This is a genomic window from Rickettsia conorii str. Malish 7, assembly GCF_000007025.1.
Classification (GTDB): Bacteria; Pseudomonadota; Alphaproteobacteria; order Rickettsiales; family Rickettsiaceae; genus Rickettsia; species Rickettsia rickettsii.
In genome coordinates this window covers 403,701-865,073 of the sequence record NC_003103.1, presented here as the reverse complement: position 1 = coordinate 865,073, position 461,373 = coordinate 403,701, and the positions used below count along the sequence as shown (strand labels likewise).

Here is a 461,373-nt window from a genome sequence, read left to right as displayed (position 1 = left end):
TGATATAGACAATAGTATGAAAGAATATTTTAAACTAATTGGAGAACATACTAATACTATATACGATTAAAAACAGTATTAATATTGATCTTTACCACATAGATGACTGGCTGTAGCTTGTATACTCAAATGATTTGAAGAATTGTTTCTGCAAAACTTCGGAGGACTCGCATGCTCACCTATTAAGGGCTGTGCGTACTCGCTCCTCGTTTTACATTCCAATTCTCCAAATCATTTGAGTATACCCTGTCTGCATCAACAAATTTTAATTGATAAAATAAGTGCTTTTCAGGAGCAATAAAATATGTAATATTACTATTCTTAAAAATATATCTATATTCTTGATTAGTGTGGATTTGATAATCGTAGTCGAGATAGTGAATTTGTAATTCCTCTTTATTAATTCGTTTAAACTTTTAAGTAAGAAATATGCTACCCCCTCACCGTAACCATAATTATCTTTATAATTCTGTTAATTTGGTATTTTCTGGAGAATCTTGAAAAAAATTTCTTTTACTGAATCGTTTTTTGAGAGCATTTGATATATATATCTATATCATTCCTGCGACGTTTTGGCTTTATTGTATGGCTGTTTATGTCATGCCCACGAAAGCGGGAATCCAGTAATTTAAAGGTTATACACAATAAGTTTGTACAATTAAAAGCTCAATTTATTTTGCTTTACCCGGGATTCCCGATTTCGCGGGAATGACATCGAGTCGGTTTTTCGGACCATGCAACAAAGTCAGCTTGACTACGGTATGACATTTAGTTCTGCAATATTTTCATTAGCAAATTAATCTCTTCGCGTAATTCTATATCGTTTTCCAGTAATTCTTCTACTTTCTTAATAGCATGCATAACCGTCGTGTGGTCTTTTTTACCGAATTTTTTACCGATATCTGCAAGACTTTTCGGCGTTAATGCTTTACTAAGATACATGGCTATTTGACGCGGTCTTGCAACTTCTCGTAATCTCCTTGATGAAGACATATCGGATAACTTAATATTATAACGGCTAGCTACCTTTTTCTGAATATCTTCAACGGTAATTATTCTTTCATTAGAACGCAGTAAATCCCGCAAAATATTTTGTGTGTTTTCGAGTGTAATTTCTTTTAAAGTAAAATTAGAATGAGCGATCACCTTATTTAAAGCTCCTTCAAGTTCTCTAACGTTTGAAACGATTTTAGATGCTAAAAAATCAATTACGTCTTTTGGTATTTTAACGTTCATCTGCTCAATCTTAGATTCTAGAATACCGAGTCGTAGCTCATAAGTAGTACTATGAACGTCGGCAACTAAGCCCCATCCAAGACGAGATTTTATCCGATCTTCAATATTATCTAAATCTGAAGGCGATCTATCACAAGAAATAACCATTTGACGGTTATTATCAATCAATGTATTAAAAGTATGGAAAAATTCTTCCTGCGTACTATCTTTACCGCAAATAAATTGAATATCATCAATCATTAACACGTCAACCGAACGAAATTTCTCTTTAAACGAGATTACTTCTTTGTTACGCAGAGCTTTAACAAATTGATACATAAATTTTTCTGCCGACATGTATATCACTTTGCGGCTTGGATTATGCTGCTTGATGTACCAACCGATTGCATGCATTAAATGAGTTTTACCAAGCCCTACGCCGCCATATAGAAAAAGCGGATTAGACTCAGAAACCGCACCTGATGATTCTGCAACCGCTCTTGCGGCTGCATAGGCTAGCTCATTTGGGGCTCCAACCACAAAATTATCGAAAGTAAAACGTACATCAAGGGTTGAAAAGATATTTTCCGAATTAAGCTCACTGCTGCCGATATCGGCAAAAGTCTTAGTAGGTAATTCTGTAACTGTTTGGGTTGTTCCAGGTAACTCTTTAGTAATTATTTCAATTGACTTAATGGTATTATTATAATGTTGAAATAGTTGCAATATAACCATAGAGTACTTGGATTTTATCCAATCTCTAACAAAGTTAGTAGGGGCACAAAGAATAACGGTATTTAATGAAGACTCTATAAAATTGACTTTACTAAACCAGCTATTATATAGAGTTTCACCGTAATGATTGTAAAGATCTTGAGCCACGTGACTCCAGACATTTACATAATTATCACCTTGATCCGTTAAAATTATTTGGTTAGTACTCACTTAAAACTGCCACGGTAAGTTATTTTGTTTCCAGCCTTTATCTTGATTATTTCCTTCAAAGCCGTCACTAATATTATAACAATTTTTATAACCTATATTAGTTATAAAATTTGCTGCGATAAATGACCTATATCCTGAACGGCACAGAAAAAATATTATTGCGTGAATTTTATCGTTAACGATAGATAAAAAATTATCTTCAAAATCTTTATTCAATTGCCAACTTAGAAAGATCACCTTATTTTTATTATCTAAATGAGGTATCCCAACTTGCTGCCACTCTTCTCTAGTTCTAACATCTACAAGAAAAGCATTATCATTTGAAATTAGCATATCATAAGCTTTTGTAGAACAGATATTTTGAACCGACATATTTATGCTTTTTTGCTGTTATTGATAATAAAAGTTAATAGAATTTTACCCATGTAGAATGGATTTATTAGAGTGCTGAATTATTAAAGCATTTTAAAATGATCTTGGTATCTGATTATTTTAATAATATTATTATAAAAAAATTTTGCAAGATGTTATAGATGAATAAATTAAATAAAAACTCTTTACAAAAGAAACTTTTTTACCGTAGTAAAAATCGCGGTTGCAGAGAAATGGATTATATACTCAGTAGCTTTGCCGAAAAGTACCTATCCTTAATGGATGAAACACAACTTGGAAGCTATTCTTTAATACTTGATCAAAATGATAATGATCTTTATAATTGGATTAATAATAAATCTTCTGCTCCTTCTTATCTAGATGCCGAAATAATTGATAAATTACACAAAATAGCAAAAATATAAACTCCTGTAGAATGTTACAACAAAAATTTCCGGCGGCTGCCAAATCTTTCTTTGCAATTGATAATTTTACTAAGAATCTTAAGCAAGATTTCATCTTGAGTGCGAGTAATGAAGAGGAGGCGTTGCAATTATACAAGCAAGCTTTATTTTTTTCTTCTAATGAAAATATTTATTACTTTCCAAGCTATAATACCATCCCTTATGACCATACGTCACCAAATGCAAATATCTTATCTAGACGTGCAGAAACATTAATCAAGCTAACAACAAATAATAGTAATAGCAACAAATTACTCATCACTCATACAGCGAACTTATTAAACAAATTACCGCCGAAAGATTTTTTTTCTAAATATTTTTTGAAATTATCCCCTAAAATGAAATTTACTACGGATGAGCTTGCTATGTTTCTAGTAGAAAATAGTTTTACAAGAAATGCGAGTAGCATCGATGTCGGGGAATTTGCGGTTAGAGGCGAAATCATTGATATAATATTGTCCGGTCCTAAAGCTTATAGAATTCATTTTAGCTGGGGTTATATTGAATCAATAAAAGAATTTGATATTGATACGCAAATTTCGACTAAATCCTGCAGGGAGCTTATTATTAGTCCTGCAAATGAGATAGTTTTAAATAGTGAAACTATAGGTAATTTTAAGAATAATTACTTACGAAATTTTGGAGTTAATCATACTGATAATGCTTTATATGAGGCGGTAATATCTGGAAGAAAATTCACAGGATATGAACAATTACTCCCATTATTTTACGATTCCTGCTCTAACTTAATAGATTATTTAAACGATCCTATTTTCATATTCGATAATTTGTCAAAAAAAGCCATTTTGGAATTTGAACATAGTTATAACGATTTTTATTCGGCAAGGTCAGAGGCAAATAAACTTAAATTTAATAGTTTCTATCCCACCCTTTCACCGACTAGCTTATATTTTACCGCTTCTGAAATAACGGAATTACTAGAACAAAAAAATAATATACTACTTACTTTTGAAAACTCAGAGCAAGCTAGCTTAATTAAAAATATCGCTGCTACAAGTTTTATAGAAAAGAAAACGGTTTTCGATAAATTATTTGAAGTTATTAAAGCAAATTCTCATAAGAAAATTATTATAGGCTCAAGCGTTTTAAGTAGTTTTGAGCGAATCAAAAGCATAATTCAAAATTATGAATATAAATATAATGAGATAAATAAATTAGATGAGGCTAAGGCTTCAATAATAAATGTCGCGATAATTCCTTTAAATCAAAGCTTTTATACGAAAGAATATTTATTTATTACCGCTAGCGAATTATTAGAAGAAAAACCTAGCTCTACAAACACTAACAAAAAACTTAAAAATATCTTGCTGGAGCTTGATAATTTAGCTGAAGGCGAATTTGTTGTTCACAAAGATCATGGAATAGGGCAGTTTTTAAAGCTAGAAGCTTTAGAAATCAAAGGCAAACCACATGATTTTTTAAAGATTTTATATGCCGGCAATGATAAATTATATATACCAGTTGAAAGTATAGAGGTAATAAAAAAATACGGCAATGATAATGCGGAGCTTGATAAGCTTGGTAGCGTTTCATGGCAAAGAAGTAAGGCAAAGCTTAAAAAGCGTATAAAAGAGATAGCACTGCATTTAATACAAATAGCAGCTAAAAGGAAACTTAATAGTAGTGCTTCCGTTGAATTTGATCTTGAAGAATATGATAAATTTTGTGCTAATTTTCCTTTCAGCGAAACGGAAGACCAATTAATCGCTATAAACGATATTAAAGAAGATCTAAGAAACGGTATGTTAATGGATAGGTTAATATGCGGTGATGTCGGGTTTGGTAAAACAGAGGTAGCAATGCGTGCCGTCTTTATGGTAGCAAAATCTCTAAATGAACATTTACCTCAAGTAGCCGTAGTTGTACCGACAACTATTTTATGTAGTCAACATTTTTCAAGGTTCATAGAAAGGTTCAAAGGTTTTGGTTTAAATATCAAGCAATTATCTAGCGTTATTAGTTCTAAAGAAGCAAAAATTATAAGATCGGAGCTTGAAAGCGGTAAAATAAATATAATAATAGGCACTCATTCTTTATTACATAAAAATATAAAATTCTTTAATTTGAAATTGTTAATAATCGATGAAGAACAACATTTCGGTGTCGGTCAAAAAGAATTTCTTAAATCGCTAAAATCCTCTTCCCATGTACTTGCAATGTCGGCAACACCGATTCCTCGAACGCTGCAAATGTCAATGACCGGTTTAAAAGAACTTAGCATTATTGCAACGCCGCCTCTAAACAGGCTGGAAGTTCATACCTCGGTTATGCCGTATGATCCCGTTATTATCAGAGATGCATTATTACGTGAACATTTTAGAGGCGGAAGAAGTTTTTATGTAGTTCCAAGAATTAAAGATATAGAGGATATCGCAAAACAATTAAAACAAATTGTGCCGGAATTAAGTTATAAAATAGCTTACGGAAAAATGACTCCGAGTAAAATTGATGAGGTTATGAGCGAGTTTTATGCCGGCAAATTCGATATACTAGTCTCAACTACTATTATAGAATCAGGAATTGATATAGCCGAGGCAAATACCATGATCATACATAATGCTGATATGCTGGGTCTTAGTCAGCTATATCAATTGCGTGGTCGTATAGGTCGAGGTAAAATGCGGGGTTATGCCTATCTAACGGTAGCAAGTCATAAAAAGATGACATCGCACTCCTTAAGACGCTTAGAGATAATACAAAATAGTTGTGCTTTGGGCTCAGGTTTTACTATTGCAAGCCGTGATATGGATTTACGAGGTTTCGGTAATTTGATAGGTGAAGAACAATCAGGACAAATTAAAGAAGTAGGTACAGAACTATATCAAGAAATGCTGGAAGAACAAATAGCTATTTTTAAAGATGAATCGATTGTTTCAGAACAACCCTTTATCCCGACTATTAATTTGGGATTATCCGTCTTTATTCCAGATAATTATGTAGCCGATGCAGCTCTTAAACTTGGACTATATAGAAGAATAGGTAATTTAAGTAATGAGATAGAAGTAGAGACATTTAAAGATGAGATGATTGATAGATTCGGTTTACTACCGATTGAATTTAATAATTTACTTGATATTGTAAAAATAAAACTATTATGCTTTAAGTTAAATATTGAAAATCTAGATTCAGGAGATAACGGATTTGTGATTAAATTTTATAAAAATGCCGATATGACTGATAAAATTTTAAAATTCGTTACTACTTACTCTAATCAGGCAAAAATCAAACCAGATAATAAATTAGTATATATCAAGAAATTAGTAGATAAAAATATAATTGTTGAGGCAAATCAACTACTTTGGAATTTATCGGAGGTGTAGACTCGATGTCATTCCTGCTCTGTCATTGCAAGCAGCCGTAGGCTGCGTGGCAATCTCATGAAATAATAACAAACTCTTGAGATTGCTTCGTCAATTGCTATGCAATTTCCTCGCAATGACGGTAACACGTTTTTAACATAATAAATATGTCCCATAACCTAAAGCAATTATTTCAACAACATAACGTAAAAGGTTTGTCGATTAATTCTAAAACCGTTAAGGATAAAGATATCTTTTTTGCGATTAAAGGACAGAATACTGATGGAAATGATTTTATTAAGGATGCTTTAAGCAAAGGTGCAGTATTAGTAATTACGGACAATAAAAAAAATATTGTTATAGATAAAGTAATTTACGTAAAAGATGTGCAGGCAGCTTTATATGAAGCCATAGAAATATTCTATCCTAAAAAACCAAAGGATCTAATAGCCGTAACCGGTACTAACGGTAAAAGTTCGGTAGTATCCTATATAGCTCAAACATATTCGTTACTTGGGAAAAAAGCAGCATCTATAGGTACGATAGGGGTAGAAATATTTGGCTGCGTTAATCTTATAAATGATGTACCGGAATTAACAACTTTAGACTATTTAAGCTTTAGAAAAATTGCTCATAATTTAGCTGAAAATGGTATAGAATATTTAGTTTTTGAAGCTTCTAGTCATGGTCTTGATCAAGCAAGACTTAGGGAAATAAAAGTAAATATCGCATGTTTTACTAGCTTTAGTCAGGATCATCTAGATTACCACCATACAAAAGAAAATTATTTATTAGCCAAACTGAAATTATTTATAAATCATTTATTACCGAACGGTATCGCAATATTAAATTCTGATATAGAAGAAATAGAGTTTGTTAAAGATTATCTACATAATCATAATATTAAATTTATAACCGTTGGGACAAAAGGTGATTTAGAAATAACTAGACTTAACGGTTCTTTAAAAGGACAAAATATTAATTTTACATTTAATAATAGAGAATATAATTTTAATACCCCGATAATTGGTAGCTTTCAGGCTAGTAATTTATTAATTGCTGTTCTTAGCATTCATTATATTGGTTTTGCTTTTGATGATGTTATAGATTCTTTAGTAGAAGTTAAAGCAGTAAAAGGCAGAATGGAGAGAATAGATAACACTAATATCTTCGTTGATTATGCCCACACTCCGGACGCTCTTGAAAAAGCTTTAACGGAACTGAAAAATATTAAATTACGTGATAGTAAGCTAAGCGTAGTTTTTGGCTGCGGCGGTAATCGTGATAAGGCAAAGAGAAGTCTTATGGGGCAAATAGCCGCAAAACGTGCCGATACCATCATAATTACAGATGATAATCCACGTCATGAAGACCCAAAGCTTATTAGAGCTGAAATCATAAGCGGTATAGAGAAAGCAGATTATACAGAAATAGCAAATAGAGAAGAGGCTATTAAATACGGTATAAATAATTTAAAACAAGATGATATCTTATTAGTTGCGGGCAAAGGTCATGAAAATTACCAAATTATAGGCGATAAGAAATTACCTTTTGATGATGCTGAGGTTGTGAGGAAGTGTGTAAAAGTTTGTCATCCCGTGGCTTGACCCATAGTACCGGACAGTTTAAAAAAAACTTGATGTCATCCCCGCGGAAGCGGGGATCCAGAAAAATAACTTTAATATTAATACAGAAGTTACATATTTGATAAAATAAACATATAAAAAGCAAGCTTTTTATATGTTTACTGCCTTCCCGCCTACGCGGGAATGACATAAACACGCCATACAACAACACATAAATAACAAAAACATATGATCTGGAACTCTAAAACTTTAAGTGCTGTTCTCGGTATAACAATCTCTAATTCTATAAGTTGTAATGAAGTGCAATTTAATTCCAAAGATGTTAAAAAAGGTAATTTATTTATAGCACTTCAAGGTAATAGAGATGGTCACGATTATGTTCTAGATGCAATAGATAAAGGAGCAGCAGCCGTAATTATTAGTAAGCGAGTAGAGATCAATGATAAAGATAAAATTATCTTAGTCGATGATTGTTTTGAAGCTCTACAAAAAATGGCTTTATATAAACGAGAGAATTCAAAAGCTAAATTTATAGCTATAACAGGCAGCGTCGGTAAAACTTCTACAAAAGAAGCACTGAAAGTATTATTACAACATGATTTTCTAGTTTTTGCTAGCCGAGGTAACTTCAATAACAAACTCGGTATGCTTATTAATCTTGCTTCAATGGCTGATGATACGGAATATGCTATTTTTGAGCTTGGCATGAACCATAAAGGTGAAATAAGAGAGCTGGTTCAAATATTAAAGCCAAATATTGCCATGATTACTAATATTTCAGAGGCTCATTTAGAATTTTTTAACTCGCTTGAAGAGATAGCTGAAGCTAAATGTGAGATTTTTGCAAATTTTAGCAAAAATGATATTGCCGTTATTAATGCCGATACTAATTGCTATAACAAAATATTATCGATATTAAAAAACCTTTCTATCACCGATATACATAGCTTCGGTAGATCAGCTAAAACTTCAGCAGAATTAATTTTATATGAGAACCTAGGAGAGCAAGTCTACTTAAAGTATAAGATAAATAAGAAAGTCTTAGATGTAACGATACCGTTTATTCCTCGGCATTTTACCGAAAATTATACCGGTGTACTTTTAATTATCGATATATTAGGTAAAGATATAGAGATAGCTGCAAATCACTTAGCAAATATTTCTCCTACTAAAGGAAGAGGGGAAATTATCAATATACAAAATTGTCGTGTAATTTGTGATTACTATAACGCAAGTCCGCAGTCAATGAAAGCTGCATTAGAATATTTAAAACAAGTACCTGCCGAGAATAAAACTGCTATAATAGGCGATATGCTAGAGCTAGGGGAAAACTCTAAACGATTACATGAGAAACTAGTGCAGTACATATTAGATGCCGCTTGTTCTAAGGTCTATTTAGTAGGAGTAAATACTAAATATATTAATGATTTACTACCTGCCAAAATAGCTAAAAAATACTTTAAAAATGTTGATGAATTAATTACGCATATTACGGATTTATTTGAAGGTAATGAGCTAATTCTAATAAAAGGGTCAAGAGGCGTAAAACTTGATAAGATTGTTGATTATTATAAATAAATACACTAGGATATTCTTAATATTGTGTGGTTTGGTTGCCCGTCATTGCGCGGAAATTACGTAGTAATTGACGAAGCAATCTCAGGATGTTTGACGAGATTGCTGCCGCGCAGTCGTAGACTGCGCGCAATGACGATTTAGTATCCATGCACAATGAATAACATCAAAATATACTTTTAAATTTAAATCTACAAATGTTATACAATCTTTTACTCCCTCATATCCATAATTCACATATAGCTAATTTATTTCACTATATTACTTTTCGTAGCGCTCTTGCTATTATTATAACTCTAAGCCTTAGCTTTATCACGGGTCCGATATTAATAGAATTTCTGCGATCTCTTCAAAAAAACGGTCAGCCTATACGCTCAGACGGACCTGAATCGCATCAAACAAAAGTAGGTACTCCGACAATGGGGGGCATTATGATTATTTTGTCTAGTTGTCTTTCTACTTTATTACTTGCTGATTTAACGAATAAATATATTTGGATTACGTTATTTGGTTTTATTAGTTTCGGTATTATAGGATTTATGGATGATTATGCTAAGGTAACTAAAGATAATCATTACGGAGTAAGAGGAAAAAGTAAGCTTTTACTTCAAGGAATTATTAGCTTCATTATATGTGTTTTACTAGAATATCTAGATAAAAGTCCAAGTCATTTACTTAACGTACCGTTTTTTAAAAATTTAAGTTTGGATCTTGGTTATTGTTATATAGTTTTTGCTATATTTGTTATAGTCGGCTCTTCTAATGCCGTGAATCTAACGGATGGGCTTGATGGTCTTGCTACCGTTCCTATTGCCTTTACTGCCGGTTCTTTTGCTTTAATAAGTTATTTAGTAGGAAATCTAATTTACTCGAACTACTTACAGCTAACCTATATACCGAATACCGGAGAGTTAACGGTGTTATGTGCGGGATTAGTCGGTAGCTGCCTTGGATTTTTATGGTTTAATGCACAACCGGCAGAAGTTTTTATGGGCGATACCGGTAGTCTAAGTCTTGGCGGTGTGCTTGGTATTATTAGCGTTATTACTAAGCATGAAATAGTTTTAGCTATAGTCGGCGGCTTGTTTGTTATTGAAACGGCATCCGTAATTTTACAGGTATATTACTTCAAAGCTACTAAAGGAAAAAGAATATTTAAAATGGCACCGCTCCATCATCATTTTGAAAAACACGGCTGGGCAGAATCAAAAGTCGTAATAAGATTTTGGATTATTTCAGTTATATTTGCTCTTATAGGCTTATCATCCTTAAAATTACGTTAACTATATTCGTTTATCTATCTTTTATTTATCAAAATACATTACATAAATTAACTTTCTCTTTGCTTTTGTACAAGAAATTTGCTATAATACTGATATTAATTTATATTAGGTGTATGGCATGGTTAAAGAAATAGATATAAATAAATTATTAGCACAAGAAAATAATGCTTTAAATACTATATTGAGCCAAGTAAATGAATTATGCAAACAAAATAAGCAGTTGCAAGGTTTAATCGAAATACAAAATGAAACTAAAGAACTAGAAAAAGAACATAATAGATCGTTGCCTTGGTTTAAAAGATTTGTAAAAACAGTTTCTAATGTAAAGTATATTTTGATAAAAAGTGAAGAACAGTTAACAAATGAAGCAATAAAGTATAATAATAAAATATTAAAAGATATTGATAATAAGATATATAATATAGCGGAAAAATCTGCACCTTTAAAGCAAGCATTACAAGAAGAAATCGAAAAAAATTTTAAGGATTTAACAAAGAAAGATTTATCTAAAGATCAAAGAGCAAGATTATCGGAAGTATTTTTTAGTTATAAGAGTAAACCTGAAAGATTCTCAGCTCTACATATGACAAATCCCTTACAATTCATTAATGCTGAAGCACTAGAGAAACAATATAATTCTTTAAATGCTACAAAACAAAACATCCAAAATTTAATATCCGCAAATTCTAATATCAAAGAACTTAAAGAAATACAAAAACAGGTTGCTGAAATTAGGGCAGAAGTACCTCATACATTTTTTGAAAAATTAAATAATATTTGGCAAAATGTTAAAAATGTTTTTGTAAATAATAGTGAGCAGGTTTTAGCAAAAAACAAAGAGAGTAATACTAGAACAATTAGAAAGATTGATGAACAATTATATAAAACGAAGCATAAATTTGAGGAATTAATTGAAAATAAAGAAAGAAATATTAAGGATATAATTGCAAAATTACCTGACAATGAGAAGTTACAAAAGATAGTAAGTAACCTTACAAATCACATGGCTTCACAAAAAGAACCAATATTAGCAAATGCGTCCCTAGCTAAACCTTTGGAAAATAATATAACACCACCGTCTCCTTTACCGGAAAATAACATTCCATCACCACCTCCACCTCCACCACCGTCTCCTTTACCGGAAAATAACATTCCATCATCACCTCCACCTCCACCACCGCCTCCTTTACCGGAAAATAACATTCCATCACCACCTCCACCTCCACCTCCACCTCCACCACCGCCTATGGCTCCGGCTCAGGCTGAGACATTATCTAAGCCTATAGAATCTACTACGGTTAAAAAACTGGCAAATCAACCACGTCCTTCTATAGATACTTCTGATTTAATGAGAGAAATAGCAGGGCCAAAAAAACTAAAAAAAGTTGAATTTGACCCTAATACAGGAAAACCGGTTGCACATTCTCATAGTAAGCCTGCTCAGAATGTTAACGCACTTAGTGGACTTGAATCAATTTTCGCACGAAGAGCTGTTATAAAGGTGAGTGATAGTAGTAGCAGTGAAAGCGATAGTGGTAACTGGAGTGATGTTAGTGTTAATAGGAATAAATCAAAAATGCTTAAAACTAAAGGAGAACGAGATGCTAAAATGACTACGCATGCTCAAAAAATTAATAATAGGAACTCACAAAACCCATCATTTGTTAGATAATAAATGTCATTCCCGCTTTGCGGGAATGACATAAAACACCATATAAATCTACCCTTTAAACTTCTTAGTTATTTCAACTATTCTTTTACCAAAGAAATTAGCAGTTTTTAAATCGCCTTGAGTAGGAGTAATATCAGGAGAAGATTTGTGGTTAGATTGAGTCATACGTCCTGACCAGCTACCTAAGCGGTGAATTTTATTGGGATTAGGCATCTCATGATCAGAAAAATTCGGAGCAGTTTCAGCTTGCCCGACCCAAATCATACAATGCTGCATAGCGAAGTGAAATAGCTGCTGAATACTGCAAACTTATTACCTGAATAAAAAGCAGAATTAGTAAAAGCTGCAGCTATTTTATCTTTCCATTTTTGTTGTGCCCATCTAGTTGAGGTAGCTTCCATAAATGTTTTAAACGATCTGGCTAAACTACCCATACAGGTTGGGACTCCAAAAATGATAGCACCTGCATTGTCTAATAAATCTCAATCGAGATTATTAGGTTTATCTTTATTTATTTGTATAAGAAACATTTGCTCCTGCTTCCTTTATGCTCTTATTTAGTTTTTCAGCTACTTTGCAGTATGACCGTATCTACTATAATATTACGATAGCTACTTTAACCATTTTATTCTCCATATTGTAAATTAACTATAAACTCGGCTTCAGTTTTAGACTTTATTTCTTCAATAGTAACATCGTCAGCTTGTCTAACTAATATCATTTCATCTTTATCAATATCAAAAATTCCAAGATCGGTAATTACTCTGTTAACTACTTTTTTACCTTTTAACGGAAAGTTGCATTCTTTTAATAATTTAGCACCGCCATCTTTTGCGTTATGTTCCATTATAATAACTACTCTTTTGGTGTTAGCGACCAAATCCATAGCTCCTCCCATACCTTTAACCATTTTACCCGGAATAGTCCAGTTGGCAAGATCGCCTGTTTGTGAGACTTGCATAGCACCTAAAATAGTTAAATCGACATGCGAACCTCTAATCATCCCAAATGAAAAGCTACTGTCGAAATAGCTGCTTTCAGGAATAGCAGTAATAGTTTGCTTACCGGCGTTAATTAAATCAGGATCTTCCTCTCCTGCGTAAGGAAATGGTCCCATACCAAGCATACCGTTCTCACTTTGAAATATTACATTCACTCCTTGAGGTATATAATTTGCTACATGCGTAGGCATACCTATACCAAGATTGACATATAATCCGTCTTTAAGTTCCTCTGCGGTTATTTGATAAATTTCTTCTTTGCTCCAAGGCATATCTTATTTTTCCCTGACAGTTAATTGCTCAATACGTTTCTCATATTTTTCACCTACTATTAATCGCTGTATGAAAATATTAGGTGTGTGAATATTGTTAGGGTCAAGCTCTCCCACCTTAACTATTTCCTCTACTTCACAAACTGTAACTTTAGCGGCACCTGCCATGACTGCATTAAAATTTCGTGCAGTTTTATTATAAATCACGTTGCTGCTTTTATCAGCTTTAAAGCCTTTAATAATAGCAAGGTCAGCTTGAAGGGCAGTTTCCATTATATATTTTTTGCCGTTAAACTCCTTTGTTGCTTTACCTTCCTCTACAATTGTACCTATACCTGTTTTAGTATAAAAAGCCGGAATTCCCATACAAGCAGCCCTAATTCGTTCAGCTAAAGTGCCTTGTGGGTTTAGCTCAAGCTATAAAACCTTATCAAGATATTGTTGCTCAAAAATCTTATTTTCTCCGACATACGAAGAAATCATTTTTTTTATTTGTTTAGTTTGAAGAAGAAGCCCAAGTCCGAAGTTGTCAACACCGCAATTATTGCTTATAACTGTTAAATTTTGAACATTGCTTTTAAGAAGTGCATTTATTAAATTTTCAGGAATACCGCATAGACCGAATCCGTCCGACATTATAGTCATGCCGTCATAAAGAAGTCCTTCAAGAGCAGCTTCAGCCGAAGGATAGATTTTTTATTCATAAATTTTAAATTATTTAATCTCTATTATTTAAGACATTAGGAAGATTTTCAAAAGAAGTCAAGGACATACACAAGTTTGGTATATTAAAAAAATACTTTACAAGAAATTAAATTTAACCATTGCTGCTTGTTTTTTGTATTCATCAACAGTATTAGTAACTGCATCAAATATTGATGACAATATAACAATTCAAGAAAATTCTAAAAAAAATTATAGTTATGTAGTAACGTATGATAAAGATATGTCCTCAAGAGCGAGTAGCAATGTTGCTATGTCATTAATTGAAGGTTACCGTCAATTAGATGATGCTATGTTTGCCGATTCAGATAATATAGCTATGAAGATCTTAAGTTATATTACAAGATTTACTGCTACATCTTGGATTATGGTAGGTAATCATGAAATAGGAGGTTATGGAGCAAGAGCAAAGAAGTTGATTTAAAAGTAACAAAATATGAAGTAGATCCTTTTGAGGGTACAACATATTTTAAAACTAAAGATTTTAATTCTTTGCAAGTTCATAAGCACATTGCTATAGATACAGGGGGCATGCAAGCAAGTTATTTGTTATCTGAAAATATTAAAGATAGATACATGGCAAGTAACAAAATTAATCCTACTTACGGTATAGGTTATTTATGGACAAGACTAGAGCAAGCAAGTTATATTTTTAGTACTAAGTTTGATGGCAAAGATAAAAGCGGTGATGATATAAATACATATGTAAAAGCGATTAACTCCATATACGGTAAAAATTATATTACTAAAAATAAAATTTTTGCATATGCTTATTTAGATTTATTTGATCTGTTTTTATTCTATTCAGGATATTCATTTATTAACTTAAATAATATTCCGATGATTGAATTAGGACCAGTTAAATATTTACCGGCTACTAGAGCGATACTTGCTCCATACGGTTTAGAGCGTGGTTTAGTTAACCATTTTGTTGTTGATAACAAATATATGCAAGTTAATATTAATTACGGCAAAAATCAAAAATTTAAGTCTTACGGTGTCGGAGTTAAAGCTAATAACTTAGTCAAAGTTGAATTTATCGGTTTAGGTAAGGTATGCCTTTAAAATCCTCAGCTATAGTTAGAGCAGGGTTAAAATTAGATTTATAAGAGAAGGCTTTGTTGCATGATTAATATGTCATTCCTGCGAAAGCAGCAATCCAGAAAAAAGCGCGATACATCAAGCTTTTAATTTTCAAAACTTACTGTGTATGCACCGTTTAATTACTGGATTCCCGCTTTTGCAAGAATGACATATTAATCATAATTTGTATATTTTATTATTCTTCTTTTATTATAAAGTATATATATTTGTATATAAGATAATTATGACTATATATGCTAACTATTTTAGAAAAATTCTTATTCTCTTCTGTAAAAACGTTCATCAATATACGTGAAGATACCGTATCTGCTCTTAAAAGGCTTGGTATTAAAAATATTCGTGATTTATTATTTTATCTACCTGTTTCATATCAAAATAAAATATTATCGCCTAATTTAACTGAAGTTAGAGACGGTGACATAATCCAAACAGAAATTGTAGTTGAGAGCATTAATTTACCAAAGAAAAGTAGTCAGCCTTTAAAAATTACAGCTAGCAATGATACTGGTTCTTTGTTATTAGTGTTTTTTCATAAACCCCCACCGTTTATTTTTAATAAGCTGCAAGTTGGTACTTCTCATATTATCAGCGGAAAGGTACAATTTTTTGATCATTACTTACAAATTGCGCATCCTGAATTTATTGTAAATCCTAAACTTGCAAAAGAAATAGAGCCGATTTATTCCCTGACATATTTACTTAGTAACAAGCAGTTATATTCATATATCATAAAAGCAATAGAGATATTTGAAGAGAAGTGTAAGAGTATAGAAGATAAAGAAGTAAAAGATTATTTAGATATTATATTGCAGAATTTGCAAATGTTGCATGTTTTCCATCATTGCGAGGAGGCATGCATGCCGACGAAGCAATCCAGTAATGTAAAATTAATAAATTCTAGATTGCCGCAGCCCCTAAAGGGGCTTCACAATGACGATTTATATACTAACGCCAAAAAACAACTAGCAGCTAAGGAGCTTATCGCTAATCAAATATCTCTTTTAAATGTACGTACGCAAATAAGTAGAAGACAAGGTAATATTTACCCTAAAGCTGTATCTATTCAAGCAAATATATTAAATGAGCTAGGATTTGAGTTAACCTCTTATCAAAAGCAAGTCATAGAAGAAATAGAGTGTGATCAAAGCGATAAAATAGAAATGATGAGATTGTTGCAAGGCGATGTTGGCTCCGGTAAAACTTTGGTAGCTCTGCTGACGATGGTAAATGTGGTAGCCACTGGATTTCAAGCAACGCTTATGGCTCCAACTGATTTGCTTGCCAATCAGCATTATGAGTTTTTTGTTAAAGCTTTAAAAAATACTAATATAAGAGTCGGATTACTTACAGGTAAGATACTGGGGACAGCTCGTAAAAATATTATGATACAACTTGACAACGATGAGATTGATATATTAGTCGGCACTCATGCTTTATTTCAAGAAAAAGTAAGTTTTAAGAAATTAGGTTATATAGTTATTGATGAGCAGCATAGATTTGGGGTACAACAGCGTTTGAATTTAATAAATAAAGGAGTAAATCCCGATGTGTTAGTTATGACTGCAACGCCGATTCCTCGCAGTCTTGCACTTACTATGTTTGGTGATATGACTATCTCAAAGTTAATGGGTAAGCCGAAAAGTCGTTTACCTATCGCTACAAATACCATGTCCGTTAATAAGATAGAGCATATTATAGTAGCGATAAATAAGAAGCTTATTGCAGGTGAGCGGGTATATTGGATTTGTCCATTGATAGAGCAGGGAGAGAAAGAAACGTCGGAAGAGGATAGTTTATTGATGGATGTGATGAATCGTTTTAACTCTATCGACAATATCTATCAAGGTTATACCGGTATTATTCACGGTAAGATGAAGAACGAGCAGAAAGACCAAATAATGAAGCAATTTAAGGAAGGTGAAATTAAGATATTAGTTGCAACAACCGTTATTGAAGTCGGAATAGACATACCTGAAGCCACTTTGATAATTATTGAAAATGCTGAGCAATTTGGTCTCGCTCAACTTCATCAGCTTAGAGGTAGAGTAGGGCGGGGTAGTTTGCAGTCATATTGTATATTGTTATACAATCCTAAAAGGCTTAGAAAAGTTGCACGAGGTAGGTTTGAGATAATGAAACAAACTAATGATGGATTTTATATAGCTGAGCAGGATTTAAAACTTCGAGGTAGCGGTGAGATTTTAGGAGTAAAACAAAGCGGCGAAATCGCATTTTTCTTCGCCAATTTAGCGGACGATTATGACCTACTTCTTAAAGCGCATAAATTTGCAGCAATAGGCTCAAAAGGTAATGTAAATTTTGTTAACTTTCAGATCAAGCTCTTTGCCAAATCTCAAGTAAGCGAGTTGGTTTAGTTTGAATATGCTATTTCCGCTTGACATTGGCGTTGTTGCGTGGATCGATTTTTCCGTCATTGTGAGAAGAATGACGCAGTAATTCGATAAAGCAATCTCGTGCCAAAATCCTGAGATTGCCGTGCTCCTTTCAGTCGCTCGCAATGATGAAAAACCGTACCGTGCAAGCAAGCTTTTTTATAAAATCTAGAATACTATAAGTTAAAGCTAATCCTGTGTGATTTCAGCAAGTCTAGTAAACAGAGCGTCAATCATATCCCAGCCTTTTTTTTGAATAGTGAGTAAAGAAGAATCATTAATGTTTATTTGTTTTAATAAATCTATTCCCATTTGTTCATGTTCAGGATCAAGATACATATGTGTTTTGAAATGTTTTGCTGCTTTATGATTAAAAAATATTGATCCTAGTTTTGCATAAAATATAGTAGCACAAGACTCTATTACTAAATGGACAAGGACGGCTCTTTCATTATCTCCAAGAGTCATCATTTTTAGCGTAAACCAAGAACCTAAGGCCTCAAAAATAGAATCTGTAGTTTCTTCATTATTTTCTAGATTTTGGAATAATTCTATATTATGTCCAAATTCATCGGTAAGATGCTCCCATGCAAGTTGTTGAAATTCTTTTGTTTCAGAAAACACTACTCTTGCTAATACCATTTTTTGAAATTCATCTGACCAAATCCGAAAATGTTTAAGAAATTTATTTTTTCGTAGCGTACTATCTAACTTAATTTTAAATAGTTTGTTTTTTTTAAATTGCTCTTTATATTGTTCATTATCCAAAATTAAACGATCTATTATATTCATATATTTAATTATCAATTTATTTAAATATATTAATATTAACTAAATTACGCTGTCACTCATTATTAATGTTTATTTACCAATTTTTAAAACCATATGTGTATTTATAGATGAATATGAATTGTAAGATCATAATGTGTATGCAGTAAATATATAAAACATTGCGACTTATCCCTTTTAGATTTATAGCTATTTTTTGTGAATAATCGCTTAGGATCATTAATATATAGGTAATTGTTAAGAAAGTGAGGTTTAAAATTAAGTCAGTATTTGAAAAATTAAACTCATTAAAGGAAATCGCAAGAGTAAAAAGAGTTGAATGCATGAAAGAAGCAAAAATTGCTATAAAACAGCAAAGTTTTAAGTTTGCCTGCTCATGTTTTGAAATAAATCCAAGTATCATTGTAGCAATTACAAGAGTCCCGTAATCAATCAAAGTCCAGCTAATATACCACAATAGTACCATTATAATTGCATGACAATAACCGCTATAGAAAAAGCGAGTTAAAGAATTACGAAAATAATAAATATACCATTGCCCTAAATATATAGAGATTAGAATATTTGTAGTAAGAAACTGTTTAAATAGTACAGTGGTATATATTTGTAATAAAACACCGAATATTATTATATGGGTTTTTGGTTTATCATGAAAATTATAACCGGCAAAAAAGCAAAATACTGGCATAGTTGTACGACCTATGATCCGCATAATCGTTAATTCAGGATATAGATATAAACCTACATGATCAATGATCATGGCTATAATAGCTAAGGCTTTTAGCCAATCCTGATAATTTGATTGGTGCTTATTTGTTGTTATTATCATAATTAACCGTTTTTAATAAATATGCCGTGCCGAAAAATGCTCCCATTCCAACTGCAATTGTACTACCTAGCATACAGACTTTAATCAGTAAATATTCCGAATAAAAATATTCTAAATAATAATGCTTTATTAAAGCAATTATAATAGACATTAATATACAGCATAACAAAATTTTACCGCAGAAAAGTTTTATACCGGCTTCTATATGAAGCTTATTTTGTTTTGTAGTATAGCTATATAATAAACCTAGATTATACCAAGCTGCAATAGATGTACCGACTGCAATACCGATATGTTTCAAAGAATCCATTAATAATAGGTTCATGCCGGTATTAATTATTATTGAAAATAAGGTTATTTTGAGCGGTGTTTTAGTATCTCCGTTAGCATAAAAAATAGGAGTTAAAATTTTTGCCAAAATAAAAGCAGGGAGCCCAAGTGCAAACGCAGAAATAGCCTCAGCTGTATTTGTAGTATCTTGGCTCGTGAATACTCCTCTTTCATAAATTATATTAATAATCGGATGAGATAGAATTATAATACCGAATGTAGCAGGCAACGATAATAATAATCCCATTTTAATAGCATTATTCTGTATTTTTTTTGCAGCTACTATATCATTTGATTTATAGATTTTTGATAGCTCAGGTAGCAATATAGTAGAGAAGCTAGTACCTATTATTGATAGAGGAAATTGATATATCCGGTCGGCATAAGATAATATAGAAATAGCACCTTCAATAAAGCTAGCAATAGATTGGGATATGAAAAGGTTTAATTGCTGTATGCCGGAGCTAATGGTTGCCGGTCCCATATTAATCAAAAGCTTTTTTACATCGGGATCGCTTGGGTTAAAAATTATCGGAAAGTTTAAATCCGCTCTTTTCACACAGACAAACATAAACGAAACTTGTAATATTCCGGCGATTATTAAAGATAAGCTAATTGAGATAGTAGATTCTATATAATGATCAAATGTTAAAGTAAAAATTATTACGCATATACTTAAAATAACCGGTGAAAAAGCAAATGCAGCGAATTTTTTTATAGAGTTTAATATTCCACCCAGTAGAGCCGTTAATGAAACAAATATTAAATAAGGTATTGTAATTCGGCATAAAAATACCGTAAGCTCAAACTTTTCTTTTTTACCGTGAAATCCAGGAACAATAAACAGCATTAATTGTGGCATGAAGATTTGCATTAATGCTATTATTACTATTAATGTCAGAAGTAAAAGGGTAAAAATCTCACCTGAAAAATTATTAGCGGCTTTCTTAGAAATAAGCATTTTTTCATTATAAATAGGAATGAATACGCTTGATAATGCTCCTTCTGCAAAAATTCTTCTAAATAGATTCGGTAGTTTAAAAGCAACATTAATGCTATCACCCATAGGCGTAGAGCCGAATAATGATGCGATAAACTGTTCACGCACTAAGCCAAATATGCGAGAAATTAATGTGAAAAAAGCTACTACGACTCCTGAACGAAATAATCGACTTCTTGCATAACTTGCTTCTAAAGGTAATTTGTGCGTCAATCCGGTACTCGCATTCTCACGTACTAAAGTGTACGCTGCGGTGCTGCGTTCCGTGTTTCCTTCAAATTTCTCTTTATTAGCTACGTTATGCAAGAAGTCGGTCACTGTTTGTTTTGTATCTTATTTTTCTGATGTCATTCCCGCGGAGGCGGGAAAAACCTATAAAAAATAAAAACTTGTTTTTATAGGTTTATTTTGTTAATTAATGTGTAATTGTTGAGATCGGGATTAAGGCTACTTTTTCTGGATTCCCGCCTCCACGGGAATGACATCAAGCACCATGCAAGCAACGTCATGAATTCGTATCCCTAGCTGACCCTATCTATTCCTTCATTGATTAAAGCGTCTGCTTTTGATTTATTTTCCCATCCAGTAACTTTAACCCATTTACCTTTTTCTAAATCTTTATAATGCTCAAAGAAATGCACGATACGTTGCTTGAGCATGTCACATAAATCATCTAGCTCTTTAATATGATCGAAAGTAATATCGAGCTTAGAAGTCGGTACTGCGATTATTTTCTCATCAAGCCCTGATTCGTCTTCCATCATCAATACACCGACTGCTCGGCATTTTATAACCGACCCAGGCACTACCGGATGATGAGCTACGACAAGTACGTCTACCGGATCACCGTCATTTGAAAGAGTATGAGGAATAAAACCGTAATTGCATGGATAGCTCATGGTAGTTTGCATAAAGCGATCAACAAAAATTGCTCCTGATTCTTTGTCAAATTCGTATTTGATTGGACCGCTATTCATCGGAATTTCGATAATTACGTTTATTTCGTAATTATTTGCTTTTGCTTTGATTTTATCTATAAACATGTTTTTATTTATTTGGTTTAGTTATTTTTTGTTATTGCGAGGAGAATGACAACGTAATTCGACGAAGCAATCTCAGGCCTATTTTACTAGATTGCCACGTCGCTTCGCTCTTCGCAATGACGTTGTTATTGCGGAGGCCTGTAATTCTCATCATGCTTTGCAAGTAATTGTCTTGCTATAAATTTCCCGTTCGATAATTGCCCGATGGCAATAATTCCTTGTCCTTTACGAAATAGAGCCGGAAGGGCTCCTTGATATAATATCTCGCAATCCTTAATATTATCGGTAATAACAAAACTTATCTTATCATCAGCAATTTTATTTATTGAGTCTGTTTTAACAAGCCCACCGACTCTTAACTCTTGGCCTTGTTCTATTTCATTAATTTTTGACGGCGGCAAAAAAAATACTATATTTTTCTCTAAATTGTAAAGTATTATACTAATTCCTAAACATGCTGAGCAAAAACAAATAATTATTGTTATTAATCTATTTCTTACTCTCTTTTGCATTAAAGTTCTGTTTATTTTTCAATGACTTGTAATTTAAAAAACTTACAATTAACAATGTCGCTAAGGTTAAAAAGGTAAATAAATACGCTACCGATATATAATTATTCATTTCTTAAAAATTCCATCATTTCCTTAGGTGAAGAATCTAAATAGAAATGTTTCAGATATTTTCCGTTTGCATCGATTAAATATGTAAAAGATGAATGATCAAGCATATAGTTCGGGTCGTCATCATCACCATGCACACGAGCATAGAAAACCTTGAATTTATCAGTTACATCTTTTATTTGCTGCTCGTTACCGGTAAGACCTATAAATTTCGGATGAAAATGTTTTAGATATTCTTTAAGTGCTATAGGAGTATCACGTTTTGGATCAATAGTGATAAAAACAGGTAGAATATCTATTTTATGTTTATTTAAAATTTCTACAATCTCCGTCATTTTATTTAGAGAGGTTGGGCATATATCAGGACAACTAGTAAATCCAAAGTAAATGAGGCTTAAGTTGCCTTTCAACTTATCACTATTAAATATCTCTCCATTTTGGTCTATTAGTTCAAAGTCACCGCCGATTTTTACGTTATCTTCATAGATATTCACTTGACCGGCAAGTGGCTTTTCAGGCGTTCTTAAAGATAACAACAAATATAATGCTCCTACTCCTATTAATAAGCTAATTACGATAATGATTTTTATAACATTTGACTGTATTTTCATAAGATATTATCCATTTTTGCGTTGTCATCCTAGCTGGTCCTGCTGTATGGCTCTTATGTCATTCCTGGGAAAGCAGGAATCTAGAGAAAAGTGAAAATGTCATACCGTGGCTTGACTACGGTATCTTATATCATAGGCCGTGTTCTGAGATTCCGCAATCAAGTTGCGGGATGACATTAAAGGTTACTGGATTCCCGCTTTCGTGGGAATGACATAAAAATACCATACAACAAAGTCTACTCTTTTACACAAGCCCTAATTTTTTAGGTTTAAAATATTGTACCCAAATATCTATTAACAATTTAGTAATGATAATTGCCGAAAACATTGAAGATATAATCCCGATCGTTAATGCAACGGCAAAACCTTTTATTGCACCTACTCCAAATATATAAAGTAAAAAAGCAACGATTAAAGTAGTTAGGTTAGCATCAAGGATAGTGGCAAACGCAGATTCAAAACCGGTTCTAATAGCATAAAGAGTAGACACTCCTTTATGCAGTTCCTCTTTAATTCTTTCGTAAATCAATACATTAGCATCAACAGCCATACCCATAGTGAGTATTATTCCTGCAATTCCCGGCAGAGTTAAAGTAGCTTGGAAAAGTGAAAGTAAAGCTAAAATATATAACAATGCAAGGCTTAAGGCTATATTGGCAAATAAACCAAGCACACCGTAAGACCAAACCATAAATATACACACTGCTATAAATCCTATAAGTCCTGCCTTTTTGCCCGACTCTATAGAATCAGCACCCAAATTTGGACCTATACTTCTCTCTTCAATAATTTTAAGTGGGGCAGGAAGCGAACCGGCTCGCAATAATAGTGCAAGCTCATTTGCCGACTCAACGGTAAAATTTCCTGTTATTATACCGCTTCCGCCCATAATCGCTCCGTTTATCGTTGGAGCACTTAGTAATTTATTGTCTAAAACTATAGCAAGGCGTTTACCGATATTATTTTTAGTTATTTCACCAAATATTTTACTACCTAAATTGTTGAAAGAAAACGCAACTACCGCTTGCGAATTTTGGTCAAAAGAAGCTGAAGCGGTTGTAAGCTGATCCCCACCCAAAACAACTTTTTTCTTTATAACGACATAATACTCCCCATGACTTGCGTTATCTCCCTTAACTAGCATTGAACCTACTGGAACATGTCCTTTTACCGCTTCTTCGATATTGGCATTTTCATCAACTAAATGAAAAGTTAGCTTTGCAGTTTTTCCTAATATATTCTTCAGGTAAGAGGGATTTTCTTCACCGGGAACTTGCAGTAATATATGCTTATCGCCTTGTTTCTGTAGGGTCGGCTCTTTAGTGCCGGTACTATCAACTCTCATGCGAACGATCTCAATAGATTGGTCTACTACCTTATTAAGTAAGTCATTTAATCTAGATTCGCTGTAGCTAAGCTTTATTTTATTTTCATTTACTTCAGCGATAATTTCTGGATCGATTTTATTAATTATTTTCTTTAACGGCTTTAATTTCTCAGGCGATCTTACTTCTAATTGAATGCTATTTTGTCTAACTAACAGATTTTTATAGCCGATTTTATCCTCACGAAAATTTTTGCGTAAAGTGTCGGCAAGATTTTCCATTGAATCATTTAAGTAGGTGTCAAAATCAACATCGAGTAATAAATGGGCTCCTCCTCTAAGATCAAGTCCTAGATTTACTGAATCATGAGGTAGAAACTTAGAGTTTACCTGCATGAAATTAGGTAAGGCACAAATAACCGCAAAAACCGTACATATAATTGAAAGAAAAATTTTCCACTTAGGAAGCTTTTGCACCGCTTACCTTCTTATTTTTTTTGTTTTCTTTTTTTACTGCTACTTCTTTTGTACGACTAGTTATATCGATAATAGCACTTTTTAAAACTTTAATACGTACATCTTTAGCTATTTCGATTTCAATATTATTGTCATTTTCACTTACTTTAGTCACAATACCATAAATGCCGCTATTTGTTAGAACTTCTTCGCCTTTTTTAACTTCACTTACTAATTTCTCTCTTTCTTTGCGTCGTGTTTCTTGTGGACGTAATAATAAGAAGTAAAATACAGCAAAAATTAAAACCATCGGTATTAAGCTTGTTAACCCCGATTGTAAAGAATTTGTTTCTGCAGGCACTACCTCAGTTTCCTGTATTTCTATAGTGTCGTTATTATTTGCCTGATTATCTTGCGTATTTGCTGACATATGTAATTTCCTAATTGTTGCAATAGTCTTCCTGTATAACCTCTTTCTAAAAGTAATTTGTATACCTTTGATACTTCAAGCTTTGGTACGTCAAATTTTAGGCTTCGCCTTTGCTCATGTAGTTTTCTACGCTCCGCAGGCTCACCACTTATTTGGCTTCCAACTTTTGAAGTATTTGCGGTATACATCAATCCGGTACTCGCATCTCACGTCCCTTTTTGTACGCTGCGGTGCTGCGTGCCGTGTTTCCTTAAAATTTCTCTTTATAAGATAGGTTATGCACTAAGTTTAATAAAATAAAAATAGCTACCTAATAGCTTTAATGCAAGGGTAAAATAATAATATTAAATATATTTAAATGTATTTTATACTAATATAAGTTATCACAAAACCGATAAATGGCTATTTTTATGACAGTTATAACTACTAGAATTTCTAATGAACTAGATATTATACGTAAAGCAATAGAAAATTATATAGAAGAAAAAGCAGATTTATTAATTGCTTTGTCTTGTATAGAAATAAAGAGAAGAAGTAATTTCATTAGAAGATATTAAGAAAAAATATGGTTTGGAAGATTGAATTTATGATAAACTTACTGATGTCATTTGCAAAAGGGCGTTGTTGCTTAGCTCGAAAAACATGCTCTATATCATTCCTGCGTAGGCGGGAATGACATAAAACGGACAAAATCACTGGAGCGGGTGAAGGGATTCGAACCCTCGACTTCAACCTTGGCAAGGTGGCGCTCTACCCCTGAGCTACACCCGCTTAAATAAAATAACGGCGTTTTAATGTAAAAAGTTTAAGGGGATCAAAATTAATTACATATAAAACGCTTTAGTGCTTTTTAATCTAAGCGAATCTGAATATAAGTAATTATAAGATAAATTGCAAGTATTAAATTAGAAATTTATTGGCATTGCTAAATAAAGATAGATTATTTAATAAATTAACGCCATTACAAGGCAATTACAAAGTATATTGACTAAGCAATCTAGTTAAAAACTCTGTAAACTAGAATTTATTAGTATTTTTTTAGATTGATACGCTCCTTTCAGTCGCTCAGCTCATTACGACACCTGTCTTGAGTTAGCAATGCTATAAAAAATCTAATTTTGTTAACTTGACTTTTATTTTTATATAAAACAGTATAGTTCTTTATTAATTTTAACTAATCTGTAAAAAAGTATGTGAAGTTACGCAAAAGAGCAAAAAAGTTTAGCCCGTAATCAAAAAGAAAAAATAGGGCTACTATCGATAGGTACGTTTCTTGAATATTTTGATCTCACGCTCTATGTACACATGGCGGTAATACTTAACGAGCTATTTTTTCCTGAAGCCGATGCACGAGCAGCTTCTCTATATTCTGCCATTGCATATTGTGCAACATATGTATTTAGACCTATCGGTGCTTTAATATTCGGTTGGATAGGAGATACTATAGGTCGTAAGGCAACGGTCATTATTACAACTTTTTTAATAATGTCGCTTTGTTATCTTATAATGGCTAATTATAAAAACTTATGCCGAAATTGGTATTACGGCGACTTTTGTAGTAACTGCGTGTCGTATCGCTCAGGGGATGTCCTTTATAGGGGAAGTAGTAGGTGCCGAGCTTTATCTAACCGAAATGACAAAAATTCCTCAACGTTATTGGGTGGTGGCTTCGCTTGTTGTTTTTGTAATTTTAGGTGCAACCGTGTAGCATTGGCGGTAGGAACACTTGTTACTTCTTTTGGACTTGATTTGACGTATTGCATTTTGGTTTGGAGCAGCTATTGCTATAGTTGGTGCTGTTGTAAGGACAAATCTTAGGGAGACTTCAGATTTCATTGATGCAAAAAGACGAATAAAGAAAACTGTAGCGCAAGCAGGGATAGATAGTAATCGGCTAAAATCAAGCCCTATTTGGAGTGAAAAAATTAATAAACCAACAGCAATAGCTTTCTTTTTGGTACATTGTGGAGTCCCGTTATGGTTTTATATTGTTTATATTTATTGCGGTAATATGCTAAAAACTCATTTAATTACAGTGCTACTCAAGTAATTCATCAAAATTTTATTGTTTGTGGTACAGAATTAATTTGTAAAATACATCCTTTAAAAGTCCTTAAAGTAAGATTAACAATATTTTCTATGGTAGCCCTTATGTCTCCTATCTTACTAAATAATATTTCAAATACTATAGAATTACTTTTATTCCAATTATTTATTGTAGTATTTGCCCCTACTATTTTTCCGGCAGGTGCAGTGTTTTATGCAAGATTTCCAGTATTAAAACGTTTTACATGCGGCAGTTTTATATTTGCTTTATCACGAGCTTTAATGTTTGCAGTTTCTTCTTTTAGAACAATTTACTTGATAGATTATTTTAATCACTGGGGATTATTATTCTTGATTATTCCAATTCTAATTGGTTATACATTTGGAGTAAATCATTTTATAAAGTTAGAGGAGGAAGCAGAGAGTTATTATTAGAAAAAGCTTTGTGTCTTTCAAGTTCAATATTAACAACTTTTAGGCATAACTTAATTCTTGTTCTAGTTTATAATTTATATTAGCAGCGACCAAAAGAAAATTTATTAAAGTCGCTTCAATAATTTTTCTAGCTTTCTCAGGTGATTTAACTCCCAAAGTTTGCACGTTATGAATTCGGTCAAATAATTTTATTAATGCCGTATTGTATCTTTTCTCTTTAATTAATAAGTTTAGGCTTTCTCCCCTACTTATCTTCCCGTAAGATTTAATTCTAGTTAGACCTTCTACGTGTTTTGCTACTTCCGGTCCAAAAATTTCGGTAATTGCTTCTGCAGTTAATTCAGTGTCTTCAATAGTATCATGAAGTAAAGCGGCTTGCACTTGCAGCATAATAATGTTATAAAGCTTAGGTGCTTCTTCAGCTACAAATTCAGCAAGCATAATTTTTATCTCAATCGGGTGCGAATAATAAGGATTGCCTGATTGACGCATTTGAGAACCGTGTTACATGCATAGTAGATACCTTTTGTGATTTCGAGTATATCTATAGGATTTGCTACTTTAGTATTTAAATATTCGAGTTTATCAAGTAATTTTTTACTATAAACACCAATTGCAAACTTTTCTTTCCAAGAGCTTATATCTTCTATAAAAGTTATTTCTTATTTCATTATAATTTGTGGGCTATTAATTAAAAAATTAGGCATTGCCTAGAAAAAGTTGATAATTTGAAAAGTTTACGTCATTGCCACGATCTTTGCAGTTGCTTAGCTCATGACAATATCAACCGTTTCAAGGAAATGCCAAAAATTGCAGTAATAAATAGCTGCAGATTAGGTTCTATGAAGGAAAATTAAATTAATCTATTTTTGCTATTTTTTGCTGTAAATCATAAGATTTTTTTGAAATAGGAACAACTATTATTGCAAAAATCTTATTAATGTTCGCTAAAAAATATCTGAAAATATAAATAATTTAATTTTCCTTCACAGAACCTAAAGATTATTGTTATATTATTTTAAACATTAATCCTAAAGTCAAAATATAACTATGTCAAACCGTAATAGTTTAGAAGTACAGAGTACGCACAAGCTAGCTCCTTAAATAATACTAATCTAACTGCATCACAGGGTGAGTTAATACTAACTGTTGCAAATTTATTGTTCAAAGAGTCAAATATTAATAATCATCAGAATATACAAAGAGATAATAATATATCTTATGAGAATAATATTACTACCGACTTTGAAAATCAGGATACAAGTTGTGGTATATGTAAATGTCTTGGAGCGATAGCTACTGTTTGCTGCAATGTGTATGTATTTTTATTTGAATAAATTTTACACTAAAAAAATATGAGCAAGGCTTAAGAAAGTTAGGAAACCTAGAGCATCGGTTATGGTTGTTAGAAATACACCGGAGCCTGTAGCGGGGTCTATATCAAAATAATGCAGTATTATAGGAATAGCAGAGCCGAATAATCCGGCTACTAAAAAATTTAAAATAACTGCAATAGCAAAAATAACGCTAAGATTTAAGTCAAGCAACATCACAAAGCTAAGTCCTGCTCCGATAATTGCAAGTACAAAACCGTTAAAAGCCGATACGGCTATTTCTTTTAATATAACTTTATTGACATTATTATAATGAATATCTTTATTAGCAAGGGCTCTAACCGTAACGGTCATGGCTTGTGTTCCGGCATTTCCGCCCATTGAAGCTACAATAGGCATAGTGGCTGCAAGCGTTACAAGTTTTGCAATAGTATCGTTAAAATGGTTAATGATAAGTGAGGTCATGCAGGCAGTGATTAGATTAACAAAGAGCCAAGGAAAACGATGTCTAACGGTATAAAATACATTGAAGAAAGTATCTTGAGTGTGTACCCCGCTTAATGATAATATATCTTTGCCGGCTTGTTCTTCGATAATATAAATTATATTATCGATTGATACGCTACCTACTAACTTACCGCTTTTATTTACTACCGGTACAATAGTTAAAGCATATTGTCTAAAAATGAAGCTTAGTTCATTTAAGTCGGTAAAAGCATCTGCAAGTTTAAAATCTTTGTTCATCAAATCTTTTATCAATTCATTTTGTTTGCCTTTAATTAGCATGCTAAGAGAAATAATACCGATAGGGCGTAATTTATTATCCGTAACGATTGCCGCATAAAAGTCATTCTTTACGTTCTTGATAAAATTTAATGATTCCTCGACCGTCCATCCTTCTTGAAGATTAATAAAATCTCGTTCAATTACCCTACCTACCGTATTTTCAGGATATGTACAACCTACGGTAATTTGGTGTTTTTTTTCTTTAGTGAGATTACTTAGGATAAGGTCTTTTATATCATCGTCTAGATCGATTACTACTTCAATAGCATCTTCTATAACTAGCTTATTGATTAATTCTGCAGATTTTTTTATGCCTAAAGTTTCTATTATTAAAGGTTTACTATAAGCATTTAATGATACTAACGTTTCAGGCTTAATTTCATCCTGTAATAAAGGAATAATTATTTTATATGTTTTATTGTTAAGATTATCTAAGAAATCTGCTAAATCGGCATAATGAAGCTTGGCCAGCCTGCTTGCAGCAGCATCATAATTGTGATCTTCGATCAGATCGTTAATTTGATCAAAAATTTCAGCAAATTGATCGTGATGATCTGGTAAGATGCTTTTAAATATATTGAAATTAGGCATAGCCTATTGACCTAATAGTTTATTATAGACTTATTATAATTATTTAAAGCTGGGTAGCTAGGCTTGGCACAGAATTGTGTACAATGTGCTAATCAATATAAAGCACAGAGTACAAATAAGCAATAGTTTTTATTTCAACTCCTTTTCATTTATCAGGAGTATACAATTAGCACAAACATTTGCTAACAAGACGAACTTAGGAGTAAATATAAAATCTGAAGTGTCGAAACAAACAAAAATTTGACTTTGTGAAAAACCGGCGAGTGGTGCGGTCGAGAAGACTTGAACTTCCAATCTTTTTACAGAACAGCACCCTCAATGCTGCGCGTCTACCAATTTCGCCACGACCGCTTAAGTTTTACTCTATAGCAGATTATGAGTAAAATATCAATAGAATTCTTTTGATGTTATTTCCACCTTTCTATGTCATTCCCACTTCCACGGGAATGACATAAACTAGTCATGCGACAACACCTTTAGTCGTTCGCAATGACGGCAAAGTTATTCAAGATAAATCAACAACAAAACTAGGTGTAATCGATTGCTTAACAGAAGCTTTCATTAAACTATCTAGTTTTTCATCAATATTATCAAAATCAATATGATATTCTCTAGAATTTCCGGTTAACACTAGGGCAGAGTCTATACCAAGGCGATTTGCTGCAAGTATATCGGTGTAAACAGTGTCCCCAATCATTAACATGCGATTCTTAGGGGTATTATGACATTCTTTTAAAATTTTGCTATATATTTCTTCGTATGGCTTACCACTATAAATTACTTTTCCGCCAAGTTGCTTTATTTTTTCGGCATAATAGCCGCTACAATATCTATAAACACCGTGCTGATTTATTCCAAGGTCAGGATTAGCACAAATATTGACCATTTTACGTTGTACAACAATTTTAAATAATTCATTGAATTCGTTTAAATCTAAATTTTCGTTTTCGTCTCTGTAAATAGTCATTAAGAAAATATTAGCTTTGTTAATATCATCAGTGATAGGACATTGAATGCTGTTTATTATATCATTTTCTAAATGTCCTAAATGATATATTGCTGGTTTTTCTATACCGAATCGCTCTTTACTTTCTAGTATCATTTCTACTGCTATTTTGCCTGAGCTAATGATCATTCCCGGTTCTGCATTTAATCCCCACGATTTAATTGTTTGATGCAGTGAAAAAATATTGCGTGGAGCATTAGTGACAAAATATACTTTTTTTCGTTCAATAATCTTATTGATATTTTGTACGACGCCCGGATAGGTACACCCCCCTTCAATTATTACCCCCCAAAGATCGAATAAAAACACGTCATAATCATTAATTACGTCGAAAATATGTTTTAACTTTAATATATTCATTGTTATCTCGCTAATTTGGTATTGACTAGAATCAATTGATATCGTCATTGCGAGCAGCCGTAGGCTGCGTGGCAATCCCGTCAAATATTCTGAGATTGTGGACGTACAATTACTTCGTAATTTTCTTGCAATGACGTAAACTTTTTAAATTATCAATCTTTATTTTGTTATCTCGCTAATTTTAAATCAAGAAACTTTACTATTTTAATAAGTTACGTTATAGTCATTTTTATTGTTTCTAGCAACAAGTAATAGAGCCAAATATATAATATATATAATATGTCGGAAATTGAAGAAAAATTTAACGAATCATCATACGGTGCTGATTCCATAAAGGTTTTAAAAGGTCTTGAAGCCGTAAGAAAAAGACCGGGAATGTATATCGGGGATGTTGGAGACGGGTCGGGTCTACATCATATGATTTATGAAGTAGTCGACAACGCTATCGATGAGTCGCTTGCTGGTTATTGCGATCTAGTACGAGTAACATTAAATAAAAACGGTTCAGTAACCGTATCCGATAACGGGCGAGGTATACCCGTTGAAATTCATGGAGAAGAAGGAATATCGGCAGCTGAAGTTATTATGACGCAACTTCACGCCGGCGGTAAGTTTGACCAGAACGCTTATAAGGTTGCAGGCGGTCTACACGGTGTTGGTGTATCGGTTGTAAATGCTCTTTCTGAATGGCTTGAGCTGCGTATTTGGCGTAATAATAAGGAATATTTGATGAGATTTAATAATGGTATAACGGAAGCTCCGCTTGCGGTTGTCAAAGAAAATATTGATAAAAAAGGTACGGAAGTTACTTTTTTTCCGTCTGTAGAAACGTTTACTAATATAGAATTTGATTTTGGCACTATAGAGCATCGTCTTCGTGAGCTTGCTTTTTTAAATTCAGGCGTAAAGATTTTACTCGTCGATAATCGCTTTGAAGAAGTGAAAGAAGTAGAGTTTTATTATACGGGCGGTATAGAAGCTTATGTAAAATATATAGACAGAGCGAAGCACGCTATCCATCCATGTATAGTAGTTAATACGGAGAATGCTGAGTCTGGTATAAGCCTTGAGCTTGCGATGCATTGGAACGATTCTTATCATGAAAATATTTTATGCTTTACTAATAATATTAGGCAGCGTGATGGCGGAACTCATCTTAGTGCTTTCAAATCAGCGATAACACGTGTTATTACCTCGTATCTTGATACTACGGGTCTTAATAAAAAAGCTAAAAATTACTTTAGCGGTGAAGATACTAGGGAAGGGCTATGTTGTGTGCTTTCCGTTAAAGTGCCTGATCCTAAATTTTCTTCTCAAACAAAAGATAAGCTAGTAAGCTCCGAAGTACGACCGGTTGTTGAGAATGCCGTTTATACAAAGGTTCTTGAGTGGTTTGAAGAGCATCCAGCAGAAGCTAAGGCAATTATAGCTAAGATTATGGAAGCTGCGAATGCTCGTGAAGCTGCTAGAAAAGCAAGGGAACTCACTCGAAGAAAATCAGCTTTAGAAGTTTCGAATTTACCAGGTAAACTTGCAGATTGCCATGCAAAAGATCCTGCTATTTCAGAATTGTTTATTGTTGAGGGGGACTCTGCGGGCGGTACTGCAAAGCAGGGTAGGGATAGCAAAATTCAGGCTATATTGCCTTTGCGTGGTAAAATTTTGAACGTTGAACGTGCAAGATTTGATAAAATGCTCGGTTCGGACCAAATCGGTACGTTAATTACAGCGCTTGGAATTAGTGTTGAACGAGAATTTTCCTTAGAAAAGCTTAGATACCATAAAGTTATTATTATGACCGATGCTGATGTTGATGGTTCGCACATTAGAACTTTATTACTCACGTTTTTCTATCGTCATATGCCTGAGCTAATAAATAAAGGCTATTTATATATAGCTCAGCCACCGCTTTATAAAGTAAAGAAAGGAGCAGCCGAGTTTTATTTAAAGAATGAGCAAGCGCTGCAAGATTATTTGATCAAATCAACTATTAATGATGCAACCTTAATTCTAGACGATAAAGAGCGGTTAGTGGGTGATAATTTAGAAGAGCTAATTAATAAAGTGGTTAAGTTTAACGGCTTGCTTGACCATGCTAGCAAAAAATTTAATCGCTCAATTACCGAAATTCTTGCTATTAATGACTTACTTAATAACAAAATATTTGAGCCTGAAAGTGATTTAAGACTTAAAAAAGCTTTAGATGTTTTAAATAGCTTAGAAGATTCGCCTGATAAGACTAATTGGGAAGTTTTAAAACATGAAAATAAAATAGAGTTCTTCCGCTTTAGTAGGGGTTTAAAAGAAAGTAAAATATTATTGAAAGAGCAGTTAGAATCATTTGAGTTTGTACAAATATCAAAGTTTGCTTTAACGATTTTTGATATATTTAGTAAGCAATTAAAGCTTATAGTGAAAAGTCAGGAATTCGATATTTTAACACCGAGTCAGTTGTTAAATACCATTATAGAATGCGGAAAAAGAGGTATAAATATTCAGCGTTTTAAGGGGCTTGGTGAGATGAATTCCGACCAGCTATGGGAAACTACTCTTGACCCTACAAAAAGAACTTTGCTTCAGGTAAGAGTTGCAGAAATTGATGAAGCAGAAGGCATTTTCTCTACTTTAATGGGTGACGTTGTTGAACCTCGCAGGTTATTTATCCAGGCAAATGCGTTGAATGTCGTGAATTTGGATGTGTAGTATAATCGCTGTCATACCGTGGCTTGACCACGGTATGACAATTTAATCAGTTTCTCCTCGCAATGACGTTACAATTTTATCAAAATAATTTATGCACAAATTAATTATTCACGGTGGTACACCTCTGAAAGGTATTATTAATATTAGCGGTGCTAAAAATGCCGTGCTACCTATTATGGCAGCGTCTATTCTTACCGATAAACTGCATATTACTAATGTTCCAAAGTTAACGGATGTTAGTACTATGAAAGATTTGCTCCGAAGTCACGGGGCAGATATTGAAATAATAGAACATCAAGATGAATTTGAGCTTATAATTGATACCAAAAATATAAATAACTTTACTGCAGATTATGAAATAGTCCGTAAAATGAGAGCATCGATTTGGGTGCTTGGTCCTTTGCTTACCAAATACGGTAAAGCAAAAGTATCGCTTCCGGGTGGTTGTGCTATTGGAGCAAGGCAAGTAGATTTGCATATTGCTGTATTAAAAGCTATGGGAGCTGAGATTGAAATAGAAGACGGTTATATTAACGCTTCAAGTAAAGGACGCTTAAAAGGTACTCATTTTGTTTTTGATAAAGTTTCCGTAGGTGCTACGATTAATGCAATACTTGCAGCTGTTTTAGCAGAGGGGGAAACTATGCTTTTTAATTGTGGTCGAGAGCCGGAAATAGTTGATTTATGTAATTGTCTTATCACAATGGGAGCTGATATTGCAGGTATCGGCACTAGCGAAATAACAATTAAAGGCAAGGATTCTTTAAATAAAGCGAGCTATAAAGTACTTTCTGATCGTATTGAAGCCGGTACTTATATGTTTGCGGCAGCTATTACTAAAGGTGATGTAAAAATTTGTAGGATTGATTATCATATTGTAGAAAATATAGCTTTAAAACTTATCGAAACGGGTATAAAAGTCGTGCCGATCAATAACGGAGTTCAAGTAACTTATGAAGGGAAGTTAAATTCAGTTGATTTAGAAACTAATCCCTATCCTGGCTTTGCTACTGATTTGCAAGCACAATTTATGAGCCTTATGACGCTTAGTAGCGGTGTTTCAATGATCACCGAGAATATTTTTGAAAATCGTTTCATGCATGTCCCTGAATTATGTAGAATGGGAGCAGATATAGTAGTACGAGGTAATAAGGCGGTTGTTCGAGGTGTAGAAATGTTAAAAGGCGCAGAAGTTATGGCAAGTGATCTTAGAGCTTCGGTATCGCTAATACTCGCCGGTCTTAGTACTAATAGCAAAACCGTATTACACCGAATATATCATTTAGATCGTGGCTTCCAAGATTTAGAAAAAAAATTAAGTAATTGTGGTGCAGATATAAAAAGGGTATAATATATTCGATCAACTTCAAAAATGGGCTAAGTCGTTCTACAAGAGCTGCGGTACGCACGTATTAATAAGTATACGCTGTGTGCCTCGCCTTGTGAACTCCTTGCTCTTTTTGAAGTTGATCTGCGTATAGTCGTTTCCTATTTATTTGTAGTATACTATTTTTAACGGAGAAAAATTATGGCAAGAATTACAGCAGAAGATTGTAATAAAATTATACCGGATAGGTTTCGGCTTGTTGTCCTAGCAACAAGATATGCTAAATTATTAAATTATAAAGTAGAAACTAATCAAATTAAAAAAGAAAAGCGTGATAAGCCTCCTGTTATCGCATTACGTAGAATTGCTGCCGGAAAAGTATCGGTAGCTCAGTTAGAACAAGATTTAATAAATAGTCTGCGTACAAGAACTATGATAGAGCCGCTTGTTAATCAAGATGAATCAGAAGCTGTAGAAGAAAAATTTGAGTATTTACCTGAAGTTTATATCGGGGAAGATTATTCTGATTTAGATGATCAAATCTTTATTGATGAGAATGGCGAAGATTATGAAACTGATAAGTAAATGCTTATCGGTGTTGGTACTGATATAGTACAAATTCCTAGAATCGAAAAAATATTACATTTATATCCAGAACTTTTTGCTAAAAAAATTCTAACTTCAAAGGAATTAAAACAGTTTGCTTTGTTGGGAAAAATAAACCATGCTGCTTTTTTAGCCAAGCGTTTTGCTGCTAAAGAGGCTGTGAGTAAAGCCTTTGGAGTCGGTATAGGTCAAGGTATAAATTTTAAAGATATTACTATACTAAATAATGATTTAGGTAAGCCTATAGTAGAAGTTAGCTCAAACTATACAAACACACTCTCTCCTTTTAATATTCACCTTTCTCTTGCTGATGATTATCCTGTGTGTGTAGCATTTGCAGTGATTGAGAGTAGTTATAATGTTATTCTTGGGTAGAGGCGTGTTACTGTGTGAACCCTATTTCATTCCCGCGGAGGCATTGTTGTGTGGATACCCAAACCGTCATTGCGAGGCGCGAAGCGACGTGGCAATCTCATGCAGTAATAACAAACTCCTGAGATTGCTTCGTCAAAACTTACAGTTTTTCCTCGTAATGACGACTTAGTATACGGGGAATGCCCGCTCTCGCAATAACAAAATATAAATTACGATCCGGCTTTGCTGTCTGCTTTAGGTAACATGATTTTTAAATTAGCTTTAGCTTCTAAATCAGCAATATATTTCTTTAGTACTTCTGCAGCTAATATATTATCAATAGTTACTTTTGCTTCTTCTTTTGTTGGAATAGGCACAGGTTTTTTCTCAAGCACTTTGATAATATGCCAACCGAAATCGGTTTTTACAGGAGTTGAAACTTCATTTACTTTTAAAGCAAAAGCTTTCTTTTCAAATTCCGGTACTAACTGCCCAGGTTGATTTAGTAGAATGTAACCGATAACGCCGCCGTTTGAAGCTGAAGCTTTATCAAGAGATAACTCTTCTGCAAGCTTAGTAAAGTTTCCGCCTTTGCTTAATTTGGTTTTGATATCATTAGCTTCTTTTTGAGATTTAACTAAAATATGAGCAACTTTTATTTGTTCTTTACCTTTAAGATTACCGACATATTTATTATATTCGTCATCAAACATCTTATCTGTAATGTTAGATTTTATGTAGTTTGCTAGTAATTCTTGTTGAGCTAATTGATTTTTTGCATTTTCAAGTTTTTCTTGGAATTCTTTAGAAGAAGTAATATTTGACTTAGCAACTTCTTCTTTTAACAAAAGATTATTAACATAAATTTTTATTAATTTTTCCTGATCTTGTGGTGGAAAATCATCAAAATTTTTGATTGTTTCACCTGATTGAAGATTAAGCTGAGGCTTAAATTCTTTCATAATTTGCGATTCTTTTACTTCACCGCCTTTATAGGTAGCAACTACCTTGTCTTTATCAGCAAAAGCAATACCGGAAAGCATGCTAACTGATAAAAATATAACAGATAATTTTTTCATTTATGACTCATAATTGTGTTAAATATAAGCTTAAATTTTATAAAAATAATATATAACCGTCAACAGCTATTTGAGAATATTTTATTTATTAATAATAATTTACAAATATTTGTAGTAAAAAATTATTCATTTAAATAAAATTATAACATTTGATAATTTTATAAAATATACCTATATTTAAGTACTAAAATACTAAAAATATCATAAGGACTTTAATGCTTTCTATTTTAAAAAAACTTTTCGGTACTGCAAATGATCGTACTGTAAAAAAACTATTTTCTGAAATTACAAAAATTAACTCGCTTGAACCTGCTATACAAAAATTATCAGATGAGGAGTTGAAGAATAAAACTGTGGAGTTTAAAGAAAAGCTTAAAAACGGAGCTACTTTAGATGATATAGTATATGAGGCGTTTGCGGTAGTTAGGGAAGCAGCTAAAAGAGTTTGCGGTATGCGTCATTTTGACGTTCAGCTTATAGGTGGCCTGATATTACATCGAGGCATGATTACCGAAATGCGTACCGGTGAGGGTAAGACCTTAGTTGCAACGCTTCCTGCTTACTTAAATGCTTTAACTGGAAAAGGTGTACATGTTGTAACCGTAAATGATTATCTAGCACGCCGTGATTCTGCTTCCATGGGTAAAATTTACAATTTTTTAGGTTTATCGGTTGGATGTATTGTTGGCGGTATGCCTGATGAGGTAAAACGAGCCGCCTATAACGCCGATATTACTCATGCAACAAATAATGAACTCGGTTTCGATTATTTAAGGGATAATATGAAGTATAGCTTGCAGGAGCGGGTACTTCGTCCTTTTAATTTTGCTATCATCGATGAGGTTGATTCGATTTTGATAGATGAAGCAAGAACTCCGCTCGTTATCTCGGGTCCGGTTAATGATAATGCAGAATTATACGGTAAAATTGATAAAATAGTACGTCTGCTTAATGCAAGTGATTTTGAAAAAGACGAAAAATTAAAAACTATCAATTTAACGGAAACCGGCATTACACATATAGAATCGCTTTTAAGTAAAGAAAGTATTATAAAACCAGATACCAGTTTATATGATTTTGAGAATTTAACTTTAGTACATTATGTTAACCAAGCCTTAAGAGCTCATAATATGTTTACTGTTAATGTAGATTATTTGGTGCGTGAAGGTAAAGTAATGATTATTGATGAGTTTACCGGTCGTGTAATGGAAGGGCGTAGATATTCGGAAGGGTTACATCAAGCATTAGAAGCAAAAGAAAATGTGAAAATTCAAAATGAGAACCAAACTTTAGCATCTATTACTTTCCAAAATTATTTTCGTAATTATCCTAAATTATCGGGTATGACCGGTACGGCTATGACCGAAGCACCGGAACTAAAAGATATATATAATCTCGATGTGGTCGCAGTCCCAACCCATAATAAAGTTACAAGGCTTGATCTTGATGACGAAATTTACGGTAGTAAAAAAGAGAAATATGATGCTATCTTAAAGCTAATTAGGGATTGTTACGATCGTGGACAGCCTATACTTGTCGGTACGATAAGCATAGAAAAGTCAGAAGAGCTTTCAAGCGTTTTAAATAAAGAAAAAATCCCTCATAAAGTATTAAACGCCAAATTTCATGAGCAGGAAGCTTTTATTATTGCTCAAGCAGGTAGGTTTAAGGCAGTAACGATTGCAACTAATATGGCAGGGCGGGGTACTGATATTATGCTTGGCGGTAATCCTGAAATGTTAATAGAACAGCTGGATAAAGAACATAATTATGAAGCTAAAATAGCTGAAATAAAAGCTCAAATTGCCGAAGAAAAGAAGCAGGTTATTGAAGCAGGCGGTTTATTTGTGATAGGTACGGAAAGGCATGAAAGCCGTAGGATAGATAATCAACTAAGAGGAAGATCAGGTAGACAAGGTGATCCTGGTAAAACTAAGTTTTTCCTATCGCTTGATGACGATTTAATGCGTATTTTTGCATCAGATCGTATATCAGGAGTCCTTAGAACACTTGGATTGAAAGACGGAGAGGCTATCCACCATCCAATGATTAGTCGTTCACTTGAGAAAGCGCAGCAAAAAGTGGAAGGACATAACTACGAAATGCGTAAAAATTTATTACGTTTTGATGATGTAATGAATGACCAACGTAAGATAATATACGAGCAACGTACTGAAATTATTAAATCTAAAGATAGTCACGGTTTCTTAAATAGTACTACTGAGGAACTCGCCCAAAAGATAGTATTAACTTTCATGCCGGTAGGCTCTTATAGAGAAGATTGGGATATAGAGAATTTAAGCGTAGAATTACATCGTGTTTTTTCTATAAAATTTGATCATAATGTAGTAAGTAAAAATGATGTAACGGAAGAAGAAATCACGAAGATCGTTATACAAATGGCTCATGATATATATAAGTCAAAAGAAGAAGCCTATAGTAGCGAGTTAATGCATAATGCCGTGAAATATATTTTATTAACTACCCTTGATCAAGTTTGGAAAGATCATTTATATAGCTTAGATCATTTAAGACAAGGCATATCTCTTCGAGCTTATGGCCAAAAAGACCCTCTTAGTGAGTATAAAAGAGAAGCATTTAACTTATTCGAGCAGATGCTTAATAATTTAAAAGAATTATTTATTCAAACCGTATACCATTTCCATATTGACTTAAAAAATGTTCAAAAAGAAGATGTTTTGCTTGAGTATAAAAAACTTCAGAAAAATATGCGTGAGAGTCGGGAAGATCCGGCATTTAGTAAATATAACGCAGGAAGTAGCATTGAGACTGACCTTAAACCAGTCGTATCACGCATTGATCCAAAAGATAGAAACCCTGACGATCCTACTAGTTGGGGTAGGGTATCTCGTAATGAGCTATGTCCGTGCGGTTCAGGCAAGAAATATAAATATTGTCATGGTGCAAATGAATAGATGAAAACCTATAATACCCTACGATTTTTACTCTATGTCATTCCCGCGAAGGCGGGAATCCAGCAAAACTTGAAAAAATCAAAAGGTTATAGCTATTTCTTAAAATTTCTTTACATTTTTAGAAAAAGTAAAAATTCTTCGAGATGTTTATATTGTCTGGATTCCCGCCTTCGCGGGAATGACATAAAACGAGCCATTAATTCTTAAGACAATACAACCTTTTTAAAAATTGTAGGGTATTATAATGAAAACCACTTTACCTCAGTGTTCTCTAAAAATCCAAGCTAGGCTTAATTTTATAGTCTAGCAAATTCTAGATATTGCACAAGATAAAATCGCTATGATTATCTTTGGCTCTTTTGCAAGAGGTGATTGGGTGCGTGATCTACCTAACGGTTACCATACGGCAAGGATTAATCAGTAGGAGTTCTCAGTATTGTCTGCGTGACTTCCTAATCGTCATTGCGAGGAAATTGCATAGCAATGGACTAAGCAATCTCAGGAGTTTGTTATTATTTCATAAGATTGCCACGCAGCCTACGGCTGCTCGCAATGACGATTTGGGTATCCAAGCAAGCCTTTTGCAGGAATGACAATGAGATCTTTATCACCTTTAAGAAATACAAAGTATAAATAAGTAGAATATGATAAAAGAACTATTAAATAGTAATTTAACTCTGTTGCTAAAGTCAAATAGAGTAGTAGTGCAAGATATAGAACATTATGTAAAACAATGTAGCTTTGAAAATGTTTAAAAGAGTCTATTTTTCTCTTGATTAAAGTGGGCCTAGTAAGGAGTTTAAATGAATTACGTGCAGTATCTACTACTGAACTATTTTCGGTATCTACAAATAATGCACTAAAAGTTGGCTAAATGGTGAGTTGAAGAAAAAAAAGCAAATGTTAATATATGTAGTGATATTTTGAAGAATACTCCTTGAAATTCAGCCGCACGTCACAGAAATTGTAGCAGAATATCTCTAATATCAAAAGGCGTTGCAGTAAACGGGAACGAGGAGTTTGGCTAGGATCACCTTTATATGAAGCAGTAAGCACTTTAATGTAGCAAAACTATTACTTAAGAACGGAGCTGAGGTGGATCAAAGAAAATCCGGAGGAATACCTTTGCATGCGGTTGCTAAAAATGTTCGATGTACTTCTAAAGATATTAAGGATTATGAAATATATAAGCTGTTAGTATCATATGGTGCTGATATCAACGCAAGAGTAGAATTTACAGGAGTAGGGTTTAGTATATATGATGGAAAAACGATATCAGAAATAGTAGAATTTAAAATAGCATTCGTCGGTGAAAGTGAAGTAATAACGGAAGAATAATGATAACATATTTATAGGCATTGCCTAGAAATCGTTGATACCGTCATTGTAAGCGGCTGTAGGCTCCTGTTGCATGGATACCAAATCGTCATTGCGAGTGACTGTAAGGAGCGTGGCAATCCAGAAAAATAATAAAAATGCTACGCATTTTACTAGATTGCTTCGTCAATTACTTTGTAATTTTCCTCGTAATGACGTCAACTTTTCAAATTATCAACTTTTTCTAGGCAATGTCTATTTATCGACACGGTAGTTATTGACAAGTTTAGGAAAAAGTTTTATATTCTTCACAAGTTTAAGAAAAAGTTAATAGTATATGTCTAAAGCAAAAACAGCTTCCAAAAATAACCCGACTTCTAGGGAACAGGCTAAAGAATATTTTCATAACGGTCAGAAAATCAAACCGGTCAAGCTTATTGCTGCTCAAAAGTCTTTTCTAGCTGCCGAATATGAATCTTCCGGAGATTTAGTCGTAGGGAGCAATGGTCAGCCATTACCTTGGGGATTAGTTAAAAGCTTATCTTAATATTTTCACTTCCAAAAACCTCGCCAATAAATAATCGGGGGCATAGCTCAGGGGTAGAGCATCTGCTTTGCACGCAGAGGGTCAAGGGTTCGATTCCCTTTGCCTCCACCACTGCCGATAAGGGGTTCAAGGCTTTTTGAAATTTAGTAAAAACTTTGAATGTTCCTTTTGTTTTAATTTTCGCTCCATGTCTTGCTAAAAAAATATTCTGTACCTACTATTATTGGTTATGGGAAGTATTTACAACAGCAGAATCCAGGCAAAAATAATAATCTACATACTCAAAAGCTGAGGTGACTATTTACTTGAGAAAGAAATATACGAAGCTTTGCTAGAACTCAGTAATTATAGCAGTGAAGAGAATAATAAATTATTAAATACGACTTATTTTCTTATAAATTAATAAAAAAATAAGGACATAATATGAGTGGTACAACAAAAAATATAAATGCAAAGGGCGCAGCAAGCATGGGTCTTGATAGTTGGCTTGGCGTTACTGTAGGTGATAATATTACTCACTCTTTTAGTTTAGATACTAATAGTAATATTTTTTAGGTATCACCGATACTATGAATTACTATAATGGCTTAGGTAGTATAGACATAAATAATGCACGTGTTAATTTTAATATAACTAATAGAGCTTTAGAAATAAATGCTAATAACAGACCTTTTAAATTGATTGTAGACGAGGATTTTTCTATAAAAATTGCAGAGTTTAACACCTATGAAAATGAGCAATATACTTTTACAAATCATTAGCAAGATAAAATGAGTTTCCAAGATATAAATACGTTAGCAAAAATAACTAATCTATCTCATAATTTGTTAAAATTTTATCTAATAATTATACGCTAGAAGAAATAAAGGAGATTGCAGATAAATATAAAGCAATAGATAAAGAGGCATTAAATTTATTTATAGGACAAAATTATAAGCTTTTTTATAGCTCTGATCAAACTGAAAATCCTTTTAAAGATCATACTCCATTTTTAAATTAGTAGACAAGTCTTTAGAAGAAAGTCCAATCCTTAATCTAATGCCTGTTGACCTTAAAATATCATATAGCTTCTTATTTAGAGGACGAAGTCGATATAATAGGCAATGACAGCTAAATTCTCTATCTACTACAATGCAAGCTGGCATACAATACATATTGGCATGCAAGAAGATTTAAGCTACACTGCAAAGCTTGCCAATCACTTAATACATAAAAATGGTACGCAATGGCTTTATGTTCTAGATCAGGCATTAAATTTATACCAGCTAGGTACTCAGACTATGCAGATAGCAGGTGATATAAGAAAGCTAGTAGCAGGCACATCGCTGGTAGCCTTAAAGAAAAATTTACAAAATCTTGACTCTGTAAGATTTGGTATGTAGGTATCAAGGGGAGTAAGTACTACAAATAATTTAGTAGTTGAGAGTTTGCAGGACGTAATACAAGATTTTGATATGATTACTAATGGATTAAATAGAGAAGAAAAAGCAGCTTTGAAAACAAGATTCAGTTGCTCAAAGATGCTTGCTCAAACAAAGGAAGCTATTTATGCCAAAGCATTTGATATTTCAACGCACTATTTAAAAACATTTAAAGGCACAGGTTTAAAAGGTATGTTAATAGCTCCTTCTAGATTAATTGCCGTTCGTTTTAAAAAATTTTTAGATGATATAGGACAAGTAAGTTCTGAAGTTGTTATATCTGCTACTGATGACCGGGACGGTTATAAAGATATTGAAAGCGAAAATGAAGTAGATAAATTTATAAAAAACATGAGGGAACAATATGGAGTAAAATTCAATAATAGAATTATTAAAAAATTTAAAAGTTCCGATGATCCTGAAATTTTAATTGTAGTTTCAAAATTACTAACCGGTTTTGATGCACCGCGTAATGTCGTTATTTACATATGCAAAGAATGAAAAGAGCATAGTCTTTTACAAGCAATTGCTCGTGCGAATCGTCTATTTGAAGAAAAAGGGAAAACTAAAGAATACGGTTACATAATTGACTATGTAGGGTTATCGAATCAATTAAAACAAGCACATCAATTTTATGAAAATTATGGTTTAAACAATTTTGATAGAGAAGATTTAGAAGATGCTATATTTTTTGTAGATGATAAATTGAAAGCATTTTTTCCGTTACTACAAGAAATTAAAAATATTTTTATAAATGTGCCTAACGATTTGGATTCTGAACAGCTCGAACAGCATTTAGCCGATGAAGTTATACGCAATAAGTTTTATTTCTTGTTGAATAAATTTAAAAATCTGATGTCTATAGCTTCTAATTCTTATGAATTTTATGAAGAAAAAGAACAAGTTAATTTACAATATGAATAAAATTTAATAAGCTCAAAGAGATAGTGGAAAAGCGTTATAAAGAAAAACCGGATAAAAAAATATATACCGCTCAAGTCATGAAGTTGCTTGATGAGTATGTTATTGCCGGTCATATTACTAAAACTGAGGCGGTTAACATTCGGTCATGGATATGGCTAATCAAATACAAGATACTATTTAAGGCTTATATCAATATCGATCCTGCCTTTTATCAAAAATTTTCTACCCTTAATAAATAACACAATAATACAGCATCATAATAAACGTTTATCGGATAGCGATCTTTTAAATAGAGTTAAAAAAATAAGAGCTGAATTTAAAAATGATGTGCCAAGTGAACTCGGCACTAACAAAACAATAATAGCTTCTTACAGAATCGCAAAGATCAAAATCAGCGTAAAAATGCCATTCAAATTGCTCTTGATACCTATGACATCATTAAGCAGGAAATAATTGTTCATTGGACAAAAAACACTTCCATTTTAAATGAAAAATTCACTTGATGATTATTTTGTTGATGTTGTTAAAAAAGAAATGAGGATTGACTTTAATAATGAAAATTTAAGTGATGTTGTGGAAAGCCTAATTGATTTTGCTAAAGATCATGAAGCTAAATGATTTGGCTTAAATAACGCAAATAGCGAATTATTGCAGAATGCGCTATTGTAGAATTTTTAAGCTATCAATATTTATATAATATCTTTAGTCGTATTATCGTAATATTTTCCTAATATGTCTAAAGCGTTTTGGTCATAGTCATTTTGAGCTTCCATATGCCATACCGGTTCATAATCGCGAGCTGCTAAAAAATGTTTTGTATAATGTTTTAATTCTCTCTCACCTGAGTTACCAAGTTTGTATGAAAGTGTATAAGAAATGGTGGGTTGATTTGGAGCCTTTTCTATTTTTTATTGAATATAATTATACTGTAATTCGTTTGTATTGCCTATAATGTGGATATGAAATTTATGTGTCTGTTGTAAGTTTATATATCTCTGTTAGCTTTTCAGGTTCTATTTTGCACATAGCATTCCAGCCTTGATCAAATACCTCATTATCTCGTATATAGGATTACCGTTTTTTGCTTGTATAAGCTCATTCATTTTTTTACGAAATTTTGCGGTAGTTATTTTACCGGTTTTATACTGATCTATTATTCCGTTAGTTTTTCTTCTTCTTTTGCCATAGTAGCAATATCCGGTATACTTAGTCCGCTGTATTTGCTAAATTTTATTATAGCGAGTTCCCTCTTGGTTAAAATTACCTGAGAATATTTAAAAACATGAGCTTTTATCATAGTGATTACCTATAAATTGTTAGTTTTAAAAATATAAAATTGTTAAATAAAAAATCAATATTATAATATTAAGAAATCATATTTAGGGTAAAATAATGAGTTTAAAATCCGCTTGGCTAGATACGCCTCTTGGTTCTATGCTGGCAATTAGTGATACAGAGAGGCTTTATTTGCTCGATTTTGTTGAAAGTAAAGGATTAGAGTATAAAATTAAAAGACTTAAGATTAACACAAAATCGGCTATTACTGAAGATCGCACTAGACCGATTATATCAATTGAAGAGGAGCTTAAATCTTACTTTAGCGGTACTTTGCAAAAATTTAATACTCCGATATATCTTTTAGGAAGCAAATTTCAAAAATTAGTATGGCAAGAGCTAATGAATGTACCTTATGGTGAAACAAGAAGTTACTTTACCCAAGCTAAATTAATAGGTATGGAAAGATCTTATAGAGCCGTTGCAAATGCTAATGGAGCAAATAAATTTGTTATAATTATTCCGTGTCACTGCATCATCAATAATAACGGTAAGCTTGGCGGTTATGGTTCAGGGCTAGATCACAAAAAATGGCTTATCGAGCATGAGAGACAGAAGTATTAAATAAAAAATCAATGCCTGAATTTCGGTTACAGGAGTTTTAAAAAGTTCATATAATATAATTATTATATTATAGGATAAATTAATATGTTTAATAAGCTTCAAAGACAAGAATATTATCAGGCATTAATTAATAAAGATGACAGATATGAAAATATCTTTTTTGTAGCGGTTAAAATAACAAGAGTATTTTGTAGACCGACTTGTCCTGTACGGAAACCTAAATTTGAAAATTGTGAATTTTATAAAACTGCTAAGGAAGCTTGGCATGCTTCATATAGACCTGGTCAGCGTTGCAAGCTTCTTTCACATCCTTGGTGAAGCTTCAGGTTTAGTTTGTACTCTTGTTAATGCTATTGAGTTTAATCCTGCTAAAAGATGGAAAGATAGTGATTGTGATGAGTTATCAGTAGATGCTTCTACAGCACATTGCCAATTTAAAAAACGTTTTGGTATGACGTTTGTAGAATATGCGAGAGCAAGGCGTATGGGTATTGCGATGAAGCAAATGCGTATGGGTGCATCGGTCATGAATACACAAATTGATATGGGTTATGAGTCAAGTAGCGATTTGCTAGATGCTGTCTCTAAAATAATGGGAGGACCGCCGACAAAATTTAACCGGCATTTAAATATTTTAAAAGCGGCTTGGCTAGATACGCCTCTTGTTTCTATGCTGGCAATTAGTGATGAAAAATTGCTTTATTTGCTAGAGTTTGTTGATAGAAGAGGTTTGGAGCGTGAACTTGAGAGGCTAAGGATTAAGACAGAATCTGCTATTATTCCTGGAAGCACTGAACCGATTTGAATGATTGAAGAGGATCTGCAATTGTACTTTAACGGTACTTTACAAAAATTTAATACGCCTATATAGCTTTTAGGAAGCCCATTTCAAAAAATGGTTTGGCAAGAATTAATGAATATACCTTACGGTGAAAACGAAGCTATTTAAATCAGGCTAAAGTTTTGGGCAAACCTAATTCTTATAGAGCTGTTGCAAATGCTAATGGTATGAATCAGTTAGCAATCATTGTTCTTTGTCATCGTATTATTAATAGCAATGGCAAACTTGGAGGTTATGGCAGGGGATTACATCGTAAAAAATGGCTTATTGAACATGAGAGACAATTTACAACAAATTAGAAATATTTTACTTGAGAATGCTACTATTCCTGTAGAACGTAGAATGCTATTCTTGAAAACTAGAGAAGGAGAGTATGGAGAGCATGACCGATTTATTGGTGTTACCGTGCCGACTTTACGTACAATAGCTAAAAGTTATTTATAATTTGGATATGGAGGATTTAAGCCGACTTATTACTTCAGAATTTAATGAAGAGAAATTTTTAGTATTAGCTATTTTGATTATGCAATATCAGACAGCACAAGATAAAGAGTTTTTGTATAATTTTTATTTAAACAGTATAAAACACGTAAATAATTGGAATTTAGTGGATGCATCAGCTCATCATATAATCGGAGCTTATTTATGGGATAAAGAAAAGGATTATCTCTTTACACTAACAAAATCGGAAATTCTATGGGAAAGACGAATAGCTATAGTTGTTACTTGGTATTTTATCAAAAATAATACATTAAATACGACTTTTGAAATAGCAAAATTACTCTTAAACGATAAACATGATTTAATGTATAAAGCAGTAGGTTGGATGCTACGTGAAGCAGGAAAAAAAGATGCAAAACAATGAATAGATTTTTTGGATCGCTATACTTTACAAATGCTAAGAATCGCAGTTCGTTATGCTATAGAGAGATTACCACAAGAAGTGTACAAAAAATATCTTTTAAAAAACTAGATTTATATTTAATCTATGTTAATATTTCATTTTAATTTATTAAGGGTATTATTATGCTAAAAACATTACTAATTAGTTTTATAACTTTAATTTGTGCAGTAAACTATGCTGATGCTGACCAAACAGCTCAAAATCCTAATTCTACAACTTCTTCTTCTGATCAGCCCGATGATTTACCTGCAGAGGCAGCCGTTCACTTTGCACAGCCTTGGGCAAGACCTACAACAAATGTGCAAGGTAAAGTTAGCAATTCTGCTATGTATTTTACATTAATAAATAGTAGAAGTAAGAGTTATAATTTAGTGAATATATCTTCAGATAAGATAAGTGGAATAGAAATTCATCAAACAATTAATGATCAAGGGGTTAGTAAAATGGTAAAAGTGGATTATCCATTTTTAATTGCCGGTAATATTAATGTTGATTTTAAGCCCGGTGACATGCATATTATGCTTTATGACCCAAAAGTAGATTTAAATGTAGGAGATGAGTTTAAAATAACCTTTTTCTTTGATGACAATACACGAAAAATAGTGAATGTTAAAGTTGCAAATGACAATCCGTATAATAAAACGGGGAATTGAAGGTTATTGTTGCATTGTGCACTCTTCTATGTCATGCCCACAAAGGCGGAAATCCAGTAAAACCTATAAAAAACTTGTTTTTTTAGGTTTAATGTGTAATTTTTATATCAATATTAAGGTTATTTTTTCTGGATTTCGGCTTTTAGCTAAGAATGACATAGGACCACTATACACATGACCCTAGAAATTACCGGAAGTGAGTTAATTAAATCTAAACTTATAGATGCTCCTGAACGTTCAGGGGTTTATCGAATGTTTGACGTTAACAAGCAAGTTCTCTATGTCGGTAAAGCTAAAAATTTAAAGAAACGCCTTACTAATTACATTAAAAGCAATTTAGATAATAAGACGCTTCGGATGATTGCAAATACTTGTTTTTTAGAGTATAGCATCACTAATTCCGAAGTTGAAGCACTACTTTTAGAAGCACAGTTAATCAAGAAATTTCAGCCGAAATTTAATATTCTTCTTAAGGACTGCAAGTCTTTTCCTTTCATTAAGTTACGTTTAGATCATGATTTCCCACAATTACTAAAATATCGAGGTAAAACTCTAAGTGACGGGAAGTTTTTTGGTCCTTTTGCCTCGAGTGTGGAAGTTAATACTACTTTGACCGAACTACAAAAAATTTTTAAATTACGTTCTTGCACGGATAATTACTTTAATTCACGTACTCGCCCTTGCTTACAATATGAAATAAAACGTTGTTATGCTCCTTGCGTCGGTAAAATAAACAAGGAAGACTATAGAGACTTAGTAACTCAGGTTAAAGATTTCTTACAAGGTCGCACTAAAGAACTCCAAGAGAACCTATCTAGAAAGATGGAAGAGCTAAGTAGTCAGATGCGTTTTGAAGAGGCGGCAGAAATTAGAGATCGCATTAAAGCACTGAGTTATGTGCAGCTTAAGGCAGGGGTTTCAGATGTCGTTAAAGACGCAGATATAATCGCTATTGTGGAAAAGAACGGGCATTATTGCGTGGAAGTGTTTTTATATAGGGCAGGGCAAGCATGCGGTAATATTCCTTATTTTCCTACTGCTACCGAAAATAGTACCAAAGAAGAAGTATTAGAATATTTTTTATTACAATTTTACCAAAAACAACACGTGCCTGCGGCAATTATAATTAATCATGAAATTAATGATAAAGAGAATGTGATAGAGGCGATTAAGAAAATCAACAATATACTTCAGATTAATATTACAGTACCTAATAAAGGCGGTAAGGCTAAATTAGTTCAAAATGCTGAGACACATGCTTTATTTTCTCTAGAGCAGTATTTGAAGAAATTTGCAAAAAATCAAGAGATTATGTTTGAAATTAAAGAGCTGTTTGGTCTTTCTGAAATTCCTGAAAGAATTGAGATTTATGATAATAGCCATATTCAAGGTAAGTTTGCGGTTGGAGTGATGGTAGTTGCTGGTAAAGTCGGTTTTGATAAAAAAGAATATCGGGTTTTTAATGTCCATACTCCCTCTCTCGTATGTCATTCCCGTGAAAGCGGGGATCCAAAAAGGTTAATGGATTCCTGCTTTCGTGGGAATGGCATAAAGAACTGCGGGGGTGACATAAAAGGTGACGATTATGAGATGCTCCGGCAAGTCCTAACAAGGCGGCTTACAAGGTTAAGGCAAGAGCCGCATAAATTGCCAAGCTTAATGATTATAGACGGCGGCAAAGGGCATTTAGGCGTTGTTAAAGAGGTGATGGATAAATTTGAAATGAATATTCCTTTTGTTTGTATGTCAAAAGGAGTAGATAGAAATGCCGGTTTTGAACAGTTCCATGTGATAGGTAAGGAAGTATTTACTCTAGATAAGAATTTGCCGGTTATGAAATATTTACAAATCTTGCGAGATGAGGCACATAATTTTGCCATAAAGAATCATAGACTAGGTAGATCACGTGCTATAAAAATATCACGCCTTGACGATATAGAGGGCGTAGGTGAAACTCGAAAAAAAGCATTACTGCATTATTTCGGTTCGTATAAAGCAGTATGCGACGCAACCATATATGAGCTTGCTAAAGTAAATGGTATTAACAAGTTACTTGCTGAGATGATTTTTAATGTTTTGCACAGAAAAAACTAATATTATAACTCATGAAAAACCTAGTTGTATGAGTTGCGATGTCATTCCCGCAGAGGCGGGAATCCAGTCACTAAAAAGTCTAGACATACTAAATTTAAAAAATTAAAAGCTCGATTTTCCTACTTGTCACTGAATTCCCGCTTCCGCAGGAATGACATCGAGCAGGTTTCTGGATGCATGCAAAAGGCTAGCTTTTTATATCCTCAATAGGATCTTTAAGTTCTTGGCATGCTTCGCCTATTAATTTAGGTTCATCATTCTGAGATAAATCATTAATAGTAAATTTAGTTAAGTCAGGATAATATGGAGTCATTGTACTATGAATAGAATAATTTAAAGTTCCTGTCATTAAAGAGTTAACAGCATCATTTTTTTGCTTAGTAGAGTAATACATATTACGCATATTTTCTGAATACCTAGCTATATCAGCTAAAGTGCTGCCATTAACGTCATCACGTGAATTTAAGCTTAAATTTTTTATTCTCCCATTCTTGTCTTAAATAGGAATTATTATGCTATATTTTCCTTCAATACTATTTTGCTTAGACATAAAATCCTCATAATTCAATTATTAACCTTGAGTTAATATATTAAATTATTTAAAACTGCAAGTAAATAGATAATATATTTTATATGACTTTCTTCGTAATGACATTAGAATACCACCATCCTAGAATAAATATCACAAGACTCACCATTGTCCCTATAAACACTCCTCTAAGGTTGAAATATTGCAATGATAAAGAATATTCCCATATTAAGAAGATCGCTGCTCCGCCAAGTGATGATAAGACCATTATAGTTTTAGATGTTCTGATACCAAAAAGCGTTGTTATTAACGGTACTAATGTTACCGGTCCCCAGAAACCAGTGAAGAATACTACTAAGTCAATTACATTACTAAATTTTAAAGCTACAATTATTGCAAAACTTCCTATTATAACGTTAATAATTCGAGCAATTAATAATAATTTTTGCTGATTTTTAACCTTAAAAATAGGATTGATTATATCTTTAACAATAGCTATAGAAGTAACGTTTAAATCAGAATCAGCAGTAGACATAACGGCAGCTAAGAGTCCACTCATTACTATCCCTTGAATTAAAGTTGGGATGATTTGGTTGATTAAATAAGGTAATACTAAATTTGACGGTTGGTTTGGATAAAGCTTATAAGCAATTAAACCATTTAAAGTAATGCAAATCAAGAAGAAAAAATATATAGCGGATTTTGTATATATTGCTTTAGTTGTTTGCGTAGGATTTTTATTAATTAAAGCTCTTTGAATAAATGTAGGATATAGATTCATGACGCTAAAACTTAAAGCTGCTGCAATTGTATAAGAAAGTAGGTTGCTCCGATCAAAATTTGCATTTTCCGTAGGTAGGTTATTAATAAAATCTACAAAACCGATTTTATTTAAACTGATAAAAGTTATGGTTGGTATAGCGATTATCATCGCCAAAAATTGTAGTAAATTAGTAAAAACAATAGATTGTAAACCGCCTATTGTAGTATATATAAGTACTATACTATAACTTAAAATTACCCCATTTACATCATTTATTTCTAAGATATATTGAAAAATATAGCCGCTGACGCTTATTTGAGCAGCCAAAAACCCCACTGAAACGATAACCGAACTAACCCCTCCGATAAAACGACCTATATTACCGTAATATGTACTTAGGATATCGCCGATGCTTTCAGCTCCGTAATGTTTGGCAATTAAAGGCACTATATAGATTGCAATTAATATATCTATAGGTATTGTAAGTATAAGAGCGTAAGCATAATATTCATGCCCCAAAAAAGCCTTTTCCATAATGCCGAAAGTGGTGGCTCCTCCGACAGAACTTACAAATATCGTAGCTATTAATAACAGCTTACTATTTTGCGCTTTACTTTCAACATTTGCATAGTTCTTAAAACTACTATTTTTAGCTCGGTAATATATACCAATAAGTAGAATAGATATTAGGTATATGAATACGATAATATTATCAATAGGTAAATTAAACATAAATTAGATTTTAAAGCTCAAACTTAGCATTTGTTCACAATATATATGTAGTCAAGAATGCTAGATTTATAATTATGTGTCATAATCTGTTCCAAGAAGTTCAGTATCTGGTGTCCAAATATCTTTGTTGGGATCATATTTCTATATTTTACAGTGGGGTTTAATTTTTGTTCAGTAGTTTTTTTCTTTAGGGGATAGTTAGCGTTTGATTGAGTTGTAGTTTTTATATTTTTACAATATTTATGTATTTTAAAAATACCTATTTTAAGTTGCGGCATAATTAACCTTTATTTATGTAAAAAATAAAATCATTATTAACATTAATCAATAATTATTTCAAATAAAACATAATAAAAATTAATAAGTCAATATTTTTTAAATTAACCTATATTAAAATAGTTCTATAGGTCATTATTGAGTATGTTTAAGAAATCTATTCATGTACTTCACCAGCTAATTCAAGTCCCAACTCTTCAGGATTTTCATTAGCAACCACAACAATTTTAGATATTCTTGAACCGGTATAGAAATTTGTAGTATCATTTAATTTTTCTATATCTTTAGTGGTAACAAGAGAATTATCTATTGTGTTAGCATTATTATTTTGAGACGCTATTGCAAAGCTTAAAAAAGCTTTTAATTCAGGTTTATCATCGGGTACTAATTCTATTAGTTTTTATCTCGATGATCTGCTCCATATTATTAAATTTAACCATTTCTGTGTAGCCTTCATGAATAACTAATTGAAGAGGTGTATATCCATCTAAATCTTTTAACTCTGTTGAAGCTCCTTTTTCTAGTAAAAATTCAGCTATATCATAAAGTTTGCGGTAAATAGCCTTATGTAGAACTGTATGATAAAACGAATCTTGAATATTGATATCCATCACCTTGATGATCTAAAATCTTTTTTATAAGATGTTTTAGTTGAGCGGTTTGAAAAAACTTGGATTGGTAAAAAGAATATGCTCCGTAAGTGATGTGAAACTGTTCGAATAGTTTATCTAGTGTAATGTTGTAGCCGGAGTCTTGTGCAGAAGATGAAGATATCAGTGGTACTTCTTGAATGGTCGATAAACCAATGCTAGGGATAAAATTGGAAGAAGCAATAGGAGTTAGGGTGTCGTCTTGCTCTAGTAAGGTAATATCCAGACACCATACCTGTATCATAAGAAGATGTTTGTTTTGTTATTAGAGTAGCCATCGTTTCTATTTCTCTAACTTTAGCCATAAAATTACTATAATCATTTATCTAAAATTAATATATTAAATAATATGAATTTTCAAGGTGAAAATCACTTTAAAAAATCCATAAAATCATTGGATTAAGCTTTGTTGTGTGGTTCGATGTTATTCCTGTATGGCGTTGTTGTGTGGATCAATTCCCCCTCTGTCATCCCACGACTTGATCGCGGAATCCATTCTAAAATACTAATATTAGTATTTTAAATTATTTTTTTGGATACCGTGGTCAAGCCACGGTATGACATCTTAATAATTTAACTCATCCTTGTTAAAAACCCTTGACTCCTTGATATTCCTATAATATCCTATAATTTCCCATTAAATCCCAAATTAACCCAATGAATGTATTTTTATCTAAGTATGTAAATGGTGTTGATAAAAAGAGTAGGGTGTCGGTGCCGGCGAATTACCGTGCGGTACTAGGTAAAGAATTATTTAACGGTGTAATTGCTTATCCGTCGATTAGGAATAATTGTATAGAGGTGTGCGGTATTTCGCATATCGAGAAATTAAGGCAGATGATAGAGACGCTTGATCCTTATTCCGAGGAGCGTGATGCGTTTGAGACTATGATATTCGGGGAAGCTGTACAACTTTCCTTTGATGGGGAGGGAAGAGTTATATTGCCGCAATCTTTAATGAAGCATGCAGGAATCGAAGAGCAAGCATGTTTTGTAGGTAAAGGGGTGATTTTTGAGATTTGGCAGCCGCAGAATTTTGAGAAATATTTAAATGCCGCTCAAAAAATTGCTCATGAAAAGCGCTTAACTCTAAGGAATGCTCATTAATGATACAATCTCACGTGTCTGTAATGCTAAATGAAATGTTAGAGGCCTTAAGCCCAAAAGCCGGTGAGTCTTATTTAGATTGTACGTTTGGAGCAGGAGGATATAGCAAAGCAATATTAGAAAGCTGTAACTGTTATGTCACAGCCTTGGATCGTGATCCAAACGTGATTAAAAGAGCCGAAGAAATTCAGCAACATTACGGTGAGAGATTTGATTTTGTAGAAACAAATTTTGCGGATAGTTTTGCAAAGCTTAAGGAAAAAAAATTTGATGGGATAGTGCTGGATTTAGGCGTTTCATCAATGCAGTTAGATATAGCAGATAGAGGATTTTCGTTTTTGCATGACGGACCACTCGATATGCGTATGAGCGGGCAAGGGCTTAGTGCCGAGGAGTTTGTAAATGCGGCAGAGGAAAAAGAGCTAGCTGACGTAATTTACAAATACGGAGATGAGAGTTTTTCACGAAGAATTGCTAAGAGAATTGTAGAATATAGAAAAACGGCGAGAATTGATAGTACAAGTAAGTTAGCCGAGATTGTTAGAAGTAGTATAGGATTTAGAAAAGGCAAAATTGATCCTGCAACTAAAACCTTTCAAGCCATTAGGATTTATGTAAACGATGAGCTTGGGGAGTTAGAGCAGTTTTTAGTGAATGTAAAAAATATATTAAAGAAAGACGGACGTTTAGTTGTGGTGTCTTTTCACTCTTTAGAAGATAGGATAGTTAAGAATTTCTTTAAAGAAAATTCGGAAAAGCCGGTAGTAAGATCAAAATATGCTAAAGACGACATGACGATTGATCCAAATAAATGGCTTAAGATTATTACTAACAAAGCTCTAGCACCGTCAGATAAAGAAGTAGGGCTAAATATTAGAGCGAGATCGGCAAAACTTCGAGCAGCAAAAGCGATATATGAGTAATTAATTATGAGTATAAGAAAGCTTCACTATTTAACATTATTGATAACAATTATAGCAATATGTAGTTTGTTTAGCATAAAGGAGAGAGTCTCAACTCTTGATTATCAATTAAGTAGCGTTGTAAAACAGATAAATAGTGAGAATAATAATATTCATATTTTAAAAGCAGAGAAAGCTTATCTACTTTTGCCGGCTAGATTGGAAAAACTTGCGGCGGCTTATTTAAAATTAGAAACAGTTAAATCTTATCAAATGATAAAAGATCCGTTAGGGCCAAATATCGATCAAAATATTAAATTTAATCATAATATTAGTATTTCCAAGAGTAGTAAATGGCGTTACAAAAGAATTACAAATAATAAGTGTATACAGACTGTTTCGAGTAGAGTGAAGGATACTCGATGAACTTCAAAAATTGGCTACGTCATCCTACAAGTACTGTGGTACTCACGTATTAAGTATACGCTCCGTTCCTCGTCTTGTGGATTCCTTGCTCTTTTTGAAGTTGATCTTCGTATCTTGGTAGGATTGTTGCATGGCTTGGCAAAAGCGTTCGATGTCATTTCCGCGTAGGCGGGAATCTAGGGTAAAGCGAGATAAATCGAGCTTTTCAAAAAATCTTGATTTTAAAGATTTTTTATTTTTCAAATCAAGTTTTGAAAAGGTTTTAAAGTACTGGATTCCCGCTTTCGCGGGAATGACATAAGGATTGCGGAAATATTAGTGTTTGAAACACCATAAATAACATATGAAACAAATTTGGGAAAAATGGAAACCTACAATTAAAAGTCTAACAATTTGGAATGTTTGTAGTAAAAATACAAAAATCCGATTATTAATGGTTATTTGTGTCTTTTCTTTTCTTTTTTGTACTTTATCTTACAGATTGATAATCGTTGCTACGAGTGTTTACGATAAAAATATTAATTCCTTTAAAAAAAATCATCAATTTAGAAAAGAAATAGTTGATCGAAACGGTAATTTATTAGCAGTGAACCTACCTTCTGCCTCATTATTTGCTAATCCACAAATAGTACTTGATCCTGAAACTTCCGTAAAAAAGCTAGCAGAAATTCTACCTGATATTAATAAAGCTAAATTACTTGCAGAACTTAAGTCAAATAAAAGCTTTATATGGGTAAAAAGGGATGTACTACCTAGTCAGCAAGAAAAGATAACTAGCCTTGGGTTACTTGGTTTTGAATTTGAAGAAGAGCAGAAACGAATTTATACCTTTTCTAATTTATTGTCGCATGTTGTCGGTTATGTAGGCAGAGACTCGGTAGGGCTTAGTGGCTTAGAGCTCGCTTATGATAAGTATTTAACTAATTCTGATTATGAATTAAACGAACCAAAGAATCGGAAAGAACCGCTTCAATTATCTATTGATATCAGATTACAAAGTATTTTAAGTGAGGAGATTGATAAAACTTTAAAGCAATTTAAGGCCATAGGAGCAGTAGGCATTATTGCTGATCCAAATAATGGCGAGATTTTAGCATTAGTAAATAAGCCTGATTTCGATCCACATTATCCGAGTTTAGCCAAACCGGAAGAGCTGTTTAATATAGCAAGTCTCGGGATTTACGAAATGGGTTCGGTGTTTAAGGCATTAACTATGGCAGTTGGCTTTGATACCGGTGTAATAAATATGAATGATGCTTATGATATAAGTTATATGAAAGTAGGAGGATTCCAGCTTAAGGATTATACGCCAAGGCAAGGATGGCATAGTGTACCTGAGATTTTTCTATATTCTTCAAATATTGGCACAAGTCAAATTATGCTTGAAATCGGTAAAAGCAATTTTAAAAAATACCTAAAGAAATTAGGTCTATTAGATCAGTTGCAAATAGAATTACCTGAAAGAGGTACTCCGTTATTTCCTTCCGAGAAAAGATGGAATGAGTTAACGAGTGTTACTATGTCGTATGGCTACGGCATTTCGATTAGCCCTTTGCATTTTGTTAGAGCAATGTTACCGGTTGTTAACGGCGGTACTTTATATGATCTTACTTTATTAAAAAGAAAGGATGAAAAAGTAATAGGTACAAAAGTTTTTAGTGAAAATACCTCTACCCAAATGAAAAAATTATTTAGAGCGGTAGTAAAAGAAGGTAACGGTAAAAGAGCAGAGGTCAAAGGCTATCTTATCGGCGGTAAGACCGGTACGGCAGAAAAACTTTCACAAGGGGCAGGAGGAAAAAAGAAATATCTAAAAAATAGTAGAGCGTCATCGTTTTTAGGTATGCTGCCTGCATCTAACCCGCAATATATTATTTTTATTAGATTTGATGAGCCGAAACCGACTAAAGAAAGCTTTGGCTTTGCAACCGCAAGTTGGACGGCTGCTCCTACTGCCGGTAGAGTATTTGAACGTATGATATCTTTATATGGTTTAGAACCGATAGAACAAAGTGAGGAAGAAAGTTAAAATATTACCTAATAATTATAGATTTTGTCATTGCGAGCAGGCATTGTTGCGTAGATCGGTAAAACCTACTTGATGTCATCCCCGCCTATGCGGGAATGACATAAAACGATCTGTGCAACAAAAAGCCTAAATTTTCTGGCAATGACGCATTTATAAGCTAACAAGGAGGTTTTTATGTCAAAAAATAAAAATATAACAGATAAACCTAGTATACCTATCCCATGGCTTAAGTCTTTTGATCTTACGACAACAATAAATAATATTATATCAAAACAACTATTTATATCCACAAGTTCCGAGGCACAAGAAGAATTAGAGCTTAGCGATAATGATAAAAGACCTAACCCTAGTTGTTGTGAGTTATTGTAGAATCCATATTCATTTTTTAAAACTGTACAAAATAGAAAATTAATTTATATTTTGTATATGGTTGATATGGTCGTTGGGTGGTTGCAATTTTTCTATTGTCACCCCGTGGTTTGACCACGGGGTCCAGTAAAAATGACCACACAAAATGTTGTTTATATAGATCCCGCGATCAAGTCGTGGGATGATAACCTAATTGCCGATCAAGTCACGGTATGACACAGTACAAAACTATATAACAAAAAACTATTTATGTTAAAGATAAAACAGGAAATATATAAAAATAGCTTACAAATAATATTAAAATTGCTGTTTGCTTTGCTATGTTTTTTTATAATATTATTTCCGTTAGTGAGTTATAAAATAAATATTCAAAGCAGAATCTTTCCGGCGATGGAAATTATATTTATTTATTATTTTATGTCGTTATATTCCTTAAATATTTTTAGCATATTTTTTCTCGGTCTATTTATAGATCAAATAAGTGGTATGCCTATCGGTACAAATTCGCTAGTTTTTTTATCGGCATATACGATTTATAAATTATCTTCAAAATATTTTGTAGCTAAAAACTATTTAATAAATTTCATTATTTTTTGCGTTTATTGTTTATTTATATTGAATTTTAAATATTTACTAATAACAATCAAGAAACTAGAAGCAGACGGATATTTAATAATTTTCTTTCAATTTTTAACAACTATATTTTCTTATAATATAATTCGTCTTGTACTTGACTCTCCTATGAATTACTTTAAAAAGTATGCTAAATAAGAAAATACTACATGGTGAGTTAATTTCACGAAGAGCCTTTATAATCGGATTAGGTAAACTCGGATTTTTATCGTTGCTTGGAATAAGAATGTTTTATTTACAGCTTATTAAAAGCGAAGAATATAAGACTTTATCGGATAAGAATCGTATTAATTTTGTTGTACTTCCACCGACTAGAGGAAGAATTTACGATTTAGACGGCAATATTTTAGCTACTAATAAACCATGTTATCAGCTAGTAATAGATAGAAGCATTAATAATAATTATAGGGATGAATTAGAAATAATTAGTAATATTCTAAATTTATCTCCGGAAAAATATAATTATATTAAGCAAAAAATTAAAAAATCTAGTCGCCACACTCCTTTAATAATATTTGATCAGCTTGATTGGCAGCAAGTATCAATGATTGAAGAACAAAAGCATAAACTCGCTTCAATATTTATTGATATAGGTTATTTAAGGTTTTATCCTTTTTCAAGCGTTACTTCTCATTTAATCGGTTATCTTGGTCAAATAAATGAGCACGAGAAGCAGGAATTAAATATACATAGTTTAAGCGATTTTAATATCGGTAAATCCGGTATTGAAAAATATTACGATAACAAACTAAGAGGAGCATTTGGTTATAAAAAAGTTGAAGTAAACGCTTACGGTAAGCAGGTAAGAGAAATAGCAGGAACCCCTACTAAATCGGGCGAAGATATGCATTTAAATATCGATGTGTCTCTTCAGCAAAATATCCAGCAATATTTAAATCCTAAAGGTTCTTCGGCAATAGTTATGGATACTAAAACCGGAAATGTACTAATTTGTGCTTCCACTCCGGGTTTTGAATCAAATCATTTCAGTAAATTATCGGAAAATTATTGGCAAAGTTTAACGAGTGATCCTTATAAGCCTTTAATTAATAAGGTAATACAAAATTCTTATCCTCCAGGCTCGGTTTTTAAAATAATTACCGTACTTGCAGCCCTTGAAGTAGGCATTAATCCTAATAAAACCGTTTTTTGCGACGGTAGCTCTGCTCTTGGTACTAATAGCTTTAGATGTTGGAATCATAGCGGACACGGAACGTTAGATATGATGTCTGCTTTAAAGCATTCTTGTAATATTTATATGTATGAATTAGCAAGAATAGTAGGTCCGGATAAAATTCTTGAAGTTGCAAGAGAATTTGGCCTCGGTTCAAAAACCGGTATTGATTTAGCTCCTGAAAGTAGCGGGTTTGTACCGTCAAAAGAGTGGAAAAAGAAAAAATTAAAGCTTCCTTGGTCAATAGGAGATAGTTTTAATTTAGCAATCGGACAGGGGTTTCTAGGGGTAACGCCGATGCAGCTTGCAAGGTTTATTACAGCTATTGCAAGTAACGGTAAACTGTATACGCCTAGAATATTAAAAAATGATCCGGAATTTTATAATGTCAATATTAAGCCCGAAAATATCACAATAATCCAAGAAAGTTTGTATAATACCGTTAATGTTGCGGGAGGTACGGCGTATTATAATAGAATTTTAGGCAAAAATAGGCAGCTCGCTGGTAAAACCGGTACTTCGCAGGTGCAAGGCAAACTAAATGCTAAAGATGATTTAAGCCGTAAATCTATTGCTTGGGAGAGGCGTAATCATGCCTTGTTCTTAGGATTCGCTCCTTATCACGATCCTAGTTATTCCGTTACCGTCTTTATTGATCATGGCGGAGGCGGTAGTAAAGCCGCCGCCCCTGTAGCTCGTAAAATTATGTCGGACGTGTTGGATAAGTATTTATAGCTTTTTTCAGTTTGTAGTTTGTGCTATTATGTGTCGTAAGTGTTATTAATTAAAGATAGGTCACAAGATGGCAAGACTGAATTTAACTATTCCGGACGAACTAAATAATAGTTTAGCATAGTCAGCAAAAAACTTAGACAGATCAAAAGGGTATATATAGTACGTAAAGCAATTGAAGATTATCTACAGGAAATACAAGAAGATTCAGAAGATGCAAAATTGCTTTGCAAAGAATTAATGCCCCTGATTTTAAAACTTACACTACTGATGAAGTGAGGGAATGGTTAAAAAAGAAAAATGTTTAAAGTTATATGAGAAAATAAGGCATGTGCAGAATTAGCTGAATTGTGTGGTATCCAGAAAACAACTTAAAATACTAATATTATTAGTATTTTTAATTAGACCCCGTGATCAAGGAACTAGGTGATAATGGCAAAACTGATCCACACGGATAATGCTAGCTTTATATAATTATATCTTAACTCATATCAAAAAATACTTTATTTTAGTTAGTAGTTTGTGTTATTAATAACTAGGCTTTGCATGCGGAAAATTAAATTAATCTATTTTTTGTTGTAAATCATAAGATTTTTTTGAAATAGGAATAACTATTATTACAAAAATCTTATTAATTTTCTTTTACAAAACCTAGGAATTATTATAGAGGTATATATATGTCTAAGAAAAAGCAGGACGATCAAATAATAAAAGAATTAGAAGAAAGACTAGCAAAACTTAAAGGCACTCCTCCATCACTTGAAGAATTAGAAGAAAGGTTTGCAAAGCTCCAAGATAGACCTTATATCCCCACAAAAAAATCCGGTAATGAAGTAGACGATCTAATTGAGCAGCTGCAATCTGAGCTTAAACTAGAACAAAAAAGTAAAAGCCTTAATGATCAAAAAGACCAAGCAATACGTGATAGGCTAGATAAATTAAGAGAAGACAGTCCTATAACGCAAAAAAAGACACCTATAGATCTTTCTTTTAATGATACTAAAGCAATAATTACCGATACTATAGATGCTCAGGCAGATATAGCTAGTTCATATGCTAATCGTTCTACCGAGTTAGAGGAGAAAAAAGCATTACTCCATTTAGCTCATAATCTAACTGAAGCGAGAGATATTATTAGGGATATACCCCCTATATCTAAAGAATATGCGCCTAAACTATTAGATGTTATTGCTAGTTGGTTAGGTAAAATTTATGAAGGAATAAAGAAAATAGCTTCGCCTGCAGTTAATATTATAAAAGAAATAGGTAGTAGTCTTGTTAATTCGATTAAATCACTTCCTCACCAATCTTCCAAGCAACAAATAAAATTAAAGAAGTTATATAGAACATATGTTGATTTGAAAGGAATAAAGCCAAAGATAAAAGAAGAGTTTCTTAAAAAACATTATGAGCGAATTGATCAGCTACAAACTCCTAAGGAAATATTTGTAGAAACTGCCAAAATTACTCAATCTATAAGGATAGCCGGAAAACAAAAGATAAATACTCTTAAACAACAACAAATTATTAATAGAATGAAGCAACAAAGTCCTACTGCTTTTATAAATAATAATTCATTTACACCGTCTAATACTCCTACTAATAAAGCAAAGTCTTCCAAGAGCAACCAAAGGTAAATGTTATGTTCTTCCTGTGTGAAAGCAGGCATCTAGAAAAATAACCCTTAATATTGGACAAAATTATACCTTTAACAAAATAAGCATATAAAAAATTTTTTATATGTTTTACTGGATTCCCGTTTTCGCGGGAATGACATAAAGAGCATTTACTGATCCACGCAACAATGCCACGCGGGGATGACATACTGAATGTTCGTATAAGGACCAAGGTATTTAAAGATTATTCTACTCCTTTCATTCCGCTTGTCTTAGCTTTATCAAACGAAGTATCTTTAATTGCTGTTTCGGTAAAATCGGCATTTGTTAGGTCGGAGTTATTAAAGCCCGCCTGATCAATTTTAGCTGATTTAAATATACTATCTGTTAATATTGAGTTTGAAAAATCTGTTTTAGTAAGTATTGCTGCAGAAAAATTAGCCTCTTTTAAAATGGAATTTTTTATTACCGTATTTGTTAGGTTAGCATTTTTAAAGATACTATTTGAAAAATCTACTCTATCAAATATTAAGTTGCTCAAGTCAAAATTTGTTAAATTCATATTTGCTAAGTGAGTTATTTTTTGCAAATCTTTTACCGAATTTATTACTATATTATTTGGTAGAATTTTGCTCGAATTATCACTATTTAAAATAATATTATTAGAAACATTAGTATTAATAAAACTGGAATACGCTTGGTAGTTAATATTATTTATTTGCGAATTAGAAAGGACGGAGTTAATAACCGCAGTATTTGTTAGAGTGGAATTTATTAGAGCTACTTGGTTTAAATTGCCTAAAGTAATTTTAACATCTGAAAAATTTACGTTTTGTATTAAAGATTTAGAAAAATTTATATTATTAAATTGTCCGTTAGTTATATTTGAGTTTATTATTTCACTGCTGTTTAAGTCAGTATTAATCACTATAAATTGTTTAAAATCATTATTACTAAAAATATTATTAGTATAGCTAATATTATCTAAAGTAATATTTGAGCCTTTAGTTTTATTAATCCTTACAAAATTAGCATTACTATTTTTTATTGATAAAGTATTAAATTTATTATCGTTTAGACTCATATTATTTAATATCGCATTATTGATTTTAAAATGCTTTAAAACTGAACTACTAATTGTACTATTTTGTAAATCACATTTAGTAAGGCTAATATTTTGTAATGTTGAATCTTGAAAGGAAGCGTATGAAAAGCAAGAGTTATTACTTTGTACGTTATTAAAATTTACTTCATTAAAAATACTTTGTGTGAAGTTAGAATCCTTAATTATTACTGCTGTTAATGTAGTTTGACTTAGGTTGCTAGATTCAAAATAATTATTAGTAAAATTGGTATTCTTTATTATACTTTTTTCTAAATCCGTACCGTAAAATATTGAATTTGTTATATTAGTATTTTTAAAGCTATTATTCTGTAGGTTAGCTTTTTGAAAATTAACACCGTCGATAGTATTATTGCTCCATAATACATGACTAAATTTAGAATTTTCAAAGTTGACATTTATTATAGTAGTTTTATTAAAAGCAGTATCGCTAAAATTTGATTGAACAAAATTTGTATTTTGTAATGTTATATTGTGAAAAATTGAACCTTGAAAGTCAGAATGATATCCGGAAATATTTTTTATTACCGAATCTGCAAAATTACTTTCTTGAATTATAGCATTTGTAAGTATTGCTTTGTCTAAATTGCTACCTGCAAAATCAGCACGTAATATTTCGCAGGAAGTCAAATCTATTCCTGATAAATCTTCATTTATTAGCTGTACTCCTATTAATTTTACTCCTTTTAAATTTGAACCGAACTTCTCTTTAAGGTTCACTTTAAGGTTTTTAGAATTTTGCGATATTATATAATTCCGAATTACCGTGCTTTGGCTATCCGTAAGTAATCCGTTCGCATCACGAGTAGATTCGGAGCAGCTGCTTAATAACAAATAAATCGTAATTATTGATATGACTTTAAGCATTTGCTTCCTCATATTCTTCGTCATTTATTCTATTTGTAGGAGGTATATGTAAGCTTAATAATTTTAATTTACGATGCAAAGCCGATCTTTCCATACCGACAAATGAGGATGTTTTTGAAATATTATTATTAAAACGACTCATTTGTGCCGATAGATATTGACGCTCAAAAACTTCTCTAGCTTCTCTAAGCGGCATAGATAACATATCAAAGCTATCTTCAAGTTTTGTAAGATTAGCACTATTTGCTAATATTTCAGAAGGTATCATATAAGGTTTTATAATTTCATTATTACCTGTAGTTAACGGATTCATAATTAAAGTCCATTCAACAACGTTACGTAATTGTCTAATATTGCCCGGCCATTCATAGGATTGAAGAGCAGCGATAGTTTCATCGGCAAAGCTACGTTCTTTTAAACCTGAAAATTTTGAAAGTTGCTTAACAAAATACTTAACGAGTAGCGGTATATCTTCTTTTCTTTCATATAATGAAGGTACTTTTAGAGAGGATACATTAAGGCGATAATATAGATCTTCTAGGAATTTGCCATTATTAACTTCATCTTGGATATTTTTAGAAGTACCGGTGATAATTTTTATATCAATTTTAATATTTTTTCCGCAAGGTTTTGTAATAGTTTGATCTTTAAGGAATTTTAATAATTTTACTTGGATAGGAATAGGAATATTACTGACCTCATCTATATATAAAGTACCGTTATTGGCAAATTCTAAGATAGTAGGGCGTTTATTATTTGCCTGCTTTTCCAATTCGCCGAATAATTCTTGATTGATTTTTTCCGTAGTCATACAGGTAGGGCTGAAAATAATGAACGGATTATTAACCCTTTTAGATTGTTTATGAATTAATCTTGCTGCAAGTTCTTTACCGCTACCGACTTTACCGTGAATCATTATACGACAGCTAGAGGTAGCTGCCTTTGCTATTGCCATTTTATATTTTAAAGTTACCGAACATTCGCCTACTAATTCAGTTTTATCTATAACCTTTGATTTTAAATCTATATTTTCGCGTTTTAACTTTGTTACTTCACAAGCTCTTGTAAGTAAAATAACTAATTTATCATTATTAAACGGTTTTTCTATATAATCGTAAGCACCCATTTTTATAGCATTTACTGCTGTTTCTATAGTACCGTGACCGCTAATAATTATTACCGGCATTAAAGGATAGCGTTTTTTTATTATCTCTAAAATCCCAAGTCCGTCAATTTCGCTTCCTTGAAGCCAAATATCAAGTACAACTGCAGAGACCGGTTTTTCGGAAAGTATTTTAAGGGCTTGAGTACTATTAGCGGCAACCTTAGGGTTAAAACCTTCATCTTTCAAATTTGCAGCAATGAGATTTCGTATACTCTCTTCATCGTCTACTATTAAAACATCTAGTTGTGACATTACAATTTACCTTAAAAATATTAATACTAGGTTCTTGCGTACGATTGCTAATTGATTTAATATTTTACGATATTTTTTAGCGACAATTAATAAGATTTTTGAAAGAATTAGTTATTCATATTTCAAAAAAAATCTTATAATTTGCAGCAAAAAATATCGTAAAATATTAAATCAATTAGCAATCGTACGCAAGAACCTAAATATATACGTTAATGCCGAATGTAAAAGAAAGCAACATTTTTTTATAACATTTTTGTCACAATAGCTATTTATAATGTAAAGGTTGGCTAAGATTACATAATATTAAAATTATTTAAGGAATTTTAATTAATTTTATTTGCAGTTTGTAGTGTCATAAATGATTATATATAATGAGAGGGGTATGATATCCAAGTCGTCATTGCGAGCGACCGTAGGGAGCGTGGCAATCTCATGAAATAATAACAAGCTCCTGAGATTGCTTCGTCAATTACTTCGTAATTTCCTGGCAATGACGATGACGATTGTGTATCCAACAGTAAAACCGAAAAATTATGCTTAACATCTTTTTAATTATTATTTCATTATTTATTTGCTTAATAACCTACCTATTTATCAGCAAAACGGATATTTTTACAAATTTATTGATTTTAAATAGCTTCACGACTTTAGCGAGTGTATTGATTTGTTGTTTAGGTTTATACTCAGGCAATAGTTCATATTTGGATATAGCAATTATTTATTTTCTTCTAAGCTTTATAGCAACAAACGGATATTTAAAATATTTCATAAATGAATCGAATGAAAACAAAACAGATTGATAGACATCTTGCCAAATTCGCTTATAGCGAGGAATTTGTAGGAGACACGAAACGCAGCACCGCAGCGTACACAAGCGTACGTGAGGATGCGAGTATCGGATCGACGCACAAATTACCTCTAGAAGTAGAAGAGTTTGGGAAGATGTCTAATACGGTAATTTTAGGATGCGGTCTTAGCGGCATGTTAACGGCGCTTTCTTTTGCACAAAAGGGTATAAAAACTACTATATTCGAGAGTAAATCGGTAAAAAGCCCAGAGTTTTTTAAAGATATAAGAACTACTGCTTTAACTCCGCATTCTAAAAATTTCTTATTCTCTATTGATATATGGGAAGAGCTTGAGAAGTTTGTAGCAGAAATGCAAGACATATATGTAGTAGATAATCAGGCTTCAGAGATATTAGACTTACGAAATGACGCTGACGCTGTACTTGGATATGTGGTTAAGAATAGCGACTTTAAAAAAATGCTATTGTCAAAAATAACTAATAATCCGTTGATAACATTAATTGATAATAATCAATATCAAGAGGTTATAAGCCATAATGACTACTCGATTATAAAATTTGATGATAACCAAATTAAGTGTAATTTATTAATTATATGTGACGGAGCAAATTCAAAAGTGAGGTCTCATTACTTTGCTAATGAAATTGAGAAACCTTATCAAACTGCTCTTACATTTAATATTAAGCATGAAAAGCCGCATGAAAATTGTGCTATGGAGCATTTCCTGCCGTTTGGTCCTTTTGCTTTGCTGCCTTTAAAAGATCAATATGCTTCATCCGTAATATGGTCAACTTCTTCTGATCAGGCTGCTTTAATTGTTAATTTGCCTGTAGAAGAAGTTAGGTTTTTAACTCAAAGAAATGCCGGTAATTCCCTAGGTAAAATTACTATTGATAGTGAGATTAGTAGCTTTCCACTAAAAGCCCGTATAGCAAATAGATATTTTCATAACCGTATAGTGCTTATTGCCGACACTGCCCACACAGTACATCCGCTAGCCGGACAAGGGCTTAATCAGGGCATAAAGGATATAGAGATTTTGAGTATGATAGTTAGTAATAATGGCCCATTACAAGAATATCAAAAGTTAAGGCAAGAGGATAATTTTATTATGTATAAGCTGACTGATGAGTTAAATAATATTTTTTCAAATCATTCCAAAAATTTAAGATGTTTAAGACAAATAGGATTTAAGGTGATCAATAATTTTAAACCTGTAAAAAACTTGATTACTAGCTATGCGATGGGGAAGAGGTGAGTGTTCTTTTGTATCATTTCTAGCTAGTTCTGATGTCATTCCCGCGAAAGTGGGAATCCAGTAATCAAGAATCGATAAAAGCATTGTTTGTTTATACTTTTTAAAAGATGGATTCCCGCTTTCACGGGAATGACATAGAATGTGAAATAACATAGAACATAATTTTATGAGATATGCATGAGTAAAGAAAATTTAAGCAGTAAATCATCTATTAATACTCCTGCAGAAGGAATAAAAAATGCAGCAGAAGATAATAAGCTTAAATCTTCAATAAATACTCCTGAAAGAGTAGAGCTTTTAGAAGCAGCACAAACAAAAGCTTCTGAGCCTTCACAGGAGAACGGCAATCGTAAAATAAGCCAGCAGGAAAAAGAACGCTGCAAGTGGAGTAGTAATCGAAGTGTTACAGGAGGGCAGTAAAGTTATCGCTAGTCCTACTAATATTAGTAGAAGGAGTAATTAACGTTGGAGAAAAAGTAGCAAAAGCTTATGATCCGGTTGATACACTAGAAAGTATTAAAGCTAATTATGTGAAGCAATCAGAGTTAGTAGTTACTACTCGAATAGATAAAGCAAAAGATAGCCCTGAACTTAAAAATGTCTTGGATACTCAATTATCTAAAATTTACCAAGAAAAAGTTGAATCTGAAAAATTAAATACAACTAGAACTAAAGAGATTTTAAAAGCAAGATACTACCTTAGAGACGATATCTTTAGTAGCACAAGTAAGCGCTGTAGGCGGTATTATAGGCGGTTTAGTAGCAGGTGCTATTGGAGGAGGAGCGGAGCTAATGTAATAGGTGAAGGAGATGCTAATTTAGTGCGTATGGAGCGAAAAAAAGATAAAATAAATCAAATAAATAGTTTAAAACATCAATAGGCAATTATGAAGATAAGAAAGACTTGCTTGAAAAAGAAAGGCAAGCAAAAATAGATACCAAAGCATTAGAAGAATTTTTAACTATACCCCCTAAAATTGATCAATTAAGTGAAGGGCAGCTAAGAGAGCATTTTAATGTAACTAGAGCAAAGGTTGCAGCGAGACCTGAATTTGCTCCTCCTGCTGAAAAAACTAATTTTGCAAAAGTTAAATCGGCAGTAAAAGTAGGAGTCGGTTATTTTGTTGAATCACAATTTGGTGATTTAAAAGAAATATACGGTAAAAAAGAAGAAATATTTTAATCTTTTATAACTCCAAATGTTAGTAATAAAGTAAAACCTGAGCAAAATAAAGCTCATGAGCAAGCCAACATATGCAAGAGAATTTGTCACGTGGCAAGGGGGTTCGTTATGGTGCTAGCGCACCATCATCACAATCAACACCGAATGCTTCTAAACACTATGAATCTTCAAGAGGATTTTAATTGTTAATAAAGACTTATAATTATCTTATAGATTATATCTTGCCGCAGAGATGTTTAAGCGGTGCGGAAATACTAGGGGGAGCGGTGAATTTTGTAGCGGTTGTTGGAAGAAGCTAGAGTTTATAGCAAGACCCTATTGTAGTATATGTCGACAAAGATTTAGTATAAAAATCTTAGATAACTGCATTTGTGGAAATTGTTATAGCAACAAACCTAATTATGAGTTTGCTCGCAGCTTATTTAAGTGTAATGAGCATAGCAAAAAAATAGTTCATCAGTTTAAATATCAAGATAAGACGATATTTGCTAAGATCTTTGCTAAGCTTTTATATAATAGATATAGCAGCGAGGATATAAAAGATATTGATTTAATCATACCTGTACCTACGCATGTATAATCCTGCTCATATTTTAGCTATGGAAATTGCAAAAGTTACCGATAAAATGTTAAAAGCTGAGATTTTAACTAAAGCAAAGTGGACTAAGTCTCAGACTTTTCTCCTACGAAAACAACACAAAAATAATATAAAGGGTAGTATCAAATTTAACACAAAGTATAATATTGTAAGTAAAAAAATCTTATTAGTCGATGATGTCATTACCACTGCTGTTACTATAAATGAATGTGCTAAAATTTTACGACAAGCCGGGGGTGGCGTCGGTAAAAGTCTTAAGTGTTGCTATGACATAACGTTATTGCAAGGGGACATGGTTGTGTGTATCGAAAAACACACTCGATGTCATCCCTTGGCTTGACCACGGGATCCAAAAAATAATAAAAATTTTTAGTATTTTTAACTGGACCCCATGGTCAAGGCACGGGGTAACACAGAAGGTAACTTATGCAAAATAAAATAAAAAAAGTTTGTGTTATTGGTGCGGGAGTAATCGGTTCAGGGATTGCAGCGTTAATTGCTAATTCCTCTTATAAAGTAGTGCTGCTTGATATTATCGCTAAAGATTCCGATGATCCTAATAAAATAGTTAACACCGCTAAAGAAAATTTGCATAAACAAAAACCTCCACCTCCACCTTTATCTTTTCCTGATAAAGCAAATTTCATTACCATCGGTAATTTAGAATATGATTTAGATTTAATTAAAGAATGTGATTTAGTGATTGAAGTTATTGTTGAGAAGTTAGAAATCAAACACCAATTATATAATAAAATTATTCCTTATCTTAAAGAAGATGCAATTATTGCTTCTAATACCTCTACATTACCGCTTGAAAGACTCAAAGAGAATTTACCAGATAATATTAAATCTAGGTTCGTTATTACGCATTTCTTCAATCCGCCAAGATAATATGGAACTGCTTGAGTTAATTATAGACCCTATGATAAAGGCTGAAGTAATAGAAAGAGTATCAGAGTTCTTAACGAAAACGCTTGGTAAAATTATAGTAAAATGTAATGATACGTCTGGTTTTATTGCTAATAGAGTAGGGTATTTTTTACTTGAATTAGTAGCCCGTAAAGCGATAAGTCAGAATCTTGATGTTGCTACTATAGATAAAATATTTACTACATTTTTGGGGTTGCCGAGTACCGGAATTTTCGGTTTATATGATCTAATCGGGTATGACGTAATGAAGTTAATTTCAAGTTCATTACTTGCCTCTCTTCCTGCAAATGATGCTTATCATAAAATAATATGTAAAGACCCCTGTTCTTGATAAGATGATAGAGAAGCAGTTAATTGGACGTAAAGGTGACGGTGGATTTTATCGTTTATCGGTATCAAATGGCAAAAAGATTAAAGAAGTTATCAATATAAACGACTTATCATATAGTCCTGTTCAAAAAGTAGATATTTTGATCTTGATGCGCTTCTTGTAAGTGATTCGGTTTACGGTAAATTTTTTACTGAAATTATCACGGAGTTTTATGTTTATTTAGCAGGTCTAATTTCGTCGGTTACGGATAATATTTATGATATCGATGCTGCTATGAAGCTTGGTTACAGCTGGAAATATGGTCCATTTGAATTATTGACTATAGCGGCTAAAAACGGTTGGAATTCGGTAATTAAAAATGCCGATTTAATGCATATCCCACTTCCGCAATATTTAGCCAATAAAGAATATCAAAAAATCGATAAACAAAAATTTAATTCTCACAAAGATATTTTACAAGAAAGTCAGATTAGTATTAGAGAATAGCTCGGCAAAATTAATACTTTATCAAGATGTTTTGATTTTTGTTATTACTATAAAAATGAATTGTTTAAATCATGAGGTGTTTTATTTACTACAAGAAGCAGCAAGTAAAGCCGAAAATGACGGTAAAAATCTTTATATTTATCCGCAAGGAAATAATTTTTCTGCCGGTGCTGATTTAAAACTTCTTCTGTCTTATATTGAAGATAAGAATTTTCACGATCTAGAGAATTTACTAAAGCTGGGACAGCAAACCATGCTCCACTTAAAATATTCCTCTGTACATGTTATTAGCTTGTGGTCTTGGTGTGGCACTTGGAGGTGGATATGAGCTGTTATTGCACTCAAGCTTTATTATAGGAAATCAAGAACTTAACGCAGGGCTTGTAGAACTTGGTGTGGGTTTAATATCCGGGTGGGGCGGTGTTACCGAAATGTTTGCTTGAAGTAATGGTAATAAAACTAAACTAATTAGAAATATCAGCAATATTATAGAGCAGAATAAAACAAGTGCAGCCGGATTACTTTACAGCAGATTATGATGTAGAGAATATGCACGTAAATATGAACAAGCATTATATTTTAGAGGAAGCTTTAAAATTAAACCTACCTAAAAAGATAGTACCGATTCCGCATAAAATTACTTTGCCTAAAATAAATTTAGCAACAGCAATAGATACATCAAAATATAACGATCTACAAAATAAGGTGCTTAGCAAATTTCAAGATATTATTGATACACATAATGAAACAAATGAAGAAGAGCTACTTGCCTATGAGCAGGAAATATTTTTAGAACTTGTAAAAGATCCAAAAACTATAGAGAAGCTGAAAGTAATTGTGGGATAAACTCCTACTATGTCATTCCTGCGAAAGCATGAATCCAGAAAAAGTAGTCTTAATATTGACAAAATAAACCTAAAAAAACAAGTTTTTTGTAGGTTTTACTGGATTCCCGCTTTTGCAGGAATGACATAGAGAGCATTTACCGGTCCACGCAACAATGCTTCACGGGAATGACATAAAAACCGTGCGGGTAATGCTACTCCACAATAATATTGCCTATAACACCACGATAGTAAGTTTGAGGGTCGTACATAGCTTCACTGTAAATAGCAGGAGTAGAGAATATGCCCTTATTAACTGCTTTGATTTTATACTGATACGTCATTTTTTGATCAGAAATAGTACCGAAAATCATAACTCTATCATCACGATTATTTATATATATCGGTTTCCATATCATTACTTCCTGCGTGCGTTCTAATATATTGATGTGGTTGTTATCCGGTAAAAGCTCGAAGCCTGCCGGTAATAAATCAATTAGCACCATATTGCTCAAGGTTTTATTACTACCTGAACGCATGGTGATTTCCACCGTAATATTATCACCTAATTTTACTTTGCTAACCTCTTTATTATTTTCATCGAGATATTTTTTTGTTATTTCTATGCCTTTAACTATCTCTTTATTTTCTGTTAATTGCTTATCATAGCCTGAAGTTAAAAGCTGATAGAAAAAGCCGTTACTTGAGGATGTTAAGTCGATATTCTTATTTTCTACCGACAGCTCAGCAATCATCACTTTATTGCCTTTTAAAGTAACTTCTTTATCTGTAGAGGTTACTTTAATAGTAGCCTCATCTACATGATTTATTTTATCGGCATAGGCAAGACTTGCCATAATAGCATAGCTTGCGGATAGGCTATTATAGTTATCTTTAGCAAAAAGAGCGATATCCTGTACAATTTTTGGGTCAAAGTCTTTTAACCGTTCTGGAAAATGCATAGCAATTAAGTATAAATACTGACTATATTTTATTAGAGGATTGTAATACTGATAGTCTGTTTTTGATATAGGTTTATTTAGAGTAAATCTGTCTAATAATTTCTCCGCTTCTTCATTCATTTGCAGCATTTTATAGCTAGCTGCTAAATAAACGCTAGTCAAATCATCTTGCCATGTATTTTTATGGTACTCGTCTAAATATTTTAAAATATTTGCAATATAGCTTGTAGTAATAACGCTGTTTTGCGTCAGGATATAAACCGCATATGCCTTTTCTCTTGCTTCATCTAAGGAGTTTATTGATCTGTTAGCCATATTCTCTAAATAGTAAATACCTTGATTAAATGTATCACTTGGAACGGCTAAATATCTAGTTGCTCCCTCGCTTAAGAAATGCATAGCATAAACGGAAATAAATGGATCGGAATCGTCATTAAAATTGTTCCAATATCTAAATCCACCGTCATAATTTTGACGTTCTGATAAAGTTTGAAATATTTTTGATAATGATTCATCCATGTTTTTACGATCAGTTTTAAGAATCTGAACTAGTTCTTGTTCATTATATAATAAAATATTGGCAAAATTTTGGCTTATTAATTGTTCAGTGCAACCATAAGGATAATTATCTAGGAAATCTTTAAAGCCAGAAATAATAGCTAGCGGTGATTTAGAAGCGGAAATTTGTAGTTTAGCAAATTCAGGATATACATCCCGTAAGATTTTTAAATTAGCCTTGTTGTCTGTAATAAAGCCTGTATTAACTGTTGTAACGCTTGGACTAGCAGGGCGAACGCTCGTAGTACTAGTTAATTCGGAGCTATGTACTACTGCCATAGATATTATATCCGGCTTTAGGTGATTTATAGAAGCCACAACCTTTAAATCTGCCGAACCGAGTTGATCAGTCGCTTTTAATTTAACATTAATAGTAGCTTCCTTATTTTCGTCTATCGGGATCTCTTTAGGATAATCTAATATTTTAAGTCCTTCACTTGTTTCAATATTTAGAAAAACCTGAGCATTTCCTGAATCTTTTAGGTTATTAAATATTGTTACCGGTACTGTAAATTCATCATTTGGAGCTACAAATAAAGGTAAATTTGGATTGATAATAAGATCGGATTGGACTAATAAATCAGCTTTGGAAGTTCCTATAGAGTCAAGGCTTGAGGCTACCCCTATAACTCTTAAAGTGCCGTTAAAATAGCTTGGTATATCAAATGTGACTTCTCTCTCATCAAGATCTGCTTCTAAAATTCCTGACCAAAATGCTATGGGAGGTTGGCTTTTTCTTTTAAACGGATTAAGGTTTCGAGCGACATTTATACAACCGTCTCCGGCAGGAGCCGCCATATAAGCTTTCATTAATAAAGGACGCTCAGGTAATATTAAATCCATGATTTGTGATGTTCGGACTTCCAAGGCTTTATCGTTAATAAAGTAATTAAGCGGGTCGGGAGTCTGATAACCAGCAAATGATAATATCCCTGCATCAACAGCAAATATTATTATTTTACCGGGATTTGTAGTACGGTAACGAATTGCTAGCTTTTCTCCCGATTTGATTTTTGCAGGAAGTGTTAATCCAATATCTTGTTTATGTTTATAAATGCCCGCAGTAAACGGTACTACTGCATAGCTAAACGGTGATATAAAGATTTCCGTAGCTTCTATGTCTCTTATAAATTGTACATTTACATATCCTTTACCCTCAAAGCCGTCAGGAATTTTTATTTCTTGAATGCTATTATTTTCATCAGCTTTAAACCATTCAAAATTATGTACTTTATCGGTCTCGATAGTAATTAACCCATAACCTGTATAAGGAGTTATAATATTTAAAAGAATAGTATCGCCGGCTGTATAATCATCTTTATCAAGTTTAACTTTTAAATTTGCTTTGTCTGTTAAATTAGCCGTAACATTTCCTTCACCTATTACCGAAAATTCAGCTTGGGCAAAGATTGTATCTTCTTTATCGGTTAAGTAAATAACGTAATCGCCTGCTTCTTTAGTAGGCACTTTATAAATATAACTTTCGTTTGCCGTGATATTAATTTTGTCAGAAGATATATTAGTCTCAATAGGTACTGAACTGTAAGAATAATTACCGTTACTATCTGCTACTAAGTTATTTACATAATTAATCTTTTTTAAGTTAAGAGTTAAATTAGGTGCAGCTACTTTTTCTGCTTTATTTGATATGGCTATGAATTCTATTGCCGCGCTTGTTTTTGTCTTAATATATTTTAGATCGCTATCGCTTCTAAATCCTATAATATAAGGCAGAGGTGACACTATAAGCGATTTGCTTGCGTTTACGCTTCTTCCTGAATCAGGCTCAAATCCTTCTGCTGAAAATGTTAGATTAAAAGTAGCGTTATAATATTTCTCAAGGTTAAGGTCAAAGTTTGCCGTACCTTTAGAGTCGGTAGTAATATCTCCTAAACGTTCGTAAAAAAACTCTTTATTTCCTTTGCTACTATAAAATTTATATTCTTTAAATCTAGGTACGAAAAACTCGGTAGGTCTAATATCAATAAAGCCGCTGACTTTTCTATTTTCTGCAGGAGTGCCGTAAAGATTTATGAGATTAACTGTTGCTTTAAGATCTTTTGGATTTGTCCATAGCTCATCTTGTGAGTTATTGAAGTTTATGTTTATTTTCATGCGGTCAGGCTGAAAATCACCAACCCTGACAGACACGCTATTAAGATAGTTATTGCTGCCTTTATCTCCTACTAAATATAAGCTTATATTGTATAAGCCGGTTAAGGCATCATCAAGCGTTGAGAATAAATATTCGCCGAATCCTTCTGCATCTAGAACTATTTTACTTTTATCTATTACTTTTCCTCTAGGGTTAGTTACTTGTATTTCTAAAGGTAAGCCGTCAAATTTTCCTTGCCAGTCGGTTTGTTTGAGCATAATGCCTATGTGACCTTGCTCGTTTGGTCTATAGATGCCACGATCGGAAAATAAATAAGCTTTTAACCCTTGATCAGAACTAACGGCTCCTGCTACATCAAACCGAGAATAATTAACTTGTCTATCAATTCTACTATACGGCATAAATGCAAAATCATCCTTAGTAGTTAATATATAAGCCACTGGAGTTTTTTCTTTTGAAAAATCATTTATATTTGATAAAACGGCATGTCCTTTACTATCGGTTTTGCTGCTTACTAACACCTCACCGTTAAGTCCTATAATATCTGCTTTTACGCCTCCAGCCGGTTTACCGTTACTGATATAAGAAACAAAGATATGATGCGTCCCGGTTTTATCGGTTTTTACTATACAACCAAGATCGGTAACTAAAATTAATCTTTTATCTTGAGATATAATGTTATTATTGTCTTTAGCATAAACTTTTGCTAGAAATAACCCCTTGGAATAGCTGCCTGCTTCTTCTAAATTAAAATATTTACTGAAATCTAAATCGGTATAATGAGGTAAATTTAAATTTTGAGAGTTCACTATTACTTCCTCTTGAAATACCTCGGAAATATTATACTCATTAAAGGTATATTCATTTATAAAAGTCGGGTTTTGGAAAATATTATATCTATTTGTTTGGCTAATTAAATGATTAACTTCTTGCTGATTAATCCTATCGATTTCTAAATATAATTTATCTATGCCAAGTGAATATACGGGAAGCTTTCTTTTGCCGGCTAATGAAAGAATAGAACCGTCGGACATTAACTTAACTTCTTTAGGGTTATCCGGTATTTGTACGATTTGAAAATAATCTGAGCCGAGTGTTAAATTATCCGATGTTTTAACACCTTGATTTACTTTAACAAGCAAAGCTCTTGAGGCAAACGTATCTACTTTAAAACTATGCATAGTAGTAATGCTTGGGACGGAAGATAAAAGCTCAAAATTTATTTTTTCACTCGATTTAAGAATATCATCGGTTATTTCTTTCGGATTTTGCCATTTATAGTTTTTTTTGCCTGCAACTCCTAAGAAAGCCGGCTTATCCTGCGGTAATAAAAATAACTCTAAATGTTTTTTTATTTCCTCACCCGACACCGGTGTATTTGTGGTAATTATAATTATCTGTTCCGGTTTTAGTTTATCATCTTTAACAATTGTAGCAGTACTATTAGTGATTTTTAAATATGAGGATAGACTTGGAATTAATACATTTTCTTTATAAGAATATCTTATGTTATTTGGCGTCTTATTATTTGGATCTTTTACATTTTTATATGTGAAAACTTCTCCGCCATGTAGAGGTTTAACACCGTCTTTTATAATTACGGAAATTGTATCTTCTTTATCTGTAAGCGGTGGTATATTAGTAATAATCGTAGCTTCCGTATTATTGGTATTGAATTTGATAGAAAACGGTAATTTTTCTTTAGTTGAAGATTTTATAAACTCTATTCTTTCCTCTAGAGTTTTAGGATCGATAGGATAGTTAAAAGCTATTTTAGTTTGAACGAATTTTTTGGAAATATCGATATTATCCTGTAGATAATTCATTTCTTTAATAATAGGAAGTAGTGGTAAAGTCGTGAAACTTATATTATTACTTTTTAAACCAACAAAATTAGGGAATATATAATCTTCGATAGTAATCTTATAAGTTTGATGAGCTACAAAATTGCTTTCTGGAGTAAAATTTATGTTATACCACCAGCCAAATCGCCATTCTCCTTTAATATCAGGTGAAATAGATATGTAATCATTGATTTTTTTGCCGTTAAGCCCTAGCTCTCTTTGTGGCTTTGTACACCATTCTTTAATTCTAGAGTCGCAAAGGTCAATATTTAACGCATTTTGTCCTGCTAACAGATTTTCGTTAGTTAATTTAAAATATAAAGGTATTTTTTCGTTAAAGCTTGCAGCAATTAGTTGTAAATTTATTAAACATACGAAAATAGTAAATACAAATTTGCGGAAAATATTTTTCATATCTATAGCTTATTATTTATGATAACTTCAATTATATATAAATAAAATTAAGTAAAGTAATGAATAAGGATATTTTGTTCAATATTCAGCAAAAGTTTTTTTGTTATTTGGACAAGAAGAGTGTTATGAGATTATCATAATACTCGGCTTTACTATATTAGGAGGCAACTATTTGCACAAGCTATTTGTGTATTACTTTTCACTACAATTTTAAATATATTGTTAAAATATACATTTGAAATACCTTTGAATCCTGCTCTAAATATTAAAGGTTTTGCTTTTCCTAGCGGTCATATGAGCAGCGGCGTAGTATTTGACGGTTGGTTTTTTGCAAATATTATATATTCCTTATTAAGAATAATAATAGTAGTGATTTTAACCGGTATGGGATTTTCGCTGATTTATAAGGGCTATCATTATCCGTTGATATTATTGCATCTATAACAATTGGAATAATGGTTATTGCTGTTATATATAGTGTAACTAAAGAAGAGATTATTCAAAAATACCCTTATATGTTTGGAGCGTTTTTATGGCTATTAACCGTACCGATGGTAGCTTATCTTAAAATTATTGACGTGAATTGTCTTGCTTGGGTATGGACGGTATTTTGGGGATTACTCGGTTTTACTATATTCTGGGGGGCTGTTTTATAAATATTTTGATTTTCCTCAATCAAAATTAAATACATTTTATTAATTTAGCTATCATTGTCGCTTCAGTAGCTTTGATTGCATATATTAATTATCTATTCAAACAATATTTGGGATATAAGTTTTATTTAACTTGGTTCTTAATAGGTTTTAGTTTTCCACTATCGGTGAGGTTATGCCATATTCATATAAGATCAACGCATTAGTATATGAAGTGAGTTAAGTTGCACTTCGTTTCCTTATTTATCGTATAAAGCGAAATTTCCTATTGACTTTTATATAAAACAGTATAAGTTTCTTTACAATTTAATTTTTTATAAAGACATTATGCTCGGCTATGAGAAAGAACAAAGCAGCTTAAATCGTAATCAAAAAGAAGCAATAGGTTTATTATCTGTTGGTACATTTCTTGAATATTTTGACCTTATGCTTTATGTACATATGGTAGTAGTATTCAATGAATTGTTTTTTCCAAAGGCTGATCCAAAAGTAGTTTTTATTTATTCATCTGCTTTTTGTTCAACATATTTATTAAGACCTTTTGGAGCTTTTTAATATTTGGTTGGATAGGAGACGCTATAGGACGTAAAACAACAATTATTACTACCACCTTTTGCAATGTCGATATCTTGTGTAGCATAGATGATGTGAAGAAAGATGAGTCTCCCAAAAGACAAAAAATTGACCTTAGTCGAAATGATTTATTGTTGCAGAAAATTAAGAATAATGATCCTGAAATTGTTCGTGTAGAACTACCTTTGAAGAAGATAGTAGTTTTTTGTCAATTGTAATTAAAACTTTAGAGAAAAATACTGTAGTAAAAGAAATTGATTTATATGGCAGCAACCTTAGTAACGATGATATAAAAAATCTAAGTAAAATTGTAAAGTTAAATCAAATATCACATTTAAACCTGAATTCTACTTCTTTAGATAGTGAAAAAATAAAAATTCTTATTGAGGCTTTAGCAGATAATACCTCTCTTGAATATTTATCTTTAAATTCTATTGCGCTGAAAATAGAAGATTTAAGAATATTAATAGATGCTATTAAAAACCACCCTAATTTAAGTTCTTTAGCATTAGGTAGTAGTGCAGTAGGAAATAAAGGAGCAGCAATTATTAGTGAGTTGTTTCATTCAAAACTACCGTTAAAGTCCTTAGATATAGGACAAATGAATATTACTGCCGAAGGGATAGACGTTATCGCAAATAATATTAGCAGTGCAAAATTAATGTCGTTAAATTTAGGGTATAATAACCTTAGAAACGAGGGAGTCATAAAATTACTGCATGCTTTAATGGCTAATCAATATATTATAAAGAATTAATATTAAATGAAACAAGAATCTCCGAAAAAAGTGCAGAAGTAATTTAAGGTTTTTTAACCTCACGCCTATTGATACTTTAGATTTAAAACAAATAACTTAGGAGATGGAATAAAATATATAGCATCTGCTTTAAAATTAAATCCATGGTTAAAAACTCTAAATCTTAATAACAATAATTTAACCCGTAATAATATAAAAGAACTTACTACTGCATTAACCGAAAATAAAGCGTTAGAAACTTTACTCATAAGCAATAATATTGAAATAGGAGATCTAGGTTTTGAAACAATAGCGAACATCAAAAAAACAATGCTCTAAAAAAATTAGCTCTTATGAACAATTAAATTAGGAGATCTAAGAGATAATAACATAACCAATTTGGGTGCGGAAAGCTTAAAAAGCATTTCAGGTAACATGATGATTTTAGTAGACGGTAATGTTGATAATTCAATATTTGAGAAAAGCGTTGAGGCTTTAGGAGAAAATAATTAAAATTATAAAATAATATTTATATGGCAAATCTAACAAATGCACAGAAAGAAAGGTTAACAGTAGAGTGTGTTAAATATGTAGATAGCCAGACAGTAGAGGAATCATAAGAGATAAAAAATCGAGAGAGGCTTTATTAAAAAGTATTATATTAAACGAATCTATATCTGCCTTAAAAATCCTTACTGAACACTATAAGAAAAAAAATAATATTGAAGCCCTGGATGAAAGTTTTGAAAAATTAGCAGTTCTAGCGGTTTTAGCAAGTAAAACAGAAAAGATTATTCCAAAACAACTTGTTCCTTATATGGTATTTCATGTTGGATTTGCTGACGAGCATCCTACCCACGGGCTATTCAATGACAACAACAACTCAAATCTGCAGAATTTTGCATATGCTTTCCGTACTCGACTTAACTCAAAGATTATAAAAGAAAATGATACTCCTTTACAAAATAGACGCTTTGATGCCTTAGGTAGGTTAATTCAATATAATAGCCAATGTAGTGCCGTATGTTTTGACGGCAAACAAATTTTAGTAGCGTTCAACGAATTACATAATTCTAGTGTGAACACAAATAAAGTTGAACAAATTGAGACACATACCACAAAAGTTTTTAAATATTTACAAGATTATGCTACTTACACAGCTTGACCTACAGAAGAGCAAAAAAATTTTCTATAACAACAAAATCTATCTACTCAACGCAAAGCGCTACTTCTAGATGTTGCACAATATTATTATAAAAATAATAGTGACCATAAGGATATATTACCACGTATTTTGCAAGAGCTAGAAAAATATCCGAATAATAATCAAGAGGTTCAACAAAAAGTCTGTAATGTAACCAGTGTAAGTCCAAAAGTAGTGAAGGCAGTAGCTAGAGCTAGAAGAGATTTGATGAAATGAGAAGATGCATTAAACCCTGATACTATTGATGCAAGTAAAAAATTTGTCCATTTAATTATTGAAGCGATAAAACAACCATATAAAATTGTATTAGATGGTCCACTTAGCGATAAAGCTCATGCTGAAATGAGAATAATACAGTATATAAAAGCACAACTTCCAGATCGTGATAATCAATTAAGTGCAGAAATATAATACATAGGATTGTCTAAATTTTGTTGTATTAGTTGTGATTTAATTATAAATAAAGAAACGAAAAATGTAGATTTGCATTTTACTGATAAGAGTAAACAAAAACACTTAATACCGCTTAATATTACTACTAGCGGAGGAAATGGAGTAGGATATGAATGGGATTTAATAAGATGCTATAAGAAAAAATCCTGACTGGTTAGAGGATTTTCTAGGTAAAACAGCATATGAAAAATATAACGCTTTATCAGAACAGGAGAAGAAAATAGCAATTAACGGTATAGTAAGATATATAGGCAAAGGGGAATTAAAGATTAAGGACACCCCGCTTAAAATAAACCCGGAGAAAGAATATAGCAAAGATAAAGAACATGAACCTTTGAAAAAACAGAGACAAAAGAAATTGACTGCTGACACTTCTTCTAGTGAAGCTGAAGCAAAAAATGAACCTAGGCAAAAGATAATTGCTGCTAAGTACAATGGAAAGCTTTAAACGATCAGTCAAAAAGCAATATCTCAACTGGGAGATAACTCTATATAGAAGAAAAATCTTTATTTCCCGGGAATAAATGTGTTTCTTTCTTGCTTAAATCTCACTTGGTAAAGCTAAATCCACCTCGCTCAAAATATAGTCCGTTCCAGCTTACGGCATAACTAAGCCTTTAAGTTCTTTATCCTTTACATAGGTAATTGTGTTTAAGAAGTCAAGATAAGAGCTAACTTTTTGGCTTTTCCTTTTTTTACAGGTCTTTTATAAAAAGGTTTAACTGCAGAATTATATCTTACAGACGTAACAGTTGCCATATATAATGCTGCCCGCATCGTTTTTCTACCACCTTTAGTTTTTCTAACTTAACACTTAAACCTGAAAAGCTTGATTTTATGCTGCGTCCACCGTCATTCATAAAAGTGAAAGAAATTGAAGAATGGCGCACCCGAGAGGAGTCGAACCCCTAACCTTATGATCCGTAGTCATATACTCTATCCAATTGAGCTACGGGTGCCTAAGTTTGAAGTACTTATTTCTTGTTGCTAACATACGAAGAAGCATATATAAAAGCATAGCATTTGTCAAGAAACATAGAGTGTTCTTATGTTTCTTTGAATAATAAAATATAAAAATGACAATTAATAGTTGAATTATCATATTATATATAGAGGTTTATAAATTGATATGAGAAAAAAATGAATAAAATAAAATTAATCATAATTTACTTACTTTGGATTAATATGACTGCACAAGCAGACAATATATCAGAAAGTGCTAAAAAAAATTTAGCAGTAATTAACTCTTTAAATGTTGAGGAAAAGTGGTAGAAAGGTAATGTAATAAATTGTAAGTCGGGAGAAACTTTATTAGAAGAAACAGAAAAATATAATTCTCCTAAGTTAAAGCGTTTGACTCATTGTAGTTGTTTTGCGTATGCTGCTAGTGCAGCCTTGGGGCTTCCAAATCAGTCTCTACCATCCTGAAAGCGATAAAATTTTTATACCTTACTTTATCAAATAAGCAAGCTGAGTGGCTTGAAACAGAACGAATAAAGAACGGATGGCATTTTGTTAAAGCAGGAAATCGTGATGATAGTTTTATTCAAGCACAAAAATTTGCTAATCAAGGATATTTTGTTGTATCCGTATATAACAATGCTAATCCAAAAAGAGCAGGGCATATTGCCGTTGTAGTACCAAGTAGTAAGGATATAGAGAAAATAAAAAATGCAGGACCGGACACGGCTCAAGCCGGTAATATTAATTTTTCCTGTAGCTCTTTGAAAAAGGGTTTTAGGAATAAAAAAGATGCATTTAAAAACAACGAAATAAAATTTTATTATTATAAAATATAACAGATATCAGTAAGGTAACCGGACAGTGTTTATTCTATGTCATTCCCGTGGGGCATTGCCTGTATGGATCGATTTCCTGTTGTCATACTGTGGCTTGACCACGGGATCCATAAATATGATAAAAAAAATATTAGTATTTTTAACTGGACCCAGCAGGTACAGGCTACGGGGTGACAATGGTGGAATCGATCTACGCGGGCAATGTCTTCCTGCAGCAGCGGGCATCCCCAGTGTTTTAAGTGATTTTTTTGGATACCGTGGTCAAACCACTGTATGACACAGTGGATTTTACTGATTCATGCAACAATGTCTTGCGGGAATGACACCGATTTATGCAACAACGTCCCTGGTTTGCAGGAATGACATAATCAGTTTTTTTAGTTATTGGCTATTTTAGAGATTTATGCAACAGCATCTACTCATGAAATTTCTATGCTACCGACTAGATCCACTTGAGGAGTTTCGCTGTAGCTTGGTAAGTTATCATACACAAGATGAGCTAAGCCGGCTATTCCGTTTACTATTCCTGCTGTATTTTCATAAGCAAATTTTGCTGCTTCTATTCCTGTATAAGTCGTATTTTTTAATAACTCAAATGTGTTCTCCGGCGAATATGCAAGAGCTGTTCCAACACAAATCCCCATAGCAACTGTAGGATGAGCATAAAATCTCCATGCAGCCGTTGATATTGCTGCTTTTACAAATATTCGCATGATAATCTAATATATCAAGTATTGACAAAGTACTTACATTCTTTATAACATTGAAAATGTTTGTATTATGAGTATCAAACTAGATTCTTACGAACAAGATATTGAAGATAATTTTGAAAAGCAGCAAAAAATTGATGATAGAAGTGAAATAGCTTTGCTTCAAAAATTTGCAAAAGCACATCTTAGTACAAAAAGATCTGTTACTGTTAGGGTTGCAGAACATGACATAGAAGCAATAAAAATTAAAGTTTCTAAGCATGGTTTGCCTTATCAGACCTATCTTAATATGCTAATTCATTTAGACCCTACTTAAACTCTAAATATTATGACCAAGTATAGATATAATCATGAAAAGAACGTTAAGTTATTGAATGAGCGTGGTATAGGCTTTGAAGAAATAATACAGTCGATTGCTGATGGTAATTTATTAGATATTAAATTACATCATAATCAAGAGAAATATAAAGGTCAAAAAATTTTATATGTTCAAATGATTGCGCAAGTATATGCAGTACTTTATATAAAAGGTGATAAAGATGTTATTTTCCTTAACACTTTATTTCCTAGCAGAAAAGCAAAAAAGGAATTTTTAAAAAATAAGAAATAATATATGCGCTTTATAGAAGAATTTATAAATAAAGGATATTTCCATCAATGTACCGATTTGGATCGGTTAACTGCTATAACGAAAGAAACAAAAATAGCTGCGTATATAGGTTTTGACTGTACTGCTACATCACTCCATATCGGTAGTTTAATGCAGATAATGATTCTGCGATTGCTTCAGCAGCACGGGCATAAGCCTATTGTAATTATCGGTGGCGGTACGAGTAAAATCGGTGATCCTACTTGGAAAGACGAAGTGCGCAAAATTTTAAGCAAAGAAGATATAGCTAAAAATGCCGAAGGTATTAAAAAATCTTTGTCGAAGTTTATCAAATTCGGTGACGGTAAAAGTGATGCTATTATGCTGGATAACGCAGAGTGGTTAGATTCGTTCAATTATCTAGATTTTCTACGGGATTTCGGTAGCTATTTCTCGGTAAACCGTATGCTGACTATGGATTCGGTAAAACTAAGGCTTGAGCGTGAGCAGCATTTAAGCTTCTTAGAATTTAACTATATGTTATTGCAGGCCTATGATTTTTACTATTTAAGCAAGCATTACAATTGCAGCTTGCAGCTTGGCGGTAGTGATCAGTGGGGCAATATCGTAATGGGAGCGGATTTAATTCGTAAAATAAGCGGCAAAGAAGTATTCGGGATGACGACACCGCTACTTACGACTAGCTCTGGTGCTAAGATGGGCAAGACTGCTGCGGGAGCGGTATGGCTTAATGAAGATTTGTTAAGCCCGTATGATTATTACCAATATTGGCGTAACTGCGAAGATGCCGACATAGTTAGATTTGCCAAATTATATAGCGAGTTCACTCAAGAAGAGCTTAATAGGTTTGAGAGTTTAGCGGCAGAAGATATTAATGCAGCTAAAAAACAGCTTGCTTATGAGCTAACTAAGCTTTGTCACTCGGAGCAGGCAGCAAAATCAGCTCTAGAAACTGCAGTAAAGATATTTGAAGAAGGACAAATCGATGAGAATTTACCTACCGTTGTTTTAGAGCAGGAAGTATTACAAGCAGGTATTAGTGCATATGAATTATTTCATGAAGCAGGGCTTGCTACTTCTAAATCGGAAGCACGCAAGCTTATAAGAGGGAATGGTGCTAAGATAAATGATAGATTAGTCGAAGATGAAAATATGATAATTAACACTAATTTCTTACTCGATAAAAAAGTTATAAAGCTCTCTGCCGGTAAGAAAAAACATATATTGGTTAGGGTTTGAATATTTTGCTAGATTACCATGTTCCCTTCAGTTGCAGCATTATTGTATGGCTCAAATATATTATGTCTAATTGAAACTGTAACTTTCAATTAGACAAATTGTATATTTTCTATCTAATGGGCCCTTATAACATAAGTTAAATTCAAATTTAAACAGTAATGACTAAAATAAGGCTTGATGAATATTTGCTGCAAAAAGGTTTTGTAACAGATATTACCATAGCACGAAGTTTGATTATCCAAGGTAAAGTACATAATAAGCATGAGCAGTTAATTAAGCCTGGGATACAGGTTAATATAAATGACACCGAAATTAAGGTAAAACTACCGCAGCATAATTATGTTTCAAGAGGGGCATTAAAATTAATTGCCGCTTTGGATTATTTTAAAATTGATCCCGAAAATTTAGTTTGTATTGATATCGGTAGTAGTACCGGCGGTTTTACAGAAGTGTTACTTGAGCGTAAAGCAAAATTAATTTTTGCCGTAGATGTCGGTTATGGCGAACTTCATCCTAAATTACGCGACAATCCACACATTAAGGTGCTTGAGAAGACTAATGCACGATATTTAACCGATAAACAAATAATAACGAAGCCTGATTTAATTGTTTGCGATGCCAGCTTTATTAGTTTAACTACTATATTACCGACTGTACTAAATTTAGTTAAAGAAGATTGCATGCTTATTGCTTTAATAAAACCGCAGTTTGAGGTCGAAAAGCATGAAGTAGAGCAGGGAGGAGTTATTAAAAATCCTCTCTTACATCAAAAAGTATGCGATAAAATCAAAGATTGGCTTGAGAAAGAGCATAATTTTAAAATATTCGGTATAATAGCAAGTCCAATACTAGGAGCTAAGGGGAATCAAGAGTTTTTAATATGCGGAAAAAGAAAAACGCTTATTTTTCTATAGTTTATCCTTAATTTGAATTGTTTTAGTAATCATTGCATCTTCTAATGTATAATTATTCAATGTTTTTATAAATGCTTCACTTGCTTCTTTAATAAAATGTTTAAATTGGCATGAATTTGTAATTCTGCAGCTATTAGTATTTTTATTGAAACATTCTACTATATCCATATTAGGTTCTAATTTTTCTATTATATCTCCCAACTTCATGGAAGAAGGGTTAAATGCTAGCTTAATTCCTCCTCCTTTTCCTTTACTACTATTAATATATCCTAATTGTGCTAATCTATGAATCACTTTTATCAAATGATTAAGGGAAATATTATGGTACTCTGATATCTCTTTTACACTACAAATTCTTTCCGGTTTTGAAGCAAGATATATAAGGCTACGTAATCCGTAGTCGGTAAAACTTGTTAACTGCATAAAAATTTTATTTATTTTTACCTTGAATATACAAAAAAAACGTCTATATAAGTCTAGTTACTATAATATGTATTTTAAATGCATATTATAGTAAAGGTTATATTATTCAAAAAGGAGTAATTATGTCTAGAACAACTATAGTGAGAGAAATAAGAAAAACTGCTGAGCTATTTAAGAATTTTGATATTACTAAATCTTTAAATTTTTATGGAAATTTAGCAACTAAATATGAAGCAGTGGTAAATAAAAACCTGAGAAAGGAATACAGCCAAATGCAATGAAAAATTTTTTAAATCTTACCGGCAGTAGTATTCTAAAGGTTTTAAGTGCATATAGCGAAACAGATGAAGTAGGTCTTTTAGAAGTGATCCAATCCAAGCATTAGAGAATGATCATAAATGTAAAAGGGCGGTATCAAAAATTGTTGGTATACATGTAGGGCGTAATATTCTTTCAGAGTTATATCAACCTGTTGCTGAAGAGCTTATATCAAATGTAGATGAGGGTAAAAAGCTGGTAACCGAAATATTAAATATAGTAGGAAAGCATTTTGTAAGTGCTGAAAAGAAGCAATATGATGAATTAAAAGCAAAGTATAATATAGCGAGTTTTGAGAAAGTCATAAAATAAAAATCGAAATAGAAAGTGCTGAACAAAAAGTAATACCGCACAAACATAGGCAAATTATTACTGTTAAAGTAGGAGAAAGATACAGTGAATTTACAGTTATAAAAACCGGTCATGATGAAGAAGGTCATTATTATGAATACTTAATAAAGAAAAATCCTAATGGAACTGTAACAAATTATCTATTTGATTCTGAAAATCATCTGGTAAAAGTACACCCTTTATATATTGAATCGGATATAGAAAACAATAAAGATCTCGTTCTTATCAGCGGCGGGTCGGGAGCAAGCCATTCTATTTCTAGAATTAATAGTATAACAAATGAAGAAAATGTTAAGCTTTCCGCCGTTATGCACATTATTCACTCTACTAGAAATAAAAACAGTGATACATTTCAATTAGATGCAGCTGTAAAAAAATTAACTGATATGGCAGCAATATGCGATACTGAAATTCACTATAAATTTTATACTCAAGATAGTTATAATAATATTAATGAGAACGATAATATACATTATCATACCGGTAGAATAGCTGAAGAATTTTTATTAGGCCTTTTAAAAGGTGAAACTGATGAAATTTGTGGTCCTCATTCTTTTAACGATCATGTGCAGCATATATTAGAAGCAAAAATGGGGGTTATGTGTATACTCAGATTCATGTAGAAGCATTTTGTTCATCAGGCGGAGACTATGATCCATCTCTAAGCAGACCAGAGGGATTATCGAGTATTTGCCCCTTTATGAATATGTAGTTTTACAAAAATATAAAGTTAAATATTGCTTATATATTCTAATTAGTGTATTTTCGTTACGGATAAGCATTATAAAAATTATAGATAGGTGGGTTTATCCCACCTTTTTTGTTATAAATATCAAATATGCAAACTATTGAACAACAAATAGCAAACGTAATAGAAGAATCCTTGACAGATATGGGATTTGAGTTAGTTCTTGTGAAGTTTAAAGGTGTTAACCCTAAAGTAGTCGAGATATTGATTGATAGCTTAAACAGCGAAAAAATATCTGTGGAAGATTGTACTAAAGCAAGTAGGACTATCTCCGCTATTCTAGATGTTGAAGATTTAATAGAAGCTGCATATTCTTTAGAGGTAGCATCAAGCGGTCTTGAACGTCCGTTAGTAAAGTTTGAAAATTATAATAGATTTTTAGAAAGAGAAGTTAAAATCAAACTTAAAGAATTATTGAACGGCAAGACTCGTTATCAGGGTAAAATAATTAAAGCCGAAAATAATAAAATATATTTAAAATGTGAAGAACAAGAAGTACTAATTGATTATGATTTAATTAAAAATGCTAATCTAGTTTTAACTGAAGAAGTATTTAAAAAATTGCTAAAGCAATAAGAGATAATGTATGTCTAATATAGGTAATGTAGAAATTTTACAAATTATAGATTCTGTAGCTCGTGAGAAAGGAATATCAAAAGAAATTTTGATTTCAACGGTTGAACAAGCGGTACAAGCAGCAGGACGAAAAAAATACGGTAATGAATATGATATTAAAGCTCAGATAAATAGGAAAACCGGTGAGATAAATCTTTTAAGGATCTTAAAAATAGTAGAAGATGTAGAAGATTACTTAACGCAAATCTCACTTGAAGAAGCTTTAATAAAGAATCCGGAAGCTAAAATCGGTGATGAGATATATGAATATTTACCGCCGATTGATCATGCTAGAGTATCGGCTCAAGCTGCAAAACAAGTTATAACTCAACGTGTTATAGAAGCTGAACGTGAAAAACAATATCATGACTTTAAAGATAGAAAAGGCGAAATTATAAATGGGATAGTTAAGAGAATAGAATACGGTGATATAATAGTTGACCTGAGTCGTGCTGAAGCAATAATAAAAAAAGATCAATTAATTAAGGGTGAGAATTTTAAACCTAATGATCGTATAAAAGCATATGTACAGGATGTAAGGCAAGAAACAAAAGGACCGCAGATTTTCTTGTCTAGAGTAGATAACCAGATGCTAGTTAAACTATTTAAGCTAGAAGTACCTGAAATTCTTGAATCTATTATTCAAATAAAATCAGTAGCACGTGATCCCGGTTCAAAAGCAAAAATAGCGGTATTTGCTGCGGATAGTAGTATAGATCCCGTAGGCTCATGCGTAGGTATTAGAGGTAATAGAGTAAAAGCCGTAACAAATGAATTAAACGGAGAGAAAATTGATATAGTATTATGGAGTAATGATCTTGCACAGTTTATAGTTAATGCTCTTGCACCGCTTGCACCTGGGGAAATCACAAAAATTTTGATTGATGAGGATAGGCATAAGGTAGAAGTAGTAGTTTCGCAAGAAAATCAAAGTATTGCAATAGGTAGAAGAGGGCAGAATGTTCGTTTAGCTTCTCAGCTTACAGGGTGGAATATCGATATAATGACCGAAGAGCAAGAATCCAAAAGAAGAAATGAAGAGTTCTTAACTTCTACGGCATTATTTATGGAAGCTTTAGATGTTGAAGAAGTTATAGGTCAGCTTTTATCGGTAACGGGATTTAATTCAGTAGAACAAATTGCTAGTAGTGAGATTAGTACTTTAACAAGAATTGAAGGCTTTGAGGAAGAACTTGCCGTAGAGATTAAAAATCGAGCTATTAATTACGTCGACCTTAAGAATGAAAAGATTATCAAAAAGCTAGAGGATCTAGGAGTTGAGCAAGAATTAATAGATATATTAGAATTATCGCTTGAATTAATATTACAATTTGCCGAATATGGTATAAAGACCATAGAAGATTTAGGAGAGATGAGTGTAAATGAATTTAAAAATTTAGCTCCAAATTCTAATATAACGGACGAAAATATTAAATTGCTGATTAAAACTGCTAGACAGCATGGTGCATTGAAGGATAGTTAGTGGGTTGAATGTAGGGTGTATGTCATTCCTGCGAAAGCAGGCATCCAGAATAAATAGCTTAGTAATTAGGGCGTCCTTGAAAAATAAACCTATAAAAATAAGTTTTTTTTATAAATTTTAGTGGATTCCCGCTTTCGCGGGAATGACATAAACGAGCCATGCGAGCAACGCCGCTTTTAGTTAGGAATGACATAATCAAGTAGTAGACGGAAAAAAACAGAAACACAAAGGTTTTAAATATGACGGATAACCAGGAAATCAAACCCAAAAAGTTGACACTTGGCAATTCAAAATTATCGCTTAATAAGTCTTTTGACTCTCTTACAGGAGCTCAAAGCTTTGTTAATGCTAAATCTAAAACGCTAGTAGAAGTTAGAAAAAGTTCTACCGGTAGTGCTACTACCCTTTCATTAAATAAAGAAAGGAATAGCTTAGATCAAACTGTTATTGATGCTAATAAGGAAGAATTTAACAGACGTTTATCTATTCTTAAAAAAGCTGCTGAGCAATCTCAATTAAATGACCCTTTAAAAATAAGCACTTTAAGCAAACTTGCAAGTATTAACCAGTCTGCTAACTCAAAAATAGAACCGCTAGAAACTGATAAAGAAGTTGAACAGAAACAGCAAAATACCGAAGAAAATAAAGTAGAAGTTAGTGCTAAAATCGTTCAAGATGATGAAGATATACCGTCACAAATACCTAAAAAGAAAGAAGAAACTTTTGTAAAGTCTCCTTTAGTAGGAAAGCGAACACGTTACGGTATAGAATCAGAGAAAGAATTAGATAAAACAGCAGAGAGTAAAATAATAGCACCAAAAATTAAGCTAGAAGAGCCAAAAAAATTCAAAAAAGCCGATCTTTTCAATATGCTTAGCGACGACGAAAGCGGCAGCGGTAGAACTAGAAGTCTTGCTGCTATAAAAAGAGCTAGAGAAAAAGAAAAGCGTAAATTAGTATCACAAGCACCTGAGAAAGTATATAGAGAAGTGACGATCCCGGAAGCTATCGGAGTCGGCGATCTTGCAAATGCTATGTCTGAAAGAGTGGCTGATGTAATTAAAGAATTAATGAAACTCGGTATTCTTGCAAATGCTAGCCAAACAATAGATGCCGATACGGCAGAACTAGTTGCAACAAATTTAGGGCATACGGTAAAAAGAGTCCAAGAGTCAGATGTTGAAAATGTTTTAATTAGTGATGATAAGGTTGAGGATTTAAGAACGCGTGCTCCGGTTGTGACGGTAATGGGTCATGTCGATCATGGTAAAACCTCATTGCTTGACTCTCTTAAGTCTACAGATATTGCTGCAGGTGAGCTAGGCGGAATTACACAACATATTGGGGCTTATAGAGTAACTCTTGCAGACGGTAGAGCAATTACTTTTATTGATACTCCGGGGCATGAAGCTTTTTCGGAAATGCGGTCAAGAGGTGCTAAAGTAACGGATATAGTTATTATAGTGGTCGCAGCAGATGATGGAATCAAAACGCAAACGGTTGAGGCAATTAATCATGCGAAAGCAGCGGGCGTTCCTATAATTGTAGCTATTAATAAGATTGATAAGCCTGATATTGATATTGAGCGTGTAAAGAACGAATTATATGTCCATGAAATTATCGGCGAAGAGGCAGGTGGTGACATTATGATTATTCCTATCTCGGCACTAAAGAAAATTAACTTAGATAAACTTGAAGAAGCAATTTTATTAATTGCAGAAATGCAGGATTTAAAGGCAAATCCTTTCGGTTCAGCTGCCGGTGTTGTAATCGAGTCAAAAATTGAACAAGGAAGAGGAACGCTAACCACTATATTAGTGCAGCGAGGTACTTTAAGAAACAGTGATATTATAATAGCTGGTACTGCTTACGGTAAAGTTAAAAAGATGACTAATGATAAGGGACTAGAAATAGTAGAAGCAACTCCGTCTGTTCCTGTAGAAATTCAGGGGTTAAATGAAGTGCCTTTTGCCGGCGATAAATTTAACGTAGTACAAAATGAGAAACAAGCAAAAGATATAGCCGAATATAGAATGCGTCTTGCTAAAGAAAAAAAAATATCTATTGCACCGCGTTCAAGTTTAGAAGATTTGTTTTTAAAAGCTTCCGGTAATAGTAAAATTAAGGAATTACCTTTAATTATTAAAGGTGATGTGCAAGGCTCGGTTGAAGCTATTTCAGGTAGCTTATTAAAATTACCGAGTGATGAGATAAAGCTTCGTATACTTCATAGCGGCGTAGGTCCGATAACGGAATCCGATGTATCTCTTGCACATGCTTCTTCGGCTATTATTGTCGGCTTTAACGTTAGAGCAGGGGCAAATGCCTTAACTGCCGCAGAAAAAGAAAAAGTCGATATTCGATATTATAGTATAATATATCATTTAATTGATGATATAAAAGCCATTATGAGCGGTATGCTTGATCCGATCGTTAGAGAGCAGTATATCGGAAGCGCAGAAATGAGACAAATATTTAATATTACCAAAGTTGGCAAAATCGCAGGTAGTTATGTAACTAAAGGGATTATTAAGAAAGGAGCGGGCGTACGCTTATTACGTGATAATGTAGTCATTCATGAAGGAAAACTCAAAACTTTAAAACGCTTTAAAGATGAAGTTAAAGAAGTTAGAGAAGGATATGAGTGTGGTATAGCATTTGAAAATTACCAAGATATTAGAGAAGGAGACACAGTTGAAGTTTTTGAACTAATTCAAGAACAAAGACAATTATAATATACTCGTTGAACTTCACAAATTTACATTATCATACAAGTACTGCGGCGTTGTTGCATGGATACTACTAAATCGTCATTGCGAGTAGTTGTAGACTGCATGGCAATCTCATGAAATAATAACAAACTCTTGAGATTGCTTCGTCAATTACTCCTTAATTTCCTCGCAATGACGAAAAGTTAGAACCACGCAACAATGCCCTGCTTTCGCGGGCATTTAGTAGAATATCCCTTTTTGATAAATTAATCAATTTTAAGTAAAATATAATAAAAAGTTAATAATTATTAGCCTTTATCTTGACCTCCTCATAATTTCTATTATAATGCAATGTTGATTATTATAATCAGAAATGAGGAAAAATTATGGCCATAACATTAATTTTTAATAAGTTACAAAATTTAATCCCAAATAATACCTCTCCAAAGTCAGCCTCCTATCTTGCTAACGATGAATTTGAGTTTATAACTTCTCCTACTAAGCAAGAAGAAAATACTGATTTTTTAGCAGCGTTAGATAATTCAATTAAGCAGTATGACGAAAAAAGTGCAAGATGTAATAAAAAAATAGTAGAAGTTCAAGCTAAATATCCTTTTTTAAATTCTAAAATAATCTTCCAAGAAGCAGTAAAAGGTCAGCCAGATACTCTAGGCATCTCTCAAATCAGATTTACAGATCTTTTAAATAAGCTTGATGGTAATGAAAAAGTAACTAACACATCTAAAAGTAAAGGTTTTTTCAGTACATTTAGTTCATCATTAAAAACAGTTTATGATTTCGGGGTAAAGAGTTTTAATTTTATAAAAAATACATCTAGTATTCTTTCTTCTAAAGTGGCTGAAACTTTTAATTTTGTGAGTAATAAAGTTTTTTCTTATTTAAATAATAACGCTGAAGAAACATTTAATCTCTTAGATCAACTAGAAACTCTTCCTGATAATGAGTTAGTAGAAGCAATTTTAAACACGTCTGAAAATGCATTAGATGAAGTTTTTGAAAAGATAACATATAAAAAATTGGTAGAATTAATGAATAATATTTCCGATGAACAAGCACAAAAATTAGTTCATTATATTTTGCCGGAGCATTTTGAAAAATTAATGCAATTTATTCCAGTAGATAAATTAAATACATATATGGATACTACCCTTTCTTTAGAAAAGCTTACCGAGCAGGAACTAAAAAAATTATCAGATGAGGATATTTCTGATGAACAGCTTGAAAATATAATTATTTTAGCAGGAGAAGAAAAGCTTGCAGAAAATTTTGATATTATTCCAAATAAAAATTTAGTAAGAATCATGAGTCATATTTCAAATGATAAGCTAGCACCAATAATTTCGCACGCCTCAGATGAAAGTCTAGTAAGAATCATTGATATTATTGACTCGGATAATCATGATTTATCGAAATCATTAGTTGGGCAAATAATAGCCTTAATACACGACAAGAAGTGTGTAAAGCAAGAATCAGGTGCAGTATCTGATAGTGATTCCGGATTCTTTGATTATGAAGATGAAATAAAAGTATCAGACAATCAAGTAGAACACTCTAATAGTGATTTTACTATGAAATTATCTTATAATTTTGGAGTCTTTAATTATGAAGATGATGTAGTATACTTATAATAAAGCTCTTATGTCATTTCGTTGATTATAGAAATCCAGTAAATGGATTCCTACTTTTCACTAAGAATGGCATAATTGATTGCGATTTTAGCATCAGGAGGGCGTATGTATAGTGGCTCGATAGAGCTATTTAATTTTACATCGCTCGACAATCTACTAGCAATATATCTACAGGTAACCCAAGCTTTAACTCGTGCAAAACGTGGCAAGGTTATTATATTCGGCAAATGCATAATTTGGTGATATATAAATTCAAGTCCGCTACCGCAACAAACTATATTCCCTTTCTCATTTGTAAGCAGTTGTATAGCATACTCGAAATCTATCAATAACGGCTCTTCTATTTGTCCTGATTTATGAAAAACTTGCATATAAAGCTGTGAGCGATAAGCGTTTAAAAAGACATATATTTTATCATAATCTGTAACTTGAGTTATGGCTCTAAAATAAGCATATTCAAAATTGCTAACCGCTACTGCTTTAATATTCTCCTTGGAAAATAATATACCTTTAGCACTAGCAAGTCCTATTCTAATGCCGGTAAAGCTACCGGGTCCGTTAGTTACCGCTAAATAATCTAAATCATCATATGAACATTTAGCTGATTTCATCACGTCTTCTATCATCGGCATTAGATTTTCTGCTTGCATAGAAGGACGTAATTCTTCTATATATGCAAGGATATTCTCATTTTCGGATATTGCTACCGATGCAGTATTATTGGCTGTGTCAAATGCTAGTATTTTCATAGATTATTATTTGAATAAGTCACTATGTGTACCGGTATGTATATAGATAGTGTACCAGGAAATTTTTGAAAAGCCCTTATGTCATTCCTGCGAAAGCAAGAATGACATGGAATAAAATAGTAGAGGTTTGCAGAATCATATTAAATTAAGCTTTTTATACATTTCTTTATACGCAGAATATTTATTAATATTTAAACCTTTTGCTGATTCTTCTAATATTTTTATTGATTCTGCATTTAATGCTTTTTCCTGTGCTATTTTATGATATATCGCTTCTCTTACAAAATTCATAATAGTATCATTTTTATGTGCAGTGTGAACTTTAAGAAAATGATGTAATTCGTTTGGTATATCTATGCTTAGTCTAGTCATATTACATACTTATTTAAGTAATTACTTAAGTAAGTATATCATAAAATAAGAAAAATAAAAGTAAAAATATAGTCTCTAAAAATTATTTAAAGTATATTCAATAAAAGTTTGGCGTGCTTCAACCTGTCTATTATTATGAAATAAATATCTATTAAAAAAATAGTTTGTTAGAGCTAAAGCTTGCCGTTTTTCTTCTAATGTAATCTCACTATTATCTGAAAGTAAAAATCTTGGTAACATCAATAATTTATCTTTATAAGGTTTTCCTACTTCATATGATAATGCTCTAGCTGATTTAGGTGATACATAGATTAAATCAGTTGTAACATGGCTCACACCGCACTTGGTAAGATCAAGCTTATAACCCGTCTCGGCAAGTAAAGCTAGCTCAAAATTAATATAATCACGAAAACAAAAATTCTTTGATAAATTATCTAAATAGTTAATTAGAAATGAAAAAAATTTAGAATGTTCTTCTCTTTCATGAAATAACTCTTTGATTAAAGATATAACGGAATTAAAGGCATATAATTTAGCTTTATTTGTGATAAAATAACCAGTGTAAGATTTAATGAGTTCACATTTAGCCATGCCAATATGTTCATGTAATCTTGCCTGCCAAAGAAAATCTATAATATTCCCTTCTTGATATATAAATTTACTTTTTTTAGAAAATTCTTTTACAACTCCCGAATATAAACCATGATTTTTAGTAAAAACCGTAATAATAAATGTATTTTCTTTCAAAGGTTTTTTAGCAATTATTACTCCTATATCTTTGATATTCATGGTTTTTTTATTAAATTTTCGTCATTGCAAGGAAAATTACGGAGTAATTGACTAAGCAATCCAGTTAAAAATGCTAATTTTTAGCATTTTTTTAATTATTTTCTGGATTGCCGTGCTCCTTTCAGTCGCTCGCAATGACGGTTTGATATCCGTACAACAACCCCCTAGCTTCCTCAGAATTTCCTGTATATGATATATTCTTATACCCTAGTTTGATTGCAGTAAATAAAGCGGCGTGATCCTCTCCTACATTTACAGTAAGATCTAAAACTTTTTCCGGAAATTCTTTACTTAGAGTTTTAAACATGTAATCAATTGCTAGCATACCGTAATATTTTACGCTAGAGGCATGATTTGTTAATATCAGCTGTTCTTCTACACTAGATAAAAAATTACGTGCTTCTTCCAAATTTCTTATTTCATAAACTATACTCATTTAATTATCTCTTTTAGGTCCTTTAAATGTGAGACGGAAGATATGAAGTCATATGTTAAATTTTCAAATTTAGAGCAGATAATCTTATTAAATCCAAGTTTTACGGCTTCTTTTATTCTTGTTTCTGCTTTTGCGGTTTTTCTTATTTCACCCGATAAGCTGATTTCGCCGAAAAAGACGCTATGTTCGGGTACAGGGTTGCCGGTTGCAGCAGATATTAAGCTCGCTGTTACTGCTAAATCAGAAGCAGGATCGGCAATTTTAAGTCCCCCCGCAATGCTTAAATATACCTCATAATTAGCAAGATTCAGTCCTATCCTACTACTAAGCACGGCAAGTATCATTGATAACCTATTAGCATCCCAGCCCACCGCAGAGCGTCTAGGAGTTACCATATTTGAGGGTACCATAAGGGCTTGTACTTCCATAAGTAACGGTCTTGAACCTTCGATTCCTGCAAAAATAGACGTACCTATAACGTTCTGTTCTCGCTGCATTAAAAATAGTTCAGACGGGTTTGTTACTTCAATAAGCCCGCTGCCGCTCATCTCAAATACTCCTATTTCACCCACACCGCCAAAACGATTTTTATATGAGCGTAAAATACGGAAATGATTATTATGATCTCCCTCAAAATATAGCACGGTATCAACTAAATGTTCAAGTATCTTAGGACCTGCTAGTTGTCCGTCTTTAGTGACGTGACAGCTTAATAAAATAATTATATTGTTTTGCTTAGCATAATTAACAAGCTCATTTGCACATGTACGAATTTGCGAAACAGTGCCTGGAGGCGATGATAATTCTTTTGTGGTAATTGTTTGAATAGAATCAATCACTATTAAATCAATATTATTTTTATTAGCTTCTATACTCGCAATAATATTTTCCAAATTAGTAGCTGCTAAAATATCGGTATTATAGTTAGTTAGGTTTAGCCTTATGGCTCTTAATTTTATTTGGTCTAACGATTCTTCGCCTGTTATATATAAGCAATTCATCTTTGATGCAAAGTTACTTGCTGCTAGCTGTAGTAACAAAGTAGATTTGCCTATACCAGGGTCTCCTCCTATTAATATAGCAGAACCAAGCACTAAACCGCCGCCTAGTACTCTATTGAATTCACCTATAGGGGTAGGGATGCGTAACTGCTCGGTTACATGCCCTGAAAGCTTATCGAAGTCTTGCTTACTACCGACTTTAACAATTACTTGATTTGTACTTATTATCTCTTCGACAATACTACCCCATACACCGCAATCAAAGCACTGCCCTGACCATTTAGGACTAATATTTCCACAGTTAGAACATATGTAATGTTTTTTGGTCATGTTTGTTTTTTAATGTCTTGTTACGCGGTTCTATGTCATTCCCACGAAAGCGGGAATCCAGAAAAAATAACCTTAATACAGGTACAAAATTACATACTATTAATAAAATAAAAATATAAAAACAAGTTTTTATATTTTATATGTGTTACTGGATTCCCGCCTTCGCGGGAATGACGGTAAAGCTCAAAACCAACAGCTTACTCTTACCATATAGTTTTTCACGTATAATTTCAATATTTTCATCTAAAATATAATCATCTGTTTTAGCCATCTCAATAACTATAATAGCACCGTCTTTGAGCCAATTATTTTTTATCAGCAGTTTCATTACTTTAGGCACTATATTTTTATGATAAGGGGGGTCTATAAAGACAAGATCAAATGATTTATTAGACATCTTCCCAAACTTCGCTTCTAGAGGTAATTTAAACGTCGATCCGGTACTCGCATCCTCACGTACTAGTGTGTACGCTGCGGTGCTGTGTTCCGTGTCTCCTTTAGATCCCTCTCTATAAGCTGGTTTAAAAAGATGTCTAGTAGCTTTCGGTAGATTTAAAGCATTAATATTAACGAAATTAACATTATTTTCAATGTTTAGAGATTTAGCAAATCCTTCTGCTATTTTTAATGAGGATGTATCAATATCAATTAAGGTAGCAAAACCTGCTCCTCTTGATAGGCTCTCAAAAGCAAGGCTACCGCTACCGGCAAATAAATCGAGAATGTGAGTATTTTCGTTAAATAATTTATTACCGGTAAACTCACCGGAGGTTAATATACTAAATATTGCCTCTTTGAGCTTACCGGTGGAAGGTCGATATTTGATATTTTTAGCGGTAGGTATAATTTGGTTTCTATATTTACCGGATATTATTTTTAACACTTATTTAGTTATATGCTTCTTTTATTGAGCGTGATTTTTTTTCGTCTTTTATTTTTGTGGCAAATCCTTTGCCTTTAGTGTTAGGCTTAAATTTTGCTGCGAATGTATTAGATTTTGCTTGTTGTTTTTCTACAGTTTTATCTTTCTTTTCTTTGATTTCTACTTTTGGCGTTGCTTGGTTTAAATTATTTTGTGCTTGTTTTAAAAGATCTTGTTCTTTAGCTTTATCAATATTATTATTTACATTATTTAAATTTTCTTCCCTTTCTTTAGATTTTTCTGTCTCAGCTTTTTGTCTTGCTTGTTGTTTTGCTGTTACTAATTCATCAATATTTTTAGGAGGTGGTGAGATATATTTATCTATACTACTAGTTAAGTTTTCAAATGACTTCTGAAGATTGCGTAAAGGTTTTTGAGTGAGTTTATAAGTTCCGGTAGCGACTAGCCCTCCGGCCAAAAGACCTGCTCCTAGAATGACAGCTTTAGTAGTAAGGGCCGTGCCGGTGACCAATAACACAGGCATTGCTACGAAAGGTGCAGCTGCTACTGCAAGACCGGCTACTACGGCAAGTCCTACTAAAAATTTTTTACTTGCTAAAAAATTTGTTACGCGGCTAATTCCTGATGTAGTACTTTTAGCAAGTTTTGTACAAAGCTGTCCTACTCCGGTTTTCAGAAACCAACCGCTTTTCTCTCTTGCATGAATTTTATCTTGTAATTTAGCATGTTCGTTAACATTGACAGATGTTTTTTTACCGTCTTTATCTTGATGATCTAAATTCCCTTTAGCCTCACCTTTAGTATCATGCATCTTTGTAGCATCGTTGATTTTTGCTTTATCAAAATCTGCTCCTTCTTTATTAATTCCAGCTAGATTTGCTGCTTTTAGATTCGCTTGTTTTAGCTTTGCTTCTTTAAATATAGCCTCGGCTGCTTCCACTGCTTGCATATCGGCATTTTCCAACACTGCTTTAGTGAAATTGGCTTTAGTAAGATCGGCACGCTGCATAATTGCATTTTTAAAGTTAGCTTCCTTAGCATTAATATTTTTGGCAATAGCATCCGAAATATTTAATCCCTCGGCTTCTGCTTTTTCTAAAGTAGCATTACTTAACTTAGCAAATTGTGCAGTTGCATTAGTAAGCGTAGCGTTTGTAAGATCGGCATATTCAAGATTTGCTTTATCAAGCTGTGCTTTTGTTAAATCAGCGTTCTTAAGTTTAACACGCTGCATTATAGTTTCTCTTAAGTCAGCTTCTTTTAAAGATAGTATATTTTCAAATTCAGCATCGCTAAAATAGGCATTTCTTGCAGTTATGCCTTGCATGTTACATTGCTCTTTAAATTTTGCTTCTAATGCATGTGTTTTATTCATAAAAACATTTTCAAGATTAGTAGAAACGATATTTGCTTGATCTAGAAGTGCATTATTTAAAACTACCCCCTGCATTTGAACTCTTTGCATATCTGCATAGGCAAGCGATATACCGGTAAGATTAGAATTTGTCCATTCTGAATCTTTAATAATTAACTTTTCGGCATCGGCATTAACCATCATAACCGCATTAAATTTGCTATTTGTTACCTCTACTTCAGATAAATCTACTTTAGGCATGTAAGCTCTCGACATATCACTATTTTCAATTTTGCTCTTTTTAAGATCAGCAAAAAGAAATCCTGCGTTACGAGCCGTAACATTTTGAAAAACGGCATTTTGTAAATTAGCTCCTTCAAAATTAGTAAAATCTAAATTACAATTTGAGATTTTGACATTCTCTAAGTTGGCTGAAGCAAATAATGTATTCTTCAGGTTAAGATTAGTAAGAGTTTTACCTGATAAATTAATCGCTGAAAGATCAGGAACTATATTTAAATCTTCTGAAAGATTTTTTTGCTTTCTAACAAATTCGGTAAGAGATAATTTTGTATTGGATTGTTTTGCTGCTTCAGCTAAATATAGATCAAATTCGGCAGAAGTTAATTTTATATATTCTTTCGGTATATCTCGTTCTGTGGCAGTCGAACCTATAATATATGATGGGTCTAGTGTTATTTGTATTTCTTCGTCTTTTAACTGCTCAAAAATACCATCTAAACCCTTACCGCAGAACATTCTAAGATTATCTAAAGCATATACTTCAGTTTCTAATTTGTTTATTTCATGCTGTAACTTGTTGATTTTTTCTAGTTCGTTTTGTCGGTTTCTAGCAATAGTTTCTGCACTATGCCAAAAAGCATTTAAAAGATTGGTAGCAATCCCAGGATTATCTAAATTTTGCTTTAGAGTTTCTAACTCTTCTTGCTTAGTCTTTAGTTCTTTTGATTTGATGTCCCATAAAGTTTTTTCGTCTTCTCCAGCCAAAATATATTTCTTTGTCTTCGTAGCTTCATCTATAACTATTTCTTTGATATGTTCTTTTTCTAAATCTTTATCTATATATTGATTTAATCTTTCAAGATCTGAAAAAGATAGTTTTATATCTCGTATTTTATCTTTGAGATTGGGGATTTTATAGTTATCATAATCTTTATAATTAAAATCTGTATAATGAAGATTTGCTCCTCTAAAGTCGGTACCGATAAATGTACAATCATTAAATTTTACATTTGTTAAATCTGAATCACATAATATGGTATTTGTTAAGTCACAATTATTAAATACGGCATCTGTTAGTATTGTACCTTGGAAATTAGCATTGGCTAAATCTGCGTTAATTTCCATATTTTCTAAACTAGTAATGATAATGTTATCATTATCTTCAGCGAAATATTTATTTTTGATAAAATCATTTAGCGAGACACTAGGGGTATCTTTTATATAACCAAGGTAATCGTTTAGGTCTTTTTCTGCACATTTATATATATTAAGATTTGTCATATGTATTCTATATGATTAGTTAAAATGTATTAATAATAACACATTACTAATTATTTTCCAGTATTTTATTATTTATTTCTTTATAATCTCCGGGTTTTAGATTATCTATTGTAAAACTACCATATTGAATCCTAATTAATTTGTTAACTTTTAGTCCACAATACTCGAATATTCTTCTAATTTCACGATTTTTTCCTTCAAATAAAACTACTTCAAACCAACAATTAGTTTTATTTTGCTTAAGTAATTTTATCGAATGAGGGTTATAAAATATCCCGTCAATTTCTAAATTTTTATAATTGCTTTTTAGTAGAATATCAGACTTCCCATACGCCCTAACATGATATACTCGCTTTAACCTACTTGAGGGAAGCTCAAACTGACGAGCTAAATCACCGCTATTAGTTAGTAATAATAAACCTTCGCTATTTAAATCCAGCCTACCTATTGAAATAACACGAGGTAAACCGGTTAGCTGTTCAAACACCGTTTTACGAGATAAAGGATCTTTATGAGTGGTAATTAAACCAACAGGTTTGTAATAAATCCAAAGCCTTGGTTTGTGTATATTATTGATTAATGTGCCTGATACTTCAATTTGATTACTAATATCAACATTTGTAGTTGGTGATAAAATTGTAATGCCGTCTACTTTTACCTGTCCTGCAACTATCAGCTTTTCAGCATCACGCCTAGAACAAACTCCTGCATTACTAATTATTTTAGCTAATCTATGCATTTTTAAATATAGTAATTTTCAATAGACCTCTTCCCAAGCGTCGTTTCTAGAGATAATTTATACGTCGATTCGGTACTCGCATCTTCACGTATTTCTATATATGCTGTGGTGCTGTGTCCCGTGTCTCCGTTAAATTCCTCTCTATAAGTTGGTTTGGGAAGAGGTCTAATAAGAATATATAAAAATACCCTTAAAAAGCAATATTAATAATTTTACATAAATTATTAATATAATTATACTATACCGCTACATATGTTTTAACAAAATTATACGAATGTTAATTTTACTTATCAAAACTTTTTATTCTTTAAAATTCTTATCGTCTTTTTTTAGCTGATTTTCTTTTTAACAAAAATTAAGTCCTTTGCTTTAATCTAAACTTCATTAAATTATGCAAAAACTTATTGGTTCAATCCTGTTAATTTCAGGTACTTGTATAGGTAGCGGTATGATAGCACTACCCATGGTATTAGCAAAATTAGGTTATAATACCTAGTATAATATTGATGTTTGTAATTTGGTTTATAATGTATTATACTTCTTTAATTAACCTAGAGCTTAATCTTCAAGCGGGTAAAGGCTTAACACTTGGGCATTGGGAAAATATTTTTCAGGACATACTGCTCAAATCATCGGTACTGTAAGCCTAGCTCCTTTCATATGCTTTACTTGCAGTATTTATATACGGAGGCTCTTCAATATTACAGAAGTTATTAGCTTTAAATACAAGTATAACTTATATAGGAGCATGGTGTATTATTACCTCTAAAAGAAATATCTATATGGGGTATAGTCACTCCGGTAGTTTTTACTTCATTTAGTTTCCAAGTAATCTTCCATACCTTAACTAGTTATTGTAACAAAAATGCTAAAGACGGCATTTTTATTTGGAAGCTTAATTCCTGCAATAGTATATATAATTTGGACTTGTAGTATTCTTATTGTAGTACATCATAATAATCCAACATTTTATCAACAAATGATTACCAGTAATGTAGAAGTCGGAGATTTAAGGAATTAAGTAATATAGCAAAATGGCCGTTCGTACAATTATTAGTTTGGATAATTTCAACTCTTGCTATCGTTACATCAATACTCGGAGTAGGAGTAGGGCTATGTGATTCCCTTAAAACTATGTTTATGAATTCGATACCGAATGTAGTAATGCGTAATATGACCGCTTCTATCGTTACTATATTACCAGTTTATATTGTAGCAGTAGTAGTACCTAATGCTTTTATTATAATTTTAGGATTTGCTGGTATGATTCTCGTAATTATTGCAATTTTATTACCGGTTTATCTGTTATATAAAGTAAAGATAAATAATTGATTATCTTGAATTACAAAAACAATATCTAATTATTATATGTGTAATTGTTGAAATGCTTATAATGGGCTATGAACTTGTTAATATAGTAACTAAATAATAAGGTTATTTATTATTAAATATACTAGTAGTATTGAAAAATAGGAATTTTGTAAATATAAATATTATGATAATAGGAAATAATATAGAAACAATCAAACATGTAAGAAATAATGGGCAAATATCCGTGGGGAAGAAATATGCAGGAAAACAGATACAAGTTTTAACATCAAGTGACGGTACTATAATAATAAAGCCCGGTAAGTTCATTCCTTATAATGAGATGTGGCTTTATAGGAACAATAATAATGAGGTGTTTGATAAAGCAATAGGATAGACAGGAAAAAATAAAAGATAAACATCATCATTGCGAGGAAGGTACGAAGTAACTGACGAAGCAATCTCAGGAAAAATTCCTGAGATTGCCACGCTCACTAACGTTCGCTCGCAATGACGATTTGGTATCCACGCAATAATGACGTAAAACAATTCTGATTTAATTAGAGTTAAAAGTTCTTGTCTCCAAATTACCAAATTTAGAAAATTGACTATCATAATAAAGCGGAACATTTCCAACTGGTCCGTTACGATGTTTTGCAACAATTATATCGGCAATATTATATACTTTGTTGAGTTTATCTAACCATGCGGCATGTTTAGCATCGCCTGCTGCCGGTTCTTTTCTAGTTAAATAATATTCTTCACGATAAATAAACATTACTATATCAGCATCCTGTTCTATAGTTCCCGATTCTCGAAGATCGGATAGCATAGGTTTTTTGTCCTCACGTAGTTCTACCGCTCTTGAAAGCTGAGATAACGCAATAACCGGAATATTTAACTCTTTTGCTATTGCTTTTAAACCTTGGGTTATTTCTGAAATCTCGCTAACTCTATTTTCGGATTTACTTACTCCTCTAATTAATTGTAAATAATCAATAAATAATATACCGAGATTATGCTTGCGTTTCATTCTTCTAGCTCTTGTTCTTATAGCGGAAATAGATAGAGCAGGGGTATCATCGATAAAAAATTGTAATTCCGATAAAGTATTGGCTTCCTTGCGAAGACGGTTATATTTTTCTTCACCTAGAATCCCCGTACGAAGAGAAGTAGAATCAATTTCTGCACACATTGAAAGTAGACGTGTGGTTAGCTGTTCTGAGGACATTTCTAAAGAGAAAAAACCTACTGACTGAATTTCTTGATTATCTCTAATATTTTTAAGACGCATATTATTACAGGCATTAAGTGCAAGATTTATAGCAAATGCCGTTTTACCCATAGACGGACGTCCTGCAAGAATGATAAGATCGGAATTATGAAAGCCGCATAATTTATTATCTAGATCAATCAAACCGGTAGATATACCGATTATATGATCATTATTTTTCATAGCCCTATTAATACTAGCTAGTGATTCTGAAATAGATATACCGATTTTGGTAAAACTTTTTTCATTCAAGCCTTCGCTAGCTAAATCGTAAAGTTTAGCTTCGGCATGTTCAATCTGTTCCTTTGCTTCAACTTCTAATGAAGAATTATAGGCATTATTTACTACTTCTTCACCGATATTTATTAAATTACGCTTTATTGCTAAATCATATATTATTTTACCATAATCAAGCGGATTTATTACCATCATTGACATAGTTATCAATTTTGCTAAATACTCCGCTCCTTCTACTTCTTGAAATAGTTCATCTTGAGTTAACATACTACGTAAAGTAATAGGTGTAGCTGTCAGCCCTTTTTCAGTAATTTTCTCAATTGCCTTATAGATTTTTTGATGAATGGGTTCAAAAAAATGTTCATCACGTAAAAATTCCGATACGTAATTTAGTAATTCGTTATTGGTTAAAATCGCCCCAAGTAGCATTTGCTCTGCTTGAACATTTGAAGGTAAAACCCTTGGTATAGGTAAATTATCTTCGTTATCAGCTAATATATTTGTTTCGTTATTTATTTTATTACGTGCCATTGTTGTTTGTTAAATTATTATATGGTTTGAAAAAAGAAGTCCTTTATGTCATTCCCACGAGGTATTGTTGCGTGGATACCGAGTCGTCATTGCAAGCAGCCGTAGGCTGCGTGGTGGTAAAAAAATTCTGTAAATCAGAATTTTTACTGGATTGCTTCGTCAATTACTTATGTAATTTCCTCGCAATGACGTTAAAACCGATCCACACAACAAAGCCCAAAACAGAACATTTTACATTATTCATTCTTTGCTTCATTTCTACGTTCAGCGATTAATTTATCTACTAAACTTTCTTCCGGTGAAAAATATTTATTAATGATATTACAGGCTTTTTTAAATGCAAGTTTTAATAGTAAAGTTGATACTTTATTGCTCATAACTATCCCAGCGTTTAATTAAATTAGTTTCGATATCGAAAAAATCTAAAACTCTAGTAATAGAATGATTCACTATATCATCTATACTTACAGGGTTATTATAAAAAGCCGGCACGGGCGGCGATATAATGCCGCCGTAACTCGCTACTTTTAACATATTTTCTAAATGTCCGATATGCAAAGGAGTTTCACGGGTCATTAAAATAAGTTTCCTTCTGTCTTTAAGTACAACACCTGCTGCTCTACTAATTAAATTATCTTCCATTGAGTGAGCAAGACTTGCTAAGGTCTTCATACTACAAGGGGCTATTATCATGCCTGAAGTTTTAAAAGAGCCGCTTGAAATAGTAGCACCTAAATCTTTATCGTCATAATAATAATTAGCCAGTAGTTTAACTTTATCTATAGAATATTTAGTTTCGAGCTTTATAGTAAGAGCTGCTCCCTCTGAAATAACCAAATGAGTTTCGATATTTTGTTGCTTTAGTACTTCAAGCAAACGAATACCGTATATTGCTCCTGAAGCTCCAGAAATTGCTATAACAATTTTTGTTTCTTTATTCATCTAGGTTTCTATAATTTATCAGTTTAGTATATAATAAAAAAAAAATTATAAAATACATTATATATGCGAATAGCAAAAATATTATTACCGGTAGCAAAATTATTTCCGCTAGATTATTTAATACCTGAAGATTTAGAGCTAAACATAGGTGATCTTGTTGTAGTGCCTTTTAGAAATAAGGAATTAACCGGCATAGTATGGGAGCTTGTTTCAAATTCCGAGGCAAAAAAAATAAAAACTATTAGAGTGAAAGTACCGTTAAACTTAAATATTACTTCAGAAGTTTTAGAATTAATTAAATGGATGAGTAGCTACTATATGTCAGAGCTTGGGAGCATAGCCAAGTTAGTATTACCTATGGATATTGCTGAAAAACCGATTAAAGTTAAGGAGCAGAAAGTCAATAATAACTTTGTGCTACCTGATTTGTCGGAAGAGCAGAAACAAGCAGTAACAATTTTAAATGAAAGTAATAAGCCAACACTTGTTAAAGGTGTTACGGGATCAGGTAAAACAGAAATATATTTTCATCTAATAGCAGATTACTTAGCAAAAGGCAAACAAGTGCTTGTTATGTTGCCTGAAATTGCTTTAAGTACACAAATTATTAATCGTTTTATAGAGCGATTCGGTTTTGAGCCTATCATATGGAACTCAAGCGTTACCAAAGCTCACAAGAAAATGATTTTAAGAGGTATATTAAGCGATAAAGTTAAAGTAGTAATTGGGGCTAGAAGTAGTTTGTTTTTACCTTTTAAAAATCTCGGTTTAATAGTTATAGATGAGGAACATGACGATTCCTATAAACAAGATGACGGTATATTATATAATGCTAGGGATACGGCTATCGTAAGAGGTACATTTGATAAAGCACAAATTGTTTTGTGTTCGGCAACACCGTCTATTGAAACGATACATAATATAGAAATTGGTAAATATCAATTGGTTACATTGGTTAATAGATACAAAAATGTCGATTTGCCAAATATAGAAATAATCGACATGACTAAAGAAAAGCTATCTAAGAATTCCTATTTATCCAAGCTTCTTATAGAAGCTATCAAAGGTAATTTAGATAATAAAAAGCAAGTCTTATTATTTCTTAATAGGCGTGGTTATGCTCCGCTCATGCTATGCAAAGCTTGCGGTTACAGATTGACCTGTAAATTCTGCTCTTCTTGGATGGTAGTACATAAAGCGACTAAAAAACTTGAATGTCACCATTGCGGTTATCAAAGTAAAATTTTTAGTTCTTGTCCTGAATGTCTAGAGGATGAAACATTAACTATCTGTGGTCCAGGTATAGAGAGAATAGAGGAAGAAGCAAAAGCACTTTTTCCTGAGAGTAAAATTGCGGTGATAAGTAAAGATCATGCTAAAAGCCCGGAAAAAATAGCACAGCTTTTACATCAAATGGAAAATTTAGAAATTGATATTTTAATAGGCACACAAATAATAACAAAAGGTTATCACTTTCCGAATCTTACTTTAGTTGGAGTAATAGATGCCGATCTTGGAAGCAATAATGCCGATCTTAGAGCATCTGAGCGCACTTTTCAGCTACTACATCAGGTAGGTGGTAGAGCGGGTAGAGGAGATAGTAAAGGTGTAGTATATTTACAAAGCTATTATCCTGATAATACAATTTTTAGTTATGTTAAAGCCGGTGATGAAGATAGTTTTTTTGCAAATGAACTTGAAATAAGAAAATCAGCAGATATGCCGCCATTTTCCAAAACAGCATCGGTAATTTTGTCAGGTTCCAGTGAGGCTAAAATTCTAGAAATTGCTAGGGATATGGTCCGAATTGCACCAAAAGCAAACGTGAAAATTTTAGGACCGGCAAGCTCATTAATGTCAAAGCTCGCTGGTAAATATCGTTACCGAATACTTATTATAGCCAATAAGAAATTTAATTTGCAGAAATATTTAAAATTTTGGCTAAGCCTTATAAAAATTCCTTCTTTTTGCCATCTAAAAATAGATATCGATCCTAAAAGTTTTTATTAGCTTCTATATCTTTCTCCTTGATTCTTCGACGGTGGAACATTAGATGAATGAGGAGAAGGATTGGTAAGAGATTTTTGTATTTCTGCTATAGCTTTTTTAGTATTTTGAGTAGAATTTTTATAGCATCTTTATAAAAAGCAGCTTTATCTCCAGTAAAAGAATATTTTATAAAATTACCAATATTTTTCCAAATAGGATTATTATCCATTTTTGTAGTTTCTTCACACCATTTACCTACCTCTTGCAGTTTTGCTTCAACTTTAGCTATAGCAGCTGGATTATGTTTATTATCATCATAAATCTGAATAATATTATTTACTTTTTCTTTAAATTCAATGTGTTTTCTACTTTGTTGCAAATGAGCTATTATATCATCATTGTTTACTAATTCTCTCAGATTATCAATTATATCAGATAGTGTAGGTGGTTCAGGTAATTTATAATGTTGATTGATTTTTTCAAATTTATCTTTGTGTAGATGATTCTTGATTAGCTCATCTTCTATAAAAGAAACAAACTCTTTTTGAGGTACTCCTACTTGTTTTATTAGCCGTCCTAATGATTGTTCATAAGCTTTAATAGTAACATCAAGACGCTTCCCTGCCATAGAACCGCTTAATGCTATATAGTGGCTAAATTCCGGAATCAAAGCATCTTTAGTATCAATATTATGATCTTTAAAAAATTGCTCTATTTTCTCTTTTACGGTTAAATTGGATTGTTTTTTAGGTGTTGTTTCCGGTACTTTTGTTTGTTCCGGAGCCGGTTTTGAAAAAATACTAGGCTTTTGGGTTTCAACTTGCGGAGATGGGGTGTCAACAAATATATCAAGTGCTTGGGAATGTGTAGTTAAGTCAGTCTGTTTTTTATGTGCCTCGTTCCATGCCTTTATTTGCTCAGAAGTGGGTTTTGGAGGAACAGCCGGTTTTGTATTTTTTGGTGGGTTATTTGACATATTTTTTGATTTTTTTCCCACTCTTGTATTCTATCTTTGACTGATTTTGGAATATTATCTTGTGCCATATTAAGCTCCTATGTTTATTTACATAATTAAACAGCTTGCTTAAATTTTTTATAAATTGCAAGCAAAATTTCTTTTTGTAATGCAATATTTTTACTATAAGATAGTTAGGTTATATATTGTATATATTAGAATCCAAGTTATTAACTAAAATGAGATATGAATTTTATGTACCCCCATATTAGACTTAGAAGAAATAGAAAAGCTTTTTGGCTTAGAGAGTTAATATCCGAAAGTAATTTATCGGTTAGTGATTTAGTGTTGCCTTTATTTGTTGTTGAAGGACATAATGAAAGGCAAGAAATTAAAACTATGCCTGGTATATATCGTTTATCGATTGATCAAATAGTAGAAACGGCAAAAGAAGCAGCAGAGCTGGGTATTAATGTTATTGCATTATTTCCGAGTATTGATCAAAGTCTAAAAAGTGAAAATGCCGATGAGGCTTATAATTTAGATAATTTAATATGTAGAACTATTAGAAGCATCAAAAACGCTAATATCGATATTGGTATAATATGCGATGTAGCACTTGATCCTTATACTACACATGGTCATGATGGTATTGTGCATCATGGGGAAGTTGATAATGATAGATCAGTAAGAGCTTTGTGTAATCAGGCATTAGTGCTAGCAAAAGCTGGAGTAGATATTGTTGCACCTTCCGATATGATGGATGGAAGAATCAGGGCTATAAGGGAATATCTTGACAAAGAGGGATTTATAAATGTTGGAATTCTTGCTTATGCCGCTAAATATGCTTCAAGTTTTTACGGTCCGTTTCGCGATGCTGTTAAGAGTAATAAAAAGAATTATTTAGATAAATCAAGCTATCAAATGGATGTACGTAATATTAAGGAAGCAATGCTTGAGATTGAGCATGATATAGCAGAGGGAGCCGATATGGTAATGGTGAAGCCTGGTATGCCGTTTTTGGATGTTATTCGTGAAGCGGCAAATAAGTTAAATGCTAAAATTTTTGCATATCAGGTTAGTGGAGAATATGCAATGTTAAAATTTGCAGCAGAAGCAGGGGCAATGGATTGGGAGAGAGCTTTGATGGAGTCATTAATTAGTTTTAAACGTGCCGGTGCCACAGGTATATTTACCTATGCAGCTCTTGAAGTAGCTGAAATATTAAAGAACAATAAAATTAAGTAGAAAACGGTTTCTGATATAAAATAAATAATATGTTTTATAATTATATCAAAATTATCAATGTGGTGTAAATCATTATAAAGAGGCGAAGATGACGCAAAATAAGCAATCAGTATTTAAAGGTTGGAATTTTTTAAAGCCTAAAGAAGGCGGAGCTAATGAGGTAGGAGAGCATGGCGGAGTATATCAAAGCTTAGACGGTAAAATTACGGCGATGATAAAAAAAGAGGCTTCAAGCTCAAAAAATATAGCCGAGTTTTTAGGATCTCAAATTTTTGAAGCTATAAGTCCTGGAAATGGAGCAAAGGTTAATTTAATTGCTCCTGATGATTTTAATAAATCTAAAGCCGTTGATTTGCAAATATATGTCAAATCTGAATTTTTTGAGAATTATAGTAGTGATATGTATGTGGACATGGATAAACATATGTCTGCTAAAACTAAACCGAGTTCTTGGTTTAGAAAGGATGGCGGTAGACCACTTTTTATGGGGGCTAGAAATAAATTATTTAGAACCTTAGAAAATGCTTTTAAGGAAATTAAGTATCAGAACTTTGAAAACATTATGCCGGCAAGTTTATTGATCGGCGATTTTGATATACATGTTGGAAATATAGGAGTTATCAGAGATCAAAAAAATCCAAAAACTTTACCTAAATTAGTAAGAATTGATTTTGCTGGTAGTTTTGATAATTTAACAAATAATATATATCCGCATTCAAGAGCCAAACATTTGCCTGGATTCGGTCCCACTAACCATTTTAGAGAATTTCCTTCTAATTTAAGAACAAAAAATCCTAATTTTGCCGATAGCTTACTTGCAGTTTCTAAAATTGATTTAAGCAAAACTATTGATAAAAGTTTTGATGCATTAACTAAATATTATAGTAATGAAGCAATTGCAGAATTTGCAAAACAAGCGATGCCAAAGCAATTTAATAATAAACAATCTAAAGAAACAACGCCTGAAGAAATTAAGGCTAGTTTAATAGATACAATGAAAAAAAGGCAAGAATCCTTAAAGGAATACGGCTTAGAAATTAAAATAAATAGTTTAATTTCTAAAAAATATAGTTTTCCTTATTACGAAGTGAAAGAGCAAGGATTAAAAACATTAATGAAAGAGTATCCTGATTATTTTGCAAAAATTCTTAATTATGAAGAAAGAAAAAAAGGAGGACAAAAACTTAAATTAAGAAATAAAATTACTACTAATTTTGCAAGAATTTTAGAAATACTTGGTATTAGAGATAGTGCGAAAAAACATTTAATAAAGACAATAAAAAGTTTAAATGAAGATATTAAAGATGAAAGAAATTTAGCTGGTTCTTCTGATAAAATAAAGAAAGAACCAAAACAAAAATTGGTAAAGACAAATATATATGCAAACAGAGAATATGTAGATGCTCTAGAAAAATTTAAGAAAGAAGTTGGAACGGATGATATTGTTAGTGTTACTCCAAGTCAATTAGGTCTAGCTAAAAAAGCTAAACAAAAAGACCAAGATTTATTAAAATTAGATGAAGAAAATCTAAAACATATAAAGAATCTAAAAGAAAAGATTATGAAGCCTACTCAAACTACTGTAGTTAGTGTTGTTAATAAAAAGTCTACACCGGCTAAAACGAGATAATAAATGAACCAAGCAACAAGAAGCCTACAACTAAGTAATTAATCAGTAAAAGCCCATATTGCATCGGCAGCTTAATTATCTCAATCTTTTTAGAAAAATACATGGCTTTTACTACTTTAAGATAATAAAACGCAGCAACTACGCTGGTAAAAATACCACAATAAGCTAATGCGAATTCTTCTTGATTAATTGCTTGGTAAAAAAGGTAATATTTACCGAAAAATCCTGTAAGAGGAGGGATTCCAATCATTGAAAACATAACTATGCTAATTACGGCAGCTATAGTTTTATGATACTCTGCAATTCCTTGTATAGTTTTAAAACTAGCTTTATCGACGTCTTTACCGAGCAGTATAATTAAGCAAGTAAAAAATCCTATACTCCCTACCGCATATATTAGCATATATAGTAGAGCTGCTTTATATCCTTCTTGATTATGCAGAAGAACGCCGATTAATACATAACCTATATTTAAAATAGTACTATAAGCCATTAATCTTTTTAGAGAAGTTTGACGAATGGCTCCAAAAGCTCCAAACAGCATAGATAATATAGCAATTATCTTTATTAAATTATAATTAATAGGATAGTAATTACCTATAATTAATTTGCTGATATTTAATAAAACAATAACCATACCTATTTTTGAGGCAGCGTTGAAATAAGTAACCGAAGTAATCGGTGATCCTTCATATACGTCAGGGACCCAAAAATGGAGTGGAACACTTGAGAGTTTAAAGAAAATACTACTTAAAAATAGTATAATACCGATTATTAAACCAAGATTCATTCCGGAATTATCATTTAGTTTATATAAGATATCCTCAAATTGTAGGCTTCCGCCGAATCCGTATATAAAAGAAATACCGAATAATGATAAACAACTAACTAAACTACCTAAGATAAAATATTTTAAAGCACCTTCCGATGATTTCATATCATTTAATTTGAATCCTGCAAGTGCATATGAAGTTAAAGCAGTAAGCTCCATACCGCAGAATAATAATAGAAAATTCCGTGATGAAATTGCAACAAAAATACCTACAACCGATAATAACATTAAAGTAATAAATTCAAACTTTAATTCATCAGCAACAAGAATAGAGTAATCACGGTATATAATCATGGAGATAATAGTGAATAGTAGCACTATGCTTTTACTAATACCGATATTTATTCCGGTAGCAAATGAGTACCATACTCCTTCATAACTTGAGTACTTAAAGGTAAGAAAAATTGATAATATGCATAGTAAAATAATGATATTAGAAATAATTCTATTTTTATTTGGGATCATTACGGCAAAAAACTGCCCTAAAAGTGCTATTAAAGTCAAAGTTATTTCAGGAAGTAGCAGTAGCATATAAAACTAATATTATTTATGGAAATATAAATATTAGTAAATAAATCATTTTTTATCAACAAACTTATATATAATATTGCACTTTAATACTACCTCTAATTAAAATTATTTTCTTCGTAAAATTATATTATACAAAAAAAAGCCTAAACATGATGAGATTGTACGTAGTGCATTTGAAAACCCTATAGTTGCTAAAGCCCTCTACAGCTTAGTTCTAATAATCCTTCTTTGTTCTTATTCGTTTAGCAGGCTTCGTATCCTGTGCAAATATATTATTACCGGCTATTAAAATTCCTATGGCTAATATTTCATAACTATAAGTGCTAATTTTGTTGAGTGTATAATGTCTTATATATTAATAATTAATAGTTGCAATAAATAAAAAAATAAATTATTTTGGTTAATCAATTTTAAATTGCTAAATTCTTAAACTCACACCTATAATTGTTTTAATCTAATTAGGTTTTCTAATAAAAATATACTTTCTACCATTAAGTAAAAATATGAAGCCTTCTACTTCAAAATCATTAACTGACAAGTTAAGAACCTTATATAGTTCTCACGATACTTTACCAAAGCTAATAGAAGATACGAAAAAAAAGCTCAGTCTTTAGATGAATATTAAGTAAAATTACAGTTAAAGCCATAGATACGGAAAGATAAGAGAGCTGTTTAATAAAAATTATCAAGTTCAAGAAGAAAAAATTGATAATATAGTTAAGTCATAAATGAAGAACATAAGTTTGAGATACTTCGCAGAAATCTACCTAATAAAAGTGAATCAGAAATAAAAAATATAATTGAGCAAGTAAACAGAATAAAAGCAGATGTCGGTAAAGTACTGTTACGCGGTAGTGCAGGAATAGGTAAAACCACGTTAATGCATTATATATCTTATAAATGGGGAAAAGGGAAGTTATGGAGTGATAAGTTTGATTATGTTTTTAGAGTTAAAAGAATTATTAAATGAAAGTTAGAAAGATGGTTATAGTGGGTATAATTTATCTCAAAGTAAGCTTAATTGTTTTATCCATTATTGTTTAGGCAGTAGTGAAAGTACCTTAAGTGTTAAGGAAATAATGGATATCCAAAATAAAGATAAGATGTTGTTATTACTTGACGGGTATGACGAAGTAGCACATCTAAATACTCGAGATGTAAAAAGTTAATAGATAAAATATTAGAATATCAAAACGTAATAATGATTTCTAGACCTAATGTGGTTGTAGAAGAAATGCGTAAAACAGGTTTGCGCGGAAAGTAGACAATACAGGACAAGCTGGGATAGTGAGGGAATAGAGCAATATGTACATAAAAATTTTGAGTATGATAAAGAGCTAGGAGTGCAATTAAAAAGCTTTTTGGATACTCATAGCCAAATAAAAGAAATATGTGAAGTTCCTATCAATACTGCATTAATATGTTTGGTTTGGAGTGATCAAGATATAAGGGATCAGTTTCACAAAAACAGCGATGAAGATTTGAATATAAGTCGTTTATATAGTGAAGTAATAAACTGGCTTAATAATAGGCATATAGAAAAAAACAAAATATAAAAATAAAACTGAAGCTAATGATATAGATGAAGTTATAGAACAAGGATGATTAAAAAGCAAAGGAAGTAATTATCAATTTATTCACTTAACTATTCAAGAATTTTTAGCCGCATGTTATTTAAAAAATCAGTTAACAGATAATAAGATGCAAAAATAAGGTTGAAAACCAGTAATTTTAAATTACTAGATGCCGGGGCAAATAAAAGATTAGATGCCTATGAAATTAAGATAGATAGCCACAATAAAACACTATAGTGGAACAATACAAAAAGCAGAAATCTTTAGAGAAATTGAAAGTTTAGTACAAGAAAGCCCATTATTATACGATTACTGTAATGCATTTTATTGGAATATAAAAATATCATAAATGCTTGCTGTATTGCTGAAACTAAAATATTTAAAAATAATATTAATGAGCAAGAGGGTATAATAAAAATATTAGTAAAAGGTATAGATTTAATAACGCAAAGTTTCTTAATAGATATATTAACAGATTTGGCTTGCAGTATAGTAGCAGCAAGGCATGAGAGAAAGCATGGAAATAAAGTAATTAGTATAAACGATATTATTCGCAATAAAATTGGAATGGAAGATTTAGACGGTAACTTAAAGAAAATAGTTATTATTAAAACACAAGAACGTAGAAACGAAATAATAAATCTCTCAAAAACACCTATATCAAATTCTGATTCTACTAGATTTCGAGCTAATATAAAAGAATTAGGTAATGTAGTTAAAGAATTTAGGCTTTCTAAAGCTATAGAAAGACATGATCAGGATAATATAGCTGTGCAACTAGCTTTAAAGGATTCTATTTTATTTATTGAATCTTTATATACAAACCGTGATGATATATTGAATGAAAAAAACGATTTTTACGTGCAGGATGAAAAGGGTGAAAATAGTAATATTGTCTAATGTTAATCTCTTCTGACACCTAATAAATGTAAAATCAGATAAGCAGCAATTGCCACTCTCCTAAGAATCGTGTATGCTGGTTTTCCCGCACACAGCTCAAACCTTAATGCACATGTGATGAGTTTCTTTTGAGTCGGCTCACGCTTTTCAAAATATTTCTTATATGCCGGATCATATATTGTAGTATCCATTTTAACTTTCACATGTCTTACAATCGGTAAATATTTCATTTTGAGTCTCTTTATTCATACTCTTAGGTTCATCTAGTGACATAGATGGTTGCCTAGCGGAAACAACTCTTTGATACAACCTCGTTGTCACAAACTATTCTATTAAAAGGTTCTTGCACGATAAACTCAAAAACATGATCTCTAATACGTCCGATTGTATCCCATACAAATTCTGGAATCTTCTTAAAACCGTCATATCCAAGCAAAGCAAAAATAGGATTATTAATTAACTTATTATCATATATAACATAAGCTCTTTCTCGCTATAGTATATTTACCCGTCCTGGGCTTTCCTATTAAATAGATAATATTTTAGAGGCAATTTCTATAGCCCCTAACTTTGAGCTATCGAACCAAGTATGATAGAAGTTTCTACAAGATTCAAAAACATCATATTGTCCACTCTGTAATCTTACAAAATCTTCTGTTAAGAAGAGGTTGTCAGTTCTAGTTTTTAATCTTTTTAAATCTTTCTTCAAGTTCCTTATCTAAAAGCCAAATATGTTCTTTTCAAGTATTTCATAACGTAATTGTTCTTTTTCTTTATCTATAATATGCTTCGATTTAACATGATCTTTGATGAAAATTGAATCACGATAACTATTAAATATTTTCATAAAATCATTTAAAATTTTAACTTCACTATATATTATACACTTAAGTAATAATTCCATTAGGCTTATGCGTTGCACACATTATAGCGAGTGGAAAGAATACCATCGCATACGAGCTGAACAAATCTTTGATACTATAAACGTAAAATATGATTCTAACCATCCAACTATAATGGCAGAGAATCATTATCATTTTATGTTATATAAAAGAGTTAAAATCGTTGCAACTGCTCATATAGAATTTTTCAATGAAAATGAATTGGCACTAAGGTCACTTGCAGTAGATAGACCTTATCAAAACCAGGGATTTGGTAAATATACAATGAAGCTTGCGGTTTTAAACCATTATTTTTAAAGCCACAAAACTATGAATTTAATATGGTGTATATGGTTAAGAATCTAGAATCTAACACTCCTCTACAAAATTTAATTCTGCTTGAGCAAGATGCACGGGGGGCTATGGTTTTGATTGGCCGGATCATGAGATGATTTTAGAGCAGGCAATAGATGAATGTAGAGAGATAAAAGAAGCTATTGACGATGCCGAACCACCGGAAAGAGTACAAGCAGAAATAGGGGATTTGCTCCATACGGCGATTTCGTTGTGTATTTTTTCAGGGTTGGATGTTGAGACAACGCTTAGCAAGACAAATGAAAAATTTGAGAAACGTATGAGAGCAATAAAAATGCTTACCAAAAAGCATAACCTGCCAAATCTGCAAGGACAATCCGTAGAATTGATGCTGACGCTTTGGAAAGAAGCAAAAGAGATAACTAAAAATGTTAAACCCTAAAAGCATTCTTAAATTAATAATCTTTCTTAGTATATTTTTACTTACTTTATACGGAGTAAATTTTGCTTTGCATTGGCATAATCCCGACGTAAATAATGAAGTAGCTGATGATATAGGAATTTGTTTATATAAAAATGCTCATAAAAGCCTACAGGTTAATTCTATGGGAATAGCATTTCCAAATGCTGAAAAAGACTGTTTTAATCCATCTTTCCCTATTATTCATACTAAAACAGATGCAAAACATAATACTTGGTTTCACATAGTTCGCACTGATTTGCTCGGATAAGGAATTACAAGAGTTTATAGACGGTGATATAAAACTCAATTACCCATTTTACACTTTAGAACAAGATTTTTATGATGCTCCTTTATGGTACTACACACTTTTCTCTAAACCTTTATCTTACTGGATCGGTCACGTTTATGCCATTAAAATTGATCATGAGCGTAAAACAATAAAAGTTATAGACGGTATCAAATGGGGGTTTAAGCTCTCGTATTTTCCCATTAAGCCGAGCATGATTTTACCATTGCCGCTTAGTTTAGAAGACTGGCAAGAGGATTGGAATATTTTTACAGAAGAATTAAAAGGATATACAACGAATTAAACTATCACTCAAATATGATCTCTTTAAGATTTTTAAGAAATTTATTATTTACTCAAGTGGCATAATACGCTCAAAATATTCATCCCTTATTCCTAAAAACAAATCAAAAAAAGTAGAGCTAACTGCACTTTGTACATGGCAATACTCTATTTTAGAATTTTTTATTGTCCACTTCTCCTCAAGTGTTTTACTTACTTTTTTATGTATATTATTTATAATTATACTAACGATGTTATCTGCACATCGTCTTTCAATGAGATATAATATATTCATATTTAGCAATTTGATGCCATATATCACTGACTTCTTTTTTCCATGATGAAGACCATTCGCCTTTAACTATATTTCGCACAGAATTTAAATATTCTTTTTTTTCGTATCTTCTATTAGCTTTGGTAAAGTATCGTGAGAACTATATAAGGTTCTTAACTTGTCTATTAATGCTTTTTCTTGATTGAATTTGAAGGCATCAAGACTGCTTGTTAAAGGATTAATTAATACAAAATCTCTACGACCTAGATGTCCTACAATATGATCATTTAAATCTTCGTCCGGTGCTAAACTCGGTATAGAATATCCTTTTAAAGATGGCTTTACAAATTCAAGGTCTTCAGAAGCAGAATGTTGTTTTATTAAATCTTTGATTTGTTCTTCTGTTAAATGTGATAAATCTTTATGCGCCATACGCCATAACTTAATATAAATTAATTGATTCTTAGGTATATAATTGTAACTTATAAAATTACAGCTGTAATAAAAAAACAATATAAATATACAACTATTTTTATTATAAAAGTAAAAATAGAAATTAAAAGACTAGCAATATGAGGTAATTAGTAAACGATAAGCTTTGTAAAAAGCTTTTAGACTTTATAAATGTAATAACAAATGCATATGAAACTTTTAAATACTCGACAGTGGAAACCTTGATTACTATTTGGCTTTCCGGTTCGATAAACTACAAAAATTGGCTAACTGTCCAGACTAGAGCGTGGTAAGTTAGTATTACAGAAAAAAGATATTTTTGTTTAGGTAAAGTTGATGGTAATATTTTAACAGTCCGTTTTACATTCCGAGATAATCATATAAGAATTTTTAGAGCAGGATACTGGTGCAAAGGTAAGAGAATTTATGAGCAAGAGAATAAAATACACTGATGGGGAAATAGGGGAAGTAAAAATAGTAAAAGATTTCTTGCCGTACCCTAGAGAACTTTTATTAAAAGATGATTCAGTAAAAGTAACCATTTCTTTAAGTAAAGAGAGCGTAGAATTTTTTAAATCAGAAACAGCAACTGCACATGTTCCTTTACTAGATAAATATACTAAGTATTATAAAGAAAATAAACGAGCATAACATACTCTTCTGCTTTTAAGAATTGCTCTTTGTTATCTGCATGAATTCACGTACTCACTTATTAAGTATAAACTGTACACACTCACCATTTGATAACAAATTCAATTCTTGAAATCATACATCCAATACCCGCTCGCAACAACGCCTTTATCACCCGTGTTTAATTTTAGCTTGTGCTGCGGCGATTCTTGCTATAGGGATACGGTATGGAGAACAAGAAACATAGTTTAAATTCATTCTATGAAAAAATTCTATAGAGGCAGGGTTCCCTGCATGTTCTCCGCAAGCTCCGAGTTTCAAATTAGCATTACTGCTCTTTCCGCGTTTTATAGCAATGTCAATTAATTCTCCTACTCCTTCTTCATCGAGAGTAGTAAATGGATCGGATTCAAAAATCTTTTCTTCTAAATAATATGGAAGAAAAGAGGCAATATCATCTCTAGAAATTCCATATGTAGTCTGAGTTAAATCATTAGTACCAAAACTAAAATAGTCAACTTCCTTAGCTATTTTCTTACTGCCGAGTGCTGCCCTGGGGAGTTCTATCATAGTACCGAGCGTAAAGGAAAACTTATATCTATAACGTTGCTCTAATTTCTCTATTACCGCATAAATATCCATTTTAAGCTTTTGTATTTCACCTACATTGCTAATTAAAGGGATCATTAATTCTAAGTTACATTCTATATGTTCTTTTTTATGTAGCTCAAAAATAGCTGTAAAAATTGCTTCAATTTGCATTTGGTAAATTTCCGGCGAACATATACCAAGTCTACATCCACGGTGACCGAGCATAGGATTTACTTCATGCATAGCATGAAGACGTTGATTAATCATGGATAAAGGTAGATTTAAGCTATTGGCCAAATTCTTTTTATCTTCTTCGGTGGTAGGTAAAAACTCATGTAACGGCGGATCAAGTAATCTAATATTTACCGGTTTATCTTTCATTACTCTGAATAAAGCTTTAAAATCCTCAGTTTGCAGAGGTAATAATTTCTGCACGGCAAGCTTTCTCCGTTCTATATCAGGAGCAATAATCATGTCTCTTACTAAAGGAATTTTATTTTTATCAAAAAACATATGTTCGCTACGACATAAACCTATACCTTGAGCTCCAAACTTTACAGATACTAAAGCATCGTTAACTGTTTCAGCATTTGCACGAACTTTTAAGCTACTAATCTCGTCTGCCCAATCTAAAATTAATTTTGATTCCTCACTGAAAGTAGGTTGAATTAACGGCATTTCACCTAAGAAGATTTTACCGCTACCTCCGTCAATCGTTATAATATCACCTTGTTTAATAACTATGTCGCCTGCTGTTAATATTTGCTTTTTCTCATCTATAGATAAATTACTTGTACCGCAAACACAAGGCTTCCCCATACCTCTTGCCACAACTGCAGCATGTGAAGTCATTCCCCCTCTAATAGTTACAATACCTGAAGAAACATGCATTCCGTTAATATCCTCAGGACTAGTATCATGGCGTACTAAAATTACTTTATGATGATGAGATAATTTTTCGGCATCATAAGGTGAGAATACTGCAATACCTGTTGCAGCCCCAGGAGAAGCAGGTAGCCCCTCAGCAATAGAAGTAAGCCCCTTACTGTAATCAATTCTTGTATGTAATAATTGATTTAATGATTCCGGATCGATTCGCATTAAGGCCTGTTCTTTAGAAATAAGCTTTTCTTCTACCATTTGTACGGCAATATTAATAGCAGCGATGGCTGTTCTTTTTGCAGTACGTGTTTGCAAAATATATAGCTTATTATTTTCTATAGTGAATTCTATATCCTGCATATCTAAGTAATGTTCTTCAAGCTTTTGTGCAATTTGTGATAACTCCTTAAACACTTCTGGCATCATTGCTTGCATAGAATTTGAATCATTTGCAATAATAGGCATAGGTGTTCTAGTTCCCGATACTATGTCTTCACCTTGAGCATTTATTAAAAACTCTCCAAAGAGCTTTTTTTCTCCTGTAGAAGGTGATCTAGTAAAAGCAACTCCCGTAGCTGAAGTTTTACCTAAATTACCGAAAACCATTGCTTGGATATTAATAGCCGTACCGCAATCCTCTGAAATATTATTGATTTTTCTATATATAACCGCTCTATTACTCATCCAAGAATGTAGCACCGCTTTAATTGCCGATTCTAACTGTTCATAAGGATCATTAATCAGTTGCTTAGTATACTTAATATGTAACCGTTTGAAATCATCAATAATTTTTTCTAATAATTCTACGGTAATATCGCTATCTTTATGAATATCGGCTTGCATCTTGTGCTTTTCGCAAATTTGTTCAAATAGATCACTAGGTATAGATAATACCGTTGAACCGTACATTTCTAAAAATCTTTTGTAACTATCAAGAGCAAATCGTTTATCACCGCAGGAATCCGCAAGAGCATTACACACTTCGTTATTCATTCCAAGATTAAGGATAGTATCCATCATTCCAGGCATTGAAACCTTAGAGCCCGAACGCACCGATAACAATAAAGGATTGCTTGTACTGCCGAAAATTTTACCGGTAATTATTTCAAGTTCAGTGATAGCTTTTTTTAAGTCGCTTTGAAAGTTTTTAGGAAAGTTATTATTGTGGGTATAAAAATAATTACATAGCTCTGTAGTTATTGTAAAACCATCAGGAATAGGTAGTTTGAGGTTGGACATTTCGGCAAGACCAGCACCTTTGTTACCAAGTATATTTTTCATGCTAGCGTTTCCATCACTACCATTACTGCCAAAATAATAAATTAATTTTTTCATATCATATATCAAAATTTGCTAACAATTTATGTGTTTAGGAGCATTAAATACATATTTATACAGTATGAAAAAAATAGTAGCAACGTTAAATTAAGAATATCTTTAATAAAATAGTTGAAATTTTAAATTTGTTATTATACTTACTAATTTAATTATATTCTGTGTACAAAAGTCAAATTTTCAAAAAAAATCTTATTAATTTTCGCTAAAAAATATCTCAAAATAGCAAATCAATTAGAAACCTTCACAGAACCTAATAAGTTAATTGAACTTATTCTAAATGTTATTGACGAATTTAAGAAAATTGATCATAATTCTAAATGGTCGTGCAGTTGCGTGATAATATAGCAAAGCTATAGATCACGAGGAAAGTCCGGACTCTATAGAGGTATGGTGCCGGTTAACCTCCGGCAGAGTATTATTACTTTAGGGACAGTACCACAGAAAATACACCGCCAAGTATGAATACGAAGATCCTTCAAAAAGAGCTAGGAGTTCACAAGACGAGGAACGGAGCGTATACTTAATACGTGAGTACCGTAGTACTTGTGAAATGACGCAGCCAATTTTTGCAGTTGATCGAGTATTTTTGGTAAGGGTGAAAAGGTACGGTAAGAGCGTACCGGTAAGTTGGTAACAAATTACGCATGGTAAACCCCACCAAGAGCAAGATCAAATAGGCGTTACAGAACTTATCAAGTTCCCGGGTTATCTCTAGCCGGCTTGTAATGCGGGTAGATCGCTTGAGGTAAACGGTAACGTTTATCCTAGATAAATAACTGCAATGAATTGATATTCATACAGAATCCGGCTTATAGACCTTATTGTCATCCCGCGACTTGATCGCGGGAGCTTAGAAAATAGCTTAACAAATATTGATAGATCCTGCGATCAAGTCGCGGAATGACTAGGACTGTAACACAATTTAATGAAAAAGTTATATCATAATCCTATTTGTCCTCTTTCAAGACAAGCCCGTGTCTTCTTAAAAGAATTAGATATAGAATTTACTACGATTAAAGAAGATTATTGGCAATTCAATAAAGATTTCTTAAAAATAAATCCTGCCGGAACTTTACCTATTTTAGCAGAATCATACGGTTTATTTGTGGTAGGTATTTATCCTTTTGTTGAATATCTTAATAGCAAATATCCGAATTTTAATTTTTTAGATGAAGATATTGATATTTGTTGCGAAATTAGACGATTATTCTTTTGGTTTAACGATAAATTTTATCGTGAAGTTACTAAGATTATTATCGATGAAAAAGTTATAAGATCAATTGCTAAAATGAGCAGCCCACGAACCGAGTTTTTACGTGTTGCAAAAAATAATTTAAATTATCACTTAGAATATATAACTTCTTTACTAGAAAAAAGAAGTTATCTTGTATCGGAGTCACTAACTATTGCCGATATTGCCGCAAGTTGTCACTTATCGGTACTCGATTATTTCGGTGAGATTTATTGGGATAAATGGACGCTTATCAAACATTGGTATTCACTAATTAAATCAAGACCGGCTTTTAGGTTATTACTACAAGATAGAATTCCTGGCTTTACCCCTCCAAACTATTATACAGATTTAGATTTTTGAATAGACTTCTTCGGAAACTCTACTTCTAGAGGTAATTTGTGAGTCAATTCGCTGTTCACATCCTCTCACGTACTTCTACGTACGCTGCGGTTCTGTTGTGCTGCGTGTTTCCTACAAATTCCTCTCTATAAGCGTGTTTCCGAAGAAGTCTAATATATAATTTAATAATTTGATTCTTTCCGTATCATGAGCTTTTAGTATTTTATGAATATTATTAAGAGATTGATTTTTTATGAGTGCAGGCTCATATTCAAGATGCACTCCACTTAAAATAGCTGTCCCGTCGCCGTAAGTACATTTTATTATTGCAGCCTGAGAATCCTCATAACTTGCTATTATTTCAGTATCTTTGGTATTTTCTGCATCAATAAAATATCCACCGCCATTATAAAAAGCATAACAATCCTTAATATTTAAATTAAGTGTTGGATTTATTTTTAAATAAGCGGCTCTTGCTCCTTTATGTGAGTTGTAACAATAAGGAGCAAGCAATGGTCCTCTAACCGTTCCATTGAAAATCTTTAATTCTCTTTTACTTATAACCTCTATATTTGTTCCTTTAGCGAATTCTACATAGTTACCGCTGTAGTAACTGCCTGCACATATCCCAAGAAAATTACCACCGTTTTTAATATAATTCTTTATATTAGCATTTCCTTTGCCTTGCAATTTTTGTACATAGTATAAATCTCTTCCACCGAGTAAAATAAGTAATAAGGTGTTTTGAACCCACTTTTCGTCTATAATTTCTTGTGCAGTAATATAATCTACGTTATACTTTGGAGCATAAAGTCTTAAGGTATGCACGCAATGCTTAATACTTTCTTTTGAAACTCCTAGATCATTATAAATTTTTATTTTCATTTTTATATTCTTGACAAGGACATTATATAATTCTATTTAGTGTAATTACTTAAAAATAAATCATGCGGTAATTTTATGCAACTTAATTCAATCTCACTACCGTTAACCACAAGGCAAGCAATAGAAATAGTTTTAGGAGTGGCATTACTTACTATTTGTTCACAAATAGTAATACCTATAAAGCCTATATTTATTTCATTGCAAACCGTTGCAGTGATATTCATCGGACTTACATATAATAAGACTACCGCACCTTTAACAATATTATCTTTCATAACTCTTGGAGCAATGGGAATCCCTGTGTTCGGAGAATTTTCAAGCGGTTTACGAATATTATTCGGTCCTACCGGAGGATATCTAGCAGGTTTTGTAATTGCCGTATATGTTATGGCTAGCTTAAAAGATAAAATTTTTACTTCTAATCAATGGTTAAATCAGATATCTTTATGTTTGATCGGTAATATAATTATTATGAGTTTAGGCTGGATGTGGCTCTCTACACTCTTAGGAGCAAGCGATGCCTTTTACGGCGGCGTATTACCTTTTATAATACCGGGAATAATTAAATCAGTATTATTAATTGGACTTATCAATGCAGTAAAACCAAAAACTCGATGAACTTCAGTATTGCCTAAAAACAGTTGATCTAAAGTTTCGATGTCATTCCCGCGTAAGCGGGAATCCGCTACTTTTAAGCTTTCTAAAAGTTTGATTTATCTCGCTTTACCCTGGATTCCCGCTTACGCGGGAATGACATCGAGTAGGTTTTTCGAGCCATGCAAAAACACCACCTTTGCAGGAGTGGCATCGATCTTTAAGTTGACAACAAATATGGTATAACTCTATCATTCATGAAAAAAATAAATAACAATGCTAATGCCGCATTTTCCGGTGCCGACCTGGAAAAATAACATTAAATATGATCTTGAAAATATAGCAAGACTTTTAAGAGCCTTAGGTAACTCTCATTTAAGGCTTCCTCCCGTCATACATATAGCAGGCACAAACGGTAAAGGTTCAAGTAGTGCTATGCTTAAAAGCATCTTTACGCTTGCCGGTTATAAGGTACATTGCTATACATCTCCTCATTTATTAGAATTTAATGAACGAATCGTAGTAGCAGGTGAGAAAATCTCGGATAATGAATTATGGCAGGTTTGTGAGCAGGTGAGGGTAGCAAGCGAAAAATTTAATGTTGAACCTAGCTTCTTTGAAGGTACTACGGCAGCAGCGTTTCTAGCATTTGAGAAAACAAAAGCCGATATATTAATTTTAGAGACGGGACTAGGCGGTCGGTTAGACGCAACAAATATAGTAGAACAACCGTTAATTACTTTAATTACACCTATTTCATATGATCATATGCATATGCTGGGTAATACATTACCCCTAATAGCAGTTGAGAAAGCTGGTATTATGAAGTCTTGTGTTCCTTGCGTTATAAGTATGCAAGTTTTGGAAGTTTATGAAACATTATTTGCCAAGGCTGAAGAGTTAGAAGTACCGAGTTTCTGTTATGAATATGATTTCGGTATTAAAAAGACGGACAACGGATTTATTTATTCATCACAAAATTTTACCTATGAGTTTCCTACTCCTTCGCTACTTGGTGATCATCAATTAATAAATGCTGCAAGCGTTATTGCCTTAATAAGCCTTATTAACAAACAATTTAATATTAGTAATGAGGTTATTGCTAAAGGATTACAAAATACTATTTGGCCTGCTAGAATCGAAAAAATAGAACCGAAAAAATATTCTAAATTAATAGGTGATAATGTTCAAATTTGGATAGACGTAGCTCACAATAATAGCGGCGCTCAAGTTTTGGCAAATTGGATGCGTGATAATTTAAAATCATCGATATATTTAATACTCGGTATGACTAAAAATAGGAATATTGAGGAATTTTGCTCTTACTTTAAGGATTTGACAATTAAAGGTTACGGCGTTAAAGTTTTATCCGAACCGCTAAGCCATAGTGCAGAAACAATAAATTTGGAAGGCAGAAAGAGTGGTATTGATTTTAGCGCAAGCGACTCACTCGAAGAAGCGATTAGTGATATAAAGAAGATAAACGGCGATAATAAAGCAAATATTATAATAACCGGATCGCTTTATTTAGCTTCCGATTTTTATAAGTTACTATGATGTCATGCCTGCGTGGATACTAAATCGTCATTGCAAGCAACTGCAAGGAGCGTGGCAATCTCATAAAGTAGGACTCCTGAGATTGCTTCGTCAAAATTTTCAATTTTTCCTCGCAATGACGTATTGATTCTCGCTATAAATATATAAAAACCAACATAGGAGAAAATAATATGACCTATTGCAACAAATCTAATCAAACCTCATATCCTTTTATTTTACCTGATTTACCTTATGAGAAAGAAAGTTTTAAACCACATTTTACTCTCGAGACTTTTGATTATCATCATGGTAAGCATCATAATACTTATGTACAAAATCTAAACAATTTACTCAAAGATAAAGAAGAATTACAAAAAAAAGATTTAGAAGAAATAATAGAATGGTCATCACAAAACTCAAATGCGGCTATTTTTAATAACGCAGCCCAAATATGGAATCATACCTTTTTTTGGCATTCAATAAAGCCGCAGGGCGGAGGTAAGCCAAGCGGTAAAATATTAGAACAAATTAATAAAGATTTCGGTAGTTTTGAAGAGTTTTGCGAACAGTTTAAGCAAGAGGCAGTAGGGCAATTCGGTAGCGGCTGGGCATGGCTTATATATCACGATAATAGGTTACAAATTATAAAAACCGCTAATGCCGGTACACCTATAGCACACGGTATGAAGCCGCTTCTTGCATGTGATGTATGGGAACATGCTTATTATATTGATTATCGTAACAAACGACCTGATTATGTTGACATATTTATTAAGCATATGATCAACTGGAAGTTTGTAGAAGATAACTTAATAAAATAAAACTATGGCTGATATAAAGGTAAGAAAACATCCTATTATTAATAATCTGAAGCAAGAGTCACAAACTCCTGGAGTTAATGAGCAATCTGATATATTAGAGGAGTTAAAAGACCTAAAAAAATTCAACAATCTTCTAGCAATCAAACAAAAACATTGCAGGAGTTAGAGCAAGCACAGAAAGCTCCTATCGAATATATAGCTTTTAGTGGAGGAGGAGCTAAGGGAGCAATATATTCCGGAGCTTATGAGACAGCAAAAAAAGCTGGTATTTTATATAATGTCAAGGCGGTGTAGCAGGTTCTTCCGCTGGTGCTATAACTGCCACAGTGGTAGCTCTTGGGACACCCGCCTGAGCGATTTGAAGAAATTTCTAAATCTGCAAACTTTACTTGGAAAAAAAGGATTTTCTGCGGATATAATACAGTTAAATAAAGATGGTAAACCTTTATATGCTCTATTAGAACTTGTTATTAAAGAATAATACAGGAAATTTTTTACAGAGATCAGATATAGTAAATGTTAAAGATGATAAAGCTCTTGATGAATTAAGAGAAAGATACAACCAAAAAGACGGTAAAATATATTTTAAGGATATAGCGTTACTGCGAAAATACAATCCAGTGCAGTATAAAGATTTAGTAATTATGGCAACTCAGCAAGAGACAAGTGAACTAACTATTTTCAATAGTTTTGATACGCCAAATGTTGAAATTACTTTAGCTTGCTGTGCTTCTGCTTCTATACCGCTTGTTTTTAAGCCGGTAGAAATTGACAGTAAAAAATATATAGACGGCAGATATAGAGATAATATACCGACAAAATATTTTAAAGGCAATGAACTGGAATTTGATACAAAAGCAATAACTGATAATATGGAGGAGATTACCTTAGCTAAAAAACAAGGTAGAACTCTAGCTATGGCTTTTGGTACGGGTATGGAAACTGATGCAAATATTGCTATATATAGTGCAAAAAAATTTGAAAGCCCAAGTGATATCATAAAGTTTTTAGCTGATATATTATTTAAGACACTTGCAAAAGTAGGAGGAAAATTTAAATATACTGAAAACTCTAAGAGCAACTAATGAACAGTTACGTGAAAATGCTTTAAACACTGCTGTTTTAGATACTGCCGGAATAGATACTTTGGATTTCAAAGATGCACAAAAATATTCTAATTATTTGCATATTAAAGGATATTGTCAAACTAGAGAACATTTGAATAATCATGACCTTGGCAAAGAAGCAGATAAAATATTTGACCATCAAAAATTTCTACTAAATGTTTATGAAGTTTATGATAATAAAAATCTACATAAAACATTTGGCACTAAATTGTTAGAAATGTTTATTCAGTCAAAAGAAAATAATACTTCTAAATGGCAAGAAGGAGTTATTGAAAATCATGATGATAAAGCAAAGATGTTATTATCATTTTGTAAAACCGGAGCATTAAACGAAAAAGAATTAAATGAAAAGCTTAAAGAATATGTAATTATTGCTGCAACTAGTCGTAATAATACACTAAAAGCCGATACAAACTCATTAAACGCTTTATTGTATACCTTAAATGATACTGCTGCTTCAAGTAAAATAAAAGATAGTTTCATTGTGAGGTACTTGGAATAGATAAAAATAAAGATGTAAGATTTGATAAAACTAAAACCTTTGATGAAAATATTGCTAAGTTTAAATTTACTCAACAAGCTTTAGAAAGCTTTATAACTAAGAGTAAAAGCGAAGCACCAAAAATTCAAAGCAAATATAGTGTAGCTACAAGTCATGTCAGTAGGGGGCGAGTTATGTGTTTTTATGTCATTCATGCGAAAGCGGGAATGACATCGAGCGGGTTTTTCAAGCCATGCAACAAAGCTCGCCTTTCCTCGCAATGACGGCTACTAAAAAAAATGAATATCGGTAAATTTAAACTAATTGTTTTTGACAAGCTAGACAGTACAAACTCTGAGGCTATGAAAATGGCTCAGAATGCTAAAGTTGATTCAAACTATGCAGTACTTGCCAAATCCCAAACTAATGGACGCGGTAGAAGCGGCAAAAACTGGCAGTCTAGGTCAGGTAACTTACATGTAAGTTTACTAATAAAGCCTGATAAAGAGCTAGAATTATTGCCGCAATTATCTTTTGTTACGGCACTTAGCGTTTATGATAGTATAACCTCTTTATGTCACTCCCATAGTGCTCTATGTCATTCCCGCTTTCGCGGGAATGACATAAGGAACGAAAATAACATTATACAACTAAAATGGCCCAATGATGTATTAATTAACAGTCGGAAAATTGCCGGTATACTTCTTGAATCTGTTAAAGTAGAAAATAATTATTACCTTATTATCGGTATCGGCATTAATATTACCTATCACCCTGATAATATCGACCAGCCTACTACTAGCTTAATAAGCGAAAATCTACCACCTATAGAACCGCAAGCTTTACTTGAGATATTAATAGAAAATTTTGAAGAATATTATCAAATTTGGCATAATAACGGTTTTCCTTTTATTAGAAAAAAATGGTTAGAACATGCTTATAAGTTATATGAAAATATTAGCGTTAAATATCAAAATGATATAGTAACCGGTCTTTTTAAAGATATCGATAATACCGGCAGAATAATATTGCAACTACCGTCCAAAAAAATAATCTCTTTTTCCACTGCCGAACTTTTTTTTAGCAAAAATATTACTAAATTTAAATTGTAGATTTAATTTTTGTTAACTTCTACTTAAGCTCCAATTTAACAAGGTAATAAATATATGCCCCAAGAGAATAACAACCCAAGTTATCTGTCTCAAGCGTTTTTAACAAATGCATATGAGCAATTAAACGAATTTAAAAAACTTTCTTCTAATAACATTCGTACATTAATGCAAGATTTTATAAAATTGAAAAAGCTTTTAAATATACACTATTTACAGGTAATAATAACGCATGTGAAGGTTTAGTAGAATTATATGACGAAGTAATAAAAAATGCCTAATTATGAACTTCAAAATATAAATATAACACAATTTAGAGATATTATGGTCTTAGTCGGAAGAGAACTTAAGCATGAACAATGTATAAATACCTCCTTATTGTCAGTAAATATTAATGAAAAATTTCTCAAACCAAGTGTTGTTACTCACGTAAAAACTATTGAAATATGTCAACAGCAAAATAGTGAAGATCCTTTCGCAATTAACGAGTCAGAAATATTTAATCAAAAATGCAAGGTTAAGCAGTACGGAATTTGAGCAATTTAATAGCTTTTTTAAAGCAAGATGTGGAAGTAATTTTGCTTTGAGATTTAGGAATTATGCAGATTATAGAGGAATTAACGAAGTTATTGCTAAAGGGGACGGTAATTTAAATAAATTTCAGCTAAGGAAGATATATGGCAATCCTATTGCTCCTTACGAACGAGTTATCACTAAACCGGTTAATAATAGTGTCATGCTATACATTAATAATGTAAGAACTATGGGCATTGTAGATTACAACGATGGTATAGTGAACTTACCAAGTCCCTTAGGTCAAGATGTAATTTTAACTACTGATTTTACTTTTGACGTAGCAGTTAGATTGAGTATAGATAGTTTTGAATATTCTTATTGTAGACGGTTCTATAGCGTTATACAACATAGAGTTAGTGGAGGTGATTATATGAGTATTGCGATTGAAGAGGTAATTACAAAGCTTACGAATTTTTTGTTTTCAAATTAAGCGAGCTAGTGGTGAGGAATTAAACTCAACAAATAGCGATCATGCTATAAAAAGTGAAGAGAGAGTGTTTTTACCGAATTCCAGTTTAGATTTAAAAGAAGCAGAATTTAACGATTCCGCACAAAACCATATAATCATTGAAGGTATTTTTGAGGAAAACGGCTATTATAACGGCGGTCAAATTATATTCAGCAAAATCGTTTTAACATTAAAGTTCTAAGCAATTTCGGTGATTTGATTATATTAGAGGATATTATACCGGATTATGTTAAAGATGCCGAGGAAGTAAAAATTACTGCCGGATGTGATAAAAATTTTATAACCTGTTGCAATAAATTTAATAATGCTATAAATTTTAGGGACGAACCGCTAATACCAAAAACAGATTTTATAAATTTAGTATAATCAATGAAACAAAGTTTTATAAAACTAGTATATGCAGAGCTACAGAATATAATAAATATGAAAAGCTCCAAACAACAGCAAAAAAAAGAAACGCAATTAATTGATTATTTTAAAATAGTTGAAAGTAATATATTATATACATTTCAAAAAATAAAACAGGGATATGAAAGAGACTAAACGTTTTTTTTACAAAAATAATAGATTAAATAAAGGTTATGCTAAGACTTTTAGTGTAAACGAACCTGATAATAATTTTTACCGTAAAAAATTTGAACATATATTACCGCCAATTGATTTAATCAGTGAGTATGAGAGTATTTATCCCGGTACTTTACAGGAATTAATGCATATGGCACAACAAGAGCAAGCTCATAGGCATGCTATAGACCTAAAAAACTTGAAAATACAGGCAAGAGTCGCTAAATTAACACGCATCTGTTTATTAATATTTGGAATTTGCCTTGTAGTTTCAATTTTTTTTAAAACTTTCTAAATAAAATTAAAGATAAAATATTTTATTTACTTGTAATTTTAAATAAAATAAGTTAAATGCAATATATATTTATTTATAAACATAATACGGAGACATTTTATTTCTAAAAATAATTTTCCTAAGGCTAATAGAGAAATCAGAGCTAGAGAAGTGCGTTTAGTAGGCGAAAACGGTGAAATGCACGGCGTCGTAAATATTAGAGAAGCATTAGATATGGCGGAAAGGGCCGGTCTTGACTTAGTCGAGATATCACCGAATGCTGTACCCCCTGTCTGTAAAATTCTAGATTTTGGTAAGTTTAAGTACGAAAGCAAAAAACGTTTGCATGAAGCACGCAAAAAACAAAAAATCGTCGTACTTAAAGAAATGAAATTTAAACCTAATATTAGTATAGGTGATTTTGAAACTAAGTTAAGAAAAATAAAAGAATTTTTAAAAGACGGAGATAAAGTAAAAATTTCTTTATGGTTTAAGGGACGAGAGATTCTTCATAAAGAGGTCGGTCAAGAACTATTTAAACGTATAGAAGTAGGGCTCGAAGGACTCGTTAAAATCGATCAGCATGCTAAAATGGAAGGTAAGCAGATGATAATGATCGTTAGCCCTGATATTAAGGTGCAATAGCTACTCAAATCGTCATTGCGCGCGAACGTAGAGAGTGTGGCAATCTCAGGAATTTTACTGTTTCATGAGGTTGCCGCGTCGAGGCTTGGCCTCTCCTCGCAATGACGTGTAATAACAACAATAAAAAGTCAAATCTAAATAAGTTATGCCGATTAAAATTTTAATGCCTGCTTTATCTCCAACTATGACGGAAGGAAATCTAGCTAGGTGGTTAAAAAAAGAAGGGGACAAAGTTAATCCTGGAGAAGTAATTGCTGAAATTGAAACCGATAAAGCAACGATGGAAGTAGAAGCAGTAGATGAAGGTATACTTGCCAAAATAGTTATCCCACAAAATAGTCAAAATGTACCTGTTAACTCTTTAATTGCCGTGTTAAGTGAAGAGGGAGAAGAAAAAACAGACATTGATGCGTTTATTGCAAAAAATAATAGTGTATCACCGTCACCGAAAACAGATGCTAATCTTCCGAAACCCCACGAGAATATAGCTAATGTAGAAGAACAGGTAACAGTTATAAAACATGATGTTAGTAGAATATTCGCCTCACCGCTTGCAAAAAGACTTGCAAAAATGAGAAATATTAGATTTGAGAGCGTGAAAGGTAGCGGTCCGCACGGTAGAATAGTCAAACAAGATATCTTATCATATACTCCTAGCACTGCTCATAATAAAATAGTTAGCAGAAATCCTGAAGAATATCGTTTAGTACCAAATAATAATATCCGCAAGATTATAGCCAAGCGTCTGCTTGAATCTAAACAAACAGTTCCACATTTTTATTTATCTATAGAATGTAATGTCGATAAATTGTTAGATATAAGAGAAGACATTAATAAATTTTTTTCTGAAGATAAATCAACAAGGATATCGGTTAATGATTTTATTATTTTAGCAGTAGCCAAAGCTTTACAAGAAGTGCCAAATGCCAATGCTAGCTGGGGAGAAGATGCAATTAGATATTACAATAATGTCGATATTTCAGTAGCGGTAGCGATTGAGAACGGGCTTGTTACACCGATAGTTAAAAATGCCAATCAAAAAAACATTCTAGAACTATCTCGTGAAATGAAAGCATTAATAAAGAAAGCAAAAGATAATAAATTAACCCCTGAAGAATTTCAGGGCGGAGGGTTTACCATTTCTAACCTCGGTATGTACGGTATTAAGAATTTCAATGCTATAATTAACCCACCACAAAGTTGTATAATGGGCGTCGGAGCTAGTGCAAAACGTGCTATAGTCAAGAATGATCAAATAACTATAGCAACAATTATGGACGTAACTCTTTCTGCCGATCACCGAGTAGTAGACGGAGCAGTCGGTGCTGAGTTCTTGGTAGCATTTAAAAAGTTTATAGAGAGTCCCGTTTTGATGTTGATATAAGTCGTCATTACGAGCAGCCATAGGCTGGCTGCGTGACAATCTCGTCAAATATCCTGAGATTGCTTCATCGCAGCTTTCAGTTGCTTCTCGCAATAACGTTGAAATCTCACCCATAAACAAATCACAATAAAATAACATGCGTTTTTCAGATAATTTAGCAAAAATTTTAGACAAATACGAAAATTTAGGCAACAAACTATCTTCCGGCATTATGGGAGACGAGTTTGTTAAGGCATCTAAAGAATATGCAGAACTTGAAGATGTTGTAGCAAAAATTAAAGAATATAATAAGGCTAAATCTGAGCTTGAAGAAGCAAATAATTTTAAGCTAGAAGTGGGACTTGATAATGCCACTTTAGAAATGATTGAAGACGAAATATACACTCTTGAAAATTCGTTACCAAAACTTGAAAGAGCCGTAAAAATTGCTTTATTACCAAAAGATGATGCGGATAGTAAAAGTGCTATTATTGAAGTTAGAGCAGGAAGCGGCGGAGAAGAAGCGGCACTTTTTGCTGCCGTACTTTTTAATATGTATCAAAGATATGCTGAGTTAAAAGGATGGCATTTTGAGATATTAGCAATTTCCGATACGGGAATAGGCGGTTATAAAGAAGCATCGGCGTCAATAAAAGGCAAAGATGTATTCTCTAAGCTCAAATTTGAGTCAGGCGTTCATAGAGTACAGAGAGTACCGGAAACGGAATCACAAGGACGTATTCATACTTCGGCAGCAACGGTTGCAGTACTTCCTGAGGCTGAAGAGGTTGATATTAAAATTGAAGATAAAGACTTAAGAATCGATACTTATAGAGCTTCAGGGGCTGGTGGACAGCACGTTAATACTACTGATTCTGCCGTACGTATAACTCATATCCCTACCGGTATTACCGTAGCCTTGCAAGATGAGAAGTCACAGCATAAAAATAAAGCAAAGGCGTTAAAAATTCTACGTGCTAGAATTTATGAAGAAGAACGACGTAAAAAGGAACAAGAAAGAGCCGATAGCAGAAGAGGGCAGGTAGGTTCGGGAGATCGTTCGGAACGGATACGTACTTATAATTTCCCACAGGGAAGAGTATCCGACCATAGAATAAACTTAACACTTTATAAGATAGACGAAGTAGTTAAAAATGGACAATTAGATGAGTTTGTTGAAGCTTTAATTGCAGATGATGAAGCTAAAAAACTTTTGGAGATATAAGTGTATATCGTTCACCTCTGTTCACCCCGTGGCTTGACCACGGGGTGAACAGAGGTGAAATTGATCCACGCAACAATGCCTACTCACAATGACGATATACAGCAAAAATACAGCCTAATAAACAAATGAAACCACAAGCATCTATAAACGGTAAAATCTGGCAGCAGAAACTGATTAACGAAGATATAGTCACCGAGTTATGTCGTAGTTTCAAAATTAGTGATTTACTTGCTAGGATAGTATCATTAAGAGTAAATAATCTAGAGGAAGTAGAAAATTTCTTGAGACCGAAAATCAAAAATTTATTACCTGATCCTTTTCATCTACTTGATATGGAAAAGGCTGTAGATAGAACTGTTACAGCTATTTTAAATAACCAAAAAATATGTATCTTTGCCGATTATGATGTAGACGGTGCTACTTCAGCCGCTTTACTTAAAAATATTTTTAGAGATTTAAATATACTATGTGATATTTATGTTCCTGATCGTATAGCTGAAGGATACGGTCCAACTCCTTTTGCTATGCAAAAAATTAAAGATAACGGTACAGAATTATTAATTACGGTTGATTGCGGTGCTATGGCACATGAAGCCCTAAAATACGCAAAAGACGTTAACCTTGATGTTATAGTAATCGATCATCATATAGCTACGGAAATATTACCGGATGCAGTAGCTATAGTAAATCCAAATCGTATTGATGAAAAAAGCGAATATAAACATTTGGCAGCCGTAGGAGTTGCTTTCTTATTTGCAACTGCAATATTATCGAATTTAAAGAAGCAAAATTATTTCACGCAAACAATGCTTCAGCCTAATCTAATGCAGTATCTAGATTTAGTGGCTCTTGGTACTGTTTGCGATATGATGAAATTAACAGGCTTAAATCGTGCATTTGTTGCAAGCGGATTGAAAGTAATGCAACAAAGGCACAATATAGGGATTAAAACATTATATGATATGGCAGGGCTTCATGAAATACCAAAATGTTATCATTTAGGGTTTATTCTAGGTCCGCGTATCAATGCAGGCGGTAGAGTAGGAAAGTCAAGTTTAGGTGCTCATCTCCTATCTACTAGTTGTTCTAATGAAGCAAATAAATTAGCTAAAGAACTTGAAAAACACAATAATGAGCGTAAAGTAATTGAGTTATTAATGATAGAAGAAGCGATGGAAATTGCTTTGACACAACAAGATAGTAGTTTATTATTTATCGTAAAAGAAGGATGGCATCCAGGCGTTATAGGAATCGTTGCCGGCAAATTAAAAGAAAAATTTGATAAGCCGGTGGCAGTTATAGCTTTAAATGACGGGATTGGTAAAGCTTCATGCCGTTCTATTTTAGGTATTGATTTTGGTGCTGAAATTATCAATGCTAAAAGCAAAGATTTGCTAATAGCAGGCGGAGGTCATGCTATGGCGGCAGGTTTTACCGTAACGGCTGAAAAATTACAAGAATTGCAGAATTTTTTTAATAATGCTTTTAGAATTAGTATAACTAAACTAGAAAATTATAAGCATGCGGAATATGATATTGATTTAACGGTTAATAGTGTGAATTTCCCTTTAATGGAGGAATTAAACACTTTAGAGCCTTTCGGTCAAGGAAATCATGAGCCTATATTTAAATTTGATGATTTATTTGTATTAAAAGCGGATATCGTTGGAAGTAAGCATATTAAATGTATGCTTGTTCCAAATAAGCGAGGCTTTGGTAATAAAGCCTTATCTGCTATTGCTTTTAATTCGGTAGGAACTGCATTTGAAGATGTTTTATTAAGCCCTAAAGCAAAAAATATTGCCGTAATAGGAACGTTAAAAACTAATAATTGGCAAGATAATTATACTATTCAATTAATTATAAAAGATATACTTCTAAAAGAGTAGATAGACTAAGTATATATAATAACAACTTAAAAAATAATAATTTATGAGAAATGTAAAGAAAACAAAAAATACTACAATTTCTAAAGACTTAGCAGAAGTACAAGAGCATTATCAAGATTATCCTTATCCTTTCAGAGACCCAAATCAAGAAAAAGAATATTTACTTGCAACATGCGGTGAGTTCTTAGGAGAATTAAACCATTTTCTATATCAAGGAAAAGAAAATTTTAATAATAATTTTAGATGCTTAATAGCAGGCGGCGGCACCGGTGATTCGACTATTTATCTTGCCGAGCAGTTAAAAGATAAAAATGCCGAAATAATATATCTAGATTTCAGCAAGCCTAGCATGGAAGTAGCACAAAAACGTGCAGAAGTACGAGGTCTTAAAAATATTAAATGGATTAATGATTCAATATTAAATATACCTAATCTAAAACTTGGAAAATTCGATTATATAAATTGTACCGGCGTGCTTCATCATTTAGCAAATCCTGATGAAGGTTTAAAAAATCTAAAAGATTCTTTAAAGCCGACCGGCGGTATGGGTTTAATGGTATATGCTAAATACGGACGTACCGGTGTTTATCAAATTCAGGATTTAATGAAAATGATAAATAAAGATACTAAAAGCCGTATCGAAGAAGTAATGAACGGGAAGCTAATTCTAGATAATTTGCCTGCTACTAACTGGTATAAAAGAGGTTGGGAGTTATTTTCAGATTACCAAAATTTTGGTGACGTCGGAGTTTATGATATGTTCCTGAACAAACAGGATAGAGCCTATTCCGTTCCTGAGTTATATGAATTCGTAGAAAAAGCAAGCTTAAATTTTGTTGATTATCTTGATCCTTTAGAGAAAATTTTATTAAGACCGGAAAATTATATAAAAGATTTTTCACTTCTACAAAAAGTTAAAAAGATGGATAAAGTAACTAGAGAAGCAATTTCCGAAATACTTACCGGTAATATTACTAAACATGCATTTTACGTGTCAAATCAAAAAGATAGTGTAGCCTCTCTTGATGACCTTGATAATATACCGTACTTCCATAATATTGCCAATTTTGCTAAACAAATTTATGAGCATTTGGAATCTAATCCTTCAGCAGTAAATAATGCTATTAATTTTACTATTAATAATGGGATATTAAATAATGTTAATATCTCAATGTCGATATTTAGAAGCACTAAATATATTTTTAAATATATGGTAGAAGAGAAAAGTTTAAGAGAAATATTTGATGCGGTACGCAACGAATTAAACCAAGAAATACGCAATGAGGCCTTATTAAATGAAGTTAAAAACGTATGCATGCCATTACTTAATACAAATGTGTTATTGTTAAAATCAAAGGATTGCTAGAGTTACGTGGATTGATTCATCCGTCATTGCGAGAAGAGGTTACCAGGGTCGTCATGAGCTACGCAGCCGTAAGCTGTGCAGCAATCTCATGCAATAATAATAAACTCCCAAGATTGCTTTGTAATTTTCTCGCAATGACCATTTACCGATTACCTGCTCGCAATGACGATTTGGGTTGACAATGTGCTATTAACGTTGTTAGTATGCTTTTACATACATAGCCAGCTCTTATAAGCTAACAAGATAAATAATTCTTTAAACCGCAAGAATAAATAAAACTTTCTAAAAATCTAATTTGATTCCTAACTTAAATAAGTATATTACTTACCTTTAAACTTGATTGCTAACTCAACTTTTCAATTATAATCTATTAATAATAAAATAATGAACACAACTAATAAAGAATCCACAGCAGAACTTAACAATACCGAATCCAATAACAATTATAATAATTTTGCAGAAAACGGTAATATTATTAATTTAAAACAATTAAAACGTAAATTACCAGAGGAACTACAAGCTCAAGCAGAAGAATTAAAAATTGAAAATATTAATTCATTACTTAAACAAGAATTAGTTTTTGCAATTTTGAAAAAATCCGTAGAACAGGGAGTTTTAATAGTGGGAGAGGGGGTACTTGAAGTACTACCTGACGGATTTGGTTTTTTACGTTCGCCGGAAGTAAACTACTTAGCAGGCCCTGATGATATTTATATTTCTCCTAGTCAGATTCGTCGCTTTGGTCTGCGTACCGGTGATACTGTAGAAGGTCAGATCAGAGCTCCAAAAGCCGGAGAACGTTATTTTGCTTTACTGAAAGTCAATAGAGTAAATTTTGAAGACCCTTCTAAAGCTTATCATCGTGTTCATTTTGATAATTTAACCCCCTTATATCCTGATGAAAAATTAGGATTAGAACTTGAAAATAATAGTAAAGATAGTAAGGATTTTAGTACACGGGTTATTGAACTTGTTGCCCCTATGGGTAAAGGACAACGTGCATTAATAGTAGCACCGCCTCGTACAGGTAAAACCGTATTATTACAAAATATAGCACATGCAATTACAACTAATAATCCGGAAGTATTTTTAATAGTACTGTTAATAGACGAAAGACCTGAAGAAGTAACCGATATGCAACGTTCCGTGCGTGGGGAGGTTGTTAGCTCTACTTTCGATGAACCAGCAAGTAGGCACGTGCAGCTTGCAGAAATGGTTATCAAAAAAGCAAAGCGTTTAGTAGAACATAAAAAAGATGTGGTAATTTTAGTAGATGCGATAACACGTTTAGCTCGTGCTTATAATACCGTAGTGCCGTCATCAGGTAAAGTATTAACGGGCGGTGTTGATGCTAATGCTCTTCAGAGACCTAAAAGATTTTTCGGAGCAGCAAGAAATATTGAAAACGGCGGTTCGCTTACTATAATCGGTACGGCTTTAATTGAAACCGGTTCTCGTATGGATGAGGTAATTTTTGAGGAGTTTAAAGGTACAGGTAATTCCGAGATAGTTCTAGATCGTAAGATTGCCGATAAGCGTATTTATCCGGCTATTGATATAACTAGATCAGGAACTAGAAAAGAAGATTTATTAGTAGATAAAATAATATTAAATAAAATGTGGGTTCTTCGTCGTATTATCGATCCAATGGGTAGCAGTGAAGCAATAGAATTTTTACTCAAAAAACTTGAAAATACTAAAACTAACGGTGAGTTTTTTGAGATGATGAAGAGTCCTGAACGTCCTAAGAACGGTCTATAGTCAATTAATACCTATATTGTGCTTCGTTGTGCGTCGTTATTATATTATAGGCTTCGCTCCTCACGCCTGTCACAGTATAGGTCTGCATTTAGTATTCTAAAAAAGTATATAAGATCATGAGTATAACACCTGATTATTTAATTGAAAGAAGACAAATAAAATCTCGTTTGTTAATTTGGAAGCTAGCAGCTATTATTTTAATTGCGATCGTATTCTTACTAGTCGGTAAAGATTTTGCTCCAAAAGAGGTGTTACCTATTAATAGTAATGAAGACTATATAGCTTCCGTATTAATAGACGAAATAATTCTTGAAGACGAAAAGCGTGACAAAAAACTCAAAAAAATAATCGATGATTCTCATATTAAAGCGTTAATAGTTAACGTAAATTCTCCCGGCGGTACGGTAGTCGGCGCTGAAAAAATTTATAATATTCTGCGTAAAATATCCGCAAAAAAGCCGGTAGTGATAGTTATGGGAACAATGGCTGCAAGCGGTGGTTATTTAATCTCTCTTGGAGGTGATTATATTATCAGCCATAACGGAACTATTACGGGTTCAATCGGTGTAATACTACAAACAGCCGAGGTAACGGAGCTTGCTCAAAAATTGGGGATTAAGTTTAATAATTTCAAATCGGGTGAATTAAAAGCTGTCCCAAATCCTACCGAAAAACTGACGGAAGCAGTGCGGGTAGCCATTATGGACAATATAGAAGATACTTATAATTTCTTCCTTGAACTTGTTTCAGAGAGGCGTAATCTTCCTATAGAAGAAGTAAAAAAGCTCGCAGACGGACGAGTATATTCAGGTCGTCAGGCTTTAAAGTTAAAGCTTGTGGATGCTATAGGCTCAGAAGATACTGCATTAAAATGGTTACAGGAAGTTCAGAAAATTAATGTTAATCTACTAGTTAAAGATTATCAATTAAAACCAAAACCAAAATTAATGGACATAATACTTGAAGATTTTGATAGTATAGCACCTAGTTTTTTTAAAAATAGTTTTAACGGAATCAAGGCAATTTTTTAATAATGATTACTAAGAATTATTTAATAGATAAAATACATGATAAGCTGAATTGTCTTTCTAAAGAAGATGTTAAAGATTCAGTAGATTTAATTTTAGATTATTTAAACGAATCTCTTAAAAAACAAAAGCGTATCGAAATCAGAAATTTCGGTAATTTCTCTATCCGCAAACGCAAATTTCCTGAAAGCGAAAAATTCTATAATACGGTTTATTACAGAATGCCTAAAAATTTATTTAAGGAATAAATTTCCATGGCTCTTCATACTAAAGATTTAGAACTCTTCACAAAAATATTATCGATAGATGGGAAGCTGATTATTCAAGCACTTAATATAGACTCTTTTATGTATCACGATATTATAGGGAATGGGAAATATGATTCTTTTTTTGAAGCATTATATAATTACTTAAATGATAGTACACCAACAATCATGCCTTTAGTATCTGAATAAGAAAGAATATTATCCTATTGTTGAAGAATTATGTAATGAATCTTTAAAGGAAAAAACATCATCAATAATGATATATTGAGAAAAAGAATCTGATAATCACCCTCTACCTAGATGGGAATATGAAGCAACTTTAGAATATTATTTAAAAACTAGAAAAAATTATGATAAGCTTAAACCTGAACCTGAACCCGAAATAGAAAGAAGCAAAGATGAACCTAATTTAAATTATGCAGAATTAGATTTAAAATATTATGAAGAATCTTTAGACTATTACTGAAAGGTTATAGGGTAGGGTAATAAAATTTTCCTCTCACTTGACATTATAATAATAGGCAGCTATCTTAAGTGTAAAATTAAAACAGGGTATTTATGATAAGGTATTTAATAATTTTATTTGCTTCTATAGCTTTAATTGGCTGTACCGGTCCAAAAACTACGAAACCCAAAGAAGTAGTAGAGCTTGACGGTGATCCAAGCTATGCAATCATGCAAACAATCGATAGTACTAACAGAAATATCGCTAGTACTACTTCATCTCTTCCGAGTACTCCGGCTAGATAGAAATGCTTGCTATTATTTCTTCTGCTAAAACTCTAAATTTCGAGAAGTTAGCTCCCAAGACAGAGCTGACAATTCCAATGTTCCTTACGTTAACTAATAAACTACTTTCTACACTCCAAAGCTATTCTGAGAATCAATTATCGAAAATAATGAATATAAGTGCAAAACTTGCACTTATAAATAAAGAAAGATTTAAGGATTTTGATAATCAAGAGAGTAAAGCGGCTATTTTTACTTATGCAGGAGATGTTTTTAATAATATACATATAGAAAAATTAACTAATCATGCATTAAATTTCTTGCAATCACATTTGCTTATTATATCAGGACTTTACGGAGTCTTAAAACCGCTAGATACTATTAAGCCGTATAGATTAGAAATGGCAACAAAATTAAATGAAATAAATTTAACAAACTTTTGGCAAGATGAAGTCACTAATTATATTAATAAAATTCTTGCTAAACAGGAAAATAAATATTTACTCAACCTAGCATCACAAGAATATTCATCTGTAATAAACCCAAATAAACTTAAATATCAATTAGTTAACGTTCATTTTAAAGAAAATAGGAACGGTAAATTATCAAGAATCGGTATAAATGCTAAAAAAGCTCGAGGGGCGATGGTCAAGGTTATTGCTAACAACCTAATTGACTCACCTGAGCTACTTAAGAATTTCTCATATTTAGGTTATGCATTTAGTACTAAACACTCATCCGATAACGAATTGGTGTTTATTAAGAGTTAAAATAGTAGGGGTGAAATACCAATAGAAATGCTTCAAGTTATTAACTTTAATTAAAAAGTTAGTATTTTCTTTACAAAATAGTGGGTTTACTTTATAATACATGCATATTTATTAATAAGTATTTATTATGATAAAAAATCCTAAATCTTCAGCAGTCTCAAAATTTAATCCTATAGCATTGTCATACAATAAAATAATAGAGTTTAAATCACAAAAGGCTTTAATTGTAACGGGGGAATGAATAGAACCATTAAAAAATGTAAAAAGTTCTATAGATGCTAGTGCAGAAATAGCAACAACTCTTTTAAACTCTTTAGATAGCAAAACAACAACAAAATTGGGTATTCCACAAGTAACAAGTCTAAAACTTAATACACTAAAAACTTTATTTGATAATTATGAATATAAAAATATTCAAGAACATAAAGTACTGAAAAGAAGCCTTAAGCACATATCATGTTGCATTAAAAGCGAATAAAGAAATTAGCATTTTTATAAGCCCCAAAACTTATAGTATATTGTAAATAAAGAACCCAAAACTATTAATTTTATAAATATTTTTCTTCAACTTCAAGGGATGATCACTGCTATACATTGCAGTATAATGAATAACCATGTGGAAGTAGCAGAAAAATTATTTATAGATATATTGTCAAAAGCAAATATAGATTTAAATTTAATATATTCCCAATACGAATTTCAAATTCATAAAGCTTATACCAATACTTTATTTGAGTTAGTCAATCAGTTTATATCATGGAGTATGGAGATAAAATTATTAAAGATTTAACGCCTCATATAAGGCATTATTAAAATATTACATATACGCTCTCTACCATATTAATTAATAATAATCACTTAGATGAAGCTAAAAAATTGCTTACGGCAGCACTTAGCAATATCACTATAGATGATCAAGTAAATGCCAAAGATATATAGGTTGGTGTCAGTATAACTTAGGGGGTGGTTTATTATAAAACTGGTCAGTTAGAACTTGCTATAAAATATTATAATAGTGCAATAGATAGGTTATCTGAAGAGGAAGAAATCATATATAATTTATGGACTATCTATGGTTATCACTCTGATTCAAAAAATATAGAAAATTTACTAAAAAGGTAGCCTTAAAGCTTTACTAAAATTAGGTCGAGACTTAAATAATATCACCAATGAAAAATTAGAGACAATGAATTCTAAAAATTTATTACCTTACCACGTTCAAAGTTTTGCGCTTTATAAATATACTGTTAAATATAATGCTCTTTCAGATGAGAGATGAGAGAAAAATTGCACAAAAAATACGTTTAGCAAAGGATTTAAATACAATAATTTAAAAAACTGATGTCAATCCTACTGATGAGTTACTTGTACTTTCGGTTGCCATTTATACAAAACAATTGGATATAGCACGTAATATATTAAATAACATTCCTAACAACGATATTGCTATTTATAAAAGTTTAAATTTATCTACTTTAGCAGCTTTTCCTGATCCAAATTCTATAATTTATAATGCACAAATACATTAAAAAAAGAAGAAATAACAGAAGTCCTTAATGCTGCCAGCATCTCGCTAATGGCAGAAGATGCAAAAGAATTTGTTTCTAAAAATTCTCAAAACGTTTTACAAAATGTAGAGAAAGTTTTAGAAGATGCCCCTCAAAATGAAGAAACTTTAGAAATTGGAATAAATGCTGCTTTACTTAATAATGACATAAATAAAGCTAAGGAATATGCAAACCAATTAAGTAAGGAAAAACAAGAAGAAATTTTTACAAATGATTTTGGAGAGGTTAATGACGCAGAGGATTTAGATCAATTATTTAAGCAATATGATGCAAAAAAATTCATCAGTATTATCAGCTTAAAAAAAAACAACAGCTTCATATATTAAGTCATAAAATTACTCATTATATCACTTCATGGAATATTCCAGAGAAAGGGTATATTAAAAATACTGCAGCTACTTAATATAGGTAAATATAAAGGTCAAGATTGTTATAGTATTATTGATGAAAAAATAAAGAAAGCTGTTGATTCTTTACTGCCACGGTTTGAGAAAGCTATGGCGAAAGGAATAATACATCATCCATATGGAATAAATGGAGTTAAATTTTTGAAGGAGAATGCTGTTGCAATAAAAATTAACGCCGGTAAACGTATATTAACGGATAAAATTTATGAAAACACAAGACACGAGTTATTAATAAATTTTGATTATGAGACCAACCCTAAAGAAGCTGAAGTATTTATTAACGGTCACCATTTGGAGATTTGCCCTACCGAAGGTTTATAAATTTTATCCTATCTAATTGATATTCTCTAACCTTCTTTGAACACTGAAAAGCCTCTACTTTATACTGCGTTCGCCGTTTGATACCTTTGTAGCAATACCGAACAATGGAGAATGGTGAGTGATAGTGGGCTCGAACCACCGACCTTTACGATGTCAACGTAATGCTCTAACCAACTGAGCTAATCACCCTGATAATTTTTTTAATCTTTATGTAGTTTTGGCTTTATTGCATTATGGACCTTATAATATTTACAATTAAGATAAGTGTCAATTGATTAGTTCAAGTTATATGTTAAAAAGATTATATTGATAAAAAATAGTTATATTGCATACATTTATTAAAAAAACAGAAAAAACTCCTAAAACAGCTATTTCAATAACTAAAACTTAAGATTAAAGGAAGGTTTTAATGAAAAACTTTGATGAATTTAAAAAAGAGTTATTATCAAACCCCGAAGTAAAAAAAGCTTATGAAGAACGAAAAATGGAATTTGAGATAGCAAGCACTTTAATAAAGGTTCGTCTTGCATCTAATATGACTCAGGCGGATGTTGCTAAAAAATGTCTAATTCTCAAGCACAAATAGCAAGAATGGAAAGCGGACATCATATTCCTAATTTCTTAAGCCTTCAAAAAAATACGCTAAAGCTGTAAATCAAAAAATTAATTTGTTGATTACCCCATCATAGGGTGTACTACTAAATCTATATGTAGTTTTTAACCTTTGTTTTTTTAAAAAATTCATTAAGGTACTAGATTTCAAGCTTTATTTCCATTATTTATAATATTTTATTATTTAGTCTATAATTTTATGGTGGATTTAAAAACTAAAGCCTTTGATATTTCTCAAAATTTCACTATTTCTCTTGACGGTCCTGCTGCTTCAGGTAAAGGGACTATCGGTTTAATACTGGCCAAGAAATTTTCTCTTAAATATTTTCAGTCAAGTATTGTTTATAGGCAGCTTGCGTTTGACTGTATTAGTCAAAAAATAGATGTCACTGATATAGATGCGGTAATTGCTTTATCTAAAGAATTAAAACTCGACAATAATTTTGACTTAGAGAATGAGAATATAGGAAATATAGCATCGCAAATTGCTGTAATAAGTGAAATTAGAAATAATCTAAACAAATACCTGATTAGTCTAGTAAAAACAACACCTAGAATGATTATGGAGGGTAGGGATATAGGCACCGTTGTTGCACCTGACGCCGATTTAAAGATTTTTATAACCGCAAATCCTCAAATTAGGGCTGAAAGACGATATAAGCAGTTGCAAGCAAAAGGAAAAACATGTATACTCGATGAGATTTTACGGCAAATAATTTTGCGAGATAAAAGAGATAAAGAGCGAAAAGCTGCACCGTTATTACCGGCTTCAGATGCTTTAATTATCGATACTTCAAAGCTTTCGGCTATGGAAGTCGTAGAAGAAGTAACAAATTATATAAAGAATAAAATAACTTGAAAAAGTGCTAGGTTATTTTATTCGATTGTATGGCGTTATTGCATGGCTAGTATGTCATTCCCGCGTAGGTGGGAATCCAGAAAAAGCGAAATTGAGCTTTTAATATTAAAAATTCAGTGTGTTTTTACCTTTTAGTTACTGGATTCCCACCTACGCGGGAATGACATACTAGCCATGCAAGAGCATCCAATTTTATTAACCTTTCAAAAAATTTTTATTAGCCTAGGCACTTTAGCTAATACTACGAGAAGAATATGTCAATAAAACTAAAACAACGATTTGTTCCACAACTTGCAGCAATGAATCACGAATTTGCGGAAGATTTCTCTAAAATGCTTGAAACCGTTGATACAAGTCATATAAAAGAAAAAACGGTAGTTAAAGGTCAAGTAATCGAAATAAAAAACGATATAATTATTGTTGACGTTGGATTAAAAAATGAAGGTAGAATACCTAAGTCTGAATTTTTAGCTTTACCTGAAGTTGGGGACGTAGTTGAAGTTTTCATCGAGAAAATTGAAGGACGTAACGGCAGAACAATATTGAGCCGTGAAAAAGCAGTTAAAGAAGAATTATGGGGACAACTAGAAATCATGTGTTCCAAGGGCGAATTTGTCGACGGTACGATTTTCGGTCGTGTAAAAGGAGGCTTTACCGTCGATTTATCCGGTGTAGTAGCATTCTTACCGGGAAGCCAAGTTGACGTTAGACCTATTAAAGATCCTACTTCTATAATGAATATCAAGCAACCGTTTAAAATTTTAAGTATGGATAAAAAGCTTGGTAATATAGTAGTTTCAAGAAGAGCTATTTTAGAAGAATCACGTTCCGAAGCTAGAGATGAGATGCTATCTAAAATTAAAGAAGGTATGGTATTAGAAGGAACCGTAAAAAATATTACTGATTATGGTGCGTTTATCGATCTTGGAAGTGTTGACGGTTTATTACATTTAACCGATATTTCTTGGGGAAGAGTTAACCATCCTTCAGAAGTGTTAGACTTTAACCAAAAGGTTAAAGTAATGGTTATTAAGTTTGATGAAAAAAACAAAAGAATATCACTCGGTATAAAACAACTTGATTCTAACCCATGGGAAGCAATTAAAGAAGAATTCCCCGTCGGTAAACAAATGACCGGTAAAGTTACAAATTTTGCTGATTACGGCGTATTTATAGAATTAAAAGACGGGCTTGAGGGACTTGTTCATTCAAGCGAAATTAGTTGGTTAAAATCTAATCAAAATCCTAGAAAAACGCTAACTATAGGGCAAGAAGTAGAATTCGTAGTTTTAGAGGTCGATACTGAAAAGCATCGTGTTTCTTTAAGTATTAAACAATGCCAAGAAAATCCTTTAACAAAGTTCGCTGAAAATAATCCTGTCGGTACTATAATTAAAGCACCGATTAGAAATATTACGGATTTCGGTATTTTTGTTGCACTCGGTAATAATATGGACGGCATGATTCATGAAGGTGATATTAGCTGGGAAGATAAAGGAACGGATCTATTAAAATCATACAAAAAAGGTGACGAAATAGAATGCAAAGTTCTAGCCATTAATATTGAAAAAGAACAAGTTAGTTTAGGTATAAAACAATTGTCGCCGAATCCATATCAAGAAATCAGTGATGAATATAAAAAAGGCACCATAGTTAAAGCCCTTATAACAGAAGTTAAAGATGAGGGACTCGAAGTATTATTAAACGATAAAGTAGCAGGTTTTATTAAAAGAACTGAACTATCGGATGAAAAAGACGAGCAGAAGCCTGAAATGTTTCAAATAGACAAAGAAATAGAAGCAAAAGTTGTTTCTATCGAGAAATCAACCGGTAGAATTTTATTATCGGTAAAAGCTCATAAAATAGCAGAACGTCAAAAAGCTCTCAAAGAATATGGTTCTAGTGATAATACTACCAATATGGGAGATATACTTGCTAATGCTTTAGAAGATAAGAAGTAATAATCTATTATAAGTCATTGCGAGGAGAAACTGTAAGTTTCAACGAAGCAATCTCAGGAGTTCTATGCTACTTCATGAGATTGCCATGTCGGTTATTAAAATAACCTCCTCGTAATGACGAAAAACTATTTAATTAATCAATTTCAGGAGAAAATATTAATGTCGTATGTACCGATAGTAATTGAACCAACATCACGCGGTGAACGTGCTTATGATATATATTCAAGATTGCTAAAAGAACGTATAATCTTTGTATGTAGTACTGTTGAAGATCATATGGCAAACTTAATTGTTGCACAATTATTGTTTCTTGAAGCAGAAAATCCTAAAAAAGATATATATATGTATATCAATTCCCCCGGAGGAGTTGTAACCGCAGGTCTTGCAATTTATGACACAATGCAATATATAAAACCTAAAGTGGCTACATTATGCATAGGTCAAGCTTGTTCTATGGGTTCACTTTTACTGTGCGGGGGTGAGAAGGGGATGCGTTATAGTTTACCTCACAGTCGTATTATGATCCATCAACCATCAGGAGGTTATAAAGGGCAAGCTACCGATATAGAAATCCACGCTCAAGAAACCCTAAAAATCAAAAGGTTACTTAACGAATTGTATAGTAAACATACTGAACAAGAGTTAAAACATATCGAAAAAAGTATGGAACGTGATAATTTCATGTCACCGGAAGAAGCAAAAAAATTTGGATTAGTAGATAATATAATGTCTTCCAGAGATGCTATGGCATTGTTAGCAAAATAAAGATTAAATTTTATAGATTTAGTTTTATTATTATAGTATAAGAGAATTAATTTGTTATAGTCAAGTCAGTGGGATTTGCACACCAGAAGCGAGGAGTTAAACCTAACTAATAGGAGAACGACGAATGACGATGCAGGCGAGTCCAAATCAATTGACTATATTGGGGTCATAGCTCAGTTGGTAGAGTGTTTGAATGGCATTCAAAAGGTCGGGGGTTCGACTCCCCCTGGCTCCACCATATCTTATTGCTATTTCAATTTATAAATACTTCACACAGTAAACATATCATAAACTAAGGACTTTTTGCTTTTCAAAAAAAGTTAGATAATATTCAAATCTTATCATAATTCCTTTTTAGATTAGTTTTAACTTACTTAGTGAATTAATAAGAGGCTATAAAATGCATAAAGTAATTACACAATTATCAGAAATTAAATTAATTGGTATATTACAACAGGTCGGAGAATATAAAGCTCAAAGCGGGGCATTTTAAAGGTAATACAAGTTATTTAATGATAAGCAATATATTAACATAAGCTTTACCCCACTTTCTACTTCTCATTTTTTGCTTTTTTTAAAATGGCTAGAAATGCCAAATATAAAACTATGGTGGGATAAGGATATAGAATGGAGTTTAGAATTGATCGAACAAAAATACTCAAGCTATGTTATAGGGTATAAGCTAGAAAATAATGAGCCTAAAAATATACACGCTTACATTATAGAAGCAGACTGTACTCCTTTACAATGCTTATGATTTTGAGTGTTCAGACCCATTAATAAACTTACCTTCAAAACTTGCAGCACTTGATTATTTCTTTAATGCTTAGGTTCTGTGGACATTTAATAGAATAATAATAATTATGACTCTTTTTTGCTGCAAATTATAAGTTTTTTTGAAATATGAATAACTATTCCTTCAAAAATATTATTAATTTTCGCTAAAAAATACTTCAAAATAAAAAATCAATTAGAAATCTTCACAGAACCTAGATATATTAATATAGATTAAGTGTAAAAAGAATTAGTGAGAAAATGCTAAAAGATCAGAATTTAGATATAGAAAGAAAGCAAGACCATATTGAAATTAATCTTACGAAAAACGTTGAATCTACACTTAAAAGCGGTTTTGAATCTATTCACTTTATTCACAATGCATTACCGGAAATTAACTACGATAGCGTAAATACAACTACTACTTTCCTCGGAAAATCTTTACAAGCACCTATCCTAATTTCTAGTATGACCGGAGGCACGACTAGAGCTAGAGATATTAACTATAGACTTGCACAGGTCGCTCAAAAAGCCGGTATTGCTATGGGGCTTGGCTCTATGCGGGTTTTGTTAACGGAACCGGATACAATCAAGACATTTGCAGTAAGGCATATAGCTCCCGATATCCCTTTACTAGCCAATATCGGTGCAGTACAGCTTAATTACGGAGTGACACCTAAAGAATGTCAATATTTAGTGGATGCTATTAAAGCCGATGCCTTAATTTTACACTTAAACGTGTTACAGGAACTGACTCAGCCGGAAGGTAATAGAAACTGGGAAAAGCTGTTACCTAAGATAAGAGAAGTGGTTAATTACCTCTCTATTCCGGTAATTGTTAAGGAAGTAGGATACGGTTTATCTAAAAAAGTTGCTGAGAGTCTTATTGACGCAGGGGTTAAGGTTCTTGATATTGCAGGGAGCGGTGGGACATCTTGGAGTCAAGTAGAGGCTTATCGTGCTACAAATTCGTTACAAAACCGTATAGCTAGTAGCTTTATTAACTGGGGAATCCCGACTTTAGATTCTCTAAAAATGGTACGGGAAGTTTCAAAAGATATTCCGATTATTACCAGTGGTGGGTTCAAATCCGGCATTGACGGTGCAAAAGCAATTCGTATAGGAGCTAATATTTTTGGACTTGCCGGTCAATTTTTAAAAGCGGCAGATACTTCTGAAAGCTTGCTTTCCGAAGAGATACAATTGATAATCGAGCAGCTTAAAATTACCATGCTATGCACCGGATCACGCACTTTAAAAGATTTAGCAAAAGCAGAGATTAGGTTGTAGTAAAATTTATATTCATAATATATTGGCACCAAATTCAACAATAACTCTTTCGGTCTTATAATAACTCATTTGAACAAGTTTAATTTCCTCAAGATAAATTACCTTTGGTAAATTCGTTAATGACTTTCCGCCAAAATATTAATAATTAATGATTACTCTAGAATAATAAATGTTTTAAGTGTATATATATACGGAGTATGGGATTTTAAAGATTTTTCGGAAGAGAGTAAGGAAGTATATGGGAATGCTTTGAAATCATTTAATGCCGGCTTATTTTCAGGAATAACCGCAACTTCCCATAATCTTTTATGCATTTGCCAAATTTGCTTAGCTACTTGCCTACCAACTCCTTTATTTTGAAATCTTGCTATAATAAAAAATTCCCCCATATTCCAATCGATTTTATAATGCGTTCCAACCTTATTAAGCAATATAAAACCTGCTATTTCGTCATTTCATTTAATTCAATAGGCTTTCCTATCCGTTTCTATAAAATATTTTTTGTAATTATCAGCTTCATATAAACTATCTCGTGGCAATGTCCAATCATATTCATCTGATTCAAACCCACAATAACGCGATATATCATATATATAAAACCGTACCATATTTTGGATTAGAGGGTAATCAGCAACGGTTGCAGTGGTTAAACGTATATTCTTTACAGATTCATTCTTCATAACTCTTTTCTTAAATATAATTTAGCCATTTCTCCGGAATTATGATAACCTAGCACTTCATAAAATATATGCGTACTGTCTTTAGCACATCGATAACCAGAAGTAAGATCAACGATTACGAGGCTATATTTTTTTGCTATTTCTTCTAAATATTCCATAAGCTTTTTACCTATTTGTTTTCCCCGATAATTCTCATCAATAACTAAAGCTTCAATATGAATTTTAGTTTTATCTGAGGCGAAAAGCAGCGATTTAGACCAAGCAATAAATCCAACTATTTTATTATCTAAACTAGCTAAAGCAACATCATACCCCTCACGATTTATAAAATTCTTAAAACGTGCTATTAATTCTTCTGAACTAGAAGGATAGCCAAGTTGAGCCATCAAAGGTAAAATATTTGTAATATTATCAGGAGTTGCTAAACTAATATTTACACTACTCATAATTATCCTTTTGCTCTTCGTTTCTTTAACCTAGCTAAATCTTTTGGACTAGGTAAATAGCTTTTTAATTTCGTAGGTAAATTCTTCGGTTAATTTAAGTTTAAATTTACCCGTTTTTAACTCAATAACAACATAGCATTTAAGTTTAACATGATAAAAAACTAAATCTAAGTAATAATCCTCTCCTTCTAATTCTATAGGTATGGATTACCTATAAATACAAAATCTTGACCGAGTTCTAATAAAAAATCCTTAATATTATCTATTAGCTTATTTTCTAGTTCTCGTTCTAAAATATTTTCTTTAATATCTAGAAATTCTAAATTATAAGGATTTTTTATAATTGATTTTGCTAAATCAGACTGCATTGCCGGTAAAGTATGTCCAAAATTATTTATACTTTTTCCTGATCTTGCGCATAAATTGCTTTTAATTTGCAAGGTTAGTACGTTACGTGACCAACCGTTTTCTATAGTTTTGTGTGCATACATACCAAAGCCTTTCAGTATGATTTTTAACTTTTGAGACAATGACTATATGATATCCCCAGGGAATTTCTCCAACAGACTGTTGGGGGATTTGTTCATCGTTATATTCTTCAGCAAACTGCCTCATATAAGAAATATTTTCTATAACTTTGCTCCCCACTTCTCAAGCTTTTGACGTTTAATTATTTGAAAACCAATATTTCAATATAGTTTTATCAATTCTTTATTTACGCTTAAATGTGCACGAATTCGTATTTGCTTGATTTCTAGCTTCAGATTCTCAATTAAATCGTAGTATGATTTGTAATCTAAAATATTATTCATTTACTCAATATTATTTGTATGCTCTAAAATCTTCTCTGCTAAAGCACTTGCCGTTAGATCACTAACATCTATTTCTAACAAATGAGAATGCGTTATATTAATTAACTCTGCGTTTCCTTCAATACTCAAAGATTTATAACACAAAACTCTCAAAACTCTATCAGGCCTTTGTATTCGTTTATTATTTTCCTCTACTGAAATAAGTAGTTTTACCGGTACAACAAGAGAGTCACGCTGCAAAGCCATATTTTCTACTTGCTTAAAAAGCTTATGATCACCTTAATTATCTTCTAAGACATTGGTTAATATTATTATATGGCTTTTCGGTTATTTAGGTATATGTTAAATATTGCTGAATATCATAGAAAGTACTAAAAAACAAAAAATTTCCTTTCATATATCCTTTAGTGTTTTATAATGGCATACAAAAATATACTGCTCCTTTAAATTTATGGGAACTATTTGAAAATAGTGCATTAGTAAAAGCTACTTGGATTAATGATTATCAGCTAATTAATGTTCATGAAATTCCTGATGAAAAATTGACAGAAAATACTTGGTCCGGAATTTTATAATGTTTTATGAAGCACATTCATACACGAGATTTGTTAAAGAGATGGTAAGAAATAGCAGACCTTTTACCTATATTTGCTGAGGTTAATATAGGGATTGATTATATAGAGTTAATTTTATTCTACATTTTGACCAAACGCGGTCAAAATGATATAATAGAAATAGAAAAAATACTTAAATCACAATTAATATAGCCAAAAATTTAATCACAGCTGGTGTAAAAACTGATTTAATAGCTACCTCAACCGGATTAAAGAAGGAAGAGGTTGAAAAACTTAAATAAATTACTTATACATGTATTTATTATCATTTATATTAGGAGGATTAAATGCATTACTCCGTCAATTACATTTATCAATTTGCTCTATAGAGTTTTATAAAGATGTATATAAAAACTATCAAGGGTACGGAATAAGATATGTATTTACCTTATCTTTTATTCCATCAATAATTTATTGTATTTTTATATTAAATTACATAATAACTTTAAAAGATTATTTTAACGGAATACAATCATCAAAAGTTACAGCCAACATTGAATATATTATCAATCAATTACCGGAAATTAAATATAATAATTCAAACATTTCAGTTGAAGAAGTAGAGCCTATATATTTATATAGCAAGAATAACAATAAAATAGTCGTCATTGATACAAAAAATCAAGTTTCTAACAAAGAAAAAAGCAAAATACCGTTTGTACTTGAAGAGAATAAGCTGAAGATAAATTTAATTGTAGCCAATACTAAGAAAAATTTCCCAAGTACTATTAACTATTCTGAGATATTCAAGCAAAATGAAGTAATTTTAACTCCTGAAATAATAAAAAAATATTTTGCCGATCATTTATTATATGCACCAAATTTATTTATTTATTTCGGTATGCCGGCTATTATATTATTTTGGTTTGTAACATTCTTATTAGAGAGAAGTATTATAGTTTTGTTAGTATATAGCTTAGCTAATTTACTTACTACTAAAACTTCAATACAAACTTCTATAAGGTTAGTAATGTTTTCAAGCGGAGTCCCGATAATATTACAACCGGTTATTATTATATTAATACCGGAATTAAGCATATTATTACAGCTACTACAAATGTTTACAACTTGTTTAGTATTTGTCGCTATTTGGCAAATTAACAAGAACCTATCGCACTATATGTAAGAAAAATCAATTATCATATAATATGTGATTTTAAATCCTCAATTTACTAACAAAACAGCCTATTATGGTTTGCAGAAGAGCCGCAAGTTAAGGCATTTTCACAAGATAAAGAAGTAACAGAAGTAGACCTTATAAGAGGAAGAGTAATTAATATTTATGATAAAGGCGGCTACTTAAAGCCGGATCAATTGGTAATTCATGAACGAGAAGCTATTGGAGTAAAAAATGTTGAAGTAAAGAGCAATCTAAATGTCTTTCAACAAATTTTCGCTGCAGTAGGTCTTATAAAGGACACAAAAACAATCAAAGAAGAATTTACTTATACTATCGGCGATATACAAGGAATATTAGAGGATAACGGTCAATTTATTAATAATTCTGAAAAAATTAGAAAATTTGTTGATAAAAATAGAGATATTCAAATTGCAGATATTGATGGTATCGGTATTGGTAATTTAAATCATCAGGGTAAAATACAAATTAATTCAAAGTTTGGACTAAGTAATGAAAAAATTATTCTTTATAAGGATGGTCAATTAGCTGCTATTGCAAGAAAAGGTCCACTTATAAATCAAGAAGGAGAGCCTTTATACAAAGATAACTTAGTCCAAAAAGATAATAAGGTTTATCTAGTTGGAGATGTCAGAAGAAATATTGATACACCTTTTAGAGATCCCAAAACTAGAGCTAGAGATAATTGGAATAGATTAATAAAGAAATTTAAGCATGCTTTAATACCGGAACATGAGTTAGGAAAATTAAACGATGCAATAGTAGATTCTGTAAGAGTTAAAGTAGTTCATCCAAATCCAAAACTTGCAGAACATCATCTTCAAGAAATAGCTCAAGGTAAACAAATATGGGATGGGCATAAATTTAAAATATTACGTATGGGACCAGAAGAAAAAAATCACCAATTATTCTATGATACCTCCTCTCAAAGATTACTTGATGCTAACGGTAAAGTAGCTTCTACTTTCGCGGTAAAGAAAGTAAAAGCATGAGTAATGTTCAAGCATTTGTAATGGGAGAGGATGGAACAATTTATATGGGTACTCATAAAAATCAATATTTGCCAAATACTAAAAATCTTGTTCACGATTCATTTTTAAGTGGAAAGCCTGCGGAAGCAGCAGGAGTTATAGGTATAAATGATAGGAGAAAAATTGATTACCTTCGTAATAATAGCAGTCATTATCAACCTGAAGCTTTAGATATGTACTGTGCTGTAAAAAAATACAAGAAACTATGCCCGGTGCTTTAGATAAAAATTGTCAAATCGATATTCAAGGGCATCTACGAATACTTGTTACTGATTTTGTAAAAAATATGGAAACCAAAGTAGGTTTCAGAAAAAATGCTAAAACTCATTATGAAAAACTAAGAGAGGAAAGAATAGAGAAAATTAAAAATTATCAAACTAATTTAAAAAATATTGCTGCTTCTTCAAAACCTAAAGCTAGAAATAGAACAACAAACAGAGGGCGTGGATAATAAATTAACTATTTATAATTAAATGTCATTCCTGCGAAAGCAAGCATCCAGCTAAATGTCATACTCCAGCATTGTTGCGTGGATTGGTAAAACCCATTATGTCACCTAGTTCGCTTGACCACTGGGACCATAAAAATAATTTAAAGTACTAATATTTAATTGGGTCCCGCTACAAGCTTACGGGATGATGACAAAGCAATTGTGGATTCCCGCTTCTAGCTAGGAATGATATCGAAGGTGTTTTTTGCACCATGCAACAACGTCCCTAGGCAATGTTGGATTAACACTTATTTATAATATTCTCTCCTTCTTTTCTACTGCTACTAGTTTTTACACAATTAAATTTTAGTTTATATTAACAAGCTAATTTTTTATTAAATAATATAATTATATACTTGACTAAATTACTTGGGTATTGTAGATATTAAACAATTTTAAGTTTTAATAGGTTGGTTATATGATGCTGACGACGAAAGGAAGATATGCCGTAATGGCAATACTTGAAATGGCTTCAAAATCAAGTACCGAACCGGTCACTTTGAATGAAATGTCCGTAAAACAAAATATATCGCTTAACTATTTAGAGCAGATATTTTCTAAACTTAAAAAAGCTGATCTAGTTAAGGCTATTAGAGGATCGAAAGGTGGGTATATTTTAATCGGTAACCTAGAAGAAATAAAAATTTCCGATATTATGGACGCCGTTAACGAAAATTTTATAATGACTACCTGCTATAAGAAGTCAGTTAAAACTTGCGTGCCTGATACAATAAAATGTAATTCGCATAAATTATGGCAAGGTCTTGGTAAGCATATTAGAGATTATTTTGAAAATATCTCAATTAAAGATGCTTTAAACTCAAATTTAAATATATGATATATTTAGACCATAATGCTACTACTTTTATCGACCCTAGAGTTAAGGAATTCATAATAAGTTTAATGGACAAGGAGCTTAACCCTTCATCAGCACATAGCTCAGGTAGATTTGCTAAGAATCTCATAGAAACGGTACGCGCACAAATAGCGACGGCTCTTGGTATAACCTTATCATCTAGAGAATATGATATTACTTTTACTTCATCAGGAACTGAAGGTAATAATTTAATAATGAAAAATTTTTATGACGGCGATATTTTTATTTCAGCTATTGAACATTTATCGATCTATAACCATATAAACTACGCTCCAAATATTAAAGTTATAAGTGTTAATACGCAAGGGCTAGTTGATTTAGAACATTTAGAAGAGTTGTTAGCTCAAAGTAATACTAGTAAAAAACTAGTTTCCATAATAATGGCTAATAATGAAAGCGGAGTTTTACAAGATATAGCTGAGATAGGTAAAATAACTAAAAAATATGAGGCAAAATTTCATAGCGATTTAGTGCAAGGTTTTGGCAGAATACCAATAAATATCAAAGCATTAGGATTAGATTTTGCTACAATTTCAGGGCATAAAATAGGAGGGGGGCAGGGTGGTGCTGCTTTAATTTCTAGCTCTAATTTTCAAGTTACTCCAATGATTATAGGAGGAGGGCAGGAAAAATCAGTACGCTCAGGCACTGAAAATGTTTTAGCAATTGCAGGATTTGGTTTAGCTTCTGCATTGAGGACAGATAATATCTCAGAAAATTATATAAAAATCAAAAAGTTACAAGAAAATTTAGAGAAAAAATTAAAAAAATATCCTAATGTAAATATTGTTAGTAATAACGTAGCTAGATTGCCTAATACTACCTTAATTACTATACCAAATACGGATGCACAAGCGAAATTAATCGGGTTTGATTTACATAATATTTGCGTAAGTTCCGGTTCTGCTTGTTCATCGGGAAAAATATCTAAATCGCATGTATTAACCAATATGGGTTTAGGGGAAGAAGAAGCAAAATCTTCGATTAGGATATCTTTAAGCCATACTAATACGGTAAGTGATATAGAGGCTTTTATAGAGGCTTTTGAGGAGATTTACGATGTCATTCCTAGCTAAAAGCTACGTTGTTGCACGGCTCCGTTTATGTCATTCCCGCTTCCGCAGGAATGACATCGATGACTGTTTAAACTATACCAAAACATGAATTAATTTAACCATATGAACCCACAATTAAACAATTTAACCTTACCGATATATATGGATTATCAGGCGACGACTCCAATAGATCCAAGAGTAATGGAGGCAATGTTGCCTTATTTTACTACCAAGTTCGGCAATCCTCATTCACGCAGCCATTCTTTCGGTTGGGAGGCAGAAAACGCCGTTGAAGAGGCAAGGAGTATGGTAGCAAAGTTAATAGGAGCGGATACTAAAGAAATTATTTTCACTTCCGGTGCAACTGAGTCTAACAATCTTGCAATAAAGGGAATAGCAAAATTTTACAGCAATAAAAAGAATCATATTATTACCGTAGTCAGTGAACATAAATGCGTACTTGATGCTTGCAGGCATTTAGAGCAAGAAGGTATAAAAATCACATACTTACCGATTAAGCCAAATGGAATAATCGATTTAGAAACTCTAAAAAATGCCATTACCGATCAGACTATGTTAGTTTCAGTTATGGTGGTTAATAATGAAATAGGTGTTGTTCAGCCTTTAAAGGAAATCGGGAAAATTTGCCGTGAAAAGGGCGTTTTTTTTCATTCCGATATTGCTCAAGGTTTTGGTAAAATTCCAATTGATGTTAACGCATTTAATATTGATCTTGCCAGTATCTCAGGGCATAAAATTTACGGTCCGAAAGGAATAGGTGCATTATATGTAAGGAAAAAACCTCGTGTGCGTGTTACACCGCTCATAAACGGTGGCGGGCAGGAGAGAGGTATGCGTTCAGGTACGCTACCGACTCCTTTAATCGTAGGGCTTGGCATGGCTGCTGAAATAGCGTATAGTGAGATGGAAAAAGATACTAAGCACGTAAATTACTTATTCGACAGATTTTTAAATAATATACATAAGCGAATTTCAGAAGTTTATTTAAACGGCGATAAAAATCAAAGATATAAAGGTAATTTAAATTTAAGCTTTGCCGGAGTTGAAGGAGAATCAATGATCCTTGCCATTAAAGATTTAGCGGTTTCCTCCGGTTCTGCTTGTACTTCTGCCTCTTTAGAACCGTCATATGTTTTACGTTCTATGGGAATCGGTGAAGAGCTTGCCCATACTGCAATTAGGTTCGGCATAGGTAGATTTACTACCGAGCAGGAAGTTGACTACGCAGTAAATTTAATATGCTCAAAAATCGATAAACTAAGGGAATTAAGCCCTCTTTGGGAAATGATGCAAGAGGGAATTGATTTGAAAAAGATTAAATGGGCTGTACATTGAGAATATCGGCATTGCGAGCAGCCGTAGGCTGCGTGGCAATCTTGTCAAATATCCTGAGATTGCTTCGTCAAAACTTGCAGTGTTTCCTCGCAATGACGGCTCAGGTATTCACGCAAGTATAACATACAAAACCAAATTTTAGAGAATAACAATGGCTTATAGCAAAAAAGTGATAGATCATTATGAAAATCCTCGTAATGTTGGATCGCTTGATAAAGAAAATAAAAATGTTGGTACAGGACTAGTTGGAGCTCCTGCTTGCGGTGACGTTATGAAGTTACAAATCGCAGTTGATGATGACGGGATTATTACAGATGCTAAATTTAAAACATTCGGCTGCGGTTCAGCTATTGCTTCAAGTTCTTTAGTAACGGAGTGGGTTAAAGGAAGATCGGTAGAAGATGCCGAGACTATTAAAAATACCGAAATAGCAAAAGAATTGTCACTTCCACCGGTCAAATTACATTGCTCACTACTTGCTGAAGATGCAATAAAAGCAGCTATAGCCGATTACAAACAGAAAAAAGAAAGCAAAAAAGACTCTTAAAATATGAAAAATGTTATTTCATTAACCGATTCTGCTGCAAAGCAAATAAAATTGCTAATAGAAAAACGCGCCAAGCCTACCTTTGGTATTAGGGTAGGGGTTAAGTCAGGCGGTTGTGCCGGTCAGACTTATTACGTGGAATATGCCGATAGTAAAAATCAATTCGATGAAGTAGTTGAAGAAAAGGGCGTACGGATACTAATCGACCCAAAGGCATTAATGTATATTCTAGGTTCTGAAATGGACTATGTAGAGACTAAATTCAAATCCCAATTCACTTTCACCAATCCTAACGAAAAAGCTAGTTGCGGCTGCGGCAAATCTTTTAGGGTGTAACACTTTAGAATCAATAAAGGTTTTAAAATATGTTTAACTGGGTTTATAATAAAATATTCTCTTATCCTTCACCTAATATTGAAAGCTTACGAAAAGCACTATAGGAAAGAATTGATTTCTTTTCTCCGCTTAATACAGAAGAAAAGGAAAGAAGGGCTGAAATTAGACTTATGAGAGATGCTGATATCGAAAATGATAAAAAGTCTATTCTAGAAGCAATAGTAAAAAGGATAAATTATTTTAGAACCCTATACGGAAATACCTTTAAAAGAAAGTTGGCTATTTAATCACAAAAAGGTTTTAACGCAATTAAATAACGGTATTAAAGATTCTGCTAAAGGGCAAGTTAAATTTATAGAAGATTTCAGTAAATATTTAGATGATGACTTTGAAAATTCTTTTTACTATTCAAGCTAGTAAAGATTTGGAAGAACTCGAAAATAATCAAGGATTAGAAAAACGTTTAAAAGCAGTAAAAAAACACTGGCATATCTACAGGCAAACCCTCATCATCCTAGTTTAAATACCCATAAATATAAAAATCTGTTAAAGGACATAACGGAGAAGAAATATTTGAAGCTTATGCTGAAAATAATACTCCTGCTGCTTATAGAATTTTTTGGTATTATGGACCAAACAAAGATAATATCACACTATTCTAGCAATTACAGCACATCCATAAAAAGTCAATTGCAGTTGACTATTACACCAATAGATTTATTTTAAGAAAAATCATGCAAATCACCGGAAAATGAAATCCCCCAGCCTACTGCGATATGATTAGGATCGCGTATATTAGTATATTTAACTAAATCCTGAACAGGAGTATCATAATTTTGTGAAATTTTTGATAAAGCATCTCCTGATTTCACTGTATAAACTTTAGCGGTGCGATTTGGCATATTAACTCCTAAGATTATTTTTGATAGCTTAAAAAGCTATCAATCTTTTGTTTAGAAATCAAGAGTAAAATAATTATAGTAGTTTTAACTATTGCTAAAAATCATTATTTCAGCTATGTTAAAGCTGTTTCTTTAAATTAGATTAATATGTCACAAAAATTAGGTTTCTGGGCGGTTTTTGCCTTAGTAACCGGCAGTCAAATCGGTACTAGCGTTTTTATATTGCCGTTAAGTTTAGCACCGTTCGGTATATACAGCATTTGGGGCTGGGTACTTTCATTATTCGGTGCTATGAGTATAGCACTTGTATTTTCTACCCTTTGTGCAAAATTTCCTAAAACAGGAGGTCCGCACGTTTATGTACGGGAAAATTTTGGGGATAAAATAGCTTTTTTCACCGGTTGGACTTACTGGGTTATATCCTTTGTCAGTACAAGTATAGTAGTCATTTCGGCAATAGGTTATCTAACGCCTTTTTTTAAATCACAAGCGATTTTAGACTTAATATTACAGATCATATTATTAGGTGCTATTATGGTTTTAAATTTAAAAGGTCCTGAAGTAGCAGGAAAAGCAGAGTTTTATTTAACTCTCTTAAAATTTGTTCCATTGCTTATAGTAGGTTTATGTGCTTTATCACATTTTAATATAGATAATATAACTATTGCCGAGGAAGTAGAGAATTTAAGCATTCCGAGCATTATGGGAAGAGTTGTACTTCTTACTTTTTGGGGATTTATCGGCATAGAATGTGCAACTACCACGGCAGGTGCGGTAAAAGATCCGGCAAAAACCATTCCACGAGCCATAATAGTTGGAACTTTTTGCGTAGCAGTGTTATATATTATTAATAGCATAGGTATAATGGGATTAATCCCTGCTTCTGAACTTGTCAGTGCTAAAGCTCCTTATGCCGATGCCGCTTCATTATTATTCGGGGGTAAATGGTCAAGCGTAATTACGGTTATAGCCTCGATTATATGTATAGGTACGCTCAATGCTTGGGTGCTAACTAGCGGACAGATAGCTCTGGGGCTTGCAGAAGACGGTTTATTACCGAAATTTTTTGCTAAGAAAAATAGCAATAACGCTCCAACTCACGGAATTATTGTAAGCTGCCTTGGCATTGTGCCGTTATTAGTCTTTACGGCAAATGATAATTTTGCCAAACAGATTACACAAATAATAGATTTCTCGGCAATCACATTCTTATTCGTCTATTTAATTTGTAGCTTAGCTTTTTTAAAGGTGATTTTTAGCTCAAAAGAAAATTTTTCTTATTATTATTTACTGATAGCTATAATATCGATTATCTTTTGTGCATGGGTTATCTATGAAACACCTGTTAAAACTCTGATTATAGCGAGTGCTTTTACTATCTTTGGTATTCCTTTGTATTATGGATGGTATAAATGTCATTCCCGTCTATGAGCGTTGCCTAGCTGGATGCTGAGCTGTCATTGCGAGCGACTGCAAGGAGCGTGGCAATCCAGAAAAAATAATAAAAAAATTCTGTAAATCAGAATTTTTTAACTGGATTGCTTCGTCAATTACTTAAGTAATTTCCTTGCAATGACGGCTCAGCCAGCGGGCAAGGACATAAGAGATATAAACATGACAAAAATCCGCATTAATCTGCTTAGAAATTTATTCACAGAATATGATATAGACGGTTATATAATTCCGTCTAACGATAAATATATGAGTGAATATGTTCCAAGCTATGCAAAGAGACTTGAATATATAACAGGTTTTACTGGTTCAAACGGTATAGCTATTATATATAAAGATACAGCATTATTCTTTACCGATGGACGTTATTTAGAGCAAGCAAATAAAGAGCTGGATTTAGAGCTTTTTAAGCTTTTTGACTTAAAAGATATATCTAAGTTTGGTAAAGATGCAAAAATAGGATATGATTCTGAATTATTTACTTATCCCACTATATCAAATTTAAAGTTCAATTTTCAGAAGATTAATGGAAATTTAGTTGATAAGATTTGGCCAAATCAGCCGCTAGAGCCAAACTCTAAAGTTTATTTGCATGATATTAAGTTGGCGGGCGTTAGTCATACTGATAAAATAAGTAAATGTCGTGAAATTTTTTTGGATTCCCGCTTTTGCAGGAATGACATAGAGGAAAGCGGGAATGAAACCGAGCAATCTGCCTTAGTCATTCTCGATAGCTCCTCCATATGTTGGTTACTAAATTTGCGTGCCAGTGACGTTGCTTATACGCCTTTAATGTTTGCAAAAGTTATACTCACTTCTACACAATTATATTTGTTTATAAATCCTACAAGAATCGATGCCGAAATTATTAATGCTCGTCCTGAAATAACGATTTTACCGGAAGAAGAATTTGAAAATATTTTAAGAGATAGCGAGAATACACATCTTTCCAAACCAGCTTATAGAATTTTTATTGATGATACTATAGCATCTGTTCATATAATGGACTTAGTAGCTGATAAAAAAGTACAAAAAATTACCGATCCATGCTTAATGCTTAAAGCTTGTAAGAACGATGTAGAAATTAAGCATGCAATCGATTTGCATATTAAAGATGCAGTAGCTTTATGTGAATTTTTTGCTGATTTTTCTCAATGTCATCCCCGTGAAAACGGGGATCCAGAAAAACATAATAACGAATTGACCGAGTATTCCCTCGGTTTAAAGCTTACAGAGCAACGAGCTAAACAAGAGGGATATGTTTCGGATAGTTTTCCTGCTATTTGCGGATTTCAGGAAAATAGTGCTATTATTCATTATAGAGCTGACCCAAAAACTGCTAAAAAAATTGAAGGGCAGGGGATATTACTGATAGATTCCGGCGGTCAGTATCAAGGTGCTACTACCGATATAACTAGAACAATAGTAATAGGTACACCGACAGATGAGCAGAAAAAGCGTTATACGCAAGTACTTAAAGGACATATTGCTTTAGCTAAAGCCAAATTCCCAAAAAATATCATCGCAGGAGCTAATCTTGATATACTCGCTCGGCAATATTTATGGCAAGAAATGCTAGATTATCCACACGGTACAGGGCATGGGGTAGGGAGCTTCTTAAGTGTTCACGAAGGACCGCAAAGCATAAATCTTCGTAATAAAACAATACTTAAAGCAGGTATGATCTTATCTAATGAACCGGGGTTTTATGTTCCTGGAAAATATGGTATTAGGATTGAGAATTTGATGTATGTAAAAGAAAATAATGGATGGCTTGAGTTTGAGACCTTAAGTCTAGTGCCTTATGCTAGTAAATTGACTGATATGACACTACTTAATATTGATGAAATAAACTATATCAAGGAATATTATAACAAAATTAGAGCTAAAATTTATGATTTATTATCCACGCAAGCGAGGAATTGGCTTAATAATGAAATAAATTTATATTGTAATTGACGTTTCCGTTATTTATTGGTATAAAGTCTATACATTTCTAATTTTCTACATTGGGACGTCGCCAAGTGGTAAGGCAACGGTTTTTGGTATCGTCATCGGAGGTTCGAATCCTCCCGTCCCAGCCATTCGTCAATTTTCAATATTTTTACAATCCCTAAACATATTGACATGCATCCTAAATTTTCATTAAAATTGTTCTATAATCTATATTATGGAAAATAAGTGATAATTGATATGATTGATTAGTGCATTCGATTGGATTTGAACCAACGACCTTTGCCTTCGGAGGGCAACGCTCTATCCAGCTGAGCTACGAATGCAAATAACTAATAAGAGCGCTCCAAAATAAATTTAATAATCGAAAACAAATAGTCTTTATAAATATTCTGAACCGGAATTTTATTTAATAACTTACTTGCTGCATTTTCTAAGTTACTCAAATAATTAACTGTTTCATTGTAAATTTCATGCTTTACCATTAAGTCATGTATTTTTACAAAGTCATCTTTAGTACGCTTATCACATTTAATTATATTTTCAAGCCAAAGCTGCTTATCTTGCGCTAACTTATTATATAAAAAAATCAGCGGTAACGTAACTTTTCCTTCTAAGAAATCATCGCCAATATTTTTGCCTACCTGTTTATCATTACCCAAATAATCAAGCAAGTCATCTATAACCTGAAATATCGTACCGAGTAATTTCCCAAAGTCCTGCATATCTTTAGAAATATGGTCTACCTGCTCTGCTATAATAGCTCCAACTGCACAAGCAGTTCCAAATAGTTCGGCGGTTTTAGATTTAACTATTTGCTGATATTCGTCTATAGTTATAATACGTCGTTCATTTAACTTCACTAGCTGTACTACCTCCCCTGCGGAAATAATTGCTGAAGCTTTAGCTAGAACATTCATAGCTTTAATAGAGCCGGAAGCTACCATTAACTTAAAAGACTGACTAAAGAGGAAATCACCCACTAAAATACTTGTTTTACTGCCCCAAATAACGTTAGCCGTAGGTTTGAATCTTCTTAAAGTGCTGTCGTCTACCACATCATCATGAAGCAATGTGGCGGTGTGAATGAATTCAACGGCACTTGCGAGCTTTATATGATTATCGCCTTTATAATCAAACATTTTAGCAGTTATTATAGTTAAAAGCGGACGAATTCTTTTACCTCCTGCTTCTAGTAAATATTTACCGACCTTTTCTATTAACTCTTCATCACTTTTTAAACAGCTAATGATTAAATTGTTTAACTTAGTTACTTCATCTTTTAAATCTTGCTGTATTTTTACTATAATATTCATGGTTGGTATTTTTATAGGTTGTTCTGTCATTGCAAGAAAAAATTGAAAATTTTGACTCAGCAATCTCATGCCAAAACCCTGAGATTGCCACGCTCCTTTCAGTTGCTTGCAATGATGATTAACGAAGTTCATCGAGTATACATTCCTCTAATATTTTTTGATTAACATTAGGAATTAACTCCATAATTTTTTCTTTTACATTTTCACCGGGTTGCACTTTTTTTACTGCTGCTTGATATAAAGATAAATAATATAAAGGTATAAGTTTATTTATATCATCTATATTACCTATTTTAGCTTTGTTTAAATCGGACAAATCAAACACATACTCAATGCTAGCATCAATTAAATTAGATGAATTCGGGTGATCAGAAATAGTTTTTAAAAATGATTTCAAAGCATTTCCGTATACTTCCTTACTCTCTTCCGAAAAATCTTTAAAATCCCCTACTCCGTATATATATGCACTTAAAACATCTATTATTCTAGAGTAATCATTAATTATTATCGTACCTTTACTGTAAGAATCTTTAAGAGCATTTACTATAGTTTCATTTGTTATATTAAATCCCGATGCGTTTGAATAGAGACTTAAAGCATTTATCTGTGCTCTAGTTAATTTGTTTAATTCAGTTACTAAATTAATATTTAAATTAAAATTATATTCCCTATCTTCAAAAATACTAAAATTATATTGTTTATTATTATTTAAAATATAGCTTAGTTCATTATTAAAATCTTTATATAGCTTATTATCAGAAAGTTTAAATAAATAGGTTTGCTTATCGTAATATTTCTTTATAAATTCTAATGAACCTATTATAAAACCAGGTTTTAGCTTAAATTGCGAATCTACCAAAAGATCAATATTATTATTGCCGAAATCGTTTAACTTACCTTTATATAATAAATTAATATTATTTTCAAAGTTATTACTATTGATTTTTGCATTAGTAACTTCAATTGTTAAATCTTTAGCAATATCTTTAAAATGCACACTACTAGTACTAATCAAGAAATTACCGGAAAATTTGAAATTATTATTCCAAGCGGGTCTATATAATAATAAGCCGGCAGGTATTATTCTATCTTCAAGGTTACTTTGTACTATTTCGGTTTCATAATAAATTGCTAATTTTTGCGGTATGTTATCAAGGAAATCCTGTTTACTTGTATAATACTTACTTTTGTCAAATAACATAGTAAGTATAGTATGATCTTCTTCATATAATTTTTGATTATCGACTAAGTCAAAAATTTCTGTTTTACCGGAAGTAAATTTAATATTTTCTATTAAATTTATAACTTCAAATAAATCTTTTTTAAATCGTACTATTTCAAATAATTTAAAATTTAACGGTATTTTTGTTGATAATATACAGTTCTCATTATAAAATCTTACTCCAAAGCCTCTTTGAACCGGCTTAAATTTTCCGAATGCTTCTCCGGAAAAATGTATAAATAATTTCTGCTTAAGTAAATCATAACCGATATTTATCGGTGTGGTAAATTCAGTTACTCTATTAATACTCTCTTCTTGCCAATTAATTACTGAAATACCTAATTTGAAAGGAAAACCATATGGCTGAACTTTAGAAAACTTAATAAGATATTGCTGATTAGGATTATTATCAGCCTCTTCTATATTGAGGTTGGTACCGGCATATTTTTGATTTATAGAGTGTGATAAAGAGAACATAATAGTAAACCACAACCCACTATATGCGAGTATAATAAAGATAGTTATAAATAATATTATTTTAAGAATTTTTTTCATCTTTAAATCGGTATTATAGTGTGATTTTCTGTTGTTGTATGGATAAGTTTTTTCGTCATTGCAAGGAAAAATTGAAAATTTTGACGAAAGATTGCCACGCAGTCTACGACTGCTCGCAATGACTCGGTGGTATCTACGCAACAATGCCCGCTTGCAATGACGTTTACTTACACAGCTCTACATATTCCTTATTCAATTTTATAACGTTCCAAATCCATAAACTCATCATAACTATAAAAGTTATTAATAAATATATTATAATAGAATCAAAGGTAGCAGTCGGAATAATAATAAATATCAAAGACTGTATAAATGCTCCAAGCGATTTACCGAATTTAGTACCTATTACCTCTACGGCAGCTTTTCCCTTAGTTCTAAGCTCTAAAGATAAAGGAATATACGCCATTTCTTTTGTTGAATCGAATAATGAATATTTGGATGATTTACTCAGTATGTTCTGAATTGCTCCAACAATAATCGCTGCATATAGAAGATTAAAATCACCGAAACATTCTCCTATTTCTTCAATAAAAATTATAAAGATAAAAAACATCAAGCCGGTAATAGACAACATAATAGGAGTTAATAATGCCGAAATGAGCCAACCGAGTCTTCTAAGAATATTACTGCCTATTATCATGAAAGTAACGCATGATATCCCCATCCAAATATTAAACCTGCCCATAAAGTTAACATAGTCTATAGTGTTTGGATGTAATTCTTTTATTTTTGCTTTCCAAGGTCCTTCAACTATATTTATTAATAATCCATAACAGATTATTAATAAGGCAATACGACCTATATATTTTGAGTGAATTACTAATTTGATACTTTCAATTACCGAAAGTTTTGTTTTCATTTTAGCTGTAACTTTTTTTGCATCTAAAACATTTATGGAATCTGTTAAAATAAATCTATTTATTATTCTAAATAGAAGCATAGCAATTATTCCTGCAGTAACAATAATTGACATGATTGGCTGAAGCATTATAGCATTTCCGGCAGATGAATTAAAAGAATCCGGTAATAATTCTGAATCAATGACGTCCTGCCCGCTTGAGAAAAAGACAAGTACGCTGCCTGCTATTATAAGACCGATATTACCGACCATTCCAAGAACGGGATAGAATCTTTTAGCTTTAGAAGTATCAAAAATGTGATTGGCAAACTGCCAAAACATTAAGTTTATGACTACTGCACTCCATAATTCCGCGAAAATATACATCAGTGCATAACTCCATTGACTACCTATTTTAATAAACCATTTAAAATTAGGGTATGAAGCAATTAATTTATTTATCATTTCATCATTAGGATGATAAATATCTTGATTTGGATAAATAATATAGGCAAATAATAAGAAAAATAGTAAAAAACTGCCGACTATAATGTAGAAAATATATTCAAAATTTAAGTTATTACTAAGTTTAACATAAAGTACGGTAAAAATTACGCACGAGGGTAATACTAACCATAATTTTAAGAAGCTAATAATTTCAGCCCCCATAGAGGGTACTACTAAACTATCTTTGATAGATCTTAAAGCCCCAAAATTAAAAAGGATACATAACATCATTAAAGCCATAGGTATAAATAGCTTTAATTCTTTCCTTTCTATAGGCCACATTATTTCTTTAACTTTTTCAAAGAAAATTTTAGGCGGTAACATTTTTATTGTAACCTTACATATTAAAGTTAACTTTTAAATCTCTTAAGTGCTAAAGTCAATTAAAATAATTAATTTATACTACTCCAAGGTGTTATTTCTTTATATCGCCAGTAATATTTTGTGATCTTATCTAATTTGTCCTGATTTGTCTTCCATAATTCCTGCTTATCGGTAGTCCATGGCTTAGGTCCTGCATAGTGTAAAATGAAATAAGAAAAATAAGGGCTTTGAGTCTCAAAATATGTAAAACAGTTCCATCTCATCGATAAGATTTAATAAATCTTGGTTAGGAAAAGAAAAATCACATTTTGACTTTTGTAAAGTTTCTAAAAGCATATTTTTATCTTGCTTTTTTTGCATATTTTTTAAGTTTAAAAATACTACCCTGCTATTTTTATAAGAATGAGTTATATTTCTCTTACATTCTTTTGTCACTTTATGACTAATCTATGGGAGTTATTTGAAAACAGTGAACTTGTAAAAAATACATATGGATTAATGATTGTCAGTTAATTAATGTTCAAAATATTTCTGATGAAAAATTAAAAGAAAAAGCTTGGTCTGGAATCTTGCAGTTTTTTTTAAAACATATCCACAAACGAGATTTATTAAAGAGATGGCAAGAAGTAGCTGATCTTTTACCAGAATTTATTAAAGTTAATATCGGTATAGATTATATAGAGCTAATTTTGTCCTCTACACCTTGAATCAGATTAGGGAAAATGATAAAATAGCAATAGAAAAAATGCTTAAATCGCATTTAAACCCTGCATGAGGAGGAAACTTTATGAGAATAGCTTAGCTCATAGCTGGAAACAAGCAGGTATTGAAGAAGGTAGAAAAAAAGAGAAAATTACTATGGCTAAAGAAATGAAAAAAGAAGGGCTTTCTTTAGAAACTATTATGACAATAACAAAATTAGATAAGAAAGATATTGAGAAATTAAAATAACATGATTACATTACATGCCGCAAATAAACAGAAGACTCACATTTTTGCATATTAAGTTTATAGGAACTTAGAGCTAAAGGCATATATACTCGATCAACTTCAAAAAGAGCAAGGAGTCTATAAGCTCTGCGGTGCTCACGTATTAAGTATACGCTCCGCTCCTCGCCTTATAGACTCCTTGCTCTTTTTGAAGTTGATCTTCGTCTATCAATTCTTCATTTACTCGAAGTATATAAATTCATGTTAAATAACTCTCGTTTATGTATTATTTGGTTGTTTGGGCTTATTAGCGGTTTTAATCTAATGATTACCGGTAATACTTTAAATTATTGGCTTGCTAAAGAAGATATAGCACTGCAAACAATCGGTATATTATCATTCATAACGCTTCCCTACTCTATTAATTTCTTGTTAGCACCGATTTTTGATGCAGTGCAAATTAAATATTTAAACAAAATATTCGGTCATAGATTATCTTGGATTTGCTTAACTAGTAGTGCATTGATATTTCTTATATATATTTTCAGCTTTCTAGATCCCAGTACTAATCTATTATTATTTGCTTTCACGGCTTTAATTATTTCTTTTTTTAGTGCTGCACAAGATACTATATTAAGTGCTTTAAGAACGGAAATAGTACCTAAAGAATCGCTTGGGTTTACTTCAGGAATATACATATTCGGTTATCGGGTCGGTATGCTTTTAGCCGGTTCTGGAGCTATTTATTTATCTATTTATTTAACATTTAATGAAATATATAAAATCTTTGCCGGTTTAGTATTTATTTATTTAATTTTATTGATTGTAGGAATTAAGTATTGTGATTTAAACGAGAACATACATATACAGATAATCAAGAATGATATAAAAAATAATCAAAATAAAAAAAACATAATAAATTTTATATATAATGCGTTAAAACCTATAGGTTCTGTTTATTTCATTATTCTTATATTAATTTTCCTAGTATTATATAGGTTACCGGATAACTTAATTAATGTTATGATTAATCCGTTTTTGCTTCATCTTGAGTATGATGCTTTTGAAATAGCAAGCGTTGGAAAGTTTTGTGGAGTTGTAGGAGCTATAATCGGTGGACTTGTCGGCGGGGTTATTATGAAACATAAAAATATATTAAATAGTATATTTTTATTTGGTATTATTCATGCTTTAGGACATATTTTATTTATTTTTCTTGAAATAAACGGTAAAAATTCTTTATTATTATTTATTACGATAGGAATAGCAAGTATTACCGGCGGTATGACAATGACTGCTTATATCGCTTTTATTTCTGCACTCTGTCAAGGTAAATTTCGAGCTACTCAATATTCTTTTCTTTCATCGATGATGGGGATTTCGCGCTCAATTTTTCCTATAATTTCAGGCTATATGGTAGTAAATTTCGGTTGGCAAAATTTCTTTTTATTTACTACTATTATAACTATTCCGTCTTTATTAATATTATTAAAAATAAAAACTAAATTACAATAATGAATGATATATATTAAGTATAATATTTTTAATACCGTATTTTGCTATTTCTTCCATTATACCAAGTATTTTTATATTAAATCAAAGTGCAAAATATCGTAGCTTCAAAAAAGCTCTACCTAGTGTAATTGTTCGATATGTTATAATATACTTATACATATAATCGTTTTCAATCATGATTTCTTCTTTATTTTTATGATTTGGTATATAGCAATACCTTTTTTCATAATTGGATTTATTTTTCTAATCTGTATGGAATATAATACTTGGAATCAATCATATTTTAATTTAACAATAGAACCTTAGCCTATTTCTATGTGGAAACAAAGTTTAGTTTCTATATTGTGATATCAATATTATCTATATTAAACCCATATATAATGAGTATATTAAATATTGGTTTTTACAAATATCAAGGAAATGACATTAAAATTATTTACATGTTTATTTGTATATAGTTTTTATCATTGGCAATAATTGGTTATAATATTAGAAAATTAAATAAAAATGCTATAATATTAAAAATAATTAATAAAATGGGAGCAGTAACAATTTGGAGCATAGCTCTAGTATATAAAATGGCTATTTAAATGAATAATGATATATTAAGTGCTTTTTTACATGGCATCGTTTTAGCTCTCGGTTTAATAGTGCCGCTCGGAGTACAGAATATTTTTATATTCAATCAAGGAGCAACACAGCCAAAGTTTAGCAAGGCTTTACCTAGCATAATTGCAGCCTCAATATGTGATACTATGCTTATATGTATGGCAGTTCTTGGGATATCTTTGTTAATTCTTGAAATTTCTTGGTTAAAATTATCTATATTTATTGTTGGATTTATTTTCTTAATTTATATGGGATATAATACTTGGAATCAGCCGCCTATTGATCTTACAATGAATTCCGGGGCTTTTTCAGCTCAAAAACAAATTTTATTTGCTATATCGGTGTCAATATTAAATCCGCATGCAATTATGGATACGATTATAGTAATAGGTATTAGTGCTTTAAAGTATAGCGGTATTGCAAAAATTATATTTACCTTAACTTGCATACTTATATCTTGGATATGGTTTTTTTCTTTAGCAGTTGCAGGTTATAATATTAGAAAGCTAAATAAAAGTAGTACGATTTTAACTATAATTAATAAAATAGCTGCTATTATTATTTGGGCAGTTGCTTTTTATATTGGAGTACAAATATTGTATGAAATCGGTTTTATTAACTAGACATATTGAAGAAAATAATGAAACTATAAAGGAAATAAGTAAATATAATTTAGATTTACGTGATATTCATTGTCCTTTAATTAAATATAAAACTTTAGATTTTAATATCGATATTTTAGATAATTACTCAAATATAATAATAACTAGTAAATATGCAGCAAGTATCTTAACCGGTCATAACTTAAAACAAGATATTTGGGTAGTAGGTAGTAAGTCAAAACGATTATTAGGAAAGAAAGTAATGTATACTGCTAAAAACGTGGAAGATTTGATTAAGCATTTTCCTCCTGATTTATATGAGCAAACTATATATTTATCTTCAAATGAAATTACTCAAGATTTACCTAGCAAAATAGCTAGACATATCATTTATAATGTAGAATATTTGAATGAGCTGCCCGTATCTATTATAAAAGAATTTAACAATAATATTGATTTTATATTACTTTATTCTCAAAATAGTGCTAGGACTTTAGTAAAATTATTACTGCAAAATAATTTACTAGAGTACTTACAAGATAGTTTAGTTGTAGCCATAAGTTTGAAAGTTGCAAATATAGTTAGACCTTTTATAAAAAATGTGGTTTATTGTGATGATCAAAACCTTAACGATATAATCAAGTTATTATCTGAAAATGCACAAATTCGATAGTTTATTTAAAAGCAAAAACATCTTTTTTATAGCAATAGTAATATTTGTCTTATCTTCTTTTACTCTTTATCATAATAGATCCGATATTTTAAAACTTTTTAAAAGTGAAAATAAGGATTTAAGCCAAATTCCTGATCAAGCAGTAGCAAATAAAGAAAATACTACCCTGGAAGAAAAGGAAGCAGCTCCTCTATTATCTACCAAGTCGCTTTTAAATTACGTAAGTTCTTTAAAGTTTCCTGAAGCACCGACTAATTTAGTAGAACCAAAATTAGAAACTGTAGTCAATTCAGCTTCATTCGGATACAAGGAACAAGGAGCGAAGAAGCCTATAACTAATAGGAGAGCGACGAGTGATGAGGTAGGCGTATGGGTATCACTTGACTATATTAATTACTTATTAAATTTAAATCTATTAGTATATAATTTCATGCAAGATAAGGATTATAGTAAAGAACTAAGAATAGTAAAATCCCGCCTGCTGCCTCAAGATATAAGGAATATTTTAAATAACTTAGAAGCATATAATAATTATCTTTTTTCTAAATCAAGTAGTACGGAAGTAATTTTTCCTACCAACCATAAGTGGCTGGAGAAGTTTATCAAAATTGAAAAAAAACCTTCTGCTATGATGATAAAAGAACAAGATAAACCTCTAATTTTAGAGAACTTAAACTATCTAATCGATTGTCTTTATTCAGAAAAATTTATGCAGGAGTTTGTAAATAAAGATGTTTAGGTTATTATTAATATGTGCTACTTTTTTACTGCTTTATTTCGGGTTTACTTTTATAGAGAGGTTTGATTCAAAAGTTTTTATTAGTTTATATGATTATAGTATAGAGACTACCTTGTTCTTTAGTCTTATTTTAAGCCTTTTATTACTAATTTCTTGTTTTATTGTCATTAGATTTCTAATATTAATTATCGATTTACCATCTAAAATACATAATATTTTTAGTAAACGAAAAATTAATCATGATAGATATGCTTTAATTTTAGCTTTTGCCGAATATATTATGAATAATAAAGCTAAATCTGCTTCTATTGTTCGCAAAAATTTATCTTCTGAAGATCTAAAAGATTCACAAGAATTCCATAATTTAATCTTAGCCGTAACTGAAGAGGATGTAGATAGAAAAATTTCTTATTTTCAAAAACTTATTACATCTAAAGAATTTGTTTTTTACGGTAGCAAAAATCTAGCAAAACTTTATTATGATAAATCTTTTTATGAGCAAGCAGAAAATTACGCAACAAAGGCTTATAATTTCAATGAACTTGATATTGACAATTTAATTACTTTAATGCGTTGTTATGCTAGACTTTCTCTATGGACAAAATTTATTTTTATAACGAATAAGCTCGCAAAATTTCATAAACATGAGTCTATGCCGGAAATTGCTGAGTATTATTTATTAGCAGCGAAGCAAGAAGTAGAAAGTAATAATACGGCTAATGCTATAGATTATTTGGCAACGGCTGTAGATTTAAATTTTTATAACGACGAATTACTAGAATTTTACTTTAATTTAAATAATAAGCTTAATGCTAATAAAAAGATCAAAATATTAAAAGATGCTTTTCGTATTATCCCTTCTTTAAAATTAGTGCAGCTATTTAAAAAATTTACTTCTCTATCAGATAGGCAAATTTATGAAGAATTAACTCAAGAGTTAGATGCTAAAAAAGATGAAATATTAATTTTAGCAATAGAAGCTTATTTAGAATTGTAGACGTTGTGATATGGATTCTTTTATGTTATTCCCACGAGGTATTGTTGCGTGAATACCGAGTCGTCATTGCAAGCAGCCGTAGGCTGCGTGGTGATAAAAAAATTCTGTAAATCAGAATTTTTACTGGATTGCTTCGTCAATTGCTACGCAATTTCCTTGCCATGACGACTTGGGTACCTGCAACAACGCCTGCTCACAATGACGGATAAGCCGAACCACACAACAAAAACTAATATAAAAATAATTTCTTTGGGTGCTTACTAATTTCTTCATTTACATTATTATTATGGTGATGATAATTAGATTGAATTGTTATTAAATAAGCATTTATTGCTTTAGAAAATTCTTCAGTTTTATAACGAAAGAAATGGTCAGCTCCATTGATAATTTTATAATCAACTTTAATATGGGATTGTTGCTTAGATAATCTATTTGCTAGGTCTTTTACATCATCTGCCGATACTATACTATCATTATCTCCCTGTAATATAAACCCTGGAATAGGACAAGGTGAGAGGAATGAGAAGTCATATTTATGAATTGTATTAATCGGCGGTGAAATAGCAATAAAATGATTTATTTCCGGACGTCGCATTACAAGTTGCATAGCTATCCATGCTCCGAAAGAAAATCCTAATATCAGATTAGACTGAGCATTTGGGTTATTCTGCTGTAACCAGTCGAGAGCTGCCCCCGCATCAACCACTTCACCGACTCCGTTATCAAATTTACCTTGTGATCCCCCTACTCCTCTAAAATTAATACGTAAGACGGTATAACCGTTATCTGCTAAAATCTTATAGGCATTATAAACTACTTTATTATTCATATTACCCTCATATAAAGGATGAGGATGAAGAACTAATGCAATAGGGGCGTTAGGCGCGGTAGCTTTTGCATATCTTCCTTCAATTCGTCCTTCCGGACCGTTAAAATAAATTTGTGGCATAATTATTCATAATATTTAATTTGTTCGATATGATATTTTACCACTTTTTCTTATTAGTGCAACTATTCTGAATTAAAATATGAGTGTATTGACGCATGCCGCCATATATACTAAAATGTAGTCAAATCAGTTGGATGTAATTACAAAGAGCGAGCAGCGCAGCATATAGATAATCGGAGAGCGACGCGAGACGATGTAAGTGAATTCAAATCATTTGACTATAGCGGATAATGATAACTGAATGGAGATATATTATGAATACAGTAGATATTAGATTACGCGTTTCAGCAGATATAAAACTTGAAGCAGCAGAAATATTTAAGCAAATGGGGATGACTATGTCAGAAGCCATGAGGATATTTTTCTAACTCAATGTATAAATAGCGGCGGTTTGCCTTTCAAACCACATATTAAGATTCCTAATGAAAAGACTATAAAAACTTTTGAGAATACAGATAAGCAAATTAGTTTAACTATCGCAAATAATACAAAAGAAATATTTAATAAGTTAGGCACCTAATTTGTATCATCATTACAAACGACTAAAAACCTTGTTGTACGACTTCTATGTCATTCCTGCGAAAGTGGGAGTCTAGAAAGGATCACCTTAATACTAGTATAAAAATTACAGATTATTGACAAAATAAACCTAAAAAAACAAGTTTTGTATAGGTTTTACTGGATTCCCGGTTTCGCGGGAATGACATATAAAGATTATCTAAGAAAATACTGCTCGCTCCACTGCATCTACGCTATGTTGCACTAAATCCTTAGCAATTTCTTTAGTAATCATCTTTTTTAGACCGTTTTTAAGTTCTTGTCTAACACATCCAAGCATTTGCGGTTCTGCTACAATAATCAATTCCTTATATTTAGCTTGATCAGCAGTAGTTACTTTCTCTAAATGTTTAATAACGCTCCTTGCTGCTTCTTTATGTGCTATATCTTTTAGCGAAGTATGCGGCTCAAACAACGAAGCCGGTGTAGATTTATTTTGGTAAAGGCTTTGTCTTTTTTCTCTATGGTGGTGATGCTCCTCTAAATCCAAAGATAATTTTAAAGGTGTATTAGTAGTAATTTTAACTCCTTGAGCGTCGTAAAGCATCATTTGCTTACTATCGATAACTGCAATTAATTTTAACGCTGTTGTCCTTACCATAAATACCTCTATAAAAACTAAGTTGTAATTTTATGATAATACTAATTATTTTTAAAACCTAATATTAATTTAATAATTTTTGCTTTTCACTGTTAATAATTTGCTCAACCTTGTCATTAAGTATACGTACGTCTGTTTGCTCTATTTCTTCTTTTTCTATTACACCTATAATCTTTATCTTTATAGTTCCAGGTTGCTTAAACCAAAAACCTCGAGGCCAAAATAAACCGGCATTATGAGCTATCATCACAATTGGAACTTTAGTAATTGAAGCAAGCTTTACGGCACTTGGTTTAAATTTTACCGTTCTATCAGGCGGAACTTTAGTTGATTCCGGAAATATTATTAACCATAATCCTTCTTTTATTTTTTCCTGACCTTCTCTTAAAATCTGAGCAACCGAGCTATTAGTACCACGGTCAACCGCAATAGGTTTAACCATCCGAAGTCCCCAACCAAGCAGGGGTATATTAAATAATTCACGCTTTAATACCCAAGAATGTTTAGGAATAATCAGTTGCATAAACATTTGATCCCAAAAGGATTGGTGATTAGACACGACGATTGCAATAGTCTTCGGTAATTTCTCAAGCCCCTCTACTTCATATTTTAAACCGCAACAAATTTTTGCAAGCCACACAAAAGCATAAGAAAAGATAATGGCAATTCTATATCTTATGTGATAGTTGACATTGAAAAATGTTACTGGTATGTAACATATAAGAAAAAAAATAAATGTAAATAACGATAATAATCCGTAAAATGATAAAATTCTTAAACGCCACAGCATAATTATTAAGATAATTATATTAATTAAAATGGTATTTATAACATAATTTTACAATGAGTAAAATAAAAAGGTATTAAATGAAAAAAACTGTTCTTTCCGGTGTGCAAGCAACCGGTTCTTTACATCTCGGTAACTATCTTGGTGCAATTAAAAACTGGGTTAAAATGCAGGAAGAATATAATTGTTTTTTCTTCTTAGCAGATTTGCATGCTATCACGGTTGATATTAAGCCATCAGAACTTAACAATTCAATTATGGAGGTACTTGCTGTTTATTTAGCAGCAGGGCTTAACCCCGACAAAGTAACGATTTTTGCCCAAAGTATGGTGAAAGAGCATACTGAACTTGCTTGGCTACTAAATTGCGTTACACCGCTTGGATGGTTAAAGCGCATGACGCAATTTAAAGATAAAGCAGGTAGTGATCAAGAAAAGGCTTGTCTTGGGTTATTTTCCTATCCGGTACTTATGGCAGCGGATATCTTAATATATAAAGCCGATATAGTGCCTGTAGGTGAGGATCAGAAGCAGCATTTAGAGCTAACAAGAGATATTGCAGGGGTAATAAATAGAAAATTTAACAAAGAAATTCTAAAAGTTCCTGAGGTGTTAATTAGTGAAACAGGCACAAGAATCATGAGCTTACGGGATGGATTAAAGAAAATGAGTAAATCTGATATTTCGGATTTTTCCCGTATCAATTTAAAAGACGATAACGATCTTATTCATCAAAAAATAAAAAAAGCCAAAACCGATCATTTAAGTTTTGTTAGCTATGATCAAGAAACAAGACCGGAAATTAGTAATTTATTAGATATTTATAGCAGTTTATCCGAAGAAAGCTTGGAACAAATAATCGGTAATTATCAAAACCAAGGTTTCGCAAAATTTAAAGAAGATTTGGCAGAAATTATTATTACAAATCTACAACCGATACGTGATAAATATTTAGAATTAATGAATGATAAAGAATATTTATTAAAAATACTGCACAAAGGAGCAGAAAAAGCAAGAATTAGAGCTTCTGAAACGGTTAATGAAGTGAAAGAACAATTCGGATTTGTAATTTAGATTCATATATTGCAAGATTTCCCTTGAAATATATAAGATTATTTGGTATGAATCTTCTTGGGTAGGTGGCCGAGTGGTTTAAGGCACTAGTCTTGAAAACTGGCGTACGGGCAACCGTACCGTGGGTTCGAATCCCACCCTATCCGCCAGCTCAGTTTATAGTATTATACCCTTTTATTTGCTTTATAGTGCTTAGTATATTTATCTAGTAAAATCCTAATCATTTTTTGATAAGGCACATGTGCAGTTGCTGCTTCTGATTTAAAAAATTCTACGCTCTCTTTACTTAAAGAAATGGTTACTTTTACTGAATCATCTTTTAATAAAAGTTCTCTAGGATGTGGTAAGAAATCTTTTACTATTTTTACTTCCCCTATTTCCCCATCAGTGTATTTTATCTCTTGCTCATAAATGCTCTTGCCTTTACGCCAGTATCCTGCTCCAACAATTCTTATATGATTACCTCGGAACATAAAACGGACTGTTAAATATTACCATCAACTTTACCTAAACAAAAATATCTTTTTATGGTCTACATCTTGAAGGATTATCCTTTTGATATCTAGAAAAGCTTTTTGAGCTTCATAAAAGCTTACGTTATGCTACCCAATATTAATTTTATTTAATAATACTTAGCTCTATACTAAATGTCCATATATGTAATTTAAAATCACTATCTTTACTAAATTCTAATAGACCTTCTAAATGATTTTTTTGTATAGAAGAAGCAATTTTAACTTCAAATGCATCATTATTTTGAAATATAAAATCAACCTCATATCCTTCTTTAGTACGCCAATAAAATAATTCATCTCTTTTGTTGTTTAAATATTTATAAGCTATTAATTCTAAGAATACATAATGCTCAAAAGATTTACCAGCATCAAACCCTGTTATTTCCTGATATTCATATTTCCTTAGGTAATTTGCTCAGTGCGGTATCGAAAAGGTAAAATTTAGGCATTTCCGTAATAATTTGCCTTTTGCTAAGTGATCTATACGGATAAAGATGATATCCTAAATACATATCTTCTAATATTTCAAGATATGTTCTAACGGTTTTTGCATCAACACCGCAATCTCTTGCTATATTACTATAATTTATCATCTCATCGTTTGAAATGCCTATAATCTCTAGAAACCTTGCAAGTGCTTCGCGTTTTCTTAAATTTGCTTCACAAACTGTACTTCAGGTAAAATATAGTCATATAAATAGGACGCAAGATATTTATGAATCTTTTTTGATGCAATATAATGATCAGGTATTAGTCCATGATTAAAAATTTTATGCCAATCAAGCTCTTTTATCTCAGAATATCATAGAGCAGCAAAAACATATATCTCCAAGCTCTTCTGCCAAGTAAATTGCTACCTGTTGATTTTAAGCGCCTAGTACTGGAGCAGCAAAGGATCAATTGTAAAGATTTATTAGATTCTATTAAATAATGAACCTTATCTAACAGTAAGGGAATTTTTTGCACCTCATCAATAATAATAGTTGAGATGCCGTCTTTTGACTTAAACTCTTCTCTTAAACGTTCAGGATTTTGAAAGTAAACTTTATAGATATCAGCTTGTAATCAATATATATATATCCGGAAAACGTTGTTTCAGATATGTTGACTTACCAGTTTTACGTGCTCCCCACAAAAAAACAGGACTGTCCTTTTGGTAATTCTAAGTCTAAAAATCTTTGTATTGTCATGATAATATCTTGCAAATTTAGATATTTTAGGAGTATATTCCCTAAATAGCTATTTATCTAGTTGATTTAAGAGGTTATCTGTAAATAAATTGTAATTAGCAAGTAAAGAGCTTTTTTAACAAAAATTGATAAGATTTTTGATAGGGTGTTATTCATATCTCAAAAAAATCTTATAATTTGCAGCAAAAAAGAATTAAATTATCGATTAAAATTTATTTACAGATAGCTTCCAACATCATTTTAGCGGCTTTTATGCCTGCTTCTGTTGAAGTTTTTATATTGGTAGTTTCGGTATGGAAAGTTATTTTACTGCCGTCAAGGTTACCGAGCATAAAATTGGTTTGTATATTAGACACCTTCCCAAACTCTACTTCTAGGGGTAATTTGTACGTCAATCCGGTACTTGCATCTGTGCGATTGCTTTTGTACGCTGCGGTGGCAAGTGCTTCTGTGTTTCCTTCAAGTACCTCCCTATAAGCGAGTTTGGAAAGATGTCTAGGATTTGCATCTAGATATTGTGAATAAGCAGCAATCGGGGTGCGGCAATTAGCATCTAGATACTCTAAAAATGCTCTTTCGGGTTTTATGAGTTCAAAAGTGGGAAGATGATTAATTTGGTTGCATATCTCAAGCATAGCATTATCATCTTTTCTAATCTCAACTGCAATGACTCCCTGCCCTATACACGGTAACATCTGTGAATACTCTATCAAATGGCAATACTCCGGATTAAACACCTCTAACCTTTTAAGACCTGTATATGCTAAAATTGTTGCGTCAACTTCGCCGGTCATTAGCTTTTTTATTCTTGAATCAACATTCCCTCTAAAAACCGTTACCTTTAAATCCGGTCTTATTTTTTGGATAAATGCTTTTCTTCGTACTGCCGAGCTACCTATTACGGCATTTTGCGGCAGCTCTTCTATAGATTTATATTTTAGACAAACAAAAACATCTCTGGGGTCTTCACGCTCTAAAACAGCAGCTATTACTAGCGGTTCAGGCATTCTACCCGGTACATCTTTTAAAGAATGAACAGCTAAGTCAATTTTTTTATCAAGCAAGGCTTGCTCTATTTCCTTTAAAAATAAAGCTTTACCGCCTATATCGTATAATGGTTTATTTTGGATTAAATCCCCGCTAGTAATAATCGGCACTATTTCACAATTGATATCAGGAAAAAATTGTTTGATTTGCTGAATAACTAAATTAGTGTGTATTAAAGCAAGTGGACTTTTTCTTGTACCTATTCTGATAGAATTTGTCATTTGTTTTCTACTATTTCAAAAGGGCTAGTAAAACTTAAAACATTACTGTTTATAATTACTTCATGATTCATAATAACTGGATGATTTACTTCTCCATGCCCTATGCCTGCTGCTTTATAAGTTCCAATATTTTGAATATGATTTAAACAAAAACTTTTTATAGCTTGTTCTACAAACTCATCCCCTTTAGTAAAATCACCAAAGATTATTGCCTTTATGCATTCAAATATACCGGTATTTTTTAATTGAACTAGATTACGATGTACGGCATAGGCTTTTTCATTAACGTCTTCAAGCAATAGAATTTTATTGTCATCCCCGTGAAAACGGGGATCCAGTATTATTTTTTCTGGATTCCCGCTTCTGCGGGAATGACATAAAGAAGCATAGGAATGAGAATGAATGTGCAAACCAGTACTAATCAATTTAGTTAAAACCGTTAAATTCCCGCCTGTTATTGTACCTGTTATATTTTCCTCACTAATTTTCTTTATAGGTATAAGTTGTATTTCACTCTTTTCTCCTTTAAGAACATTTATTATAGGCATAATATCCTGATTAGTAGGCGGTAGTAACGAAGTTAACACTGAACCGTGAATAGTTGGGATATTATAATGGTTATTTAGTAATAAATGCAAAACGGTAATATCGCTATAGCCTATCAGGACTTTATCCCCTTTTTGTTCTATATTAAAACAATCTTCTACAAATTCACTGCATCCATATCCGCCACGAAAAGCCCAAATTATTTTAACCTGTTCATTTTCCATAGCTTCTTTAAACATTCTCAACCTTTCCTCTTTAGAAGCAGCGAAAAAAGGCAATGCATCACCTGAAAAAATCTTATCATCTACTAAAGTTTTAAAACCATGCAACGCTAGTATTTTAATAGCTTCCTTTAATTTATCTTGTGCATCTAGACAGCTTGACGCCGGTGCTATAATTGATATAAAATCTCGTTGTTTATTAAAAATAATTTTTTTCATAATAATGTCATACCGTGGTCCTGCCACGGTATCCGGTAAAAATGTTAAAAAATGCGTGTTATAAGTTGTTTTTTGGATACCGTGGCGGGGCACGGTATAACAGCAAACAGTACTGTATTCCTGTGATCAACGGAATGACATTTTCAATTACAAAGGCATCGTAAAAATAAAAGTAGTCTTTCCCTGTTTATCGTTTTCTGCCCAAATTTTTCCGGCGTGCAGTTCTATTACTTTCTTACATAATGCAAGTCCTACTCCTCTACCTCCTACCGTACGTGTTTTAGAGCTTACGACAAATACACCGAATATACTCTGCAATTCCTCTTTCAGTACTCCTATTCCATCGTCTCTTATACTAATAAAACAAGATATTATTTTCTTGCATGTGTAGATCAATTTTTATTATTCCCTCACTACAATAGCTGATAGCATTTATTATTAGATTATCGAATGTGTGTTTAATATAATGAGGATCACAGTTAAAATTGAAAAGAATATAATTATTATATTCTTTTCAATATCAGATACAAAATTTAAGATTTTGCCGTTTAGATATAATTTCTTACATATTTTAATCCTTTCATGTAGCAATTCGCTTAAGTTTATATCTTTTTTATTGAGTGCATAATTAAGACTGGATAATTTTGAAAAATCTAGAATATTATTTATCAAGCTATTTAATTTAATAGAGCTTTTAGCTATAATCTCTACTGCATTGCGACGCTGATCTTCATTAAATTTATCATAATTAGCCCATAAGGTTTCACCAAGGCTAATAATACCGGTTAGCGGTGTATTGATTTCATGGTTTATATTACGTAAGAACTCATGTTTCAAATCAAGTAACTTCTCTAATTCCTGCTCTCTATAATTAACTCTATTACCTAAAGGAGTATTTTTTAGGTTAACTAATTTTTCTTGCTCCTGCCTTGGTTTTAAGCATACTATTAAAAGGCTAATAAATAAGGTTAGGAATATACTACTTTGAATTGAAAACTATCTATGCTAATTAATAACTTCTCATCCATAAAATATTTATAAAGCTCTATACTAGCAAACGTAACGGTCATAAGTAGTAAAGTAGCTTGCCACCTGAATATCGTTGCAATTATAAGTAAGTTAATTATCAAACACATTAATTGCAGTTGATCAAAACTACTTGATATAACAAGTAAACTACCGAAAAATATTAATATAACGAAAGTAGCCACAAACCCAGATAAAGATATAATATAATTCTTTTGAAACTTTAAAGACCATAAAGGATAAGTAATTAATATTGCAGCAGTTATAAGTGTGGTATGGTAAATAATATTATATATCTCCAAATTGTTCATTATTCTGCTACCTGATGTGATATATAAAGATGAGAACATCGATATTAAAATAAATATACCGACATAACTATAAGTAATTTCTTGATTTGGTAGGGTACTTTCCCAATATTGAAAGATGTTAAAATTCTTAAGATCACGAAATAAAGTCACACCTTTTCTTTCTCTCTCTTGCCTGATTATTTTAACGGTTAGCGGCTCTTTTAAAGAACTAAACCCTCCGGGTTGCTTTAAAATATAATGGCTTTCAAGGAAAAAGAGTAAAGTTACAATAGTTGCCGGTAGTATCGGATAAATACCTAGAACTGCTCTTGAAGAAAATATTTGCCACAATATAATAGTTAATATTGCAGTAATCATACCGATAAAAAAACTTTTGGCACTTGATTTAAAACCGTATATTAACAAAATTAACGGCAAAGTGATTAGCGGCAATAATAAAAATAGATTTATTAAATCTTTAATGTAGAGCGATATAATAAAACCTATTAATCCTATAGTAATTGCGGTTATATAATTATAATTTAATGAAGCTTTTTTAATTATGTCATTAGTAAAAGTTACCACTGCAACGTTAATATAAGAGTGTGTACTTGCGATTATCATTGCCATAATAACGCCGACTATTAACCCCTTAAATCCTATATAACTTTTAATGATCCGTAAAAACAATTCATTGGCGTTAACTACCGGATCTTGAGACAATAATAATATTGCAATCCAAATGAATAAAACGGATAAAAAAAGACAAATAACTGCCGAAATAAAAAATGTTCGTGATATTTGCCTTGTGTCTTCTGCCATCGATATTCTTTGAAAAATTGAAGGACCAAGTGATGGAATCACAAAATATATAAAAATATTTAAAGAAATCCAAAATTTAGGACTAGTATAGTGAAACAATCCTTGTAAATCAGTAAGACGAGTTTGTACATTTGAGTCTATAACTATATGCGGATCGCTAAAAACATTCCATACGAAAATTCCTATTACTGGAATAATTGCACTATAAGTAAAAAACTGTACGGCTTCGGTAAAAGTAACCGATTTTACACCGCCAAAAGCAGAATAGCTTATTATTACAGTGGCAATACATAAATCTATGTAAAAATTTGAAATGTTAAAGAATAGCTGTAATATTAAACTTGCTACGTGGAATTGCATGGCAATCCTACCTATAGACATTAATATACTACCTATCGACGTAAGAATACGAACTTTGTTACCATACGCCTCCCCTATTATTTCTGCTGCCGATAAGCTACCCAAAAAATTCTCAAAACGAGGAGCTATAAAGTCACTAATTAATAACCAACTAACAACGCTACCGAATATACTAGGTAATAAGTACAATAATCCGTCCGTATATATTCTTGAATTATCGATTAAAAAAGTACTAGTACCGATCCAAGTAACAATAAGAGTTGCGACTATTGTACCTGTAGAAAAATTCCTTGTTCCTATCGCATATTCGCAAATATTTTTTATATTTGTGATATTTAGAAGTCCAACTAGCAAATTAATCGCTAAAAAGCTAGTAAAAATAAGGAGATCTATATTTGGCATAGAGTTAAGTTATAGGGATTTTCTATGCAAATAATAATAAAGATAAAAAAAGAAACAAACAATATTTTTGTGGAGTTAAAAAAGTATGTAATTCCTACGAATACACATGGGTGTCATAAGACTCGATGTCATTCCCGCGTAGGCGGGAATCCAGTACTTCAAAACTTTTTAAAAGATTTTTTTAAAGCTCGCTTTATGCTGAAATTCCTGCTTCTGCGGGCATGACATAAACGAGCCATGCAATAAGGCCGCTTTTAGCTAGGAATGACATACAAGACTCATTTTTATTCATAAAGATTAAACTTCTACTGCCCTGACCTAATGATGCTACAGTATAATCGTTATTATACCAAGTTGTGTACTCATCAAGTGCATTATGACAATCATTGTCATCAACTATAGCTGTTTTTTTCTCTTCTCATACATCTGCTGCAGTTTTTATTACCTACCATCTTGATACTTGGATCAAACGGTGGCTTGTTTTCTTTATTTAATAATGCTTTTAGAGTTGGCAGTTTTGGGTTGCTAGCATTATACTTTTGAATTGTTTAAAAATAATCTATGGCTAGGAGTAGCTGCATCTTGAGTACACTGAAGATACATTACCGCCATTTTTTATTAAAGTTTCTACGATTTTAGTAGCGTTATAATCGCTATACCAATCAAGTGGTGTTTTACCACTCTTATCATAGAAATTTACATCAGGTTTTGTATGCGTATTTTTATGCATTTTCTAAGAATTCGGCTCCAAATTCACCGAACCATGCTATTGCATTAGAATTCAATTGATCCATAATGTTAGGATTAAATCCTTGCTGTTTTACTATTTTTTCTATTATAGGCTCAGCTAAAGATTTCAGTTCTTTAAAATTGTTGATTAACAATGTTTTTTCTTGACCGGATGCTTTTGCAATATCTTGTTTAATAGACCATATTATATTACCAAGCGTAGCAATCATATTATTACCACCGGTAGAATTTTCAAGGTTACAATTTCCTAATGTTTTTTCTACTAATTCCTTTACATTCATTATTAAAGTTTTAAAACCTGCTTGAGCTAAATATTTATGACCATTATCAGACATTTTAGATATTGTATTTTGTATTTGTAAAGTACCGGTAGCTAATAAATTTAATATATTATTTGCTTCAAGCGAAGGATTAACACCAAATTTAACTAGATTCTCAATTATTTTATAATATTTATCCATTTGAGTTTGAAATAAACTTATATTTTGATTACTCGGATTATTAGTAATAAGCTGATATTTATTGTAGAATATAAAGCAATATGATTATCTTGACCAAGATCATTAATATCTAAACCTAATTGTGTAAATTTTTCAATTTGTGTCTTACGGAAATCATCAGAAATATGCGACTCCATAGCAACACAGAAAAAATTATGAATTTGTGCTTTCTCAGTTGAAACAAATTTTGCCATAAGTGCAGGGTTATGATGAAATACATCAATAACATTGGAGCTATTACTCCAAATACCCCATTCAAGTATAGTATTACCGTTTGTATCTTTCTTATCCCAATTATTGTCAGTGATTAGGATCATTTTGTTTAATATCTGTACAGCAATATTTTCTAAAACATTTTTAACATTCTGATCTTATTGTTGAGGTATTAAACTACAAAGAGCTTCAAAAATATTAAGTTTGTTGTTAACATTAGTTCTGTTTAATATAGCCGGTATTAATTGTATGTTTCCTGAAGTTAATAATTGAAAAGGTGTATACATAAAAGTCTCCAATTTATATTAATTTTTTATAAAAAATACCATGAAATATGGTTTGTATCTTTTGTGTCTATTTATAATTATAATAATACATGAAAACTTGATAAATGTCAAGTAATTATTAAAAAATTAACTATTATTTAATACCAAGGTGCGAGAGATAAGTTGATTTTAATCCCTTTAACGGTAACATCAGCTTCTTTATCGGCAAGATATTTTTCTTCTCTGATTAAGGCAATTGCTTTATTGTGATAACTTGAGCATATTACGCCGATTGTATTGTTATCTGCGAGTATTTCTTCATCTTTAACTAATGAAGATAAATCTTCATCTGCTGTAATTTTATATATCTTTCTTCTTATAACTCCTTGATATTTAGCCCTTGAAATCACTTCCTGCCCGACATAACAACCTTTATCAAAACTAATTGCATTTAACTCCTCAGCACCATACATATTTGGAATAGATTTATCTGTGATTAAATCTTCCACACCATCTATTATTGCAAAATTATATTTATCTTCTAGGTATATTGGATTCCCGTTTTCGCAGGGAGATGTTGTTGAGGGGGGCGGTTCCCCCTCTGTCACCCTGTGGCTTGACCACGGGGTCCAGTCTTTTTTAATTATTGTCTGGATACCGCACAGCGGTATGACATCGAGCTTATTTATTGAGCGGAAACCAAGCTTAGCATAACGAGGATCACGAACCGTAATTAGCGATTCTATATCTAATTTTTGCAGTGAGTAGATAACTTTATATTCGTTACTACAATCTATTACTTGTATTTTTGAGCGAAATTTATAGAAGTTTAAATACTCTATCAAAGCAGCTTTATTACTTTTATCAATATCAAGGTAAATTTCCTCAGGGTTATGAACATACACGAAAAAATCAAATAAATATCTTCCTTGATTATTAAGCAAATAAGTATAGCAATAATTATAGTCAATTGATTTGGACTCGCCTACTGCGTTACTCGTCGTCTCGCCTATTATTGGCTTCGCTCCTCGCTCCTTGTATCCGAATTCAACTGAATTGACTATACTCTTACAAATATCGTTAGTAATGAGATTTTGTAGGAACTTTACGGAATCGAAACCTATTATTTTGATAACGTCTCTATTACTTAATATTTCATACATAATTATAATATTATTGACTTTATAGGTTCCTAACTACTATACTCTAAATTTATATAAATTAAACGTAATAATCATGAGATGTTCATCTTACTGTACTTCTTCCGAATATAAGATGAGTGATCTAGTTACTAATTTAAAAAAGATTGGTCTTGAACCTCAACATTTTGATGATGTTTTATATATTCGGAAAGAGATAAATAAAGATTCTGATTTTATAGAGATATTTTTCTTTCCGTTTGGTTGTGTAACTATTTGGGGCGGCGATGAAATTCAAGAAAAAATAGTTTTAAGCGATACTGATTTAGTACCAGTAAATAAGCTTAAAGAGCCGGTATCCGATTATATTTATTTTGAATATAATACGGAAGTCAAGAAAACATTTATTGATGAAGAAAAAAATAAAATAATCTTAGCAGATAAATCAGTTTTTGTTAAACTTTCTATTTCCCATGCTCTTGCACAATCGGTTAAACTTAGTGTTCTTGAGCAATCTGTTAGTAACTTGATTGTTCAGACAACCCCTATACAACAGGAACTAGCTAGAACCGGTAGCGTATCGCTTTCTAAAAAGGAGATATTACAGCAAATAGGTATATTATTTAACGAGCGTTATTCAATCAGTTTGCATAGCGATATATTCGATACTCCAGAATTTTTTTGGCGTCGTCCGAGTTATGAGCCTCTATATCTCATGACAGCAGAGTTTCAAGACATAGAAATACGGCAAAATATAATGAATCATCGTCTTAATATGATTCACGAACTTTTAAACATTCTTTCAAACGATCTTAATTATAAACATTCCACCAAACTTGAGTGGATTATTATTATTTTAATCGGTCTTGAAGTGGTTCTGTCGTTATCTCATACTAATCTTTTCTTAAAAATTATCGGAGCTTTATAAATAGCTTCTATGCAAATTATCGATAATCAAAAAACATTAGAAGGATTTTGTAACCGGTTAGCAAATAAGGCATGCTTAAGCATAGATACGGAATTTGAGCGTCGCTATACTTATTATGCTCAGCTTAGTATAATTCAAGTTAAAGCAGAAGAATATTGCGGAATAATTGATGCATTAAGCAATTTAGATCTGAATATTTTTAATAAGCTGCTTGCAGATAATAATATTACTAAAATATTTCATGCTCCTCGTGAAGATTTAGAGATTTTCTATAATTTATTTAAAACACTACCTGCTAATGTTTTTGATATACAAATTGCAGCAAATATTTGCGGATTCGGTAAACAGCTAAGCTATGATGACCTTTGCTATAAGCTAATCGGTATTACTATCGATAAAACCCACCAAAAATCTAACTGGCTAAAACGCCCTATTACTAGTGATATGTTAAATTATGCAATGTTAGACGTGGAGTATTTGTATAAGATATATAAAGAGGTAAATAATATAATTGTTAGAAATAATTTAACTAATAAATATCAAACTACTCTTAGTGCTTTATTAGATGTTAGAAATTATAAGGTTGAGCCGAAAGATGCTTGGAAAAAAATAAAATATGGAAGTGATGATAAGAGTTTTAATCACAAAATTCAAATGCTTGCAGCTTATCGTGAAGAGAATGCACAAACTATAAATATTCCTCGTAAGCATTTTATTTTAGATGAAGATTTAATAAAGCTTAGTAAATACCCGCCATTGAATCACAAGGATTTTAAAAATCTAAATTTAAAAAGCAAATATTTACACAAACAAAAATATAAAGATGAAATAATAAGTTTGTGTAATAACTTATAAGAAAAAAGCTATAAATCAAATAATTTGTAGCCTATTATGAATAGAAAAAAATTAGCCCACTAATGTAACTTGTATCTCACTATCTTGTACTACTTTGACATATTCGTTGTATACATAATCAGGCAAGTTACTAAATGCCTGGGCTATGATAAGTGTCCCTACTCCTACTAATGCTAATTGAAAGCAAATATCTCCAGTCTGAGTATCGCCGGATATTTGTCCTGTTTCTAGCCAATCTTCAACTGCTTGTGCAAAAAAAGCAAAAGGTACACCGATCAATACGACAATTTTTTTATTATATCAACTATTTTACCCTAAGTTGATTTTTATAATAATATATAAATTAATATTTTTACAATAAAAAGTTAAGGTTATTATACCGAAATCATAAATTTAAGTTTACGATCATGAGATTCAATCAAAAAATTATCTATTAATTGTTCTTTTAAACAAACTCCGGCGGTTAATATATTTCGGTTATTATTAAGATATCGGTCAAAATGTCCTTGGCCGTATCCAAGTCTATAACCCTCCTTACTAAACGCAAGTCCTGGGATAATAACTAACTCAGGAATAAAAAAATCATTATTTATAGGTTCATAGGTTTTAAAAGTCCCTAAAGCCAATTGATCGTTATAATGATAAGAACAATATTTTATCTCATTTTTTATGATTTTCGGTAGGAAGAATCTTATTTCAGGATGTAAGTTTGTTATTTCAAGTAAGTTAATTTCGTATTTTAGAGGAAAGTAAAGTCCTACTGTCTTTACTTTTAACTCCTGTAATAACCGGCTAATTTTATTGATTAGAGAGTTTTTGACTAAATCGGAATTAATCTTATCTTGGTTTTTTATTAAAAATTCTTTGAAATAAAGACGCAGCTCTTGTTTGGTCATAAATATCCTTAAATTCGTCATTGCGAGCGACTGAAGGCCTTGTGGTATGGCTCGCTTCATCTCTGTCATCCCACGACTTGTTCGTGGGATCTAGTTAAAAATACTAATATTATTAGTATTTTGAGTGGTTTTACTGGATACCGTGGTCAAGCCACGGTATGACACCGAACTGGTTTTTCAAGCCATGCAACAACGCCACGACTGCAAGGAGCGTGGCAATCTCATAAAGCAGGACGCTTGAGATTGCTTCGTCAAAACTTACAGTTTTTCCTTGCAATGACGTAGAAATATATCACATATTAATAGTCCTCTTATCTACACTAAGTGCTGCCTCTTTTATAGCCTCGCTTAAAGTTGGGTGAGCGTGGCAGGTTCTTGCTATATCTTCTGAAGCTGCTCCGAATTCCATATAAGCCGTAAGCGCGGCAATTAATGTACCTGCATCAGCTCCTATAATATGAGCTCCTAAAACCCTATCGGTTTTACTATCGGCAAGGATCTTAACCATACCTTCCGTACTACCGATTGCTCTTGCTCTACTATTTGCTAAAAACGGAAACTTACCGACTTTATAATTAATGCCTTTTTCTTTTAGCTGTTCTTCCGTTTCACCGACGCTTGCTACTTCAGGATAAGTATATATTACGCTTGGAATTAAGTTATAGTTAACATGTCCTGCCTGCCCTGCCATAATTTCTACGGCAGCTACAGCCTCTTCCTCGGCTTTATGAGCAAGCATAGCTCCTTTTACCACATCACCGACTGCATAAATATTTGAAATTGCTGTTTGGAACCGGTCATTAATCTCAATACTACCTTGCTTATCCGTAATAATACCGACAGACTCAAGCCCTAGATTTTGCGTATAGGCTTTTCTGCCTACCGCCATCAACACAACATTGCTTGTTACTACTGAACTCTTACTGTCCTCCTCTATTGTCAGATTTACTTTTCCTGACTTTACTTCAGCAGATAGCACTTTAGTATTCAGTTTAAACTCTATACCTTGTTTTTGCTGTAGTTTCATAAATTGTGTAGCAATTTCTTTATCAAGCATAGGTACAATGCTCGGTGCATACTCAATAACCGTTACTTTAGCTCCCAAACGACGCCAAACTGAACCAAGTTCTAAGCCTATATACCCTCCGCCAACTACTATTAAGTTCTCAGGTACTTTAGAAAGTTTCAAAGCACCGGTAGATGAAACAATAAATTCTTCGTCTATTTTGATATTCGGTATTTCTATGACGCTGGAACCTGTAGTAATTAGGATATTTTTGGCTTTAATTTGCTCTTTATTTACTTCAACGATATTACTAGAGCTAATTTTAGCTTCACCTTTTATCCTAGTAACTTTGTTTTTGGCAAAGAGACTTTCTATACCTTGTGTGAGATCAAGAACTACTTTATCTTTATTAGCTAGCATTTTTTGTAAGTCTAGTTTTACATCCGCAATAATACCTATATTCTCAAAATGTTTTAGAGCTACTTCATATTTTTCGGAAGAATTCAGTAAAACTTTCGATGGTATGCATCCTATATTTAAACAAGTGCCGCCAAGAGTATCGCTTTTCTCAATACACGCTACTTTCATACCAAGTTGAGCAGCCCTAATACTGCCTGTATAACCGGCTGGACCGCTACCTATTACCACTAAATCAAATTCTTGCATATTTGTTTGACCTTAATAAATTGTTGGATCGTCATTGCAAGCAGCCATAGGCTGCGTGGCAATCTTGTCAAATATCCTGAGATTGCTTTGTCAATTACTTACATAATTTCCTCGCAATGATGTAATACTGCTAAAATACACCACTATCACCTTTATAACAACTTTAATCTTATACTATTCTTATTTGGTGAAGCAATAAAACTAATTAAATTAATATTATCTTCAAAGCCGTTTGTATAATTTTGTAGTAAAGAAAACATCTTTTTAGAAATAGCATAATTATGACTAGCATTTAGTGAATTTGCCTCACCTATATTTTTTATTTCTCTCATTAAAGCTAAAGGATTATCAAATTTTAGCTCTATATTTTCATAGTCAACAATTACTTCGGCAAATCTTGCTTGCGAAAATAAAATCGGAACATGATCAAAATGAATAAAAGGAGCAATATGAGGAGAGTGTTTAAAATCACTTGCTATTTCGGCATCTATTAAGGATTTACGTAAATTCTTTAAGCTATTTCCTCCGACAAAATTACCGATAAAAATACCGTCAGACTTTAAAAATATTCTTATATTAGATAAAAAGCGTTGTACATCATTTATCCAGTGTAACCCTAATGAATAAATAATTAAATCAAAAGAGTCTTTTGGCAATGCTAAATCTTCATCATCGATTAATAATTTATGATTATGCTCAAAAGAATCAAGCAATAAAGGCGACATATCTGTTACGGTAATATCGGCACTTCGATAAGCATTTGTTAGTAAGCTCGTAAGATAACCGCATTTAGCCGATATTTCTAGAATATCCGAAAAATCCTTATCAATCATCCCTAATCGACTTATTATATCATTAGCTGCATGCTTGATAAATAAACTGTTACTTATCGCCTCTACTGCATTATTTCGGTGATTTTTTAGCTTTAGTCTGTTGAATATATAATCCTCTCCTATCTTGAATTTTCTCTCCTAAAATTGTTGGTGGCGGTCGAGAAATAAAACCCCCTAAAAAATCTCCTAGCAAACTATTTTGAACAAGTTCTCTCTGTCTTGCAGTGCGAATATCATCCCCTTTAACTCTATCTAGCCCTTCAAAATTCTCCTGAATATCTACTAGGTTTCGTATTGTTATTAATTAGGTGATAAAGGTTCTAAACTCAACAGGCTTTTTGCTGTAGGATTTAAATCCGAAGTTAGATCAAAATGCTCTAAGTAGACAGGTTTTAGTTGTTTATCATTACTAGAAACTTTTTTTCTTTCTATCGCTGAAACATTGTTCTCGGTCTTATTAGATTCTCCTAGAGATTTATAACTACTTATACACAACAATACTAATATAAATTTCTTTAACATAAATAACCCTGTATATTAACAGTTAATATAAATTAAATAATATATGCATCAAGTACTGAAATAAATTAAGGGAATTATATACTTGTATAACCTATATTTTCTTTTTATTTACCCAAGATGTAAATTCAGACATACTAAACACTTCTATTAAATTACTGCCAACTTGATCCTTGAAACATTTCAAGGCTTCTTTTTTATATCCATTACCATCAATTATTATTATAGTATCATAAATTCCTTGTTTTTTTATGTTTAGCACAAGATAAGTATATTGTTCATCAACCGATCCTCCTGATTGTTGCCACTTAGATTCTATAACTAGGCAATTAGGGTGACGTTCTGGATGATATAATATAAAATCGCTATCTGAATTTGAAATAAAATATACACCTTTCTTATTTAATGCTCTGCATTTTTCATAAAGCTTAACCTGATCTGTCTCTGTAAAGCCAAGCTTTGTATATTTTGTAAATGAAGTATTATTAATAGGTTGATATGGCGGGTCTATATAAACGAAATCTTTAGGCTTAGGCGAAATATTGCTGAAATCCTGATATATTATTTCAGCATTTTGTAAAGCTTTACTACACGCAAGTATGTTATCCTTATCAAGAATATTAGGATTCATATAAGCTCCCATCGGGACGTTGCACTCTCCTTTGTGCTATTTACTCTATAAAGACCATTATAACAAGTCTTGTTAAGGTATATGAAACGTGTTGCTATCTCAATAGGGTTATCACTATTTGCGTTCTTTCTAACAGCATAGTAATAATCTTGAGAGTGATTAGCTTTATGCTTAGCTAACAGCTCAATTAATGCTCGAGCTTCATCCTTAACTACCTTGTATGAAATCTAAGTTTATATCTGATATAATAGCTTTGTCTGGAACGAGTGCAAAAAAAAGTGCTCCTCCTAAAGGCTCATAATGATTATTGTACTAGCAGGTAAGCGTAAGCACAACTCTTTGATAAGGCTTCTTTTTCCCCTGCCCATTTTATAAATTTTATAAATGGTTTAGGGATTTTGTCTCCTGCAATCTCTGGAGAATTAATTTTTAACGGAGCTTGACCTATCATTGCTAAAACCTCGTTAAAAGATAATTCTCCGTTTTTAGCTACTTTGAGTTTCATACCGACCTACCAAGGCTTTATAAAATAAATAATTACCTGTATTTAAAAGTATAGCATTAAACATATTGCTTACATTATAGTTTTTATGGTTGCACCTAAATACAAACTCGTTTAAATATCTCTCTATGTGTTTTTTTCTAATAGAATAAGAGTCCGACTATACCACGCTTAAACAACGCCCAAAAGCTTTCTATCGTGTTTGTGGACACAGACTCTCTTATATATTTACCTAAGTCGTGATTTATATATTCATGATTATATAACTTTTCTAATACCTTGTAAGCTCCCCATTCATCAGATAAAATAGTTGACCCTATTAGAATATTATTTATTGCAATTTTTTCTATGGTCTTTGAATTAACCTTTGTTATAACTTGAGCCTTAACGTTACCGTTTCTCTCTATCATGCCGATTACAACGGTTTTTGTCTTTGTGCTGCAACCTTGTGTACTTTTAGTTTTTTTATTTTGATGTTTGTTCTTTTCTTTACCACCAATATACGTCTCATCTATTTCTACAGTGCTTTTTAAAGGAATACTAAAACTTTCTAGTTTAGTCACTTCTCTAATCCTATGAAGCATAAACCATGCAGTTGTTTGGGTAACATTAATATCTCTTGAAAGCTGTAACGATGATAAACTTTTTTTTTGCGTAGTAACTTGCAAAACTGCTGTAAACCATTTCTTTAAAGAAATCTGACTATTTTCAAAAATTGTGCCAACTTTGATACTAAAACGCTTTTTACATGCCTAACATTTGTGATTCGTTCCATCCGCATAATGAAAAATCTTTTGGTTGCCGCAATACGGACAATAAGCTCCGTTAGCCCAACGTATATCAGTAAAATAATTATGCACTTTTGTTCAGTAGGTAATGTTTCGAATAAATCAACAACACTTTTAAAATCTAACACTTAACTACACTAACACAATTTTATATAAAATTATCGAAACAATTTAGGTTATACAAGATATATATTTGCCTTAATTAATTATTTCTAAAGATATTATCTTCGTATTTTTTTCTATAATATATTTTGTAATTCTCATTTCTTATATCATTAAACCATTGGTCTTGTTGTTTTTTAATATAATAATTTAGGGAATTAGATTTACTTTTACTAGTTTGAAAATTATCTTCACAAAATTTTAAAAAACCTGATATTAAAGTTTCTACTCCATTAGTCTCAGATTTTTTCTCAAGAAATTGCATAGAAAAATTAGTAGGATTATTATGTTTTAAATAAAATTGTTTATATTTCTCACGAATTTTATTTTCTTTTTTTATTTGTTGTTCTGAAAAAGATAATTTTTCCTCTAATAATTTATGAATTTCGGTACAATCGCTCCAAGGTAATTCTATTATTAATTGCTCTTCCTGATATTCAAAATTATCTTGAATACTGTTAAAATCGGCATTTACTTTTACCGCACTTACTAATATTAAAAAACATGTAATTAATTTAATATTCATAGCATTAATTAATTTTAGCAGGAACCTGTATCATAATACTACTTCTGTATCTTTTATTACCACTAAAAAGTGATTTTTTTTGAACTTTGTTATTATTTACTGGAATTGTATCTTCTAAAGCCCCTTCATTATTATTTAGATAACTATGTAAGGATGCTTTATAAAGAGCCATATTACTTGCTATTTTAACTACATCTTGTTTATATTTAAACCCTAAAGAATGTGTAGCGGAATGATAATGAGCTATCGCCTTGTGCCAGCTCCCTAGCTGATCATATTTTGAACGCAAAAATTCTGCACTGTAACGAATGTTATTATTTGGATCAAATGCCTGTTCAAGGGAATTAAAAGCCCCTAAATGATGCCTTAAGTTAATCTGCATGCATCCGACATCAATACTCTCTCGCCCTTTTATAAGCTCTACTCTAACAAAACTTACGGCTTCTCTTTTTGTGTTAAAATAATAGCCTTTTCCTTCAACATTTACTGTCCAAGGCCATACTACTCTAATTTTACGGGTTGTATGTTTTTTTCCCGATTCTTTTAAAGCTATTGAATGTAACGTATTAGATGGGATATTAAATTTTTTTTCAAAGTAAGGAAAAAGTTTTGAACATTTAAAGGATTCAGCTATTTCAGGATCGGCAATAGCCGGATTAGAGAAGAGGATAAAGGATAATAATAGGAGTAGTATGGTTTTAACGTCATTGAGAGGAAAATTACGGAGTAATTGACGAAGCAGTCCAGTAAAAAATTCTGATTTACAGAATTTTTGTATTGTTTTGCTGGATTGCCACGCTCCTTGTAGTCGCTCGCAATAACAATTTTGGCATAATTCCCAAACCATACCGACAACGCTAAAATAACTTGAGTTACAATAAGATAAACTAGCCTACCATAACTTATCTTATGAAGCAAGGGAAGTTATAGCATTTAAGAGGTAAGGATTTAATATAAATCCCAAGCAGCATCATTAGTGTTTTGAGGATTACCTAATATATCGGGTACCATATCCAACAAATTATTAATATCGCCTCCTGTCGCTTGCAAAAGATTACTTACTTGTGTTACAAAGTCTTCAGCAGTGCTACCTTGAGCATCTTGAGGATTAGTAGTCCCATCTAAAACTTGAACTCCGGCATTAATTAATGTTACTAAATCCTTAAGCTTGCATACCTAAAATAGTATCTTCTGTACCGCTCTCTCCTCTATTAGAACTAGTAGAAGGTTGTATATGTGGTATTTCCTCTCTGTTAGCGTGAGCAGTTGCTTGATGAACCAAAGCTGCAAGTTGTTGATCGTTAAGATTATTTTGTTCCTTTGACATTTCTGGAGATATAGTAGAATCATCCTCAGATAGATCAATTAGATCTTTTTCTTGCAATATAGAGCTTGTATCCACACTATAGCTTAAAGCTTAACATTGAAAAATCATCATCTTTAATTACGCTTTCATACCATTTTTTATGTTCGTTAGCTGCATGTTTTGCATTTTCATTATTTTTATAATTATTTGGAATAGCGTATAAGCCGTATTCTCCTTTATCTGCTTCGTCTATTATGATTTTAGCTATCTTCAGTTCATCTATACTTAAGTCAATATTTTGTTTCACTTTGTTTAAAAGAAGTTTCAGTATCTGATCGCCTTGTGCTGCCCCTTTATTATTTTCCCAGCCTCTTATTAAACTACAATAATCTATACCTGATGTTTTAGCATGCTCTAATACTGCTTTTATAGCTTTCCATTGATTATTAGCTTTTTCATTTTCACCTTGCTGCTCATCTTTAATAGCATTCTCAGCCCATTTAGCAAGTTGAGCATATGATGCTAGCTCCCCTACTGCATTAAATATGGATACATGTTTACCTGGATAATCTATAATCTACTGTAATTATTTCAGATAGATCAAATTTTGGAACTAATTTCGGTAATTCAACAAGAAATTCATCATAATATGGTTTGTTTAAACTCCATTCTCTTCCATTTTGCTTGATTTCATTTATAGTTTCTTGAGTAAAGTTATATAATGAATATTTATTCATAATTTGATCCCTTTGTAATTATTGGTTAAATTTATAGTTAAAAACCACGAAACATGGTATTTTTAAATACTTAAAATTGTTAGGTCCTGTACACTTTTGATTAATGATTATAATTTTGAGATATTTTTTAGCAAAAATTAATAAGATTTTTGCAGAAATAGTTATTCATATTTCAAAAAAATCTTATAATTTGCAACTAAAAATGGCCATAATTATGATTATTCTATTACAAGAGTACAGAACCTAATTGACTGATTAAATAAAAATGTTTATTATCAATCCAAATTAAATGTAAAAGTATATTTTATGAAAGTTGTTAGCTCATTAAAATCGTTAAAAAAACGTGATAAAGATTGTCAGATCGTTAAACGAAGAGGCAAAATTTTTGTAATAAATAAAAAGAATAAAAGATTTAAAGCAAAACAAGGTTAATTAATCGTTTTTGGAGAAAAAAATATACTCGATGAACTTGAAAAATTAGCTACGTCGTCTTTGTAAGTCCTCGGATGCTGAGTGTTTATTATATGCTCCGCTCCTCGGTTTGCAGACTCCTTGCTCTTTTTCCAGTTGATCTTCGTATATTACTTTTCATTTTACTTCAGAGTATATAATACTACTTTTGAAAGAAAAGAAATAAATATGGCCGGTCATTCAAAGTTCAAAAATATTCAGCATCGTAAAGGGGCTCAAGATAAAAAAAGAGCAAAAGTTTTCACTAAATTAATTCGTGAAATAGTTACTGCAGCTAAAACCGGTTCTTCTAATAACCCTGAAAATAATCCACGTCTTAGAAATGCTTTAACCGCTGCACGTAGTCAAAATCTCCCTAAAGAAAGAATAGATAAAGCTATTAATAGTGCTAATGATTCTTCTAATAACGAAAATTATACGGAAATTAGATATGAAGGTTATGCACCGAATGGTATTGCTATAATAGTTGAAGCTTTAACCGATAATAAAAACCGCACTGCTGCAGAAGTACGCTCTAGTTTTACTAAATATGGTGGGAGTTTAGGCGAAACCGGTAGTGTCAATTATTTATTCAACCATTGCGGAGTTATTCAGTATCCAATAAATATAGCATCTAATAAAGATATTTTAGAGGCAGTCATAGAAGCCGGGGGGCATGATATTATATCCGATGATACCACCCATACAATCTATACGGATATTGAAAATTTCTCTAAAGTTCTAGAATTTTTAACTGGCAAATACGGCATACCTGAAGATTCGTATATAGGCTGGATCCCATTAAATACAATAATTATAGATGATAAGGAAAAAGCCGAAAAATTACTAAAGCTTGTGGAAGTTTTAGAAGAAAGCGATGATGTGCAAAGAGTTTTTGGGAATTATGAGTTATCTGATGATGTTTACGAAATAATACAAGGAGAACCATGACTTATAACGATGCAAATTATCAAATAATTATTTTAGCAGCCGGTAAAGGTACTAGAATGGAGTCCGATTTACCGAAAGTAATGCATAAAGTCGGTGGAGTTCCAATGCTTGAAACGGTATTAAAGAATTCGCTTAACGTTACAAATGATGTAATTATAGTGTATTCAGAAGAACTTAAAAAACATTTAACGCCCTATGCAAATATGTGTCGCTTTGTACTGCAAGAAGAACCTAAAGGCACAGCTCATGCTACTTATGCAGCAATAGATTTAATTAATAAAAATAAAATAATATTAGTTTTATACGCTGATCATCCTCTTATTACTCCAAAACTTATGCATGAATTAATAGCTTATTTAAGCCTTACTAATTCTGCATTAGTGACTTTAAGCTTTGAGAGAGCAAATCCGGTTCAATATGGGAGAATAGCTACTGATAAAAATGGTGAATTTTTAGAGATAATCGAACACAAAAATGCAAGCGCAGAAGAGAAAAACATAAAGCTTTGTAATTCAGGTATTATGGCTTTCAGTAGCGAAATTTTAAATAAATACTTACCTTTATTTGCTACTAATACTAACGGTCATAAGGAAGTTTATTTAACTGAAATAGTAAAAATATGTAAAAATCACGGTGAAAAAGTTTCATATTTATTATCTACTGATCATGATTTAATTGTTGGTGTTAATACTAAAAATGAGCTAGAAGAAGCTAATAATATTTTTGCTCAGAATAAGTCTTAGCTTTGTCGTATGGATACCCGAGTCATCATTGCAAGCGACTAAGGGCTTTGTGGCATAGATTGTTTTATGTCATTCCGGCGAGAAACCGGGAATCCAGTAAAACCTATAAAAAACTTGTTTTTATAGGTTTATTTTTTGGGATCCTCGCTTCCGCTGGGATGATATCGAGTAGGCTTTTTACTCTATGCAACACATCAATACCTTGTGAGAATGACATAGGAAGCCATACAGGCGATGCTAAAAATTTGGGAGAGATGGCCGAGTGGTTTAAGGCGCACGCCTGGAAAGCGTGTTCACGGCAACGTGTCGGGGGTTCGAATCCCCCTCTCTCCGCCAGCTCAGTTTATGGTATACTCACCTATAGTACCGGACATTTTCGTTCTATATCATTTCCGCGTGGCCTTGTTGCGTGAATCAATTTCACCTCTGTCATCCCGTGGCTTGACCACGGGATCCAGTTAAAAATACTAAAATTATTAGTATTTTTTATTGTTTTTTGGACCCCGTGGTTAAGCCACGGGGTGACACAGTGGGTTTTACCGGTTCACGCAATGACCAAAAAATTATTTACAAATTAATATGATCATAATACCAATATTAAGCATTTTTGGGTTTTCATCTTTTTTTGCCAAATATTTCAAAACAAAATTGACTTTCGCTATTCCCATAACAATCAGCATATTAGTACCGATTTTATATTGTTTTGCTATGTTAAAGCTATTACCGGCTGCAACATATATATATTATTTCATCGGTATATTTTTAGCTTTCATATCATTCCTGCATTTTATAGGCGTTGTTGTAGGGGGTGGCTCCGCTCCTGCTATCCCGCGACTTGATCGCGGGATCCAGTTAAAAATGTTTAGTATTTTTAAGTTATATTTTTGGATACCGTGGTCAAGCCACGGTATGACACCGCACGCATTTCTTGATCTACGCAATAATACCTCCTTCATGTCATTTCTGTGGAAGCAGGAATCTAGAAAAAATATAATTGAAATCATTGTATTTACTTTATTGATTCTTTTGTTTTTTCTTTATACCAGAGATGCATCGCTGCATTCTTATGATGATTTCTCACATTGGGGAATATTTACTAAAGAATTGTTATATTTCGGTGTTTTTGAAAATCAGTCTTCGTTAACTTCCATTATTACTACTCATGCCCATTATCCAAGAGGAGCTGCCGTTTATCATTATTTTATGCTGCTACTTTCAGGTTATTCGGACGGTAACGTATTATTTGCTCATTTCTTATTACATTTAGCATTTCTAGCTCCTTTAGCCGCAAATAAGAAATTGTGGCAAACCGGAATGTTGTTTTCACTTTTACTTTGCGACGTAGTATTATATACGACCGGAATTCGTTCAATATATAACGATAGTACTATTGGCTTAATGTTCGGAGCTATTTTTGCAATTTATATCCTTGCGGAAGACAAGAAAAAAGCATTATTGCTTATTTTACCTATTACGATATTACTTGCCTCTTTCCGAGAAATTGGAACATGGCTTGCTAGTTTTGCTTCGATAATTCTTATAGCTCATTATACAATTTTTTATAAAAAGCCTAAAAAATCAAGTGATTATATTACGTATCTGATTTTACTTACTTTACCTATTTTGTGTAATTTTATTTGGATGAGTTATTTTAAAAACACCCATGATTTTTTTGATAGATGCGAACATAGTTTTAGCAATTTAGTATATATTGCTGAAAATTTTAATGAACAGCATAGATCATTATTACTAAATTACGGTAAATTTCTCTTGTTATTCTTATTAAAAGAAGGAAGTTTAGTTGTATATACTATTTGTATAGCTGCATGGTACGGAATTCGTAAATATAAACCGGATTTGCTGAAAGAATATAAATTTTTCCTGATAAGTACGTTTGCGTGTTTTATAATTTTTGCTTTGTGGCGGTTATATTTATATTTCTTTAACTTTAGTTATGAAGAGGCAATTAGAGGGGCATCATTACTTAGATATCTTGGATGTTATGTTATAGCTATCGGAATGATTGCAGCTTCGTATGTTAAAAATAGTATTTTCTTACACAAGCAAAGTAATAAAGAGTTATTTATATTCCTTCTGCTTCTTGCTGTTTCTACGTTTTCCGTAGTAAAAAATATACTAAGAATCAAACACTTAAACTTAGAACAAAAGAATTTTATCCAGCAAACAACAGAAGTTAAAAAGCTATTGGAGCAAGGCAATAAAATTGAATTTAACTTTAGCGGTAAGAAAGATAATTTACAATGTTATATATTAAATTATAATCTAGTACCGTATTTAGGTAAGAAATCCTTACAAGAATGCATAAAAGCTTCTAAAGAAGCGATTATAGAAACAAAGGAAGAAGCGGTATACGCTCCTTTTAAATAGCGTTGAGGATTTGTTGCACAGCTCCTATGTCATTCCTGTGTGGCCTTGTTGTGTAGATATTACCCCATCATTGCGAGCAGTTGTAGTACTTGCGTGGCAATCTCATAAAATAATAACAGATTTCTGAGATTGCTTCATCAATTGCTATGCAATTTCCGTAGCTCAGATGGGAAAGCTGATTCACGCAACAACATCACGCGAGAATAACATAAAACCAATATAGATTTTAACAATTATGGATATAAAATATAATTTAGCTGCCGCTTACCGAATAATGGCGTATTTATCGCTGGATGATCATACTTATACTCATCTATCCGCAAGACCTAAAAATGCCGTTTTTTACTATATTTATCCTTTTGGACTAAGATTTGAAGAAGTAACTACAGAGAATCTTTTAAAAGTTAGTTTAGACGGACAAATTTTAGAAGGAGAAGAATATCAATATAATAAAACCGGTTACTTTATTCATGGTAGTATTTATAAAACACGCCCTGATATTTCTGCTATTTTTCATTATCATACTCCTGCAGCTATTGCCGTTTCTGCTTTAAAATGCGGGCTTTTACCGATCAGTCAATGGGCATTACATTTTTACGACAGAATATCATATCATAATTATAATTCTCTAGTACTAGATGCCGACAAACAGAGTAGTAGACTTGTTACTGACCTTAAACAGAATTATGTGATGTTACTTCGTAATCACGGTGCTATTACCTGCGGAAAAACTATTCATGAAGCTATGTTTTATACTTACCATTTAGAACAAGCTTGTAAAACGCAATGCCTACTAAATTCTACAAAAGAACAAGAGCTTATAATCCCTTCCGTAGAAATATGTAAGCAGACGGTAAAAGACTTATTATCGTTTGAAGAAGATTTAGGCAAACGTGACTGGGCAGCTTGGCTACGACTTGTGAAGATGTGATCACAATACTACGACCCCAGCGGCTTTACTTGCTTGTTTTAAGGATTTATCAAGTGTTGCTATTGGTAACCCCTAGGCATCATAAAGTGTTAATCCATATTGTACGGCTAAATCCATTGTCTCAAACCATATATGTTCCAATGTTATTTGATCAATTTTGATGTAAAGATCCTTTAAAGTATAAATTGCTTGGTGACGTTGATTTGCAGTAAGACGTTTTGCACGCTCTGCACATAATAATACATTTCCAATCTCAAGCCCCCAAATAGCAGGGACAATTGCTCCTTCTGTTATGGTTTTATCTAGTATATCCAAGCTTGCTACTTCATCAGGCATAAGCCATGATAAAGCAATTGAAGAATCTAAAACAAAAGAGACCATTTTTTACTTCTTACCCTCATTTTTGTAATTTAGCCATACTTCTAAATCCGATGGTTGTAAATTAATTTCTTTTGCAAGTTTTCGAAGTCTAAGAGCTGCAATCTTTGCTATTTCAATATTATTATGAGAATCAATAGGAACAATTTTTGCAGCAGCTTTTCCTCTTTTAGTAATTAAAATTTCTTCACCTTTACTAACTCGGTCTAATAATTTAGAAAAATGGGTTTTAGCATCAAAGGCTGTAATTGTGTTTTTCATATAATGAACTAGTTAATTAACTAGTCAGTTATAACATAAATTTAAATGTCAAAAACTTTAATAGACATCTTTCCAAAAACTTATAGAGAGGAATTTAAAGGAGACACGAAAGCACTTGTCACCGCAGCATACAAACTAGTACGTGAGGATACGAGTCTAGGCTTGATGTATAAATTACCTCTAGAAGCGAAGTTTGAGAAAATGTCTAATGCCTACAACCGCTACCGTGAATATGTGGAGGATGGAGTTTTATATGCTTTAGCATCTTTTTAAGTAGTGTATCACGCTTAAGTTTTGATAAAGAATCTAAGAAAGTTTTGCCGTTTAAATACTCTATTTCATGCTGAATTACAGTTGCTAAAAAGCCTTCTGCTGCTAGTTCTTGCTTATTACCGTTATAATCAAGATATTTTACCTTGATTGCTTTTGATCGTGTAATAGATGCTTCAATGCCTGGAAACGATAAAGAACCCTCAATAAAAGTTTGTTTTTCTTCTGAAAAATAAGTTATGTTCGGATTAATAAAAACTATAGGCGATGATTTATTATTTTCATGTAGGTCAACTACCGCTATACGCTTTAATATTCCTACCATATTAGCACCCAAGCCCACTGCCCTTTCTATATGTAAATTCTGAAGCATTTTATCGACAATAGTACGAATATTATCATCAACAATGTCTATATATTCTGCTTGTTTTTTAAAAATATCGTTTGGTGCATAAACTATTTGATAGTAAGGTTTATCTTGATTCATTAATATACTCCGATAAATGAAGAGTTATTTTTGCATTGCTAAATAAAGATAGATATCGTTATTGCGAGCGAGCATTGTTGCGTAGACCGGTTTTCCCGTCATTACAAGGAAATTACAAAGTAATTGATGAAGCAATCCAGTAAAAAATTCTAATTTACAGAATTTTTTAATTATTTTCTGGATTGCCACGCAGCCTACGGCTGCTCACAATGATGACTCAGTGTCCATGCAACAACGCCTCCTTGCAATGGTGTAGCTTTTTCAAACCATCAATATTTATTTAGCAATGCCATTATTTCATTACGATAGCTGATAATATATTCTGATTATAAGGTTCTTGCAAATGATATGAGCGTCTTTTACTTGGATATTTTAACGGATTTGTGTAAGTATCTTCAGCAATATTTTTTATATCTTTGACGCCTGCTTCTTTAAGTTTTAACTCTACAAAAGCCGGTAAATCAAACATATAATGATTTTCTTTTATAGAGTGTATAAAAAACTGTTTATTGTTAATATCCTTACTTAAGAAAGCTTTATAATATTCATCATCAACTTCATATGAACTTTGAGCTATAGCAGGACCTATCACTGCTATTAAATTCTTTGCTCCTTTTTCTGTTATTTTAGTAACTATATTGCTAATAATATTATTTATACTTCCTTTCCAACCTGCATGTGCCGCTCCGATTATTTTACCGTCGCCGCTTGCAAGTAATACCGGTACACAATCTGCTGATTGTACCGCTAATATTAAATTTTTCTTAGTTGTAATGCTGCCATCTGCTTCAGGTACGGCAATTATGGACTCATCAGCATTAACAATTTGATTGCCATGTACTTGGTTTAAAATTAAAATATCTTGTGCTTTAAAATAAGTAGTAATAGATTTTTTGTTTTCAACTATTTCTGTTTCATTTATAGAGTTATTTTTTTTTATATATCTATGACTAGAATTATTGAATGTTTTATCAAAAATTTTATAATAAACTGATCCGTTTATTAATCCTTCCATGAAAATATCCCATATTAATTATAATAGTTTTATTAATACTTTATCCGGTCGTTTACAAAAAAATAAACAGCTAGAAAAAATAATAGCACAATTTCATCAAGACTATAACCTAATCCCTATTATTGGCGTAGAAATAGAGTTTTATTTAAGTCACAATATTGATATAGCTAAATTTGAAATACTTTCAAGAAAATACTTAGCTAGATTTAAAATTGCTAAAATAAAAAAAGAAAAAGGCAATAACCAATTTGAAATAGATCTTCCCCCTTCTGTAAACTTAATACAATATATAAAAAATATATTAGAGGTTAAAACTATTTTAAAAAAAATGGCACAGCAGTTAAACGGTTATATAGATTTTTCGCCTAAGCCGTTTTTGGATGATTATGGTAATAGTATGCATTTTCATATTAATTTTAATTCCGAGTTCAATGATTATTATATAATTTTAGCAGCACAAGGGCTATGTCACTATATGTTAGACACCCTACTCGCTTTTATGCCTACTACTCTAGATTATGCACGGATAAATAAAAAATTCATGGCTCCTACGCATATATCGTACGGTGGAAATAATAGAAGCGTAGCCGTACGAACTCCAAATGCTTTTCCCAAACGTTTAGAACATCGCTTATCTTCCCCCGAAACCGATCCATATATAGCAATTTTTACTATTTTAAAGTCAATATTGTTGGCTTTAAAATCTCCAAGTTCGCTCCAAACAATAGAAAAAATTTACGGGAATGCTTTCGATCCACAATATAATTTAACTCCATTACCGACATCATCTCAGGCGAGCTTTATGTTATTTAAACCGGATTTTTTTAAATAATTTGTATTTTGTTCACAAAACCTAAAAACTAAACAATAATTGTTTTTTACAACTAAAATAAAGATTGATATAAAATATTAAATATAAAATTGCCGAAATTGTTTCAATTAAGTATTTTATTTTTCTGATGAAGTGCTTTAAGCTGCACTTCACTCTATATTTTCATAATTTTTCATTAGATAATTAAATTCCGCACCATAGATAAATATCATATTTATAATATAGAAGAATATTAATGTAACTATTATACTACCAAGTGAACCATACATTAGATTTAACTGATTATAGTAGACTATATAAGTTGAAAGCAAATAGCCGCTTATTATCCATAATATCACAGTTAATAAAGCTCCTGGAAATACATCAATAAAATTTAGTTTTACATTAGGTAATATATAATACAAAGATGAGGCACCTAAAAATAATAAAATTAAAATTAAAAAATATCTTATAAAATTTAAAATGATCTTATATTTTTCAATGGTCTCTAATATTATCGGAATTTTTGTAAATAATATTGGAATCACCACTAAAAGAAACATAGTAAAGGTAATCAAGGCACTAATTATAAGAAACTGTATAATACTAAGTAATCTTCTTCTTATATAAGGGGGTGGAGATTTTATTTGATATACACGATTTAAAATAGTCCTTAAACATTCTACAAAAGAAGAAGCAGTCCAAATACTGCCTACTATGGCAAGATTCATTAAACTTTGAGGAGGAGCACTTAGTAATTCGCGTATTCTTTTTTCTATTGATTCCGTTGCTTGTTCCGGAAGACTCTCTAGAAAAATTTGTATAAAATTTTGACCAAGTTCTGAAGCTCCTAAAAAGCTTGTTAAAGCTAATAAGAATACTAGGAAAGGGAAAATAGATAAAAGTATCATGAATGACATATATCCCGAATGTTCAACGCCATCATCTTCTATTGTTCTAAATAAGGCTACGTAAAGACAATTAAAAATTTTTCTCATTATAAAAGCTAAGTTGTTATTATTAATTTTATATTTAATCTTAAATAAGTTCGCTGTAAATAATTAATTTATAATTAAAATGAAACTATACTTTATCCTTGATTTGAAATATTAATATAGAAATGAAATTTTTTCCTTGCATTAATTTTATATTTTTCTATAATGCACCAAAAATTTTATTTTTTATAAATTGTTAATTTATGCTTCAGTAAATAAGTTTTTAAAACATAAGGTATTCATATTTTACAAATAATTTTAAAGTTCTTATGATATTTTTATTTGATAAGAAATAATTTTGTTCTTTAATAATTATTTACCAAATGATTACAAAAAACTTAAAAAATGTTATTTTATAGTTGCTTATAATATTAATTTATGGTATTATTTCTACTTACACTTGGATAAGTTTAACGGTATTAAATTATTAATAACCACATGTTTTATAATAATATAGGCTAATATCATTTTTGTTCAAAGAAAATTTTTAAATATAGATGTAATTAGTAGCCAAGGAGAGGATAATGGGTAGAAAAAACGATATTATACAAAAAATCGATAGTTTTATCGGCAAGAAAATTTATTCTTTAAGACTCGCTAAGGGGTTGTCTCGTCAACAACTGGCTGAAGTAATTGATGTTACGCATCAACAATTACAAAAATACGAAAAAGCAATTAATAGAATTTCTGTAGGAAGGCTAGTACTAATCGCAGAAGCTTTAGATAGGAATATTGATTATTTCTTTGAAGGTTTAGAAGAAGCTAATAAACCGCAGCCCGTACATACTCAACATCAACGTATGTGCATTGAAGTTTCAAGAAATTTTATGAAAATTAATAGCACGGAAGAACAACAAGCCGTTAATAATTTAGTAAAATGTTTAGCTGGAAAGAAAAACTAAAAACTAATGCATAACGGCAAGCTGCCATCCTGATTACGTTGTGATATAATTTATGTCATCCCCGCAGAAGCGGGAATAACATTGCTTGCCTTGATAATATACAGAATACAAATCTTGATCAGCGTTGTGGAGGGGAAGACTCTCTTTTAATAGGTGTTGATTTATTTAAATTTTCCGACTGAATGATATCTCTTGCATTCATTAATGCTCCCATAATTTTTATATTCCCTTTGATATTAACTCTATCTCTTCCTACTACCATTTTAGCTTTTTCAATATCTGGATTATCTTTACTTATAGGTTTTAATTTAGACTTTCCTGATACTACCCTTACATCTTCCGTTTTAACACTAGGGTTTTCAATTGCTTCTGATCGTTTTTGTTCTTGTAATAACTTATCTATAGTTTGTAAACGTACCTCTTTAGATAAAGTTTTATCATCAATTAAATTAGTTTTAATGAAACTTTGCTGTTCTTCAGTAGAAGATTTAGTACCAAATGCCTTTACCAGCTCATCTACTTTTTTTATTGCTTCCTCTTTTTTTTCTTCAAGAGTTTTAAGGTTACCATTTGGAGAAAGCATAGCACGAAAATTATTGACTTTCTCAACTGCAAGCTTAGAGATATTATTTAATATACTAGAAGTTTCTTGTACAATTCTTTCTTCTGCCGACACTACCGGTTCTTTAGATTTTTCTAATGCTTCTATAACAGGATTAACAGCGTTAATTACTTCTCGAGCTTTGTTATATATATCATCGTGAGGCTTGTGTTCTTCTATATTCTGTCCTTTGAACCCTTCAGTTAAATTTTGAGTGTCTCTATCTAAAGCTGCCTCACTCGCTGCATCTTTAGCTTTTTTAAGTGCCTCTTTCTCAGAGTCATTAATATTACTATTATCGATCCCGCTAGAAACTGCCTTAGTTATTTCAGGACCTCCTTTGCCTTCATAAATACCGTCTACTAACCCTTTAGTCATTAGCTCTCTATCAGGTAAATTGGTCTGACTTTCTGCAATACCTTTTTCCGCTGATGCCATAATAAGTGCTTTATTAGGTAAGGATAAAGAGGTATCACTATGAGTAGCTATAGTCTCGCCTACCCCTTTAATAATCGCTGCTTTGTCTTGAGCTTCAAGCGAGCTTCCTGCAATTGTGTTAGTAATTGCTTGAATTATTTCGCCTTTGACTTCTGCTGTAGCCGGACCATCTAAAACATTAGACGTAATGGCTTGTATGTTTGTTGTTTTTAATTCAGTATTACTTAGAGGATCAAACAAAATATCATTTACTTTTTTTATTGTATCTTTTTTAGTTTGTTCTGCCATAATCTTATATAAATGCTGCTGCATCAATTGTTGTTGTGCCGGACTGAGAACTTGGGCTTCTACACCTTTCTTTAATACAGAACCTAATAATTTTTGTTTTTCCGCATTGCTTAATTCAGATACATTAACCTTATCACCTACTGCTATAAGCATTTTATCTTCAGGAGAAAGGTTACTTTTTATTACAACATCCTTAATACCGTCAATTGCTGCAGCTCTACTTGCATCATCTTTAAGACTTAAACCGACATCTACTGCCTTTTCTAACATCTGCTGTTTTTGCTTCGGCTCAAGATTCTCTGAATTTAAAACGATAGCTACTGTAGCTTCAAGCATTTTTGATTTTTCTAGGTTTGGGGTATTCTGATCATTTTTTATGGTTTCTAATACTGCATTGACTCCAGTTACTTTTGCATCCGGTTTGAGGTTTTTATTATTGACCGTATTTTCAGCTAAAGCAATGATATTAGCTTGCTTTTCAGCAATATCACTTTTCTCATTATTAAGAATTGCCGTGGCTGCTTCTTTAATTAAATCAATTTGTTTATTGCTATCAATTGCTTTTGTTAAACCTGCATTTACATAATTTAATAAATCTTGCATGCTGCCTGATAAAGCCGTAGCTGTATTAAGAAGATTTGGATTCACTTGTTGCGACTGTGGCATTTGTGAAGTCTCAGGTTGCAGTGGTTGGTTAGTAGGAGTAATTGGCGGTACTTGTTGTTTATACTGAGGTGGTTCAACCGATGAACTTGTTGTTTGCTGTGGAGTTATTAGCGGTTGTTCCTTACTTTGTCCTTGTCCTATTATAATATCTTCAGCTTGCGATAAATCAACGCTCTGTCCTTGGTTTAGTTCTACCTCCTTCATCATTTCTTTATATTTACCGCGTGTTACCGCAAGTGTATAAATTTCTCCACCATGCTCTATATAAGCTATTGCGTCATCTCCGGTTCCGGCAAATTTTAAAGGTTTTGGTGAGCTTATTTCTTTAAGTTGAGGTTTACCGTTTGGTCCTTCTTCGTAGTGGGCAGTGAAATATACGGCTTTATCTTTGGAGGGCTTTGTGCCATCAGCTTTTAATGCTACCATCGATAAATGCATTGACCCATCGGCTTTATCAAGTTTTATAGGAAAATCTATTTCCCTATATGAGCTGATCTGAACCTGAGTACCGTCTTGTTTAGCTAAAGTAAAAGGCTTAGTTTTAACAGTTGTTTCATTTAAGGTACAGAGTTCATCACCTGCATCATTTTTAACTACTGTTGCTCTAAGATCGTTTGCACTTACGTGATTTTCCCACTGTACCGGTTTAAATCCACCAGGGTATCCACTAGCGGCGCTAAATGTATTATGCACATTTTTATAGCCGGCTATTTCTATTGATTCTAATTTCTTTTTAAGCTCAGGATTTTCTAAAGCCTTATCAATAAATTCTCTATTAGCCGGATTACCGAAAAAAGTACTTAATGTTTTATCTTTTTCTTTTTCCTCTTCTATTTCTTTTCTTTTTTGTTCAGCTAAATCACGGTCTGTAAGGGCTGCCAGGTCTTTTAATATTTGTTCTATTAAATTATCTTTTTGCGGTTGTATAATTGTTTCTCTTACAGCCTTGGTTATTGGGTCTGATGTCTGACTGTCAGGAGAGATATTGCCTGATAAAGCACTCATTGAAGGGGTAGATTGAGCAAAAGATGCAGAAGTAACGATAAAACCATCGTCAGCTTCTAGTGCTGGGGTTGTAGTTTGAGATAAAAATTCTTTTTGTTCTTGTTCTAATGTTTGCTTTTGTTCTTCTGTATATTCCTTATTTGCTAAAGGATCAAATTCACTTGTATCTAGGTTACCGTCTTTACTCATAAAACCTCTCATTTAACCAAAAATTAATTAGCATAAACTGTAAGTGATGCGTAGTCAAGCCGATGTTGTTACATTGATCTTTACCCTCTTATGTCATTCCCGCGTAGGCGGGTATCCAGTCACTAAAAAGTCTAAGCACACTAGATTTTTCAATTAAAAGCTCGATTTATTTCGCTTTTTTCTGGATTCCCGCCTACGCGGGAATGACATAACATATCCTTTTTTCACAGTTTGAGTTATACTGTCAAAGATAGTATATAGAGATTTTAGTAATATCAAGAAAAAACTAATATTATTGAGAAAATTTAATAGAATTTTTATATTCTTTATTGAGTGCTTTAGTTGCCCAAAGCCAGGTTAAGCAAGTAATTATAAATATAATCATTAAACAGGTGGAAATAGATTGATAACTAGCGGAAGGTAATATTATAAATACCAATGATTGTAAAAATGCACTACCAGATTTACCGAGTTTTGTACCTATCACGTCGGCAGCAGCTTTGCCTTTTATTTTTATTTCCGGATCTAAAGGAACATAGGCCATTTCTTTTGTTGAATCAAATAAGGTATATTTGCTTGATTTACTAAGCACATTTTGAATAGCACCTATTGTTATAGCAATTAAAGCAGGATCGGTTAGAATAAAATTTGCTATTATTAAGCCGGCAAATCTTTCAAAATTATTAACGGCAAAAAATAATATACCGGTAATAAAAACTATTAAAGGGGTGATAACAGCCGCCGTAAACCAGCCAAGTCTTCTAACTATATTTGAACCAAGTACGACAAATAAAATAGTAAATACTCCGGTATAGCTCAAATAACTTCCTATAAAAGCTGCATATTCGGTTGGAGTTTTATAAATTTTAGTAGCTGCTGCTTTCCAAGGACCTTCTACTAAATTAATGGCAATGCCATAGCAGATAAGCAAAGTTGCAATTAATCTAATATGTCTTGACGATAGAAGCATCTGAAAACTTTCGGCAATAGTCATAGATTTTTTCTTTGCTTTAAACCTGAGTAACGCCATATGCTCTTTGTCTAGTACTTTATGATTAAGCAACCAAAAAGTTTTAATAGCTATTATTCCTAAAATTAATACTATAGTTAGTATAATTTGTATAGAAAGTGTATGAAAAGACGATTGCAATGCAAATTTATTAGTGACGTAATCATTAATATTACTTAGATTTTCTAAAAACTGCCCTGCTAAATAAATACCTGTTTGACTAAGTAAACCGAATAACGGATAAAATCTTTTAGATTCTTCTACTGTAGTAATATTATTAACAAACTGCCAAAAAAGTAATGCGAAAACTACGTTTGGCCATAATTCGGCTATTATATAAAATAACGAAAAACTCCATTTTGATAAAAGCCATATAAACCATTTTAAATTAGGTAAACTTGCCATTAAATTTTGAACGGTTACAGGACTGAAATGCAGCATTTCATGATTTGGAAAAATAACGTAAGCAAAAAGAGCAAAGAATGTTAAAAATATTGATATAATAAGATAAAATATATTTTCTGCTTTCATCTTATTAACAAGCTTTACATATATAGCAGTCATTAAAAAAGCTGACGGCATCACTCCCCAAAACTTCAAAAACGAGATAATCTCGGCACCGATCATAGTAGTAACAATACTATCTTTTAAAGCTCTGATTAGATTTTGGATAAATAAAATACAGAACATTAATAAAGTGATGAATAAAAATTTAGAAACTTCATGGCGTTTTATAGGCCAGATATAATCGGTAAGTTTAGAAAAATAGCTATTGATTTTAGAAGAAGAATTTTCTACATTACTGGGGTTAATCGTCATGATTTGGTCTAACCTATCTTGCTATTGGCTAGAGTTATATATTAAAGATTGTCTAAATTTAAGTCAAGTTAAAATCACATTAAAATGAGTAATTATTGGTTAAATATTTATAAACCAAGAGGTATAAGTTCTGCTCAACTTGTTAGCATAGTAAAAAAAATACTCGGTAAAACCAAGATAGGACATGCCGGTACTTTAGACGTAGAAGCGGAAGGAATATTACCGTTTGCTGTAGGTGAAGCTACAAAACTGATACATCTGCTAGTTGATGCTAGAAAAACCTATATTTTTACCGTAAAATTCGGAATGCAAACCAATAGCGGCGATTGTGCCGGTAAAGTAATAGCAACGAAAGATTGTATCCCTTCTCAAGAAGAAGCTTATGCCGTATGTTCTAAATTTATCGGTAACGTAACACAAATACCGCCGGCTTTTTCAGCTCTTAAAGTTAACGGTGTAAGAGCTTATAAATTGGCTAGAGAGGGAAAAAAAGTAGAATTAAAGCCACGCAATATAACTATTTATGATCTAAAATGTTTAAATTTTGATGAGAAAAATGCTACCGCTACATACTATACGGAATGCTCAAAAGGTACTTATATAAGGACTTTAGCAGAAGATTTGGCATTGTCCTTGCAAAGTTTAGGATTTGTGATAGAATTACGCCGTACTCAGGTTGGAATATTTAAAGAAGAAAATGCTATCCGAATTAAATCGCCTGACGAAATTACCAAAAATGCCCTAGAGGAAAACAGTATAAAGATAGAAGCAATACTGGACGACATCCTGGTTCTTGATGCAACTGACAGCCAAGCACAGCAAATTAAATATGGACAGAAATGTTTATTTAATTATGAAAAAGACTTTAGACATCTTGCCAAATTTGCTTATAGAGAGGAATTTAAAGGAAACACGGAACGCAACACCACAGCGTACACTTTAGTACGTGAGGATGCGAGTACCGGATTGACGTACAAATTACCTCTAGAAGTAGAGTTTGGCAAGATGTCTGTTGATCTTTTGTGGGTTCGCTATAAAGGCACTTTGCTTGCAATAGGTAGCTTAAACAAGAGTTGCTTTAATTCTTTACGAGTATTTAATTTAACACAAGACTTCTTTTAAAACTGGAAGTCTATATATTTAAGGAGAAATTATCGATGTCGATTACTACAGAACGTAAACAACAATTAATTAAAGAATATGCTATAACGGAAAATGATACCGGTTCAAGTGCAGTGCAATGTGCTATCTTAACTGAAAGAATCAATAATTTAACCGAGCATTTTAAATCTAACCATAAAGATCATACTTCAAGACGCGGATTATTAATTTTAGTTGGGCGCCGCCGCAGATTACTTAACTATATTAAAAAGAATAATGTTAGCAAATATTTAGATTTAATAAGTAAGCTAGGAATTAGAAAGATTAAGTAGTTGGATAATCGTCATTGCGAGCAGCCGTAGGATGCGTGGCAATCTCGTCAAATATCCTGAGATTGCTTCGTCGAATTACTTCGTAATTTTCCTCGCAATGACGTGGTAGAATACAATAAAATATAAATTATGAAATGAGATAAATAGATGTTTAACGAAATAACTAAGAGTGTTACATGGAACGGCCAAGTTCTTGAGCTTAGTACAGGTAAAATAGCAAGGCAAGCTGACGGGGCAGTTACAGTAAAAATGGGTAATTCCGTTTTATTATGTACGGCAGTAGTAGCTAACAAAGCAAAAGAGGGCATAGGTTTTCTTCCTTTAACAATTAATTATAGAGAAATGGCATATGCTGCCGGTAAGATACCAGGGGGATTTTTTAAACATGAGGGAAAAGCATCAGATAGAGAAGTTTTAGTATCTCGTTTAATAGATAGACCGATTAGACCATTATTTCATCCGGCTTTTGTGAATGAAACGCATGTAACTTGCAGTGTTCTTTCATATGATCCTGAAACTCCGGTAGATATACTTGCAATTATCGGTGCATCGGCTGCACTTAGCCTATCCCCTGCTCCTTATCTAGAAATAGTTGCGGCAAGTAAAGTAGGTTTAATCAATGGTGAATTTGTTTTAAATCCGACACTTGCATTATTAAAAACAAGTCAGCTTGATTTAGTAGTTGCAGGAACATCAGATTCAGTAATGATGGTTGAATCGGAAGCTCATTTACTTTCTGAAGAACAAATGTTAGAAGCCGTAAAATTTGGATTTGAAAGCTTTCAGCCGGTAATAAAGATAATTAAAGAACTAGCAGAAGAAGCTAAAAAACCAAAACTTGAAATGCAAGCTTTATATCCTGCTTCATTAAAGAAAGAAATTGAGAAGTTATTTGTAAAAGAAATTGAACAAGCTTTTGCAATTAAATCTAAACAAGAACGTAGCACTAATTTAGATTTAATACCTGAAAAAGTTCTTACACATTTTGTAAGCGACATAGAAAATAAAAAATATAGTAATTATCAAATCGAATCAGCTTTAAAAGCTATTGAATCAGATATATTACGTAACGAGATTTTAGAAAAAAATAGACGTATCGATGGAAGAAGTACCACGGATATAAGACAAATTGCTTGTGAAATAGGTTTACTACCTTCCGCACATGGTTCAGCTTTATTTACTAGAGGTGAAACGCAAAGCTTAGTTAGTACTACATTCGGTACTAGTTTAGATGAGCAGATAGTTGACAGTTTAGAGGGTGAGTATAAAGAGCGTTTTATGCTCAATTATATCTTTCCGCCCTACTCTGTAAATGAAGCAATGCCAATGAAAGCACCTAGTCGTCGTGAAGTCGGACACGGTAAACTCGCATGGCGTGCTATTAATCCAATATTACCTAATAAAGTACAATTTCCTTATTCTATTAGAGTAGTTGCCGAAACTACGGAATCTAACGGTTCTTCTTCAATGGCAACTGTTTGCGGTAGTTCTCTTGCTTTAATGTATGCTGGCGTACCGATAAAAGCACCGGTTGCGGGTATTGCTATGGGACTTGTTAAGGAAGGTAAAAATTTTGCCGTATTATCGGATATTCTCGGCGATGAAGATTATTTCGGTGATATGGACTTTAAGGTTGCAGGAACTAGCGAAGGGATTACTGCATTACAAATGGATATCAAAATATCCGGAGTAGATTTTAAAATAATGAAAGTAGCTTTAGAGCAAGCACGACTCGGTCGTTTGCATATACTGGAGCAAATGAATAAAGTTATCAGTAAACCAAATAACGAACTAAGTAAAAATGCTCCTTCTACTACTACTATAAAAATAGATAAGGATAAAATTAGAGATATTATAGGACCGGGCGGTAAAATAATAAAGGAAATTTGTGAAACTAGCGGTGCTAAAATAGATATAAGCGATGACGGTACGGTGTCTGTTTATGCTTCAGATAGAGATAAGCTAAAAGTTGCCTTAGATAAAATTAAAGCTATTGTCGTTGAACCTGAAATCGGTGAAATATTTAACGGTACGGTAGTGAAAGTCTTAGATTCCGGTGCTTTTATTAATTATGTAGGTAATAAAGACGGCTTTGTTCATATTAGTGAAGTATCAGGAGAAAGAATAGAAACGGTTAGCAGTGTTTTAAAACAAGGCGATATAGTAAAAGTTAAGCTAATAGGCTTTGATAATAAAGGCAAAGCAAAATTAACTATTAAAAATGCCGATAAAGATAAATCTTCAAATAATACAAAGCCAAAAACTAATGTTAATAATACTAATAAGGACAATTCAGAACCTGAGCAGCGACGTGATTCTAGTAAAAAACGAGCTTGGAATGAAGATAATAATGCTGAAACTGCTGAAGTAATTACAGAACGTAAGTATTTTAATTGATATGAAGCTTAATCGTCATTGCGAGGAAGTTACGAAGTAATTGACGAAGCAATCTCAGGAGTTTGTTATTATTTCATGAGATTGCCGTGTAGCCTACGGCTGCTCGCAATGACGGTTCGGGTATCCACAAAAATAGCTCATAATACTAATAATTTGCTGGATACTGTGGACAAGCCACGGTATGACAATGAGTAAATAAATGACCAACACAAATAATTACCGAATCATCGCAAAGAGGGTTATTTCTAGTGAAGCAAGTGCTTTAGAAAAATTATCCGAAAATATCCCTGAAGACTTTAACAGAATTATAGAATTTTTATTATCTTTCAAAGGACGGATAATCCTAACCGGCATAGGCAAAAGCGGTTATATTGCAAGAAAAATAGCTGCTAGCTTTTCTTCAACCGGTATGCCTGCTTTTTATTTACATCCGGCAGAAGCAAGTCACGGCGATTTAGGTATGGTGACGAGAAATGATCTAGTAATTATGTTATCTAATTCCGGCGAAACTAAAGAACTATTTAATATAATTGAATATTGCAAGAACTCTTCCATAAAAATTGCTGCAATGACAATGAATAAAAATTCTACTTTAGCTAAAAGAAGTGATTTTTTATTAATAGTACCTGAATACCCAGAAGCTTCTGTAATTGAAGTTCCTACTATATCATCTTTAATCATGCTATCACTTGGTGATGCTTTAATGACTGTTATACATGAAAAACGAGGCTTTACTAAAGATGATTTTAAAATTTATCATCCGGGAGGTACAATCGGCGCTAATTTAACAAAAATTAAACACCTAATGCGTAGCGGTGATGAAATACCTTTAGTATATGAAGATACTTCCTTTGCCAAAACTATAATTATTATGAGTAAAAAACGTTTAGGTTGTACGCTTGTAACAGATAAAAACCAAAATTTGGTGGGAATTATAACTGATGGGGATTTACGTCGTCATATTAACGATCAAATCCACTTAAAAACAGCATCAAGCATTATGACCAAAAACCCTATTCATATCTCATCGGAAATATTTGCAAAAGAGGCTTTAAATTTAATGAAAGCCAAGAATATCACTAATATACCGATTGTTGATGATAATATTATTATAGGCATTATTCATATTCATGATTTACTACGCATAGGGGTTAGCTAAAATCTATGCCCTCTTCTTATAAACTGCGAAAAAAAATTTGGAAATCTGTATATCTTTTAATAACAGTTGGAATTTTATATATAGGGTATATATTAATTAAAAGCGGTTATATTAATGAAAAAAACGATATTAACGTTACAAAAAAAAGTTTAAAAGACAATAAAAATTTTGATTTAAAGTATAATATTATATTGAAAGATTCAATTTTTGAAGGAGTAAATAAAAATTTAAATGCGTATAAGATTAAAACTGAACGAGCTATAAAAGAGTCGAATAACAAATATAAACTAGATATAATAAATGCTATTTATAACGTAAATCAAGACCAAACTCTTATTATCAATGCGAAAGAAGGCTTTTTAGATGAAGAATCAAGCATATTAGATTTAAAAAACGATGTAAAACTTTTTTTTGATGAGATCATATTTAACACTAACGATGCAAGGATTGATTTAGTAAATAAGAATATAACCGGTCATTCCCCTGCTAAGTTACTTTACAAAAACTCTTCAATTACTTCGGATAGTTTTAATACAAAAGATGAAAATAATATTATAATTTTTAAAGGCAATGTCTCTACAATCATCGATTTATCGGATTAGACATCTTGCCAAACCAGCTTATAGAGAGGAATTTAAAGGAGACATAGAATGTAGCACCGCAGCGTACAAAGAAGTACTTGAGGATACGAGTACCGATTCGACGTCTAAATTACCTCTAGAAGCGAAGTTTGGAAAGATGTCTATTATTAAACTTGTTTTACTTCTTATAATTAGTACTATAATATATGCTAATGATAAAAATATTTCAAATTTACATATCACATCTGATAGTTTAATTATTGATAGAACCAAACAAAAAGCAGCATATCTTGGAAATGTTATTGTTTACTTCGATAATGCGATACTTAGAACGAAAGAATTATATATTTTTTATAAAACAATAGATGAAAAGCAAACTATTGATCATATAGTTGTCCCTACTAAATTGACTGTAGAAAGAAAAATAAATAATGAATTATTACTTGCAGATAGTGCTAAATATTTTTGCGATAATAAACAACTTATTCTACTTGGTAATGTAATATTACAGCGTGACGATAATGTTTTAAAAACTAATAAACTAATCTACTATGTAGATATTATTAAAAAATAGAGCTATTTACCGTTGGTACGTCATTGCAGCAAGCGATTGCAAGAAGTGTGACAATCCAGAAAATAATTAAAAAAATGCTAAAGATTAATATTTTTAACTGGATTGCTTCGTCAATTACTTACGTAATTTTTTTGCAATGACGTTGAAAATTAATCCACGCAACAAAATCTTAACAAATAAAAAAGATGGACAGCTTACACGTTAAAAATATATCAAAATCCTACAAAAAAAGGAATATATTAACTGATATATCTCTGAATATAAAACAAGGAGAGATAGTTGGTTTATTCGGTCCGAATGGAGCCGGTAAAACAACTTGCTTTAACATTATTATCGGTTTAATGAAACTGGACTCAGGGCAATTACTTTTAAATGATATAAATATTACCAACTTGCCTATTTATTTACGAGCAAGGCTTGGACTCGGTTATCTTCTTCAAGAACCTTCGATATTTCGGGAATTGTCGGTTGAAGATAATATTAAGGCTGTAGTTGAGATATCTAACAATGATAAAGAAGTAATTGAACAAAAAACCCATAATTTGTTAGAGAAGTTTTCGATAGTGCATTTAAAAGATTTATCCGCTGCTAGCTTATCAGGCGGTGAAAGGCGTAGGCTTGAGATTGCACGTGCACTTGCAATAGAGCCTAAATTTATCATGCTTGATGAACCGCTTGCCGGTATTGACCCGCTTGCTATTTCCGATATTAAAAATCTAATTACTTATTTACGTGAATTTAATATAGGTATATTAATTACCGACCATAATGTACGTGATACTCTAGATATAGTCGACCGTGCTTATGTTATTTTTGAAGGTAAAGTATTATTAGAAGGAAGCGCTAAGGAAATAGCAAATAGCAAGAAAGTTAAGGAAGTGTATTTAGGTGAGAGCTTTAGTTTCTAGACTATGCAAACTCGTCATTGCGAGCGACTTGCAGGTGTTGTTGCATGGATTGTTTTATGTCATTCCCGCCTACGCGGGGATAACATCGAGTAGGTTTTCCGAGCATGCAACAAGGCTCTTTTGTAGGAATGACATAAGAGCCATGTAATAATATTCAAAACAGTTTTCTATGCAAATTAACAAAGAAATTTTTAGGGCTTATGATATAAGAGGCAATAGCCTTAAAGATTTAACGGAAGAAGTAGCTTATAAAATCGGCTTTGGTTTTGCCGAGATGACTATAACGAAAGATAACGATAAAATCTGTGTCGGTTTAGACGGTCGGCTTAGCTCCCCTACCCTTTGTAAAGCTTTAGAACTAGGATTAACTAATGCAGGGGCTGAAATCATAAATATTGGCGTAGTTCCAACACCAGTTTTATATTTTGCCGATAAACACTTTACGCCCGCCGGTAGTATTATGGTCACGGGGTCACACAATCCTCGTGACGATAACGGCTTTAAAATACTACAAAACGGTAAACCTTTTTTCGGTGATCAGATACAGGAGTTATTGACTAAGATTTTGGATAACTACTCCAATACCACACCAGCATCCCCTTATGTCATTCCTGCGAAAGCAGGAATCCATAATATACAATCTAAATACCTAAAACGTATTTTAGATGGAATAAACATTAATCCAAAATTAAAAGTGGCTTGGGATTGTGGCAATGGAGCAACCGGCGATATTGTTGAAGAACTTAAAAAGCATCTCTCAAACAAGAATATAATCATACATAGTAAGATTGACGGGAATTTTCCAAGCCATCATCCTGATCCTACAAATCCTGCTAATTTGCAGGAGTTAATAAAAGTGGTTAAAGAACAAGATTGTGACCTTGGTATAGCTTTTGACGGTGACGGTGATAGAATCGGCATTATAAGCTCAAGCGGTAAAATATTATTAGGTGATCAAATTTTATGCATTTTTGCTGAGGATATTTTAAAGGAAAATCCAAACGCAACTATAATAGTTGATGTAAAAGTCAGTCAATTTATAGTCACTAAAATAAAATCATATGGAGGACATCCTATAATATGGCGAACAGGTCATCCTTTTATTAAAAGCAAAATGCTTGAGACAAAGGCTTTACTCGCTGGCGAAATGAGCGGGCATATATTCTTTGCCGATAAATATTTTGGTTTTGACGATGCAATTTATGCAGCTCTTAGATTTTTAGATTTACTTAGTAGATCAAGTAAAACTCTAGATGAGATAATAGAGGATGTACCGAAAAGCTATAGTACACCGGAAATTAAAATTTTTGTTCCTTCAGAGTTAAAATTACAAATTATTAAAGAGATTAAAGAAAAATCATTAGAAGAGAAAATAGAGTTTAATGATATAGACGGTGTACGAGTAAATACTGCACATGGTTGGTGGCTCTTGCGTAGCTCTAATACCGAATCTATTATAGTTGCAAGGGCTGAATCAGATAGTAAGAATGGTTTAGAGGAAATAATCACTATAATTAATAAATATCTTGAAAAATACGGGTTATTAATTAATTATTAAAACATTATTGCTTTCTAAAATATTATTTTATATATTTTTCTTACATTAAATTAATATAAAGAAAAATAATATTTGTTGATACTAAATTAGTTACAATAACGCCAATAAGGTGTAAATACATTAAATATTAACATTGAGGCACCATTAGTAATAAAACATAAAGACCTTGAGCCTACTGATAATCCTCTTAAAAGTGACGTAGCCGCATCTAACGGTTTAAATAGTCTGACCATTAACTACAGTGATGCAGGCTTATTTAGTGGTCCAACTATTAGTTATGACAACAAACTTGGTACAATAACATTTAGTGGACCAGCAGATAGTAATGCTAATACTGACACTTTAGGAAATACTAATGAAACCGTTTAAGGGTATGAGGTCATTCCTGCTAGGCGTTGTTACATGGATAGGTTTTTCCGTCATTGCGAGGAGTTGCGTTAGCAACGACGCGGCAATCTCATAAGATAATATAAAAAAACTCCTGAGCTTGCCACGCCAGCATAAATGCTGGCTTGCAATGACGATACAAGTTTGTATTTATTAGTTAAACAAGTGACAAAGAAAGAAATATACTCAAATGATTTGGAGAATGGGAATGTAAAACGAGGAGCGAGTATGCAAAGCCTATATTTAATAGGTGATCCGAAGTGTTGCAGAAACAATTCTTCAAAGCAGAAGAGTATAATTATATTATGCGGGCCGACTGCTAGCGGGAAGTCTTATTTAGGTCATGAACTGGCTAAAGCTTATAACGGCGAAATCATTAATATCGACTCAATGCAGGTTTATAAGGAAATTCCTATTATTACCGCCTCCCCTCCGAAAAGCTACAAAACTGAAATCTTGTATCACTTATATAACTTCTTATCAATGACAGAAGATTTCTCGGTAATAAAATATCTAAAACTTGCGACAGAAAAAATAAAAGAAATAACCGACAGGGGTAAGCTACCTATATTAATAGGTGGAACGGGTTTATATATTAATTCTTTAGTTTTTGGCTATAATAATATTCCTGATATATCAGAAGATTTACAAGAACAGGTAAGAAATTTACATGTTAAAATAGGCAATATAGAATTATGGAGTAAATTAGAAAAGTTTGACCCGCTTGCTGCTTCTAAAATAAACCAAAATGATACTCAGCGTTTAATTAGAGCTTATGAAGTATTCATGCAAACCGGTAAATCTATTTTTTCTTTTCAAACTTTGCCAAAAGAACAAATCTTATCTGATTTTAATTTCAAAATTATTTTCTTAAATCCTGAGCGAAAGTTTTTATATAAAACATGTGATGAGCGTTTAGATAAGATATTTAAAGAAGGGGCAATTGACGAAATAGCTTTAATAAAAAAGCAATTTGCTCCTAAAGATTATACAAATTTGAAAGCTGTAGGGATAAAAGAAATTTTAGCTTATTTAAACGGCAATCTCACTTTAGATGAGGCTTTAAATGCAGCTCAAATACGAACCCGTCAGTATGCTAAAAGACAAGTTACTTGGTTTAAAAATCAGATACAAGATAAAATAACATTGGAATATGCTAACCAAGAAGAATTTACTCAAACTTTAAAAAACCCTTTTAAAATTATATAGCTTATCTACGTATTGCTTCTTTCTTTTTATTATTGGAAATAGGAGTAATGGAAAGTGTATTTGTCTTAGGTCCTACAATATTAATCTTACTATTTAAATTTGAGACGATACTTTGTGCTTCTTTTAATACATCAGCCGGAACTTTATTTTCTAATTCTGGTTTCTTATCAGATTTTTGATTAAAATAACCAACTCCCGCTTTAACAACATTTAGTATTTGTTTAATAATATTCAGTGCTTGTCCTTCTTTCCAAACTAAACGTACCTATACTAGTAGCAACATTATAATTCTTGCTTATCGAGCTTATTTATACCGGGTACATCTTTTAAAGTTTTATCTAAAATACCTGTAAATATTTCCTTATTATCGTTTAAATATTTTTTGATCTCGGGATTATCTTTAGTTAACATTACCAATTCTTTAGCTATTCCCGTATAATCACCTTTAACAAATCACCTTTAACAAATCCATCAAAAACCTTTTTTAATTATTCAGGATTATCAAGTAATATAGGCATTACATTCGTAAGTTTTGTAGTATCTTTTGTTTCTAGTCCATAATTTTCAAGCTGCTGTTTATAGTGTAGCTATTTTTTTCATCTTGCTCTAAAATGCCTTTAATTAAATTATCGAATAACCCCTCTTTACTTTGCTCTACTAATATATTTTAACTTAAATGAAGGTTCGTTAAAAGCAGTAATTACACGGCTTGTTACGGTCATATCATCGCCTTTATTTATATCTGTAATAATAGCATGTGCAATTTCCGGTTTTGACATAACTTCACCTACTATACTAAGCATTTATTTATCGAAATTATATTCTTGCGTTATGCTTTGTATATTCGGAGTATTTTCAATAATAGCTACGGCAATATCTGGTAAGACTGTTTTATTATCAGCAAAAAAACTTTTTAATTTATCGTCACCCGCTACCATTTCTAAAGATTTCTCGCGAGCCACCATTACTCCTTGATTTGCATTCAGAGTATCAAAAATCTCTGTTGTTTCAGGCATTTTATTTAATAAAGTAGGAATAGTATCTACATCAACTTTATAGCTTTCAAAATATTCTTTTAAGAAAGGTTTAGCTTGTTCTTTAGTTTCTATTAAGAAACCTTCTATAATTATTTATTTTTCAGGAGATAATTTATTAAACCTTTTTAGAGCATTAGGATTGTTTATATTTTCAGCCAGCTCTTGTTTAAACTCAGGATGTTCATTAAATATTTTTATAACTTTTGCATATGTGTCATTTACTTTGAGGTTTTTGTAATATCAAAAGCTTTGATATAGTCGCTTGGAAGTATTTCAGTTATGTAATTCGCAATATCGTTACTTTTTTCATTAAAAAATTTTCAGCAATTTTTATCCGTGGATAACATTCCTAATGTTTTAGAAGTTACTTTATTATAGTCCGGTACTTCTTGCTTTATCTTAAGTGCAATTTCTTGAAGGCTTTTAAGTAAAGCATCATTTTTAAAACATTCTTTTAGTATTTCGAGTCCCTTTTCATCGAAAGCACTCTTATCTTGAAATTCTCTAAAACCTGCTTTTGCTAAGATTTGTCCTATTTTTGGTAAATCATCGGCATGCTTTTTTAGCAAATCCTATATTTCGGATTTTTCAAGAACAGATTTTTGAAACTTTGAATCTATCAGAGGAGCTTGCAAGTTTAACAAGATTATAACTATTTACGGGATTAGTGAAGGCAAACTTCGTACCTTTTAATAATGCTCCTATACTAACTGGTAATATTTTTTCTTTAGAGATGCAAGGTCATAAATAAAGCTTGTCAATGCCTTTCTGCATCAGTAGAAGATAATGTCCTTTTAACAGTTTTATTAAAATTCTTTAATTTAATATCTTTAATGGAATTTGTAACTGCCGTAAAAATAATGAAATATATTTAATTACATAAACATTAAATTATCTTAAAATTGATTCAAAGAAATAAATTAAGCACTACTTAAATATTTTAATTTATATTACATAATATGGTAATTAAATCAATTTGATCTAAGATTTATGGAGTTATCTGTGTATTTGTTTACTTTTTGTAGGTAATGATGCGTAAGTATGTGATTTATCGTGATTATCTACTACATGCACGTTACTATCTAAATTTGAAACTATATTTGTTGCTTCTTTTAAAACATTTAATTTATTAATATTTTTGAACTCATTTTTAAAGTTATCTTTTAACTGTTCATTGAAGATTTCTTTTGGTAAATAAATTCCACCGGTAATAGTGCCTACCCCAGTATATTTAGATTTAGAATATAAAGTAGAGGCAATATTACTTGCTAACTTTTCTAGATTTTTTGGCTCTAAAAAATTATTTATATTATCAGGATTTTCTTTAGAATATTCAGAAACGATAGGTTTTAGCATCTGATTTATCATGTAAAAATCTTCACCTCTATTATCACCTTTATCAAAAAGTTTTTGTGATATTTTCTCGCTTAAAATATTTGCCAATAAATTACTCTTAATATTTTGTTTATTTGCAATATTTTCATATAAAGGGTTCAATATTTGTAATGGAGAATTTACATGATTTGTAATATGTTTATATTGATTTGTTCTAGGAGTAGCTAGGTTAGTAACCATATTCATAGGTAGTGAATTTAGTTTTTCTATAATATAGTCTTTAATCGTTTGATTTTCTTCATATAATCTTTTTACTTGTTGAGCAAAATTTTTTTTACTAAGTACATTTCTTTTTCCTTCAGCTTGTATTTGTAAAAATAATTTATCAATTGCCTTATCAATTAATTTTGCTTGTTGTTCTTTAATTAGTTTAGGTACTAAAGGAGGGATAGCCTTATCAAGATTGTAAGTATCAGTAAGTAGCATTAAATTATCAGGTAATTTAGCCTCTGCTAAATTAATATTTTTAAAATTACAATCTTTTAAAGAAGTGACTTTAGTTAAATCTGCATTTTTTAATGATACGCCTGAGAAGTCGATATTAGATAAATCACCTACTAATATAGCGCCCTCTAAGCTGAATTTTCCATTTTGTATTTTATGTAAATTATTTCTAATAGTAATTGCATCTATAGTTTTATCTTTAAAATCTTGTGATGGACTAAATACGTCTTTTAGTTTTTCAGTAGCATAGCTAAAACCTGCTTTTATCATATTCGGCAATTGCCCTTCCAAATAATTTGTTTTTTGAGCTAGAGTATATATAGCACTAGCAGCCTCACGATAATTACTTTTTTCAACCTCTTCTATAACTTTAACTAATTCATTAGGATGGTTTAACATTGATGGAAGTACATTATATAATTCTTTCTTATCAAGGTTATTTATACCTGGTATTTCTACTAAAGTTTTATCTAAAATACTTGCAAATATTTCTCTATTATTGTTTAAATATTTTTTAATTTCAGGATTGTCTTTAGTTAAAGCTATTAACTCTTTTGCCATTCCCGTATAATCACCTTGAATAAAATCTCTAAAAACCTTTTTTAATGATTCAGATTGATCAAGTAATATAGGCATTATGCTCGTTAGCTTTGTAACATCATTCGCTTCCAGACCATAATTTATAAGTTGTTGTTTTATAGTTTGGCTATTTTTTGCATCTTGTTCTAAAACTCCTGTAATTAAATTATCAAATAGACCTCCTTTACTTTGCTCTACTAATATATCTTTTAATTTAAATGAAGGATCATTAAGGGCGGAGATTATATTACCGGTTAAACTCATATAATCGCCTTTATTTAAGTCTGCAATAATCTCATGAGCAACTTCCGGTTTTGACATAACTTCGCCTACAATACTAAGCATTTGTTTATCAAAATTATATTCTTTTGTTACGCTTTGTACGCTAGGAGTATTTTCAATAATACCTAAAGCAATATTTGGTAAGATTGTTTTATTATTAGCAAAAAAACTTTTTAATTTATCATCACCAGCTACCATTTCTAAGGATTTCTCAAGAGATATCATTACACCTTGATTTGGAGCATTAAGAGTATCAAAAATCTCTTTTGTCTCAGGCATTTTATTTAATAAAGTAGGAATAATATCTAAAATTTTAAGATCAATTTTGTAGGTTTCAAAATATTCTTTTAAGAAAGGTTTAGCTTGTTCTTTTGCTTCTTCTAAGAAATTTTCAATAATTATTTGTTTTTCAGGAGATAACTTATTAAATCTTTTTAGAGTATTAGGATTGTTTATATTTTTAGCCAGTTCTTGCTTAAAATCAGGATGTTCATTAAATATTTTTAATAAATTTTTCTTTTCGGGTTTTTGTAATATATCATCAAAAGTTTTTATATAATCGCTTGGAAGTATTTCAGTTGCTCCTGTACGTATGTATTTCGTAATATCTTCACTCTTTTCGTTAAAGAATTTTTGGAAGTTTTTATCGGTAACCAGCATATCTAAAGTTCTAGAAGTCACTTTATTCCAGTCCGGTAGCTCTTGCTTTACTTCAACTGCAATTTCTTGAAGTTTTTTAAGTACTTGTTCATTTTTAAAACATTCTTTTAGTATTTCGAGTCCCTTTTCATCTAAAGCACTCTTATCTTGAAATTCTCTAAAGCCCGCATTTGCTAAGATTTGACCTATTTTAGGCAAATCATCCGAATGTTTTTTTAAAAATTCCCATATTGGAGATTTTTTAAGAAGTGATTTTTGAAATTCCGGATCAAGATATATCTTAGAAGAGTTAGCAAGCTTAACAAGATTATAAGTATTTACAGGATTAGTTAAAATAAATCTTGCTCCGAGTAATATCGTTCTTAAGCTTATACTCTTTGAAGATGATAAGTCCTGAATTGCACTCTTTAGTACTTTATTAGCTCTAGAAGAAGATAAAACTTTTTCTACAACTTTTTGATAGTTTTTATTATTTATAACAGCCATAAAATCACTCGCTAATGTTTAAATATTCTAAATCTATTTTAAAAAATTTTTAAAAATAAAGATCAGGTATTTTTAATTTTTTGTTATTGTTGTTGTTAATATGTATACTTCGACACAACATGTTCAGCATAAGTGCTATCTGAGTATATTATTTAGCCTCCGCTGTGGCGTCCATCTCAGTGAATACTTCTTCCCATGAACCGGTAGTCGCTGCTTTTGAATATTCAGTTGTTCTATTTTCAAAAAAGTTCGTATGTTCGACTCCGTTTAGCATTTCATCAAGCCAAGGAAGGGGGTTATGATTTACCAAATATACATCTTTGAGTCCTAGTTGCATTAAACGACGGTCGGCAATATAACGAATATATTGTCTTACTTCATATGCCGTTAATCCCTCAATACCGCCAACTTCAAAAGCAAGTTCAATAAAGGCATCTTCAAAATGCACAATAGTCGTACAAGCTTCATAAATACGTTTACGTAAAGTTTCTGTCCAAACTTCAGGGTTTTCTCTTACAAAAGTCTTAAACAGAGTAATAATTGAGTTAGTATGAAGTGTTTCATCACGCACTGACCAAGCAATAATCTGTCCCATACCTTTCATTTTATTAAAACGAGGGAAATTAAGCATGATCGCAAAAGAAGCAAATAGCTGTAATCCTTCAGTAAAAGCTCCAAATACTGCGAGTGTAGTTGCTATATCTTCTTTGGCATCCACTCCGAATTGCTGCATATAATCATACTTGTCTTTCATTTCCTTATATTTAAGAAATGCTGAATATTCTACTTCCGGCATACCTACCGTATCAAGTAAATGTGAATATGCCGCGATATGTACCGTTTCCATATTAGAAAATGCTGATAACATCATTAATATTTCAGTCGGTTTAAATACTCGTGAATAATGCTTCATATAGCAATTATTCACTTCAATATCTGCCTGTGTAAAAAAACGAAATATTTGCGTTAATAGATGTTTTTCCCCTGGAGTTAAGTTATATTTCCAATCTTTAACATCGTCGGCAAGCGGTACTTCTTCCGGTAGCCAATGAATTTTTTGTTGAGTGTGCCAAGCTTCATATGCCCATGGATATGAAAACGGTTTATAAATTGGACTTGCATCAAGTAGTGACATAATTTTTCTTCTTTTAATTTTTCTATTTCTTCTTTTGAAAGCTTAGTATATTTAATTATTTTCTCGATCGGCTCATTATCCGCTAACATTTCTTTTGCTATTTTTGTATTTCTTCTAGTGTCTCCAATTTCAATACCCTCAGCTTTCCCCTCATTATATTTACTTTTTTGATTTAACTCTTCCGTTTGAGTAGCAAGCATCGCTTTAATATAATTATCATATTCTGCTTCGCTCCAGTTAAATTATTCAATAGTTTTATAAACTGATAATGCTATTTTCATCTTTTGTATGTTGCGGGGGTTCTTTTGCTCTATCGAATTTAGCCATCATATATAACCAATCATCTTCTAAGCTTTCTAACTCATCTGCTTCTTTGGTAAATTTGTCTAATTCAACAAATACGCAAGCATTTAAGTTGATGCTTACCGTTGCCGACATTAATAGTTTGATGATAGCTAATACATTCTTTTTCCTCGGGCAATGCCTGAAATCCAGAAATAATTACTACCATTACTACAGGAGCTAGATCAACATATTCTTTTCCTCTTTTTAATTGCGAAGAAAATGCTATACAACTGTAAAATGGTACTCTTGCTAAAGAAGCATCGGCATAGCCGTCTTGCATCTCAACAATATAAATATTGCCGGAGTTATCTCGAACTTTTACGTCTACTATACTCCTTGTATTCTGCCCTAAATCCGGCGCTTGTTCGTTTGAAATATATTCAAGGTTGATAATCCTTAACTCTTCAAGTAACCTCATAATATATTGAGAAAGCCTAGTCACCTTGTTTTATCCGTAAACAATTTTTTAAATGCTACATCATTTGTTGGGTCTAAATATCTTTGCATAGTTATACTTACTGACAAGCTAAGCATTCTTCGTAGTTACCGGTTTCTGCTAACTTATCGTTTTGTTCCTCTAAATCTTTAAAATCGGCCTTTAATACGTCATGCGAGATCTTATCAGCTCGCTGTATTGATGTCGATCTACAGTAATATAAACTTTTTACCCCTTTTGTCCAGGCTTTAAAATGAATATTATTTAAATATTTCTTACTAACATTCCCCGGTAAAAAGATGTTTAAAGATTGTGCTTGCGTAATGTAAGGAGTACGATCGCTTGCCAGTTCAATTAGCCAATTCTGATCAATTTCGTAAGCGGTTTTGAAAACCTGTTTTTCTTCTTCGGATAAAAATGTTAAATGTTGTACTGATCCTTCATGTGTTGCAATCGAAGACCAAACTTGATCATTATTAAATCCTTTCTCCTCTAATAACTTTTCTAAATGTTTGTTACGCACGTTAAAAGAACCGGTTAAAGTCTTTTGTACAAAGCTATTAGCGGCAAACGGCTCTATTCCGGGTGAGGCATTACCTGCTATTACCGAAATTGAGGCGGTAGGTGCTATTGCGGTTTTATTGCTAAATCGTTCATTACTTCCTGCATCTAGAGCATCAGGACATGCTCCTTTTTCTTTACCGATTTCTATTGAGGCTTTATCAGTTTCAGCAGATATATATTCAAATATTTTTTTATTCCAAACTTTTGCCATAACCGATTCTATCGGTACTTTTTTCATTTGCAAAAATGAATGGAAGCCCATTACGCCAAGTCCAACGCTGCGCTCACGTAAAGCCGAATATTTAGCTCTTGCCATAGTATCCGGTGCTTTATTAATAAAGTCTTCTAAAACATTATCAAGGAACAACATAATAGAATGGATAAACTCTTTATCGTCTTTCCACTCTTCGTAATACTCTAAATTTAAAGAGGAAAGGCAGCAAACAGCAGTTCTTGACTTGCCTAGATGGTCAATTCCCGTCGGCAATGTAATTTCGCTACAAAGATTAGACATTTTAACTTGAAGCCCTAATTTTTTATGATGCTCAGGGATAGATTTATTAACACTATCGATAAATAACAAGTAAGGCTCACCTGTTTCTATTCTAGTAGTTAATAACTTAACCCATAAATCTCTTGCTCTAACTTTATTTACGACTTTTTTGGTAGCAGGACTAACAAGGTCAAAATCCGTATTGTTTTCAACTGCTTTCATAAATTCATCGGTTATAGCTATACCGTGATGAATATTAAGAGCTTTACGGTTAACATCCCCACCTGTCGGACGTCTTATATCGATAAATTCTTCAATTTCAGGGTGATTAATAGGCAAATATACAGCCGATGAACCTCGTCTAATAGAACCTTGCGAAATAGCAAGAGTCATAGAATCCATTACTTTAATAAACGGTATAATACCAGATGAATGACCTTTATCACGAATCCCTTCATTAATAGCACGAACATTACCCCAATAACTGCCAATCCCGCCACCGCGTGCAGCAAGCCAAACATTTTCTGTCCATAAATTTACTATATCGTCTAAGCTATCATCGGTCTCATTCAAGAAGCATGAAATAGGAAGTCCCCTATCCGTTCCGCCGTTACTTAAGATTGGTGTTGCTGGCATAAACCACATTTTACTCATATATTCATATAACTTCTGAGCATGCTGTTTATTTTCGGCATAATAACTAGAAACTCTTGCAAATAAATCTTGAAAATCCTCACCTTTCATAAGATATCGATCTCGCAGAATAGCTTTACCGAAAGGAGTAAGTAAATTGTTATGGTTGTTGTTTATAGTGATTTGAAATTTATTTTTTTTAAACGTGTTCATTATAGGTACTAATGGGGTTGTAGGATTTATAATGCTTATTTTGAAAAAATGACACCATATTCAGTGTATAGAATCTTCACTTAAGTAGACACGAGAATAATAATTTATTCAATATAAATATTTATTTTTTTTTAGATTTTTGACTTGACACAACTCACTCTTGATTGCTATATAAAATAGTTTGTACAAATATTATACTTTCTTAAGGCACAAACAGTCTTATCCTGCGGAAGTAAGGCAACGTTGCGTGGTTCCCGGTTGCATTTTCGCGTAGACATAAGTTTAAGGATCGATTCCATCTCTGTCATCTCACGATCAAGTCACAGCGTAACAGAAAGAAAACCGATCCATGCAACAAGACCTTATCTATACGGGAATAACGTATGTAGTTATAGTAATATAAAACTTAAATTGTTTTTGATATTATAATAAAAATACAGCTTCATAATACTGGACAGCAATGTCCTAGCACCCTAGGAGTCAATCCATGTAAGCAACAAAGTTAGAACCTAGGCTGAAGAATTTTGATTTTAAAGATTTTTTATTATATAGCCATGGCTGGGTTACGGTAATAGTGTCTTGAAACGTGCTGGCAGCAGCAAGAGGTTGTGACGGCAGACGTGCATATACGGTATAGTTTTTTGTGACCGGTTCAAGACCTAGTGTATAGCTATCGGTAAATGTTACAGTACTACTAGTACCGTTACCGAGGATTTGAGTAAAACCGGCATCTTTATACAAATTATAATTCAGCTTACGTACCCCATTAATCATATTTCTAAATATTAGCAGCTCCCGTACTAAAAGTTACGGTATAGCTAACAAGTAGTGAGAATAAAGCACCACAAGTAACTGAAGCAATAACGGCAGTTGTGCTAATGGCACCGACATTAAAACTACCGAAATTTACGGTTGGAACTGACGGATTACATGTTGCAAGTAACGCCATAGCATTTCGTGACATAATCATGTTGATTAATAATATTATTATTGATTTCTTGACATTGCTTAAAAAGAATTTGTCATACCGTGGTGGTCAAGCCACGGTATGACAACGGAGCGTTTTTAGTCCACACAGGAGTAACAATAAAGTCTTCATTTGCATATTGCTTCGCCTAAATCAATTAAAGGGTCATTTAAATCTCTATTAACCGGTACGCTAAAATGACAGCATTTATTATTCTCCTCATTCTCGTCACAAATAGAACCGTTTAATACTTCAAGATCTTTAATATATATCTTACCGTCATAAGCCTACAAATATTTCTTCATCTAAACCTTCAATACTCACGTACTATCAAATACTGTCATTTCAATGCTTTTAATTATTTTAATATTAAAGTCTAATAATACCGCTGATTTTGTTCTTGGAGCAACTTTCAAAGCAATTTCTTCAAACTCTGTATTAAGAGGTAGATTTTCATCATCTAGTCTTATTTCGGAAGGAACATACGGTGTTAAGTTAGGTACAAGCATTTTACCTTTATCATCGGTATCACCGGCTATTATTATAAACCCCGACATTCTTTAAACTATTTACTTTAATCAAAGCAAGACCTCCGTTAATCGGTCTTGTCTCATAATAGCTTTTATCAATAGAGAAAATTCCTCCTTTGATATTAAACTGTTTCATTATTGCGGTATCATTTTTCTGCAGATAAACTCCAATATCATTATTTTTACCGTTACGGTTAACTTGTACATTGTAATTTGTAGCTTTAGCTTTGATCAGGTTAGCATTATATCCCCATCCCATATTTGAAGTAATCAGCGAAGAAACACCAAGTTGCTTTGTATGATATTTATTTTGATATAAAATATAAATCGGTCAATGAAATGCTTTTATTGGAATCTAAATTCAAGTTAAATGGTATATAGGCAAAATTATTTTTACGTTTACTATTTAAATCGGTACCTATAGTAAAACTTAAGAAACCTTTTTTAGTAATATTTCTTTGATAAGTCGATGATAATATATTTGAGCGTTTACCTTTTTGCATTGTGTTATTTACGACAAAAGACAAAAAATTAACACTTATATTACCAAAATCGGTATTACCACAACTAGCTAAAATCTGATAATTTAAACTTGAGAAAATCTTATCGGGATCGTTATATACGTCCTGATAATTACTATTATTCCAATCTAAATTACTATTAATATCAAAATATTCCGATTCATAAGTATAGCCGCAATTAATTCTTTGACAGCGACCGAAATTTTTGATATTATTTGCAGCTGAAATGCCTATAATAAATTGCTGATTTTTAAATTATTACCCCTACTGCTCCATTATTTTTTAAAAATTCAAAATGTCCGCCGCTTGTTAAATAATCATTCATACCAAGCATATAATCAGTATTTAGAACTAAATATTTATAAGCACTGCTATATATAGTAAAATCTTGTCTTTGAAAACCTGCTTCGTAAGAGAAATGTGAAAGCCCGGGACGTAATAAGCTCGGTGATGCGTAATAAGGAATAGTCATTGTCTAAACTTTACCGGTTATATCTTGCGTTTTAACTATTAAATCACCTCTACCGGTGATAACCGGAATATTGGTTATATCAAAATCCCCCATATGAGCTTTAGTATTATATATAGGTATACTATTTGAAAATATCTCTATACTGCTTGGAAGTTCTGATTTCCCTCTAAAATCCAGTAACGGATAGGTAACTAAATTCGGTCTAACTGCAAAATTAGTAGCATACTGAATACCGGCAAATCTAGTTGAATTAGACCAAGAAGACACTTTAGTTATGCTATTATCCCCTACCCACCAATTAGTCATCTTATCCACATTCTCATATGTCCAATTTGTGTCTAAACGTGTAAATTTATTTTGGTTTTTTGTGGTATTTGTGATTTTAGAAAAATTTGATTTAACGGCTTCAGTTTGAAATAAGAAACTATAACTATACACCGTGTTCAGTGAAATAATTGAGTTCCTCTACTCCGGCTAAATAATTAATATCATCATTTGGACTAAGAGTCACATCATAGTTTAAATATACCCCACTAATAAGTTTAGTATCGACGTTCTTCATAGGACCACCTGAAGCATCAAATGATTGAGGTTAAATTTTTCTGCTGGAAAAGTAATATTTAAATCTAAATTCTCAAAGTTTAAATCATATTTAGTACCCTCAAGCAAATCTAAATTAATATATGCAGTATCATGATAATTCACTAAACCCTGCTTAAGATAATCTTCTTGAACATCAAAATGTTCTATATCTTCAAGAGGAATTAAATAATGACCTTGAGCGTTTTGCACTATAGTCGGCAATATATCGGTTTCGGTATAATTAACTTCTAACGAAACCATCAATTCACTCTCACCCGCAATTTCATTAGCACTATTCTCAAATTTTACTGCTAGAGGTAATTGGGGCAATAACCCTAACTCCTGATCCTCATGTACGTTTGTATCCGCTGCCGATTCAAGGCGAAGTATCACCAAGAGATTCAGAGATAACTCCACCTGCAAAAACTCACCGGTATAAAAAAATAATACCTATAAAAACCGATATTATTGTATTTAAAAAGCACATTGCTTTAATTTATTTAGTTTTAAAGATAAAGATTTTTAACCTGATATTGTTATAGGTATACTATGCTGAACAACAAGATCTACGGTGGAGGTAACACTATTCTCTAACTTCACTCTACGAGGTAATTCTTTTATAAAAATTCTATATTTTGCTTTAGTAGAATAATTCTGTGTGTTTTTTAAAGCTACCCGTATCAATTGTATTTTACCATCATGTAAGGTAAATGTTACTGGAGTTGCCACTAAATCTTTAGTTTCTTTATATTCTTCTATACCATCTTTATATGTACGCTTTAAACGAATTAATTGAAACTTTTTAGGTGCATAATCATTATTTTGCACCGTCATAGTTGCTACTATATATTGACAGGTACGATAGTGGTACTGGCAAAAGAATTAAAAGTCAAGAATATAGATAGGATAGGTAGAAATCTTAAAAAATATTTATATCAATATGCCACGATTATTGTAATTGTATCATTATAAGTATCGGAAGGAACATTTGCTCCTTGAAGTATTTTGCCGTATATTGTGAGCGTTTGATCTAGTCCTGTTCCCATTACCCAGTCACTTGATTGATGTCCCCAATTCTGCGTTCTCCCTGCATTGGAGTAAAGATTGTAAGGTAAATAACTATTAGTGTTAACAACACCAGTCATTTTACGGGTACTAGTTGTAGCAGCAGGTGCAGTACCGGCATTTAATGCAACAGTATAATTAGTACCTAAAATACACTTTATTATAATTGTATTTGTTTGCAGAGCATCAACAGTTGGAACATACGTACCGAAAGCTAAAGGAGTAGCCGAACTATACAAGACGGTAAAACCATCGCACTAACAAGGAAAAAAGCATTAGCGGAGGAGGCAAAACTATTGCCCGTACTTATAGTTAAGATAATAAAACCGATAATATTTCGTAGAATCTTAATTTTCATAATTTATTATAAAAATAATTAATTTCTATTATTAATCTTTTACAAAGTTTAACGATTTTACAAGGCTAGTTTAAGAAATGGTTATATTTAAATATGAATTGATGATATTTGCCTCACAGAATTTGTTTTGGTTTTTCTTTAAATTTTATTTTTTACATTAAAATATAATGAATATAACCCAAATTAGCTATAAATAGATTCTTTATGTAGAAAAATTACAAACAGATAAAGAATCTATTATAATTACCAAAAGCGATAGGGAAGTAGCACAAATATTACCTATAAATACTAAAAAATCTCATTATTCGGTATGCTACAAAACAAAGCCGAGATAAAAGCGGATATATTAGAACCCGTAGAAGAAAAGTGGAATGCAGCACAACCTTTAAATGCATCTCGTCTAGTATAATATCCGACAGTTTTTAAAAATCCCCCTGCGAAAGTGTTGGATTTCTATAAATATACTCACATAACCATTGATTATTTTCTCAATATCCAATAAAATCCTTTGTAAAATTTAAATATAAAAAGTATGTATAATACTGATGTTGTAATAATAGGTGCCGGTCCGGTTGGATTATTTGCAGTTTTTCAAGCAGGAATGCTTGGCATGAAGTGTCATGTTATTGATGCACAAGAAGTTATCGGCGGTCAGTGTATTACCCTATATCCTGAAAAGCCTATTTACGATATACCAGCATATCCTAAAATTGCAGCAGAAGAGCTAATAAAACAGTTAGCACTTCAAGCAGCTCCTTTTAACCCTATATATCATTTAAATCAGCAAGCTATAGAGCTAAATAAACAAGATGATTTTTTTGAAATTAAAACCTCAAAAAACACTCTTATTAAAAGCAAAGTTATTATTATTGCAGCAGGAGCAGGTTCATTCGGTCCAAACAAACCGCCCCTTGCGAATATTGAAGATTTTGAAAGCAAGTCAGTTTTTTATTTCATCAATGATAAAAGCAAATTTGCGGGTAAAAATATAGTTATAGCAGGCGGCGGGGATTCGGCTGTTGACTGGGCTATTTCTCTTTCAGATATTGCAAATAAAATATATTTAGTACATAGGCGGGATAAATTTACGGCAGCTCCTGAAAGCGTAAGGCAATTAAGACATATTGCAGAAACCGATAAAATCGAGTTAATAACCGGTTATCAATTAAATGCTTTAGATGGTAATAATAGTGAACTTCAATCGGTTATAGTTAAAGATTTACAAAATAATACTCGCAAATTGGATGCCAATATATTACTACCTTTTTTTGGTTTAAAACAAGATTTAGGTAGCTTAGCAAATTGGGGTTTAAATGTTAAGCTTCACCATATTGAAGTAGACTCTTCCTATTATCAAACTAATATAGAAGGTATTTACGCCATTGGCGATATTGCTCATTATGTTGGTAAGCTTAAGCTGATTCTTACGGGTTTTGCTGAAGCGGCAAGCAGTCTTCATCATGCTTATAGTAGAGTATTTGACGGCAAGGCTCTACATTTTGAGTATTCTACTACCAAAAATACGGGGAAAAGAAGTAAGAGCGTGACTAAATAAAGAGATCGTCATTGCGAGCAACCGTAGAGAGCGTGACAATCTCATGAAACAATAACAAACTCCTGAGATTGCTTCGTCAATTACTTACGTAATTTTCTTGCAATGACGTTAAAACTGAACGGAGACAAAAATAAGAGTGAATAATATAATTGACGGTAAAGCATTAGCCAATGAGATACTAGCAGACTTAAAGCTAGAAATTCAAGAACTTACAAGCCAAACCAACGCTTCACCGAAGCTTGCTATAGTCCTAGTAGGCGATAATCCGGCAAGCATTATTTATGTAAGACACAAAATAAAAAATGCACATAAAATAGGAATTTATACTTTATTAATAAATCTATCTGCTACTATTCATACTAATGATTTAATATCAAAAATCAATGAGTTAAACCTTGATAACGAGATTTCAGGAATTATAGTTCAGCTTCCTTTGCCAAGCTCCATAGATAAAAATAAAATTTTATCTGCAGTATCACCTTCTAAAGATATCGATGGTTTCCACCCTTTAAATGTCGGTTACTTACATAGCGGAATTAGTCAAGGCTTTATTCCCTGCACTGCTCTTGGTTGTCTTGCAGCTATAAAAAAATACGAACCTAATTTAACCGGTAAAAACGTTGTAATTATTGGACGCTCAAATATAGTAGGCAAACCTTTAAGTGCTTTACTGTTAAAAGAAAATTGCAGCGTTACTATTTGTCATTCTAAGACACACAATTTACGCTCTATTACTTCTAAAGCCGATATTGTCGTTGCTGCAATAGGCTCACCTTTAAAATTAACTGCAGAATATTTTAATCCTAAATCTATAGTAATTGATGTAGGCATTAATAGAATTAGCAGCAATAAAATTATCGGTGATGTTGATTTTGAAAATGTTCAGTCTAAAGTACAATATATTACTCCCGTCCCAGGCGGCATCGGACCGATGACTATTGCGTTTTTACTTAAAAATACGGTTAAGGCATTTAAGGATTCCTTATATACTCTTGATACGTAAAAAGTAGATAGACGACGCCAATTTTTCAAATTAAACGAGTATCTTATAAACATTTTCAAGTTCTACATAATGTCTTACATTATCTTGCATATATTCTAAATCTTGATCGGTTAAATATCTAACAAATTTTGCAGGGGATCCCATCCATAATTCTTGAGATTTAATTATCTTCTTTGGCAGGATAAGACTGCCTGCAGCAATAAAAGCATATTCTTCTATTACTGCATAATCCATTATCGTAGCACGCATACCGATAAAAGCATTATTATGTATTGTACAGGCATGAATAAGAGAGAGATGACCGATAGTTATATTATCGCCTATTTCTACCGGTCCGTTAAACCTTGAAGCATGAATTACACTACCGTCTTGTACGTTAGTATTATTTCCTATTTTTATTGATTCAACGTCGCCTCTAAGCACCGTATTAAACCAAATGCTTGAATTACTACCTATTTCTCTCCTATTAAAGAGCTGCTTTCGGCAATATATGCACTTTTATCGATTCTTGGCGTAACTCCTTTGTAAGGGATAATGAGCATTAATTATAATCTACCCAAGAAATATTACCGTCTTTACGATAATAAACTATATTGATACGATCATTATTTATATTTTTAAATACTACTACAGGTAAATCTTCTAAATCCATTTGCATTACCGCTTCTTTTACTGATAATTTTAATATTTCTACAGGCTTTTCAGCGATAATTGCCGGATTATCATTATCTTCGGCGTTAGAGGTTTCACTATCAGATTGCGGATTAATAATATATTTGGTACCTTCGTAAGCAATTTCTGATATTTTTACTTTACCCGCATGATGATTTTTGAATTTTGATTTATATTTTCTAAGCTGTTTTTCTAGTTTTGACATAGCTTTATCAAAAGCTACATATATATCACTACAACTATCATTACTTTTGACTATATTATGTTTACCGGAGCCATATTTTACTATAATATCACATTTAAAGTTAATTCCTTCTTTTGAAAAATGTATATCTATATTTATTATATCGGTAAAATATTTTTTAACGACTTGCGTAGCCCTCTCTTTTGAATATTCTTGTAAATTATTACCGATAGAAATATGTTGACCTGAAACTGAAATAATCATAAATAACCTTTATAATCTGAAATAATTAATATATAGGCGTTACTAAGTAACACCTATACAATTAATTTATATTTAGAGTAATTTCAAGTTTTATTACAAATTAATTTATTTAAACTTTAGCCGTAGAGTTTAGGACGCTTATCCTTATTTTGTTGCGATTTAATTAGTTTTTTAGCAGTCTTTCTTACATAATTAGGCTCAATGCCAATTTCTAAGCAGGTAGCGTTAAAATTTTCATTATTTTCAACAAGCCATTTTTTAGCGTTATATTCTGCTTTTGTTGCCTCTTTCTTGGTAGAAGTATTAGTTGCATCTATTATTGCCTGCATAATAATAGCACTTCTAAGAGCAATATCGGGTATAGGATTATAAAGTTTAATACGCTCAAAAGGAGTAGTTAGTTTAATGACATATGGTTTAGTCATATAAAACCTCTAATAATTATTAATAAAGTAAGATTTTATTAATATAAATGTAACTACTAGGTTTTTCTTTTTTAACAAAGGCCTTAAAAAGTATAATAATTTTCAAGGCTTCAACTAGTAGTGACTAATTTGGATTAATAGAGATATCTAGTAATTATAATATTAGGAATAAGCTAGATGTTAGGTTCTGTATATTTTTTGATAAAATACGATATTTTACTCTTGCAGAAATAGAAGAATTGTTATATACATTGTTATCTTTTACGTATACTCAAATGATTTCAAGAATTGAATTGTATTTTGAGAGGTGAGCACCCGCAGCCTATATTTAATAGATGAAGATGCAATCCTTGATAAAATGAAAGAGCAATTCTTAAAAGCAGAAGAGTATATAAGGGGGTGTAGCTCAGTTGGTTAGAGCATCTGCCTGTCACGCAGAAGGTCGCGGGTTCGAGTCCCGTCACTCTCGCCAACCCCTTTCAGGTTTCGGGATTTCCTATCGTTTTCTAAAAAATTCATATGCTCCTTTTATTCGCCTTTTGTTTTAATTGTTATATTAAACTCTTTTAAATTCCGAATTTTAAATATTATAAAAAACTAACTTTATATATTCCTTAAAGTAACCTCAACTCATTTGTTCGCACTTTTAGTTAAATTTCTATTGTATTCTTAAAACTTCTTATTATGATTCTATCTATAAGCTCATTTTTAACAAAATATTAAAATTTATAGAATTTAATAAGAAGATAATTATGTTTAGATGGTTTCAACCCTCAAATCAAGAATTAATAAGAACTATACAGAAAGAAAATACCGCAGAAGCACAAAAATTAATTGCCGCAATGGATATTACTGAATTAAGTAAAGTTAGGGATATTTATATTAGCATTAGCAGGACTATTTGCAGCATCCGTACCTATATTTTGAGTTACATTACCGTCACCTATCAAATTCAATGTACCGCCTACACCGCCGGTGCTAAGTACTACTCCATTTGCTCCTACGCTACCGGTTAGCGTAACCCCATCTGCTAAAGCTAAGATAGAGCCATCCTTATTTAAAGCTACGGGAACAAATACATTAGCTGAGAACGTAATGGGGGTTGTGCTCCGATATTTACGAGTTTTAAGTTGCTGCCGTTAGCTCCAATCGTACCGTTAACATTACCGCTTTGTATTGTCAGTGTGCCTTAGTTATTTCCTTGGTTATTTGCAGAGGTCGTAACTGAACTGGTCACACCATTTACTATTAACTCACCATCTGCTCTAAATAATATGTTACCACCCGCTCCTAGATCTAAAGCTTGGTTAAATGTTACCTGCTATTCATACTAAGTAACTGCGTAAATACCGTATTATCGACTACAACATCACCTGCTCAGTCTACTATGAAATTCTTAAGGCGATGGGTATTCTATAGTATAAGGTCCACCGTTATTTGCTATGGTTAGGTATTTTGTGATTGCTCCTATTCTCACTATTCCATATTCATCATTGCCAGATTTGTTTAAATTATTATTTTAGCAAATTTACATTCCCATTTGCTGCATCTATTGTATATGTCGTATTATCCGCTATTCTAATATCACCTATATCTCCGGCACTTGGATCATTGATTGTTAAATTAGCATTTATTTGTATTTTTGCTTGTATAGCGTTTAATAATGCAATATTGATTGTATCTTCGGTATTTATTATTAAAGTACCGCCGCTAGCATTACTATTATTAAAAGTAATACCTCCTACATCTAATAGACTGTTAACACTTATAGTTCCCGCAGCTAAAACACTATCTGCAAAAACAATACTATTTACCGTAGTATTACTTTGTAAATCAAGAATCTTACCATTACCTCCATTACACTGAAGTATATTGAAATTATTTATATTTCCGTTAAGTATAGCATTCCCTATAAAATTTCCGTTTACTCCTTTAGCACCATCTATATTACCCGTAACCGTTATGTCGTCATCTAAATTAAGTACGGACGTATTACTTTGTAAATTAATATTAGTAGCTTTTAATATTGTAGAATTAAGTGTTGCCGCCCCAAGTAAAACATTTACTGCGGCTAATGAGCCTATATTACCTATATCACCTGTTATTATGTTACTACTACCAAGATCATGAGCTAGATTTAGTATCCCTTGACCGTCAACGCCGGCAGTATTATTTATATTACCCGTTAACGTTGTTATATTACAGTCAAAAAGAGTAAGTATAGAGTTATTGTTAGTAAGATTTATATTTGCAGCATTAATTGTAATATTACCTGCTCCGGACATATAAATCTGTGCTTCCCCGTTTCCTACATTTATTCCGGTAAGAGAGTTAGTTAGACCTATGTGATTTGATATAGTACCCGTACCTACAAATGTTATTGTACCGTTATTGCCAGCTACCGTATTATCTATCTGAGTTGTAATATTTAAACCGTTATTAATTTGTCAAGTAGAATTCTTACCGGCGAAATCTATATTACTAAATGTTTGATTACCGACTCCGGTAGCAATTTAATAATAATGTTGACGTAACATTATTATTAATAAATTTAAGAGGAGTGAAATTAGGAGTAAGACCTACTGTTGCACTAAAAGCACCTATTGATACATTTTGACTTACCTCAACCCCACCAAAAGCAGGTAGTGCTATTAATTAATGTATTTATCCCGCCAATAACAGCATTTGTTTTATCTGCCGATATTTTAATTCCAAGCCCTTTGAATAAATATTGCCGTTATTAAATACTCCTCCTACAAGACCGACACCGGAACTCAAGCTTTACGCTACCGAGATTAGGAATTGTTGCTCCTGCAGTATTAGAGCTAGTGAATAATGTTCCGCATAATGATGCCGTTGCTAAAAATTTTCTTAAAATTTTTGATTCTTTCATTAATATTAATACATTTAATTAATACTTTGTAGCAACTTTTTTACAATAATAAAATAGAAGCAGATAGAGCTAGATTCAGAAAGCTTTATACAAGATGAATTGACGACTGAGCCTGCGGAACGTACAAAAAGTACGTGAGCAAAGGCGCATGTCAGAAAATTCACTTGTATCAAGCTTTCTGAACGACGCTGTACCAAAAAAATATTGTTACTTGGTAGTGTAGAAATTTAATTATGTATTTAGAATTAAGTTAAAGGAATTTCTCAATGAAAGTTGGAAAGCAGAAAGATAAACTAAGCTGTTTTGTCTTTTATTGTAGGCATGGATTTTACTACCTCAGATACACCGCTTTGAGTAGCTGCCGCAGTAGTAGCAGCATTACTGTGTCACACCCCCACGGGGTCCATAAAAACAATAAAAAATACTAATAATATTAGTATTTTTAACTGGATCCCATGGTCAAACCACGGGATGACAGAGGTGAAATTGATCCACGCAACAATATAGTCAATTCAGCCCAATTTAGTGACAGGCGTAAGGAAGAGAGTCTATAATAATAGGTGAGCTCAAGATAGTCAGGAATTAAGCAAGAAAAATCGCATTTTGATTGAAAAGTCAAAAAGAATTACTTTACTATAGCTTGCATTAATTTAATATATGATATTTTGACTATTAACAAATCTCTATTTATTTATCGGTGTTCCTACCAAAGCATGCTTAAGTACTTGATCAATATTTGATACAGATATAATTTCTAGGCTTTCTTTTATATTCGGCGGTATATCTTTCAAATCTTTGACATTTTCTTCAGGAATCAACACGGTTTTAATACCTCCCCTACTTGCAGCAAGTAACTTCTCTTTAAGACCACCTATAGGTAAAACATTGCCTCTTAAAGTAATTTCACCGGTCATTGCTACAGTACGATGTACGGGTATTTTAGTCATCAACGAAACAATAGTCGTAAACAAAGCACAGCCGGCAGACGGTCCATCTTTTGGAATAGCTCCGGCCGGTACGTGAATGTGAATATCAAAATCTTTATAATTGTCGTACTTTAATCCAAAATTTGTTGCTCTGCTTCTAAAACAACTATAGGCAGCCATTGCCGATTCTTTCATAACATCACCAAGTTTTCCGGTGGTCTTTATTTCACCTTTCCCTGGAAATGCTAAAGCCTCTATAGTTAAAAGCTCTCCGCCTACTTCAGTGTAAGCAAGTCCCGTAGTACTTCCTATTTGATCTTCTTTCTCGGCAAGCCCGAAATTATATTTCTTAGCTCCTAAAAATTCTTCAAGATGATTACTATCTATAGCGATATGCTTAACACTTTTATCTGCTAAAATCTGCTTTAATGCTTTTCTAGTTAATGCCCCTATCTCACGCTCTAAAGCTCTTACACCTGATTCCTTGGTATAATATCTAATTAAATCCAAAATTGCCGTCTCGGATATAGTAATTTCATCTTTTTTGATTTTATGCATTTTAAATTGTTTTGGAACTAAATAATTTCTGGCAATTTGGAGCTTTGTTTCCTCTACATAACCGGAAATATATATTTTTTCCATTCTATCACTTAAAGCTCTAGGTAAATCATGAGAGTTAGCAGTAGCAATAAATATTACATTTGATAGATCATATTCTACTTCTAGATAATGATCAACAAAGTGACTATTCTGCTCAGGGTCTAATACCTCAAGCAAAGCGGATGCCGGATCACCTCTAAAATCAGAACTCATTTTATCGATTTCATCAAGCAGCATTACAGGATTACTAGTCTTAACTTTCTTAAGTTGACCTAAAATTTTACCGGGCATTGATCCAAGGTAAGTTTTTCTATGCCCTCTGATTTCTGCTTCGTCTCTAACACCGCCGAGCGCAAGTTTAGTATATTTTCTGCCCATTCCTTCGGCAATAGATTTTACAAGTGAAGTTTTACCGACCCCTGGCGGACCTATTAAACATAATATAGGTCCTCTAATTTTACTTGAACGTTGTAATACCGCTAAATATTCTATAATTCGTTCTTTAACTTTTTCGAGTCCAAAATGGTCACGATTTAAAATTTTCTCTGCTTGGTTAATATCTATTTTGCTATTATCATACTTACCCCAAGGCAGGCTAAGCAATGTCTCAAGATAGTTACGCGTTACTCCCGACTCCGCTGACATTTGGTTCATAGTACGGAGTTTCTTAAGTTCAGCCTCAGCTTTTTCTTTTGCTTCTTTTGATAATTTTAAACTTTTAATTTTGTTCTCAATATCGGCAAGTTCTGATTTATCTTCATCAAGCTCTTTTTGAATAGCTTTCATTTGTTCGTGCAGATAATAATCACGCTGCGTTTTTTCGATTTGCTTTCGTACTCTTTTCTGCAATGCCTGCTCGGTTTCTGAATTTACTATATTGGAATTAAGCATACTAATAACCGTAGTGATACGCTTAAAAGGACTCGTTTCTTCTAATAAATGCTGCTTTGCCTCAAGTGAAGTTATCAAATGTGAGGCTAATATATTTATAATATCTATGAAATTAGTGCTATTACTTATTTCTTTATTGATAGTTTCAATAATTTCTGCATTAACTTTCTTATCATTAATCGCATATTTACTAAATAGTTGTACTGCATTATCAACGAGTGAACGCATGTTATTAACGTCAAATATTTCTTCATCTGGAATAATTTCGTAATTTGCTTCAAAAGCTTCCTCGCCTTTGATATTGCTTAGCTTTACTCTTGCTACTGCTTCTATTAAGATTTTTGCCGTATTATTAGGCAGCTTCACTATTTGGATAATCTTGGCAAGTATAGCTGTGTTATAAAGTTCGTGTGTACTAGGGTTTTCTTGATCAAATTTTTTCTGTAAAGTTACTAAAATATATTTACTATTATCTTCCTCGGAAATGGTAGTATGAGAGAGTGCTTGCAACGATTTTGGCCTACCCACAAAAATAGGCGCAATTACTCCCGGGAATACTACCATATCTCTCAGTGCCATTAACGGAAGGGATTTTTTATGCATCAATTAAAACCTTTTAAAATTTCTAATTATTAACTATATAATATAGTATCAACCTGATTTCAAGCTACCATTATTAATTATATTTATGAATTTATTACTACAACCTCCTCAAAATGTAGCAGCCGCACATAATAGAATAAAACAATATCTACATTTAACTCCAATCGTTCACTCTGAAAGCTTAAATGAGATGCTCGGTCATGAGATTTTTTTTAAGGTTGAATCATTACAAAAAACCGGTGCATTTAAAGTTAGAGGCGTGTTAAATCATTTATTAGAATTAAAAGAGCAAGGAAAATTACCTGATAAAATAGTCGGTTATAGTACGGGTAACCATGGAATCGGTCTTGCTTATGCGAGTAAATTATTCGGTATTAAAACAAGGATTTATTTACCGTTAAATACTTCAAAAGTAAAACAGCAAGCAGCTCTTTATTACGGCGGTGAAGTTATATATACATATACTCGACAAGAAGCGGAAGAAAAAGCAAAAGAAGATGAAAAGCAAGGATTTTACTATATGCATCCTTCCGATAGTGATTCTACAATAGCAGGAGCAGGCACGTTATGCTATGAAGCATTACAGCAGCTAGGTTTTAGTCCTGATGCTATTTTTGCCTCTTGCGGCGGCGGCGGTTTAATTTCCGGCGCATATCTTGCCAAGGAATTAATATCACCGACAAGCTTGTTAATAGGTTCAGAACCTTTAAATGCCAATGATGCTTATTTATCTGTTAAAGATAATAAAACATATAGATTTAACTATGCTCCGAATACTATTGCGGACGGTCTTAAAACCTTGAGTATATCAGCTCGTACATTTGAATATCTGAAAAAACTTGATGATTTTTATTTAGCAGAAGAATATGAAATATATTACTGGACGGCGTGGCTTACTCATTTACTTAAAGTAATATGCGAGCCGTCAAGTAGTATAAACATGGTTTCAGTGGTAAATTTTTTAAAAACACAATCCAAACCTCAAAAATTACTAGTACTAATCTCAGGCGGTAATATCGATCCTATTCTTTATAATGAATTATGGAAAGAGGAGTATTTAAGCATCTCACCTAAATCTTTATGTTCTGATGTCATTTCTGCGAAAGCAGCAATCTAGTAACCTTTAATGTCATACTGCAACTTGATCGCGGTATCTTAGGACTCAGCTGGTGATACAAGACCCCGTGGTCACGCCACGGGGTGACAATAAAAAATCTAGATTCCCGCTTTCGCGGGAATGACATAGAAGCAATGTAACAACGCCTCCTCACAATGATGCAGTTATATTAAAATTTAACCCTTTCTTCTTACTGCTTCTTGATTTTTAGTAGAAGGCTTAGGAGTGATGTGCGGAGGTTTTAAATTAGAACTTCTTAGTTTTATTGAATCTTCAAATATGGTTTTATCAAATGCTATTGGATTGATTTTTCTGAGTTCCGCTAAATTAAAATTATTAATTTGTTGCGGTTGAACTATAATAGGCTCACCCGTAACAGGAATTAAATTTTTAAATTCAGGATTAGTTGCTACTTTATCTTTATTTTCATTTAAAAATTTTGTTAGACCTGCAGTAATTTCAGGGTTTGTTAAAGCATTTGAAAAGATTTTATCATTAATTGTCTTCACTACATATCCATCACTCAGAGTAATATATTTATCTACAACTTTTCCTAATCTTTTTTCCAAATAGTTTCTACCTGTAAATATCTGCTTAAATTTTTCCCATAAAGAAGTACCTCTATCATTAATATCTTTTAATTCAGTGGCTATTTTAGTACTATTCTCAGTTAGATAAGTAGAATCTAACTTATTTAATTTCCTTATTATTTCAGGATTCTTTATGCCTGATGAGTGAGTAAGTATAATAATTTGTTCTAATTGCTTACTAATTTTATTATTTTTTTCTAATCTATTACTAATCTGCTGTACCGTATAAGTGGCTGCATTTTGTAATGCCTTAAATTCCACTTGAGATAATTGATTTACTCTTGGGATAAACTGCTTACTATTTTTATTAAATTTCTGGTTTTTATCTCCTTGCATAATAAATTTTTCATATTTCTCAAGTTTGTCTGGAGTGTTTTTAGGATCTTGTTTTAAGATTTCTATAGCTTGATCTTTTACAGCCTGTGCATATTGCTCTTTAGGTATAGACTTTCCGCTTACGGCTATTAATGCTTCTTTAGTTGCTCTTATAGGATTGGCCAAGATTTCTTCTTCATCTTCTATACCCATCAATGATAATGCATCAAAAGGTCCTCCTTGATTTAGAGGAAGTACAAAACCCTTAAGTGCTGCTTCAGCCCTTGCGACATCAAACTTTAGCTTATCTGCTAAACTAGGTATTAGTTTTATATCTTGTCCTAAATTGATATGCAAGTTATCTACTAATTTTTGTATATCTTTATTTTCTACAACTTCACTAATAATTTGACTGGCAAGTACTTCAAGCGTACTAGTGATATATTCTGCAGATTGTAAATATTGTTGAATAGGATCGGGAGTAACAATATTTTTATGCAAAGTATCTAATCTCCTATCTACGTTTTTTATATCAACTATTTTATCTTTTACTGCAGCCAATATCTCAGTCACTTCATCGTTTTTTTTAATAGTATCATCTATATTAGTTATAATCTCTGCCATATAATACTCATTACATTATTAAGTTATTTGATATAATGCACTAAATTATCAAACTTTTTAAAAATTCGCAACTATATTATCATATAAATCACTACTTACTATGCCCTGACTGTTGCCCACTCTCTCTACTTTTATTAAGGTTTTCAACATGAGATATAGGGGTTGATATAGAAGACTTATAGCCTTGGGGTATTGTTTTATTTTGCTTTACAATATTTGGTGCTTGTTTTTCTCTTTGTAGTTCTTCCGACAAATTTTTCATTTCTATATTCTATATGTAAACTATTACTTTTTTCAAAGTTAGCAAATGCTTTATCTATATTTTTTTGAGCATAATCCGTACCGGTAAAAACTGCTACTATTCTTTGCCATAGCTTAGGTTTGGTTACTCTTTGTAATTCTAATGCTATACTCTTCCCCCCCCATCCGTGTATTCCTTAAATATCCAGGATTTAACTCTGCTAATACTCTTTTAGTACCGTTAACAAGTACAGAATTGCTGCTCTCAAGTAATGGGGCAAAATTCTTGATAATTTCTTTACCTTGCTCTATCATTTTTTCAGACGGTAGTTTACTTATCGCTGGTAATAAAGTTTTAATTATATTAGGCTCATTTACTCCTAACTCATTAATAGACGATAAAGCTTTTGCTTCTTTTTCATAAGTAATTTTTAAAAATTCAGCTATCTTTAATGCTGCTTGTGTTAATGCTTCTACTTGTTGTGGATCATTAATTTGCTCTTGTTTATTAAGTTTAGGGGTAGTATTTTTAGTAAGAAATTTTCTGTAGTTACCTAATGTTGTTTCTGAAACATTTTCTTTAAGGTTATCTAATGTTTTATCTATTAATTTCTCTCTATATTGTTCTTTAGATATTTTTTGGTTAGCTAATTCTAACATAGCTTTTTCTAATGATTTATGAATGAAAATTAATTAAAACTTATAAAAAGAATTGTATTTTTTCATAGAAGAGGTCCTGATCGTAATTTCATCAGGGATTTCAGTTATGAACCTTGAAGGGTAAGAACGGACTATTTCATAAAATATTTTTCTGCTTTCAGCATGAGTAATGTAGAGGTCTTTTTTGGCTCTCGTAATACCAACATAAGCAATGCGGCGTTCTTCTTCTAAGCCTTTTTCGCCTTCTTCGTCTAGAGATCTTTGAGACGGAAATACCCCCTCTTCCCAGCCCGGTAAAAATACCACGTCAAACTCAAGCCCTTTAGCTGCGTGCAGGGTCATTATAGTAACAGAGCCACCGTAATTGGTTTCAAGCACTTCATTTTCCATAACTAAGCTTGAATGTTCGATAAAATCATGAACATCGTTAAATTCAGCAATAGCTCTAAGCATTTCGTTAATATTTTCGATTCTACCGAATGCTTCTTCGGTTTTTTCTTCTTGAAGCATTTCAAGATAACCGGAATCATCAAGTATTGCTTTAACTACGTTTATTGGAGCATCTATACTAAATCTTTCGTACCAATTATCGATTTTAGTAACCAAATCTTTTAGAGTTTCATATGATTTTGCTTTAATCTCACCTATTTCTAGCATTTCTTTAATGGCTGCGAAATTAGAAATATTTCGCTCAAGTGCATAGCCTCTAATTTTATTTAAGCTAGCTGCACCTATTGCCCTTTTCGGCACATTTATAATACGCTCAAGTGCTAAATTGTCATTTTGATTCAAAGATATACGGATATAAGCAAGTACGTCTCTTATTTCCATACGTTCATAGAACCGCAAACCACCTATAATTTTATAAGGCATAGCACTATTTATAAACGCTTCCTCAAAACTTCTTGTTTGAAATCCGGCTCGTACTAATATTGCAATATTGCCGGCATTATACCGGTTTTCTCGCACTAACTTATCTATTTCACCGGCTATATATCTTGCTTCTTCTTTATCACTCCAACAAGAGATAATTTTTATCTTTTCACCGTTTTCCCTATCCGTCCATAACGTTTTACCGTGACGGTTTTTATTATTATTGATAACATTGGAAGCAGCAGCAAGTATTGGCAAAGTTGATCTATAATTCTGCTCTAATTTAATAATTGTTGCACCTGCAAAATCTTTTTCAAAACGTAATATATTCCCGACTTCTGCTCCTCGCCAACCATAAATAGATTGATCATCATCCCCTACACAGCAAATATTTTTATATAAACTTGCGAGCATTCTTGCCCATAAATACTGGACAACGTTAGTGTCTTGATATTCATCAATTAAAATATATCGATATTTTTCTTGGTAATATCTTAGTATTTCAGAATTTTTAATAAAAAGCTCATTATTATAAAGTAGCAAATCTCCAAAATCTAAAACATTAGAAATAAGTAAATTTTTCTGATATTCTTCGTATACAAGTTTTGCAACCCTCTGCAGCGGTAAATTAGTATCTGATACTGATAGTTTAGTTGGTAATAATCCTTGATCTTTCCATCTAGAAATTATGATATGTATTAATTTAGGAGCATATTTTTTAGTATCAATATCTTTTAGCTTTACTATATCTTTCACTAGTTTCAATTGATCATCATGACTAATAATAGTAAATCTATTATTTAAACCAAGATTTAAATGCTCAATCTGGTCACGTAATATCCTAGCTGCCATTGAGTGGAAAGTGCCTATATTAAGACCATAGCAATTAATTAGACTATTAACTCTTTCAGCCATTTCTTTAGCAGCTTTATTAGTAAAAGTAACGGCTAGAATATTTTGAGGTGAGGCTAAATTTTGGTGAATAATATTAGCTATTCTTGAGGTAAGTACCTTTGTTTTACCTGTCCCTGCACCTGCAAGCAATAAAAGCGGTCCTTCAGTGTGAAGAACTGCTTTTTGCTGCTCTGGATTTAATGTATGTATGAAATCTTGATTTTGCATTTATTTTAAGGATGTTGTGCTATGGCTCTACTATGTCATTCCCGCTTTTGCGGGAATGACATTAAAGCATTAAAATATCACCTTATTCTTCTTAGATTTTTAATAATATACGAAATAGTAATTATCGGACTACAAATAATTATTTTAAATAACCTAAAATAAGAGCTTAAATTTCTATCTTCAATAAACCAATTATATAAATCATTTATAGGTTTAATCTCAGCAGGAATAATATATTGATCTTTAAATAATGCTTTTAAAACTCTTTTTGCCTGTTTTGCTTCTACTTTACGCTCTATTGTTAAGCTTTGATTATGTACTCGGTAGAAATATAAAGATTCCGGTATATGAGCAAATTTCGTAACAAGCCCAAACCTTAGCCAATATTCATAATCATCCACTAACTGCATATTTTCATTATATCCACCTACTTGCCTTGCTAAATCGGCTCTATATAAGAAACATGCACCGACGCAATCTCTAATCGGTAAAAACTCAGGAGGTTCTTGATAAAGTCTTATTCCTACTTTACCGTGGTCATCGATCAAAGTATAATCAGTATATACAAGCCCTATCTCAGGTGAATTATCAAGTATCTTAACCATTTTTTCTAAAGCATTTTCATGGAAAAGATTATCATCTGAAGTCCAAGTAAAATACTCCCCCTTGGCCTCTTTAAAAGCAATATTAAGACTTGCCGGTAATCTTTTATTGGTCTCATTTACTATTACCTTAATACGTGAATCCTGCTCTGCATATGTCCTAGCTACTATAACGCTATTATCTTTTGAGCAATCATCAATAATAATAAGCTCAAAGTCTTTAAAGCTTTGATTAAGGCAACTCTCAATAGCAAAAGGTAATAGCTTCTTTCTATTATAAACCGGTAAAACTATTGAGATTTTTGGAAGATTACTATACATGTCCTCCTAACATATCAAGAGTATTTAAACTATTAATTATATTTAAGTTCTGATTCTTCAGCTTTACATCCATCTTCAAGGATTAATAATATATTGCTTAAAGCATTATTAAGCATTTTGGGTATTATAGTATTTTGCTCTTCAAACCTTTTTTAATTAGTTGCATCAAAGGATCAACATATTCAATTGTTAACGATTCTTTATATTGAGCTAATAGCTCGGCAAGACAATCAGATACTGCCCATAACAAAAGATCAGCTCCTTCATTATCTATTAAATCAAATACTTCATAAATTTTTTCAATTTGTACTTCAAGATTATCTACAAGCACTAGCATAATTTTTACTATTTAGATTATTATATTTTCTATGTCATTCCCGCGAAAGCGGGAATCCAGAAAAAATAATCTTAATACTGCTACAAAGAATTATATTCTTTACTAGATTCCTGCTTTCGCAGGAATGACATAAAAGGAACCATGCGGGCATGCTTAATTCTGTAAATTTATATATTTCGTATTTAGATATTCAAATATCCCTTCAAATGAGCCTTCAACTCCAAAACCTGAAGCTTTACGTCCTGCAAAAGGTGCTTTTGCATTTGCAGGTAACGGGTCGTTAATCGATACCATACCAAAATCAAGCTTAGACGCTATCATTTGTGCCACGGATATATTATTTGAATATACATATCCTTGCAAGCCGTATTCGGTATTATTTGCATGTTCTATTACTTCATCCAAATCTTTAAATTTATAACAAGCAACTACCGGACCGAATATTTCTATTCTAAAGATATCCATATTATCCAAACAGTCAATAATAATAGTAGGCTCAATAAAATTATCAACAGTTTTACCACCGCAAATTAATTTAGCTCCTTTACTTTGTGCATCAGCGAGTAACTTTTGTATTTTTTCTATGGCAGCAGAATTAATTAACGGACCTATATCTGATTCCTTATCAAATCCGTCACCGGCTTTAAGCTTAGTAAATTTAGCCTTTAGAATTTCTATAAATTTTTCATATATAGATTCTTCTATAAATATTCTGTTAGGTGAAGTACAAGACTGTCCACTATTTCTAGTTTTAGCGATTACTAAATCACTTACTACTTTCTCTAAATTATTATCTGCCGTTATAATGAAAGGAGCATTGCCGCCAAGTTCCAAAGATAAACGTTTTAGAGTATTTGCGGCATTTTGATATAGAATTTTACCGACATTTGTAGCGCCGGTAAATGATAATTTCCGAAGCCTAAAATCTTCACAAAAAGCCTTACCTATAATATCTGAACTACCTGTAATTACATTAAATACTCCGGCAGGCAAACCGGCATCGCTTGCAAATTTCGCAAGTACTAAAGCTGATAGAGGAGTAAGACTTGACGGTTTTAATATAACGCTGCAACCCGCAGCTATTGCAGGTACTACCTTGCGAGTAATCATTGCATTGGGAAAATTCCAAGGAGTTATAGCAGCAGACGGTCCTACAGGCTCATATTGCGTAACAATTTTATGAGTGTTACTATTACCAGGTTTGATAGTCGAATGAATATTATGTATAGCATATGTATACCAATCAATAAAAGAGGCTCCATATAAAATTTCTTTTTTTGATTCAGCAAGTACTTTACCCTGCTCTAGGGTTAATATATAACTTAACTCCTCAATATTTTCGATTACTAAATTATACCATCTTCTAAGAATTGCTATTCTCGCTTCAAATGAACTTTGTGACCATAAAGAAAAACTAGTCACTGTATTATTAATCGCTGAATTAATCTCAGATAATCCTAAATTCGGAACTGTAGCAATTTCTTTTAAGGTCGCAGGATTAATAACGGATATTTGCTTCCCGAACTCTATAAATTCACCGTTTATATAATTCTTTCCCGTAATATTTTTAAGTAAGTTCATATATTTTTACCTGCGTGGATACTAAAATCGTCATTGCGAGCGAACATTGGCGTTGTTGCATGGCTCGAGAAAAGTGTTATAAACTTATCTTAAAATTATACGGCAATACTAGCAAGAAAAATATTTATAATGAATTATTTATACCAAAATCTTCACCACCCATTTGACTTTCTAATACATCATAAGAAATATTTGCCAAATTAGCATGTTTTATAATATTAATGATATCTTCAGGAGCTATTGCGCTTAATATAAGATTCAATATTTCTTGAGGAAATTTATATCCAATGTCAGATAATATAGCAGAGTTTTCTATTATAATAAAGTCATACACCTATCTTGTTTAAGTCTTCTAGAATATTTTCTCACAATAAATTTGATACTTTATCTACCTTTATAGCCTCAGCTATTTTAACCCATAACTCAGAGGGACTTATTTCTTCTTTGCCAAAAGCTATTAAATTCTTGAATGGCTCTAAATAATTACCTTTAACTCCTTTAATATTTCCCCATGCATACTCAATAACCTCAGATGAAATATCAGAGTAATATTTTTTCTTAGGATTTATTCATTGTGACTCTAAAGAGATCACAGCTGAGAGAAATACTTTTTCTAAGTTATTAAATAACCGCCTTTATTAAGATTTATACTTGCTAACAGCCAACCATTTGAGTCATCTCCATTAAAAATCCAATTCTGATGTAACATATTGAGTCCAAAGTCAAATTTTTAAATATATTAGTAGTCGTAGGCTTATCGGTAGCTAACCTAATATCAGGAGCCTTTATCACTTGATCATATCTAACTCCGGTTATTTCTAGCTCTGTAAATTTTTCACTTTGGCTATTTGGATAAAAATGATTTAAGTAAAATTTTATTGCAGAATATATTAAAAATTTTTTTGAAAATGCGGCTTCTGCTAGCTCTATTTCTAAATTAGCATGTTTCAATGCTTCTAAATTTTGTATGTTAAAACTACCTCATCCAACTAAAAATTTCATAAGTAATGGATATGTATCAATATTTTGTTTTTGTGGTGGTATATTTGTTCCAAGTCATTATACATTATATATTTGTACCTAATTAAATTAATACACAATGACTATAATAAGTGTCTTACTAAATGCAACAATTTTTTATTAACTTATATGTTAATTTACAGCTAAAAAATCTAAATTATTTATTTAGAAATTTTTCAGCCTCAAGAGCCGCCATACAGCCTGTTCCTGCAGCAGTTACTGCTTGTCTATAAATTTTATCCTGAACGTCACCAGCAGCAAAAACACCTTCTACACTAGTTCTAGTAGTACCTGACTTCGTGATGATATAATTATCGTCATCCATTACAATTTGTCCGGTAAATAGCCCCGTATTCGGTGCATGCCCAATAGCTATAAATACACCACTACAATTCAATAAACTAATCTCTTTGGTGTGAACATTTTGAATTTTAACTCCAGTAACGGATTTTGGTTTATTGCTACCTACAATCTCATCTACTACATGATCCCAAATTACTGATATTTTAGAATTTTTAAATAATCGATCCTGTAATATTTTCTCAGCTCTAAAACTATCTCTTCTATGCACTATAGTGACTTTGTTAGCATGATTGGTTAAGTATAAAGCTTCTTCTACTGCACTATTTCCTCCCCCTACTACAACTATTTCTTGATTCTTAAAAAAGAAACCATCGCAAGTAGCACATGCCGAAACACCAAAACCACGAAATTTCTGCTCTGAAGCTATACCAAGCCATTTTGCTTCCGCACCGGTACAAATGATTATGCTCTCCGCGTCATATTCATTTCCTGCTCCTGTAAATACTTTAAAAGGTCTTTTTGATAAATCCACCTTTTCTACGTAATCACTAACAATTTCCGTACCGACATTTTTAGCCTGCATATACATCTGCTCCATAAGCCAAGGTCCTTGCACCGTTTCCGCAAATCCTGGATAGTTCTCAACATCGGTGGTAATTGTAAGCTGCCCGCCTGGCTGCATACCATTTATTAATATTGGTTTTAAAGCAGCTCTAGCTGTATAAATAGCGGCACTTAAGCCCGCAGGTCCTGAACCTATTATTAGTACTTTAGTAGTAATTTTCATAATTATTATTTATTAATTTAAATGATGCCTATGTCATTCATGCGAAAGCAGGAATCCAGAAAAACATATAAAAAACAGTTTTTTTATATGTTTATTGTATTAAATATGTAATTTTTGTACTAAGATTAAGGTTATTTTATTCCCGCTTCCGCGGGAATGACATCCTGAACGTTCGTACAATATACAAGGTCATACAATCTAAGACTTCTTTTCTAACCAAGATTTGACATAGTTAATTTCTTCAGGGTTCATTAGAGAAGGAGCATGACCGGCATATTTTATTTCATAAAGATCAAAAATTTTTGTTTCTTTCATCTTTTTAATAGTAGATTTTGTTAAAATTTGAGATTTCATCCCATGAATTACTAATATTCTACATTTTATTTTATTCCATACAGACCATAGTTTAATATCTTCCTGGTTACTAGCATTTTTCATTCCTTTTGTTATAGCAGGATCATAATTCATTTTATATTTTCCGCCGAATGTAGAAATTACACTATATTTTGTTAAATAATCCCAATCTTCTTCATCTTTAATACCGCTTTGTGCATAAATAAGTTTTAAATGTTCTTTTGCACTAGCCAAATCATCTAAGAGTATCGTTTTTTTAGCATAACCTCCAATTTTAATTAAAGGAGCAGCATCAATAAACGCCCCTATATCATTTAATATTAAGGCTTTAAAAATATTTTTATATTTACTGGCAAGTATCATACCTATAATACCGCCCATTGAAGTACCAAGCCAAATAGGATTTTTGATATTTAGCCTTTTTAAAAAAAATAACGTATCTTTAATATAAGTCGTATAGTTATAATGATTAGCTTTTTTAAAATTTTCGCTATCACTGCGACCGGGATAATTTATTGCAATTACTCTATAATTTTTACTCAACTCTTTAGCTATTTTATCAAAATCATGAGCATTTCTAGTTAAACCGTGAGCACATACTATTATATTTTTATTTTTAGGATCACCGAATTCCAAATAAGAAATTTTATGTTTCGGTATATATTGAAGAGGTAATAAATTAATATAGGGACCAATTTTTATTGAATTAATTTTCATATGAACCTATTAATACCAATTTAGAATAAATTGTAAAAAAATCATTGTCATCAATTGTCATCATGTTATTAATTTAAGTCACTTAAAAATATACTAACCATGGTCGGCATATATATAACTACAAAAAGCAAAGATAAAAACACAGTAGCTGCAACTTTTTCAGGGTAAAATTTCTGTAAATTCGCTATAACTATAGTATTTGCTGCGAGTGGTGCCGTAGAAAGTAGTTTTAGGGCATTATAGTAATCATTGTTATACCATTTTGTTACAAAATGATCAAACATGATAAATAACCCTACTCCCAAAGGATAGAATAGAAATTTAGCAGCAAAAGTAGCAAGAGTAAATTTGATATCGACTTCAAATTTTTGTAGAGACGAAAGAGCAAGACCCACCATCACCATACCGAGTATCGAAAAAGAGCCTTTCATATTATATATAAAATCATCTAAAAAATCCGGTAAAGCAAAACCGCAAAAACTAAATAAACATCCCAAGAAAAAAGCGTTTAAAATCGGTAATTTTACTACTTTTAATATACTATCGGTGGTATTAGCAAAGCTCCTCATACAAATATAAAAGCCGACGGAACATTCATAAATATTCACTCCTATAACAGCCATCATGTAAATACTTAATGTATAATCATCAAAAAGTGCTGCAGCTATAGGCAACATAAAATACCCGCCATTGGCCGTACCTGCAGACAAAGCTATAATATTACGTGTATGATCCTGCCAAAATTTACCAAAAAAATAATAAGAAAAGAGCGATAAGAGTGTTGCAATTACAAATGTTACAACCGTAACGCTTAATGCCGCAAGTGTTAAGGTTGTACTAGCAGGTATCGTAAAAAATACTATAGGCGATATAAAATAGAATAGTAACGAAGAGATACTATCTCTTTCAACATTTGAATATTTACCTGCTAAAAATCCTATTACTACACTTAATAATACCGAAACGGTTTTAAAAAAAACTATACTAAAGATTATCATGTAATGAGCTAAAGATATAATTACTTATAATATATGAGGTTTTATTTTTTTCACTAAATTTTGTAAAGATTTTTACTGCATCAGACCAAAATAAATTTCTAATTGAAATTTTAAAAACTTTATGTGATTTAAGGTATCTAATTTAATATGAAATTTTCATATTTATTGGTATTGCTCGCGTGGAGTCATATGTCATTCCCGCGGAGGCATTGTTGCGTGGATACCTATGTCATTCCTGCTTTTGCAGGAATGACATAAGGAATAACACACGAAGCTACTTCGGAAATTATAGGCATATGTAAATTATATTTTTTTATCAAATCCAAAACTAATTTTAATGCTTCTCTTCCCTCTGCTAGCTCTTTATATTCCTGTAAAAATTTCTTTTTATCGCTACTAATTCCAAGTTCATAACCAAATTTTGTATTACGTGAACCTAACGAATAACAAGTAAGCACTAAATCGCCTACTACGCCCTCTAGTAAAATATCAGAATTTTTTTGCATACCACCTAACGCTTTCGACAAAATAGCAATTTCTTTTAAGGCAGCTACTATAAGCGTTGCTCTTGCATTTTCGCCCTGCTTTCTTGCTAAATCAATCCCGCTTTTAATAGCAAAAATATTTTTTAAAGCTCCTGCTACCTGTAATGTTACAATATCGCTTGACACATTAGTAGTAAAAATTTTTGAACTTAGGTTATAAGCTATTTTATTTGCTATATCTATATCTAAACTTGCAATACTTGCCGAAGCAGGTAAATTTTTAGCAAGTTCTTTTGCTAGATTCGGACCTACAAAAAACGCTGTAGGGTTATACGGTAATAGAGTTTTTAACCTATCTGAAAGTAATGCGGTAGGATTACGGGCAAAGCCTTTTGTTGCAATTAGAAGAGTATTGTCTTTAGAAATGCTGTGAGTTTTTAATAATTTTATTGAGTCATCAAAAGCGTAAGACGGCAATGCAATAATAATTAGTTCAAAATCCTTAATTATATCTAAGTTTGTAGTAGCCTGTAAATGAGCAGGTAATTTAATATCCCCTAAATATTTTACATTAGTTTTGTTATGTAAAATTTCCTTTGCTATTGCCTCATCACGTAAAAATAAAGTAACGTTATTACAGTTTTGTGCTGCTAAAGAAGCAAGGCTAGTACCGAAACTCCCTCCCCCATACACCGCAATATTTTTAAATTTGTTCATGTGCTTATTTTTTCTTTGTCACTTACAGGTTTGTAGGTATCGTTGCTTGGCTTGTTTATGTCATTCTCACGAAGGCGGGAATCCAGTAAAACCATATAAAAACAAGTTTTTATATGGTTTTTTTATCAAATATGTAACTTCTGTATCAATATTGAAGTTGTGTTTCTGGATTCCCGCTTCTGTGGGAATGACATTGAGCGAAATTGCACTACTCCACAGCTTTCTCAAGATTTACTATTATAACGGGTGACTTATTAATTTCTTGTTTTAAGGTTTTACGGATTGTTCCTTTTATTGCCTCGATTACTTGTTCATCCGACAATGCTTTTTTAGCCTGTTTATTTTGAATGGTAACAAGTTCTTTAATGTCGTTTTTAATGAGGTTAACTAATGCCATATCCTCTTTCGGATCAAGCAGCCCGGGCATAGACAGCATTGGGTTTGCAGCAAGTAGTCCTTTTTTATTAATGACTACTGATGCTACCACGATACCCGACTCACGCATACGTCTTCTAGCTTTGAAAATCGGAGATTCAACGGGCAGCAAATAATTACCGTCAACAGCTAAATAACCGTTTTCAACCTTTGAAATTACTTTTGCATTATTAGGTTCAAGCAGTACTACACTACCATTTTCAACCTCTACTACCTGTTTTATGCCGTTTTTCTTAGCAAGCTTAACATGTTCATGAATATGTACAGGCTCGCCGTGAACAGGTATACAAATATTCGGTCTAATTAGAGAATACATTTTTTGTAGCTCGTCAATCGATGGATGTCCTGAAACATGTACAAAATGGTCTCGCTCGGTAATAACTTCTACACCGGCTTTAACAAATATATTAAATAGCCTGAATATTTTCTTTTCATTACCCGGAATAATTTTTGAAGAAAAAATCATTGTATCCTTAGGAACAAGCTTTATAGACGGATGAGAATTACTAGCCAGTTTTGCGGTAGCAGCCATAGGCTCACCTTGACAACCGGTAGCAATTACTAATAATTCTTCTCTTCTAAATCTGCTAACATCACGTTCACTAATCAGAGGAGCAATATCTTTCAAATAGCCACTTTCCTGCGCAGCAAGCATCATACGGTGCAAACTTCTACCGGTTAAGACTACTTTTCTACCCGCAAGCCCTGCAGCATGAATTATTGTATCAAGCCGTGCTAAATTAGAGGCAAAGGTTGAAACTACTACCATTTGAGGACAACCGGCTATAATATCTACTAAACTTTTTCTAACATCCCCCTCAGAACCTGAGCTTCCTTTATTAAATACGTTAGTTGAATCACAAACAAGTGCAAGAACCCCTTCATCTCCGTAAGATTTTAAAAGCTCCTCATCGGCTTTTTTCCCAAGTATCGGATCGTTATCAAATTTCCAATCCCCCGTATGTAAAATATTACCTGCATCCGTACGGATCATAATTGCTTGCATTTCAGGAGCCGAGTGAGTCAGTGGCACCATCTCTAAGGAAAAAGGATCTAGATTTATTTTACTACCGGGTTTTACTTCATGAATTTTTATATTTTTAGCAAAATCATATTCATTTAAACGAATTTTTAGAAAATTTGCTGTAAAAGTAGTAATATAAATAGGACATTTAAGTCTATTCCATAAATATTGGACTCCACCTAAATGATCCTCGTGAGCATGAGTTAAAATCAGACCTACTATATCTTTTTTATATTTCTCGATAAAGCTGCTATCAGCAATTATCATATCAACACCGGGTAAATAATCATCGGCAAAACCGCTACCACAATCAATCATTAACCATTGACCTTGATAATGGTAAAGATTAAGATTCATACCTATTTCATTAGATCCGCCTAGCGGTACAAATAGCAGATCATTTTTATGATTTTTGATGTTGAATGATGACATAATTTAACTTAATATTTATTTTATTATTTTATTCTTATAACTTATTATTAGTTAAGCGTCTATATATTAAAAAAGAAATTCATATAATGAATATAAATAAAATAGCATTGATTTATAACCACAATTCCAAACATTTAGCTATTATAGAGGAAATAAAAAAACTCTATAATTATTGTAAAATAGAGGAAGCGGAGGTCATTATCGTAATAGGCGGGGATGGAGAATTACTACATAATATTCACCGCTATATGCATCTTAATATACCTTTTTACGGAGTTAATTTAGGAAGCCTCGGCTTTTTAATGAATCCTTTAGATACCAAAAAATTATTACAAAATATACACGAAAGTACGGTTTCTATCCTAAATCCTCTTCTTATGCAAGTCGAAGATACGAGCGGTCAAATATATACGGCACTTGCTATTAACGAAGTATCGATATTTCGTAAAACTAATCAAGCTGCTAAATTTAGAATAGAAGTAAACGGGATAGAGAGAATGAGCGAATTAGTAGCAGACGGAGCTTTAGTTGCAACACCTGCCGGAAGTAGTGCTTATAATTTATCTGCCAGCGGTCCTATTTTACCGCTTGAGTCAAACATGTTATGCCTAACCCCTATCTGCTCATTTAGACCGCGTAGATGGCACGGTGCTTTACTGCTTGCATCTGCTACGATTAAATTTGAAATACTTAATACAAATAAACGACCGGTAAATGCTACTGCCGACTTTCAGGAGTTTAATAATATCACAAATGTTACCGTTAAATCTACTAAGGATAAGCCTGTCAAACTGCTCTTTAATAAAAACCATACGCTGGAAGATAGAATTATTAAAGAGCAATTTGGTGGGTAATTATTAAAAAATATTAATAATTTTTTGACTAAGAATTAAACTAATGTATGATGCCTTGTTAAAAATAACTAGGCATCATATATGAAATCAAGTCTTCTATTAACTTTTCTGAAAATAACCATATTTTATGGTTATCACGTAAAGCTCCAATATTACCTTAAATACAGCTATAGAATTGTACTCAGCAATAGTTAAGAATTTTGATATAAAAAATAATTATTTAAGAACTATTGAAGAAATAAAAAATTCAGAATTTGCTAATTTAGCAATTAAGAAGATAAAAGAGGTAAAAACCCCAAAAAAGCTATTGGAATGTGTATTAAAAAATACAGTTACGAAGAACTTAAAAATCATGAGTTATTTAAAGAGTATGAGATTAGTGAATATAATGCTTTAATTAATAAAAATTCTAAAGTAGAAATATTTTTTGAATACAAACCTAGCTCCAATTCTTCTAACCCTATCACTAAGATTATCAATAAATTTATCGCTAAGGAAAATATTTTTCGTTTAGCCGTAGTAGAAAAGAATATTGCATTAATGGAAGAAGTAGCTAAAGATATACTTAAATCAGCACCTATAGTTTTAAATTTACTTAAAACTCAAGGAGAAATGGTATCAAAAATATCTAATTTTATTGCAGAAATTTTATTATTTGTAAAACCTGAATTTCAACCTGATATTATTAAACAATTAGCAAATATAGAAGATTTTGCTATTCTAGGCTCTTTTTCTGAAATATTGCTTGCTACCAAAAAATATGATGAAATAATAACATTACTTGCACCACGACCAGCGAATCTAGTAAACAATGAGTAAAAACAGGAAAGTAAATTCATCTATTTTTGCCGTTATAATCTATCAGTAGCCTATAATAATAATACAGGAAAATTATCATTAGACGAAGAACAATTATTACGCATTTTAAAGGATCGACCAAACGATAGCGCTTCATCAATCTATAGCTTATTTAATATTTATTTACTTAACGAAAGGGCAACAGCAACAAAAAATTTAATCAAAAATGCTCCTACAGATATCAAAATTTTGACTAAAGGATGAGTGAATCGAAATTAGCAACTCTATTAGTGGTGTTATATTACTATCTACAACAGCCTTATATACCAAACAATATGAATTAGCTAAACAATTTATACAAAAAATACCTAAAAATAAAATAACTCCATATCTTAGTAATATCTTCCAGGCAATAGAATTTTTATAAATCCTGAAGAATATATTAACCAAATTCATATCGAAGCTCTTGTTAGCAACCTTAATTTTGCACAAGCACAAGCTATAGAAAAAATTAATAAGATTATCACTTGTTTAATCGCAATTAAGAAATACAACTTAGCGTTAAAGAAAGTTGAGGAAATTTTACAATATGATAATAAAAATCAGGAAGCCATTGAGACTAGATAAGAATCAATGTAATAAATTTATAAATGCCTTAAAGAAAGATATAATATATAGACAACAGGGGGATAACGGCGTTAAATTTATCGGTAAAAAGTAGTTGACATTAAAATTGATGGTGACCAGCGTTTATTCACAAATATATTACATTCAAACGAACAAGGTGAATTACTGATACATTTTGATCATCAAGGAAATCATAATGATGTAATAAAATTCGCCGGCGAACATCATCTAGAATTTCATCAAGATTCACTATAACTTTAATAAAATTATTAATTTTTACTCAAAAGGTTGGCGTAGGTTAATAGCGGCAGATACGGTACCCTCGTCTAAATAATCAAGTTCACCTCCGATAGGTATACCGCTAGCAAGGCGAGAAATTTTAGCAGGATGCTCTTTTAAATATTCTGTAATAAAATAAGCAGTAGTCTGACCTTCTAAAGTAGAATTAGTAGCAATAATAACTTCTTTAATATTTTCTGCAAAACATCTTGTAAGTAGTTCAGGTAACCGAAGTATGCTAGGGTTTTGTCTACTAGTTGCCGATAAATTATGACCGAGTACATGATATAAACCTTTAAAATTACCGCTACGCTCCATTGCCCATAATTCAGCCACAGTTTCGACAATAGCAATAATTGATTTATCTCTATATTCAGAAGAACAAATACGGCACATATTTTCCGTATCCATATTACCGCAAATCTCGCATTTTACTATTTTCTTATCTATCTCTACAAGATTATTAATCAGGCTTTTTAACCTTATGTCTTTATCTTGCAATAGGTAAAGCGCTATACGCCTTGCCGATCTAATACCAAGACCGGGTAATTTTGAAAAAAGATAAATTAGCTGATCTATATCATTATCATTTGTTTCATTCATAAATATACTCGTTTAATTTGAAAAATGAGCTACGTCGTATTATAAGAACTGCGGTACTCACCTATTAAGTGTATATGCTCCGCTCCTCACCTTATATACTCCTTGCTCTTTTCCAAATTAAACTTCGTCTATTACTTAGGAGTATATTTAAGACTTAATAACGACGGTTCCGGCTATTTTATCATGTAATGCTTGTTTTTTAGAAGAAAAAAGTATGAAAAAAATACCGATAGGAAAAGTCATATACCCTAAAAATCTTTTAATTAACTGCTTTAAGGTCGGACGATTTAATGTTACGGCATCTACGATTTTCATACGTAAAAACATTTTACTAAGCGTTGCACCTTTATAATACCAAAGCGTTATGAAGTATGAGCCTATTACTAATATATTAGTAGCAAAAATTGAAATATTAAACAAAATATATTTATTAAAATTTCCTGCTTTAAGATATTCATAAAATTCCTGACTCATAACCGAGTTAAACATTTCATTGGGATTATGAAGATTAATGTTATTGCTAAGGAAGTAATCATTAAAGAACAACCATAATAAATTAAAAGAACAAAATTGTGATATTGGGATTGCTATAAAGGCAAATACTGATAAATCAAGTGCTGTAGAAAAAATTCGTGCTATAAAATCAGGATAAATAATTTGCTTTTTCATTGTCAGTTACTTTATTTTGGTGTTAGATAGTAAGGGTTATGGCAATCTCAGGATTTTGGCATGAGATTGCTTCGTCAAAACTTACAGTTTTTCCTCGCAATGACGATTAATACCCCTAATCAAAATTCAATATATTACATTCATGAATCAATTTGAAGCATATAGTTTATTATTTGTTGATAGTTTTGTCTCAAATCTTGTTATAGGTTTTCAGAATGAATTAATATTTCATTCTATGAAAATGTTCGGAGGCTATAATAGTTTAATAATGCTGTTAGTAGCTATTTGTGCTTCTCTTAGCGGTAATGCAATCAATTATATTTTTGGAAAAATAGTTTTAAATATCTTTTATGCTTCCAAAAATACACAAAATATTTTAAGACATAAAAATTTAACAAAACTATATTATAAATATGAGATATTTATAATTTTCTTAATGGCATTTGCTTTTTGGGGAAGCTTTATTTCTTTATTCTCCGGTTTTTTTAAAACAAAATTTCTAAAATTTTTAGGTATTGGTTGTTTGGCAAAAGCATGCTATTATGCCTTAGAATTGTATATATTTTTTAACGCATGAAAAAATTAACCAAAACTCATTCTCATAGACAACAAAAATTAGCAAGCATTATAAATGAAGCATTAATAGAAATTCTAAGGCGTGGCAAAATGCTGGATAGCAGACTTTTTGATTGTCCTCTCACTATTACGAAAGTTATAGTTACTGCTGATCTCAAAATAGCTAATTGTTATTTCTTGCCTTTTAATACTAAACTAACAATAGATGAAATTATGGATGCATTAAATAATTCTAAAAATGCTATCAGAAATTTTATTACTAATAAAATAAATATGAAATTCTCGCCTGATATAAGATTTCATTACGATCACGGATTTGATAATGCTATAAAAGTGGCACACTTATTAAAAGATCTCTGAATATAAGAATCTAATAATTTATTAAAAAAATTATTATTAATAAATTGTTTTAATATTTAGGTTATTGTATCATGCCATATTTTAATCAGTAATGTTATAACTTAAATATGGCATAACAAAATAGATAACTTAAAAGAAATAAAAGGATTAACAGGTTTACGCGGGTATACTGCATTATGGGTATTCTTCTTAACACGCCACATATAATTAGGTAACTCAATTGGAATGAATATAGCAAGACTTGGCAGTCTTGGGGTTGTAATATTTTTTGTGTTATCCGGCTTTATTTTATGTTATGTATATAATACTAGATTTTATACGCATACCCCGTTAGTTATAAAAGTTTTTTATTTGCACGTATTGCCAGAGTTTATCCCTTACATTTATTTATGCTTTTATAATGTGTTCCTTATTCAAGCATGGGGGTTCACGGATTTAGTATCTTGGAATCAACCTTCATGTACTACAATACGTACGGCAATGTTTGCATATTAATTATTTCCTTTTTTAATATCATTGATGCAAAGATTATCAATAATTAAGTTATTGATAATCTTGTTATTTATATCTTATGGGATAATTTCTGCTCCTTATGCTTTGCAATGGCTGCAGACCCATATTAGACGAAAGAGTACACTTTGCTTACGGTAAAAGCTTAATAATGTTTTTAGGTGTATTTATTTTTGGTTGTATAACATTTTTTATTACAAAATATATAAAATCTTTGAAACTTAATTATATTATTTATGATATTATTACATTTGTAGGAATTGCTGTTTTTGCTTATATTTTTATTATAATTAATGCAGAAACACTTTGGTGGCTTGCAGTTGGCTCATCCTTAATAATTATTGGAACATCTAATGATTCAGGATTAAGTACACTTATTTTCGGTAATCCAATAACATATTTTCTAGATCAAATTTCATATGCTTTATACCTTTCTGTTTTAACTACAGAATTTTTTGTAGCATATTACTGGATTTATCCAACTCCTTTATGGCTTAAATTTGCTACTTCGGTTACAATAGCTACTATGTTGCATTATAAAATTGAATTACCAGCTCGCCAGTTCATTCATCAATTAAAAGTGAATAGATAGGTGCTAGGGGATAAACGCAATCATTGAAAACAATAATTATCCGTTATACTAAAAACGCTTAAAAATTAAGCTTTAGTACAACAGCCCCCTAACATAAATGGACTAAAGGCTATAAATAAATGTTTTGCAATGATGGAGTTTAAACATCATTTACAAAATGATAAATATCATAATAATTAAAATAATCAAGATATTTTAGTGATTTTTTAAATTTTAAGTATAACTCAAATAAAAATAAATCCTTATTTTTATTAAATAACTTTAAAAGATTATTTTTTTATATTAAAATATAAAAATAATCTTTTAATAAAAATAAATAGAAAATGTCTCCTCAAATAATAGAGTTATTAATTTTTGCCGTTATTGCCTTTTACATTATCAACAAATTAATTACGACTCTCGGTTCTACTTCAGAAGAGGAACAGACAAAGCAAAAATCTTATTTTGGCGAACCGATTATTAAGGACGTAACTTACAGTATAGTTAAATCTAATAAAGAAGAAAAAAATATTCCAACAGCCCAAGATATTAAAGCTTTTAAAGATATAATAGTAGAACATAATATAACTGCGATCGTAGATGGAATGGAACAAGTCCATAAACGCCTTTACTCCTTTGATCCGGTTAAATTCATAAATAATGCTAAAACTGCTTTTCAAATGATTATAGAAGCTGCTTATAAAAAAGATGCTAAAGAATTATCTGAGCTGATAGATAAAAGATATTTGGAAGAATTTGAAAAAATAACACCGTCCTATGGTGATTTTTTTGACTCATCGGCTTTAAGTGCAAAATATTCAGAAATTTACATGTTCGGTAATAACATATTTATTAAATTACTATTTCAAGGTAAAAATGTAGTTGACAAAATCGAAGATTTAAAAGAAGAATGGACATTTACACGTAATGCTAATACCAAAGAAGTTGATTGGTTTTTAAGCAATATTGAGAGAGTGTAGCAATTATATTTTCTGAATGTCATTTCCGCGGAAGCGGGAATGACATCAAAAGACTATAAAACTAAATAACAAACTATTAGTAATGAGTAAAATTTTCTATATTATAGGCACTATATTAATAATAAGTGTCGGTATTTTTATGTTTCAAACGATAACGGATAACAATCAAATAATCCCCAGAAAAGTTTTATTCGGTAACCCTGATAAAGCAAGGGTTTCTCTAACCCACGACGGCAAATATATTCTATATGTTGCACCGAAAGACGGTGTATTAAACATTTGGCTAGCACCCTCAGATGATATTAGTAAAGCAGAAGCCATAACCCATGATAAAGGACGCGGTATTTGGTCTTATGCTAAAGCTTATAATAATAAAAATATTTTATATACCCAAGATTTTAACGGTGATGAAAATGACCGAATTTATAGCTATAACATAGAGACAAAAGAGACAAAATTACTTACTCCTGCAAAAGGAGTTAAAGCCCAAATAGCCGGAGCAAGTCATAAGAAGCCAAATGAGATATTAATATATTTAAATGAGCGTAATCCTGAATATTTTGATATTTACAAATTAAATCTAGATACTCTAGAAAAAGAACTGATTTATAAAAATGATAGATTTACTGATTATATAACTGATGAAAATTTAAATTTAAGATTCGGTAGCTTACTAGATAAAGACGGAGCTGTTGAATATTATGAATTAAAAGACGGAGAACCAAAGTTATTTACTAAGATATCAATGGAAGATTCTTTTAACACTTCCATACTTGGTTTTGATGCTAGCGGTGAAACTTTATATATGCTAGAGGGACGTAATCGTAATACCTCCGCACTTAAAGCTATAACACTAGCTACAGGTAGTGAAGAAATATTAGCCGAAGATGCAAAAGCTGATATCGGCTTATTTACAGTTCATCCCACAAAGCAAACTCCGCAAGCAGTATCTATAGATTATGATAGAGTCTCATATAAAATATTAGATAAAGATATTGAAGATGATATTAAATATTTGCAATCTATTGATCGCGGTGATTTAATTATTAATAGTAGGACGCTAGACGATAAAACTTGGATCGTTGCTTATATGGCTGATAATGCACCGGTGAAATATTATAAATATGATAGGGCAAATAAAAAAGCTGAGTTTTTATTTACTAATCGCAAAGAACTTGAGCAATATAATCTTGCTAAGATGATACCGATAATTATCAAGTCACGTGACGGGCTTGATTTAGTTAGCTATATCACTTTTCCAAATGATGTAAAGCTCGATAAAAATAATATACCCGATAGAAAAGTACCTCTAATTTTAAATGTCCACGGCGGTCCGTGGGTACGTGATAGCTGGGGATACAATCCTGAGCATCAGTGGCTTGCAAATCGTGGTTACGCAGTTTTAAGTATAAATTACCGTGGTTCTACCGGTTTTGGGAAAGATTTCTTAAACGCCGGTAATTTAGAATATGCCGGTAAAATGCACACCGATTTAATTGATGGTGTTAACTGGGCTATTAAGAATAATATAGTTGATTCTGACAAAGTTTGTATTATGGGTGGAAGCTATGGAGGTTATGCAACGCTTGTAGGTCTTACCATGACGCCTGACGTATTTGCTTGCGGTATTGACGTTGTCGGTATGTCTAATTTATTAACTCATGTGCAATCTAAAGCTCCTTATATGACACCATTGTTAAGTATATATAAAACACGTATAGGACCTTGGGATACTGAAGAAGAAAAAGAATTTTTAAGACAAAGATCACCGATTAATTTTGTTGATAATATCAAAAAGCCTTTATTTATAGCACAAGGTGTTCACGATGTGAGAGTCGTGCAGGCAGAATCAGAACAGATTGTAAACAGCATGCAAGCAAAGCATATACCGGTAGTTTATGCACTTTACAAAGATGAAGGTCATGGATTTGCAAAAGCCGGTAATCGAATCTCATATTACGCTCTTGCCGAGCAGTTTTTAGCTAAGGTTTTAAAAGGAAGAGCGGAACATATAGGAGATGACTTAAAGAATGCTAATCTCATTCTGAATGATAAAGAAAAAATTAGCGGTACAGAGGCAGAAAAGATTATAGATACGGCCGTTGGGAATTAAGAAGAAACTGTCATACCGTGACTCGGTGTCACCCCGTGGCTTGCCCATGGGATCTAGTTAAAAATACTAATAATTTTAGTATTTTTTATTGTTTTTTAGATTCCTGCTTTCGCAGGAAAATGACACAGAAGAGCGACAATGACATTAAGTAAGTTTGAGTATTATCATGCTACTTACAAATACTGAAAATTCTTACGGCTTAATTGCAAAACTTTTTCACTGGATCATGAGCATTATAGTTATAGTAATGCTCGTTGTCGGTGTCTTAATGGATAATTTCTTAGAACTTCCTTTAAAATGGCAATTATACGGGATACATGAAGCAACCGGTATAGTTGTTTTATCTTTAGTAATAATAAGGCTTTTATGGAAATTCTATAATGCTAATGTTTTGCTACCGGAAGATATGCCGAATTGGCAAAAAAAGCCGCTAATATTAATATACATTTGCTATAGCTTTTAATGTTATTAATGCCGATAAGCGGCTTTCTAATAACTATTTTATCAAACCATCATATTGATTTTTATGGTTTGTTTACTATAAATTCTTTTGCTCCAGATTTACAATTTGCCAAAATCTTTAAAAAAATCTATAAAAATGCTGCTTATTTACTGCTTTAATTATTTTGATATACTAGCTGCATTATATCATCACTTTATTAGGAAAGATAACGTATTCAAAGAGGATAGTGAATGAGTAACCTCATTATAAACTTATTGACATATAATACATTGTGTTTTATATACAAAGTAAGATCATATAACTTACTATATTAGTATTATGAGTAAAAGTGCCAGAGTAGTAATCTCATCGAAACAGGTAGTTATACCTAAATATATAAGAAATAAACTTGGTTTACATTCAGGCTCTGAGTTAATAATTAACTACAAAAAAAATGAAACATTAGAATTGCTTCCCATAAACAAAGATATCTATAGCTTTTTTGGTAAAGGTAAACATAAAGCTAAAAACGGTCCGGTGGATGTAGATGAAGCTATTAGTATTGCGGTTATCGAAAATGATAGGAATTGACACTAATATCTTAACTCGTACTTTTCTTGAAGATGATAAAATACAAGGTAAAGCAGCTCAAAATTTCTTAAAAAATAACATCACTAGTAAGATTTTTATTGCATCATATGCATTACTTGAATTTGTATGGGTGCTAAAAGTAAATAAATTTACTCGCCAGGAAATTTATGAAACAGTAATCAATCTTATTGATAATTCCGGCTTTATCATTGGGCATCAAGACATAATAATATCAGCTACTGAGCAATATATTAAAGGTAAAGCAGACTTTGCCGATTATATAATTATTGCAGAAGGAGAAGTCAATAGTGCTAATAAGTTTATCACTTTTGATAAAGACCTAGTAAGAGAAGTTAAAAATGCATCTTATCCATAAAAATTAATAGCAATTTAAATAAATTATTTAAAATGAATATTCATGAATATCAAGCAAAAGAGATTTTAAGAAAATACGGCGTACCTACTTCCACCGGGCTAGTTGTTACGAAAACCGAAAAGATTAATGAAACCATAGATAAATTAAATACGGAAGTATATGTGGTTAAAGCACAAATACATGCCGGCGGTAGAGGTAAAGCAGGCGGTGTTAAGGTTGTTAAGAGTAAAGAAGAAGCCAAAAAAGTTGCTCATGACATGTTTGGTATTAATTTAGTAACGCATCAAACAGGACCTCAAGGACAAAAAGTAAACCGTCTTTATATCGAATCAGGTTGTGATATTTTAAAAGAATATTATTTTAGTATAGTATTTGATAGATCGGCTAGCTGTATTACTTTTATAGCTTCTACAGAAGGAGGAATTGATATTGAAGCAGTAGCAGAAAAAACTCCGGACAAAATTATTAAATTTTCCGTTGATCCTGCAACCGGTTTACAAGATTTTCATATGCGAGGCATAGCTTATGAGTTAGGCTTTAAGGATAACCAAGCTAAACAGATGAAAGAAATAGTAAAATCAGTCTATAATGCTTTTATTGAAACCGATGCAACACAAATTGAAATCAACCCATTAATTGTAAATAGCGACGGGAACTTATTAGCTTTAGATGCAAAAATTACTTTTGACGATAACGGCTTATTTCGGCATCCGAATATTACGGCAATGCGTGATCATGATGAAGAAGATCCTCTAGAAACTAGAGCCGCAAATGCAGGACTTAGCTATGTAAAAATGGACGGTAATATCGGTTGTATGGTTAACGGTGCCGGTCTTGCCATGGCCACTATGGATATTATTAAACTTTACGGTGCTTCGCCTGCTAATTTCTTGGATGTCGGTGGTGGAGCTGATCGTGAGCGTGTAAAAGAAGCTTTAAAAATAATTTTATCTGATAAAGAAGTACAAGGGATTCTAGTTAATATTTTCGGCGGTATCATGCGTTGTGATATTATAGCAGAAGGGATTATTGCCGCTGCAAAAGACATAGGTATAAAAGTACCGTTAGTAGTTCGTTTAGCCGGTACAAACGTTGAAAAAGGCGAAGAAATTTTATCAAATTCCGGTTTAGCAATAATACCGGCACATGATTTAGCAGATGCGGCAAATAAAATAGTTGAAGCGATACGGTAGATAACCGTCATGAGCTATACAGGCATTGACCTTGTTGTATAGCTCGAAAAACCAGTTCAGTGTCATACCGTGGCTTGACCACAGTATCCATAAAAAAATTAAAAAAGGACTGGATCACGCGATCAAGTCGCGGGATGATATCAAAGTAAAATAAAAACAATAAACATTATTTAACATGGCAATATTAATAAATAAAAAAACACAAGTTATCTGTCAGGGTTTTACTGGTTTACAAGGAACTTTTCACTCTGAACAAGCGATAGCGTACGGCACTAACATGGTTGGCGGTGTTACACCCGGCAAAGGCGGTCATACTCACCTTGATTTACCTGTATATAATACCGTACATGAAGCAAAAGCAAAAACCGGTGCAAATGCAAGCGTTATATATGTTCCGCCCGGCTTTGCCGCTGATTCGATATTAGAAGCAATCGATGCTGAAATTGAAGTAGTAGTATGTATAACGGAAGGAATTCCGGTGCTTGATATGGTGAAAGTAAAACGTGCTTTAGTCGGTTCTAAAACTAGATTAATTGGTCCTAACTGCCCTGGAGTTATCACACCGGGTGAATGTAAAATCGGTATTATGCCTGGACATATTCATAAAAGAGGAACAATAGGTATTGTTTCAAGATCAGGTACTCTAACTTATGAAGCAGTAGCACAGACAACAGCAGTAGGACTTGGACAATCTACGTGTATCGGTATAGGCGGCGATCCTGTTAACGGCACTAATTTTGTTGATTGTATTGAGATGTTTTTGAAAGATGATGAAACAAAAGCAATTATTATGATCGGTGAAATTGGCGGTAATGCAGAAGAAGATGCAGCTGAGTTTATCAAGCAGTCAAAAATCAAGAAACCTATAGTAAGCTTTATTGCAGGTATTACAGCACCTCCAGGTAAAAGAATGGGACATGCCGGAGCCATTATTGTCGGAAGAACAGGAAGTGCCGAAGATAAGCTTGAAGCTCTACAAAGTGCCGGCGTAATTATCACTAGATCCCCTGCCGATATCGGTAAAACTATGTTAGATTTACTAAATAAAGGCTAAAGTTATTCAAGAGCAATTGCTGTCATTCCTACTAGGCCTTGTTGCGTGAAGACTGAAGGTCCTCATTGCGAGGAAATTACGTAACTAATTGACGAAGCAATTTCAGGATACTTGACAAGATTGCCACGTCGCTTCGCTCCTCGCAATGATGATTTGGTATCCATGCAACAATGCTTTCACGGGAATAACATAAAAAGCATTTACTGGTCTACGCAACAATTCTTAAGAACTCTTAATTACCCCTAATTTCTTTAACTATATTTAGTAATTGTGGGAAATCTATTAACCCAGGTATTAACTTTGAATCGATTATATACGCAGGTACTCCTTGAATTCTAAGACCTCTAGCTATTTTCATATTTTGAGTAATTAAATCTTTAATCTCATTACTATCGGCAATTTCTTCAATTTCCGTAGCATTTAAGCCACTCTCAGTTAATAATTCTTTTATAGATTCCTTAGAAACATCTCTTATTTTTATTAATTCATCATGAACAGCTTTGAATTTACTTGGATTAACCTTATAAACGGCTAAAACTATTCTTGCAAGATATTCGGAAACATCTCCAAGGATAGGAAGCGGTCGTAATACAACTTTAACTTTTGGATCGTTTTGCAATAATTCATTTATAGAAACATCGCCTTTTTTACAATAAGAACAATTGTAATCATAAAAAGCAATTATTGTTACATCACCGTCTTTATTTCCTATAACAGGAAAACTTGTGCTATCTTCAATACTTAACTTATTATCTTTTATATAGTTATTAACTTTAGTCTCATTTTCCTGTACTTTACGTTTTTGCAACCCTTCTATTGATTCTATTATTATTTCCGGAGTTTTAAGCAAATAATCTTTGATTATTTCTTGTACTCTTTCCTCTTCACATTTTCTTGCATCTTCGCTTTGTTTAACCTCAACGGAAACCGGATTTGTAGAATAAGTTTTCATTGTTTTGAAAACAAATAAAACTCCTATTATAACTATAAATATAACTAATATTTTACCTATAATATGCTGCATAAATACCTTTTTTAAAATTTTATATCTTCCTAAAGTCTAAGTAATTCTATATGTCATTCCCGCGAAAGCGGGAATGACATAAAACGAGCTATGTAACAAAGCCGGCTTGTCTCCGGTGTAGCAAAGTCCATTACTTCTGTCTTATTAATCTGCTCTGATCTCTTTTCCAGTCTTTTTCTTTAATTGACTCTCTTTTATCATGTAATTTCTTACCTTTAGCAATACCAAGTTCAACTTTCACTTTATTTTTTTTATTAAAATACATAGAAAGAGCTACTAGCGTATAGCCTTTTATTCTAATTCTACCGATAATTTTCTTTATCTCTTTAGTATGCAACAATAATTTACGCGGTCTACGAGTAGCATGATTAAATCTATTCGCTTTTTCATATTCTGCAATATGGCAGTTATACAAAAATACCTCATGTCTGGTATCTGCCGCATGACTTTCTTCTATAGAAGCTTTGCCCTGACGCAGAGACCGTACTTCACTACCCTTTAATACAATACCCGCTTCTAATCTTTCTTCAATAAAATAATTAAAAAGGGCTTTCTTATTTTGTGCAATAACTTTCTTATATTCAGTCATATTTTTATAGATAGTGATGTTATGATGTTTTCAATTTGTTTTTTGGCACTATCGCTTGCTTCAGTTAATGGGGGTCTAATTTCATTTTCACATAAACCTAAATAATGTGCAGCATATTTTATCGGAATCGGATTAGATTCTACAAATAATGCTGTATATAAAGGTAGTAATTTCTGATGGATTTCTAATGCTCCTTTAGTATCATTCTTATTCCACTTTTCTAATAGCTCTTTACATATATTAGGAACAATATTAGAGGCTACAGAAGTCCACCCCACCCCACCTTGAGCGTTAAAAGCTAAGACTACTTCATCATTACCGGTTAAAATATTGAAATCCTTTTTAACTGTTGCTCTGATCCGCAATGGACGTTCTAAATCTACACCACAATCTTTTAATGCTAAAATACGCGGTAGCTTGCTAAGTCTCAATATTGTCTCATCAGAAAAATCTACTCCGCTTCTAGTTGGAGCTGAATATAACATAATAGGTAGATTACACGCTTCATGCAATGCTTCAAAATGCTTATAAATCCCGTGTTGGGTAGGTTTGACATAAGATGGTGGACTAGCCATAAAACCATCTACGCCGATTTTTGTAGATTCCGCTGCAAGTGCTCTTGCATAAGTAGTATTATTTGATGAACACCCGCTTATTATAGGAATACACTTATTAACGATTTCTACGCTAGTTTGCAGTAATAATTTATATTCTTCAAAACTTAAACTACTACTTTCTCCCGTTGAACCTGCAATTAATACTGCATCGACTTCATGCTTTATTTGATGTTTTACAATTCTCTCTAAAGCATATAAGTCTAACTTATTATCTTTAAAAGGTGTTATAAGTGCGGTAATTAAACCTTTAAATATGTTATGCATGATTTTTTTGATTTTAATTGTTTAACTTATTAAATCGTCATTGCGAGAAGAATTACGTAGTAATTCGACGAAGCAATCTCAGGAGTTTGTTATTATTTCATGAGATTGCCACGCAGTCTACGACTGCTCGCAATGACGACTCGGTATCCATATACACAGGCAATACCTCCTCGCAATGACGTTTCTTCTACTCCCTAACAACACGCCTATACTCTTCTTTCAAGCGATCTGCAATTTTATGATCATCAAAAATAATCTTTTTATTGCCAAGATCTATAGAATCAATATTTTGTACCTCAATTGCCGTGCCTGTAACAAAACATCCGGTAAAATCCTCTATTTGCTCTAATTTTAAACGCTCTTCTTTTACTTCTAGACCTAAATCTTTTGCAATTTCAATAATAGTCTGTCTTGTTATACCGTTTAAAAACCTATCGGCAATTGGAGTATATAATATTTTATCTTTAACAAAGAAAATATTTGTTGTAGTGCATTCAGCAATATACCCTTCATAATCAAGTAATAATGCATCCTCATAGCCAAGAGCCTTAGCTTCTTTTTTACTCGTTATTGCCATATTATATTGAGCGGCGGATTTAGATTGTACCGGGGTGCTATCAGGCATTGCTTTACGCCAGCGGCTTACATGCAAATTTATACCTTTCTCAAAAGACCTCGGCATAGATGGAATACCGGCAATCAAAAGATTAGTAGATAAATACTGATTAGTGATATTTAGCGACTCGTCTCCGCACCAAATAAGCGGTCTTATATATGCATCCTTAATATTATTTTGTTTTATTACACATTCATGAGCCTTTATTATCTCGTCTACATTATAAGGTACTTTCAAACCTAATGCTTCTGCTGATTTTATTAATCTTGCCGTATGTTCTTTTAGTTTAAAAACTTTGCCGTTATAAGCTCTCTCACCCTCAAATACCGATCCTGAATAATGCAGGCTATGAGTCAAAACATGAATCCTTGCAAATTGATAAGGAACTAAATCACCGTTAATCCAAACATGCCAAAAAATTTGCTCTAGTTTTACCATTGTCATTAACCTATATTTATATTAAAGTATTGTCAATCGTCATGAGCTATACGGCCGTAGTTCTTATGTCATTCCTGCGAAAGCGGGAATCCAGTAGTATTTAACCTCATCCCGCGACTTGATCGCAGGATCTCAGAACACAGCCTGCGACATAAGATCCCGTGGTCAAGCCACGGGATGACAATAGTGAAATACAATTTTTTTAAATTAAACGAGTATACATGCATACATACAAAGCACATATTTTAATCGTTGATGATGATAGCAGAATATTAGCACTTTTAAAGCAATTTTTAAATAAAAACGCGTTTTTAGTATCAACGGCAAGCTCAGTCATAGAAGCTAAAAATCTATTAAAAACTTCTAATTATGATTTAATTATTTTAGATGTTATGTTACCTGAAATAACAGGGCTTGATTTTGCTACTACTATAAGGGATGCCGGTAATAATATTCCTATAGTTATGCTTACTGCTTTATCGGAAGCCGATGACCGTGTTAAAGGACTTGAAGCCGGTGCCTCTGATTATATAACTAAACCTTTTGAACCGAGAGAATTATTACTTCGGATAAATAACTTAATCAATAATTATAATAACTTTACAAAAGAAACGAATATAATTAAATTCGGCAATAATTTTTATAATTCCGATACAAAAGAATTTACCAAGAATAATCAAATTGTATCTCTTAGCTCTACTGAACAAAAATTACTTGAGATATTAATAAAAAATTCCGGTAAATCTACTAGTCGTTTTGAACTGTCAAAAATAATGGGAGGGCTTAGTATGCGTTCTATCGATGTACAAATTACAAGAATAAGAAGCAAAATAGAAGACAACCCAAAAGAGCCGAAATATCTAAAAACTGTGCGTAATGAGGGCTATGCACTTTATATCTAAATTATTACAGCATATTTCAAAGAGCTTCAGACAAGATGAATTTAAAAGCGAGCCTACACAGCGTATAAAAATACGTGAGCACAGACGAATCTTGAAAAATTCGCTTGTATCAAGCTCTTTGAAATATGCTTTACCAAGAACATTATTTGTACGGTTTATGTTTATTATAATCATTCCGATTTTAATAGGACAAATCGTTGCTATATTTTTGTTTTACGATCGTCATTGGTATAATGTTTCATATTATACTAGTACTATTATTATCAATGAAATAGAATCATTGATTAAAGAACATAGAAATAATTCAAGAAAGATAACCCATTTATCGGAAAATTATCTTAATTTATCTTATCAGTTTCAGCTTAATAAAAAGTTATCTATAAAACAGCCTAAATTAGGTGAACCTTTAACTATATTCAAAAATATTTTAGCTACAAAAATCCATGAAAAAAATATAGTTAAACTAAATAAGGAAAATAAAATTGAAGTATTTTTAGAATTAAAAGATGGAGTATTATATATTACTTTTCCTGCAAAGTTACTACTTAATCCTACAGTATATATATTTGTTTTATGGATTATATCTTTAACTGTTATATTACTTTCTGTTTCTATTATTTTCTCCAAAAATCAAATTAAATCAATACTCACTCTTGCGGATAGCATGGATAAATTTGGTCGAGGTGTTTTAAAAGGCAAAAATTTTAAACCTTCAGGAGCCTTAGAAATAAGAAAAGCAGGGCTTGCTTTTTTAAAAATGAAAGCTCGTATTGAAAAACAAATTACTAAAAAAACCACTATGCTTGCTATGATTTCTCATGACCTGAGAACTCCTTTAACAAGAATGAAGCTACAACTTGAATTGATGGAAGAAAGCGAAGAAATCGAAGGGTTAAAACAAGATATATTAACTATGCAGCAAATGATAAATTCTTATTTAGATTTTGCTAAAGGTGAAAGTACAGAAGAATTTGAAGACATTTTATTATTACCTTGGATGGAACGTTTTTTTAACAAATGGTCACATGTAAATATTGAATTTATAAAACCTACTAATTTAGATAAACTAGAAGTATGCATTAAGCCACATTCTTTTGAAAGAGCCTTGTCTAATTTAATCGGTAACGCTATAAAACATGGAACTAAAATTAAGATATCCTCAAAAGATAATTCATCTACCGTAGCTATAATTATTGAGGATAACGGTCCCGGTATAGATGATACGGAAACACACCTTGTATTTAAACCGTTTTATAGATCGGATAAAGCAAGACAGCTTGATAATGCAAGTAACGTAGGGCTTGGGCTTGCTATTACTAAAGAAATAATAAACGATCATAAAGGCTCTATTTATTTAGAAGATAGCAAGGATTTAGGCGGGCTATCGGTAAGAATCGAAATACCTAAAATATGACTACCGATGTCATTCCCGTGTAGATGCCAAATCGTCATTACAAGGATAGGCAAAGCCGAGGGCGTGACAATCTCAGAAATTTTATATTGTTTCATGAGATTGCCACACTCCTTGCAGTCGCTCGCAATGACGGAAAAATCGATCCATGCAGCAACATCTAAAATATAAAATAATGACTAATATAAAACATTTAGCAATAATAATGGACGGTAATGCTCGTTGGGCAGATCAGCATAACTTAACAAAATCTGAAGGGCATAAAGCAGGAGCCGATAAAATTCGTGAATTACTGCCTGAGTTTCTTAACCTTAACATACCTTATATAACTTTATATACTTTCTCTTCCGAAAATTGGCAACGCTCAAGCACGGAAGTAGATTTCTTAATAAAATTATTAAGTATTTATTTAAAAACCGAATTAAATAATTTACATAAAAACGGCGTTAAAATAAAAGTAATAGGTAGACTGACTTTATTAAGTAGCTCATTGCAAAAACAAATAAATAATGCTATAGAATTAACAAAAAATAATAATAAAATAACGCTTTGTATAGCTTTTAGTTATGGAAGTCGTCAAGAAATAGTTGATGCCTGCACAAAAATTATTACAAGCGGTAAAAAAGCAGTAAGTGACAGCGATATACAACACGCTTTATATGATCCTGAAATGCCGGATGTAGATTTATTAATAAGACCGGGCGGGGTTTATCGCATCAGTAATTTCTTGCTTTGGCAAGCAGCTTATGCTGAATTATATTTCTCACCCAAATATTGGCCTGATTTTAATAAATATGATATACAAGAAGCTATAAATGATTACTCAAAAAGGAAAAGAACATTTGGTAAAAGATAAACAAAAATCAAACATATATTTAAGAATCCTGTCCGGTATAGTTTTAGTTCCGTTATTTGTCATAGCTATATTATGGTGTAAGCCTTTATTCTATATTCTAATGATATTAGTAGGTACGGGAATGTTAAGTGAATGGTATAATATGACCTACTCTTCTATTCCTGATCTATTAATCGGGCTAATTATTATTCCGATTCCTATAAGCCTATTAATATTTTTAAGTATGGAAGATACCAATAGATGGCTTATTATGCTTTATTTTTGCATAATGTGGTCGGTAGATACTTTCGCTATGATTGGCGGCAAAACTTTTAAAGGAGCAAAACTTGCTCCAAAACTTAGTCCTAAAAAAACCTGGAGCGGTTTAGTGACGGGAGTATTATCAGCAGGTTTAGTTGCGGTATTAGTTAGTTTTATACCAAACTTTCATATTGAAAATTACTATTTTTCAAATAAAATTTATTTGTTTATAATTAGTTGTATATTAGCATTAATAGCTCAATTAAGTGATTTATTTATTTCATATTTTAAGCGAAAATTTAATATTAAAGATAGCGGTCATATAATACCCGGTCATGGAGGAGTGCTAGACAGATTTGATAGTATTATTTTAACCACTCTGATATTATTTCTTATGAAGATATATTTATGATAATACATTTAAATAATCATGCTAAAAAAATAATTTTAAATATCGTTTTAGCTTTACTGCTTGGATATTTTGTTTTTCATTGCATATATGGTAACAAAGGGATTATTGCATATCTAAAAGTAAATAGGCAGCTTGAAAAAGCTTATGATGAACTAAAAGGCTTACGAGCAGAAAGAGTAGAACTTGAGCATAACGTCAAATTACTTCGAACGGAATCTCTAAATAAAGATATGTTAGAAGAACAAGCAAAGAAAGTTTTAGGAGTAGCTGCTCCAAATGAGCAGGTGTTTAATCACCAATAACAAAACTTTGTTGTAATCCCGCGACTTGATCGCAAGATCCAGTCTTTTTTTATTTTTTTTTGATACCGTGGTCAAGCCACGGTATGACACAGAACGCGTTTTTCGATCCGCACAACAACATTATTGATTCAAAGGAATTAAAAATCATTTATGACTATAAAAATTTATCAAAACGACCTACCTAATAATTTTAAACTTGAAGGAGATCTAGCTATAGATACCGAGACAATGGGACTAAATCTACATAGAGATAAACTATGTTTGCTACAATTTAGTAACGGCAATGGTGAAGCTCATCTTGTCCATTTTACAAATCAAGATTATACAGCTCCTAATGTAAAAGCATTATTACTAGATAAAACTAGATGTAAGATATTTCATTTTGCTAGATTTGATCTAGCATCCATAAAAAAATATTTAAGTATAGATTTAGAAAATATCTTTTGTACTAAAATATCTTCAAAACTAGTTAGAACTTATACCGATAGTCATGGGCTTAAGGATTTGTGCCGAGAATTGCTTAATATCAATATTTCAAAACAACAACAATCTTCCTATTGGGGTGCAGATAATTTATCTTCAGAACAAAAAGAATATGCAGCAAAAGATGTGCTTTATTTGCATCAGTTAAAAGATATTTTACAAAAAATGCTACTTAAAGAAAATAGGTATGAACTTGCCCAAGATATTTTCCGTTTTTTACCGATAAGAGCTAATTTAGACCTTATCGGTTGGAATGAAATCGATATTTTCATGCATTAATTTATTAATACCATTTATTGACTTCAGGTATAAAATCAGGCGCACTATTTAATAGTCTATTTTTTTTAAATTACTGAGCCTACAATAGACTTATTGCATAATATAGCTAATAAGGAAGAATTTGAAGACAACACGGAAACACTTGCCACCGCAGCATACATAAAAATACGTAAGGATGTGAGTACCGGATTGACATACAAATTTACCCTTAGACGCAAGTTATACAAAAAGTTTAATTAATTAGTAACTAAAAGGGGATCTTTATGACTAATAGAAAAAAAATAGACGTGCTAGATTCAGAGTCAGATTTAAATCTAAGTCTAGATAGTATAGCAAACCTCTGTTATCCTAGGATTATAACTTGTGAAACAGAAGAAGACACTTTAAGTATTGATGGCGGTGTTTTTGCCGCATTTTGGTAGGCAGCCAATTATATAATAGATAAAGTATTAATGCTAATAAACAATATTTACTATTACCTTAGAGAAGGGGCATTATGAAACTTCATCTTATCAGAGTTATAAGGGTGCTTCAAAAGGTACTTACCATAATAATTGCAGTAATTTTATAAATGAGACGCAGCAGCATTATGATGCTTCATTAGATAAACATAAGGAGGTAGTTTTAGGTCATACTACTACTTTTTTTTGGGTTAGTATGGTGGTAATACAATAAAAGTATGCTAGGTGTCATACTGCGGCTTGACCACGGTATTTAAAAACAACTTAAAGTACTAATAATTTTAGTATTTTAAACTAGATCCCGCGATCAAGTCACGGGATGACAGATTCAAAAAATAATATACTTCTGATAAATGAAAAGTAGATAGACACAGTTTAATTTGGAAAGAGCAAGGAGTCTGTAAGCCGAGGAGTGGAGCATATACTTAATACGTGAGCATCCGAAGACTTACCAAAACGACGTAGCCAATTTTCCAAATTAAACGAGTATATTCACAATTTTACGAGGAACGAGGATAATCTTCTTCGGCTCTTTCCCTTCTAAGAACTTTTGTACCTTTGGCAGACTGACGGTAACTTGCTTTATTTCATCTTCACTTACGGAAGTTTTAAACTCATAGGTATCACGGAGTTTGCCGTTAACCTGCACTGCCATAATATATGTATCTAACTCTAGCATTGATTCATCAAATGCAGGAAAAGACAAATTATATAATCGCTCTTTATTGCCAAGCTTTTGCCAAATTTCTTCTGTAATATGCGGGATAAAAGGATTTAGTAGCTGTACTAAAACATTAAAGCCATGCCTTACGGTTTTAACATCAATTTTATCTTTGGATATTTCAGCAGATATAGCATTAGAAAGCTCGCGCATACGTGCTATTGCTCTGTTTAGGGCAAAATGCTTTATATCTTCGGCGACGTGCTTTATTGTAAAATGTACTAACCTATTAAGCTCTTTATTAACCTCGCTATTCACATCATCTTTTAAAGAATCTATCGCCTTAAACATATACTCAAGCTTATTAATAAAACGTGAGCAGCCTTCAATACCGCTTGCCGACCATTCTAGATCTTTCTCAGGCGGACTATCGGACAGTACAAAAAGCCTAATAGCATCTGCCCCATATTGCTCTTGCATTGTCTCAAGATCGATGAGATTCTTTTTAGACTTACTCATCTTTTCAATGCGTCCCTGCACTACTCTATTATTGCTTTCTTTATGAAAAAATTCATTACCCTTTTTAACTACTTCTTCAGGATACAACCAATTATTATGTTCATCTTTGTAAGTGGCATGCAGCACCATACCTTGAGTAAATAGCCCTTTAAAAGGCTCTCGAACGCTTACGTAATTCTGTTCGTTCATTACTTTTGTGAAAAACCTTGCATATAATAAATGCATTACCGCATGTTCAATGCCGCCTATATATTTATCGACCGGTAACCAGTAATCACAAGCTTTTTTATCAGTCATCTCTGTAGCATTGCTATTGCAATATCTCGTAAAATACCAAGATGATTCAAAAAATGTATCAAAAGTATCGGTTTCACGCACAGCCGGCTTATCGCATTTCGGACAATTAACATGTTTCCAACTAGGATGATGATCAAGCGGATTACCGTGACCGTCAAAATTGACATCATCAGGTAAAGTAACGGGTAAGTCTTTGTAAGGTACAGGCACTATGCCACAAATTTCGCAGTGAATCATAGGAATAGGACATCCCCAAAAGCGCTGCCTTGAAATCCCCCAATCTTTTAGACGATAATTTACGCTGCGTTTACCTATGCCTAGTTTCTCAAATTCTCCGATGACTTCTTGTTTTGCTTCGTTACTAGTTAAGCCGTTTAGAAAATCCGAATTAATTAAAATTCCATCTTCCGTATAAGCGGTCTTTTGTACATCCATATCTGCTTTAATTACTTGTTTAATAGATAAATTCATTTTGACAGCTAATTCATGGTCACATTCGTCATGAGCAGGGCAACCAAATATTGCACCAGTTCCATAATCCATTAGCACAAAATTAGTAATAATAACCGGTAAAACTATATTTGAATCAAAAGGATGAGTAACAAAAAGACCGGTAAATACACCTTCCTTTTCAGCCTTTTCTAGTTCGCTACTTCTTGTAATATGCGAGCATTGAGTTATAAAAGCGAGTATTTCAGGTGTTTTAGAAACTAACCGCTCTATTATCGGATGATTAAAGGCAATTCCTATAAAGCTAGCACCAAAAATGGTTTCAGGTTTGGTTGAGAATACTTCTATAGTAGTCTCTTCATTATCCTTAATTTTGAAATGAAAATTAGCACCTATCGATTTACCTATCCATTTCTCTTGCATAGACCGAACAGCTTCAGGCCACTCTTTTAAATTCTGAATTTCGTTTAATAATTCTTCAGCATAATCGGTAATTTTTAAGAACCATTGCTTTAAATAACGTTTTACAACTATTGCACCTGAACGCCAACCACGCCCGTCTACAACTTGTTCATTTGCAAGCACAGTATTATCAACCGGATCCCAATTAACAAATGATTCTTTTTGATAAGCAAGATTTCGTTCATAAAGCTCTAAAAAGAATTTCTGCTCATGTTTATAATACTCAGGATCGCAACTATTTATCTCTCTAGACCAATCATAAGAAAAGCCCATAGATTTTAGCTGCTTTTTCATATTCTTGATATTAGAATATGTCCATTTTTTTGGGTGAGAATTATTTTTTATTGCGGCATTTTCGGCAGGTAGCCCGAAAGCATCCCAGCCCATCGGATGAAGCACATTAAAACCTTGCATAGTCATAAACCTTGCAATAACATCACCTATAGAATAGTTGCGTACGTGACCTACATGGATTTTACCGGAAGGATAAGGCAGCATTTCAAGTACGTAATATTTTGGCTTGCTACTCGCGTTTGATACCTCAAAAGCTTTTTCTTCTTGCCAAATGTACTGCCATTTTTGTTCTATTTGGTTCATATTTTTTTAATTTATATACTGCATTGTCATTGCGAGCAGTCGTAGACTGCACGGCAATCTCATCAAATATCCTGAGATTGCTTTGTCAATTACTCCGTAATTTCCTCGCAATGACGGCAATACTGTTATTACCTCACACTATTAATATATATCTCTCTAGCTTTTCTTAAAATTTTATCTTCAAGCGTGATAGCAAGATTTGAGGTGTTTTCATTAAGTACCCATTGTTTATTTTTAAGCATTTCTTCAAATACTTTCACTTCGATTGAATCAGGGCTGATTACATCGTCTTTAATAAATATATTTATTTTAAATCGAAAATTAGGATTAGAACGTGGGCTATACCATTCCGTAATAATCACACCGCCGTTTGAGTCGGCTGATGCAAGAGGAGCAACACTTATAGTCTCTAATGCTGCTTGCCAGAGATATTTATTAACTGAACCTCCTACAGCTTTAGTAGATTCATTCTTAACCCTACCCGGTCTAAAAACTAATCCTTCTTCACCTGCTATAGAACCTACTTCGTCCCATTTCTGCTCTCGTTCTGTTTTTGGATAATCACCCGCTAAGATACTAGTACTTATTGCACTAAGTATAATTACAACAAATAATCCGATAATTTTTTTCATAACCAATATTTAATTAGTGTGCTTGAGGGAAATAATAGAGAAGCTTTAGCTATTAGTCAAAAATTATTTCTTCCCACCGTTCTTTGGCATTGTTATATGGCTCAAAAAAACCCACTCGATGTCATGCCCGCATAGGCGGGCATGAACATAGGGCAGATTTAATTATTTCTCAGAAATAAATTCAAAACGTGGAATATTTTTGCCGTGTAATAAAACCTTTTCGTTAAACATTTCAAGCGGCCTTACCCAGAAGCTGGAAATTATCATATAACTCTTGCAAAGTTTCAGTATGTTTTGCAGTATCTATAACTTGATATAATTTTTCTTTGTAATGCTTATATATTCCAGTTCTCATAACACTTACACCTTAACAGGCATGACGACAAAAATATCTTTAGGATTCTCAGGAAATTTAATAAGTACCGGTGCTGAAACATCTGAAAAATATAGTTCTACTACATCCGATTTCACTGCTTTTAAGACATCTTCCAAATATTGCGGGTTAAAGCCTATAGCTAAAGACTCATCACTATTATATTCATAAAAACTTTCCTTATCTTGTGAAGAATTAATAACCTCTTTTGCGTTACCTCTTGCTTCACCGACGGCACTAATCTCTAAGGTTTCACGAGATAACGATAATTTTACTGCTCTAAATTTTTCAACGGTTATTATCGCTATCCTTTCTATACTATCTGCAAACATTTTTCGATTAATTACTAATTTTGAGCTGCTGCTTTCCGGAATAAAAGTACTATAATCAGGGAAAGTACCGTCTATAAGCTTTGATAGCATACTAGTATTTTCGTTACATATAAATTTAATCTTATTGCTACTTAATAAAATTTCTATATCTTCATTTATATTTTTAGGATCTTTAACGATTTTTAAAATTTCCTCTGCACTTTTTTGGGGTAATATAACTCCAAAATTCTTTATTTGTTTTTCTAATGTTACCCATGAAATCGAAAGTCTATGCCCATCGGTACTTGCCGAACAAAACTCTTTGTCTTTTATGTGTAAATAAACACCGTTTAAATTATAACGAGTTTCATCTAAAGAAATCGAAAATTTTGTCGATTCGATTATTTTAGCAAAATCCGTGCAGGAAATTTTAAAACTTGCTTCAGGATTAATACTATCCATTGCAGGAAAAGAACTAACCGGCAAAGTAAATAAATTAAATTTACAATTTTTTCCTTTGATCTCAAGTCCCGTTGTACCGAGATCTGTTAATGTAAGCTCGGAATCCGGAAGTTTTCGGACTATATCATTTAGAGTTTTCGTAGAAACGGTACATTCACCTTCACTTACTACCTGTACTGCTATTTTTTGACTTAAGTACAAATCCATATTAGTAGAACTAAGCTCTAGATTGCCGTCTTTTGCCGATAATTTAATGTTTGCATATTCAGGTATGACATTACGTTTTTCAACAACAGAACTTGCAAACCCTAGGGACTGAACTAATGTTTTTGTTTCAACTATTAATTTTAACATATTGTTATTCTCTTAATGTTCCTTGAAATTTTTGTGAGATGGCAGCAACTAAATCTTTACTGAACGAATTTAAATCAGTATCAGATAATGTCCGATCATCTGCTTGTAGCTCTATTTTAACCGCTATAGATTTTTTACCTTCAGGTAATTTATCACCGCTATAAATATCAAATAATATAACTGATTTGATAAGCTTTTTATTAAAATTATTTATATATGATATTATTTCACCGACTCTATGATCTTGACCAACAATAAATGCGTAATCTCTAAAATTAGCTTGGAAATCCGATACTGCAAATTCGTCTCTTTTACCAAATTTAGCTTTTATCAACGGCAAATTCGTAATATTTAGCTCGAATGCAAATATTTCCTGATTAATATCATAATATTTCAAGATTTTAGGATGTATCTGCCCAAAATGACCTAATAAATTTTTACCAAGCCCTATATTTACTGCTCTAGTTGGATGATAATATTGTGGCAATGCTGTCCCATTTGTTGCTATACATTTATCTATAGATAGTCCTGCATAATCAGCTACCAACTCTAAATCGCCTTTAAGATCAAAAACATCATAGCCTCGTCCAAACGAATGAGGGTTTTTATTATTATATGAACCGCTTATAATTGCCGTCAAATAAGTTGCTTCCGTATTTAAATCTATAAAACTTGGTCCAACTTCAAAAAAAGCCATATCTTTTATAGAGCGTGCTAGATTTTTACTTACTATACTTAACAAATTCGGCAGTATAGTAGGACGCATATAATTGTCTCCTATGCTAATAGGATTAAGCAAAAATAACTCTTCTTTTAATTCAGCAAACAACTTTGCATCTTCACTACTCATAAAAGAGTTAGTTACTACCTCATCATAGCCTTTGCTTGCTAATATCCTTTTAAAACTAGATATTCTTTTATGCTCTCTTAGCTTATTATTATCTTGGTCTAGTTCAGGTAATTTTATACTCTCTATTTTATCATAGCCGTAAATACGAGCGATTTCTTCAGCTATATCTTCTAAAATAGTTATATCGTGACGCCAAGAAGGAGCTATTACCTTTATAATCTCACCTTTAACATCCGTAATAAATCCTAGTTTATTTAATATGGCTTCTATCGCTTTGATATTTAGTTTAATTCCTGTAATTTTTTCTAAATAACATGCTGAAAAATCTAAAGGTTTTTTTTGTGACTCTTTTTCACCGACTTTCACTACTTCCGATACTTCACCGTTTCCGCATATTGACAAAATAAGATTAGTTGCTATATCCAAAGCCTTTTCCGTAAAATTTCTATCGATATTACGCTCATTACGATATCTAGCATCCGTATCAATTTGGAACCTTCGCCCGCTAGCTGCAACCATTTTAGCATTAAAACAAGCAGCCTCGAGTATTATATTAGTCGTACTATCAGTACAACTACTATCAGCCTCGCCAATGACACCGGCTAGACCTTGAATACCGCTTTCATCTTTTATAACTAAATCATTCTCTGTAAGTAAATATTCTTTGCCGTTTAGGGCGTGGCATTTAGCTACGTCATTGCGAGGCTGCAAAGCAGCCGTGGCAATCTCATTTTGTTGTCCTGAGATTGCTTCATCGCTATGCTTCTCGCAATGACGTGCTACAGTAATTCCCCCTTTTATCCTATCTGCATCGTAAGCATGCATCGGCTGCCCAAAGCTATAGGAAATATAATTTGTTACATCCACTAAGCTTGAAATAGTTTTTACCCCAACATTTTTTAATAATTTTCGTAACCAATCAGGGCTTGGTTTATTTTTTAAATTTCTTATCTCTCTAAAAGTAAATAACGGACAGGCTTCCTTATCTTGCACATTAAGCTTCATTTTAGAAATAAATGTACTCTTTATTACCGAAATTTCTAGCTCTTTAAGTATTCCTATTCCTTTAGCTGCTAAATCTCTTGCGATGCCGTAAACTCCAAGTGCATCACCACGATTAGGAGTAACGTTAATAACAAATATAGGATCATCTAAACCGTAATATTTAGTAAAATTCTCTCCAACTACGGCATCTTCAGATAGCTCTATAATCCCTTCAGACTCTGAAGCTAGCAGTAATTCCTCTTCAGAGCAAAGCATACCACAGCTTTTTTCGCCTCTAATAACAGATTCCTTAATCTTAAATTTACCGTTTGGTATTTCTATTCCGATATTTGCAAGTACTACTTTTATACCTGCTCTTGCATTACGCGCACCACAAACTATTTGCAGCATACCGCTTTTAGTCTCAACATCACAAAGCTTTAATTTATCAGCTGACGGGTGAGGTTTAATATTTGTAATATATGCTACTTCAAACTTTTGTAATTCCGCCGCTTTATCTATCACCTCTTCCACTTCAAGGCCAATAGCTGTTAGGGCTTCGGCAATTTCAGTAACTGAAGCCGATGTCTCTAAAAATTGTTTTAACCATGATAACGTAAATTTCATTTCGTAAGCCCTCCTGCTAAATTCGGTATATCAAAGCTCCCAAAATTATAATGTTTAAGCCAACGCATATCGCCTTCAAAAAATTGTCTTAAATCTTTGATATTATATTTTAACATTGCAAAACGCTCTACTCCAAGCCCAAAAGCAAAACCTTGATACTCGCTGCTATCGATACCAACATTTTTAAGCACGTTTGGATGAACCATCCCGCAACCGAGGACCTCAAGCCATTTATCGTTTTTATTCATCCGAATATCAACTTCGGCAGAAGGTTCGGTAAATGGGAAAAAGCTGGGTCTAAAACGTAATTCAATATTAGAATTTTCAAAAAAGCTTTTTATAAATGTCGTGATAACATATTTTAAATGTCCCATATTGATATTTTTATCCATAACAAGCCCTTCTATTTGGTGGAACATTGGCGTATGCGTCATATCCGAATCCGATCTATAAGTCCTACCCGGTGCTATAAACCTAAAAGGCGGTTTGCCGTTTTTCATAGCTCTAATCTGCACTGTTGAGGTATGAGTACGTAATAACAGCGGCTTATTATTTTCCTGACTTTTCAAATAAAAAGTATCATGCATTTGCCTTGCGGGATGATCATCTTCAAAATTGAGAGCGGTAAAATTATGAAAATCATTCTCGATATTCGGTCCGTTTTCTATAGTAAAACCAAACTGCGAAAATACTTGTATTAACTCCTCACTACATTGTGTTATTGGATGAATAGAACCTTGTTTATATCTCCGTGCAGGGATTGTTAAATCAATTTTATCGGCAGCAAGTTTAAAATTTAGTTCCTGCTCCTCTAAAATTTCTGCTTTTGCTTTTATTATATTCTGTATTTTATCTTTTAATTTATTGATTTTTAAGCCAAATTCTTTACGTTCCTGTTCATTTAAACTACCTAATTTTTTAAGCTCACCGGTCACTATACCGTTCTTGCCTAAAAATTCTACTTTATATTCTTGCAGAGCTTTTAAATTTTGTACTAATAAGATTTTGTCCTCAGCAAGTCTTAATATTGTTTCTATATTTTCCATGATTGTTTTTTTGTTTTTGATTTTTTATTGTACAGTAGCACATCATTGCGAGCGGGCATTGTTGCATGGACCTGTTTATCCGTCATTGCAAGGAAATCGCATAGCAATTGATGAAGCAATCCAGTTAAAAATTCTGTAAATCAGAATTTTTTTAATTATTTTCTGGATTGCTGCGTCACCTACGGCTCCTCGCAATGACGACCTTCAGTATCTACACAACAATACCTCCCTGCAATGACGTTAAACCAACATACACTTCATATAATTCTCTTCTATCGCCACCAACTTCGCTTTAAATATCTGCCCTATTTCTAAAGGTTTATCTAGCTTTACCGGAATAAAATTTTCGGTATGGGCAATATTATTATTCTCTACTAATAACTCCACTTTCTGTCCTATATGTTTTTTAAAGAATTCGGTCAACTGGTTTTGCCCTTCTTGCCTTAAAATTGCTGCCCTTTCTTTTCTTATATTTTTAGGTACTTGTGGCATACGTGCTGCAGGCGTTCCTTCTCTTTCCGAATAAGGAAAAACATGTAAATATTGTAATTCCGCTTCTGAAATTAATTTTCTTGTATTTTCAAACATTTCAGGGGTTTCAGTCGGGAAACCAGCTATAATATCCGCACCAAAAGATACTTCCGGTCTTATTGCCCGCAGCTTCCGACAAAACTCTATTACGTTTGCTCTATTATGACGTCTTTTCATACGTTTTAATATCATATCATCACCTGCTTGCAAGCTAATATGAAAATGCGGCATTATCCTTTCACTATAAGCTATAAGCTCAAAAAGTTCATCATCTATTTCTGCAACATCTATTGAAGATAATCTAAGCCTCTTTAATTCAGGGACTAAATTCAACACTCGTTTAATCATTTGTGCGAATGTTGGACTTCCTGGCAAATCACTACCATAAGCCGTGACATCGACACCGGTAAAAACTACTTCTTTAAAGCCGTTTAATACCAAATGCTTTACCTGCTCTGCTATAGCTCCTATTGCTACTGATCTACTTTTTCCTCTACCATAAGGGATAATACAGAAAGTACAAAAATGATCACAACCGTTTTGTACCTGAATAAAAGCACGAGACTTACAGTCAAAGCTACTTACTAAATGACTTGCCGTCTCTTTCACCGACATTATATCGTTAACTGTTATTTTTGCATCGGTAATTTGGTAGTAATTAGGTAATAACTTCTCTTCATTACCTATAACTTTGTCAACTTCCGGCATATTACCGTACATTTGCGGACTTGTTTGAGCACTACAGCCGGTAACAATAATTTTTAAATCAGGATTATTTTTTTTAGCCCTGCGTATAGCTTGTCTTGCTTGTTTCTCAGCTGCTTTAGTTACCGCACAAGTATTGAATATTGCTACATTATCGATACCCGACAATTCCAAGTTTTTTCGTATTATCTCACTTTCGTAAATATTAAGTCTACAGCCAAATGTTACTACGTTTTGTCTTAAATTATTGCTCACAATAATATTCCCCACGTGCTACAAGCGTAGCTGCCCCTTGCATTATTATATTACCGTTTTCTTCTTTCATAGTAAGGTTACCGTGCTTAAAGACTATAGTACTTGGTGAATGAATAAAACCGCGCTTTAAACCGGCAGCAAAACTACCGCAAGCTCCGCTTCCGCAAGCAAGCGTTAACCCTGCCCCCCGCTCCCAAACGGATAAATAGATTTTATTATCTTTTACTTCAGCAAAATTAACGTTTACCCCATCTGCGAATAATTCCTTAGCCTGCAATCTTTCACCGACAATTTTTTGATCTTGAGGTTCTAACTTACTAAAAATAACTACATGCGGATTACCTATATCAACGCAAATAGTTTCCTTTAAATCAATCATATAACGCTCTGCAAATTCCCAAACTTTATCACGACTTGGCATCCAAGCTTCATTAAAACTTACGCTTCCTACATTAACGCTAATATTATTTTCATCATTGACATTACATAGCAATTTTTTATTGCCTACCATTACGGTAATATCTTGCTTTCCCGTATCAAGATAAATTAACTTGGCTAAACATCTTGTAGCATTACCGCATAATTTAGCACTAGAGCCGTCTATGTTATATATAATCATTTCATAAAAATCATTATGCTCTTCATAAATAATAAACTGATCGCAACCAATACCTGTATGACGCTCAGCCATATTTTTTGCTAACTGCGATAAATCATATGAACTTGATAAATCTCGTTTGTTAACAATAACAAAATCATTACCGAGACCATGCATTTTTACGAAATTAATTTTACTAATCATAATGTTTTACATATTAGGAAATTGTATTATAGCAAATTTCTTGGAATTTGCTATAATGAAGTGATGATATATAAAAATATAGACTATTATGCTAATTTCACGTTTCTTAGACCCTAAAAATAACTATGCATTTTTAAAAATTTTCGGTACAGAAAAAAATAAGGATATACTTATTCATTTTCTAAATAACATTTTAGGTTATACGGGAAAAGAAATAATTACCGAAGTTACTTTTTTAAAAAAATCTAAGGTTCCGACATCGCTGCTTATAGACAATCTATAGTTGATGTATTATGTAGAGATAAATACGGTACTCAATTTATTGTAGAGATGCAGGTCAGCAAACATCCAGGTTTTGAAAAACGAGCTCAGCTTTATACAGCAAAGGCCTATTCAAGAAAAATAATAAACAAAGATGAAGATCATAAAAAAAATGGCAGTATATGCAAAACTTCGAGGAGTAATATTCTTAGCTATTGCCGATTTTATTTTATTGCCCGATAAAAAAGATTGGAGATCAAATCATAGATTACTTGATACTAAAACTTATGAGAACGACCTACAAGATTTTTATTTTATATTTTTAGAGCTTGAGAAATTTAATAAAGAATTAGATCAATTAGAGAACCTTCAAAAAAATGGGCATAGTTTCTTTAAACATGCACATGAAAGCACTCTAGAAGGAATTTGATAGGTCATGATTTTATTATTAAAAAAGCTTTTTATGCTTTGGATCAAGCTAGTTGGTCTGAAAAAGAGTTAAATACTTATGAAAAAATGATAAAAACCGAAATGGATAATCTAGCCGTAAAAGAGCAGAAAATTATCGATGCTGAAGCTAAAGGGGAAGCCAGAGGGGAAGCAAAACAAAAAATTTCTATAGCTAAAAAAATGTTAGCAAAAAACAAACCTTTAGATAAAATTATAGATTTTACCGGTTTAACAGAAAAAGAAATCGAGCAATTAAAGTAATGAAGATCCTTAATATTATGCTAAGTCGTGACCTTGGCGGCATTCAACAAGCATTTTTAGATTATAGCACTGCTTTAGAAATGCAAAAAATTGAGATTATAAATATCACTTCTTACAAGGCAAAAATAAATTCCTTTCTACACAAACAAAGCTTAAAACTACCTAATATAGTACCGTTTGATTTACTCTCGGTACTTATTTTTAAGTATATAATTCATAAGACTAAACCCGATATAATTATAGCACACGGTAACAGAGCAATAAATTTTAGTAAATTTGCTAAATCACAAAATATAAAATTAATCGGTATCGCTCATAATTATAGTTTAAAAGGACTACGTAAATGTGATTTTGTTATTGCCTTGACGCATCATATGAAAGAATTTTTATTAAAAAATCACTTTGCCGAATCTAGGATATGCATCCTACCGAATATGATAAATATTGCTAAAGACTTTATTCCAAATAAAACATATAGAAAACCTGTCGTAATTGGTGTACTAGCAAGATTTGTAGCTAAGAAAGGTGTTGATGTTTTTATTAAAGCTATCAAAATTTTAAAAGAAAAAAAATATGATCTTCATGCAGTTATAGGTGGAAGCGGCGAAGAAAAAGATAATTTAATTGCTTTAGCACATAAACTTAATTTACAAGATCAAATATCATTTACGGGATGGGTTAACGATAGAGATAAATTCTTTAAACAAATAGATATTTTTTGCTTACCGTCTCTTCATGAACCGTTTGGAATTATAGTGCTTGAAGCAATGGAGGCAAGCATGCCTATCGTTAGTACAGATACTGAAGGGCCTACAGCAATCTTAAACGACATGCAAGACGGGCTTATTTGTAAAGCCGGCTCTGCTGAAGATTTAGCAGCAAAAATTGTCTATCTAATAGAGAACCCTATAAAAGCAAAAGAATTTTCTAAAAACGCCTACCTTACTCTCAAACAAAATTATGAAATTAAAGTTGTTTCTGAAAAGTTACAGCATATTTTAGAAAGCTTCAGATAAGATGAATTTAAGGGTGAGCCTACACAGCTTATAAAAATACGTGAACACACAAGCGAATCCTGCAAAATTTACTTATATCAAGCTTTCTAAAATATGCTATAGCAACATTATTACGTAATTATAAAAATAGTTAGTTGAACAAATAATAGTCTATATTGACATAACGGTTTAAAGATTCATAATTAATATTAAGTAATTTATTTTAATGAACCTAATCGATGAACTTCATATACCGATTTTGCATTTACTTAAAATATATTCTAGTTTTATCGATTTCATCATTTCTTCTATGTGGTTGTAATGCAAAACACGATAATATTCCCCCTAAACTCTCATTACCTACTACTTGGAATAATTATTCTCTAGAACAAAATAATAATGTATCCTCCAAGTGGTGACTGCAATTTAACGATCCGGTGTTAAATAACCTAATCGAAGAATCTTTAACCGGTAACTCCGATATTGAGCTGGCAATGAGTAATGTGCTAGCAGCGCAAGCACAGCTTAACCTTACTAATGCTTATAGATTTCCACAAATCAATTTACAAGGCGGAGCAAATCAAACAAAAAACAGTAAAGAAACAAAAGCACCGAATGAACCGAAATTCTCTAATAATTTGGGGCTAGCAAGCGTGCTTAATTACGAGCTGGATTTATAGAGGCAGCCGCCAACGCTAGCGAATCAGCTAAAAAAACTTTCCTTGCAAGTGAGTATAGCAAGGCAGCGGTACTTTTATCAGTTATAAGTAACGTCACTATAAGTTACTTTAATCTTTTAGTATTAGACAAACAAATCTATCTAACTGAAAAGCTAATTGAGGCTCAAACGGAAATTTATAAATTAAATCAGAAATTATATAATCTTGGCGTAGGTGATTTAATATCGGTTAGTGAAGCTGCTTCCGAGCTTGCACTTACTAAGTTATCATTGCCGCCTTTAAAACAACAAAGACATGAGCAGGAAACCACTTTAAAAATTTTAGTAGGTAGAATTCCTGAAAATATAGTAAACGGCTTAATTTATCGTAATAAACCAATAGATTACTTCCCTGCTCTACCGGTATTACCTAAAATATTACCATCAGAGCTTTTAGAGCAAAGACCAGATATTAAAGCAGCAGAGCAGAATTTACTAGCAGCAGATGTAAACTTAAAAACAATAAAAGCTACTTATTTTCCACAAATTTCTTTAACAGGCTTATTAGGATTCGGTAGCAATAAACTTAATACTCTGTTTACTAACTCAGCTGAGACTTGGCAGGTAGACGGCAACATAGCAGGACCTATTTTTGATTTTGGCAAATAACAATGCTTAAAACAATAATGCGGCATTTGATATTGATAACATTACTAGTACTAAATAGTAATATTAGTGGTTTGGGTAATAAAACATCATAATAAAAGCAGTAAACAAATCACTATAGCAGCTCCGGTTGAGGTAACACAAGTTATCAGAAAAGACTTATCTGATGTGATAGAACTTGCAGGAGTAGCTGAAACTGACCAAAGTGCCGATATTCAATCTCAAGTTACGGGCCAAATATTAAGTGTAAATTTTGATGACGGACAAGAAGTAAAAACAGGTGATTGATTATATGAAATCGATTCTCGTCCTTTTCAAAATCAATTACAGCAAGCACAAGCAAATTTACTAAGTGATACTTATAACCTTGAAGATGCTATAAAAGAAGAGGCAAGATATCGTGCTTTATACGAGGAAAAAGCTGTTTCGGAAGAGCAGTATTTACAGATACTAACTAATATGAATATGCTTAGGGCCACCGTGGAACGCGATAAAGCAATTATTGCAGACGCTAATTTACAATCGAGTATTCAAAAATAGTAGCTCCTTTTGATGGTAAACTTAGTGAGAGTAATGTGGATATAGGTGATTTAGTATCGCCGGATTTTGTGCGTCTAGTAACTATCAATACTAGCTCGCCTATTTATGTCAGCTTCTCCGTACCTGAAAAATATCTCGATCGTATTAATAAATCTCAAAAATCTAATCATTTAGCTTTGACGGTTAGAACCATAAGCGACCAAGAAATTAAAGACGGTGAGATCGTTTTTGTCGATAGATTGATCCAAATAGCGGCACTATCAAAGTTAAAGCAACACTACCTAACCAAAACGAAATATTATGGCCGGAACAGTGTGTTCGTGTATCCCTAACGATTTACATCGAACAAGAGGCTTTAATAGTTCCGTCTAAAGCCATGCAAACTAACGATCAAGGTCCTTATATATTTATTGTCGATCAAGATAATAAAGCCGTGGTCAAGAATATAGATATAGTGTTTTCTAATGATGATTTTATTGTTATTAAAAGCGGTATAGATGAGAGGGAGAAACGGTAATCACCAACGGGCAGATACGATTATCTAACGGAGCAGAGGTGAGTGTTAGGGAGGAGTAGTGTCAAATCGTCATTGCGAAGAAATTACAAAGTAATTGACGAAGCAATCTTATGAGTTTGTCATTATTTCATGAAATTGCCACGCTGCTTACAGTCACTCACAATGACGATATGTATGACAGAAAAAATCCATAAAACAGGAAAAAATAATTGGGTATTTCAGAAATATTTATTAAGCGTCCGGTTCTTGCTACTTTATTCATGGCAACTATTTTGCTGTTTGGAGCATTCGGCTATAGGATATGACCGGTAAGCGTTTTACCTGACATCAACTGCCCGACTATTCCGGTTTCAGTAAGCTTGCCTGGAGCTGACCCTACTACTATGGCATCTTCAGTTGCATTACCGCTTGAAAAGCAATGCTCGACGATATCAGATATTGACTCGATGAGTTCGGTTAATAGTAACGGTACTACTCAAATTACTTTGCAGTTTAATTTAGACCGAAATATAGATGCAGCGGCACAAGACATACAAGCAACTACCGAACGACTTACCTACCCCGCCCTCATATTGTAAAGTAAATCCTGCCGACGCACCTATATTTTATTTATCTTTAACCTCTGAGACTCTTCCCCTTATATACCGTGGACTATTACGCTGAAACAATTATGGCTGAGCGTTTATCTATGCTGCCGGGTGTTGCACAGATACAAGTTTACGGCTCACAGCAATATGCAGTGCGTGTGCAGATTGACCCTGTTAAAATGGCAGTAAATAATATAGGGCTTGACCAAGTATCAAACATTATCAGCTCTGCTAACGTTAATTTACCGACCGGAGCTTTATACGGTACAGATATCTACTCAAGTATTAGAGCCCCTGGGCAATTACAAAATGTTAAAGAATATAATGAGTTAATATTAACTTATAAAAACGGTAATCCGCTTTTTCTTAAAAATATTGGGAAAACCATTGATAGCGTAGCTAATAATAAAATAGCCGCTTGGTATAGGGATAAGCCGGGGGTAATACTTGCTATTCAAAAACAACCGGATACTACTAATACTATTGAAATAGTCGACTCTATAAAAGAAGTATTGCCGTTGCTTCGCAGGCAAATCCCTGAGGGCATTAATATTAATATCATGTTTTGATAGGTCAATTTCTATATCAGAGAATCGGTAAATGATACCAATTTTACTATGCTACTCGCTTTAATACTCGTAGTGATTGCTATATTTCTCTTTCTACATAACTGACGGTCCGTGATTATTCCGACTATTGCCCTTCCTTTATCAGTTGTCGGTACTTTTGCCTTTATCTATTCGGTTATAGCATCGATAATATGTCTTTAATGGCTCTAACGCTTGCGATGAGTTTTGTCGTGGATGATGCAATAGTAGTGCTTGAAAATATCACACGACATATGGGAAAAGGCGAGAGTAAAATAGCAGGATGTATTAACGGTACTAAAGAAATAGGATTTACTATCGTCTCAAGGACTTTATCCCTAATGACGATATTCATCACAATATTATTTATGAGCGGAATTTTAGGGAAGCTACTGCACGAACTTGCCATTGTTATTACTACCTCTATTTTGCTTTCGGGAGTTATCTCGATAACCGTAACTCCTATGTTATGTAATGTGTTTTTGAGGGATCGTCATTGCGAGGAACGTAGTGACGAAGCACTCTCAGGGCAACCAACCGAGATTGCCACGGCGCCTTTGACGCCTCGCAATAACGACCTACCACTAACCGAAAAAGCCTTTGAATATGTCAAACAAAAATATGGTAGCAGTCTAACAACAGTAGTAGAGCATTCAAAAACTACTATGCTTATATTTTTCTCTTAGTAATCATCGCAACGGCTTATTTATTTGGGAAAGTACGCAAAGGCTTTATGCCTTATTCCTATACGGGACAAATCTTAGTTTTTACCGACGCCGCTCAAACTATTTCTTTTGATGCGATGGTGCAAGAACAACAACAAGTAAGTGATGTATTACTTAAAAATCCTAATATAGATTCATTTTTTTCTGCCGTAGGTGTTTCAGGTAGAAACTCTGCCGTAAATCAGGGTACGATTTTGATTAGCTTAAAACCTCGTGATCAAAGAATAGGAGCTGACGCCGTTATAGATCAGTTACGTTCAAAACTAAATCATTTAGTAGGTTTAAGGGTATATATCCAGAACGTACCTACTATTACGATCGACGGACCAGCAACCAAAAGCCAATATCAATATACTATGCAAGAACTCGATCAAGATGTGCTATTTAGCTTTGCACCGAAATTAAAGGACAAGCTCGCACGACTGCCAGGTTTTATTAACGTAACTTCGGATTTACAAATAGCACAGCCATAAACTTTAGTGCAGATTGATAGATATAAGGCTGCAAAACTCGGTATATTAGTCGAGCACGTCCAGAATATCTTATATGCAGCTTACGGTGCTGAGCAGATTTCCACATTATATACCCCAACAGCTCAATATGACGTTATTTTAGAACTAGATCCTAAATATCAAACAGATTCATCAATGTTATCTTTAGTCAATATTAACTCCACAAGCGGCAATTTAGTAACGCTAACTACCCTTGCTAAAATTGTTAACACTGTTGGCCCGCTTAGTATTTCACATTTCGGGCAATTACCTTCAGTTATGGTATCATTTAACCTGCAAGATGGATATTCAATTAGTGATGCCGTTCCAAAAGTTAATCAAGCAATAAGAGAGTTACAAATGCTGACTACGATTACGGGAAGCTTCCAAGACACAGTTCAGGCATGTCAGCCGTCTTTTTCCGATCTTGGCTTATTGCTTGGACTTGCCGTTATAGTTATTTACATCATCCTTGGCATGTTATATGAAAGTTTTGTGCATCCTATAACTATACTTTTAGGACTACCTACCGCTATATTGGGAGCATTACTCGCTCTACTAATATTTAATAGCGAACTTGATATGTACGGATTTGTCGGACTTATAATGTTAATCGGTATAGTGAAGAAAAACGCTATCATGATTATCGATTTTGCCTTAGAACTTGAGAGAACTGGCAATAAATCTTCGGCATGCAGCAATTTATGAAGCATGTATTTCAGACCGATTATGATGACTACCCTAGCTGCCTTAATAAGAACTATGCCTATTGCGCTTGGAGTCGGAGCAACAAGAACAGAGAGAAGATCACTAGGACCTGCAGTAGTGGGAGGTTTACTCACACATTGCAATTACTTACTCTTTATACATCACACCGATAATTTGCCTATATTTAGAAACAGCTAAGAAATGGTTAAAGCATAGCAATTATAAAGCTGAAATTAGAAACTATCCGGAATTAAATTGGAAATCTTAATGTTGTTGTATGGCGCGAGAAACTCGTTCGGCGTTATACCGTGGCTTGACCACGATATCCAGAAAATAACTAAAAATACTAATAATATTAGTATTTTTGACTAGCTCCCGTGGACAAGCTACGGCATGACAGTGGCATCAAGCGTGTTCAGTATTCGGCATCGTGTTCTCTTCTCCAATAACCGTAATTTCATCACTATCATAATTAAATGTGTCCGTTGTAGAAGGAGTAGACGGTACAGGCGATGTGCTTACTAACGCATAAGACTTTTGATCTAATCAGATGCGTTTTTTAATAAATAAGGTGATACAAATTCTAGTATGTCCTTACCGCTTCTTTTATAATTAGCAAATGAGTAAGCAACACAAATACCATAGTCATTTAATAAATGCTTGTGTCTTGTCTGTTGAATGTTGTTTTGCAGATTCCACAGCTCTTAAAGCATATAATATCTGTTCTCTTGTTGCTTGAATAGAAAAATCATCTGAAGTCATACCGTAAGCTTTTTCAAGCTCTTGATCTTTAAAAATGTAATTTTTTTGTTAATTCTTTTATTTCAGTAACAATAGGGTTTTGAAGGCCTTTTATAAAGGTAAGACTAGCAGTACTTGCTGAGAGTTTACTTTTCATAATATACCTATTAATAAATTTAACATATTTCTATATTCAAATATTAATTTTTATTAATAAATAATAAACCTATTGGTAGTGATAAATATATCATATCAGAGATTGCTGTATATATCTAAAGACTGGAGATTTCTGCTTTTAGCTAAGAATAGGCTTATTATATCGAACAAGCATTACTGCCGTTATCATCATCTTCAAGGATAAATTTTTGCTTTACCTTAGAATTGTTATTATACGGCTTACTATTTTTTACCGGTGGATAATTTACAGGCTCATAATTTGTAACGGGCGGGGCATAATTTTGATTTACTACAGCATTTGGACAAGTATATTTTGATATATCACGCTTAGTTTCTCTAAGCATGGCTTTTATCTGATTTAATTCCTCTTGTATCTTTTTTTCTTTATCACTATCGTCTTTTCTAACCTTTTTATTCGCTCTACTTAAAGTCATATCATCATCGGATTCAGCGAAACCGGCTTCTGCTTTTTGCCTTGCTATATCCCTTTTAATCATCTTAAGATACATTTCACGATTTCTCTTTACAGGATCGATTCTTTCTCCTCTTAAAGGACTATCACTATCATAGTCATCATCGTTATCATCATCAAGATTATCTTCTACTATATTCTTTTTAGCCAAAGTAATATATTTATTATTATATACAGGTTTTCTCTTGCCGCCTTTAGCACCTTTGCTATCAACCAATCTGTTATTTGCTGATCTTTGAAAATAGCTTCTAAAATTATCTGTACAAGCTGAAAGTAAAAACATTCCTAAAAATAATATTATAATTTTTTTTAACATATATTTATATTATTCCAAAACTTTTATTAGACTTCCTGTACAACTTAGCTAATAAGGAGGAATTTGTAGAAGACACGGAACACAGCACCGCAGCGTACGCTTTGGTACGTGAGGATACGAGTAACGGATCGACGCACAAATTACCCTTAGAAGCAAGTTATGCAGAAAGTCTAATATGATTAATGCCACATAATAGCTAAACTTGCAAGAATAAAGAGCCGAACTGCTATGTGCTTAATTAAATTATTGTTATTCTGAGGTATTTTTGGTCTTGTTGTATGTCTCCACCCCATCATCACAAACGACTAAAAGGCGCGTGGCAATCTCAGGACTTTAGCACGAGATTGCTTCGTCAAAACTTACAGTCTTTCCTCGCAATGACGGAAAACAAAATCTAAATCACCTCTTCTATTAGGTTACTTAATAGCTTATGCCCTTCTTTTCTTCTTTTTAATAAATTTTGTGAAGCATCCTCTAATATTTTTGGATTACTTATCAATTCGAGTATTTTATCTGCTAATTTTCCTGCAGAAATATTATTCTGCTCTAAACACCATCCTGTTTTTTCATCTTCCAATAATTGTGCATTGTAATATTGATGATTATCCGCAGCACTAGGCAGTGGAATAAAGATTGCCGGCAACCCTATATAGGTCAATTCTTCTATAGTAGACGCTCCTGCTCTTGAAATCACTAAATCGGCTTCTTTATATTGCAATGCCATATTATCAAAAAATTCAGCAAATGCATAGGTAATGTTTAATTTCGAGTATATATCTTTTATTTTTACTTGATCATCTAATGCCGCTTGCTGGATTATATTTAATTCAAGACTTGGCTGTTTTTGCATCAAAATTTGGATACTTGCAGGTATCAGCTCTGAAAATAACTTAGCTCCTTGACTACCGCCAAAGATGAATATTGTAAAAAGCTTGTCATTCCGTGGCTTAACCACGGAGTCCAGTGCTTTTATTAAAGACTTTTTGGACCCCGTGGTCAAGCCACGGGACGACATTTCTATAACCTTTAATTCCCTAATATTCTCTCTAACTACCCCACCGGTAACTACTATTTTACTTTTTGCAAATTCCGGTAAATTCTTTATCTTTGCATAAGAAATAGCTATCTTTTTAGCAAAGCTTGCAAAAAATTTATTAACTTTTCCAAGGTAAGAATTCTGTTCATGAATTATAATCGGTACTCTTAAAAAAATTGCCGCAAACATTGGAGCTATAACAGGATAACCGCCAAACCCTACAGTAACGGAAGGCTTCATATTATATAATAATTTAATAGCCTTTAAAACTGCAATTGATAACCTAGGTAAAAACAAGAAAATATTACCTGAGCGTTTTAAATCTAGGATATGAAAAATTACTTTCATATCCTGCTTTATATATTGTTTGCATCTTAAATCAGTAATAAAATGAACTTCATAGCCACGTTTGATTAATTCTTCTCCAAGAGCAACTGCCGGAAAAAAATGTCCCCCCGTCCCTCCTGCTACCAAAATGATTTTTTTCATATTTCAATATTACGAATTTTGTACGAATTTAACGGCGTTCGGTATCTTGTAAAGCCAAGAAGCATACCGGTAGCGATAGCTATTGCAAGCGTTGAAGAACCACCGTAACTAATAAACGGTAATGTCATACCTTTAGTAGGAAGTAAATGTAAAGTCACACCCATATTAATTATTGCCTGAAGCCCTAATTGTGCAATTATACCGCTAGCAGCGAATTGTACAAATTTATCTGTTTCGTTTAATAACTTAATAAGACTTCTTAATACTATAAAAGCAAATATACCTATAACAATAAGGCAAATAATAGCTCCAAACTCCTCACCTGCTACAGCAAAAATAAAATCCGTATGCGAGTCGGGTAGTACCTGCTTGACTGCCCCCTCCCCTGGACCTCGTCCATATAACCCGCCATGCTCAAACGCCTTAAGAGACTTACTAACTTGATAATTCTCGCTACTATCTGGATCTAAAAACGAATTAATTCTTTGCGTTACGTGCGGTAACCAAAAATAAGCAATAGTTACTCCTATCATTCCTAAAAAACCGGCTAAAACAATCCAAAATATCGGCATACCCGCAATAAACAGTTGAATACCAAAAACTGCCGTAATCATTACAAGCATTCCAAAATCCGGCTGAATCATTAAGAGAATAGCAACAATAGAATAAAGTATTACACAAATCGTAAAACTTGGAAAATCATCATTAAATTTTAGCGATAATATCCAGCCTGTAACAACTGCAAAAAACGGTTTGATAAATTCCGAAGGTTGAATAGATAGACCTAGAATATTAATCCATCGCACTGCGCCTTTTACTTCATAGCCAAAAAATTTAACTGCTATTAATAAAACTATACTAGCAATAAATCCAACTATTGCAAAACGCCTTAACCATTTTTTATTAAGACATGAAAATAATAATATAAGTCCTGAAGCGGCAGCTAAATAAAACATTTGTCTAGATGCAAAATAACTTTCTTCAAGACCTATTCTACTTGCTACTGCTGAACCTGAGGTAGTCACAAGCATTAGACTAAAAGCAAATAAGATAATTAAAGAAATTATTATTTGCCTATCGGTACTCCGCCACCATAATTTTATAAAGTTATTAGATATTTCGTTATGCATATTATAGTTATTCAATTATGGCTATATTTATAATGTTATTGCAGGGATCGGAAAACACCCTCGATGTCACTCCGTGGCTTGACCACGGTATCCAGAAAAACAATAAAAAATACTAATATTATTTAGTATTTTTAACTAGACCCCGTGATCAAGCCACGGAGTGACAGGATACTACACAATTTTATAAACAACTCGCCACGCTCTTCAAAATTCTTAAACTGATCATATGAGCTACAACTAGGTGCTAACAAGATATTTTTTATCTCCGCGTTATCACCTACTGCATCCTTATAAGCAAGATCGAAAGCCTGCTCAAGATTATCACATATTACAAAATCTACTATATTCTTAGCAGTATTTGCAAATATTTCTTTAGCTTGACCATAAAAATAAGCTTTCTTAATGTGACTGAAATAAGGCTTTATTTCCTCAATACCACCCTCTTTAGGAATTCCTCCCGCAAGCCAGTAAATATTATCGAGTGCTTTAATTGATTGCACGGCAGATATGGCATTTGTCGCTTTACTATCATTGTAAAAACTTATATTATTTATACTACCGATATATTGCATTCTATGAGGTAAACTTTGAAAACTACTTATAGATTCAAGTATTTTTTTAGGTTCTACTCCTATTATTTTAGCTACTGCATAACTTGCTGCAATATTCTCACAATTATGAACTCCTTGCAGGTTTTTATTAAAAGGTACAGCATAATGCATAAAGCTTGATACAAGCGAATTTTGCAGGTCTTGCCTGTGCTCACGTATTTTTATACACTCCGGCTCCGCAGGCTCACCTTGAAATTCATCTTGTCTAAAACTTTCTGAATTATGCTGTAATTCAAAACTTATATCATCACAAAAATTAGCGCTAATTTTATCATCAACTACCGAAATACCGTTTTCAAGAATTTGAGCAACCGAAAAAGGAATTAGCTTTATACGCTGCTCTTGCTGCAATTTTATAAAGACTTCACGACAATAATCATTATCGATATTAATTACCGCATAACTCTCTTGATCCATTCGATCAAAGATCTTAGATTTTGCGGCAATATAGCAGGTCATATCCTGATGTCTATCTAAATGGTCGGGAGTTATATTAAGAAGCACGGCTATTTTAGCTGTAAAGGTTTTTACTAGATCTAGCTGAAAAGAAGACAATTCAAGTACATATCCATCCTTACTTGCTTTAGCTTGCAAAGCAGAAACTCCAATATTACCGGCAACCGGATAGTCTAAACCGCTACTATTTAAGATATGGCTTATTAAAGCAGTAGTAGTACTTTTACCGTTTGTACCGGTTATAGCTATAAATTTTAAGTTTTTTGATTTTGCAAATAATAAGTCTATATCGGAAGTGATTGGAATATTAAAACTTTTTGCAATATTGACTATCTCATGCGTTAAAGGAATTCCAGGACTTAAGACAATTGTATCTAAATTTTGCCATCTTGAATCAGATAAAGCAGCGATAGCGGTTTTACTATATAATTCTTCAAATATATCTCTATTTGCTTTTAAATCATCATAAACAATTACATCATATTTATTTTGCAATTCCTCGTAAACCGATATACCAGTTTTACCAAGCCCAAAAACACCTATTTTTTGTTTTGTATGAGAATTCATGAATTAATTTGAAAAAACATTGCAGTCTTAGTATTCAAGAACAGGTATACTTGATCAACTTCAAAAAGAGCAAGGAGTTTACAAGTCGAGGAGCGGAGCATATACTTAATACGTAAGCACCGCAGCTCTTGTAAAACGACTTAGCCAATTTTTGAAGTTAATCAAGTATACTAATGCATGTCCTGCATTAATGCTTGTTCACCTTCATTAAATTCACCTTGTCCTTTTACATTACTGTAAGTTGTTTTGCTATGTCCAGGATCAGGTAAATAATAATGAGGCGGAACTTCTAGTGCTTTAGCACGCTGTACTTGATACTCATTAGGTCCAACTGTTGATATACCTACGGTTTCTTTTAACTTTTTACTACAAGCAGAAGTAATTAATAAAACAGTAAATAATACAAAAATCTTTTTCACTTAAACACCTATAAATTAAAATTAAAATAGCCTCCTTGCAAAATGAACTTCTAGAAGTAATTTGTACGTCAATCCGGTACTTGAATCCTCAAGTAGGTCTACTACGCTACGGTTCTGCATTCTGTGTTTCCTTCAAATTGCTCTCTATAAGTTTAATTTTGCAAGGAGGCTATTTTATCGTTACCACCCTTATCGGTATTACGAATTTTTTCAGCCATAGCTTCAATTTGAGCATTATCATAATTCCCTTTAGCCTTTTCTTCAATAACTTTTTTAGTACTATAATAATCTTCTATTAAGATAATTACTCCTATTATAATAAAGCAATCAGCTAAATTAAATACGGGAAAGCTATAATTCTGATAATGAAAATGGATGAAGTCAAAAACTGCTCCTCTAAAAAATCTATCAATTAGATTACCAACAGCTCCGCCGATTACAAAGCTATAACCGGCAAAGCTTCCGATCGTTTTTGAACGTATCATCAAATAATATAAATAACAGACAATAATCGTGTTCGTTATTAAGAAAATAGCATTGCTATATTGATAATATTCACGCATTAGACCAAAGCTAATACCGTAATTCCAAGTATAAACCATATTTAAGAAAGAAGTAACCTTAAGCATTAAGCCCGACTTCCATCTCAAATTATCAATAAACCACCATTTACTTAACTGATCAATAATCACTAAGGTTATTATTATACGACTACTACGAGCAAATGTGAGATATAGTTTTTTTAATAGTGGGAGCATAATTGTAAATGTCATTCCCGCGAAAGCGGGAATCCAGAAAAAACAACCTTAATATTAATACAAAATTATATATTTGATAAAATAAACCTATAAAAAACAAGTTTTTTATAGATTTTACTAGATTCCCGCTTTCGCGGGAATGACATAAGAGTCGTACAACACCCAGTTGATTACGGTATGACAAGGATTCACTCTACAATGAAACTGTGGCTGCTTTATCAGCTTGTAATTCCTTATCAAGCTTAACACTTAAAGTTTTTATTTCTTTTTTAAATTGTTTAAATTTCTCTAAATTTTTTCCGTTTAATTCTATACCCGGTGTTGTTTTAACTGACATAGGATTAACATGTTTGCCATCAATTTTAACTTCATAATGTAAATGTGGAGCTGTAGCTCTGCCGGTACTTCCGACATATGCGATGATTTGTCCTTGTTTTACGATACTTCCCACTTTTAAATTTTTTGCAAAATTTGAAGCATGCGCATAAGCAGTAGATAGCGTACCGCTATGTTTTACCTGAATAAATTTTCCATAACCCGACTTCCAACCTATTTCTGTTATAACTCCGTTTCCTGCGGAATATATAGGCGTACCGGTTGGAGCTGCAAAGTCAACCCCCCTATGCATTTTAGTATAACCGAGTATCGGATGCTTTCTATTACCGTAATGTGAAGAAACTTTTATAACTTTTAGCGGAGTTTTAAGTAAGCTTCTTTTTACGCTTTTACCGTCTTCGGAAAAAAATGCATGATTATTTGCGTTATTATCATGAGAATAACGATATATATTATATTCTTTCCCTGAAAGATTTAATGAAACATATAGAATTTTACCGTGGTGGGAAAATTTACCATCTTCCGTTACGTATTTTTCCGTTATTACGGTTGCAGTATCACCGCGTTTTATTTGACGCTGAAAATCGATTTGATAAGCATAAGCATTAATCAGCTCTATTATACTGTTATCCGATAAGCCCAGTTTTTTAAGAGCTGACATAAAATTTGCCTCAATACTTACCGACGATTTAGCAACTTTTTTACTTAAAGGTACTACAATTTCTTCAACTTTAAAATTATCACCTTCTCTAATTACTTCAATAGTTTTTAGCTTATCGATAATTATAACGATTTTATTTAAGAATGCTACCTCTGAGGTTAAATCTTCATCCTCGTTTTCGATAATTTTTGTTTCATATTCAAAAGTAATTTGCTGCCCTATTTTAAGAGCAGAAGATAATTTTCCTTCCTTTATTAAACTTACAATTTTGTCTATTTCATTTTTAGGGATATGTTGTTCTATCAAAATTGACTTTATAGTATCGCCTTTTTTTACTACTACTTCTTTAAATGAAATTGTTTCTTCTTCACTACTATCAGGTTGTACTAAAGTTATGGATAAAGTGTTGTTAACATAATTATTAACAGCAAAAGAGACAAAAATAACTAATCCTATAAATAATAATAAGGAGGCAGAGGTGAGGATTTTCCTGAGACGTGCACTAATAAAAGATGATGGTAATATGCCATTAAAATCATAAGATAGTGCGGTATCATTCATTAAAATTGCTCTGAAGATTATTTGAATCAATTTTTCATTACTAGTAATAATATGAACTATATACAAACAAATTACAATAGAAAATTGTAAAATTTTGTTTTATTTCTGTTTTAATTAGTTTTTTTTTGATTAAAATTTAATTTTTTATATAAGTTAATTTTCATTAACTTATATAGAGACATATTATGCCTAGACTTTTCCTATTTGTATTAATTTTTTATTAATTTTTATAAATCTTATGTCCTGCTCATCTAGCCATAATACTGTCAAATTACCCAAAATAGAATATTATGAGAATATTTCTTTAAATAAAAACTGTATAAATAGTAAAATAGTTCTAGTAGGAGGTTGTTTTGATTTATTTACATTACGGTCATATAGAATTTCTACGCAAAACTAAAAAACACGGTAAATACTTAATCGTTGCTTTAGAGCCGGATGAAACAATTATTAAATATAAAAAACGTCAACCTATCCATAATCAATTACAACGAGCAAAAATTTTAAGTTCTTTCACATTTGTTGATAAAGTACTTATATTACCTAAACTACAAGATTTTAATGATTATGCTCGGTTAGTGCAAAATATTTGTCCTTCTGTAATCGCCGTAACAAAACACGATCCTCAGTTAATCAATAAATTCAAGCAAAATTAAGAAATGCGAAAGTAATAGAAGTTATTGACTTACTGCAACATCCTAATATAGGTACACTTTCTAGCTCAAATATTATTAAAAATATGTAGTTTTTACAAAAATTTATCGATTTTTACTTTAATAAAACTGTATATCCATTTATATTAAACGTAAATAACTTTATATGTGCTATGAAAAATATTATTAGACATTTTTCCAAACCAGCTTATAGAGAGGAATTTAAAGAAGACACTTCCCCTCGAACCGCAGAGTACAAAAGCGTAAGTGAGGATTCGAGTACCGGATTGACGTATACATTACCTCCAAAAGCGAAATTTGGAAAAATGTCTATTGCTTTAATTTGTTTTTTGATTGTTAGCTGTAATTGCTTTGCTTCCGAGCCGTTACCTTGGCAAGTAACGTTCCAGCCGCCGGCAAGTCCGATTATGGAGGAATTACATCATTTTCATAATTTTCTGCTTTATATCTCAACAGCTATTGTTTTATTTGTTGCCGGATTACTTGGCTTTGTATGCATCAGATTTAATGCAAAAAATAATCCCGTACCGGCAAAATTTTCACATAATGTTTTAATAGAAATAATTTGGACTGTAATACCTATAATAATTTTAGTTATTATTGCAGTGCCGTCTTTTAAAATATTGCGTCATGCCGAAAAAATACCCAAAACGGATTTAACTATTAAAGTAGTAGGTTATCAATGGTATTGGCATTATATATATCCTGATCATGATAATTTAGAATTTGATAGCGTAATGATCTCTGATGAGAATTTAAAACCTAACCACAAAAGATTATTAGATGTTGATAATCGAATTGTTATCCCTGAAAATGCTACCGTAAGGTTTCTCATTACCGCAGGTGACGTAATACATAGTTTTGCCGTTCCATCACTTGGATTTAAAATAGACGCAGTCCCAGGCAGAATAAACGAGACCTGGACAAGAGTGGCTAAAAAAGGCGTATATTACGGACAATGCTCCGAACTATGCGGCATCCATCACGGCTTCATGCCGATTGCTATAGAAGTAGTCAGTAAAGAGGATTTCGACAATTGGATTGCAAGCAAGAATAAGACTGCTATGAATGGCAAGAAGCCAAAATTGGTAGCTAACTAATTATATTTAGAAGTTCTATGGAAAATTATAATACAAAAATATCTGAACTAGATAAATTACTAAACGATATAACCGATTCTAATCGACATCAAGAAATTATTAAGTAGTGATGATGCAGCAGGTAAAGAAGCATGGTAATTTATAACGCAAGTATTTTATAAACTAAAACTATTACTTTAAATTTTTTAATATATGACTAACCACAATAACCCTTATCCCCATCTTTTTCCTAAACAAGCAAAAGAAACGATATTTTTAAAACATTTTATCCATAATCTAAATATAATAGTCGGAAATTACACTTATTACAATGACGCTAATCACCCTGAGAAATTTGAATATGAAAATGTTAGAGGAGCTTATTTTGCTAAATTGATTATAGGAAAATTTTGTGCTATTGCTATGGGTACTAGTATAGTATTGTTGTCGGTAATCCTGCAAAGATATAGATTTCCTGATGAGATAGTTGAGCAATTACTTGAAATTCAATGGTGGGATTGGGATTATGATAAAATCACTCGGAATATTCCGGCAATTGTTGAAACAGATATCGAACAATTAAAACAGGCAGAATAACAATTATGGATATAACTACTACCGAAATTTATCACGATGGCCACCACACCCCACACGGTTGGAGGCGATGGCTTTTTTCTACCAATCACAAAGATATCGGCATTATGTATATCATATTTGCCGTTTTTGCCGGAATTGTCGGAGGTTTGTTTTCACTGCTTTTTAGGTTAGAGCTTGCAATGCCCGGCGGCACTTTCTTAAATCATGATTTCCAGCTATATAACGTGCTTATCACAGCACATGCGGTTATTATGGTATTCTTTATGATTATGCCGGCTTTGTTCGGTGGCTTTGGTAACTATTTCGTACCTCTGTTAATAGGGGCTCCCGATATGGCATTTCCACGCCTTAACAATATCAGTTTTTGGCTACTAGTGCCTGCTTTTCTTTTACTTATGGGATCAGCTTTTGTTGACGGTGGGCCAGGAACGGGCTGGACGCTCTACCCTCCTTTAAGTAATTTAAGCGGTCACCCCGGTGCAGCCGTTGATATGGCCATTTTCAGTTTACATTTAACCGGTCTATCGTCAATCCTTGGATCAATTAACTTAATCGTTACTATCTTTAATATGAGAGCTCCGGGAATGGGCCTTTTCAAGATGCCGTTATTCGTTTGGTCTATTTTAGTTACCGCATTTCTAATAATTCTTGCGATGCCGGTACTTGGTGGAGCTATTACTATGCTACTTACAGATCGTAATTTTGGAACTACTTTCTTTAAGCCTGACGGCGGCGGTGATCCTGTATTATTTCAGCATCTATTTTGGTTTTTCGGTCATCCTGAAGTATATATCGTAATACTTCCAGGCTTTGGTATAGTAAGTCAAGTTATTTCAACTTTTTCACGCAAACCTATATTCGGCTATCAAGGTATGATCGGGGCTATGGTGATCATAGGCTTTGTTGGATTTATCGTATGGGCTCACCATATGTTTACTGTTGGGCTTTCTTATAATGCACTTATATATTTCACTGCCGGAACGATGATTATAGCAGTTCCTACGGGTATTAAAATATTTAGCTGGATAGCGACTATGTGGGGTGGTTCGATTACATTCCCAACTCCTATGCTATTTTCGATAGGATTTATTATATTATTCACGATCGGCGGCGTAACCGGCATAATCCTATCAAATTCGGCACTTGACAGAGTTCTGCACGATACATATTATGTTGTTGCACATTTCCATTATACGATGTCGCTCGGTGCTTTATTTACGGCATTTGCAGGCTTTTATTATTGGTTTGGCAAAATATCTGGTAAACAATATCCGGACATTTTAGGCAAAATTCATTTTTGGATTACCTTTATAGGCGTTAATTTAACTTTCTTCCCGCAGCATTTCTTAGGTCTTGCGGGCATGCCAAGAAGAATACCGGACTACCCTGAAGCTTTCGCCGGCTGGAATATGGTTTCGTCGATAGGAGCAGGTATTTCTATGTTTGCTGCCCTTTATTTTGTATTTATCGTTTTCTATACGCTAAAATACGGCAAAGATTGTCCAAACAATCCTTGGGGAGAAGGAGCAGACACATTAGAGTGGACACTTACCTCACCACCACCGTTCCATACTTTTGAAACACCACCGCATATTGAGGGGTAATAGTGGCTTTGCTGCGTGGATGCCAAGTCATCATCATTGCGAGGAGTTGCGTTAGCAACGACGCGGCAATCTCATAAGATAATATAAAAAAACTCCTGAGATTGCCACGTCAGCATAAATGCTGGCTTGCAATGATAGGACCTTTATGAACTGTCCGGTACTATGAAGAATGACATAGCTAACAGAAAAATAATAAAATGATAATAAAATGTATAAAAAACCGATAATAGGTGTTACACCTGATTTAGCTCAAAATTGTGAAAAATATACTTACGCTGCTTTTCCATGGTACGCCTTGCGAAGAAACTATACCGATGCGATTATTGCAGCCGGCGGTGTACCGCTATTATTACCTTATCAAAGTGATACAATAAATCAGCTTATGGAACTTGTTGATGGTGTTGTAATGCCAGGCGGTGATGAGGACATACATCCTAAATTTTATGAGCCGGAATACGCCGAAGATATAGTAGTTTCCAATGAAGAACGTGATAATTTTGAGATATTAGTTTTAAAGAAAGCATTAGAGAGAGATATTCCGGTTTTAGGAATATGCCGAGGTATGCAGTTATTAAACGTTATTTTTAAGGGTACGCTTATTAAACATATTCCCGATTATATTGAAACTGTAATTAATCATACACAACCTTCGCCTAAAAACATCGTTTCGCATGCAATTAATATAGAAGCAAATACTAAACTTGCTAAAATAGCTAATAACCAGCTACAAACTATGGTTAATTCGACTCATCACCAGGCTGCTAAACAACTTGGTAATGATCTTATCGTATCTGCAACAGCAGAAGATGGTATAATTGAAGCCATTGAATCAACGAAACATAAATTTGTTATCGGCGTTCAATGGCATCCTGAATATCTTAACGATAATGGAGTAGATTTAGAATTATTTAAAGAATTCGTAAAAGTGAGTAAGTAAATATTAGTTTTTAACATCATTAGATGAACATATTACAAACGCTTTATTATATTCATATCCAAACGGCCAACAACATACGGAATTTTTAGAGCGTTCATATACGAAAGTAGAACCTCTACCATTACCTTCTAGTTGATACTGACCATAAATTACAGGTCCACATTGTTCTTGCCAAGCAATTGAATATTTTACCCGATTATCTTCATCCCATTGTTGTAAACAGCCGCTAATAATACAATTCATTTCAGTCACAAATAGTTTAACCAATTTTTGTATTACCAAATCTTCTTGTTGTTCTACTTGTATATTATCACAATAAGCTATATGTGAGTTTAAATTATTAGCATAAGCTCGTGATATTATAGAGACTATAATAGTAAATAATATAATAAAAATTTTCATATGATACCTTATTTATTAAATTTATATTAAAATATTTAAAGATACTTAATAAAAAACTAATAATCAAATATTATTTATTGTACTATATTATCATTTTAAATAAGATTTCGGACCTTTGATCTGCTATATTATCGTCAAAAACATTATTTATGACTGCTGATTATTCTTTTTTGAAAAGTTTTGCTGAGTATATCATTGATAAATTAGGTAAAGATACAAAAGTTCAAATAATATTGCCTAATAATTTCTCATGCCTAGAATTAAAGAAGATTTTAACCGATAAATATAAAATTAAATTACCTATCATTATTCCTTTTAATTCTCTTATTTCAAAAAAAATCGATTCGGATTATATATCTAAAATAGAAGAATTACTTATTTTATCATCAATTATCACCGAATATAAAGAATTACCTTTGAATAAAAATGAATCATTAAAAGCTGCAGAACTTTTAAGAAAATTGTTTAATGATCTTATAATCAATAATATCGATATAAAATTAATTGAAGTCTATAACAATTCTAACTATTGGCAAAAGATTTATAAATTTCTAGAATATTGCTTTTTAAGATGGCAAGAAGAAATATCGTTTACTCAAAAACAAACTAAAGCAGTTTATAAATTAAAGCTATTACAAGAAGAAATAATAAAAATAAAAACAGGACATAAGCAGGTAATACTCGCCGGAATATTCAAGCCTAATGTTTTTTTTAAAAGATTTGAAGAAGAATTAAAGGATTACATAATTCACTATAATCCTGCCTCCAAGCAGATTAGCGATGGTATATCTTATTATGAACCTAATGACATTTATGAAGAAACTAAACAAATATCTTATATATGTAGCCGTAATAAAGACAGACGGATTGCAATCGTTACAAATAATAATAAGCTTAAAAGAGTATATTGTAATTTTTTAGACAAATATGAAGATCTACTAGGTAATGACTTAAGGCTTACTAATATAGGTGAATTACTAACGTCCATTATTAAAATATTATGTAATAATTTTGATTTAAAACTTCTATTTTTATTACTTAAAAATCCTTTAATTAACTGCCCTACTGTGCAGCAGTTAGAGTTAATGCTATCTAATAAAAACCGTTTTATATCCTCACCGAAATATTTATTGCAATTACAATTTGATAATGAGGATATAAGAGAGTATTGCCGTAACTTAATAGATATTTTATTTACCGATACTCCACACAATATACAAGCTATTCTAACCTTAACTAAAGAAATAACTGAAAAACTTTTGCCTACTATTTGGGAAAAAGAAGGAGGAGCAGAACTACTTGAGTTTTTAACAAATTTAACTGCATATAGTAAATATATAAATTCAACGGATAAAAAGGATTTTCCTAAAATTTTTTCTTTTTTACTTTCTAATATCAAGTATTACAAAAATACCGACGCTGCTAGTATTATTATAGGACGGCCTGAAGATTTAGCATTATGTGAATTTGACTTAATTATATTACCGCATTTTAATAATGAAAACTGGACACTTAGTGCTAAAGCTCACCCATGGCTTAGCAAGCAAGCATTGCAGATACTAAATATAGATTACGATGAAATTGCCCCTACTCTATATTCAGATTACTTCAATTTATTTCTACAAAATAAGCAAATAGTTATACTGAATGCTAAAAAATATGATGGGAAACTGTCAGTGCCGAGTAATTTATTTTTGAAGCTAGAAAAAGGTTCTGTGTCACCCCGTGACTTGATCACGGGGTCCAGTAATTATATGGATACCGTGGTCAAGCCACGGTATGACAAGAGTATTGAGATCCACAGCCCCTCTTTCCCAACCACCTTATCAGTAACCGAAATAGAAACATTAATAAAAAACCCATACGGTTTTTATGCTAAGAAAATTCTTGGACTACGTAAAAAAGATCATATATGGGAAGAACCTAAAATATCGGATTTCGGTAATTTGATTCATAAAGTTTTAGAGGAATATTCTAAAAATTACGACAAACAATATATTAATTTAAATTTGCTTGATAAACAAAATGCTTTAATAAATATCGGTAATCATATTTTATATAGCACTATTTTACCAAGCTACACAAAAAAAACTTGGCAAATAAAACTCACGGCTTTCAGCAAAGCTTTTATTTTATTTGATATAGAACGCCGAAAAAACTGCAAAGAAATCTATTTTGAAACCAAAGGGGAGTTACGGCTAAATATTGTAGGTCAAGATATAAAAATAATCGGTATAGCTGACCGAATTGAAATAAGTAAATCAAACAATATCACTATACTAGATTATAAGACCGGTACTATTCCGACTAAGAAAGAAATAGAGCTTGGACTCTCTCCGCAACTTATCATAGAAAGTTTGATGTTACTAGAAAACGGATTTACGAAATGTAATTCTCTGTCCCTTTTATGTCATCCCCAGCCCCTTTTGTGTTATTCCCGCGAAAGCAGGAATCCAGTTATAAATAACAATATTACTATCGCCTACGTAAAAATAACTAGTACCGAACCTTATGTGCACACAACGGAAATAACTTTAAGCATTGAGACTTTAAATAGACATAAAGCAGGATTAGTAAAATTACTTGAACATTATATTACAAATCAATTCTTTTCTTATGATTTGAATTTATCAAAGTATAATGATTATTTGCATTTGAGTCGATAGGCTAATTATGTCATTCCCGCATAGGCAGGAATCCAGTACTTTAAAACTTTTTTTAAAGCTCGATTTATCTCGCTTTACCCTAGGATTCCCGCCTACGCGGGAATATGACATAAACAAACCATGCAACAAGGCTTTCAGTCGCTCGCAATAACGGCTTAGCAACTGCTCGCAATAGTGCTTACACCCCCATCACTAACTTAAATTCTTTACTTTTAATAATCTTACTATTCGTATTATAAATAATCGGATCGTTAATTTTTTCATGACCGAATCTATTTGTTTTAAATACCGGTATATCTAAACTATCTGCAAAATTACGAAGCACTAACATTGTGGCATCAAGATCTTTACCAAATGAACCAAATATTATAGCCTTAACATCCTCAAGTAACCCTGCTTGCTTTAAGTGTAAAAGCTCACGATCTAATCTAAAAGGAACTACATTCACATCTTCTAAAAAAAGAATTTTGCCCTTAGTCTTTATTTGCCAACTCGTTCCTATACTAGTCTGCACCATAGTTAAGTTACCACCTGTTAGTTTGCCGTTAACAAGATCACTTGATTTTGCTATATCGTTAAGAGGCACTAAATTATCTATAGTAACCTGCTTTACTTTACCTTTTAATATTTCAGCAAGCTTGGTAAAATTACCTTGATCTTGTTCCGGCTTTAAGAGATCGGCTATATTACTGCCGTGAATAGTTTTCCAGCCCCATTCTTGTGATAGAAAAAGATGTAACGCTGTTATATCGCTATATCCTATAAAGAATTTCTCTTTATTTGGTTTTGATAGCTTTAGTAAATCGGGAATTATTCTCGCAGAGCCGTAACCACCTCGTAAACTCCATACTATATTATCAGACTCATCAAATAATGCATCCCGCAGGCAATTAAATCTTACTTCATCGCTACTTGCAAGAAAGGGTAGCTTACCTTTAGCAAAACACTTAGAAGAAATTTGTAAATTTAGTCCATTAATATTTTTTAAATCCGACAAGGTTTTATTATCCGCTCCTGTTGCCGGAGCAACAACAGTAATAGAGATATTTTTTAGACTATGACCAGCAGAAAAAGTTGATATTGAAAAAAATAATATTATTAGTAAAGATATATTTTTAAGAATCATGAATATAATTGATAGGTATTGTTGAACAGGTAAACCTACTATGTCATGCCGTGGCGCTTGACCACGGCATCCAGTCTTTATTTTATTTTTTCTAGATACCGTGGACAAGCCACGCTATGACAGAGGCAAGCACTGGATTCCCATTTTAGCTAGGGACAGACATAACATAGAAAATGCGAATAACCTTAAGAAGCTATTCTAAAACAGCATCATCACCGGCAATCTCTACTGCTTTAGCCTTGATTTGGTCAATAGTAAGGCCACTATATTCTACAGACCCACCTAATACAGTATCGTCTTGACCAAAAAAATTAATGTTCTGAACAACAGTTGCTTTATCTATATTACCTTTCCTCATATCATATACAAGCTTTAATGCTTCTTTTTGTGCTGGTAGTTCATGAGTATTAGATAGTGCTAAAGTCTTTACTTTTGCTCCAAGTTTATTCGCCGAAGCCTCTGATATTTCATCATCTTCAGATTTATCAGTTGAATTTTCGCTTATTCTAAGGTTTTCTATTATAGGTTCAACAAGCTTTGTCCATAGCTGGTCAGTTGAACTACAATCACAATCAGCTAGATATTTTCTACCTTCTTCTCCAGTTTTTACAGCATTATCAACAAACTCTTTAACTATCCACTTATTGTTAAATTTGTTATAAGCAGCTTTTATGAATAGTTCTAAATGATTAGAACCTAAATCTAAGAATTGTTGTTTAAGGTCCACAGGGATATGACTTTTTGTATCTAGCCATGTTTGCATTCCTGATAATATTTCTGACATTACCTTATTAGTGTCTTGTATCGGTACAGTAATATTATTACTCCTAATAGTAACCTCAAGTGCATTTTTAGTACTAGCATCCAAGTTAGATACTAAGTTTTCATACTGGGCTGGGTTACTTTGAGCTTCTTTTAAAATGCTTACTATTTTCTTAAATATTGGTACTATTTCTGAATGACTACCCGTAATGCTTGTCATCCAATCCCATTTAAAATATTCAAAACCACCGGTAGCATGATTTGGAACTGCAACATGTGCAAATTTATGGTCATATCTAATGCCGATTACATTAAGATCGTCTTTATATTTCTTTACTTGAATATCGTTATCATTGCGATGTTTTTTAAAGTGTTGCTCTAATTTTTTCATACTCTCCTCCTTAATTCATAGTTTTTAATTAGTGTCGATGTTATACTTATATATTACTATATGTCAAAATAAAACACTAATAGAAATTAACTTTTTGCTATATCACAAGCATGTAAGTCACGCTTAAAGTACAAACTACTATTCTTATTTAAGATCACCCGATAAATCTGAACATTTTCAAGTACTCTTTGAACGTAATCTCTTGTTTCTCGATAAGGTATAAGTTCTATCCAGTCAATAACTTTTCTTGTATCTTTTATATCCCTTGGATCACCAAACCTATCTATCCATTTTACTACATTATGACTTCCGGCATTGTAAGAAGCAATGGATAGAATATAAGAACCTTTATGATTATCTAATAATTTTTTGAAATGATGCGCACCAAGTTTAATATTATATACCGGATTTCTAGTTAAGTCTGCTACATTACATTTAACATTTATGGATCTTGCGGTATCACAAGCAGTACCTTTAATAAGTTGCATGAGACCCATAGCATTTGCATAACTTACTGCTTTATGATCAAAAACCGATTCTTGTCTAATTATGCCATAAGTTAAATGAGGTGGGATAGGCAAACCTACTAGATTATAAGGCGTTGGAAAAGCACAATCCGGAATAAAAGCATTATTTTGGGCAGCAATTTTTGCCACCTCAACCATATGATTAGTATTATTATTGGCTTTAATAATATTCGCAATTATTTGAATTTCTGCAGAATTTTTAGTATTTTTCATTGCTGCTTTGGAATATATCAGGGCTAAGTAGTTTTTATTATATTTAACCAATAACCTTATTGCTTTAATAATCTCTTTATTTTCTATAATTTTCCTTTCTTCAGAAGTTATTACGGGAATAGGAGGTAAAACTAACTTTGTCCTATTTAATTCAATATTTGCTACCTGCCCATAAAAGGTAAAAGAATATTTAGCTGCCTGCACGTAAAATTTTCTAGCCATTTGCTTATCGCCTTTTGCTGCATAAGTACGACCGAGCCAATAAAACCCACGTGCCAAACTAATCGGAGTCTTAACAACTTTAATAAACTTATTAAAATGTACTAATGCTTGATCAGGCTTTTTTAAAAAACTTAAAGAAAGCCAGCCCGCAAGCCACTCCTGCTCCCTTATAGTTTCAGGACAAGTAGCAAAAGGAAGCGTTGCCATTCTATAGCTATTAGCAAAATCTTTGTACTCGATGAATTCACGAGCATAATAGGACTGAATACGACACCATTTAGCAAAATGTTTACGGTTATTTTTAGCTTTCTTAAACAAAGTAATAATTTCCTTTGTCGGCTTTTGCATTTTTTTAAAATCTAAATAACGATATAATAAACCGGAAGTATAGTATTTTTCAGGAACACTTTTAAAAAGCTTTTCAGCATTTGGCGATTTACCTATAATCGCAATTTGGACTTTAAAAGCATTACGGTAACCTTGCTCTACATATTTCAGGGATTGCTCAGCAGATCTAATATCATTTTTCCATAAATGTTCTTCTATTCGCTCTAAATGATCACTGGCAGTTAAATATTTATGCCACTTATTGTAATATGCATTTTCTTCTTCAGGAGTGAAATTGGCGTATACCCAAGCCTCTTTAATAATAGGTAGTAATATCTTCTGATCTTTGATTAAACTACTTGCAGCTGCTGCATAAAATTTATAACCTTTGCCGGTAAGAGGAGAATGTTTACTAAACCAATCAACAATTACTTTTTTATTTGTATTATTATTTAGATATTCTTCTGCTCTTTCTTCAAGCAGCTTATTTTGAGGCCAATCCGGGTTATTGCATAAAAACCTTATTACATGTTCAAAACTATTATCTGAATATTTATTATCTAAATATTTCTGAGAAAGTACAATTTTTGTTAAAATTTTATTATTTACTTCTAAAGCTAAATCTTCGGCTTGTGACCAATTTTTTTGATCGATATAGGTAAAAACTTGTTTAACATTATCTACAGCATCAGAATTAGCATTTACTTTCAAAGCTAATAACAACAATATAGAGGTTAACAATTTTATTGTGATTTTCATAAGTTTTATGATTTGTTGCGTGGATACCTAATAGTCATTACGAGCTACTAAAAGCGTTGTTGCATGGCTCGTTAATGTCATTCCCGCGAAAGCAGGAATCCAGTAAAACCTATAAAAAACTTATTTTTTATAGGTTTATCTAATATGTAATTTTTGTATCAATATTAAGGTTATTTTTCTGGATTCCCGCCTACGCGGGAATGACATAGATACCCACTAAACACCGGTCGAACCAAAGCCACCGCTACCACGCATCGTTTCCATAAGACTACTACTTTCTTCCCATAATATACGTTCGTACTTTGCGATTATCATCTGTGCAATTCGCATGCCTTTTTCTATAATAAAATCTTCTTTACCGAGATTAATAAGAATGACCTTTATTTCACCTCGATAATCTGCATCAATAGTACCGGGTGAATTAGCAACCGTGATACCGTGTTTAACGGCAAGACCCGAACGGGGTCTTATTTGGGCTTCAAACGAATCCGGTAGTGCTATAGCGATGCCTGTTGGAATTAGCTGTATTGCGGCTGCTTTTATTGTTATAGGTTGCTCGTTTGCGGCTATTAAATCCATCCCCGCACTATGCTCTGTAGCATATTCCGGCAAACTGCCGGAAAAATTTTCTAGTTTTTTAATTTTAACTTGTGTTATTGTCATATTATTTCATATCAAATTTATCGTTAATAATTTTATTTTCTACCGCATCAATTAAAGAATTAGCAAGATTATCGGTTAATATCTTACTTCCCATGCCAAGTTTCTTTTTAAGCCAAGGTTGCTTAGCACACAGATATTGAAACTTAATATTATCACCGAATTTTTCTTTCATTACGCTATATATATCACCTATGCCATCAATTAAGCCGTAATCAAGCGCCGTTTGCCCTGCCCAAAATTCACCGTTAAATAAAATTTCGTCTTGCTGAGTTAACTTTCCTGCTCTTCTTGTTTTTACATATTCTATAAAATGTTCATAAACCTGCTTTTGCAAATCTTTGATAATTTTAAGATCATCTTTATTAATAGGTTTAAACGGATCCAATACTGATTTATTCTTGCCTTCCGTATAAACTCTTCTCTCTATCCCAAGTTTATTAATTGCTTCATGAAAACCGAATCCGCTTGATACTACTCCGATACTACCGATAACCGAACTCGGCAAAGCATATATCCGATCACCGCTGCAAGCCAGCCAATATCCGCCTGAAGCCGCCATATCTTCAATAAAACTATAAATTTTTATTTTATTTTCTTCAGCAAGATCACGAATACGTTTTGCAATAAGTTCAGATTGTACCGGAGAACCGCCGGGAGAATTAATAATTAAACATAATGCTTTTAATTTCTTTATTTTAAAAGCTTTTTCTATTAGTGCATTTAATGATTCTAACGTAAGTCCCGATTGCATAGTACTTACTTTACCGATAACACCGCTAAGGCGTAAAACGGCAATCACCTCTTTAGAATTACCAAAAACCGAAGCAAATAATTGGTCTAATTTACTTATCTGTCGTTTGGTTATTATCTGATCAAATTCAGCATTCGCCATAGTCGATTTATTTACTTCATTCATTAATTTTACTCATTTTTAATTTAATATACTCGTTTCATTTGAAAAATTGGCTATGTTGTCTTATAAGATCTGCGGTACTCACCTATTAAGTATATGCTCCGCTCCTCGCCTTATAGACTCCTTGCTCTTTTCCAAATTACACTTCGTCTATTTTACTTGGAGTTACTATAGAGCATCCTTTTGTATTGGCAGCAAAGGCTTAGCCGGTTTATTCAGAGATTGTGCGTTATAACTATTTTTAGGTTCAGGATAATTTCCGGAAATGGCAGATAAAATAGTACCTCTAACCTTTTCGTCATACCAATTTGTATTGCCAACAAAGCTAGTTACTATTTTGCCGTTTGGGTCTATTAATATACTAGTCGGCAAACTAACAACCCATAAGGCTTTAAATAATTCATTTCTATAATCATGATAAATCGGCAAATATCTTATTTGATAGCTTTTAAAATATTCTTTCACAACTTTTATGTCTTGATAATCTTCTGAAATCGGAATTACTGAAAAAGGTAATTTCCTAAAATCTTTTTGCAACATATCAAGGTCAGGCATTTCTTTGACACAAGGAGCACTCCAAGTAGCCCAAAACACTAACAATATAGTCTTTCCTTCAAACTGATCAAGAGAATATTGATTTTTTTCTTCATCAAAAAAAATTATATTATCAGGAACGCTTGAACCTCTTAAAAATGCTAATTTATCCTTAGGATGCTCATAGAGCCTAGCATGAATTTTAGGAATAAAAATTATTATAGATAATAAAAATACTATAATACATATAAGATATTTATTATAATTTCTTAAGGTCATATAATAATTTATAGTAATGAAGACATTTTATTTATTCGTATTAGCACTTACATTATGTAGTTGTGGTATAAAAAAGCCTTTAGAAGCACCGCAGAAAGAGGCAAAACGTCATTGCGAGCAGTCGTAGACTGCGTGGCAATCTCGTCAAATATCCTGAGATTGCTTCGTCAAATTACTTCGTCATTTTCCTCGCAATGACGTACTGTATCAATACCTCTTAAGCGTCGTACCTTGCAAAACTAAGTCAAAACAATAAGACGGCATATTTTCTTGCGGTTCGATCAATATCGGATTTACTTCACCGCACTCATTATCACACATATTTTGATCAGATAAGTCTAAGCGTGTTTCGAGAGTAGTAAGACTAGGATGCTCTATTCTTATATTTGCACTTCTCAAATAACGAGAAGATGTATAAGGCAACATACTAATAAAGTAATATTCTCCTTTATTATTAGTAGTAGCAATACCGGAACCGGTAAAACTTGAATCGCTTTTACTTGTAAATCTTCTTTTATCAACTCTAGTTTTTAAAGGTTCGTAAGGATATTTACCCCCGCTTCCTGCTTGCCATAAATAAACTTTAGCATCCGCAACCGGCACGCAATTTTGATCTAATACTTTTCCTTTAATTAATATCCTTTCACCGTAAAATTTTGATAACCTTCCTGTTTTACGTAATAAATTATTAGTAGTTTCAAAAACTTTCGGTTCATAATCATTAAATATATTTCTAGTAATTTTACAACGATTAAGCTTATTAGGGTAAGTTTTAGAAGCAGCAAATATGTTTAATGTCCATAAACATAAAAAACAAAATATAAATTTTTTCACTTTTCACCGCTATATTTATAAAATTCTGCATCTAAATTTAAATCAATTATTTTTATTAATCAAATTATTTTTATTCTCATTTGATTATTAAGTAATTGATTGTTATAGTAAACTTTGTTATACTAAAAATATTATATATATATGCAAAAATTTTTATCTTTAATAATTGTAATTCTAATACTTTACAATATAGTAAAGTTAAAAATATCTCCCGACAACAATAATCTTACAACTGTAGAGCAAACGGCTTCAAATAATTCATCTACCGATGAAAACCAAACTAGTATAAATAATGAACCTCCTATTTCATTAAACGGCAACTTATTTGAACGTACGGTTTCAAAAATAGTAATAAATGCTCTTAAAACCGAAGAAGGGAAAGCATTTTTTGAAAATATTTTACAACCGTTAAATGGACCTATCAATCCTAATGATTACACTATTGAAGTACGTAAGGATTTAGTAAAAACACTGTTCAAAATTAATACGCTTGGTAGCGGTAATATCGGTCCCGCTTCTTGCGGACATGTAGTTACCGTATTTTATCAAATATCAGATATGAACAATACTTTAATATCTGAAGATACTAAGACTTTTACTTTAGGCTCTGCTCCTGTAATGCTTGGCTTAGATAATGTAATAATCGGTATGATGGTAGGAGAAGCACGAGAAGCTATTATTCCGGCAAAATATGCTGTTAATAATAGTAATAATATTATCTTCGATGATGCTTATAATTATAAAGTTAATGTAATTTTAAAATCCATATTACCGCAAAATTTTGTTAAAAGTAATGAAGTTAAAATTTATGACGATGAGATAGCTTATCGTGTTCCTTTATTATGTGGTGAAAAAGTAAGCTTTAATGCTAAAATTACTCGCTTATCAAACGGTAAAATACTATATGATTCAAAAGCAAAGGGACAACAAATAGATATGAAAATCGGCGATATTACATATCCTTTAATTTTTTCTTACGCCTTGCAAGGTAAAGTAACGATTGGAACACGCAGTGTTATTGCTAAAGGCAAAACATTTAAAACTTTAGGTTCTAACATAAATAAAATTATTTCTCATGAATCATTACCGACAAATGAATATCTTTTGCTTGAACTAGGAGACTTTAAACAAAATTAAATAAATATGAAACAAAATAAAATTCAAAGACAAAAAAATTATATTTTATTATCTATCCTTGTCACAATGATAATAATTGTATATCTTATAGCATTAATAAAAATTGCAGGATAAATTTTGTAATTATTAAAAATTTAAAACTCAAATTGAGTATATAAGCATCTTACTTTAAACTTTAATTATAGTATGGAAATTATTAAAAAAAACAAAAATATTATTATATTAGTAGGTTTAATATTTTTAGCAGTAATTATTTATATCTCTACAAGTAAGAGTTCCGAGAATAAAACAAACGATAATATATTAGAAGTAAAGATAGCTATACAAGATCATAAATTTGTTCCGAATATAGTTGAAGTACCAAAATCGACTAAGATAAGGTTAATTGTTCATAATGAAGATGATACGGTAGAAGAGTTTGAAAGTCATGATTTACATCGTGAAAAAATAGTTATGCCAAATGAGTCAATACATATTATACTTGCACCTCTCAAGTCCGGAAAATATGAATTTTTTGGAGATTTTCATCAAGATACGGCTCAGGGTTTTATAATTGTTAATGATTAGATAAAAAATATGTTTAAAATTGCTTTAGTAGTGTTTCGTGAATGTTTAGAAATATCCTTATTACTTGGTGTAATACTCGTCGTAACAAAACAAATAGAAAAATCTCGTCTTTATATTATTGCTGGAGTAATGCTTGGAGTAGTATTTGCTTCAATTTTTGCATTTTTTACACGTAAATTATCTTTATCTTTTGGCGGAATAGGCGACGAGTTATTCGATTCCGGAATTATGATATTAATAACAATTCTGATTAGCTGGACAATAATATGGATGCAAGGTTACGGTATAAAAGTAAAGCAACATATAAACGACTTATCAGTAAAAATTCATGAAGGTAATGCCAGTTATTTCATGTTGTTTTTTTTAGTTGCCACTACTATATTACGAGAAGGTGCAGAAATTATTATTTTAGTATATAGTATATCTTCAGTTGAAACAATATCAAGCAGTATTTACTTGCAAGGAGTGATAATAGGTGCTACAAGTGGCTTCTTACTTGGTTTAGTAATATATTTCGGTTTCATTAAGATTGCTAATCAAAAATATATTTTTAAAATCTCTACCATATTATTAATGCTAATAGCAGGCGGATTTGCAGCAAGTGCTGCAGGTATTTTAACCTCTTCCGGTCTAATTATGTTTTTATCCGATCAACTTTGGGATAGTTCATGGTTAGTAGCAGATAGAAGTATGATAGGTAAAATCTTACATATTGTTACCGGTTATATTGCAAGACCTAACGGGCTACAAGTACTGGCTTATTTTACTACTATATTACTGATAAATATTTTCATACAAATAAAATTAAGATATTCCAAAAATAACTTAATATCAGTACAAAAAAATGAATCAAATTAATTTTATCAAAGAGAACAATTAAATTAAATATGTTAAAACTTTTATCAGAAATTGGTCCGGTAATAGCATTTTTTGCAGGCTTTTTTTATGGAGGCGGTATACAACACGCTACTCTTTATATGCTTATTACCTCTGTTATTTGTATTACCCTTTGTTATGTTATAGATAAGAAAGTATCCAAGCTTTCTATTATTTCTACGACTGTTTTATTAGTTTCGGGAAGCATTACTTTAATTAGCGGCGATTCAATGTATATAAAAATCAAACCTACTATATTATATGTTATTTTTGGAATAATATTTCTCATGAGCGGTATAAGAAAAAATCCTTTTATCAAATATGCTTTAGAGAGTATAGTACGTCTTAAAGAAGAAAGTTGGATAACCTTAAGCTATAGAACAGCGGCTTTTTTCTTTTTTATGGCTGTAGTTAATGAAGTAGTTTGGCGTAATTGCTCAGATGAAACATGGGTAAAATTCAAAGTATTCGGTGTAATACCTATTACTTTTATATTTATTTTACTGCAATTACCTCTTTTATTAAAGAATAAATTACCGGATAGTAAGATATGATATATAATACCTTACTATTTTTACTTTATGTCATTACCGCGTAGGTGTTGTTGCATGGACCGGTAAAATCCACTGTGTCATCCCGCGACTTGATCGTGGGATCCAGCTTAAAATACTAATAATATTAGTATTTTAAGCTGGATCCCGTCGTCAAGCCACGGGGTGACACAGGATCCCTGCTTTCACAGAGATAACACCGATGGCTTTTTAAAAATCGTAGGGTACTATTGTTATGATATTACGAGTTCTAATTTTTATAACTCTTTCTTTTAGTCTATCTGCTTGTTTACCTGCTATTTTTACCGCAGCAACCACTACCGGTATTGTTGCTTCAAAAGATCAACCAGTATCTGAAACATTAAATGATTCAAGGATTTCTGCCAGCATTAAAGCTGATTTAGTAAAAAATAATTTTAGAGATTTAGGTGCTAAAATAAAGGTTGAAGTATCACAAGGAAGAGTATTATTAACAGGAAATATTCAAAAAGAATCTGATGCGTTAAAAGCCGTAGAAATTGCTTGGAATCAAAAAAGCGTAAAAGAAGTTATTAATGAGTTGAAAGTAAATAAAAACAGTAATCATTTTGACTTAGCCCAATATACTAAAGATAGTATGATAACCACGCAAATTAAAGCTAAAAATTTAGTCAGAAAAGACATTAAATTTGCTAATTATACTATTCTAACTATAGATAATATTGTTTATTTATTTGGAGTTGCAAGATCAGAAGAAGAGCTAGAAAAGCTTGCTTCTATTGCATCAAAAATAAAAGGTGTTGAAAAAGTTGTGTGTTACGCTAAAATAATGAATAACTTTAACACCAATAATGATAATAGTGAAGAATCATAAATTCAAATTAGACCTCTTGCAGAATGAAGCTAATAAAGAGAAATTTGAAGGAAACACGGCATGTAGCACTGCAGCATACACTTTAGTACGTGAGGATGCGAGTACCGGATTGACGTATACCGCAGATATTTCAAAAGTTGGAAATCAAATAAGTGGTGAGCCTGCACAGCGTATAAAAATACGTGAACACAGGCGAATCCCGAAATTTGACTTACCAAATCTTAAAGTATCAAAGGTATACAAATTACCTTTAGAAGCAAGTTATGCAAAGGGTTTATTACTTTTGTTAATTTTTTGTTTTGGTCTAAGCGGTTGTAATACCTCAAAAAGATTACCTTATTCCCACAAATATTCTTACAAAGAATTATCAAAAGATGATCCTCATAATCTAACTTATAAAGGACATTATAAAGTCGGTAAAAATTATAAAATAAAAGGAAAGACTTACAAACCTCACAACCCTAAATCTTTTACCGAAACAGGTTATGCCTCATGGTACGGTGGACTTAAAGACGGTTTTCACGGTAAAAAAACAGCTAATGGCGATAGATTTAATAGAAATTTATTAACTGCTGCACATAAAACTCTTCCGCTCCCTTGCTTAGTTAAAGTTACCAACAAAGCCAATAATAAAGCAGTAATTTTAATGGTTAATGATAGAGGTCCTTTTAAGAAAAATCGTATAATAGATGTTTCTCAAAGAGCGGCTGAAATTTTAGCATTTAAAAATCAAGGTATAACTAAAGTAAAAATAGAATATTTACCTAATGAAACTGAGAAATTTCTAAAAAATATTAATCTAAAAAAACCACAAAGTAAAACTTTAGCTAAAAACTCTAAAAAATCTTCATCTAATAAAGTTACAAACAACAATAAATGTAGCGTTAATTGTCATATAAAACTTATAAATTTAAAGTATAAATTGGCAGTAACTCCTTAAAAGATGTGTGAATATTAAATCGTCAATAGTCGTAGGCGTTGTTGCATGGCTCGATTTTTAACGTCATTGCGAGGAGCCACTTAAGTTTCGACGAAGCAATCTCAGGAGTTTTTGTATTACCTCATGAGATTGCCACGACCACTTTGTGGTCTCACAATGACGATACATATCAACTACGTATATTCTTTTTCTTTATTATTTTTGATTTAGCTTTTGTAGTAGATTTATTATTAGAGGCAAGCTTGATTGAAGGTTTAGGGACTATAGGCTTAATATTAAAATGCTGATCTAATAGCCCCATCATCTTTTGATCACGAGATGCGGCACTTTTACCGCCTGTAACAACGGCAATCAATGATTTACCGTTCCTAGAAGCAGTAGTTACTAAATTATAACCTGCCGGTGTATGAAAACCTGTTTTCATCCCTTCTGCACCTTGATAATTTTTAGTAACCCTATTATGTCCGTTTACTACATTTCCACGAAATACAAAGCTGGTTTTAGCAAATAATGGATAAAATTTAGGATAATCCCTCTTCAAAGCCATAGCAAGTTTAGCCATATCTCTTGCGGTAGTTTGCTGCAATGGGTTATGCCAACCTGAAGCATTTTTAAAATAGGTATTCTTCATACCGAGCTGTTTAGCTTTAACATTCATTAAATGAGCAAAAGCTTTCTCTGAACCTTTCATGCCCTCAGCAACCGTTACAGCAACATCATTAGCAGATTTTATAATTAATCCATTAATTGCCTCTCGAACGGTTATAGTTTCCCCTGCTTTTAAACCCAGCTTACACGGTGGCATTTTTGAAGCTTTTGCTGATACAAGTAATTTTTTATCTAAAGGTAACTTACCGGCTTCAATTGCTTCAAACATTAAGTATAGAGTCATTAGCTTAGTTAAAGAAGCGGGGTAAATCCGAATTTGTGAATTATGGGCCTGCAACACTTTACCGCTTTTTGCATCAATTACTAAACTAGTTTGAACAGGAGGTTTAGGGGTATTTTTTACGGCTTTTTTTGCTTCGCTTATAGGCGCAAAGAAAAATGTTACGACAAAAATATAAGGTAATAAAAATTTCCTAAACATTTTAAATAAATAAAATATTATTCAAATTAAACCAAGTGTGATTTTTCATCATTGCGAGGAAAAATTGAAAATTTTGACGAAGCAATCCAGTAAAAAATGCATAGCATTTTTTTATTATTTTTCTAGATTGTCACGCTTCCTACGGTCGCTCGCAATGAAAATGAAAATAATACTTACTACACATTAACCTTTGTATTAAGATACATTAATATAAACAAAGCAGGCAAGGCTAAAATTATAGTAAAGAGGAAAAAACCGTCCCAGCCCATCATATTTACGAGTTTTCCAGCATAAATAGTGACAGTATTGTTACATAAACTACTAGCACTACTAAGTAAAGCATATTGTGTTGCGGAATATTTTTTATTACATAAATTACCTATATATCCGACTAAAGCAGTAGCACCCATAGCGGCAGCAAAATTCTCTATAGTAATAGCAATTAATAAAGCTTCAAAAGAAGGAGGCTGATGATTAAGCCAAATAAATGCAAAATGCGTTAAGCTTTGGGCAATACCGGTAATAATCAAACCTTTAAAATTCCCCACCCTATACATTACAATACCACCGACAAAACCGCCGACTAAGGTTGCAATCAATCCATAAAGTTTAGCTATTATTGCTATTTCGCCTTTTGTATAACCAAGCTCTATATAAAAAGGTGAGGCAACTGCTCCAAGCATAGCATCGCCTAATTTAAAAAATATTACCGCAAGTAAAATAGTTACAGCAAATTCTCTTTTGAAAAAATCCTTGAAAGGATTAATGACTGTAGAAATCCATGAAGTAATAGAAATAATATTAATTTTTTCTCTTACTAATTCTTTTTCGTTTACGGTTATTATAAATATCGTTGCAACGACAAATATTATAGCTATAACACAAAAAGTTAGTTGCCAATTATTTCCAGTTATTTCTGCAAGGTACAAAGCACCTGCCCCTGTAATAAGCATACCGATTCGATAACCGAATACAGCGGTTGCACTAGCTATGCTTTGTGTTTCTTGATCAAACTTATCTATACGCAACGCATCAACGGCAATATCAAACGTGCTAGATAAAAAGCCTAATAATATAGTCAAAAAATAGAAAGAAGTTAAAGAAACTTCAGGATTTTCCTTGCTCATAGCAATTAGTACTAAAGCCATTAAAGAGCTACATAATATAAGCCAGCTTTTGCGATGTCCCCACCTACTTAAAAAAGGTATTTTAAAATTGTCGACTAGAGGCGACCAAAATACTTTTAACGAATATGATAACCTTGCAACCGCAAAAGTAGTAATAACGGCGATATCTATACCAGATTCTTTTAACCATACCGCAAGAGTAGAAAAAATTATAACCAGCGGCATACCGCTAACTATTCCTAAAATAAATATTTCAAATAATCGATAGTCTTTAAAAATCTTGGTAATGCGCATTGTGATATTTCATTAAATCGTCATTGCGAGGAGGGGCATAGTCCCAACGTGATGACAATCTAGGAAAATAATAAAAAAATGCTATGCATTTTTTACTGGATTGCTTCGTCAAAATTTTCAATTTTTCCTCGCAATGACGAAAATATTAGTGTTGCAATAATAATTAATAAATATAAGCTATTTACTTTATAAATCAACCATTTTCTCTTAACTCCTTATTATACAACCTATAATATTCATCTTTATTCTTAAGCAATTGTGTATGAGTTCCTTGTTCACAAATCTCACCGTTTTTCATGACGATAATATTATCAAGATCGGTAATACTGCTTAAACGATGCGTAATAATTAAAGTGGTTTTTCCTTGGCGTAATTTCTTTAACGATTCTAGAATTTTCTGTTCGGAAGCTTGGTCTAAGCTGCTTGTTGCTTCATCCCAAATTAAAATAGGGGCATCTTTTAAGAAAGCTCTAGCAATAGATAAACGCTGACGCTGACCGCCTGAAAGAGTCGTCCCCTGCCCCCCTATCTGCGTGTCGTAACCATTCGGCAGATGCATAATAAACTCATGAGCATCGGCATATTTTGCTGCTCTAATTATTTCTTCTCTTGTAGCGTTTTCCTGACCGTATGCTATATTTTCTGCAACGCTTGTATCAAATAAATGAGTATCTTGAGTAACTAAGGAAATCTGACCTCTAAGTGAAGTAAGCTTAATATCTTTAATATCATGATTATTAATTAAAATTCTTCCTTCATTTGGATCATAAAAACGCACTAATAAATTACTAAGCGAAGTCTTAGCACTACCTGAACGCCCGACAAACGCAATAATTTTATGAGGCTCTAGCCTTAAATCTATATATTTTATAGCTATTTTACTCTCAAACCTTAAAGCTAGTTTTTCAAAAGTAATTTGTGGATTATATAAATCTACGTCTTTAGCATCTTCATGATCTTTAATCAGAGGCTCGGTATCCAAAATACTAAATACCCTCTTAGCTGCTGCTATTCCTTCTTGCAAATTAATATTTAACGATACCAAACTTTTAAACGGTCTATAAGCCGCTGCAAAAGAAGCCAAAAAAGCAAAAAGAGCCCCTGGCGTACTTTTCCCCTCCAGGACTAGATTACCTCCATACCATACCATCCCTCCAACTGCAAGACCGCTTAAACCCTCCATAATCGGTGAAACCATCGCATCTAGCTTAGATGTTTTTTTGTAGAACTCTAAAATATTATTAATAATCAACGATGCTCTATTACTTTCTATTTGTTCGCCTACAAAAGATTTAATAATCTTAATTGACTGAAATGTTTCATCAAGCCGAGAGGTATAATGTCCAAGCTCTTCTTGTGACTGTGCAAATATTCTTCTTATCTTTCTACCCATCCTTTGCACCGGATAAACAGCTAAAGGGAAAACAAGAAAAACTACGCAAGATAATAGCGGTTCTAAATGAAACATTGTTGCTATTAAACATACTACAGTTAGGAAATGTTTAGCACATCCGACAAGTAAGTTAGAAACAGCTCCACGCATCAAAGAAATATCATTAGTAAAACGAGATATTAAACGTCCTGAAGATTGGTTTTGAATAAAAGAAATATCGGCAAATAACAAATGCTCATACATTTTTATCTGTAAATCGTTTAGTACCCTCTGCCCAACAAATTTTATTAGATAATTCTGATAATACTCTGAAATTCCTTTTATAACAAAAGTTACAGTAAGCACTATAGGCATTATTATAAGCATTTCCTTATCATGCGTTAAAAAAACCTTATCAATAATAGGTCTAGCCGCATGTACGATCACTGCCGTACAAAGTGCTGCAACAACCATACAAAATATCGAAAAATATATTTTATTTGCGTAAGGTTTAACATGATCTTTTATCAGCCTTTTTATAACATCTGCAGCTGTGTAGTTATCATTTAAATTATTGTTATTCATTCTCGTTAAAAATATTAAATTGATGATGTGATTGATTCGGTACAGGCATTTTCAAATGCTCAAAAGCGGCAATCGTGATTACCCTACCTCTAGGAGTTCTTTGTAGTAAACCTATCTGTATAAGATAAGGCTCTATGGTTTCTTCAAGTGCATCACGTTGTTCAGATAAGGCAGCTGCAATCGTTTCAATTCCGACAGGACCACCGTTATAATTATCCGCTATGAATTTTAGATAACGATAATCATTGCTATCAAGTCCTATGCGATCAACTTCCAAACGATTTAACCCAAAATCAGAGATTTCCTTATCTACTCTTGATTTACCGTCAACTGCTGCAAAATCTCTTATACGACGAAGCAATCTTAATGCAATTCTTGGCGTTCCTCTACTTCTTTTAGCTATTTCTTCAGAACCCGAATCGGTCAAATCAATATCAAGTAGTTTACTTGCTCTATTTAGAACTTTCTTCAATTCCCCGGTATTATAAAAATTTAGCCGCATAGGGATACCGAACCTATCACGCAAAGGATTACTAAGCAGCCCGAGGCGTGTGGTAGCACCGATTAAGGTAAATTTCGGCAAGGTTATTTTCACTGACCTTGCGGCAGATCCTTCACCGATAATTATATCAAGCTCAAAATCTTCCATAGCAGGATATAAAACCTCTTCAACCGCAGTATTTAAGCGGTGGATTTCATCAATAAATAATACATCGTTCTTTTCAAGATTGGTAAGAATAGCAGCAAGATCAGCGACCTTAAGTATAGCAGGACCGGAGGTGGATTTAAAATTACCGCCGATTTCGTTAGAGATAATTTTAGCAAGCGTAGTTTTACCAAGCCCGGGCGGACCGTAAAATAAAGTATGATCAAGATGCTCATTTCGAGATTTTGCAGCCTTAATAAATACCGAAAGATTTTCTTTAATCTGCTGTTGACCGACAAATTCTTGCAAATATGACGGCCTTATCGGCAATTCTTGATCATTTTCACTTTTTTCAGGTGATAATATATTAGTCATTATTTTAAATCGAATATAATGACTAATAATAGCCAAAAAATAGTTTTATGCTATAAATTATTTTAGACTTTTATATTAGCCCTCTTCATAGAAACTAGTTACCCCTTCTCTAAGTTTATCTACGGTTTCAAAAAATTTTTCTGTATCAGTGACGCCTAAGTTTTGTAATTCTTCTTTAAGGTAATTTTGATTTAATCCTTTATATAACTTGAAATAATGGCCAAATATCTCATTTGATAATATTATATTAAGATTTTCATAATAATTTTTCAAAACTTCTGCTACATCTTTTAGAGTAAGGTTATTTTCATCAGTTATTTCTGTAATTTGTGCGTCCAATTCTTGTCTATCTTGAGATTTCATTCCTATCTTATAACCTAAAATATTACATCCAATTAAGCCTTTATTCTATTTTATAGCATCCGATAAGATTTTCTTTTATTCCTCGCTTACTTCCGTACTTAATGAAAAATTCAATCCGGCAAGTTTAGTATTTTTAACAAATGAGGATCAGGCAGGAACATTATTATCAAAAAATATCCCACTTATATCTAAATCGCTTATTTTTGTTTCGTTTACTCTTAAGGTATCTAAAAGAACATCTATCTTATTAACATTATTCAAAGCATTTATAAAACTAATGTCGGTAATGCGGCATAGCGGATCTTTAAAAAATTCAGCAAATAACTTTATTGATTTTAAACTCCACGCAAAACTATCAGTACTTATAGTAGCGTCTCCTTGTAAAGCATTAAATAACCCATTTTAAAGCATCTTCAGGAATTTTAGAGTATCCAGCAGCTGCAAATACCGGTGATTGTGGTACAAAAATTAACCTCGGTAATACTTAAAGTAGCAGGGTCTTTCTATAGCTCTTTTAATATTTCTTCAGCCTGTATTTTTCCTAAATATTCTATTAACTTGGACATATATTTTACCTATTAATTTTAGTAATTAAAATTAATATAAAATAACTGCTAATTTATCAACTAAAAATTAGAATTGCGATTTTTCAGGGCTGTTTTGATTAATTCATCAATAGAGATTTCGGGATTTTGGGTAATGATGCCTTGAACAGCGTTTTGAGCTTCAAATCTAGAAAATCCTAGATTTACTAGAGCTTTTATTACTTCATTACTTGCAACGGGTGTGATATTCTTAATATTTAAGCTCTCTTTAATAATAGCTGAACCGCTTGATATTTTCGCTACTTTACCTTTCAGCTCTAGCACTATACGTTCAGCAAGTTTAGCCCCTACTCCGGATATTGCTTTAAATATATTTTTATCTTCATTATTTACAGCAATTTGAATATCTGAAGGCGTAAGGCTTGATAAGATAAATAAAGCCATTCTTGTACCTATACCGTTTACTGATTGTAGTAAATTAAAAAAAATCTTCTCTTCTAGAGTCAAAAAACCGTAAAGATGAATATGTTCCTCTCTAACATGGGTTTCGATAAATAGTTTATAAAACTCCCCTTCAGCAAGTTTACCTAAAGTTTTACCTGAAGCATAGACTAAGTACCCTACCCCGTTTACGTCAATTATAACGTAATCATCGCCTTGGGAATCAACTTTACCACTTAATTGACCGATCATATATTTACTTTTTCTTTTTACTATATATTAAAATTAGTGTCGGTAAAGCGGTAATAATTGCTGCTAAGATGTAATGAATAACAAACGGTCTATCCATCATATGACACTGCCCATCATTAGGAATAGTTTGAGCCAAAACTATATAAGCAACTATTATCGTCACTACTATATATAGACCGGTGAAAAACAAATATTTTATAAAATTTTTCATGTTAATCTCTTTTTGAATCAGTGATATGATGTTATTCCTGCGAAAGCAGAAATCTAGGGGTAAAGCAAGATAAAGCGAGCTTTTAAAAAGCTTTAAAGTACTGGATTCCGGCTTTCGCGGAAATGGCATCAGAGGTTTTTTCTTCTCTTAAGTTAACACTCATACAAGAAAGCGGGAATGACATTAAAAACTACACAAACTTATAATAAGTTTGATTCTTATCCCCTTTACTTATTAAAAGTTTACGCTCTAAACCATATAATAAATCTCTACTAGCCGTTGCCGTAGAAATATTTTTATGTACAGTAATATAATCTTTTCTAGAAAACCATTGATCTATTAAATTAACCTTAGCAAATTCCATTCTAGATAAAGGCGTATTTGCCTCATATGTAATATTATTACTATATAATCTTAATGCTGCAACTATTTTATCAAGCATAAACTCGATAAATAAGGTCGATTCACCAAGCTTATCACACTTACTTAAAACACTATAATATTCACTTTGATTATTCCTTATCAAACTTTCAACGGAAATATACTCAAAAATTTTATTAGCTTGCATTAGTAATAATTGTTGCCATAATCTACCTATTCGTCCGTTACCGTCTGAAAAAGGATGGATAAATTCAAACTCATAATGAAATATACAAGCTTTAACTATTCCAGAAATTTGCTTATCTTGTGCTATAAACTCAAATAAATCCTGCATTAATAAAGATACACGGCGTGCCGTAGGGGCAAAATATATAATCTCTGTGCCTTTAAATATAGAGGCATTACCTTTACGCCACTTTCCGTTATCTTCTACTAATCCTTGCATTAATATCTCATGTGCTTTTAATAATGATTCAATTTTGAAGGGATTAAATATAGTCAGATTATTGTATAGTTTTATAGCATTTTTTACTTCTACAATATCTTTTTCAGGTGCGAGTACACGCTTGTCGTTTATTATATCGGTTATCTGCTCTACGCTTAAACTATTTCCTTCAATTGCTAAAGAAGAATGGATGGTTTTAATTTGATTATTTTTTCTAAGTTTTATAGGTTGAGAGTAAAACTTGCTACCGGCTAAAATACCAAGCTCATAAGAAATATCTTGTGATAACTCCAAGATTTTATTAGTTATTTGAAAAGACGGTTTACTATTCATTATATGATATTATCATTATCTACCCAGAATATTTTTGCTATATCATTCCCATAGGGTTATTAGCCTTATTTCATGACTCCAAAATCGTCATTGCGAACAGCCGTAGACTGCGTGGCAGTCTCATGAAATAATAACAAACCCCTAAGATTGCCTCATCAATTGCTATGCAATTTTCTCGTAATGACGTATATCTCTTTATTTTACAATACACTCATTAGACTACCTACCTCAATATCTTCTATAACACCACTTTTACGATCTTTTAATTCAACAATATTATTTGCGGCTTTTTTAGGACCAATTATAATTTGATGAGGTGAGCCTATAAGATCATGCGTTGCAAATTTACTGCCTGGACGTGCTTCGGTATCGTCATATAACACTTCTATATTTTTATCTGATAGCTCTTTATAAGCCATTTCCGCAAGCTCTACGCATTTACTATCATGAATATTTAAATTAATTAGAGAAACTTTGAAAGGAGCAACGCTAGAAGGCCATATGATACCTTTCTCATCGCAATTTGCTTCTATGATAGCAGCAACTAACCTTGAAATGCCTATGCCGTAAGAACTCATTTCTATAGGAGTTAGTTTACCATACTCATCATTAATAAGTGCATTCATATTAACCGAATATTTTGAGCCTATATAAAAAATATGCCCGACTTCTATTCCTTTACTGCTGGTTATTTCTTGTTCAGATATAGGTAATTTATTTACTTCATATTTTTCTTCAGCTGCTGCGTACCAACTTTTAATTTCCTCTACATCGATATCAGGATTATCTTTTAATGTCTTAAATTTTTTATCGTAATAAATAGTACTTTCACCAGTTTCAGCGATTATATGAAACTCATGGCTTAAATTGCCACCGATCGGACCGTTATCGGCAATAACAGGAATAACAAACACGCCTAAATCCCTGAAAGCATTGATATAAGCCTTATACATTTGATTATAGGTTTTAACGGCATTTTCTTCATTTATATCAAAAGAATAAGCATCTTTCATTAAAAACTCTCGTCCTCTCATAACACCAAAACGAGGTCTAATCTCATCACGAAATTTCCATTGGATATGATAAAGATTTTTCGGCAAATCCTTATATGACTTAATATTATGACGAAAAATATCCGTAATCATATCTTCGTTAGTAGGACCGAATAGTAAAGTATTATCGTGGCGATCTTGAAATTTCAGCATTTCTTTACCGTAATTATCAAAACGTCCCGATTCCATCCATAAATGTGCCGGCTGAATGCAAGGCATTAGAACTTCCAAAGCTCCCGCTTTATTCATATTTAAGCGTACTATATTCTCGATATTCTTCAATACTTTTAAGCCAAGCGGAAGCCAAGTATAAATCCCTGCTGCTTGCTGCCTAATCATTCCGCTTCTAAGCATTAATTTATGCGAAGTGACTTGAGCTTCACTTGGCTCTTCCTTTAACACAGGTAAAAAATATTTTGATAATAACATATTTTATTTACTTTCTTGCTATATTTATAATCATTTATTTGGTTATCCCGTGGCTTGACCACGGGATCCAGTTTTTTTTAATTTTTTTCTGGATCCCGCGATCAAGTCGCGGTATGACAAAATGACTGGATTCCCGCTTCCGCAGAAATGACATTAATAACGTATCACCTTTTAGCAGTAAGGTTTAAAAACTCATGACGATATTTCTGCTGTTCGGCAAATATACCCGTATAATGCATGGTATTCATAACGCTATTATCTTGCATTACGCCACGCATTGACATACAGCTATGTACGGCAGAAATCTTAACGGCAACGCCAAGCGGCTTTAAATTCTCCTGCACGCTTTCTGCTATCTGTACCGTCATTTTTTCTTGGATTTGTAGTCTTCTAGCAAAAATATTTACTATTCGTGCTAACTTACTTATGCCGACAATACAATTATCAGGAACATAAGCTATATCTACTGTACCGTTAAAAGGTAATATATGATGTTCACAGAAAGAGGTAAATTTTATATTCAGTAAGATAAAATCTCGAAAATTACAAGTTTCATAAAACTTGGTATTTAATATTTCTGCTACATCCTTTCCATAACCGGAAAATATTTCTACGTAGCTATTAATTACTCTATCAGGCGTTTGAAGCAACCCTTCTCTGCTTGGATCTTCACCAATGAATTTTAGTAACGTTCTTACTGCCTCTTTAGCTTCTTCTCTAGTTGGTTTACTCATGTGCTAGTTTTATACTTTTAAAAAATATTACTTTAACACAAATATATACAAACATCAAGCCGCCTACTATAGCAATCACCCCTCCTCCGCCCATCATTCCCATTAATAGCTTAGCTGACATCGGCATTACACTATTTGGGTCTTTCCGCATAACACCGTAACCACCGGCGAATGCTAGACCTAGTATGTGCAGAATCTGCCCGAAGGTTAGGAGGTAAAATGTAAAATTAATAATATTGTCATTGCGAGGATGCACGAAGTGCCGACGCGATAATCTAGGGAGTTTTTGTATTACCTCATGAGATTGCCACGCTCTTTTTAGTCGCTCACAATGACGTTGATACCTCCCAATACCCAAATAACTACACCCCATACAAGCAATGCTAATCCCTACTATAGACCCGTGATAATGAGCAGGAATTGCTACATTTATCCCTGTGATATTCATTGCTATAAGCCCGCCAAGTAAGAATAAAGTAATAGAGCAAAGTAAGATGGTTTTGATTACTCTGTCATTTATTGTAACCGTGTCATCCCGCGGGATGACAAATACCCACACCAACTCAACCCCCATACCTATTAAACATAAAACAGGAGCAATGCCGCCTAGATATTTCATATGATTTGTATAGAATACTTTGAAGGCTCCATCGATAATATCATAAAATATATGACCGAAAAGTGTAAGAATTCCGAAAATAAAATTTAAATAAAGTAAGAAAAGATAGAATTTTTGACATTTCACTTCTCTAGCTATTAACTCTCTAAATAAACTAACCCAAATAAATATTAATATTTGAGTATATATAAATTGCAGTAAATGACCTCCGCTCCAAAAAAGTAATTCATAATAAAATTCTATCTCAATTGGAATAATTTGAATGATGTTTTGCAAGCCATTATAAGACCATCCAAAACAAACAAAGCTTAAAATAAACATTATAATAGTCGATAATACGGTAAAATTAACTATACTATTTAAGTTCGTCCAATCGAAGAAATATAAAATATTTATAGCGTACAATAGCAACGTAACACCAAATAAGCTTAACCCCCCAATAAATACGATATTTTCAAGCATCGGTATATAATTATTCATCACCGGATTATGCCCGGCTATTGGGGAGATGGCGATTAGAAGAGTAGCTAGAAAAGCAAGTTTGGGGTAAAGGCGAAACACGTCATTGCAAGCGAACGTAGAGAGCGTGACAATCTCAGAAATTTTGTATTGTTTCATGAGATTGCCGCGTCGAGGCTTTGCCTCTCCTCGCAATGACGTTTCACCCCCCCAAACACTAGCCGTAACGGACAATAACCAAATCAATACCGATAAATTAACATGAATAATTAAAGCAGATTTGAAAATATGCGGATTTGGGAAAAAGCTTGATAATTGCGGGGTACGTAGTACCACCAAAATAATTGAATATAAACCCGCAAATCCCAAGGATAAAATACCAAGCTTAAGCCAAGAATTAGTTAAGCTATTATTTTGTAATTGATTGGTAGAATTCATAACTACAGGTAAATATTAAATATAATCTACAAATAGCTCACAGTATTTAAATAAGCAATATTTTTTTATTTGCTTTAGAAGCTAACATACGATATTAATAAGTCAATCCAGAGTTAATAGTTAGATATGACTAACCACCTACGTATCGGTATTTTAATCTTTGAATAATAGGAATGAAATTTTATTAGGTAAACATATTAGTTCCCATGGTGAGTCTAGTTATGCTCCTGTCGGTGGACATTTAGAATTTGGAGAAACATTTGCAGAATGTGCTATCCGTGAAGTTTTAGAAGAAACAAATCTGATCATTGAAAATCCACAATTGATAGCGGTGACTAACGATATTTTTGAAACAGAACAAAAGTATTACATCTTGATTTGCCTTAAAGCTCATTGTTTAAATGAGCATGAATTACAGAATCTTGAGGCTCATAAAGTAGAAAGCTGGTAGTGGTTTGCTCTTGATAATTTACCCTCTAACCTTTTTCTACCTCTAAAAAGACTCATTGAGAAAAAATGTTATGTATATAAAAAAAGTATTGATTAACTAAGTTTATCTAATTTTAAATACCCGGACGCGTATTTGTGTAAAACACTAGCAATAAGAGTTTGATAAGACATTCTTTCTTGTGCTGCAATTCTTTTTATATGATTTAAATCGTATAACGGCAATCTAATATTAATTCTTTCCGATTTTTTAAAAAAATTAGCTGCGGCAATTTTAGCTATATTTTTTGGCTCTCTAGTTCTTTTTTAGGCAACTCTAAAAGCTCATCTTGTTCAAAATAATCTAGTATTTCTTATTCTTTTTCAGTAAATTTGTATTTTTGCATAATCTAATCCTTAGCTTGACAATATCATCCTAACTTAGCAATATTAATAAATGATCACCTTGATTTATAATTATGATAATACAGATTTTATTGTTGTAGCGGATTGAATGGTGGGTTTGAGAAGACTTGAACTTCCGACCTCACGCTTATCAGGCGTGTGCTCTAACCAGCTGAGCTACAAACCCACAGTGTAGAAGTATGGTGAGCTCGCCGGGATTTGAACCCGGGACCCTTTGATTAAAAGTCAAATGCTCTACCGACTGAGCTACGAGCTCTTAAATATATTGCATATATTCAAAAATTATGTTTTACTTTATCGCCGAAAAAGGCTAATCTGTCAACAATTATTTTTTAATTTAAACTTAGGAAGTTTATGCGGCATCAGGACGTGGCTATAATTATCCCCTCAAGGCTAAGTTCAACTAGGCTTAAACAAAAACCGCTGCAGCTTATCGGCTCTATAACTTTAATCGAGCGGGTATTCAAACAAGTAAATCAAGCGGGCCTTGAGCATACATATGTTGCAACCGACTCGGAAGAAATAGCAAGCGTTATTACAAAAGTCGGAGGAAAAGTAATATTCACGGATAGTGCTATCCCAACCGGTACTGATCGTACTTATGAAGCTTTTAAATTAATTCCAAATAATCAAAACATTAATTACATAGTTAATGTACAGGGAGATATGCCTTTCATTGAACCTAGCTCTATTTTGAAAATTATAGAATATTTAAAAAACAGCAAATACGATGTTGTTACACCGATAGTAAAAGTAGATAGGGAATCAGTGAAAGCTAGTAGTAATGTTACCGTAGCGGTTGACTCGGCGGGAACAGCATTGTATTTTTCGCGTAGTCTTATTCCAAACGGTGCAGAAGAATTTTTATATCATGTAGGTATGTATGGTTTTCGCAAAAACGCTTTAGAAAAATTTGTATCTCTTAAGCCAACTTTTTTAGAAAAAACAGAACGTTTAGAACAATTACGTGTCCTTGAAAACGGCATGACTATAGGTACATGTTTAGTTGAGAATGTTCCTATTTCCGTAGATACGGAAGAAGACTTAAAAAAAGCAGTAAAATTTTACGAAAATATTAGTAAACTAGGTTTATAATAATGGTACATTTCATTTTTGTTACCGGCGGCGTTGTTTCATCACTCGGTAAAGGTCTAACGGCAGCATCTCTTGCTATGCTATTGCAAGCGAAAGGTTTTAGAGTAAGTGTACGAAAACTAGACCCTTATCTTAACATTGACCCGGGAACTATGAATCCTCACGAACATGGTGAGGTATATGTCACCGATGACGGAGCAGAAACCGACCTAGATCTTGGACATTATGAACGTTTTACCGGAGTTTCCGCATGCAAATTTGATAGCATCACAACAGGTGCGATATACTCAAAATTACTTAAAGATGAACGTTTAGGAAATTACGCCGGCGTTACTGTTCAAGTCATCCCGCATGTTACAAATATAATAAAAGATTTTATACTTTCAAACACCAAGGGTTTTGATTTTATTATTTGTGAAATAGGCGGTACAGTCGGTGATATTGAAGGTCTACCGTTTTTTGAAGCTATAAGGCAAATTGGTAACAAACTAAAAAGCGAAAATTGTTTATTTATTCATTTAACATTATTACCTTATGTTAAAACCGCCCGTGAATTAAAAATAAAACCTACCCAACACTCAGTTAAAGCATTACGCGCTATAGGTATTTCACCTAATATATTAGTGTGTCGTGCAGAACGTAACATTTCAAAAGGCGAAATAGATAAAATATCTTTATTGTGTAATATAGAATCTGAGTATGTTGTTCCGGCAATAGATCAAAAAAATATATATTTAGTACCGATTGCATATCATAATTCAGGTCTTGATAATAAAGTATTAAAATTTTTTAATATTAATATCATGCCATCTAAATTAGATAAATGGCATGATATAATTAATAGGCTAAAAGATTCTAATTCAAAAGTAAGAATCGCTATAATAGCTAAATATCATAAATTAAAAGATGCTTATAAATCAGTAATCGAGGCACTTGATCATGCAGGTATTTATTACAAATACAAAATTGATTTAGTATGGATAAATGCTGAAAATCTAACTGAAGAGAATATTAATAAAAAATTATTAGATATAGATGGGATTTTAGTACCAGGTGGATTTGGAGAACGGGCAACTAAAGGAACAATTATAGCAATAAAATATGCCCGTACTAATAACATACCTTTTTTTGGAATATGTTTCGGTATGCAACTTGCGACGATCGAAATAGCTCAGAATTTAATCGGTATTAAAGATGCAGTAACGGAAGAATTTAAAGTAGACGGTACAAAAATTATTGAGAAAATAAATAAAAACTGTGAAGACTCAAAAATAACAATTGAAAATGTAAAAAAGACTATGAGGCTCGGCTCTTATCCTTGTAGTTTGGTCGCAAGTACCATTGCAGCTAATGCTTATAAAAGCCTTGAAATAAATGAGAGACATCGTCATAGATATAAATTTAATAATGAATTTCAAAATATTTTTGAAAAACATGGAATAGTATTTAGCGGTTTTTCAAAAGATGAAGAGATTGTAGAAATAATTGAACTACCGCTACTGCGTTGGTTCGTAGGAGTACAATTTCATCCGGAATTTAAATCTAAACCTTTTGAAGCTCATCCGTTATTCATTCAGTTTATTAAAGCAGCGATTGAGTATAACAAATGTAATTAACAACAATATATGAGACTATTTTAAAAAATCTTGACATAGTTTTTATTATAGTCTAGGGTGCATACAAAATAATAGCCGGACAGTTTCTAAAAAGCGTTTGAGGTCATTCCCGCATATGCGGGAATGACCTATAAAGAAGCTCTAAGCCTTGCAAAAATATAACATTTTTAAAAACTATCCGGTACTAAAAAAATAAGCTCATAGTAAATCAATGGATAGCGTGGATTCTAATTTCACAATTTGGAATAAAGCCAGAAACAGTAAATTTAGGCATATAGTATGGCCGATTAGATCGTATGAATTAACCAAGTTCATCCCGATGGCTTTACTAATGTTTTTTATTCTACTTAATCAAAACTTAGTTCGTAGTATTAAAGATAGTTTTGTTGTTACCTTAATTAGCTCGGAAGTATTGAGTTTTATCAAACTTTGGGGCGAAATGCCGATGGGAATTTTATTTGTTATTTTTTATTCTAAACTCTGTAATATTATGACAACAGAGCAAGTTTTTAGGATAATTACCGGTACTTTTTTATTTTTCTTCGCAATTTTTGGTTTTATTTTATTTCCGTACAGAGAGTTTTTTCATCCCGATCCCGAATTAATTAAGCACTATATCACTGTTCTTCCTCACTTAAAATGGTTTTTAATAATTTGGGGACAGTGGAGTTTGGTATTATTTTATATTATGGGAGAGTTATGGCCGGTTATAGTCTTTACTCTTTTATATTGGCAGCTTGCAAATAAAATTACTAAAGTCGAAGAAGCACCAAGATTTTACTCATTTTTTACTTTATTCGGACAAACTAATTTACTCATCTCAGGAACCGTAATTATTTATTTTGCTAAGAGTGAGCATTTCTTATTACCTTTATTTTCTCATCTAAACGATACAAATGAAATTCTTTTAAAATCATTTATTACGGTTATTTTAATATCCGGATTAATTTGTCTAGCTCTTCATAAACTTATTGATAAATCAGTCGTAGAAGCTGACAAAAATATTAAATTTAAAAACCAAAGAATGGATATATTAAAATTAAGCTTGGTCGACAGTGCAAAAGTAATATTAACTTCTAGATATCTCGGTTTTATTTGTCTTCTTGTAATGTCTTATTCTATGAGTATTAGCCTAATAGAAGGATTATGGATGTCCAAAGTAAAGCAACTCTATCCCGCTACAAAGGATTTTATAGCCTATCACGGTAAAGTGTTTTTTTGGACGGGAATACTCACGTTAGTTAGTGCGTTTTTAGGCAGTAGTTTAATTAGAATATGCGGCTGGTTTTGGGGAGCTATTATAACACCGATTATGATGTTTGGAGCAGGTGTTATGTTCTTTTCATTCACGGTTTTTGAAAATCACCTAGGAAATATCGTAAATACTCTCGGCTATAGTGCACCGCTTGTCGTTATAGTTTTTATCGGCGGACTTTGGCATGTACTTTCTAAATCCGTAAAATATTCACTTTTTGATGCTACCAAAGAAATGGTATATATTCCGCTCGATAGTGAAATGAAGACCAAAGGTAAAGCTGCAGTTGATGTTATGGGTGCTAAAATCGGTAAATCAATAGGTGCTATTATTCAATTCATATCCTTTAGTATTTTCCCGAACGCCATACATAACGACATAGCCGGTTTATTGATGTTTAGTTTTATTATCGTATGTCTATTATGGCTATATGGCGTGAAAGTTTTATCAAAATATTATAATAAGATGATACAACGTTGATAAGGATATCCATTCCTGCGAAGACTTGCTTGCGTTGATACCTATAATTTTCATGAGCTACGTAGGCGTTGTTGCATGACTCAGAAAAGGCGTACGATGTCATTCGTAGCTCAATATTGTTGTGTAGACCGGTAAAATCCCCTGTGTCATCCCGTGGCTTGACCATGGGATCCATAAAAACAATAAAAAATACTAATAATTCTAGTATTTTTAACTGGATCCCGTGATCAAGTCGCGCGGGATGACATCGGGAAAACTGATCCACGCAACAAGGCCCAAAAGCGGGGATCTAGCACAATAACTTCAAATATCGATATAGAAGTTATTTATTAACTTAGAAATTTTAGGCATAATTATTTTTTTAGTTATTTTATTAAAATTACATGTTTCATGGTATTTTTGACTCGACATTATATTAATATATTTTAATAAAGTCAATGTGAATGGTTAATTTTTATGAATTAACCAATTAACAATGTAATATAATTTAAAAATTCTTTTTTCTTGAATCTATTTGTAATATAGTAATAGGCATATTTAATATTTGTAGAGGGAGTAATGAAACAAAACGCAAAAATCTCATTAATAGGTAGCGGTAACATAGGTGGTACACTTGCTCACTTAATTAGCCTTAGAGAACTCGGCGATATCGTGTTATTTGATGTGACTGAAGGAGTACCGCAAGGAAAAGCATTGGATCTCATGCAAGCCGGTACAATAGCCGGGTCTGATATCAAAATAAAAGGCACAAACGACTATAAAGATATTGAAGGATCTGATGCCATAATTATTACTGCCGGTTTACCAAGAAAACCAGGGATGAGTAGAGAAGATTTAATTAGCATTAACACCGGTATTATGAAAACGGTTGCAGCAAATGTTAAAAAATACGCTCCTGATGCCTTTGTAATAGTAATTACCAATCCACTTGATGTTATGGTATATGTCATGCTTAAAGAAAGCGGATTGCCTCACAATAAAGTAATCGGTATGGCAGGAGTACTTGACTCATCAAGATTTAATCTTTTTCTTGCTGAAGAGTTTAAAGTATCGGTTAACAATGTTAATAGCATGGTTCTCGGCGGTCACGGCGATGCTATGGTACCTCTTGCAAGATATTCTACAATATCAGGCGTACCGATACCTGACTTGATAAAAATGGGCTTATCAAGTAATGAAAATATTGAAAAAATAATCGATCGTACTAGAAACGGCGGCGGTGAGATTGTTGCATTACTTAAAACAGGTTCTGCTTATTATGCTCCCGCAGCCTCAGCAATAGAAATGCTTGAGTCATATTTAAAAGATAAACGTCAGATTCTAACTTGTGCCGCTCATTTACAAGGTGAGTACGGCGTACATGATTTATATGTCGGAGTGCCTATTATGATCGGTAAAGAAGGTGTTCTAAGAGTAATAGAACTGCAGTTAACCGCAGAGGAAAAAGCACTATTTGATAAATCAGTCGAGGGAGTTAAAAAACTCATTGAGACGATAAAATAAATGATAAAATTATATTATTGAAGCACAAATGCAACAAGATTTAAAATATTGAATTAATACTAATTATTAGTATTGTTAATTGAACATAAATGGTATTACATTTTGGTTTATTTTTATTAATAGCGGGAAATTATGAAACATAAGAATGAATTAGACCGGCTAATAAGAAATCTTTATTTAATAAAAAATACTAATTTAAATAATATTTTAGAAACAGATAAACTAGCTATAACACGTACAACTATTTTATAGAAGCTCTAATAAACAAAATAGACCCTAGAACGCCGGGACCGTATGTTTCTCAACAACAAGCTAACTTCAAAGTAACAAATGATAAAAATATACAGGGTACTAGTAAAGAAATTTATTTAAAAAATCTACCTATTAGTATTGGTAAAGTGGAAGGCTTTAAGGAAGACAGAAAAGGTCAAAAAACAAAGGCTCAACTTGATATCCTAATATCCCCTTCAGATTTTTCAGTATTATTAAGACTAAGTAATTCATTACCGATCACTAATGAGCAAGAACTAGAAATAAAGGGCAATATTAATCTATTGCAATTGATGGAAGCAGTTGTTCAGAAAGTAGGGGAAAAGAGCTTAAATATAAAGCAAGATAAAAAAGTACTTACCTCACAAAAAAACGAACAAGCTATAACACACGGTCAACAAAAAGTAGAACTTAGCCTTAAAGAAGAAATAATCAAGTTAAGGGAAGCAGTTCAAGAAACAATCAAAAATCCAACTAATAATGAAGAATTTAATAAGACATCAAAAGAAATTTTAGGTTTGATTAATAATATCAACGCTCATCAACCATCTAGATTACAGGCAACTAGAAATAAAATCCTGAGTAGCGGAGAAAGCCCTAATACTAAAAATACAAAAATAGAGGGATTTTTTCTTGAACAACATGAATGGGATAAATTTCAAGAATTAAGAGAGAGATTACAAAAAATAAAAGAGCCTAGAGAAAAATTATATGAAATGAAAAATTTTTATGATGTGATTAATTCATTAGATAAAAATATCATTCTAGGAGTAATGCAAGAGAAACAAAAAGTGCAACAAGCGTCCAATCAAAAAGCGCAAGAGATTATAAGAAGTAAATTTTTATACCTTGATAATGCCTGGGATTTTTCAGATGGTTTACAAAATGTATTTGAGAAGTTAAAAAATAAAGAAGCGACAGGGGAAAAAGAACTTATAGAAGCTTCTAAAAATATACTCAGCAAAAGTATATCAGTAAATAAAAATTACTTCCGTAATACTAATAATTCAAGCGAATTAGATTTACAATATAAGATGTTGTTAAGATAATATCTCGCAAAATATAAAGGAGACTCTAGTCTTATATGCCAGAAGTAATAACAATAACAAAATTGATATATTATCCAAATAAATTTATATCAAATTTAATCAAGCAAAATGAATCGGTACTACAAAAAGAAACAGGTAAATATTCTCCTTCTTTAGAAACTATACCTGAAGATTCTATATCTAAGTTTATCACCGGCAATAGTACATTCCTCAACAGAACTTTTTGCAAAACTAGAAAATTCATTCAATGAACTAGCACAATTCACTGATAAAATATTAATAGATACCGACAAATCTTATGTACAAACAGGCAAATATTAATCCTCAATCTAATACCGTTTCTAGATCTGCTTCTATTGATTCAGGAATAGCATCAAGTCAAGAAGAATTATCTACCACATTTGGAAAAAGCAGCTCTACTAATTTAATTGAAGCTCTTTTTAGTACAAGCGAAAATTTTATCAAATTCAAATATAGCAAAAGATAAGTTAACGGTAACAAAAGAACTACAAAAATCTATCCAACAAAAAGAAGTAAGCAATGAAAGACTTACTCAAGAAGAAATAGATAATATTTATAAGACACTAGGTATATTTGAAGAAATTAAGGAATATGAAAAGAGCGACAATTCACGTGTTCCTCGTTTACTAAATAAAAATTACTATAAGCTAACTGATCCTCGTGAGGAGCGTAGAAGCGATAATATCGCTTTAGAGCAGGATGATACTGGAATGCTAACTACTGATACTGATTTAGAGTGGGATGACACCGGAATACTGCCTCCTGCCCAAAATAGTGCCGTTTCAGATAAATTAAAAGAAGCAGTAGATGATTATATATCTGAGCTACAAAATGAAAAGCTATCTAAAGATACATCCCCGAAACAAGTTGAGGCAATAACTCATCCAATGCAGGAAGCAATACCGACTCCTCTTGCTCTTTCCTGAAATACTCATCCTATATTCGATGATACAATAAAGTTCTTAAAGAGGTTTAAAGAAGAGATCGATAAATTTCCACAAGATTATACTAAAGCCTCTACCATACCTCTATATTGAAATAATGTTAATAGAAATTTAGGAAGAAGTGAATTTTTAGCAAGTATGGTATCAACTTTTCAACAAGATGAGAGAATTAATGATATATTAGATAAACTTCAAAAAATTTCTACTAATTGTAGTAAGATAAGTAATAATGATGATAAATTTAATAAAGAGATTAAAGCATCTTTTGTAGAAATTAATACCACATTAAAAAATATAATGGAATATAAAGGACCCGAAATAGACTATTTAAATTCCAATATAGAAACAGTTTAAAAGAATTTATCTAATTTAAAATCTTTGACTTATGAATTATCTAAAAATACATCTCCGAAACATATTAAGCAATCAACCCAAGATCAACCTAAAATATCTACAGGAGCAGTTACCGGTATAAAAGAGAGAATAGCAAAAATTGAAGCAGACTCTGACAGCAAAATCAAACAATACTGGACAGAAGAAAAGAAACAGACTGTAGAAAAACAACATGAAAATACTCAATCTGACTATATAACTCCTCAGAAAAATTTTGAGTTTGAAAATCGAGGTAAAGAAATTAAAGAGAATAGTACCAAAAATTTAATAAACAAATTTGAAAAAGGCTTTGATAGTAAAACAACAAGATACTGGACATCACCGGCGGGATAGGATAAATGGGAGGAAGAAAAACAGAAAGGTATAGGAAAAGAGAATGAACTAATAAGACCTCGTACAAAATTTGCAATAGAACATTCTAAACATACTCAATCTAAAGAGCCTATATATCATCCAACTCCTGAAAAATTGAATATTAACGAAATAACTCACGATTTAAAGCTAAAAGGCAAGACAAAAAACTTAAAAGACAAATTTGAAAACTTAGCAAAAGAAGCGAAGCAAATTGGGACACAAGCACAGCAACGCTCCAAATCTTCAAGTAGTCCTAGCATAAAACCTACAGGTTGCAGTAAAGACGGAAGAAATATATAAGGCAATTGATGTTATTCTTGTTTTTGGGTCTTGTTGCATGGCTCGTTTATGTCATTTCCGCGGAGGCGGGACTCCAGTAAAAAAAAACAAGTTTTTTATATATCAATATTGAAGTTATTTTGCTAGATCCCCGCTTTCGCGGGGATGACATTGAGTAGGTTTTTCAAGCCATGCAACAAGACTTTACTGTTGTGAGGATGACATCCTACGTAAAACCAACACTGTACTCATTAATATTATAAGCAAAAATATGAAAAAGCTTAAAGTGAGAGATAGTGACTTAAAATTTTGCCATAACAACATACTAAAGAAAGGAGTAGTTGAGGATAGAATAATACCTCCAAAAGAATGTGATAGACTATAAAGCCTCATTTTAACATTAGTCTTAAATAAGGATTGAACAATAATTTGTAGCGGTACTGCATAAAATGCTGCAAGTCCTATTAATATAACGGGACAGAGAATATTAAATATTTGTTTGTATAACATTATTTGCATTCCTAAAGCAACAATAATGCTGACAAATAAAGCCCATGTAATCTGTCTTAAAGGATTTATTTTATCGGCAAACAGCCCTGCAAAAACAGCTGATATTCCATAGGTAGTAGTAAGAGCTATATTCATAAATCTTATTTCAGGATGATTTATAAGAGCTATTTTTGTTAAAAAAACTCCTAAGAAAATTACTAAAAAGTGATACACTCCTCCAATAGCACCGTTTATTAGTAATGCTATTATAACGGATAGTTTATTATTCCATATAATTTGCCGCAAGGTACTTTTTGATGACGTTCTTAAAAACTCGCTACTTTCTTTAAAAAAATTTCTCATCAAAATAGCAAATAAACCAAATATTGCACCAATAAAGAAATTAAAACGCCATAAATATTGGATATCGGAATTACTAGCGTAATAATAAGCTATAGCCGCAAGTAATGCACCTATTTGGCCACAGCATGAAACTATTCCTATATTTAAATTTTTCTGATTATCTCCTGTTTTTTCAGCTACATAAACCTTTATTCCGTCAACCTCTCCGGCAAGGCTTGCTAAAAAAACCATTCGACATAATGTGAGTATTACCGTAGCAAAAATACCTATTATCTCAAAGGAAGGAGTAATAGCAATTAATCCGGTAGCAATGCTACTCATGCACATTGATATCTTGATAGATTGAGTACGCCCGTATTTATCTCCGATAAATCCAAAAATTAAGGACCCTAAAGGTCGTACTATGACAGCTGCACTAAGAATAGCAAAAAAACCAAGTAGTTGTTTATCCTGCTCTATATTAGGTAAGAAATTTTGTGCAAGAATACTAGCCGATAAACCGAATAGAGCATAATCATAATAACGAATAATCGTTGTAAAAAATGCAACTAAAAAAGCTGAATTAGACATATAATATTTTCTTTTTGTGGCAACAGCATATGATACCAACTATTTAGGCTGTGTGAAAGAAAATTAATTTAATCTATTTTTACTCTTTGCGTCTACAAATTATAAGATTTTTTTGAAATAAGAACAACTACAGCATAATTTCAATATAGAAATCTTTTATATTTATTTTACTATTGTAGTTTTAATTATAATATTTTATATTTGGTATATATTCAATTTTTAACCATTTTAAAAATATGCACTTAGAATATAAAGTTACTATATCTGAAAATGGCAGAATAAATATTCCTGCAAAAATTCGTGATCAATTACATCTTGCTTCAGGAGATCAGTTAATGCTAATACTTGATAAAGAATTAACATTGATTCCTCTAAAAAATAAAATTAAAGAATTTCAAGCATTAGTAAAATCTAGAAATAAAGATAACATATCATTAGTTGACTCTTTAATTGAATCAAGAAGAAAGGAATTTAATAATGAATAAATATATTTTAGATTCATCTGCTTTACTTGCATTATTTAACTTAGAAACTGGTAGTGACAAGGTCGAAGAATTATTACCGTTATCTATTATGTCTACAGTAAATATAGCAGAAGTAGTAGCTGAACTAGATAAAAAATTGAACATATCTTTTATTCAAAGTAAAGCAATGATCTCAGCTTCCATAAATAAAATTGTAGCCTTAGATTTTGATCAAGCTATAGAAATTGGACGCTTAAAGAAAGAAACAGAACAATTTGGCTTATCTCTTGGTGACAGAGCTTGCATTAGCCTAGGATTAATTACAGGCTATCCTATATATACTGCAGATAAAATTTGGGCTAAACTGCAATTAAATTGTAAAATCGTTCTAATTCGCTAAGCTCTACAAAGATTTCTAATTGATGTGCTATTTTGAGGTATTTTTTAGCGAAAATTAATAAGATTTTTGAAAGAATAGCTACTCCTATTTCAAAGAAACCTTATAATTTGCAGCAAAAAATAACCAAAATTAAATCTTCTTAGAAATCTTCATAGAGACTAACAGCTCATTTTATGATAAAATTTGAAAAAAGAGCCATTATGATACTATAATAATTACCTTCCTCTTCCTGAGTTTTGCTTTTCTATTTTTGCTCTTCGTGCTTTCATAGCCTTTGCTAGTTCTTCTTTATGCTGATCTCCTCCTTGAGGCATTTGTTTACCAACATCCTTTGCCTCTTTTTTTATAGTTTTTGGAATTGATATAGGTGGTGGCGGAGGCGATGGGGGAATAGGAATACCGCTTCCAGGCATTAGAGGCGGCATCGGTATAGTACCGCGAGGCATAGTTGGAGTATTTTTTGAAGATTGATTAACAGCTGCTGCTTTATCTTCTCTTCTTTCATACGTTTTATAGCTGCTAATGCTCCTTGTTGCTATAAATCTGCAGCTATCGGCTCTCTTTTTGTAGCAGTTAAGTGTTTATTTTTATTATCAAACTTTTGTTCTCTATCGGAAGCACTATTAATAGTATTATGTTCTTTTTCTATAGCCTTAAGTTGAGTATTAATAGCTTCTAATTCTGCAGCGATTTGCCATCTTTCTTCTATAGTAATATTAGAATTAGCTTTTTTTTCTTCAAGCCACTTTTTCCTCTCTTCTAGTTCTTTCTGTTTTTGCTTTAATTCTTCTATACGTTTTGCATGATTATCTATTTTTTCTTCTGTACTCTTTGTTTGCTGCTCGAAAAAATCCTGTACTTGTCTGCTTTGAACTTTTTTCTTTAACTCTTCATCAAAAGAAAGCGGTTTATTTCGTACAGGCTGTCCTAAATCAGAATGTATTAGATCGTCAAAATTTTCTCTAGAAGCTAACGGTTTTTTACTGGCATCAGGTATTTGAGGATCATGTTTTCGTAAATCTTTTGTAATTTCTTGTATATTTTTATAAAGTTCTGTAATCGACGCCACTTTACCTCTCACAAGTTAATTGATTTTAAAGATATAGTAATTAAACCTCGTTTATAGCTTCAACGCAAGCAAAAGTTGCTATTTTTAGTATTTCATTAGCTGTTGCTGCAGCTTGAAGTATTTGAACGGGTTTTTCAAAACCGTTTGTTATAGGACCTATAAAGCTGTTTGACGAAAATTCTTGTAACAACTCAGTAGAAATAGCAGCTGAATTTAAACCAGGCATAATTAATACATTTGCAGATCCTGATAATCTACAAAATTTATATAATTTACGTAAATCACCATCTAAAGCCACTTTAACCGACATCTCTCCGTCATATTCAAAATCTACCTTCATGCCGCTCAGCTCTTCTTTGTCCTTGCTAAAATTATCTAGTATATTTACTGCTTCACGAATACGAGCTGTTTTTGCCTTAGAAGAATTACCGAATGTTGAAAAAGAAAGAAGTGCAACACGAGGCGTGATTCCCATATTTTTAGCAATTTCTGCAGTTTGGGTTGCTATTTGTGCAAGTTCCCAACTGTTTGGATATTCTGTAATACAATTATCGGCAATAATAATATTATTATCTTTAGCAATCATAATTGAATAGCCCAGGATGCTACGATTAGTTTTTGGTGAAATGACTTTCATGATATCTTCTAAACTATCGATATAACTTTGTGTAACACCGGTTAGAAGAGCATCACCGTCACCGCATGCTAACATACAAGCAGCGAAAATATTCTTATCAGTTTTAACAAGCTTTGCACAATCACGGTATAAATAACCTTTTCTCTGAAGTCTTTTATATAAATAATCAGTATATTTCTCTAAACTATCGCTTAAGGCCGCATTCATTATTTGAATTCCGTCTAAGCTAATATCTTGACCTATCTTTTTTAACATAACCTCAATTCGTTCAACACGACCAATTATAATCGGATGACCGTATTTCTTGTCTCGCATCATAAGAGCGGCAGAAATTACTTCTTCTTCTTCACCTTCAGCAAAAACAATCCGTTTAAGCGGTGCATTATGAATTTTTTCAGCTAAGAAATTCATATAGTTAGCAGTAGGATTTAATCTGCTACCTAATTCTTTTTTATATTTACCTATACTAAAATCTTTAACCCTAGCAACGCCGCTTTCTATTGCAGCAACGGCAACCGCCGCTGCTACTACGGTAATTAAACGAGGATCAAACGGTACAGGAATGATATATTCCTTACCAAAAACCATCTTACGCCCTGAATAAGCTTTATACACCTCTTCCGGTACAGGTCTACGGGCTAAATCTGCAATGGCTTTTGCTGCAGCTATTTTCATTTCCGTATTAATAGTCTTAGCTCTTATATCTAATGCTCCTCTAAAAATATAAGGAAATCCCATAACATTATTAATTTGATTATTATAATCAGATCGCCCTGTTGCTATAATCGCATCATCGCGTACAAGTTGTATATCTTCCGGAGTAATTTCCGGATCAGGGTTAGCCATAGCAAAAATAATCGGATTACTTGCCATTCTACTCACCATATCTTTAGTTACTGCGCCTTTTACCGATAACCCTATAAATACATCAGCGTTATTTAAGCTTTCCGCTAAAGTTCTAAACTTGGTATCACTTGCATATAGTTCTTTCCATTTATTCATACCTTCTAGGCGTCCTTTGTAAACAACGCCTTTAGTATCACATACAATAATCTTTGATTTATCAGCTCCAAGAGCAATTAATAAATCAATGCAAGCAATAGCTGCTGCACCTGCTCCGTTAACTACGATTTTTAAATCTTCAAGCTTGCGATTAGTAAGATACGCAGCATTTATTAGCCCTGCGGCGGTAATAATCGCTGTTCCATGCTGATCGTCATGAAAGACCGGTATATCCATTAAAGATTTTAATTTTTCTTCTATAATAAAACATTCCGGAGCTTTAATATCTTCAAGATTAATACCCCCAAAACTATAACTGAGATACTTCACGGCATTAATAAATTCTTCAGGATCTTCCGTATTCACTTCCAAGTCAATTGCATCAATATCAGCAAATTTTTTGAATAGTACCGCTTTACCTTCCATCACCGGTTTTGAAGCGGCAGCTCCTAAATTACCAAGCCCAAGTACGGCAGTACCGTTAGAGATTACGGCAACTAAATTACCGCGAGCAGTATATTTATATACATCCTCTAAATTTTTAGCAATTTCAAGGCAAGGAGCCGCAACCCCTGGGGAATAAGCAAGTGATAAATCTTGCTGAGTAACTAAAGACTTTGTTGCAGAAATAGCGATCTTACCAGGCTTATCTTTTTCATGATATTCAAGGGCCTCAGCATAATTTATTTTATTCATTTCATCCATTTTAGAAATTCCTGTTTTATTTGTTTGTTTTAGTTTTTCGTCATTGCGAGCAGACGCAAAGGCATCGACGAAGCAATCTCAGGCAACATTCCTGAGATTGCCACGCTCCTTTCAGTCGCTCGCAATGACGTGGTAAATTCACCCCATTATATACATAATAATTGATATAGTAACTACCGAGAAAAAAGTAGTAAATGTTATAATCGACGCCATAGAATCAGGATCACCGTCAAGTTGACGAGATAAAACATAAGCCGTACTCGCACATGGAAGGCAGCTATATAATATTCCTACCGATCTATCTAATCCGTCAATAGACATTAACCATAGTACTACTACACTAACTAGAGGAAATGCAACTAATTTAACAAAGCTTGTAAACATTACATTATGTAAAAGCTCTTGTCTAATAGTAAAATTAAGCCCTGCCCCAACATTTAGCATACCGATAGCTAAAGCGGCATTAGAAAGGCTATCTAACGTTTTCTTAAGCCCTAAATGTAATTCAAGATTTGAGTAATTAAAAACGAATCCTACTAAACTTGCGATAATTAACGGATTACGCACAATTAATTTCATCATTAAAACAAAACTAGTGCTAATAGTATTAGTCACGGATTTATTAGGGATATAATAAGCGAAAATCATTACCGATAAAATATTGGTAAAAATAATCATATAAGAAGAAATAATGGCAACGATTGAAAGTCCGCTAGAACCAAGCAAGGGGCTACTTACCCCAAAAAAAATGTAGCTATTATAACGAATCGATCCTTGAAAAATGGAAGTAAATTGGACTTTATCTATGTTGTATTTTTTTTGGTAAATTATAAGACCGATTGATACAAGAATAGTGGATATAATAAGAGCCACTACTAATTTAATTATGGGTGCAATGCTTAAATCGGCAGTAGATACGTAACTAAACAACATTGCAGGAAATAGTACAAAATACGATAATTTCTCAATACCACGCCAAAATTCTTCTGAAGTTAACCATTTATTTTTGATAATACTACCAAGCAGCGTAATTAAAAAAATAGGTAACGTACTACAAAAAATTTCATTCATTTGTTAATAGTTTTTATTTTAACGTCATTGCGAGGAGCGAAGCGACGTGGCAATTTCGTCTAACTTCCTGAGATTGCCACACTCACTTCGTGCGCAATGACGCTTAGATACCCATGCGGGAATGATATATAGGCTATAACTGCCCTTCAACCAGCTTTTTCATTTCCTGCACCCCGTAAAGCTTTATAAAAGTCCCAAATCTTGGACCTTCATTCTGTCCAAGCAATATTTGATATAAATCTTTGAAGTAATCACGCAGATTTTCATATCCTGCTTTCATTCCTATATCATATATTGCTTTCTGAATTGCTTCAGCTTCGGTTTGATCAGCTATATCAGATAACATATCTAATATATCCTGCAAAATAACCTTATGCTTTTCAGAAGGAGATAAATATAATTTATGTGCTTTAATAAAGTCATTATAATATCTTATAGCAAATTCTGCTAAATGGTCAAGATAAGGGTTAGTATTTGGAGTTGCTTTTGGCTCATATTTGCTAATAAATCCCCAAAGCACCGATTTATCCGAAGGATTACACACAGAAGTAAGATTTAAAAGCAACGAATAGGTAATTCCAAAAGTCTCAATTTTCGGTACATTTCCGTGATGGATGTGATAAACGGGATTTGCAAAACGCTTTGCCCTGTCCTCTTCTAAATGATATTTCTGGTTAAAAGTAATATATTCATCAACATTTTTAGGAATTACATCAAAAAACAAACGCTTAGCTCTAGTCGGATTTTGATACATAAATAATGCCATACTTTCAACAGGAGCATATTTAAGCCAATCATCAATGCTAATACTATTACCTTTTGATTTTGATATTTTCTTACCGTTTTCATCTAAGAATAACTCATAACATAACTGCACCGGCGGCTTTCCTCCTAGGATTCGGCAAATTTCCGAATAAAGACGAGCATTTGCCAAATGGTCTTTGCCGTACATCTCATAATCGACTTTAAGCGCAGCCCAACGCATACCAAAATCCGGCTTCCACTGTAATTTGCAATGCCCTCCCGTTACCGGTACTTCTATATAATTACCGGCTTTGTCTTTATACGTTACAGTACCTGCTTTAGCATCCCATTTCTCTATAGGTACTTGCAGTACCTTACCTGTTTTCGGACATATAGGCATGAAAGGTGAATAGGTAGCCTTGCGCTCTTCTCTAAAAGTCGGTAGCATTAGCTCCATTATCTCGTCATATTTCTCAAGCACCATTATCAGCATCGCATCAAACATACCAGCTTTATAACAGTTAGTACTGCTATAAAATTCATACTCAAAGCCGAATTTATCAAGGAATGAGCGAAGCTTTGCATTCATATAATGCCCATAACTTTCACATTCACCGAATGTATCAGGGATAGAAGTAAGCGGCATATCCATATACTGTGCCACCATTTCAGGATTTGGGATATTGCTAGGTACTTTACGAAGCCCGTCCATATCATCGGAAAAGCAAATTAGTTTAGTCGGAATATCGGATAATTGCTCAAATGCTTTCTGTACCATCACCATACGGGCATTTTCACCAAAAGTACCGATATGAGGTAAACCTGAAGGACCGTAACCCGTTTCAAATAATACATACCCCTTCTCAGGAATTTGACCGTTTAAGCTATCTAATATCTTCTTAGCCTCAACAAAAGGCCACGCGTTTGACTTAATAGCATCTTCCCAAATTTCTGACATTGATTTTTCTTGCACTTTAATTAATAATCAGTGACAATATACTAAATTTATTTATTTGTAAAATATCAAATTAAACGCCGTCATTGCGAGGAGCGAAGCGACGTGGCAATCCCATCAAACTTCCCGAGATTGCCACGCTCCTTGCAGTCGCTCGCAATGACATTAAGAAAAAAAAACATGCCATTTAATACTATTATAAATTACATCAGAAAAGATAGCTATAAAGTTCTACATTTAGGACTGATCACAATTTCTATAATAGCACTTTCTACCGCTTATATTGCTGAATATATATTCCATTATACACCCTGTCCTTTATGCGTTTACGAACGATTTCCCTATTTAACCCTAATCAAAATTTGCTTAACTGCTTTAATCATCCGACAGTTAAGTAAGTATACTTTAATATTCATTCTCCTAACTATCCTTAGCTCTTGTATATTATCAACCTATCATAGCTTCATAGAAAGAGGCATATTACAACCAAGTGCTCTTTGTTCATCAATGCTTCATATCCCGAAAGGCTTGTCTATACAACACATCAAACAAATGTTCTACTCACAGCCAATCACGTCCTGCATGAAACCCGCCATCAAAATCTTTGGTATTTCTATGACAGAGTATAATCTACTCTTAAATATCGGTCTTCTAATCTGTTTACTCCTCGTTTGGTTTTATCCAAAATCTAATAAATAGTTAAAAAATTAACTATTGGATTGCAGAAATTCAAAATATTATGTATAATGCTCGCACGACAAAATAATATTTAAACATAAAGGAATATTTATATGATGAATCAACCAACAAATAATGCCAATTACAAACTTCCAGACGGTAGTACGGTTTTACATAATGCAGCAACATATAGGGAATGTAAATAATGTTAGACTTTTACTTTCACAAGGTGCCGATGTTACTGCTTTAGATGCTAAAGGAAAAAAACTATAGATTATGCATCTAAACCAAAAATTAAAGAAATACTAACTGATTCCGCTAATGCACGCTCAGCACTACCTGAATTCAAAGCAGAACAAAAGCTTGCTGAGATGAAGAAAAATATTAAAAATGAGGATGATAAAAATAAAATTATCAATGGATTAATTATGAATTCTGAATTTTATTCTGATATAGATGATGTTACAAGAGAGAAATTAATAGAAAAACTTTTTAATTATAATTTAACGATAATAATCCAGTAATAGCTCCGGTAGCAGCACCAGTAACAACCACTACTTCTACAGAAATAGCAGCAGAGGACAATGTACGTGCACCAAACCCTGAAATATATGACACCTTAATTGAAGCTGAAGACAACTTTACACCGTTTAGTATAGCAGCCTCAGCTGGAAATGCAAATATTGTTCAAAAATTAATTGAGCAAGGTCATAATGTCAATGCTAAGGATGAACAAGGAAATACGGCATTATTTTATGCAAGCACTAAAGAAATAGCTAAAATTTTATTAGACAAAGGGACAAGTTTTGAAGTTGAGCATAAATATCTATACTCACCTATACATTATGCGGCAATAATAGGAAATAAGAAGCTTTTTACTTTAAAAAAAATTTGGATGTTAATACTAAAGATGGAAAGGGACGTATACCTATACATTATGCAACTTATTCTAAACAGCACGAAATAACTCAAATTTTAATTTTATTACAACCCGGCAGTGAAATTGATACAGTAGACAATTATGGCGGCACACCTTTTTTCTATTTGCTACTAAAGCATGAATCAGGTCAAAATAAAACGTTACTGGACTTCTTTTTACGTTAATCTTAAGATTAATACGTGTGGTGAGTCAATTTTTAATCACGCACTAACATCAAGAGATAAATGGTTACTTGAGAAGTGAAGATCTAAAGGTGCTGATATAGGACGACAAGGTGTTCTATTGCATAATCCATTCGATCACAGTATAGCAAAACTGGTAAAGATAGGTGTTGATAAAGAAAAGATAATTCTCATATTAATGAGCAATTAAAAATTAACACCATACAAAAATACTTGGGTGCAAAATCAGCTAACAATTATAAAGACATGGATGTTAATGATTATAATTATGATTTACCGGATGAAGAAGGGTTTGCAAAAAATACACACGAAAAATTATTAAAAGATGTTATGCAACGTCTTAAAAACGGTGAAGATAAAGATGGCATTATTAATACATTAATTGAGATTAGTATTAATGAAGATACAAGAACAGAGTTAATAGAAAAAGTTTTAAATTATAATGTTAATGATAATAAGCCTGTAGCAGCTCCAGCATTAGTTACTCCTGTAGCAACAGTAGTACCGGCTCCATCAACTTCAACAGAAGAAAAGTTATCGGCTGAAGTGAAGACACGCCTTACAATAGGGAAAATAAGGATGATATTATTAATTTCGTGCTTCTTTATCAGACTACTAACGAGAATGTAAAAAGTGAGTTAATAGATTATATCTGTGAATATTCTTTCGATACTGAATTAGCCGGACAGATAGGTGCAGATATTCAATTCTAATTTAAAATCTCTTTAAGTTCTTTTAAAGAAAAACCCGGTGGTTTTAGGTAGTCTAGTACTACCTTACCACTATCTAAGACTATAAGCCTTTTGCCGTAATTTACGGCATCTTCTAAATTATGCGTGATCATAACGGAAGTGATCTTATGTTTCTCTATAATCTCTGCTGTTTTTTTCATCACTTCCAAAGAAGCTTTCGGATCTAAATTTGCCGTATGTTCGTCTAGAAATAATATTTTAGGTGGATGAGCTATGATAAGTGCCAGCAGTATCATCTGCTTTTCTCCACCGGAAAATTTACCTAATGGCTGTGAAAGTAAAGGCAAAAAGCGTTTAGGCGCACCTGTAAGCTCTAACAACTCGCTACTTGCTAACCGTTCATTACTAGAGAATCTACTTTCCCACAAAATGATATTTTCTTCAAGGGTTAGCTCGGTAAATAGTCTCTCTTCAGCTTTTTGTGTTAATGTAACTAATGTAGAAGCTTTTTGTCCTTTAGGTATTTTATCGATTCTGACTTGATCTAGAAACACTTTCCCGCTAGTAGGTTTTAAATAGCCGGCAAGTATTTTAGCTAAAGTAGACTTACCGCTACCGTTATGACCCAATATTACCACAAACTCTTCTTTAGCAATATTTAAAGTAGTTTCAGCAATTATAGGTTCGGTTCTTTCTTTAACTTTGAACTGTATATTTTCTGCATATAAATAAGGTTTCATAAAGCCTCTCTTTTTACAGAACTCAACGAAATAAACAATACTATACCTAAAATAAGCTTAAGATTTATGGGATCGATTCCAATTCGGAGTAAAAAGCCCAGAGCAATAAAGTAAAATAATATACCTATCAAACAAGACAATATCTCTTTAAACGCATTAAAATTATTAGCATGGATTAAAATATGACGCCCTATAACAATTGCACCAATACCGACTAGTGCCACCCCGAAACCCATATTAATATCGGCAAAACCATTTACTTGTGCAGATAAAGTACCGGTTAAAGCAGCCAAACAATTACTTATGCTAAAACCGATAGTACGGTAAAGCTCAGCAGGTTTTCCTAAATTAATCAATAAATCTTTATTAAAACCAAAAGCACGAAGAAATAAACCGAGCTTACCTTTTAATAAAATTATAACTGAACATATAATAAGACAATTGATTATTACTAAAGGTATTAACCAATTTTCGAGATCTAATATAGATAATAGAGTCGGCATACCAAGAACCGATATATTAGGACGCTGCATAATTTGTAAGTTAACCGAATAAAGCATAAAACTTGCAAGTATTCCGGCTATAAGCCCATTAATGCGGTTATTCTTCTGCATAACACTAACTATACTGCCTATAATTCCGCCTGCTATTACGGCAAATATTAATGCAGGAAATAACCCAAATGAAAGGCTGCGGGCAAACACTACCGCACCAAGTACATAAGTACCGTCTACGGTAAGATCGGTAATTTTGAGAATCCGATAACTTATATACATCCCTAAAATAAGCGGCAGCATTATTAAGGATTGCTCAAGAGCAGTAACTAAAATGTTCATGTTACTACTCTTCAAGTTCTTTACGCGCGAAAGGCAGTACGGATAAATTTTCTTTAGTAAGAATATCTTGCTTAACAAATGATTTAAGGTTAATAAATAAAGTTAAGTCTTTCATATCCCCAAATGGAATATCTTTCGGTTCTATTCCTTGTAAGATTTTTTTTGCCATTAAACCTGCTTCTATGCCTATTTGCTTCTCTTGTACTCCTACCGCAATAGTTGCCCCGCTAATTACCGAACCTTCATCGGAAGCAATTATCGGAATACGGCGTTTAAATGCTTCTTGCTTTAAAATATTAATCCCACTGACTATTAAATGATCTTTCAAAATTATAAAACTCTGCGTATTTTCAGGAGCATTTTTTACAGCCACAGGCATATCATTGAAATTTTGTATCATTACCGTGTGCAGAGAAATATTGTTTTTTCCAGCATATAATTTTAACATTTCTACTTCAGGTATAACTTTCTCACTACTGCTATAAATTAAAGTGATATTCTGTAAAAAATGTAATTTACTAATGGTGTCAGTGATTTTTATCTCATCGTTAACACCAGTAACTAAAGGTAGGTTTTTACTATTAATCATAGCAGCAGCACAAACAATCGGTTTATTTGTTATATGAGAAATAACAGTTTGGCTGGCTGTCGTGCCTATTGGAATTATTACATCAATATCCTGATCTGTTATTTGCTTTATAATGGCAAGTAAAATATTAGAATCAGCATGAGCATTTTTAACTATAATTTCTGCATCTATATCTTTTAGCGACTCTTTAATTCCTGATATAATCTCAGTCATTGCGGCATGTTCAAGTGGAACAATGACTGCTACTTTTTTTTGATCCGCATAAACTGCAGCTGTGATGAATAAAACAAAAAGAAAAGAAAAAAATTTTTGAAAAATATTAGAGATAAACATTTTAATATCCTGTTATAAGTTATAATTTAATAATCAAAATTTAAATTTGCATATAGCAAACACATAAACGCAAAAAATTATCTACGCCAACGCCAATTTTGTATTAAACTATTAACCTTTAAAGATATCATAAATATTTTTAACTGTAGAAATATAAAGTAAAGATAAAAAACTTAGCTTTCTTTGACTAGAAGCTAAATAGTCAAGAAAGCTCTACCTTAGAGGCTATCTGTAAATAAGTTTTAATTGGTAATTAAATTATTTTTTACTGCAAATTGTAAGACTTTTTTGAAATATAAAGTAATATTCTTTCAAAAATCTTATCAATTTTCACTAAAAAAGCTCTTTAATTACCAATTAAAACTTATTTACAGATAGCCTCTAAATTTTTAATGTTTAGCACTATTTTTAGATTATGTCAATAACCAATAAATAGTACTAAAAGAATTACTTGAGATAGCCTATACTTCGATGTCATGACCACTTTTACGAAACGTTATTATTGCATAAAGTTGTTGCACGGCTACAAACAACCTACTCGATGTCATCCCCGCATAACATTGTTGCGTAGATCGAAAAATGTATTTGGTGTCATACCGTGGCTTGACCACGGCATCCATAAAAGTAACTTTAAAATACTAAATTTTTAGTATTTTAAATTGTATCCCGCGATCAAATCGCGGGGATGACAGGGGTGGAATCGATCCACGCAGGAATGACCTAAACAAGCCATTAATCCTCTTAATAACGATTCAGTACCCATGCAGCAAGGCTTGCAAAATGAAAAAGGAATTCATTTCTTAAACTATGCATTTTCTGTTTGTTCTAATACCGTTTGCCCTAGTAATTGCGATAGAACATCTTGACCTGCTTCAGTCCAACTTACAGGTGGCTCTTCGTTTGGTAAACCTGTACCATAACGATCATTAAATACTCTCACTGCTTGCTGAGTAAATTGATCAAATGTACTTGTGGATTCTACTCCATAGCCATATTCTTTTAAATTTTCCTGTAAAGTATTAACTTTTTCTCCAGTACTATCAAGACTTAATAATAATTTACTCTTTTGCTCTTGCGTAGTCTCAAAATATCTACCAAAACCAGCTTCAGCTAATTCTTTCCAAGGAAATTTTGATCCAGGAGCTATATGAGCATTGCCTTCTCGGTTTACAGTTACTTCACCAAGACCGACTAAATCATGTTTTAAATCTAAATTTGGATATCTTTCTGTTACATCCTTAAGAAATTCTTTTAATTTCCCTATTTGCTCTGCAGGAAAATCACTTTTTGCATCATTAATAAGCATGACTCCAATACCAAACTTATTAACACCTACTTCTCCTTTCCAACTACTCTTGCCTGCATAAAAAGCTTGATCTGTTAAATCATTATGATATTCTTTTTGAGTCCCATCCTTATCAATTATGTAATGAACACTTGCACCTCGCTCATCCAATACTTCACGAACAGCCTTAATATCCTTGCTTACAGAATAAGTAATTACTACACAGGTAGGTTTTACTCCTTCCGGTCTTGGGGCCATATATTTACCATTTGGACTATTGGTATTACTAATACCGTTATTTTCAATAGCCTTACTTTTACTCATAACCTTCCTCCAATATATTTAATAATTGTTGACGGTTCAGAATTTACTAAACCTTAACGAAAATTAATACTTTGGTAATGCTAAGTCAATGAAAATTTAAATATTATTCACAAGGTATCGATACTGATCTGACATGTTCAATGATTATTTTTCTAATATTTGTAGTAAATGCTCTAGTTAACGATAAAAGTGCTCTTTCCATAGTCCTTGATAATTCTTTATAATCAAAAGAGACTTCATGTTCATATTGCCCTTCTGCTTCAGCAATATTATTTAAGAAATCACTTTCTATTTCTTTGAATAGATATTCAATTTTATTATTAGGAGTATTTTCATTGTCAGCTTTTAACTTTTCTTCTTCAGAACTATTAAAGAAATATTTTAAAGGCGTATTTAAAACTTTTGCAAAAACATATAACCTACTTATAGGTATATTACTTAAACCTTCTTCATATTTTTTAACTTGGAGAGCACTAATATCGAAAAAACTTGCCCTAATTCTTTTTGGATAATACCTACCTACAGCAAGACGTCGTTCTTTTAAACGTTCACTTGCGAGTTTGTCTGGATGTTTTATTGAATAATTCATTTTAACAATAAGCTTTAATTAAAAATTAATTATTAATGAAGACTATTCAACTTTAAATGCAGTATATATTACTTTATATTTAATCAAGCAACTTTATTAAAAATTTAATATAATAATGCTCAAACCCTTTGGTGATCAAGAATCAAGGCTAATAAATAATTAATTAAAAGTATAAAAACGATGAGTAATAAAATAGTAAAATTACCGAATTGCGAGAATATAGTGGGAGAGATTAGTTTTTTAGGAATTAAACCTTGAGTACCATTTATTTCATTTAGATTTAGTTTTTTTATTGTTCTGCCAAAAGGATCTACTATAGCTGAAATACCGTTATTCGCTACTCTAATCATAGGTAAACCGTTCTCTACGGCTCTACTTCTACTAATATGAAAATGCTGATATGGACCGCTGGATTTACCATACCATGCATCATTTGTAATATTAATTATTACATCGGCTATTTCATTATTCGTCCGTACAAAATCAGGAAAAATAGATTCATAACAAATTAAAGGTTTAATTTTAAGATTATATTTTTCAAGATAAACAAGCCCTCCGTTTCCTTCTTTATAATCAATTAAACCATGAGTTAATTTTTTAAACGGTAGTATCTTTTTAAGGGGCATATACTCACCGAAAGGTACTAAATGTGATTTATGGTATTCAAATAATTTATGATTATTTTTATCAAGAGCATACATAGCTGAGTAAAGTTCAAACTCATCACCTTGTTTTTTATTATCCGAAATTCCTCCTGTTATCAAAATAGCATTTGTAGAATTTAGCATTTTTAATAATTTTGATTTAACTTGCGGTATATCATCAGGTACTACTAATGCTGCCTCAGACCAAATAATTAAATCGGTAGGTTCCAAATTTTCCGATAAATTAATATGTAGCATTAAATTATGCCAAAATTCTTCTTCATTCCATTTTTCGGTTTGAGGTATTGAAGGTTGCACTAATCGTACTTTTATATCAGTGAAATTTGTATGGTTATTACTTAGCCTTACTGCTCCATAAATGACAATGATGGTTAATACTAGGACTGAACTAGCTAGTAATATTTTTAACTGAGTAAATTGCTTGCTAAATAAAGGATAAGCTGATGTAGAAATATATATAACTATAAAACTAAGCCCATATATCCCTATTATACTTAAAGGCTGTATTAAAATATCTGAAAACGAAAAAGCATAACCAATCAAATTCCAAGGAAGACCGGTAAAAATCCATGAACGTACCCACTCAAATAATACCCAACATAAACAGAATATAAATTGGTAATATTTATTATTTTTAGCAAAAAAACTAAGCGTGCAGCTTGCCGATATAAAGCAAGCTAAAACTATAGGTAGTCCAAATAACGCAAAAGGAATTGCCCACCAAAAATCTGCAATATAAACGCTAACACCGATACTTATCCAATATATTCCACTTAAAAAATGCCCAAAACCGAATAAATAACCAAATTTTGTGGCTTCTTGCCAATTTTCGGATTTTTGAACTATATAACATAAGTAAGATAACGTTAATAATGCCGGTATAAAGAAAGTCGGAGCAAAAACTAAACCGCTTAATATCCCTAGCAGTAAACATATGATTTTAGGTTTATACATTTTTATCGATTATTTGTTTACAAAATAATACATCATGCTATCATTTCAGCAAGTTTTAATATAATGAGTAAATAAATGACTACAGGATTACTACAAGGAAAAAAAGGCTTAATTACAGGTATTGCCAATAATATGTCAATATCGTGGGCGATTGCACAGCTTGCTAAAAAACACGGAGCAGAACTATGGTTTACTTATCAATCGGGAGTACTAGAAAAACGAGTTAAACCACTCGCTAAGGAAATAGGTTGTAATTTTGTTAGCGAACTTGATGTTACGAAGCCAAAATCAATTAGTAATTTATTTGATGATATAAAAGAGAAATGGGGTAGCTTCGATTTCTTACTTCACGGTATGGCTTTTGCCGATAAAAATGAATTAAAAGGACGTTATGTTGATACTAGCTTAGAAAATTTTCATAATTCTTTACATATATCATGTTACTCTCTTTTAGAACTCTCAAGGTCCGCAGAAGCCTTAATGCATAACGGCGGAAGCATTGTGACATTAACTTACTACGGTGCTGAAAAAGTTATACCTAATTATAACGTTATGGGAGTAGCCAAAGCTGCACTTGAGGCTAGTATAAAATATCTAGCAAACGATATGGGAGAAAATAATATTAGGGTTAATGCTATTTCGGCAGGACCTATCAAAACTTTAGCATCTAGTGCAATAGGTGATTTTAGTACTATGCTTAAATCTCACGCTGCAACCGCACCGTTAAAACGTAATACTACCCAAGAAGATGTAGGAGGAGCAGCAGTATATTTATTTAGTGAATTATCTAAAGGTGTTACCGGTGAAATCCATTATGTAGATTGCGGTTATAATATTATGGGAAGTACTAAATTATAAATTATTGTAGGGATTAATGTCATTCCCGCAAAAGGCTTGCTTGTGTAGACCAATAAAATCCGCTGTGTCACCCCGTGGCTTGACCACAGGGTCCATAAAAACAATAAAAATACTAATTAATATTAGTATTTTAAGCTAGATCCCGTGAATAAATCACGGGATGACAACTGTATTTTTCAAGTCACACAACAAAATCATCACAATCCATGATTTCTTTTTTTGAGGTGTTCAGGTTTTGGAGGAACAGGCGGTTTTTTAGATTTTGCCTGAACCTTTTTAGCCTCTAACGGCAATGCCAGATTATTGAATCTATTTAACTCTTTTGAGATTTGTTTTAACTGTTCTTGTAATTCTATCTTTAAAGGAGTATGAGAATTTTTCATTTCCCTATTTATTATTGTGCCTATTTTCTCAAGATTTTCTTTAGAAATAGAATATGATTTTATACCTATATAATTAACAATCTTTGACCACCAAGTTTGTCCTTTATCTAATCCTTGATATATTACATCTACTAAATCATTTTTTTTTAATGTTAATATATAATCAGAAGCTCCTTCTAAAGATTTAGATAAATGCCTTTTTATTTCTCCTTGTCTCTTATCTTCAATATTTACTTTTTTGTCTTTCTTGAGTTTTGTTATTGCTTTTTCAATTATTAAAGATATCTTAGTTTCTTTTCCTTCATGTGCTTTATTTTCTAAATTTTCTTTGGTATTAAAATTTATATTAGTTCCTATTTTAGCATCCACTAATTGTTTAGCATACTTACCGTTAGGATCTTGTATTTCTCGCTCTATCTCAGCAGATTTTAAACCTAATTTTGTATATATATCTGATTCTCGGAAAAGTGGAGCATATAATAAAAAATTAATACTTTGAGCTATTCTACTATCTATCAAATCTTTAGAATCTCTTTTGGAATAAAAGTTTTCTTGCAAAATACGATAGTGATCTAATATTTCCTGTGTTATATCTTTTACATCAAGAGATTGTAATTCTCCTTTATCATTAAATTTTGCTTTCATACCTGAGCGTTTGGCTTCCAATAATAATATTTCTTGAAAAACTTTATTATTAGGAGTACGACAAACGAAATTAGGATCGTTATCCGGCATTAATTCATTTGCATTTTCCATTATTGCTTGATTGAGTTTATGTAATTGCTCTTTATTAAGTTTTTTATCTAACAAACTTATAAAAGCTTCTCTTTGTTTTTGCTTACTTGCAATACTAAAAGCCTGCTGCATCTTTTGCAAAACAACAAAATCAAAATTTTTGTTACCTATTTCTTGGATAACTAAATTTGCTAAATTTTTTGTTTCAGTATTCACCGTTTCTTTTTTATTTTTTGTAGCCATATTGAGTATTAATCTCACTTATAATTATTTAAATATTAATGATAGATTAAATTAATTTCTAGATGTTTTTACTATATTTATAATCAAAACTTTAAAACAGTATCTAGCAAGTCATACTGGTTCTGAGCTATTACCCAAAATTTCTATTGATTCTATTGTTTCATTATGCGATTGACTATGCATTACTAAATCTAAAAAAATATTTGAAGATGCTAAATTGCTAATATAAACACCTTGTACATCATTTAATACATAATCAACCACTAATAATTTAGAATCAGCAGAAGTTCCATATAATGACATTTTTGCCTCAAATAATTTTTTAAATGTATCTAATTCAAGTAATTCTTCACATACAGCATGTTCTTTAACATCTCTACTTACAAATAAACTCATTATGCTTCGTGCTAAACTATTTTTAATATAAAAGCCTTTTAAGCATTCAATAAAATGTTCACAAAAATTTAGTTCTTCAAAAGGAATTTTGCAATCAGGTAATAATTCAGGTAATAATTCTTGATATAATTTTTTCTGCAATTCCTTTTTTTCAATTAGTTCTTCAAAAGGAATTTTGCAATCAGGTAATAATTCTTGATATAATTTTTTCTGCAATGCCTCCTCCTCAAATTTTTTCAAATAGAAATTATCAATTAATAGCTTGTAAAGCTCAAGTATCCCACTAGGAAAGTTAATTTTCAAAGTTCCTTTTTTATCAATTTCTACAGTAAACCTGTTTTCTTTTGCTTCTAAATATATTAGATCTCGAAATATACTATCCTCTTTTGTTCTACGAAGTAAAAAAGCTGCATCTTTAGAATCAACTAAATCTAAAGCATGTTTCATTATTGTTGCATTAAGCTCATGTAACATATTGTTAGATATCACCTCTGCTGCATCTGCTAGAAAAGATTTTTTATCATCTATTTTTAATTTCCTTAAATTTTCTAGAACTTCTAAAGTTATTTCTCCTTGTTGAATTTTTTTAAGTAACTCATAATAGTTGCGAAATTGTACTTCTTGATTTTTGCATCCTAACCCGGCATAAACATTGCATCCTGATTCTTGCTTTTGAGCTAATCCAGGATATTCTTTTTCAATTTCTCTAGGTTTACTAATACAAGAACTCATAATGTCTTTTAGCTTCATATAATTTATTCCTTACATTTAATAAGAAGTATTATATTTAGTTAAGAAATATTAACAAGTACTTTATAGAAGATTAAGATAAATTAATTTTTATTGAGAGGATGACGCAACAATGCTTTTTTGAGATGATTAGTTTGAAGATGAGTATATATTTGGGTAGTAGATATATCAGCGTGACCAAGCAGCTCTTGAATTACTCTTAAGTCTGCTCCGCCCTCAAGCAAATGACTTGCAAAACTGTGACGTAATATATGCGGAGAAATATACTCAGGGTTAAGTCCTGCATAAAGGGCAGCAGATTTTAACAGAATAGCAAAATTTTGCCTAGTCATATAACCCGCTAAAGCTGATGAAGGAAATAAATAAATTAGATTTCTTGGTTTAGCTTTATTCACAAAAACACCTCTAATTGTAAGATATTTAGCAATACTGATAACTGCCTGTTCATTTATTACTATGACTCTTTCCTTATTACCTTTACCAAGTACCGAAAATATTTTTCTTACTTCTCCTTTAGACGTTTTATTAGTCAGAATATCAGCAAGCTTAAGACTAACAAGCTCCGAGACTCTAAGACCGCTAGCATAAAGCAAATGAATCATAGCATTAAGCCTGATACCTTCAGGAGAATTATCTTGAGAGCAATGTTCAAGTAACGATTTAATTTGAGCTATAGATAATATTTCAGGAAGTTTATTTTGATATTTGGGCAAATCTACGTTAAGAACCGGATTAAACGCGGTATGGTTTTCGCTAATTAAAAATTCATAATAACTTTTTATAGTTGAGATTTTTCTGTTGATTGAGCGTGCTTGCAAATCATTACTTGCTAGATACTCAATCCAGTCTCTAATATTCTCAGTAGTAATATTTAATTCGGATAATTTGTGTTTAGCAAGATAATTTTGAAAATCGAATAAGTCACGCTTATAGCTAAGTATAGAATTTTTGGACAATGCTCTCTCGGCTAAAAGCATTTCTAGGAATTGCGCAATAAATCCCATAAGATGTTTTAATTTCTATAATGGAGGCCAGGGTCGGAATCGAACCGACGAATAGAGGATTTGCAGTCCACGGCATTACCACTTTGCTACCCAGCCTAATCAGTGTCATACCACAATCCTATGTCATTCCTGCGAAAGCAGGAATCCATAAACGGATAATTGTATTTTTACTGGATTCCTGCTTTCGCGGGAATGACATAAATACTACCAACATCGATACAAAAAAGCAACCATTTTTATATTAAACTCCTAATCCTTGCAGGATATTTAAACGATTTATCCTTCATACAATTCAAGAACTGCTAACTGAATCTACTATATCGTCATTTTTAATATGGGGAAAATTCAGTAATTCCTTTAAAATTATGCTTGATTGTTTAGGTATTAGAACACTAGCTGATTGAAATAAAGGAACTACCGAGGCGAATCTTGTAACTTTATCAAAGCTTGGCTTAATTCCTATCACTCTAATATTACCACCTAAAAATCCTATATCTTGAATCAATTGTTGACCACTTGCTTTATCTTCGATTAATACAAATTTTGGCTGATATTCTCTAGCTAATTTTTCCGTCAAATTCTTAAGCTCAGGATAATTAATTTTTTTCCGTACTAATGATACTAGATAATATTTCTGAATCCCCCATATATTACAAACACTATAATCGGAATCTTCGGAACTCTTAATTGCCGTATCCCAGCTTTGCACACAATAATCAAATCTTGAAGATAGATTTTCATAAAATCTAATATCTTCCATATTCAGTAACGATGACCTTTGTGCTATCGGTTCTTGTAAATATTGAGCATTATCATTATAGCTACCTATTTCCTGCTCTAATTTCATTAAACAATCAAGAGGTTCTTTAATAGCTGTCTAATAACTTGACCACTAAGATATTGATATTCTTTATTCATTAATTTAAAGGAGTAATCTTGAATGCTAATCGCCAGAATTTTTAAATGATGCCATGAATTGCTATTATTAAGTAGATAACCGGATAAATCATCCGTATGCAGACGCTGCATAACTAAAACTATCGCTCCCTTATTACGATTATTTAGTCTGCTAACAAAAGTTTGCTCAAACCAATCTATAAACTTTCTTACGTATTTTATAAGAATGAATTTGCGTGGGGTTATGAGGATCATCGATAATTAAGATATCACCGCCCTCACCTGTTGCCGATCCTCCAACCAATGTTGCAAATCTAAAGCCATTAGCTGTCGTTAAAAACTTACTTTTTTGATTATGGGGTTTACTAAGGATAGTACTTGGGAAAAGTTCTGTATACCAATCAGAATTTAAAATGAACTGACAATCTAGTGAGTGTTTAATGCTAAGTATTTGAGAATAGCTGGCAACCATAATCCTTTTGGTAGGATTAACCACCAATAAATAAGCAGGCCAAGCAACGCTAACACAAATAGATTGTAGTAAGCTCCTTGGCGGTATATTAATTATTAAACGATTAATATCACCACTTTGCACTGCATTTAAATAATCGGTAATTATTCTTATATGCTTACTTGGATAATACTCCGCTCCAGGATTAATAGTATTAAATACCTTAATTATAAAACTATGAAAATCCTGTCGTAAAATAGAATTTAAGAGTTCTTTAGAGTGGAGCATATTGTACCTACATCGTCATTGCGAGGAAAAATTGTAAGTTTTGACTAAGCAATCTCAGGCAAGATTCCTGAGATTGCCACGCTCCTTGAAATCGCTTGCAATGACCTTAAAATCTTATCATAAATTATCATTGCCATTAATCCCCTATAGTATATAATTTTGAAAAATAATATATTTATCTATGAAATTACTAAAAATTATTTTTATCATTACTATATGCATTAATTTTCCCATATTCGCAGAAAATTTAGAGTCGGTTACTACAACCGAAGATATTGAAAATGACGTATTTATCCCTCTTGATGAAAATCATCCTATTTTAAATCCAAACGATAATATTAATGATAGTTCTGAGTTTAAAAATTATACAAATGGCAAAATTATTGCTCTAAATAACATTACTGCTACTTCTGAAGAGATAGATTTTAAAGTCGGGGAAGAAAAATATTTCGGTAATATAAAAATCAAATTGCACAAATGTATAAAAAACCTTGATCCATATAATGAAGATAATTATTTGTTGATGACCATAACGGAATATAAAATAGACGAAGATCCTAATGTACTCTTTCAAGGATGGATGATTTCTTCAAGCATTTCACTTTCAACGTTTGAACACCCAATCTACGAAATTTTTGCTAAAGATTGTTTTTAGATGCAATATTTAATTTCAAGTTTAATATTTTTAATTCCAAGCCTTGGGATGCTGGCGGGCTTATCCGCTGCAGCTACTGTTACAATTTTTTTGCTTATATCATTCCTGCGAGGTATTAATCGTCATTGCGAGCGACTGCAAGGAGTGTGGCAATCCAGTAACAATGTCATACCGTGGCTTGACCACGGTATCCAAAAAATACAAAAAGACTGGATCCCACTACAAGCTCACGGGATAACAATGTTATTCACCGCTTGGTGCTTTATATCTTGTTTATTCGCAATTCATCTTATTAATAGCTTAGCTACTTTTACTCAAGTTTTTATACTCTTATTTCTTGGCTTTGCAGTTAGTAATTCTGCTCCTTTTCAAAATCGCTTACAACTTAAAAAAGCCTTAATATTCGGAATTCTCACAGCAATATTATTATTCTTCATCGAATATTCTTCTAATGGATTTTTAACAAGAATATTCAAAACTAGTTTTGCCTTATATATGCTAGATCGTGGTTGTGCTTTACTTTCAATTACCGCTTGGGTAGCAATTATAATTTTACTTTCTAACGGTAAAAAACGACATACCTTAATGCTATATATATTAGTACTTTATTTACTAAGTATTTCCGATAGTTTAGCAAGTTTTTTAGGCTTCGGTATAGGAGGAGTAATATTTATTTTAACAAGATTTATGAAGCCGATATTTTTCAAATTAATCGCAATAAGTTTAATTACCGGCTCGTTACTATTTCCTGTGATAGCTAAACAAATAGAACCACAAGATTTATCTGAAAAATATTTAGCTACACAACCTTCCGCTGCTCATCGTTTATTTATTTGGCATTTTGTCGCAAACAAAATCATTGAAAAGCCGATTTTAGGCTATGGCTTAGCTTCTTCTAAATATATCAAAGCTGGTGATAGTGAAATGATCGATTACAACGGAGAAAAATGGCATCCTTTACCGCTTCATCCTCATAATAATATATTACAAATTACTCTTGAACTCGGTATAATAGGTTTAATATTATTTTTATGCTTAGTTTATAAATATCTCAAACAAATTAGTAATCTCGAAAATAAAAATTTCAAGGCAATTTCCTATGCATGTTTTATAAATTACTATATTATCGGCATGATTTCATATAATATTTGGCAAATATGGTGGATATCAAGCGGTATTTGGGTACTAGTTTTAATGAAGCTACTAGTTAAACCTGATATTGTCATTGATAATTGATGCTATTTGAGGTAAATATAGAGTTAAGTGTCATTAAATCTACGTCATTGCAAGCAGCCATAGGCTGCGTGGCAATCTCATCAAATATCCTGAGATTGCTTCGTCGCATTACTGTGCAATTCTTCTCGCAATGACGGAACAATATAATAAAAAACATATGCTACAAAACTCAGAACTTTTACAAGAATATCTACCGATTGCTATATTTTTCGGTATTGCGGTATTGGTTTCCGGTTTAATAATGATTCTACCTAACCTATTATCGACAAAAAAATATAATAAAGATAAGCTAGAACCTTATGAGTGCGGTTTTGAGCCTTTTAGCGATGCAAGATCAAAATTTGACATATGTTTTTACTTAGTTGCTATTTTATTTATTATCTTTGATCTTGAAATTGCATTTTTAGTGCCTTGGGCTATTAGTCTTAATACGATAGGTAAAATAGGCTTTTTCTCAATGATGTTTTTCTTATTCGTACTTATTATCGGATTCATATATGAATGGAAGAAAGGAGCTTTAGACTGGTAGTAATATGAAAAATAATTTTTATCAAGAAGACGAATTATTAAGTAACGAGCTTTCTAATAGAGGATTCTTACTCACTAAAGTTGATGACGTTATAGGCTGGGCGAGAGCTAATTCCTTATGGCCTATGACTTTTGGGCTTGCTTGTTGTGCTGTTGAGATGATGCAGGCAGCAGCAAGTAGATATGATATGGATCGCTTCGGTATGTTATTTAGACCAAGTCCAAGACAGTCCGACCTTATGATAGTTGCAGGAACGCTTACTAACAAAATGGCACCAGCTCTACGTAAAGTATATGATCAGATGGCTGAACCTAAATGGGTGCTTTCAATGGGTAGCTGTGCCAATGGCGGCGGCTATTATCACTTTTCCTATTCGGTAGTGCGTGGCTGTGATAGAATCGTACCGGTTGACGTATATGTCCCTGGCTGCCCTCCTACCGCCGAAGCATTAATTTACGGGCTGATGCAGTTACAGAAAAAAATTAAACGCACTACAGGTTTTAAGTATGACGCTAGACAAACTCATTGAAAAACTTGCAGCTAAATCTAGCATTTTAATAACTCCGATCACGGTTAAAGATTACCTAGCTTATAAAATCGAGCCGAATTTTTTATTGCCGTTTTTAAAAGCTTTAAAAGAATCGGAAGAATTACGCTTCACTTTACTTACTGATTTATTTGGGGCTGATTTTCCTCAGAATAACGTAGTCAATTCAGTTGGGCTTGGCCACAAGGAGCAAGGCGCGAAGCCTATAACTAATAGGAGAACGACGAGCGACAATGTAGGCGAGTCCAAATCAATTGACTATAAAAGGTTTGAAGTAGTATATAATTTATTAAGCTTAAAATTAAATAAGCGTCTTATAATAAAAGTATATATATCTGAAAAAGAAACTATACCTTCAGCAATGAATATATTTAGTGCCGCTTGTTGGTATGAGCGTGAAGTTTATGATATGTACGGGGTAAATTTCGAGGGTAATGACGATAAAAGACGCATACTAACCGATTACGAATTTGAGGGACATCCATTACGTAAAGATTTCCCGTTAACAGGCTATACACAAGTTAAATATGATGAGAAGCTAAAGAAAGTAGCTTATGAACCGGTCGATTTAGACATAGAATATCGTGAGTTTGATTTTAGTTCGCACTGGCATAGCCCGAGTTATGTATTGCCAGGTGATGAGAAGGCAACCGATGTCATTCCTGCGAAAGCAGGAATCCAGAAATAAAATGAATGTCATCCTGTGACTTGATCGCGGGATCCAGAAAAAATACAAAAGACTGGACCCCGTGGTCAAGCGAACTAGGTGACAGTAGGAAAAATACTATGACTAACAACACCAAAACTATAACTCTAAACATTGGTCCACAGCATCCGGCAACTCACGGAGTTTTAAGGTTAATCCTTGAGATGGACGGGGAAGTAGTAAATAATGCCGACCCTCATATTGGGTTACTTCATCGTGGTACGGAAAAGCTTATTGAGCATAAAACATATTTGCAGGCTATACCATATTTTGATCGTCTTGATTATGTTTCACCGATGTGTCAGGAACATGCATTTGCTTTAGCTGTTGAGTCGTTATTAGAATGCGAAGTCCCACGAAGAGCTCAGTTTATCAGGGTACTATTCTCAGAGCTAACAAGAATTTTGAACCATACTTTGAATATTGGCAGCCAAGCTTTAGATATCGGTGCTACTACTCCTTTATTATGGCTCTTTGAAGAGCGAGAAAAGATCATGGAATTTTACGAGCATGTTTCCGGCTCTCGTATGCATTCAAACTACTTTAGACCGGGCGGGGTTGCAGCAGATTTACCCGAAGGTTTACTTGAGGATATAGATAAATTTATAGAACAGTTTCCTCCTAAACTTCACGATATTGAAAGTCTACTAAATGAAAATAGATTATGGAAACAACGTTTAGTAGATATCGGCGTTGCGTCTCAAAAAGAGGCAATGGACTGGGGGTTTTCAGGACCAATGCTTAGAGGTTCGGGTATAGCTTGGGATTTACGCAAATCAAACCCTTATGACGTTTACGATGAAATGGACTTTAAAGTACCAATCGGCAAAAACGGTGATTGTTACGACAGATATTTCGTTCGTATGCTTGAAATGTACGAATCAATCAAGATAATCAAGCAATGTATAGAAAAAATGCCGAAAGGTGCAATTAAAACCGATGATCCTAAATTAACACCACCGACAAGAGCCAAAATGAAAGAATCTATGGAAGCAATGATTCATCATTTTAAGCTCTATACGGAAGGATATGACGTCCCAGCCGGCGAGACCTATAAAGCCGTAGAAGCCCCTAAAGGCGAATTTGGTGTATATTTATACTCGCAAGGAGGTAATAGACCTTATAGATGTCGTATTAAAGCACCCGGCTTTGCTCATTTGCAAGGACTAGATTTTATGTCTAAAGGTCATTTAATGGCAGATGTTATTACTATTATTGCAACGCTTGATATAGTATTTGGTGAGATAGATAGGTAATATATTTGTCATGCCGCGGGCTTGTACTTGCGTTACTCTGTCATTCCTGCGAAAACAGGAATCCATAAAATAAAACAATACATTTAAAAAACAAAAAATGTATTGGGTATATATATTATGCTCTAATAAGCATGGTACTTTTATATTGGTATTACTAATAATATAATAAGTCGTGCTTATGAACATAAACAAAAACTAATAAAAGGTTTTACCTCAAAATATAATATTATAAAGCTTGTTTATACAGAAGAATTTACTGATATTCAAGAAGCACTTACAAGAAAAAAACTTGAAAAAATGGCAACGTAGTTGGAACATAGAACTGATAGAAAAAACTAATCCTGAATGGAAAGATTTAATTAAATAGTTCTACGGATTCCTGCTTGCGCAGAAATGACATAAAACTATACCGTACTAAAAATATATGAATACAAAAATTACAAATTTTACATTTGATAAGAAAAATTTAAATCTAGCAGAAGAGATTATAAAAAAATATCCACCGCATGGAAAAAGAAGTGCAATACTTCCGCTGCTTGATCTAGCACAACGTCAAAACGGCGGCTGGCTACCTGTTCCTGCTATCGAATATGTCGCAAATATGTTAGCAATGCCTTATATACGGGCTTATGAGGTTGCAACATTTTATACTATGTTTAACTTAAAGCGAGTTGGTAAATATCATATCCAAGTATGTACTACTACTCCTTGCTGGCTGCGTGGTAGTGATGATATAATGAAAATTTGCGAAAAGAAATTAGGTGTAAAACTCAAAGAAACTACTGAAGATCAAAAATTTACTTTAAGCGAGATAGAATGTTTGGGAGCATGCGTTAACGCTCCGGTCGTACAGATTAATGACGATTATTATGAAGATCTAACTCAAGACAAAATGGGGAAAATAATAGACAAGCTTCAAAATGACTAGAATCTTATTATTATTACTTAGATTTTATCAATATTTCATTTCTCCACTACTTGGCAATAATTGCCGGTTTCACCCCACTTGTTCTGAATATGCCAAAGAAGCTATATCAATGCACGGCAGCATAAAAGGCTTGTGGTTTACCTTTAAAAGAATCATCAAATGTCAACCGTTTTGCGACGGCGGATATGATACCGTTCCAATCTCTATAAAAAATTCTAAACCACTTAATAAAAAAATATAAATTATGTTTATTGTAAACCTTAAATCTTCTGTTGAAAAATTTATTACGAAACATAGAAAATGTTTAGATACATGTTATGATAAAGGACATTTTATTAGGTCCTATACATCCAAGAATTGGCGGTATTATTTTAGCTAATATAGAAAAACTAAGTCAACTTAAAGATATATTAAGATAAGATCCTTTTTATATAAATAATATAGCTGAATATGAAATTACTAACTTCACTCCTACAAAATGGAATAAGAATTTAAATATTTTTTTTCAAAAACATGAATAAACTAATCCCTGTACCTCGTGAATTTTTTGCAAGAGATACTAATGTAGTAAGCACTGAGTTAATCGGTAAAGCTCTTTATTTCCAAGGTAAAACAGCTATCATTACTGAAACTGAAAGCTATATAGGGCAGAATGATCCTGCTTGCCATGCAGCAAGAGGGCGGACAAAAAGAACGGATATAATGTTTGGTCCTGCAGGCTTTAGCTATGTCTATTTAATTTACGGAATGTATTATTGTTTAAATTTCGTAACCGAAGCTAAAGGCTTCCCTGCTGCAACCTTAATAAGAGGAGTACATGTTATTTTGCCTGAAAATCTATACCTCAACGGTCCGGGTAAATTATGCAAATATCTAGGAATTAATATTTCTCATAATAAATGCGATCTTATAAATAACAACGAATTTTTTGTCGGCGATATCGGCTTAAAGCTACCCTACTCTACTACTGCTCGTATAGGTATTACTAAAGGCACGGATAAATTATGGCGTTATGTTGTTACAGATATCACTAATTTAATCTCTCAATATAATGTACAGCCTTAATAAGGTCATATTGATTTACGGCAAAAGGACCTCGAAAAGGTTTGTCTAATATAAATAATAACAAAAGCATTGATGATGAAGTGATACAAACTAAACCAACCGAAATCTTATGTAAATAAAGCTTGGTGCCAAACATACAGACAAAAATTAAATTAATAGCAGTCATTATACATACAACTATCCAATATTGAATATTTAAGGAAAAATAGGACATTTTAATCCTGTTATACCTTACTGTATAAAGCTCTTTTATCTCCTCAATGATTTCCTGCTTAGTCAATAGCTACATTTGCTCGCTTGCTTTATAAGCTTGTAGTCTCTTATTAATATCTTGGAGGAAACTAAAAGCTTCATGACCGATTTGCTTACCGTCTTTCATTAATTGCCATTCACACCGCATTACACCTTTGGTATAATTTTTAATATCTAGATAAATTGTAGGCCTCATTTCATGAGGACGCCAACCTACACTATCTGCAAGCCTCATCAACACTATAGATTCTGCTGCCACCCCTTCTTGTGCTTTATTAAAATTACCGAGTAAATAAATTAATACCAAACCGGTTGATACCGCATACATACTACCGACTACACCCGATAAAAACCTGCCAAGACTTCCAAGCTCTTCTTTTTGAAAATTATTAGGAATAATGTATTTTGTTAAATATAAATATCCCGCACAAAAACTCATCAAAACAATATTTATTATGATGAATAAAACAATATTAGGAACGGTATAGATAAAGTCAATTATATGATTACATAGGTATTATTAACCATGTCCTGCTGAATATTTATGTAATATACTAGAAATAAGAGTTTGATAAGGTAATCCCTCATAAGCAGCTTTTTGTTTTATTCTCATTAAATCACTACTAGAAATACGAATATTTATTCGAGTATCTTTTTTTAAATAATTAGCTGCTGCCACTTGTGATATATGTTTCTCTTGTTCAAAATTTTTAATTCTTTGCCATTCATCATTTTCAAAAGACTCCAGCAATGCGTTTTCTTCAGCATCTAGTATTATATTTGATATATTCTCTTTATTTCTCATTACTTTTTCCTATTTTTAGATATTTCTGAGTAGCTTTGTGACGTGGAATAATAGTCTTTAAAAAAACTGCTCTATCAACTTCACTAATAAAAGGCACTAAATAGGCGTATTCATTAAATTTAACTATATACATTTTTTGCTCTGAATATTTATTAGGATTTGGATGTTCTATTATATCCAATAAACAATTACTTTCTATAACTGATATTATTTCTTCAAAACTTACCTTGCGCTCACTTATTAACTTATAATTTTTTTCAGCAGAAAAGCTATAATTACATTTCTTTGTCATCTTATGATATTAGTACAATGTATGCTTTATGTCAACACTACACTTCCATCTCTTCTAAGACCACTGTAGAATCAGCAAGTTTAGTAATTTTTTCAATTTTTAACCGAGCTTCTTTTAGTTTTTTCTCACAATGATTCTTAAGTAAAATACCTCTTTCAAAGCTATTAACTGCCGTCTCTAGACTCTCTTGTCCGTTATCTATTTTTTTAACAATTTCCTCAAGCTCTTTTAAAGCTTCTTCAAAGCTAATATTTGCTTCTAAAGTTTTAGTATTAGTCATTTATTTTTATTTTTTAATGGTTATCTGTAGTAATTGTGTCTTCAGTTGTTTGGGGTATAAGTAATTTTTTTAGCTCACTACTATCAAAAGTTTTCTTAGGAGCAAAAATACTCCCTTGCATTTTTATATTAAGATGTGCCAAGCTATCTTTATCAGAACTTGTATTTGAGGTATTTAACTTAACAAGCCTTGCCGGCACGTAAAATGATAAAATACTAGATGCATCCATATCAAAATTATATATATTAACTGCAACAGAGGCCGCACCGCTACTATATTGTGTTGCAAATTTTACTTTCTTTAAAAGGGCAATACCTTTTTGTAGTTCAATATCACCGCTTATACCTCTAATATTTTCTTGTCCTGTGGTTATAGCACTATTTATATCTTTATCTAAATTTTGTACCTTATAATCAGCTGTATCAATTTTTTCTATAAAAGCATCAATTGCGAAATTATTAACATCTATATTGTTTATAGCAAATTGTGATTTTGTAGTAAGGTTATATAGCTGGCTTTGAAGAGTGTTACCGTTAGTTCCTAAACTACCGCTTATACTTATTTTTCCACCACTTGCAGTAAATATTTTAGGCATAAGAGCTGAAACTTTGTTTAAATCTATTGTATTTAAAGCATATACGAAATTTATAGCATAAGGTTCTAATAAAATATTGCCGTTACCTTGAAACTTACCACCTAATAATTCTGCTTCAATATTATTAAATTGTAATAAATTATTATTATTTGCTACATAAAATTTAACATTTTTCAATATTAAATCATTTTGTAATAATGTCGACAATGTACCGGAAACTTGTAAGGTAGCTTTATCTAAACTATAATCATTTATTAATTTATTTCTTAAATTAAGCATTCCTGCCGGTGATAATAAATCAGTAGTAAGATTACCGTCCTTAATTTCTACGGTCAAAGACGGTAATACACTCGATGCATCTAAGTTCCAGCTAGTTGATAAATAGCTGTTAGCAGTTTTAAAATCTAAATTACTAATTTTTATATTAGCTGGTACGATTTTAGCAAGCAAATTCATTTTGTCAAATACATGATCGTTATACTTAACGCTATCTATCAGAATATCTAAATTAGCTAAATATCCTATTGTTCTAATAGGGATGAATTTACTTGGATAATCTAGAGCTTTCATATCTTTAGTTAAATTTTTTGTAAATTCGATAAGCGGCGAAATTATTGGATACGTTCTACTGCTTAAGTCAAGCGAAGATATATTAAGCGTAGCGTCTAAACGAGGTGTTTGAGCAATAAATTTACTAGAAAAATTTCCTGATAAATTTAAATTATCTGTTTTGAGTAATAAATTTTTAAAAAATAAATCTATTAAAGTGAGTTTTAAATCCGATGACAAGCTAAAAGGAATAGCTTCTTTAATAGTAACGTCGTTAAATCCTAAAATATTCAGTAACGAATTTATATCGTTGTGCTTTAAATATAGCTGTCCATCGAACATACTTCTAACGGCATTCTGTGTTACATTACCTGTAAGCTTAAATTCTCCACCTGATTTAATATTACCTGAAAATTCATTTATCTTTAAAGTACCCTTTAATAAGTTAGAAGAAAAGACTATTTTTTTTAGTTCTTCATTATTACTTAAAATTATTTCGTTAATTGCCACGTCTGCTTTAAGTAATTTATTGGCAAAAATAAATCTACTATTTGAAGAAGAAGTATTAAATGTTACCTCTGCATTTGGAGAAATTAACGAACTTAAATCTATTTTAGGAAAATCTAGTTTTACATTAGTAGTAATATTATCATTTTTAGCAATGTTAACAAATCCATGACCAATAATAAAAGATGATGCTATTACTATGTCTTTTAGTTCTATTGCATCTTCATTATTTGAAATATTAAATTTAACGTTTACTGCCTCATGTTGATTAAATTTATTAAAAAGATGGTTTAAATCCGGTAATATATTATACATTACCGATGCTAAATTTTTAATCTGATATTCACCACTACCGCTAGTAAGCTTAGAATCTTTGTAAATTTGCGATAACTTAAAACCATAATCATTATTATCAATATTAAGACTAAAATCTACTATATCGTCACGTTTATTAATTGAACCTGAAATTTTACCTATATAGTTACTTGTAGTTTTAAATATGTAATTAGACGATAAAGCATTTTCTTTTTTTAATATACAATTATTAAAATTTAAAATAGAATAATCTTGTTTATTAATAATACTTAGATTAGTAACATTTAGATTTATATTTTGTAATTTATATTTAAAGAAATTCTTTATTAACTCTTCATGATTATAAATATTTAATACATTAGAATGTGAATAAAATTTAGCATCTAATATATCTATTTTATTAATTTTAGGATTAAATTTTATAAGCGACCATAACGAAAAATGAATTTTAATCTGCTCTAAATCTAACTTTCCTTCTTCTCTTATCGTCTCAATAACTAAATAGGACAAAGGAAATTTATTCATCTTTATTTTTCCGATATTTTCTTTCGCAATTCCTAAATGACTGGTAAAATTATTAGTAACCGAATTATAGTTAACAAACGATAATGCACCAAACATTATAAATAACAATAATGAAAAACAAATTATGACGCCGGCAGCTATTTTTTTTATCATGTCTGTAAAAAAGTTTTTAAATATATTATTATATATAACTATCAAAATTTAAAGGCAAATTAATGAATTCTTTAGAAAATTTAATTTTAGTCGGTGTAATAAAATCATGTCATGGAATTAAAGGTCATGTAATGTTAAAATCTTTTACCGACCCTGCTACAAAAATACTTGAAAGAAATTTAGTAAATGAGTCAGGAGCAAATATACATATTAAGCTAATTAGCCAAAATGCCAAAGGAGAATTAATTTGTACATTTAATGATATAGCTACTCGAAATGAAGCTGAAAATTTAAAAGGTTATAAAATATTTTGCTTAAGAGCAAGTTTGCCAGAACTAGAAGAAGATGAATTTTATATAGCAGATTTAACTCATTTACCGGTATTAAACCAAGATCATAAAGAAATAGGCAAAATTAAAAATATTCTTAACTTTGGTGCCGGTGACATAATTGAAATAGAATTTTCAAATCAAACAACCGAATTATTACCTTTCAATAAAGAATTTTTTCCTATTATAACTAAAGATTATGTGATTTTAAATTATCAAAGAGAAGCTTGAATAATTTACCGTAGTTTTCAATTTCTTTATAGAGTACCCTACGATTCTTATTCACCTCTGTCTCATCCCGTGGCGTGACCACGGGATCCAGTTAAAAATACTAAATTTATTAGTATTTATTGTTTTTATGGCCCCCGTGGTCAAGCCACGGGGTGACCACAGTGGGTTTTACCGGTCCACGCAACAACGCCTCGTGGGAATGACATAGAATATAATTATTTTAATCCTTAATTGAGTAAATTATATAAAATTGACAATTAATCCTTAAATACTATAATTAATATTATGTATATAAATAGAAGGTTAAGCTCTATGCCTAAAACTTTAAAATACTCACTTATTATATTTATAAGTATAATATTATTATTAATTGTTATTCCTTTCTTTATTCCTTTAAATAATTATAAAGGAATAGTAATAGATAAAGTTAAAGAGGCTACAAATAGAGATTTAACTATTAACGGCGACATAAAATTATCTTTACTACCGAATCCCGCAATATCACTATCAGAAATTAAATTATCATCAATAAACGGTACAAAAGAACCTCATCTAGTTTCCGTTGAAGGTGCTAAAGCGTCATTGCGACTTTTTCCTCTTTTTAGAGGAGCAATTGAAGTAGCTTCTATAGAACTGCAAAAACCGATTATAAATCTAGAAGTTTTAAGTAATGGACAAAAAAATTGGCAATTTTCTACACCTAATAATGCATCCAAAACAAATGAACTTAGCTCTGTAGAATCTACCGATACTAAAACTGAATTAGCACTTCCTATTTTGATTAGTCATTTTAAAATTATAGACGGCAAAGTAATATATATAGAAAAAAACAGTGAGAAAATATTTAACGATATTAACTTAGAGACTAAAATTAAAAGCCTTAAAGGTCCTATAGATTTGACTTTAGCTTTAAAGGCTTTGGAACAGCAAATTAATATAGACGGCAATATTGAAGAAATCGGTAAAATAATTCCGTTAAGTGCCAATATTAATCTTGCCGGTGAAAAAATTAAAATCGAAGGAAAATTTGATAGCGCAAATAATTCGTTCATAGGTAACGCAAATATTAAAGGTAATACTAAAACTTTAGGTATGCCTGCTGATTTACAAAATGACTACGAGCTAACTACGGCAATTACTGCCGATAGTAAAAATATAGCTATTAAAGATGCTAGACTTAATTATCCAAATATAGAATTACTAGCAAATGCAAATTATGATATAGAGCGTAATAACCTGAAATCAAATATTATTATCAATCCCGGTAACATTATAACCGAGATTAGCTCTAATTTAGATAAGACAAATATTATGCTACAAGCTGATAGTTTAAAACCTATACTTGATGCTCTAAAACTAAAGACCGATAAATTACCGCCTATTATTAACCAAAAACTTATACTTACTTCTAATGTAATTAGTAATTCTCAAGCAATAAAATTACAAAATATTAATTTATCGGCTGCAAATAGTAATCTAACGGGAGATATTGAGCTTAAAAATTTAGCACAAGATATAACTATTTCGCACAATCTAAAAATTAATAATTTTGAGTCGTTTATGTCTCTTATGGGAGTAAGTAATTTAAGTCAGATTGGAGTATTGCAGTTAAACGGAGGAGTGCAAAAAATTAAAGATACTTTCCATATTAATAATAAAATATCCGCTTTTAATACTAATATATCTATTAAAGGAGATATTAATTTAGAAACCCAGAAGCCCAATTTTAATCTTAACTTATATAGTCCTTTAGTTAATTTGGATAAAATTCTTACAAGTAATAGTCCTACTCCTGCTCCAAATAAAACTAATAGTCCTGCTACTCAAAACATACCTACAGCTAAAAATAATTCTCCTTGGTCAAATAATCCTATTAATTTAGGGTTTTTAAATGAAATTGAAGGGCAATTATCCGCAAATATTGATAAATTAACTAACGACTCATTAATCATAAATAATTTAAAAGCAAAATTAAATATCACCGGCGGCACGCTGAATATTACTTCAGTTAATGCAAGCATTTACGGTGGCGAACTAAGTAGCACCGGTTATGTGAGTTCAGCCAAAGATCAAAACGCTGCAATTAAAATCGATTTAAAAAATGCCTATCTCAAAAGTTTCACTCCGCAATCGGATAAAATAAAAATAACTGATGGGCGACTAAGCTTTAAAGCCGATCTTACTTCTCGCGGTAATAGCGTTTATACATATGTTAATAATCTAAATGGACAATTTAACGTAAATAGCGATAACGGGGAAATAAGCGGATTTGATTTAAACAGAATCGCAGATGCGGTAAATAATGCTAAAAATACCGAAGGAGTATTGCGACTTATTAACAGCTCCTTTAGTGGCGGATCCACATCTTTCAAAAATTTAATTGCCAGAGGAAATATAACGCAAGGCAAGCTTAATTTAAATGAATGTAGTTTAGATGCTTCACCTGCCACAACAAATGCAAGCGGTCAAATTAACTTACCACAATACATGATGGATGTTAGTGCAAGCGTTACTATTGCGGATTTACCGCCTATAGCCGTTAAATTATACGGATTCATAAATAATCCGCAGCATAAATTAGACGTTCAAGCCTTTCAAACATATTTAGTTAAAAACGTATTTAATAGCGTTATTAAAGACTTAAAAAGCGGAGAGAAGAAACCTGAAAATATTATTAAAGATGCTTTGGGTCTCAGAAAGAAAAAGGATACAAATACAGAGGAACAAAACAGCCCTCCGCAGGAAAACCAACAAGCAGATCCTGTGAATAAGCTTCTACAAAAAGGATTGAAAAAACTGTTTTAATGTGACCGTCACGGGTGTTGTGTGACTTATTATTCCTCTCTATGTCATCATCCAGCAAAACATATAATATAGTGTAGTAACAATGTTGAAGTTATTTTTTCTAGACTTAGTTAGCAAGCAACTAGATGACAGTGCAAAACTCATAAATACCCACGTTTTGATACAGTTATTCCTGTGCCAAACCTAATTGGATACAAATCCTTTGTTTCCTCAGTATCTAATACCAAATTAGGTATGTTTTTAGGGAAATCTTAAATTACTTTAGTAATTTTTGCTGCTTCTTCATCATAATTTGCCTTTTTCAACAAAATAATAAGGTCTTCATATAATGATTTTTTATTTGGATTTAACCCTATAGCTCTTTTGATAGAAGCGAGTGCTTCCTCCGGATTTATTTTATGTAATTTATTAAAAAACTCTTCGTGATAGTATGCTTTACTTGGATCTAGTTCAATAGCTTTCTTTAATGATTTAATCGCATTATCTTGTTGTTTTTCCATTAAAATAGAACTTAAAACTATGAAAAATTTCAGCTTCTCTATATTGTTATATTTTTCAGTTTTATCATAAGTTTCAATAAAATTTGAAAGTTCTTCAGGATCAGTTTCAACGAATCTTCGTAGATTGTCTTTTTCTTCTTGATATTGGATATCTGTTATGAAGATCGAGATATTTTTTCACTACTTTCTTTAGCAATTTCAGAAGTTTTAAACTTCCAATAAGGCAAAATTTCATTTTTATATGGTTGACAAATGCATACTCCTTGCCTCCCCTTTACCTACTCTATAGCTTTCCGGGCATTTACGATACTCAATATCATTTTTCCATTTATAACTTGTATTATCAAAATTTAGATAGCTTGGTTTTTCCATAACTTATGATATATTTGTAATTAATAATTTATAACCACAATTTCAATGTAAGTAAATAAATCTGAAGTTTGTAAAGCTAAGTAAGTAGTTTAAATAAACTTTAATTTAAAATCGTATGATTAAGAAAATAGTACAAAACTTTGCACGTACGTCCTAATGGAAGATCAACTGATTACATAACGCCTAACTTCATGTATGGCTGTGCCGGAGGTTGCAGAAATAGTTATTGTTATGTTATGCATCATAACTATGAGACATTATATATCAATGAAAATATAGATTACTTGACGTATTGGATAAATATATAGCAAATTTACCGACTAAAATTTCCAATCAAACAGATTCTAAATATTGGACATATGATATAGGTTGTTCTACCGATGTAAGTTTGCATTGGAAACACACTAATTGGTTAAAGATATTTAAGTTCTTTAAAGAAGATCCACGTGCTAAAGCAACTTTTGCTACTAAATATGTCAATCCTAAATTACTTAATTTTAATCCTGAAAACAAAATAAGGATTAGATTTAGTTTGATACCGACAAGAATGCGTGAGATATTAGAGCCAAAAACGAGTTCAATTATCGAGAGAATAAAAGCGGTGAATATTTTTATTGAAGCAGGTTACGAAATTCATCTAAACTTTGCTCCTATTATTGCTTATGAAGGCTGGCTTACCGAATATGCAAAGTTATTTGAAGATTTAGCTCAATACATAAACAACCAATATAAACCGTTTATAAAAGCGGAATGCATATTTTTAACGCATAACGATAAGCAGCATGAAAGAAATATTGCCTCAAATAGATTAGAGAGTGAAGCTTTAATTTGGCAACCAAATTATACAGGAAAATAAAGTAAGCAAATATGGAGGCAAGGCGGTACGTTATAAAGCCGGTATTAAGAGTAGTTTTATCTAACGATGGAGTGTGTTGCATGACAGGTTGCGCCCATGGAATAAAATACGATATATATTCTAACTCTTCCTACTTATCAAAATTACGACACAAAAGCATAAAATTTAAAAATTACAGTTATAAATAAAAAATCACTTGCATGAAAATACACTTATGATATGTTTTTTCACGTTGGGTTTTAATTTTAGCTTCTATAAAAGTAATCCAACACTATTATCTCTCAGCTAATAGTGGATATAGTGTTAGTTGAGTACAAAAGTAAAAATATAAAAAACAAGTAAAATATCGAATAGGCAAAAAATCGTTTAGCTTGTTTGTTATCAGGGGTGTCATAGAATAAAGAACCGGCATAATATAGAAATACTACCCCAAGGATACCAGAAATTATTAAATATATAAAATTATTCATTCCAATAAAAAAAGGCATTAGCGAAACAATAAATAAAAGAATACTGTAAATTAGAATTTGTTTTTTAGTATATAAAGTCCCCTTTACTGCAGGCATCATCGGTACTTTACAGTTTTTATAGTCATCGTTACAGAATAAAGCAAGAGCCCATGAATGCGGCGGCGTCCAAATAAAAATAATCAAAAATAATATAATCGACTCTAGAGATATAGTATTGCTTACCGCTGCATAACCTATCACAGGAGGTAATGCTCCCGATACTCCGCCAATAACGATATTTTGTATAGAACGACGCTTTAACCAAATAGTATAAATACAGATATAATAAAAAATAGTGAATAGCAGTAAAAAGGATGCAAGTAGATTAACACATAAAGCCATAAAAAATACTGCAAAAAATCCCGTTATCAAACCAAAAGATAAAGCTTCATCAGATTCTATAACTCCTCTTACTATCGGTCTTTTTTGGGTACGTTTCATTAAGCTATCGATGTCTCTATCGTACCACATATTAATTGCCCCTGCACTACCTGCCCCAAGCGCTATGCAAACAACTGCAATACCAGCAATAAACGGATGCACAGAATAAGGAGCAAGCCACATACCTACAAAACCCGTAAAAATCACAAGCGACATTACACGCGGTTTCATAAGTAAAATATAGTCTTTAACAGTACTTTGTGAATGATTGATTTTACCTAAATTGATTGGTCTTACTAAGGAACTCATATGAAATATTTTTTAATTAAATATAAAAAGTTTTAGGTTAAAAATCAATGATTGACTTTGATGCAAGAAATGTATATATTTTTTTGTAATTCAAATAATAAATAATAAGTTAAGGATATTATCAGTGACAAAAATTGTTCGTTCTAAATATAAAGCTAGTAGAAGACTTGGAGTAAGTCTATGGGGTGATAGCAAGGATGCTTTCAATACACGAAATTATCGTCCCGGGCAACATGGGCAGAATACCATGATTAAAACTTCAGATTATGGTTTACATTTAAAAGCTAAGCAAAGATTGAAATGCCACTACGGTCGTGTCACTGAAAAACAATTTAGAAATATTTTTGCACTTGCTCAAAAAATGAAAGGTAATACCGGTGAAAATTTCATTGGGTTACTTGAAAGTAGACTTGATACGGTAGTTTATAGAATGAATATAGCTCCAACTATTTTTGCTGCAAGACAGTTAGTTTCACACGGACATATTAAATTAAACGGTAAGAAAGCCGATATCGCAAGCATACGACTAAAGGCAGGCGATGTTATAGAAGTTAAAGAATCCGTAAAACAAATACCGCTTATCCAAGAATCCGTTTCAAAACAAGGTCAAACAACACCGGGGTATTTATCATTTGATGTACCTTCATTAACCGGTAAATATTTAAGAGTTCCTGCTCTTTCTGATGTCCCATATCCTTTTGAAGCAGAAGTGCATTTAGTAATCGAGTTATATTCTCGTTAATAATTATAAAAAGGCAGGTTTTATTTATCTGCCTTTTTACTTTCTTCCCTACACCTACATTTTTTCTTTATACTATAATACAACTTATCACCTAATTCGGCAGCTTTTATTAAAGATAGATTAGTTAAAAATTTAACGTCTGAGCTAAGAAAAACTGTAATTTTTGACGAAGCAAGGAAGTATAAAAATGCTAATTTTTAGTATTTTTTTATTATTTTTATGGAGTGCCACGCTACTTTCAATCGCTCAAAAGGTATTGCTGCGTGGATCAGTTTTTCAGTTGTTTTTGGATACCGTGGTCAAACCACGGTATAACACCGAGTGCCTTTTGCGATACACACAACAACGCCCACTCACAATAACGATATCTATTTTTAATAAAAATAATAGCTGCTTCTACCTTTTCCAAAAAGTTAGCATATGGAACACATTTAATAATTAGCGGTATAATTGGTTTTATTGTAAATGGGACAACAGGAAGCAGTCTTTTTGTTTCGGCAACTCTTGCTGATGAAATCTTAATAACCGAAGGGTATTTTCAGAAACATTATCTTACTTCTGCCACATTTAAAGGACATTTAATCTACCCTATTACTACAAATCTCATCACAACTTTTCCTAATTATTCAGTACCAATTTATTTAACTTCTACAGCTGCAATAGTAGGCTTAGCATATTATGGGACTGATTTCTTAAATTATCAGGAAAATTTAAAAGAAATTCAGATAAACTTAACTCCTAATATTAGGGTAATTGATCCTAATATACTTTCTAACAATTTTAAAAATGATTCAAAAAATGAAATTAAAGATGTAACCCAAGGGTTTTAGATTTAATTGAAGCATACATAAATAGTAGTTTTATTAACTATACCGGAAATGATGGCAATACGTTAATTGCATTAACCTTACTCATATACAGGACCCTAATGCTGATATAGGACCTCTTGTTTCTCAAGGAGCCAAAATCAGTATTTTATGGTGTGGAAAAAATATAATAAGCACACTATTCCAATCATATAAAGTTTCTTTAACACAAAATACTCAAGATTTAATCGAACAAAAAACTTTAGAACTGTTACTAAACGAAGAATATAAAAGTAAAATCTTAGGATTAAAGGATATAGAAGCTATTACTAATAATTTATTTAATGATCTTAATAATACTTTCACTATTGGAATTTTACAATTAGGGAATTTAACCACTCAAAAAATTATACAGCTTATTACATTGCAAGATATAATGAATTTAGTTCCAGGAGCTATTATATTTAATGCGTTTGAAAATATTAAGAGATTTTTAAATATATTATATCAACTGAATATTTCTTACAGGCAAGAAGCCAGAGGAAATTAACGAAAATACAGCTTCTATAGTAAGAAATATATCCTCTAATACTTCAAATATCTTGTTAACTGATTCTGCTCAATTTGTACAAAATCAATATGCCAAGCAACTTAAAGCTAAAAAAGAAATATCAAAGAAAATGTTGTTTTTAGATAGCACAAAAAATACTATAACTACTATACTAGATATCTCCGATAAATTCATAAAATCACTTTACTATATTTTTATAAAGTAAAAAATGGAGAGATTACGCCTGAGCAAGCTCTACTACTTAATCCTTGGCTTGAAACCTTAAAATCATTCTTAACAAGTTCCTCATTAAAAATAATCTTTAGTGGAGCAGTTAGATAACAAGCGAGAATTACAAAATTAATAGAGGCGATTTCTTCTGAGAATAAAAAAGGAATAACATGGTCTACTAATGATACAAACGATGAACTTGTAATTTCTGATTATAACCTAATTATAGAAGAAAGCACTATTTTGAGTTTTGAAAAATTAGTATTCAAACTAGGAGCAGATGATCTTCTTCCAGCTTCCTCAGGAAAAGGCAACACTACTTTTTTAAAGAGTTTAGTCAATTGTATTGCTGATCCATACCATAGCGTTGGTGAAATTTCCATACCTACCCATTATCAAAATCCAAAAATAATATTTATTGATCAGAATAGTTACATACCGGTTTAATCTACTTTATTTGAAATAATAACCTCCGACCTTGATCAATCAATCATTAAAAGTAATAAGCAATTATTAGAAGAAAAAATTAACACACTACTTATAAAATTAGATCTAGGTACATTAATTAAGCACTTAAGTGATAAAAATTATGATGTAATAAATGCACCAAGGGCAGTCAAAAGAAAAAAATTGGAATCATTAAAGCTATAATTGCAAACCCTAAACTATTAATTTTAGACGAGGTATTTGCTAATCTTGATACAATATCTATAGAAAATGCATAACAAGCTTTAAAAGAATTTTTACCGGAAACTTTAATGCTTGTAGTGCATCATGACGGTAAATCTCATGACTATAATAATTTTTATGATCAGTATAAATCTTGAAGATTTGTATGCTGAAATAAAATTATTAGGAGAATAGCTATTCTATTCAACCCTATATACTTGACTACTTTTCATTTATCATGAGTATATACTAAATCTAGATGTTCAATTATGGGAGTTTTTTAAGATTTCTTTATAGATTTCAAGGTTTTTTCTTAGCATCAGATCAAGAGAGAAATTATTAATTACCGTATGTCTTGCCGCTTCTTGGATTTTCTTAGCAAGATCAGTACCTAAAATCGAGAAACAATAATCGATTTGCTGTGCTAACGCTTCGGCATTATTTGGTTCTACGTGGAAACCGGTTATATTATTATTTATTGTCTCTACTGCCCCACCGATATTAGTTGCAATAACAAGCTTCTTCATCGCCTGCCCTTCTATAATAGTACGCCCGAAAGCTTCAGGCTCGATTGAGGCAGAAATGATAATATCGGAAATCCCATATAGGTTTATTATATCCGAATCATTACCAAAAATTTGAATTTTATTTTGAAGTTTTAAATTAGCTATAAGCTCTTTTACTCTATTAGTAAAATTGGGATGTCTAGATATATCACCGACCATTAAACAATAAAAGTCTCTATGTTTTAATTTACTTAATGCTTCTACTAGAACAAGATGTCCTTTCCAACTTGTCATTCTAGAAGGCATTAATATTATCGGCACGTTACTCGGTACATCATATTTATCACAACATTTTTCAAGTTTTTCCGGCGTTAAATTTGCGGGATCGAAATAATCACAATTCACTCCACGCTCAATTACTACTATTTTATCTTCATCAATTTTATAGTTTTCGAGCAAGTGTTGTTTTACAAAATTAGACACGGCAACAACTTTCTTGCCTTTTAGCATTATGCTATTATAATATTTTTTAAAACTATTCGGAATATTATAAACCCCATGAAAGGTAGTCAAAAATTTAGCATTTGTCCATTTTGTTGCTAGATATGAACTCCATGCCGGTGCTCTTGATCTTGTATGAACTATATCAACATTATATTTTTTGATTATTTCTGCTATCAATTTTGCATTATTCAGAATTACAAAAGGATTTTTACTGTTACTATTCATTTCAATATGCAATATATCTTCCTTATCTAACTCTTTAACTAGAGTACCGCCTGCTGAAATTATGATAGGAGTATGACCGAGAATTTTAAGATATTTTGCAACTTCTATAGTACCTCTTTCAACCCCTCCCGAAACTAGAGCAGGCACTACTTGCAAAATAGTATATTTATTGTATCGTTTACTTGACTTTAATGAAGGCATTAAATCTCAATCTATTAAAATAATTATTTAAAATGCACAAACTTTATAATAAAACACAAGACAAATTTATTGTCTATGATAATTATAGAATAATTAATACAAATATTCCATCTGTAATTTTTTTACACGGCTTGATGTCTAGTATGCAATCAACTAAGGCTATCTATTTAATAGATTATTGTAAAAAAAACAATTATAATTTTATTGTTTTTGATAATTTCGGCCATGGAAACGCATCAGGACAATTTAAGGATCAAACAATTAGTGATTGGTTAGAAGGAGTATCACTAATTTTAGATAAATTAATTAATACGGAGGCGATATTAGTAGGTTCGAGCATAGGAGGATGGCTAGCATTTCTTGCGGCTTTAAGATTTCCTGATAAAATAAAGGGACTTGTGTGTGTAGCCCCTGCTCCAGATTGTACTGAAAATATTTGGCAAAATATATCTCTAAATGATCAAAATAAGATGCAAAAAGAGGGAATACTAGAAGTAAGCGGTAAAAATTGTGAGCATAAATATCCTATAAGCTATAAACTGATAGAAGATGCAAAAAAACATTTATTATTGACAAAGAAACAGATTGATATAAATATACCGGTACATCTCATTCATGGGATGTTAGATGAAGACGTGCCTTATAATGTTTCAGTAAAATTATTAGAAAAAATAACGAGCAAACAAATAGTAATGAAGCTAATTAAAGACGGTCACCATAATTTATCTAGAGAAGAAGATTTAAAGGTAATGACAAATTCCTTAGAAGAAGTAATTAGACTCTTAAGTAAGATTAAATAAACAATAACTATGTATAGCAACATAAATAAAGTTCATGATTTTAAAGAAGTTATAGAAGCGGTAAAACAAGCCGATAATACTAGCTTGGTGCTTTTTGATGTAGATGAAGTAATTGTAATGGATAGTGATGAATCTAGGTTAACACATGATTATAGAAAAGAATTAATGAAGAACATTGAAAAAAGACTTACTAGAAAAGAATGTGAATTGTTACTTAGCATTGTTCTTAAAGATAGGAAAGCTAGATTTGTTAACCCAGATATCTTAACGATATTTGCTCTACTTACAGAAAAAAATGTACCGGCAATGGGTCTTACTAAACTTCCTACCGGTAAATTCGGCGTAATTGAAGATATGATCGAATGGAGAATTCGTGAACTCACTGAATTAAAGGTAAATTTTCAAGAATTTTCACCTTTAGAAGATGAGATAATAATAGAAGATTTTAATGCCGGTTACGGTAAACCTACATTAAAAGACGGAATAATTTACACTGCGGAATATGATAAAGGAAGCATGCTTGAGTATGTATTACGAAAAACAAGTTATTATCCACAATCAATAATATTTATCGATGATATAGAAGAAAATTTATTATCATTACAAGAAATTTGTAAGAAACTAAAAATTAACTATCAAGGATTTGAGTTTACCGGTTCTGCTATCGTTCCTGAACCTGTTCTTGATGCACAATTAGAAAAAATTAGATTTGAAATTCTAGAAAAAGAATATAAATGGTTAACGGATGAGGAACTGAAAAAGCATACTTTGTCATCTAGTAGCTTGTCCACAGTATCCAGCTAAAAATGTCACAACAACATAAACTTTTAGTTGCTTTTCCTAGATGCCGTGGACAAACTACTAGATGACACCTATGCACCTTAGAGTATAATATATGATGTCTGCAAAACTTATTGTTCTTTTTACCTTACTTATCTCGTTTTCTACTATGGCAAGTAAAAAGGAAGAAGAAAAAATTACAGCAGTAAAAGCAACTAAAGTACAAATTGCTGAGCTTTACGACATATTTAATATTGTAGGGCAATGCCAGAATGATAATAGTCGTGATTATTATGCCAATGCCACCGGAGTAGTTGAACAAGTCTCAGCACATCAAGGAGAAATAGTAAAAAAAGGGGATATATTGCTAGTTATAGATAAAAACATAGCAGAAACCACTAAATCTAGAGCAGCAGCGTTATTAAATACAAAACAAGAAGATTATAATAGCAAAGAAGCTTTATTCGCTAAAAAATTTGTAAGCAACGAGGAATATAAAAGGTCAAAAAGCGAACTTGAAGATGCAAAATTTAATTATGCCAAAGCTCTAAAAACATATAATGATATGATAATTACTGCACCCTACTCTGGTAAAATAGGCGTAATTAAGTCTATGGTCGGCGATGAAGTAAAAATAGGTGACTATCTTTTTAGCATTACCGGAACAGAAAACTCACAAGGTATTTTTATTGAATTGCCGGAGTCTTTAAGCGGAAAAGTTGGCGTCGATACTGAAGTTTTAATTGCAGGAAAAATTAAAAGTACAATCGGGGCAGTATCGCATTACTTATCAGATAATGGTACTTTAACAGCTAAAATTATTTTACCTATGGGTACAAAAATCCTGCATAATAGCTTTGTAGATGTTACGCTTATAATTAACCCTCATAAAAACCTAACCGTTCCTGAAAGTTGTATTCAACGAAATAATCAAGGTACTTTTATTTATAAAATAGAAGGTTATACGATAAAACAATTATATGTAAAAATCGGTACACGTACAGAAGATCTAATTGAAATTATCTCTGACGATATTAAAGCAGGTGACTTAGTCGTTACCGAAGGTATGACTAAAATTGGTGATGGCTCAAAAGTTAAGATACTTGAAGAATAGTTATTTATATATGCTTTTTAAGCCATCTCTGTATTCTAGAGATTGTTGCACGTATTCCTTCTTGCCTTATAGAAGTAATAGTTAATAAAATCAAAATTTTTGTCACAAAGCAATAGGTTCGTATTTTTTGAATTACATAATTATTTTTGAAAAAAGAAATATTACTTTTTTTATAGTCTTCATTTTTATTTTCTAGTAATCTTAATTGTGTAACAGCCGCTAATAACAAATTAATAGTAAACGGACTAAATTTACTTAAATAAGCATCATTAAGAACATAAGAAGTAATATTTATTAAACCTACTGAATATTTATTTGGGTCCATAAACGTATTAGTACCACCGCTAATTCGTACTTTAGACAATTCTTTGTCTATACCGCCTATTGAGTTTTTACTAGCAATAGATATCCATAAACAACAATCTTCACCGCTTCTTATATTTTCAGGAAATAAATTTTCTTGAAATAATGTCAAAGTTCCCATAACTGTCGGCATTGCTATTGGACAAGTTTGTATGACTTGAGGAAAAACATTGCCACTAAAAAGCCCGGAATGAACAGATTCGATATATTTTCCTTTTTCATTTATTTTGTGATATGAAGTATGAGAAAATATAAAATTATTTTCTTCCATAAACTTTAATTGGATTTCTATTTTATCCTTATAAAATAAATCGTCCGAATCAAGGAAAGCAATATATTTTCCTATAGCATTTTTAATACCTAAGTTACGTGCAGCAGCAGGTCCTTCATTTTTTTTATGAAAATATTTTATTCTTTTATCTTTTTTGCATATTGCAGTTAATTCTGATATATCATCAGTCGACCCATCATCTATTATAAGTATCTCAAAATTTTTGTGTGTTTGAATAAGTACACTTTTTATAGCTTCAATTGCCCAATTTATTCTATTATATACCGGTATAATAACACTAATTTTAGTATCATTTAGTACTTGTTTAGCCATAGTATTTGCTAAATCACAGGCTTTTTTATACGGAGTATTATTGGATAAAAAAGTAGCTGTACGAGTTAAAAATAAATAAGGAGAACCTTCCATTTTGATCATTTCTTCTTCTGTTAACTCGTGAAGAAACGATGACCATAATACATTACATTCTTCGTTATGATTTGATATTTTTTTACTACCTTGCTCTGAATGAAAACGAGATTTAATTAGGATAGATTCGTCAAAATGAATAGGGGCAACACGGAAAATTTTAAACCATAAATCATAATCTTGCGTTGTCGGTAAAGCCTCATTAAATATACCGACTTCATGAAAATATTTAGCAGGCATCAATAACGAACAACCATGTATTAATCCTCGTAATAAAGGTAATAAAGAAATATTAAGTTTATTTATAGGTAGCACACTATCCGGTTTAATATAACGTAGAGAGTTGCCTTTTTCATCGATTAATTCATAACCACCGTAAATGATAGTATCTTTATTATCTAATTTATTTAATATGTCAACTTGATGCTCGATTTTATTAGGATAATATATATCATCATGGCTAAGCCACGAAAAATATTCCCCTTGCATGTTTTTTATACCGTAATTTAAGGCCGAACCGCAACCTCCGTTTTCTTTATAAAAATAGCGTATTTTATCACCATATGATAATGCTACACGTTCTGTCTCTCCATTATCTTTTGAACCATCATTAACAACAATAATTTCAATATTTTTGTAAGTTTGTGCTAAAGCACTATTTATAGCTTCTTTCATATAATTAGCCCCATTATAGACAGGTATAATAATGGAAACTAAAGTATGATAAATATTTAGAGGTTTATCTTTTCTAGTTGTCATAACTTTTAAAAATAATTTATAAAATAGTGAAATAATTGTTTTATAGGCTTTAAATCTGAGTTACTAGATATACAGATTATAGAATTAGGAGGATTTTTTCAGAATGCGTGTCGTTAGTTACACCATCTACTCCTTCATAGAAAAATTCTTTGTTCGGATATGATTCAAAGTCTTTTTCAGTAATTCAATTAACTAAATGATGTATATTCTCTTCCGGTTCATTAAAAGGTACATTTACTATTAATCGTTTTTTATATTTAAGATTAAGTGCTAGATTTAACCCATCTTCAATATGCTCAAGTGCATGTCGTGATACAATATAATCACATTCTTCTGCCTTTTTAATAAAACTAACTAAATCAGATTTAATATATTATATATTAGATGCTCCACAATTTTGTTCAGCATAAATTATAGATTCTTTACTGATATCTATTGCTGTAATTTCTACTCCTAATATATCGCTAAGCATGAAAGTTCCGTGTCCCGTTCCACAACCTATATCTAAAATTTTTATTTTTTGATTTAGCATTAATGGGCTATTAAGTATATCGGCTTCTATAATTTTTTTAAAAATCTTATAGCTACTTTTATGACGCATTACCTTTAAAACATCATAAGTTGCCCCAAGAATTAATCTTTCTCCATCATTATAAATTTCTTCTAACATAAATTATTTAAACTATTATAATTTTAATAAATATTCGGCGATAAATGCAGCAGGGTTTTCTACAGGATCAAGCATCTTTTTAAATTGATTTCTGCCACTACTATTTTCATAATAAGGTAAATAATGATTTTGCTTAATAAATTCTATATAGTTAATAATATCTTGCGGCTCATAAGCAAAATACATATATTTTTTTAATTCTTTAGATAGAGCATTGCTATTAAATTCATTATTCCAACCATTACTTAAGTAAATTATAGGCTTATCGGCAACTACTACTTCAGCAAGAGATGAAGTACCGTCACTTATTACAATATCTGACACCATTATATCATCCAGTAACGACCTGAATGCATGTGCAGAAACAGTAACATTCTTTAAAGAGTTAAATCTACTTAATATATTATCCATATCACTTTGGCTTAAGTAATTTTTACCGACTGCATAGGTAAATAGTGTAACATGCGGTCTTATAATAAAATGAATATTAGGATGTTGTAATGCATAATTATAGAAAAAATAGTGATAATTTAAGAAAGTAGAACCTCCTTCATATAAATCTCTATTTTTAAATGATAATTCCCATCTAGGAAGCCATAAAATGGTTTCCGAGTTTGGTTTTTCTTTAATATTATAATTTCTTACTTCATAGTATGGTTGATAACCTGAAACAATAACTCTATCCTTAGGAAATTTATAATTACTAATAAAGATATCCTTTGTACTTTCTGAATCAACAAATACCGTCTCTATGCAACTTGATAACTTATCATCATCAATATTTTTTTGATGAAAGATATGCGGACCATAGACTATATACATAATTTTTGTTTTAGTTCCTCTAAAGCTCTTATACAAATTAGCAGCCGTAAAAGGTTCTGATATATAGCCTTGAAAATTTTCGTAAGGATTTTGCGTAAAGATAAAATCCGGCTGATAATTTTTTAGTTCAGAAATTTCACATTTTGTATTAACATTTGAATAAGAAGCATACTTACCGCATGGATATATCACATCTTGTGCATCAAATTTACTAATAAACCCGGTATCTATTCCTCCTTGAATATTGGGATGAGGATGAGGTACTATTACAATTTTGACATCATGACCTATTTTTTTCATCTCATTATACATTGCGTATACGCCTTTACCGCCGAATGTCTCTGTACTAACAAGGAAAACTATTTTTTTATAAGAATTTTCTTTGGAATAGCCAAAAGAAGATATAAGAGTTATTAGTAAAAAAACACTTAAAAATAAAGTGTTAAGTTTTATTAATTTAAAAAATTTCATGTTTTTGATATGATAATAATGAATAGGATTACTTTTTAAACCATACTGTATGGTTAACATAATCCACATAACTTAAAACTATACGTAATATTTTCTTTGACACAAGTCCTGCTTCTGCATAATCCGGCACGATCTCTTGCAAGCGTTTATTATTCTCGTGTTCTTCCGTAATAGCTTTCACCGATTGTAGTACCCGTTCAGCCTTAAAACCGGACATAATAAGCGTTCCGGCGTCCATACCTTCAGGACGTTCATGTGCTTCTCGAATATTTAAAGCAGGTAAATTAAGTATAGATGCCTCTTCAGTGATAGTACCGCTATCGGATAAAATACAAAATGCATTCATCTGAAGTTTTACGTAGTCCGTAAACCCGAAGGCTGGCAAAAATCTTATTTTATCGCCAAGTTCTTTAAACTCCTCTAAATCCTCAAGCCTTTTTTTAGTCCTTGGGTGTGTTGAGAAGATTACAGGAAAATTATACTCTTTAATAAGCGTTTGTAAACTACTTAATAATTCTTTCAGATTATTTTTGACATCAACATTTTCCTCACGATGTGAGCTAATTAAGAAATATTGCTTTGTGGTAAGTGACAATTTATCTAAAATATCAGACTTTAATATTTTAGACATAAAGCGATCAAGGACCTCAGGCATATGCGAACCTGATTTAAAAATAAGCTCAGGCGGTAAACCTTCAAAAATTAAATAACGTCTTGCATGTTCGGTTAACGTAATGTTAACGTCACTAATATGATCAATGATTTTACGGTTTATTTCTTCAGGTACACGCTGATCAAAACAACGATTTCCCGCTTCCATATGAAAAATCGGAATTTTACGGCGTTTAGCGGCAATTGCCGATAAACATGAATTAGTATCACCGTAAAATAGAACGGCGTCGGGCTTTTCTTTCTCAAGTACTGCATCAACTTTTTCGATAATAAGCCCGATAGATTTTGCCGTATTATCTGCTGCTACTTCTAAGAAATAATCGGGTTTTCTAATTCCCATATCATCAAAAAAAACCTGATGTAATTCATATGCATAATTTTGACCGGTGTGAACTAGGATGTGATGAGTATATTTATCAAACTCAGAAATCACGCAGCATAGTTTAATAAGTTCAGGACGAGTACCAACAATCGTCATTACCTTAAGCATTTTTTAGCTCCTCTTGTACGTAATCAAGAGTCAGTAATAACTCTTTTACTTCTTCTAAATTTAAACGTTTTGTATTATGGGAAGTGTAATCCTCTAAAAGAGCTACTTTCTTTTCACCTTCAACAAAATATTTTGCATAATTAAGATCGCGCCCGTCCATAGGAATACGGTAATAATCCCTTAAATCATCAGCTTTTGCCATTTCTTCTGATGATACTAATGATTCGTAATGTTTTTCACCGTGACGTGTACCGATAAAACGTATTTCATTTTTACTATCGAATATATCTTGTAACGCTTTTGCGAGTACTTCAATTGTGCTTGCCGGAGATTTTTGTACGAAAATATCACCCTGATGACCATGCTCAAACGCATATAAAACTAAATCCACCGAATCTACAAGCGACATTAAAAAACGTGTCATTGACGGTTCTGTAATGGTTAATACCTTACCTTGTTTTATTTGATTGATAAAAAGAGGAATGACCGAACCTCTAGAAGCCATAACGTTACCGTATCTAGTAACGCACAGCACAGTCTCACCTGGAGAACGCATACGTGCTTTTGCTATTGCTAACTTTTCCATTAATGCTTTAGATAATCCCATTGCATTAATTGGATATACAGCCTTATCGGTACTCAGTACAATAACTTTTGTAACTTTGTTATTAATAGCAGCACTTAAAACATTTTCAGCACCTAAGACGTTAGTATTTATTGCTTCCATAGGATAAAATTCACAAGTCGGAACCTGCTTTAAAGCAGCGGCATGAAATACATAATCTACACCATGCATTGCCTCATCAATACTTTTATAATTGCGTACGTCCCCGATATAGAATTTAAGTTTCGGATTATTTAAAGCAATACGCATATCCTCTTGCTTTTTTTCATCTCTACTAAAAATACGAATTTCCTTAATATCGTTAATAATACCGGATTTAAGAAAACGAGAAAGCACTGCATTACCAAACGAACCTGTGCCTCCTGTAATCATTAAAGTTTTATCTACAAACATTATATATAAATACCTATTTTGTTATTATTCATTCTGTCATTGTGTCAATCGAGAAACACTCTAAGGTAGTCATCCTGTGGCTTGTCCACAGGGTCCAGTTATAAAAAATACAAACATAAAAAGCTCGATTTATCTCACTTTATGCTGGATTCCGTGTACAAGCCTATATTCGCAATGACAATTTACTTAAACTCACACATACGCTTTACAAGCTCACGCCATTCAGGAGGCGTATATCCCGTCACCTCATTAAAACGAGTGCTATCTAGTGAGCGATCTACTACAAGCTCATCTGATGAAATAATATCGATGTCTTTATTATATATTTCTGCTACTAATTTTAACAATTCTAACTTATTAATCGGTTTTGAGGCAACATGATAAAGCCCGTGCAACTCTTTATTAGGTAACACAAAATCCCTTATTATTCTTGCAAGCTCTACTGTCGGGAATCCTGAATAAATAGCTTTCTCAAACCCTTTCACTGAACCTTCTGCACTTAAAAACCAATTGATTAAGCTTCTATTGCCTGCTAGCTCATGACCTATAATGGAAGTACGCAATGTGATAGCATGCGGATAATCTACCTCACCAAGCAATTTTGAACGACCGTAAAGGTCATAACAGTCAGAAAAATCGCTTTCCTTATAATGACCTTTTTTTCCTGAAAACACACAATCAGTACTAATATGGATTAACCTTGAATTAGCTAGTTTACATAAATTAGCTAACCTATGAGGCAGCAAACTATTTATCGGTAATGCTTTTAACGGATCATTAGCATCTGCCAATTGTTTTACAAGCCCTATACAATTTATTACTATATCGGGTTTTGTTTGATTAAATACCTCAACTAACGCATCATGGTTCTCAACATCTACATTTGTAATTAATTTATCGGATAAATCCTTAGAAAAGTAAGAACGAGCTGAATTATTTCGGGCTGTTGCAAAAATGTCAAATTTTTTATCACTATTTAAAAACCTGAATATGCTATTACCTAGCATACCGGTAACACCTAAAATTAATATTTTCATAGTATATTTTATTTATTTTTACCGAATCGGTTCTATCATAAATAATATATCTTTACAATAGTGTTTTGAGTGCGTAACAATATTGAGTTATAAATAATTAACTTGCCATAGAAAAGGTTCTTATTCTATCTTCTGTAATTTTCCAACCTTCATCTTCTGCAAGCTCTAAATCATATTGGTCTTGCATATTCCCAACGAGGATTAATATTAAAAATACTTACCCAAACGCAGGACTGTATCAGCGGCAATTAAACGATGATGCTTAATGCTATTATTGATCCTAGTAACGGATACATCAATATCACGAGCAAGTTTGCTTTGACTAATCCCCATAGGTTCCATAAATTCTACTAGTAAAATTTGTCCCAGTGAAATAGGAGGTAATTTATTCTTGGCTTTGTTGCATGGACCGTTTTATGTCATTCCCGCGTAGGCAGGCATCCAGTCAAACCTATAAAAACAAGTTTTTATAGGTTTATTTTGTCAAATATGCCACTTCTATATCAATATTGAAGTTATTTTGCTGGGATCCCCGCTTTCGCGGGGATGACATTGAGTAGGTTTTTCGATCCATACAACAACTCCTCAATTCTTTCCTAATTAAATATTTTTTATAGAATCAAGCACGGTTTCAAGAATCATACTAGCAGCTACTGCATCATCGTTATTATTACGGTCTTTTCTTTTCACTCCAAACGATTTAAGCAAATTATTTGCAGCTTTGGTAGTTAATCTTTCATCTTGTAAATATATAGGCAAGTTTATAGATTTTGCTAGCTCTTCAGCAAATTTCATCACTATATTTGTTTGCTCCGTTACTGCTCCGCTCATATCAATCGGTAGACCTATTATAACACCGCAAACTTTATATTTCTCGATGATATTAAGCAAGGAAGTAATAACAATTTTTTTATTTATCTCGGTTATAGTATTTAAGGGCATAGCAATACTACGTTCTTGATTAGATAATGCGATTCCTAATTTTTTGTTTCCGTAATCAATAGCGATAAGCGGAACATTTGGTATTAAAAGCCGATAAAATTCTTGAAGATTTTTTATGATCATGATAGTTATAGAAATTACTTTATTAATTATTATTTATGCTAAAAACTATTCAGAAACATTTAGATACGAAATTAATTAAATTATCGGCGATTTTAGCCTTTATTTATTGTTTATTATTTAATACCGCAATATTGATTTATAAATTTGATTATTATAAAGCAACAATCTTTAGAGGGATATTAGAGTTATCAAAAGATTTTTGCTATATTTATATATTTTCTTTTATAGCATTTTTCGGTCTTAGCGTACATAGATTAGTGTTAAAAATCGGCGTGGGGTTTTTATTTATAACATCCGCTATTGCTAGTTATTACATTTATTTCTTCAAAATCAATCCTACTAAACAAGTAATAGGTAGTTTTTTCTCAACGGATTTAAACGAAGTTTATGAATTAACCAGCATTAAGTTAATAATATGGATAATTTTTTGCCTTTTTACCTGTTTTTATACTCTCAAATCTTTTGCCGCCGAAAATTCTAAATCATTCGTAACAAAACTATTATCTACCGCTTGCTTACTTATTTTTGTATATAACATTATTACGCCTTCATTTAAGATACTAAAAAATTATTTTCCCATTCAGTATTTACATAATAGCTACCTTAATTTTGCCGGAAATTTCGGTGAAAAAAATTATGCATGTATAGATATTAGCAAACAATATAACTTTATAGATAAGTCAGATAAAGATATTATCGGTGTTTTAGTTATAGGAGAATCAGCAAGATTTGATCATTTCGGTATTAACGGTTATGAAAGAGATACGACTCCTTACTTAAAGACTACTCAAAACCTAATTTCTTTCAAAGCTAAATCTTCTTCTAATCTTACCTATCTTTCCGTACCGTCGTTACTTTCACGTTATCCTGCAAGTCAAATTGAAAATAGTAGACAAGAGAACAGCTTTTTATCAATTTTAACAAATCTTGGCTTTAATACTACCTGGATCGGTACTCAAACTTTAATGAGGAGTTTTGCAAATTTTGACCTCAGTAATATATATAATGACGTTAATTTTACTATAGTACCGGGCGGCTCTGCCCTATTTTCTTTAAATGATCATGATGAAAAAATATTGCCTTTTATAAAAGAAATACTAACAAACTCAGAGAAACAATTTTTAGTAGTTCACACTTCCGGCAGCCATTGGAACTATAATGCGAGATATCCAAAAGAGTTTGAGTATTTTACCCCTACCTGTCCTATTAAGGTTAAGGGAGATGCAAGTGATTGCGATAAGCTTGCTTTAGTTAACAGTTATGATAACTCTATTTTATATACCGATTTTTTTTTATATAATTTAATAGATTTGCTTAAAGATAAAAATGCATTTTTATTATATGTATCTGATCACGGCGAGTCCCTCGGAGAAAATGGTTATTACGGTCACGGCGGTCCACTACTTGCAGAACAAATAACCGTACCTCTTATAGTTTGGGTATCAGATGATTTTCAAGCCAAATATCCTAAATCAGTATCTTCAATTAAAAATTATGCTAATACCGAAATTAGCCATGATTATGTATTTCATTCAATCCTTAACTGTTTAAATATAGAGTCCGACATAATAGATAAAGACTTAAGTATATGTAAATCTAGTTAAAAATTATTGAATTATTAAAAAATTTATATATAAATTAAGAACTCAATAATTATATGATTTATTATTATGTCTGATATACCTAAACTAGACGACTATTATTATAGATTTTTACAAAGTATTTTACTTAAAACACTAGAACAAAATAAAGCTGCTGAAACGTATTTATTGCAGAAAGATTTTAATAGCGCTTTAAATGAGATACAAAATGTAAATGAACAACTTGAAGAATATTCAAGCATTCTTTCTTTACTCAAAGTAATTAAAACCCATTTTAATGATAAAAAAAATATATAATTAAGTACCATTTAACTTAAATCCTTTTTTTATAATTAAAAATAATATAGAGTGGAAATAAAAAAAGGTATTGAATTATGGAATATGCATTATTAATTTTCAGTATTATAGCGATTTTAGTTATAATACAAATGGTTAAAGTTGTACCGCAACAACAAGCATGGGTAGTAGAAAAACTTGGAAAATTCGATAAGGTACTGCAGCCTGGCTTAAATTTACTCATCCCTGTTATTCAGAGAGTAGCATACAAACATACTTTAAAAGAAGAAGCAATAGACGTTACCGCTCAAACAGCTATTTCAAACGATAACGTAACATTATCTATAGACGGTGTTTTATATGTTAAGATCATTGATCCAATGGCAGCATCTTATGGTGTTAATAATCCTTACTATGCCATAACACAGCTTGCTCAAACTACTATGCGTTCGGAAATCGGTAAACTCCCTTTAGATAGAACTTTTGAAGAGCGCGAAACTTTAAACGTAGCAATTGTAGCAGCTATTAATCAGGCTGCTATAAATTGGGGCATACAATGTATGCGTTATGAAATTAAAGATATTCAACCTCCGCAAACTATACTTAAAGCTATGGAATTGCAGGTAGCGGCAGAGCGTCAAAAAAGAGCTCAAATTCTAGAGTCGGAAGGTAATAGACAAGCAAAAATTAATCATGCAGAAGGTGAAAAAGCACAAATCGTACTGAATTCAGAAGCTTCTTATACAGATCAAGTTAACAGGGCAAAAGGTGAAGCTGAAGCAATAGGCTTAGTCGCTACCGCTACGGCAAATAGTATTGAGATTGTCGCAACTGCCGTACAAAAAACGGGAGGAAGTGATGCAGTAGCTCTTAAAATAGCCGAGCAATATATTAGTGCGTTCGGTAATTTGGCTAAAGATACCAACACCGTAATTTTACCTGCAAATCTTTCAGAACCGAGTAGTTTTATAACCGAAGCATTAACTATATTTAACCAATTAAAAGCTTCTTCTTCGGGAACGAAAATAGATAAGTAGCAATTTATAACGATTTATTATTGTAATAATAATTAGTTTTATATATCATATCAGATTATTAATTAATAAAAGGTTATGAATATGTCAGTATTTGTCGGCAAAACTGCTCCCGATTTTACAGCTAAAGCTATTATGCCTAATAATAATATAGACGATAAGTTTAAACTTAGCAATTATGCTGCAGGGGATAATATAGTATTATTTTTTTATCCCCTAGATTTTACTTTTGTTTGTCCATCGGAAATTATAGCATTTCACAATAAGCTTGGTGAATTTACCGAAAGACGTACTAAAGTAGTAGCTGTTAGTGTTGATTCTCATTTTAGCCATTTAGCTTGGAAAAATACTCCGCATAATAAAGGCGGGCTTGGACAAGTACAATTCCCAATGGTTTCCGATATAAAAAAGGATATTTCTTCAAAATATAATGTACTTAATGAAGACGGTGTTGCTTTGCGTGGAACTTTTTTAATCGATAAGGATTTCATAGTACGTCACATGCTAGTTAACGACTTACCTATCGGTCGTGATATTAATTATACATTAAAAGTAATCGATGCTTTAACTCATCATCAAAAGCACGGCGAAGTTTGTCCTGCCGGCTGGCATAAAGGTGAGGAAGCAATTACCCCATCACATGAAGGTATAGCACATTATTTAAGCTCACATGCAGAGAAGCTGTAATATATTACACTGTGTTATTAAAGTGGAAAACTGTCCTACCGTGGCTTGTCTAGTGTTGTTGCATGGTTCGATGTCATATCCCGCGAAAGCGGGAATCCAGCAAAAAATAACCTTAACATTGATAAACAATTACATATTTAACAAAATAAACATATAAAAACACAAATTTTTATATGCTTGACTGGATTCCCGCCTAGGCAGGAATGACATACAGCACTAACGCAATATCAAATAACCCTAAATAATGTTGAAAGAATTATTTTCTGCTCCTAAAATATCTTATAATATTGAAACAATTAATATTTTACGTCTTATTAGGAGTGAAATATCGGTCCTAAAACTTTCTTTAGTTTAATTAAATTATTTGGTGATGTAGCAACTGCCATAAATAACGTTCCGGATTTTTCATTGCGAGGCGGAAAGTCAAAACCAATTAAATTTTTCAGTAAAAGCGATGCTGAAAAAGAGTTAGAGCTTCTCGAAAAAGACAATGCTAAGATCATCACATATAAATCTCCGGAATATCAAAATTATTACTTGAAATTTATGATCCACTGCTAATATTAAGCTATAATAATATAGAGTTATTAAATCATACTATATAAATGCGTTGCAATAGTAGGTACAAAAACGCTGCTGCAAACGGCAGAAGCTTTGCGCATAAAATTGCAAATGATTTAGTAAAAGAAGGTTATATAACCGTTTCAGGGTTAGCACGAGAAAAATAGATAGCAGCGTACATCAAGCTGCAATTTCTCAAACTATCGGAGTTATTGCAGGCGGTATTGATCATATATATCCACCGGAAAATAAAAAACTATTTGAAAATTTAGCAGAAGAAGGTTTAATATTATGAGTTACCTATCGGCTTTACCCCGCTTGGAAAACATTTTCCACAGCGTAACAGGATAATATCGGGACTAGCCTTAGGAGTAGTGGTAGTAGAAGCAAGCTTAAAATCCGGTTCATTAATAACTGCAAAATTTGCACTTGAACAAAATAGGGCAATATTTGCCGTTCCCGGCTTTCCTTTAGATCCAAAATGTCAAGGTACAAATAAATTGATTAGAGAGGGAGCATATTTAGTGGAATCAGTAGACGATATTGTAGCTAATTTACCGCAATATGAAGAATTTATGAAAAAAGATGATGGATTATTTAAGGATTTTGTTGAGCTAGGAACAGTAAATACGAGATATGTTAAAGAACCGTCACAAAAGGAGCGTACTGCTTGCTATATTGGAATTATTATCGGCAGTACCCATAAATAGACTTGGAATATTTACAAAAAGAAATAGAATTACCGCTTCCTATCATATATACGGTAATATTAGAATTAGAATTCGCCGGGACAGTAATGCGTCACGCCGGTAATAAAATATCATTAGTTTATAATAAGTAGATGAAATTAGTAATAGTAGAATCGCCGGCAAAGGCAAAAACGATAAATAAATATTTAGGTGATGAGTTTAAGGTCATTGCATCATTCGGTCATATTAGAGATTTACCTTCTAAAAAAGGCTCGGTGTTACCTGATGAAAATTTTGCAATGAAATATGATATTTCCGATAAAGCCGGTAAATATGTAGATGCCATAGTTAAAGATGCTAAAAAAGCTGATGCAGTATATCTTGCAACCGATCCTGATCGTGAGGGTGAATCTATCTCATGGCATGTTGCAGAGGTAATAAAAGAAAAGAATCAAGTTAAATCCGATGATTTTTTCAAAAGGGTAGCCTTTAACGAAATCACTAAAAAAGCAATTATTCATGCCGTTGAAAACCCTAGGAAACTTGACACTAACTTAGTAAATGCCCAACAAGCAAGAAGAGCTTTAGACTATTTAGTCGGCTTTACCCTTTCACCTCTTTTATGGCGTAAGTTACCGGGATGTAAATCGGCAGGACGTGTGCAGTCCGTGGCTCTGCGATTAATATGTGAGCGAGAAGATGAAATAGAGCGTTTTAAGTCAGAAGAATATTGGGATATTAGCCTTAAAATGCAAAATAGTAATAACGAACTATTTACTGCTAAATTGACTCACGTAAACGATCAGAAGTTAGAAAAATTCTCAATTATTAACGAAAAAAACGCCAAAGATTTAACCAAAAAATTAAAATCTCACAAATTTCATGTTGATAAGATAGAAAAAAAACAACAAAAACGTCAACCACAACCTCCTTTTATTACTTCATCACTACAACAAGAAGCAGCAAGAAAATTAGGTTTTAGTGCTAAAAAGACTATGCAAATAGCACAAAAACTTTATGAGGGTGTTGATATAGGTAAGGAAACTATAGGGCTTATTACTTATATGAGAACCGACGGCGTTACATTATCAAATGATGCAATAGCAGATATACGTAAGTTAATCGATAAAAGTTACGGCGATAAATATTTACCGACTAGCCCTAGAATTTATAAATCCAAAGTAAAAAATGCTCAAGAAGCTCATGAAGCAATAAGACCCACAAATATTACTTATACTCCTGATAGCTTAAAAGAAAAGCTAGACAAGGATTATTATAAGCTTTATGAGTTGATTTGGAAAAGAACTATAGCCTGCCAAATGGAAAATGTTATAATGGATTTGGTAGTTGCAAATTTAGCTTCGGAAAATAAAGAATATTTGGCAAAAGCAAACGGATCGACTATAGCCTTTGACGGATTTTATAAGGTTTATCGTGAAAGTATGGACGATGAAGCTGAAGAAGAAAATAAAATGCTGCCGCCTTTAAAAGAACAAGAGCCGCTGAAAACTAAAGCAGTTATTCCAAATCAACATTTTACCGAACCACCTCCAAGATATTCAGAAGCAAGTTTAGTGAAAAAACTTGAAGAGCTTGGGATCGGTCGTCCTTCGACCTATGCTAGTATTTTATCGGTTTTACAAGATCGAAAATATGTTGCTCTTGAGAAAAAACGATTTATACCTGAAGAGCTTGGACGTTTGGTAACGGTATTTTTAGTCGGTTTCTTCAAAAAATACGTTGAATATGATTTTACTGCAGGACTTGAAAACGAATTAGACGCAATAGCAGCCGGCAAACTTGAATGGAAAGCTGCTTTAAATAATTTTTGGAGCGGTTTTAACCATAATATTGAATCAGTAAACGAGCAGAAAATAACCGAGATTATTAGCTATGTACAAAAAGCCCTTGATTATCACCTGTTCGGTGAGAATAAAGAATCTAAAATTTGTCCTTCATGTAACACGGGCGAGCTTAGCTTAAAGCTTGGTAAGTTCGGAGCGTTTTTAGCATGTAGTAATTACCCTGAATGTACTTTTAGAAAATCTATTGTTAGTGGTAACGATAACAACGAGAATGAAGGCGAGCCTGCCGCTATGCCTAATGAGAATAAAGTTTTAGGTACGGATAAAGACGGAGTAGAAATATATCTGAAAAAAGGACCTTACGGACCTTATATTCAACTTGGCAAACAAGAAGGCAAAGTAAAGCCGAAACGTAGCCCCGTGCCTGCTAGCTTGAACCAAAATGATATTACACTTGATATAGCATTAAAACTTCTAAGCTTACCGCTAAAAATAGGTATTCATAAAGATAGCGACGAGGAAATTATGATAGGATACGGTAAATTCGGTCCTTACATAAAATATATGGGTCAATTTATTTCGGTGCAAAAAAAATATGATTTTCTAAATTTAAGCTTAGATGATGCGATGAAGCTAATTGAAGAGAATAAAGCGAAATTAGAGAAGAAACAGGCGTAAATGGTTTAGTGTCACCCCGTGACTTGATCACGGGGTCTCAGGACACAGGCTGTGATACAAGATCCCGTGGTCAAGCCACGGGATGACAATTAATAAAATTACTTATTTATGACAAAAGTTATAACACGATTTGCTCCGTCACCGACCGGTATGTTACATGTCGGGAATATCAGGGCAGCATTGCTTAACTGGCTATATGCAAAGAAGCATAACGGACAGTTTATTTTAAGATTTGACGATACGGATTTAGAGCGTAGTAAACAGGAATATAAAGACGCTATCGAGGAAGATCTAAAATTTTTAAATATTCATTGGGATCAGACATTTAATCAATTAAGTCGTTTAAGTAGATATGATGCAATCAAAAATCTATTACTAGACAAAAAAAGATTATATGCCTGCTATGAGACTCCTGAAGAGCTAGAATTAAAGCGTAAATTTCAATTATCTAAAGGTTTACCACCGATTTATGATCGAGCTAGCTTAAATCTAACTGAAGAGCAAGCAAAGAAATATATAGAACAAAGAAGAAAACCGCATTATAGATTTTTGGTAAATCATGAACCGATTAGCTGGCATGATATGATCAAAGGCGAAGTTAAATATGACGGCAAGGCTTTAAGCGACCCAATAGTGATAAGAGCAGACGGTAGTATGACCTATATGTTATGCTCAGTTATTGATGATATTGATTATGATATTACTCATATTATTAGGGGTGAAGATCACGTTAGCAATACCGCCATTCAAATGCAAATGTTTGAGGCTTTAAATACTACTCCTCCGACTTTTGGGCATTTAAGTTTAATAATCAATAAAGATGAGAAAATTTCTAAAAGAGTTGGAGGGTTTGAGATCGCAACTCTTAGAAAAGAAATCGGAATCGAAGCTATGGCAATCGCTAGCTTTTTTAGTTTACTTGGTTCATCAGCACAAATCTTGCCTTATAAATCAATGGAGAAGCTAGCAAATCAATTTGAGATAAGTAGTTTCTCTAAAAGTCCAACTATCTATCAGCCGGAAGATTTAGAAAGATTAAATCATAAATTACTTATAAGTTTAGATTTTGATACAGTAAAAGAACGCCTTAAAGAAATAGATGCCGAGTATATTGATGAAAATTTTTGGTTATCGGTAAGCCCTAACTTGCAAACATTACGTGATGTAAAAGATTGGTGGGAAATTTGCCATCAAACTCCGAATGTAGAAACTCTAAATTTAGATAAGGAATATTTAAAGCAAGCAGCAGAATTATTACCGAAAGGTGAAATCACTAAAGATAGCTGGAGCATTTGGACTAAAGAAATAACAAATATAACAGGCAGGAAAGGTAAGGAGTTATTTTTACCTCTTCGCCTTGCTTTAACCGCCAGAGAATCAGGACCGGAAATCGCAAGCGTTTTACCTTTGATTGATAGAGAAGAGATAATAAAGCGTTTAACTAGTGCGTGACTCTCTATGTCATTCCCGCGAAAGCGGGGATCCAGTAAAAATAATCTTATTGGTACAAAAATTGTATATTTGGTAAAATAAACATATAAAAACAAGTTTTTATATGTTTTACTAGACTCCTACTTTCGCGGGAATGACATAGAAAACAATTTTTTAATCGGACGATGAAATTAAAATTGCTCCTAATGTAAAAGCACCGATAAAAACCGGAGGATTGTAATAAGCAAAAGTTGCAAGGCTTGCTACAGTTGCTTGAGCAAATGTAGATACAACAGAATAATTAGAGTTGTTCACATCAGAAACACAACCCTGAACGGAACATACAGTTTTTGCACCGTTTTCTATCACATTAATAGCATGTTCCGTTGCTAAGGTAGCACATACATTGTGAAATCTGTCGCAGCTTTGATAGCATTTTGAAAATGAATTGTAGCACTGTCAAAGTAACTAGATGTTTTTTTTGAAGTTTTTACAATCATTATTATTGTAATTGACGTTTCCGCTATTTATTTGTGGCCCCGTATAGTTTTTTGTCATGATTTTTCGCCTTAAAATTAAATCGTGACGCAATTATAACTTAAATGTTGTTGTGTCAATGGATATTATTAATAAAAAATTAATAATACTTTAAGACAAAAAGAAGTTTTAGCTGTTAAAAAACTTTTTGATTTTTAGCTTATCTTCTTTAGACAAAGTAGGCTTGAACCCGTATATATCTTTTTTATTAGCACTTTCAGGTCTAAATTGAAACTCGCCTTTAATTGTGTTGCTTGTAACTATCTGATCAGGAGAACCCCATTTAGGAACATCATATTTTATAACTATGTCCCTGTTTCTAAGTCCAGATTTATAAGCGTTACTATTTTCGTCAATATCTTTTATTGTATAATTATTTATTAAAGCATCTCTATCAAAACCACGATCATATGCCCACATTGTTATTTTCTCGGCAGCACTTTAGCAACATTAGCTAATAGTTTAAATCTATAGTTTTACCTTGTTCTATATATTCGTTTATCTCTTTATCTATGCCCTTTGGAACATAATTTTTAACTATTGTTTTAAAATAATCGCTTGAAAATTCTTGTTCTTTTGAGGTTTTAAATAAATCAAGCATAACATTATCCAGCGATTTACTCTTATTATTCTCTTTAATGAAATTGTCCAAATAAAGTGCCAAAACAAATCCACAATAATATGGCAATCTTTGTACTGCATAATCTTGCCAATAATCTGTTTCGATTAAATTATTAGGTTCATTTATAACAGGTGATAAATAATAATTCTCAAAGAATTTATTAAATTCTTCTACAAATTCCTCAAGCGTTATAACACTAGAACGTAAGGCTAAAACCCTGCTATAATAATCGGTCAATCCCTCACTCCACCAATAATTTAATCGTTCTAAGTTATTACGTATTTTCTTCCCTGTACAATTATGTAGATGTTCATGAGCAAGTAACGTTATATAATCCTGTTTGTCCAAACCTTGAGGAATAAATGCAGTAAAACTATGAGTTAAGCCCGTTCTGCCTATATGTCTAGGTTGATTCCCCTCGATTAAGCTTAGTAGATAATAAGGAAAATCATTATCATGGAAAAATGTTCTTTGTCCCTTGATAATTTTATTTATATAAGCAGCTATTTCTTAATCTTTAAAATCAAATTGACCATGTAACGAAAGATATACAGGATTTTTTTGATCGACAATTTTGTAAACACGTAAATCACCCGCTGCATAAACTGCACTATATAATTCAATCGGCATAGCTTTAAATTTCACGCTTTTACCAAGACCATAATCTGATATTGTTTCCCAACTATGAGGAATATTATTCCATTCAATGTTAAACGCTACTATATCATTTCCATTTAGATCACCGGGAGTAGCAAAAAGCCCATAACCCGGTGAATGAATTAAATTTTGTCTAATTATTGCTTCGTGGATATCACAAGGATTACCGGTTTTTTGATATATTGCGTAGCTTAAACGAATAATATTGATTTTTCCCGTATTTAAAATAGCTTTATTCGAGTCTTGATTTCTAAACTGTAATTTTCTAATAAGCTATTATTTCTAGCTTAACATTTTTGATTTGCTTGTAATATGTAGGCATTTGCCCATGCATAGGGTAAATCTAAAACAACCTCACCACTCATATTGCCGATTATTTCCGTCTCAACTTTGATAGCTGAAACAGACGTATTAGACAAAGGTGTTATTTTGTAATGTATCTGCCTATAAGTATTTGTGGATACTAGATTTGAAATTAGAAGTCTGATTTACAGAATTTTTATTATTTTTTATGGATTGCCACACCGCCTATATGGCTGCTCGCAATGACGATATCTATGTATGCATGTATTCTATTTAATTATTACTTCCTGACCATTAGCCCATAAGCTTCTATGTCTTCAAGCCATTTAGCGTTTTCTATTAAATATGATTCTTAAAATTCGGCAAGTGTAGGATCAGGTTCGCCTGTTAAATTTTTAAGCCCGTCAAATAAAATGTCTAAAAAACCTATTTTATTCTTTTTACAATAATCTCCTACATCTTCAATATGCTTCGCACGATCATCAACAAATACAATAAACTAGCATTTAGCTCTTCAGAAAATTTTGATAAAGTACCACTTTTTGAGTGATTACCGGTTATAAAGATACCTTTATAAAAAATAGCATCATCCTTTTGTCCTGAATTATAAATTGCTAATTTTTCATTATCTGACAATTCGATACCCAGCTCTTTTAGTTCTTTATATCGCCAATCTTGCATAGAAGGAATATTGCCGAATGCTCCCGTATTCATTTGTGTAAGACCATAAACCAAAAACTTTTCCTTGAGCTTGTTTATAACTTCGACCCACTCTTCATCAATTAATATTACTTTTCGCTGCAAACGCCAATTACTGATAATTTCCTCATAATTGTCATAACTACTTTTATTTTCCTTAATTCTATCAATTATTTGATTATAAGGCGGCTACTTAAAAGTTTTTGATTTAGGAGTTATAAGCGTATCGTCAACATCAATGAATATAGATGCACGAGTAGGAGCATTTTTTATTATTAAATCATAAACTTTTTCGGCACTATCGGCAGTTTCAAAATCTTTCATATATACTCCGAAGTAAAATGAAGAGTAGTGATACGAAGTTTAACTTGGAAAAGAGTAACCGGTCTGTCAGCCGAGGAGCGGAGCGTATATTAAACGTTCAGCATCCGAGGTCTTACAAAGACATTGTTGCTAATTTTTCAAGTGGGACGAGTATCAAATTTAATATTAAGTTCTTCAGTTAAAATAGCCATTAATTCAAGCCCTGCTCTATTTGTCCATTCGCCTTGTTCATAAAAAAAATGATAAGGACCGCTAACCGGCGACGACAACCAAATTTCTTTGGCGGCACTTTGTTTATTTATTACATATACCCCTTTATCAGTATCAAGGTTTAATATATCGCCTTGTAAATCTACATCTATACTTGCTTCTTTATCCTGCTCTTCTATCTTTTCTGCTATATATGCAATTGTTGTCTCGGCTATTTTACTAAATTCACTATTATTCATGATAACATCCCTTAAGTAGATAAAAATATACGCAAATCAACTTCAAAAAGAGTAAGGAGTCTATAAGGCAAGGAGCGGAGCGTATACTTAATACATAAGCACCACAGCTCTTATAAGACGAAGCAGCCAATTTTGAAGTTCATCGAGTAGATGGTTTTTCAGGATCAATTGCCGGCTCAGGTACTTTAATCAAACTTTTTCGATAAGTTTCAACAAATCTATTATGATCATTAAGATTGTTAGAAAAATTATGCCCGCCTTTACCGTCAACTACAAAAAATAATGCATCCGTTTTAGCAGATTTTACCACTGCTTCTAAAGATTTTAACGACGGACAAGAAATCGGACCGGGTGGTAAACCTTTTATATAATAAGTATTATAGGGTAGTTCTTGCAATAAATCTTTTTTTGTTAAAGCTCTTGCTAATTTAAATTTTCCTTCAGTCAAAGCATATATAGTAGTCGAATCGGCTTGTAGCTTCATATTTTTCTTTAAACGATTAATGAATACTGCTGCTATAATAGGCTTTTCTGCATTTGAGCCGGCTTCTTTTTCAATTATCGAAGCTAGCGTTAATACCTCAAGTCTAGTTTTTAATGGAGAATCCGGTGCAAGATTTTGCATTACTTTATCTAAATTAGCAGACATTAAATTTCTCATGTGATCAATTATCTGCTCTTTTTGATCACCGTAAGAAAAAAAATACGTGGAAGGCATTAAAAAACCTTCAGGTATTATCCCTTTTATTTCTCCAAGTAATCGACTTTCTTCATTAATTTTCTTTATAACCTCACTAACTACCGTACCTTCCGGGACAATTATCTTGTGTATTATAGATTTACCGCTTGCTAATATTCTTAAAGTTTGCAGAGGCGATATATTACGAGTAAACACATATTCACCACTTTTAAGAGGTCTTTTTATAGAATAAATTTTAGCAATTACCTTAAAAATTCTTGGATATTTGATTACTTCATTAGAATAAAGTTTTGTAACTATTTGATTTACGGATAATTTAGGTTCAATAATTATCGTTTTATTTTGAGTAAGATCACCCGGCACAAAAATATAAAATATACTAAAATTTAGCAAAGTAATAAATATAGTTAGAGATACTATAACTAAAAAAAGTTTAGTTTTTAATAGGTTATTTAACATAATAACTATTATTTTTATAAGGCTTAGAAATATTGATAAAAATAATTACCATGAAATGTGGTTTTTTTCTTGACATTTGAAATAACATATAGTAAAACTAACTTTTTGCTAAATTTAAATTATATAGTTTGTGCTAAATCAATTAATAGTTTTAATATTTGGTAATTAAAATGAGATAACTAATGAGCAACACATTAATAACGCAAACCAATTTACTATAACAATAGTATACTCCTGTAAAATGAAAAGTTAGAATTTTTATTACAAACAAAAAATATACATCTTTATTCATAGTGCATATTACTATACCGACGTTAATACTGATCTTATAATGGGCATTATATATTATGATACAAGATCACAATACCGATCTAAAACACGAAGAACAGACTGAAAGGTTAAAAGCTTTACAAAATAAGTTAGGAAACTTATCCGGTTTCTTGACAACAATGCGTTCTGATAACAATGAGGAATACAAAAAAATTTCCAATGATTTAAAAATTTTAATGAAACAAATTAATACTATAAGAAAAAACATGGAAATATATTTTGTTATTATATTAATATTAATGTTTATTATAATTCAGAAAATGTTGTGGACCACCGGTTTCAAGTACTAATCTTTCTCTTTTAACAACTTTATTTTAGGTTCTAAGAACTCCTGTTTAATAATTGCTGCAGCTATATAAGAAGGTACAGCATCATCTCGATCACTTGATACAAGCGAATTTTCCAAGCTAAGCCTGTGTTCACGTACTTTTGTACACCTAGCTAGCTTGCCTTTAAATTCATCGTGTCTAAAACTTTCTGAATTTAGCTGTAATCGGTTTGATTTAAATCCTAATTGCTGCAAAATTTTTTGGCTTTCTATTACCTGCTCATAAGCTTTCTTAGAATTAAATAATAACTCTTGAAGCTTATTACTAATAAGATTAGCTCGGCAATTAAATTGGATAAATTCCGGAATTATTTCTTTATCGGCTATAATATTTATCAACGTAACATATTTTATTTTTATCAATAGCCTGATAATAAAAAAGCTTATAAGATTAACTTTATAAGCCACAATCATAGGAGTACCGGAAGCTGCTATCTCTAAAGTATTAGTACCGGATTTTGCTAAAGCTACATCCGCAACAGCATAAATTTTAAGTCTCTCACTTGAAAATAAATAATTAAACTTAACATCTTCTAGAAAGGGTTTTATTATTGCCTCATGAGCAGGATTTGCAAGAGTAAATATAACTTTAAGATTATTACAACTCTTGAATATTTCTTCAATAGAAGAAACAAAAACTGATAAATGCCTTAGAATCTCACCCTTCCTACTACCAAGAGTAACACACAAAACTCTCTCATTCTCATCTATTTTAAACTCTTCACGTAAAGCTATTTTATCACTATAAAACTCTTGCTCCATAATCGGATGACCTATATATCTACAATCAAGACCGACTTTAGTAAAATATGGAGGTTCAAACGGTAGTAAAGCAAATAAACAATCATAAATTTTAGCGTATTTTACTGCCCTACCCTCTTTATATGCCCAAACTGACGGTGCAACGATATGAATCATTTTCAGCTTTGGTAAAAGTTTCCTTACTCGCTTTGCCACACGATAAGTAAACCCTGGTGAATCTATGGTAATTAATAAATCAGCTTTACTATTTATTATATCCTCCACAGTTTTATCAATTAATTTTTTAAGCTTAAAAATATGAGGCAAAATTTCTACAAAACCCATTAAATTTATGGAAGTAATAGGAAATAAGCTTTTAAAGCTACCGGCTTCCTCCATATATTTGCCGCCAACACCAACAAACTGTACAGCGTCATTCACAAAACTTGATACAGGTGAATTGAGTTGTACTCCTGTATTGTTTTTTAAATGCTGCATTATACGACCACCTACAAAGTCTCCTGACACCTCACCAGCTATAAAGTAAATTTTTATCATTAAAGATAGTTATTTTTTAAGGTTCTCAATTTCTGTTTGTAATCGCTCTATTTCTTTTATAGATACTTCAGTAATCTCATGTATTTTTTCTATCGAGTTTTTTTTCATTAACATCTTTGTTGCTATTTTTATACTTTTTGTAACTTCACCTTCTTGTTTACCTTTTTTCCTCCCCTCCTCTATTCCTTTTGCCATACCTTGTTCTCTACCTTTTTCTTCAGCAGAAACTATATAATCACGCTCTTTATAGCTTTTATTCATATAGGCATGATAAATTATTTGCTCTTTAGGAGTTATCTTCAGTATATCAAGACGTTTTGCTACTTTCTTCATATATGGTGATTTAAAATCTTTCTTAACTTCAGAATGTTTTACTACATATAGCCATTCATCCAATTCATCTCTTATAACATCATTAAATAATGGTACTGATATTACAACATATTCTGGCAATACATTATATAAATCAAATATTTTACCTCTCATATCTCCCAAAGAAAATTGCATAGGGTGTTTTTTATCAACTTCTCTAAAAATAGTCTTACCGTGATATAAAGGTGCTTTCATATTATCAAAAGGAAAATACAATAAATTAATATGAAATATTTTTTTATAGTAGAATAATCCTCGCTCTTAGAAATACTATCAACTATTAATCTACTAAAATTAAAACAAGCTTTATGCATAAAAAGATTTGTATAGGATTTATCTATTTCTACTATATATTTATGTCCTTCTTCATCTTCCACAATGACATCTGCTACGCTAGATTTTAAGCTATCATTTTCTTTATTACTGCCACTTTCTAGTAAGGGGCTTTTATTTTAACAGCACTATAACCAACATCTTTAAGAATAGCCGAAATAAATCCCTCGACTATTTCATAATCCCCTTTATCTTTTAATAAATATTTTATAGCGTAATCAAAACTTATTATAGTACTCATATCTTTTATCCTTAAATCATCTTAAATATATTGCAAAAAATGAAGACAGTATACGAAGATCAACTTCAAAAATGCTACGTCGTCCTACAAGAGCTTCGGTACTCACGTATTAAGTTATACGCTGCGTTCCTCGCCTTGTGGACTCCTTACTCTTTTTGAAGTTGATCTTCGTATACATATTATCAAATTCTATTTTACGGTAACTCAAAGCTTCTGCAATATGCACTTTCAAGACCTTATCAACATTCTTAAGATCAGCAATCGTGCGTGCTACTCTAAGTATTCGGTTATAAGCACGCATTGATAAACAAAATTTATTTGCCGCTTCATTCAGTAAATCTTTACCTTCATCCGCAGGTATAGCACAATCTATTAACAACTGCCCATCTAATCTGTTATTTGTTTTAATATTATAGCCCTCATATCTCTTTTCTTGAATTAAACGTACTTTCTCAACTCTTGCAGCTATATATTCAGATTCTTCCTCAGAATTATCTACAATCAAGTCATAATTATAAACATTAATACTAGATACTTCTATATGCAAATCAAATCTATCCATAATAGGTCCCGATACTTTCATTTGATAGTCGCTAGCACATTTTGGAGCTTTCATACATTCTTTATAAGAATCGCCTCAATAACCGCATTTACAAGGATTCATAGCTGCTATTAACTGGAAATTTGCCAGATATTTTATATGAGCATTTGATCGTGAGATTAGTATTTCACCGTTTTCAATAGGCTGTCTTCATGCATCAATAACCTGCTGTGGAAATTCAGGTAGTTCATCTCAAAATAATACTCCCATTATGAGCTAGCGTAATTTCCCCAGGCTTTACTTTTTTTCCGACACCGCCACCGACCATAGCGGCCAATGAGCATGAATAATGTGGAGTTCTACACGGCCTTGCTTTGGTAAGTTTACCGTCTAAAAATTTTCCTGCAATACTTGTAATCGTACTACATTCTAAAATTTCTTTTGTAGACATTTAGGTAGTATACTGGGAAGACAGGCAGCAAATCTTGATTTACCGGTTCCGAGAGGACCAAACATTAAAAGGTTATGCCACCTGATGCTGCAATTTCTAAAGCTTGTTTAGCAATTTTTTGACCTTTTATATCTTTAAAATCGGGATAATTTATCGGCTCATCTTGTAGCTTAGCTTCCGGAGGAGTTAAAACTTGTGAACCTTTAAAATGATTTACTAGTTCAATTAAATTACCTGCAACAAGTATATTATCATTACCCGACCAAGCAACTTCCGAGCTGTTTTTACTTGAACAAATAAGACTTTTACCTCTAATAGAAGCCCCAATCGCTGCAGGTAAAGCTCCACTTAGCGGTAAGCTTGAACCGTCTAATGATAGCTCTCCTATTATCAAATATTCCGCAATTTCAAGTTCATATAAAATATTCATTGCGGTAAGTATCGCACAAGCAATCGCAAGATCGAAGTGGCTTCCTTCTTTTACTAAATCTGCCAGAACTAAATTTATTAAAATCTTTTTAGTATGTAGTGCAAGCCCTATAGAAGATAACACTGCTTTAACACGTTAGACTTGCTATATGCCTTATCATGCAATCTTTCTTAAAATACTATTTTGCTAGGTTGTAGATATTATTGCATGGATACTACTAAATCGTCATTGTGAGCAGACATAGGCTGCGTAGCAATCTCATGAAATAATAACAAACTCCTGAGATTGCTTCGTCAATTACTGACGTAATTGCCTCGTAATGATGAAAAATAACAATCTTACCTTAACCATTGATTGAAAAACGTACTATAGAACAAACTTAGCTAAGTCGAGATTAGTTATTATTTTTGATAATTGATTTTCTACGAATTTATCATCGATAGTTATTTTTTTGCCTTTCATTTCGCTAGCTTCAAAGCTTATATCCTCAAGCAAATTCTCAAGTATAGTATGCAGCCTTCTAGCCCCTATATCTTCGACTTCTAAATTAACGGTGATCGCATAATCCGCTATCTTCTCAATAGCAGAAGCAGCAAATTCAAGATGTACGTCTTCAGTACCTATTAACGCCGAATATTGTTTTATTAAACTAGTTTCAGGCTCAAGCAATATTTTAATCATATCATCTTTGGTAAGCGAATTTAATTCTACTCTAATCGGTAACCTTCCTTGTAACTCCGGTAATAAATCAGAAGGTTTAGCAATATGAAAAGCACCGGAAGCAATAAATAATATATGATCGGTTTTAACCGGTCCATATTTAGTATTAACCGTCGTGCCCTCTATCAAAGGTAGCAAATCTCTTTGCACTCCCTCTCTACTTATTTCGGCATTTTTTGCTCCGGAACTACCAGTTGAAGCTATTTTATCAATTTCGTCAATAAAAACTATACCGTCATTTTCAGCTAAATTTATAGCTTGCTGAATAATTTTTTCTTGGTCTATTAATTTTTCTGATTCTTCAGGTATAATAATAGCCATAGCATCTTTAACTAGCATTTTTTTTGTTTTAGTCTTACTACTGCCAAGGGCTCGCCCAATCATATCGCCAAGATTAAGAACGCCCATAGATGCTCCCGGCATACCCGGTATTTCAAAACTTCCACCGCCGACAGGTGTAGTATCAGCTACGCTAATTTCAATTTCCTTATCATCAAGTTCGCCGTTTAAAATTTTTTCTTTGAACTTTTCTCTAGTCTCACTACTAGAAGTTTTACCTACTAAACTATCTAATATTCTCTCGATCGCTTTTTCACGGGCATGAATATCTACTTTCGTTTTTGCTAAAGTTTTTTCAGTATTAACGGCTATTTCGACTAAATCACGAATTATTGATTCTACATCACGCCCTACATATCCGACTTCGGTAAATTTAGTTGCTTCAATTTTATAGAAAGGAGAATTAGTCAGCTTTGCAAGGCGTCTTGCTATTTCCGTTTTCCCGACACCGGTTGAACCAATCATTAAAATATTTTTCGGTACTATTTCATTACGTAAATTACCCTCTACTCTTTTACGACGACAACGATTTCTAAGTGCAATAGCAACAGCTTTTTTGGCCTTTTCTTGACCTACGATAAATCTATTCAGTTCATTCACTATTTGAGAAGGGGTAAGCCCCATAGGGTCTTTTTTATAAGTAGTTTTAGTAGCTTTCATACAACTTTTTCCATTATAATATTATGATTAGAAAATACACACAAATCTGCAGCTATATTCATAGATTTTAAAGCAATTTCTTCAGCAGTTAAATTATTCTCGTAAGACATTAGAGCGCGAGCGGCAGATAGCGCAAATAAACCGCCTGAACCTATTGCTGCAACATTATTTTCAGGCTCTACAACATCACCGTTACCGGTTAAAATTAATATATGACTACGATCAGCAACAATCATCATTGCTTCCAAACGTCTCAAATATTTATCGCTACGCCAATCTTTTGCAAGCTCAACTGCACTTCTAAGTAAATTATGCTTATGTTGCTCTATCTTTACTGCAAGCTTTTCAAATAACGCAAGACCGTCAGCCGTAGAACCCGCAAAACCGGCAATAATTTTATTATTTGCTATAGTCCGAAGTTTTCGTGCTGTAGATTTTAGTACGGTATTACCATGCGAGACTTGTCCATCTGCTGCTATAATTATTTCTTCGTTCTTTTTTAAACAAAGTATTGTTGTACCGTGTAAGGATAAATTATCTGACATAATATAAAATTTATTGATATTAAGTTGTTAATTAAGTACTATTAGAATTACTGTTAAGTAGACGAATAGACGAAGTTTAATTTGGAAAAGAGCAAGGAGTCTGTAAGCCGAGGAGCGGAGCGTATATTAATACGTGAGCATCCGAGGACTTACCAAAACGACGTAGCCAATTTTCCAAATTAAACGAGTATACTTGACTAATCCAGAGTATACTTGACTAATCCAATTTAATTAATTATTGTCCCTTGAATTTTCAAGGCTTAAACTTAAATAATGAATATATACGCAATATACATTAACTCCACACAAAAAAATAATAATTTTATTGTTATTGCAGAAGGCTTTTCATGGATAGCGGCTCTTTTAAGTATATTTTGGGCATTATACCATAAAATGTGGTTAATTGTTGCTATTGCCGTAATAGCGAATATAATCGTTACGGCGATTAATATCGCAGAGTTAAAGTTTATATTTAAGATAGTCTTAATATTAGGCTTCGGCTTTTTTGCTTCAGATATTAGAGAAAATTATTTAAAAAGAAATAATTACCGACTAGAAGATATAATAATTGCCAACTCTAGAATTGAAGCTGAATTAAAATTTCTAAAACGTAGTATGCTTGTTTAACAGCAACGTGGTTTCATAAATATTAAATCGTCATTGCGAGCAGTCGTAGACTGCACGGCAATCCAGAAAAAAATTAAAGAAATGCTAAAATTAGCATTTCTTACTGGATTGCTTCGTCAAAACTTACATTTTTTACTCGCAATGACGGAAAATTAAGCCATACAATAAAGCTTTTAACAGGAATAAAATGATGTATAACAAAGAAAATGTTTTTGCAAAAATCATAGATAAAAATCTTCCGGCAGAAATAATTTATGAAGACGAACAAATTTTAGCATTCAAAGATATAGCACCCGTAGCACCTGTACATATTATCGTTATACCTAAAAACGAATATATAGATTATGCCGATTTCATCTCTAAAGCTTCTATAGACGAAATAAAACATTTTTTTGCTAAACTTTCTGATATAGCAAATGAAGCGGGTTTAGATAAAGACGGTTATCGTTTAATAACTAATAAAGGCGAGAAATCGGGACAAACTATTTTTCATTTCCATTTCCATATTATCGGAGGTGAAAAACTCATCGGATTAATAAATAATGACTAAAAAATACAATATTGCAGTAATCGGAGCTACAGGAAATGTAGGGCGTGAAACTCTAAATATTTTAGCTGAGCGTAATTTCCCCATTAATAAAGTTTATGCTATAGCTTCAGATAGCTCTCTAGGGCGGGAAGTAAGCTTTGGAGAAAAAATACTACAAATTAATAGTTTAAAAAGTTTACATTTTGACGATATCGATATTGCTTTTTTTTGTGCAGGTTCAGAAGTGTCAAAAGAATTTATACCAAAAGCTACTGCTAGTAACTGTGTAGTTATCGACAAATCCTCACTTTTTAGAGTTGATAATCAAGTACCGTTAATTGTACCTGAGGTTAATTTATCAACACTTAAAGAGTTTAATACTAAAAATATCATAGCTAACCCTAACTGTATCGTCATTCCGCTTGCAGTAGCATTAAAACCGCTAGATAATGAAATAAAGATTAAAAGAGTAGTGATATCTACTTATCAATCAGTATCAGGAGCAGGTAAAGCAGGAATGGACGAACTCTACGACCAAACAAAATCTAAATATGTTTTTGGAGAGAATGATCCTAAGAAATTTCCAAAACAGATTGCATTTAATATTTTTCCTCATATAGGTGATTTAAATAAAGATGGCTATACAAGTGAAGAAGCAAAAATTGCTTCTGAACTAAACAAAATTATAGGTAATCACTTTAAAGCTAGCGTTACTTCTGTTAGAGTACCAGTATTTATCGGTCATTCTATATCGGTTAACATAGAATTTAACGATAAAATTGATGCCAAAGAAGTCGAAGAAATATTACAAGATGCCGATGGAATTGTTACAATTTCTAATAATAATTACCTTGCGTATATCTCACCCGTTGAAGTGGTAGGCGAAGATGCCGTATATGTCTCCCGAATTAGAAATGACGTAAGTAGAGATAATACGATAAATCTATGGATCACATGTGATAACTTACGTAAAGGAGCAGCTTTAAACAGTGTTCAAATTGCTGAAGAATTAATTAATAATTATTTATAATATAACTAATATGGATAATAAAAATAATAATCTAAATAAAAAAAACCCACTAATAATAGCATTAGGCGAATGTAGAACAGCTTTTTGGATAGTCTTTTGGTTTGCTTTTGTAATCAACTTACTAATGTTAATTACTCCTCTTTACTCACTACAAGTTCTTGATAGAGTCCTTGGAAGCGGTAATCTACAAACATTATTATTTTTATCAATAATAATCGCATATATTTATTTTGTTTACGGATTATTACAAATTGCTCGTTCTTTTACACTTATAAAGGTAGGAGAATGGCTTGATAGAACAGTAGCTCCCGTAATTTTTGCTTCTTCAATTTCTGCAGCTGCAACACGAGCAAATATGGGTTCTAGCCAATTATTACGTGATTTTCAAGCCGTCAAAACATTCCTAACAAGTACCGGAATTAATACTTTATTCGATGCCCCTTGGAGCCTTATCTATATTGCGGTTATTTTTTCAATTCATCCATATATCGGTCTTATTACCGTTTTTGGTGCAATTATAATAGTTTCAACCGCTTTCTTTAACGCTGCAGCTACTAATAAAACACTTGGTGAAGCTACCGAATTTTCGATAAAAGGTATGACACAAGCCGATATTGCAAACAGAAATGCAGAAGCAATTGAAGCAATGGGAATGATGAAGAATGTTACAAAAAATTGGCATAAATTTAACATATTAGCACTTGATAAGCAATCGGTTGCTAGCTATCGTAACGGTGTTATTTCTAACTTTTCAAGGTTTATCCGTAATATAATGCAAATGGCTGTTACCGGAGTCGGTGCTTACATTGTTGTAAAATCTCACAGTGCAGATATGACTCCCGGTAATATGATTATGAGTTCTATCATAGTCGGTAGAGCTCTTGCTCCTTTCGATAATGCTATTGATTTATGGAAAAGTATGAGCGGTGCTATTAAATCATACAAAAACATTAATAATTTATTTAACACTTATTCTTCTAGAGACGAAACGATGCCAATTCCGAACGTTGATGGTCATCTTACTGTTGAAAATATTTATTATGCTCACCCTATACCGCAATATTTACCGCAACCTCCCGTACCGAAATATATCTTAAAAGGCGTTAGTTTTGCAGTACAACCGGGCGAAGTTTTAGCAATTATCGGTCCTTCGGCTACAGGAAAATCAACTTTAGCTAAAATCATAGTCGGGGTATGGAAAGAATCATCAGGTTCCGTACGTTTAGATAGTGCTGAAATTTATCGTTGGAATAGAGAAGATTTCGGTAGACATGTCGGCTATCTTCCTCAAGGAATAGAACTTTTTAGCGGTAGTATTAAACAAAATATAGCTAGAATGGAAGAAGATGCCGATCCGCAAAAAGTTATTGAAGCAGCTAAAATAGCCGGAGCTCATGAAATGATATTAAGATTCCCTGACGGTTATGATTCTGATATCGGTCCTGCAGGCTCTAATCTATCAGGTGGTCAAAGACAGCGTATCGGGCTTGCTAGAGCTTTTTACGGTAATCCAAAACTCATCATTTTAGATGAGCCTAATGCTAATTTAGATGAGGCAGGTGAAGTTGCCCTTGCAAGTGCCTTAAAACAAGCAAAACTTAAAGGAATAGCAGTTCTTGTAATTTCACATAGACCATCCGTATTATCCGTTGTTGATAAAATTCTAATATTACAGGATGGAGCCGTTGCAGTTTACGGAACGGAAGAAGAGATTCAAAAACACTTTAAAACTTTAAAAAGCGGTACAATTCATATTAATAACTAATGTCATATCGTGACTTGATTGGCATTGTTGCATGGTTTCCAAATCATCATTGTGAGGGAACTTTAGTGAGCGTGGCAATCTCATGAATTCTATCGAGATTGCTTCGTCAATTACTACATCATGTCCTCGCAATGACGCAAAATACAAACAATACTGACTAAATATAATAATGATTAAATATTATGCAGGACTTAAAACACAATAAACCTCAAATTACTCCGGAACAATTAAAACAATTATTGTCCTTAAGAGAAGATGCGTTAAATCTTAAAGGTCAAAGTTCTAAACGTAAAGCTTTAATAAATACTACATTAAAGAAAACCTCTCATGCTATAGAATTCTTATTAGTAAAACTTGATAGGTTTGTTAATTTTATTACCAAGAAAACCGATAAAGATCGTAATAACGTAGCCCAAGCTGCAAGATCACCTATACTTTTCGGTATTTATGTTATGATCTTTTTAGTATTAATAGGTGGATTATGGTCGGCTCTTGCTCCACTTGATAGTGGTGCTGTAGCTGTCGGTATCGTAATGCCAAGCACAAATAAAAAAACGATTCAACATCATGAAGGCGGAATAATCAATGCTATTTATGTGAAGCAAGGTGATAAAGTCAAAGAAGGCGATAAATTAATAGAGCTTGAAGAAACTAGAATAAAAAGCGAACATGAAAATATTCTTGGTCAGTACCGTAATTTTTTAGCAACTGAAAATCGTTTAATTGCCGAACGTGATAATTTAGAACAAATCGAATTCTCTGATTTTCTAATGCAGGATATCAATTTACCGGAAGTAGCTAAAATAATTCATACGCAGGAAAATTTATTTAGATCTAGAAAAGAAGTATATAACTCAGAGAAAGATGCATTACATCAAAATATTGCTCAACTTGAGAAAAAAATTGAAGGTTTAGAAGCAAAAAAAGTTGCCGCCTCCAAAACTGCTGAAGTTTATCAAGACCGTTTAAAAGCTTTAAGAACGTTAAAAGAAAAAGGCTTTGTACAAAAAGCAGCCTTATTAGACCAAGAGGCAAAAGTTGCCGCTTCAAAAAGCGATGTTGCAACAACTGAAGCCGAAATAGCAGGAATACGCCATGCTATTACCGAAACTCAAATTAAAATTATAAATCAACAAAATAAATACACTGAACGGACTTTAACAGAGCTTCGTGAAGCTCAAGTACAAACCGCATCTCTTAAAGAAAAATATAATGCCCTGACGGATTCGCTTAATCGTGTGATAATCAGAGCACCTGTTGACGGTATAGTTAATAGTTTAAAATATCATACAATAGGCGGTGTTATAAGTCACGGACAACCTATTATGGAAATTTCGCCAACTAATGACCCATTAATAATAGAAGCAAAGGTATCTCAAAAAAACATTGACTCAGTACATGAGGGATTAGTTGCAAAAATACGTTTCAGTGCATTTAAATCAAGAACAACTCCAACATTTACCGGTAAAGTAGTAAGCATATCTCCCGATATCGTACAAGATGAAAGACAGTATCCGGGACAACAGCAAGATAATTATTATGTTGCAAGAGTTGAAATCGATATGGATGAATTTAACAAAGTTGCTAAAGTTAAAAATCTTGAATTACACCCCGGTATGCAAGCTGAGGTACAAATCGTAACAGGTACTAGAACACTACTTAGATATTTACTTGATCCCGTTACTGATACTGCATTTAAAGCTTTCAGAGAAAAATAGATAATTTGAAAATTTTAAGTTAGATAACTTTACGAAACCTAAATATTTACAATATTTATTAAAAATTCTTAATCCTTTATTGACTTTGAATCAAAAGCAGTATAGCTTATTTTGTAATCTAATTAATATACAAAGGTTATGTTAGGCTACGAAAAAGAACAAAGAAGTTTAAATACAGAACAAAAACAAGCAGTCGGATTACTTTCTATAGGTACATTTCTAGAGTATTTTGACCTTATGCTTTATGTGCATATGGCGGTGCTTTTAAATAATTTATTTTTTCCGGAATATGATCCTTTCACTTTTTCGTTGCTTACTGCCTTTTCTTTCTGTTCTACCTATTTGCTAAGACCTATAGGAGCATTAATATTTGGGTATATAGGCGATCATTTTGGACGTAAGATTGTAGTTGTTTTAACTACCCTATTAATGGCTATTACTTGTGTGATTATAGGCAGCATGCCAACATATGCACAGATAGGTATAACAGCCTCTTGGGTTCTTACTATATGTCGTATAATTCAAGGTATGTCAGCAACTGCAGAAGCACGAGGTGCAGAGCTGTACTTAACCGAAAATTCATCTCCTCCTATACAATATCCATTAGTAACAATTATAACCGTATTTTCTGCCGTAGGCACTACGGTAGCACTAGGTATTGCATCAATTTTTACTAATCAAAATATTTATCACCATGAGTCAAGTTGGCGTATAGCCTTTTTCGTTGGTGCAACTATCGCTTTTGTAGGTACTATTGCAAGGACTAGTTTAAAAGAAGCAGAAGCATTTTCAAATAAAAGAAACCAATTAAAACTAAGACTTCAAGAAAATAATATTATGCTTGAAGAAATTGACAAAGATATTCTAGATCAAAAAGTTCCAAACACCACTTCTATTTGGTATTTCTTTATCCAGTGTGCTAGACCACCATGTTTTTATTTCGTATATATATATTGCGGTGATATATTAAAAAGAGAATGTGGATTTACTCCAAATCAAATTATAAATCAAAATTTTTGGGTATCTATAATAGATTTACTCGGTATTATCGGTCTTGCATTTATTAGCTATAAAATCCATCCTTTAAAAATCCTAAAGGTAAAATTATATCTATTTTTTACCTCTCTCATTTTTTTTCCTATAATGTTAAATTATAACCCTACTCCTTTATATATTTTTATTTTTCAATGTTTAGCTGCATTATTCGTATTTGATCACGTACCAGCAGCTCCTATATTTTATAAATATTTCCCGGTTTTTAAGAGATTTACATATACTAGTATGCTAAGTGCAATAGCAAAATTATTTACTTATATTATAACGTCATTTGGTTTAGTTTATATTACCAATTATCTAGGATATTGGGGATTATTTTTAATTTTCATTCCAGTAGGTATAACTTTTTTTATGGGAGTAACTTATTTTGAGAAAATGGAAACGAATCGAAATTTATAATTTTATTAAAAGTAGAATTTATATTAAATTTTAAATTATTTTTATAACATTCAGCATATATAAGCTCTGAAACTGAAGGTATTTCAAGTATTTCACTTAACACTAAAAAGCTTTTTAATGTCTCTTTAATTATTTTATGAGCTTTTTCAGGCGATTTTGCTTCCAAAGTTTGTAAATTATGTATTCTATCAAAAAGTTTTATAAGAGCAGTATCGTATCTTTTTTGTTTAATTAATAACATAAGACTTTTCTCGCTACTTATTTTGCCCCAAGGTTTAATTCTAGTTAGACCCGCTACATGCCTTGCTACTTCTTCATCAAAAATATTGCTAATTATTTCTTCAGTAAGTTCAGTATCTTCAATAGTGTCATGAAGTAATGCAGCTTGTAGCATTCTAAAAGTAAAGAGTTTAGGCACTTCTTTTGCTACAAATTCCGCTACCATAATCGTTACTGCAATTGGATGAGAATAATAAGGGTCACCTGATTGACGCATTTGCGCACCATGATATTTACGAGCATAATAAATACCTTTTTGAACTTCTCTAATATCGATAGGTTGTTTGACTTGGGTATTTAAAAATAAAAGCCTTTCGATTAATTGATCTGAATATTTACAGCTTTCAAAATTTTTTTCCCAATATTCTATATCTTTCATACAATCGTCCCATATATATATATTATATATATATATATATTATTTTATTGTTTTTTTTGATGATTATCTTTTATATTTTCTTTTTAAAATCCAATTATTATTTATTAAAAATCTCTATATTTAATAAATTTTCTATTTTTAATGCTAAAAAATAACTATATATTAAAAATAGTTTTTTACAAAGGTTTATATGTCATTCTTAACTATCACCTACATTTTTCTCATTACAACAATATTTCTTTTTCGTCTGTATGGCTTAGGAAGTATTCTTTCGAGGGTTTTTTAAAAAGAACATTACAAAATCTTTTACCAGAACAGCAGATTTTAGCTGTTATTATAGCATCTTTAATATTTGGGATTACATATTTTCAAGGCAGAATAATAGCTTTACGCACTATATGCGGTTTTTTCTATGGTTATGCATATTATAAAACAGGCAAAATATTTATGCTCTGTGATAGTTCATTTCGGTCTAAATTTATGCCATGTATTATTATTTACTTATCCTGCTCTTAAAACTTTGTGAAATAAGTGTAATTTTAATAGACAAAGTTATAGAGTTTTTTTATTTACAAATAGTAAACATAATAACTAAGTTTTATGAACAAAGACATCCCTACAGATTTATTACCTTCAGAATATGAGTTAGCAAGCTCTAGTAATGCTGCTTTGACCCTATTTTTAATGGAAGCAACCTTATTATTCTTGTTTGGTTATTGCTGCTACTGTTGTTTCAATAATGAGCCAAAAGATATGGGGCTTGAATTAATCGGTGATCACCACGAACATGATGAATAATATTTTTTAATTATTGCATGGTTCTTAATGTCATTCCTGCGAAAGGCTTGCCTACGTTGCTCGAAAATAATCATTGCGAGGAAATTATGAAATAATTGATGAAGCAATCTCAGGAGTTTGTTATTATTTCATGAGATTGCCATACAGTCTACGACTGCTCGTAATGACGGGGTGGTATCCACGCAGGCAATGCCCAACCTACAATTTACTTGGATCAAAGCTAAAATTAATCTCTTTCCAATGGTTAAAGCGTGCAGAGTCAAGATGTTCGATAGGGCTCGCTTGCCATACCGCTCTAATTGCATTATCTACCAAAGCTTCACAAACACTAGCCGGAATATTAGGACAGATTTTTTTGTTAACCTTTGCCTGCTCAACATTACCTGCTTTATCTAGCGTAATACTAATAATGACTTTTACCTTATTATTACCTCTAACTCCTGCCGGTACATTACTCCAATGTCTTTCAATCTGTCTTTTTATCAAAGATGTTTCACTATCGGAAAGAGGCAGCCCATCCGTATAAACCCCTTTAGCTTCTTGTGCATTATCAGCTTTTTTTGACCTTTGATGCTTATTAGATTTTACATTATCCCCTTCTGAAGATTGCTCTAAATGCTTCAGCAAAGAATCAAGCTCATCGGTTTTAGGCTCTTTTTTCTTCACATCTTTAGGTTTCTCAGCCGGTTTCGTTTCCTCTTTCTTTTCTTCGGGCTTCTTCTTTTCTTCTGCTTGTTTTTTTTCTTCTTCTTTAGGTTTTTCTTCCTTTACTTCTTCTTTCTTCTCAGGTAACGCTTCCTTTGCTTCTTCAGACTTTGGTTCTTCTATAGGTTTTTTCTCTTCTATTTTAGGCTTTGCTTCCATTGTTTTAGCCTCAGGCTCTTTTGCTTTTGCTTCTTTAGGCAAATCTTGCGGTTCTTCTTTTGGCTTACTCTGCTCAGATTTTTTAGCGTCTTCGTTTTCTATAGGGGCTTCTTTTTGCTTTGTCTGAGTGATAATATTTGATTTATCGCTAACAGGTAACATTTCAAAAGTTATAGTTTGCTCTTCCGGTAATTTTTCAAAAAGTGACGGCATACCGAATAGAAAAAAATATAAAAGAAGTAAGTGCAGAACAATAGAGAAGCTAAGAAAAACCGTAAAATTATCCTTATTTTGATTACTTTTCATTATTTTTAATATTTGAAATAAGAGCTACACGAGAAAAGCCGGCAGCATGAATTTCGGCAACTATCTCTACTACCTGCCCATAAGAAACATTTCTATCGCCTCTTACAAAAATTCTAGCATCCTTTTTTTCTTTAGTGATATTTGCAAGCTTGTCGGTTAAATGCATTCTTTCTATTGGAATTTCAAGTAAGAAAATTTTGCCTTTATTATTGATCGTAACAACCAAAGGCTCATCCTGACCTGAAATCGGGCTTGAATTTGTCTCAGGCAAATCCACGTTTACTCCTGACACAAGCATTGGAGAAGTAATCATAAAAATAATTAATAGCACAAGCATCACGTCAACAAGCGGCGTAACGTTAATTTCGCTAACTACCGCTCTTTTACTTTTTCTATTACTTCCGGCAAGCTTTATAGCCATTACATTTTCTCCTGATCAATTGCCTTAGAAAGTATAGAGTTTAACTCACTAATAAAATCTTCAATCTTATTATTGATAAGAGTAATACGGGAAATCAGATAATTATAAAAAATTACTGCCGGAATAGCTGCAAATAAGCCTATCGCAGTTGCAAGTAACGCCTCAGCAATTCCGGGCGCTACTACAGCAAGAGAAGTATTTTTTGAAGTAGCAATCGATTGGAAGCTATGCATAATCCCCCAAACGGTACCGAATAAACCTACGAAAGGAGCACTTGATCCAACAGTTGCCAAGAAGCTTAAATTTTTCTCGAGCTTTTCGACTTCCCTATTTTGAGCTAAGTACATTGCACCCGTTATACGCTCTTTATGGTTGTTTTTTAAGCCTTCAGAAAGCCCTTTAGTGCTTAAGCTTTTACACTCATCCATAGCTGAGACAAAAATTAAAGCTAGCGGATTATTAACGGACCTCTTTATGCTTTCATATAATTGTTCTAATACTCCACCGGACCAAAACACATTTTCAAATGCCCGCATGCTTTTCTGCACTTGCACTAGCTTAAATATTTTATCCAAAATAATAGCCCATGACCAAATAGAGGCAATAAGCAACATCAGCATAACTGACTTACCGATAATGTCGGAGGAGCTTATTAAAGAAAAAATCGATAAATGATCTTGCGTAATGACTTCTAAACCATCGCTAATATTAGTATCTGCACTCATTGAATATATATTATTTAAATTATTCTAAAATTAAATAATATATTCATATTTTATTTTTGTCATTAGGTTATGTGAAAAATTTTAGTCATCAATTTAGTATGGCTTTTGAAAAACACTTCAGTGTCATACCTTGGCTTAACCACAGTATCCAGAAAACAACTAAAAATACTAATATTATTAGTATTTTTAACTGGATTCTGTGAATAAATCACGAGGTGACACATATTTTTAAACCATTAATTTAATATCTCTTGACCCATGTCAATTTTTCATATAAAATGCCGCTCTTAAATTTAATCTAAAGTTGCACATAAAATTAATTCAATATTTAAAAAAACTTGAATCTATTAGCTTTTGTTCCATGGCTTAACCAATACAAACAATTATTTACCTCAGATGAATGAGAAACTGAGCTGTTTGATGATATAATCATTCAAACTCACGAAAATAAAAAACATTTTAATAAAGAGTTATTTATATTATCTAATAACGTTATTGAGAGAGCAAAGAGAAGAGATAAAGCAATCAGAAGTTGCTGTTATTTTTTCTTCGGACTATAGAGCAAATTTATATTCTATATTTACTTGGTTAACTAACTTTCAGCTAGAACAATATGCTAGATTTATATTAAATCTTCCAAAGAATTATAAGGACTATGAAGATTATTTTTTACAAGAAAAACAACAAGACAGATATTCAAAAATCAAAGCTTTTAATAATGTTCAAGATAAGAAATTCTTGGCGAGAAAATATTTCAATTTATCAAAGCAGGAACAATCAAATAATTACCCATTGTTTCAAAAAAATACTTTAAAATTGCAAAAATATTTAGAATATCCTTATGAATATAATACTGCAATTGATAAATCTGAATTTCTAGGTTCTGTAGATAACTATTATAATTATTCTTGTGATAATATATAAAAATTATATATTAATAAAACAATCATTTATTAATAAAATTAATATGCTGAAATCAGAAAATATACAAAAATCCGATAAAGCTCTTAAAGTTATAAGTAAAGACACTTTTTTTAGACCTTATGGCCTGCCATCTTATTCTATTTACTATATGGATGACGGCACAACTATATATCGTGAATCTGAATCACCTTATTATTATGATAAAGTTAAAATGATAGGTCATGATACCGGATATTTTCATAAATATTTTACTGGATTTGGGTTTGAATAGACATTACTTAGAAAGAATTGCTTTGTGAGTTAATTGAGCCTCTCGATGTCATTCCTAGCTAGAAGCAGGAATCCAGTAATAAAAAGTTCATACACTGTAAGTTTTTAATAATAATTCTATGTAAAATTTTAAACCTTTCCTATCACATTGTAGGAGTTCTTAAGCCCAACTAATACTAAATTATGTTCATGAACAATGCAGAGAACCTTCAATTACTTTTAAGCTTGATATTATCACGGTTTATAACACCCTCAATATATTATCAGAAAGTAACATAAAAAATTTTAGAAAAAACTTTTCCGGTCTTGATGTAGTAGAAATGGATAAAAACTTTTCATCTATACCAACTGTTGGTGCCGCTATAGAAGTAATGCATTATATATTTGGACATTTAAATAGTGAAAAATCTACAGTAAGTAGCAAGAAAGTTACAGAAATTAAGCATTCACTAATACATAAATTAATGCCTAATTATCCATATTAAAGTTACACAAATCATGAATTGTTGAAAAATTATGAAATAATACCAGGCTTTTTTGAATATCAATTAGATGGTGAACTCATAAAATGGATGCCGGATAAAATCATTTCTATACCACCTGATACGCTAACCAAAATTCAAATAATGAGTCTTGCCTTTCAATGTAGTATATTAAATAGACACAATGAAGCTGCTAAAGAGATATTTAAATGTATAATTGCAGCAATAAATCTATATTTTAATTCCTTTGCAAAAGAAGTTGAACAATATAGCAAATGTGCAGAATATCTACTCCCCGTACTAAAGCTTATTGAACCGGAATCTAAGCTTAAAATTACCCAAGCACTAGTACCGTATATAAAATCCAGCTTAGATTTGTCAGGTCAATTCTCTGATTTATTAATGGAAAATAAAAATTTTGAAGGGGTCAAAGCTTTACTTGAAGAATCTATTTTTTCGTTAAATATTCACACTGAAAATCAGGTTTTAGCCCAGTGGTATTATAGAACAGGGCGTGTTTATGAAGAAACCGGGAACTATGATATGTCCACTAAATGTTATGAACATGCTTTTGTGCTTCTACCTACACATCCAACAGCATATCATTTATGGTCTAATTATAGAATACAAGGCAAATGTGATAAAGCTAATGACTTAATACAATATGTGCCGGTAGAATATATACAATACATTCTAGAAATGTTAACTAATCCATATGAAATTTCTTATAAGACGTTAGATATAATAAAACAAATACCTTAGTTCCTTTCTATTCATCAATATATGATGGCTGTGAATACATGGCTTTTTATAACAGCATTTCCAATAAAAAAATTAACAAAAACCAGCAATCAATATTAACCGCAAAACTAAAAGCAATTAGTGATACCCCAAACAACATACTTCTAGCATTCTAACTTGCCCTATGTAGTAAGCAATTTAAAACGGCTTCTGATCTTTTAAATAAGATACCTGAGCATCAAATAAATTTGTATGAAAAGGCTATTATAAAACTTCGGAGTTACGTGGACCCAAATTATACGTTACCTCAAAATAATACTCTAACATCCAATGAAAAAACAGAGGTTCTTAACGCCGTTAATACCGGTTTAATAGCAGATAACGAGAATAAATTAACTTCTGAAAAATCTAAAAAGATTTTCCAAAATGTTGAAAATGCTCTGCAAAATGATTCTTGCAATGAAAACACTTTAGAAATTGGCGTAGTTAACGCCTTATTAAATAATAACCTAAAAAAGTACAAGAATATGCAAGTAAATGAAGTCAAAAAAACAAGAAGGGATTATTGCAAGCTATTCCCCCGATAATAAGCCAATAGAAAACTTAGAACAATTAACCCTTCAATATTATACAAAAAAAATCCATCAATATTATCAACTAAAAAAGAAACATGCATTTTATCTAGCCACTCACAAGATTACCAACTTCAATAATAATTCTTGGCATATTCCTAAAGAAGGTCAAATTAAAATTGATAATCAGGAATTAACAAAAGGTACGGATAAATTTCTTGGCAAATATAGAGGATTTGATTGTTACGGTACAATGTCTAAAAAAATCTATAACACCTTTGATAAAGGTAACTTTACTTTTATCAAAGGTGTTAAGTAAAGTTACCTCTTTTGTTTCTGCTTTAAAAAAAGGAATAATATATCATAAACACGGAGTAACCGGAGTTAAACTTATTAAAGAAAATGCTTTTAAAGCTAAGTGGGACTGTGATGACTGATTATTTACGAATATATTATATTTTAATGAACAAGGGTTATTATTAAATGTTGATGAGTATGGTAACCATGCTGAAATAAAAAAGTTTATTAGCGGTCATCATTTGGAGTTTTATAATGTGGAGTGATTAACTTTAAGATTCTGCTTTGTTGTATGACTCGATTTTTATTGTCATTGCGAGGAAATTGCATAGCAATTGACGAAGCAATCTCAGGATATTTGACGAGATTGCTACGCAGCCTATGGCTGCTCGCAATGACGTGATGGTATCCACGCAACAACGCCTCCTCGCAATGACGATATCTATATTTCATGAGCAATACCTAAAACTTAGGATAATTTTGTAGTAGAACTTAAATAATCGTTGCCGTATTTCTCAATATAATCATCATAAAGATTGTTGATTTTAATTTACCTTTAAAATCAACAATCTTTTTCCTACGGGAAAGAGCAATAATTCCGATCGTACGTTACTAATATTACCGTACCATCAAAATCAATTAGCGATTTTTTAAGAGCTTCTCTTGACTCTATATCAAGATGGTTTGTCGATTCGTCGAGTAGTAAAATATCGGGATTATTCAATAGACTTTGTACGAGTAATATACGAAAGTTTATAACCTTCTGACAACGCAGAAAACGGCTCATAATGGTATTTTGCGGCTACTCCAAGACCTACAAGCAAGCTAGCTGCAAAAATTTCAGCAGTATAACCGTCATTAAAGAAACTGATCTTGTTTTAAACAACCTATTTTGGAGTTTTTTGGTATGTTAATCTCACCGAAAGCTGGCTCTTCTTCCTTAGTTAAGACTTTGAAAAAAGTTGTTTGACCTGCTCCGTTGGCACCTACTACACCATATCGTTTATTGTTTTTAATATGCAAATTTACATCGGTAAATAGTATTTCTTGTACCATAACTCATGGCTAAATCGTTTATAATAATCATATTTTTAGATGTCGTGGTTAAATGGTGTTATTGTATAGACACCTAATCGCCATTGTGAACAACTGCAGATCTTGTTGCATGGCTCGTTTTATGTCATTCCAGCGAAGGCGTTGTTGCATAGATACCGCCCTGTCATTGCGAGCAGTCGTAGACTGCGTGACAGTCCAAAACAATAATAAAAAAATTCTGTAAATCAGAATTTTTACTGGATTGCTTCGTCAAAACTTACAGTTTTTCCTTGCAATGACGACCTTCAGTATCCACACAACAAGACCTATGCAGACATAACATAAGAGCCATGCGGGCAATGCCGAGCTTGTGGCAAGAGTCATAAATGCTTATTACTTAAAGTTAGTTTTGATGGATACCATGGAAGGTTCACGGTATAACAATAAAAAATCTTATTTCTTCAATAGCTCAAGAGCTTTTGCAAAATCTACTATATATTCTTCTGCTTTTTTTAAGTCTTTAATTTTTAAGTTATTATTCGCCTGCTCTTCGTCCCCTATAAAAATAATAAATTGAGCATTTTCATTAAAAATGCGTTGCATTCTTTTAGCTATTTTACCTAGAGATTCTATGATAATAGCAATATTTTCTGTTCGCAATTTATCTACAATTTCTAAAGCATAGCAAATATTATTTTTGCCTATAGGTAATACAAATACCGGCTTAACTTCAGATATATTATATTCCCGCATTAAAGCAATTCGCTCAATACCGGCAGCAAAACCGATAGCCGGCACATCATCGTTATTACCCATGATTTTAGCAAGCCCGTCATAACGTCCACCAGCTAGAATAGTAGATTGGCTCCCTAACTTTTTTGTAGTGAATTCAAAAGCAGTATGGCAATAATAATCAAGCCCTCTAACCAAGCGTGGATTTATGCTATATTTCACACCTAAAATATCTAGATACTGTATTAACTCCTCAAAATATTCTTTGGATTCATCAGTGTAATATTCAGATAAAACCGGTGCGTTTGCTATTATTTTCTGATCAGTCTCACTTTTAGAATCAAGTATCCGCATTGGATTTTTGGATAACCTTATTTTGCTTTCTTCTGATAATTGATCTTTAAAATCATTTAGATATTCTACTAATTTTTGCTGATAAACGCTTCTTGATTCATTACATCCAAGAGAGTTAAGCTCTAAGGTAGTATCCTGCTCTATTTCGAGTGCTTTTAATATATCAACGGCTAACTTCAAAGTATCAGCATCAGTAATTGCTCCTTTAGCACCGATATATTCATAATTTAGTTGGTGAAATTGTCTTTGACGCCCTGCTTGCGGTCTATCATAACGAAAAACAGGACCGGTAGAGAAAAACTTTAATGGTAATTTATGTTGTAATCTGTTTGAGATGAGGCTTCTTATAATACATGCTGTAAATTCAGGTCGTAATGCTACGAAATCATTGCTTTTATCTAAAAAACTATAGATTTCTTTGCTGATTACGTCAGAGCTTTCACCCATCGAACGGTTAAAGACTTTAGTATACTCCACAATAGGAGTACTCATTTGTTTATAGCCGTACAATACTCCAACATCTCTTGCTTTGTTAATTATATAGTCGTGAACTTTATAATCATCCGGCAAGAGATCTTTCATTCCTCGGAGTGGTTGCAGCTTTTCAGTCATTTGGTTAATTTTGTTTTGTTGCGTGGATACTACTAACTCATCATTGCGAGGAGAGGCAAAGCCTTGACTTGGCAATCTCAGGAATTTTGTACTACTTCATGAGATTGCCATGCTCTCTACGTTCGCTCGCAATGACGGATATCCCCCTCTTAATTCTGCTCTTTTTGCATAAAAAACGATCTTATAATATATAAAACAAATATTGTAATAAACCAATATATTAATGCACGACCTGCGGTTAATAGATTAAATTCACCGTCATATATTTGAATAAATAGTAAATATGCACAAGCAATTAAAATAAACGGTACGATAATAAATACTAAAGGACATCTAAAAGGTCTTTGAGCATCAGGTAGCGTGACCCTAAATAATACCACTATTATTGTAACGGTTATATAATCAATAAGAGCTCCCATTGAAGTTAATTGCGTTAATAATTCCGTAGAACAAAATCCTCCAAGGATAGCGGCTAAAGAAGCAAATATTATAATCGTAATATACGGACTATCATATTTTGGGTGCAGCTTTGCAAAACTTTTCGGTAGTAAACCGTCACGTGCAATAGCATAAAAAATACGAGAAGTACCGTAAATATTCATCATCAACACCGTCATCATACCGCAAACTGCTCCGGTTGCAACAATAGCAGAGCCGATCTTGCTATTATTGATAGTTAAAGCATAAGCAAGCGGTTGATCGTTATTTAACTGATCAAAAGGTGCAATACCGGTAACAAGCCCTGCCATTGTTACATAAACTATAGTAGTTAGAACAAGTGAGCCAATAATACCGATCATTATATCGCGTTTTGGGTTTTTACACTCCTCAGCTGCGGTTGCAATCGTTCCAAAACCCGTAAAAGCTAAGAATAAAATAGACGCACCTACTAAAACATTACTAAAACCGAAAGGCATAAAATTACTCCAGTTAGTAGCATCAAAATGAGGGGCAGCAGCGAGTATAAATACAAATATTGCAGTCATTTTTATGAAAACTAAAATTGCATTTAGTCTCTTACTATCTTTAGTACCTAAATATAAAATAAATCCAATAAATCCCGAGATTAAAAATGCCGGTAAATTTATTATACCGCCGTTTGTCGGTACAGTAGTTAATTCTTTCGGTAAATTGATTCCACCTGCTGCTAGTATTCCTTGTACGTAGCCCGACCAGCCTGCAGCTACTATTCCTGCAGCAACACCAAGTTCTAATATTATAACACTACCGATCATCCAAGCAAATACTTCGCCAAATGCTACATAGGAATAAGTGTAAATACTTCCTGATGTCGGAAGCATTGCAGCAAGTTCAGTATAAACAAGCGCTACAAAGATACAGGTAATACCTGCAATCGCATAAGATAACATTACTGCAGGTCCTGAATATTTAGCAGCAATTATACCGGTAACGACGAATACGCCTGTGCCGATCATCGCACCAAGACCCAGTAATATTAAATCGAATGCTCCAAGTGTCTTGCTAAGACCACTTGAACTGCCTATCTCTTTTACTGATTCAAAACTTTTCTTCCTTAAAAAACTCATTAGTTTCTCCTGTTTTAGTGAGCTTATTTTTTTGTGAATTGTGTCTCATTGCGAGCGACTAAAAGGAGCGTGGCAATCTCAGGAGGTCTAACTAGATTGCCACGTCGCTTCGCTCCTCGCAATGACACAATTACCTTATCTCTCTAGTAATCCATCCGCCGCCAAGTACTCTTTCACCGGCATAAATAACGCATGCTTGCCCAGGGGCAACGGCTTTTTCTTCGCATAAAAATTTTACTTTCATTTTATCATCACCGAGTTTACTTATTTCGGCTAGACGCGGCGGTCTTGTCGAACGAATTTTAACTGCTACTTCTAACTTTTCGTTATCTTTAATCTCATCTGCAAGCCAATTCACATCTCTAATGATAAATTCCTGCACATTTAATGCGGACTCCGGTCCTACATATACTATATTGTCCTTAGGATCAATCTTTACTACATATAAAGGCTCATTATAAGCTATACCAAGACCACGACGTTGCCCTATGGTGTAGTTAATTATACCGCTATGCTCTCCTAACTCAAACCCGTTTACATGAATAATTTTACCGCTTTCACTGCTATTTGGACGTATTTTATTTATTACGCTCTTATAATTTCCGTCAGGTATGAAACAAATATCTTGGCTGTCGGGCTTATCCGCTACCTCAAGCCCAAATTTACTAGCAAGCTTTCGTGTTTCATCCTTAGTAAGCCCTCCTAGAGGGAAACGTAAATATTCTAATTGCTCTTTAGTTGTCGTAAATAAAAAATAACTTTGATCTTTTGCTGGATCAAGCCCTGTATGTAATTCCGCTCCGTTATCACCGTTTATTTTTCGTACGTAATGACCGGTAGCAAGCTTATCTGCTCCAAGCTCTCTAGCCGTTTTAATTAGATCCCTGAACTTTACCGATTTATTACATTGCACACATGGAAGCGGTGTTTCACCTTGTAAATAGCTATCGACGAAATTATCTATTACCGACTCTTTAAATTTGTTCTCATAATCAAGTACGTAATGGGGAATACCTAGCTTATTTGCTACCATTTTAGCATCGTAAATATCCTGACCGGCACAACAGGCATTTTTCTTCCCTACTGCCATACCGTGATCATATAGCTGCAAGGTAATACCTATAACATTATGTCCTTGTTCATGCAGCATTGCGGCAACCGCCGAACTATCAACCCCGCCTGACATTGCGACAACTATAGTAGACTGCTTATCCCCTAAATTAATCATACCAACCTTAAACAAACAGCAAATTATACTAAATTTATAATTAAATTACAACACTATCTTTTAATATATTAAAATGCTATAATTGGCGTTGTCTAATAATTATCGATTTCGTCATTGCAAGCAGCCCTAGGCTGCATGGCAATCTCATGAAATAATAACAAACTCCTGAGATTGCTTCGTCAATACTTCGTATTTCCTCGCAATGACGCTTTACTAATCCACCTGGGAATGAAAAAATGCTTCAAATAATGCAAAAATTATATGTTATTTAAAATATTATACAAAACAGTTATTACATTAGCTCTAATTTATTTCATACTGATTATTTTAGAATATGCACGTCAAGGTTTTCTTAATGACTTATCGTTACAAAAAGTAGATTTATCTATTCAGAATTCCATAAAAGAACCAATTTATTTAGTTTCTTATGCCGACGGTCTGGAGTATGTTTATCGTAATCAAAATGCAACCACTCATTATGCAATTAATAAAGGTATAGACTTCATATTTAACTATAAGAAAAAGCACATAAATCAAGCGTTTATAGAAAAAAACCAAGAAATTTTTAATGAACCTGCAGGAGCGGGGTTATGGCTATGGAAGCCTTATATTATACTTGAAACAATGAAAAATGCACCAAAAGGAGCTATTATAGTATATTTAGATTCAGCATTTGTTATTAAAAAGCATATCAGTAATTTAACAAATCTTTTAGGCGATAATGATATATTACTGGTACATGATCGCAATCGTAAAAACGGTAGTTTTGTTAAAGGCGAAACTTTTGCTTTAATGGATTGCCTTACAGACGAATGCAGAAATGACGATCACATTTGGAGTGCCGTTATTATTGTGCGTAATACCAAGCTTTCTCGTTCTTTCATTGAAAAATGGCTAAAAAGTTGTGAAGATATTAGAATTCTTTCAGGTAAAAATTATAATATCCATCCTAATTACGATGAATATAAATGGCATCATTCCGATCAATCGGTACTGAGCCTTATATATCATAAAAATCCACAATCGGTTAAAGTAATAGAATATGAAAAAACAACACCTTCTTTATCTTGGTTCCACCGTAAATATTCAAATAGCTCACCGTTAAAACCTTGGTATAGCATATACGGTATAGATCCTATAATTAATTTTAATACTAACGGCAAAGTTTTACCTGCTACCTCTCTTATAAATACTCCGATGATTGTTAGACTTCGTAAATGGGTTATCGAGTATATTCAATGAGCCGGTGTTGTTGCATAATTCCAAAGCCGTCATTACGAGCGAACGTAGAGAGCGTGGCAATCTCATGAAATAATCACAAACTCCTGAGATTGCTTCGTCAATTACTTACGTAATTTCCTCGCAATGACGACATCTCTCGTACTTTAAAAAAACTATAAGATAAAGTAAGTACTTTAATGTCTTGCATTTCAGGATCAAGCTCAAAATCCTTATCTATATAAAATGTAACCGGCATTAAGACTCTTTCGCCGGCTTTTAATAATTGTTCTTCAAAACAAAAACAATGAATTTTTACGAAATATTTTCCTGCTTTATTTGGAGTAACATTATATACGGAAGTACCTATTATATCGTTATCGCTTAGATTCTCCGTTTCATAGAACACTAGAGTATTCTGCCCCGGAACAATTTGCACTCTTTGCTGCCTTGGAATAAACCGCCAAGGTAAATCTTTATCAACATTAGCATCAAACTCGATAATTATAGGTTTAGTGCCTTTTACCTTAGAATATACACTCACCGTTTCTTTTGCAGTAGTGCCGCCATATCCTGTAACTTTACAAAATAAATTATAGATAGGTACGGAAGCAAAACTGAGTAACACCATACTAATTATTAATCCCAGCAAGGAAAAAGCTAAATTTTTATTGGATTTTTTAGACATTATTTGATTTTATTTAAAAATACTCTAGAAAAAGTTTATTTTAGATCATATATGTGTTAATATAAAAAAAATAGTTTTTAAGGTTAGTATGACTAATAATATTAATGCATTAGCAATTTCTAGCGAATCAGGATTTTATAGCTACTTACAGAAAATCAATAAAATTCCTTCACTTACGCAAGAAGAAGAATTGTTATTAGCAAAATCCTATTTAGAAGGGAATGATTTACAAGCTGCACATAAATTAGTAACAAGCCATCTTAAACTTGTTGCAAAAATTGCAAGCGGCTATAGGACTTACGGTCTTCCTATTACCGAATTGGTTTCAGAAGGTAATATAGGTTTAATGCAGGCAGTAAAAAAATTCAATCCTGAACTTGGTTTTCGCCTATCAACATATGCGATGTGGTGGATTAAAGCAGCCATACAAGAATATATATTAAAATCTTGGTCATTAGTAAAGATGGGAACAACGGCCGCACAAAAAAAATTATTTTTTAGTCTTAATAAAGTTAAACATAAAATTACTAATTTATACTCAAGGGCTATTACTACCGATGATTTTGTACAAATAGCAGATGAGCTAGGCGTTTCGGTTAATGAAGTTTCTGAAATGAATACTAGAATTTCAGGTCCTGATTTATCGTTAAATAACTCTATAAATAGTGACGATGCAGAATCCGGAGAATTAATAGAACTATTACCGGAAACACGCCCTACTCCTGAAGCTATGGCTATTAATAAGCAAAATTCTACCAGTAAAAGGCAGTTACTATCAAATGCTATGAAGATTTTAAACGACAGGGAACTGCGTATTTTAACAGAGCGTAAATTAACGGATACTCCTAAAACTCTAGATATTCTAAGCAATGAGTATAATATTTCTAAGGAACGTATTAGACAAATAGAAAATACGGCTTTTGAAAAAATAAAGAAGTTTATTTTAAACCATAGTAGAGAAGCAGCTTAAGCCTTATTGGACTGTCATCCCGTGGCTTGACCACAGGATCCAAAAACAACTAATAGTATTTTTACTGGATACCGCGATTAAGTCACGGTATGACAACGGAACAACGATCCACCCAACAATGCTTTCGTAGAAATGACATTAGTTCAGTACACCTGACCATTCTGGATCAGAAGCATCTGCCGGTGTCATAATTTCTCTTTCATTATGACCTGTTAGATCAATTGCAAAAATTTTGTTTTTTCCCGGAGCTTTAGCGCTCGACGGCCAACCTTTAGCAAACATAATAACTCGTCCGTTAGGCGACCAACAAGGACTTTCAACTAAATATCCGCTTGTTATTATCCTTTCACTATTCTCATCATCTTGAGGACATGCTTTCATAATTCCGATATTAAAAGTTTTTCCTCCGTCTCCTTTAGTAATCTTAGTAAATGCTATATAGTCTCCTCTAGGCGACCAGCTAGGAGCTGCGTAAGAACCACCGCCAAAACTAATACGCTGAACGTCACTTCCGTCTGAATTCATGATATATAATTGAGGCACACCGTTTCTATCGGAATTATATACAATTTTTTTACCGTCCGGTGAATAGCTAGGAGAGGTATTAATACCGAATCCGTCAGTTAATTTATGAAGCTGTTTAGTAGCAAGGTCGATTTCATAAATATGCGTCGAGCCGTTTTTAGCTATCGACATTACAGCTTTTCTACCGTCTGGTGAGAATCTAGGAGCAAAAGATATACCGGGAAAATCACCTACTACACTTTCTTTGCCTGTTTTTAAATCTTTTTCATAAACAAGTACTCTTCTTTTAGTAGCATATGAAACATAAAAAATCTTATCCGCCGAACGAGCAAATCTTGGGGTTAAGACTAGTGACTTTCCATTGGTAAGGTATTTATTATTAGCCCCGTCATAATCCATCAAAGCAATTCTTTTTATTTTCGGTAAAGAGCTGCTTTCTGATACATACACTATTTTAGTATCAAAATAACCGGCATCACCGGTAATTTTTTCATAAATTTTATCGGCAATTTTATGTGCTGCTCTTCTCCATAGATTTTTCGGTACTTCAAGCATTTCACCGGCGAGCTGTTTTTCAAGCAACGTATCCCATAATATAAAGCTAACTTTAAATTTACCGCTTTCTAGTTTTTTAACTTCACCGTTTACTAAAAGACTAGCATTAATTTGACGCCATGCAGCAAAAAGCGGTTTATATTCTATTCCTGTCTTCTCTTCTATAAAAGAGGCAGCAGAAATAGGACGGAATAACCCCGAAAGCTTTAAATCATTAGAGATAACTTTAACCATATCGTGACCTAATACATCAGCGGCAGAATTATCGGCATCAAATTTATTGACCGCTATAGGTGTTGGGTCAGCTCGCCCATGCTCAATGTTTATTGTTTCAAGTGCATAGCTGGTAACGCTAAATAATAGTGATAATATAAAATATATAATATTTCTCACTTAAAATACTCCTTTTTATCAAATTCCGTTATGGTTGTTGTATGTCATTCCTGCTTTCGCAGGAATGACATATATTACCCAAAAATCTTCATCAGTTCTTCCCATTCTCTCTTAGTCATATCACTAGTTTCATGGGTAACTTTTTCACCGTTTATCATTCTTTTAATTACATCCAACCCTTTACGTGAAATGTTTGCTCCCTGCAAACGATATTCTTCAAACGCTTCGTAAACAAAAGGAACCCAAGCTTTGACTATCTCAAGCATCTTTTCAGCATAAACTCTAATTTCATATTGAGCGTGAGGGTCGGCTCGCAATCTTAAAAAATGAAGTAAATTATGTAAATTAATCTTCCAATACCATTCCGTATAATAATTTAAAGTTAAATTCATACGAGCAAGCTCTCTTGCTATCCCTGTGGCGTTCTCATCTATAATATTACCCTCTTCATCGGCATTCATCAGTTCCTTATAATGCCCGTAGCACTGTCTAGCATCTTCCTCTAAAATTGCAAGGACCTTTTCAGCCACTTCTTTCGGTAAGCTATCCCCTTCCCTACATTGTTTATTTACAGCAGATTGGGAAGCAATATTTGCCGGTTCAGGTAGATAAAATTCATTACCTAAAATAGAATACCTTGCCGAATATTCGTTAACGCTAGCTGTTCTATGCCTAATCCATTGCCTTGCAATAAATATCGGTAGTTTAATATGGAACTTGATATCACACATCTCAAAAGGAGTGGTATGATAATGACGAAGCAAGTAGTTTATCAGCCCTTTATCTTGGTTTAATTGCTTCGTACCCTTACCGTAAGAAACACGAGCTGCTTGTACTATAGCACTATCATCCCCCATATAGTCGATCACTCTAATAAAGCCGTAATCTAACACTTTTATAGGCTCATATAAGATTTCTTCAAGTGCCGGGACTGTTACTCTTTTTGTGGTGTTATGCATTCTATTTATCCTTTATGTTTTTCTTTAAATTAACCTTTCCGATGTCATTACTGCGTTGTTGCATGGCTCGTTTTATGTCATTCCCGCTTTCGCGGGAATGACATAAAGTTATGGAAAATAACTATATAAATTCTTACCGTTTCTTTTTAGCCATAATTTTGCCGGTTGGTATTCGGGATATATATCCTCAACTAGCTCCCAAAAATTTTTACTATGGTTCATTTCTTTTAAATGTGCCATTTCATGAGCTACTAAATATTTCAGTACTTCAAAGGGGGCCAAAACTACCCGCCAATTAAAAACAAGATTCCCTTTGCTACAACAACTCCCCCAACGGCTAACATTTTCCATTATTCTAATATTGGAATAAGTCAAATTATGTTTTTTAGATATATTCTCTACTATTATTTTTATTTCTGCTAATAATTTCTTTTTAAGGAATACTTCTATACTAAGTTTTTTTAGTACCTGACTACAACAATACACTTCTAACGTAGAATCATTTAATTTTATCTGATTTTTAGACGAATCAATATGTATTATTTCATAAGATTTACCCAAAATAGAAATCTTATCTTCATCTTTTGGTATCGCAGTTACATTACGACGTAATTTTTGCCTAACCCAATATTCTTGACTTAACAAAAAATTATGACCTTTTTCGGCTTTTACCTTAAGAGGTAATACAAGCTCTGCACCTTTAGACGTAATGCGGATGGCTATATTTTTAGCTTTGCTACTCCTTCTTACTATAACATCTTGAGGTTCACCATATTTGGTAAGAGTAATAACATCTTCCATTTAAAATTCTATATACTTATTAGGATCAACTGCTATTTTATTTTTACGCATAGCAAAATATAATTTATGTTCTACATGTCCGATAACACTATTTCTAGCAATTTTATCACCTTTTTTCAGTAATAAATCATCTAAACTCGCATATGCTACTTCTAGATCGTCTTTATCTAATTTAACTATTACTAAATTACCGAATTGCTTATTATAACCTGAATATATTACCGTTCCTGCAGCTATCGATTTAACTTCACTATATTCTTTAGCTACAATATCTATCCCTTTACTTTTACCGGCTTTAAACTCGGTAATAATTACCCCATTTAACGGTTTTACAAAGTTTAATTGTTCTATCGATTCTTCATCTTCGTCTTCATTCCGAGACATAGAAATCTCAATATCATCATTATCATCTTCTATAATTTTTGCCTTTGGCTCTTCGAGTCTACCGCTAACTTTTTCTG

General features: G+C 32.2%; 490 protein-coding genes, 14 tRNA genes, 1 other RNA gene and 44 pseudogenes (2 of these 549 running past the window's edge). 293 read left to right on the top strand and 256 right to left on the bottom strand.

All coding sequences use genetic code 11. From position 1 onward, the window contains the following. Positions 1-70: the final stretch of a hypothetical protein gene (locus RC_RS04570; protein WP_041471736.1), read on the top strand. 152 nt of this gene lie to the left of the window's left edge; 70 of the gene's 222 nt are visible here — the last part of the coding sequence; its start codon lies off the left edge, out of view; it ends in the stop codon at positions 68-70. A 698-nt stretch (positions 71-768) separates the two neighbouring features. Here RC_RS04570 and dnaA read toward each other — a convergent pair. Further along, a complete protein-coding gene (gene dnaA / locus RC_RS04565) occupies positions 769-2,160 on the bottom strand; it encodes a chromosomal replication initiator protein DnaA (RefSeq protein WP_010977515.1) in 1,392 nt (463 codons plus the stop codon). Further along, a complete protein-coding gene (locus RC_RS04560; protein WP_004997961.1) occupies positions 2,161-2,532 on the bottom strand; it encodes a rhodanese-like domain-containing protein in 372 nt (123 codons plus the stop codon). A 161-nt stretch (positions 2,533-2,693) separates the two neighbouring features. Between RC_RS04560 and RC_RS04555 the strand changes: the two genes are divergently transcribed. From RC_RS04555 to rickA, 6 genes are all read left to right on the top strand, one after another. Further along, a complete protein-coding gene (locus RC_RS04555; protein WP_010977514.1) occupies positions 2,694-2,957 on the top strand; it encodes a succinate dehydrogenase assembly factor 2 in 264 nt (87 codons plus the stop codon). Between the two features lie 11 nt (positions 2,958-2,968). After that, positions 2,969-6,337, top strand: a complete 3,369-nt coding sequence (gene mfd / locus RC_RS04550; RefSeq protein ID WP_010977513.1) for a transcription-repair coupling factor — start codon at positions 2,969-2,971, stop codon at positions 6,335-6,337. 146 nt (positions 6,338-6,483) lie between these two features. Continuing rightward, positions 6,484-7,923: a UDP-N-acetylmuramoyl-L-alanyl-D-glutamate--2,6-diaminopimelate ligase gene (locus tag RC_RS04545; protein WP_010977512.1), complete on the top strand. Its 1,440-nt coding sequence runs from the start codon at positions 6,484-6,486 to the stop codon at positions 7,921-7,923. Between the two features lie 207 nt (positions 7,924-8,130). Continuing rightward, on the top strand, positions 8,131-9,480 hold the full coding sequence (locus tag RC_RS04540; RefSeq protein WP_010977511.1) for a UDP-N-acetylmuramoyl-tripeptide--D-alanyl-D-alanine ligase: 1,350 nt from the start codon (positions 8,131-8,133) through the stop codon (positions 9,478-9,480). Positions 9,481-9,674: 194 nt separating this feature from the next. Next, positions 9,675-10,760, top strand: a complete 1,086-nt coding sequence (gene mraY / locus RC_RS04535) for a phospho-N-acetylmuramoyl-pentapeptide-transferase (RefSeq protein WP_010977510.1) — start codon at positions 9,675-9,677, stop codon at positions 10,758-10,760. Between the two features lie 118 nt (positions 10,761-10,878). Next, complete coding sequence (gene rickA / locus RC_RS04530) at positions 10,879-12,432, top strand: Arp2/3 complex-activating protein RickA (protein ID WP_041471735.1); 1,554 nt, start codon at positions 10,879-10,881, stop codon at positions 12,430-12,432. A 48-nt stretch (positions 12,433-12,480) separates the two neighbouring features. Here the strand turns inward: rickA and RC_RS04525 are convergent, their stop codons facing one another. The 4 genes and pseudogenes from RC_RS04525 to RC_RS10400 form a co-directional block, all read right to left on the bottom strand. Further along, complete coding sequence (locus RC_RS04525) at positions 12,481-12,696, bottom strand: hypothetical protein (protein WP_041471734.1); 216 nt, start codon at positions 12,694-12,696, stop codon at positions 12,481-12,483. After that, the gene (locus tag RC_RS04520) at positions 12,693-12,866 is read right to left on the bottom strand and encodes a flavodoxin (protein WP_004997979.1); all 174 of its coding nucleotides are present in this window, start codon (positions 12,864-12,866) and stop codon (positions 12,693-12,695) included. Before RC_RS04520 ends, RC_RS04525 begins: the two co-directional genes overlap by 4 nt. A 191-nt stretch (positions 12,867-13,057) precedes the next feature. Beyond that, positions 13,058-13,705 carry a 3-oxoacid CoA-transferase subunit B gene (locus tag RC_RS04515; protein ID WP_010977507.1) on the bottom strand — a complete coding sequence of 216 codons (648 nt, stop codon included), beginning with the start codon at positions 13,703-13,705 and terminating at the stop codon, positions 13,058-13,060. 3 nt (positions 13,706-13,708) lie between these two features. Then, positions 13,709-14,350: pseudogene (locus tag RC_RS10400) on the bottom strand (CoA transferase subunit A). A gap of 193 nt (positions 14,351-14,543) precedes the next feature. Here RC_RS10400 and RC_RS09945 point away from each other — a divergent pair. From RC_RS09945 to RC_RS04495, 3 genes are all read left to right on the top strand, one after another. Next, complete coding sequence (locus RC_RS09945; RefSeq protein WP_010977504.1) at positions 14,544-14,852, top strand: hypothetical protein; 309 nt, start codon at positions 14,544-14,546, stop codon at positions 14,850-14,852. 68 nt (positions 14,853-14,920) lie between these two features. Continuing rightward, on the top strand, positions 14,921-15,493 hold the full coding sequence (locus tag RC_RS09940) for a hypothetical protein (RefSeq protein ID WP_010977503.1): 573 nt from the start codon (positions 14,921-14,923) through the stop codon (positions 15,491-15,493). Positions 15,494-15,765: 272 nt separating this feature from the next. After that, positions 15,766-17,907, top strand: coding sequence for an ATP-dependent DNA helicase RecG (locus RC_RS04495; protein ID WP_010977502.1), 2,142 nt, complete (start codon positions 15,766-15,768; stop codon positions 17,905-17,907). A 207-nt stretch (positions 17,908-18,114) separates the two neighbouring features. Here RC_RS04495 and RC_RS04490 read toward each other — a convergent pair whose 3' ends face one another. The 9 genes from RC_RS04490 to RC_RS07805 form a co-directional block, all read right to left on the bottom strand. After that, positions 18,115-18,717 carry a hypothetical protein gene (locus RC_RS04490; protein ID WP_041471770.1) on the bottom strand — a complete coding sequence of 201 codons (603 nt, stop codon included), beginning with the start codon at positions 18,715-18,717 and terminating at the stop codon, positions 18,115-18,117. Positions 18,718-18,790: 73 nt separating this feature from the next. Beyond that, positions 18,791-19,543, bottom strand: a complete 753-nt coding sequence (locus RC_RS04485; RefSeq protein ID WP_010977500.1) for a TraX family protein — start codon at positions 19,541-19,543, stop codon at positions 18,791-18,793. Further along, positions 19,524-21,086 (bottom strand): murein biosynthesis integral membrane protein MurJ, encoded by a 1,563-nt coding sequence (gene murJ / locus RC_RS04480; protein WP_410524324.1) that lies wholly within the window; start codon positions 21,084-21,086, stop codon positions 19,524-19,526. Before murJ ends, RC_RS04485 begins: the two co-directional genes overlap by 20 nt. 308 nt (positions 21,087-21,394) lie before the next feature. Continuing rightward, a complete protein-coding gene (gene ppa / locus RC_RS04475) occupies positions 21,395-21,916 on the bottom strand; it encodes an inorganic diphosphatase (protein ID WP_004998013.1) in 522 nt (173 codons plus the stop codon). A 125-nt stretch (positions 21,917-22,041) separates the two neighbouring features. Further along, positions 22,042-22,428: a cytochrome c maturation protein CcmE gene (gene ccmE / locus RC_RS04470; protein WP_010977498.1), complete on the bottom strand. Its 387-nt coding sequence runs from the start codon at positions 22,426-22,428 to the stop codon at positions 22,042-22,044. A 101-nt stretch (positions 22,429-22,529) separates the two neighbouring features. Beyond that, a complete protein-coding gene (locus RC_RS04465) occupies positions 22,530-23,147 on the bottom strand; it encodes an SCO family protein (protein WP_004998018.1) in 618 nt (205 codons plus the stop codon). A gap of 244 nt (positions 23,148-23,391) precedes the next feature. Next, entirely contained in the window at positions 23,392-24,948 is a 1,557-nt protein-coding gene (gene secD, locus RC_RS04460; protein ID WP_010977497.1) for a protein translocase subunit SecD, read from the bottom strand. Beyond that, on the bottom strand, positions 24,932-25,357 hold the full coding sequence (yajC, locus tag RC_RS04455; protein ID WP_004998024.1) for a preprotein translocase subunit YajC: 426 nt from the start codon (positions 25,355-25,357) through the stop codon (positions 24,932-24,934). Before yajC ends, secD begins: the two co-directional genes overlap by 17 nt. Then, positions 25,309-25,548, bottom strand: coding sequence for a palindromic element RPE5 domain-containing protein (locus RC_RS07805; RefSeq protein WP_010977496.1), 240 nt, complete (start codon positions 25,546-25,548; stop codon positions 25,309-25,311). The genes yajC and RC_RS07805 overlap by 49 nt, the downstream gene beginning before the upstream one ends. Before the next feature lie 207 nt (positions 25,549-25,755). Here RC_RS07805 and RC_RS04450 point away from each other — a divergent pair. Next, positions 25,756-25,939, top strand: a pseudogene (locus RC_RS04450) (antitoxin of toxin-antitoxin stability system). Between the two features lie 114 nt (positions 25,940-26,053). On the opposite strand, the gene RC_RS04445 reads toward RC_RS04450, so the two are convergent. Beyond that, positions 26,054-26,128, bottom strand: a tRNA-Gly gene (locus RC_RS04445). A 534-nt stretch (positions 26,129-26,662) separates the two neighbouring features. Here RC_RS04445 and RC_RS10395 point away from each other — a divergent pair. The 3 genes and pseudogenes from RC_RS10395 to RC_RS10385 all read left to right on the top strand — a co-directional run. After that, positions 26,663-26,818: pseudogene (locus RC_RS10395) on the top strand (proline/betaine transporter); the annotation flags it as partial. Between the two features lie 124 nt (positions 26,819-26,942). Further along, positions 26,943-27,065 carry a hypothetical protein gene (locus tag RC_RS10390; protein WP_014364865.1) on the top strand — a complete coding sequence of 41 codons (123 nt, stop codon included), beginning with the start codon at positions 26,943-26,945 and terminating at the stop codon, positions 27,063-27,065. 431 nt (positions 27,066-27,496) lie between these two features. After that, positions 27,497-27,838, top strand: a complete 342-nt coding sequence (locus RC_RS10385; RefSeq protein ID WP_010977493.1) for a hypothetical protein — start codon at positions 27,497-27,499, stop codon at positions 27,836-27,838. Positions 27,839-27,877: 39 nt separating this feature from the next. On the opposite strand, the gene RC_RS04425 is transcribed toward RC_RS10385, so the two are convergent. Beyond that, positions 27,878-28,330 (bottom strand): HD domain-containing protein, encoded by a 453-nt coding sequence (locus RC_RS04425; RefSeq protein WP_010977492.1) that lies wholly within the window; start codon positions 28,328-28,330, stop codon positions 27,878-27,880. A gap of 558 nt (positions 28,331-28,888) precedes the next feature. On the opposite strand from RC_RS04425, the pseudogene RC_RS10380 reads away from it, so the two are divergent. Next, positions 28,889-29,175: pseudogene (locus RC_RS10380) on the top strand (hypothetical protein). A gap of 3 nt (positions 29,176-29,178) precedes the next feature. Here the strand turns inward: RC_RS10380 and mgtE are convergent. The 3 genes from mgtE to RC_RS04410 form a co-directional block, all read right to left on the bottom strand. Then, entirely contained in the window at positions 29,179-30,549 is a 1,371-nt protein-coding gene (mgtE, locus tag RC_RS04420; RefSeq protein ID WP_010977490.1) for a magnesium transporter, read from the bottom strand. 264 nt (positions 30,550-30,813) lie between these two features. Beyond that, positions 30,814-30,900 (bottom strand) — tRNA-Leu (locus RC_RS04415). Between the two features lie 154 nt (positions 30,901-31,054). Continuing rightward, positions 31,055-31,915, bottom strand: a complete 861-nt coding sequence (locus RC_RS04410) for a TIGR01459 family HAD-type hydrolase (RefSeq protein WP_041471733.1) — start codon at positions 31,913-31,915, stop codon at positions 31,055-31,057. Positions 31,916-32,194: 279 nt separating this feature from the next. On the opposite strand from RC_RS04410, the gene gyrB reads away from it, so the two are divergent. From gyrB to acpS, 4 genes are all read left to right on the top strand, one after another. Further along, positions 32,195-34,618, top strand: coding sequence for a DNA topoisomerase (ATP-hydrolyzing) subunit B (gene gyrB, locus RC_RS04405; protein WP_010977488.1), 2,424 nt, complete (start codon positions 32,195-32,197; stop codon positions 34,616-34,618). Positions 34,619-34,709: 91 nt separating this feature from the next. Beyond that, a complete protein-coding gene (gene murA, locus RC_RS04400) occupies positions 34,710-35,969 on the top strand; it encodes a UDP-N-acetylglucosamine 1-carboxyvinyltransferase (RefSeq protein ID WP_010977487.1) in 1,260 nt (419 codons plus the stop codon). A gap of 177 nt (positions 35,970-36,146) precedes the next feature. Then, the gene (rpoZ, locus tag RC_RS04395) at positions 36,147-36,530 is read left to right on the top strand and encodes a DNA-directed RNA polymerase subunit omega (RefSeq protein ID WP_010977486.1); all 384 of its coding nucleotides are present in this window, start codon (positions 36,147-36,149) and stop codon (positions 36,528-36,530) included. Further along, complete coding sequence (gene acpS, locus RC_RS04390; RefSeq protein WP_004998055.1) at positions 36,531-36,926, top strand: holo-ACP synthase; 396 nt, start codon at positions 36,531-36,533, stop codon at positions 36,924-36,926. Between the two features lie 209 nt (positions 36,927-37,135). On the opposite strand, the gene RC_RS04385 is transcribed toward acpS, so the two are convergent. Further along, the gene (locus RC_RS04385) at positions 37,136-37,984 is read right to left on the bottom strand and encodes a foldase protein PrsA (RefSeq protein WP_010977485.1); all 849 of its coding nucleotides are present in this window, start codon (positions 37,982-37,984) and stop codon (positions 37,136-37,138) included. Positions 37,985-38,199: 215 nt separating this feature from the next. Here RC_RS04385 and secA point away from each other — a divergent pair, with 215 nt between their 5' ends. The 12 genes and pseudogenes from secA (at position 38,200) to RC_RS10820 (ending at position 45,747) form a co-directional block, all read left to right on the top strand. Beyond that, complete coding sequence (gene secA, locus RC_RS04380) at positions 38,200-40,920, top strand: preprotein translocase subunit SecA (protein WP_010977484.1); 2,721 nt, start codon at positions 38,200-38,202, stop codon at positions 40,918-40,920. 244 nt (positions 40,921-41,164) lie between these two features. Then, positions 41,165-41,326: pseudogene (locus RC_RS10375) on the top strand (nucleotidyltransferase); the annotation flags it as partial. A 689-nt stretch (positions 41,327-42,015) separates the two neighbouring features. After that, positions 42,016-42,258, top strand: a complete 243-nt coding sequence (locus RC_RS04375) for an ankyrin repeat domain-containing protein (RefSeq protein WP_010977482.1) — start codon at positions 42,016-42,018, stop codon at positions 42,256-42,258. 316 nt (positions 42,259-42,574) lie between these two features. Then, positions 42,575-42,784 (top strand): hypothetical protein, encoded by a 210-nt coding sequence (locus tag RC_RS04370; protein ID WP_004998070.1) that lies wholly within the window; start codon positions 42,575-42,577, stop codon positions 42,782-42,784. Positions 42,785-42,820: 36 nt separating this feature from the next. Beyond that, positions 42,821-42,895 (top strand) — tRNA-Ala (locus tag RC_RS04365). 312 nt (positions 42,896-43,207) lie between these two features. Beyond that, the gene (locus RC_RS10825; protein WP_016728225.1) at positions 43,208-43,339 is read left to right on the top strand and encodes a hypothetical protein; all 132 of its coding nucleotides are present in this window, start codon (positions 43,208-43,210) and stop codon (positions 43,337-43,339) included. 14 nt (positions 43,340-43,353) lie between these two features. After that, positions 43,354-43,784 (top strand): annotated as a pseudogene (locus RC_RS11060) (hypothetical protein). Between the two features lie 160 nt (positions 43,785-43,944). Further along, on the top strand, positions 43,945-44,166 hold the full coding sequence (locus RC_RS04355) for a hypothetical protein (RefSeq protein WP_233417440.1): 222 nt from the start codon (positions 43,945-43,947) through the stop codon (positions 44,164-44,166). A gap of 72 nt (positions 44,167-44,238) precedes the next feature. Next, a complete protein-coding gene (locus RC_RS04350; RefSeq protein WP_041471732.1) occupies positions 44,239-44,706 on the top strand; it encodes a type I restriction enzyme subunit R domain-containing protein in 468 nt (155 codons plus the stop codon). A gap of 204 nt (positions 44,707-44,910) precedes the next feature. Next, positions 44,911-45,129 (top strand): hypothetical protein, encoded by a 219-nt coding sequence (locus RC_RS04345; RefSeq protein ID WP_010977478.1) that lies wholly within the window; start codon positions 44,911-44,913, stop codon positions 45,127-45,129. Between the two features lie 23 nt (positions 45,130-45,152). Then, complete coding sequence (locus RC_RS10365; protein ID WP_010977477.1) at positions 45,153-45,368, top strand: hypothetical protein; 216 nt, start codon at positions 45,153-45,155, stop codon at positions 45,366-45,368. Between the two features lie 247 nt (positions 45,369-45,615). Further along, the gene (locus tag RC_RS10820; RefSeq protein WP_014410871.1) at positions 45,616-45,747 is read left to right on the top strand and encodes a hypothetical protein; all 132 of its coding nucleotides are present in this window, start codon (positions 45,616-45,618) and stop codon (positions 45,745-45,747) included. Between the two features lie 290 nt (positions 45,748-46,037). On the opposite strand, the pseudogene RC_RS11055 reads toward RC_RS10820, so the two are convergent. Together RC_RS11055 and RC_RS09635 are read right to left on the bottom strand one after the other, a co-directional pair. After that, positions 46,038-46,232, bottom strand: a pseudogene (locus RC_RS11055) (hypothetical protein). A 50-nt stretch (positions 46,233-46,282) separates the two neighbouring features. After that, complete coding sequence (locus tag RC_RS09635) at positions 46,283-46,426, bottom strand: hypothetical protein (protein WP_014273624.1); 144 nt, start codon at positions 46,424-46,426, stop codon at positions 46,283-46,285. Between the two features lie 95 nt (positions 46,427-46,521). Here RC_RS09635 and RC_RS04330 point away from each other — a divergent pair, with 95 nt between their 5' ends. The 8 genes and pseudogenes from RC_RS04330 to uvrC all read left to right on the top strand — a co-directional run bounded on the left by RC_RS04330 (position 46,522) and on the right by uvrC (position 51,520). Then, a complete protein-coding gene (locus RC_RS04330; RefSeq protein WP_010977476.1) occupies positions 46,522-47,028 on the top strand; it encodes a methylated-DNA--[protein]-cysteine S-methyltransferase in 507 nt (168 codons plus the stop codon). Positions 47,029-47,112: 84 nt separating this feature from the next. Then, positions 47,113-47,346, top strand: coding sequence for an Ada metal-binding domain-containing protein (locus RC_RS07775; protein ID WP_010977475.1), 234 nt, complete (start codon positions 47,113-47,115; stop codon positions 47,344-47,346). Next, positions 47,294-47,590: pseudogene (locus RC_RS11050) on the top strand (helix-turn-helix domain-containing protein); the annotation flags it as partial. The gene RC_RS07775 and the pseudogene RC_RS11050, both read left to right, overlap by 53 nt. Positions 47,591-47,620: 30 nt before the next feature. After that, positions 47,621-48,168: pseudogene (locus tag RC_RS10355) on the top strand (methylated-DNA--[protein]-cysteine S-methyltransferase). After that, complete coding sequence (locus RC_RS07770) at positions 48,143-48,313, top strand: DNA alkylation repair protein (protein ID WP_016770286.1); 171 nt, start codon at positions 48,143-48,145, stop codon at positions 48,311-48,313. The pseudogene RC_RS10355 and the gene RC_RS07770 overlap by 26 nt, the downstream one beginning before the upstream one ends. A 7-nt stretch (positions 48,314-48,320) precedes the next feature. Next, complete coding sequence (locus RC_RS04315) at positions 48,321-48,734, top strand: DNA alkylation repair protein (RefSeq protein WP_233417439.1); 414 nt, start codon at positions 48,321-48,323, stop codon at positions 48,732-48,734. A 161-nt stretch (positions 48,735-48,895) separates the two neighbouring features. Beyond that, positions 48,896-49,426 carry a copper chaperone PCu(A)C gene (locus RC_RS04310; RefSeq protein WP_010977471.1) on the top strand — a complete coding sequence of 177 codons (531 nt, stop codon included), beginning with the start codon at positions 48,896-48,898 and terminating at the stop codon, positions 49,424-49,426. A gap of 174 nt (positions 49,427-49,600) precedes the next feature. Continuing rightward, positions 49,601-51,520, top strand: coding sequence for an excinuclease ABC subunit UvrC (gene uvrC / locus RC_RS04305; protein WP_010977470.1), 1,920 nt, complete (start codon positions 49,601-49,603; stop codon positions 51,518-51,520). A 187-nt stretch (positions 51,521-51,707) separates the two neighbouring features. Here uvrC and RC_RS04300 read toward each other — a convergent pair whose 3' ends face one another. The 3 genes from RC_RS04300 to RC_RS10350 form a co-directional block, all read right to left on the bottom strand. Then, complete coding sequence (locus RC_RS04300; RefSeq protein WP_010977469.1) at positions 51,708-51,923, bottom strand: hypothetical protein; 216 nt, start codon at positions 51,921-51,923, stop codon at positions 51,708-51,710. Between the two features lie 226 nt (positions 51,924-52,149). Then, entirely contained in the window at positions 52,150-53,544 is a 1,395-nt protein-coding gene (locus RC_RS04295; protein WP_010977468.1) for a sodium:solute symporter family protein, read from the bottom strand. 650 nt (positions 53,545-54,194) lie between these two features. After that, a complete protein-coding gene (locus RC_RS10350; protein WP_233417438.1) occupies positions 54,195-54,431 on the bottom strand; it encodes an ankyrin repeat domain-containing protein in 237 nt (78 codons plus the stop codon). 696 nt (positions 54,432-55,127) lie between these two features. On the opposite strand from RC_RS10350, the gene mraZ reads away from it, so the two are divergent. The 8 genes from mraZ to RC_RS04250 all read left to right on the top strand — a co-directional run bounded on the left by mraZ (position 55,128) and on the right by RC_RS04250 (position 63,479). Further along, positions 55,128-55,577, top strand: coding sequence for a division/cell wall cluster transcriptional repressor MraZ (gene mraZ / locus RC_RS04285; RefSeq protein ID WP_010977464.1), 450 nt, complete (start codon positions 55,128-55,130; stop codon positions 55,575-55,577). Continuing rightward, positions 55,577-56,500 (top strand): 16S rRNA (cytosine(1402)-N(4))-methyltransferase RsmH, encoded by a 924-nt coding sequence (gene rsmH, locus RC_RS04280; RefSeq protein WP_010977463.1) that lies wholly within the window; start codon positions 55,577-55,579, stop codon positions 56,498-56,500. The genes mraZ and rsmH overlap by 1 nt, the downstream gene beginning before the upstream one ends. Positions 56,501-56,506: 6 nt before the next feature. After that, positions 56,507-56,905 (top strand): cell division protein FtsL, encoded by a 399-nt coding sequence (locus RC_RS04275; RefSeq protein ID WP_010977462.1) that lies wholly within the window; start codon positions 56,507-56,509, stop codon positions 56,903-56,905. 343 nt (positions 56,906-57,248) lie between these two features. Further along, entirely contained in the window at positions 57,249-58,934 is a 1,686-nt protein-coding gene (locus RC_RS04270; RefSeq protein WP_010977461.1) for a peptidoglycan D,D-transpeptidase FtsI family protein, read from the top strand. Between the two features lie 174 nt (positions 58,935-59,108). Further along, on the top strand, positions 59,109-59,303 hold the full coding sequence (locus RC_RS04265) for a hypothetical protein (protein ID WP_004998106.1): 195 nt from the start codon (positions 59,109-59,111) through the stop codon (positions 59,301-59,303). Between the two features lie 249 nt (positions 59,304-59,552). Further along, positions 59,553-60,074, top strand: a complete 522-nt coding sequence (locus RC_RS04260; RefSeq protein ID WP_010977460.1) for a hypothetical protein — start codon at positions 59,553-59,555, stop codon at positions 60,072-60,074. Beyond that, entirely contained in the window at positions 60,064-61,845 is a 1,782-nt protein-coding gene (gene mrdA / locus RC_RS04255; protein ID WP_010977459.1) for a penicillin-binding protein 2, read from the top strand. Before RC_RS04260 ends, mrdA begins: the two co-directional genes overlap by 11 nt. Positions 61,846-62,519: 674 nt before the next feature. Next, positions 62,520-63,479, top strand: coding sequence for a hypothetical protein (locus RC_RS04250; protein ID WP_010977458.1), 960 nt, complete (start codon positions 62,520-62,522; stop codon positions 63,477-63,479). A 223-nt stretch (positions 63,480-63,702) separates the two neighbouring features. Here the strand turns inward: RC_RS04250 and RC_RS04245 are convergent, their stop codons facing one another. Then, positions 63,703-65,448, bottom strand: a complete 1,746-nt coding sequence (locus RC_RS04245) for a pentapeptide repeat-containing protein (protein WP_041471731.1) — start codon at positions 65,446-65,448, stop codon at positions 63,703-63,705. Then, positions 65,441-66,865: a sigma-54-dependent transcriptional regulator gene (locus RC_RS04240; protein ID WP_010977456.1), complete on the bottom strand. Its 1,425-nt coding sequence runs from the start codon at positions 66,863-66,865 to the stop codon at positions 65,441-65,443. The genes RC_RS04245 and RC_RS04240 overlap by 8 nt, the downstream gene beginning before the upstream one ends. A gap of 533 nt (positions 66,866-67,398) precedes the next feature. Here RC_RS04240 and RC_RS07745 point away from each other — a divergent pair. The 12 genes from RC_RS07745 (at position 67,399) to RC_RS04190 (ending at position 73,306) form a co-directional block, all read left to right on the top strand. Beyond that, complete coding sequence (locus RC_RS07745; protein WP_012719844.1) at positions 67,399-67,665, top strand: monovalent cation/H+ antiporter complex subunit F; 267 nt, start codon at positions 67,399-67,401, stop codon at positions 67,663-67,665. Next, positions 67,646-68,932, top strand: coding sequence for a 2-octaprenyl-6-methoxyphenyl hydroxylase (ubiH, locus tag RC_RS04235; RefSeq protein WP_041471730.1), 1,287 nt, complete (start codon positions 67,646-67,648; stop codon positions 68,930-68,932). Before RC_RS07745 ends, ubiH begins: the two co-directional genes overlap by 20 nt. Positions 68,933-69,109: 177 nt before the next feature. Beyond that, the gene (locus RC_RS04230) at positions 69,110-69,352 is read left to right on the top strand and encodes a hypothetical protein (protein ID WP_010977454.1); all 243 of its coding nucleotides are present in this window, start codon (positions 69,110-69,112) and stop codon (positions 69,350-69,352) included. 110 nt (positions 69,353-69,462) lie between these two features. After that, positions 69,463-69,813, top strand: a complete 351-nt coding sequence (locus tag RC_RS09125; RefSeq protein WP_010977453.1) for a hypothetical protein — start codon at positions 69,463-69,465, stop codon at positions 69,811-69,813. Positions 69,814-69,836: 23 nt separating this feature from the next. Then, entirely contained in the window at positions 69,837-70,115 is a 279-nt protein-coding gene (locus RC_RS04220; RefSeq protein WP_010977452.1) for a hypothetical protein, read from the top strand. 572 nt (positions 70,116-70,687) lie between these two features. Continuing rightward, entirely contained in the window at positions 70,688-71,053 is a 366-nt protein-coding gene (locus RC_RS04210) for a ComF family protein (RefSeq protein ID WP_010977450.1), read from the top strand. Positions 71,054-71,139: 86 nt separating this feature from the next. Beyond that, positions 71,140-71,604 carry a 3-hydroxyacyl-CoA dehydrogenase family protein gene (locus tag RC_RS04205; RefSeq protein WP_010977449.1) on the top strand — a complete coding sequence of 155 codons (465 nt, stop codon included), beginning with the start codon at positions 71,140-71,142 and terminating at the stop codon, positions 71,602-71,604. A gap of 1 nt (position 71,605) precedes the next feature. Further along, the gene (locus RC_RS04200; protein ID WP_041471729.1) at positions 71,606-71,974 is read left to right on the top strand and encodes a 3-hydroxyacyl-CoA dehydrogenase family protein; all 369 of its coding nucleotides are present in this window, start codon (positions 71,606-71,608) and stop codon (positions 71,972-71,974) included. A gap of 4 nt (positions 71,975-71,978) precedes the next feature. Further along, on the top strand, positions 71,979-72,137 hold the full coding sequence (locus tag RC_RS10345) for a hypothetical protein (RefSeq protein ID WP_010977447.1): 159 nt from the start codon (positions 71,979-71,981) through the stop codon (positions 72,135-72,137). Between the two features lie 110 nt (positions 72,138-72,247). Then, positions 72,248-72,460: a hypothetical protein gene (locus RC_RS04195; RefSeq protein WP_010977446.1), complete on the top strand. Its 213-nt coding sequence runs from the start codon at positions 72,248-72,250 to the stop codon at positions 72,458-72,460. A gap of 281 nt (positions 72,461-72,741) precedes the next feature. Continuing rightward, entirely contained in the window at positions 72,742-72,903 is a 162-nt protein-coding gene (locus RC_RS09115) for an enoyl-CoA hydratase/isomerase family protein (RefSeq protein WP_010977444.1), read from the top strand. A 118-nt stretch (positions 72,904-73,021) separates the two neighbouring features. Next, positions 73,022-73,306, top strand: coding sequence for a hypothetical protein (locus RC_RS04190; RefSeq protein WP_014419861.1), 285 nt, complete (start codon positions 73,022-73,024; stop codon positions 73,304-73,306). Positions 73,307-73,499: 193 nt separating this feature from the next. Here RC_RS04190 and RC_RS04185 read toward each other — a convergent pair whose 3' ends face one another. Beyond that, positions 73,500-79,178 (bottom strand): alpha-2-macroglobulin family protein, encoded by a 5,679-nt coding sequence (locus RC_RS04185; RefSeq protein ID WP_010977442.1) that lies wholly within the window; start codon positions 79,176-79,178, stop codon positions 73,500-73,502. Positions 79,179-79,397: 219 nt separating this feature from the next. Between RC_RS04185 and RC_RS04180 the strand changes: the two genes are divergently transcribed. The 4 genes and pseudogenes from RC_RS04180 (at position 79,398) to RC_RS04165 (ending at position 81,208) form a co-directional block, all read left to right on the top strand. Further along, the gene (locus RC_RS04180) at positions 79,398-79,622 is read left to right on the top strand and encodes a hypothetical protein (protein WP_010977441.1); all 225 of its coding nucleotides are present in this window, start codon (positions 79,398-79,400) and stop codon (positions 79,620-79,622) included. Between the two features lie 11 nt (positions 79,623-79,633). Further along, positions 79,634-79,834: a hypothetical protein gene (locus tag RC_RS10340; RefSeq protein WP_010977440.1), complete on the top strand. Its 201-nt coding sequence runs from the start codon at positions 79,634-79,636 to the stop codon at positions 79,832-79,834. 324 nt (positions 79,835-80,158) lie between these two features. After that, positions 80,159-80,386, top strand: a complete 228-nt coding sequence (locus RC_RS04170; RefSeq protein ID WP_004998146.1) for a hypothetical protein — start codon at positions 80,159-80,161, stop codon at positions 80,384-80,386. Positions 80,387-80,478: 92 nt separating this feature from the next. Further along, a pseudogene (locus RC_RS04165) lies at positions 80,479-81,208 on the top strand (hypothetical protein). A gap of 18 nt (positions 81,209-81,226) precedes the next feature. On the opposite strand, the gene RC_RS10335 reads toward RC_RS04165, so the two are convergent. Further along, positions 81,227-81,409 carry a hypothetical protein gene (locus tag RC_RS10335; RefSeq protein WP_233417437.1) on the bottom strand — a complete coding sequence of 61 codons (183 nt, stop codon included), beginning with the start codon at positions 81,407-81,409 and terminating at the stop codon, positions 81,227-81,229. Positions 81,410-81,957: 548 nt separating this feature from the next. Here RC_RS10335 and RC_RS04155 point away from each other — a divergent pair. Beyond that, complete coding sequence (locus RC_RS04155) at positions 81,958-82,305, top strand: hypothetical protein (protein WP_010977437.1); 348 nt, start codon at positions 81,958-81,960, stop codon at positions 82,303-82,305. Between the two features lie 459 nt (positions 82,306-82,764). Beyond that, positions 82,765-83,245 (top strand): annotated as a pseudogene (locus RC_RS04150) (hypothetical protein). 434 nt (positions 83,246-83,679) lie between these two features. Here the strand turns inward: RC_RS04150 and RC_RS04140 are convergent. Then, positions 83,680-83,756 (bottom strand) — tRNA-Arg (locus tag RC_RS04140). Between the two features lie 181 nt (positions 83,757-83,937). On the opposite strand from RC_RS04140, the gene RC_RS10815 reads away from it, so the two are divergent. Then, positions 83,938-84,069 carry a hypothetical protein gene (locus RC_RS10815; RefSeq protein ID WP_016830838.1) on the top strand — a complete coding sequence of 44 codons (132 nt, stop codon included), beginning with the start codon at positions 83,938-83,940 and terminating at the stop codon, positions 84,067-84,069. Positions 84,070-85,015: 946 nt separating this feature from the next. On the opposite strand, the gene RC_RS04135 is transcribed toward RC_RS10815, so the two are convergent. Continuing rightward, complete coding sequence (locus RC_RS04135; RefSeq protein WP_010977434.1) at positions 85,016-85,309, bottom strand: hypothetical protein; 294 nt, start codon at positions 85,307-85,309, stop codon at positions 85,016-85,018. A 67-nt stretch (positions 85,310-85,376) separates the two neighbouring features. Between RC_RS04135 and RC_RS04130 the strand changes: the two genes are divergently transcribed. From RC_RS04130 to RC_RS04115, 4 genes are all read left to right on the top strand, one after another. After that, positions 85,377-85,622 (top strand): CopG family antitoxin, encoded by a 246-nt coding sequence (locus RC_RS04130; RefSeq protein WP_010977433.1) that lies wholly within the window; start codon positions 85,377-85,379, stop codon positions 85,620-85,622. Positions 85,623-85,634: 12 nt separating this feature from the next. Then, entirely contained in the window at positions 85,635-85,916 is a 282-nt protein-coding gene (locus RC_RS04125; RefSeq protein ID WP_010977432.1) for a hypothetical protein, read from the top strand. 3 nt (positions 85,917-85,919) lie between these two features. Next, the gene (gene tyrS, locus RC_RS04120) at positions 85,920-87,155 is read left to right on the top strand and encodes a tyrosine--tRNA ligase (RefSeq protein WP_010977431.1); all 1,236 of its coding nucleotides are present in this window, start codon (positions 85,920-85,922) and stop codon (positions 87,153-87,155) included. Between the two features lie 158 nt (positions 87,156-87,313). Beyond that, positions 87,314-88,069, top strand: coding sequence for a TlyA family RNA methyltransferase (locus RC_RS04115; protein WP_010977430.1), 756 nt, complete (start codon positions 87,314-87,316; stop codon positions 88,067-88,069). On the opposite strand, the gene RC_RS04110 is transcribed toward RC_RS04115, so the two are convergent. Beyond that, on the bottom strand, positions 88,064-88,492 hold the full coding sequence (locus RC_RS04110; protein WP_010977429.1) for an Rrf2 family transcriptional regulator: 429 nt from the start codon (positions 88,490-88,492) through the stop codon (positions 88,064-88,066). The genes RC_RS04115 and RC_RS04110 overlap by 6 nt on opposite strands. A 122-nt stretch (positions 88,493-88,614) precedes the next feature. On the opposite strand from RC_RS04110, the gene RC_RS09445 reads away from it, so the two are divergent. From RC_RS09445 to RC_RS04080, 6 genes are all read left to right on the top strand, one after another. Further along, a complete protein-coding gene (locus RC_RS09445) occupies positions 88,615-88,773 on the top strand; it encodes a hypothetical protein (RefSeq protein ID WP_010977428.1) in 159 nt (52 codons plus the stop codon). 696 nt (positions 88,774-89,469) lie between these two features. Then, positions 89,470-89,784 carry a hypothetical protein gene (locus RC_RS04100; RefSeq protein WP_004998166.1) on the top strand — a complete coding sequence of 105 codons (315 nt, stop codon included), beginning with the start codon at positions 89,470-89,472 and terminating at the stop codon, positions 89,782-89,784. A gap of 215 nt (positions 89,785-89,999) precedes the next feature. Beyond that, positions 90,000-90,485 carry a ribosome maturation factor RimP gene (gene rimP, locus RC_RS04095; RefSeq protein WP_010977427.1) on the top strand — a complete coding sequence of 162 codons (486 nt, stop codon included), beginning with the start codon at positions 90,000-90,002 and terminating at the stop codon, positions 90,483-90,485. A 10-nt stretch (positions 90,486-90,495) separates the two neighbouring features. Next, a complete protein-coding gene (nusA, locus tag RC_RS04090) occupies positions 90,496-92,007 on the top strand; it encodes a transcription termination factor NusA (protein ID WP_010977426.1) in 1,512 nt (503 codons plus the stop codon). 239 nt (positions 92,008-92,246) lie between these two features. Then, complete coding sequence (infB, locus tag RC_RS04085; protein WP_010977425.1) at positions 92,247-94,742, top strand: translation initiation factor IF-2; 2,496 nt, start codon at positions 92,247-92,249, stop codon at positions 94,740-94,742. A 362-nt stretch (positions 94,743-95,104) separates the two neighbouring features. Further along, positions 95,105-96,367, top strand: a complete 1,263-nt coding sequence (locus RC_RS04080) for a hypothetical protein (RefSeq protein ID WP_010977424.1) — start codon at positions 95,105-95,107, stop codon at positions 96,365-96,367. Positions 96,368-96,417: 50 nt separating this feature from the next. Here the strand turns inward: RC_RS04080 and tsaB are convergent, their stop codons facing one another. The 8 genes from tsaB to RC_RS04040 all read right to left on the bottom strand — a co-directional run bounded on the left by tsaB (position 96,418) and on the right by RC_RS04040 (position 104,544). Next, entirely contained in the window at positions 96,418-97,116 is a 699-nt protein-coding gene (tsaB, locus tag RC_RS04075) for a tRNA (adenosine(37)-N6)-threonylcarbamoyltransferase complex dimerization subunit type 1 TsaB (RefSeq protein WP_010977423.1), read from the bottom strand. A 135-nt stretch (positions 97,117-97,251) separates the two neighbouring features. Continuing rightward, complete coding sequence (locus tag RC_RS04070; protein WP_010977422.1) at positions 97,252-97,488, bottom strand: hypothetical protein; 237 nt, start codon at positions 97,486-97,488, stop codon at positions 97,252-97,254. A 75-nt stretch (positions 97,489-97,563) separates the two neighbouring features. Then, a complete protein-coding gene (gene recO / locus RC_RS04065) occupies positions 97,564-98,277 on the bottom strand; it encodes a DNA repair protein RecO (RefSeq protein WP_004998176.1) in 714 nt (237 codons plus the stop codon). Positions 98,278-98,398: 121 nt separating this feature from the next. After that, complete coding sequence (locus tag RC_RS04060; RefSeq protein WP_004998178.1) at positions 98,399-98,713, bottom strand: hypothetical protein; 315 nt, start codon at positions 98,711-98,713, stop codon at positions 98,399-98,401. Beyond that, positions 98,710-100,044: a DNA repair protein RadA gene (gene radA / locus RC_RS04055; RefSeq protein WP_010977421.1), complete on the bottom strand. Its 1,335-nt coding sequence runs from the start codon at positions 100,042-100,044 to the stop codon at positions 98,710-98,712. The genes RC_RS04060 and radA overlap by 4 nt, the downstream gene beginning before the upstream one ends. 145 nt (positions 100,045-100,189) lie before the next feature. Further along, positions 100,190-100,927, bottom strand: a complete 738-nt coding sequence (locus RC_RS04050) for an RsmD family RNA methyltransferase (RefSeq protein WP_010977420.1) — start codon at positions 100,925-100,927, stop codon at positions 100,190-100,192. A 4-nt stretch (positions 100,928-100,931) separates the two neighbouring features. Further along, entirely contained in the window at positions 100,932-103,805 is a 2,874-nt protein-coding gene (locus RC_RS04045; RefSeq protein WP_010977419.1) for a pentapeptide repeat-containing protein, read from the bottom strand. 46 nt (positions 103,806-103,851) lie between these two features. After that, positions 103,852-104,544 carry a pseudouridine synthase gene (locus RC_RS04040; protein ID WP_010977418.1) on the bottom strand — a complete coding sequence of 231 codons (693 nt, stop codon included), beginning with the start codon at positions 104,542-104,544 and terminating at the stop codon, positions 103,852-103,854. A gap of 391 nt (positions 104,545-104,935) precedes the next feature. On the opposite strand from RC_RS04040, the gene RC_RS11245 reads away from it, so the two are divergent. The 3 genes from RC_RS11245 (at position 104,936) to RC_RS04025 (ending at position 106,249) form a co-directional block, all read left to right on the top strand. Further along, entirely contained in the window at positions 104,936-105,040 is a 105-nt protein-coding gene (locus RC_RS11245) for an aromatic amino acid transport family protein (protein ID WP_012150982.1), read from the top strand. Between the two features lie 530 nt (positions 105,041-105,570). Then, positions 105,571-105,876 (top strand): aromatic amino acid transport family protein, encoded by a 306-nt coding sequence (locus RC_RS07705; RefSeq protein WP_071597805.1) that lies wholly within the window; start codon positions 105,571-105,573, stop codon positions 105,874-105,876. Positions 105,877-106,039: 163 nt separating this feature from the next. Then, on the top strand, positions 106,040-106,249 hold the full coding sequence (locus tag RC_RS04025) for a hypothetical protein (protein WP_014419854.1): 210 nt from the start codon (positions 106,040-106,042) through the stop codon (positions 106,247-106,249). Positions 106,250-106,408: 159 nt separating this feature from the next. Here the strand turns inward: RC_RS04025 and RC_RS04020 are convergent, their stop codons facing one another. The 3 genes from RC_RS04020 to RC_RS04015 form a co-directional block, all read right to left on the bottom strand. Next, positions 106,409-107,893: a replicative DNA helicase gene (locus RC_RS04020; RefSeq protein ID WP_004998193.1), complete on the bottom strand. Its 1,485-nt coding sequence runs from the start codon at positions 107,891-107,893 to the stop codon at positions 106,409-106,411. Between the two features lie 236 nt (positions 107,894-108,129). Beyond that, on the bottom strand, positions 108,130-108,270 hold the full coding sequence (locus RC_RS09630) for a hypothetical protein (protein ID WP_014273580.1): 141 nt from the start codon (positions 108,268-108,270) through the stop codon (positions 108,130-108,132). After that, positions 108,260-108,835, bottom strand: a complete 576-nt coding sequence (locus RC_RS04015; RefSeq protein WP_010977413.1) for a UbiX family flavin prenyltransferase — start codon at positions 108,833-108,835, stop codon at positions 108,260-108,262. The genes RC_RS09630 and RC_RS04015 overlap by 11 nt, the downstream gene beginning before the upstream one ends. Positions 108,836-108,898: 63 nt before the next feature. Here RC_RS04015 and RC_RS04010 point away from each other — a divergent pair, with 63 nt between their 5' ends. Further along, a complete protein-coding gene (locus RC_RS04010) occupies positions 108,899-110,845 on the top strand; it encodes a primosomal protein N' (RefSeq protein WP_010977412.1) in 1,947 nt (648 codons plus the stop codon). Positions 110,846-110,930: 85 nt separating this feature from the next. Here RC_RS04010 and RC_RS10330 read toward each other — a convergent pair whose 3' ends face one another. Beyond that, complete coding sequence (locus RC_RS10330) at positions 110,931-111,800, bottom strand: hypothetical protein (protein WP_233417436.1); 870 nt, start codon at positions 111,798-111,800, stop codon at positions 110,931-110,933. A gap of 234 nt (positions 111,801-112,034) precedes the next feature. Between RC_RS10330 and hemB the strand changes: the two genes are divergently transcribed. Both hemB and RC_RS03995 read left to right on the top strand, forming a co-directional pair. Continuing rightward, positions 112,035-113,027: a porphobilinogen synthase gene (hemB, locus tag RC_RS04000; RefSeq protein ID WP_029374467.1), complete on the top strand. Its 993-nt coding sequence runs from the start codon at positions 112,035-112,037 to the stop codon at positions 113,025-113,027. An 88-nt stretch (positions 113,028-113,115) separates the two neighbouring features. Beyond that, a complete protein-coding gene (locus RC_RS03995; RefSeq protein ID WP_010977409.1) occupies positions 113,116-114,657 on the top strand; it encodes a hypothetical protein in 1,542 nt (513 codons plus the stop codon). Here RC_RS03995 and nuoN read toward each other — a convergent pair. Next, positions 114,644-116,020 (bottom strand): NADH-quinone oxidoreductase subunit NuoN, encoded by a 1,377-nt coding sequence (nuoN, locus tag RC_RS03990; protein ID WP_010977408.1) that lies wholly within the window; start codon positions 116,018-116,020, stop codon positions 114,644-114,646. The two genes, RC_RS03995 and nuoN, sit on opposite strands and share 14 nt — an antisense overlap. Positions 116,021-116,900: 880 nt before the next feature. On the opposite strand from nuoN, the gene RC_RS11240 reads away from it, so the two are divergent. The 3 genes from RC_RS11240 to RC_RS03975 all read left to right on the top strand — a co-directional run bounded on the left by RC_RS11240 (position 116,901) and on the right by RC_RS03975 (position 118,494). Then, a complete protein-coding gene (locus RC_RS11240) occupies positions 116,901-116,990 on the top strand; it encodes an NTPase (protein WP_407635647.1) in 90 nt (29 codons plus the stop codon). Positions 116,991-117,381: 391 nt separating this feature from the next. Continuing rightward, entirely contained in the window at positions 117,382-117,576 is a 195-nt protein-coding gene (locus tag RC_RS10325) for an N-acetylglucosamine kinase (RefSeq protein ID WP_233417435.1), read from the top strand. Positions 117,577-117,921: 345 nt separating this feature from the next. Then, positions 117,922-118,494, top strand: a complete 573-nt coding sequence (locus RC_RS03975; RefSeq protein WP_010977406.1) for a hypothetical protein — start codon at positions 117,922-117,924, stop codon at positions 118,492-118,494. Between the two features lie 2 nt (positions 118,495-118,496). Here RC_RS03975 and RC_RS03970 read toward each other — a convergent pair whose 3' ends face one another. Both RC_RS03970 and RC_RS09495 read right to left on the bottom strand, forming a co-directional pair. After that, a complete protein-coding gene (locus tag RC_RS03970) occupies positions 118,497-118,724 on the bottom strand; it encodes a hypothetical protein (protein ID WP_010977405.1) in 228 nt (75 codons plus the stop codon). A gap of 488 nt (positions 118,725-119,212) precedes the next feature. After that, on the bottom strand, positions 119,213-119,398 hold the full coding sequence (locus RC_RS09495; protein WP_014273572.1) for a hypothetical protein: 186 nt from the start codon (positions 119,396-119,398) through the stop codon (positions 119,213-119,215). A gap of 7 nt (positions 119,399-119,405) precedes the next feature. On the opposite strand from RC_RS09495, the gene RC_RS03960 reads away from it, so the two are divergent. From RC_RS03960 to RC_RS03950, 3 genes are all read left to right on the top strand, one after another. Next, complete coding sequence (locus RC_RS03960; RefSeq protein ID WP_010977401.1) at positions 119,406-119,693, top strand: GNAT family N-acetyltransferase; 288 nt, start codon at positions 119,406-119,408, stop codon at positions 119,691-119,693. A 130-nt stretch (positions 119,694-119,823) separates the two neighbouring features. Next, positions 119,824-120,132 carry a MazG nucleotide pyrophosphohydrolase domain-containing protein gene (locus tag RC_RS03955; protein ID WP_010977400.1) on the top strand — a complete coding sequence of 103 codons (309 nt, stop codon included), beginning with the start codon at positions 119,824-119,826 and terminating at the stop codon, positions 120,130-120,132. Then, positions 120,119-120,421 (top strand): hypothetical protein, encoded by a 303-nt coding sequence (locus RC_RS03950; protein ID WP_010977399.1) that lies wholly within the window; start codon positions 120,119-120,121, stop codon positions 120,419-120,421. Before RC_RS03955 ends, RC_RS03950 begins: the two co-directional genes overlap by 14 nt. A 370-nt stretch (positions 120,422-120,791) precedes the next feature. Here the strand turns inward: RC_RS03950 and RC_RS03945 are convergent, their stop codons facing one another. Continuing rightward, positions 120,792-121,016: a hypothetical protein gene (locus RC_RS03945; protein ID WP_016830827.1), complete on the bottom strand. Its 225-nt coding sequence runs from the start codon at positions 121,014-121,016 to the stop codon at positions 120,792-120,794. Positions 121,017-121,100: 84 nt separating this feature from the next. Further along, positions 121,101-121,427, bottom strand: coding sequence for a hypothetical protein (locus tag RC_RS10320; protein ID WP_016830826.1), 327 nt, complete (start codon positions 121,425-121,427; stop codon positions 121,101-121,103). Between the two features lie 447 nt (positions 121,428-121,874). Here RC_RS10320 and RC_RS10315 point away from each other — a divergent pair, with 447 nt between their 5' ends. Then, complete coding sequence (locus RC_RS10315; protein ID WP_010977396.1) at positions 121,875-122,099, top strand: hypothetical protein; 225 nt, start codon at positions 121,875-121,877, stop codon at positions 122,097-122,099. Positions 122,100-122,249: 150 nt separating this feature from the next. Here RC_RS10315 and ppdK read toward each other — a convergent pair whose 3' ends face one another. After that, the gene (ppdK, locus tag RC_RS03930) at positions 122,250-124,886 is read right to left on the bottom strand and encodes a pyruvate, phosphate dikinase (RefSeq protein WP_041471726.1); all 2,637 of its coding nucleotides are present in this window, start codon (positions 124,884-124,886) and stop codon (positions 122,250-122,252) included. Positions 124,887-125,202: 316 nt separating this feature from the next. Between ppdK and rnpB the strand changes: the two genes are divergently transcribed. Both rnpB and RC_RS03925 read left to right on the top strand, forming a co-directional pair. Next, positions 125,203-125,717: RNase P RNA component class A (gene rnpB, locus RC_RS06915), an RNA gene on the top strand. Positions 125,718-125,814: 97 nt separating this feature from the next. Beyond that, positions 125,815-126,483, top strand: coding sequence for a glutathione S-transferase family protein (locus RC_RS03925; RefSeq protein WP_010977394.1), 669 nt, complete (start codon positions 125,815-125,817; stop codon positions 126,481-126,483). On the opposite strand, the pseudogene RC_RS11045 reads toward RC_RS03925, so the two are convergent. Beyond that, positions 126,471-126,652 (bottom strand): annotated as a pseudogene (locus RC_RS11045) (palindromic element RPE1 domain-containing protein); the annotation flags it as partial. The gene RC_RS03925 and the pseudogene RC_RS11045 sit on opposite strands and share 13 nt — an antisense overlap. Further along, positions 126,595-127,347, bottom strand: a complete 753-nt coding sequence (locus tag RC_RS03920) for a BPL-N domain-containing protein (protein WP_004995637.1) — start codon at positions 127,345-127,347, stop codon at positions 126,595-126,597. The gene RC_RS03920 and the pseudogene RC_RS11045, both read right to left, overlap by 58 nt. 75 nt (positions 127,348-127,422) lie before the next feature. Between RC_RS03920 and RC_RS03915 the strand changes: the two genes are divergently transcribed. The 21 genes and pseudogenes from RC_RS03915 to RC_RS03815 all read left to right on the top strand — a co-directional run bounded on the left by RC_RS03915 (position 127,423) and on the right by RC_RS03815 (position 145,940). Beyond that, positions 127,423-127,965: a biotin transporter BioY gene (locus RC_RS03915; protein WP_010977393.1), complete on the top strand. Its 543-nt coding sequence runs from the start codon at positions 127,423-127,425 to the stop codon at positions 127,963-127,965. Positions 127,966-128,217: 252 nt separating this feature from the next. Continuing rightward, positions 128,218-129,498 (top strand): folylpolyglutamate synthase/dihydrofolate synthase family protein, encoded by a 1,281-nt coding sequence (locus tag RC_RS03910; protein WP_010977392.1) that lies wholly within the window; start codon positions 128,218-128,220, stop codon positions 129,496-129,498. 170 nt (positions 129,499-129,668) lie between these two features. Then, complete coding sequence (locus RC_RS03905; protein WP_010977391.1) at positions 129,669-130,298, top strand: superoxide dismutase; 630 nt, start codon at positions 129,669-129,671, stop codon at positions 130,296-130,298. A gap of 4 nt (positions 130,299-130,302) precedes the next feature. Then, positions 130,303-132,094, top strand: a pseudogene (locus RC_RS07675) (patatin-like phospholipase family protein); the annotation flags it as partial. 111 nt (positions 132,095-132,205) lie between these two features. Then, on the top strand, positions 132,206-133,018 hold the full coding sequence (locus RC_RS03890) for a biotin--[acetyl-CoA-carboxylase] ligase (RefSeq protein WP_004995619.1): 813 nt from the start codon (positions 132,206-132,208) through the stop codon (positions 133,016-133,018). Between the two features lie 460 nt (positions 133,019-133,478). Then, positions 133,479-133,928, top strand: a pseudogene (locus RC_RS03880) (TIGR02217 family protein); the annotation flags it as partial. Positions 133,929-133,961: 33 nt separating this feature from the next. Continuing rightward, a pseudogene (locus RC_RS11040) lies at positions 133,962-134,241 on the top strand (hypothetical protein). Positions 134,242-134,255: 14 nt separating this feature from the next. After that, the gene (locus RC_RS07665; RefSeq protein WP_004995615.1) at positions 134,256-134,426 is read left to right on the top strand and encodes a phage BR0599 family protein; all 171 of its coding nucleotides are present in this window, start codon (positions 134,256-134,258) and stop codon (positions 134,424-134,426) included. Between the two features lie 3 nt (positions 134,427-134,429). Continuing rightward, positions 134,430-134,603, top strand: a complete 174-nt coding sequence (locus tag RC_RS10305; RefSeq protein WP_010977382.1) for a hypothetical protein — start codon at positions 134,430-134,432, stop codon at positions 134,601-134,603. Next, positions 134,590-134,919, top strand: a complete 330-nt coding sequence (locus RC_RS03870; RefSeq protein ID WP_010977381.1) for a DUF2335 domain-containing protein — start codon at positions 134,590-134,592, stop codon at positions 134,917-134,919. Before RC_RS10305 ends, RC_RS03870 begins: the two co-directional genes overlap by 14 nt. 63 nt (positions 134,920-134,982) lie before the next feature. After that, a complete protein-coding gene (gene infC, locus RC_RS03865; protein WP_081420718.1) occupies positions 134,983-135,543 on the top strand; it encodes a translation initiation factor IF-3 in 561 nt (186 codons plus the stop codon). 145 nt (positions 135,544-135,688) lie between these two features. After that, positions 135,689-136,927, top strand: coding sequence for a pyruvate dehydrogenase complex dihydrolipoamide acetyltransferase (locus RC_RS03860; protein WP_010977380.1), 1,239 nt, complete (start codon positions 135,689-135,691; stop codon positions 136,925-136,927). A gap of 136 nt (positions 136,928-137,063) precedes the next feature. Next, on the top strand, positions 137,064-138,131 hold the full coding sequence (gene prfA, locus RC_RS03855) for a peptide chain release factor 1 (RefSeq protein ID WP_010977378.1): 1,068 nt from the start codon (positions 137,064-137,066) through the stop codon (positions 138,129-138,131). 125 nt (positions 138,132-138,256) lie between these two features. After that, positions 138,257-140,020, top strand: coding sequence for a single-stranded-DNA-specific exonuclease RecJ (gene recJ / locus RC_RS03850; RefSeq protein ID WP_010977377.1), 1,764 nt, complete (start codon positions 138,257-138,259; stop codon positions 140,018-140,020). Positions 140,021-140,063: 43 nt separating this feature from the next. Next, entirely contained in the window at positions 140,064-141,386 is a 1,323-nt protein-coding gene (locus tag RC_RS03845) for a class I SAM-dependent methyltransferase (protein ID WP_010977376.1), read from the top strand. A gap of 384 nt (positions 141,387-141,770) precedes the next feature. Continuing rightward, positions 141,771-143,147 carry a transcription termination factor Rho gene (gene rho, locus RC_RS03840; protein WP_004998383.1) on the top strand — a complete coding sequence of 459 codons (1,377 nt, stop codon included), beginning with the start codon at positions 141,771-141,773 and terminating at the stop codon, positions 143,145-143,147. Positions 143,148-143,263: 116 nt separating this feature from the next. Beyond that, positions 143,264-144,178, top strand: a complete 915-nt coding sequence (gene sppA / locus RC_RS03835; protein WP_010977375.1) for a signal peptide peptidase SppA — start codon at positions 143,264-143,266, stop codon at positions 144,176-144,178. 2 nt (positions 144,179-144,180) lie between these two features. After that, positions 144,181-144,423, top strand: coding sequence for an HU family DNA-binding protein (locus RC_RS03830; RefSeq protein WP_010977374.1), 243 nt, complete (start codon positions 144,181-144,183; stop codon positions 144,421-144,423). Positions 144,424-144,429: 6 nt separating this feature from the next. Then, a complete protein-coding gene (locus RC_RS03825) occupies positions 144,430-144,630 on the top strand; it encodes a hypothetical protein (protein WP_010977373.1) in 201 nt (66 codons plus the stop codon). Positions 144,631-144,999: 369 nt separating this feature from the next. Next, positions 145,000-145,191: a hypothetical protein gene (locus RC_RS03820; RefSeq protein ID WP_004998377.1), complete on the top strand. Its 192-nt coding sequence runs from the start codon at positions 145,000-145,002 to the stop codon at positions 145,189-145,191. Positions 145,192-145,193: 2 nt separating this feature from the next. Beyond that, positions 145,194-145,940 (top strand): YaaA family protein, encoded by a 747-nt coding sequence (locus tag RC_RS03815; protein ID WP_010977372.1) that lies wholly within the window; start codon positions 145,194-145,196, stop codon positions 145,938-145,940. A 111-nt stretch (positions 145,941-146,051) separates the two neighbouring features. On the opposite strand, the gene RC_RS03810 is transcribed toward RC_RS03815, so the two are convergent. Next, complete coding sequence (locus RC_RS03810; protein WP_016830819.1) at positions 146,052-146,264, bottom strand: hypothetical protein; 213 nt, start codon at positions 146,262-146,264, stop codon at positions 146,052-146,054. A gap of 253 nt (positions 146,265-146,517) precedes the next feature. On the opposite strand from RC_RS03810, the gene RC_RS03805 reads away from it, so the two are divergent. From RC_RS03805 to RC_RS09085, 5 genes are all read left to right on the top strand, one after another. Then, positions 146,518-146,730, top strand: coding sequence for a hypothetical protein (locus tag RC_RS03805; protein ID WP_010977371.1), 213 nt, complete (start codon positions 146,518-146,520; stop codon positions 146,728-146,730). A gap of 173 nt (positions 146,731-146,903) precedes the next feature. Continuing rightward, on the top strand, positions 146,904-147,062 hold the full coding sequence (locus tag RC_RS09435; protein WP_010977370.1) for a hypothetical protein: 159 nt from the start codon (positions 146,904-146,906) through the stop codon (positions 147,060-147,062). Positions 147,063-147,337: 275 nt separating this feature from the next. Next, entirely contained in the window at positions 147,338-147,469 is a 132-nt protein-coding gene (locus RC_RS10810; protein WP_016830817.1) for a hypothetical protein, read from the top strand. Between the two features lie 47 nt (positions 147,470-147,516). Next, on the top strand, positions 147,517-147,834 hold the full coding sequence (locus RC_RS03800; protein ID WP_010977369.1) for a hypothetical protein: 318 nt from the start codon (positions 147,517-147,519) through the stop codon (positions 147,832-147,834). 222 nt (positions 147,835-148,056) lie between these two features. Continuing rightward, positions 148,057-148,236 carry a hypothetical protein gene (locus RC_RS09085; protein WP_228368866.1) on the top strand — a complete coding sequence of 60 codons (180 nt, stop codon included), beginning with the start codon at positions 148,057-148,059 and terminating at the stop codon, positions 148,234-148,236. Between the two features lie 112 nt (positions 148,237-148,348). On the opposite strand, the gene RC_RS03790 is transcribed toward RC_RS09085, so the two are convergent. Next, positions 148,349-148,425, bottom strand: a tRNA-Val gene (locus RC_RS03790). A gap of 220 nt (positions 148,426-148,645) precedes the next feature. Between RC_RS03790 and RC_RS10300 the strand changes: the two genes are divergently transcribed. From RC_RS10300 to fni, 7 genes are all read left to right on the top strand, one after another. After that, positions 148,646-148,822, top strand: coding sequence for a hypothetical protein (locus RC_RS10300; RefSeq protein ID WP_010977367.1), 177 nt, complete (start codon positions 148,646-148,648; stop codon positions 148,820-148,822). A 225-nt stretch (positions 148,823-149,047) separates the two neighbouring features. Next, positions 149,048-149,707, top strand: coding sequence for a (d)CMP kinase (cmk, locus tag RC_RS03785; RefSeq protein WP_010977366.1), 660 nt, complete (start codon positions 149,048-149,050; stop codon positions 149,705-149,707). A 254-nt stretch (positions 149,708-149,961) separates the two neighbouring features. Continuing rightward, positions 149,962-151,668: a 30S ribosomal protein S1 gene (locus tag RC_RS03780; protein WP_010977365.1), complete on the top strand. Its 1,707-nt coding sequence runs from the start codon at positions 149,962-149,964 to the stop codon at positions 151,666-151,668. Positions 151,669-151,827: 159 nt separating this feature from the next. Further along, complete coding sequence (gene clpP / locus RC_RS03775) at positions 151,828-152,433, top strand: ATP-dependent Clp endopeptidase proteolytic subunit ClpP (RefSeq protein WP_004998361.1); 606 nt, start codon at positions 151,828-151,830, stop codon at positions 152,431-152,433. A gap of 162 nt (positions 152,434-152,595) precedes the next feature. Continuing rightward, positions 152,596-152,671: transfer RNA gene (locus RC_RS03770), tRNA-Ala, on the top strand. A gap of 351 nt (positions 152,672-153,022) precedes the next feature. Then, complete coding sequence (locus RC_RS09905; RefSeq protein WP_016830812.1) at positions 153,023-153,190, top strand: hypothetical protein; 168 nt, start codon at positions 153,023-153,025, stop codon at positions 153,188-153,190. 278 nt (positions 153,191-153,468) lie between these two features. Further along, entirely contained in the window at positions 153,469-154,497 is a 1,029-nt protein-coding gene (gene fni / locus RC_RS03760) for a type 2 isopentenyl-diphosphate Delta-isomerase (RefSeq protein WP_010977362.1), read from the top strand. Positions 154,498-154,649: 152 nt separating this feature from the next. Here fni and RC_RS10295 read toward each other — a convergent pair whose 3' ends face one another. From RC_RS10295 to RC_RS03735, 6 genes and pseudogenes are all read right to left on the bottom strand, one after another. Next, entirely contained in the window at positions 154,650-154,928 is a 279-nt protein-coding gene (locus tag RC_RS10295) for a GNAT family N-acetyltransferase (RefSeq protein WP_010977361.1), read from the bottom strand. A gap of 33 nt (positions 154,929-154,961) precedes the next feature. After that, entirely contained in the window at positions 154,962-155,177 is a 216-nt protein-coding gene (locus RC_RS03750) for a hypothetical protein (protein WP_010977360.1), read from the bottom strand. Next, positions 155,174-155,623: a GNAT family N-acetyltransferase gene (locus RC_RS03745; RefSeq protein ID WP_010977359.1), complete on the bottom strand. Its 450-nt coding sequence runs from the start codon at positions 155,621-155,623 to the stop codon at positions 155,174-155,176. Before RC_RS03745 ends, RC_RS03750 begins: the two co-directional genes overlap by 4 nt. A gap of 48 nt (positions 155,624-155,671) precedes the next feature. Then, positions 155,672-155,991, bottom strand: a pseudogene (locus RC_RS10290) (PDDEXK nuclease domain-containing protein). Between the two features lie 82 nt (positions 155,992-156,073). Next, entirely contained in the window at positions 156,074-156,238 is a 165-nt protein-coding gene (locus tag RC_RS07635; protein ID WP_071597801.1) for a DUF1016 N-terminal domain-containing protein, read from the bottom strand. 197 nt (positions 156,239-156,435) lie between these two features. Then, a complete protein-coding gene (locus tag RC_RS03735) occupies positions 156,436-156,681 on the bottom strand; it encodes a hypothetical protein (RefSeq protein ID WP_010977356.1) in 246 nt (81 codons plus the stop codon). A gap of 161 nt (positions 156,682-156,842) precedes the next feature. Here RC_RS03735 and RC_RS10285 point away from each other — a divergent pair, with 161 nt between their 5' ends. The 10 genes from RC_RS10285 (at position 156,843) to RC_RS03685 (ending at position 163,879) form a co-directional block, all read left to right on the top strand. Beyond that, a complete protein-coding gene (locus tag RC_RS10285; protein WP_010977355.1) occupies positions 156,843-157,010 on the top strand; it encodes an Rpn family recombination-promoting nuclease/putative transposase in 168 nt (55 codons plus the stop codon). A gap of 292 nt (positions 157,011-157,302) precedes the next feature. Next, on the top strand, positions 157,303-158,175 hold the full coding sequence (locus tag RC_RS03725) for a DUF1189 family protein (protein ID WP_010977354.1): 873 nt from the start codon (positions 157,303-157,305) through the stop codon (positions 158,173-158,175). Between the two features lie 188 nt (positions 158,176-158,363). Continuing rightward, a complete protein-coding gene (locus RC_RS03720) occupies positions 158,364-159,179 on the top strand; it encodes a hypothetical protein (protein ID WP_010977353.1) in 816 nt (271 codons plus the stop codon). Next, positions 159,176-159,439 carry a hypothetical protein gene (locus RC_RS03715; RefSeq protein ID WP_010977352.1) on the top strand — a complete coding sequence of 88 codons (264 nt, stop codon included), beginning with the start codon at positions 159,176-159,178 and terminating at the stop codon, positions 159,437-159,439. Before RC_RS03720 ends, RC_RS03715 begins: the two co-directional genes overlap by 4 nt. Further along, positions 159,424-159,669, top strand: coding sequence for a hypothetical protein (locus RC_RS03710; RefSeq protein ID WP_004998335.1), 246 nt, complete (start codon positions 159,424-159,426; stop codon positions 159,667-159,669). Before RC_RS03715 ends, RC_RS03710 begins: the two co-directional genes overlap by 16 nt. Before the next feature lie 457 nt (positions 159,670-160,126). Then, on the top strand, positions 160,127-160,546 hold the full coding sequence (locus RC_RS03705; protein WP_010977351.1) for a Fe-S cluster assembly transcription factor: 420 nt from the start codon (positions 160,127-160,129) through the stop codon (positions 160,544-160,546). Next, positions 160,543-161,661 carry a cysteine desulfurase family protein gene (locus RC_RS03700; protein WP_010977350.1) on the top strand — a complete coding sequence of 373 codons (1,119 nt, stop codon included), beginning with the start codon at positions 160,543-160,545 and terminating at the stop codon, positions 161,659-161,661. Before RC_RS03705 ends, RC_RS03700 begins: the two co-directional genes overlap by 4 nt. A gap of 102 nt (positions 161,662-161,763) precedes the next feature. Further along, positions 161,764-162,996 carry an IscS subfamily cysteine desulfurase gene (locus RC_RS03695; protein ID WP_010977349.1) on the top strand — a complete coding sequence of 411 codons (1,233 nt, stop codon included), beginning with the start codon at positions 161,764-161,766 and terminating at the stop codon, positions 162,994-162,996. A gap of 151 nt (positions 162,997-163,147) precedes the next feature. After that, the gene (iscU, locus tag RC_RS03690) at positions 163,148-163,543 is read left to right on the top strand and encodes a Fe-S cluster assembly scaffold IscU (RefSeq protein ID WP_010977348.1); all 396 of its coding nucleotides are present in this window, start codon (positions 163,148-163,150) and stop codon (positions 163,541-163,543) included. Between the two features lie 3 nt (positions 163,544-163,546). Continuing rightward, positions 163,547-163,879, top strand: a complete 333-nt coding sequence (locus RC_RS03685; RefSeq protein ID WP_010977347.1) for an iron-sulfur cluster assembly accessory protein — start codon at positions 163,547-163,549, stop codon at positions 163,877-163,879. 722 nt (positions 163,880-164,601) lie between these two features. On the opposite strand, the gene RC_RS03675 is transcribed toward RC_RS03685, so the two are convergent. Beyond that, the gene (locus RC_RS03675; protein WP_010977346.1) at positions 164,602-164,781 is read right to left on the bottom strand and encodes a LysM peptidoglycan-binding domain-containing protein; all 180 of its coding nucleotides are present in this window, start codon (positions 164,779-164,781) and stop codon (positions 164,602-164,604) included. Between the two features lie 147 nt (positions 164,782-164,928). On the opposite strand from RC_RS03675, the gene RC_RS03670 reads away from it, so the two are divergent. From RC_RS03670 to RC_RS03660, 4 genes and pseudogenes are all read left to right on the top strand, one after another. Then, positions 164,929-166,212, top strand: a complete 1,284-nt coding sequence (locus RC_RS03670; protein WP_010977345.1) for an APC family permease — start codon at positions 164,929-164,931, stop codon at positions 166,210-166,212. 15 nt (positions 166,213-166,227) lie between these two features. Beyond that, positions 166,228-166,340: pseudogene (locus tag RC_RS09060) on the top strand (lytic transglycosylase domain-containing protein); the annotation flags it as partial. Between the two features lie 13 nt (positions 166,341-166,353). Continuing rightward, positions 166,354-168,192: an aminopeptidase P family protein gene (locus RC_RS03665; protein ID WP_010977344.1), complete on the top strand. Its 1,839-nt coding sequence runs from the start codon at positions 166,354-166,356 to the stop codon at positions 168,190-168,192. Between the two features lie 51 nt (positions 168,193-168,243). After that, a tRNA-Gln gene (locus tag RC_RS03660) sits at positions 168,244-168,317 on the top strand. 121 nt (positions 168,318-168,438) lie between these two features. On the opposite strand, the gene RC_RS03655 is transcribed toward RC_RS03660, so the two are convergent. The 5 genes and pseudogenes from RC_RS03655 to RC_RS11035 all read right to left on the bottom strand — a co-directional run. Further along, positions 168,439-168,512 (bottom strand) — tRNA-Arg (locus RC_RS03655). 6 nt (positions 168,513-168,518) lie between these two features. After that, complete coding sequence (locus RC_RS03650; RefSeq protein ID WP_029374466.1) at positions 168,519-169,502, bottom strand: polyprenyl synthetase family protein; 984 nt, start codon at positions 169,500-169,502, stop codon at positions 168,519-168,521. A gap of 118 nt (positions 169,503-169,620) precedes the next feature. Further along, complete coding sequence (locus tag RC_RS03645) at positions 169,621-171,279, bottom strand: hypothetical protein (RefSeq protein ID WP_014410777.1); 1,659 nt, start codon at positions 171,277-171,279, stop codon at positions 169,621-169,623. A 163-nt stretch (positions 171,280-171,442) separates the two neighbouring features. After that, entirely contained in the window at positions 171,443-172,948 is a 1,506-nt protein-coding gene (gene tlc3, locus RC_RS03640; protein WP_010977341.1) for a nucleotide exchange transporter Tlc3, read from the bottom strand. A 68-nt stretch (positions 172,949-173,016) separates the two neighbouring features. Further along, a pseudogene (locus RC_RS11035) lies at positions 173,017-173,389 on the bottom strand (glycosyltransferase family 8 protein); the annotation flags it as partial. A gap of 47 nt (positions 173,390-173,436) precedes the next feature. On the opposite strand from RC_RS11035, the gene RC_RS09055 reads away from it, so the two are divergent. From RC_RS09055 to RC_RS03595, 8 genes and pseudogenes are all read left to right on the top strand, one after another. Beyond that, positions 173,437-173,655, top strand: a complete 219-nt coding sequence (locus tag RC_RS09055) for an Rpn family recombination-promoting nuclease/putative transposase (RefSeq protein WP_201763732.1) — start codon at positions 173,437-173,439, stop codon at positions 173,653-173,655. Further along, positions 173,652-173,899, top strand: a pseudogene (locus tag RC_RS09490) (transposase). Before RC_RS09055 ends, RC_RS09490 begins: the two are co-directional and overlap by 4 nt. A gap of 240 nt (positions 173,900-174,139) precedes the next feature. After that, positions 174,140-175,393 carry an AmpG family muropeptide MFS transporter gene (locus tag RC_RS03620; RefSeq protein WP_010977337.1) on the top strand — a complete coding sequence of 418 codons (1,254 nt, stop codon included), beginning with the start codon at positions 174,140-174,142 and terminating at the stop codon, positions 175,391-175,393. A gap of 467 nt (positions 175,394-175,860) precedes the next feature. Further along, on the top strand, positions 175,861-175,983 hold the full coding sequence (locus tag RC_RS03615; protein ID WP_012150903.1) for a hypothetical protein: 123 nt from the start codon (positions 175,861-175,863) through the stop codon (positions 175,981-175,983). Beyond that, positions 175,984-176,625: a LysE/ArgO family amino acid transporter gene (locus RC_RS03610; protein WP_010977336.1), complete on the top strand. Its 642-nt coding sequence runs from the start codon at positions 175,984-175,986 to the stop codon at positions 176,623-176,625. It abuts the gene before it with no gap. Beyond that, positions 176,603-177,277: a uroporphyrinogen-III synthase gene (locus RC_RS03605; protein WP_016830802.1), complete on the top strand. Its 675-nt coding sequence runs from the start codon at positions 176,603-176,605 to the stop codon at positions 177,275-177,277. Before RC_RS03610 ends, RC_RS03605 begins: the two co-directional genes overlap by 23 nt. Continuing rightward, positions 177,261-178,016, top strand: a complete 756-nt coding sequence (locus RC_RS03600) for a palindromic element RPE2 domain-containing protein (protein ID WP_010977334.1) — start codon at positions 177,261-177,263, stop codon at positions 178,014-178,016. The genes RC_RS03605 and RC_RS03600 overlap by 17 nt, the downstream gene beginning before the upstream one ends. Beyond that, positions 178,009-179,013: a tetratricopeptide repeat protein gene (locus tag RC_RS03595; RefSeq protein ID WP_010977333.1), complete on the top strand. Its 1,005-nt coding sequence runs from the start codon at positions 178,009-178,011 to the stop codon at positions 179,011-179,013. The genes RC_RS03600 and RC_RS03595 overlap by 8 nt, the downstream gene beginning before the upstream one ends. Before the next feature lie 229 nt (positions 179,014-179,242). On the opposite strand, the gene RC_RS03590 is transcribed toward RC_RS03595, so the two are convergent. Next, on the bottom strand, positions 179,243-179,962 hold the full coding sequence (locus RC_RS03590; protein WP_010977332.1) for an alpha/beta hydrolase: 720 nt from the start codon (positions 179,960-179,962) through the stop codon (positions 179,243-179,245). 254 nt (positions 179,963-180,216) lie between these two features. Here RC_RS03590 and RC_RS09900 point away from each other — a divergent pair, with 254 nt between their 5' ends. Together RC_RS09900 and RC_RS09895 are read left to right on the top strand one after the other, a co-directional pair. Next, positions 180,217-180,330 carry a type II toxin-antitoxin system RelB/DinJ family antitoxin gene (locus RC_RS09900; protein ID WP_014273549.1) on the top strand — a complete coding sequence of 38 codons (114 nt, stop codon included), beginning with the start codon at positions 180,217-180,219 and terminating at the stop codon, positions 180,328-180,330. 23 nt (positions 180,331-180,353) lie between these two features. Further along, positions 180,354-180,482 (top strand): hypothetical protein, encoded by a 129-nt coding sequence (locus tag RC_RS09895; RefSeq protein ID WP_041471767.1) that lies wholly within the window; start codon positions 180,354-180,356, stop codon positions 180,480-180,482. Between the two features lie 198 nt (positions 180,483-180,680). Here RC_RS09895 and RC_RS03575 read toward each other — a convergent pair whose 3' ends face one another. Both RC_RS03575 and RC_RS03570 read right to left on the bottom strand, forming a co-directional pair. Then, complete coding sequence (locus RC_RS03575; protein WP_004998294.1) at positions 180,681-181,121, bottom strand: host attachment protein; 441 nt, start codon at positions 181,119-181,121, stop codon at positions 180,681-180,683. Between the two features lie 64 nt (positions 181,122-181,185). Next, a complete protein-coding gene (locus RC_RS03570) occupies positions 181,186-181,911 on the bottom strand; it encodes a lysophospholipid acyltransferase family protein (protein ID WP_010977331.1) in 726 nt (241 codons plus the stop codon). Between the two features lie 77 nt (positions 181,912-181,988). On the opposite strand from RC_RS03570, the gene trpS reads away from it, so the two are divergent. Both trpS and RC_RS03560 read left to right on the top strand, forming a co-directional pair. Continuing rightward, positions 181,989-182,981: a tryptophan--tRNA ligase gene (gene trpS, locus RC_RS03565; RefSeq protein ID WP_010977330.1), complete on the top strand. Its 993-nt coding sequence runs from the start codon at positions 181,989-181,991 to the stop codon at positions 182,979-182,981. A gap of 59 nt (positions 182,982-183,040) precedes the next feature. Beyond that, a tRNA-Ser gene (locus RC_RS03560) sits at positions 183,041-183,130 on the top strand. Between the two features lie 15 nt (positions 183,131-183,145). On the opposite strand, the gene RC_RS03555 is transcribed toward RC_RS03560, so the two are convergent. The 14 genes from RC_RS03555 to RC_RS03500 form a co-directional block, all read right to left on the bottom strand. After that, complete coding sequence (locus RC_RS03555; protein WP_010977329.1) at positions 183,146-183,454, bottom strand: hypothetical protein; 309 nt, start codon at positions 183,452-183,454, stop codon at positions 183,146-183,148. A 145-nt stretch (positions 183,455-183,599) separates the two neighbouring features. Further along, positions 183,600-183,824 carry a DUF4143 domain-containing protein gene (locus RC_RS07615; protein ID WP_231283003.1) on the bottom strand — a complete coding sequence of 75 codons (225 nt, stop codon included), beginning with the start codon at positions 183,822-183,824 and terminating at the stop codon, positions 183,600-183,602. A gap of 64 nt (positions 183,825-183,888) precedes the next feature. After that, the gene (locus tag RC_RS03550; protein ID WP_377184049.1) at positions 183,889-184,104 is read right to left on the bottom strand and encodes a DUF4143 domain-containing protein; all 216 of its coding nucleotides are present in this window, start codon (positions 184,102-184,104) and stop codon (positions 183,889-183,891) included. Between the two features lie 181 nt (positions 184,105-184,285). Beyond that, entirely contained in the window at positions 184,286-184,471 is a 186-nt protein-coding gene (locus tag RC_RS07605; protein WP_233417467.1) for a hypothetical protein, read from the bottom strand. Positions 184,472-184,898: 427 nt separating this feature from the next. After that, positions 184,899-185,954: a hydroxymethylbilane synthase gene (gene hemC, locus RC_RS03545; protein WP_010977327.1), complete on the bottom strand. Its 1,056-nt coding sequence runs from the start codon at positions 185,952-185,954 to the stop codon at positions 184,899-184,901. After that, complete coding sequence (locus RC_RS03540; RefSeq protein ID WP_041471724.1) at positions 185,951-186,940, bottom strand: LD-carboxypeptidase; 990 nt, start codon at positions 186,938-186,940, stop codon at positions 185,951-185,953. Before RC_RS03540 ends, hemC begins: the two co-directional genes overlap by 4 nt. Before the next feature lie 147 nt (positions 186,941-187,087). Continuing rightward, complete coding sequence (locus tag RC_RS09890; RefSeq protein WP_010977325.1) at positions 187,088-187,336, bottom strand: sensor histidine kinase; 249 nt, start codon at positions 187,334-187,336, stop codon at positions 187,088-187,090. Between the two features lie 42 nt (positions 187,337-187,378). Further along, the gene (locus tag RC_RS09885) at positions 187,379-187,777 is read right to left on the bottom strand and encodes a sensor histidine kinase (RefSeq protein WP_010977324.1); all 399 of its coding nucleotides are present in this window, start codon (positions 187,775-187,777) and stop codon (positions 187,379-187,381) included. 131 nt (positions 187,778-187,908) lie between these two features. After that, entirely contained in the window at positions 187,909-189,840 is a 1,932-nt protein-coding gene (locus RC_RS09880) for a sodium:solute symporter family protein (protein WP_010977323.1), read from the bottom strand. 565 nt (positions 189,841-190,405) lie between these two features. Continuing rightward, entirely contained in the window at positions 190,406-190,570 is a 165-nt protein-coding gene (locus tag RC_RS10280) for an ankyrin repeat domain-containing protein (protein ID WP_010977322.1), read from the bottom strand. Beyond that, positions 190,563-191,051 carry a hypothetical protein gene (locus RC_RS07600; protein WP_010977321.1) on the bottom strand — a complete coding sequence of 163 codons (489 nt, stop codon included), beginning with the start codon at positions 191,049-191,051 and terminating at the stop codon, positions 190,563-190,565. Before RC_RS07600 ends, RC_RS10280 begins: the two co-directional genes overlap by 8 nt. Before the next feature lie 17 nt (positions 191,052-191,068). Beyond that, positions 191,069-191,407 carry a hypothetical protein gene (locus tag RC_RS03505; RefSeq protein WP_010977320.1) on the bottom strand — a complete coding sequence of 113 codons (339 nt, stop codon included), beginning with the start codon at positions 191,405-191,407 and terminating at the stop codon, positions 191,069-191,071. Between the two features lie 54 nt (positions 191,408-191,461). Further along, entirely contained in the window at positions 191,462-191,590 is a 129-nt protein-coding gene (locus tag RC_RS10800) for a hypothetical protein (protein WP_014273554.1), read from the bottom strand. A 137-nt stretch (positions 191,591-191,727) separates the two neighbouring features. Then, positions 191,728-192,732 (bottom strand): YgfZ/GcvT domain-containing protein, encoded by a 1,005-nt coding sequence (locus RC_RS03500; protein ID WP_010977319.1) that lies wholly within the window; start codon positions 192,730-192,732, stop codon positions 191,728-191,730. Between the two features lie 112 nt (positions 192,733-192,844). Between RC_RS03500 and RC_RS03495 the strand changes: the two genes are divergently transcribed. Together RC_RS03495 and RC_RS03490 are read left to right on the top strand one after the other, a co-directional pair. Next, positions 192,845-193,636, top strand: coding sequence for an RMD1 family protein (locus RC_RS03495; RefSeq protein ID WP_014410794.1), 792 nt, complete (start codon positions 192,845-192,847; stop codon positions 193,634-193,636). Between the two features lie 9 nt (positions 193,637-193,645). Further along, on the top strand, positions 193,646-194,491 hold the full coding sequence (locus tag RC_RS03490; protein WP_010977317.1) for a ribonuclease D: 846 nt from the start codon (positions 193,646-193,648) through the stop codon (positions 194,489-194,491). Positions 194,492-194,542: 51 nt separating this feature from the next. Here RC_RS03490 and RC_RS03485 read toward each other — a convergent pair whose 3' ends face one another. From RC_RS03485 to RC_RS11025, 15 genes and pseudogenes are all read right to left on the bottom strand, one after another. Beyond that, positions 194,543-194,770 (bottom strand): hypothetical protein, encoded by a 228-nt coding sequence (locus tag RC_RS03485; RefSeq protein WP_010977316.1) that lies wholly within the window; start codon positions 194,768-194,770, stop codon positions 194,543-194,545. 95 nt (positions 194,771-194,865) lie between these two features. Beyond that, complete coding sequence (locus tag RC_RS03480; RefSeq protein ID WP_016830790.1) at positions 194,866-195,387, bottom strand: 5-formyltetrahydrofolate cyclo-ligase; 522 nt, start codon at positions 195,385-195,387, stop codon at positions 194,866-194,868. Positions 195,388-195,679: 292 nt separating this feature from the next. Further along, entirely contained in the window at positions 195,680-197,059 is a 1,380-nt protein-coding gene (gene lpdA / locus RC_RS03475) for a dihydrolipoyl dehydrogenase (RefSeq protein ID WP_010977314.1), read from the bottom strand. Between the two features lie 152 nt (positions 197,060-197,211). Next, positions 197,212-197,931 (bottom strand): methyltransferase domain-containing protein, encoded by a 720-nt coding sequence (locus RC_RS03470; RefSeq protein ID WP_267878460.1) that lies wholly within the window; start codon positions 197,929-197,931, stop codon positions 197,212-197,214. Positions 197,932-197,962: 31 nt separating this feature from the next. Next, positions 197,963-198,414, bottom strand: a pseudogene (locus tag RC_RS03465) (hypothetical protein). Between the two features lie 91 nt (positions 198,415-198,505). Then, positions 198,506-199,054: a DNA adenine methylase gene (locus RC_RS03460; protein WP_010977311.1), complete on the bottom strand. Its 549-nt coding sequence runs from the start codon at positions 199,052-199,054 to the stop codon at positions 198,506-198,508. Next, entirely contained in the window at positions 199,039-199,224 is a 186-nt protein-coding gene (locus tag RC_RS10795) for a DNA adenine methylase (RefSeq protein WP_267878459.1), read from the bottom strand. The genes RC_RS03460 and RC_RS10795 overlap by 16 nt, the downstream gene beginning before the upstream one ends. A gap of 122 nt (positions 199,225-199,346) precedes the next feature. Next, a complete protein-coding gene (locus RC_RS03455) occupies positions 199,347-199,547 on the bottom strand; it encodes a hypothetical protein (protein ID WP_010977310.1) in 201 nt (66 codons plus the stop codon). 137 nt (positions 199,548-199,684) lie between these two features. Further along, positions 199,685-200,212 (bottom strand): IS1595 family transposase, encoded by a 528-nt coding sequence (locus tag RC_RS08480; RefSeq protein WP_010977309.1) that lies wholly within the window; start codon positions 200,210-200,212, stop codon positions 199,685-199,687. A gap of 84 nt (positions 200,213-200,296) precedes the next feature. After that, entirely contained in the window at positions 200,297-200,404 is a 108-nt protein-coding gene (locus tag RC_RS11230) for a transposase (RefSeq protein ID WP_100206898.1), read from the bottom strand. Positions 200,405-200,534: 130 nt separating this feature from the next. After that, positions 200,535-201,020, bottom strand: coding sequence for a DUF2532 domain-containing protein (locus RC_RS03445; protein WP_010977308.1), 486 nt, complete (start codon positions 201,018-201,020; stop codon positions 200,535-200,537). A gap of 4 nt (positions 201,021-201,024) precedes the next feature. Continuing rightward, positions 201,025-201,867: a lytic transglycosylase domain-containing protein gene (locus RC_RS03440; RefSeq protein WP_010977307.1), complete on the bottom strand. Its 843-nt coding sequence runs from the start codon at positions 201,865-201,867 to the stop codon at positions 201,025-201,027. 101 nt (positions 201,868-201,968) lie between these two features. Beyond that, positions 201,969-202,422: pseudogene (locus tag RC_RS11030) on the bottom strand (hypothetical protein). Between the two features lies 1 nt (position 202,423). Then, positions 202,424-202,633 carry a hypothetical protein gene (locus RC_RS03430; RefSeq protein WP_004998229.1) on the bottom strand — a complete coding sequence of 70 codons (210 nt, stop codon included), beginning with the start codon at positions 202,631-202,633 and terminating at the stop codon, positions 202,424-202,426. Positions 202,634-202,883: 250 nt separating this feature from the next. Continuing rightward, positions 202,884-203,063: a hypothetical protein gene (locus tag RC_RS11025; RefSeq protein WP_010977305.1), complete on the bottom strand. Its 180-nt coding sequence runs from the start codon at positions 203,061-203,063 to the stop codon at positions 202,884-202,886. A 306-nt stretch (positions 203,064-203,369) separates the two neighbouring features. Between RC_RS11025 and ykgO the strand changes: the two genes are divergently transcribed. The 4 genes from ykgO (at position 203,370) to RC_RS03405 (ending at position 205,543) form a co-directional block, all read left to right on the top strand. After that, positions 203,370-203,495, top strand: a complete 126-nt coding sequence (gene ykgO, locus RC_RS03420; protein ID WP_004998227.1) for a type B 50S ribosomal protein L36 — start codon at positions 203,370-203,372, stop codon at positions 203,493-203,495. 207 nt (positions 203,496-203,702) lie between these two features. After that, positions 203,703-204,464 carry a YebC/PmpR family DNA-binding transcriptional regulator gene (locus RC_RS03415; protein ID WP_010977304.1) on the top strand — a complete coding sequence of 254 codons (762 nt, stop codon included), beginning with the start codon at positions 203,703-203,705 and terminating at the stop codon, positions 204,462-204,464. Further along, on the top strand, positions 204,461-205,207 hold the full coding sequence (locus RC_RS03410) for a sugar phosphate nucleotidyltransferase (RefSeq protein ID WP_010977303.1): 747 nt from the start codon (positions 204,461-204,463) through the stop codon (positions 205,205-205,207). The genes RC_RS03415 and RC_RS03410 overlap by 4 nt, the downstream gene beginning before the upstream one ends. 248 nt (positions 205,208-205,455) lie before the next feature. Continuing rightward, positions 205,456-205,543, top strand: a tRNA-Ser gene (locus RC_RS03405). Between the two features lie 227 nt (positions 205,544-205,770). Here RC_RS03405 and RC_RS11020 read toward each other — a convergent pair. Next, entirely contained in the window at positions 205,771-205,887 is a 117-nt protein-coding gene (locus RC_RS11020) for a hypothetical protein (RefSeq protein ID WP_014273508.1), read from the bottom strand. Positions 205,888-205,915: 28 nt separating this feature from the next. Here RC_RS11020 and RC_RS03400 point away from each other — a divergent pair, with 28 nt between their 5' ends. Further along, positions 205,916-207,595, top strand: a complete 1,680-nt coding sequence (locus RC_RS03400) for a hypothetical protein (RefSeq protein WP_324602837.1) — start codon at positions 205,916-205,918, stop codon at positions 207,593-207,595. 235 nt (positions 207,596-207,830) lie between these two features. Beyond that, the gene (locus RC_RS03395) at positions 207,831-208,526 is read left to right on the top strand and encodes a class II aldolase/adducin family protein (protein ID WP_010977301.1); all 696 of its coding nucleotides are present in this window, start codon (positions 207,831-207,833) and stop codon (positions 208,524-208,526) included. Positions 208,527-208,598: 72 nt separating this feature from the next. On the opposite strand, the gene RC_RS03390 is transcribed toward RC_RS03395, so the two are convergent. The 5 genes and pseudogenes from RC_RS03390 to pgeF form a co-directional block, all read right to left on the bottom strand. Next, entirely contained in the window at positions 208,599-208,907 is a 309-nt protein-coding gene (locus RC_RS03390) for a type II toxin-antitoxin system VapC family toxin (protein WP_010977300.1), read from the bottom strand. A 3-nt stretch (positions 208,908-208,910) separates the two neighbouring features. Further along, a complete protein-coding gene (locus tag RC_RS03385) occupies positions 208,911-209,165 on the bottom strand; it encodes a type II toxin-antitoxin system Phd/YefM family antitoxin (RefSeq protein WP_004995655.1) in 255 nt (84 codons plus the stop codon). A gap of 205 nt (positions 209,166-209,370) precedes the next feature. After that, positions 209,371-209,922, bottom strand: coding sequence for a peptide deformylase (gene def, locus RC_RS03380; RefSeq protein ID WP_010977298.1), 552 nt, complete (start codon positions 209,920-209,922; stop codon positions 209,371-209,373). A 108-nt stretch (positions 209,923-210,030) separates the two neighbouring features. Next, positions 210,031-210,113: pseudogene (locus tag RC_RS11015) on the bottom strand (lytic transglycosylase domain-containing protein); the annotation flags it as partial. A 101-nt stretch (positions 210,114-210,214) separates the two neighbouring features. Beyond that, positions 210,215-210,937, bottom strand: coding sequence for a peptidoglycan editing factor PgeF (gene pgeF, locus RC_RS03375; RefSeq protein ID WP_010977296.1), 723 nt, complete (start codon positions 210,935-210,937; stop codon positions 210,215-210,217). Here pgeF and RC_RS03370 point away from each other — a divergent pair. Then, entirely contained in the window at positions 210,936-211,769 is an 834-nt protein-coding gene (locus RC_RS03370) for a glutamine synthetase family protein (RefSeq protein ID WP_010977295.1), read from the top strand. The two genes, pgeF and RC_RS03370, sit on opposite strands and share 2 nt — an antisense overlap. A 149-nt stretch (positions 211,770-211,918) precedes the next feature. Here RC_RS03370 and RC_RS03365 read toward each other — a convergent pair whose 3' ends face one another. Continuing rightward, positions 211,919-212,746, bottom strand: a complete 828-nt coding sequence (locus RC_RS03365) for a YihY/virulence factor BrkB family protein (protein ID WP_010977294.1) — start codon at positions 212,744-212,746, stop codon at positions 211,919-211,921. 521 nt (positions 212,747-213,267) lie between these two features. Here RC_RS03365 and RC_RS03360 point away from each other — a divergent pair. Continuing rightward, a complete protein-coding gene (locus RC_RS03360) occupies positions 213,268-213,645 on the top strand; it encodes a helix-turn-helix domain-containing protein (protein WP_010977292.1) in 378 nt (125 codons plus the stop codon). Between the two features lie 118 nt (positions 213,646-213,763). Here RC_RS03360 and RC_RS03355 read toward each other — a convergent pair whose 3' ends face one another. Together RC_RS03355 and tlc4 are read right to left on the bottom strand one after the other, a co-directional pair. Next, the gene (locus RC_RS03355; protein WP_081420739.1) at positions 213,764-216,832 is read right to left on the bottom strand and encodes a Sca4 family spreading effector; all 3,069 of its coding nucleotides are present in this window, start codon (positions 216,830-216,832) and stop codon (positions 213,764-213,766) included. A 292-nt stretch (positions 216,833-217,124) separates the two neighbouring features. Further along, positions 217,125-218,660, bottom strand: coding sequence for an NTP/NDP exchange transporter Tlc4 (gene tlc4, locus RC_RS03350; protein ID WP_010977290.1), 1,536 nt, complete (start codon positions 218,658-218,660; stop codon positions 217,125-217,127). 84 nt (positions 218,661-218,744) lie between these two features. Between tlc4 and truB the strand changes: the two genes are divergently transcribed. The 10 genes and pseudogenes from truB (at position 218,745) to miaA (ending at position 228,866) form a co-directional block, all read left to right on the top strand. After that, on the top strand, positions 218,745-219,782 hold the full coding sequence (gene truB, locus RC_RS03345) for a tRNA pseudouridine(55) synthase TruB (RefSeq protein WP_010977289.1): 1,038 nt from the start codon (positions 218,745-218,747) through the stop codon (positions 219,780-219,782). A 35-nt stretch (positions 219,783-219,817) separates the two neighbouring features. After that, a complete protein-coding gene (gene rpsO / locus RC_RS03340) occupies positions 219,818-220,093 on the top strand; it encodes a 30S ribosomal protein S15 (RefSeq protein ID WP_004995678.1) in 276 nt (91 codons plus the stop codon). 147 nt (positions 220,094-220,240) lie between these two features. Then, positions 220,241-222,490 (top strand): polyribonucleotide nucleotidyltransferase, encoded by a 2,250-nt coding sequence (pnp, locus tag RC_RS03335; RefSeq protein ID WP_010977288.1) that lies wholly within the window; start codon positions 220,241-220,243, stop codon positions 222,488-222,490. A gap of 199 nt (positions 222,491-222,689) precedes the next feature. Continuing rightward, entirely contained in the window at positions 222,690-223,649 is a 960-nt protein-coding gene (locus RC_RS03330) for a KpsF/GutQ family sugar-phosphate isomerase (protein WP_010977286.1), read from the top strand. Positions 223,650-223,654: 5 nt separating this feature from the next. Then, positions 223,655-224,251, top strand: a complete 597-nt coding sequence (gene lptC, locus RC_RS03325) for an LPS export ABC transporter periplasmic protein LptC (RefSeq protein WP_010977285.1) — start codon at positions 223,655-223,657, stop codon at positions 224,249-224,251. Positions 224,252-224,387: 136 nt separating this feature from the next. Further along, positions 224,388-224,804 carry an LptA/OstA family protein gene (locus tag RC_RS03320; protein ID WP_410003122.1) on the top strand — a complete coding sequence of 139 codons (417 nt, stop codon included), beginning with the start codon at positions 224,388-224,390 and terminating at the stop codon, positions 224,802-224,804. Between the two features lie 185 nt (positions 224,805-224,989). Further along, positions 224,990-225,712, top strand: a complete 723-nt coding sequence (gene lptB, locus RC_RS03315; RefSeq protein ID WP_004995684.1) for an LPS export ABC transporter ATP-binding protein — start codon at positions 224,990-224,992, stop codon at positions 225,710-225,712. Positions 225,713-225,881: 169 nt separating this feature from the next. Next, positions 225,882-227,270, top strand: a complete 1,389-nt coding sequence (locus RC_RS03310; RefSeq protein ID WP_010977283.1) for a phosphomannomutase/phosphoglucomutase — start codon at positions 225,882-225,884, stop codon at positions 227,268-227,270. Between the two features lie 65 nt (positions 227,271-227,335). Then, positions 227,336-227,639 (top strand): annotated as a pseudogene (locus RC_RS11010) (hypothetical protein). Between the two features lie 135 nt (positions 227,640-227,774). Next, the gene (miaA, locus tag RC_RS03305; RefSeq protein ID WP_010977282.1) at positions 227,775-228,866 is read left to right on the top strand and encodes a tRNA (adenosine(37)-N6)-dimethylallyltransferase MiaA; all 1,092 of its coding nucleotides are present in this window, start codon (positions 227,775-227,777) and stop codon (positions 228,864-228,866) included. A gap of 285 nt (positions 228,867-229,151) precedes the next feature. Here the strand turns inward: miaA and RC_RS10275 are convergent. The 16 genes and pseudogenes from RC_RS10275 to RC_RS03215 all read right to left on the bottom strand — a co-directional run. Continuing rightward, a pseudogene (locus RC_RS10275) lies at positions 229,152-230,738 on the bottom strand (hypothetical protein); the annotation flags it as partial. A 161-nt stretch (positions 230,739-230,899) separates the two neighbouring features. Beyond that, positions 230,900-233,749, bottom strand: a complete 2,850-nt coding sequence (locus RC_RS03285) for a pentapeptide repeat-containing protein (protein WP_010977278.1) — start codon at positions 233,747-233,749, stop codon at positions 230,900-230,902. A gap of 148 nt (positions 233,750-233,897) precedes the next feature. Further along, complete coding sequence (locus RC_RS03280) at positions 233,898-234,884, bottom strand: ribonucleotide-diphosphate reductase subunit beta (protein ID WP_004995690.1); 987 nt, start codon at positions 234,882-234,884, stop codon at positions 233,898-233,900. Between the two features lie 255 nt (positions 234,885-235,139). Further along, positions 235,140-235,322, bottom strand: a complete 183-nt coding sequence (locus tag RC_RS10270) for a hypothetical protein (RefSeq protein WP_010977276.1) — start codon at positions 235,320-235,322, stop codon at positions 235,140-235,142. Further along, the gene (locus RC_RS09870; protein ID WP_010977275.1) at positions 235,276-235,671 is read right to left on the bottom strand and encodes a PD-(D/E)XK nuclease family transposase; all 396 of its coding nucleotides are present in this window, start codon (positions 235,669-235,671) and stop codon (positions 235,276-235,278) included. Before RC_RS09870 ends, RC_RS10270 begins: the two co-directional genes overlap by 47 nt. Positions 235,672-235,744: 73 nt before the next feature. Continuing rightward, positions 235,745-237,568, bottom strand: a complete 1,824-nt coding sequence (locus tag RC_RS03265; RefSeq protein ID WP_010977274.1) for a ribonucleoside-diphosphate reductase subunit alpha — start codon at positions 237,566-237,568, stop codon at positions 235,745-235,747. 480 nt (positions 237,569-238,048) lie between these two features. Beyond that, positions 238,049-238,538, bottom strand: a pseudogene (locus tag RC_RS09010) (spore coat protein U domain-containing protein). Positions 238,539-238,855: 317 nt separating this feature from the next. After that, the gene (locus tag RC_RS03255) at positions 238,856-239,092 is read right to left on the bottom strand and encodes a fimbria/pilus outer membrane usher protein (protein WP_004995697.1); all 237 of its coding nucleotides are present in this window, start codon (positions 239,090-239,092) and stop codon (positions 238,856-238,858) included. Further along, positions 239,064-239,324, bottom strand: coding sequence for a hypothetical protein (locus tag RC_RS03250; protein ID WP_010977272.1), 261 nt, complete (start codon positions 239,322-239,324; stop codon positions 239,064-239,066). Before RC_RS03250 ends, RC_RS03255 begins: the two co-directional genes overlap by 29 nt. Positions 239,325-239,370: 46 nt before the next feature. Then, positions 239,371-239,592: a hypothetical protein gene (locus RC_RS03245; RefSeq protein ID WP_010977271.1), complete on the bottom strand. Its 222-nt coding sequence runs from the start codon at positions 239,590-239,592 to the stop codon at positions 239,371-239,373. Positions 239,593-239,836: 244 nt separating this feature from the next. Further along, positions 239,837-240,058: a hypothetical protein gene (locus RC_RS03240; protein WP_010977270.1), complete on the bottom strand. Its 222-nt coding sequence runs from the start codon at positions 240,056-240,058 to the stop codon at positions 239,837-239,839. Between the two features lie 3 nt (positions 240,059-240,061). Next, positions 240,062-240,496, bottom strand: coding sequence for a fimbrial biogenesis outer membrane usher protein (locus RC_RS03235; protein WP_010977269.1), 435 nt, complete (start codon positions 240,494-240,496; stop codon positions 240,062-240,064). Further along, positions 240,489-240,620 (bottom strand): hypothetical protein, encoded by a 132-nt coding sequence (locus RC_RS03230; protein ID WP_012150834.1) that lies wholly within the window; start codon positions 240,618-240,620, stop codon positions 240,489-240,491. Before RC_RS03230 ends, RC_RS03235 begins: the two co-directional genes overlap by 8 nt. After that, positions 240,617-240,970: a hypothetical protein gene (locus RC_RS03225; protein ID WP_016830774.1), complete on the bottom strand. Its 354-nt coding sequence runs from the start codon at positions 240,968-240,970 to the stop codon at positions 240,617-240,619. The genes RC_RS03230 and RC_RS03225 overlap by 4 nt, the downstream gene beginning before the upstream one ends. Positions 240,971-241,162: 192 nt before the next feature. Then, on the bottom strand, positions 241,163-241,474 hold the full coding sequence (locus RC_RS03220) for a fimbria/pilus periplasmic chaperone (RefSeq protein ID WP_010977267.1): 312 nt from the start codon (positions 241,472-241,474) through the stop codon (positions 241,163-241,165). Positions 241,475-241,575: 101 nt separating this feature from the next. After that, a complete protein-coding gene (locus RC_RS03215; RefSeq protein ID WP_010977266.1) occupies positions 241,576-241,944 on the bottom strand; it encodes a Csu type fimbrial protein in 369 nt (122 codons plus the stop codon). Positions 241,945-242,595: 651 nt separating this feature from the next. Between RC_RS03215 and RC_RS03205 the strand changes: the two are divergent. Together RC_RS03205 and folD are read left to right on the top strand one after the other, a co-directional pair. Beyond that, positions 242,596-243,602, top strand: a pseudogene (locus tag RC_RS03205) (NAD(P)/FAD-dependent oxidoreductase). A gap of 152 nt (positions 243,603-243,754) precedes the next feature. Then, a complete protein-coding gene (gene folD / locus RC_RS03200) occupies positions 243,755-244,621 on the top strand; it encodes a bifunctional methylenetetrahydrofolate dehydrogenase/methenyltetrahydrofolate cyclohydrolase FolD (RefSeq protein ID WP_004995703.1) in 867 nt (288 codons plus the stop codon). Between the two features lie 30 nt (positions 244,622-244,651). Here the strand turns inward: folD and RC_RS03195 are convergent. The 3 genes and pseudogenes from RC_RS03195 to RC_RS03185 form a co-directional block, all read right to left on the bottom strand. Then, positions 244,652-245,163 (bottom strand): annotated as a pseudogene (locus RC_RS03195) (gamma carbonic anhydrase family protein). After that, the gene (gene hpf / locus RC_RS03190; RefSeq protein ID WP_010977263.1) at positions 245,163-245,741 is read right to left on the bottom strand and encodes a ribosome hibernation-promoting factor, HPF/YfiA family; all 579 of its coding nucleotides are present in this window, start codon (positions 245,739-245,741) and stop codon (positions 245,163-245,165) included. The pseudogene RC_RS03195 and the gene hpf overlap by 1 nt, the downstream one beginning before the upstream one ends. Positions 245,742-245,857: 116 nt before the next feature. After that, positions 245,858-246,166 carry a hypothetical protein gene (locus RC_RS03185; RefSeq protein ID WP_010977262.1) on the bottom strand — a complete coding sequence of 103 codons (309 nt, stop codon included), beginning with the start codon at positions 246,164-246,166 and terminating at the stop codon, positions 245,858-245,860. Positions 246,167-246,561: 395 nt separating this feature from the next. Here RC_RS03185 and RC_RS03180 point away from each other — a divergent pair. Further along, a tRNA-Asp gene (locus RC_RS03180) sits at positions 246,562-246,638 on the top strand. Between the two features lie 1,042 nt (positions 246,639-247,680). Here RC_RS03180 and RC_RS09720 read toward each other — a convergent pair. From RC_RS09720 to lon, 3 genes are all read right to left on the bottom strand, one after another. After that, positions 247,681-248,451: a hypothetical protein gene (locus tag RC_RS09720; protein WP_010977260.1), complete on the bottom strand. Its 771-nt coding sequence runs from the start codon at positions 248,449-248,451 to the stop codon at positions 247,681-247,683. A gap of 455 nt (positions 248,452-248,906) precedes the next feature. Beyond that, positions 248,907-249,059 carry a hypothetical protein gene (locus RC_RS07530; RefSeq protein ID WP_010977259.1) on the bottom strand — a complete coding sequence of 51 codons (153 nt, stop codon included), beginning with the start codon at positions 249,057-249,059 and terminating at the stop codon, positions 248,907-248,909. A gap of 683 nt (positions 249,060-249,742) precedes the next feature. Further along, the gene (gene lon, locus RC_RS03170; RefSeq protein ID WP_016830768.1) at positions 249,743-252,079 is read right to left on the bottom strand and encodes an endopeptidase La; all 2,337 of its coding nucleotides are present in this window, start codon (positions 252,077-252,079) and stop codon (positions 249,743-249,745) included. 85 nt (positions 252,080-252,164) lie between these two features. Between lon and RC_RS03165 the strand changes: the two genes are divergently transcribed. Further along, on the top strand, positions 252,165-253,196 hold the full coding sequence (locus RC_RS03165) for a serine/threonine dehydratase (RefSeq protein ID WP_010977257.1): 1,032 nt from the start codon (positions 252,165-252,167) through the stop codon (positions 253,194-253,196). Positions 253,197-253,372: 176 nt separating this feature from the next. On the opposite strand, the gene RC_RS03160 is transcribed toward RC_RS03165, so the two are convergent. From RC_RS03160 to RC_RS03100, 14 genes are all read right to left on the bottom strand, one after another. Beyond that, on the bottom strand, positions 253,373-254,725 hold the full coding sequence (locus RC_RS03160) for a hypothetical protein (protein WP_010977256.1): 1,353 nt from the start codon (positions 254,723-254,725) through the stop codon (positions 253,373-253,375). Between the two features lie 91 nt (positions 254,726-254,816). Next, positions 254,817-254,987, bottom strand: a complete 171-nt coding sequence (locus RC_RS08990) for a hypothetical protein (RefSeq protein ID WP_010977255.1) — start codon at positions 254,985-254,987, stop codon at positions 254,817-254,819. Positions 254,988-255,100: 113 nt separating this feature from the next. Further along, on the bottom strand, positions 255,101-255,625 hold the full coding sequence (locus RC_RS03155; protein ID WP_010977254.1) for a hypothetical protein: 525 nt from the start codon (positions 255,623-255,625) through the stop codon (positions 255,101-255,103). 33 nt (positions 255,626-255,658) lie between these two features. Further along, positions 255,659-257,620 carry a DNA helicase PcrA gene (pcrA, locus tag RC_RS03150; RefSeq protein WP_010977253.1) on the bottom strand — a complete coding sequence of 654 codons (1,962 nt, stop codon included), beginning with the start codon at positions 257,618-257,620 and terminating at the stop codon, positions 255,659-255,661. A gap of 77 nt (positions 257,621-257,697) precedes the next feature. Beyond that, positions 257,698-258,543, bottom strand: coding sequence for a glycosyltransferase (locus RC_RS03145; RefSeq protein ID WP_010977252.1), 846 nt, complete (start codon positions 258,541-258,543; stop codon positions 257,698-257,700). Between the two features lie 124 nt (positions 258,544-258,667). Next, the gene (locus RC_RS10260) at positions 258,668-258,880 is read right to left on the bottom strand and encodes a hypothetical protein (protein ID WP_010977251.1); all 213 of its coding nucleotides are present in this window, start codon (positions 258,878-258,880) and stop codon (positions 258,668-258,670) included. 153 nt (positions 258,881-259,033) lie between these two features. Further along, entirely contained in the window at positions 259,034-260,461 is a 1,428-nt protein-coding gene (locus RC_RS03135; protein WP_010977250.1) for an NAD-dependent succinate-semialdehyde dehydrogenase, read from the bottom strand. A gap of 124 nt (positions 260,462-260,585) precedes the next feature. Next, the gene (locus RC_RS09430; protein ID WP_157769116.1) at positions 260,586-260,723 is read right to left on the bottom strand and encodes a hypothetical protein; all 138 of its coding nucleotides are present in this window, start codon (positions 260,721-260,723) and stop codon (positions 260,586-260,588) included. Positions 260,724-261,115: 392 nt separating this feature from the next. Then, positions 261,116-261,412: a hypothetical protein gene (locus RC_RS03125; protein WP_010977248.1), complete on the bottom strand. Its 297-nt coding sequence runs from the start codon at positions 261,410-261,412 to the stop codon at positions 261,116-261,118. Between the two features lie 226 nt (positions 261,413-261,638). Continuing rightward, positions 261,639-262,571 (bottom strand): thioredoxin-disulfide reductase, encoded by a 933-nt coding sequence (gene trxB / locus RC_RS03120; RefSeq protein WP_004995725.1) that lies wholly within the window; start codon positions 262,569-262,571, stop codon positions 261,639-261,641. Positions 262,572-262,769: 198 nt separating this feature from the next. After that, positions 262,770-263,642, bottom strand: a complete 873-nt coding sequence (locus RC_RS03115) for an alpha/beta fold hydrolase (RefSeq protein ID WP_010977247.1) — start codon at positions 263,640-263,642, stop codon at positions 262,770-262,772. A 68-nt stretch (positions 263,643-263,710) separates the two neighbouring features. Continuing rightward, on the bottom strand, positions 263,711-264,640 hold the full coding sequence (locus RC_RS03110; RefSeq protein WP_010977246.1) for an AEC family transporter: 930 nt from the start codon (positions 264,638-264,640) through the stop codon (positions 263,711-263,713). Between the two features lie 224 nt (positions 264,641-264,864). After that, positions 264,865-265,842 carry an NAD(P)H-dependent glycerol-3-phosphate dehydrogenase gene (locus RC_RS03105; RefSeq protein ID WP_010977245.1) on the bottom strand — a complete coding sequence of 326 codons (978 nt, stop codon included), beginning with the start codon at positions 265,840-265,842 and terminating at the stop codon, positions 264,865-264,867. Positions 265,843-266,050: 208 nt separating this feature from the next. Beyond that, positions 266,051-267,733: a ribonuclease J gene (locus RC_RS03100; protein ID WP_010977243.1), complete on the bottom strand. Its 1,683-nt coding sequence runs from the start codon at positions 267,731-267,733 to the stop codon at positions 266,051-266,053. 86 nt (positions 267,734-267,819) lie between these two features. Between RC_RS03100 and RC_RS03095 the strand changes: the two genes are divergently transcribed. From RC_RS03095 to RC_RS10790, 3 genes are all read left to right on the top strand, one after another. Beyond that, the gene (locus tag RC_RS03095) at positions 267,820-268,587 is read left to right on the top strand and encodes an NAD kinase (RefSeq protein ID WP_010977242.1); all 768 of its coding nucleotides are present in this window, start codon (positions 267,820-267,822) and stop codon (positions 268,585-268,587) included. 312 nt (positions 268,588-268,899) lie between these two features. Beyond that, positions 268,900-269,406, top strand: a complete 507-nt coding sequence (locus tag RC_RS10255; protein WP_010977240.1) for a hypothetical protein — start codon at positions 268,900-268,902, stop codon at positions 269,404-269,406. Positions 269,407-269,974: 568 nt separating this feature from the next. Then, entirely contained in the window at positions 269,975-270,106 is a 132-nt protein-coding gene (locus RC_RS10790) for a hypothetical protein (RefSeq protein WP_016830760.1), read from the top strand. Between the two features lie 182 nt (positions 270,107-270,288). Here RC_RS10790 and recR read toward each other — a convergent pair whose 3' ends face one another. Both recR and RC_RS03080 read right to left on the bottom strand, forming a co-directional pair. After that, positions 270,289-270,894, bottom strand: a complete 606-nt coding sequence (gene recR, locus RC_RS03085; RefSeq protein WP_010977239.1) for a recombination mediator RecR — start codon at positions 270,892-270,894, stop codon at positions 270,289-270,291. Positions 270,895-271,041: 147 nt separating this feature from the next. Continuing rightward, on the bottom strand, positions 271,042-271,563 hold the full coding sequence (locus RC_RS03080; protein WP_004995736.1) for an RDD family protein: 522 nt from the start codon (positions 271,561-271,563) through the stop codon (positions 271,042-271,044). 142 nt (positions 271,564-271,705) lie between these two features. Between RC_RS03080 and RC_RS03075 the strand changes: the two genes are divergently transcribed. The 12 genes and pseudogenes from RC_RS03075 to sucD all read left to right on the top strand — a co-directional run bounded on the left by RC_RS03075 (position 271,706) and on the right by sucD (position 280,329). Then, positions 271,706-272,140 (top strand): YqaA family protein, encoded by a 435-nt coding sequence (locus tag RC_RS03075; protein ID WP_010977238.1) that lies wholly within the window; start codon positions 271,706-271,708, stop codon positions 272,138-272,140. Then, on the top strand, positions 272,137-272,499 hold the full coding sequence (rbfA, locus tag RC_RS03070) for a 30S ribosome-binding factor RbfA (protein ID WP_010977237.1): 363 nt from the start codon (positions 272,137-272,139) through the stop codon (positions 272,497-272,499). The genes RC_RS03075 and rbfA overlap by 4 nt, the downstream gene beginning before the upstream one ends. A gap of 176 nt (positions 272,500-272,675) precedes the next feature. Continuing rightward, a pseudogene (locus RC_RS11005) lies at positions 272,676-272,900 on the top strand (hypothetical protein). Between the two features lie 191 nt (positions 272,901-273,091). Further along, positions 273,092-273,601: a hypothetical protein gene (locus RC_RS03065; protein ID WP_010977236.1), complete on the top strand. Its 510-nt coding sequence runs from the start codon at positions 273,092-273,094 to the stop codon at positions 273,599-273,601. A 323-nt stretch (positions 273,602-273,924) separates the two neighbouring features. Further along, positions 273,925-274,560: a Tim44 domain-containing protein gene (locus tag RC_RS03060; protein WP_010977235.1), complete on the top strand. Its 636-nt coding sequence runs from the start codon at positions 273,925-273,927 to the stop codon at positions 274,558-274,560. Between the two features lie 82 nt (positions 274,561-274,642). Then, positions 274,643-276,673, top strand: a complete 2,031-nt coding sequence (locus tag RC_RS03055) for a S9 family peptidase (protein ID WP_010977234.1) — start codon at positions 274,643-274,645, stop codon at positions 276,671-276,673. A gap of 166 nt (positions 276,674-276,839) precedes the next feature. Then, positions 276,840-277,136: a cytochrome b gene (locus tag RC_RS03050; RefSeq protein WP_014410684.1), complete on the top strand. Its 297-nt coding sequence runs from the start codon at positions 276,840-276,842 to the stop codon at positions 277,134-277,136. Then, positions 277,136-277,294, top strand: coding sequence for a hypothetical protein (locus RC_RS10250; RefSeq protein WP_016770139.1), 159 nt, complete (start codon positions 277,136-277,138; stop codon positions 277,292-277,294). The genes RC_RS03050 and RC_RS10250 overlap by 1 nt, the downstream gene beginning before the upstream one ends. Before the next feature lie 160 nt (positions 277,295-277,454). Then, positions 277,455-277,706, top strand: coding sequence for an AbrB/MazE/SpoVT family DNA-binding domain-containing protein (locus RC_RS03040; protein WP_010977232.1), 252 nt, complete (start codon positions 277,455-277,457; stop codon positions 277,704-277,706). Further along, positions 277,693-278,082, top strand: coding sequence for a PIN domain-containing protein (locus RC_RS03035; RefSeq protein ID WP_041471723.1), 390 nt, complete (start codon positions 277,693-277,695; stop codon positions 278,080-278,082). Before RC_RS03040 ends, RC_RS03035 begins: the two co-directional genes overlap by 14 nt. A 32-nt stretch (positions 278,083-278,114) precedes the next feature. Further along, entirely contained in the window at positions 278,115-279,275 is a 1,161-nt protein-coding gene (gene sucC, locus RC_RS03030; RefSeq protein ID WP_010977230.1) for an ADP-forming succinate--CoA ligase subunit beta, read from the top strand. Between the two features lie 175 nt (positions 279,276-279,450). Then, complete coding sequence (gene sucD / locus RC_RS03025) at positions 279,451-280,329, top strand: succinate--CoA ligase subunit alpha (RefSeq protein WP_010977229.1); 879 nt, start codon at positions 279,451-279,453, stop codon at positions 280,327-280,329. 232 nt (positions 280,330-280,561) lie between these two features. Here the strand turns inward: sucD and RC_RS03020 are convergent, their stop codons facing one another. The 4 genes from RC_RS03020 to RC_RS03005 form a co-directional block, all read right to left on the bottom strand. Beyond that, positions 280,562-281,353 (bottom strand): DsbA family protein, encoded by a 792-nt coding sequence (locus RC_RS03020; protein ID WP_010977228.1) that lies wholly within the window; start codon positions 281,351-281,353, stop codon positions 280,562-280,564. Between the two features lie 130 nt (positions 281,354-281,483). Beyond that, on the bottom strand, positions 281,484-281,942 hold the full coding sequence (gene smpB, locus RC_RS03015; RefSeq protein WP_010977227.1) for an SsrA-binding protein SmpB: 459 nt from the start codon (positions 281,940-281,942) through the stop codon (positions 281,484-281,486). Continuing rightward, positions 281,939-282,823 carry a 4-hydroxy-tetrahydrodipicolinate synthase gene (gene dapA, locus RC_RS03010; RefSeq protein WP_004995750.1) on the bottom strand — a complete coding sequence of 295 codons (885 nt, stop codon included), beginning with the start codon at positions 282,821-282,823 and terminating at the stop codon, positions 281,939-281,941. Before dapA ends, smpB begins: the two co-directional genes overlap by 4 nt. Before the next feature lie 187 nt (positions 282,824-283,010). Further along, positions 283,011-283,883 carry a branched-chain amino acid transaminase gene (locus RC_RS03005; RefSeq protein WP_010977226.1) on the bottom strand — a complete coding sequence of 291 codons (873 nt, stop codon included), beginning with the start codon at positions 283,881-283,883 and terminating at the stop codon, positions 283,011-283,013. Positions 283,884-284,098: 215 nt separating this feature from the next. Here RC_RS03005 and RC_RS03000 point away from each other — a divergent pair, with 215 nt between their 5' ends. From RC_RS03000 to RC_RS10245, 8 genes and pseudogenes are all read left to right on the top strand, one after another. Beyond that, positions 284,099-284,779 carry a response regulator transcription factor gene (locus RC_RS03000; protein WP_010977225.1) on the top strand — a complete coding sequence of 227 codons (681 nt, stop codon included), beginning with the start codon at positions 284,099-284,101 and terminating at the stop codon, positions 284,777-284,779. Then, positions 284,763-286,193 carry a palindromic element RPE3 domain-containing protein gene (locus RC_RS02995; protein WP_201763728.1) on the top strand — a complete coding sequence of 477 codons (1,431 nt, stop codon included), beginning with the start codon at positions 284,763-284,765 and terminating at the stop codon, positions 286,191-286,193. Before RC_RS03000 ends, RC_RS02995 begins: the two co-directional genes overlap by 17 nt. 145 nt (positions 286,194-286,338) lie before the next feature. Continuing rightward, positions 286,339-287,046, top strand: a complete 708-nt coding sequence (uppS, locus tag RC_RS02990; protein WP_010977222.1) for a polyprenyl diphosphate synthase — start codon at positions 286,339-286,341, stop codon at positions 287,044-287,046. Beyond that, complete coding sequence (locus tag RC_RS02985) at positions 287,006-287,698, top strand: phosphatidate cytidylyltransferase (RefSeq protein ID WP_010977221.1); 693 nt, start codon at positions 287,006-287,008, stop codon at positions 287,696-287,698. The genes uppS and RC_RS02985 overlap by 41 nt, the downstream gene beginning before the upstream one ends. Further along, positions 287,695-288,000 (top strand): FtsB family cell division protein, encoded by a 306-nt coding sequence (locus RC_RS02980; RefSeq protein ID WP_004995762.1) that lies wholly within the window; start codon positions 287,695-287,697, stop codon positions 287,998-288,000. Before RC_RS02985 ends, RC_RS02980 begins: the two co-directional genes overlap by 4 nt. A gap of 150 nt (positions 288,001-288,150) precedes the next feature. After that, positions 288,151-288,762 (top strand): ribonuclease D, encoded by a 612-nt coding sequence (locus RC_RS02975; protein ID WP_004995765.1) that lies wholly within the window; start codon positions 288,151-288,153, stop codon positions 288,760-288,762. Between the two features lie 263 nt (positions 288,763-289,025). Beyond that, positions 289,026-289,184: a hypothetical protein gene (locus tag RC_RS09615; RefSeq protein WP_010977220.1), complete on the top strand. Its 159-nt coding sequence runs from the start codon at positions 289,026-289,028 to the stop codon at positions 289,182-289,184. A 424-nt stretch (positions 289,185-289,608) separates the two neighbouring features. After that, a pseudogene (locus RC_RS10245) lies at positions 289,609-289,705 on the top strand (palindromic element RPE5 domain-containing protein); the annotation flags it as partial. Here RC_RS10245 and leuS read toward each other — a convergent pair. The 9 genes from leuS to dapF form a co-directional block, all read right to left on the bottom strand. Beyond that, on the bottom strand, positions 289,702-292,209 hold the full coding sequence (leuS, locus tag RC_RS02970; protein WP_010977219.1) for a leucine--tRNA ligase: 2,508 nt from the start codon (positions 292,207-292,209) through the stop codon (positions 289,702-289,704). The pseudogene RC_RS10245 and the gene leuS overlap by 4 nt on opposite strands. A 128-nt stretch (positions 292,210-292,337) precedes the next feature. Next, a complete protein-coding gene (locus RC_RS02965) occupies positions 292,338-292,841 on the bottom strand; it encodes a DUF3576 domain-containing protein (protein WP_016830755.1) in 504 nt (167 codons plus the stop codon). A 162-nt stretch (positions 292,842-293,003) separates the two neighbouring features. Then, entirely contained in the window at positions 293,004-293,072 is a 69-nt protein-coding gene (locus tag RC_RS10785) for a hypothetical protein (RefSeq protein WP_231839134.1), read from the bottom strand. Between the two features lies 1 nt (position 293,073). Continuing rightward, positions 293,074-293,196 carry a DUF1653 domain-containing protein gene (locus tag RC_RS10780; RefSeq protein ID WP_012262374.1) on the bottom strand — a complete coding sequence of 41 codons (123 nt, stop codon included), beginning with the start codon at positions 293,194-293,196 and terminating at the stop codon, positions 293,074-293,076. Between the two features lie 5 nt (positions 293,197-293,201). Continuing rightward, the gene (gene dnaN / locus RC_RS02955) at positions 293,202-294,341 is read right to left on the bottom strand and encodes a DNA polymerase III subunit beta (RefSeq protein ID WP_010977217.1); all 1,140 of its coding nucleotides are present in this window, start codon (positions 294,339-294,341) and stop codon (positions 293,202-293,204) included. A gap of 4 nt (positions 294,342-294,345) precedes the next feature. Next, positions 294,346-296,802, bottom strand: a complete 2,457-nt coding sequence (gene pheT, locus RC_RS02950; protein ID WP_010977216.1) for a phenylalanine--tRNA ligase subunit beta — start codon at positions 296,800-296,802, stop codon at positions 294,346-294,348. Then, the gene (gene pheS / locus RC_RS02945; RefSeq protein ID WP_010977215.1) at positions 296,799-297,848 is read right to left on the bottom strand and encodes a phenylalanine--tRNA ligase subunit alpha; all 1,050 of its coding nucleotides are present in this window, start codon (positions 297,846-297,848) and stop codon (positions 296,799-296,801) included. The genes pheT and pheS overlap by 4 nt, the downstream gene beginning before the upstream one ends. A 240-nt stretch (positions 297,849-298,088) precedes the next feature. Continuing rightward, on the bottom strand, positions 298,089-299,354 hold the full coding sequence (gene mtaB / locus RC_RS02940) for a tRNA (N(6)-L-threonylcarbamoyladenosine(37)-C(2))-methylthiotransferase MtaB (protein ID WP_010977214.1): 1,266 nt from the start codon (positions 299,352-299,354) through the stop codon (positions 298,089-298,091). Beyond that, complete coding sequence (gene dapF, locus RC_RS02935; protein WP_010977213.1) at positions 299,329-300,141, bottom strand: diaminopimelate epimerase; 813 nt, start codon at positions 300,139-300,141, stop codon at positions 299,329-299,331. Before dapF ends, mtaB begins: the two co-directional genes overlap by 26 nt. An 88-nt stretch (positions 300,142-300,229) precedes the next feature. Between dapF and RC_RS10775 the strand changes: the two genes are divergently transcribed. The 16 genes and pseudogenes from RC_RS10775 to RC_RS11210 form a co-directional block, all read left to right on the top strand. Beyond that, complete coding sequence (locus RC_RS10775) at positions 300,230-300,424, top strand: PD-(D/E)XK nuclease family transposase (protein WP_004995786.1); 195 nt, start codon at positions 300,230-300,232, stop codon at positions 300,422-300,424. Beyond that, complete coding sequence (locus tag RC_RS10770) at positions 300,400-300,645, top strand: PD-(D/E)XK nuclease family transposase (RefSeq protein WP_081420710.1); 246 nt, start codon at positions 300,400-300,402, stop codon at positions 300,643-300,645. The genes RC_RS10775 and RC_RS10770 overlap by 25 nt, the downstream gene beginning before the upstream one ends. Next, on the top strand, positions 300,557-300,832 hold the full coding sequence (locus RC_RS08960; protein WP_010977212.1) for a PD-(D/E)XK nuclease family transposase: 276 nt from the start codon (positions 300,557-300,559) through the stop codon (positions 300,830-300,832). Before RC_RS10770 ends, RC_RS08960 begins: the two co-directional genes overlap by 89 nt. Further along, positions 300,829-301,113 (top strand): hypothetical protein, encoded by a 285-nt coding sequence (locus RC_RS08955; protein WP_010977211.1) that lies wholly within the window; start codon positions 300,829-300,831, stop codon positions 301,111-301,113. Before RC_RS08960 ends, RC_RS08955 begins: the two co-directional genes overlap by 4 nt. Continuing rightward, entirely contained in the window at positions 301,113-302,129 is a 1,017-nt protein-coding gene (locus tag RC_RS02915) for a glycosyltransferase family 4 protein (protein ID WP_010977210.1), read from the top strand. Before RC_RS08955 ends, RC_RS02915 begins: the two co-directional genes overlap by 1 nt. Before the next feature lie 416 nt (positions 302,130-302,545). Beyond that, entirely contained in the window at positions 302,546-302,788 is a 243-nt protein-coding gene (locus RC_RS10765) for a TolC family protein (protein WP_010977208.1), read from the top strand. After that, positions 302,785-303,057 (top strand): annotated as a pseudogene (locus RC_RS10760) (TolC family protein); the annotation flags it as partial. The gene RC_RS10765 and the pseudogene RC_RS10760, both read left to right, overlap by 4 nt. After that, positions 303,058-303,435: a TolC family protein gene (locus tag RC_RS08425; protein WP_010977207.1), complete on the top strand. Its 378-nt coding sequence runs from the start codon at positions 303,058-303,060 to the stop codon at positions 303,433-303,435. A gap of 66 nt (positions 303,436-303,501) precedes the next feature. Continuing rightward, positions 303,502-303,720: a biotin/lipoyl-binding protein gene (locus RC_RS02900; protein ID WP_010977206.1), complete on the top strand. Its 219-nt coding sequence runs from the start codon at positions 303,502-303,504 to the stop codon at positions 303,718-303,720. A 287-nt stretch (positions 303,721-304,007) separates the two neighbouring features. Beyond that, a complete protein-coding gene (locus RC_RS10230) occupies positions 304,008-304,304 on the top strand; it encodes a hypothetical protein (RefSeq protein ID WP_010977205.1) in 297 nt (98 codons plus the stop codon). A 44-nt stretch (positions 304,305-304,348) separates the two neighbouring features. Beyond that, positions 304,349-304,489: a hypothetical protein gene (locus RC_RS10225; protein WP_016830750.1), complete on the top strand. Its 141-nt coding sequence runs from the start codon at positions 304,349-304,351 to the stop codon at positions 304,487-304,489. Positions 304,490-304,848: 359 nt separating this feature from the next. Continuing rightward, positions 304,849-305,067 carry an efflux RND transporter permease subunit gene (locus tag RC_RS10755; RefSeq protein ID WP_010977204.1) on the top strand — a complete coding sequence of 73 codons (219 nt, stop codon included), beginning with the start codon at positions 304,849-304,851 and terminating at the stop codon, positions 305,065-305,067. A 92-nt stretch (positions 305,068-305,159) separates the two neighbouring features. Continuing rightward, a complete protein-coding gene (locus RC_RS10750) occupies positions 305,160-305,645 on the top strand; it encodes an efflux RND transporter permease subunit (RefSeq protein ID WP_071597798.1) in 486 nt (161 codons plus the stop codon). A gap of 191 nt (positions 305,646-305,836) precedes the next feature. After that, entirely contained in the window at positions 305,837-306,349 is a 513-nt protein-coding gene (locus RC_RS10215; protein ID WP_010977202.1) for an efflux RND transporter permease subunit, read from the top strand. Between the two features lie 47 nt (positions 306,350-306,396). Next, positions 306,397-307,785 (top strand): annotated as a pseudogene (locus tag RC_RS02870) (efflux RND transporter permease subunit). Positions 307,786-307,854: 69 nt separating this feature from the next. After that, a pseudogene (locus RC_RS11210) lies at positions 307,855-307,956 on the top strand (permease); the annotation flags it as partial. A 686-nt stretch (positions 307,957-308,642) separates the two neighbouring features. Here RC_RS11210 and RC_RS02860 read toward each other — a convergent pair. Beyond that, positions 308,643-309,293, bottom strand: coding sequence for a hypothetical protein (locus tag RC_RS02860; RefSeq protein ID WP_010977198.1), 651 nt, complete (start codon positions 309,291-309,293; stop codon positions 308,643-308,645). Between the two features lie 11 nt (positions 309,294-309,304). Between RC_RS02860 and RC_RS07455 the strand changes: the two are divergent. Further along, positions 309,305-309,463: pseudogene (locus RC_RS07455) on the top strand (palindromic element RPE1 domain-containing protein); the annotation flags it as partial. Between the two features lie 224 nt (positions 309,464-309,687). On the opposite strand, the gene murG reads toward RC_RS07455, so the two are convergent. The 6 genes from murG to RC_RS02830 form a co-directional block, all read right to left on the bottom strand. Beyond that, positions 309,688-310,818, bottom strand: a complete 1,131-nt coding sequence (murG, locus tag RC_RS02855) for an undecaprenyldiphospho-muramoylpentapeptide beta-N-acetylglucosaminyltransferase (protein WP_010977197.1) — start codon at positions 310,816-310,818, stop codon at positions 309,688-309,690. Beyond that, positions 310,815-311,948, bottom strand: a complete 1,134-nt coding sequence (gene ftsW / locus RC_RS02850) for a putative lipid II flippase FtsW (RefSeq protein ID WP_016830743.1) — start codon at positions 311,946-311,948, stop codon at positions 310,815-310,817. Before ftsW ends, murG begins: the two co-directional genes overlap by 4 nt. A 131-nt stretch (positions 311,949-312,079) precedes the next feature. Then, positions 312,080-313,582 (bottom strand): UDP-N-acetylmuramoyl-L-alanine--D-glutamate ligase, encoded by a 1,503-nt coding sequence (gene murD, locus RC_RS02845; protein ID WP_010977195.1) that lies wholly within the window; start codon positions 313,580-313,582, stop codon positions 312,080-312,082. A 170-nt stretch (positions 313,583-313,752) separates the two neighbouring features. Then, complete coding sequence (locus RC_RS02840) at positions 313,753-314,001, bottom strand: DUF3035 domain-containing protein (protein WP_004995830.1); 249 nt, start codon at positions 313,999-314,001, stop codon at positions 313,753-313,755. Between the two features lie 152 nt (positions 314,002-314,153). Continuing rightward, positions 314,154-314,759: a signal peptidase II gene (gene lspA, locus RC_RS02835; RefSeq protein ID WP_041471721.1), complete on the bottom strand. Its 606-nt coding sequence runs from the start codon at positions 314,757-314,759 to the stop codon at positions 314,154-314,156. A gap of 193 nt (positions 314,760-314,952) precedes the next feature. After that, positions 314,953-316,317, bottom strand: a complete 1,365-nt coding sequence (locus tag RC_RS02830; RefSeq protein WP_016830741.1) for a M23 family metallopeptidase — start codon at positions 316,315-316,317, stop codon at positions 314,953-314,955. A gap of 353 nt (positions 316,318-316,670) precedes the next feature. On the opposite strand from RC_RS02830, the gene RC_RS02825 reads away from it, so the two are divergent. The 5 genes from RC_RS02825 to RC_RS02805 all read left to right on the top strand — a co-directional run bounded on the left by RC_RS02825 (position 316,671) and on the right by RC_RS02805 (position 321,208). After that, entirely contained in the window at positions 316,671-316,973 is a 303-nt protein-coding gene (locus tag RC_RS02825) for an adenylyltransferase/cytidyltransferase family protein (protein WP_010977192.1), read from the top strand. A gap of 170 nt (positions 316,974-317,143) precedes the next feature. Next, positions 317,144-318,091 (top strand): cytochrome c oxidase subunit II, encoded by a 948-nt coding sequence (gene coxB / locus RC_RS02820; protein ID WP_010977191.1) that lies wholly within the window; start codon positions 317,144-317,146, stop codon positions 318,089-318,091. Positions 318,092-318,283: 192 nt separating this feature from the next. Then, a complete protein-coding gene (locus RC_RS02815; protein ID WP_010977190.1) occupies positions 318,284-318,667 on the top strand; it encodes an acetyltransferase in 384 nt (127 codons plus the stop codon). A gap of 5 nt (positions 318,668-318,672) precedes the next feature. Further along, positions 318,673-320,271, top strand: a complete 1,599-nt coding sequence (gene ctaD / locus RC_RS02810) for a cytochrome c oxidase subunit I (RefSeq protein ID WP_010977189.1) — start codon at positions 318,673-318,675, stop codon at positions 320,269-320,271. Positions 320,272-320,479: 208 nt separating this feature from the next. After that, on the top strand, positions 320,480-321,208 hold the full coding sequence (locus tag RC_RS02805) for a gamma-glutamyl-gamma-aminobutyrate hydrolase family protein (protein ID WP_010977188.1): 729 nt from the start codon (positions 320,480-320,482) through the stop codon (positions 321,206-321,208). 3 nt (positions 321,209-321,211) lie between these two features. On the opposite strand, the gene RC_RS02800 is transcribed toward RC_RS02805, so the two are convergent. Then, positions 321,212-321,610 carry a hypothetical protein gene (locus RC_RS02800; protein ID WP_010977187.1) on the bottom strand — a complete coding sequence of 133 codons (399 nt, stop codon included), beginning with the start codon at positions 321,608-321,610 and terminating at the stop codon, positions 321,212-321,214. Positions 321,611-321,759: 149 nt separating this feature from the next. On the opposite strand from RC_RS02800, the gene RC_RS02795 reads away from it, so the two are divergent. Continuing rightward, positions 321,760-324,276, top strand: a complete 2,517-nt coding sequence (locus RC_RS02795; RefSeq protein ID WP_010977186.1) for a PD-(D/E)XK nuclease family protein — start codon at positions 321,760-321,762, stop codon at positions 324,274-324,276. 178 nt (positions 324,277-324,454) lie between these two features. Here RC_RS02795 and RC_RS02790 read toward each other — a convergent pair whose 3' ends face one another. The 7 genes from RC_RS02790 to RC_RS02760 all read right to left on the bottom strand — a co-directional run bounded on the left by RC_RS02790 (position 324,455) and on the right by RC_RS02760 (position 331,826). Then, positions 324,455-325,402, bottom strand: a complete 948-nt coding sequence (locus RC_RS02790; protein WP_041471720.1) for an LD-carboxypeptidase — start codon at positions 325,400-325,402, stop codon at positions 324,455-324,457. A gap of 193 nt (positions 325,403-325,595) precedes the next feature. Then, on the bottom strand, positions 325,596-326,555 hold the full coding sequence (locus RC_RS02785; RefSeq protein ID WP_010977184.1) for a hypothetical protein: 960 nt from the start codon (positions 326,553-326,555) through the stop codon (positions 325,596-325,598). Between the two features lie 86 nt (positions 326,556-326,641). Next, on the bottom strand, positions 326,642-328,603 hold the full coding sequence (locus tag RC_RS02780) for a lytic transglycosylase domain-containing protein (RefSeq protein WP_010977183.1): 1,962 nt from the start codon (positions 328,601-328,603) through the stop codon (positions 326,642-326,644). Positions 328,604-328,819: 216 nt separating this feature from the next. Further along, positions 328,820-329,266 (bottom strand): dUTP diphosphatase, encoded by a 447-nt coding sequence (gene dut / locus RC_RS02775; protein WP_010977182.1) that lies wholly within the window; start codon positions 329,264-329,266, stop codon positions 328,820-328,822. 1 nt (position 329,267) lies between these two features. Continuing rightward, on the bottom strand, positions 329,268-330,182 hold the full coding sequence (locus RC_RS02770) for a S49 family peptidase (protein WP_010977181.1): 915 nt from the start codon (positions 330,180-330,182) through the stop codon (positions 329,268-329,270). Positions 330,183-330,347: 165 nt separating this feature from the next. Further along, the gene (locus tag RC_RS02765; protein ID WP_010977180.1) at positions 330,348-330,992 is read right to left on the bottom strand and encodes a TlpA disulfide reductase family protein; all 645 of its coding nucleotides are present in this window, start codon (positions 330,990-330,992) and stop codon (positions 330,348-330,350) included. Between the two features lie 207 nt (positions 330,993-331,199). Further along, positions 331,200-331,826, bottom strand: coding sequence for a dioxygenase (locus RC_RS02760; RefSeq protein WP_010977179.1), 627 nt, complete (start codon positions 331,824-331,826; stop codon positions 331,200-331,202). 141 nt (positions 331,827-331,967) lie between these two features. On the opposite strand from RC_RS02760, the gene RC_RS02755 reads away from it, so the two are divergent. From RC_RS02755 to RC_RS02730, 6 genes are all read left to right on the top strand, one after another. Beyond that, entirely contained in the window at positions 331,968-332,963 is a 996-nt protein-coding gene (locus tag RC_RS02755; protein ID WP_010977178.1) for an FKBP-type peptidyl-prolyl cis-trans isomerase, read from the top strand. Positions 332,964-333,149: 186 nt separating this feature from the next. Further along, positions 333,150-333,530 carry a cupredoxin domain-containing protein gene (locus RC_RS02750; protein ID WP_010977177.1) on the top strand — a complete coding sequence of 127 codons (381 nt, stop codon included), beginning with the start codon at positions 333,150-333,152 and terminating at the stop codon, positions 333,528-333,530. A 9-nt stretch (positions 333,531-333,539) separates the two neighbouring features. Beyond that, positions 333,540-334,388: an FTR1 family protein gene (locus tag RC_RS02745; RefSeq protein ID WP_010977176.1), complete on the top strand. Its 849-nt coding sequence runs from the start codon at positions 333,540-333,542 to the stop codon at positions 334,386-334,388. Positions 334,389-334,417: 29 nt separating this feature from the next. Further along, complete coding sequence (locus RC_RS02740; RefSeq protein WP_004995863.1) at positions 334,418-334,960, top strand: septation protein A; 543 nt, start codon at positions 334,418-334,420, stop codon at positions 334,958-334,960. A 232-nt stretch (positions 334,961-335,192) separates the two neighbouring features. After that, the gene (locus RC_RS02735; RefSeq protein ID WP_010977175.1) at positions 335,193-335,810 is read left to right on the top strand and encodes a BON domain-containing protein; all 618 of its coding nucleotides are present in this window, start codon (positions 335,193-335,195) and stop codon (positions 335,808-335,810) included. Next, positions 335,788-336,750 (top strand): septal ring lytic transglycosylase RlpA family protein, encoded by a 963-nt coding sequence (locus RC_RS02730; protein ID WP_010977174.1) that lies wholly within the window; start codon positions 335,788-335,790, stop codon positions 336,748-336,750. Before RC_RS02735 ends, RC_RS02730 begins: the two co-directional genes overlap by 23 nt. A 62-nt stretch (positions 336,751-336,812) precedes the next feature. Here the strand turns inward: RC_RS02730 and RC_RS11195 are convergent. From RC_RS11195 to RC_RS02675, 12 genes and pseudogenes are all read right to left on the bottom strand, one after another. Next, positions 336,813-336,912: pseudogene (locus RC_RS11195) on the bottom strand (lytic transglycosylase domain-containing protein); the annotation flags it as partial. A gap of 7 nt (positions 336,913-336,919) precedes the next feature. Next, positions 336,920-337,840, bottom strand: coding sequence for a D-alanyl-D-alanine carboxypeptidase family protein (locus tag RC_RS02725; protein WP_010977173.1), 921 nt, complete (start codon positions 337,838-337,840; stop codon positions 336,920-336,922). A gap of 176 nt (positions 337,841-338,016) precedes the next feature. Then, the gene (locus RC_RS02720) at positions 338,017-339,261 is read right to left on the bottom strand and encodes an AmpG family muropeptide MFS transporter (RefSeq protein WP_010977172.1); all 1,245 of its coding nucleotides are present in this window, start codon (positions 339,259-339,261) and stop codon (positions 338,017-338,019) included. Positions 339,262-339,454: 193 nt separating this feature from the next. Beyond that, entirely contained in the window at positions 339,455-341,218 is a 1,764-nt protein-coding gene (locus tag RC_RS02715) for an ABC transporter ATP-binding protein (protein ID WP_004995874.1), read from the bottom strand. Then, a complete protein-coding gene (gene ruvB / locus RC_RS02710; RefSeq protein WP_041471719.1) occupies positions 341,211-342,239 on the bottom strand; it encodes a Holliday junction branch migration DNA helicase RuvB in 1,029 nt (342 codons plus the stop codon). The genes RC_RS02715 and ruvB overlap by 8 nt, the downstream gene beginning before the upstream one ends. Before the next feature lie 75 nt (positions 342,240-342,314). Next, on the bottom strand, positions 342,315-342,602 hold the full coding sequence (locus RC_RS02705) for a hypothetical protein (protein ID WP_010977170.1): 288 nt from the start codon (positions 342,600-342,602) through the stop codon (positions 342,315-342,317). A 626-nt stretch (positions 342,603-343,228) separates the two neighbouring features. After that, positions 343,229-343,840 carry a Holliday junction branch migration protein RuvA gene (gene ruvA, locus RC_RS02700; RefSeq protein WP_010977169.1) on the bottom strand — a complete coding sequence of 204 codons (612 nt, stop codon included), beginning with the start codon at positions 343,838-343,840 and terminating at the stop codon, positions 343,229-343,231. Positions 343,841-343,844: 4 nt separating this feature from the next. Next, positions 343,845-344,051 (bottom strand): hypothetical protein, encoded by a 207-nt coding sequence (locus RC_RS02695; protein ID WP_016830735.1) that lies wholly within the window; start codon positions 344,049-344,051, stop codon positions 343,845-343,847. A 190-nt stretch (positions 344,052-344,241) separates the two neighbouring features. Further along, complete coding sequence (locus RC_RS02690) at positions 344,242-345,210, bottom strand: Fic family protein (RefSeq protein WP_010977167.1); 969 nt, start codon at positions 345,208-345,210, stop codon at positions 344,242-344,244. A gap of 200 nt (positions 345,211-345,410) precedes the next feature. Then, entirely contained in the window at positions 345,411-346,691 is a 1,281-nt protein-coding gene (gene proS, locus RC_RS02685) for a proline--tRNA ligase (RefSeq protein WP_010977166.1), read from the bottom strand. Between the two features lie 164 nt (positions 346,692-346,855). After that, positions 346,856-347,425, bottom strand: a complete 570-nt coding sequence (gene folE / locus RC_RS02680) for a GTP cyclohydrolase I FolE (protein ID WP_004995901.1) — start codon at positions 347,423-347,425, stop codon at positions 346,856-346,858. Then, on the bottom strand, positions 347,418-348,941 hold the full coding sequence (locus RC_RS02675) for a cbb3-type cytochrome c oxidase subunit I (protein ID WP_010977165.1): 1,524 nt from the start codon (positions 348,939-348,941) through the stop codon (positions 347,418-347,420). Before RC_RS02675 ends, folE begins: the two co-directional genes overlap by 8 nt. 160 nt (positions 348,942-349,101) lie before the next feature. Here RC_RS02675 and RC_RS07435 point away from each other — a divergent pair, with 160 nt between their 5' ends. After that, a complete protein-coding gene (locus RC_RS07435; RefSeq protein WP_010977164.1) occupies positions 349,102-349,392 on the top strand; it encodes a nucleotide triphosphate diphosphatase NUDT15 in 291 nt (96 codons plus the stop codon). 490 nt (positions 349,393-349,882) lie between these two features. Here the strand turns inward: RC_RS07435 and RC_RS02665 are convergent. Further along, positions 349,883-349,959 (bottom strand) — tRNA-Ile (locus RC_RS02665). 14 nt (positions 349,960-349,973) lie between these two features. Then, positions 349,974-350,049: transfer RNA gene (locus RC_RS02660), tRNA-Lys, on the bottom strand. Between the two features lie 98 nt (positions 350,050-350,147). Here RC_RS02660 and RC_RS02655 point away from each other — a divergent pair. The 11 genes from RC_RS02655 to RC_RS02605 all read left to right on the top strand — a co-directional run bounded on the left by RC_RS02655 (position 350,148) and on the right by RC_RS02605 (position 359,073). Beyond that, positions 350,148-350,888 carry a 3-deoxy-manno-octulosonate cytidylyltransferase gene (locus RC_RS02655; protein WP_010977163.1) on the top strand — a complete coding sequence of 247 codons (741 nt, stop codon included), beginning with the start codon at positions 350,148-350,150 and terminating at the stop codon, positions 350,886-350,888. Between the two features lie 2 nt (positions 350,889-350,890). After that, complete coding sequence (locus tag RC_RS02650; protein ID WP_010977162.1) at positions 350,891-352,504, top strand: CTP synthase; 1,614 nt, start codon at positions 350,891-350,893, stop codon at positions 352,502-352,504. A gap of 211 nt (positions 352,505-352,715) precedes the next feature. Next, positions 352,716-354,239: a nucleotide exchange transporter Tlc2 gene (gene tlc2 / locus RC_RS02645; protein WP_010977161.1), complete on the top strand. Its 1,524-nt coding sequence runs from the start codon at positions 352,716-352,718 to the stop codon at positions 354,237-354,239. A gap of 558 nt (positions 354,240-354,797) precedes the next feature. Further along, positions 354,798-355,742, top strand: a complete 945-nt coding sequence (mdh, locus tag RC_RS02640) for a malate dehydrogenase (protein ID WP_010977159.1) — start codon at positions 354,798-354,800, stop codon at positions 355,740-355,742. 398 nt (positions 355,743-356,140) lie between these two features. Further along, a complete protein-coding gene (locus RC_RS02630) occupies positions 356,141-357,061 on the top strand; it encodes a hypothetical protein (RefSeq protein ID WP_010977158.1) in 921 nt (306 codons plus the stop codon). Positions 357,062-357,096: 35 nt separating this feature from the next. Then, on the top strand, positions 357,097-357,312 hold the full coding sequence (locus tag RC_RS10205) for a hypothetical protein (protein ID WP_010977157.1): 216 nt from the start codon (positions 357,097-357,099) through the stop codon (positions 357,310-357,312). Between the two features lie 47 nt (positions 357,313-357,359). Continuing rightward, positions 357,360-357,548 (top strand): hypothetical protein, encoded by a 189-nt coding sequence (locus RC_RS10200; protein ID WP_010977156.1) that lies wholly within the window; start codon positions 357,360-357,362, stop codon positions 357,546-357,548. Next, entirely contained in the window at positions 357,490-358,008 is a 519-nt protein-coding gene (locus RC_RS02620) for a hypothetical protein (protein ID WP_010977155.1), read from the top strand. Before RC_RS10200 ends, RC_RS02620 begins: the two co-directional genes overlap by 59 nt. Positions 358,009-358,164: 156 nt before the next feature. After that, positions 358,165-358,380 carry a hypothetical protein gene (locus RC_RS02615; RefSeq protein ID WP_010977154.1) on the top strand — a complete coding sequence of 72 codons (216 nt, stop codon included), beginning with the start codon at positions 358,165-358,167 and terminating at the stop codon, positions 358,378-358,380. A gap of 24 nt (positions 358,381-358,404) precedes the next feature. Then, positions 358,405-358,752: a hypothetical protein gene (locus RC_RS02610; protein WP_010977153.1), complete on the top strand. Its 348-nt coding sequence runs from the start codon at positions 358,405-358,407 to the stop codon at positions 358,750-358,752. A gap of 135 nt (positions 358,753-358,887) precedes the next feature. Next, positions 358,888-359,073 carry a hypothetical protein gene (locus tag RC_RS02605; protein WP_010977152.1) on the top strand — a complete coding sequence of 62 codons (186 nt, stop codon included), beginning with the start codon at positions 358,888-358,890 and terminating at the stop codon, positions 359,071-359,073. 183 nt (positions 359,074-359,256) lie between these two features. On the opposite strand, the gene RC_RS02600 is transcribed toward RC_RS02605, so the two are convergent. Continuing rightward, positions 359,257-360,474 carry an MFS transporter gene (locus tag RC_RS02600; protein WP_041471718.1) on the bottom strand — a complete coding sequence of 406 codons (1,218 nt, stop codon included), beginning with the start codon at positions 360,472-360,474 and terminating at the stop codon, positions 359,257-359,259. A 236-nt stretch (positions 360,475-360,710) separates the two neighbouring features. On the opposite strand from RC_RS02600, the gene RC_RS02595 reads away from it, so the two are divergent. Both RC_RS02595 and RC_RS02590 read left to right on the top strand, forming a co-directional pair. Beyond that, positions 360,711-360,959, top strand: a complete 249-nt coding sequence (locus tag RC_RS02595) for an AbrB/MazE/SpoVT family DNA-binding domain-containing protein (RefSeq protein WP_010977150.1) — start codon at positions 360,711-360,713, stop codon at positions 360,957-360,959. Next, entirely contained in the window at positions 360,952-361,338 is a 387-nt protein-coding gene (locus RC_RS02590) for a type II toxin-antitoxin system VapC family toxin (protein ID WP_016830727.1), read from the top strand. The genes RC_RS02595 and RC_RS02590 overlap by 8 nt, the downstream gene beginning before the upstream one ends. A 215-nt stretch (positions 361,339-361,553) precedes the next feature. Here RC_RS02590 and RC_RS02585 read toward each other — a convergent pair whose 3' ends face one another. The 5 genes from RC_RS02585 to RC_RS02565 form a co-directional block, all read right to left on the bottom strand. Beyond that, entirely contained in the window at positions 361,554-361,784 is a 231-nt protein-coding gene (locus tag RC_RS02585; protein ID WP_010977148.1) for a hypothetical protein, read from the bottom strand. A gap of 89 nt (positions 361,785-361,873) precedes the next feature. Beyond that, complete coding sequence (locus RC_RS02580) at positions 361,874-362,407, bottom strand: hypothetical protein (protein ID WP_100206902.1); 534 nt, start codon at positions 362,405-362,407, stop codon at positions 361,874-361,876. Positions 362,408-362,447: 40 nt separating this feature from the next. Further along, positions 362,448-364,751, bottom strand: coding sequence for an NADP-dependent malic enzyme (locus tag RC_RS02575; RefSeq protein WP_010977146.1), 2,304 nt, complete (start codon positions 364,749-364,751; stop codon positions 362,448-362,450). 138 nt (positions 364,752-364,889) lie between these two features. Next, positions 364,890-365,822: an AEC family transporter gene (locus tag RC_RS02570; protein WP_010977145.1), complete on the bottom strand. Its 933-nt coding sequence runs from the start codon at positions 365,820-365,822 to the stop codon at positions 364,890-364,892. Between the two features lie 133 nt (positions 365,823-365,955). Continuing rightward, on the bottom strand, positions 365,956-367,524 hold the full coding sequence (locus RC_RS02565) for a lysine--tRNA ligase (protein ID WP_041471717.1): 1,569 nt from the start codon (positions 367,522-367,524) through the stop codon (positions 365,956-365,958). Between the two features lie 177 nt (positions 367,525-367,701). Between RC_RS02565 and RC_RS07425 the strand changes: the two genes are divergently transcribed. The 5 genes from RC_RS07425 to RC_RS02550 all read left to right on the top strand — a co-directional run bounded on the left by RC_RS07425 (position 367,702) and on the right by RC_RS02550 (position 369,951). After that, positions 367,702-368,220 (top strand): disulfide bond formation protein B, encoded by a 519-nt coding sequence (locus RC_RS07425; RefSeq protein ID WP_071597794.1) that lies wholly within the window; start codon positions 367,702-367,704, stop codon positions 368,218-368,220. 350 nt (positions 368,221-368,570) lie between these two features. Further along, a complete protein-coding gene (locus RC_RS10195) occupies positions 368,571-368,723 on the top strand; it encodes a hypothetical protein (RefSeq protein WP_010977142.1) in 153 nt (50 codons plus the stop codon). A 44-nt stretch (positions 368,724-368,767) separates the two neighbouring features. Then, the gene (locus RC_RS10190; protein ID WP_324602841.1) at positions 368,768-369,166 is read left to right on the top strand and encodes an ankyrin repeat domain-containing protein; all 399 of its coding nucleotides are present in this window, start codon (positions 368,768-368,770) and stop codon (positions 369,164-369,166) included. Continuing rightward, the gene (locus RC_RS02555) at positions 369,091-369,303 is read left to right on the top strand and encodes an ankyrin repeat domain-containing protein (protein WP_010977141.1); all 213 of its coding nucleotides are present in this window, start codon (positions 369,091-369,093) and stop codon (positions 369,301-369,303) included. Before RC_RS10190 ends, RC_RS02555 begins: the two co-directional genes overlap by 76 nt. Before the next feature lie 231 nt (positions 369,304-369,534). Then, positions 369,535-369,951: a hypothetical protein gene (locus RC_RS02550; RefSeq protein ID WP_010977140.1), complete on the top strand. Its 417-nt coding sequence runs from the start codon at positions 369,535-369,537 to the stop codon at positions 369,949-369,951. Between the two features lie 79 nt (positions 369,952-370,030). Here the strand turns inward: RC_RS02550 and RC_RS02545 are convergent, their stop codons facing one another. The 6 genes from RC_RS02545 to lnt form a co-directional block, all read right to left on the bottom strand. Further along, complete coding sequence (locus tag RC_RS02545) at positions 370,031-370,753, bottom strand: ATP-binding cassette domain-containing protein (RefSeq protein WP_010977139.1); 723 nt, start codon at positions 370,751-370,753, stop codon at positions 370,031-370,033. After that, on the bottom strand, positions 370,750-371,589 hold the full coding sequence (locus RC_RS02540; protein ID WP_041471716.1) for an ABC transporter permease: 840 nt from the start codon (positions 371,587-371,589) through the stop codon (positions 370,750-370,752). Before RC_RS02540 ends, RC_RS02545 begins: the two co-directional genes overlap by 4 nt. A gap of 4 nt (positions 371,590-371,593) precedes the next feature. Then, a complete protein-coding gene (locus RC_RS02535) occupies positions 371,594-372,511 on the bottom strand; it encodes an ABC transporter substrate binding protein (protein WP_010977137.1) in 918 nt (305 codons plus the stop codon). Positions 372,512-373,316: 805 nt separating this feature from the next. After that, positions 373,317-374,120 (bottom strand): N-acetylmuramoyl-L-alanine amidase, encoded by an 804-nt coding sequence (locus RC_RS02530; RefSeq protein ID WP_004995964.1) that lies wholly within the window; start codon positions 374,118-374,120, stop codon positions 373,317-373,319. A 103-nt stretch (positions 374,121-374,223) separates the two neighbouring features. Continuing rightward, on the bottom strand, positions 374,224-374,709 hold the full coding sequence (locus RC_RS09610) for a hypothetical protein (RefSeq protein ID WP_010977136.1): 486 nt from the start codon (positions 374,707-374,709) through the stop codon (positions 374,224-374,226). 119 nt (positions 374,710-374,828) lie between these two features. Then, positions 374,829-376,328: an apolipoprotein N-acyltransferase gene (gene lnt, locus RC_RS02520; protein WP_010977135.1), complete on the bottom strand. Its 1,500-nt coding sequence runs from the start codon at positions 376,326-376,328 to the stop codon at positions 374,829-374,831. Between the two features lie 75 nt (positions 376,329-376,403). Here lnt and fabI point away from each other — a divergent pair, with 75 nt between their 5' ends. Continuing rightward, a complete protein-coding gene (fabI, locus tag RC_RS02515; RefSeq protein WP_010977134.1) occupies positions 376,404-377,186 on the top strand; it encodes an enoyl-ACP reductase FabI in 783 nt (260 codons plus the stop codon). A gap of 197 nt (positions 377,187-377,383) precedes the next feature. On the opposite strand, the gene RC_RS02510 is transcribed toward fabI, so the two are convergent. From RC_RS02510 to RC_RS02485, 6 genes are all read right to left on the bottom strand, one after another. Next, complete coding sequence (locus RC_RS02510) at positions 377,384-378,547, bottom strand: DUF5410 domain-containing protein (protein WP_041471715.1); 1,164 nt, start codon at positions 378,545-378,547, stop codon at positions 377,384-377,386. A gap of 111 nt (positions 378,548-378,658) precedes the next feature. Continuing rightward, complete coding sequence (locus RC_RS02505; protein ID WP_010977132.1) at positions 378,659-379,693, bottom strand: DUF5410 family protein; 1,035 nt, start codon at positions 379,691-379,693, stop codon at positions 378,659-378,661. An 83-nt stretch (positions 379,694-379,776) separates the two neighbouring features. Next, the gene (locus RC_RS02500; protein WP_010977131.1) at positions 379,777-380,697 is read right to left on the bottom strand and encodes a site-specific tyrosine recombinase XerD; all 921 of its coding nucleotides are present in this window, start codon (positions 380,695-380,697) and stop codon (positions 379,777-379,779) included. A 21-nt stretch (positions 380,698-380,718) separates the two neighbouring features. Then, positions 380,719-380,793: transfer RNA gene (locus tag RC_RS02495), tRNA-Cys, on the bottom strand. Positions 380,794-380,989: 196 nt separating this feature from the next. After that, positions 380,990-381,544, bottom strand: a complete 555-nt coding sequence (gene terL / locus RC_RS02490) for a phage terminase large subunit (protein WP_010977130.1) — start codon at positions 381,542-381,544, stop codon at positions 380,990-380,992. Positions 381,545-381,781: 237 nt separating this feature from the next. Beyond that, complete coding sequence (locus RC_RS02485; protein WP_010977128.1) at positions 381,782-382,333, bottom strand: hypothetical protein; 552 nt, start codon at positions 382,331-382,333, stop codon at positions 381,782-381,784. Positions 382,334-382,514: 181 nt separating this feature from the next. Between RC_RS02485 and RC_RS02480 the strand changes: the two genes are divergently transcribed. From RC_RS02480 to RC_RS02440, 10 genes and pseudogenes are all read left to right on the top strand, one after another. Next, positions 382,515-382,988, top strand: a complete 474-nt coding sequence (locus RC_RS02480; protein ID WP_010977127.1) for a DUF2155 domain-containing protein — start codon at positions 382,515-382,517, stop codon at positions 382,986-382,988. Continuing rightward, positions 382,989-384,224, top strand: coding sequence for an O-antigen ligase family protein (locus RC_RS02475; RefSeq protein WP_010977126.1), 1,236 nt, complete (start codon positions 382,989-382,991; stop codon positions 384,222-384,224). It begins immediately after the preceding gene. A 157-nt stretch (positions 384,225-384,381) separates the two neighbouring features. Then, positions 384,382-384,753, top strand: coding sequence for an NADH-quinone oxidoreductase subunit A (locus tag RC_RS02470; protein WP_012737002.1), 372 nt, complete (start codon positions 384,382-384,384; stop codon positions 384,751-384,753). A 4-nt stretch (positions 384,754-384,757) separates the two neighbouring features. Then, positions 384,758-385,282, top strand: coding sequence for a NuoB/complex I 20 kDa subunit family protein (locus tag RC_RS02465; protein ID WP_004995988.1), 525 nt, complete (start codon positions 384,758-384,760; stop codon positions 385,280-385,282). After that, a complete protein-coding gene (locus tag RC_RS02460; RefSeq protein ID WP_010977125.1) occupies positions 385,260-385,988 on the top strand; it encodes an NADH-quinone oxidoreductase subunit C in 729 nt (242 codons plus the stop codon). Before RC_RS02465 ends, RC_RS02460 begins: the two co-directional genes overlap by 23 nt. A gap of 98 nt (positions 385,989-386,086) precedes the next feature. After that, positions 386,087-387,262: an NADH dehydrogenase (quinone) subunit D gene (gene nuoD, locus RC_RS02455; RefSeq protein WP_010977124.1), complete on the top strand. Its 1,176-nt coding sequence runs from the start codon at positions 386,087-386,089 to the stop codon at positions 387,260-387,262. 97 nt (positions 387,263-387,359) lie between these two features. Then, positions 387,360-387,629 (top strand): annotated as a pseudogene (locus RC_RS07400) (GIY-YIG nuclease family protein). A 57-nt stretch (positions 387,630-387,686) separates the two neighbouring features. Next, complete coding sequence (gene nuoE, locus RC_RS02450; RefSeq protein ID WP_010977123.1) at positions 387,687-388,190, top strand: NADH-quinone oxidoreductase subunit NuoE; 504 nt, start codon at positions 387,687-387,689, stop codon at positions 388,188-388,190. Further along, positions 388,183-388,431 (top strand): membrane protein insertion efficiency factor YidD, encoded by a 249-nt coding sequence (gene yidD, locus RC_RS02445; RefSeq protein ID WP_012262333.1) that lies wholly within the window; start codon positions 388,183-388,185, stop codon positions 388,429-388,431. Before nuoE ends, yidD begins: the two co-directional genes overlap by 8 nt. 272 nt (positions 388,432-388,703) lie before the next feature. Then, positions 388,704-389,255, top strand: coding sequence for a DNA-3-methyladenine glycosylase (locus RC_RS02440; protein WP_010977122.1), 552 nt, complete (start codon positions 388,704-388,706; stop codon positions 389,253-389,255). Here RC_RS02440 and RC_RS11000 read toward each other — a convergent pair. The 5 genes and pseudogenes from RC_RS11000 to RC_RS02415 form a co-directional block, all read right to left on the bottom strand. After that, a pseudogene (locus tag RC_RS11000) lies at positions 389,221-389,946 on the bottom strand (hypothetical protein). The gene RC_RS02440 and the pseudogene RC_RS11000 overlap by 35 nt on opposite strands. 81 nt (positions 389,947-390,027) lie before the next feature. Beyond that, on the bottom strand, positions 390,028-390,312 hold the full coding sequence (locus RC_RS02430; protein WP_010977119.1) for a CopG family antitoxin: 285 nt from the start codon (positions 390,310-390,312) through the stop codon (positions 390,028-390,030). Continuing rightward, a complete protein-coding gene (locus RC_RS02425) occupies positions 390,302-390,604 on the bottom strand; it encodes a hypothetical protein (protein ID WP_010977118.1) in 303 nt (100 codons plus the stop codon). The genes RC_RS02430 and RC_RS02425 overlap by 11 nt, the downstream gene beginning before the upstream one ends. 37 nt (positions 390,605-390,641) lie before the next feature. Beyond that, positions 390,642-390,884 (bottom strand): exodeoxyribonuclease VII small subunit, encoded by a 243-nt coding sequence (locus tag RC_RS02420; RefSeq protein ID WP_004996011.1) that lies wholly within the window; start codon positions 390,882-390,884, stop codon positions 390,642-390,644. A gap of 13 nt (positions 390,885-390,897) precedes the next feature. Next, positions 390,898-393,528 (bottom strand): AsmA-like C-terminal region-containing protein, encoded by a 2,631-nt coding sequence (locus RC_RS02415; protein WP_029374450.1) that lies wholly within the window; start codon positions 393,526-393,528, stop codon positions 390,898-390,900. A gap of 62 nt (positions 393,529-393,590) precedes the next feature. Here RC_RS02415 and rimM point away from each other — a divergent pair, with 62 nt between their 5' ends. Then, the gene (gene rimM / locus RC_RS02410; RefSeq protein WP_010977116.1) at positions 393,591-394,088 is read left to right on the top strand and encodes a ribosome maturation factor RimM; all 498 of its coding nucleotides are present in this window, start codon (positions 393,591-393,593) and stop codon (positions 394,086-394,088) included. 312 nt (positions 394,089-394,400) lie between these two features. Next, positions 394,401-396,893, top strand: a complete 2,493-nt coding sequence (locus RC_RS02405) for an AsmA family protein (RefSeq protein ID WP_041471763.1) — start codon at positions 394,401-394,403, stop codon at positions 396,891-396,893. Positions 396,894-397,144: 251 nt separating this feature from the next. On the opposite strand, the gene RC_RS02400 is transcribed toward RC_RS02405, so the two are convergent. Continuing rightward, on the bottom strand, positions 397,145-397,393 hold the full coding sequence (locus RC_RS02400; RefSeq protein ID WP_010977114.1) for a hypothetical protein: 249 nt from the start codon (positions 397,391-397,393) through the stop codon (positions 397,145-397,147). A gap of 155 nt (positions 397,394-397,548) precedes the next feature. Then, a pseudogene (locus tag RC_RS07390) lies at positions 397,549-397,765 on the bottom strand (DUF4385 family protein). Positions 397,766-398,057: 292 nt separating this feature from the next. On the opposite strand from RC_RS07390, the gene RC_RS02395 reads away from it, so the two are divergent. Then, on the top strand, positions 398,058-398,621 hold the full coding sequence (locus RC_RS02395; RefSeq protein WP_010977113.1) for a spore photoproduct lyase family protein: 564 nt from the start codon (positions 398,058-398,060) through the stop codon (positions 398,619-398,621). 281 nt (positions 398,622-398,902) lie between these two features. Here RC_RS02395 and cyoE read toward each other — a convergent pair whose 3' ends face one another. Then, positions 398,903-399,820: a heme o synthase gene (gene cyoE, locus RC_RS02390; RefSeq protein ID WP_010977112.1), complete on the bottom strand. Its 918-nt coding sequence runs from the start codon at positions 399,818-399,820 to the stop codon at positions 398,903-398,905. A 124-nt stretch (positions 399,821-399,944) separates the two neighbouring features. Between cyoE and rpsD the strand changes: the two genes are divergently transcribed. Then, on the top strand, positions 399,945-400,562 hold the full coding sequence (gene rpsD / locus RC_RS02385; protein WP_010977111.1) for a 30S ribosomal protein S4: 618 nt from the start codon (positions 399,945-399,947) through the stop codon (positions 400,560-400,562). Between the two features lie 1,830 nt (positions 400,563-402,392). Then, entirely contained in the window at positions 402,393-402,596 is a 204-nt protein-coding gene (locus RC_RS02375) for a hypothetical protein (protein WP_010977109.1), read from the top strand. A gap of 485 nt (positions 402,597-403,081) precedes the next feature. Here RC_RS02375 and RC_RS02370 read toward each other — a convergent pair whose 3' ends face one another. Further along, complete coding sequence (locus RC_RS02370) at positions 403,082-404,254, bottom strand: glycosyltransferase family 4 protein (protein ID WP_010977108.1); 1,173 nt, start codon at positions 404,252-404,254, stop codon at positions 403,082-403,084. A 32-nt stretch (positions 404,255-404,286) separates the two neighbouring features. Between RC_RS02370 and RC_RS02365 the strand changes: the two genes are divergently transcribed. The 3 genes from RC_RS02365 to RC_RS02355 all read left to right on the top strand — a co-directional run bounded on the left by RC_RS02365 (position 404,287) and on the right by RC_RS02355 (position 406,948). Beyond that, positions 404,287-405,054: an alpha/beta hydrolase gene (locus tag RC_RS02365; RefSeq protein ID WP_010977107.1), complete on the top strand. Its 768-nt coding sequence runs from the start codon at positions 404,287-404,289 to the stop codon at positions 405,052-405,054. Between the two features lie 9 nt (positions 405,055-405,063). Then, on the top strand, positions 405,064-405,858 hold the full coding sequence (locus tag RC_RS02360; RefSeq protein WP_004996037.1) for a DUF2608 domain-containing protein: 795 nt from the start codon (positions 405,064-405,066) through the stop codon (positions 405,856-405,858). Positions 405,859-405,949: 91 nt separating this feature from the next. Beyond that, on the top strand, positions 405,950-406,948 hold the full coding sequence (locus RC_RS02355) for an efflux RND transporter periplasmic adaptor subunit (protein ID WP_010977106.1): 999 nt from the start codon (positions 405,950-405,952) through the stop codon (positions 406,946-406,948). 4 nt (positions 406,949-406,952) lie between these two features. On the opposite strand, the gene RC_RS02350 is transcribed toward RC_RS02355, so the two are convergent. The 9 genes and pseudogenes from RC_RS02350 to ruvX form a co-directional block, all read right to left on the bottom strand. Continuing rightward, on the bottom strand, positions 406,953-408,767 hold the full coding sequence (locus RC_RS02350) for a glycosyltransferase family 2 protein (protein ID WP_010977105.1): 1,815 nt from the start codon (positions 408,765-408,767) through the stop codon (positions 406,953-406,955). Between the two features lie 184 nt (positions 408,768-408,951). Continuing rightward, positions 408,952-409,437 (bottom strand): annotated as a pseudogene (locus RC_RS08905) (class I SAM-dependent methyltransferase). A gap of 15 nt (positions 409,438-409,452) precedes the next feature. Next, entirely contained in the window at positions 409,453-410,799 is a 1,347-nt protein-coding gene (locus RC_RS02340; RefSeq protein WP_010977103.1) for a hypothetical protein, read from the bottom strand. Next, the gene (wecB, locus tag RC_RS02335; RefSeq protein WP_010977102.1) at positions 410,759-411,892 is read right to left on the bottom strand and encodes a non-hydrolyzing UDP-N-acetylglucosamine 2-epimerase; all 1,134 of its coding nucleotides are present in this window, start codon (positions 411,890-411,892) and stop codon (positions 410,759-410,761) included. The genes RC_RS02340 and wecB overlap by 41 nt, the downstream gene beginning before the upstream one ends. Continuing rightward, positions 411,885-412,910 carry a UDP-glucose 4-epimerase gene (gene capD, locus RC_RS02330; protein WP_010977101.1) on the bottom strand — a complete coding sequence of 342 codons (1,026 nt, stop codon included), beginning with the start codon at positions 412,908-412,910 and terminating at the stop codon, positions 411,885-411,887. Before capD ends, wecB begins: the two co-directional genes overlap by 8 nt. Before the next feature lie 182 nt (positions 412,911-413,092). After that, on the bottom strand, positions 413,093-413,947 hold the full coding sequence (locus tag RC_RS02325) for a dTDP-4-dehydrorhamnose reductase family protein (protein WP_010977100.1): 855 nt from the start codon (positions 413,945-413,947) through the stop codon (positions 413,093-413,095). A gap of 97 nt (positions 413,948-414,044) precedes the next feature. Beyond that, a complete protein-coding gene (locus tag RC_RS10175) occupies positions 414,045-414,134 on the bottom strand; it encodes a hypothetical protein (protein WP_012150658.1) in 90 nt (29 codons plus the stop codon). After that, positions 414,118-414,280: pseudogene (locus tag RC_RS10170) on the bottom strand (transcriptional regulator). The gene RC_RS10175 and the pseudogene RC_RS10170 overlap by 17 nt, the downstream one beginning before the upstream one ends. Before the next feature lie 267 nt (positions 414,281-414,547). Next, positions 414,548-415,012, bottom strand: a complete 465-nt coding sequence (gene ruvX / locus RC_RS02315; protein ID WP_010977099.1) for a Holliday junction resolvase RuvX — start codon at positions 415,010-415,012, stop codon at positions 414,548-414,550. Between the two features lie 35 nt (positions 415,013-415,047). Between ruvX and RC_RS02310 the strand changes: the two genes are divergently transcribed. The 11 genes from RC_RS02310 (at position 415,048) to gltX (ending at position 423,795) form a co-directional block, all read left to right on the top strand. Beyond that, positions 415,048-416,616 carry a phosphoethanolamine transferase gene (locus RC_RS02310; protein WP_010977098.1) on the top strand — a complete coding sequence of 523 codons (1,569 nt, stop codon included), beginning with the start codon at positions 415,048-415,050 and terminating at the stop codon, positions 416,614-416,616. 66 nt (positions 416,617-416,682) lie between these two features. Beyond that, positions 416,683-416,910: a hypothetical protein gene (locus RC_RS02305; RefSeq protein ID WP_004996061.1), complete on the top strand. Its 228-nt coding sequence runs from the start codon at positions 416,683-416,685 to the stop codon at positions 416,908-416,910. A 77-nt stretch (positions 416,911-416,987) separates the two neighbouring features. Beyond that, entirely contained in the window at positions 416,988-417,926 is a 939-nt protein-coding gene (locus RC_RS02300) for an SPFH domain-containing protein (RefSeq protein WP_004996064.1), read from the top strand. Between the two features lie 81 nt (positions 417,927-418,007). Beyond that, on the top strand, positions 418,008-418,610 hold the full coding sequence (locus RC_RS02295) for a peroxiredoxin (protein WP_012150652.1): 603 nt from the start codon (positions 418,008-418,010) through the stop codon (positions 418,608-418,610). A gap of 327 nt (positions 418,611-418,937) precedes the next feature. Further along, positions 418,938-419,171 carry a DNA processing protein DprA gene (locus tag RC_RS10995; RefSeq protein WP_324602840.1) on the top strand — a complete coding sequence of 78 codons (234 nt, stop codon included), beginning with the start codon at positions 418,938-418,940 and terminating at the stop codon, positions 419,169-419,171. A 44-nt stretch (positions 419,172-419,215) separates the two neighbouring features. Next, positions 419,216-419,338, top strand: a complete 123-nt coding sequence (locus tag RC_RS10745) for a hypothetical protein (RefSeq protein ID WP_267878455.1) — start codon at positions 419,216-419,218, stop codon at positions 419,336-419,338. After that, complete coding sequence (locus tag RC_RS10990; RefSeq protein ID WP_317133664.1) at positions 419,335-419,466, top strand: DNA-processing protein DprA; 132 nt, start codon at positions 419,335-419,337, stop codon at positions 419,464-419,466. Before RC_RS10745 ends, RC_RS10990 begins: the two co-directional genes overlap by 4 nt. Before the next feature lie 7 nt (positions 419,467-419,473). After that, the gene (locus RC_RS02280; RefSeq protein WP_324602839.1) at positions 419,474-419,881 is read left to right on the top strand and encodes a DNA-processing protein DprA; all 408 of its coding nucleotides are present in this window, start codon (positions 419,474-419,476) and stop codon (positions 419,879-419,881) included. A gap of 2 nt (positions 419,882-419,883) precedes the next feature. After that, positions 419,884-420,012: a hypothetical protein gene (locus RC_RS10735; protein WP_267878454.1), complete on the top strand. Its 129-nt coding sequence runs from the start codon at positions 419,884-419,886 to the stop codon at positions 420,010-420,012. Next, a complete protein-coding gene (gene topA, locus RC_RS02275; RefSeq protein WP_010977095.1) occupies positions 420,013-422,343 on the top strand; it encodes a type I DNA topoisomerase in 2,331 nt (776 codons plus the stop codon). It abuts the gene before it with no gap. A 108-nt stretch (positions 422,344-422,451) separates the two neighbouring features. Further along, entirely contained in the window at positions 422,452-423,795 is a 1,344-nt protein-coding gene (gene gltX, locus RC_RS02270) for a glutamate--tRNA ligase (RefSeq protein ID WP_010977094.1), read from the top strand. 153 nt (positions 423,796-423,948) lie between these two features. Here gltX and RC_RS02265 read toward each other — a convergent pair whose 3' ends face one another. The 9 genes from RC_RS02265 to mltG form a co-directional block, all read right to left on the bottom strand. Then, on the bottom strand, positions 423,949-424,143 hold the full coding sequence (locus RC_RS02265) for a hypothetical protein (protein ID WP_010977093.1): 195 nt from the start codon (positions 424,141-424,143) through the stop codon (positions 423,949-423,951). 297 nt (positions 424,144-424,440) lie between these two features. Beyond that, positions 424,441-424,731 (bottom strand): hypothetical protein, encoded by a 291-nt coding sequence (locus tag RC_RS10165; RefSeq protein WP_010977092.1) that lies wholly within the window; start codon positions 424,729-424,731, stop codon positions 424,441-424,443. 34 nt (positions 424,732-424,765) lie between these two features. Then, complete coding sequence (locus tag RC_RS10160; protein ID WP_010977091.1) at positions 424,766-425,281, bottom strand: peptidase; 516 nt, start codon at positions 425,279-425,281, stop codon at positions 424,766-424,768. A gap of 596 nt (positions 425,282-425,877) precedes the next feature. Next, positions 425,878-426,009: a hypothetical protein gene (locus RC_RS10730; RefSeq protein WP_261763533.1), complete on the bottom strand. Its 132-nt coding sequence runs from the start codon at positions 426,007-426,009 to the stop codon at positions 425,878-425,880. Positions 426,010-426,245: 236 nt separating this feature from the next. Next, positions 426,246-426,359: a hypothetical protein gene (locus RC_RS10725; RefSeq protein WP_230453593.1), complete on the bottom strand. Its 114-nt coding sequence runs from the start codon at positions 426,357-426,359 to the stop codon at positions 426,246-426,248. Continuing rightward, positions 426,347-426,697 (bottom strand): hypothetical protein, encoded by a 351-nt coding sequence (locus RC_RS08895; protein WP_010977090.1) that lies wholly within the window; start codon positions 426,695-426,697, stop codon positions 426,347-426,349. The genes RC_RS10725 and RC_RS08895 overlap by 13 nt, the downstream gene beginning before the upstream one ends. Positions 426,698-426,781: 84 nt before the next feature. After that, positions 426,782-426,916 (bottom strand): hypothetical protein, encoded by a 135-nt coding sequence (locus RC_RS10720; RefSeq protein ID WP_267878453.1) that lies wholly within the window; start codon positions 426,914-426,916, stop codon positions 426,782-426,784. Between the two features lie 137 nt (positions 426,917-427,053). Beyond that, the gene (cyaY, locus tag RC_RS02245) at positions 427,054-427,365 is read right to left on the bottom strand and encodes an iron donor protein CyaY (RefSeq protein ID WP_010977089.1); all 312 of its coding nucleotides are present in this window, start codon (positions 427,363-427,365) and stop codon (positions 427,054-427,056) included. 139 nt (positions 427,366-427,504) lie between these two features. Beyond that, the gene (gene mltG, locus RC_RS02240; RefSeq protein WP_010977088.1) at positions 427,505-428,524 is read right to left on the bottom strand and encodes an endolytic transglycosylase MltG; all 1,020 of its coding nucleotides are present in this window, start codon (positions 428,522-428,524) and stop codon (positions 427,505-427,507) included. 347 nt (positions 428,525-428,871) lie between these two features. On the opposite strand from mltG, the gene RC_RS02235 reads away from it, so the two are divergent. Then, positions 428,872-429,144: a hypothetical protein gene (locus tag RC_RS02235; protein ID WP_004996088.1), complete on the top strand. Its 273-nt coding sequence runs from the start codon at positions 428,872-428,874 to the stop codon at positions 429,142-429,144. Here RC_RS02235 and lpxB read toward each other — a convergent pair. The 9 genes and pseudogenes from lpxB to hslV all read right to left on the bottom strand — a co-directional run bounded on the left by lpxB (position 429,141) and on the right by hslV (position 435,113). After that, positions 429,141-430,481, bottom strand: a complete 1,341-nt coding sequence (gene lpxB / locus RC_RS02230) for a lipid-A-disaccharide synthase (RefSeq protein WP_010977087.1) — start codon at positions 430,479-430,481, stop codon at positions 429,141-429,143. The genes RC_RS02235 and lpxB overlap by 4 nt on opposite strands. Positions 430,482-430,490: 9 nt before the next feature. Continuing rightward, entirely contained in the window at positions 430,491-431,069 is a 579-nt protein-coding gene (locus RC_RS02225) for a hypothetical protein (protein ID WP_010977086.1), read from the bottom strand. Then, positions 431,045-431,230: a hypothetical protein gene (locus tag RC_RS02220; RefSeq protein ID WP_010977085.1), complete on the bottom strand. Its 186-nt coding sequence runs from the start codon at positions 431,228-431,230 to the stop codon at positions 431,045-431,047. Before RC_RS02220 ends, RC_RS02225 begins: the two co-directional genes overlap by 25 nt. A gap of 56 nt (positions 431,231-431,286) precedes the next feature. Beyond that, positions 431,287-431,427, bottom strand: coding sequence for a hypothetical protein (locus RC_RS09590; RefSeq protein WP_016728103.1), 141 nt, complete (start codon positions 431,425-431,427; stop codon positions 431,287-431,289). 109 nt (positions 431,428-431,536) lie between these two features. Beyond that, positions 431,537-432,118 (bottom strand): annotated as a pseudogene (locus RC_RS02215) (ATP-binding protein). Positions 432,119-432,215: 97 nt separating this feature from the next. Continuing rightward, a pseudogene (locus tag RC_RS10710) lies at positions 432,216-432,484 on the bottom strand (ATP-binding protein). Continuing rightward, positions 432,484-432,972: a magnesium chelatase domain-containing protein gene (locus RC_RS02205; protein ID WP_010977082.1), complete on the bottom strand. Its 489-nt coding sequence runs from the start codon at positions 432,970-432,972 to the stop codon at positions 432,484-432,486. The pseudogene RC_RS10710 and the gene RC_RS02205 overlap by 1 nt, the downstream one beginning before the upstream one ends. Before the next feature lie 243 nt (positions 432,973-433,215). Further along, positions 433,216-434,568 carry an ATP-dependent protease ATPase subunit HslU gene (gene hslU / locus RC_RS02200; protein WP_010977081.1) on the bottom strand — a complete coding sequence of 451 codons (1,353 nt, stop codon included), beginning with the start codon at positions 434,566-434,568 and terminating at the stop codon, positions 433,216-433,218. Further along, complete coding sequence (gene hslV / locus RC_RS02195; protein WP_004996101.1) at positions 434,565-435,113, bottom strand: ATP-dependent protease subunit HslV; 549 nt, start codon at positions 435,111-435,113, stop codon at positions 434,565-434,567. Before hslV ends, hslU begins: the two co-directional genes overlap by 4 nt. An 81-nt stretch (positions 435,114-435,194) precedes the next feature. Here hslV and RC_RS07335 point away from each other — a divergent pair, with 81 nt between their 5' ends. The 7 genes from RC_RS07335 (at position 435,195) to RC_RS02165 (ending at position 442,237) form a co-directional block, all read left to right on the top strand. After that, entirely contained in the window at positions 435,195-435,296 is a 102-nt protein-coding gene (locus RC_RS07335; protein ID WP_014410558.1) for a palindromic element RPE5 domain-containing protein, read from the top strand. Positions 435,297-435,386: 90 nt separating this feature from the next. After that, positions 435,387-435,740, top strand: coding sequence for a DUF2628 domain-containing protein (locus RC_RS02190; RefSeq protein ID WP_010977080.1), 354 nt, complete (start codon positions 435,387-435,389; stop codon positions 435,738-435,740). Between the two features lie 190 nt (positions 435,741-435,930). Continuing rightward, a complete protein-coding gene (locus RC_RS02185) occupies positions 435,931-436,290 on the top strand; it encodes an HIT domain-containing protein (protein WP_016830705.1) in 360 nt (119 codons plus the stop codon). Next, entirely contained in the window at positions 436,283-437,299 is a 1,017-nt protein-coding gene (asd, locus tag RC_RS02180) for an aspartate-semialdehyde dehydrogenase (RefSeq protein WP_010977078.1), read from the top strand. The genes RC_RS02185 and asd overlap by 8 nt, the downstream gene beginning before the upstream one ends. A gap of 10 nt (positions 437,300-437,309) precedes the next feature. Then, a complete protein-coding gene (locus tag RC_RS02175; RefSeq protein WP_010977077.1) occupies positions 437,310-439,064 on the top strand; it encodes a type I secretion system permease/ATPase in 1,755 nt (584 codons plus the stop codon). Positions 439,065-439,246: 182 nt separating this feature from the next. Then, positions 439,247-440,782 carry an HlyD family type I secretion periplasmic adaptor subunit gene (locus RC_RS02170; protein ID WP_010977076.1) on the top strand — a complete coding sequence of 512 codons (1,536 nt, stop codon included), beginning with the start codon at positions 439,247-439,249 and terminating at the stop codon, positions 440,780-440,782. 138 nt (positions 440,783-440,920) lie between these two features. Then, a complete protein-coding gene (locus RC_RS02165; protein WP_010977075.1) occupies positions 440,921-442,237 on the top strand; it encodes an MFS transporter in 1,317 nt (438 codons plus the stop codon). On the opposite strand, the gene RC_RS02160 is transcribed toward RC_RS02165, so the two are convergent. Next, the gene (locus RC_RS02160) at positions 442,188-442,895 is read right to left on the bottom strand and encodes an HD domain-containing protein (RefSeq protein ID WP_010977074.1); all 708 of its coding nucleotides are present in this window, start codon (positions 442,893-442,895) and stop codon (positions 442,188-442,190) included. The genes RC_RS02165 and RC_RS02160 overlap by 50 nt on opposite strands. A gap of 141 nt (positions 442,896-443,036) precedes the next feature. Here RC_RS02160 and RC_RS07330 point away from each other — a divergent pair, with 141 nt between their 5' ends. Continuing rightward, positions 443,037-443,411, top strand: coding sequence for a CPBP family glutamic-type intramembrane protease (locus tag RC_RS07330; RefSeq protein ID WP_010977073.1), 375 nt, complete (start codon positions 443,037-443,039; stop codon positions 443,409-443,411). A gap of 84 nt (positions 443,412-443,495) precedes the next feature. Further along, a complete protein-coding gene (locus tag RC_RS02155) occupies positions 443,496-443,693 on the top strand; it encodes a hypothetical protein (RefSeq protein WP_014273355.1) in 198 nt (65 codons plus the stop codon). Between the two features lie 198 nt (positions 443,694-443,891). Here RC_RS02155 and RC_RS02150 read toward each other — a convergent pair whose 3' ends face one another. The 3 genes from RC_RS02150 to tolQ are packed head-to-tail and all read right to left on the bottom strand — an operon-like array spanning position 443,892 to position 446,009. Further along, the gene (locus tag RC_RS02150; protein ID WP_041471713.1) at positions 443,892-444,863 is read right to left on the bottom strand and encodes an energy transducer TonB; all 972 of its coding nucleotides are present in this window, start codon (positions 444,861-444,863) and stop codon (positions 443,892-443,894) included. Beyond that, on the bottom strand, positions 444,853-445,284 hold the full coding sequence (gene tolR, locus RC_RS02145) for a protein TolR (protein WP_004996134.1): 432 nt from the start codon (positions 445,282-445,284) through the stop codon (positions 444,853-444,855). Before tolR ends, RC_RS02150 begins: the two co-directional genes overlap by 11 nt. Continuing rightward, entirely contained in the window at positions 445,284-446,009 is a 726-nt protein-coding gene (gene tolQ, locus RC_RS02140; RefSeq protein WP_004996137.1) for a protein TolQ, read from the bottom strand. The genes tolR and tolQ overlap by 1 nt, the downstream gene beginning before the upstream one ends. A 495-nt stretch (positions 446,010-446,504) precedes the next feature. On the opposite strand from tolQ, the gene RC_RS08885 reads away from it, so the two are divergent. The 6 genes and pseudogenes from RC_RS08885 (at position 446,505) to RC_RS09830 (ending at position 449,435) form a co-directional block, all read left to right on the top strand. After that, complete coding sequence (locus RC_RS08885; RefSeq protein ID WP_010977071.1) at positions 446,505-446,933, top strand: hypothetical protein; 429 nt, start codon at positions 446,505-446,507, stop codon at positions 446,931-446,933. Then, positions 446,920-447,204 carry a hypothetical protein gene (locus RC_RS02130; protein WP_010977070.1) on the top strand — a complete coding sequence of 95 codons (285 nt, stop codon included), beginning with the start codon at positions 446,920-446,922 and terminating at the stop codon, positions 447,202-447,204. Before RC_RS08885 ends, RC_RS02130 begins: the two co-directional genes overlap by 14 nt. Before the next feature lie 319 nt (positions 447,205-447,523). Beyond that, complete coding sequence (locus RC_RS09585) at positions 447,524-447,688, top strand: hypothetical protein (protein ID WP_010977069.1); 165 nt, start codon at positions 447,524-447,526, stop codon at positions 447,686-447,688. Between the two features lie 21 nt (positions 447,689-447,709). After that, positions 447,710-448,447 (top strand): hypothetical protein, encoded by a 738-nt coding sequence (locus tag RC_RS10150; protein ID WP_233417456.1) that lies wholly within the window; start codon positions 447,710-447,712, stop codon positions 448,445-448,447. Positions 448,448-448,485: 38 nt separating this feature from the next. Next, positions 448,486-449,013: pseudogene (locus RC_RS10145) on the top strand (hypothetical protein). Next, positions 448,964-449,435 (top strand): annotated as a pseudogene (locus tag RC_RS09830) (hypothetical protein). The pseudogenes RC_RS10145 and RC_RS09830 overlap by 50 nt, the downstream one beginning before the upstream one ends. Before the next feature lie 156 nt (positions 449,436-449,591). Here RC_RS09830 and RC_RS08880 read toward each other — a convergent pair. From RC_RS08880 to mnmA, 5 genes and pseudogenes are all read right to left on the bottom strand, one after another. Then, positions 449,592-449,737, bottom strand: a pseudogene (locus RC_RS08880) (polysaccharide polymerase); the annotation flags it as partial. A gap of 416 nt (positions 449,738-450,153) precedes the next feature. Next, positions 450,154-450,351: an ATP-binding cassette domain-containing protein gene (locus RC_RS02105; protein WP_004996141.1), complete on the bottom strand. Its 198-nt coding sequence runs from the start codon at positions 450,349-450,351 to the stop codon at positions 450,154-450,156. Between the two features lie 432 nt (positions 450,352-450,783). Beyond that, positions 450,784-452,028, bottom strand: a complete 1,245-nt coding sequence (gene hisS, locus RC_RS02100; protein ID WP_014410545.1) for a histidine--tRNA ligase — start codon at positions 452,026-452,028, stop codon at positions 450,784-450,786. Positions 452,029-452,177: 149 nt separating this feature from the next. After that, complete coding sequence (locus RC_RS02095; RefSeq protein ID WP_004996146.1) at positions 452,178-453,575, bottom strand: amino acid permease; 1,398 nt, start codon at positions 453,573-453,575, stop codon at positions 452,178-452,180. A 130-nt stretch (positions 453,576-453,705) separates the two neighbouring features. After that, positions 453,706-454,803: a tRNA 2-thiouridine(34) synthase MnmA gene (gene mnmA, locus RC_RS02090; RefSeq protein ID WP_016830702.1), complete on the bottom strand. Its 1,098-nt coding sequence runs from the start codon at positions 454,801-454,803 to the stop codon at positions 453,706-453,708. 261 nt (positions 454,804-455,064) lie between these two features. Between mnmA and RC_RS02085 the strand changes: the two genes are divergently transcribed. Continuing rightward, entirely contained in the window at positions 455,065-456,045 is a 981-nt protein-coding gene (locus tag RC_RS02085; protein WP_010977061.1) for a hypothetical protein, read from the top strand. 97 nt (positions 456,046-456,142) lie between these two features. Here the strand turns inward: RC_RS02085 and RC_RS02080 are convergent, their stop codons facing one another. Further along, positions 456,143-456,709, bottom strand: coding sequence for a cytochrome c oxidase assembly protein (locus RC_RS02080; protein ID WP_004996151.1), 567 nt, complete (start codon positions 456,707-456,709; stop codon positions 456,143-456,145). 88 nt (positions 456,710-456,797) lie between these two features. Here RC_RS02080 and rpoH point away from each other — a divergent pair, with 88 nt between their 5' ends. Beyond that, on the top strand, positions 456,798-457,679 hold the full coding sequence (gene rpoH, locus RC_RS02075) for an RNA polymerase sigma factor RpoH (protein ID WP_010977060.1): 882 nt from the start codon (positions 456,798-456,800) through the stop codon (positions 457,677-457,679). 138 nt (positions 457,680-457,817) lie between these two features. Here the strand turns inward: rpoH and tolB are convergent, their stop codons facing one another. The 4 genes from tolB to RC_RS02055 form a co-directional block, all read right to left on the bottom strand. Continuing rightward, positions 457,818-459,152, bottom strand: a complete 1,335-nt coding sequence (gene tolB, locus RC_RS02070) for a Tol-Pal system beta propeller repeat protein TolB (RefSeq protein ID WP_010977059.1) — start codon at positions 459,150-459,152, stop codon at positions 457,818-457,820. Between the two features lie 74 nt (positions 459,153-459,226). Then, positions 459,227-460,111, bottom strand: coding sequence for an FAD-dependent thymidylate synthase (gene thyX, locus RC_RS02065; RefSeq protein ID WP_004996155.1), 885 nt, complete (start codon positions 460,109-460,111; stop codon positions 459,227-459,229). A 108-nt stretch (positions 460,112-460,219) separates the two neighbouring features. Next, positions 460,220-460,912, bottom strand: a complete 693-nt coding sequence (locus RC_RS02060) for a M48 family metallopeptidase (protein WP_010977058.1) — start codon at positions 460,910-460,912, stop codon at positions 460,220-460,222. Next, positions 460,913-461,373, bottom strand: partial view of a murein hydrolase activator EnvC family protein gene (locus RC_RS02055; RefSeq protein ID WP_010977057.1) — the 3' portion only. Its footprint extends 214 nt past the window's final position; the window shows 461 of its 675 coding nt (coding positions 215-675); its start codon lies beyond the right edge, outside the window; the stop codon is at positions 460,913-460,915.

Coding starts and splice junctions, on each gene's coding strand:
- RC_RS04560 (WP_004997961.1), bottom strand. CDS start 2,532: ATGTCGGTTCAAAATATCTGTTCTACAAAAGCTTATGATATGCTAATT.
- RC_RS04555 (WP_010977514.1), top strand. CDS start 2,694: ATGAATAAATTAAATAAAAACTCTTTACAAAAGAAACTTTTTTACCGT.
- mfd (WP_010977513.1), top strand. CDS start 2,969: ATGTTACAACAAAAATTTCCGGCGGCTGCCAAATCTTTCTTTGCAATT.
- RC_RS04545 (WP_010977512.1), top strand. CDS start 6,484: ATGTCCCATAACCTAAAGCAATTATTTCAACAACATAACGTAAAAGGT.
- RC_RS04540 (WP_010977511.1), top strand. CDS start 8,131: ATGATCTGGAACTCTAAAACTTTAAGTGCTGTTCTCGGTATAACAATC.
- mraY (WP_010977510.1), top strand. CDS start 9,675: ATGTTATACAATCTTTTACTCCCTCATATCCATAATTCACATATAGCT.
- rickA (WP_041471735.1), top strand. CDS start 10,879: ATGGTTAAAGAAATAGATATAAATAAATTATTAGCACAAGAAAATAAT.
- RC_RS04525 (WP_041471734.1), bottom strand. CDS start 12,696: ATGATTTGGGTCGGGCAAGCTGAAACTGCTCCGAATTTTTCTGATCAT.
- RC_RS04520 (WP_004997979.1), bottom strand. CDS start 12,866: ATGGGTAGTTTAGCCAGATCGTTTAAAACATTTATGGAAGCTACCTCA.
- RC_RS04515 (WP_010977507.1), bottom strand. CDS start 13,705: ATGCCTTGGAGCAAAGAAGAAATTTATCAAATAACCGCAGAGGAACTT.
- RC_RS04495 (WP_010977502.1), top strand. CDS start 15,766: ATGCTAACTATTTTAGAAAAATTCTTATTCTCTTCTGTAAAAACGTTC.
- RC_RS04490 (WP_041471770.1), bottom strand. CDS start 18,717: ATGAATATAATAGATCGTTTAATTTTGGATAATGAACAATATAAAGAG.
- RC_RS04485 (WP_010977500.1), bottom strand. CDS start 19,543: ATGATAATAACAACAAATAAGCACCAATCAAATTATCAGGATTGGCTA.
- ppa (WP_004998013.1), bottom strand. CDS start 21,916: ATGTTTATAGATAAAATCAAAGCAAAAGCAAATAATTACGAAATAAAC.
- ccmE (WP_010977498.1), bottom strand. CDS start 22,428: ATGCAAAAGAGAGTAAGAAATAGATTAATAACAATAATTATTTGTTTT.
- RC_RS04465 (WP_004998018.1), bottom strand. CDS start 23,147: ATGAAAATACAGTCAAATGTTATAAAAATCATTATCGTAATTAGCTTA.
- yajC (WP_004998024.1), bottom strand. CDS start 25,357: ATGTCAGCAAATACGCAAGATAATCAGGCAAATAATAACGACACTATA.
- RC_RS10390 (WP_014364865.1), top strand. CDS start 26,943: ATGTCCTTTATAGGGGAAGTAGTAGGTGCCGAGCTTTATCTAACCGAA.
- RC_RS10385 (WP_010977493.1), top strand. CDS start 27,497: ATGGTAGCCCTTATGTCTCCTATCTTACTAAATAATATTTCAAATACT.
- RC_RS04425 (WP_010977492.1), bottom strand. CDS start 28,330: ATGCGTCAATCAGGCAATCCTTATTATTCGCACCCGATTGAGATAAAA.
- mgtE (WP_010977490.1), bottom strand. CDS start 30,549: ATGCCTAATTTCAATATATTTAAAAGCATCTTACCAGATCATCACGAT.
- RC_RS04410 (WP_041471733.1), bottom strand. CDS start 31,915: ATGAATATATTAAAGTTAAAACATATTTTCGACGTAATTAATGATTAT.
- gyrB (WP_010977488.1), top strand. CDS start 32,195: ATGTCGGAAATTGAAGAAAAATTTAACGAATCATCATACGGTGCTGAT.
- murA (WP_010977487.1), top strand. CDS start 34,710: ATGCACAAATTAATTATTCACGGTGGTACACCTCTGAAAGGTATTATT.
- rpoZ (WP_010977486.1), top strand. CDS start 36,147: ATGGCAAGAATTACAGCAGAAGATTGTAATAAAATTATACCGGATAGG.
- acpS (WP_004998055.1), top strand. CDS start 36,531: ATGCTTATCGGTGTTGGTACTGATATAGTACAAATTCCTAGAATCGAA.
- RC_RS04385 (WP_010977485.1), bottom strand. CDS start 37,984: ATGAAAAAATTATCTGTTATATTTTTATCAGTTAGCATGCTTTCCGGT.
- secA (WP_010977484.1), top strand. CDS start 38,200: ATGCTTTCTATTTTAAAAAAACTTTTCGGTACTGCAAATGATCGTACT.
- RC_RS04370 (WP_004998070.1), top strand. CDS start 42,575: ATGTCTAAAGCAAAAACAGCTTCCAAAAATAACCCGACTTCTAGGGAA.
- RC_RS10825 (WP_016728225.1), top strand. CDS start 43,208: ATGAGTGGTACAACAAAAAATATAAATGCAAAGGGCGCAGCAAGCATG.
- RC_RS04355 (WP_233417440.1), top strand. CDS start 43,945: ATGCAAGAAGATTTAAGCTACACTGCAAAGCTTGCCAATCACTTAATA.
- RC_RS04350 (WP_041471732.1), top strand. CDS start 44,239: ATGATTACTAATGGATTAAATAGAGAAGAAAAAGCAGCTTTGAAAACA.
- RC_RS10820 (WP_014410871.1), top strand. CDS start 45,616: ATGAAAAATTCACTTGATGATTATTTTGTTGATGTTGTTAAAAAAGAA.
- RC_RS09635 (WP_014273624.1), bottom strand. CDS start 46,426: ATGATAAAAGCTCATGTTTTTAAATATTCTCAGGTAATTTTAACCAAG.
- RC_RS04330 (WP_010977476.1), top strand. CDS start 46,522: ATGAGTTTAAAATCCGCTTGGCTAGATACGCCTCTTGGTTCTATGCTG.
- RC_RS07775 (WP_010977475.1), top strand. CDS start 47,113: ATGTTTAATAAGCTTCAAAGACAAGAATATTATCAGGCATTAATTAAT.
- RC_RS07770 (WP_016770286.1), top strand. CDS start 48,143: ATGAGAGACAATTTACAACAAATTAGAAATATTTTACTTGAGAATGCT.
- RC_RS04315 (WP_233417439.1), top strand. CDS start 48,321: ATGGAGGATTTAAGCCGACTTATTACTTCAGAATTTAATGAAGAGAAA.
- RC_RS04310 (WP_010977471.1), top strand. CDS start 48,896: ATGCTAAAAACATTACTAATTAGTTTTATAACTTTAATTTGTGCAGTA.
- uvrC (WP_010977470.1), top strand. CDS start 49,601: ATGACCCTAGAAATTACCGGAAGTGAGTTAATTAAATCTAAACTTATA.
- RC_RS04300 (WP_010977469.1), bottom strand. CDS start 51,923: ATGCGTAATATGTATTACTCTACTAAGCAAAAAAATGATGCTGTTAAC.
- RC_RS04295 (WP_010977468.1), bottom strand. CDS start 53,544: ATGTTTAATTTACCTATTGATAATATTATCGTATTCATATACCTAATA.
- RC_RS10350 (WP_233417438.1), bottom strand. CDS start 54,431: ATGGATATCAATATTCAAGATTCGTTTTATCATACAGTTCTACATAAG.
- mraZ (WP_010977464.1), top strand. CDS start 55,128: ATGAATGTATTTTTATCTAAGTATGTAAATGGTGTTGATAAAAAGAGT.
- rsmH (WP_010977463.1), top strand. CDS start 55,577: ATGATACAATCTCACGTGTCTGTAATGCTAAATGAAATGTTAGAGGCC.
- RC_RS04275 (WP_010977462.1), top strand. CDS start 56,507: ATGAGTATAAGAAAGCTTCACTATTTAACATTATTGATAACAATTATA.
- RC_RS04270 (WP_010977461.1), top strand. CDS start 57,249: ATGAAACAAATTTGGGAAAAATGGAAACCTACAATTAAAAGTCTAACA.
- RC_RS04265 (WP_004998106.1), top strand. CDS start 59,109: ATGTCAAAAAATAAAAATATAACAGATAAACCTAGTATACCTATCCCA.
- RC_RS04260 (WP_010977460.1), top strand. CDS start 59,553: ATGTTAAAGATAAAACAGGAAATATATAAAAATAGCTTACAAATAATA.
- mrdA (WP_010977459.1), top strand. CDS start 60,064: ATGCTAAATAAGAAAATACTACATGGTGAGTTAATTTCACGAAGAGCC.
- RC_RS04250 (WP_010977458.1), top strand. CDS start 62,520: ATGTCTAAGAAAAAGCAGGACGATCAAATAATAAAAGAATTAGAAGAA.
- RC_RS04245 (WP_041471731.1), bottom strand. CDS start 65,448: ATGCTTAAAGTCATATCAATAATTACGATTTATTTGTTATTAAGCAGC.
- RC_RS04240 (WP_010977456.1), bottom strand. CDS start 66,865: ATGTCACAACTAGATGTTTTAATAGTAGACGATGAAGAGAGTATACGA.
- RC_RS07745 (WP_012719844.1), top strand. CDS start 67,399: ATGCTTAACATCTTTTTAATTATTATTTCATTATTTATTTGCTTAATA.
- ubiH (WP_041471730.1), top strand. CDS start 67,646: ATGAAAACAAAACAGATTGATAGACATCTTGCCAAATTCGCTTATAGC.
- RC_RS04230 (WP_010977454.1), top strand. CDS start 69,110: ATGAGTAAAGAAAATTTAAGCAGTAAATCATCTATTAATACTCCTGCA.
- RC_RS04210 (WP_010977450.1), top strand. CDS start 70,688: ATGTATAATCCTGCTCATATTTTAGCTATGGAAATTGCAAAAGTTACC.
- RC_RS04205 (WP_010977449.1), top strand. CDS start 71,140: ATGCAAAATAAAATAAAAAAAGTTTGTGTTATTGGTGCGGGAGTAATC.
- RC_RS04200 (WP_041471729.1), top strand. CDS start 71,606: ATGGAACTGCTTGAGTTAATTATAGACCCTATGATAAAGGCTGAAGTA.
- RC_RS10345 (WP_010977447.1), top strand. CDS start 71,979: ATGATAGAGAAGCAGTTAATTGGACGTAAAGGTGACGGTGGATTTTAT.
- RC_RS04195 (WP_010977446.1), top strand. CDS start 72,248: ATGAAGCTTGGTTACAGCTGGAAATATGGTCCATTTGAATTATTGACT.
- RC_RS09115 (WP_010977444.1), top strand. CDS start 72,742: ATGTTATTAGCTTGTGGTCTTGGTGTGGCACTTGGAGGTGGATATGAG.
- RC_RS04190 (WP_014419861.1), top strand. CDS start 73,022: ATGAACAAGCATTATATTTTAGAGGAAGCTTTAAAATTAAACCTACCT.
- RC_RS04185 (WP_010977442.1), bottom strand. CDS start 79,178: ATGAAAAATATTTTCCGCAAATTTGTATTTACTATTTTCGTATGTTTA.
- RC_RS10340 (WP_010977440.1), top strand. CDS start 79,634: ATGGTTATTGCTGTTATATATAGTGTAACTAAAGAAGAGATTATTCAA.
- RC_RS04170 (WP_004998146.1), top strand. CDS start 80,159: ATGCTCGGCTATGAGAAAGAACAAAGCAGCTTAAATCGTAATCAAAAA.
- RC_RS10335 (WP_233417437.1), bottom strand. CDS start 81,409: ATGAGTAAAGTTTCTAACGCTTTATTTTCGGTTAATGCAGTAGTAAGT.
- RC_RS04155 (WP_010977437.1), top strand. CDS start 81,958: ATGGTATTTCATGTTGGATTTGCTGACGAGCATCCTACCCACGGGCTA.
- RC_RS10815 (WP_016830838.1), top strand. CDS start 83,938: ATGAATAAAATAAAATTAATCATAATTTACTTACTTTGGATTAATATG.
- RC_RS04135 (WP_010977434.1), bottom strand. CDS start 85,309: ATGCGAATATTTGTAAAAGCAGCAATATCAACGGCTGCATGGAGATTT.
- RC_RS04130 (WP_010977433.1), top strand. CDS start 85,377: ATGAGTATCAAACTAGATTCTTACGAACAAGATATTGAAGATAATTTT.
- RC_RS04125 (WP_010977432.1), top strand. CDS start 85,635: ATGACCAAGTATAGATATAATCATGAAAAGAACGTTAAGTTATTGAAT.
- tyrS (WP_010977431.1), top strand. CDS start 85,920: ATGCGCTTTATAGAAGAATTTATAAATAAAGGATATTTCCATCAATGT.
- RC_RS04115 (WP_010977430.1), top strand. CDS start 87,314: ATGACTAAAATAAGGCTTGATGAATATTTGCTGCAAAAAGGTTTTGTA.
- RC_RS04110 (WP_010977429.1), bottom strand. CDS start 88,492: ATGCAGTTAACAAGTTTTACCGACTACGGATTACGTAGCCTTATATAT.
- RC_RS09445 (WP_010977428.1), top strand. CDS start 88,615: ATGTCTAGAACAACTATAGTGAGAGAAATAAGAAAAACTGCTGAGCTA.
- RC_RS04100 (WP_004998166.1), top strand. CDS start 89,470: ATGCACATTATTCACTCTACTAGAAATAAAAACAGTGATACATTTCAA.
- rimP (WP_010977427.1), top strand. CDS start 90,000: ATGCAAACTATTGAACAACAAATAGCAAACGTAATAGAAGAATCCTTG.
- nusA (WP_010977426.1), top strand. CDS start 90,496: ATGTCTAATATAGGTAATGTAGAAATTTTACAAATTATAGATTCTGTA.
- infB (WP_010977425.1), top strand. CDS start 92,247: ATGACGGATAACCAGGAAATCAAACCCAAAAAGTTGACACTTGGCAAT.
- RC_RS04080 (WP_010977424.1), top strand. CDS start 95,105: ATGGCCATAACATTAATTTTTAATAAGTTACAAAATTTAATCCCAAAT.
- tsaB (WP_010977423.1), bottom strand. CDS start 97,116: ATGAAAATACTAGCATTTGACACAGCCAATAATACTGCATCGGTAGCA.
- RC_RS04070 (WP_010977422.1), bottom strand. CDS start 97,488: ATGACTAGACTAAGCATAGATATACCAAACGAATTACATCATTTTCTT.
- recO (WP_004998176.1), bottom strand. CDS start 98,277: ATGAATATCAAAGATATAGGAGTAATAATTGCTAAAAAACCTTTGAAA.
- RC_RS04060 (WP_004998178.1), bottom strand. CDS start 98,713: ATGAGTATAGTTTATGAAATAAGAAATTTGGAAGAAGCACGTAATTTT.
- radA (WP_010977421.1), bottom strand. CDS start 100,044: ATGACCAAAAAACATTACATATGTTCTAACTGTGGAAATATTAGTCCT.
- RC_RS04045 (WP_010977419.1), bottom strand. CDS start 103,805: ATGACAAATCTTAATATATATAAATGTGCAGAAAAAGACCTAAACGAT.
- RC_RS04040 (WP_010977418.1), bottom strand. CDS start 104,544: ATGCATAGATTAGCTAAAATAATTAGTAATGCAGGAGTTTGTTCTAGG.
- RC_RS11245 (WP_012150982.1), top strand. CDS start 104,936: ATGCAAAAACTTATTGGTTCAATCCTGTTAATTTCAGGTACTTGTATA.
- RC_RS04025 (WP_014419854.1), top strand. CDS start 106,040: ATGATAATAGGAAATAATATAGAAACAATCAAACATGTAAGAAATAAT.
- RC_RS04020 (WP_004998193.1), bottom strand. CDS start 107,893: ATGGCACGTAATAAAATAAATAACGAAACAAATATATTAGCTGATAAC.
- RC_RS09630 (WP_014273580.1), bottom strand. CDS start 108,270: ATGAGCAATAAAGTATCAACTTTACTATTAAAACTTGCATTTAAAAAA.
- RC_RS04015 (WP_010977413.1), bottom strand. CDS start 108,835: ATGAATAAAGAAACAAAAATTGTTATAGCAATTTCTGGAGCTTCAGGA.
- RC_RS04010 (WP_010977412.1), top strand. CDS start 108,899: ATGCGAATAGCAAAAATATTATTACCGGTAGCAAAATTATTTCCGCTA.
- RC_RS10330 (WP_233417436.1), bottom strand. CDS start 111,800: ATGTCAAATAACCCACCAAAAAATACAAAACCGGCTGTTCCTCCAAAA.
- hemB (WP_029374467.1), top strand. CDS start 112,035: ATGTACCCCCATATTAGACTTAGAAGAAATAGAAAAGCTTTTTGGCTT.
- RC_RS03995 (WP_010977409.1), top strand. CDS start 113,116: ATGACGCAAAATAAGCAATCAGTATTTAAAGGTTGGAATTTTTTAAAG.
- nuoN (WP_010977408.1), bottom strand. CDS start 116,020: ATGCTACTGCTACTTCCTGAAATAACTTTGACTTTAATAGCACTTTTA.
- RC_RS11240 (WP_407635647.1), top strand. CDS start 116,901: ATGCATTATATATCTTATAAATGGGGAAAAGGGAAGTTATGGAGTGAT.
- RC_RS03970 (WP_010977405.1), bottom strand. CDS start 118,724: ATGAAATATTTACCGATTGTAAGACATGTGAAAGTTAAAATGGATACT.
- RC_RS09495 (WP_014273572.1), bottom strand. CDS start 119,398: ATGGAATTATTACTTAAGTGTATAATATATAGTGAAGTTAAAATTTTA.
- RC_RS03960 (WP_010977401.1), top strand. CDS start 119,406: ATGCGTTGCACACATTATAGCGAGTGGAAAGAATACCATCGCATACGA.
- RC_RS03955 (WP_010977400.1), top strand. CDS start 119,824: ATGATTTTAGAGCAGGCAATAGATGAATGTAGAGAGATAAAAGAAGCT.
- RC_RS03950 (WP_010977399.1), top strand. CDS start 120,119: ATGTTAAACCCTAAAAGCATTCTTAAATTAATAATCTTTCTTAGTATA.
- RC_RS03945 (WP_016830827.1), bottom strand. CDS start 121,016: ATGAATATATTATATCTCATTGAAAGACGATGTGCAGATAACATCGTT.
- RC_RS10320 (WP_016830826.1), bottom strand. CDS start 121,427: ATGGCGCATAAAGATTTATCACATTTAACAGAAGAACAAATCAAAGAT.
- RC_RS10315 (WP_010977396.1), top strand. CDS start 121,875: ATGAGCAAGAGAATAAAATACACTGATGGGGAAATAGGGGAAGTAAAA.
- ppdK (WP_041471726.1), bottom strand. CDS start 124,886: ATGAAAAAATTAATTTATTATTTTGGCAGTAATGGTAGTGATGGAAAC.
- RC_RS03925 (WP_010977394.1), top strand. CDS start 125,815: ATGAAAAAGTTATATCATAATCCTATTTGTCCTCTTTCAAGACAAGCC.
- RC_RS03920 (WP_004995637.1), bottom strand. CDS start 127,347: ATGAAAATAAAAATTTATAATGATCTAGGAGTTTCAAAAGAAAGTATT.
- RC_RS03915 (WP_010977393.1), top strand. CDS start 127,423: ATGCAACTTAATTCAATCTCACTACCGTTAACCACAAGGCAAGCAATA.
- RC_RS03910 (WP_010977392.1), top strand. CDS start 128,218: ATGCTAATGCCGCATTTTCCGGTGCCGACCTGGAAAAATAACATTAAA.
- RC_RS03905 (WP_010977391.1), top strand. CDS start 129,669: ATGACCTATTGCAACAAATCTAATCAAACCTCATATCCTTTTATTTTA.
- RC_RS03890 (WP_004995619.1), top strand. CDS start 132,206: ATGAATATCGGTAAATTTAAACTAATTGTTTTTGACAAGCTAGACAGT.
- RC_RS10305 (WP_010977382.1), top strand. CDS start 134,430: ATGAAACAAAGTTTTATAAAACTAGTATATGCAGAGCTACAGAATATA.
- RC_RS03870 (WP_010977381.1), top strand. CDS start 134,590: ATGAAAGAGACTAAACGTTTTTTTTACAAAAATAATAGATTAAATAAA.
- RC_RS03860 (WP_010977380.1), top strand. CDS start 135,689: ATGCCGATTAAAATTTTAATGCCTGCTTTATCTCCAACTATGACGGAA.
- prfA (WP_010977378.1), top strand. CDS start 137,064: ATGCGTTTTTCAGATAATTTAGCAAAAATTTTAGACAAATACGAAAAT.
- recJ (WP_010977377.1), top strand. CDS start 138,257: ATGAAACCACAAGCATCTATAAACGGTAAAATCTGGCAGCAGAAACTG.
- RC_RS03845 (WP_010977376.1), top strand. CDS start 140,064: ATGAGAAATGTAAAGAAAACAAAAAATACTACAATTTCTAAAGACTTA.
- rho (WP_004998383.1), top strand. CDS start 141,771: ATGAACACAACTAATAAAGAATCCACAGCAGAACTTAACAATACCGAA.
- sppA (WP_010977375.1), top strand. CDS start 143,264: ATGAGTATAACACCTGATTATTTAATTGAAAGAAGACAAATAAAATCT.
- RC_RS03830 (WP_010977374.1), top strand. CDS start 144,181: ATGATTACTAAGAATTATTTAATAGATAAAATACATGATAAGCTGAAT.
- RC_RS03825 (WP_010977373.1), top strand. CDS start 144,430: ATGGCTCTTCATACTAAAGATTTAGAACTCTTCACAAAAATATTATCG.
- RC_RS03820 (WP_004998377.1), top strand. CDS start 145,000: ATGATAAGGTATTTAATAATTTTATTTGCTTCTATAGCTTTAATTGGC.
- RC_RS03815 (WP_010977372.1), top strand. CDS start 145,194: ATGCTTGCTATTATTTCTTCTGCTAAAACTCTAAATTTCGAGAAGTTA.
- RC_RS03805 (WP_010977371.1), top strand. CDS start 146,518: ATGATCACTGCTATACATTGCAGTATAATGAATAACCATGTGGAAGTA.
- RC_RS03800 (WP_010977369.1), top strand. CDS start 147,517: ATGGCAGAAGATGCAAAAGAATTTGTTTCTAAAAATTCTCAAAACGTT.
- RC_RS10300 (WP_010977367.1), top strand. CDS start 148,646: ATGAAAAACTTTGATGAATTTAAAAAAGAGTTATTATCAAACCCCGAA.
- cmk (WP_010977366.1), top strand. CDS start 149,048: ATGGTGGATTTAAAAACTAAAGCCTTTGATATTTCTCAAAATTTCACT.
- RC_RS03780 (WP_010977365.1), top strand. CDS start 149,962: ATGTCAATAAAACTAAAACAACGATTTGTTCCACAACTTGCAGCAATG.
- clpP (WP_004998361.1), top strand. CDS start 151,828: ATGTCGTATGTACCGATAGTAATTGAACCAACATCACGCGGTGAACGT.
- RC_RS09905 (WP_016830812.1), top strand. CDS start 153,023: ATGCCAAATATAAAACTATGGTGGGATAAGGATATAGAATGGAGTTTA.
- fni (WP_010977362.1), top strand. CDS start 153,469: ATGCTAAAAGATCAGAATTTAGATATAGAAAGAAAGCAAGACCATATT.
- RC_RS03750 (WP_010977360.1), bottom strand. CDS start 155,177: ATGAAGAATGAATCTGTAAAGAATATACGTTTAACCACTGCAACCGTT.
- RC_RS03745 (WP_010977359.1), bottom strand. CDS start 155,623: ATGAGTAGTGTAAATATTAGTTTAGCAACTCCTGATAATATTACAAAT.
- RC_RS07635 (WP_071597801.1), bottom strand. CDS start 156,238: ATGAGGCAGTTTGCTGAAGAATATAACGATGAACAAATCCCCCAACAG.
- RC_RS03735 (WP_010977356.1), bottom strand. CDS start 156,681: ATGGCTTTGCAGCGTGACTCTCTTGTTGTACCGGTAAAACTACTTATT.
- RC_RS03725 (WP_010977354.1), top strand. CDS start 157,303: ATGTATTTATTATCATTTATATTAGGAGGATTAAATGCATTACTCCGT.
- RC_RS03715 (WP_010977352.1), top strand. CDS start 159,176: ATGAGTAATGTTCAAGCATTTGTAATGGGAGAGGATGGAACAATTTAT.
- RC_RS03710 (WP_004998335.1), top strand. CDS start 159,424: ATGCCCGGTGCTTTAGATAAAAATTGTCAAATCGATATTCAAGGGCAT.
- RC_RS03705 (WP_010977351.1), top strand. CDS start 160,127: ATGATGCTGACGACGAAAGGAAGATATGCCGTAATGGCAATACTTGAA.
- RC_RS03700 (WP_010977350.1), top strand. CDS start 160,543: ATGATATATTTAGACCATAATGCTACTACTTTTATCGACCCTAGAGTT.
- RC_RS03695 (WP_010977349.1), top strand. CDS start 161,764: ATGAACCCACAATTAAACAATTTAACCTTACCGATATATATGGATTAT.
- iscU (WP_010977348.1), top strand. CDS start 163,148: ATGGCTTATAGCAAAAAAGTGATAGATCATTATGAAAATCCTCGTAAT.
- RC_RS03685 (WP_010977347.1), top strand. CDS start 163,547: ATGAAAAATGTTATTTCATTAACCGATTCTGCTGCAAAGCAAATAAAA.
- RC_RS03675 (WP_010977346.1), bottom strand. CDS start 164,781: ATGCCAAATCGCACCGCTAAAGTTTATACAGTGAAATCAGGAGATGCT.
- RC_RS03670 (WP_010977345.1), top strand. CDS start 164,929: ATGTCACAAAAATTAGGTTTCTGGGCGGTTTTTGCCTTAGTAACCGGC.
- RC_RS03665 (WP_010977344.1), top strand. CDS start 166,354: ATGACGGCTCAGCCAGCGGGCAAGGACATAAGAGATATAAACATGACA.
- RC_RS03650 (WP_029374466.1), bottom strand. CDS start 169,502: ATGAATATTATAGTAAAAATACAGCAAGATTTAAAAGATGAAGTAACT.
- RC_RS03645 (WP_014410777.1), bottom strand. CDS start 171,279: ATGAAAAAAATTCTTAAAATAATATTATTTATAACTATCTTTATTATA.
- tlc3 (WP_010977341.1), bottom strand. CDS start 172,948: ATGTTACCGCCTAAAATTTTCTTTGAAAAAGTTAAAGAAATAATGTGG.
- RC_RS03620 (WP_010977337.1), top strand. CDS start 174,140: ATGTTAAATAACTCTCGTTTATGTATTATTTGGTTGTTTGGGCTTATT.
- RC_RS03610 (WP_010977336.1), top strand. CDS start 175,984: ATGAATAATGATATATTAAGTGCTTTTTTACATGGCATCGTTTTAGCT.
- RC_RS03605 (WP_016830802.1), top strand. CDS start 176,603: ATGAAATCGGTTTTATTAACTAGACATATTGAAGAAAATAATGAAACT.
- RC_RS03600 (WP_010977334.1), top strand. CDS start 177,261: ATGCACAAATTCGATAGTTTATTTAAAAGCAAAAACATCTTTTTTATA.
- RC_RS03595 (WP_010977333.1), top strand. CDS start 178,009: ATGTTTAGGTTATTATTAATATGTGCTACTTTTTTACTGCTTTATTTC.
- RC_RS03590 (WP_010977332.1), bottom strand. CDS start 179,962: ATGCCACAAATTTATTTTAACGGTCCGGAAGGACGAATTGAAGGAAGA.
- RC_RS09900 (WP_014273549.1), top strand. CDS start 180,217: ATGAATACAGTAGATATTAGATTACGCGTTTCAGCAGATATAAAACTT.
- RC_RS03575 (WP_004998294.1), bottom strand. CDS start 181,121: ATGGTAAGGACAACAGCGTTAAAATTAATTGCAGTTATCGATAGTAAG.
- RC_RS03570 (WP_010977331.1), bottom strand. CDS start 181,911: ATGCTGTGGCGTTTAAGAATTTTATCATTTTACGGATTATTATCGTTA.
- trpS (WP_010977330.1), top strand. CDS start 181,989: ATGAAAAAAACTGTTCTTTCCGGTGTGCAAGCAACCGGTTCTTTACAT.
- RC_RS03555 (WP_010977329.1), bottom strand. CDS start 183,454: ATGTTCCGAGGTAATCATATAAGAATTGTTGGAGCAGGATACTGGCGT.
- hemC (WP_010977327.1), bottom strand. CDS start 185,954: ATGACAAATTCTATCAGAATAGGTACAAGAAAAAGTCCACTTGCTTTA.
- RC_RS03540 (WP_041471724.1), bottom strand. CDS start 186,940: ATGAAAAAAATTATTTTTAATAAACAACGAGATTTTATATCAATTATA.
- RC_RS09880 (WP_010977323.1), bottom strand. CDS start 189,840: ATGCCAAATATAGATCTCCTTATTTTTACTAGCTTTTTAGCGATTAAT.
- RC_RS10280 (WP_010977322.1), bottom strand. CDS start 190,570: ATGCATAAAAATACGCATACAAAACCTGATGTAAATTTCTATGATAAG.
- RC_RS07600 (WP_010977321.1), bottom strand. CDS start 191,051: ATGGATAAATATTATAAAATAATTGAGAATCTAGTTAAATTTGGTGTT.
- RC_RS03505 (WP_010977320.1), bottom strand. CDS start 191,407: ATGATCCTAATCACTGACAATAATTGGGATAAGAAAGATACAAACGGT.
- RC_RS10800 (WP_014273554.1), bottom strand. CDS start 191,590: ATGTATACACCTTTTCAATTATTAACTTCAGGAAACATACAATTAATA.
- RC_RS03500 (WP_010977319.1), bottom strand. CDS start 192,732: ATGTATGAAATATTAAGTAATAGAGACGTTATCAAAATAATAGGTTTC.
- RC_RS03495 (WP_014410794.1), top strand. CDS start 192,845: ATGAGTGATCTAGTTACTAATTTAAAAAAGATTGGTCTTGAACCTCAA.
- RC_RS03490 (WP_010977317.1), top strand. CDS start 193,646: ATGCAAATTATCGATAATCAAAAAACATTAGAAGGATTTTGTAACCGG.
- RC_RS03480 (WP_016830790.1), bottom strand. CDS start 195,387: ATGACCAAACAAGAGCTGCGTCTTTATTTCAAAGAATTTTTAATAAAA.
- lpdA (WP_010977314.1), bottom strand. CDS start 197,059: ATGCAAGAATTTGATTTAGTGGTAATAGGTAGCGGTCCAGCCGGTTAT.
- RC_RS03460 (WP_010977311.1), bottom strand. CDS start 199,054: ATGGGAGCTTATATGAATCCTAATATTCTTGATAAGGATAACATACTT.
- RC_RS03455 (WP_010977310.1), bottom strand. CDS start 199,547: ATGAAACTCAAAGTAGCTAAAAACGGAGAATTATCTTTTAACGAGGTT.
- RC_RS03445 (WP_010977308.1), bottom strand. CDS start 201,020: ATGAATATTAAATTAATTACATGTTTTTTAATATTAGTAAGTGCGGTA.
- RC_RS03440 (WP_010977307.1), bottom strand. CDS start 201,867: ATGGTTTGGGAATTATGCCAAAATTGTTATTGCGAGCGACTACAAGGA.
- RC_RS11025 (WP_010977305.1), bottom strand. CDS start 203,063: ATGAATAAATATTCATTATATAACTTTACTCAAGAAACTATAAATGAA.
- ykgO (WP_004998227.1), top strand. CDS start 203,370: ATGAAAGTTGTTAGCTCATTAAAATCGTTAAAAAAACGTGATAAAGAT.
- RC_RS03415 (WP_010977304.1), top strand. CDS start 203,703: ATGGCCGGTCATTCAAAGTTCAAAAATATTCAGCATCGTAAAGGGGCT.
- RC_RS03410 (WP_010977303.1), top strand. CDS start 204,461: ATGACTTATAACGATGCAAATTATCAAATAATTATTTTAGCAGCCGGT.
- RC_RS11020 (WP_014273508.1), bottom strand. CDS start 205,887: ATGCTGATTGTTATGGGAATAGCGAAAGTCAATTTTGTTTTGAAATAT.
- RC_RS03400 (WP_324602837.1), top strand. CDS start 205,916: ATGTTAAAGCTATTACCGGCTGCAACATATATATATTATTTCATCGGT.
- RC_RS03395 (WP_010977301.1), top strand. CDS start 207,831: ATGGATATAAAATATAATTTAGCTGCCGCTTACCGAATAATGGCGTAT.
- RC_RS03390 (WP_010977300.1), bottom strand. CDS start 208,907: ATGGTCTCTTTTGTTTTAGATTCTTCAATTGCTTTATCATGGCTTATG.
- RC_RS03385 (WP_004995655.1), bottom strand. CDS start 209,165: ATGAAAAACACAATTACAGCCTTTGATGCTAAAACCCATTTTTCTAAA.
- def (WP_010977298.1), bottom strand. CDS start 209,922: ATGAATCAAGATAAACCTTACTATCAAATAGTTTATGCACCAAACGAT.
- RC_RS03370 (WP_010977295.1), top strand. CDS start 210,936: ATGAAAATATCCCATATTAATTATAATAGTTTTATTAATACTTTATCC.
- pgeF (WP_010977296.1), bottom strand. CDS start 210,937: ATGGAAGGATTAATAAACGGATCAGTTTATTATAAAATTTTTGATAAA.
- RC_RS03365 (WP_010977294.1), bottom strand. CDS start 212,746: ATGAGAAAAATTTTTAATTGTCTTTACGTAGCCTTATTTAGAACAATA.
- RC_RS03360 (WP_010977292.1), top strand. CDS start 213,268: ATGGGTAGAAAAAACGATATTATACAAAAAATCGATAGTTTTATCGGC.
- RC_RS03355 (WP_081420739.1), bottom strand. CDS start 216,832: ATGAGTAAAGACGGTAACCTAGATACAAGTGAATTTGATCCTTTAGCA.
- tlc4 (WP_010977290.1), bottom strand. CDS start 218,660: ATGACGATTAACCCCAGTAATGTAGAAAATTCTTCTTCTAAAATCAAT.
- truB (WP_010977289.1), top strand. CDS start 218,745: ATGAGTAATTATTGGTTAAATATTTATAAACCAAGAGGTATAAGTTCT.
- rpsO (WP_004995678.1), top strand. CDS start 219,818: ATGTCGATTACTACAGAACGTAAACAACAATTAATTAAAGAATATGCT.
- pnp (WP_010977288.1), top strand. CDS start 220,241: ATGTTTAACGAAATAACTAAGAGTGTTACATGGAACGGCCAAGTTCTT.
- RC_RS03330 (WP_010977286.1), top strand. CDS start 222,690: ATGACCAACACAAATAATTACCGAATCATCGCAAAGAGGGTTATTTCT.
- lptC (WP_010977285.1), top strand. CDS start 223,655: ATGCCCTCTTCTTATAAACTGCGAAAAAAAATTTGGAAATCTGTATAT.
- RC_RS03320 (WP_410003122.1), top strand. CDS start 224,388: ATGTCTATTATTAAACTTGTTTTACTTCTTATAATTAGTACTATAATA.
- lptB (WP_004995684.1), top strand. CDS start 224,990: ATGGACAGCTTACACGTTAAAAATATATCAAAATCCTACAAAAAAAGG.
- RC_RS03310 (WP_010977283.1), top strand. CDS start 225,882: ATGCAAATTAACAAAGAAATTTTTAGGGCTTATGATATAAGAGGCAAT.
- miaA (WP_010977282.1), top strand. CDS start 227,775: ATGCTGGCTTGCAATGACGATACAAGTTTGTATTTATTAGTTAAACAA.
- RC_RS03285 (WP_010977278.1), bottom strand. CDS start 233,749: ATGGCTGTTATAAATAATAAAAACTATCAAAAAGTTGTAGAAAAAGTT.
- RC_RS03280 (WP_004995690.1), bottom strand. CDS start 234,884: ATGTCACTACTTGATGCAAGTCCAATTTATAAACCGTTTTCATATCCA.
- RC_RS10270 (WP_010977276.1), bottom strand. CDS start 235,322: ATGTCGGCAACGGTAAGCATCAACTTAAATGCTTGCGTATTTGTTGAA.
- RC_RS03265 (WP_010977274.1), bottom strand. CDS start 237,568: ATGAACACGTTTAAAAAAAATAAATTTCAAATCACTATAAACAACAAC.
- RC_RS03255 (WP_004995697.1), bottom strand. CDS start 239,092: ATGTCGGGGTTTATAATAATAGCCGGTGATACCGATGATAAAGGTAAA.
- RC_RS03250 (WP_010977272.1), bottom strand. CDS start 239,324: ATGGGATGGGGATATAATGCTAACCTGATCAAAGCTAAAGCTACAAAT.
- RC_RS03240 (WP_010977270.1), bottom strand. CDS start 240,058: ATGACTATTCCTTATTACGCATCACCGAGCTTATTACGTCCCGGGCTT.
- RC_RS03230 (WP_012150834.1), bottom strand. CDS start 240,620: ATGAAGAACGTCGATACTAAACTTATTAGTGGGGTATATTTAAACTAT.
- RC_RS03220 (WP_010977267.1), bottom strand. CDS start 241,474: ATGACGGTGCAAAATAATGATTATGCACCTAAAAAGTTTCAATTAATT.
- hpf (WP_010977263.1), bottom strand. CDS start 245,741: ATGATTATTTCAGTTTCAGGTCAACATATTTCTATCGGTAATAATTTA.
- RC_RS03185 (WP_010977262.1), bottom strand. CDS start 246,166: ATGACTAAACCATATGTCATTAAACTAACTACTCCTTTTGAGCGTATT.
- RC_RS09720 (WP_010977260.1), bottom strand. CDS start 248,451: ATGTCCGGAGCAGGTAATATTACAATTAATGCTGCAAATATAAATCTT.
- RC_RS07530 (WP_010977259.1), bottom strand. CDS start 249,059: ATGAAAGAATCAAAAATTTTAAGAAAATTTTTAGCAACGGCATCATTA.
- lon (WP_016830768.1), bottom strand. CDS start 252,079: ATGCATAAAAAATCCCTTCCGTTAATGGCACTGAGAGATATGGTAGTA.
- RC_RS03165 (WP_010977257.1), top strand. CDS start 252,165: ATGAATTTATTACTACAACCTCCTCAAAATGTAGCAGCCGCACATAAT.
- RC_RS03160 (WP_010977256.1), bottom strand. CDS start 254,725: ATGGCAGAGATTATAACTAATATAGATGATACTATTAAAAAAAACGAT.
- RC_RS08990 (WP_010977255.1), bottom strand. CDS start 254,987: ATGAAAAATTTGTCGGAAGAACTACAAAGAGAAAAACAAGCACCAAAT.
- RC_RS03155 (WP_010977254.1), bottom strand. CDS start 255,625: ATGTTAGAATTAGCTAACCAAAAAATATCTAAAGAACAATATAGAGAG.
- pcrA (WP_010977253.1), bottom strand. CDS start 257,620: ATGCAAAATCAAGATTTCATACATACATTAAATCCAGAGCAGCAAAAA.
- RC_RS03145 (WP_010977252.1), bottom strand. CDS start 258,543: ATGTATAGTAATCTTCCAAAAATCTCAATAGTTTTACCGGTTTATAAT.
- RC_RS10260 (WP_010977251.1), bottom strand. CDS start 258,880: ATGCTAGTGCTTGTAGATAATCTTGAAGTACAAATTGAAAAAATTTAT.
- RC_RS03135 (WP_010977250.1), bottom strand. CDS start 260,461: ATGAACTTACTTAAAAATATTACGGGAAAGAATTATATAAACGGTGAA.
- trxB (WP_004995725.1), bottom strand. CDS start 262,571: ATGAAAATTACTACTAAAGTACTAATAATAGGTTCAGGACCTGCGGGC.
- RC_RS03115 (WP_010977247.1), bottom strand. CDS start 263,642: ATGAAAATTAATTCAATAAAAATTGGTCCCTATATTAATTTATTACCT.
- RC_RS03110 (WP_010977246.1), bottom strand. CDS start 264,640: ATGATAATCTTTAGTATAGTTTTTTTTAAAACCGTTTCGGTATTATTA.
- RC_RS03105 (WP_010977245.1), bottom strand. CDS start 265,842: ATGAACAAATTTAAAAATATTGCGGTGTATGGGGGAGGGAGTTTCGGT.
- RC_RS03100 (WP_010977243.1), bottom strand. CDS start 267,733: ATGTCATCATTCAACATCAAAAATCATAAAAATGATCTGCTATTTGTA.
- RC_RS03095 (WP_010977242.1), top strand. CDS start 267,820: ATGAATATAAATAAAATAGCATTGATTTATAACCACAATTCCAAACAT.
- RC_RS10255 (WP_010977240.1), top strand. CDS start 268,900: ATGTGTATTAAAAAATACAGTTACGAAGAACTTAAAAATCATGAGTTA.
- RC_RS10790 (WP_016830760.1), top strand. CDS start 269,975: ATGATAATAAAAATCAGGAAGCCATTGAGACTAGATAAGAATCAATGT.
- recR (WP_010977239.1), bottom strand. CDS start 270,894: ATGAATGAAACAAATGATAATGATATAGATCAGCTAATTTATCTTTTT.
- RC_RS03080 (WP_004995736.1), bottom strand. CDS start 271,563: ATGAAAAAGCAAATTATTTATCCTGATTTTATAGCACGAATTTTTTCT.
- RC_RS03075 (WP_010977238.1), top strand. CDS start 271,706: ATGAATCAATTTGAAGCATATAGTTTATTATTTGTTGATAGTTTTGTC.
- rbfA (WP_010977237.1), top strand. CDS start 272,137: ATGAAAAAATTAACCAAAACTCATTCTCATAGACAACAAAAATTAGCA.
- RC_RS03065 (WP_010977236.1), top strand. CDS start 273,092: ATGCTTTGCAATGGCTGCAGACCCATATTAGACGAAAGAGTACACTTT.
- RC_RS03060 (WP_010977235.1), top strand. CDS start 273,925: ATGTCTCCTCAAATAATAGAGTTATTAATTTTTGCCGTTATTGCCTTT.
- RC_RS03055 (WP_010977234.1), top strand. CDS start 274,643: ATGAGTAAAATTTTCTATATTATAGGCACTATATTAATAATAAGTGTC.
- RC_RS03050 (WP_014410684.1), top strand. CDS start 276,840: ATGCTACTTACAAATACTGAAAATTCTTACGGCTTAATTGCAAAACTT.
- RC_RS10250 (WP_016770139.1), top strand. CDS start 277,136: ATGTTATTAATGCCGATAAGCGGCTTTCTAATAACTATTTTATCAAAC.
- RC_RS03040 (WP_010977232.1), top strand. CDS start 277,455: ATGAGTAAAAGTGCCAGAGTAGTAATCTCATCGAAACAGGTAGTTATA.
- RC_RS03035 (WP_041471723.1), top strand. CDS start 277,693: ATGATAGGAATTGACACTAATATCTTAACTCGTACTTTTCTTGAAGAT.
- sucC (WP_010977230.1), top strand. CDS start 278,115: ATGAATATTCATGAATATCAAGCAAAAGAGATTTTAAGAAAATACGGC.
- sucD (WP_010977229.1), top strand. CDS start 279,451: ATGGCAATATTAATAAATAAAAAAACACAAGTTATCTGTCAGGGTTTT.
- RC_RS03020 (WP_010977228.1), bottom strand. CDS start 281,353: ATGCAGCATATTATAGGTAAAATATTAGTTATATTTATAGTTATAATA.
- smpB (WP_010977227.1), bottom strand. CDS start 281,942: ATGACTGAATATAAGAAAGTTATTGCACAAAATAAGAAAGCCCTTTTT.
- dapA (WP_004995750.1), bottom strand. CDS start 282,823: ATGCATAACATATTTAAAGGTTTAATTACCGCACTTATAACACCTTTT.
- RC_RS03005 (WP_010977226.1), bottom strand. CDS start 283,883: ATGACAATGGTAAAACTAGAGCAAATTTTTTGGCATGTTTGGATTAAC.
- RC_RS03000 (WP_010977225.1), top strand. CDS start 284,099: ATGCATACATACAAAGCACATATTTTAATCGTTGATGATGATAGCAGA.
- RC_RS02995 (WP_201763728.1), top strand. CDS start 284,763: ATGCACTTTATATCTAAATTATTACAGCATATTTCAAAGAGCTTCAGA.
- uppS (WP_010977222.1), top strand. CDS start 286,339: ATGCAGCAACATCTAAAATATAAAATAATGACTAATATAAAACATTTA.
- RC_RS02985 (WP_010977221.1), top strand. CDS start 287,006: ATGATTACTCAAAAAGGAAAAGAACATTTGGTAAAAGATAAACAAAAA.
- RC_RS02980 (WP_004995762.1), top strand. CDS start 287,695: ATGATAATACATTTAAATAATCATGCTAAAAAAATAATTTTAAATATC.
- RC_RS02975 (WP_004995765.1), top strand. CDS start 288,151: ATGACTATAAAAATTTATCAAAACGACCTACCTAATAATTTTAAACTT.
- RC_RS09615 (WP_010977220.1), top strand. CDS start 289,026: ATGACTAATAGAAAAAAAATAGACGTGCTAGATTCAGAGTCAGATTTA.
- leuS (WP_010977219.1), bottom strand. CDS start 292,209: ATGAACCAAATAGAACAAAAATGGCAGTACATTTGGCAAGAAGAAAAA.
- RC_RS02965 (WP_016830755.1), bottom strand. CDS start 292,841: ATGAAAAAAATTATCGGATTATTTGTTGTAATTATACTTAGTGCAATA.
- RC_RS10780 (WP_012262374.1), bottom strand. CDS start 293,196: ATGAGAACTGGAATATATAAGCATTACAAAGAAAAATTATATCAAGTT.
- dnaN (WP_010977217.1), bottom strand. CDS start 294,341: ATGTTAAAATTAATAGTTGAAACAAAAACATTAGTTCAGTCCCTAGGG.
- pheT (WP_010977216.1), bottom strand. CDS start 296,802: ATGAAATTTACGTTATCATGGTTAAAACAATTTTTAGAGACATCGGCT.
- pheS (WP_010977215.1), bottom strand. CDS start 297,848: ATGGAAAATATAGAAACAATATTAAGACTTGCTGAGGACAAAATCTTA.
- dapF (WP_010977213.1), bottom strand. CDS start 300,141: ATGATTAGTAAAATTAATTTCGTAAAAATGCATGGTCTCGGTAATGAT.
- RC_RS10775 (WP_004995786.1), top strand. CDS start 300,230: ATGCTAATTTCACGTTTCTTAGACCCTAAAAATAACTATGCATTTTTA.
- RC_RS08960 (WP_010977212.1), top strand. CDS start 300,557: ATGAAGATCATAAAAAAAATGGCAGTATATGCAAAACTTCGAGGAGTA.
- RC_RS02915 (WP_010977210.1), top strand. CDS start 301,113: ATGAAGATCCTTAATATTATGCTAAGTCGTGACCTTGGCGGCATTCAA.
- RC_RS10225 (WP_016830750.1), top strand. CDS start 304,349: ATGCAAACTAACGATCAAGGTCCTTATATATTTATTGTCGATCAAGAT.
- RC_RS10750 (WP_071597798.1), top strand. CDS start 305,160: ATGGCTGAGCGTTTATCTATGCTGCCGGGTGTTGCACAGATACAAGTT.
- RC_RS10215 (WP_010977202.1), top strand. CDS start 305,837: ATGTCTTTAATGGCTCTAACGCTTGCGATGAGTTTTGTCGTGGATGAT.
- RC_RS02860 (WP_010977198.1), bottom strand. CDS start 309,293: ATGTTAAAAAAAATTATAATATTATTTTTAGGAATGTTTTTACTTTCA.
- murG (WP_010977197.1), bottom strand. CDS start 310,818: ATGAAAAAAATCATTTTGGTAGCAGGAGGGACGGGGGGACATTTTTTT.
- ftsW (WP_016830743.1), bottom strand. CDS start 311,948: ATGCATAACGAAATATCTAATAACTTTATAAAATTATGGTGGCGGAGT.
- murD (WP_010977195.1), bottom strand. CDS start 313,582: ATGAATTCTCATACAAAACAAAAAATAGGTGTTTTTGGGCTTGGTAAA.
- lspA (WP_041471721.1), bottom strand. CDS start 314,759: ATGCTCCCACTATTAAAAAAACTATATCTCACATTTGCTCGTAGTAGT.
- RC_RS02830 (WP_016830741.1), bottom strand. CDS start 316,317: ATGAATGATACCGCACTATCTTATGATTTTAATGGCATATTACCATCA.
- coxB (WP_010977191.1), top strand. CDS start 317,144: ATGAAAAATATTATTAGACATTTTTCCAAACCAGCTTATAGAGAGGAA.
- RC_RS02815 (WP_010977190.1), top strand. CDS start 318,284: ATGACTAACCACAATAACCCTTATCCCCATCTTTTTCCTAAACAAGCA.
- ctaD (WP_010977189.1), top strand. CDS start 318,673: ATGGATATAACTACTACCGAAATTTATCACGATGGCCACCACACCCCA.
- RC_RS02805 (WP_010977188.1), top strand. CDS start 320,480: ATGTATAAAAAACCGATAATAGGTGTTACACCTGATTTAGCTCAAAAT.
- RC_RS02800 (WP_010977187.1), bottom strand. CDS start 321,610: ATGAAAATTTTTATTATATTATTTACTATTATAGTCTCTATAATATCA.
- RC_RS02795 (WP_010977186.1), top strand. CDS start 321,760: ATGACTGCTGATTATTCTTTTTTGAAAAGTTTTGCTGAGTATATCATT.
- RC_RS02790 (WP_041471720.1), bottom strand. CDS start 325,402: ATGATTCTTAAAAATATATCTTTACTAATAATATTATTTTTTTCAATA.
- RC_RS02785 (WP_010977184.1), bottom strand. CDS start 326,555: ATGAAAAAATTAGAGCAACACTTTAAAAAACATCGCAATGATAACGAT.
- RC_RS02780 (WP_010977183.1), bottom strand. CDS start 328,603: ATGAAAATCACAATAAAATTGTTAACCTCTATATTGTTGTTATTAGCT.
- dut (WP_010977182.1), bottom strand. CDS start 329,266: ATGACAATAACACAAGTTAAAATTAAAAAACTAGAAAATTTTTCCGGC.
- RC_RS02770 (WP_010977181.1), bottom strand. CDS start 330,182: ATGAATGAAGTAAATAAATCGACTATGGCGAATGCTGAATTTGATCAG.
- RC_RS02765 (WP_010977180.1), bottom strand. CDS start 330,992: ATGACCTTAAGAAATTATAATAAATATCTTATATGTATTATAGTATTT.
- RC_RS02755 (WP_010977178.1), top strand. CDS start 331,968: ATGCAAAAATTTTTATCTTTAATAATTGTAATTCTAATACTTTACAAT.
- RC_RS02750 (WP_010977177.1), top strand. CDS start 333,150: ATGGAAATTATTAAAAAAAACAAAAATATTATTATATTAGTAGGTTTA.
- RC_RS02745 (WP_010977176.1), top strand. CDS start 333,540: ATGTTTAAAATTGCTTTAGTAGTGTTTCGTGAATGTTTAGAAATATCC.
- RC_RS02740 (WP_004995863.1), top strand. CDS start 334,418: ATGTTAAAACTTTTATCAGAAATTGGTCCGGTAATAGCATTTTTTGCA.
- RC_RS02735 (WP_010977175.1), top strand. CDS start 335,193: ATGATATTACGAGTTCTAATTTTTATAACTCTTTCTTTTAGTCTATCT.
- RC_RS02730 (WP_010977174.1), top strand. CDS start 335,788: ATGATAATAGTGAAGAATCATAAATTCAAATTAGACCTCTTGCAGAAT.
- RC_RS02725 (WP_010977173.1), bottom strand. CDS start 337,840: ATGTTTAGGAAATTTTTATTACCTTATATTTTTGTCGTAACATTTTTC.
- RC_RS02720 (WP_010977172.1), bottom strand. CDS start 339,261: ATGCGCATTACCAAGATTTTTAAAGACTATCGATTATTTGAAATATTT.
- RC_RS02715 (WP_004995874.1), bottom strand. CDS start 341,218: ATGAATAACAATAATTTAAATGATAACTACACAGCTGCAGATGTTATA.
- ruvB (WP_041471719.1), bottom strand. CDS start 342,239: ATGACTAATATATTATCACCTGAAAAAAGTGAAAATGATCAAGAATTG.
- RC_RS02705 (WP_010977170.1), bottom strand. CDS start 342,602: ATGAAATCTCAAGATAGACAAGAATTGGACGCACAAATTACAGAAATA.
- ruvA (WP_010977169.1), bottom strand. CDS start 343,840: ATGATCGGTCAATTAAGTGGTAAAGTTGATTCCCAAGGCGATGATTAC.
- RC_RS02695 (WP_016830735.1), bottom strand. CDS start 344,051: ATGAAAAATTTTATAAAATATTTGTTTTTCACCGGTCTATATATAGTA.
- RC_RS02690 (WP_010977167.1), bottom strand. CDS start 345,210: ATGAATAGTAAACCGTCTTTTCAAATAACTAATAAAATCTTGGAGTTA.
- proS (WP_010977166.1), bottom strand. CDS start 346,691: ATGTTATTATCAAAATATTTTTTACCTGTGTTAAAGGAAGAGCCAAGT.
- folE (WP_004995901.1), bottom strand. CDS start 347,425: ATGAGTAAACCAACTAGAGAAGAAGCTAAAGAGGCAGTAAGAACGTTA.
- RC_RS02675 (WP_010977165.1), bottom strand. CDS start 348,941: ATGAATTCTACCAATCAATTACAAAATAATAGCTTAACTAATTCTTGG.
- RC_RS02655 (WP_010977163.1), top strand. CDS start 350,148: ATGCGGCATCAGGACGTGGCTATAATTATCCCCTCAAGGCTAAGTTCA.
- RC_RS02650 (WP_010977162.1), top strand. CDS start 350,891: ATGGTACATTTCATTTTTGTTACCGGCGGCGTTGTTTCATCACTCGGT.
- tlc2 (WP_010977161.1), top strand. CDS start 352,716: ATGGATAGCGTGGATTCTAATTTCACAATTTGGAATAAAGCCAGAAAC.
- mdh (WP_010977159.1), top strand. CDS start 354,798: ATGAAACAAAACGCAAAAATCTCATTAATAGGTAGCGGTAACATAGGT.
- RC_RS10205 (WP_010977157.1), top strand. CDS start 357,097: ATGCCAGAAGTAATAACAATAACAAAATTGATATATTATCCAAATAAA.
- RC_RS10200 (WP_010977156.1), top strand. CDS start 357,360: ATGTACAAACAGGCAAATATTAATCCTCAATCTAATACCGTTTCTAGA.
- RC_RS02615 (WP_010977154.1), top strand. CDS start 358,165: ATGGTATCAACTTTTCAACAAGATGAGAGAATTAATGATATATTAGAT.
- RC_RS02600 (WP_041471718.1), bottom strand. CDS start 360,474: ATGTCTAATTCAGCTTTTTTAGTTGCATTTTTTACAACGATTATTCGT.
- RC_RS02595 (WP_010977150.1), top strand. CDS start 360,711: ATGCACTTAGAATATAAAGTTACTATATCTGAAAATGGCAGAATAAAT.
- RC_RS02590 (WP_016830727.1), top strand. CDS start 360,952: ATGAATAAATATATTTTAGATTCATCTGCTTTACTTGCATTATTTAAC.
- RC_RS02585 (WP_010977148.1), bottom strand. CDS start 361,784: ATGCCTCGCGGTACTATACCGATGCCGCCTCTAATGCCTGGAAGCGGT.
- RC_RS02575 (WP_010977146.1), bottom strand. CDS start 364,751: ATGGATGAAATGAATAAAATAAATTATGCTGAGGCCCTTGAATATCAT.
- RC_RS02570 (WP_010977145.1), bottom strand. CDS start 365,822: ATGAATGAAATTTTTTGTAGTACGTTACCTATTTTTTTAATTACGCTG.
- RC_RS02565 (WP_041471717.1), bottom strand. CDS start 367,524: ATGTCAGAAATTTGGGAAGATGCTATTAAGTCAAACGCGTGGCCTTTT.
- RC_RS07425 (WP_071597794.1), top strand. CDS start 367,702: ATGCCATTTAATACTATTATAAATTACATCAGAAAAGATAGCTATAAA.
- RC_RS10195 (WP_010977142.1), top strand. CDS start 368,571: ATGAAGAAAAATATTAAAAATGAGGATGATAAAAATAAAATTATCAAT.
- RC_RS02545 (WP_010977139.1), bottom strand. CDS start 370,753: ATGAAACCTTATTTATATGCAGAAAATATACAGTTCAAAGTTAAAGAA.
- RC_RS02540 (WP_041471716.1), bottom strand. CDS start 371,589: ATGAACATTTTAGTTACTGCTCTTGAGCAATCCTTAATAATGCTGCCG.
- RC_RS02535 (WP_010977137.1), bottom strand. CDS start 372,511: ATGTTTATCTCTAATATTTTTCAAAAATTTTTTTCTTTTCTTTTTGTT.
- RC_RS02530 (WP_004995964.1), bottom strand. CDS start 374,120: ATGAGTAAAAGTAAGGCTATTGAAAATAACGGTATTAGTAATACCAAT.
- RC_RS09610 (WP_010977136.1), bottom strand. CDS start 374,709: ATGAATTATTCAATAAAACATCCAGACAAACTCGCAAGTGAACGTTTA.
- lnt (WP_010977135.1), bottom strand. CDS start 376,328: ATGTATAAACCTAAAATCATATGTTTACTGCTAGGGATATTAAGCGGT.
- fabI (WP_010977134.1), top strand. CDS start 376,404: ATGACTACAGGATTACTACAAGGAAAAAAAGGCTTAATTACAGGTATT.
- RC_RS02510 (WP_041471715.1), bottom strand. CDS start 378,547: ATGGCTACAAAAAATAAAAAAGAAACGGTGAATACTGAAACAAAAAAT.
- RC_RS02505 (WP_010977132.1), bottom strand. CDS start 379,693: ATGAAGCTAAAAGACATTATGAGTTCTTGTATTAGTAAACCTAGAGAA.
- RC_RS02500 (WP_010977131.1), bottom strand. CDS start 380,697: ATGGGATTTATTGCGCAATTCCTAGAAATGCTTTTAGCCGAGAGAGCA.
- terL (WP_010977130.1), bottom strand. CDS start 381,544: ATGAAATTAGAGCAGGAAATAGGTAGCTATAATGATAATGCTCAATAT.
- RC_RS02485 (WP_010977128.1), bottom strand. CDS start 382,333: ATGCTCCACTCTAAAGAACTCTTAAATTCTATTTTACGACAGGATTTT.
- RC_RS02480 (WP_010977127.1), top strand. CDS start 382,515: ATGAAATTACTAAAAATTATTTTTATCATTACTATATGCATTAATTTT.
- RC_RS02475 (WP_010977126.1), top strand. CDS start 382,989: ATGCAATATTTAATTTCAAGTTTAATATTTTTAATTCCAAGCCTTGGG.
- RC_RS02470 (WP_012737002.1), top strand. CDS start 384,382: ATGCTACAAAACTCAGAACTTTTACAAGAATATCTACCGATTGCTATA.
- RC_RS02465 (WP_004995988.1), top strand. CDS start 384,758: ATGAAAAATAATTTTTATCAAGAAGACGAATTATTAAGTAACGAGCTT.
- RC_RS02460 (WP_010977125.1), top strand. CDS start 385,260: ATGACGCTAGACAAACTCATTGAAAAACTTGCAGCTAAATCTAGCATT.
- nuoD (WP_010977124.1), top strand. CDS start 386,087: ATGACTAACAACACCAAAACTATAACTCTAAACATTGGTCCACAGCAT.
- nuoE (WP_010977123.1), top strand. CDS start 387,687: ATGAATACAAAAATTACAAATTTTACATTTGATAAGAAAAATTTAAAT.
- yidD (WP_012262333.1), top strand. CDS start 388,183: ATGACTAGAATCTTATTATTATTACTTAGATTTTATCAATATTTCATT.
- RC_RS02440 (WP_010977122.1), top strand. CDS start 388,704: ATGAATAAACTAATCCCTGTACCTCGTGAATTTTTTGCAAGAGATACT.
- RC_RS02430 (WP_010977119.1), bottom strand. CDS start 390,312: ATGAGAAATAAAGAGAATATATCAAATATAATACTAGATGCTGAAGAA.
- RC_RS02425 (WP_010977118.1), bottom strand. CDS start 390,604: ATGACAAAGAAATGTAATTATAGCTTTTCTGCTGAAAAAAATTATAAG.
- RC_RS02420 (WP_004996011.1), bottom strand. CDS start 390,884: ATGACTAATACTAAAACTTTAGAAGCAAATATTAGCTTTGAAGAAGCT.
- RC_RS02415 (WP_029374450.1), bottom strand. CDS start 393,528: ATGATAAAAAAAATAGCTGCCGGCGTCATAATTTGTTTTTCATTATTG.
- rimM (WP_010977116.1), top strand. CDS start 393,591: ATGAATTCTTTAGAAAATTTAATTTTAGTCGGTGTAATAAAATCATGT.
- RC_RS02405 (WP_041471763.1), top strand. CDS start 394,401: ATGCCTAAAACTTTAAAATACTCACTTATTATATTTATAAGTATAATA.
- RC_RS02400 (WP_010977114.1), bottom strand. CDS start 397,393: ATGGAAAAACAACAAGATAATGCGATTAAATCATTAAAGAAAGCTATT.
- cyoE (WP_010977112.1), bottom strand. CDS start 399,820: ATGAGTTCCTTAGTAAGACCAATCAATTTAGGTAAAATCAATCATTCA.
- RC_RS02370 (WP_010977108.1), bottom strand. CDS start 404,254: ATGCCTTCATTAAAGTCAAGTAAACGATACAATAAATATACTATTTTG.
- RC_RS02365 (WP_010977107.1), top strand. CDS start 404,287: ATGCACAAACTTTATAATAAAACACAAGACAAATTTATTGTCTATGAT.
- RC_RS02360 (WP_004996037.1), top strand. CDS start 405,064: ATGTATAGCAACATAAATAAAGTTCATGATTTTAAAGAAGTTATAGAA.
- RC_RS02355 (WP_010977106.1), top strand. CDS start 405,950: ATGATGTCTGCAAAACTTATTGTTCTTTTTACCTTACTTATCTCGTTT.
- RC_RS02350 (WP_010977105.1), bottom strand. CDS start 408,767: ATGACAACTAGAAAAGATAAACCTCTAAATATTTATCATACTTTAGTT.
- RC_RS02340 (WP_010977103.1), bottom strand. CDS start 410,799: ATGTGGATTATGTTAACCATACAGTATGGTTTAAAAAGTAATCCTATT.
- wecB (WP_010977102.1), bottom strand. CDS start 411,892: ATGCTTAAGGTAATGACGATTGTTGGTACTCGTCCTGAACTTATTAAA.
- capD (WP_010977101.1), bottom strand. CDS start 412,910: ATGTTTGTAGATAAAACTTTAATGATTACAGGAGGCACAGGTTCGTTT.
- RC_RS02325 (WP_010977100.1), bottom strand. CDS start 413,947: ATGAAAATATTAATTTTAGGTGTTACCGGTATGCTAGGTAATAGCATA.
- RC_RS10175 (WP_012150658.1), bottom strand. CDS start 414,134: ATGCAAGACCAATATGATTTAGAGCTTGCAGAAGATGAAGGTTGGAAA.
- ruvX (WP_010977099.1), bottom strand. CDS start 415,012: ATGATCATAAAAAATCTTCAAGAATTTTATCGGCTTTTAATACCAAAT.
- RC_RS02310 (WP_010977098.1), top strand. CDS start 415,048: ATGCTAAAAACTATTCAGAAACATTTAGATACGAAATTAATTAAATTA.
- RC_RS02305 (WP_004996061.1), top strand. CDS start 416,683: ATGTCTGATATACCTAAACTAGACGACTATTATTATAGATTTTTACAA.
- RC_RS02300 (WP_004996064.1), top strand. CDS start 416,988: ATGGAATATGCATTATTAATTTTCAGTATTATAGCGATTTTAGTTATA.
- RC_RS02295 (WP_012150652.1), top strand. CDS start 418,008: ATGTCAGTATTTGTCGGCAAAACTGCTCCCGATTTTACAGCTAAAGCT.
- RC_RS10745 (WP_267878455.1), top strand. CDS start 419,216: ATGCGTTGCAATAGTAGGTACAAAAACGCTGCTGCAAACGGCAGAAGC.
- topA (WP_010977095.1), top strand. CDS start 420,013: ATGAAATTAGTAATAGTAGAATCGCCGGCAAAGGCAAAAACGATAAAT.
- gltX (WP_010977094.1), top strand. CDS start 422,452: ATGACAAAAGTTATAACACGATTTGCTCCGTCACCGACCGGTATGTTA.
- RC_RS10165 (WP_010977092.1), bottom strand. CDS start 424,731: ATGTGGGCATATGATCGTGGTTTTGATAGAGATGCTTTAATAAATAAT.
- RC_RS10720 (WP_267878453.1), bottom strand. CDS start 426,916: ATGAAAGATTTTGAAACTGCCGATAGTGCCGAAAAAGTTTATGATTTA.
- cyaY (WP_010977089.1), bottom strand. CDS start 427,365: ATGAATAATAGTGAATTTAGTAAAATAGCCGAGACAACAATTGCATAT.
- mltG (WP_010977088.1), bottom strand. CDS start 428,524: ATGTTAAATAACCTATTAAAAACTAAACTTTTTTTAGTTATAGTATCT.
- RC_RS02235 (WP_004996088.1), top strand. CDS start 428,872: ATGATACAAGATCACAATACCGATCTAAAACACGAAGAACAGACTGAA.
- lpxB (WP_010977087.1), bottom strand. CDS start 430,481: ATGATAAAAATTTACTTTATAGCTGGTGAGGTGTCAGGAGACTTTGTA.
- RC_RS09590 (WP_016728103.1), bottom strand. CDS start 431,427: ATGAGTACTATAATAAGTTTTGATTACGCTATAAAATATTTATTAAAA.
- hslU (WP_010977081.1), bottom strand. CDS start 434,568: ATGAAAGCTACTAAAACTACTTATAAAAAAGACCCTATGGGGCTTACC.
- hslV (WP_004996101.1), bottom strand. CDS start 435,113: ATGTCAGATAATTTATCCTTACACGGTACAACAATACTTTGTTTAAAA.
- RC_RS02190 (WP_010977080.1), top strand. CDS start 435,387: ATGAATATATACGCAATATACATTAACTCCACACAAAAAAATAATAAT.
- RC_RS02185 (WP_016830705.1), top strand. CDS start 435,931: ATGTATAACAAAGAAAATGTTTTTGCAAAAATCATAGATAAAAATCTT.
- asd (WP_010977078.1), top strand. CDS start 436,283: ATGACTAAAAAATACAATATTGCAGTAATCGGAGCTACAGGAAATGTA.
- RC_RS02175 (WP_010977077.1), top strand. CDS start 437,310: ATGGATAATAAAAATAATAATCTAAATAAAAAAAACCCACTAATAATA.
- RC_RS02170 (WP_010977076.1), top strand. CDS start 439,247: ATGCAGGACTTAAAACACAATAAACCTCAAATTACTCCGGAACAATTA.
- RC_RS02165 (WP_010977075.1), top strand. CDS start 440,921: ATGTTAGGCTACGAAAAAGAACAAAGAAGTTTAAATACAGAACAAAAA.
- RC_RS02160 (WP_010977074.1), bottom strand. CDS start 442,895: ATGAAAGATATAGAATATTGGGAAAAAAATTTTGAAAGCTGTAAATAT.
- RC_RS07330 (WP_010977073.1), top strand. CDS start 443,037: ATGCTAAAAAATAACTATATATTAAAAATAGTTTTTTACAAAGGTTTA.
- RC_RS02155 (WP_014273355.1), top strand. CDS start 443,496: ATGAACAAAGACATCCCTACAGATTTATTACCTTCAGAATATGAGTTA.
- RC_RS02150 (WP_041471713.1), bottom strand. CDS start 444,863: ATGAAAAGTAATCAAAATAAGGATAATTTTACGGTTTTTCTTAGCTTC.
- tolR (WP_004996134.1), bottom strand. CDS start 445,284: ATGGCTATAAAGCTTGCCGGAAGTAATAGAAAAAGTAAAAGAGCGGTA.
- tolQ (WP_004996137.1), bottom strand. CDS start 446,009: ATGAGTGCAGATACTAATATTAGCGATGGTTTAGAAGTCATTACGCAA.
- RC_RS09585 (WP_010977069.1), top strand. CDS start 447,524: ATGGATAAAAACTTTTCATCTATACCAACTGTTGGTGCCGCTATAGAA.
- RC_RS02105 (WP_004996141.1), bottom strand. CDS start 450,351: ATGGTACAAGAAATACTATTTACCGATGTAAATTTGCATATTAAAAAC.
- hisS (WP_014410545.1), bottom strand. CDS start 452,028: ATGACTGAAAAGCTGCAACCACTCCGAGGAATGAAAGATCTCTTGCCG.
- RC_RS02095 (WP_004996146.1), bottom strand. CDS start 453,575: ATGAGTTTTTTAAGGAAGAAAAGTTTTGAATCAGTAAAAGAGATAGGC.
- mnmA (WP_016830702.1), bottom strand. CDS start 454,803: ATGATTAATTTAGGGGATAAGCAGTCTACTATAGTTGTCGCAATGTCA.
- RC_RS02085 (WP_010977061.1), top strand. CDS start 455,065: ATGTTATTTAAAATATTATACAAAACAGTTATTACATTAGCTCTAATT.
- RC_RS02080 (WP_004996151.1), bottom strand. CDS start 456,709: ATGTCTAAAAAATCCAATAAAAATTTAGCTTTTTCCTTGCTGGGATTA.
- rpoH (WP_010977060.1), top strand. CDS start 456,798: ATGACTAATAATATTAATGCATTAGCAATTTCTAGCGAATCAGGATTT.
- thyX (WP_004996155.1), bottom strand. CDS start 460,111: ATGCATAACACCACAAAAAGAGTAACAGTCCCGGCACTTGAAGAAATC.
- RC_RS02060 (WP_010977058.1), bottom strand. CDS start 460,912: ATGGAAGATGTTATTACTCTTACCAAATATGGTGAACCTCAAGATGTT.